The organism is Streptomyces sp. NPDC090088, from assembly GCF_044747345.1.
In the GTDB taxonomy this organism is placed as follows: domain Bacteria; phylum Actinomycetota; class Actinomycetes; order Streptomycetales; family Streptomycetaceae; genus Streptomyces.
This window is the reverse complement of sequence record NZ_JBIVDZ010000004.1, coordinates 1-461373: the sequence shown is the minus strand read 5'-3', so window position 1 is coordinate 461373 and position 461373 is coordinate 1. Positions and strand designations below refer to the sequence as shown.

At 72.7% G+C, this 461373-nt stretch carries 369 protein-coding genes, 8 pseudogenes and 3 riboswitches (1 of these 380 only partly in view); of the genes and pseudogenes, 174 read left to right on the top strand and 203 right to left on the bottom strand.

Translation table 11 applies throughout. The features are described 5' to 3' along the window. The 3 genes from ACIPSJ_RS22180 to ACIPSJ_RS22170 form a co-directional block, all read left to right on the top strand. Positions 1-31, top strand: the 3' portion of a protein-coding gene (locus tag ACIPSJ_RS22180) for a family 43 glycosylhydrolase (protein ID WP_401347990.1). 1481 nt of this gene lie to the left of the window's left edge; only the last 31 of its 1512 coding nucleotides appear in the window; its start codon lies beyond the left edge, outside the window; the stop codon is at positions 29-31. 151 nt (positions 32-182) lie between these two features. Continuing rightward, entirely contained in the window at positions 183-1823 is a 1641-nt protein-coding gene (locus ACIPSJ_RS22175) for a DUF5597 domain-containing protein (RefSeq protein WP_401347988.1), read from the top strand. A 255-nt stretch (positions 1824-2078) separates the two neighbouring features. Then, positions 2079-2615 carry a GNAT family N-acetyltransferase gene (locus ACIPSJ_RS22170; RefSeq protein WP_401347985.1) on the top strand — a complete coding sequence of 179 codons (537 nt, stop codon included), beginning with the start codon at positions 2079-2081 and terminating at the stop codon, positions 2613-2615. Between the two features lie 125 nt (positions 2616-2740). Here ACIPSJ_RS22170 and ACIPSJ_RS22165 read toward each other — a convergent pair whose 3' ends face one another. Beyond that, on the bottom strand, positions 2741-6091 hold the full coding sequence (locus ACIPSJ_RS22165; protein ID WP_401347982.1) for a S8 family serine peptidase: 3351 nt from the start codon (positions 6089-6091) through the stop codon (positions 2741-2743). 258 nt (positions 6092-6349) lie between these two features. Here ACIPSJ_RS22165 and ACIPSJ_RS22160 point away from each other — a divergent pair, with 258 nt between their 5' ends. After that, a complete protein-coding gene (locus tag ACIPSJ_RS22160; RefSeq protein WP_401347979.1) occupies positions 6350-10099 on the top strand; it encodes a hypothetical protein in 3750 nt (1249 codons plus the stop codon). A 602-nt stretch (positions 10100-10701) separates the two neighbouring features. Here ACIPSJ_RS22160 and ACIPSJ_RS22155 read toward each other — a convergent pair. Then, positions 10702-14052, bottom strand: coding sequence for a S8 family serine peptidase (locus ACIPSJ_RS22155; protein WP_401347976.1), 3351 nt, complete (start codon positions 14050-14052; stop codon positions 10702-10704). 829 nt (positions 14053-14881) lie between these two features. Here ACIPSJ_RS22155 and ACIPSJ_RS22150 point away from each other — a divergent pair. Continuing rightward, positions 14882-14974: pseudogene (locus tag ACIPSJ_RS22150) on the top strand (RidA family protein); the annotation flags it as partial. Between the two features lie 140 nt (positions 14975-15114). Here ACIPSJ_RS22150 and ACIPSJ_RS22145 read toward each other — a convergent pair. Then, a complete protein-coding gene (locus tag ACIPSJ_RS22145; RefSeq protein ID WP_401347973.1) occupies positions 15115-16815 on the bottom strand; it encodes a CocE/NonD family hydrolase in 1701 nt (566 codons plus the stop codon). Between the two features lie 93 nt (positions 16816-16908). Between ACIPSJ_RS22145 and ACIPSJ_RS22140 the strand changes: the two genes are divergently transcribed. Continuing rightward, entirely contained in the window at positions 16909-17499 is a 591-nt protein-coding gene (locus ACIPSJ_RS22140; RefSeq protein WP_359219304.1) for a TetR/AcrR family transcriptional regulator, read from the top strand. A gap of 58 nt (positions 17500-17557) precedes the next feature. On the opposite strand, the gene ACIPSJ_RS22135 is transcribed toward ACIPSJ_RS22140, so the two are convergent. The 9 genes from ACIPSJ_RS22135 to ACIPSJ_RS22095 form a co-directional block, all read right to left on the bottom strand. Continuing rightward, on the bottom strand, positions 17558-19117 hold the full coding sequence (locus ACIPSJ_RS22135; RefSeq protein ID WP_401347970.1) for a class I adenylate-forming enzyme family protein: 1560 nt from the start codon (positions 19115-19117) through the stop codon (positions 17558-17560). 23 nt (positions 19118-19140) lie between these two features. Beyond that, the gene (locus tag ACIPSJ_RS22130; protein WP_401347967.1) at positions 19141-19617 is read right to left on the bottom strand and encodes a hypothetical protein; all 477 of its coding nucleotides are present in this window, start codon (positions 19615-19617) and stop codon (positions 19141-19143) included. A gap of 72 nt (positions 19618-19689) precedes the next feature. Beyond that, entirely contained in the window at positions 19690-20493 is an 804-nt protein-coding gene (locus ACIPSJ_RS22125) for an ATP-binding cassette domain-containing protein (protein WP_401347965.1), read from the bottom strand. After that, positions 20490-21485, bottom strand: a complete 996-nt coding sequence (locus ACIPSJ_RS22120; protein ID WP_401347962.1) for an ABC transporter ATP-binding protein — start codon at positions 21483-21485, stop codon at positions 20490-20492. The genes ACIPSJ_RS22125 and ACIPSJ_RS22120 overlap by 4 nt, the downstream gene beginning before the upstream one ends. Then, entirely contained in the window at positions 21482-22336 is an 855-nt protein-coding gene (locus ACIPSJ_RS22115; RefSeq protein WP_401347959.1) for an ABC transporter permease, read from the bottom strand. Before ACIPSJ_RS22115 ends, ACIPSJ_RS22120 begins: the two co-directional genes overlap by 4 nt. Before the next feature lie 3 nt (positions 22337-22339). Then, positions 22340-23335, bottom strand: coding sequence for an ABC transporter permease (locus ACIPSJ_RS22110; RefSeq protein ID WP_401347956.1), 996 nt, complete (start codon positions 23333-23335; stop codon positions 22340-22342). Between the two features lie 10 nt (positions 23336-23345). Next, positions 23346-24980, bottom strand: coding sequence for an ABC transporter substrate-binding protein (locus tag ACIPSJ_RS22105; protein WP_401347954.1), 1635 nt, complete (start codon positions 24978-24980; stop codon positions 23346-23348). A gap of 758 nt (positions 24981-25738) precedes the next feature. Then, positions 25739-27154, bottom strand: coding sequence for an amidase (locus tag ACIPSJ_RS22100; RefSeq protein WP_401347952.1), 1416 nt, complete (start codon positions 27152-27154; stop codon positions 25739-25741). A gap of 1096 nt (positions 27155-28250) precedes the next feature. Continuing rightward, positions 28251-29435: a sensor histidine kinase gene (locus ACIPSJ_RS22095; RefSeq protein WP_401347949.1), complete on the bottom strand. Its 1185-nt coding sequence runs from the start codon at positions 29433-29435 to the stop codon at positions 28251-28253. Between the two features lie 160 nt (positions 29436-29595). Here ACIPSJ_RS22095 and ACIPSJ_RS22090 point away from each other — a divergent pair, with 160 nt between their 5' ends. From ACIPSJ_RS22090 to ACIPSJ_RS22075, 4 genes are all read left to right on the top strand, one after another. After that, a complete protein-coding gene (locus ACIPSJ_RS22090; RefSeq protein ID WP_401347946.1) occupies positions 29596-29967 on the top strand; it encodes a DUF4333 domain-containing protein in 372 nt (123 codons plus the stop codon). 15 nt (positions 29968-29982) lie between these two features. Continuing rightward, positions 29983-30666 (top strand): ABC transporter ATP-binding protein, encoded by a 684-nt coding sequence (locus ACIPSJ_RS22085; RefSeq protein ID WP_359219282.1) that lies wholly within the window; start codon positions 29983-29985, stop codon positions 30664-30666. A gap of 19 nt (positions 30667-30685) precedes the next feature. Continuing rightward, positions 30686-32701, top strand: a complete 2016-nt coding sequence (locus ACIPSJ_RS22080; RefSeq protein WP_401347943.1) for an ABC transporter permease — start codon at positions 30686-30688, stop codon at positions 32699-32701. A 1207-nt stretch (positions 32702-33908) separates the two neighbouring features. Next, positions 33909-34097, top strand: coding sequence for a hypothetical protein (locus tag ACIPSJ_RS22075; RefSeq protein ID WP_401347941.1), 189 nt, complete (start codon positions 33909-33911; stop codon positions 34095-34097). Positions 34098-34379: 282 nt separating this feature from the next. On the opposite strand, the gene ACIPSJ_RS22070 is transcribed toward ACIPSJ_RS22075, so the two are convergent. After that, positions 34380-34841, bottom strand: coding sequence for a MarR family winged helix-turn-helix transcriptional regulator (locus ACIPSJ_RS22070; protein WP_401347939.1), 462 nt, complete (start codon positions 34839-34841; stop codon positions 34380-34382). Between the two features lie 125 nt (positions 34842-34966). Here ACIPSJ_RS22070 and ACIPSJ_RS22065 point away from each other — a divergent pair, with 125 nt between their 5' ends. The 4 genes and pseudogenes from ACIPSJ_RS22065 to ACIPSJ_RS22050 all read left to right on the top strand — a co-directional run. Continuing rightward, the gene (locus ACIPSJ_RS22065; RefSeq protein WP_401347937.1) at positions 34967-35338 is read left to right on the top strand and encodes a DoxX family protein; all 372 of its coding nucleotides are present in this window, start codon (positions 34967-34969) and stop codon (positions 35336-35338) included. A gap of 428 nt (positions 35339-35766) precedes the next feature. Next, on the top strand, positions 35767-36273 hold the full coding sequence (locus tag ACIPSJ_RS22060; RefSeq protein ID WP_401347936.1) for a TetR-like C-terminal domain-containing protein: 507 nt from the start codon (positions 35767-35769) through the stop codon (positions 36271-36273). Between the two features lie 188 nt (positions 36274-36461). Further along, entirely contained in the window at positions 36462-38942 is a 2481-nt protein-coding gene (locus tag ACIPSJ_RS22055; protein WP_401347933.1) for a SpoIIE family protein phosphatase, read from the top strand. Between the two features lie 269 nt (positions 38943-39211). After that, positions 39212-39979: pseudogene (locus ACIPSJ_RS22050) on the top strand (alkaline phosphatase family protein); the annotation flags it as partial. Positions 39980-40321: 342 nt separating this feature from the next. On the opposite strand, the gene ACIPSJ_RS22045 reads toward ACIPSJ_RS22050, so the two are convergent. Beyond that, a complete protein-coding gene (locus ACIPSJ_RS22045; protein ID WP_401347930.1) occupies positions 40322-41860 on the bottom strand; it encodes an alpha/beta hydrolase in 1539 nt (512 codons plus the stop codon). 432 nt (positions 41861-42292) lie between these two features. Between ACIPSJ_RS22045 and ACIPSJ_RS22040 the strand changes: the two are divergent. After that, a pseudogene (locus tag ACIPSJ_RS22040) lies at positions 42293-42739 on the top strand (collagen binding domain-containing protein); the annotation flags it as partial. Positions 42740-43056: 317 nt separating this feature from the next. On the opposite strand, the gene ACIPSJ_RS22035 reads toward ACIPSJ_RS22040, so the two are convergent. The 7 genes from ACIPSJ_RS22035 to ACIPSJ_RS22005 form a co-directional block, all read right to left on the bottom strand. Then, positions 43057-44022, bottom strand: coding sequence for a pirin family protein (locus ACIPSJ_RS22035; protein ID WP_401347929.1), 966 nt, complete (start codon positions 44020-44022; stop codon positions 43057-43059). 41 nt (positions 44023-44063) lie between these two features. Beyond that, a complete protein-coding gene (locus ACIPSJ_RS22030; RefSeq protein WP_401347927.1) occupies positions 44064-45596 on the bottom strand; it encodes a protein kinase in 1533 nt (510 codons plus the stop codon). Positions 45597-45819: 223 nt separating this feature from the next. Then, entirely contained in the window at positions 45820-47562 is a 1743-nt protein-coding gene (locus tag ACIPSJ_RS22025) for an RICIN domain-containing protein (protein ID WP_401347924.1), read from the bottom strand. 30 nt (positions 47563-47592) lie between these two features. Continuing rightward, positions 47593-48354: a carbohydrate ABC transporter permease gene (locus ACIPSJ_RS22020; protein WP_401348662.1), complete on the bottom strand. Its 762-nt coding sequence runs from the start codon at positions 48352-48354 to the stop codon at positions 47593-47595. Positions 48355-48398: 44 nt separating this feature from the next. Continuing rightward, positions 48399-49403: a carbohydrate ABC transporter permease gene (locus ACIPSJ_RS22015; protein ID WP_401348660.1), complete on the bottom strand. Its 1005-nt coding sequence runs from the start codon at positions 49401-49403 to the stop codon at positions 48399-48401. Continuing rightward, entirely contained in the window at positions 49400-50638 is a 1239-nt protein-coding gene (locus ACIPSJ_RS22010; protein WP_401347922.1) for an extracellular solute-binding protein, read from the bottom strand. Before ACIPSJ_RS22010 ends, ACIPSJ_RS22015 begins: the two co-directional genes overlap by 4 nt. A 32-nt stretch (positions 50639-50670) precedes the next feature. Further along, positions 50671-52599: a glycoside hydrolase family 127 protein gene (locus ACIPSJ_RS22005; RefSeq protein WP_401347920.1), complete on the bottom strand. Its 1929-nt coding sequence runs from the start codon at positions 52597-52599 to the stop codon at positions 50671-50673. A gap of 322 nt (positions 52600-52921) precedes the next feature. On the opposite strand from ACIPSJ_RS22005, the gene ACIPSJ_RS22000 reads away from it, so the two are divergent. Continuing rightward, entirely contained in the window at positions 52922-53944 is a 1023-nt protein-coding gene (locus tag ACIPSJ_RS22000) for a LacI family DNA-binding transcriptional regulator (protein WP_401347917.1), read from the top strand. 100 nt (positions 53945-54044) lie between these two features. Beyond that, the gene (locus ACIPSJ_RS21995) at positions 54045-56342 is read left to right on the top strand and encodes an MFS transporter (protein WP_401347914.1); all 2298 of its coding nucleotides are present in this window, start codon (positions 54045-54047) and stop codon (positions 56340-56342) included. A 159-nt stretch (positions 56343-56501) separates the two neighbouring features. On the opposite strand, the gene ACIPSJ_RS21990 is transcribed toward ACIPSJ_RS21995, so the two are convergent. From ACIPSJ_RS21990 to ACIPSJ_RS21965, 6 genes are read right to left on the bottom strand one after another with little or no spacing between them, the layout of a single operon-like run. Further along, on the bottom strand, positions 56502-57200 hold the full coding sequence (locus ACIPSJ_RS21990) for a GntR family transcriptional regulator (protein ID WP_359222546.1): 699 nt from the start codon (positions 57198-57200) through the stop codon (positions 56502-56504). A gap of 31 nt (positions 57201-57231) precedes the next feature. Next, positions 57232-58233, bottom strand: a complete 1002-nt coding sequence (locus tag ACIPSJ_RS21985; protein WP_401347910.1) for a proline racemase family protein — start codon at positions 58231-58233, stop codon at positions 57232-57234. A 31-nt stretch (positions 58234-58264) separates the two neighbouring features. Continuing rightward, the gene (locus tag ACIPSJ_RS21980; RefSeq protein ID WP_401347909.1) at positions 58265-59164 is read right to left on the bottom strand and encodes a dihydrodipicolinate synthase family protein; all 900 of its coding nucleotides are present in this window, start codon (positions 59162-59164) and stop codon (positions 58265-58267) included. Between the two features lie 28 nt (positions 59165-59192). Next, on the bottom strand, positions 59193-60623 hold the full coding sequence (locus ACIPSJ_RS21975) for an FAD-dependent oxidoreductase (RefSeq protein WP_401347907.1): 1431 nt from the start codon (positions 60621-60623) through the stop codon (positions 59193-59195). Beyond that, entirely contained in the window at positions 60616-60915 is a 300-nt protein-coding gene (locus ACIPSJ_RS21970; protein ID WP_359222554.1) for a (2Fe-2S)-binding protein, read from the bottom strand. The genes ACIPSJ_RS21975 and ACIPSJ_RS21970 overlap by 8 nt, the downstream gene beginning before the upstream one ends. Next, positions 60912-62063, bottom strand: coding sequence for an NAD(P)/FAD-dependent oxidoreductase (locus tag ACIPSJ_RS21965; protein WP_401347906.1), 1152 nt, complete (start codon positions 62061-62063; stop codon positions 60912-60914). Before ACIPSJ_RS21965 ends, ACIPSJ_RS21970 begins: the two co-directional genes overlap by 4 nt. Positions 62064-62235: 172 nt before the next feature. On the opposite strand from ACIPSJ_RS21965, the gene ACIPSJ_RS21960 reads away from it, so the two are divergent. Then, entirely contained in the window at positions 62236-62601 is a 366-nt protein-coding gene (locus ACIPSJ_RS21960) for a cupin domain-containing protein (RefSeq protein ID WP_355709517.1), read from the top strand. Between the two features lie 64 nt (positions 62602-62665). Here ACIPSJ_RS21960 and ACIPSJ_RS21955 read toward each other — a convergent pair whose 3' ends face one another. Further along, the gene (locus ACIPSJ_RS21955; RefSeq protein ID WP_359222557.1) at positions 62666-64027 is read right to left on the bottom strand and encodes a VWA domain-containing protein; all 1362 of its coding nucleotides are present in this window, start codon (positions 64025-64027) and stop codon (positions 62666-62668) included. Further along, on the bottom strand, positions 64024-64881 hold the full coding sequence (locus ACIPSJ_RS21950; protein WP_359222559.1) for a MoxR family ATPase: 858 nt from the start codon (positions 64879-64881) through the stop codon (positions 64024-64026). Before ACIPSJ_RS21950 ends, ACIPSJ_RS21955 begins: the two co-directional genes overlap by 4 nt. An 88-nt stretch (positions 64882-64969) precedes the next feature. Between ACIPSJ_RS21950 and ACIPSJ_RS21945 the strand changes: the two are divergent. From ACIPSJ_RS21945 to ACIPSJ_RS21925, 5 genes and pseudogenes are all read left to right on the top strand, one after another. Beyond that, a pseudogene (locus tag ACIPSJ_RS21945) lies at positions 64970-65499 on the top strand (TetR/AcrR family transcriptional regulator). A 58-nt stretch (positions 65500-65557) separates the two neighbouring features. Beyond that, positions 65558-66238 (top strand): ABC transporter permease, encoded by a 681-nt coding sequence (locus ACIPSJ_RS21940; protein ID WP_401347903.1) that lies wholly within the window; start codon positions 65558-65560, stop codon positions 66236-66238. Beyond that, a complete protein-coding gene (locus ACIPSJ_RS21935) occupies positions 66235-66906 on the top strand; it encodes an ABC transporter permease (protein ID WP_401347901.1) in 672 nt (223 codons plus the stop codon). Before ACIPSJ_RS21940 ends, ACIPSJ_RS21935 begins: the two co-directional genes overlap by 4 nt. Next, positions 66903-67841: an ABC transporter substrate-binding protein gene (locus ACIPSJ_RS21930; RefSeq protein WP_401347899.1), complete on the top strand. Its 939-nt coding sequence runs from the start codon at positions 66903-66905 to the stop codon at positions 67839-67841. The genes ACIPSJ_RS21935 and ACIPSJ_RS21930 overlap by 4 nt, the downstream gene beginning before the upstream one ends. Before the next feature lie 42 nt (positions 67842-67883). After that, positions 67884-68480 (top strand): hypothetical protein, encoded by a 597-nt coding sequence (locus tag ACIPSJ_RS21925; RefSeq protein WP_359222565.1) that lies wholly within the window; start codon positions 67884-67886, stop codon positions 68478-68480. Between the two features lie 20 nt (positions 68481-68500). On the opposite strand, the gene ACIPSJ_RS21920 is transcribed toward ACIPSJ_RS21925, so the two are convergent. Beyond that, on the bottom strand, positions 68501-69655 hold the full coding sequence (locus ACIPSJ_RS21920) for a betaine/proline/choline family ABC transporter ATP-binding protein (RefSeq protein ID WP_401347897.1): 1155 nt from the start codon (positions 69653-69655) through the stop codon (positions 68501-68503). Positions 69656-70132: 477 nt separating this feature from the next. Between ACIPSJ_RS21920 and ACIPSJ_RS21915 the strand changes: the two genes are divergently transcribed. Continuing rightward, the gene (locus tag ACIPSJ_RS21915) at positions 70133-70453 is read left to right on the top strand and encodes an alpha-L-rhamnosidase C-terminal domain-containing protein (protein WP_401347895.1); all 321 of its coding nucleotides are present in this window, start codon (positions 70133-70135) and stop codon (positions 70451-70453) included. On the opposite strand, the gene ACIPSJ_RS21910 is transcribed toward ACIPSJ_RS21915, so the two are convergent. From ACIPSJ_RS21910 to rhaI, 6 genes are all read right to left on the bottom strand, one after another. Next, positions 70426-71085 carry a lactate utilization protein C gene (locus ACIPSJ_RS21910; RefSeq protein WP_401347893.1) on the bottom strand — a complete coding sequence of 220 codons (660 nt, stop codon included), beginning with the start codon at positions 71083-71085 and terminating at the stop codon, positions 70426-70428. The genes ACIPSJ_RS21915 and ACIPSJ_RS21910 overlap by 28 nt on opposite strands. Further along, positions 71082-72584: a LutB/LldF family L-lactate oxidation iron-sulfur protein gene (locus ACIPSJ_RS21905; protein ID WP_401347891.1), complete on the bottom strand. Its 1503-nt coding sequence runs from the start codon at positions 72582-72584 to the stop codon at positions 71082-71084. The genes ACIPSJ_RS21910 and ACIPSJ_RS21905 overlap by 4 nt, the downstream gene beginning before the upstream one ends. Beyond that, positions 72581-73336 (bottom strand): (Fe-S)-binding protein, encoded by a 756-nt coding sequence (locus ACIPSJ_RS21900; RefSeq protein WP_359222574.1) that lies wholly within the window; start codon positions 73334-73336, stop codon positions 72581-72583. Before ACIPSJ_RS21900 ends, ACIPSJ_RS21905 begins: the two co-directional genes overlap by 4 nt. A gap of 70 nt (positions 73337-73406) precedes the next feature. Beyond that, positions 73407-74852, bottom strand: coding sequence for a rhamnulokinase family protein (locus ACIPSJ_RS21895; RefSeq protein ID WP_401347889.1), 1446 nt, complete (start codon positions 74850-74852; stop codon positions 73407-73409). Further along, the gene (locus tag ACIPSJ_RS21890; protein ID WP_401347887.1) at positions 74849-76888 is read right to left on the bottom strand and encodes a bifunctional aldolase/short-chain dehydrogenase; all 2040 of its coding nucleotides are present in this window, start codon (positions 76886-76888) and stop codon (positions 74849-74851) included. The genes ACIPSJ_RS21895 and ACIPSJ_RS21890 overlap by 4 nt, the downstream gene beginning before the upstream one ends. A 113-nt stretch (positions 76889-77001) precedes the next feature. Beyond that, positions 77002-78171: an L-rhamnose isomerase gene (gene rhaI, locus ACIPSJ_RS21885; RefSeq protein ID WP_359222579.1), complete on the bottom strand. Its 1170-nt coding sequence runs from the start codon at positions 78169-78171 to the stop codon at positions 77002-77004. A 255-nt stretch (positions 78172-78426) separates the two neighbouring features. On the opposite strand from rhaI, the gene ACIPSJ_RS21880 reads away from it, so the two are divergent. The 9 genes from ACIPSJ_RS21880 (at position 78427) to sigJ (ACIPSJ_RS21840) (ending at position 88491) form a co-directional block, all read left to right on the top strand. After that, a complete protein-coding gene (locus ACIPSJ_RS21880) occupies positions 78427-79944 on the top strand; it encodes a sugar ABC transporter ATP-binding protein (protein WP_401347886.1) in 1518 nt (505 codons plus the stop codon). Further along, positions 79941-81014, top strand: coding sequence for an ABC transporter permease (locus ACIPSJ_RS21875; protein ID WP_359222582.1), 1074 nt, complete (start codon positions 79941-79943; stop codon positions 81012-81014). Before ACIPSJ_RS21880 ends, ACIPSJ_RS21875 begins: the two co-directional genes overlap by 4 nt. After that, positions 81007-81984: an ABC transporter permease gene (locus tag ACIPSJ_RS21870; RefSeq protein WP_401347885.1), complete on the top strand. Its 978-nt coding sequence runs from the start codon at positions 81007-81009 to the stop codon at positions 81982-81984. Before ACIPSJ_RS21875 ends, ACIPSJ_RS21870 begins: the two co-directional genes overlap by 8 nt. A gap of 87 nt (positions 81985-82071) precedes the next feature. Further along, entirely contained in the window at positions 82072-83154 is a 1083-nt protein-coding gene (rhaS, locus tag ACIPSJ_RS21865) for a rhamnose ABC transporter substrate-binding protein (RefSeq protein ID WP_401347882.1), read from the top strand. A 33-nt stretch (positions 83155-83187) separates the two neighbouring features. Next, positions 83188-83508: an L-rhamnose mutarotase gene (locus tag ACIPSJ_RS21860; RefSeq protein WP_359222587.1), complete on the top strand. Its 321-nt coding sequence runs from the start codon at positions 83188-83190 to the stop codon at positions 83506-83508. 27 nt (positions 83509-83535) lie between these two features. Next, complete coding sequence (locus tag ACIPSJ_RS21855; protein ID WP_401347880.1) at positions 83536-84960, top strand: BNR repeat-containing protein; 1425 nt, start codon at positions 83536-83538, stop codon at positions 84958-84960. Positions 84961-85060: 100 nt separating this feature from the next. Then, positions 85061-86086, top strand: a complete 1026-nt coding sequence (locus tag ACIPSJ_RS21850) for a LacI family DNA-binding transcriptional regulator (protein ID WP_359222591.1) — start codon at positions 85061-85063, stop codon at positions 86084-86086. A 97-nt stretch (positions 86087-86183) separates the two neighbouring features. Next, a complete protein-coding gene (locus ACIPSJ_RS21845; protein ID WP_401347877.1) occupies positions 86184-87485 on the top strand; it encodes an alpha/beta fold hydrolase in 1302 nt (433 codons plus the stop codon). Positions 87486-87597: 112 nt separating this feature from the next. Then, positions 87598-88491 carry an RNA polymerase sigma factor SigJ gene (sigJ, locus tag ACIPSJ_RS21840; protein WP_401347875.1) on the top strand — a complete coding sequence of 298 codons (894 nt, stop codon included), beginning with the start codon at positions 87598-87600 and terminating at the stop codon, positions 88489-88491. Positions 88492-88498: 7 nt separating this feature from the next. Here sigJ (ACIPSJ_RS21840) and ACIPSJ_RS21835 read toward each other — a convergent pair whose 3' ends face one another. Further along, positions 88499-88690 (bottom strand): DUF5999 family protein, encoded by a 192-nt coding sequence (locus ACIPSJ_RS21835; protein ID WP_355709291.1) that lies wholly within the window; start codon positions 88688-88690, stop codon positions 88499-88501. Between the two features lie 198 nt (positions 88691-88888). On the opposite strand from ACIPSJ_RS21835, the gene ACIPSJ_RS21830 reads away from it, so the two are divergent. Together ACIPSJ_RS21830 and sigJ (ACIPSJ_RS21825) are read left to right on the top strand one after the other, a co-directional pair. Then, the gene (locus ACIPSJ_RS21830; protein WP_401347873.1) at positions 88889-89587 is read left to right on the top strand and encodes an NAD(P)-dependent oxidoreductase; all 699 of its coding nucleotides are present in this window, start codon (positions 88889-88891) and stop codon (positions 89585-89587) included. After that, positions 89584-90552, top strand: coding sequence for an RNA polymerase sigma factor SigJ (gene sigJ / locus ACIPSJ_RS21825; RefSeq protein WP_401347871.1), 969 nt, complete (start codon positions 89584-89586; stop codon positions 90550-90552). Before ACIPSJ_RS21830 ends, sigJ (ACIPSJ_RS21825) begins: the two co-directional genes overlap by 4 nt. Here sigJ (ACIPSJ_RS21825) and ACIPSJ_RS21820 read toward each other — a convergent pair. Beyond that, a complete protein-coding gene (locus tag ACIPSJ_RS21820) occupies positions 90546-91628 on the bottom strand; it encodes an aldo/keto reductase (protein ID WP_401347869.1) in 1083 nt (360 codons plus the stop codon). The genes sigJ (ACIPSJ_RS21825) and ACIPSJ_RS21820 overlap by 7 nt on opposite strands. Positions 91629-91787: 159 nt before the next feature. Between ACIPSJ_RS21820 and ACIPSJ_RS21815 the strand changes: the two genes are divergently transcribed. Together ACIPSJ_RS21815 and ACIPSJ_RS21810 are read left to right on the top strand one after the other, a co-directional pair. After that, positions 91788-92705 (top strand): AraC family transcriptional regulator N-terminal domain-containing protein, encoded by a 918-nt coding sequence (locus ACIPSJ_RS21815; protein WP_401347866.1) that lies wholly within the window; start codon positions 91788-91790, stop codon positions 92703-92705. 9 nt (positions 92706-92714) lie between these two features. After that, positions 92715-93548: a pentapeptide repeat-containing protein gene (locus ACIPSJ_RS21810; RefSeq protein WP_401347864.1), complete on the top strand. Its 834-nt coding sequence runs from the start codon at positions 92715-92717 to the stop codon at positions 93546-93548. Here the strand turns inward: ACIPSJ_RS21810 and ACIPSJ_RS21805 are convergent. Next, positions 93507-95045, bottom strand: a complete 1539-nt coding sequence (locus tag ACIPSJ_RS21805; RefSeq protein WP_359222605.1) for a cytochrome P450 — start codon at positions 95043-95045, stop codon at positions 93507-93509. The two genes, ACIPSJ_RS21810 and ACIPSJ_RS21805, sit on opposite strands and share 42 nt — an antisense overlap. Before the next feature lie 108 nt (positions 95046-95153). Here ACIPSJ_RS21805 and ACIPSJ_RS21800 point away from each other — a divergent pair, with 108 nt between their 5' ends. Further along, on the top strand, positions 95154-95759 hold the full coding sequence (locus tag ACIPSJ_RS21800; protein WP_355709304.1) for a TetR/AcrR family transcriptional regulator: 606 nt from the start codon (positions 95154-95156) through the stop codon (positions 95757-95759). Between the two features lie 140 nt (positions 95760-95899). Continuing rightward, a complete protein-coding gene (locus ACIPSJ_RS21795; RefSeq protein ID WP_359222607.1) occupies positions 95900-96631 on the top strand; it encodes a DUF2470 domain-containing protein in 732 nt (243 codons plus the stop codon). On the opposite strand, the gene ACIPSJ_RS21790 is transcribed toward ACIPSJ_RS21795, so the two are convergent. From ACIPSJ_RS21790 to ACIPSJ_RS21780, 3 genes are all read right to left on the bottom strand, one after another. Continuing rightward, positions 96599-97804, bottom strand: a complete 1206-nt coding sequence (locus ACIPSJ_RS21790; protein ID WP_401347859.1) for a lactonase family protein — start codon at positions 97802-97804, stop codon at positions 96599-96601. The two genes, ACIPSJ_RS21795 and ACIPSJ_RS21790, sit on opposite strands and share 33 nt — an antisense overlap. A gap of 107 nt (positions 97805-97911) precedes the next feature. Beyond that, the gene (locus ACIPSJ_RS21785) at positions 97912-98967 is read right to left on the bottom strand and encodes a hypothetical protein (RefSeq protein ID WP_401347858.1); all 1056 of its coding nucleotides are present in this window, start codon (positions 98965-98967) and stop codon (positions 97912-97914) included. A gap of 23 nt (positions 98968-98990) precedes the next feature. Next, complete coding sequence (locus ACIPSJ_RS21780) at positions 98991-100247, bottom strand: aromatic acid exporter family protein (protein WP_401347856.1); 1257 nt, start codon at positions 100245-100247, stop codon at positions 98991-98993. A gap of 199 nt (positions 100248-100446) precedes the next feature. On the opposite strand from ACIPSJ_RS21780, the gene ACIPSJ_RS21775 reads away from it, so the two are divergent. Next, the gene (locus ACIPSJ_RS21775; protein WP_401347854.1) at positions 100447-101355 is read left to right on the top strand and encodes a DUF3626 domain-containing protein; all 909 of its coding nucleotides are present in this window, start codon (positions 100447-100449) and stop codon (positions 101353-101355) included. Here ACIPSJ_RS21775 and ACIPSJ_RS21770 read toward each other — a convergent pair. After that, a complete protein-coding gene (locus ACIPSJ_RS21770; RefSeq protein ID WP_401347852.1) occupies positions 101301-101930 on the bottom strand; it encodes a PAS domain-containing protein in 630 nt (209 codons plus the stop codon). The genes ACIPSJ_RS21775 and ACIPSJ_RS21770 overlap by 55 nt on opposite strands. Positions 101931-102120: 190 nt before the next feature. On the opposite strand from ACIPSJ_RS21770, the gene ACIPSJ_RS21765 reads away from it, so the two are divergent. From ACIPSJ_RS21765 to ACIPSJ_RS21755, 3 genes are all read left to right on the top strand, one after another. Beyond that, positions 102121-105288, top strand: coding sequence for a bifunctional cytochrome P450/NADPH--P450 reductase (locus ACIPSJ_RS21765; RefSeq protein WP_401347849.1), 3168 nt, complete (start codon positions 102121-102123; stop codon positions 105286-105288). 221 nt (positions 105289-105509) lie between these two features. Then, on the top strand, positions 105510-106799 hold the full coding sequence (locus ACIPSJ_RS21760; protein ID WP_359222614.1) for an ROK family transcriptional regulator: 1290 nt from the start codon (positions 105510-105512) through the stop codon (positions 106797-106799). 70 nt (positions 106800-106869) lie between these two features. Then, a complete protein-coding gene (locus ACIPSJ_RS21755) occupies positions 106870-107091 on the top strand; it encodes a hypothetical protein (RefSeq protein WP_401347846.1) in 222 nt (73 codons plus the stop codon). 143 nt (positions 107092-107234) lie between these two features. Here ACIPSJ_RS21755 and ACIPSJ_RS21750 read toward each other — a convergent pair whose 3' ends face one another. Beyond that, on the bottom strand, positions 107235-108197 hold the full coding sequence (locus ACIPSJ_RS21750) for an SDR family NAD(P)-dependent oxidoreductase (protein WP_359222615.1): 963 nt from the start codon (positions 108195-108197) through the stop codon (positions 107235-107237). A 497-nt stretch (positions 108198-108694) separates the two neighbouring features. Here ACIPSJ_RS21750 and ACIPSJ_RS21745 point away from each other — a divergent pair, with 497 nt between their 5' ends. After that, a complete protein-coding gene (locus ACIPSJ_RS21745; RefSeq protein WP_355709322.1) occupies positions 108695-108952 on the top strand; it encodes a hypothetical protein in 258 nt (85 codons plus the stop codon). A 16-nt stretch (positions 108953-108968) separates the two neighbouring features. Here the strand turns inward: ACIPSJ_RS21745 and ACIPSJ_RS21740 are convergent, their stop codons facing one another. The 4 genes from ACIPSJ_RS21740 to ACIPSJ_RS21725 form a co-directional block, all read right to left on the bottom strand. Further along, entirely contained in the window at positions 108969-110210 is a 1242-nt protein-coding gene (locus ACIPSJ_RS21740; protein ID WP_401347844.1) for an RICIN domain-containing protein, read from the bottom strand. Positions 110211-110364: 154 nt separating this feature from the next. After that, complete coding sequence (locus ACIPSJ_RS21735; protein WP_401347843.1) at positions 110365-111180, bottom strand: VanZ family protein; 816 nt, start codon at positions 111178-111180, stop codon at positions 110365-110367. Between the two features lie 120 nt (positions 111181-111300). Beyond that, entirely contained in the window at positions 111301-111933 is a 633-nt protein-coding gene (locus ACIPSJ_RS21730) for a DUF4230 domain-containing protein (RefSeq protein ID WP_401348657.1), read from the bottom strand. A gap of 181 nt (positions 111934-112114) precedes the next feature. Then, a complete protein-coding gene (locus tag ACIPSJ_RS21725; protein WP_401347841.1) occupies positions 112115-112930 on the bottom strand; it encodes a helix-turn-helix transcriptional regulator in 816 nt (271 codons plus the stop codon). A gap of 74 nt (positions 112931-113004) precedes the next feature. On the opposite strand from ACIPSJ_RS21725, the gene ACIPSJ_RS21720 reads away from it, so the two are divergent. The 3 genes from ACIPSJ_RS21720 to tuf all read left to right on the top strand — a co-directional run bounded on the left by ACIPSJ_RS21720 (position 113005) and on the right by tuf (position 115990). Continuing rightward, positions 113005-113718: an SDR family oxidoreductase gene (locus ACIPSJ_RS21720; RefSeq protein ID WP_401347839.1), complete on the top strand. Its 714-nt coding sequence runs from the start codon at positions 113005-113007 to the stop codon at positions 113716-113718. A gap of 59 nt (positions 113719-113777) precedes the next feature. Then, positions 113778-114731: a ribose-phosphate pyrophosphokinase gene (locus tag ACIPSJ_RS21715; protein WP_359222619.1), complete on the top strand. Its 954-nt coding sequence runs from the start codon at positions 113778-113780 to the stop codon at positions 114729-114731. A gap of 65 nt (positions 114732-114796) precedes the next feature. Continuing rightward, a complete protein-coding gene (gene tuf, locus ACIPSJ_RS21710; RefSeq protein WP_401347837.1) occupies positions 114797-115990 on the top strand; it encodes an elongation factor Tu in 1194 nt (397 codons plus the stop codon). Between the two features lie 29 nt (positions 115991-116019). Here tuf and ACIPSJ_RS21705 read toward each other — a convergent pair whose 3' ends face one another. Together ACIPSJ_RS21705 and ACIPSJ_RS21700 are read right to left on the bottom strand one after the other, a co-directional pair. Further along, the gene (locus ACIPSJ_RS21705; RefSeq protein WP_359222621.1) at positions 116020-116412 is read right to left on the bottom strand and encodes an anti-sigma factor antagonist; all 393 of its coding nucleotides are present in this window, start codon (positions 116410-116412) and stop codon (positions 116020-116022) included. A 174-nt stretch (positions 116413-116586) separates the two neighbouring features. Next, positions 116587-117015 carry a MarR family transcriptional regulator gene (locus tag ACIPSJ_RS21700; RefSeq protein WP_355709336.1) on the bottom strand — a complete coding sequence of 143 codons (429 nt, stop codon included), beginning with the start codon at positions 117013-117015 and terminating at the stop codon, positions 116587-116589. A gap of 105 nt (positions 117016-117120) precedes the next feature. Here ACIPSJ_RS21700 and ACIPSJ_RS21695 point away from each other — a divergent pair, with 105 nt between their 5' ends. Both ACIPSJ_RS21695 and ACIPSJ_RS21690 read left to right on the top strand, forming a co-directional pair. Then, a complete protein-coding gene (locus ACIPSJ_RS21695) occupies positions 117121-118578 on the top strand; it encodes an aldehyde dehydrogenase family protein (protein ID WP_401347834.1) in 1458 nt (485 codons plus the stop codon). A 24-nt stretch (positions 118579-118602) separates the two neighbouring features. Next, the gene (locus tag ACIPSJ_RS21690; RefSeq protein WP_355709339.1) at positions 118603-119709 is read left to right on the top strand and encodes an NAD(P)-dependent alcohol dehydrogenase; all 1107 of its coding nucleotides are present in this window, start codon (positions 118603-118605) and stop codon (positions 119707-119709) included. Between the two features lie 12 nt (positions 119710-119721). Here the strand turns inward: ACIPSJ_RS21690 and ACIPSJ_RS21685 are convergent, their stop codons facing one another. Beyond that, positions 119722-120672 carry an NADP-dependent oxidoreductase gene (locus ACIPSJ_RS21685; protein WP_401347833.1) on the bottom strand — a complete coding sequence of 317 codons (951 nt, stop codon included), beginning with the start codon at positions 120670-120672 and terminating at the stop codon, positions 119722-119724. 158 nt (positions 120673-120830) lie between these two features. Between ACIPSJ_RS21685 and ACIPSJ_RS21680 the strand changes: the two genes are divergently transcribed. After that, a complete protein-coding gene (locus tag ACIPSJ_RS21680) occupies positions 120831-121676 on the top strand; it encodes a hypothetical protein (protein WP_401347831.1) in 846 nt (281 codons plus the stop codon). A gap of 3 nt (positions 121677-121679) precedes the next feature. On the opposite strand, the gene ACIPSJ_RS21675 is transcribed toward ACIPSJ_RS21680, so the two are convergent. Further along, complete coding sequence (locus ACIPSJ_RS21675) at positions 121680-122246, bottom strand: TetR/AcrR family transcriptional regulator (protein WP_401347829.1); 567 nt, start codon at positions 122244-122246, stop codon at positions 121680-121682. Next, on the bottom strand, positions 122243-122605 hold the full coding sequence (locus ACIPSJ_RS21670) for a DUF1304 domain-containing protein (RefSeq protein ID WP_401347827.1): 363 nt from the start codon (positions 122603-122605) through the stop codon (positions 122243-122245). Before ACIPSJ_RS21670 ends, ACIPSJ_RS21675 begins: the two co-directional genes overlap by 4 nt. 280 nt (positions 122606-122885) lie before the next feature. On the opposite strand from ACIPSJ_RS21670, the gene ACIPSJ_RS21665 reads away from it, so the two are divergent. Genes ACIPSJ_RS21665 through ACIPSJ_RS21645 form a run of 5 tightly spaced genes read left to right on the top strand, consistent with a single transcriptional unit; the run spans position 122886 to position 127317 of the window. Continuing rightward, on the top strand, positions 122886-124709 hold the full coding sequence (locus tag ACIPSJ_RS21665) for an ATP-binding protein (protein ID WP_359222627.1): 1824 nt from the start codon (positions 122886-122888) through the stop codon (positions 124707-124709). 5 nt (positions 124710-124714) lie between these two features. Then, entirely contained in the window at positions 124715-125125 is a 411-nt protein-coding gene (locus tag ACIPSJ_RS21660; protein WP_046733906.1) for a roadblock/LC7 domain-containing protein, read from the top strand. Further along, the gene (locus ACIPSJ_RS21655) at positions 125122-125493 is read left to right on the top strand and encodes a DUF742 domain-containing protein (RefSeq protein ID WP_355709351.1); all 372 of its coding nucleotides are present in this window, start codon (positions 125122-125124) and stop codon (positions 125491-125493) included. The genes ACIPSJ_RS21660 and ACIPSJ_RS21655 overlap by 4 nt, the downstream gene beginning before the upstream one ends. After that, positions 125474-126079: an ATP/GTP-binding protein gene (locus tag ACIPSJ_RS21650; protein WP_355709353.1), complete on the top strand. Its 606-nt coding sequence runs from the start codon at positions 125474-125476 to the stop codon at positions 126077-126079. Before ACIPSJ_RS21655 ends, ACIPSJ_RS21650 begins: the two co-directional genes overlap by 20 nt. After that, on the top strand, positions 126076-127317 hold the full coding sequence (locus ACIPSJ_RS21645; RefSeq protein ID WP_359222628.1) for a cytochrome P450: 1242 nt from the start codon (positions 126076-126078) through the stop codon (positions 127315-127317). The genes ACIPSJ_RS21650 and ACIPSJ_RS21645 overlap by 4 nt, the downstream gene beginning before the upstream one ends. Positions 127318-127382: 65 nt before the next feature. On the opposite strand, the gene ACIPSJ_RS21640 is transcribed toward ACIPSJ_RS21645, so the two are convergent. The 3 genes from ACIPSJ_RS21640 to ACIPSJ_RS21630 form a co-directional block, all read right to left on the bottom strand. After that, on the bottom strand, positions 127383-128414 hold the full coding sequence (locus ACIPSJ_RS21640) for a 7-epi-alpha-eudesmol synthase (RefSeq protein ID WP_401347823.1): 1032 nt from the start codon (positions 128412-128414) through the stop codon (positions 127383-127385). A gap of 182 nt (positions 128415-128596) precedes the next feature. Then, entirely contained in the window at positions 128597-130228 is a 1632-nt protein-coding gene (locus ACIPSJ_RS21635; RefSeq protein ID WP_401347821.1) for an amidohydrolase, read from the bottom strand. 12 nt (positions 130229-130240) lie between these two features. Next, entirely contained in the window at positions 130241-131734 is a 1494-nt protein-coding gene (locus ACIPSJ_RS21630) for an APC family permease (RefSeq protein ID WP_359222631.1), read from the bottom strand. 124 nt (positions 131735-131858) lie between these two features. Here ACIPSJ_RS21630 and ACIPSJ_RS21625 point away from each other — a divergent pair, with 124 nt between their 5' ends. Both ACIPSJ_RS21625 and ACIPSJ_RS21620 read left to right on the top strand, forming a co-directional pair. Beyond that, a complete protein-coding gene (locus ACIPSJ_RS21625; RefSeq protein WP_401347819.1) occupies positions 131859-132578 on the top strand; it encodes a TetR/AcrR family transcriptional regulator in 720 nt (239 codons plus the stop codon). 85 nt (positions 132579-132663) lie between these two features. Beyond that, complete coding sequence (locus ACIPSJ_RS21620) at positions 132664-133047, top strand: VOC family protein (RefSeq protein ID WP_359222633.1); 384 nt, start codon at positions 132664-132666, stop codon at positions 133045-133047. On the opposite strand, the gene ACIPSJ_RS21615 is transcribed toward ACIPSJ_RS21620, so the two are convergent. Next, on the bottom strand, positions 133013-133354 hold the full coding sequence (locus ACIPSJ_RS21615) for a DUF4235 domain-containing protein (protein WP_401347817.1): 342 nt from the start codon (positions 133352-133354) through the stop codon (positions 133013-133015). The two genes, ACIPSJ_RS21620 and ACIPSJ_RS21615, sit on opposite strands and share 35 nt — an antisense overlap. A 16-nt stretch (positions 133355-133370) precedes the next feature. After that, positions 133371-134384: a glutathione S-transferase family protein gene (locus ACIPSJ_RS21610; RefSeq protein WP_401347815.1), complete on the bottom strand. Its 1014-nt coding sequence runs from the start codon at positions 134382-134384 to the stop codon at positions 133371-133373. 117 nt (positions 134385-134501) lie between these two features. Here ACIPSJ_RS21610 and ACIPSJ_RS21605 point away from each other — a divergent pair. Then, positions 134502-135069 (top strand): annotated as a pseudogene (locus ACIPSJ_RS21605) (cation diffusion facilitator family transporter); the annotation flags it as partial. A gap of 110 nt (positions 135070-135179) precedes the next feature. On the opposite strand, the gene ACIPSJ_RS21600 reads toward ACIPSJ_RS21605, so the two are convergent. Further along, complete coding sequence (locus ACIPSJ_RS21600) at positions 135180-135620, bottom strand: nitroreductase family deazaflavin-dependent oxidoreductase (RefSeq protein WP_359222636.1); 441 nt, start codon at positions 135618-135620, stop codon at positions 135180-135182. A gap of 177 nt (positions 135621-135797) precedes the next feature. Here ACIPSJ_RS21600 and ACIPSJ_RS21595 point away from each other — a divergent pair, with 177 nt between their 5' ends. After that, positions 135798-136217 carry a nuclear transport factor 2 family protein gene (locus tag ACIPSJ_RS21595; protein WP_393658801.1) on the top strand — a complete coding sequence of 140 codons (420 nt, stop codon included), beginning with the start codon at positions 135798-135800 and terminating at the stop codon, positions 136215-136217. Positions 136218-136267: 50 nt separating this feature from the next. Here ACIPSJ_RS21595 and ACIPSJ_RS21590 read toward each other — a convergent pair whose 3' ends face one another. Together ACIPSJ_RS21590 and ACIPSJ_RS21585 are read right to left on the bottom strand one after the other, a co-directional pair. After that, a complete protein-coding gene (locus tag ACIPSJ_RS21590) occupies positions 136268-136900 on the bottom strand; it encodes a LysE family transporter (RefSeq protein ID WP_401347812.1) in 633 nt (210 codons plus the stop codon). Next, positions 136897-137163, bottom strand: a complete 267-nt coding sequence (locus tag ACIPSJ_RS21585) for a hypothetical protein (RefSeq protein ID WP_401347810.1) — start codon at positions 137161-137163, stop codon at positions 136897-136899. The genes ACIPSJ_RS21590 and ACIPSJ_RS21585 overlap by 4 nt, the downstream gene beginning before the upstream one ends. Before the next feature lie 30 nt (positions 137164-137193). On the opposite strand from ACIPSJ_RS21585, the gene ACIPSJ_RS21580 reads away from it, so the two are divergent. Further along, positions 137194-138429, top strand: coding sequence for a cytochrome P450 (locus tag ACIPSJ_RS21580; RefSeq protein WP_401347807.1), 1236 nt, complete (start codon positions 137194-137196; stop codon positions 138427-138429). Positions 138430-138441: 12 nt separating this feature from the next. Beyond that, a complete protein-coding gene (locus ACIPSJ_RS21575) occupies positions 138442-138642 on the top strand; it encodes a ferredoxin (RefSeq protein ID WP_401347803.1) in 201 nt (66 codons plus the stop codon). Here ACIPSJ_RS21575 and ACIPSJ_RS21570 read toward each other — a convergent pair. Then, entirely contained in the window at positions 138623-139513 is an 891-nt protein-coding gene (locus ACIPSJ_RS21570) for a sigma-70 family RNA polymerase sigma factor (RefSeq protein ID WP_401347801.1), read from the bottom strand. The genes ACIPSJ_RS21575 and ACIPSJ_RS21570 overlap by 20 nt on opposite strands. A gap of 68 nt (positions 139514-139581) precedes the next feature. On the opposite strand from ACIPSJ_RS21570, the gene ACIPSJ_RS21565 reads away from it, so the two are divergent. Then, positions 139582-140256, top strand: a complete 675-nt coding sequence (locus tag ACIPSJ_RS21565) for an FMN-dependent NADH-azoreductase (RefSeq protein WP_401347799.1) — start codon at positions 139582-139584, stop codon at positions 140254-140256. Positions 140257-140258: 2 nt separating this feature from the next. On the opposite strand, the gene ACIPSJ_RS21560 is transcribed toward ACIPSJ_RS21565, so the two are convergent. Further along, positions 140259-140810 carry a TetR/AcrR family transcriptional regulator gene (locus tag ACIPSJ_RS21560; RefSeq protein WP_401347796.1) on the bottom strand — a complete coding sequence of 184 codons (552 nt, stop codon included), beginning with the start codon at positions 140808-140810 and terminating at the stop codon, positions 140259-140261. An 86-nt stretch (positions 140811-140896) separates the two neighbouring features. On the opposite strand from ACIPSJ_RS21560, the gene ACIPSJ_RS21555 reads away from it, so the two are divergent. The 3 genes from ACIPSJ_RS21555 to ACIPSJ_RS21545 all read left to right on the top strand — a co-directional run bounded on the left by ACIPSJ_RS21555 (position 140897) and on the right by ACIPSJ_RS21545 (position 142972). Continuing rightward, positions 140897-141355 (top strand): nuclear transport factor 2 family protein, encoded by a 459-nt coding sequence (locus ACIPSJ_RS21555; RefSeq protein WP_359222643.1) that lies wholly within the window; start codon positions 140897-140899, stop codon positions 141353-141355. Between the two features lie 20 nt (positions 141356-141375). Further along, positions 141376-141909 (top strand): flavoprotein, encoded by a 534-nt coding sequence (locus ACIPSJ_RS21550; RefSeq protein WP_401347794.1) that lies wholly within the window; start codon positions 141376-141378, stop codon positions 141907-141909. 94 nt (positions 141910-142003) lie between these two features. Next, on the top strand, positions 142004-142972 hold the full coding sequence (locus ACIPSJ_RS21545; protein WP_359222645.1) for an aldo/keto reductase: 969 nt from the start codon (positions 142004-142006) through the stop codon (positions 142970-142972). Between the two features lie 91 nt (positions 142973-143063). Here ACIPSJ_RS21545 and ACIPSJ_RS21540 read toward each other — a convergent pair whose 3' ends face one another. Beyond that, positions 143064-143843, bottom strand: a complete 780-nt coding sequence (locus ACIPSJ_RS21540; RefSeq protein WP_401347792.1) for a phytanoyl-CoA dioxygenase family protein — start codon at positions 143841-143843, stop codon at positions 143064-143066. A gap of 76 nt (positions 143844-143919) precedes the next feature. On the opposite strand from ACIPSJ_RS21540, the gene ACIPSJ_RS21535 reads away from it, so the two are divergent. Both ACIPSJ_RS21535 and ACIPSJ_RS21530 read left to right on the top strand, forming a co-directional pair. After that, positions 143920-144807 (top strand): helix-turn-helix domain-containing protein, encoded by an 888-nt coding sequence (locus ACIPSJ_RS21535; RefSeq protein ID WP_401347790.1) that lies wholly within the window; start codon positions 143920-143922, stop codon positions 144805-144807. A gap of 456 nt (positions 144808-145263) precedes the next feature. Next, a complete protein-coding gene (locus ACIPSJ_RS21530) occupies positions 145264-147114 on the top strand; it encodes an RICIN domain-containing protein (protein ID WP_401347787.1) in 1851 nt (616 codons plus the stop codon). A 12-nt stretch (positions 147115-147126) separates the two neighbouring features. On the opposite strand, the gene ACIPSJ_RS21525 is transcribed toward ACIPSJ_RS21530, so the two are convergent. The 5 genes from ACIPSJ_RS21525 to ACIPSJ_RS21505 all read right to left on the bottom strand — a co-directional run bounded on the left by ACIPSJ_RS21525 (position 147127) and on the right by ACIPSJ_RS21505 (position 152624). Beyond that, positions 147127-147618 carry a universal stress protein gene (locus tag ACIPSJ_RS21525; RefSeq protein WP_401347785.1) on the bottom strand — a complete coding sequence of 164 codons (492 nt, stop codon included), beginning with the start codon at positions 147616-147618 and terminating at the stop codon, positions 147127-147129. 16 nt (positions 147619-147634) lie between these two features. After that, positions 147635-148894: an arsenic transporter gene (locus tag ACIPSJ_RS21520; RefSeq protein ID WP_355709523.1), complete on the bottom strand. Its 1260-nt coding sequence runs from the start codon at positions 148892-148894 to the stop codon at positions 147635-147637. A gap of 59 nt (positions 148895-148953) precedes the next feature. After that, positions 148954-150198, bottom strand: a complete 1245-nt coding sequence (locus tag ACIPSJ_RS21515; protein ID WP_365694983.1) for a hypothetical protein — start codon at positions 150196-150198, stop codon at positions 148954-148956. A 192-nt stretch (positions 150199-150390) separates the two neighbouring features. Beyond that, a complete protein-coding gene (locus tag ACIPSJ_RS21510; RefSeq protein WP_401347782.1) occupies positions 150391-151098 on the bottom strand; it encodes a DUF4232 domain-containing protein in 708 nt (235 codons plus the stop codon). Between the two features lie 125 nt (positions 151099-151223). Beyond that, positions 151224-152624: a serine/threonine-protein kinase gene (locus tag ACIPSJ_RS21505; protein ID WP_359225060.1), complete on the bottom strand. Its 1401-nt coding sequence runs from the start codon at positions 152622-152624 to the stop codon at positions 151224-151226. Positions 152625-152670: 46 nt separating this feature from the next. On the opposite strand from ACIPSJ_RS21505, the gene ACIPSJ_RS21500 reads away from it, so the two are divergent. From ACIPSJ_RS21500 to helR, 3 genes are all read left to right on the top strand, one after another. Further along, positions 152671-153219, top strand: a complete 549-nt coding sequence (locus tag ACIPSJ_RS21500; RefSeq protein WP_355709403.1) for a sigma-70 family RNA polymerase sigma factor — start codon at positions 152671-152673, stop codon at positions 153217-153219. 171 nt (positions 153220-153390) lie between these two features. Next, positions 153391-154593 (top strand): glycosyltransferase, encoded by a 1203-nt coding sequence (locus ACIPSJ_RS21495; protein ID WP_401347780.1) that lies wholly within the window; start codon positions 153391-153393, stop codon positions 154591-154593. Positions 154594-155004: 411 nt separating this feature from the next. Then, complete coding sequence (gene helR, locus ACIPSJ_RS21490) at positions 155005-157176, top strand: RNA polymerase recycling motor ATPase HelR (RefSeq protein ID WP_401347778.1); 2172 nt, start codon at positions 155005-155007, stop codon at positions 157174-157176. Between the two features lie 61 nt (positions 157177-157237). On the opposite strand, the gene ACIPSJ_RS21485 is transcribed toward helR, so the two are convergent. After that, on the bottom strand, positions 157238-159616 hold the full coding sequence (locus ACIPSJ_RS21485; protein WP_359225071.1) for a SpoIIE family protein phosphatase: 2379 nt from the start codon (positions 159614-159616) through the stop codon (positions 157238-157240). Positions 159617-159889: 273 nt separating this feature from the next. Between ACIPSJ_RS21485 and ACIPSJ_RS21480 the strand changes: the two genes are divergently transcribed. After that, positions 159890-162991, top strand: a complete 3102-nt coding sequence (locus ACIPSJ_RS21480; RefSeq protein ID WP_401347776.1) for a glycoside hydrolase family 2 TIM barrel-domain containing protein — start codon at positions 159890-159892, stop codon at positions 162989-162991. A 189-nt stretch (positions 162992-163180) separates the two neighbouring features. Further along, on the top strand, positions 163181-165427 hold the full coding sequence (locus tag ACIPSJ_RS21475) for a glycoside hydrolase family 9 protein (RefSeq protein ID WP_401347775.1): 2247 nt from the start codon (positions 163181-163183) through the stop codon (positions 165425-165427). Here ACIPSJ_RS21475 and ACIPSJ_RS21470 read toward each other — a convergent pair. Beyond that, positions 165424-166146 (bottom strand): 2OG-Fe(II) oxygenase, encoded by a 723-nt coding sequence (locus ACIPSJ_RS21470; protein WP_359225139.1) that lies wholly within the window; start codon positions 166144-166146, stop codon positions 165424-165426. The genes ACIPSJ_RS21475 and ACIPSJ_RS21470 overlap by 4 nt on opposite strands. A gap of 43 nt (positions 166147-166189) precedes the next feature. Further along, on the bottom strand, positions 166190-166678 hold the full coding sequence (locus tag ACIPSJ_RS21465; protein ID WP_401347774.1) for a methylated-DNA--[protein]-cysteine S-methyltransferase: 489 nt from the start codon (positions 166676-166678) through the stop codon (positions 166190-166192). A 168-nt stretch (positions 166679-166846) separates the two neighbouring features. Here ACIPSJ_RS21465 and ACIPSJ_RS21460 point away from each other — a divergent pair, with 168 nt between their 5' ends. The 3 genes from ACIPSJ_RS21460 to ACIPSJ_RS21450 all read left to right on the top strand — a co-directional run bounded on the left by ACIPSJ_RS21460 (position 166847) and on the right by ACIPSJ_RS21450 (position 169563). Then, a complete protein-coding gene (locus ACIPSJ_RS21460; RefSeq protein ID WP_355709416.1) occupies positions 166847-167086 on the top strand; it encodes a hypothetical protein in 240 nt (79 codons plus the stop codon). Between the two features lie 3 nt (positions 167087-167089). Further along, positions 167090-167467, top strand: a complete 378-nt coding sequence (locus tag ACIPSJ_RS21455; RefSeq protein WP_359225082.1) for a toxin Doc — start codon at positions 167090-167092, stop codon at positions 167465-167467. A 464-nt stretch (positions 167468-167931) separates the two neighbouring features. Continuing rightward, positions 167932-169563: an RICIN domain-containing protein gene (locus tag ACIPSJ_RS21450; protein WP_401347771.1), complete on the top strand. Its 1632-nt coding sequence runs from the start codon at positions 167932-167934 to the stop codon at positions 169561-169563. On the opposite strand, the gene ACIPSJ_RS21445 is transcribed toward ACIPSJ_RS21450, so the two are convergent. From ACIPSJ_RS21445 to ACIPSJ_RS21435, 3 genes are all read right to left on the bottom strand, one after another. Next, on the bottom strand, positions 169560-170555 hold the full coding sequence (locus ACIPSJ_RS21445; RefSeq protein ID WP_401347769.1) for a 2-hydroxyacid dehydrogenase: 996 nt from the start codon (positions 170553-170555) through the stop codon (positions 169560-169562). The two genes, ACIPSJ_RS21450 and ACIPSJ_RS21445, sit on opposite strands and share 4 nt — an antisense overlap. Continuing rightward, positions 170552-171721 (bottom strand): lactate 2-monooxygenase, encoded by a 1170-nt coding sequence (locus ACIPSJ_RS21440; RefSeq protein WP_401347768.1) that lies wholly within the window; start codon positions 171719-171721, stop codon positions 170552-170554. Before ACIPSJ_RS21440 ends, ACIPSJ_RS21445 begins: the two co-directional genes overlap by 4 nt. A gap of 124 nt (positions 171722-171845) precedes the next feature. Continuing rightward, positions 171846-172376 (bottom strand): hypothetical protein, encoded by a 531-nt coding sequence (locus ACIPSJ_RS21435; RefSeq protein ID WP_401347765.1) that lies wholly within the window; start codon positions 172374-172376, stop codon positions 171846-171848. Positions 172377-172700: 324 nt separating this feature from the next. On the opposite strand from ACIPSJ_RS21435, the gene ACIPSJ_RS21430 reads away from it, so the two are divergent. After that, positions 172701-173123, top strand: coding sequence for a protease inhibitor (locus ACIPSJ_RS21430; protein WP_355719868.1), 423 nt, complete (start codon positions 172701-172703; stop codon positions 173121-173123). Positions 173124-173258: 135 nt separating this feature from the next. Here ACIPSJ_RS21430 and ACIPSJ_RS21425 read toward each other — a convergent pair whose 3' ends face one another. Further along, positions 173259-173642, bottom strand: a complete 384-nt coding sequence (locus tag ACIPSJ_RS21425; RefSeq protein WP_401347763.1) for an STAS domain-containing protein — start codon at positions 173640-173642, stop codon at positions 173259-173261. Between the two features lie 273 nt (positions 173643-173915). After that, positions 173916-175421, bottom strand: coding sequence for an MFS transporter (locus tag ACIPSJ_RS21420; RefSeq protein ID WP_359225098.1), 1506 nt, complete (start codon positions 175419-175421; stop codon positions 173916-173918). 156 nt (positions 175422-175577) lie between these two features. Between ACIPSJ_RS21420 and ACIPSJ_RS21415 the strand changes: the two genes are divergently transcribed. Genes ACIPSJ_RS21415 through ACIPSJ_RS21405 form a run of 3 tightly spaced genes read left to right on the top strand, consistent with a single transcriptional unit; the run spans position 175578 to position 177345 of the window. Further along, on the top strand, positions 175578-176426 hold the full coding sequence (locus tag ACIPSJ_RS21415; protein ID WP_401347760.1) for an alpha/beta fold hydrolase: 849 nt from the start codon (positions 175578-175580) through the stop codon (positions 176424-176426). 32 nt (positions 176427-176458) lie between these two features. Beyond that, the gene (locus ACIPSJ_RS21410) at positions 176459-176809 is read left to right on the top strand and encodes a metalloregulator ArsR/SmtB family transcription factor (protein WP_359225104.1); all 351 of its coding nucleotides are present in this window, start codon (positions 176459-176461) and stop codon (positions 176807-176809) included. A 5-nt stretch (positions 176810-176814) separates the two neighbouring features. After that, a complete protein-coding gene (locus ACIPSJ_RS21405; RefSeq protein WP_401347759.1) occupies positions 176815-177345 on the top strand; it encodes an SRPBCC family protein in 531 nt (176 codons plus the stop codon). Positions 177346-177349: 4 nt separating this feature from the next. Here ACIPSJ_RS21405 and ACIPSJ_RS21400 read toward each other — a convergent pair whose 3' ends face one another. The 5 genes from ACIPSJ_RS21400 to ACIPSJ_RS21380 form a co-directional block, all read right to left on the bottom strand. Continuing rightward, positions 177350-180175, bottom strand: coding sequence for an NHLP bacteriocin export ABC transporter permease/ATPase subunit (locus tag ACIPSJ_RS21400; RefSeq protein WP_401347757.1), 2826 nt, complete (start codon positions 180173-180175; stop codon positions 177350-177352). 1 nt (position 180176) lies between these two features. Then, on the bottom strand, positions 180177-182399 hold the full coding sequence (locus ACIPSJ_RS21395; RefSeq protein ID WP_359225113.1) for an NHLP family bacteriocin export ABC transporter peptidase/permease/ATPase subunit: 2223 nt from the start codon (positions 182397-182399) through the stop codon (positions 180177-180179). Next, positions 182396-183202, bottom strand: coding sequence for an HlyD family efflux transporter periplasmic adaptor subunit (locus ACIPSJ_RS21390; RefSeq protein WP_401347756.1), 807 nt, complete (start codon positions 183200-183202; stop codon positions 182396-182398). The genes ACIPSJ_RS21395 and ACIPSJ_RS21390 overlap by 4 nt, the downstream gene beginning before the upstream one ends. Before the next feature lie 118 nt (positions 183203-183320). Then, complete coding sequence (locus ACIPSJ_RS21385; RefSeq protein WP_293991413.1) at positions 183321-183536, bottom strand: type A2 lantipeptide; 216 nt, start codon at positions 183534-183536, stop codon at positions 183321-183323. Positions 183537-184030: 494 nt separating this feature from the next. Next, on the bottom strand, positions 184031-184444 hold the full coding sequence (locus ACIPSJ_RS21380) for a PaaI family thioesterase (RefSeq protein WP_359225119.1): 414 nt from the start codon (positions 184442-184444) through the stop codon (positions 184031-184033). A 207-nt stretch (positions 184445-184651) separates the two neighbouring features. On the opposite strand from ACIPSJ_RS21380, the gene ACIPSJ_RS21375 reads away from it, so the two are divergent. Beyond that, a complete protein-coding gene (locus tag ACIPSJ_RS21375) occupies positions 184652-186076 on the top strand; it encodes a S1 family peptidase (RefSeq protein ID WP_359225122.1) in 1425 nt (474 codons plus the stop codon). A 97-nt stretch (positions 186077-186173) separates the two neighbouring features. Here the strand turns inward: ACIPSJ_RS21375 and ACIPSJ_RS21370 are convergent, their stop codons facing one another. Continuing rightward, a complete protein-coding gene (locus ACIPSJ_RS21370; RefSeq protein ID WP_401348654.1) occupies positions 186174-188333 on the bottom strand; it encodes a SpoIIE family protein phosphatase in 2160 nt (719 codons plus the stop codon). Positions 188334-188918: 585 nt separating this feature from the next. Here ACIPSJ_RS21370 and ACIPSJ_RS21365 point away from each other — a divergent pair. The 6 genes from ACIPSJ_RS21365 (at position 188919) to ACIPSJ_RS21340 (ending at position 195874) form a co-directional block, all read left to right on the top strand. Further along, the gene (locus ACIPSJ_RS21365; protein WP_401347753.1) at positions 188919-191417 is read left to right on the top strand and encodes a SpoIIE family protein phosphatase; all 2499 of its coding nucleotides are present in this window, start codon (positions 188919-188921) and stop codon (positions 191415-191417) included. A 50-nt stretch (positions 191418-191467) separates the two neighbouring features. Then, positions 191468-191743 (top strand): hypothetical protein, encoded by a 276-nt coding sequence (locus tag ACIPSJ_RS21360; protein WP_359225130.1) that lies wholly within the window; start codon positions 191468-191470, stop codon positions 191741-191743. 162 nt (positions 191744-191905) lie between these two features. Further along, positions 191906-192973, top strand: coding sequence for a glucose-1-phosphate thymidylyltransferase (locus ACIPSJ_RS21355; protein WP_355719898.1), 1068 nt, complete (start codon positions 191906-191908; stop codon positions 192971-192973). Beyond that, the gene (rfbB, locus tag ACIPSJ_RS21350; RefSeq protein WP_401347751.1) at positions 192970-193968 is read left to right on the top strand and encodes a dTDP-glucose 4,6-dehydratase; all 999 of its coding nucleotides are present in this window, start codon (positions 192970-192972) and stop codon (positions 193966-193968) included. The genes ACIPSJ_RS21355 and rfbB overlap by 4 nt, the downstream gene beginning before the upstream one ends. After that, positions 193968-194849 carry a dTDP-4-dehydrorhamnose reductase gene (gene rfbD, locus ACIPSJ_RS21345; protein WP_401347749.1) on the top strand — a complete coding sequence of 294 codons (882 nt, stop codon included), beginning with the start codon at positions 193968-193970 and terminating at the stop codon, positions 194847-194849. Before rfbB ends, rfbD begins: the two co-directional genes overlap by 1 nt. A 209-nt stretch (positions 194850-195058) precedes the next feature. Beyond that, positions 195059-195874 (top strand): class I SAM-dependent methyltransferase, encoded by an 816-nt coding sequence (locus ACIPSJ_RS21340; protein WP_359216575.1) that lies wholly within the window; start codon positions 195059-195061, stop codon positions 195872-195874. 55 nt (positions 195875-195929) lie between these two features. Here ACIPSJ_RS21340 and rfbC read toward each other — a convergent pair whose 3' ends face one another. The 5 genes from rfbC to ACIPSJ_RS21315 all read right to left on the bottom strand — a co-directional run bounded on the left by rfbC (position 195930) and on the right by ACIPSJ_RS21315 (position 201111). Continuing rightward, a complete protein-coding gene (rfbC, locus tag ACIPSJ_RS21335) occupies positions 195930-196523 on the bottom strand; it encodes a dTDP-4-dehydrorhamnose 3,5-epimerase (protein WP_355726320.1) in 594 nt (197 codons plus the stop codon). Between the two features lie 4 nt (positions 196524-196527). After that, positions 196528-198558, bottom strand: a complete 2031-nt coding sequence (locus tag ACIPSJ_RS21330) for a glycosyltransferase family 2 protein (protein WP_401347747.1) — start codon at positions 198556-198558, stop codon at positions 196528-196530. A gap of 122 nt (positions 198559-198680) precedes the next feature. Then, on the bottom strand, positions 198681-199265 hold the full coding sequence (locus ACIPSJ_RS21325) for a hydrolase (RefSeq protein ID WP_359216568.1): 585 nt from the start codon (positions 199263-199265) through the stop codon (positions 198681-198683). Between the two features lie 8 nt (positions 199266-199273). Next, on the bottom strand, positions 199274-200677 hold the full coding sequence (locus ACIPSJ_RS21320) for an MFS transporter (protein WP_401347745.1): 1404 nt from the start codon (positions 200675-200677) through the stop codon (positions 199274-199276). Further along, on the bottom strand, positions 200674-201111 hold the full coding sequence (locus ACIPSJ_RS21315) for a MarR family winged helix-turn-helix transcriptional regulator (RefSeq protein WP_401347743.1): 438 nt from the start codon (positions 201109-201111) through the stop codon (positions 200674-200676). The genes ACIPSJ_RS21320 and ACIPSJ_RS21315 overlap by 4 nt, the downstream gene beginning before the upstream one ends. Positions 201112-201214: 103 nt before the next feature. On the opposite strand from ACIPSJ_RS21315, the gene ACIPSJ_RS21310 reads away from it, so the two are divergent. Then, a complete protein-coding gene (locus ACIPSJ_RS21310; RefSeq protein ID WP_401348652.1) occupies positions 201215-201715 on the top strand; it encodes a metallophosphoesterase family protein in 501 nt (166 codons plus the stop codon). A 9-nt stretch (positions 201716-201724) separates the two neighbouring features. Here the strand turns inward: ACIPSJ_RS21310 and ACIPSJ_RS21305 are convergent, their stop codons facing one another. The 8 genes from ACIPSJ_RS21305 to ACIPSJ_RS21270 form a co-directional block, all read right to left on the bottom strand. Continuing rightward, a complete protein-coding gene (locus ACIPSJ_RS21305; RefSeq protein ID WP_401347741.1) occupies positions 201725-203179 on the bottom strand; it encodes a hypothetical protein in 1455 nt (484 codons plus the stop codon). A 121-nt stretch (positions 203180-203300) separates the two neighbouring features. Further along, positions 203301-203915: an SRPBCC family protein gene (locus tag ACIPSJ_RS21300; protein WP_401347739.1), complete on the bottom strand. Its 615-nt coding sequence runs from the start codon at positions 203913-203915 to the stop codon at positions 203301-203303. A 15-nt stretch (positions 203916-203930) separates the two neighbouring features. Continuing rightward, a complete protein-coding gene (locus ACIPSJ_RS21295; RefSeq protein WP_401347738.1) occupies positions 203931-205037 on the bottom strand; it encodes an XdhC family protein in 1107 nt (368 codons plus the stop codon). Beyond that, the gene (locus ACIPSJ_RS21290) at positions 205030-206199 is read right to left on the bottom strand and encodes a VWA domain-containing protein (RefSeq protein WP_401347737.1); all 1170 of its coding nucleotides are present in this window, start codon (positions 206197-206199) and stop codon (positions 205030-205032) included. Before ACIPSJ_RS21290 ends, ACIPSJ_RS21295 begins: the two co-directional genes overlap by 8 nt. 6 nt (positions 206200-206205) lie before the next feature. Continuing rightward, positions 206206-207081 carry a MoxR family ATPase gene (locus ACIPSJ_RS21285; RefSeq protein WP_359216547.1) on the bottom strand — a complete coding sequence of 292 codons (876 nt, stop codon included), beginning with the start codon at positions 207079-207081 and terminating at the stop codon, positions 206206-206208. 15 nt (positions 207082-207096) lie between these two features. Then, the gene (locus tag ACIPSJ_RS21280; RefSeq protein WP_359216544.1) at positions 207097-207951 is read right to left on the bottom strand and encodes a xanthine dehydrogenase family protein subunit M; all 855 of its coding nucleotides are present in this window, start codon (positions 207949-207951) and stop codon (positions 207097-207099) included. Continuing rightward, positions 207948-210311 (bottom strand): xanthine dehydrogenase family protein molybdopterin-binding subunit, encoded by a 2364-nt coding sequence (locus ACIPSJ_RS21275; RefSeq protein ID WP_401347735.1) that lies wholly within the window; start codon positions 210309-210311, stop codon positions 207948-207950. The genes ACIPSJ_RS21280 and ACIPSJ_RS21275 overlap by 4 nt, the downstream gene beginning before the upstream one ends. Next, positions 210308-210790, bottom strand: a complete 483-nt coding sequence (locus ACIPSJ_RS21270; protein WP_401347733.1) for a (2Fe-2S)-binding protein — start codon at positions 210788-210790, stop codon at positions 210308-210310. Before ACIPSJ_RS21270 ends, ACIPSJ_RS21275 begins: the two co-directional genes overlap by 4 nt. A gap of 283 nt (positions 210791-211073) precedes the next feature. Here ACIPSJ_RS21270 and ACIPSJ_RS21265 point away from each other — a divergent pair, with 283 nt between their 5' ends. Together ACIPSJ_RS21265 and ACIPSJ_RS21260 are read left to right on the top strand one after the other, a co-directional pair. Continuing rightward, on the top strand, positions 211074-213620 hold the full coding sequence (locus ACIPSJ_RS21265; RefSeq protein WP_401347731.1) for a GTP-binding protein: 2547 nt from the start codon (positions 211074-211076) through the stop codon (positions 213618-213620). Between the two features lie 77 nt (positions 213621-213697). Then, positions 213698-215554 (top strand): cellulase family glycosylhydrolase, encoded by a 1857-nt coding sequence (locus ACIPSJ_RS21260; protein ID WP_401347728.1) that lies wholly within the window; start codon positions 213698-213700, stop codon positions 215552-215554. 68 nt (positions 215555-215622) lie between these two features. Here the strand turns inward: ACIPSJ_RS21260 and ACIPSJ_RS21255 are convergent, their stop codons facing one another. Next, positions 215623-216870 (bottom strand): YncE family protein, encoded by a 1248-nt coding sequence (locus ACIPSJ_RS21255; protein WP_359216529.1) that lies wholly within the window; start codon positions 216868-216870, stop codon positions 215623-215625. Positions 216871-217045: 175 nt separating this feature from the next. Here ACIPSJ_RS21255 and ACIPSJ_RS21250 point away from each other — a divergent pair, with 175 nt between their 5' ends. Beyond that, a complete protein-coding gene (locus ACIPSJ_RS21250; protein WP_401347725.1) occupies positions 217046-217705 on the top strand; it encodes a TetR/AcrR family transcriptional regulator in 660 nt (219 codons plus the stop codon). A gap of 187 nt (positions 217706-217892) precedes the next feature. After that, positions 217893-219872, top strand: coding sequence for a ricin-type beta-trefoil lectin domain protein (locus tag ACIPSJ_RS21245; protein ID WP_359216523.1), 1980 nt, complete (start codon positions 217893-217895; stop codon positions 219870-219872). A 68-nt stretch (positions 219873-219940) separates the two neighbouring features. On the opposite strand, the gene ACIPSJ_RS21240 is transcribed toward ACIPSJ_RS21245, so the two are convergent. Continuing rightward, positions 219941-220276 carry a hypothetical protein gene (locus ACIPSJ_RS21240; RefSeq protein ID WP_359216521.1) on the bottom strand — a complete coding sequence of 112 codons (336 nt, stop codon included), beginning with the start codon at positions 220274-220276 and terminating at the stop codon, positions 219941-219943. Continuing rightward, positions 220273-221853, bottom strand: a complete 1581-nt coding sequence (gene ctaD, locus ACIPSJ_RS21235; RefSeq protein ID WP_401347721.1) for a cytochrome c oxidase subunit I — start codon at positions 221851-221853, stop codon at positions 220273-220275. Before ctaD ends, ACIPSJ_RS21240 begins: the two co-directional genes overlap by 4 nt. Before the next feature lie 105 nt (positions 221854-221958). Here ctaD and ACIPSJ_RS21230 point away from each other — a divergent pair, with 105 nt between their 5' ends. Both ACIPSJ_RS21230 and ACIPSJ_RS21225 read left to right on the top strand, forming a co-directional pair. Then, on the top strand, positions 221959-222501 hold the full coding sequence (locus ACIPSJ_RS21230; RefSeq protein WP_401347718.1) for an RNA polymerase sigma factor: 543 nt from the start codon (positions 221959-221961) through the stop codon (positions 222499-222501). Further along, positions 222494-223465 (top strand): CU044_5270 family protein, encoded by a 972-nt coding sequence (locus ACIPSJ_RS21225; RefSeq protein ID WP_401347715.1) that lies wholly within the window; start codon positions 222494-222496, stop codon positions 223463-223465. The genes ACIPSJ_RS21230 and ACIPSJ_RS21225 overlap by 8 nt, the downstream gene beginning before the upstream one ends. Before the next feature lie 24 nt (positions 223466-223489). Here ACIPSJ_RS21225 and ACIPSJ_RS21220 read toward each other — a convergent pair whose 3' ends face one another. Both ACIPSJ_RS21220 and ACIPSJ_RS21215 read right to left on the bottom strand, forming a co-directional pair. Then, on the bottom strand, positions 223490-224338 hold the full coding sequence (locus tag ACIPSJ_RS21220; protein WP_401347713.1) for a bifunctional 5,10-methylenetetrahydrofolate dehydrogenase/5,10-methenyltetrahydrofolate cyclohydrolase: 849 nt from the start codon (positions 224336-224338) through the stop codon (positions 223490-223492). A 25-nt stretch (positions 224339-224363) separates the two neighbouring features. Continuing rightward, positions 224364-224446, bottom strand: a riboswitch (ZMP/ZTP riboswitch). A 172-nt stretch (positions 224447-224618) separates the two neighbouring features. Beyond that, positions 224619-224984: a nuclear transport factor 2 family protein gene (locus tag ACIPSJ_RS21215; RefSeq protein ID WP_401347710.1), complete on the bottom strand. Its 366-nt coding sequence runs from the start codon at positions 224982-224984 to the stop codon at positions 224619-224621. Positions 224985-225155: 171 nt separating this feature from the next. Between ACIPSJ_RS21215 and ACIPSJ_RS21210 the strand changes: the two genes are divergently transcribed. Continuing rightward, positions 225156-225452, top strand: a complete 297-nt coding sequence (locus ACIPSJ_RS21210) for a hypothetical protein (protein ID WP_359216503.1) — start codon at positions 225156-225158, stop codon at positions 225450-225452. 80 nt (positions 225453-225532) lie between these two features. On the opposite strand, the gene ACIPSJ_RS21205 is transcribed toward ACIPSJ_RS21210, so the two are convergent. After that, positions 225533-227314 (bottom strand): ABC transporter ATP-binding protein, encoded by a 1782-nt coding sequence (locus tag ACIPSJ_RS21205; protein WP_401347707.1) that lies wholly within the window; start codon positions 227312-227314, stop codon positions 225533-225535. Between the two features lie 111 nt (positions 227315-227425). Further along, positions 227426-228001: a rhodanese-like domain-containing protein gene (locus ACIPSJ_RS21200; RefSeq protein ID WP_401347705.1), complete on the bottom strand. Its 576-nt coding sequence runs from the start codon at positions 227999-228001 to the stop codon at positions 227426-227428. 87 nt (positions 228002-228088) lie between these two features. Between ACIPSJ_RS21200 and ACIPSJ_RS21195 the strand changes: the two genes are divergently transcribed. Then, positions 228089-228376, top strand: a complete 288-nt coding sequence (locus tag ACIPSJ_RS21195) for a metal-sensitive transcriptional regulator (protein ID WP_123979367.1) — start codon at positions 228089-228091, stop codon at positions 228374-228376. A gap of 13 nt (positions 228377-228389) precedes the next feature. On the opposite strand, the gene ACIPSJ_RS21190 is transcribed toward ACIPSJ_RS21195, so the two are convergent. The 3 genes and pseudogenes from ACIPSJ_RS21190 to ACIPSJ_RS21180 all read right to left on the bottom strand — a co-directional run. Beyond that, positions 228390-229247: a sulfite exporter TauE/SafE family protein gene (locus ACIPSJ_RS21190; RefSeq protein WP_401347703.1), complete on the bottom strand. Its 858-nt coding sequence runs from the start codon at positions 229245-229247 to the stop codon at positions 228390-228392. After that, positions 229244-229567, bottom strand: a complete 324-nt coding sequence (locus ACIPSJ_RS21185) for a rhodanese-like domain-containing protein (RefSeq protein WP_401348651.1) — start codon at positions 229565-229567, stop codon at positions 229244-229246. Before ACIPSJ_RS21185 ends, ACIPSJ_RS21190 begins: the two co-directional genes overlap by 4 nt. Beyond that, positions 229565-230911, bottom strand: a pseudogene (locus ACIPSJ_RS21180) (rhodanese-like domain-containing protein); the annotation flags it as partial. The pseudogene ACIPSJ_RS21180 and the gene ACIPSJ_RS21185, both read right to left, overlap by 3 nt. A 161-nt stretch (positions 230912-231072) precedes the next feature. On the opposite strand from ACIPSJ_RS21180, the gene ACIPSJ_RS21175 reads away from it, so the two are divergent. From ACIPSJ_RS21175 to ACIPSJ_RS21160, 4 genes are all read left to right on the top strand, one after another. Continuing rightward, entirely contained in the window at positions 231073-232161 is a 1089-nt protein-coding gene (locus ACIPSJ_RS21175; protein ID WP_365678849.1) for an S-(hydroxymethyl)mycothiol dehydrogenase, read from the top strand. Continuing rightward, positions 232161-232790, top strand: a complete 630-nt coding sequence (locus tag ACIPSJ_RS21170) for an MBL fold metallo-hydrolase (RefSeq protein WP_355727115.1) — start codon at positions 232161-232163, stop codon at positions 232788-232790. Before ACIPSJ_RS21175 ends, ACIPSJ_RS21170 begins: the two co-directional genes overlap by 1 nt. A 57-nt stretch (positions 232791-232847) precedes the next feature. Next, positions 232848-233225 (top strand): DUF4180 domain-containing protein, encoded by a 378-nt coding sequence (locus ACIPSJ_RS21165; protein ID WP_401347700.1) that lies wholly within the window; start codon positions 232848-232850, stop codon positions 233223-233225. Between the two features lie 95 nt (positions 233226-233320). Beyond that, entirely contained in the window at positions 233321-234235 is a 915-nt protein-coding gene (locus ACIPSJ_RS21160) for an SDR family oxidoreductase (RefSeq protein ID WP_401347698.1), read from the top strand. Between the two features lies 1 nt (position 234236). Here ACIPSJ_RS21160 and ACIPSJ_RS21155 read toward each other — a convergent pair whose 3' ends face one another. Continuing rightward, positions 234237-234767: a hypothetical protein gene (locus ACIPSJ_RS21155; RefSeq protein WP_359216483.1), complete on the bottom strand. Its 531-nt coding sequence runs from the start codon at positions 234765-234767 to the stop codon at positions 234237-234239. Between the two features lie 50 nt (positions 234768-234817). On the opposite strand from ACIPSJ_RS21155, the gene ACIPSJ_RS21150 reads away from it, so the two are divergent. Further along, positions 234818-235642, top strand: a complete 825-nt coding sequence (locus ACIPSJ_RS21150; RefSeq protein ID WP_401347696.1) for an SDR family NAD(P)-dependent oxidoreductase — start codon at positions 234818-234820, stop codon at positions 235640-235642. On the opposite strand, the gene ACIPSJ_RS21145 is transcribed toward ACIPSJ_RS21150, so the two are convergent. After that, entirely contained in the window at positions 235628-237022 is a 1395-nt protein-coding gene (locus tag ACIPSJ_RS21145; RefSeq protein ID WP_401347694.1) for a pyridoxal phosphate-dependent decarboxylase family protein, read from the bottom strand. The two genes, ACIPSJ_RS21150 and ACIPSJ_RS21145, sit on opposite strands and share 15 nt — an antisense overlap. A gap of 192 nt (positions 237023-237214) precedes the next feature. Between ACIPSJ_RS21145 and ACIPSJ_RS21140 the strand changes: the two genes are divergently transcribed. Next, positions 237215-237910: a L,D-transpeptidase gene (locus tag ACIPSJ_RS21140; protein ID WP_355727104.1), complete on the top strand. Its 696-nt coding sequence runs from the start codon at positions 237215-237217 to the stop codon at positions 237908-237910. A gap of 29 nt (positions 237911-237939) precedes the next feature. Here the strand turns inward: ACIPSJ_RS21140 and ACIPSJ_RS21135 are convergent, their stop codons facing one another. After that, the gene (locus ACIPSJ_RS21135) at positions 237940-239142 is read right to left on the bottom strand and encodes a Gfo/Idh/MocA family oxidoreductase (protein WP_359216474.1); all 1203 of its coding nucleotides are present in this window, start codon (positions 239140-239142) and stop codon (positions 237940-237942) included. A 141-nt stretch (positions 239143-239283) separates the two neighbouring features. Between ACIPSJ_RS21135 and ACIPSJ_RS21130 the strand changes: the two genes are divergently transcribed. After that, the gene (locus tag ACIPSJ_RS21130; RefSeq protein ID WP_401347691.1) at positions 239284-240432 is read left to right on the top strand and encodes an ROK family protein; all 1149 of its coding nucleotides are present in this window, start codon (positions 239284-239286) and stop codon (positions 240430-240432) included. A 153-nt stretch (positions 240433-240585) separates the two neighbouring features. Then, positions 240586-240741 (top strand): hypothetical protein, encoded by a 156-nt coding sequence (locus ACIPSJ_RS21125; RefSeq protein WP_359216600.1) that lies wholly within the window; start codon positions 240586-240588, stop codon positions 240739-240741. 99 nt (positions 240742-240840) lie between these two features. On the opposite strand, the gene ACIPSJ_RS21120 is transcribed toward ACIPSJ_RS21125, so the two are convergent. Continuing rightward, entirely contained in the window at positions 240841-242217 is a 1377-nt protein-coding gene (locus ACIPSJ_RS21120) for a S1 family peptidase (RefSeq protein ID WP_359216468.1), read from the bottom strand. 190 nt (positions 242218-242407) lie between these two features. On the opposite strand from ACIPSJ_RS21120, the gene ACIPSJ_RS21115 reads away from it, so the two are divergent. From ACIPSJ_RS21115 to ACIPSJ_RS21105, 3 genes are read left to right on the top strand one after another with little or no spacing between them, the layout of a single operon-like run. After that, positions 242408-243580, top strand: a complete 1173-nt coding sequence (locus tag ACIPSJ_RS21115) for a MalY/PatB family protein (protein ID WP_401347689.1) — start codon at positions 242408-242410, stop codon at positions 243578-243580. A 32-nt stretch (positions 243581-243612) separates the two neighbouring features. After that, on the top strand, positions 243613-244371 hold the full coding sequence (locus tag ACIPSJ_RS21110; RefSeq protein WP_401347687.1) for a type 1 glutamine amidotransferase domain-containing protein: 759 nt from the start codon (positions 243613-243615) through the stop codon (positions 244369-244371). Between the two features lie 9 nt (positions 244372-244380). Next, complete coding sequence (locus ACIPSJ_RS21105) at positions 244381-244776, top strand: PPOX class F420-dependent oxidoreductase (protein WP_359216456.1); 396 nt, start codon at positions 244381-244383, stop codon at positions 244774-244776. A gap of 31 nt (positions 244777-244807) precedes the next feature. Here the strand turns inward: ACIPSJ_RS21105 and ACIPSJ_RS21100 are convergent, their stop codons facing one another. The 5 genes from ACIPSJ_RS21100 to ACIPSJ_RS21080 form a co-directional block, all read right to left on the bottom strand. Next, positions 244808-247507: a hypothetical protein gene (locus tag ACIPSJ_RS21100; RefSeq protein WP_401347684.1), complete on the bottom strand. Its 2700-nt coding sequence runs from the start codon at positions 247505-247507 to the stop codon at positions 244808-244810. A gap of 173 nt (positions 247508-247680) precedes the next feature. Further along, positions 247681-248709 carry an NAD(P)/FAD-dependent oxidoreductase gene (locus ACIPSJ_RS21095; protein WP_401347683.1) on the bottom strand — a complete coding sequence of 343 codons (1029 nt, stop codon included), beginning with the start codon at positions 248707-248709 and terminating at the stop codon, positions 247681-247683. An 8-nt stretch (positions 248710-248717) separates the two neighbouring features. Next, positions 248718-249104, bottom strand: a complete 387-nt coding sequence (locus tag ACIPSJ_RS21090) for a nuclear transport factor 2 family protein (RefSeq protein WP_359216447.1) — start codon at positions 249102-249104, stop codon at positions 248718-248720. 67 nt (positions 249105-249171) lie between these two features. Continuing rightward, positions 249172-249591, bottom strand: a complete 420-nt coding sequence (locus tag ACIPSJ_RS21085) for a Zn-ribbon domain-containing OB-fold protein (RefSeq protein WP_401348649.1) — start codon at positions 249589-249591, stop codon at positions 249172-249174. 190 nt (positions 249592-249781) lie between these two features. Further along, positions 249782-250534, bottom strand: a complete 753-nt coding sequence (locus tag ACIPSJ_RS21080; protein ID WP_359216445.1) for a TetR family transcriptional regulator — start codon at positions 250532-250534, stop codon at positions 249782-249784. A gap of 209 nt (positions 250535-250743) precedes the next feature. Between ACIPSJ_RS21080 and ACIPSJ_RS21075 the strand changes: the two genes are divergently transcribed. Further along, on the top strand, positions 250744-251481 hold the full coding sequence (locus tag ACIPSJ_RS21075; protein ID WP_359216442.1) for a peptidoglycan-binding protein: 738 nt from the start codon (positions 250744-250746) through the stop codon (positions 251479-251481). Positions 251482-251788: 307 nt separating this feature from the next. Here the strand turns inward: ACIPSJ_RS21075 and ACIPSJ_RS21070 are convergent, their stop codons facing one another. The 6 genes from ACIPSJ_RS21070 to ACIPSJ_RS21045 all read right to left on the bottom strand — a co-directional run bounded on the left by ACIPSJ_RS21070 (position 251789) and on the right by ACIPSJ_RS21045 (position 261038). Continuing rightward, positions 251789-254185 (bottom strand): SpoIIE family protein phosphatase, encoded by a 2397-nt coding sequence (locus tag ACIPSJ_RS21070; protein WP_401347680.1) that lies wholly within the window; start codon positions 254183-254185, stop codon positions 251789-251791. Positions 254186-254256: 71 nt separating this feature from the next. Continuing rightward, the gene (locus ACIPSJ_RS21065; protein WP_355718248.1) at positions 254257-254640 is read right to left on the bottom strand and encodes a hypothetical protein; all 384 of its coding nucleotides are present in this window, start codon (positions 254638-254640) and stop codon (positions 254257-254259) included. Between the two features lie 423 nt (positions 254641-255063). Continuing rightward, positions 255064-255987: a MurR/RpiR family transcriptional regulator gene (locus ACIPSJ_RS21060; protein WP_359216435.1), complete on the bottom strand. Its 924-nt coding sequence runs from the start codon at positions 255985-255987 to the stop codon at positions 255064-255066. Positions 255988-256121: 134 nt separating this feature from the next. Beyond that, on the bottom strand, positions 256122-257873 hold the full coding sequence (locus ACIPSJ_RS21055; protein ID WP_401347678.1) for an ArnT family glycosyltransferase: 1752 nt from the start codon (positions 257871-257873) through the stop codon (positions 256122-256124). Between the two features lie 37 nt (positions 257874-257910). After that, positions 257911-259842, bottom strand: a complete 1932-nt coding sequence (locus ACIPSJ_RS21050) for a phosphatase PAP2 family protein (RefSeq protein ID WP_401347676.1) — start codon at positions 259840-259842, stop codon at positions 257911-257913. 290 nt (positions 259843-260132) lie between these two features. After that, positions 260133-261038: a BadF/BadG/BcrA/BcrD ATPase family protein gene (locus ACIPSJ_RS21045; protein WP_359216430.1), complete on the bottom strand. Its 906-nt coding sequence runs from the start codon at positions 261036-261038 to the stop codon at positions 260133-260135. Positions 261039-261360: 322 nt separating this feature from the next. Between ACIPSJ_RS21045 and ACIPSJ_RS21040 the strand changes: the two genes are divergently transcribed. The 7 genes from ACIPSJ_RS21040 to ACIPSJ_RS21010 all read left to right on the top strand — a co-directional run bounded on the left by ACIPSJ_RS21040 (position 261361) and on the right by ACIPSJ_RS21010 (position 270281). Beyond that, positions 261361-262494: an ROK family protein gene (locus tag ACIPSJ_RS21040; protein ID WP_401347674.1), complete on the top strand. Its 1134-nt coding sequence runs from the start codon at positions 261361-261363 to the stop codon at positions 262492-262494. A 277-nt stretch (positions 262495-262771) separates the two neighbouring features. Then, entirely contained in the window at positions 262772-264094 is a 1323-nt protein-coding gene (locus ACIPSJ_RS21035; RefSeq protein ID WP_359216424.1) for a sugar ABC transporter substrate-binding protein, read from the top strand. A 125-nt stretch (positions 264095-264219) separates the two neighbouring features. Then, complete coding sequence (locus ACIPSJ_RS21030; RefSeq protein WP_359216421.1) at positions 264220-265131, top strand: sugar ABC transporter permease; 912 nt, start codon at positions 264220-264222, stop codon at positions 265129-265131. After that, positions 265128-266030: a carbohydrate ABC transporter permease gene (locus ACIPSJ_RS21025; RefSeq protein ID WP_359216418.1), complete on the top strand. Its 903-nt coding sequence runs from the start codon at positions 265128-265130 to the stop codon at positions 266028-266030. Before ACIPSJ_RS21030 ends, ACIPSJ_RS21025 begins: the two co-directional genes overlap by 4 nt. 2 nt (positions 266031-266032) lie before the next feature. Further along, positions 266033-267751: a hypothetical protein gene (locus ACIPSJ_RS21020; protein ID WP_401347671.1), complete on the top strand. Its 1719-nt coding sequence runs from the start codon at positions 266033-266035 to the stop codon at positions 267749-267751. Between the two features lie 63 nt (positions 267752-267814). After that, positions 267815-269632: a hypothetical protein gene (locus tag ACIPSJ_RS21015; RefSeq protein WP_401347668.1), complete on the top strand. Its 1818-nt coding sequence runs from the start codon at positions 267815-267817 to the stop codon at positions 269630-269632. A gap of 82 nt (positions 269633-269714) precedes the next feature. Continuing rightward, positions 269715-270281, top strand: a complete 567-nt coding sequence (locus tag ACIPSJ_RS21010) for a dihydrofolate reductase family protein (protein WP_401347667.1) — start codon at positions 269715-269717, stop codon at positions 270279-270281. Here the strand turns inward: ACIPSJ_RS21010 and ACIPSJ_RS21005 are convergent. From ACIPSJ_RS21005 to ACIPSJ_RS20995, 3 genes are all read right to left on the bottom strand, one after another. Next, complete coding sequence (locus ACIPSJ_RS21005) at positions 270278-270661, bottom strand: hypothetical protein (protein WP_401347664.1); 384 nt, start codon at positions 270659-270661, stop codon at positions 270278-270280. The two genes, ACIPSJ_RS21010 and ACIPSJ_RS21005, sit on opposite strands and share 4 nt — an antisense overlap. A 75-nt stretch (positions 270662-270736) precedes the next feature. Beyond that, entirely contained in the window at positions 270737-271387 is a 651-nt protein-coding gene (locus ACIPSJ_RS21000) for a dihydrofolate reductase family protein (RefSeq protein ID WP_359216403.1), read from the bottom strand. A gap of 97 nt (positions 271388-271484) precedes the next feature. Next, a complete protein-coding gene (locus ACIPSJ_RS20995) occupies positions 271485-272135 on the bottom strand; it encodes a nucleoside/nucleotide kinase family protein (RefSeq protein WP_359216400.1) in 651 nt (216 codons plus the stop codon). A 77-nt stretch (positions 272136-272212) separates the two neighbouring features. On the opposite strand from ACIPSJ_RS20995, the gene ACIPSJ_RS20990 reads away from it, so the two are divergent. Further along, entirely contained in the window at positions 272213-272947 is a 735-nt protein-coding gene (locus tag ACIPSJ_RS20990; RefSeq protein ID WP_401347660.1) for a beta-phosphoglucomutase family hydrolase, read from the top strand. Further along, on the top strand, positions 272944-275289 hold the full coding sequence (locus tag ACIPSJ_RS20985) for a glycoside hydrolase family 65 protein (protein WP_401347657.1): 2346 nt from the start codon (positions 272944-272946) through the stop codon (positions 275287-275289). The genes ACIPSJ_RS20990 and ACIPSJ_RS20985 overlap by 4 nt, the downstream gene beginning before the upstream one ends. Positions 275290-275415: 126 nt before the next feature. On the opposite strand, the gene ACIPSJ_RS20980 is transcribed toward ACIPSJ_RS20985, so the two are convergent. Together ACIPSJ_RS20980 and ACIPSJ_RS20975 are read right to left on the bottom strand one after the other, a co-directional pair. Continuing rightward, positions 275416-276300 carry a M56 family metallopeptidase gene (locus tag ACIPSJ_RS20980; protein ID WP_359216391.1) on the bottom strand — a complete coding sequence of 295 codons (885 nt, stop codon included), beginning with the start codon at positions 276298-276300 and terminating at the stop codon, positions 275416-275418. After that, a complete protein-coding gene (locus tag ACIPSJ_RS20975; RefSeq protein WP_355718298.1) occupies positions 276297-276680 on the bottom strand; it encodes a BlaI/MecI/CopY family transcriptional regulator in 384 nt (127 codons plus the stop codon). Before ACIPSJ_RS20975 ends, ACIPSJ_RS20980 begins: the two co-directional genes overlap by 4 nt. Positions 276681-276826: 146 nt before the next feature. Here ACIPSJ_RS20975 and ACIPSJ_RS20970 point away from each other — a divergent pair, with 146 nt between their 5' ends. Both ACIPSJ_RS20970 and prcB read left to right on the top strand, forming a co-directional pair. Then, a complete protein-coding gene (locus tag ACIPSJ_RS20970) occupies positions 276827-277774 on the top strand; it encodes a lysylphosphatidylglycerol synthase domain-containing protein (RefSeq protein ID WP_401347653.1) in 948 nt (315 codons plus the stop codon). 88 nt (positions 277775-277862) lie between these two features. Then, entirely contained in the window at positions 277863-278723 is an 861-nt protein-coding gene (gene prcB, locus ACIPSJ_RS20965; protein WP_401347650.1) for a proteasome subunit beta, read from the top strand. A 1-nt stretch (position 278724) separates the two neighbouring features. On the opposite strand, the gene ACIPSJ_RS20960 is transcribed toward prcB, so the two are convergent. After that, positions 278725-279408: a phosphatase PAP2 family protein gene (locus ACIPSJ_RS20960; RefSeq protein WP_401347647.1), complete on the bottom strand. Its 684-nt coding sequence runs from the start codon at positions 279406-279408 to the stop codon at positions 278725-278727. Positions 279409-279671: 263 nt separating this feature from the next. On the opposite strand from ACIPSJ_RS20960, the gene efeU reads away from it, so the two are divergent. The 4 genes from efeU to ACIPSJ_RS20940 all read left to right on the top strand — a co-directional run bounded on the left by efeU (position 279672) and on the right by ACIPSJ_RS20940 (position 285088). After that, positions 279672-282005 (top strand): iron uptake transporter permease EfeU, encoded by a 2334-nt coding sequence (efeU, locus tag ACIPSJ_RS20955; RefSeq protein ID WP_401347645.1) that lies wholly within the window; start codon positions 279672-279674, stop codon positions 282003-282005. A gap of 47 nt (positions 282006-282052) precedes the next feature. After that, a complete protein-coding gene (gene efeB, locus ACIPSJ_RS20950; protein ID WP_401347642.1) occupies positions 282053-283324 on the top strand; it encodes an iron uptake transporter deferrochelatase/peroxidase subunit in 1272 nt (423 codons plus the stop codon). A gap of 147 nt (positions 283325-283471) precedes the next feature. Continuing rightward, positions 283472-284632: a HoxN/HupN/NixA family nickel/cobalt transporter gene (locus tag ACIPSJ_RS20945; RefSeq protein ID WP_401347640.1), complete on the top strand. Its 1161-nt coding sequence runs from the start codon at positions 283472-283474 to the stop codon at positions 284630-284632. 72 nt (positions 284633-284704) lie between these two features. Further along, positions 284705-285088, top strand: a complete 384-nt coding sequence (locus ACIPSJ_RS20940) for a VOC family protein (RefSeq protein ID WP_365678765.1) — start codon at positions 284705-284707, stop codon at positions 285086-285088. A 24-nt stretch (positions 285089-285112) separates the two neighbouring features. Here ACIPSJ_RS20940 and ACIPSJ_RS20935 read toward each other — a convergent pair whose 3' ends face one another. The 6 genes from ACIPSJ_RS20935 to ACIPSJ_RS20910 all read right to left on the bottom strand — a co-directional run bounded on the left by ACIPSJ_RS20935 (position 285113) and on the right by ACIPSJ_RS20910 (position 291343). Next, complete coding sequence (locus ACIPSJ_RS20935; protein ID WP_355718318.1) at positions 285113-286072, bottom strand: hypothetical protein; 960 nt, start codon at positions 286070-286072, stop codon at positions 285113-285115. A gap of 12 nt (positions 286073-286084) precedes the next feature. Continuing rightward, positions 286085-287557, bottom strand: a complete 1473-nt coding sequence (locus tag ACIPSJ_RS20930; RefSeq protein ID WP_359216370.1) for an APC family permease — start codon at positions 287555-287557, stop codon at positions 286085-286087. A 297-nt stretch (positions 287558-287854) separates the two neighbouring features. Next, positions 287855-289258 (bottom strand): Si-specific NAD(P)(+) transhydrogenase, encoded by a 1404-nt coding sequence (gene sthA / locus ACIPSJ_RS20925; RefSeq protein WP_393534920.1) that lies wholly within the window; start codon positions 289256-289258, stop codon positions 287855-287857. Positions 289259-289370: 112 nt separating this feature from the next. Next, the gene (locus ACIPSJ_RS20920) at positions 289371-289958 is read right to left on the bottom strand and encodes a nucleoside deaminase (protein ID WP_401347635.1); all 588 of its coding nucleotides are present in this window, start codon (positions 289956-289958) and stop codon (positions 289371-289373) included. After that, the gene (gene denD, locus ACIPSJ_RS20915) at positions 289955-290977 is read right to left on the bottom strand and encodes a D-erythronate dehydrogenase (RefSeq protein WP_401347633.1); all 1023 of its coding nucleotides are present in this window, start codon (positions 290975-290977) and stop codon (positions 289955-289957) included. Before denD ends, ACIPSJ_RS20920 begins: the two co-directional genes overlap by 4 nt. A gap of 159 nt (positions 290978-291136) precedes the next feature. Continuing rightward, on the bottom strand, positions 291137-291343 hold the full coding sequence (locus ACIPSJ_RS20910) for a hypothetical protein (protein ID WP_401347631.1): 207 nt from the start codon (positions 291341-291343) through the stop codon (positions 291137-291139). 172 nt (positions 291344-291515) lie between these two features. Between ACIPSJ_RS20910 and ACIPSJ_RS20905 the strand changes: the two genes are divergently transcribed. Next, positions 291516-293351 (top strand): glycoside hydrolase family 15 protein, encoded by a 1836-nt coding sequence (locus tag ACIPSJ_RS20905; protein WP_359216357.1) that lies wholly within the window; start codon positions 291516-291518, stop codon positions 293349-293351. A gap of 3 nt (positions 293352-293354) precedes the next feature. Here ACIPSJ_RS20905 and ACIPSJ_RS20900 read toward each other — a convergent pair whose 3' ends face one another. The 6 genes from ACIPSJ_RS20900 to ACIPSJ_RS20875 all read right to left on the bottom strand — a co-directional run bounded on the left by ACIPSJ_RS20900 (position 293355) and on the right by ACIPSJ_RS20875 (position 303216). Beyond that, positions 293355-296096: a SpoIIE family protein phosphatase gene (locus ACIPSJ_RS20900; protein ID WP_359216354.1), complete on the bottom strand. Its 2742-nt coding sequence runs from the start codon at positions 296094-296096 to the stop codon at positions 293355-293357. 43 nt (positions 296097-296139) lie between these two features. Beyond that, positions 296140-298683 (bottom strand): SpoIIE family protein phosphatase, encoded by a 2544-nt coding sequence (locus tag ACIPSJ_RS20895; protein ID WP_401347628.1) that lies wholly within the window; start codon positions 298681-298683, stop codon positions 296140-296142. Positions 298684-298803: 120 nt separating this feature from the next. After that, positions 298804-299490 carry a 2-phosphosulfolactate phosphatase gene (locus ACIPSJ_RS20890; protein WP_401347626.1) on the bottom strand — a complete coding sequence of 229 codons (687 nt, stop codon included), beginning with the start codon at positions 299488-299490 and terminating at the stop codon, positions 298804-298806. Positions 299491-299513: 23 nt separating this feature from the next. Continuing rightward, on the bottom strand, positions 299514-299801 hold the full coding sequence (locus ACIPSJ_RS20885; protein ID WP_355718345.1) for a DUF1232 domain-containing protein: 288 nt from the start codon (positions 299799-299801) through the stop codon (positions 299514-299516). Between the two features lie 40 nt (positions 299802-299841). Next, a complete protein-coding gene (locus ACIPSJ_RS20880) occupies positions 299842-301008 on the bottom strand; it encodes a hypothetical protein (RefSeq protein WP_401347624.1) in 1167 nt (388 codons plus the stop codon). Positions 301009-301851: 843 nt separating this feature from the next. Continuing rightward, a complete protein-coding gene (locus ACIPSJ_RS20875) occupies positions 301852-303216 on the bottom strand; it encodes an FAD-dependent oxidoreductase (RefSeq protein WP_401347622.1) in 1365 nt (454 codons plus the stop codon). 265 nt (positions 303217-303481) lie between these two features. Here ACIPSJ_RS20875 and ACIPSJ_RS20870 point away from each other — a divergent pair, with 265 nt between their 5' ends. Then, a complete protein-coding gene (locus tag ACIPSJ_RS20870) occupies positions 303482-304540 on the top strand; it encodes an NAD-dependent epimerase/dehydratase family protein (RefSeq protein ID WP_359216338.1) in 1059 nt (352 codons plus the stop codon). A 17-nt stretch (positions 304541-304557) separates the two neighbouring features. On the opposite strand, the gene ACIPSJ_RS20865 is transcribed toward ACIPSJ_RS20870, so the two are convergent. Together ACIPSJ_RS20865 and ACIPSJ_RS20860 are read right to left on the bottom strand one after the other, a co-directional pair. Then, positions 304558-306927, bottom strand: a complete 2370-nt coding sequence (locus ACIPSJ_RS20865; RefSeq protein ID WP_401347619.1) for an NlpC/P60 family protein — start codon at positions 306925-306927, stop codon at positions 304558-304560. An 8-nt stretch (positions 306928-306935) separates the two neighbouring features. Next, positions 306936-307109, bottom strand: a riboswitch (cyclic di-AMP (ydaO/yuaA leader). Between the two features lie 167 nt (positions 307110-307276). Beyond that, positions 307277-308506 (bottom strand): PP2C family protein-serine/threonine phosphatase, encoded by a 1230-nt coding sequence (locus ACIPSJ_RS20860; protein ID WP_401347616.1) that lies wholly within the window; start codon positions 308504-308506, stop codon positions 307277-307279. Positions 308507-308817: 311 nt separating this feature from the next. On the opposite strand from ACIPSJ_RS20860, the gene ACIPSJ_RS20855 reads away from it, so the two are divergent. After that, positions 308818-310776: a DUF1996 domain-containing protein gene (locus tag ACIPSJ_RS20855; RefSeq protein WP_359216581.1), complete on the top strand. Its 1959-nt coding sequence runs from the start codon at positions 308818-308820 to the stop codon at positions 310774-310776. A gap of 4 nt (positions 310777-310780) precedes the next feature. Here the strand turns inward: ACIPSJ_RS20855 and ACIPSJ_RS20850 are convergent, their stop codons facing one another. Continuing rightward, a complete protein-coding gene (locus ACIPSJ_RS20850) occupies positions 310781-311422 on the bottom strand; it encodes a lipoprotein (protein WP_401347613.1) in 642 nt (213 codons plus the stop codon). A gap of 122 nt (positions 311423-311544) precedes the next feature. Here ACIPSJ_RS20850 and ACIPSJ_RS20845 point away from each other — a divergent pair, with 122 nt between their 5' ends. From ACIPSJ_RS20845 to ACIPSJ_RS20835, 3 genes are all read left to right on the top strand, one after another. Further along, complete coding sequence (locus tag ACIPSJ_RS20845) at positions 311545-312006, top strand: NAD(P)H-dependent oxidoreductase (protein WP_355718359.1); 462 nt, start codon at positions 311545-311547, stop codon at positions 312004-312006. Positions 312007-312122: 116 nt separating this feature from the next. Next, the gene (locus ACIPSJ_RS20840) at positions 312123-314276 is read left to right on the top strand and encodes a hypothetical protein (RefSeq protein ID WP_401347610.1); all 2154 of its coding nucleotides are present in this window, start codon (positions 312123-312125) and stop codon (positions 314274-314276) included. A gap of 27 nt (positions 314277-314303) precedes the next feature. Continuing rightward, positions 314304-314555 carry a hypothetical protein gene (locus ACIPSJ_RS20835; RefSeq protein ID WP_359216326.1) on the top strand — a complete coding sequence of 84 codons (252 nt, stop codon included), beginning with the start codon at positions 314304-314306 and terminating at the stop codon, positions 314553-314555. A gap of 449 nt (positions 314556-315004) precedes the next feature. Here the strand turns inward: ACIPSJ_RS20835 and ACIPSJ_RS20830 are convergent, their stop codons facing one another. Beyond that, a complete protein-coding gene (locus ACIPSJ_RS20830) occupies positions 315005-315736 on the bottom strand; it encodes a DUF6454 family protein (protein ID WP_401347608.1) in 732 nt (243 codons plus the stop codon). 235 nt (positions 315737-315971) lie between these two features. After that, positions 315972-316643: an ATP-binding protein gene (locus ACIPSJ_RS20825; protein WP_359216320.1), complete on the bottom strand. Its 672-nt coding sequence runs from the start codon at positions 316641-316643 to the stop codon at positions 315972-315974. Between the two features lie 331 nt (positions 316644-316974). On the opposite strand from ACIPSJ_RS20825, the gene ACIPSJ_RS20820 reads away from it, so the two are divergent. From ACIPSJ_RS20820 to ACIPSJ_RS20810, 3 genes are all read left to right on the top strand, one after another. Beyond that, on the top strand, positions 316975-317850 hold the full coding sequence (locus ACIPSJ_RS20820; RefSeq protein ID WP_359216317.1) for a helix-turn-helix transcriptional regulator: 876 nt from the start codon (positions 316975-316977) through the stop codon (positions 317848-317850). Position 317851: 1 nt separating this feature from the next. Further along, on the top strand, positions 317852-318088 hold the full coding sequence (locus ACIPSJ_RS20815) for a DUF397 domain-containing protein (protein WP_174856016.1): 237 nt from the start codon (positions 317852-317854) through the stop codon (positions 318086-318088). 120 nt (positions 318089-318208) lie between these two features. Then, positions 318209-319024 carry an SAM-dependent methyltransferase gene (locus ACIPSJ_RS20810; RefSeq protein ID WP_359216313.1) on the top strand — a complete coding sequence of 272 codons (816 nt, stop codon included), beginning with the start codon at positions 318209-318211 and terminating at the stop codon, positions 319022-319024. Between the two features lie 72 nt (positions 319025-319096). Here ACIPSJ_RS20810 and ACIPSJ_RS20805 read toward each other — a convergent pair whose 3' ends face one another. Beyond that, on the bottom strand, positions 319097-319882 hold the full coding sequence (locus ACIPSJ_RS20805) for an NPP1 family protein (protein WP_359216310.1): 786 nt from the start codon (positions 319880-319882) through the stop codon (positions 319097-319099). Positions 319883-320113: 231 nt separating this feature from the next. Here ACIPSJ_RS20805 and ACIPSJ_RS20800 point away from each other — a divergent pair, with 231 nt between their 5' ends. Continuing rightward, entirely contained in the window at positions 320114-321769 is a 1656-nt protein-coding gene (locus ACIPSJ_RS20800) for a carboxylesterase/lipase family protein (protein WP_401347605.1), read from the top strand. A gap of 12 nt (positions 321770-321781) precedes the next feature. Here the strand turns inward: ACIPSJ_RS20800 and ACIPSJ_RS20795 are convergent, their stop codons facing one another. Continuing rightward, a complete protein-coding gene (locus ACIPSJ_RS20795) occupies positions 321782-322942 on the bottom strand; it encodes a PP2C family protein-serine/threonine phosphatase (RefSeq protein WP_401347602.1) in 1161 nt (386 codons plus the stop codon). A gap of 37 nt (positions 322943-322979) precedes the next feature. After that, the gene (locus ACIPSJ_RS20790; protein WP_359216301.1) at positions 322980-323969 is read right to left on the bottom strand and encodes an aldo/keto reductase; all 990 of its coding nucleotides are present in this window, start codon (positions 323967-323969) and stop codon (positions 322980-322982) included. Positions 323970-324158: 189 nt separating this feature from the next. Between ACIPSJ_RS20790 and ACIPSJ_RS20785 the strand changes: the two genes are divergently transcribed. Continuing rightward, on the top strand, positions 324159-325091 hold the full coding sequence (locus ACIPSJ_RS20785) for a LysR family transcriptional regulator (protein WP_401347600.1): 933 nt from the start codon (positions 324159-324161) through the stop codon (positions 325089-325091). A gap of 107 nt (positions 325092-325198) precedes the next feature. Further along, a complete protein-coding gene (locus ACIPSJ_RS20780) occupies positions 325199-326362 on the top strand; it encodes an NAD-dependent formate dehydrogenase (RefSeq protein WP_401347598.1) in 1164 nt (387 codons plus the stop codon). Here ACIPSJ_RS20780 and ACIPSJ_RS20775 read toward each other — a convergent pair. From ACIPSJ_RS20775 to bla, 7 genes are all read right to left on the bottom strand, one after another. Continuing rightward, positions 326359-327585 (bottom strand): cytochrome P450, encoded by a 1227-nt coding sequence (locus ACIPSJ_RS20775; protein ID WP_359216292.1) that lies wholly within the window; start codon positions 327583-327585, stop codon positions 326359-326361. The genes ACIPSJ_RS20780 and ACIPSJ_RS20775 overlap by 4 nt on opposite strands. Positions 327586-327656: 71 nt before the next feature. Continuing rightward, positions 327657-328865 carry a cytochrome P450 gene (locus tag ACIPSJ_RS20770; RefSeq protein ID WP_355718390.1) on the bottom strand — a complete coding sequence of 403 codons (1209 nt, stop codon included), beginning with the start codon at positions 328863-328865 and terminating at the stop codon, positions 327657-327659. Then, on the bottom strand, positions 328862-329488 hold the full coding sequence (locus ACIPSJ_RS20765; protein WP_365678707.1) for an ATP/GTP-binding protein: 627 nt from the start codon (positions 329486-329488) through the stop codon (positions 328862-328864). Before ACIPSJ_RS20765 ends, ACIPSJ_RS20770 begins: the two co-directional genes overlap by 4 nt. After that, positions 329469-329816, bottom strand: coding sequence for a DUF742 domain-containing protein (locus ACIPSJ_RS20760; protein WP_355718393.1), 348 nt, complete (start codon positions 329814-329816; stop codon positions 329469-329471). Before ACIPSJ_RS20760 ends, ACIPSJ_RS20765 begins: the two co-directional genes overlap by 20 nt. Next, entirely contained in the window at positions 329813-330220 is a 408-nt protein-coding gene (locus tag ACIPSJ_RS20755; RefSeq protein WP_123979438.1) for a roadblock/LC7 domain-containing protein, read from the bottom strand. Before ACIPSJ_RS20755 ends, ACIPSJ_RS20760 begins: the two co-directional genes overlap by 4 nt. Next, a complete protein-coding gene (locus ACIPSJ_RS20750) occupies positions 330217-331920 on the bottom strand; it encodes an ATP-binding protein (protein ID WP_401347595.1) in 1704 nt (567 codons plus the stop codon). The genes ACIPSJ_RS20755 and ACIPSJ_RS20750 overlap by 4 nt, the downstream gene beginning before the upstream one ends. Positions 331921-332103: 183 nt before the next feature. After that, positions 332104-332979, bottom strand: a complete 876-nt coding sequence (gene bla / locus ACIPSJ_RS20745) for a class A beta-lactamase (RefSeq protein ID WP_401347593.1) — start codon at positions 332977-332979, stop codon at positions 332104-332106. Between the two features lie 241 nt (positions 332980-333220). On the opposite strand from bla, the gene ACIPSJ_RS20740 reads away from it, so the two are divergent. Together ACIPSJ_RS20740 and ACIPSJ_RS20735 are read left to right on the top strand one after the other, a co-directional pair. Beyond that, positions 333221-334030 (top strand): hypothetical protein, encoded by an 810-nt coding sequence (locus tag ACIPSJ_RS20740; RefSeq protein ID WP_401347591.1) that lies wholly within the window; start codon positions 333221-333223, stop codon positions 334028-334030. Positions 334031-334222: 192 nt separating this feature from the next. Further along, the gene (locus ACIPSJ_RS20735; protein WP_359216279.1) at positions 334223-337597 is read left to right on the top strand and encodes a pyruvate carboxylase; all 3375 of its coding nucleotides are present in this window, start codon (positions 334223-334225) and stop codon (positions 337595-337597) included. Positions 337598-337641: 44 nt separating this feature from the next. On the opposite strand, the gene ACIPSJ_RS20730 is transcribed toward ACIPSJ_RS20735, so the two are convergent. The 6 genes from ACIPSJ_RS20730 to ACIPSJ_RS20705 form a co-directional block, all read right to left on the bottom strand. After that, entirely contained in the window at positions 337642-338619 is a 978-nt protein-coding gene (locus tag ACIPSJ_RS20730) for an SMP-30/gluconolactonase/LRE family protein (protein WP_401347589.1), read from the bottom strand. Positions 338620-338773: 154 nt separating this feature from the next. Then, complete coding sequence (locus ACIPSJ_RS20725; RefSeq protein WP_401347587.1) at positions 338774-339226, bottom strand: hypothetical protein; 453 nt, start codon at positions 339224-339226, stop codon at positions 338774-338776. A gap of 40 nt (positions 339227-339266) precedes the next feature. After that, positions 339267-340064, bottom strand: coding sequence for a DUF4389 domain-containing protein (locus tag ACIPSJ_RS20720; protein ID WP_401347585.1), 798 nt, complete (start codon positions 340062-340064; stop codon positions 339267-339269). A gap of 87 nt (positions 340065-340151) precedes the next feature. Further along, positions 340152-340928 carry a polysaccharide lyase family 7 protein gene (locus ACIPSJ_RS20715; protein ID WP_359216267.1) on the bottom strand — a complete coding sequence of 259 codons (777 nt, stop codon included), beginning with the start codon at positions 340926-340928 and terminating at the stop codon, positions 340152-340154. A 129-nt stretch (positions 340929-341057) separates the two neighbouring features. After that, positions 341058-342266 carry a carbohydrate-binding protein gene (locus tag ACIPSJ_RS20710; RefSeq protein ID WP_401347583.1) on the bottom strand — a complete coding sequence of 403 codons (1209 nt, stop codon included), beginning with the start codon at positions 342264-342266 and terminating at the stop codon, positions 341058-341060. Positions 342267-342384: 118 nt separating this feature from the next. Then, positions 342385-343128, bottom strand: a complete 744-nt coding sequence (locus ACIPSJ_RS20705) for a YqjF family protein (protein ID WP_401347582.1) — start codon at positions 343126-343128, stop codon at positions 342385-342387. A 250-nt stretch (positions 343129-343378) separates the two neighbouring features. On the opposite strand from ACIPSJ_RS20705, the gene ACIPSJ_RS20700 reads away from it, so the two are divergent. The 4 genes from ACIPSJ_RS20700 (at position 343379) to ACIPSJ_RS20685 (ending at position 348990) form a co-directional block, all read left to right on the top strand. Beyond that, entirely contained in the window at positions 343379-345190 is a 1812-nt protein-coding gene (locus ACIPSJ_RS20700) for an FAD-binding dehydrogenase (RefSeq protein WP_401347579.1), read from the top strand. 311 nt (positions 345191-345501) lie between these two features. Beyond that, the gene (locus ACIPSJ_RS20695; RefSeq protein ID WP_359216255.1) at positions 345502-346605 is read left to right on the top strand and encodes a GNAT family N-acetyltransferase; all 1104 of its coding nucleotides are present in this window, start codon (positions 345502-345504) and stop codon (positions 346603-346605) included. A gap of 136 nt (positions 346606-346741) precedes the next feature. Continuing rightward, positions 346742-347566, top strand: a complete 825-nt coding sequence (locus tag ACIPSJ_RS20690; protein WP_359216251.1) for a PP2C family protein-serine/threonine phosphatase — start codon at positions 346742-346744, stop codon at positions 347564-347566. Positions 347567-347985: 419 nt separating this feature from the next. After that, the gene (locus ACIPSJ_RS20685) at positions 347986-348990 is read left to right on the top strand and encodes an MASE1 domain-containing protein (RefSeq protein WP_359216248.1); all 1005 of its coding nucleotides are present in this window, start codon (positions 347986-347988) and stop codon (positions 348988-348990) included. A gap of 43 nt (positions 348991-349033) precedes the next feature. On the opposite strand, the gene ACIPSJ_RS20680 is transcribed toward ACIPSJ_RS20685, so the two are convergent. After that, the gene (locus ACIPSJ_RS20680; RefSeq protein ID WP_359216245.1) at positions 349034-349525 is read right to left on the bottom strand and encodes a peptidylprolyl isomerase; all 492 of its coding nucleotides are present in this window, start codon (positions 349523-349525) and stop codon (positions 349034-349036) included. A gap of 81 nt (positions 349526-349606) precedes the next feature. Further along, complete coding sequence (locus tag ACIPSJ_RS20675) at positions 349607-350155, bottom strand: RBBP9/YdeN family alpha/beta hydrolase (RefSeq protein WP_401347575.1); 549 nt, start codon at positions 350153-350155, stop codon at positions 349607-349609. 123 nt (positions 350156-350278) lie between these two features. Here ACIPSJ_RS20675 and ACIPSJ_RS20670 point away from each other — a divergent pair, with 123 nt between their 5' ends. Further along, entirely contained in the window at positions 350279-350719 is a 441-nt protein-coding gene (locus tag ACIPSJ_RS20670; protein WP_401347573.1) for an Lrp/AsnC family transcriptional regulator, read from the top strand. On the opposite strand, the gene ACIPSJ_RS20665 is transcribed toward ACIPSJ_RS20670, so the two are convergent. Next, entirely contained in the window at positions 350716-351636 is a 921-nt protein-coding gene (locus ACIPSJ_RS20665) for an SGNH/GDSL hydrolase family protein (protein WP_359216237.1), read from the bottom strand. The two genes, ACIPSJ_RS20670 and ACIPSJ_RS20665, sit on opposite strands and share 4 nt — an antisense overlap. Positions 351637-351806: 170 nt before the next feature. Here ACIPSJ_RS20665 and ACIPSJ_RS20660 point away from each other — a divergent pair. Together ACIPSJ_RS20660 and ACIPSJ_RS20655 are read left to right on the top strand one after the other, a co-directional pair. After that, a pseudogene (locus ACIPSJ_RS20660) lies at positions 351807-352370 on the top strand (SDR family NAD(P)-dependent oxidoreductase). A 177-nt stretch (positions 352371-352547) separates the two neighbouring features. Next, positions 352548-354683: a discoidin domain-containing protein gene (locus tag ACIPSJ_RS20655; RefSeq protein ID WP_401347571.1), complete on the top strand. Its 2136-nt coding sequence runs from the start codon at positions 352548-352550 to the stop codon at positions 354681-354683. Positions 354684-354687: 4 nt separating this feature from the next. Here ACIPSJ_RS20655 and ACIPSJ_RS20650 read toward each other — a convergent pair whose 3' ends face one another. The 5 genes from ACIPSJ_RS20650 to ACIPSJ_RS20630 form a co-directional block, all read right to left on the bottom strand. Next, a complete protein-coding gene (locus tag ACIPSJ_RS20650) occupies positions 354688-355815 on the bottom strand; it encodes an acyltransferase (protein WP_359216231.1) in 1128 nt (375 codons plus the stop codon). A gap of 309 nt (positions 355816-356124) precedes the next feature. Continuing rightward, the gene (locus ACIPSJ_RS20645; protein WP_401347568.1) at positions 356125-356589 is read right to left on the bottom strand and encodes a hypothetical protein; all 465 of its coding nucleotides are present in this window, start codon (positions 356587-356589) and stop codon (positions 356125-356127) included. After that, positions 356573-357064 (bottom strand): RNA polymerase sigma factor, encoded by a 492-nt coding sequence (locus ACIPSJ_RS20640; RefSeq protein WP_355715419.1) that lies wholly within the window; start codon positions 357062-357064, stop codon positions 356573-356575. Before ACIPSJ_RS20640 ends, ACIPSJ_RS20645 begins: the two co-directional genes overlap by 17 nt. Positions 357065-357200: 136 nt before the next feature. After that, the gene (locus ACIPSJ_RS20635; RefSeq protein ID WP_401347566.1) at positions 357201-357818 is read right to left on the bottom strand and encodes a class F sortase; all 618 of its coding nucleotides are present in this window, start codon (positions 357816-357818) and stop codon (positions 357201-357203) included. Next, positions 357815-358183, bottom strand: coding sequence for a sortase-dependent protein (locus tag ACIPSJ_RS20630; RefSeq protein ID WP_359216219.1), 369 nt, complete (start codon positions 358181-358183; stop codon positions 357815-357817). Before ACIPSJ_RS20630 ends, ACIPSJ_RS20635 begins: the two co-directional genes overlap by 4 nt. A gap of 208 nt (positions 358184-358391) precedes the next feature. Between ACIPSJ_RS20630 and ACIPSJ_RS20625 the strand changes: the two genes are divergently transcribed. From ACIPSJ_RS20625 to ACIPSJ_RS20600, 6 genes are all read left to right on the top strand, one after another. Next, positions 358392-358829, top strand: a complete 438-nt coding sequence (locus tag ACIPSJ_RS20625; protein WP_355715427.1) for a Fur family transcriptional regulator — start codon at positions 358392-358394, stop codon at positions 358827-358829. Positions 358830-358887: 58 nt separating this feature from the next. Then, positions 358888-361077, top strand: coding sequence for a catalase/peroxidase HPI (gene katG / locus ACIPSJ_RS20620; protein WP_401347563.1), 2190 nt, complete (start codon positions 358888-358890; stop codon positions 361075-361077). 227 nt (positions 361078-361304) lie between these two features. Beyond that, on the top strand, positions 361305-363008 hold the full coding sequence (locus ACIPSJ_RS20615; RefSeq protein ID WP_401347561.1) for a PHP domain-containing protein: 1704 nt from the start codon (positions 361305-361307) through the stop codon (positions 363006-363008). Next, positions 363005-363610 carry a hypothetical protein gene (locus tag ACIPSJ_RS20610; protein WP_401347559.1) on the top strand — a complete coding sequence of 202 codons (606 nt, stop codon included), beginning with the start codon at positions 363005-363007 and terminating at the stop codon, positions 363608-363610. Before ACIPSJ_RS20615 ends, ACIPSJ_RS20610 begins: the two co-directional genes overlap by 4 nt. Positions 363611-363765: 155 nt before the next feature. After that, positions 363766-365616, top strand: a complete 1851-nt coding sequence (locus ACIPSJ_RS20605) for a M1 family aminopeptidase (protein WP_401347558.1) — start codon at positions 363766-363768, stop codon at positions 365614-365616. Positions 365617-365770: 154 nt separating this feature from the next. Continuing rightward, positions 365771-367285, top strand: coding sequence for an amidohydrolase (locus ACIPSJ_RS20600; RefSeq protein WP_401347555.1), 1515 nt, complete (start codon positions 365771-365773; stop codon positions 367283-367285). A gap of 121 nt (positions 367286-367406) precedes the next feature. On the opposite strand, the gene ACIPSJ_RS20595 is transcribed toward ACIPSJ_RS20600, so the two are convergent. Beyond that, on the bottom strand, positions 367407-368717 hold the full coding sequence (locus ACIPSJ_RS20595) for a lysine N(6)-hydroxylase/L-ornithine N(5)-oxygenase family protein (protein WP_401347554.1): 1311 nt from the start codon (positions 368715-368717) through the stop codon (positions 367407-367409). A 98-nt stretch (positions 368718-368815) separates the two neighbouring features. Between ACIPSJ_RS20595 and ACIPSJ_RS20590 the strand changes: the two genes are divergently transcribed. Beyond that, positions 368816-369769, top strand: coding sequence for a methionyl-tRNA formyltransferase (locus ACIPSJ_RS20590; RefSeq protein WP_401347553.1), 954 nt, complete (start codon positions 368816-368818; stop codon positions 369767-369769). Between the two features lie 28 nt (positions 369770-369797). Here ACIPSJ_RS20590 and ACIPSJ_RS20585 read toward each other — a convergent pair whose 3' ends face one another. Genes ACIPSJ_RS20585 through ACIPSJ_RS20575 form a run of 3 tightly spaced genes read right to left on the bottom strand, consistent with a single transcriptional unit; the run spans position 369798 to position 372815 of the window. After that, complete coding sequence (locus ACIPSJ_RS20585; RefSeq protein WP_401347550.1) at positions 369798-370688, bottom strand: ABC transporter ATP-binding protein; 891 nt, start codon at positions 370686-370688, stop codon at positions 369798-369800. A gap of 4 nt (positions 370689-370692) precedes the next feature. Beyond that, a complete protein-coding gene (locus ACIPSJ_RS20580; RefSeq protein ID WP_401347549.1) occupies positions 370693-371817 on the bottom strand; it encodes a FecCD family ABC transporter permease in 1125 nt (374 codons plus the stop codon). 2 nt (positions 371818-371819) lie between these two features. Continuing rightward, positions 371820-372815 carry a FecCD family ABC transporter permease gene (locus tag ACIPSJ_RS20575; RefSeq protein ID WP_401348646.1) on the bottom strand — a complete coding sequence of 332 codons (996 nt, stop codon included), beginning with the start codon at positions 372813-372815 and terminating at the stop codon, positions 371820-371822. A gap of 226 nt (positions 372816-373041) precedes the next feature. Here ACIPSJ_RS20575 and ACIPSJ_RS20570 point away from each other — a divergent pair, with 226 nt between their 5' ends. Next, positions 373042-394959, top strand: a complete 21918-nt coding sequence (locus ACIPSJ_RS20570; protein ID WP_401347548.1) for a non-ribosomal peptide synthase/polyketide synthase — start codon at positions 373042-373044, stop codon at positions 394957-394959. 53 nt (positions 394960-395012) lie between these two features. Then, complete coding sequence (locus ACIPSJ_RS20565; RefSeq protein ID WP_365678644.1) at positions 395013-395216, top strand: MbtH family protein; 204 nt, start codon at positions 395013-395015, stop codon at positions 395214-395216. Between the two features lie 54 nt (positions 395217-395270). On the opposite strand, the gene ACIPSJ_RS20560 is transcribed toward ACIPSJ_RS20565, so the two are convergent. The 3 genes from ACIPSJ_RS20560 to ACIPSJ_RS20550 form a co-directional block, all read right to left on the bottom strand. Next, a complete protein-coding gene (locus ACIPSJ_RS20560) occupies positions 395271-396353 on the bottom strand; it encodes an iron-siderophore ABC transporter substrate-binding protein (protein ID WP_401347545.1) in 1083 nt (360 codons plus the stop codon). Between the two features lie 61 nt (positions 396354-396414). Further along, the gene (locus ACIPSJ_RS20555) at positions 396415-398250 is read right to left on the bottom strand and encodes an ABC transporter ATP-binding protein (protein ID WP_401347542.1); all 1836 of its coding nucleotides are present in this window, start codon (positions 398248-398250) and stop codon (positions 396415-396417) included. Next, a complete protein-coding gene (locus tag ACIPSJ_RS20550) occupies positions 398247-399971 on the bottom strand; it encodes an ABC transporter ATP-binding protein (protein WP_401348644.1) in 1725 nt (574 codons plus the stop codon). Before ACIPSJ_RS20550 ends, ACIPSJ_RS20555 begins: the two co-directional genes overlap by 4 nt. Positions 399972-400243: 272 nt before the next feature. Between ACIPSJ_RS20550 and ACIPSJ_RS20545 the strand changes: the two genes are divergently transcribed. Then, positions 400244-401470 (top strand): serine hydrolase domain-containing protein, encoded by a 1227-nt coding sequence (locus tag ACIPSJ_RS20545; RefSeq protein ID WP_401347540.1) that lies wholly within the window; start codon positions 400244-400246, stop codon positions 401468-401470. Here ACIPSJ_RS20545 and ACIPSJ_RS20540 read toward each other — a convergent pair. The 7 genes from ACIPSJ_RS20540 to ACIPSJ_RS20510 all read right to left on the bottom strand — a co-directional run bounded on the left by ACIPSJ_RS20540 (position 401467) and on the right by ACIPSJ_RS20510 (position 411895). Continuing rightward, entirely contained in the window at positions 401467-403839 is a 2373-nt protein-coding gene (locus tag ACIPSJ_RS20540; RefSeq protein WP_401347538.1) for a SpoIIE family protein phosphatase, read from the bottom strand. The two genes, ACIPSJ_RS20545 and ACIPSJ_RS20540, sit on opposite strands and share 4 nt — an antisense overlap. A 197-nt stretch (positions 403840-404036) precedes the next feature. Then, positions 404037-404741: a GNAT family N-acetyltransferase gene (locus tag ACIPSJ_RS20535; protein WP_359223884.1), complete on the bottom strand. Its 705-nt coding sequence runs from the start codon at positions 404739-404741 to the stop codon at positions 404037-404039. Between the two features lie 272 nt (positions 404742-405013). Then, the gene (locus tag ACIPSJ_RS20530) at positions 405014-405994 is read right to left on the bottom strand and encodes a LysR family transcriptional regulator (RefSeq protein ID WP_401347535.1); all 981 of its coding nucleotides are present in this window, start codon (positions 405992-405994) and stop codon (positions 405014-405016) included. 167 nt (positions 405995-406161) lie between these two features. Beyond that, the gene (locus ACIPSJ_RS20525) at positions 406162-407994 is read right to left on the bottom strand and encodes a phospholipase C (protein WP_401347533.1); all 1833 of its coding nucleotides are present in this window, start codon (positions 407992-407994) and stop codon (positions 406162-406164) included. Positions 407995-408215: 221 nt separating this feature from the next. Then, positions 408216-409523: an iron uptake transporter deferrochelatase/peroxidase subunit gene (gene efeB, locus ACIPSJ_RS20520; RefSeq protein WP_401347531.1), complete on the bottom strand. Its 1308-nt coding sequence runs from the start codon at positions 409521-409523 to the stop codon at positions 408216-408218. Continuing rightward, a complete protein-coding gene (locus ACIPSJ_RS20515; protein ID WP_401347528.1) occupies positions 409520-410716 on the bottom strand; it encodes an EfeM/EfeO family lipoprotein in 1197 nt (398 codons plus the stop codon). Before ACIPSJ_RS20515 ends, efeB (ACIPSJ_RS20520) begins: the two co-directional genes overlap by 4 nt. Positions 410717-410845: 129 nt before the next feature. After that, on the bottom strand, positions 410846-411895 hold the full coding sequence (locus ACIPSJ_RS20510) for an amidohydrolase family protein (protein ID WP_401347527.1): 1050 nt from the start codon (positions 411893-411895) through the stop codon (positions 410846-410848). 114 nt (positions 411896-412009) lie between these two features. Here ACIPSJ_RS20510 and ACIPSJ_RS20505 point away from each other — a divergent pair, with 114 nt between their 5' ends. Then, complete coding sequence (locus ACIPSJ_RS20505; RefSeq protein WP_401347525.1) at positions 412010-413617, top strand: bifunctional 3-(3-hydroxy-phenyl)propionate/3-hydroxycinnamic acid hydroxylase; 1608 nt, start codon at positions 412010-412012, stop codon at positions 413615-413617. An 82-nt stretch (positions 413618-413699) separates the two neighbouring features. Here ACIPSJ_RS20505 and ACIPSJ_RS20500 read toward each other — a convergent pair whose 3' ends face one another. Next, positions 413700-414614, bottom strand: a complete 915-nt coding sequence (locus ACIPSJ_RS20500; protein WP_401347522.1) for a LysR family transcriptional regulator — start codon at positions 414612-414614, stop codon at positions 413700-413702. Positions 414615-414917: 303 nt separating this feature from the next. Here ACIPSJ_RS20500 and ACIPSJ_RS20495 point away from each other — a divergent pair, with 303 nt between their 5' ends. From ACIPSJ_RS20495 to ACIPSJ_RS20475, 5 genes are read left to right on the top strand one after another with little or no spacing between them, the layout of a single operon-like run. Next, positions 414918-418034, top strand: coding sequence for a crotonase/enoyl-CoA hydratase family protein (locus ACIPSJ_RS20495; RefSeq protein ID WP_401347520.1), 3117 nt, complete (start codon positions 414918-414920; stop codon positions 418032-418034). A gap of 32 nt (positions 418035-418066) precedes the next feature. Further along, on the top strand, positions 418067-419239 hold the full coding sequence (locus tag ACIPSJ_RS20490) for a thiolase family protein (protein ID WP_401347518.1): 1173 nt from the start codon (positions 418067-418069) through the stop codon (positions 419237-419239). A 14-nt stretch (positions 419240-419253) separates the two neighbouring features. Beyond that, positions 419254-419664: a Zn-ribbon domain-containing OB-fold protein gene (locus ACIPSJ_RS20485; protein WP_401347516.1), complete on the top strand. Its 411-nt coding sequence runs from the start codon at positions 419254-419256 to the stop codon at positions 419662-419664. Next, positions 419661-421148: an aldehyde dehydrogenase family protein gene (locus ACIPSJ_RS20480; protein ID WP_401347515.1), complete on the top strand. Its 1488-nt coding sequence runs from the start codon at positions 419661-419663 to the stop codon at positions 421146-421148. The genes ACIPSJ_RS20485 and ACIPSJ_RS20480 overlap by 4 nt, the downstream gene beginning before the upstream one ends. A gap of 22 nt (positions 421149-421170) precedes the next feature. Continuing rightward, entirely contained in the window at positions 421171-422265 is a 1095-nt protein-coding gene (locus ACIPSJ_RS20475; RefSeq protein WP_359223907.1) for an NAD(P)-dependent alcohol dehydrogenase, read from the top strand. Positions 422266-422371: 106 nt separating this feature from the next. On the opposite strand, the gene ACIPSJ_RS20470 is transcribed toward ACIPSJ_RS20475, so the two are convergent. Next, the gene (locus tag ACIPSJ_RS20470) at positions 422372-422851 is read right to left on the bottom strand and encodes a MarR family winged helix-turn-helix transcriptional regulator (protein ID WP_401347513.1); all 480 of its coding nucleotides are present in this window, start codon (positions 422849-422851) and stop codon (positions 422372-422374) included. A 132-nt stretch (positions 422852-422983) separates the two neighbouring features. Between ACIPSJ_RS20470 and ACIPSJ_RS20465 the strand changes: the two are divergent. The 5 genes and pseudogenes from ACIPSJ_RS20465 (at position 422984) to pgm (ending at position 428074) form a co-directional block, all read left to right on the top strand. Then, positions 422984-423786 (top strand): annotated as a pseudogene (locus ACIPSJ_RS20465) (LysR family transcriptional regulator). Positions 423787-423848: 62 nt separating this feature from the next. After that, positions 423849-424895, top strand: a complete 1047-nt coding sequence (locus ACIPSJ_RS20460) for an enoyl-CoA hydratase/isomerase family protein (RefSeq protein ID WP_401347510.1) — start codon at positions 423849-423851, stop codon at positions 424893-424895. Between the two features lie 67 nt (positions 424896-424962). Continuing rightward, a riboswitch (cobalamin riboswitch) is annotated at positions 424963-425103 on the top strand. A 36-nt stretch (positions 425104-425139) separates the two neighbouring features. Further along, positions 425140-425361: a CbtB-domain containing protein gene (locus ACIPSJ_RS20455; RefSeq protein WP_355715506.1), complete on the top strand. Its 222-nt coding sequence runs from the start codon at positions 425140-425142 to the stop codon at positions 425359-425361. Positions 425362-425383: 22 nt separating this feature from the next. After that, a complete protein-coding gene (locus ACIPSJ_RS20450) occupies positions 425384-426139 on the top strand; it encodes a CbtA family protein (protein ID WP_359223913.1) in 756 nt (251 codons plus the stop codon). 294 nt (positions 426140-426433) lie between these two features. Then, entirely contained in the window at positions 426434-428074 is a 1641-nt protein-coding gene (gene pgm, locus ACIPSJ_RS20445; protein ID WP_401347507.1) for a phosphoglucomutase (alpha-D-glucose-1,6-bisphosphate-dependent), read from the top strand. A 53-nt stretch (positions 428075-428127) separates the two neighbouring features. On the opposite strand, the gene ACIPSJ_RS20440 is transcribed toward pgm, so the two are convergent. Then, entirely contained in the window at positions 428128-431454 is a 3327-nt protein-coding gene (locus ACIPSJ_RS20440; protein ID WP_401347504.1) for a BTAD domain-containing putative transcriptional regulator, read from the bottom strand. A 182-nt stretch (positions 431455-431636) separates the two neighbouring features. Between ACIPSJ_RS20440 and ACIPSJ_RS20435 the strand changes: the two genes are divergently transcribed. Then, on the top strand, positions 431637-432329 hold the full coding sequence (locus ACIPSJ_RS20435; protein WP_401347501.1) for a hemerythrin domain-containing protein: 693 nt from the start codon (positions 431637-431639) through the stop codon (positions 432327-432329). Positions 432330-432333: 4 nt separating this feature from the next. Continuing rightward, positions 432334-433248 carry a pyridoxamine 5'-phosphate oxidase family protein gene (locus ACIPSJ_RS20430; protein ID WP_401347499.1) on the top strand — a complete coding sequence of 305 codons (915 nt, stop codon included), beginning with the start codon at positions 432334-432336 and terminating at the stop codon, positions 433246-433248. A gap of 54 nt (positions 433249-433302) precedes the next feature. Here the strand turns inward: ACIPSJ_RS20430 and ACIPSJ_RS20425 are convergent, their stop codons facing one another. From ACIPSJ_RS20425 to ACIPSJ_RS20400, 6 genes are all read right to left on the bottom strand, one after another. Continuing rightward, the gene (locus tag ACIPSJ_RS20425; protein ID WP_401347496.1) at positions 433303-434832 is read right to left on the bottom strand and encodes an alpha/beta hydrolase; all 1530 of its coding nucleotides are present in this window, start codon (positions 434830-434832) and stop codon (positions 433303-433305) included. Next, positions 434829-435986 (bottom strand): serine hydrolase domain-containing protein, encoded by a 1158-nt coding sequence (locus tag ACIPSJ_RS20420; protein WP_401347493.1) that lies wholly within the window; start codon positions 435984-435986, stop codon positions 434829-434831. The genes ACIPSJ_RS20425 and ACIPSJ_RS20420 overlap by 4 nt, the downstream gene beginning before the upstream one ends. An 89-nt stretch (positions 435987-436075) precedes the next feature. Continuing rightward, positions 436076-437341, bottom strand: coding sequence for an RNA polymerase sigma factor (locus ACIPSJ_RS20415; RefSeq protein WP_401347491.1), 1266 nt, complete (start codon positions 437339-437341; stop codon positions 436076-436078). Continuing rightward, entirely contained in the window at positions 437338-437679 is a 342-nt protein-coding gene (locus ACIPSJ_RS20410; protein WP_359223929.1) for a YciI family protein, read from the bottom strand. The genes ACIPSJ_RS20415 and ACIPSJ_RS20410 overlap by 4 nt, the downstream gene beginning before the upstream one ends. After that, positions 437676-438410, bottom strand: coding sequence for a nuclear transport factor 2 family protein (locus ACIPSJ_RS20405; RefSeq protein ID WP_359223931.1), 735 nt, complete (start codon positions 438408-438410; stop codon positions 437676-437678). The genes ACIPSJ_RS20410 and ACIPSJ_RS20405 overlap by 4 nt, the downstream gene beginning before the upstream one ends. A 98-nt stretch (positions 438411-438508) precedes the next feature. Beyond that, positions 438509-439855, bottom strand: a complete 1347-nt coding sequence (locus tag ACIPSJ_RS20400) for an FAD-binding protein (protein WP_401347488.1) — start codon at positions 439853-439855, stop codon at positions 438509-438511. 214 nt (positions 439856-440069) lie between these two features. On the opposite strand from ACIPSJ_RS20400, the gene ACIPSJ_RS20395 reads away from it, so the two are divergent. From ACIPSJ_RS20395 to hypE, 8 genes are all read left to right on the top strand, one after another. Then, positions 440070-441248: an acyltransferase family protein gene (locus ACIPSJ_RS20395; protein WP_401347487.1), complete on the top strand. Its 1179-nt coding sequence runs from the start codon at positions 440070-440072 to the stop codon at positions 441246-441248. Positions 441249-441268: 20 nt separating this feature from the next. Beyond that, positions 441269-442939 (top strand): hydrogenase maturation protein, encoded by a 1671-nt coding sequence (locus ACIPSJ_RS20390; protein ID WP_401347485.1) that lies wholly within the window; start codon positions 441269-441271, stop codon positions 442937-442939. Continuing rightward, positions 442936-443517, top strand: a complete 582-nt coding sequence (locus ACIPSJ_RS20385; RefSeq protein ID WP_359223940.1) for a hydrogenase maturation protease — start codon at positions 442936-442938, stop codon at positions 443515-443517. Before ACIPSJ_RS20390 ends, ACIPSJ_RS20385 begins: the two co-directional genes overlap by 4 nt. Before the next feature lie 66 nt (positions 443518-443583). Then, positions 443584-444306 carry a hydrogenase nickel incorporation protein HypB gene (gene hypB, locus ACIPSJ_RS20380; protein ID WP_401347483.1) on the top strand — a complete coding sequence of 241 codons (723 nt, stop codon included), beginning with the start codon at positions 443584-443586 and terminating at the stop codon, positions 444304-444306. Beyond that, a complete protein-coding gene (hypF, locus tag ACIPSJ_RS20375; protein ID WP_401347481.1) occupies positions 444303-446678 on the top strand; it encodes a carbamoyltransferase HypF in 2376 nt (791 codons plus the stop codon). Before hypB ends, hypF begins: the two co-directional genes overlap by 4 nt. A gap of 3 nt (positions 446679-446681) precedes the next feature. Beyond that, positions 446682-446984, top strand: a complete 303-nt coding sequence (locus ACIPSJ_RS20370) for a HypC/HybG/HupF family hydrogenase formation chaperone (RefSeq protein ID WP_359223946.1) — start codon at positions 446682-446684, stop codon at positions 446982-446984. Next, positions 446981-448108 (top strand): hydrogenase formation protein HypD, encoded by a 1128-nt coding sequence (gene hypD, locus ACIPSJ_RS20365; protein ID WP_401347479.1) that lies wholly within the window; start codon positions 446981-446983, stop codon positions 448106-448108. The genes ACIPSJ_RS20370 and hypD overlap by 4 nt, the downstream gene beginning before the upstream one ends. Positions 448109-448136: 28 nt before the next feature. Next, positions 448137-449165 carry a hydrogenase expression/formation protein HypE gene (gene hypE, locus ACIPSJ_RS20360; protein ID WP_359223951.1) on the top strand — a complete coding sequence of 343 codons (1029 nt, stop codon included), beginning with the start codon at positions 448137-448139 and terminating at the stop codon, positions 449163-449165. A gap of 44 nt (positions 449166-449209) precedes the next feature. Here hypE and hypA read toward each other — a convergent pair whose 3' ends face one another. The 12 genes from hypA to ACIPSJ_RS20300 form a co-directional block, all read right to left on the bottom strand. Continuing rightward, positions 449210-449548 (bottom strand): hydrogenase maturation nickel metallochaperone HypA, encoded by a 339-nt coding sequence (gene hypA / locus ACIPSJ_RS20355; protein ID WP_359227306.1) that lies wholly within the window; start codon positions 449546-449548, stop codon positions 449210-449212. Between the two features lie 7 nt (positions 449549-449555). Next, positions 449556-449732 carry a hypothetical protein gene (locus ACIPSJ_RS20350; protein WP_355729391.1) on the bottom strand — a complete coding sequence of 59 codons (177 nt, stop codon included), beginning with the start codon at positions 449730-449732 and terminating at the stop codon, positions 449556-449558. Positions 449733-449754: 22 nt separating this feature from the next. Further along, positions 449755-449961 (bottom strand): hypothetical protein, encoded by a 207-nt coding sequence (locus tag ACIPSJ_RS20345; protein ID WP_355729389.1) that lies wholly within the window; start codon positions 449959-449961, stop codon positions 449755-449757. 44 nt (positions 449962-450005) lie between these two features. Next, the gene (locus ACIPSJ_RS20340; protein WP_355729387.1) at positions 450006-450602 is read right to left on the bottom strand and encodes a DUF5947 family protein; all 597 of its coding nucleotides are present in this window, start codon (positions 450600-450602) and stop codon (positions 450006-450008) included. Continuing rightward, positions 450599-451144 carry a NifU family protein gene (locus ACIPSJ_RS20335; protein WP_401347476.1) on the bottom strand — a complete coding sequence of 182 codons (546 nt, stop codon included), beginning with the start codon at positions 451142-451144 and terminating at the stop codon, positions 450599-450601. Before ACIPSJ_RS20335 ends, ACIPSJ_RS20340 begins: the two co-directional genes overlap by 4 nt. Beyond that, positions 451137-452927, bottom strand: coding sequence for a nickel-dependent hydrogenase large subunit (locus ACIPSJ_RS20330; protein WP_401347473.1), 1791 nt, complete (start codon positions 452925-452927; stop codon positions 451137-451139). Before ACIPSJ_RS20330 ends, ACIPSJ_RS20335 begins: the two co-directional genes overlap by 8 nt. A gap of 58 nt (positions 452928-452985) precedes the next feature. Continuing rightward, positions 452986-454077: a hydrogenase expression protein HypE gene (locus ACIPSJ_RS20325; RefSeq protein ID WP_355729381.1), complete on the bottom strand. Its 1092-nt coding sequence runs from the start codon at positions 454075-454077 to the stop codon at positions 452986-452988. Between the two features lie 3 nt (positions 454078-454080). Then, entirely contained in the window at positions 454081-455592 is a 1512-nt protein-coding gene (locus ACIPSJ_RS20320; RefSeq protein WP_401347471.1) for a hypothetical protein, read from the bottom strand. A 309-nt stretch (positions 455593-455901) separates the two neighbouring features. After that, positions 455902-456735 (bottom strand): methyltransferase domain-containing protein, encoded by an 834-nt coding sequence (locus ACIPSJ_RS20315; protein WP_359227073.1) that lies wholly within the window; start codon positions 456733-456735, stop codon positions 455902-455904. 31 nt (positions 456736-456766) lie between these two features. After that, the gene (gene ccrA / locus ACIPSJ_RS20310; RefSeq protein ID WP_401347468.1) at positions 456767-458119 is read right to left on the bottom strand and encodes a crotonyl-CoA carboxylase/reductase; all 1353 of its coding nucleotides are present in this window, start codon (positions 458117-458119) and stop codon (positions 456767-456769) included. A 6-nt stretch (positions 458120-458125) separates the two neighbouring features. After that, positions 458126-460435 carry a type I polyketide synthase gene (locus ACIPSJ_RS20305; protein ID WP_401347465.1) on the bottom strand — a complete coding sequence of 770 codons (2310 nt, stop codon included), beginning with the start codon at positions 460433-460435 and terminating at the stop codon, positions 458126-458128. Next, on the bottom strand, positions 460432-461373 hold a 942-nt coding region (locus tag ACIPSJ_RS20300), incomplete at its 5' end, for an acyltransferase domain-containing protein (protein WP_401347462.1). The genes ACIPSJ_RS20300 and ACIPSJ_RS20305, both read right to left, overlap by 4 nt.

The following is a 461373-nucleotide window of genomic DNA, read 5'->3' as shown; positions in this document are numbered from 1 at the left end:
CGGCTGGGACATCGCGCCCGACCCGGAATGATCAAGCCTGGGTCCGCCGACCGCTCGTGCCGACATCGCCGCTCGTGCCACGTCGCCGCCCGCGCGCGTGGACGCGGGGCGCGGTCGGCGCCCGTGACGTGCCCTGGCACGCAGGCTCCTCTCCGCCATGCAGCAACGATTGGACAACCCCGTTGAAAGACCACTACATCGACGCGGTCACGGGTCAGCTCGTCGTGGACGGCGATCCCTTCCTGATACGCGGCATCGAACTTCACAACTCCACGTCGTCCAGCGCGGAGTACCTCCAGCCGCTGTGGGAGCGATTCGCCGGTGCGGGGGTGAACACCGTGCTGGCCCCGGTGAGCTGGGAACTCGTGGAGCCACGCGAGGGAGAGTTCGACTTCGGCCTGGTCGACGCCATGCTCACCGGCGCACGCGAGCACGGGCTCAAGCTGGTGCTTCTCTGGTTCGGGAGCTGGAAGAACGGCTCTTCGAGCTACACGCCGGTCTGGGTGAAGCGCAACCCGTACCGCTTTCCCCTGCAGTTCGACGCGGCCGGCACCCCGCTGGACAACCTCAGCCCGTTCTCCGCGGCCAACCGCGACGCGGACGCCGCCGCGTTCGCCGCCTTCATGGAGCACCTCGCACGGGTCGACGGCCGCGAGAAGACCGTGATCATGGTGCAGGTGGAGAACGAGGTCGGCCTTCTCGGCGCCGCCCGCTCCCACGGAGCGGACGCGGCGGCCGCCTGGGAGGCTCCCGTACCGGCCCCCCTTGTGGACGCCCTGCGCTCTGGAGCATCGCCGCACGTCCGGGCCCCTCTCGAACCCTCCGCCCCGACCTGGGGCGCCTTGACCGGCGACGCCGACCGCACGGCCGAGCTGTTCATGGCCTGGCACTACGCGACCTACATCCAGCACGTCGCCGCCGCGGGCCGGGCGCACCACGACATCCCAATGTTCGTCAACGCGTGGCTCGACTCGATCGTGCCGGACGAGTCCTCGCGTGCGGACGTCGTGTTCGCCGGCGGGCAGGCACCCGGTGTGTTCCCCAGCGGGGGACCGCTTCCGCACGTCAGCGCGGTCTGGAAGCTGGCGGCCCCCGCGATCGCTTTCCTCGCGCCGGATGTGTACTTCGGTGACTTCGAGATTCCGTTCAAGGACTACGCGGACACCAACACCGCGTTGTTCGTGCCCGAGATGCGTGCTGACGCGCACGGCGTCTCGCACAGCTTTCTCGCCATCGGAAAGTACGGTGCCATCGGAGTCGCGCCGTTCGGCTTCGACTCCCTGGGTGTTGACGAGACCCGCGACCTGCGCCGCACTTACGCTCAGCTCGCGGCACTGGAGACTGAGATTCTCCGGGCCCAGACCCAGGACCGTGTGTGCGGCTTCCGAGTCCGGGCCGGTGAGGAGGAGCCGATCGCCTTCGGCCGGTACGAGTTCGTGATCAAGGCGTACAAGGAGCGGGGAGAGGGCGAGAACCTCGGCTACGGGCTCCTGCTGTGGAGCGGCGAACACACGTTCATCGCGGCCGGCCACAACTTCACGGTGGACCTTCGTCCGGACGGCGACCGGCCTGTTGCCGTCCTGCAGGCGGACGAGCTTGTCGCCAAGGACGGTGAACTCGTGCCGCAGAGAAGGCTGAACGGCGATGAGACCGCCGCCGGAACCAGGATCAGGATCGCGGAGAACCCGGACCGCGTGCACGGCTTCATGCCTGCCTCGGGTTCACTGTCCGGTGTCGTGCGCTTCTCGCTGCACTCCCGTGAGAGGAGCCATGGATCCGCCGGCCCGGCTGGGCAGCGGCCGGTGGTGGTGGACGGCGGCTGATTCAGGTCTTGCTCGGGTTCCTCCTGCGCCGGGACCAGCGTCTCGGGCTCTCGTCTCACGATGGAGCAGTGACGGCTTGACGGAGGGCTTGCGGCCCCCGGGATGGCGGGGCGCCCACCACTGCCGCGGCGTACGACGGTGAAGACGCGGCCGGGCGCCGTCAGCTCCTCGCGCGGATGGAACCAGGCAGTGTCAGAGCCCATGGCGCCGGTGGGCTGTCAGCCTCCTCCACACAGGGTGTGATGAGATGAGGTCATGAACGCGGTTACCACTTGGACTCTCGAACAGACGTCTGCTGCTGATCTGATTTCCGTTCGCGTGCCGGAGGCCGCGACCTCAGGTGATCTGTCGATTGTCCGGGTGGAGATTCCTTCGCCCGAGCTGAACTGCTTGCTTTACGCCGTGGTGGGTGCCGGCTTCGACTGGAGCGAGCGCCGCGAGTGGACGCCGGGGCAGTGGCTGGCGTTCGTCTCCAAGCCGGGAGTGGAGACGTGGCTGGTGTACGAGCGGGGCACGCCGGCGGGATACATCGAGCTGGACCCCCAGCCGGATGGCGCGGTGGAGATCACGCAATTCGGGCTGCTTCCGGCGTTCCAGGGGCGAGGGATCGGCGGTTATCTGCTGTCGTACGGGACGGCGCGGGCGTGGGACCTCGCGAAGCGGTGGGAGCACCGCGAGCCCACGAAGCGCGTGTGGTTGCATACGTGCAGCAAGGACAGCCCGCACGCGCTGGGCAACTACGAGCGGCGGGGCTTTCGGGTCTTCGACACGAAGACGGAGCAGGCGGAGTGACCTGAGCCGGAGCGTCTTGCACGAACCCCGTCAGAACTCCGGTCTCGAATTACCGGCTCGACAGCGGCGGGAAGGCCGGCGGTGTGGGTCTTCGTGGCCCACACCGCCGGCCCGACCAGGGGTGGCTACCGGACGGTGCGGTAGGCGTTGTCGACGGTGCCGGTGTACGTGTTGCCCGCGGTGTCGGCCAGGGCCGCCCTGAAGGAGACCGTGCCCGGCCTCGCCGGGTGGGTGAGGGTGATGGACCGCTTGCCCGACGCGTCGGTGCGGACGGCGACCGTACGCCAGTTGCGGCCCCCGTCGTAGGAGACCTGTACGGCCAGGGACTTCAGGTGCCCCCGGGCGGCCGCGGGCCCCTGCACCACGACCGGCACCGTGGTGCGACGCCCCGCTTGGGCGGTGCCGGTCAGTGTCAGCGCCGGTGTGAAGCGGACCGCGGACAGCGGCAGGGCCTGCGCCGGGCCGTCGGGGTCGACGTACGCCGAGGTGAAGGTCCAGGTCGCGGTGACCCGGTCGCTGACCGAGTAGGTGCTCAGGCTGCGCTGTGACTGCATGGCCAGCGTGTACTTGGTCTTCTCCGCGGGCAGCCCGCTCAGCACACCCGTGAAGCAGGGGTCCACGGTGGTGCTGAGGTAGGTCGTGCGGCCGGCCGTGAGCACGGTCTTCTCACTGGCCGCGACGTCGAAGACGTAATGGCCGTCGGAGAGCAGCGAGTTGCACAGGGCGTACGTGTTGCCCAGTCGTTTGCCGCCGATCCAGTTCGGTCCGTCCGCGACAGCGGGACCGAACACCGCCTTGTTGTATGTCTCGTGGTAGGTCCGGCCCGTTGCGTAGCGCGTGGCGGCGACGGGGGTGATCTCGCGGTACGGCGAGGGCTCGCTGCCGCGGTAGATGCGCTGGCCGAGGCTCCAGCGCAGGCCCTGGTCCGTCGAGACGTAGGTCACGGCGCGAGGGGTCGGGACGGGCCTGGTGTACCCCAGAGTGCCGGGGCCGGCTTGGGTCAGCTGAGGGAAGCCGGGGGTTTCCCACTGGCCGGACGGTTCGGCCTTTCCGTTCTTGACGTCGGAGCCGATGGCCGTCTCGATTCTGGCCATCGACGACTGCCGGACCGTCCGGGTGAGCCCGGTGAAGAAGGATCCCTTGCGAGTGACCACGACGTCGTACTGCGGCTCGGCGCCTCCGCCGGCCGACCAGACACCGCTGTACTGGGCCGCGAACTCGTCCGCCGGAGCGCTCGGCCCGACCTGGGCCGTGGTGATGCCGCCGTCCACGGCCACGGCGATGCCGAAGCCGCTCCCGTTGGCGGCGTACTTCACGATCGGATTGCGTGGGGCGGCCCCGGGAACCGGGGTGGTGACCGTGGCGCCCTTGGCCTTGCGGACGTCGAAGACGACGGTGGTGTCCTTGGTGATCGACAGGCCGGGGGCGACGAGCATCGAGCTTCTGTCGGCCTCGGTGATCCAGTCGTCCATCACATAGCGGCCCTTGGGCACTCGAATCGTCACCTGGTAGTCGCCGTCGGTGTCACGGTCGAAGGGATACCAGTACTTGCTGCTGCTGCTCATCGAGTCCAGGGAACTGGTGGCGTATTCCGGCTTCCCGCCGCTCCTGCCGATGGTCTTGACGGTCAGGTTGTACGACTCGACCTCGCGGGTGACGAGCCCGGGGGTGCGGACCATGTTCTTGCCGTCGTCGGAAGCGGCGGTGACCGCGCCGGAGTAGACACCGTCCGTGGTGCCCGTGCGGGTGTCGGCGGTGACGGTGGCGGTGGCCGTGCCGCCTGCCGGGACGGTCAGGTCGGACGGGGTCACCGTGAACACGCCGGGGGCGCCTTCGGCCGTGAGATGGAGGGTGACGGGCGCGCTGCCGCTGTTGCGGTAGGTGAGGGTCTTCGTCACCGGAGTGTCGTCGTCGTGCGGCCATTCCTGGGTGCCGAAGGCGAGGGACGCCGGTTCGGTGACGACGTTCTGGGTGATGCCGCGGGTCAGATCGACCCGGCCCGAACCCTGCTCGTACGCCGTCGGACCGGAGCGCGGCTTGGCCGAGGCCATCAACGCGGCCTTGATCCGCTCACCGGTCCAGTCCGGGTGCTGCTGGGCGAGGATGGCGGCGGCCCCGGCGACATGAGGGCTGGCCATGGAGGTGCCGGACAAGGTGATGTAACCCGGGGTGCCGGCGTCCGTGCCGATCACGGCGTTCTTCGCCTTGGCGCCGACGATGTTCACACCGGGTGCGGAGATGTCCGGCTTCAGTCCGTCGTCTGCCGTCGGACCCCGGCTGGAGAAGGACCCCAGGGAGTCGTCGTGGTCCACGGCCGCGACGGTGATCGCCGCATCGGCACTGCCGGGGGAGGCTAGGGTGCCCTCGCCCGGGCCGTCATTGCCGGCCGAGATGGCGAACAGCACGCCCTTGGCGGCCGAGAGTTCGTCGACGGCCTGCTCCAACGGGTCCGTTCCGTAGACGTCACGCTGGCCCAGGCTCATGTTGATGACCTTGGCGCCCTGGTCGACCGCCCACTGCATCCCGGCGACGATGCCGGAGTCCGAGCCGTAGCCGTCGTCGTCGAGCACCTTGGCGTTGAGCAGCTGCGCGCCGGGCGCGACGCCCTTGTACTTCCCGCCGGAGGCCGCGCCGGACCCGGCGATGCTCGACGCCACATGGGTGCCGTGCCCGAACATGTCGTCGGTTGTCCGGGTACCGGCGAAGTTCGCCGAGGCGACGACCGCGTCCTTGAGGTCGGGATGGGTGGTGTCGACGCCGGTGTCCAGCACGGCGACCTTGACGCCCTTCCCGTCGAGCCCGGCCCGCCACGCGTCCGGGGCCCCCATCTGGGCCGTACCGGCACCGTCGTCGGAGGGCGCGGCCGCAGTGGGACGGGGGAGTGCCTCGACCCTGGCGTCGAGCCAGACCCGGTTCACAGCGGGCGCGGCGGCCACCGCGCCGGCCGCGCGGCGGTCCGGGTCGGTGAGGGCACGCCACGCGGTTTCGGCGGCCTTCTTGTCGACGGCCAGCGACTGCCCCCGTACGGCGGGCAGTTGGCGCAGGACATGGATGTTCGCCGTGTGCAGTCCGTCCTTGGTGACGGCCTGCTGCCGGACGGTGCCTCGGTAGGACACGATCAGCGGCACCTGCTTGCGGTGCGCGTCGTCGTAGCCGTCCGCCACCAGCTGTGTGATGTCGAACAGCCGCCGGTCCAGCCTGCCGCTGTCGAGCAGCTTGACGGCGTCCGACGGGATGACCGAGGTGTGGCCGGCAACGACCCGCGTCATGTAGCGGATGTGCGCGCGTCCTTCGGCCCGGGTCACGCCGAGGATCCGCCCATCGGGACCGACCCGTACGGTGTCTCCGGTGATCAGGGTCACGTGCGTGGTGGGGCCGGCCTGGCCGCCGGCGGACCCGGCGGCGGCCAGGGCCGCGGTGGTGCGGACGACGGCGGTGGCGGGTCCCGCCATACCGAGGAGCGCGGCCGCTGTCATGCCGTAGATCACCGCTCTGCGGCGTCTGCTGGATGCGTTGGTATCCCGCAAAACGAGGTCTTCCTTCCCGTTCGGGTGTTGGGGCGTCCGTGGGTGAACGGCCGCGGTCACAGACTGGGCAGGAGGCGGATTGGTCAGTACTCCCACCTGGCTTCTGATCAATTCCGTTGTGGCGCAGGTGAGTTGTATTTGCGGACCGGGCGGACGGAGCTAGCGTTGCCTCGGAGCTTCCTGTGGACCGGTGGAAGGCGGGGTCTGGTGGGACGACGCGAGAAGCCGGTGGACCCCGGCGCCGGTCCCGTGCAGCGGCTCGCGCACGACCTGCGCGTCCTGCGGGAGGAGGCCGGCAGACCCACCTACCGGGAGATGGCGCGGCGGGCGGACTACTCGGCGAGCGCGCTGTCCCAGGCGGCAGCCGGCGAGCAACTGCCGTCGCGAGCCCTCGTTCTTGCGTACGCGGCGGCGCTCGACGCGGACGTGGCGGACTGGGAGAAGCGCTGGTGCCAGACGGATCTGGAGGTCCGTGAGGCCTTGGCGGACCGGGACGCCGCACCGCCGTACCGAGGGCTGGCCCGGTTCGAGACGAGCGACCGCGAGCTGTTCTTCGGCCGGGACAAGCTGGTCGCTCAGTTGCTGGACTTGGCCGGGCGGCACCGCTTCGCCGCCGTTCTCGGGCCGTCCGGAAGCGGGAAGTCCTCACTGCTGCGGGCCGGGCTGATCCCCGCGCTCCGGGAGATCCCGGACGCCGGACGGCCGGCGGTGATCCGGGTGCTCACCCCCGGCGAACGACCCTCGCAGACGCACGCCGATGCCCTCATCCCGCTTCCGGGAGAGGGCGAAACCTGGGTGATCGTCGACCAGTTCGAGGAACTGTTCACCCTCGGCCCGGACCCGGAAGACCGGGACCGCTTTCTGCGTCGGTTGCTCGCGGCCCTGAGCCCCGAGAACCGGCTGCGTGTGGTCGTCGCGGTCCGCGCGGACTTCTACGGCCACTGCGCCGAACACCCCGCGCTGGCGGAGGCCCTGAGCGGAGCCGACCTGCTCGTCGGCCCCATGACCTCGGCCGAACTGACACAGGCGGTCACCGGTCCGGCGACCGCGGCCGGGCTGACTGTGGAACGCGCCCTGGCCACCAGGATCGTCGACGAGGTCGGAGGGCGGCCGGGAGCACTGCCGCTGTTGTCGCACGCCCTGCTGGAGACCTGGCGTCGGCGCCGCGGCCGGTCGCTGACCACGACGGCGTACGAAGAGGCGGGCGGGGTCCGGGGCGCGATCGCCGCCACCGCGGAAGAGCTCTACGCCGACCTCTCCCCGGCGCAGGCCCGCATCGCGCGCCGGGTCCTGCTGCGCCTCATCGCCCTCGGCGACGACGGTCCCGACACACGCCGCCCGGTGGCACGCGCCGAACTGGATCCGGGGGGTGGGCGCGCGGGGCGGGATCTGACCCTCGTCGTCGAACGCCTGGCCGCCGCGCGCCTGATCACCCTGGGGGACAGCCTTGTCGAACTCGCCCACGAAGCGCTGATCAGTGCCTGGCCCAGGCTGCGTGGCTGGATCGAGGAGGACCGCGAACGACTGCGGGAGCAACGCATGCTCGGCGAGGCCGCCCGGGCCTGGGAGGACCTTCGGCACGAACCCGGCACCCTTTACCGGGGGACCCGGCTCGCCCGGGCGGAGGAGCTGTTCCCCGCCGTGCCGGTCCAGGACGACGACCTCATCCCGACGGAGCGGGCCTTCCTCACGGCGGCGCTGGACGCCCGTGCAGCGGAGCGGACCGCGGTCGTCCGTAACGCCAGGCGGCTGCGCACGTTGCGGACTGTCCTGTCCGCGTTCCTGGTGCTGTCCCTGGCCGCCGGCCTGCTCGCCTGGCAGCAGCACCGTTCGGGAGAACAGCGCCGGGCCGAGGCCGCGGCGCGCCGGGTGGCCGCGGTCGCCGACGGACTGCGGTTGTCCGCCCCGCGCACGGCGATGCTGCTCGGGGCCGCCGCCTGGCGGATCGCCCCGCTGACCGAGACCCGCTCCGCGTTGCTCGGCTCCCTGGCCCAGCCCGAGGTCGACGCCTTCACCGATCCGGAGCAGGGCAACGACGTGTTCCGGTACCTCAGCGGCCGGAGCCGGACCCTGCTCACCGTCGTGGGCCGCCGGATACGTCTCACCGACGTCAGGACGCATCGCCCGGCCGGTTCCTTCCGACTGCCCGCGAACGCGTGGGTGGCCGACGTCAGCCCGGACGGCAGGACCTTCTATCTCGGCACGTCCCACGGTGACCGCCTCTGGACGCGTCCGGCGGGACAGTCCACGGTCGCTCCGCGCGGTCTCGGGGATGCCGTCCTGATGCACTTCGCGGCCGACGGAGCAGGCTACGTCGCCCTCGTGGCCTCCCGGGCGGGCAGCCGGAACACCGTGCAACTGCGGCGGCAGCGGGACGACAAGGTCCTCTTCGAGGCGCCCGCGCCGGAGAACCTGACCGACACGGCGCTCGACGGGTCCGGCCGCAACCTGGCCGTCTGCTCCGTCGGAGGTCCGATCCAGGTGTGGGACACCGTGCGCCGGGAGCGCCTGCCGGGCCCCTGGGACAGTGCGCGGCAGGGTGTGTGCCGCACGGCCGGCGACAGCCTCAGGTACAGCTTCGACGGCACGATGCTGGCCGTCGTCTCCGGAACCGGGGCCCATGTGTGGGACATCCGCCACCGGCGCCTCGCCGCCACCCTGTCGGACCCGGGCGGCGGTGGCTTCCACGCCCTCGACTTCACCCCGGACGGCGCCTTTGTGGCCACCGCGGACGCCCGCGAACTCGCCGTGTGGCGGCCGGGAGCTGCGGGTGCCAAGGTGTTCCGGCGCCCGCTCGCCGGCGGAGCGGTCCAGAACCTCGCGTGGGCACCCGGGAAGGATCGCGTACTGCGCCTCCTGGACGGGGCCACGGTGCACTCCTACGATCTCACCGACCGTCTTGAGTCCCCATGGCAGAGTCCGCCGCCGGACGCGGCGGCGCTGAGCCCGGACGGGGCCCTGGTCGCCGTCGCCGACCGCCAGGCGGGGACCGACCGCCTCGTACTGCGTTCCACCCGTACCGGCGCGGTACTCGCCGAGCCGCCGCCGATGCGCGCGACTGACGCGGGGCCGCCGCTGCTCGCCTTCAGCCCGGACGGCCGGGCCCTGGCGACCAACGGCACTGTCTCGGTTCGCGGTTCCCGTCGGGAGCGGGTCCTGGTCTGGGACGTCCTTGAACACCGAGTACGAGCGGCGATCGACTGGCCCGGCACCGCCGCAGCCCCCGTCTACGGGATCGCACTGGGGCCGGGCGGCGGCCGGGTACTGGTCTCGGGGCTGGTGGGTGACCAGGCGGTGGCCGAGGTCTGGGACACCGCCGACGGGCGTCCTCGCCGGACAGCCACGCTGCCCGGTTTCTCCAGCCCGACCATCGCTCTGCGGCCCGACTCGAAGCTCGTCGCCGGTTCCCAGGAGGAGTACGCCGAACTGCCGGCCGGCCCGGTCGTGGGCCGGGCGCTCAGTGAGGGCAGAAAAGACGGCCCGCTGGCCTTCTCCCCCGACGGCAGCCGCCTCGCGGTCGGCGACTCCTCGGGGCGGGTGTATCTCTGGGACGGTCACGTGCGGCGCCGCACGGGTGTGCTGACCGCGCCCTCCGTCTCCGAGGAGCCCTCGGAAGCCGTCACCGCGCTCGCCTTCTCGCCGGACGGCGGGACCCTCGCCGTGGGGGGTGCACGGGGCGGCATCCAGCTCTGGGACGTGGCCTCCCAGCAGCCGTTGGGGACCGGCCTGCCCAGCCCGGGTGACGAGATCCGGTCCCTCGCGTTCGGTCCGGACGGAGGCACGGTGTATGCCACCGGCAGGCACGTGGTGCTCCAGCGTTACACGGTCGCTCCGCAAGAGGCCGTCACGCGGATCTGTGAGCGAGTCGGCGGCGCCGGTCTCTCCCCCGCGGACTGGAAGGCGTACATCCCGGATGTTCCCTACCGCCGGATCTGCGAGAGCGGGCCGCGCGGCTAGGGTCCCGCGCCAGAGATTCTCCGCCAGGGGCGCGCGGGGGAGTGGAGGATCTCTTCGGAGGTCTTGACCCGGATGAACGGCTTGGTCGGCTCCCAGGGCTTGGACGTTTGCCCGCCGCGTCTTGTCGCGGGTGTCCTGCGGGTGCCCGCTGGGCATGATCGGCAGCACGGCTGGGAGCGATCCGGGGCCTGGAGCTGCGACTTCCCGTCCACCGAGAGCGCCACCGCCCTCTCGGGCGGGTTGCAGAGCGCGCCCACGACGTCGTAGACCTTCTCCACGGAAAACGGGTCCGTGGAGGGTCACCGCGCCCGCAGGGCCAGAGCCCGGGCCGATGTCGCGCGACCCGTCCACCCTCCCGACACCGTCCGCTCGTCGTCGGACAGCGGCAATGGTTCGAGCTTCTCCGGCCCCGACGCGGAACTGACGCGCCAGCAGCAGTCACGCACCTACTGACGATCAACTACTGGCGCAGGACACCGGAACGCCGTCGGCGCCGGGAGGGGGAGCCATGGCCGGCGACAGGGGCGGGCTCGGCCACCGGACGACCGACCGGGCCGTCCACCGGTGCAGGTGGGGGCCCGGAGCTGTCCGGGAGATGTCGATCACCTGACGGTGCGATAGGCGTTGTAGATCGTTCCGGCGTAGGTGTTGCTCTCGGTGTCTGCCAGGGTGGCCTTGAAGGACACGGTGCCGGGCCGTGCCGGGTGGGTGAGGGTGACGGACCGCTTGCCGGATGCGTCGGTCCGGACGGTGACGCGACGCCAGCTGTGCCCGCCGTCGTAGGAGACCCACACGGCGAGGGACCTGAGGTGTCCCCTGGCGGCGGCCGGGCCGCGCACCGTGACCGGGACCACCGTCCGCCGACCCGCCTTGGCCGTGGCCGTCAGGCTCAGGTCGGGTGCGAAGCGGACGACGGAGAGCGGGAAGGGCCGCGCGGGGCCGCTGGTGTCGACGTAGCCGGAGGTGAAGGTCCAGGTCGCGGTGACCTTGTCGCTCACCCCGTACTCACGCGGGCTGCGCCGTGCCTCGGTGGCCAGTGTGAACGTGGTGCTCTTCTCGGGCAGGCCGCTCAGCACGCCGTAGTCGCACGGATCGCGTGGCACGTCGAGGTAGGTCTTGCCGCCGGCGGTGAGCACGGCCTTCTCCTCGTCATCGAGTTGGATCAGGCGGCGGCCGTCGGAGAACGGCGCGTTGCACAGGGCGTAGTCGTTGCCGGTGCGCATGCCGCCGATCCAGGTGGAACCGTTCGAGACCTGTGGGCCGTAGACGGCCTTGTTGTACGTCTCGTGGTAGGTACGGCCGGGCTCGTAGCGCTTGGCGTTCAGGTCGGTCGTCACGGCGTACGCGGAGTCCCCGCCGGGGCGGAAGAAGCTCATGCCCATGTTCCAGCGCAGGCCGTGGTCGGCCGACACATAGAGGACCGCGCGGGTGGCCGGCAGCTTGATGCGCGCTCCGGAGGTGGCGATGTCACTGTTCGTCAGCTGCGGGAAGCCGGGGGTCTCCCACTGTCCTTCCGGTACGGCCTCGGCGCTCTTGACGGTGGCGGCGACGGCCATGTCCACCCTGGCCAGGGAGGACTGACGGACTGTGTGGGTGAGCCCGTTGAAGAAGGATCCCTTGTGGGTGACCACGATGTGGTACTGCGGCTTGCCGGCGCCCGGCGCGGCCCAGACGCCCGCGACCTGGGCCGCGAAGCCGCTCTGCGGCGCGTTCGGGCCGACCTGGGCGAGCGTGGTGTCGAGGGCCGCCGCGGTACTGACGTAGTCGTACGCCCGTCTGCTCCCGTTGGAGGCGTACCGCACCTGCGGATAGTCACCTTCCTGCTCGGGCACGGGGGCGGTGATGCCGATCTTCTTTCCCTTGCGCTGGTCGAAGACGAGCGTGGTGTCCTTGGTGAGGGACACCAGGGGCGCGACCTGCAAGGAGCTCTTTTCGTCGCTGGTCGAGATCAGGTCGTCCGCCAGATAGCGCCCCTTGGGCAGCCGCATCGTCACCTGGTAGTCGCCGTCGGTGTCACGGTCGTAGGGGTGCCACACCTTGGGCGAGGACTTGGCGACCACGGTGGCCCGCGCCAGGGACGGAGCCCTGCCGTCCAGGCCGAGGGTCTTCACAGTGAGCGTGTACGACTCGACCTCACGGACGACGGCCCCCGGGGTACGGACGACTGTCCGGCCGTCGGCCGAGGTGGCGGTCACCGCGGTGAAGTGCGTACCGTCCGCAGCGGCCACGCGGGTGTCCGCGGTGGCGGTCGCGCTGGCCGTGCCGCCCGCCGGGACGGTGAGCGTGGCCGGGGAGACGGTGAACATGCCCGCCGTACCGGCCGCCGTGAGGTGCAGGGCGACGGGTTCGGTGCCGGTGTTGCGGTAGGTGAGGGTCTTGGTGACAGGAGTGTCGTCGGTGTGCGGCCAGAGCTGGGTGCCGAAGTCGAGGGACGGCGGCTCCGCGACGACGCCCTGGGCGATGGCACGGCTCAGGTCGACCCGGCCGGAGCCCTGCTCGTACGCCGACAGTCCGGCACCCGGCTTGACGGAGCCCATCAGCGCGGACTTGAGCCGTTCTCCGGTCCACTCCGGGTGTTCCTGGGCGAGGATGGCCGCGGCCCCGGCGACATGCGGGGTGGCCATCGAGGTGCCGGACAGCTTGACGTAGCCGGGGGTGCCCGCGTCCTCGCCGATCCTGCCGTGCTTGGCCTTGGCGGCGACGATGTTCACGCCGGGCGCGGAGATGTCGGGCTTCAGCCCGTCGTCGGCCGTCGGGCCCCGGCTGGAGAACGGGGCCATGTCGTCGTTTCGGTCCACGGCGGCCACGGTGAGCGCCGCGGCGGCGCTGCCCGGCGAGTTGAGGGTCTGGGCGCCGGGGCCGTCGTTGCCCGACGCGACGGCGAACAGCACTCCCTTGGACGCCGACAGGTCGTCGACGGCCTGCTCCAAGGGGTCGGTGCCGTAGGCGTCGGTGATGCCCAGGCTCATGTTGACGACCTTGGCGCCCTGATCGACAGCCCACTGCATCGCCGCGATGATGCCGGAGTCCGAGCCGTAACCGTCGTCGGCCAGCACCTTGCCGTTGAGCAGCCGCGCGCCCGGTGCCACACCCGTGTACCTGCCGTCGGACGCCGCGCCGGAGCCGACGATGGTCGAGGCCACATGGGTGCCGTGCCCGAAGCGGTCGTCGGTGTCGGGGGCTTCGGTGAAGTTCCTGGAGGCGAGCACCCTGTCCTTGAGGTCCGGGTGGGTCGTGTCGATGCCGGTGTCCAGGACGGCCACCTTGACACCCTTGCCGTCCCAGCCGGCCCGCCAGGCGTCGGGGGCGCCGATCTGTACCGTGCCGGTGTCCTCGCCGGGCGGGCCGGCGGTGACCTCCGGAGCGGCCTTGACCCGGCCGTCGAGCCAGACATGGTCGATGCCGGGCGCCATGGTCAGCGCGTCCTTCGACCGGGTGCCCGCCGGCTCGGTGAGCGCCCGCCACACCTTCGCCGCGTCCTGCCGGTCGGCGGTCAGCGCCTGCCCGTGCACCGCGGGCAGGTCGCGCCGCTTGTCGGCGTCCGCCGCCGTCAGCGCCCGCTGGGCACTCGTACGCCGGCTCTGCCCGCCTTTGTAGGAGACGATCAGCGGCAGCCCGTTGCGGTGCTCGTCGGTGTGGCCGTCTGCCATGAGTTGCGTGATGTCGAAGAGCCGGGGGTCCAGTCTGCCGCTGTGCAGTGGCCCGATCGCGTCCGTCGGGACCACCGAGGTGTGCCCGGCGGCGACTTGCGTCGTGTAGCCGACACGGCCGCGGCCCTCGCCACGCCGCACCCCGACGACCCGGCCGGCGCGGTCCACGGTGACGGTGTCACCGGTGATCAACGTAATGCGCGCGTGGGATCCCGCCGTGCCGGCCCGGACGTCGGCAACCTGGTCCGGCAGAGCGGTGGACGGTGTGGCGGTGCCGGCGAGGCCGGTCATCGCCAGCAGCATGGCCGCGCTGTAGGCCACTGCCTTGCCACGCCCGGGAACCCGCCGTCTGCCGCGGTTTCCGGATGAGTGCCTGAATCGATGCCGCAAAAGAATGCCTCTCTCCTGTTCCCTGTGTGCAGGGTGACGGTGTGTCACCAGGCCGGGGGAGAGTCTCGGCGAGCGGCGGGTTGATCAGCACCCCTCGGGGCGTCTGAACAATTCCTTTGACTGACATGGCGTCGGTGCGCGGCGCATCCGCTTGAGCTCCTGCTCACGTGCGAAGTTCCGGCTGGGCAGATGGTCGTGCACAGACGTGGCGAACCGTGCCTCAAGCCGGTGTCGAAACGCGTTTCGCCGACCTGCCGCGGCGGCGTAGGACATTCACCGGCTCGTACGCGGTGGACGCGTCATCGGGAGGGGCGGCCGGGTGGTGCCCGTGCCGATGGCTTCGACCAGCCTTCGGCTGGGGCCCTGCTGAGCATGCGGCAGGCCAGCGCGATCAGGGCGGTCACGATGAAGGTGGTGATCAGCTGGTTGCGGCCGTTGTCGTCGAAGCATGTCAAAGCGACGATGTCCCCCGAGAACGGCGAGGGCCAGGTGGCTGGCGCAAGGGAACCTGAGATCGGTGTGCCGGTGCGGCAAGGGGCAGTGGGGACGGCGCCGCCCGAGCCGGATCGTGATCCAGAACATGCTCCGGCAACCGGCCTGTGCCGGGGTGTCCGTCCATGGCCGAAGCCACACCGGCCGGCACCAACGCGACCCGGCCAGGATCGAGCTCGACGGGCCGGCTCTGCTGGACGGAGTGATCTGGTGCGGACGCTGCGGCACCCGCACGATCGCGCACTCCCGGGACAGAGGCGTCCATGCCCGCAGCGTGGTCGGCGTCGCAGTGCTCCCGCTGCACGCCCCCGTCGAGGTCGAGATCCAGGTCGAACCGTCCGACCGGGACGGCGAGCCCTGCCCACGAGCCTCATGGCCGACCCATGTCTCCGTGGAGTGTCTCGCGACGCCCTCGACGTGGGCCGGCCGTACCCGGCCGTCCGAGCAGGATCGGGCCGCCGGATTCCCGCTTCCCGATGTCTGTCAGCCGAGCTGAGCCGGTGTCTCCGGAGCCTCCGGGATGGTGATGGCGGGGAGGACGAGCCGTGCGCCGGTGAGGCCTCCGACGCCGAGGCTCTGCGTGCTCGGGATCCGCTTCGTCGTGAGCCACGGGTTGCCGTCGGTGCCCGGGTGCACGGCGGAGTGGGGGAAGTCGCTCGACTGGATCTGCAGCTGGAGGCAGTGGCCCCTGCGGAGCCGGTAGGCGTTGTCGTCCAGGGCGAGGGCCAAGGAGCCGCCCGCCCGCTCGGACAGGACTGCGCGGCCCCATGAGATCGGGCGGGTGGTGCCGTCGGGGTGCACGTCCTGCAGCTTCGCGAAGACATGCGTCGAAGGGGCCGAGAACGTGACGCGTCCCGTGAGGACCGGCTGTCCGGCGAAGTCGACGTGCTCGGTCAACGGTTCGGTGCGGAAGGTCAGCACGTCGCGCCGGTCCGCCAGGTCGCGCTCGTCGGGACAGTCGGCGAGCAGGTACCAGATCGCCTCGATGTCGGTGCTCGACGGGACGGGGTGCTCGGGGTCGTGCGTCCACGCCAGGGACGTCGCGTTCTCGTCCGGCTCAGGGTTCAGGGCGTACGTCCCCGAGCCGTGCGCGGAGAGGTGGAAGGTGAGCGGTCGGCTGGGCGGCGGGTATTCCTGGGAGGACTGCCAGCCGACGTGTCCGACGTGCCACCGGGCGCGCGGACGGGGGGATGTCGGCCGCAGCCCGTCGAGGTGCTCGTCGAAGAAGTCCGCCACTTCGCCGCACTCGGTCTCGATCTTCTCGGCGAGCGCGGATTCGCTGAGGTACGGGTTGCGCTCGTCGCCGGCTCCGACGTCCTGAAGCAGGTAACCGGAGTGGTCGGCCGAACCGGCCCGGAGGAAGTGCAGGTCGCGCTGGCCGGCCAGGGAGCGGAAGTGCCGCCAGTCACGCAGGCCGAGGGGGGCGAGGCCCGGGTCGTACCAGTTCTGCCAGTGCAGGACCGGAATCGACGTGGTGTGGTACGGGTGCCGGTCACCGTAGGGGTTGTACCATCCCTGGTCCGCGGAGCGCCCGAGCATGTCCGTGGCCGCCCGGCACTCGCCGATCCGCGTGCGGGCCGCGGCGACGATGTTCTCGACGGACTCGGCGCTCCAGTCGATCTCGGCAAGGTAGCCGTTGTGGTCGGTCCAGATCTGCAGGAGGTCGTTGAGTCCCGCGATGTAGGGGACCTGCTGGCTCCACTGCGCTCCCACGTGCCCGGCGCCCATGTCGATGCCCGTGACCATCGGGACCGCCGCCTTGACGGCCGGGTGGCCGCTCGCCACGGTGGCCCAGGTCGTGAAGCCGTAGTACGACTGTCCGGTCACGCCGATCCGGCCGTTGGACCACGGCTGCCGGGTGATCCACTCAGCCGTGTCGTAGCCGTCGGCGACATCGTAGGCGTAGGGGAGCGTCTCCCCTCCTGACCGGAACTTGCCCCGGACGTCCTGGGTCACGAAGGCGTAGCCGCGGGAGCGGTAGTACTCGGCCTCGAAGGCCAGGGCGGTGTAGCGGCTCGACTTGTCGTAGCAGGTCCGCACGAGAATGGCGGAGTGAATGCCCGCGTCGTCCGGCAGGTAGACGTCCGTGGCCAGTTCCACTCCGTCGCGCATGGCGACCAGGTGTTCCCGGGCGTGTTCGGACGGCGGCTCCGACGTCATGGTCTCGACGATGGTGAAGCTCATGGCATGCCTCCGAGATATGTTTCGGTTGTTGTATAACAGCTTCAGCGGGTTGTGTCAGGCAGTGGTCGGGTGTGAAGGGCGGGGAGGTTCCAAGTGCCGCGGTACGTTGATCCGGAGGAGCGAGTTCGCGACATCGTCGTGGCCTCGCTCGAGGCTTTGAGCGAGGGAGGACTGCCCGAGCTGACGCTCAGGAAGATCGCGCAGCGGATGGGCGGGTCCAGCACGCTGATCACGCACTACTTCGCCAACCGCGAGGCCCTGCTCGACGCGGTACTGGAGTTTGTGCTGGCCGACGCGGACGCCGTCCTCGGGGAGTTGGAGAAGATCGCGGATCCCCGTGAACGGATGCGGTTCGCCCTCACATGGTTCCTGCCGGACACCGAGGACGCGTTGAGGCAGGAGCGCGCGCGGGTGGCGTTGCTGACGCACCAGGGTGCGGAACCGGTCATCCGGCGGCACCTGCAGCGCATGGAGCCGGCGATGCGAGCGGTTCTGGTGCGGGCCGTCGAGGAGCTGGTCCCGGCGGACGAACTGGAAGGAACCGTCGACATGGTGCGCGTGTGGGTGTCCGGCATAGCCTTGTCCGTGGTCGAGCACCCGGAGATCTGGACCCCCGAGCGCCAGCTGGCCGCGCTGGAGCGATTTCTCAAGGTGTTGTCGTTCGTGGAACTGCCGGCCGGCTGAGGCCGGGACGCGGGTCCGCGGACCGACCGGTGTCCTCCGGTCGGTCCGCTGCCGTGCTTCAGGAGGCGCGCAGGTCCACGACGCGGTCACTGTGCGGCTCGGCACGGAGTTCCGCCTTCGCGATCTTGCCGCTGGCGGTGTAGGGGAGGCTGTCGCGGAACTCGACGTAGCGGGGGACCTTGAAGCGGGCGAGTCCCTGAAGGCACCACGCCTCGATCTCCTGCGCGGTCAGGCTCGCGCCCGGCTTGAGCACGACGACCGCCTTGACCTCCTCGTCGCGCTGGGGGTCGGGGACCGGTATGACGCCGACGTCGTCCACCTCGGGCAGGGCCATGATCTGCAGCTCGACCTCGGCGGCGGCGATGTTCTCGCCGCTGCGGCGGATGACGTCGCGCAGGCGGCCCTCGTAGTAGTGCTGCCCGTCGGCGTCCTTGCGGACGATGTCCCCGGTGCGGAACCAGCCGCCGGGCAGGAAGAGTTCGGCGTTCGCTTCGGGCCGGTTGTGGTAGCCGAGCATCATGCCGGGGCCCCGCAGGCACAGTTCGCCGGAGCGGCCCGGCTCGACCTCGCCGCCGCTCTGGTCGATGACCTTCGATTCGCGCTGGGGGAAGCACCAGCCCATGGAACCGGTGCCGACCGTGTCGGTGCGGTCGTAGGGGACGTAGGTGCCGTTGCCGACCTCCGTGCTGGCGTACACCTCGCGCGCCCGCAGGCCGAAGCGCTGTTCCAGGGGTTCGTGCAGGGAGGGTGGCAGGGCCGAGACCGGTGCCCTTTTCAGGGCGAGCTGCCCGTCGGCCTCGCTCTCCGGGAAGTCGAGCATGCCCTCGTCGATCCACGCCATGTCGATCCGGTGGTCGACGAGCCAGTTCATGAACTTGCGCCGGCTCAGCCCCGCGGTGACGTACAGGCCCCCTCCGCCGGCCAGTGCCATCATCAGATAGGCCTGGTTCTGCATGTAGTAGAAGGGGTGGTCCGCCAGGATGCGCCGCGGGTCCCCGAGGGCCGAGCCGTAGACGCCGATCTGGATCCAGTAGGTGTGGGTGAGCAGGCACCCCTTGGGCAGTCCGGTCGTACCGGAGGTGAACTGGATGTTGACCACTTCACCGGGATCGGCCCGGTGGGTGCGTGGCGCCGCGTCCTGCGCGATCAGCGCGGCGAAGTCGCGCACGCCCGCGACCGGTTCGCCCACGGCGATGATCCGTTCGCTCGGGACCGGACCGACGCGGTCGTCGGCGAGTGCGCCGCGGACGACGTCATCGGCGGCGACGAGCCACCGGGCGTCCGCGTCGCTCAGGACGAAGTCGATCTCCCGGGGGGTGTACTTCGGGTTCATCGGCACGGCGACCGCGCCGGCTTCGATGACCGCGAGCCAGGTCAGCGGAAACTCGACCTGGTTGCGCAGCATGATGCCGACCTTCTGGCCGGGTGTGACGCCGAGGCGTTCGAGGCCGGTGCGCACCCGGCTGATCCGCTCGCGCAGCTCGGCCCACGTCAGAGTGGGGCCGCCGTCCTCGATGTGGGTGAGGGCGACGTCGTCCGGCCACTGCCGGGCGGCGTAGTCCAGTGCCTCGGGGATGTTCCTGCCGAGGAGGTACTGCTGGTGCTCGTTCAGTTCCATGCTTTCGGCCTCTCTACGGCGGTTCAGACGGTGGACCACAGAGCACGCAGCGTCGCGACGAATCCCGGCCGCTCCCGGCCCCGGACCTCCGCACGCAGGTCGGTGACGACGAGGTGGCCCTGCTCCCCGCGGTCGATGACCTCGCGGACGTGACCGTGGATGCGGAACGGGTCGGTGGTGCGGATCACCGAGACGAAGCGGACGTTGTCCAGTCCGTAGTTCCAGGCGATCCACGGGCCTTCGGACCACACGGAGTGGTTGCACAGCACATCGAGCAGGCTGAGCAGGTGGAAGCCCTCCACCAGGTCCTCGCCGTACCCGTCCTCGCCTTCGTAGGCGTGCGGGTACTGGTCGTGGTAGGACGCCTTCTCGAAGTCCTTCGCGCGGTCGTCGTCGACGACGAACCAGGGCGTGGTGAACGTTCCGTCCAGCAAGGCCGGTGCTTGGGAGGGGTGGGGCACGGTGAGTGTCGTGGCTCCCTCGGTGGAGAGGATGCCCATGGTCGGCTCCTTTGTGTAGCGGCTGTTTTACTACGAGGGCATGTGTCCGCCCGGATCTCGGCGGACCGGGGGTCAGGCGCGTCGGCGCCGGGGCTGCCAGCCGGGCCTGGGCACCGCGTCGAGCAGTTCCTGTGTGTAGGGGTCCCGGGGGTGGTCCAGCACCTCGGCGGTGCGGCCCTCCTCCACGACGCGGCCGTGCTGCATGACCAGGCAGTGGTCCGTGACCTGGCGTACCACGGCCAGGTCGTGCGAGACGAACAGGAAGGCCACCGTGGTGCGTTCACGGATGTCGGAGAGCAGGTTCAGCACCTGCGCCTGCACACTGACGTCGAGGGCGGCGACGGCCTCGTCGAGGATGAGGATCTCCGGTTCCAGTGCCAGCGCCCGGGCGATGGCCACGCGTTGCCGCTGCCCGCCGGACAGGTCGAGGGGGAGCCGGGCCGCGTGCTGTTCGTCGAGCCCGACCTCGGCCAGCAGGCCCGTCGCCCGTTCCAGGGCCGCGGCGCGTCCCAGTCCGATGCGTACGCGCAGGAGTTCCGTCAGACCGGCGCCGATGCGCTGGCGCGGATCCAGGGAGGCGAAGGGGTCCTGGAAGACCATCTGCACGGGGCGGGCCGACCGCTTCCCGCTCCCGGTGACGGTGACCGTTCCGCTGGTGGCCCGCTCCAGTCCGGCGACGATGCGTGCGACGGTGGTCTTGCCCGAGCCGGACTCACCGACGACCGCCAGTGAGCCACCGCGTTCCAGGGCGAAGCCGACGTCGTCGACGGCGATGACCGCCTTGCCGTCACGGGAGCGGGCGGGGAACTCCTTGCGCAGGTGCTCCACGATGAGTGCGGGGCCGGTGTCCCGAGCCGGGACCGCTGCCTCGGTCATGAGTGCACCGCCTGAGGAAGTTCCGCGCTGATCTGTTCCACTCGATGGCAGGCGACCAACCGGTCCTCCACGGTGCGCAGTCGGGGCCGGTCCTGCCGGCATTCCTCGGTGGCGAATCGGCAGCGCGCGGCGAACGCGCAGCCCGGTCCCGCCTCGTACGCCGAGATCGGCCGGCCCGGGATCGGCTGCAGCCGGGTGACCGCCGTCGTGCTGGGGCGGCAGGCGAGCAGCCCCGCGGTGTACGGGTGCAGGGGACGGGAGTGGACCTCCGTCGTGGCTCCGCGCTCGACGACTGTCCCGGCGTACATGACGGCCAGGGAATCGGTCACGGCGGCGGCCAGGTCCAGGTCGTGCGAGATGAACAGCAGACCGAGGTTCCGCTCCCGGATCTGCTCCCGCAGGATCGCCATCACCTCCGACTGCACGGTCACGTCCAGAGCCGTGGTGGGCTCGTCCGCGAAGACCAGCTTGGGGGAGGGCAGCAGCGCCGCCACGATCATCATGCGCTGGAGCAGACCGCCGGAGAGCTGGTGCGGGTACTGCGTCAGGCGGTGTTCCGGATCGGTGATGCCGATACTCGTCATGAGCTCGCAGGCACGCTGCCGGGCCTCCCGCGGGCCGAGCAGCCTGCCGGCCACGACGCCCTCGACGAGGAAGTCGCCGACGGTGCGCAGCGGGTTGGTGTGGGCGCGCGGGTCCTGGTGGATGAGCGCGACGTCGCGGGAGCGGTAGGCGGCGAGTTCGCGGCGTGAGAAGCCGAGTACCGACCGTCCTTCGAATTCGATCCGCCCGGAGGTCTCGGCGTGCCGGGGAAGCAGCCGCATCGCGGACTTGACCAGCATCGACTTGCCCGAGCCGGACTCGCCGACGAGGCCCATGGTCTCGCCGGCCGCCACGGTCAGGTCCACGCCGCGGACCAGCGTGCGCTTGCTCCTGCGGTCCCCGGCCGTGATCCCGACATCGTGCATCCGAAGCAGTGGTGTGCCGGTCATCGGGTCCCTCCGAACCGCTGGGCGAGGCGCTCGCCGAGCACGTTGAACGCCACCACGGAGACGACGATGCACAGGCCCGCGGCCATGCTCTGCTGCACGGCGCCGTCCAGAACCTCGGATCGGCCGTCGGACACCATCACCCCCCATTCCGCCTCCGGCGGCTGGATGCCGAGCCCGAGGAACGAGACCGCCCCGAAGTCCATCAGCGCCGAGCCGAAACCGATGGTCGCCTGGGCCAGCACGATGGGCGCCACGTTGGGCAGCAGGTGCCGCCCGCAGATCCGCCAGCTCGACAGCTCGGCCAGTTGAAGCGCCTCGATGTACGGCAGCTGCCGCTGCCGTATCGCGACGCTGCGCACCACCCGGGCCACGTACGGCGTGTAGACGATGGTCAGGGCCAGGACCGGTGCCCAGAAGCCGGCACCGAAGACGGCCGCGGCGACCACGGCCACCAGCACACCGGGAATCGCGAACAGCAAGGTCAGCGCCCGGTTCAGCAACCGGTCGACCCAGCCGCCGTGCCAGGCGGCGGCGAGCGCCAGCAGCGTGCCGAGGCCGGCGCTGCCGAGCACGATGATGCCGGGCCCCGCGAAGCTCAGCCGGGCTCCCGTCAGCGCCCGGGAGAAGATGTCACGGCCCAGTGAGTCGGTGCCGAACAGGTGCGCGCCGCTCGGGCCCTGACCGGCGGCGAGGACGTCGGTGGCCGCCGGGTCGTGGGGCGCGATCCACGGGCCGACCACCGCGAGGACCACCAGACAGGCGGCCACCGCGGCCGAGACGAGGAGCAGCGGGTCGCCGAGCCCCCTGCGCCCGGTGCTCCGCAGCCGGAGAGTGGCTGTGAGTGTGGCCATCGGTCAGCTTCCTTCCCTCAGCCGCGGATCCAGCAGGTGCTGACCGGCGTCCAGCAATGTGGTGACGACGACGAACACGGTGACGATCAACGCGCTGACCGCGGTCACCACCGGATAGTCCTTGGCGGAGACGCTCCTGATCAGCAGCGAGCCGATGCCGTCGATACCGAAGGCGGGCTCCACCACCACCGTGCCGGCCACCAGACCGGCCACGGTGAGGCCGGACGCGGTCAGGACCGGCAGGGCCGCGTTGCGCAGGATGTGCCGCCGGAAGACCCAGGAGCTGGGCAGCCCGCGGCCGCGGCCGGTCACCACGTGCTCGGCGGCCGCCTCCTCGCCGATCGCGCTGGAGGTCAGCTGGATCAGATAGGCGGCGTACCCGATCGACAGGGCGACCGCGGGGAGGACGAGGTGCCACAGCCGGTCGGCGAAGCCGCTGCCCGCGCCGCCGGTCGGGAACCAGCCGAGGTTCACCGCGAACACACTGATCAGGAGGGTGGTGGCGACGAAGGCCGGCACGGCGATGCCCAGCCCGGACAGGACGTTGACCAGCGGACGCCACCGTGGGCTGGTCCCGCCGATCCCGCCGAGGAGCAGGCCCGCGACGAGGATGAGGACCGCTGACATGCCGACCAGCAGAAGCGTGCTGAGCAGCCGGGGCACGAGCAGATCGGAGACCGGCTGCCGGTAGGTCAGTGAGGTGCCGAGGTCCCCGTGCAAGGCACCGGTCAGCCAGTGCCAGTAGCGCTCCGGCAGCGGGTCGTCCAGGCCGAGCCTGGCCCGCATCGCCGCTCGCGCGGAGTCCGAGGCGTGCGGTCCCAGCAACTGGGCCACCGGGTCACCGGGGGACAGGGCGAGGACGGCGAAGAGGAGGAAGGTGGCGCACAGGACGGTGACGACCGGGCTGACCACGTACGTCACCGCGAGCGACAGGACGGGGTGGCGCCACGAGACGCGGAGCCGGGCCGGCGGGCCGGCTGCGGAGGTGGACACGGACATCTCGTCGCTCCTACTTCTTCGGGGCGCCGACGTAGGCCAGCTGCGGCATGGACCAGTAGGCGAACGAGGTGATCGCGCCGGTCAGCCGGTCGCTGAGGAAGGTCGTGGTGTTCGTGGAGACGAGCGGGATCACCGTGTTCGCCTTCTCGTACAGGGCCTGCATCTCGACGACCGTCCTGGCCCGGCGTTCCCCGTCGAAGGTACTGCGTGCCTCGTCGAAGAGCTTGGTGACCTGGGGGTTGTTGTAATCGGTGTAGTTGTAGGTCACCTTCGGCAGGTAGCTGAAGCCGATGGTCTCCAACGGGTCGGGCGCGGCGCTGAAGTTCGACGACAGCATCAGGTCGACGCCCTTGCGCTTGGTGGCGTCGTAACCCGCCTGCGCGTAGACCAGTGGCTGCATGCTCTGGATCCTGATGGTGAGGCCTGCTTCCCGAGCCTGCTGCTGAAGCAACTGCGCGGTGCGCGACTGGGCGTCATCGCCCGCGGCGATCGCGAGCACGATCTGCTGGCCCTTGTAGGAGGACCCCTTGACCAGCTTCTTCGCCGCGTCCATGTCGTAGGACCGCGTGGCCTCGAAGGACTTGTACGCCTTCTCGTACACCGCACGCTGGGCGTTGGGCCAGGTCGTGGGGGTCGTCATGGTGTACAGCGGAGTGGCGGCCCCGTGGAACACCACCTTGGCGAGGGCGTCGCGGTCGATCATCCGTTCCAGGGCGGCTCGCAGGTCGACGTCGGCCATCGGACCGTCCGGGCGGGCGACGTAGATGTTCATCGACTGCGGAGAGGGCCCGAAGACCAGCCGCCCCGCCTTGGACTTCGCCAGGGCCGGAACCGAGGAGGCGGACAGTTCGTAGGCGCCGTCGATCTCGCGGGCGTTCAGCGACTGGGCCAGGGCGGTGGCATCGGTGACGAACGTGAATCTGACCGACTGGGCGAACGGGCGCCGGGCAGGGTTCCAGTAGGCGTCGTTGCGGCTCATCGTGATGCTGTCGCCGCTGAGCCACTTGTCGAGCTTGAACGGTCCGCTGCACATCAGACCGCCGGCCGGTGTGCCGAGCTTGGCACCGGCCTTCTCGGCGAAGGCCTTCTTCATGACCACCATGTTGGCCAGTTCGCTGGTGAACATCTCGTCCGGCTGCTTGAACGTGACGGTGACCTGGTCGGCAGCCGTCACCTTGATCGAGTCGACATCGGCGAAGAGATAGCTGGCGATCTTCGAAGGGTCGGAGGCCCATCGCAGGCTGTAGGCGACGTCCTCCGCGGTGACAGTGGATCCGTCCCAGAACTTGACGTTCGGGCGGACCGTGAGCACGAGCTTGGTCGGCGACTGCTGCTGATAACTCGCCAGGTTGGGCTTGAGGTTGAACTTCGCGTCCAGGGTCAGCAGGGAGTCGCAGAGATTGCGCACCACCTGTCCGCTCTGTGTGGTCGCCGCGTTGGCGGGATCGAGCGTTTCCGGCTCGCCGCCGGTGAGGTTCCAGGTGATCTGGTCGACGTCTCCCTTGGCGGCGGGGAGTGAGGAGACCAGGTCGTCCGCGGAAACCGACTTCTGCCCGCCCGACGAGCCGCCGGAACACGCTGTGAGCGTGGACGCGGCCAGTACGAGGCTGAGCACCGCGGCCCTCGGGATGTGTCGTGTAGCCATCGGTACGCCCCTTCGTTGCAGCCTGCGGCCGCCTTCGAGCCAAGTTGACGGAGAATGTATGACGGGTGATGTACAACAGGCAATGCTCATCCCGGGGCTTTTCCAGGTCGTAACTTTCGTCCGGGTCGGTCCTGGTGCCGGCGCCAGGGGTCGGTCGCAGGGCACCTGCCTGCATCAAGCCGTTCCCGGTCCCGCCTGCCACGTGACAGGCGGGAGTCGACGGGGCGAGCCGGTCACCGCGGCCGTCAGGCCCGGAGCCCCTGTTCTGGCATCACATCCGCACGGCAGGGGCCTTGTGCCGGGCGCACGGACCGATTTTCCGGCTTTTGGTGCCGAGTCGGCCTGGGGGAGTGCGATGGCCATGCCGGGCACGGACGAAGCCGTCCGTATACGAAGAGCCGGCGTCCGTGACCGTACCTGTGTCTGCGTGAGGCATCGCGGACGGAGCGGTGGCGCGCCGCAACGTTCTGGCGCTGTGGCCGATGGTCCGCCCCCAGGGGGCGTGGACCGGGTCGTCCGGCGCATCCCGGTCGGGGTCAATGCCGGCGACCGGCTCCGGCGATTTGCCGTTGGCCGGCCGCCGGCCGGTATCTGTGGTCGGGTGGGGAGCTAGGGCCGCGTCGTCGGGGTAGAGGTCCGACGGGCTTAGCCGGACGCGCCGGCGCCGGGAGACCGCAGCCGCCGGTTTCGGCGGGCGGTGTGGCCGGCGTTCCTTTGTCGGGTGCGTCCGGCGCGCGGTAGTCCTGCGCGGGCTGAATTCAGAGTGCGGGGTGCTGGGTCCACCAGTCGGTGGCGCGTTCGTAGCGGGCGGCGGCGGAGACGACGGCTGCGTCGGCGTGCTGAGGGCCGATGATCTGGAGGCCGACCGGAAGGCCCGCGGAGGTGAATCCGCAGGGCACGGAGACGGCGGGGAGCCCTGCATGGCTGGGCGACTCGGTCAGCCGGTGCAGGTGCCATCCCGGTTCGGCGAGGGGCTGTCCGTTGACGGTGGCGGGGCCACCCACGTCCCCGGCGTGGGGAAAAGCGGGGAAGGGGGTGGTAGGGGTCACCAGCAGATCGAAGTCGGCGAACACCTTCGCGTAGGCGCAGTAGATGTCGGTCTTCGTCTCGCGTCCGGTACGTCCGACATCCGCAGGTGAAAGTCGCGCCGCCCGATCGGCGATGTCCGCCGCCAGCGGCCAGACCTCGAGTTCCGCCGCGCGCATGAGCTCGACGAACGGAATGTACTCGGTGCCCCAGTAAGCGAGGAAGAACTCCATCGGGTCCGGCAGCTCCACCTGGGTCTCCTCCACGACCGCTCCGGCGGCCCGCAGGTCCTCCAGAGCGGCGGAGAAGACGCGCCGGGTCTCCCGGTCCACGGGACCGTGCAGGAGACCGTGGTCGGCCGCGATGCGCAGTCCGCTCAGATCCCCCTCGGCCAGGGCGGCCCGCGCGTACTGTTCGCCGGTGGCGGGCAGGGAGAAGCGGTCCAGAGGGTGAGGGCCGACGGTGGCGTCCAGGAGGAGCGCGGCGTCGACGACACGGCGGGCGATCGGGCCCTCGGTGCTGTCGGGCTCCGTGTTCCCGATGTGGGGAATGCGGCCGGTCGAGGGCTTGACCCCGACCGCTCCGCAGAGCGAGGCCGGTACCCGGATGGAGCCCCCGCCGTCGGAGCCCCAGGCGATCGGGGCGACACCTGCGACGGTCGAGGCCGCGGCCCCTCCGCTGGAGCCGCCTGCCGCATGGTCCGGGGCCCATGGGGTGCCGGTGGTTCCGGTCAGCTTGCTCTCGGTGACGCCGAGAAGTCCGAACTCGGGAGTCGTGGTCTTGCCCAGCAGGATCGTCCCGGCGTCCTTGAGCCGTGACCATGCGGCGGCGTCCTCGTCCGGCACATGGTCGGCGTAGGCGACACAACCGTAAGTGGTGCGCACACCGGCCGTGTCGGTGAGGTCCTTCACCGTGATGGGAACCCCGTACAGCGGAGGCAACTCCTCCCCGGAGGCGAAGCGCCGCTCGGCCTTCAGCGCCTGCTCGCGGGCGGCCTCCGCGGTGACCGTCACCATGACGTTCAGGCGGGAGTCCACCTGCTCCAGGCGATCCAGCGCCGCGCCGACCACCTCGACCGGCGACAACTTACGGCTCCTGTACAGCTGTCCGAGTTCGTGTGCGCTGAGCCACGTGAGGTCGTCGGGCACTGGGGATTCTCCCTCGCTGGTTTTAGTGAAGCACTCGTTATATGAACGCGTCCGCCTCGCTGCGTCAAGGGGTGCGGCGAAAGCCCACGGCCGGTCAGTGCCTGTGGTGCACCAGGTGCCATACGGTCGACGGAGGTGCCGCAGGCAGGGCTGGGAGCTGCAGGGATCTCGTGCGCATCGCCCCTGCCACAGCGGCGGGGCCAACGGGGCCCGGGGATCCGCGTTCAGAAGCCGAGGGGTGGAACGAGACGTACGTCACCGTGGAATGCAGTCGGCCCCGACCGTATCGCTGGGCGATGTCCTTCGCTCAGGGCACCGGATCCGTCCTCGGACGCGGATCCCGGAGCCCGACCCCGCTGTTGTCGTTCGGGTGTGTGCAGCAGGCGGGAGTCGTCGAGGCGGGCGGATAGAGCGGCGTTTCAGAGCCTCGTCGAAAACGTGGTCGACGCGGGCGCGTGCCCGGGCGAAGTCGACGCCGCGCACGCTGTGGCAGTGGTGGCGTCGTGCATGCTGCGGGCCGGGGCGTCCGGCGCGTCGTCGACGGCTTCGCCGACCGCGGTGGGGCCGCCGGTCCGGCGCAGTGCGTCGAGCGTGGGCTTGAGGCGCGGAGAGACGCAGGCGCCGGGCTGGCTGTGGGTGTTGACGGTGAGGATGCCGTACTCGGAGAGGACCGGGGTCGCCGCGCTTCTCGGGGTATGGGCCGTCGCGGAGGGGAGGGGAGGGGAGGGGCGACGGCGGCGTGCCCCACTTTCGGATCGCCGCAGGCGGGGACACCTCGGCCGAACGGCCGGAGATCCGGCGCGCCCTCGGCCCAAAGGCTGACCTTGTGGCCGTCACCCGCCGAATCTGGACCTCGTTCCTCCGGAACAGGTACTCGGCCGGCCCGTCAGCGTGCCTGGTGATGTGTACCTGGCGGGCGCGTTGCGAGCCGCGCGGATCCGCAGCGGCGGCTCGTTACGACCTGGACGGCCGTCGTTCGACAGCCGGCTTGTCCAGTCGCCCCTTCGGAGGTCGCGACGCCGGTCGGGCCTGCACCGATGGCGGTGACCGGTGGCAGTGGCGGGGACGGAGGGCCGCCAAGTGGCGGCGGCCTTCTTCAGGATCTCCGCGCCGGAAACACCGCCCGCACCTGCCACCCCACGCCGCCCCTCGGCCCGGCGTCCAATCGGCCGCCCAGCGCGGTCACCCGCTCCTGCAGACCGACGAGGCCGAAGCCGCCACCGTGCGCGGCCGCCGGAAGCTGGGTGCGCCCGCGACCGTCGTCCGCCACCGTCACCTCCAGGCGGCCGACGTGGTCGCGCAGGCAGATGTCGACATACGTGGCGTCGGCCGCATGCCGGCGGATGTTGGTCAGTGACTCCTGGACTACGCGGAAGGCCGCGGCCTGCGTCTCATGGGGGAGGCCGTCGGACACACCGGGGTCGCGGCGCAGGACGGTCCTCTGGCCCGGGGTCGCGAACCCCTCGACCAGTTCGGCGATGCCCGCGAGGTCGCCGACCGGGCGGCGATCGGCTGCCTCGGGGCCGGTGTCGCGGAGGACGCCGACCGTGCGGCGCATGGAGGCGAGGGCCTCCGTCGCGGCGCGTTCGATGCCCGCCAGGACGGGATCCAGTTCCTGCGGCTGGGTGACCGCCATCATGCGGGCCATCTGTGTCTGCACGAGGATGCCGGTCACGTGGTGGGCGACGAAGTCGTGCAGGTCGGCGGCGATCGCCAGCCGCTCCTGGCGGCGCGTGTCGGCGACGGCGACGGTGCGGCGGTAGTCCATCGAGCGCAGATAGCCCGCGAGCCCGGCGACGAGACCCACCAGCAGCAGGCCGATCATCTGCAGGCCCAGCAGGTCACTGCTGAGCTTCACGTCGCCGCGCACAGGAAGGGACAGCAGGGCGGTGGCGTCGAGGACGCCGCACACCAGAGCCCAGCGGGGCGAGCAGTGCCGTACCGCGATGAAGAGCAGGGTCAGCAGGATCACGATCTCGCCCGGCCCGAACACGACCGGCCCGTGGACCAGCAGTGACGCGGCCGTGAGGAGGGCCGAGGCGAGAGCGGGCACGCCGGTGCGCACCTGCGGGGTGAGCCACTCGGGCCGCCGCTCGGCCGGCCACAGCACGCCGGCCAGCCCGACGAGCATCACGGCCAGGGTCTGCCAAAAGGTGCCCAGTCCGGGCAGGACGCTCGTTCCGTCGGAGCCCGCGTAGAGAACCACGTCGACGACGGCCGCGGCGAGCAGGACACCTACGGCGAGGCCATGGGCGCAGCCCCGGGCGGAAACATGCTTCATGCCGATCACCGTAGGTCAGAGCCGTGGCGGCGGGATCGGCCGAATGACCGAGGCGCCCAGCGGGTCCGGCCCACGACTCCGGCCGTTCGGCCGAGGCACGCGGCCGGGCTCCCGGGCGAGTGTGGTGCCGCCTCCTCACCACGGACATCAGGAGTACGAGATGCAGCGCAGCAAGTTCGCCGTCGGCGCCGTCGGCGGTGTGACCGCAGTGGTCGCGCTGGGTGGCCTCGGAACGCATCTGCTCTCCGGCACCCAGTCCACCACCCGCCTGGACGAGTACAGCACGGCATCCGTCGACGGTCACACGGCGCTCGCGGCGAACATCGTCGCAGGCCGCGCCGAGAGCAAGTACCACCCGCTGCCCTGGGTCGGCGACAAGCTCTCCCGAGTCACCTGCCCGACCGGGCTCAAGACCGTGGCCGGAGCCACCCTCACCTGCACCGGCGAGAAGAGCGGCGGTGGGACCGTCGAGATCCCGGTCCGTGTGGTCAAGGCCGACGCAAAGCGCGTCACCTGGAAGTTCGAGCGCTGAGAAGGGTCCACGACAATGAGCACCGTTCTGGCCGGACACGGCCTGGTCAAGAAGTACGGCTCCACCACCGCCCTGGCCGGAGTGGACATCGAGGTGGGCGAGCGCGACTCGCTGGCGATCATGGGCCCGTCGGGTTCCGGTAAATCCACCCTGCTGCACGTCCTGGCGGGCATCATCCGCCCCGACGATGGCCAGGTGCTGCTGTGCGGCGAGCGCGTGGACAAGCTCGGCGAGAACCGGCTCAGCGAACTGCGCCGCAAGCGGTTCGGGTTCGTGTTCCAGTCCGGCCAACTGCTGCCGGAACTGCCCGCCGAGGAGAACGTGGCGCTGCCGCTGATGCTGGAGGGCATGCCGCGCGGTGAGGCCGTCGCCCGCGGCCGCCGCTGGTTCGCACCGCTGGGTCTGGACGGGCTGGAGCGCCGGCGCCCCGGCCAGCTCTCCGGCGGACAGGCGCAGCGGGTCGCCATCGCCCGCGCCCTGGCCGTCGAACCGGACGTGGTCTTCGCCGACGAGCCCACCGGCGCCCTGGACCAGCGCACCAGCACCGAGGTGGTCCAGCTGCTGACCTTCGCGACCCGGGAGACGGGTGCCGCCCTGGTGATGGTCACCCATGACGCCGACGTCGCAGCCCTCTGCGACCGCGTCCTCCAGGTCCGCGACGGCCGGATCAGCGGCCACAGCCAGTTCACTGTCGCCTGAGCCCACCGGAGCAGCTGCCATGCCTTCCCCCGTCCTGCCTCTGACCTGGCACCTCGCCAAAGCCTCCGGCCGCCGCGGCCTGCACTCCCAGCTGCTCGCGGCCGGTGCCGCCGCCGTCGGCTCCTTCCTCCTCCTGGTGATGACCGCCGCCGCCCTCGGCGCGGGGGCCCGCGCCGACCACACCACCTGGCGCACCCCCGACGCCGTACCGCTGAAGCGGGCGACGGCCGTCCAGGCCACGACCATCACGTACGTCCGCGATGAACCGGTCACCGTGGTCAACCTGGCCCCGCTGCCTGGCCGCGCCCCGACCCCCGCGCCCCCAGGCCTGAACGGCTTCCCGAAGCGGGGCGAGGTGTACGTCTCCCCGGCTCTGGACGAGCTGCTGCACAGGCTCCCCGCCGACCAACTCGCCGACCGGTTCCCGAAGGTGAGGTCGTACGGCACGATCGGCGCCGCAGGTCTCGCCTCGCCCGACGAACTGGTGGCGGTGGTCGGACGGGTGCCCGGCGACCCGGCCGTCTCCGGGACGGCCGGGAACCAGAACTACTACGACGAGGGACTGACGCAGCGCGCGCCGGTCTCCGGGTTCACCGGGACCCGGGCGAGCGTGTTCACCGGCATCGACCAGGGGACCGTGCTGCTGGGGGTGGTACTCCTCGTCATGCCGGTCGTCGTGCTGGCCTCGGCCGCCGGACGGCTCGGCGCGGCCCGGCGTGAACAGCGCCTCGCCGTGCTGCGGCTGGCCGGGGCGACCCCGCGGCAGATCCTCGCCATGACCGCGGTCGAGGCGGGGGGAGTCGGTGCCGGCGGTGCACTGGCCGGTGCGCTGGCCTACGTGGTGCTCCTGCCCGCGCTGGCCGAGATCCCGTACGGCGTCGGCTCCTGGTACACGGGGCAGGTGTGGGTGGGGCCGCTGTGGCTGGCGGCGGTGGTGCTGACCGTCACGGCACTGATCACCGTGAGCGCGGTGACGATGCTGCGCCAGGTGGCCACCGCGCCCCTGGGCGTCGCCCAGCAGGCCGCCCCGCGCCGCACCCGTGCGATCCGCCTGGTGCTGTTCGTCGCCGTCCTGCTCGTCGTCTGGATGTCCACGGGCGACAGCGGCCAGCTGAAGACCCGGCAACTGCTCGCTCTGCTGGCGCTGTTCTACGGCGGGTTCTGGCTGTTCGGTCCCTGGGTCGTGGACCGGCTGGGCCGGATCGTGGGCCGCCGGGCCAAGCGCCCGGCCACGCTGCTGGCCGCCCGCCGGCTCAGCGACGACCCGCGCGGGGCCTGGCGCACCGTCAGCGGCCTGGTGCTCGCGGGATTCGTGGCCGGGTTCTTCTCCGTCAGCACGCTCGGCGCCGACGGCCCGAGCCACCACGGCCAGGTCGCGGTGATCACCGCGAACCCGGCCGACGCCCGGCACACGGCCACCGAGGCCCGTACCCTCCTGCGCCGGGCCGATGTCACGGCGACCGTCACGGTCACGAGCGAGAACGACTACGACAGCCTGCTGGGCGGCGTGGACGGCGTGATCGCCCAGGTCTCCGGCAGCCCGGAAAGCGTCGACACCGCCGTCACCGCCCTGACCCCTCTCGGGTCCGGCAGGTATCCGTTCACGCGGGAGTACGTGTCCGCGCCGGACGACACGGTCACGGCCCGCGTCGCCGCGGTCAGCACCGCGACCCTGGCGTTGAGCTTCCTTGTCGCGGCCGCTTCGGCCGGCCTCACGGCCGCTGCGAACGTCCTCGACCGGCGCCGGATCTACGGCCTGTTGCGCCTGTCCGGTACCCCGCTGGAGGTGCTGGACCAGGCCCGGATCCGCGAGACCGTCATCCCTCTGGCCGTCCTGGCCGGCGGCACCACCGCGATGGGTGCCTTCGGCGCCACGCAACTGAACAAGGCGGCCGGTACCACCATGAATGCCGTCGGCGCCCTGCAACTGGTGATCTGCCTGGCCGTCGGCGCGTTGGCCATGCTCGCCGCGATCGCCGGCAGTCGACCGCTGCTACGGAAGGTGACGGCAGGTCCGGTACAGGCGGAGGCCTGACGCCGTGCGAGTTGCCAAGGCCGGTTTGAATGGTGGGCAGCCCCCGGCGCTGCGCGCTGCCCACTCCGATGAGAGTCCGCGCATGAAACCGTTCAGTTTCCGGTGACTCATCGGTCGGTGTCGGCAGACATGGGCTCATACGGGTCGGCGCGTGGCGCCGGAACGACGACTCTGCTGAATCGCAGGAAAAGCGGGAGGGCGTCAAGGCAGCCCGCGACGAGGGGGCAAAGGATGCGAACGCCGAGGCCTCCAAGACGGGAAAACGTCCCACTGCCTCCTCGGAGGCGCCGTACCGCAAGGCCGAGTGGGTCCGGAGTGCCCAGCGTCCTCGGCCGCCGTCCCGCATATTCGCCAGGGCGTGCTCCTGCGCGTCGCCGATGCGCCGGAGCGGCACGCCGACGTCCTGGCGAGCGCCGAGGCGGCGGACACCAGCGGTCCCTGCGCCCTCTGCCCTGCCGACGAACTGCCCGCGAGCGCCGACGTGCCGCGCTGCTTCGCCGGCGCCGCGCGCAACCTGCTCGGACCCACGACGCCTTGGCCGAGCGGGCGACTCAGCAGGTCCCCGGCCCCGACGATCCGGCCGCCGACTTCGGCCCGCTCGACAATGGAGACCAGCTCACCTCCGTACGGCGTCTGCTACAGACCCTGCCCGACCACGCCGAGGCCGTCACCGGACAGCGCTGCCGGAACACCCCGGGTCCTTTCACCGGCGAGTCCGAGGCCTTCAGGCTGGCCAACGAGGTACCGCGGGGCTCGTCGTCAGCGTCTGGACGTACGGCACTCCGGTCACGGTAGTGACCCGTCGCTCACCGGGATGCGCGCATGTGCACAGGCCGAGCACGTCATGCCATGACGCGCGGGCCACTCGCCGTCGCCGACCGGTTCGCGCCGCGGCGGCTCTCGCCGGCGGTGGTGTGGATCCTCGGTGTCGCGGTGAGCCCCGACACCGCGGGAACGCTCGACCTCGGCCATCCGCGGTGGTCGAACTTCAGCGAGGCGTGGCGACAGGGAGGCTTCGGTCAGTACCTGAGGTCGAGCCTGATCATCACGGACACGGCGGTGACCGCGCCTCGACCGTGCGGGCGATCCTCAGCGGCTACGCCTTCGGGGTGCTGGGCGTGGTGGGGGAGAAGGTCCTCTTCCCGGTCCCTGCTCCTCGTCTCCGACCCGTCCCATCAGCCCATCAGCCTCGGACATCGTCTGTGGCGTGGCCCTCGGCGTCGAGTACGCCCACCGGCACACCTTCACCACCCGCACTGGGGCGCGGCTGAAGATCGCCACCTGGATCACCGGCTTCTGCGACACCCGTCGGCTGCACGGCGTGTCCGGATACGGGAGCCCGATCGACTGCGAACGTGACCATCAGGCCGACGCCGCTGGGGAATTGGGTGCTTAAAAGATCTCCACGGCGGGAGGGGATCCGACAGCATCGACAACCCCTGGAACCGTCCATCTGCTTGGCACCCGTGCCGGCGTCCTGCCCCTGCACAAACTGCGTGAGAAGGTCACTGTCCACGGCACCTGCATCGGCGTCTGTGGCGGCATCGACGGCGCTGCGGTGGCCCCTTCGACGTCGTCTCCTGGCCTCACCGGTGAGATCGGGCGGTGAGCGCTGCTGTCTGGCCGGAGCGTGTACCCCCTGTCTTAGGTGGCGTCTCCCGAACGGGGCTGTGCCACGTCAGGCCGTCTCCGCCATACGCTGCCAGGCGGCGGCAAGTCTGCCCACGTCGAGGTCTTCGCGATGGAGATGATCCAGGACCAGTCGGCGCAACGTGGCGACGTAGACCGGCAGTGCCTGTTCCAAGCGGGTGCGCCCGGTGTCGGTGAGGACGGCGTTGAACGACCGGGCGTCGTGTGGTGCCTGTTCACGCAGGAGCAGGCCCTCGGCGGCCAGGGCCTGGACGGTGCGCCCCAGCACCGGGGGCGAGACGTGACACAGGCCGGCCAGGTCGCCGAGTTTCATGGTGTGGTCGGAGGCCTTGCTCAGCGCCAAGAGAACGAAGTACTCGGTCCGGGTCAGGCCCTGAGTGCGCATCGCCTTGTCGAATGCCTGCGTCATGGCCATGACGGCCGGCTGCAGAGCCGCCAGGAAGGCCTCTTCCTCCTCGGTGAAGGGTGCGGCTTCGTCACTGGGTCCCATGCGAATCACATTAGCGCTTGCTTTCTTTCGGTAGCAAACTTATGTTTTCTTTCGAAAGAAAGTTTCTCTGTGGTCGTCGGCGTGGCCGCCTGCCGGGCTTCGGCCGAGCTGGAAGGACTGAACCCATGTACATCACCGCAGCCACCCTCAGCGTGCTGCTGACCCTGATAACGACCTCCGCCGGGGTGCCCAAGGTCAGGCTCAAGGGGGCGAGCATCGACACCCTCCAGTCGCACATGGGACTGAGCCCCGGGGCGGTCCGCCTGATCGGGCTGGCCGAGATCGCCGCCGCCGCCGGCCTGGTCGTCGGCCTCTTCTGGCAGCCCCTGGGCATCGCCGCGGCCACCGGCTTCGCCGTCCTGACGGTCGGCGCGGCCGTCTTCCACGGCAGAGCCGGCGACTTCGCCAACCCTGACACCCGCGCGAACGCCATCGCCCCCGTAGTGTTCTGCCTGCTTTCCGTCGCTGCGGCCGTCACCCTGACCCTGGCCATGTGACCCCACGCCCGGGGAGGTGGACTCGCCCGGTGGTCCCTCCTGCCCTGGAGGGGCCGCGCCCCAACGTGATCGCCACCCCCACCCCGCGTGGTGGACGGTCCCTCCGAGGAGGGCCCCACGGCGCGCAGGGGCTCCAGCGTCGATGCCGCCTCGGTCGTCACGGGGATCATCGCCTTCGCCCTTGGCGGCAGTTGATCGGCAACGGTTGGCGCAGCACCGACTACCGCCGCTGAGGCGTCATCGACGCGGCCACCGCGCGGCGGACTCAGAGAACCCCCTCTGATCCCCGGATTCAACCCCGACCCCAGCGTCGTACTCGTCGACGGCGCCTACTCCTTGGTGACCTCGACCTGCGAGCACCTTCCCGGAATTCCGGTCGCCCGGAACAGGTCGCGGTGAAACGGGCCCCCGCCCGCTGGGGTGTGCCGGTGCGCAGGTCGACGCCGGCCGAGGCGGTCCCTGAGGGCCAGGGCGTCGTCCAGGGTGCGCAGGGTGTGGGCCGGGGAGCTGCCGGGGCGTACACCAGTGGCCACGATCAGGCCACCGTCGTCGCGTACCGACGGTTCGCCGTCGACAAGCCGCGCCGGTACCGGCTCATGTTCGGACTGGAGTACGAGCCGGAGGGCCGGGCCGCCTCTGACCATCCGCTCGCCACCGTGTACCAGGCGTGGGCCGCCGCCGTGGAGACGTACCTGGCGGTGGTCGCCCCCGAGCGCTGCGCGGAGGCCCAGGTCCTGGGCACCCATCTGTGGACGGCCGTGCACGGTCAACTCGTCCTGTGGCGGATCCTGCCCCATGCCAGCAGCGAATCGCACTTGGCCGACCTGGAACGGTCTCTCCGCCGCCGCCTGCTCCCCGCGGCCGGGTCCCTCCGGACCGGGGAAGGGGACGGGACTGGGCCGGGGGCGGGGGGGCAAGAGCAAGCACGCTGGTGACCAAACGTGGTGATTGGTCACATTTCGCGAATGGGTGACCCGCACTCCGAGTCGGCAGCGGAAGTGCCGCTGCCGCGCGGCTACCGGGATCGCACTCGGCAACGTCGCCCGGCCTCGCGTCCCTCGGCACCAGCCCCGCAATATGGGTGAAGGGGGAAAGAACCCGAGGGTGTGGAGGCGAGGTGGTCGTGAAACGAATCCGCGCCGACGGAGCCCAGACGCCGAGCGGGCCGGTCGGGGAATCCGAGACGGCGCAGACAGCCATGGCCGTCGTCGACGAGCACGCCATGATCGCCGAATGGAACGAGGGCGCTCGCCGGCTCCTCGGCTATGCCGCTGCGGAGGTCGTCGGCACGCCGGCCGCCGACCTGGTCGACGCGCCGGTCCCTGACGAGGCGCTGCGGCAGTTGCCGTCCCTTCGCCGGTGGGTCGGGACGGCCCGGCTGCGTCACCGGGACGGCCACGTGGAGAACGTTCGTCTGCTCGCGCATCACCAGACGGACGACGACGGCGCCTCGTACTGGGTGATCCTGTCCGCGCGGATCGTCGGTGCCTTCGCTCCTGAGACCGGGGAACTTGTCAGGTGGAGCTTCTACCAGGCGTCCTGCTGCTCGATGGAGACGTACGACACCCGCCTTCGGCTGGTCAATGCCAACCATTTCGCCGAGCGCGCCATCGGCCTGTCCGAGGGCGAGATGCGTGGCCTCCTGCACTCCGAGCTCATGCTTCACGAGGAGTTCGAACGAGTTGAGCGTTGCATGGCGTGGGTGCTGGAATCCGGCCGGCCGCAGCATGTCGATGTCCAGGTTCAGGTCGCAGGTGAGCTTCGCAAGCAGGCATGGTCGTTGTCCGTCTACCCCCTCAAGGATGCTGGCGGCATCGTCCGGGGCGTAGGGCTGTCTGTGCATGACAGGACCGAACAGTACTGGGCTCACAAACGGCTGCGACTGCTCAACGACGCAAGCGCACGTATCGGCAGCACGCTGGACGTCGTCCGCACGGCCCAGGAGCTCGCTGATGTGGCTGTTCCCGACTTCGCCGACTTCGTCACGGTCGATCTGCTCCCCGATATCGAGCACGCTGAGGTGGCGCCGATCGAGCAAGTCTTGTTGAAGCCGGACGGGGTAGGGGCCTTCCGGCTCCGTCGCATCGCGCAGCAGTCGGTACTGCCGGGAGTGGTTGAGGCGGTGCTCCGCCCCGGGGAGGTGGATGTCTGGGGTCCGGGCTCTCCGACGGCGGAATGCCTGGCCAGTGGGCAGGCCGTACTCCACGCCGAACTCGATCCGCGGTCGGCCGGCTGGTCGGTCGGACACCCCGGCCGTCAGGCCACGATCCGGACCTACGGCATTCATACGGCCATGGCTGTACCGCTGCGAGCTCGCGGCCACACGTTGGGGGTGGCGGTCTTCCTCCGTCATCAGAGACCCGAGCCATTTGCCGAGGGCGACCTGCTCCTCGCGGAGGAGATCACAGCCCGGGCAGCGGTCTGTATCGACAACGCTCGCCGATACACACGCGAACGGGAGACGGCCCTGACCCTCCAGCGCACTCTGCTCCCCCGGCGCCTGCCGCCCCAGGTGGCGGTCGAGGCCACCTACCGTTACCTGCCCTCGGACACTGTGGCCGGCGTGGGCGGCGACTGGTTCGATCTGATCCCTCTCTCCGGTGCCCGAGTCGCGTTGGTCGTCGGCGATGTCGTAGGACACGGGGTCCAGGCCTCGGCGATCATGGGGCGGCTGAGGACCGCGGTTCGGACTCTCGCCGATATCGACCTGCCCCCGGACGAACTCCTCACTCATCTGGACGACCTGGTCATCCGGCTGTCCGAGGAGGCGCTCCCCGACGGCACCGCGCCTCCCGACCAGGCGACCGAAATGGCAGGTGGCCTCGGCGCCACATGTCTGTACGCCGTCTACGACCCGGTCTCCCGCACCTGCGCCCTCGCCAGTGCCGGCCATCCGGCACCCGCCGTCGTGAGCACGATAGGGAATGTCGACTTTCTGGATGTGCTGCCCGGCCCCCCGCTGGGCCTCGGCGGGGTCCCCTTCGAGACGACCGAGGTGTTCCTCCCGGAAGGCAGCCTCCTCGTCCTGTACACGGACGGACTCGTCGAGTCGCATGAACAGGACATGGATCTGGGCATCGAACGGCTGCGGAGGGCGCTCTCTCACCCGGCGGCATCGCTGGAAGACGTCTGCGACGCTGTGCTCGCGACGGTACCGCCGGAGCGCCCCGTCGACGACATCGCCCTCCTCGTCGCCCGCAGCCGGGCCTTCGATCCACACCTCGTGGTCACGTGGGACATACCGCCGGATCCCTCGGCGGTGGCCGGGGCCCGGAAGCTCGTCACCGACCAACTCGATGTCTGGGACCTGCAAGAGTTGTCCTTCGCCGCCGAGCTGGTGGTGAGCGAACTGGTCACCAACGCGATCAGGCACGCCTCACCACCCATCCGGCTGCGCCTCCTCCGGGACCGTCAGCTGATCTGCGAGGTTTCCGACACCAGCAACACCGCTCCGCACCTGCGCCGCGCCCGTACCTACGACGAGGGCGGGCGCGGCATACTCCTCGTGGCCCAGCTCAGCCGCAGCTGGGGCACGCGCCAGACCGGCACCGGCAAAACCATCTGGGCGGCGCTGGGTCTGGAGCCGCTTTCCTTGGACGCCTAGCACTCCAGCAGATGGTGCCCGGGTGTCCGTGGCGCCGCCGATCACGACCTGCGGCGCGACGTTCGCGGAGCTCAGCGCGAACCCAGCCGACGCCCGGCACCCCGCCACCCGGGTCCTGGGTTTCCTCGCCGCCGCCTCGGCCGGACTCGCCGCCGTCGCGAACGTCCTCGACCGGGGGGACGGCCTCGACTCCGGGAGCGCAGCCGCCCGTGGCGCCCGCTCGCCCTGTGGGCCTCGGTCTCTACAGAAGCTCAGGGGCTCCGGCTTCACCAGAGGTCACCCTCGTCCACGTCCCCCACCTCGACTACGAGCCTCAGCGCACCGGCCCCACCTCTCCCGAGACCATCCGCGCCGCACGTCAACTCGACGACGCTCTCAACCCGTTGATCGACCACTTCCATCGGGCCGGCGCCACCGTCGTGGCATTGAGCGAGTACGGCATCGCCCCCGCGTCCCGTCCCGTCGACATCAACCGCGCCCTGCGCCGGGCCGGACTGCTGGAGGTGCACACCCAGGACGGCATGGAGTACCTCGACCCCTGGACCTCCCGCGCCTTCGCCGTCGCCGACCATCAGATCGCCCACGTGTACGTGACGGACCCGGACGACATCAACCAGATTGCGGGGCTCCTCAGTGAACTCGACGGCGTGGCACAGGTCCTGGACGCGGACGGCAAGACGGCCCACGGACTCGACCACGAGCGTTCGGGTGAACTCGTCGTGATCGCCGACCCCGACGCCTGGTTCACGTACTACTGGCTCGACGACGCCCGCGCCCCCGACTTCGCCCGTCAGGTCGAGATCCACCGCAAACCCGGCTACGACCCGGCCGAGCTGCCATTCGACGAAACGGTCCCGGCGGTGAAGCTCCGCGCCGTCGGCTCGGTGGTGCGCAAGAAGGCCGGTTTCCGCTACCGCATCCGCACCGTCTCACTGGACCCCTCCGGCGTGAGCGGCAGCCATGGCCGCCTGCCCGATGACCCCGACCACAGCCCCGTACTCCTCTGTCACGTACCGGAATGCGCACCTTCGGTGTGAGCCGTTCGGGCTGCCACGCGGTCGGCCACGGTACGGGGGTCAGTCGGGCTCGTCTCCCGAACCGGTCCGGCGGCGTACGCGCTGCGGCTGGCCGTCGACGCGCACCCCGTCTGCCCCGATGCGCCATGGCAACGGATCGACGGTACTGGATCCTGGTCCCTGCGTGAGCCCTGTGCCCCGGGGGCGGTTGTCGCTCCGTTCGGGAAGACGGTGAATTGTGCCGGTGAGGATGCCGGACTTCGGTGGGGTGCGGGCGATCAGGGTGACGGCGAGGTGGCGGGCGGCATCCGGTACGCCGTTGTGTTCGATCCGGCGGTGCAGCAGGCTCGGCCGCGCCCGATCTCAGGAGTTGCAGGTGAGGTCTGTCTTCGGCAGGTGTCCGTCGGTGAGGTAGGCGTCGACTGTGCGGGTGACGCGGGCGGGGGCGCCGGGGAGGGCGTAGACGGTGTGGCCGCGGCCGCCGTGGATGTACACCAGACGCGATCCGTGCAGGGCGCGGTGCAGGGCACGGCCGCTGGAGAGGGGGGTCTGGGGGTCCCACTGGTTCTGTATGACGAGGGCGGCGGCCGTGTTGTCGACGCGGGTGGCGGGTTCGGCGCCGCGGGGCCAGAACGCGCAGGGGGTGATGTTGGCGGCGAAGTCGCCGTAGAGGGGGTGGCGGGCCTTCTCGCGGTGGGCGTCTCGCCGGTAGCGGGCGGGGTCGCGGGGCCAGGACGCGGTGTTGTCGGCGCAGGTGATGGCCCAGTTGAGGCCGACGGCGTTGTCGTTGGCCGGGTCGGCGGGGCTGGTGTCCGGGCGGGCGGACTGGTCGGTGGGGTGGGATGTGCGGAGGGTGACGATGTCGCGGGCGGCCTGGTATGGCTCGGCGGCGAAGGACCATCGCATCCAGGAGCGGATGTCGGCGCCGTTGAGGGACTGGCCCTGGTGGTCGAGGTCGTCGCCCTCGTACAGCAGCGGTGTGCGGTCGGCCCGCGCGACGAGTTGCCAGAAGCCGGCGCGGACCTTGGCGGGTGTGTCGCCGAGGTGGTAGGTACGGTCGCGGCGGGCGACGAGCTGGCTCCAGTCCTCGAAGGCGGGTTCGGCTCCGGCAGCCATGGCCAGGACTGTTCCTCTGCCGAACCGGTTCGGGTCCACAGCGCTGTCGAGGACCATGCGGTCGCTGCGACGGGGGAAGAGCTGGGTGTAGACGGCGCCGAGATAGGTGCCGTAGGACCAGCCGACGTAGGAGAGCTTCCTCTCGCCCAGGATGCCGCGGATGACGTCCATGTCCCGTGCGGTGTTGCGGGTGTTGATGTACGGCAGCAGTCGGCTTCCGTTGCGGGTGGTGCATTTGGCGGCGATATCACGGGCGCGCGCGGTGTCCTCGGCGAAGGTGGTGGCGCGGTAGGGGCGGTAGGGCTCTGTGGAGTCCGTCTCGTTCCGCGTCAGACCGCAGTGCAGCGGGCTGCTGGCGCCCAGGCCCCGTGGGTCGAAGCCGATCAGGTCGTAGCGTTGGAGGACGGTCTTGGCCAGTGCGTCCTTGAGTTGCAGGGGGTCCGCGAGGCCCTGGTCGCCGGGGCCGCCGGGGTTGGACAGGAGGACGCCGTGCCGTTTGCCCGGCGTGCTGGTGCGTATCCGCGAGATCCGCAGGCGCAAGGTCCGGCCGCTGGGGTGTGCGTAGTCGACGGGGACGGTGATGGTGGCGCATTGGTAGGTGGCGGGATCGTCGGCGTCGCACCGGTGCCATGCCGGGTGCTGACTGTAGTACCGGTCCAGACGGGCGGTGTGGTCGGCGGTCGTCGACGGGGCGGTGGATGTGATGGCCCCTTCTGCCACAGGCAGGGCGAGGGCGGCCAGCACCCCGGCGGCGGCCAGGGCGGCTATGCGGGTGGTACGGGGCATGCTGCGTCCTTCACGGGTACGGCCGTTGCGGGCAGGAGAGCCGACTGCGTCGTGCCTTACTCTCCGATCAGCGAGGTCGGCGGCGCCTCGGCCGAACGGCCATGGATCCGGCGCGCCCCTCGACCGAAAGACTGACCCTGTCGCCGTCACCCGCCGAAGCCGCTCCATACGCTTCCGGAACAGGTACTTGGCCGGCCGTATCGCGCGCCCTGCGGCGTGTACCAGGTGGGCACATCGAGCCGTGTGCGGATCCGCAGCGGCTTGCTGCGACCTGGACGGCGGCGGCTTGACTCAGGCGGTCCGTCCATTCGCCCCTTCGGCGGCGGTCGCGACGCCGGTCGGGCCTGCTCCGTCGGCGGTGACCGGTGGCAGTGGCGGGGACGGACGGCTGCCAAGTGGCGGCGGCCTTCTTCAGGATCTCCGCGCCGTGGCATCCTCATCTGGGCGCCGGCCGCGAGCGCCCAGCCCTCCGAACCGGCCCCCTCGGCTTCAGTCGTCCCTGCCGAGACACTGGCCTCGGACGCGGGCAGCGTCGAGATCACCGCGAAGGACACGGCCGGAGGCGTCCTCCCCGGCGCCGTGTTCCTGCTGCTCGACTCCGCCGGCCAGGAAGCAGGACGCGGCCAGAGCGACGCCCAGGGGAAGCTGACCTTCCCCGACCTCGCGCCCGGCGTCTACCGGCTCAAGGAGACGACCATCGGCAGCACGCTCCACGAGGTCATCGCCGACCAGGACGTCATCGTCACCCCCGGCAACACCACCCGGCTGGCGATCACCGACCCGTTCAAGGCCGCCAAGGTCCTCCTGCAGGCCAAGGACAACAAGACGGGAAAGCCCCTGCCCGGCGCGACCGTGAACATCGGCACCGGCACCTCCACGCCGTCGTGACTCTCGAAGCGGACTCGGCCATTGCGTCGGCAGGCGGCCACGGCGCCTCGCCGGCATCCGCGGCCGCACTTCACCAGAGTCGAGCGCACCGCCGCTTCAGAATCTGATTACGCGTCAGTAAAGTCAGCTTTGGGTCAGCATTCGTCCTGGCAAAGCTGCCCACAGATGCCCACACCTTGGAATCGAGAAGCCCCTCGGAGGCGTCGCTGCACCGGCCTCCGAGGGGACTTGCGTCAGTGAACGTCAAGGTGAGGTGGATGTTCGGGTGGCTCTGGGGGATTGGGGGCGGAATTCAGCGTCTTGCCTGGTCAGCGGGTTCGGCCTCGCGGCTTGAGAGGGGTCGCGGGCAGTGCCGGTGCGTGGAGCGGAGCGCCGTCGTAGCCCTTTACCTCACCGAAGCGGGTGCCCTTGGCCCAGTCTTCGCGGGCCTGGACGATCTCGTCCTGGGTGCGGGCGACGAAGTTCCACCACATGATCAGCTCCTCGTCGAACGGCTCGCCGCCGAGGAGCATGATCGCGGCGTCGGACTCGGCGCGCAGGGGGAGTTCGGAGCGGCCGCAGCCGAGGTAGAGCATGGAGCCGGGGAGTACCGGTACCCCGTCGACGTGGACCTCGCCGGACATGGCCAGGACGCCGTACTCGAAGTCGGGGTCGAGGGGCAGGCGCAGGTCGGTGCCCCGGGTGAGGGCGAGGTCGGCGCCGACGAGGGGGGAGAAGGTCGTACCGGGGGACGTCGCGCCGTCGAGGGTGCCGAGGATGACCGTGGCGGTCAGGCCGGGCGCGGTGACCGTGGGCAGGTCGGCGTGGTGCTCGAACCGCGGGTCCGTGTGGCGGTGGGAGTCCGGGAGGGCCACCCAGAGCTGTGCCCCGTGCAGGTACCGGGCGTGCGACTTGGGGCTCTCCTCGGAGTGGCTGATCGCCCGGCCCGAGGTCATCAGCCCGAGCTCGCGGGGGCGGATCGTCTGGAGGCTGCCGGTCGAGTCGCGGTGCAGGACCTCGCCCTGGTGCAGCCAGCTGACCGTCTGTAGTCCGATGTGCGGGTGCGGCGGCACCTGCATCCCGGGCTCGTCGGCGATGTCGTCGGGGCCGTAGTGGTCGACGAACGCCCAGGCGCCGATCATGCGGCGGCCGAGGTTCGGCAGCAGCCGGCGCACCTCGGTCGACTCGCCGAGTTGCACATGGCGGGGGCTCAGCAGCTCGCGGACAGGTTCGGCGACGACGAATCCGCGGCCACCGCACACGCTCGGAACGGGCGCGCGGTCAAGGTTGCTCATGCCGCCAAACTTAGCGGGCGGCGGTCCGTGTTGCCGAGCGGTCAGCCGGTCGTACGGAATCCGTCCCTCACGTTGTCGAAGACCGGCCGGTAGGTGTTCCAGGCGGCGTCCGGCGCGGAGAGGTAGATGTCGTACTCCCGGCCGCCCTCCCGGCCGTAGCCCAGGTCGATGGCGCGGAAGACGCGGGCCCGGCCCCGGAAGGTGAACTCCCAGATCGCGGCCGGCTGTCCGCGGAAGGCGGTCCGCTGCAACCGGAGTCTGCGGTAGGTCGGGTAGTTGACCTCGGTGTTGGTCTCGATGTCGGTGAAGTGCGTGATCGGGTTCGCGCCGGCCGGTTCCACCATGCCGATGGTGACGCCGGCCAGACCGGTCGGGTCCTTGTAGGTGACCTCGTCGGTGGCGCGGGTGCCGGCCGTCCAGCCGTCGGGGACCGGGAAGGAGACGCCGAGGGCGGTGTCGGTGACGCGGTGGTAGCCCCGGGGGAGGGCGGGAGCGGGCGTGGTGCTCGCCTTCGCCGTGGCCGGATGCTCCTTCGCGGGGGTGTGCGGGAGGGTGAGGGCCGTGACGGTGGCGGCCGCCGCGAGGGCGACGGCTCCCGCGGCCAGGGCGAGCCGGCCGCGCCGGGCGCGCCGTCGGCGTCTGCCGCCGCTGCCGGGCGCAGACAGCGGCGCGGACACCGGCAGCTGCGCGGACACCGGCAGCTGCGCGGACTCCGGCCCGTGCGGCTGCGGCGCTGCCGTCGGAGCCTCCGTCACCGCCCCCGACCAGGTCGCCAGCAGCGCCCGTTCCGTCCGTTCGGCCGACGGCCGGTCCGCCGGGTCCTTGGCCAGCAGCAGCTGGACGAGCGGCTCCAGCGGGCCCGCGTGCCGCATCGGCTCGACGGGATCGGTGACGATGGCGTACGCCGTCTCCATCGCGGTGTCGCGCCGGAACGGCGGCCGGCCCTCCACCGCCTGGTAGAGCGTCGCCCCCAGCGACCACAGGTCCGAGGCCGGTCCCGGCGTCAGCCCGCGCAGCCGTTCCGGTGCCATGTAGGGGATCGAGCCGACCATCTGGCCGGTCTGGGTGAGCGTGGAGGACCCGGCGGTCAGCGCGATGCCGAAGTCGGTGAGGACCACCCGGTCGCCCGGGCCGAGGAGCACGTTGCCGGGTTTGACGTCCCGGTGCAGCACACCGGCCGCGTGCGCGGCGCGCAGGGCGGCGATCATGCCGAGGCCGATCCGGGCGGCCTCCTCGGGCGGCAGCGTCCGGCCGCCGTCGAGCACGTCCGCGAGGGTGGTCGCCGGGACGTACTCCATGACGATGCACGGGCGGCCGTCGTCCTCGACGACGTCGTGCACGACGACCACGTTGGGGTGCACGACCCGGGCGGCGCTGCGGGCCTCGCGGCGGGTGCGTTCGTAGAGGGTGGCCAGCTCGTCGTCGGAGAGCTGGGGGCGGGCGTGGATCTGCTTCAGCGCGACCTGCCGGGCCAGCACCTCGTCGTCGGCCCGCCACACCGTGCCCATGCCGCCGCGCCCGATCCGCTCGGTCAGCCGGTAACGGCCGGCGACCAGCCGCCCTTCGTCCGACACCGCCCCGTCCTCCGCCAGCTCTGTCCCTATTCGATCAGCCACGTCACGATAACCGCCCGTTCCTGATCACCTGTGGTGGTCCGACGGCGACCGGTCCGGCCGTCCTGGGAAGGCGGGGTAGGCCGGTCGTGTTCGGCTGCGAATCAACAGGGAAGGCCGCCGCCAGGCAATGAATGCAGGCGGCGGCCGTGTTCGGATGTGCTCGGGTTCACTGTCGTGTACGTCAGCGGGCGGTCAGTTTCCACAAGTGGTCGGCCGTGCCGTTGTCGTCCCACTGCAGGACCTGGGCGCCGGACGAGGTGCTCATGCCGGTCACCCCGAGCAGCAGTCCGCTGTTGTAGTTGGCGATCTTGTAGTAGCCGTCGCCGGACGGGATCAGCTGCCAGAGGTGGTCGGCGGTGCCGTTGTCGCCCCAGATCAGGGCCGTCCCGCCGGCACTGGTGCTCATGCTCGTGATGCCGAGGAGCAGTCCGCTCGCCTGCTGCTGGATCTTGTAGAGGCCGCTGCCTGCCGCCACCAGGGTCCAGTTCTGGTCGGTGCCCGTGGTGGACCCGGCCTGGACGACGGCGGTGCCCTGGGCGGTACCGGCGCCGCTGGTGTCCAGGGCCAGGCCGCTGTTCTTGTTGGTGATCTGGTAGCGCCCGGCCAGCGAGGTGGCGGTGCCGCTCGGGGTGACGGTGAGGTGGTAGCCGTCGGAAGCGTTCATGGTCACCGGTACGGTGATCGAACCGCCGCTGACCGGGTAGTCGGTGTCCGAGACGGTGACCGGCCCGGAGACCCCGGTCGTACGGCCCTTGGACGGCGTGTACTCCAGCTTGACGTGCACGGTGCCGCCGAAGGCCGACAGCGACGACAGTCCGTTGACGGTGACGGCACAGGAACCGGTGCAGCCGCCGGTGACGACGCTGATCTGGTTGGCCGAGCCGTTGAGTGATGCGAAGCCGTCGATGCCCGTCTGTGCCGGGGGCGTGGTGACCAGCATGTTCCCGGACATGTCGCCGTACCACTTGTAGAGCCAGTACGCGCCGTTCGGCGAGCCGCCGGTGTCGGTGAGGGTGTCGCCGAGGGTGCCGTAGTGGTTCCAGAAGGCCAGTTCGGCGTCGTGGACGCCGGTCCGCTCGAACTTGGCGACATAGCTCGCGAGCGGTCCGGGGACGCCGACCTCGGCGGTGGTGCCGTACTCCTCGATGGCGATCGGGCGGGCGCTGAGGCCGAGGCTCGACTCCAGTGCCCGGTAGTCGGCCACGTGCGCGGCGATGTTCGCGCTGGACTGGAGTTCGTGCCAGGCGATGATGTCCGGCACCGCGTTGTTCGCGATGGCGTCCTGGAGGAACGTCTTCATCTTGCTGTCGGTGTACGTGGCGAAGCTGGGGCCCTGGACGGGCGTGGCGGTGTCCTTGGCGCGCACCTCCTTGTACGTCCGTGACCAGCCGTCGTCGAAGGCGCCGGCCGCCGAGGTGTCCCAGGTGCCGTCGGGCTCGTTCCACAGCTCGTAGGCGCTGATGTTGGTGGCACCGGACGCCTTCACGGACGCGATCTGCTGGTCCACGGCGGCCAGCCAGTTGCTCCAACTCACCCACTTGTAGGGAAAGTTCGGGTACCAGTCCGGCATCCGTACGACCACCTTGGCACCGGCCCTCGCCGCCTCGGGGGCGACGACCAGGGCGTCCCCGCCGGGGGTGGACTCGCCGTTGGGCAGCTGGCTGCCGCCGGGCGCCATCTGGACGAAGGTGTTCGGCTTGAGCGGCTCGACCAGGCTGTCGGCCGGGACGCTCGCGGTGTCCAGGCCGTAGAGGCTGCCCGTGGCCACGTGGGTGACCGGGCGGAGCGTCTGGTTCGCGCTCACCACGAGGGTGGTGGCGGAGGTGGGCGCCGCGTGGGCGGGCGCGGCGGTGCCGAGGGCGGCGGTGAGTACCACTGCACCGAGGGCGGCTCCGAGAGTGGCTCTGAAAGGTGTGCGGCTCATGGCATGGGTCTCCTTGAGGAGTCGGGGGTGTCAGTCCTTCACCGCGCCCGCGGTCACGCCCGCGGCCACATAGCGCTGGGCGAGGACCAGGAGGACGGCCGCGGGGATCGACGCGACCACGGCGGTGGCCATGATCGCGTTCCACTCCTGGTTGTTGTTGCCGATGTACTGGTAGATGCCGAGGGTGATCGGCTTCCAACTGCCGCCGCCGTCGAGGGTGGTGGCGAAGACGAAGTCGGACCAGGCCCACAGGAAGCCGAACAGCGAGACGGTGACGACCGCGTTGCGGCTCAGCGGGAGGACGACCGAGCGGAAGGTGCGCCAGGTGCCGGCGCCGTCGATCCGCGCGGCCGAGACCAGTTCGCCGGGGATGCCCGACATGAACGCGGTGAAGATCATGACGCCGAAGGGGACGGCGAGGGTGGAGTCCGCGACGATCAGGCCCCACCAGGAGTTGAGCAGACCGAGGTCCAGGAAGACGCCGTAGAAGCCCATCGCCATGACGATCCCGGGGATCATCTGCGCGATGAGGAGGGCGAGTCCGAGCGCGCCGCCGCCGCGCGGGCGGAGCTTGGCCAGGGCGTAGCCGGCCGGGGCGGCGATGACGAGGGTGAGGGCGACCGTGCCGAGGCCGATGAGCAGGCTGGTGCCCAGGTAGGGGAGTTGGTCGTGGAGGACGGCCCGGTAGCCCTCGAACGTGGGGTGCAGCGGGAGCAGGTCCGGCGGGTCCTTGCGCATGTCCTGCTGCGGGGTGAGGGACACGTTCAGCATCCAGTACACCGGGAACAGCATCAGCGCGGTGAGGAGGAGGCCGACCAGGGTGTAGGCGCGTGACTTCACGCTTCCTGCCTCCTCTGGACACGGACGTACAGCAGGCCGAAGACCAGGGCGATGAGGATCAGGATGTTGCCGACGGCGGCACCGGGGCCGAACTTCGGCAGCAGCGTGCCGAAGCCCAGCTGGTACGACCAGGTGGCCAGGGTGGTGGAGGCGTCGCCCGGACCGCCCTTGGTCATGATCCAGATCAGGTCGAAGACCTTGAGCGTGTAGACGAGCCCGAGCAGCAGGGTGATCGCCGACACCGGGCGCAGCAGCGGGAAGGTGATCCGGCGGAACTGCTGCCAGGCGCCCGCCCCGTCCAGGGCCGCCGCCTCGTACAGCTCGCCGGGGATGTTCTGCAGCCCGCTGTAGAGGATGACCAGGTTGAAGGGGATGCCGATCCAGATGTTGGCGACGATCACGGCGGTCAGCGCCCAGCTCGGCGAGGTCAGCCAGCCGACCGGGTCGACGCCGAAGAAGTGCAGGAAGTAGTTCAGCACCCCCGACTCGCTGTTGAACATCCACGACCAGGTCGACGCCGACACGATCAGCGGCAGCAGCCAGGGGATCAGGAACAGCGCCCGCAGCACGGTCGACAGCCGGAAGTGCCGGTTGAAGAAGACCGCGAGGGCGAGACCGGTCGCGTACTGGAAGGCGATCGACACGAAGGTGAAGACCATCGTGTGCCGCATCGCCGGGCCGAACGTCGGATCGTCCAGCACCGTACGGAAGTTGTGCCAGCCGGAGAAGGGCGCGTCGCCCGCCACGAACGACCGCACGGTGTAGTCGCGCAGGCTCAGGTCGAGGTTGCGGTAGAGCGGATAGAGGTAGAAGGCGGCGAGGTAGACGAGCAGGGGCGCCACGAAGGCGAGCGCGGTCAGCCGGCTTCGAAGCCCAGGGGACAGCCGAACTCCCTGCGGTACAGCGCCCCTGCAGGGGCGCGGGGGCGCATCGACATGCGGCTCCGCCGCGTGGCGCGACAAGCCCCCGCCGGCCCGCAGATTCACGGCCACCGGTGTCAGCCCTTCCCCGCCGCGGCCTGCGCAGCTGCCAGCGCGTCCTGCGGGCTCTTGCTCCCCGACAGCGCCGCCTGGACGGCCGTCCACATCGGCTGCGAGATGGTCGGGTACTTGGTGCCGAGCCCGCCGCTGGTACGGCCCCGGGCCGCCGCGACCGCCGCCACCCAGGGCTTCAACTCCGGGTTCTTCTTGACCTGTTCGGTCTGTACGGCGGCGGTGGGCGCCACGTACATGAGCGTGGTGTCGGTGGGCAGCAGGTTGGCGTCGCTGGTCAGACAGCCGACGATCTTCTTGCTGACCTCGTAGCGCGAGGTGTCCTTCTGCACGGGCACGGTCACGAACTCGCCGCCCGTCGGCACCGGCGCCGAACCGCCGTTCTGCCCGGGGATGTTGACGACCCCGTACGGGAAGCCGGCCTTGTCGGCGTTGCCCAGCTGCCAGGTGCCGTTCTCGCTGAACGCGTAGTCGCCGGTGGCGAACTCCTGCCAGCTGGTGGTCTGGGTGTTCTGGAGGACGTCCTTGGGTGCGTACCCCGCGTCCACCCACTGCTTCCACAGCGTCAGCGCGGCGACCCCCTTGGCCGAGTCGAGCCGGGTGAGGTCACCGCCCGCGCCCCAGAACCAGGGCAGGAACTGGAAGCTGCCCTCCTCGGTGTTGATCGCCGAGAAGGTGATGCCCTTCTTCCCGGCCGCCTTGACCTTCTTCAGCGCGGCCGTGAGGGAGGCCCAGTCGGTGATCGAGGCCGGGTCGACACCGGTGGCCGAGAGGACCTTCTTGTTGTAGTAGAGCGCGAGGGTGTTGGCGCCGATCGGGACCCCGTAGGCGGCGCCGTCGATCGTGCCGGCGCCGATGATGTTCTGCTGGATCGAGGAGGTGTCGAGCCCGAGGTCGCTCGTCTTGTTGAGGATCCCCGCCTCCACCAGCGTGGAGACGACCGGGTTGTCGACCAGCATCACGTCCGGCGCGTTGCCCTGCTGGGCGGCCAGCAGCGCCTTGTTGCCGAGGTCGGTGGTGTCGTACGCGGCCCGCTTGAGCTTCACCCCGGCCGCGGTGCCGCACGCGGCGACCCGCTTGCCCCAGTCCGAGGAGGCGTCGAACTGGGGGTACGGGTCCCAGAAGGTGTACGTCCCGCCGGCCGGGGACGACGATCCGGAGGAGCCGGAACCGCCACCGCAGGCGGTGAGGGGGAGCAGGGTCGTCAGGGCGACGACCAGGAGGGTACGGCGGGTGGGTATCACGGGGTGACCTCGTTGTCGTAGGACGGGGTGTGTCAGGTGGTGGGGAGCCAGACGCGCATGCTGCCGTCCTCGCGGTTGGCCCAGACGTGGTACGGGATCGCGGTCAACTCGACCGGGTCGCCCCCGGGTTCGGCTTCGGCGTCGGCGGCCGGGGCGTACGGCCACCAGCCCCGGTCGGGGATGCGGCGCCGCCGGCCGGCGGCCACCACGGTGGTGACGCCGCCGAGCAGGTCCGGGCGGTGCTTGACGGCGAGCGGCCGGGACGGGTCGAGGACGACGTCGTCCAGGCCGCCGCCCGGATGGTCCACCTGCTCCAGGCAGTGGACGAGCGGCCCGCGCTCGATCGCCACACAGCCGCGTACGGCGTCCACCCGAGGGTCGGCGGCGGTGAGCCGGGGTTCCAGGCCGAGTTCGAGGAGCACCCGGTCGCCCGGCTCCCAGGTACGGGTCAGCCGCAGCCATCCTTCGTCGACGGGGGCGTCGGACCGGTCGTACGACTCCGCGCCGCACCGCACCCGGAACTCCCGGCACCACTGCGGGATGCGCAGCGACAGCGTCCAGGGCCCGTCGGCCGGGGTCTCCTCGACGGTGAGCGCGATCGTGCCGTGCCAGGGGTAGTCGGTCGCGGCGCGCACCCGGACCCGGTCGGTCTCGTACACGCCCGTGACGAACTGGTGGATCTGCAGGCCCTGTTCGTCGCTCGTCGCCAGGTAGTGCTGCAGGCTCGCCAGCAGGCGCATCACGTTCGGCGGGCAGCAGGCGCAGCGGAACCAACGGGTGCGGCGGGCCGACTGGTCGCCGCCGGTGTCGGTATGGCCGTCGCGGACCTGGAGCGGATTGACATACAGCCACCGCTCGCCGTCGAGCGACACCCCGGCCAGGAACCCGTTGAAGAGGGTGCGCTCGACCAGGTCGGAGTAGCGGGCCTCGCCGGTGAGCAGGGCGAGGCGCCAGCTCCACTGCACCGAGGCGATCGCGGCACAGGTCTCGCAGTAGGCGCGCTCGTTGGGGAGTTCGTACGGGTCGCCGAAGTCCTCCTGGTCGTGGTGCGCGCCGAGACCGCCGGTGAGATGGGTCTTGGTGGCCGTCATCGCCTGCCACAACCGCGTTCCGGCGGCGAGGAGTTCGGCGTCGCCGGATTCGGCCGCCAGATCCGCGGCGGCGGCGAGCAGGTACAACTGCCGTACGGCATGGCCCTCGACGTTCGTCGCCGCGCGCAGCGGGACGCGGTCCTGGCAGTAGGCCTCGCCGCCGAGCAGGCCGTGGCCGTGCCGGTCGACGAAGTAGCCGGCCAGGTCCAGGTAGCGGCGCTCGCCGGTCTCCCGGTACAGCTCCACCAGGGCGGTCTCGACCTCCGGGTGGCCGTCGATGCCGTCGACGGGCCTGCCGCTGCCGGGGAGACCGAACACCGAGTCGATGTGGTCGGCGAACTTCCGTGCCACGTCGAGGAGTTCGGGGCGGCCGGTGGAGCGGTGGTGGGCCACGGCGGCCTGGATCAGATGGCCCGCGCAGTACAGCTCGTGGCCCCAGCGCAGGTCCTGGTAGCGCTCGCCGCCCTTGACCAGCTGGAACCAGGTGTTGAGATAGCCGTCGGGCTGCTGGGCCCCGGCCACCAGGGCGACGATCCGCGCCACGTCGGCGGCCAGCGCCGCGTCCTCCCCGTGGGCGAGGTGCCAGGAGGCCGCCTCCAGCCACTTGTAGACGTCCGTGTCGACGAACGGGTACGCCCCCTGGAACTCGCCCTCGGCGCTGCCGGCCGCCAGCCGCAGGTTGTGCAGGTTTCCGGCGGACTCCAGCAGGTCCGGGCCCTGGGGGAGGGAGACGCGGGCGTTGGTCGCGCGGCGGTCGTGCCAGAAACCGCCGTCGATGGTGACGGCCGCCGGGCGCAGCGCGGTGTGCGCGGCGGGAGTGAGACGGACCGGACCGGCGGGGGAGGACAGGGCGGAGCGACTGCGGGGCATGGCTCTCCGGGGAGGGGGGAGGGTGGGCTGGGGCCTCGACGTGGTGGCTTGAGCTTCTTGAGCTCGGGGCTCGGGGTCTTTCGAAATGCCGAACACTGTCTGGGACTTGGGATGCGGGGAGATGGGGAACCATCTTGCGCAACCGTTTTCTCGCCGAGAAGTACAGGGCAGTCGAGGAGACGGGTCAAGACGCCCGGCGGGGTTTTTTCAACTTGCCCGCGAGTGCTGGCACTTCGCGCGGGCGGCTGCGACGATGTGGGGCGACTGTGCCGCCGGGAGCCCGGCGGCCCGGCCGAGAAGCCGTCCAGGAAAAGGTTTGCCCGTGACCTCTGCTCCAGACTCCCCGCCCGCCGGCCGGGCCAGGCTCACCGATGTCGCCGCGCTCGCCGGCGTCAGCGTGGGTACCGCGTCCAAGGCGCTCAACGGCGCCGGCCGGATGCGCCCGGAGACCAGGCAACGCGTGCTGGACGCGGTGACGGCCCTCGGGTTCCGGCCCAACCAGCACGCGCAGAGTCTGCACAGCGGCCGCAGCTGGACGGTCGGCCTGGTGACCACGGACGGCATCGGCCGCTTCAGCACCCCGGTCCTGCTCGGCGCCGAGGACGCGCTCGGCGCCGGGAAGATCTCCGTCCTGCTCTGCGACACCCGCGGCGACGCCATCCGCGAGCAGCACCATCTGCGCACCCTCACCGACCGCCGTGTGGACGGCATCATCGTCACCGGCCGCCGTACCGACCCCCGCCCGCCCCTGACCGGCATCGACCCCGCGATCCCGGTCGTCTACGCGCTCTCCCCGTCGACCGACCCCGCCGACACCTCCGTGGTCACCGACGACCGGGGCGGCGCCCACCTCGCCCTGGAACACCTGCTGGCCACCGGCCGGACCCGGATCGCCCACGTCACCGGGCCCGAGCACCACCAGGCCGCCCGCGACCGCGCCCGGCACGCCGTCGAGCACCTGGCCGGCGCCGGTCTCCCGCTCGCCACCGGGCGGGTGCACTACGGCGAGTGGAGCGAGGCCTGGGGGCGGCGCGCCGCCGACGCGCTGCTGCGGACGGCACCCGACACGGACGCCGTCTTCTGCGGCAACGACCAGATCGCCCGCGGGATCGCGGACGCGCTGCGCGAGCGCGGCAAGGGCGTGCCGGGGGACATCGCCGTGGTCGGCTACGACAACTGGGACACGATGGCCCTCGCCTGCCGCCCGCCGCTCACCACCGTCGACATGAACCTGGCCGAGATCGGGCGGATCGCCGCGCTACGGCTGCTCCAGGCCATCGACGCCGAGCCGGAGCCCGGGGTGCACACGGTGCCGTGCCGGCTGGTGGTGCGCGAGTCGAGCTGACCTCGCTCCCGCGATACCCGATCCTGCTTGAGTAAGTCAATCAATTGACTTACATTCGGGAGGGTCGTGCAGACCCGAGTGGCCTTGTGGAGGCTCGCCCATGTCCCATGCACAGCCCCGGCCGATAGAAGCAGGGGAGTCCGCCGCACCACGGGCGAACGTCGTCGTGGCGGTGCTGGCCTTCGGCGGGATCGTCGTCTCGCTGATGCAGACCCTGGTGATCCCGATCGTGCCCGAGCTGCCGAAGCTGCTCGACGCCTCCGCCTCCAACGCGGCCTGGGCGGTCACCGCCACCCTGCTCGCGGCGGCCGTCGCCACCCCCGTCATGGGACGGCTCGGCGACATGTACGGCAAACGCCTGATGCTGCTGACCAGCCTGGTCATGCTCGTCGTCGGCTCGGTCGTCGCCGCGCTGAGCGACAACCTCGTGCCGATGATCGTCGGCCGTGCGCTGCAGGGCCTGGCCTCCGGCGTGATCCCGCTCGGCATCAGCATCATGCGCGACGAACTCCCCGCCGAACGGCTCGGCTCCGCCACCGCGTTGATGAGCGCCTCCCTCGGCGTCGGCGGCGCGCTCGGACTGCCCGCCGCCGCGCTGATCGCCGACCACTTCGACTGGCACGTCCTGTTCTGGACCTCGGCCGTGCTCGGCGTCGTCGCCGCGCTGTTCGTGCTGCTGCTCGTGCCCGAGTCGAAGGTGCGCACCGGCGGCCGTTTCGACCTGCCCGGCGCGCTCGGCATGGCGGCGGGCCTGGTCTGTCTGCTGCTCGGCGTCTCCAAGGGCGCCGACTGGGGGTGGGGGAGCGGCACCACCCTCGGCCTGTTCGGGGCCGCCGTGGTGATCCTGCTCGGCTGGGGCTTCTACGAACTGCGCACCAGGGAGCCGCTGGTCGACCTGCGCACCACGGCCCGCCGCCAGGTCCTGGTGACCAACCTCGCCTCGGTCGCCTTCGGGTTCTCGATGTTCGCGATGTCCCTGGTGCTCCCGCAGCTCCTCCAGTTGCCTCAGGCGACCGGCTATGGTCTGGGCAAGTCACTGCTCGCCGCGGGCCTGGTGATGGCCCCGACCGGCCTCGTGATGATGGCGACGGCACCTCTGTCGGCCCTCGTCTCCCGGAACTTCGGCCCCAAGATCACCCTGATGTGCGGTGCGGTGATCGTGGCCACCGGCTACGGGCTCAACATCGTGCTGATGGACGCCGTCTGGCAGCTCGTCCTCGCCTCCTGCGTCATCGGCGCCGGCATCGGCTTCGCCTACGGCGCGATGCCCGCGCTCATCATGGGCGCCGTCGACCCGCACGAGACGGCCGCCGCGAACAGCCTCAACACCCTGATGCGGTCCATCGGAACGTCGAGCGCGAGCGCCGTCGCCGGGGTGATCCTGGCCCAGATGACCACCACCTTCGGCACGGCCACCGTGCCCTCCGAGAACGGCTTCAAGGTGGTCATGGCGGTCGGCTCCGGCGCGGCGATCCTCGCGCTGCTGGTGGCCGCGTTCATTCCGCGGCGGAGGCCGGGGGCGGCGGGGGCGGTGCCCGCGGGGGCGGTGCCGGTGGGGGACGTGCCGGTAGAGGCCGAGGAAGACCCGGTGGCCGCCGAGGGTTCGGCGCACGCCGTCCTCCTCCCCGGCACCGGCGACGGCATCCCGGTGCACGGCCGGGTGCGCGGCGCCGACGGGACCGGCGTCGGCCGGGCCGCGGTCACGCTGATCTCCCTCGGCGGACGCCAACTCGGCCGCGCGGTCGCGGACACCGAGGGCCGCTACGCCGTGGAGGCGCCCGGCGAGGGGACGTACGTCCTGGTCGCCGCCGCCGACGGCTGCCGGCCGCGGGCCACCACCCTCCTCGTGAGCACCGCTCCGGTCGCCCACGACCTGCTGCTCACCGGCAGCGGCGGCCTCTCCGGACTGGTGCGGGCCGCCGACAGCGGGGCGCCGGTCGCTGGGGCCGTGGTGGTCGTGACCGATGTGCGCGGGGAGGTGCTGGCCACCCAACAGAGCGACGGGCTAGGCGAGTTCGCGGTCGGCGACCTGGTGCCGGGCACCGTGACCCTCGCGGTCAGCTCGCCCAAGCACCGGCCGCTGGCGTTGCCCGTCGAGATGACCGGGACCGGGACCACCCGGATCGAGGTCGAACTGCGGCCCGGCGCCCATGTGCGCGGCACGGTGCGCGGCGCCGGGGGCCCGCTGGGCGACGCCCGGGTCACGCTGGTCGACGCCGTCGGCAACGTCGTCGCCACGACCACCACCGGCGAGGACGGCGCGTACGCCTTCTCCGACCTGGACACCGGCCCCTACACGGTCATCGCCACCGGCTACCCGCCACAGGCCGCCGGAGTGCTGGTCTCCGGCGCCGACATCCACGACCACGACATCGAACTCGCCCATCCCACGGCGTAGTTCCGTGGGTGTGGTTCTCAACGTGTAGTTCACCCGGTGTAGTTCACCGTGCGCAATTCGCCGTGCGCAATTCAAGGCGATCGGTTCACTGCGATGGCTTCAGTGCGATGGGTTCACTGCGCGTGGTTCACGAGGGGTGGTGCACCCGGCGGGGCGGGGTCAGTCGTCCGTGGGCTGCCCGGCCGCCCACAGGCCGCGGACGTGGCCCAGGTGGCGGGTCATGACCTCGCGGACGGCTTGTTCGTCGCGGGCGAGGAGGGCGTCGAGGAGTTCCAGGTGCTCCTCGGCGGAGGCCTTCAGCCGGCCGGCCGCCACCAGCGCCGTCAGCCCGTACAGCCGCGAGCGGCGCCGCAGGTCCCGTACCACCTCGACGAGACGGTCGTTGCCCGCCAGCGCCAGCAGCCCCAGATGGAAGGTGAGATCGGCCTCGACATACGCGATCAGGTCCCCCTTCACGGCCGAGGTGACGATCTCCAGGGCCACCGGGCGCAGCGCCTTTAGATCGGCCGGGTCGGCGGTGGCCGCGAGGCCCACGGTCGTCGGGATCTCGATCAGGGACCGCACATGGGTGTACTCGTCGAGTTCCTTGTCGGAGACGACGGTGACCCGGAACCCCTTGTTCGGGACGATCTCGACCATGCCCTCCTTCACCAGTTCGAGCATGGCCTCGCGCACCGGGGTCGCGGAGACGCCCAGCCGGGGGGCGAGCCCCGGCGCCGAGTACACCTCGCCGGGGCGGAGTTCGCCGGCGATGAGCGCGGCGCGCAGCACATCCACGACCCGCTCCCGGAAGTTGGGCTTGCGGCCGCCCAGCGCGGGGATGGCGGGGGCGGGCGAACTGCTGGGCCGGTCGGCCATGGTGGAACTCCTGGGAGGGGTACGCGGGCGGTCAGAGGACGAAGCCGGCCGGGAACGGGTCGGTGGGGTCCAGTAGATACTGGGCGGTACCGGTGATCCAGGCGCGGCCCGTGAAGCTTGGCAGGACCGCGGGGATGCCCGCGACCTCGGCGGTGCCGAGCAGCCGGCCGGTGAAGTGGGTGCCGATGAACGACTCGTTCACGAACTCGGTGTCCAGGGGGAGTTCGCCGCGCGCGTGCAGCTGGGCCATCCGTGCGCTGGTGCCGGTGCCGCAGGGGGAGCGGTCGAACCAGCCGGGGTGGATGGCCATCGCGTGCCGGGAGTGCCGGGCGGTGGAGCCCGGCGCGACCAGGTGGACGTGGTGGCAGCCGCGGATCGACGGGTCCTCGGGATGCACCGGCTCCCCCTCCGCGTTGATCGCCTCCATGAGGGACAGCCCGGCGGCGAGGATGTCCTCCTTGCGGGTGCGGTCGAAGGGGAGGCCGAACTCCTCCAGGGGGAGGATGGCGTAGAAGTTACCGCCGTATGCCATGTCATATGTCACACATCGCCCATCGGCGAGGGTGATCTTGCGGTCCAGCCCCACCACGAACGACGGCACGTTCTTCAAGGTGACGTGCTGCGCCGCTCCGTCCACCACGGCGACCTCGGCGACGACGAGACCGGCCGGGGTGTCGAGCCGGATGGTGGTGACCGGCTCGACGACCTCCACCATCCCGGTCTCGACCAGCACGGTCGCCACCCCGATCGTGCCGTGCCCGCACATCGGCAGATAGCCGGACACCTCGATGTAGACCACGCCCCAGTCGCAGTCCGGCCGGGTCGGCGGCTGGAGGATCGCCCCGCTCATCGCGGAGTGCCCGCGCGGCTCGTTCATCAGCAACTGCTTGATGTCGTCGCGGTGTTCACGGAAGTACAGCCGCCGCTCGTTCATCGTCGCGCCGGGGACGGTGCCGACCCCGCCGGTGATCACCCGGGTGGGCATGCCCTCGGTGTGCGAGTCGACGGCGTGCAGGACGAGTTTGCTGCGCATGACGCTCCTCGTGAGTGGGGGTCCGGGCCGCTTACGACAGTCCGGCCGCGACGGCCTTCTCGGTGGCCGCGCGGACCACGGCCTCCTGCTCGGGCAGCAGCGGCACGCGCGGCGGCCGGCAGGTCCCGCCGTGACGCCCGACGATGTCCATCGACAACTTGATGGCCTGCACGAACTCCACCCTGGAGTCCCAGCGCAGCAGCGGGTGCAGCAGCCCGTACAGCCGCTTGGCGGTGTCCAGGTCCCCGTCCACCGCCGCGTGGTACAGCTCGACGGTCGCGGTGGGCAGCGCGTTCGGATAACCCGCCACCCAGCCCTTGGCGCCCGCGACCGCGAGCTCCAGCAGGACGTCGTCGGCGCCGATCAACAGGTCCAGCTCCGGGGCGAGTTCGGCGAGCTGGTAGGCCCGGCGGACATCGCCGGAGAACTCCTTCACGGCGTGGATGTACCCCTCGCCGTGCAGCTTCGCGAGCAGTTCCGGGACGAGGTCGACCTTGGTGTCGATGGGGTTGTTGTACGCCACGACCGGCACCCCCGCCTTCGCGACCTCCGCGTAGTGCGCGAGCACCGACCGCTCGTCGGCGCGGTAGGCGTTGGGCGGCAGCAGCATCACGGCCCCGCAGCCGGCGTCCCGGGCCTGCTCGGCCCAGCGGCGGGCCTCGGCCGAGCCGTAGGCGGCGACACCGGGCATCACGCGCGCGCCGCCGATCGCGGCCACGGCGGTCTCCACGACCCGGGCCCGCTCCTCGGGGGTGAGCACCTGGTACTCACCGAGGGAGCCGTTCGGTACGACGCCGTCGCAGCCGTTCTCGACCAGCCAGACGCAGTGCTCGGCGTACTTGTCGTAGTCGACGGAGCGGTCGTCGGCGAGGGGGAGTGCGGTGGCTACCAGGACGCCGCGCCAGGGGCGGGGGCTGGGGGTGGTGGTCATACGGTTCCCTCCGGTGGAATGTGACATATCACTGATGCTCCGACTGTTGTTCCGACCGCGGATCGTCGTCACCGCCCGCCCGCGCCAGCACACCCAGCGGTACCGGTCGCGCGAACGGTCTCGACCCCGCCGTCTCCGGGCACCCGGTGAGCCCGGCGACCGCGGGCCCGCACATCCGGCCCTGGCACCAGCCCATCCCGGCCCGGGTGAGGAGTTTGACGGTCCGGACGTCGCCCGCGCCCAGCTCGGTCACGGCCCGGCGGACCGCCCCGGCGGTCACCTCCTCGCAGCGGCAGACCACGGTGTCGTCGGTGACCTGCTCGGCCCAGTGGGCGGGCGGCGCGCAGGCCTCGTCCACCGCCGCGAAGAACCGGCGCAGTCCCGCACGGGTCTTGGCGGCCCGGGCCCAGTCGCGCGGGTCCGGTTCCGAGCCCGACAGCCGGGCGGCGGCCGACCGTCCGGCGATGTGCCCCTCGGCGAGGGCGAGGTCCGCGCCGCCGACGCCGGTGGCCTCGCCCGCCGCCCACACCCCCGGGACGTCGGTGCGCTGCTCGTCGTCGACGTGCACGGCGACGCCGTCGACACGGCAGCCCAGGCCCTGGGCGAGATCGGTGTGCGGGAGCACGCCGTGCCCCACGGCCAGGGTGTCGCAGTCGAGGCGCCGCCGGGTGCCCGGCCGTACCCGGCCCTCGGCATCCAGCGCGGCGACGGTCACCGCTTCGAGGCGCCGGTCGCCGTGCGCTTCGACGACGGTGTGGTGGACCAGGGTGCGCACCCGGTGCCGTAGCAACTGCCCGGCGTACCGGGCGCCTTCGGCGAGCTTGGCGGGCCGCGTGGCCAAGGTCGGGGACCTTCGTACGAAGGCCCGGGGGGCGGCCGATTCCACCAGCGCCGCCACCCGGGCACCGGCCGCCGCGAGGCCGGTGGCGACGGGCAGCAGCAGCGGTCCGGTGCCGGCGACGACGGCCGTGCGTCCAGGCAGTACCAGTCCGCCCTTGAGCATGGCCTGGGCGCCGCCCGCCGTGACGACACCGGGGAGCGTCCAGCCGGGGAAGGGCAGCACCTTCTCGTAGCCGCCGGTGGCGAGCAGCACCGCGTCCGCGTGGACCTCCTCCGGCCGTTCCTGCTCCGGACCGAGCAGGGCGTGCACGGTGAAGCCCTCCGGCCGTCGCTCCACGAACCACACGTGACGGTCCCGGAGATGGACCACGTGCCCGGCCTCCAGCTGCCCGTCGAGCCCGTCGCGCAGGCGCACCCAGCCGGGCCGGTGGTGGTGCGGTGCCTGCGGCCGGAGGGCTCCGAGCCCGGCGGCGGGCTGCCGGTAGAACTGGCCGCCCGCCTCGGGCGCGGCGTCGATCAGGGTGACGCGCACCCCGTGCCGGGCGGCGGCCAGGGTGGCGGCGAGCCCGGCCGGGCCCGCGCCGATGACGGCGAGATGGGGGCGGTGCCGCTCAGTCATCGTGGCCCGTGCCCTGCTGCGTGCGGATCGCGTCGCCCGGACGCAGGGGCACCAGACAAGCCCGTTGGTTGGGGCGGTCGTTGACGGTGACCAGGCAGTCGAAGCAGACGCCGATCCCGCAGAAGACGCCGCGCGGGCGGCCCTCGCCCCGGGTGGTCCGCCAGGACGTGACACCGGCCGCCCACAGTGCGGCGGCGACCGTCTGGCCCGGCCACGCGTCGATCTCCCGGCCGTCGAAGGTGACGGTGAAGGCGGCACCCGGCCGGGCCTGGGCCTGTTCCAGCGGGTTCACGCGGCCTCCTCGGTGAAACGCTCGGGACGGAACGGCGTCAGGTCCAGCTCCGGGGCCCTGCCGCCGAGTATCTGGGCGATCAACTGCCCGGTGCCGGTGGCGAGTCCGATGCCCGCGCCCTCGTGCCCGCAGGCGTGCAGGAGACCGGGGGCGCGGGGGTCGGGGCCGATCGCGGGCAGATGGTCCGGCAGGTACGGGCGGAAACCCAGATAGCCGCGCATCGCCCGGACGTCCGACAGGAACGGGAACAGCCGGGTCGCGCCCGCCGCCAGCGCCCGTACGACCGGCAGCGAGAACGACCGGTCGAAGCCGACGCGTTCCCGGCTCGCGCCGATCAGGATCGGTCCGGCCGCGGTGCCCTCGACGACCGGCGAGGTCTGCAGCGCGGCCGAGTCGCTCGCTACGTCGGCCACGTAGTCGGCGGCGTACACCTTGTGCCGTACCCGGCGCGGCAGCGGCTCGGTGACCAGGACGAAGCCGCGCCGGGGCAGGACGGGCAGGCGCACCCCGGCGAGGGCGGCCAGCTCGCCGCCCCAGGTCCCGGCCGCGTTCACCACGGCCGGGGCGTGGATCTCGCCGTGGTCGGTGCGGACTCCGCGTACGGCACCGTCGGCGCCGCGCAGCACGCCCGTCACCGTCCGGCCGGTCGACAGACGGGCGCCCGAGGCCCGTAGCAGATGCGCGGCGGCCAGCGTCGGCATGACCTGCGCGTCCTGGGGGTAGCGCACCGCGCCGGCCAGGCCGGGCGCCAGATGCGGTTCCAGCTCGCGGAGTTGCTCCGCGTCGACGCTCTCCGCCGTCACCCCGGCGGCCCGTTGCCCGGCCGCGAACCCCTCCAGGGCGGTGAGTCCCTCGGGTTCGGCGGCGACGACGATCCCGCCCTTCGCCTCGTACTCGATCCGGGCACCCAGCTCCCCGGCCAGGCCGGTCCACAACCGGCCGGACAGCAGGGCGAGTTCGAGCTCGGGCCCGGGCTCCTTGTCGGAGACCAGCAGGTTCCCCTCGCCCGCCCCCGTGGTCCCGCCGGCCACCGGACCACGGTCCACCACGACGACGTCCAGGCCCTGCCGAGCGGCGTACAGGGCACACGCGGCGCCCATCATGCCCGCCCCGACGACCACGACATCGCAGGTCAGTCGCATGCTCACGGCAGTAATATGTCACATGGCACACGGCTCGGGAAGACCGGCGACCACCGCTTCGGCCAACTCCCCACCCCGGCCCGAACCGGCCCGCACGCCACCCCCGCCCGAATGGCGCTCCCGACTTGACAGGCAGACGATGGAGTGGTGGATGGGAGTTCGAAGGGAGGACACCGTCATGCTGGAGATCAAGACGGTCGACAAGCCGGACGAGCGCCGTGACTTCCCCCGTGGCCACCTGGAGGCCGTGCACATGACCGGCCTCGACTTCGCGATCGCCACCTTCGAGCCGGGCTGGCGCTGGACGGAGTCGGTGGGGCCGATCGCGGGTACCGAGACCTGCATGGTCCACCACAACGGCTATGTGGTGCAGGGCCGGATGCACCTGGTCATGGACGACGGCGGCGAGGGCGAGATCGGCCCCGGGGACGTCTTCGTCTGCCCGGCGGGCCACGACGCCTGGGTCGTGGGCGACGAGCAGGTGATCCTGTACGACTTCGCCGGCGGCATGGCGACGGACTACGCGAGGGCCAAGGAAGGCTGAGGGCGGTCGCCGGGCGCTGTCACCGGGTGCCGTCACCGTACGTGGGTGACGGCACCCTCCTCTGTCACACCGGCAGCAGCCGCGCGACCAGCCCGCTGAGCTGGCGGACCGTGCGGCACTCGTGCATCTCCACCAGCTCCGCGTACTCGGGCGCGGCGGAGTCGCCGGTGCCCCACAGGGAGTGCCGCTCGGGGTTCAACCAGTAGACGCGGCGCGCCTGCTGGGCGATCCGGCGGACGGCGGCGAGGTTCGGGTCGAGGTTGTTGGTGCGGGCGTCGCCGAGCACGAACACCGTGGTGCGCGGGCCCACCGCGGCGCCGTACCGCTCCGCGAACTCGCCCAGGGCCATGCCGTAGTCGCTGCTGCCGTGCCAGCCGGTGAGGGTCGCCTCGGCGCGGATCCGGGCGCCGAGCCCCTCCGGGTCGGCCCGGCCGTGCTCCAGCAGACCGGTCACCTCGTCGATGCGGTTGACGAAGGCGAACACCCGGACCTTGCTGAACTGGTCGTGCAGCGCCTGCACCAGCAGCATCGTGAAGTCCGAGAACCCCGCCACCGAGCCCGAGACATCGCAGAGCAGCACCAGTTCGGGGCGGACCGGCCGGCGCCGGCGCAGTACCGGCCGCATCGGCACCCCGCCGGTCGACAGCGAGCCGCGCAGGGTGCGCCGCAGGTCGATGGTGCCCCGCGCGGCCCGGCGGCGGCGTGCGGCCAGCCGGGTCGCCAGCTTCCGGGCCAGCGGCTGGACCGCCCTGCGCAGTTCGGTGAGTTGGTCCCGCCCGGCGGACAGGAAGTCCACCCGGTCCGCGCTCGGCGCCACCGCCCGCCGGGCGATCTCGTCCCGTCCGCGCCGCTCGGCCACCCGCCGCCGGGCCTCCGCCGCGACCATGCCGCGGAACGTCTCGATGCGCCGCCGGATCTCGTCGTCGAGCAGCCGGTCGGTGAACCCCGCGCCGCTCCCGCCGCGCGCCCGGACGTCCGCCCGGACCCGCGCGAGCAGCGTCTGCGGCCGCAGCCGGTCAAGGGTCTGGTACGACGACCAGCCGTCCGAACCCGGTGAACTCCCGTATCCGCCGAAGCCGTCGACGGCCTCGGCCGCCAACTGCCGCAGCAGCGCCTCGTCCTCGGAGGCTAGCGCGGCGGCGATCCGGTCCCGCAGCTCCTCGCGGTCGGCGGAGCCGGTGCCCGGCCCGCCCACCCCGCGCGGGAAGTAGAGGTCGAAGACCTGGTCGAACACGGCCCGTTGGCCCGGCCCGTGCAGCAGCGTCGAGGCCAGCCCCTCGCGCAGCAGCTCGCGGTCCGTCAGCCCCAGTGCCTCCACCGCCCGGCCCGCGTCCACGGTCTCCCCGGTGCCGACCCGCACCCCGTGCCCGCGCAGCGCGCCGACCAGGGAGGTGAGCCGCTCGGCGACATCGGCCCCGGAACTCACAGCGCGTCCAGGTCCAGCTTGGCCGCCGCCTTCTGGATGTCGTCCTGGTGCTTGAGGATCACGCCCAGGGAGTCCCGGACGACCTGTTCGTCCAGGGTGTCGGCGCCCAGCGCCAGCAGGGTGCGGGCCCAGTCGATGGTCTCGGCCACCGACGGTGCCTTGCGCAGGTCCATCGCGCGCAGCGCCCCGACCACCCGGACCACCGAACCGGCCAGCGCCTCGGTGAGGCCCGGCACCTTCAGCCGTACGATCCGGCGCTCCAGCTCCTCCTCCGGGAACCCGATGTGCAGGAAGAGGCAGCGGCGGCGCAGCGCCTCGGACAGCTCGCGGCTGGCGTTGGAGGTGAGGACGACGAAGGGGCGGCGGGTCGCGGTGACCGTGCCCAGCTCGGGGACGGTCACCTGGAAGTCGCTGAGCACCTCCAGGAGCAGGCCCTCCACCTCGACGTCGGCCTTGTCGGTCTCGTCGATCAGCAGCACCTTCGGGTCGTCGCCCCGGATCGCGGTGAGCAGCGGGCGGGGGAGCAGGAACTCCTCGCTGAAGATGTCGGTGCGGGTCTCGTCCCAGGTCTCGTCCCGGCCGGCGCTGATGCGCAGCAGCTGCTTGGCGTGGTTCCACTCGTACAGGGCCCGGGACTCGTCCACGCCCTCGTAGCACTGCAGCCGCACCAGCCGGGCCCCGGCGACCTCGGCCACGGCCTTGGCCAGCTCGGTCTTGCCGACTCCGGCGGGGCCCTCGACGAGCAGCGGCTTGCCCAGCCGGTCGGCCAGGAAGACGGTGGTGGCGACGGCGGGGGAGGCGAGATAGCCGGTCTCCGCGAGGCGCGCGGAGACGTCGTCGACGGAAGTGAACAACGGGGGCCTCCGGCTGGGGGTCGTGGGACAAGCCCGTGCAACAGGGTCAGAGCTCCTATCTAAGCGCTTGTTCAGGGCGCTTGCCACCCTGGATACCGATCGGTTTCCTCGCCGGCCTCCGCGCGGTCACCTCGGCGGTAGGGCCACCACGGACAAGGCGTCCCCCCGCGACCGGCTGCTCGACGCCGCCACCGAGCTCTTCTACCGCGACGGCGTCTCCATCGGCGTCGAGGCGCTCTGCCGGTCGGCCGGGGTCTCCAAGCGCTCGATGTACCAGCTCTTCGACAGCAAGGACGAGGTGCCGGCCGCCGGCCTGGAGCGCCGCAGGCCCTGATACGTAGCCGGGGGCCGCCGCGTTCTCCGCCGCCCGCCGGAACACGTACCGGATCCGTTCGCGCGGGGTGGCCGACTCGGCGTCCGGGGACCTGAGCTGGGCCTTCCTACTTCGAGGAGCAGGCCGGACAGGGCGGCGCGGCGGATCCCGCCCTGCTCGCCCGCCGGCTCATGCTGATCTTCGACGGGCCCGGCGCCCGGGCCGCCGGCGGGGTCGAGCATCTCGACGACGGCCTGCTCACGGCGACGGCGGCCATGCTGCTGGACGCGGCGGGCATGAAGTAGCCGCCCGGACGGGTCACCACAACGCGCCGAGCCGGTCCCCCTCCGCTGCAATGGACGCGTGACCGCGCCTCCGGACGACTGCCTCGCGCGCAACGAGTGGATCTGCGGCGCCTATCTGACCAGCCGCCGCCAGATCCTCCTCGACGCGGTCGGCCAGCACCTGAGGCTCACCGCGCTCTCGGTGCTCATCGGACTCGTCCTCGCCGTCCCGCTGGCCGTGCTGGCCCGCCGCCTGCGCTGGTCGGCCGGACCCGTCCTCGGCGTCACGACCGTCCTCTACACCATCCCGTCCCTGGCGATGTTCTCCCTGCTCCTGCCCGTCTACGGCCTCTCCGCCACCCTGGTCGTGGCCGGTCTGGTGCTCTACTCGCTCACCCTGCTCGTCCGGAACATCCTCGCGGGCCTGCGCGCCGTCCCCGAGGAGACCCGGCAGGCCGCCCGGGGCCTCGGCTACGGCCCGCTCCGCCTGCTGCTCACCGTCGAGCTGCCCCTCGCCCTGCCCGCCGCGATGGCCGGCCTGCGCATCGCCACCGTCTCCGCGGTCTCCCTGGTCACCGTCGGCGCGATCGTCGGCTTCGGAGGGCTCGGCAACCTCATCTACGCCGGCATGAACACCTACTTCAAGGCCCAGGTGCTCACCGCCTCCGTGCTGTGCGTGCTGATCGCCGTCGCCGCCGACCTGCTGCTGCTCGGCGTCCAGTGGCTGATCACCCCGTGGACCCGGGCGGCCCGCGCGTGAACACCCTCGCGGAGGCCTGGGCCTGGCTCACCGACGCCGCGCACTGGGCGGGCGACGACGGCGTCGGGCACCGGCTGCTCCAGCACCTCCTGCTCACCGTCGTCTGCCTGGTGATCAGTTGCCTGATCGCGCTGCCGGTCGCCCTGGTCCTCGGCCACCTCGGCAGGGGCGGCGCGCTGGCGGTGAACATCTCCAACGTGGGCCGGGCCGTGCCCACCTTCGCCGTCCTGGTCCTGCTGCTGCTCACCCCCGTCGGCCGATGGGGCGAGGGCCCCACGGTGGTGGCCCTGGTCCTGTTCGCCGTACCGCCGCTGCTCACCAACGCCTACGTCGGGATGCGCGAGGTCGACCGGAACATCGTGGGGGCCGCGCGGGGCATGGGGATGACCGGGCGACAGATGTTGTTTCACGTGGAACTGCCCCTTTCGCTCCCTCTGGTCCTCACCGGGGTGCGGATCGCCGCCGTGCAGCTCGTCGCCACGGCCACCATCGCCGCGCTGGCCGGCGGCGGCGGACTCGGCCGGATCATCACCGCCGGATTCAACCTGGCCAGCACGCCCATGGTGGTCGCCGGGGCGATCCTGGTCGCCGCCTTCGCCCTGCTCGTCGAGGGCGTCTTCGCCCTCGTGGAACGGCTCGCCCCGATGTGGGTGCGGGGCTCGCGATGAGACTCCGTGCGGCGGCCGTCGCCGTACTCCTCACCCTCACCGCCTGCACCACCGGCCCCTCCCTGGAGAACCGCGGCGAGGTCACCGCGCCCCCGGGCGACAGCAGGCACCTGACCATCGGCTCCGCCGGCTTCACCGAGAGCGACCTGCTCGCCCAGCTGTACGCGCAGCTGCTGCACCAGGCCGGCTACCGGACCTCGCTCCTCACGGTCGCCAACCGCGAACTCTACGAACCCGCCCTGGAGTCCGGGCAGATCGACGCCGTCCCCGAATACGCGGCCACCTTCGCCGACTGGCTCAACGCCAAGACCAACGGACCGGACGCGCCGCCCGTGGGCTCGCCGGACCTCGCCGCCACGATGACGGCCCTGCGCCGCCTCGCCACACCGCGCGGTCTCACCGTCCTCGACCCGGGCCGGGCCGTGGACCAGAACGCCTTCGCGGTGACCGCCGCCTACGCCCGCGAACACCACCTCAAGACGCTCAGCGACCTCGGCGCCTCGGGACTGAGGGTACGGCTCGCGGCGGGCGACGAGTGCGTGCAACGGCCGTACTGCGAACCGGGCTTGAAGAAGGTCTACGGCATCGACATCACCGGCGTCGATCCCAAGGGCGTCGGGACCACCCAGGCCAAGCTGGCCGTCCAGCACGGCCAGGACCAGATGGTGCTGACCACCACCACCGACGCGACCCTCGGCCAGTTCGGCCTGGTCCTGCTCGCCGACGACCGGCATCTGCAGAACGCCGACTACGTCGTCCCGGTCGTCAACCGCGCACGGGCGGGCGGGGAGCGGGTGACGAAGGCGCTGGGCAGGCTCAACGACGTCCTGACCACCGCCGACCTGGCCTCGATGAACCAGCAGGTGGACAGCTGGCGGCGGCTGGCCCAGGACGTGGCCCGCGCCTATCTGCGGCACAAGGGCCTGCTCAAGTGACGGCCGGGGCCCGTTGTCAGTGGCGGGCGGTACGTTCCTGGCATGGGGATCTATCTGGTGAGTGTCGGTGCGCAGGAGTGGTGCGACGGCGACGAGGACGAGGGCGGCAAGGGAGCCGTCGCCTCGGCGCTCGACGCGGAACTGCGGCGGCGCGGTCTCGCGCCCTACGAGTCGGTGCCCGAGGCGGCCGCCTTCGTCCGCGGCTCGGGGCTGTCGTTCGAGGAGAAGCTCGTGCCCACCATGGCGGGGTTCGCCGCGCTGTGCCGAGAGCATCTCGCGCAGCGCGAGACGGAGCTGCTGCTGGGCTGGTCGGTGCTGGTGCCGCTCTCCCTCGACGAGGAGATCCGGCTCCCGCTGCACTCCGCCTACGACGACGAGACGGTGGTCGCAGGCGCCCCCGAGATACTGGCCCTGGCGCAGCGGCTGGCGACGGCCGTCGGGCTGCCCGTCGACGTCATACCCGAGGCCTGCGACAACCTCGATCTGACGATGTGGTTCCTGGAGGGTCAGGCGGAGGAGGTGGCCGCCGCCCGGCCGGGTCCCTGGGGCGAGGACCTGGACGCCGCCTTCTACGTCGCGCTGTTCCTGCGGGCCGCCCAGCACTCGCTGCGGCGCGGCTGCCCGATGACGTACTGCTGACGGACACCGGCCGCCGCCGGTCAGGCGTCCGACACCGAGTCGAACGGCACCTGACCGCGTGACACCCCGCGCGCCTCCGCGTCCACCGAGCGGCGCAGCGCCTCGTGCAGCTTGGCCGGGGTGAGCACCCCGAGGAAACGCGAGCCGTCCAGCACCGCCACCCACCCGGCGTCGTACTGGAGCATCACGCCGAAGGCCTGCTTGAGCGGGGCGCCCACCGGCACCCAGGCGGTCATCCGGTGGGCGAGCGCACCGACCGTGCCGCCCGCCGCCAGCTCGTCGAGGCCGACCCAGCCGTGCAGATCGCCGTCCGCGTCCAGGACCACGGCCCACCGCGCCCCCTCGGCCCGCAGCCGCGCCGCGGCGCTCCCGGCGGACTCCCGCGGGCGGGCGACCGGCGGCTGCTCCAGGTCGTCCGGCTCGATCTCGGTCACCGACAGCCGCTTCAGCCCCCGGTCGGCGCCGACGAACCCGGCGACGTACGGCGTGGCCGGGGTGCCCAGCACCGCCCCGGGCGTGTCGAACTGCTCGATACGGCCCTGCCCGTACACCGCGATCCGGTCCCCGAGCCGTACCGCCTCCTCGATGTCGTGCGTGACCAGCAGCACCGTCTTGCGCACGGCGGCCTGCATCCGGAGGAACTCGTCCTGCAACTGCTCCCGCACCACCGGGTCCACCGCACCGAACGGCTCGTCCATCAGCAGCACCGGGGGATCGGCGGCCAGCGCCCGCGCCACGCCGACCCGCTGCCGCTGGCCGCCGGAGAGCTGGTCCGGGTAGCGCCGCCCGTACGTCCCCGGGTCCAGACCCACCAGATCGAGCAGCTCGGCGGCGCGCTCGCGGGCCTTCGCCCGTTTCCAGCCGAGCAGGGCCGGGACGGTCGCCGTGTTGTCGAGGACCGTCCGGTGCGGGAACAGGCCCACCTGCTGGATGACATAGCCGATCCGGCGGCGCAGCCGGACCGGGTCGACCCGCGCGATGTCCTCGCCGTCGACGAGGATCCGGCCCGAGGTCGGTTCGATGAGCCGGTTGACCATCATCATCGTGGTGGTCTTGCCGCACCCGGAGGGGCCGACGAGCGTGACCAGTTCGCCCTCGGCCACCTCGAAGGAGAGGCCGTCCACGGCGGTCGTGCCGTCCGGATACCGCTTGGTGACCTGCTCGAACCGGATCATTCCCTCACGCTAGCCCCGGCCCTTCCGGGGTGCCCGGCTCCGCCTTTGAAAAGTTTCAAATAGATCTCGCGTCGCCTGGCCGGGTCCGGATTTTGAGGCTGTTGGAGGCCGCGATCTTCAATCGTCGATCGATCTGAATGGATACAACTCCGACTGGCCGAAGGGATGACGGCATGACTGACGGAGTACACAACGGCGATCGAGACGGGGTCCGGCGCAGGACCGTTCTCACCACCGCGTCCGGGGCCGTCCCGGTGGTGATGGCGGGCGGGACCGGCAAGGCGTCGGCCGCGCCGCTGAGCGGCGTCAGGTCCGTGACCGGTCTGACGGTCGAACACCGCACCGACCCGCTCGGCGTCGACGCGCGGCGCCCGCGCTTCGGCTGGCGCACCGCCGGCCCCGGCCGCGCCACCGCCTCCCACCCCGCCCGCTTCGGGACGGGTCTGCCGAGCACCGACGGCGTCAGCGGCCGGGACGGTGCCCAGTGGATCGCCAGGGAACTCCTACTCGAAGACCGACGGCTTCGGCCCGGTCGAGATGAACTCCTTCAACCACTACTCCTACGGCGCGATCGTCAGCGAATGGCGGGTGACGGGCCTTCAACTCGCCTACTGCGTCCAGGTCCCCGCCAACAGCACGGCGGCCCTGCGCATCCCCGCGGCCGACCCCGGCACCGTCCGCGAGGGCCGTACCCCGCTCTCCCGGATCCCGGGCGTGTGGTACCAGGGCTTCGCGGACGGTGTCGCCTCGTACGAACTGCCATCCGGAATTTACGAGTTGACCTCGTCGCTTGGCTGATCGCCGCTGACGAGGAGCACCTCCAGGGTGCGCGGGCCGTGCACCCCCTCGACCCGGTCCAGCTCGATGTCGCTGGTGGCCGAAGGGCCGGAGATCCAGGTCAACGGGCGGGTCGGGTCGAGGCGTTCGAGGGCCTGGGGCACCGAGGAGACGACCTGGTCCGGGACCCGTACGACACAGACGTGGTGGTCCGGGACCAGGGTGATCCGGCGTCGGCCCTGGTCCGGGCCGCCGTCCAGCACGATGGTCCCGGTCTCGGCGATCGCCACCGCGCAGCCGGTGACCACGCTCGCCACCTCGTCCAGCTCGCCGGGCGTGCTCTCGGCACGGTCGTGGACCCGGGTGGCGTCGGCGGCCGACATCCACTCCGGCGGCAGCCCCGGCGGCACCAGCACGTGGCGCGACCCGCGCTCGGCGAGCAACCGCATGATGGCCTGGGGGAGTTCGCCCTCGGTGGTGCGGTGCACGATCGCCCGGTAGTCCGCCAGGTTCTCGGCGAGCAGCTCCACCGTCTCCGCGACGCTCCGCCCGCCGTGCTCACGCAGATACGCCCGCTCTACCGGCGGGTCCTCGTCCCGCACGTCGGCCAGCGCGCGCCGCACCCGGCCCAGGATCCGTTCCCTGCTGCTCACTTCGCACCGCTCCGTCCGCCGTCGGTCCGCTGCCACCAGTCCCGGAACGGCTCCGCCGGTACGGCCGGCAGGTCCCGGGTGCCGCTCCACGCCCTGCCCGGCCCGGGGAGTGTCCTCGGGTGCACGCGACGGGTGCGGGAGGCGAGCCGCTGGCCGGTGCGCAGGGCCGCCGGGTGGGTGAACGCCCAGCGGGCCGCGCGCATCGCCGCCCGCTCGGCCGCGTGCCCCTTGGCCGGCTTGAGCACCACCTTGTTGCCGCCCCGGACCGTCTCGCCGCCTTCCACGACCCGCTCGCGCAGGTGCACCAGCACTTCAGGGATGTCGATGGCGACCGGACACACCTCGTAGCAGGCCCCGCAGAGGGAGGAGGCGTACGGCAGGGAGGCGTCGATCTCGCTCTGCGTGCCCCGGAGCTGAGGGCTGAGGATGGCGCCGATCGGGCCAGGGTAGACCGAGCCGTACGCGTGGCCGCCCGCCCGCTCGTACACCGGGCAGACGTTGAGACAGGCCGAGCAGCGGATGCAGCGCAGGGCCTGGCGGCCGACCTCGTCGGCGAGGGTGTCGGTGCGGCCGTTGTCGAGCAGGACCAGATGGAAGGTGCTCGGGCCGTCGCCGTCCGTGGTGCCGGTCCACATCGAGGTGTACGGGTTCATGCGCTCGGCCGTCGACGAGCGGGGGAGTGTCTGCAGGAAGACCTCCAGGTCCTGCCAGGACGGCACGATCTTCTCGATGCCCACGACCGAGATCAGCGTCTCGGGCAGGGTCAGGCACATCCGCCCGTTGCCCTCGGACTCGACGACGACCAGGGTGCCGGTCTCGGCGACCATGAAGTTGGCGCCCGAGACACCGACCTTGGCGCGCAGGAACTTCTCCCGGAGATGGAGCCGGGCCGCCTCGGCGAGTTCGGCGGGTGTGTCGGTCAGCCCCTCGGGCGCCGGGCGCCCCCACGCCCCCATCTCACGCCGGAAGATGTCCCTGATCTCCCCCCGGTTGCGATGGATCGCGGGGACGAGGATGTGCGAGGGCCGGTCATGGCCCAACTGCACGATCAGCTCGGCGAGATCGGTCTCGTAGGCCCGGATGCCCTCGGCCTCCAGAGCCTCGTTGAGCCCGATCTCCTGCGTGGCCATCGACTTGACCTTGACGACCTCCGTCTCGCCGGTCGCCCTGACCAGGTCGGCGACGATCCGGTTGGCCTCCTCGGCGTCCGCCGCCCAGTGGACCGTACCGCCGGCCGCCGTCACCGACTTCTCCAACTGCACCAGATACCGGTCGAGATGACGGAGCGTGTGGTCCTTGATCCGCTTGCCCGCCTCGCGCAGCGCCGCCCAGTCGGACACCTCGGCGACCGCCCTGGCCCGCTTGGCCCGGATGGTGTGCGTGGCATGGCGCAGGTTCCCGCGCAGGGTGGGATTGTTGACCGCCTCGTGCGCGGCCTTCGGAAAGGCTGGGTGGGTGGGTGGGGGAAACACAGGCATCCCTACGAACGTTCCGCTCATACGGCTGGCTCCTCCTCGGTGCTCGCCAGGATCTCCGCGATGTGCACCGGCCGCATCGCGGTGCCGAGCCGGGTCATGGTGCCGCCGAGGTGCATCAGACAGGAGTTGTCGGCCGCGCACAGCACCTCGGCGCCCGTCGACTCGGCGTTGCGCACCTTGTCGGCGCCCATCGCCGCCGAGACGTCGGAGTTCTTCACCGCGAACGTGCCGCCGAACCCACAGCACTCCTCCGCGCCCGGCAGCTCCACCAACTCCAGCCCCTTGACGGCCTGGAGCAGCCGGCGGGGCCGCTCGCCGAGGCCGAGGCTCCGCAGGCCGTGACAGGTCGGGTGGTATGTCACATGGTGCGGGTAGTAGGCCCCGACATCGGTCACCCCCAGCACATCCACCAGGAACTCCGTCAGCTCGTACGTCTTCGGCACCACCGGCGCCAGCGCACTCGCGAGCCCGCCCCCGCGCCCCTCCGCACGGGCCCGCTCGCCCATCCTCGGATACAGCTCCCGCACCATCGCCCCGCACGACCCGGAGGGGGTCACGATCGCCTCGTACTCCCCGAAGACATCGGAGAAATGCCGGGCCAGCGGCTCCGCCTCATGACGGTAGCCGGTGTTGTAGTGGGCCTGCCCGCAGCAGGTCTGCGCCATCGGGAAATCGACCTCGACGCCCAGCCTGGTCAGGAGTTTCACCACGGCACGGCCGGTGTCCGGATACAGCGTGTCGTTGACGCAGGTCAGGAAGAGAGCGACACGCATCGCGGCTCCTAGGGGTCGATCATCGGATGAGTGCAGAGTAATGGGCCGACGCGAGCAAGGGGAGACCGGCTCACCGCGCGGCGAGCCGGGCCTCGGCCGCCGCCCAGCGGGCGGTGTCGCCGCGCGGTGCGTACCGGGTCAGCGGCTGGGTGCGGACGAGCAGCCGCCGCAGGTCCGCGAGGTCGCCGCCCAGACCCTGGGCGCGGGCCTGGACCAGCACGTTCCCGAGGGCCGCCGCCTCGGTCGGACCCGCCACCACCGGCAGTCCGCAGGCGTCGGCGGTGAGCTGGCACAGCAGCGCGTTGCGGGTGCCCCCGCCGACCACGTACACCGTGTCCACCGGATGGTCGGCGAGCCGCTGCGCCTCGGCGACCGCCCGCCGATGGGCCAGCGCCAGCGAGTCGAGAATGCACCGGGTGGTCTCACCGGGCGTCCGCGGCACCGGCTGCCCGGACGCCCGGCAGGCCTCGGCGATCCGCTCCGGCATCCGCCCGGGCGCCAGGAACCCGGCGTCCCCCGCGTCCACCACCGACCGCAGTGCCGGCACGGTGGCCGCCTCCCGCAGCAGCCCGCCCAGATCCGGGTCGCCCCAGGCCCGTACGCACTCCTGCAGCAGCCACAGCCCCATGATGTTGCGCAGATAGCGGACCGTGCCGTCGAGCCCCAGCTCGTTGGTGAAGTTGGCGGCCCGGCTCTCCTCGGTCAGTACGGGCGCGGCCAGTTCTAGCCCGGCCAGCGACCAGGTGCCGGTGCAGATGTAGGCGAACCGCTCGCCCGTCGCCGGGACGGCGGCCACCGCCGACGCGGTGTCGTGCGAGCCGACCGCGGTCACCGGCACCGGCCCGGTCAGCCCCGTCTCCTCCAGGACCTCCGGCCGCAGCACCCCGGCCGGGTCCCCGGGCCGCCGCAGCGGCGCGAACAGCCCCAGGTCGATGCCCACCCGGTCCGCGACCTCGTGGGACCAGTCGCGGGTCCGGGGATCGATCAGTTGGGTGGTGGAGGCGTTGGTCAGCTCGGTGCCCTGCTCGCCGGTCAGCCAGTACGACAGCAGGTCGGGGATGAGCAACAGCCGCTCGGCCCGCGCGAGCTGGGCACTCGACCGGGCCGCCACCAGCTGGTACAGGGTGTTGAACGGCGCGTACTGCAGCCCCGTCCGGCTGTACAGCTCCGCCGCCGGCAGGGTGGCCCACACCTTCTCGGCGACGCCCTCCGTCCGGGCGTCCCGGTAGTGCACCGGGTTGCCGAGCAGCGCCCCGTCGGCGTCCAGCAGCCCGTAGTCCACGGCCCAGCTGTCGAGCCCGACCGAGTCCACCCGGCCTGCCGCCCGCAGCCCCTCCAACACCCCCGCGTACAGGGCGAGCACGTCCCACCGCAGCCCCTCCGGCACCCGCACCGGCCGGTTCACGAACCGGTGCGCCTCCGTCAGCTCCAGCGAGTCCGGACCCACCCGGCCGACCATGACCCGCCCACTGGACGCGCCCAGGTCGACCGCGGCACAGGACCTGACGGCGCTCATCGCAGGAACGCGGCCGCCACACCCGCGTCGACGGGGACATGCAGCCCGGTGGTGTGGGTGAGTTCCCCGCCCGTCAGCGCGAACACGGCGTTCGCCACATGCTCGGGCAGCACCTCGCGCTTGAGGATGGTCCGCTGCGCGTAGAACTCGCCCAGCTTCGACTCCTCCACCCCGTACACGGCGGCCCGCTGGGCACCCCACCCCGCGGCGAAGATCCCCGACCCGCGCACCACACCGTCCGGGTTGACCCCGTTGACGCGAATGCCGTGCTCACCCAACTCGGCGGCCAGCAGCCGCACCTGATGAGCCTGGTCCGCCTTCGTCGCGGAGTAGGCGATGTTGTTGGGCCCGGCGAACACCGCGTTCTTCGAGGCGATGTAGACGATGTCCCCGCCCAGCCCCTGCCCGATCATCACCCGGGCCGCCTCCCGCGACACCAGGAAGGAACCACGGGCCATGATGTCGTGCTGAAGGTCCCAGTCCTTCGCCGACGTCTCCAGCAGCGGCTTGGAGATGGAGATCCCCGCGTTGTTGACGACGAGGTCGACCCCGCCGAAGGCCAGCACACCGGCCCGGAACGCGGCGGCGATCTGCTCCTCGTCCGTCACGTCCACAGTGACCGCGACGGCCCTGTCCGGCCCGCCGAGCTCCTCGGCGACCCCGGCCGCACTGTCGGCGTTCAGATCGGCGACGACGACACACGCTCCCTCGGCCACCAGCCTCTGGGCGATGGCCTTCCCGATCCCGCTGCCGGCCCCCGTCACCAGCGCCACCCGGGTCGCCAGGGCCTTCGGCCTCGGCATCCGCCGCAGCTTGGCCTCCTCCAGCGCCCAGTACTCGATCCGGAACTTCTCCGACTCCTCGATCGGCGCGTACGTCGACACGGCTTCCGCCCCGCGCATCACGTTGATGGCGTTGACGTAGAACTCACCGGCCACCCGCGCGGTCTGCTTGTCCTTGCCGAAGCTGAACATGCCGACCCCGGGCACCAGCACGATCGCCGGGTCGGCCCCGCGCATCGCGGGGGAGTCGGGCAGGGCGTGCCGCTCGTAATAGGCGGCGTACTCCTCCCGGTACACGGCGTGCAGCTCCTTCAGCCGCGCGATCGCCTCGTCGAGGGGCGCGGCCGGCGGCAGGTCGAGCACCAGCGGCCGTACCTTCGTCCGCAGGAAGTGATCCGGGCAGGAGGTGCCCAGCGCGGCGAGCCGCGGGTGCTCCGCCCGGGCCAGGAAGTCCAGTACCACCTCGGCGTCGGTGAAGTGCCCGACCTGTGCCCGGTCCTGGGAAGCGACCGCCCGCACGTACGGCGCGAGCGCCGCCGCCCGCTCCCGCCGCTCGGCCTCCGGCAGCGCGCCGTACCCCTCGACGACGGGCCCGAACGGCTCCGCCCTGCCCCGCTCGGCCAGAAACGCCTCGGCGGTACGGATGATGTACAGCGAGTTCCGCTCGCACTCCTCGGAGCTGTCGCCCCACGCGGTGATCCCGTGCCCGCCGAGGACGCAGCCGATCGCCCGCGGGTTGGCCGCCTTGACGGCCGCGATGTCCAGCCCCAGCTGGAACCCCGGCCGCCGCCACGGCACCCACACCACGCTGTCCCCGAAACACTCGGCGGTCAGCTTCTCCCCGTCCGCCGCACACGCCAGCGCGATCCCGGAGTCCGGGTGCAGATGATCGACGTGCGGCGCGTCCACCAGCCCGTGCATCGCGGTGTCGATCGACGGAGCCGCCCCGCCCTTGCCGTGCAGGCAGTAGTCGAAGGCGGCGACCATCTCGTCCTCGCGGTCCACCCCCGGGTAGACATCCGCGAGCGCACGGAGCCGGTCGAGCCGCAGCACGGCGAGCCCGCCCTCGGTGAGCGTGCCGAGGTCCCCACCCGACCCCTTCACCCACATCAGCTCGACATCACCCCCGGTGACAGGGTCGGTGTCGGTGCCCTTCGCGGACGTGTTCCCGCCGGCGTAGTTCGTATTACGGGGATCAGCACCGAGCCGATGGGACCGGGAGAGGAGAGCGGCGGCTTCGGGATGGGTGGACATCGAGATTCCTTACTTTTCGAACGAGGGTGACTGCATTCCCTAGGGGCGCGAGGAACTGCGCGACCAGCCACAACGGGCCCGCACTCCGCGACGAGACAGCTCAACGCAGACGCTTACGCACCCCACCCCGCCTGCTGCCCTCCCACCCGCTCAGCAACAATCTTCTCGGCCCACCCCGACCGGCGGTACGCGGCAAGCGGCTCCGCATCCAACCCCATCTCCTCCCGAACCTCCCGCAGCAACGGCCGCACATCCGTGTCGTACGCATCCATCAGGACGGCGTTGGCGGCGAGCACATCCCCCGCGACCTGCGCCGCCCCCAGCGCCACCCGGTCCACCAGCAACGCCTTCGCCGTGGCCTCCTGCACATTCATCACCGACCGGATGATCGCCGGGATCTTCGCCTCGATGTTGTGGCACTGGTCGAGCATGAAGGCCACCTCGGCCGTGAGCCCGCCCCCGCGCACCACCTCGCACATGATCCGGAACAGCTGGAACGGATCCGCGGCCCCGACCATGAGGTCGTCGTCCGCGTAGAACCGCGAGTTGAAGTCGAACCCGCCGAGCTTCCCCTCCCGCAGCAGCGTGGCGACGATGAACTCGATGTTGGTACCCGGCGCGTGGTGGCCCGTGTCGACCACGACCTGCGCCTTCGGCCCCAGCTTCAGACAGTGGGCGTAGGCCGTCCCCCAGTCCGGCACGTCCGTCGTATAGAAGGACGGCTCGAAGAGCTTGTACTCCAGCAGCATCCGCTGCCCCTCGCCCAGCCGCGCGTACACCTCGGCCAGCCCCTCGGCCAGCCGGTCCTGGCGCCCCCGGATGTCGTCCTGCCCCGGATAGTTGGTGCCGTCCGCGAACCACAGCTTCAGGTCGCGCGACCCCGTCGCGTCCATGATGTCGACGCATTCCAGCAGATGGCCGACGGCCTTGCGGCGCACCGCCGCGTCCGGGTGGCAGATGCTGCCCAGCTTGTAGTCGTCGTCCTGGAAGGTGTTGGAGTTGATCGCCCCCAGCTTCAGCCCGCGCTCCTCGGCGTGCTTGGCCAGGTCGGCGTATCCGTCGGAGCCGTCCATCTTGTCCCAGGGGATGTGCAGCGCCACCGTCGGCGCGACCCCGGTCACCGCGTGGACCTGCGCCGCGTCGTCGAGCTTCTCCTTCGGCGTGCGCGGCACGCCCTGCTGGGCGAACACCTTGAAACGGGTCCCCGAGTTTCCGTACGCCCACGACGGCGTCTCGACGGCCTGGGTCTTCAGCGCGGCCTTCACCGCGGCGAGGTCGGTCACTTAGGGGCTCCTGAGGTGAATGATGAAACGATTCAGAACGGCAAAGTACGAGCGCCTCGCAGGGGTGTCAAGCTCTCCGGCCAATCCCGTTGTCCGTGACTCCGCCGTGACCTTCGGCTATCGAAATTTTTTCGACACGGACCCATTGACGTGACATGCCCGTGGTGCCTACGGTCCCGGCAATCCAGTTGAAACCTTTCACGACGCCGTGGAGCCGGGTGCGTACCGTCTCGCCGGAGTCGTCGAGGAGCCCTCATGACCCACCCGTCCGACACGGGACCGGCCCCGGTGCTGGCGCTGAAGGACGTCTCCAAGTCCTTCGGGGCCGTCCGCGCCCTGCGGGACGTCTCCCTGGAGCTGTTCCCCGGCGAGGTGCACGCCCTCGCCGGGGAGAACGGCGCGGGCAAGTCGACGCTGATCAAGACCCTCGCCGGAGTGCACCGGCCGGACGCCGGCCGGGTGCTGCTCGACGGCGAACCCGTCGTCTTCCACGGCCCCGGCGACGCCCGCGACGCCGGAATCGCCGTGATCTACCAGGAACCCACGCTCTTCCCCGACCTCTCGATCGCCGAGAACATCTTCATGGGCCGCCAGCCCCGGCGGGCCCTTGGCCGGATCGACCACAAGGCCACCCGCGCGGCCACCGCCGACCTGATGAAGCGGCTCGGCGTCGCCCTCGACCCCGACCGCCCCGCCCGCGGCCTGTCCATCGCCGACCAGCAGATCGTCGAGATCGCCAAGGCGCTCTCCTTCGACGCCCGGGTCCTGATCATGGACGAGCCCACGGCCGCCCTCACCGGCAGCGAGGTCGCCCGTCTCTTCGGCGTCGTGCGCACCCTGCGCGACCAGGGCGCCGCCGTACTGTTCATCTCGCACCGGCTGGAGGAGATCTTCCAGATCTGCCGGCGCGTCACCACCCTCCGGGACGGCGCCTGGATCGCCAGCGAACCCGTCGACGGCATGACCGAGGACGACCTGGTACGCCGGATGGTCGGCCGGGACCTCGACGAGCTGTACCCCAAGCAGGACGTCCGCGCCGGCGAAGTCGCCCTGAGCGTACGACGGCTGACCCGGGAGGGCGTCTTCACCGACGTCTCCTTCGAGGTGCGCTCCGGCGAGATCGTCGGCCTCGCCGGACTGGTCGGCGCCGGCCGCACCGAGGTCGCCCGGGCCGTGTTCGGCGTCGACCGCTGGGACGCGGGCGAAGTCGAGGTCAGGGGACGGAAGCTGACCAACGGCGCGCCCTCCGTCGCGATGAACGCGGGCCTCGCCCTCGTCCCCGAGGACCGGCGCGCCCAGGGCCTGGTGATGGACATGTCCATCGAGCGGAACATCGGCCTGACCGGACTGCGTACGACCGTGAAGGCGGGCCTCGTCGACCGGGGCGCCGAACGCAGCCGCTCCCTCGACTGGGCCGTCCGGCTCCAGGTGAAGTACGCCCGGATCGCCGACGCCGTCTCCACCCTGTCCGGGGGCAACCAGCAGAAGGTCGTCCTCGCCAAATGGCTGGCGACCGGACCGAAGGTGCTGATCGTCGACGAGCCGACCCGGGGCATCGACGTCGGCACCAAGGCCGAAGTGCACCGCCTGCTCGGCGAGTTGGCCGCCGACGGGGTCGCGGTCCTGATGATCTCCTCCGACCTGCCCGAGATCCTCGGCATGGCCGACCGCGTGCTGGTGATGCACGAGGGCCGGATCACCGCCGAGATCCCGCGCTCCGACGCCACCGAGGAAACCGTGATGGCCGCAGCCACGGGGAGGGCCGCCGCATGACGGTGACCACCTCCGAACCGACCCCCGTCGCCGAGGCGCCCGAGTCCAGCGGGACCCGGCTCGTCGACCGCGTCTTCAAGATGCGCGAACTCGCCATCCTGGTCGTCTTCCTGGTGATGATCGCCGTCACCCAGGCCGGCAACAGCGAGTTCCTCTCCGAGCAGGGCATCAAGGACCTGCTGCTCAACGCGACCATCCTGGTGCTGGTCGCCACCGGCCAGTCCCTGGTGGTGATCACCAGGAACGTCGACCTGTCCGTCGGCTCCACCCTCGGCATCACCGCCTTCGCCGCCGGCGACTATCTGCACGGCGGCGGCAACCCGGCCGTCGCCATCGTCCTGGCCGTCCTCCTCGGCATCGGCTGCGGACTGCTCAACGGCCTGCTGGTCAGCCTCGGTCAGGTGCCCGCGCTGGTGGTCACCCTCGGCACGCTGTACATCATCCGGGGCGTCGACTCCATCTGGGTCGGCTCCCGGCAGATCACGGCGGCCGACCTCCCCGGCTCCTTCGTCGACTTCGGCTCCGGCGGACTGGCGGCGATCCCCTGGCTGGCGCTGATCGCCCTCGCGGTCCTGGTCGCCACCGCCTACTACCTCAAACACTTCGGCAGCGGGCGGGAGTTGTACGCGCTGGGCTCCAACCCCGAGGCCGCCCGGCTGGCCGGCATCCCGGTCCGCAAGCGGATCCTCACCGCGTACACCTTCTGCGGCGCCCTCGCCGGACTCGCCGGCGCCATGTACCTCGCCCGGTTCGGGAACGTCGACTCGGGCACCGGCAACGGCTACGAACTCACCGTCGTGAGCGCCGTGGTGGTCGGCGGCGTGGTCTTCACGGGCGGCTCCGGCAGCGTGTACGGCGCCGCGCTGGGCGCGCTGCTGCTGACCTCCGTCAACAGCGTGCTGCCCGCCCTCGGGGTCAGCTCCGTGTGGGTCCTCGCCATCAACGGCTTCCTGCTGCTGCTCGCCATCGCCGTCGACCGGGTCGTCGCGCTGCGGGTGGCGGCCGCGCTGAAGAAGAAGTCGGCCCTGAAGAGGACTGCCGTCAGCAAGGAGAACGCGAACCATGCCTGAGTCCTTGACCCGTGCGGTCCGCTGGGACACCGTCGTCGGTGCTCTGCTGGTGATCCTGCTGCTGGTGTCGTTCGGCTCCGTGGACGGCTTCGGGAACTCCCTCAACCTGTCCTTCCTGATCGGCAACACCCTTCCGATCGCGTTGATCGCGCTGCCGATGACCCTGCTGGTCGTCGCGGGGGAGATCGACCTGTCGGTCGCCTCGACCGCCGGGCTCTCGGGCGCGGTCATGGGCAAGCTCTGGAACGAGGGCATGGCCATCGAGACGATCATCCCGCTGTGCCTGCTCCTCGGGGTCGTCTGCGGGCTGGTCAACGGCCTGCTCGTGACCCGGCTGGGGCTGCCGTCCCTCGCCGTCACCATCGGCACGCTGGCGGCCTACCGGGGCATCGCGCAGATCGTGCTCGGCTCGGACGCGGTGACCGACTTCCCGGCGCAGTACCTGAACTTCGCGGCCGGGCGGCTCGGCGACACGTTTCTGCCGCGGGCCTTCCTGCCGTTCCTGGTGCTGCTGGCGATCGCCGTGGTGGTGCTCCACGCCACGCCGTTCGGGCGGTCGCTGTTCGCGGTCGGGGCGAGTGAGGAGGCGGCGCGGTTCGCGGGGATCCGCGTCAAGCGCAACAAGCTGATCCTGTTCGTCGCCACGGGGTTCATGGCCTCACTGACGGGGGTGTTCTGGGCTCTTCACTACGCGAGTGCGCGGTACGACAACGCGACGGGGCTCGAACTGAGCGTCGTGGCCGCGGTGTTGCTCGGTGGCATCGACTTCGACGGTGGTAAGGGCACGCTCGGTGGGGCGATCGCGGGGGTGTTCCTGCTGGGGGCGCTCCAGAACGTGATGAGTCTGCTGAATGTGTCCGCGCAGTCGCAGATCGTCGTGACCGGTGTGTTGCTTGTCGTCTCGGTGCTGGGGCCCAAGGTCGCTCGTCAGATCTCGTTGGCTCGGCAGAGGGCTGCCAAGGCCGTCTGAACACTGCGGGCCGTGTGTGGCTGGTCGCGCAGTTCCCCGCGCCCCCAAGGGGCGCGTTCCACGACCCTTTCTCTCAAAGGAACCGTCATGCGTAAGTCGTCCCTGCGGCGTGTCTGCGTTGCCGTCGCCGCTGTCTCCTCCCTCGCTCTCGCCGCCACCGCCTGTGGTGGTACGACCAAGAACAACTCCAGCAGTGACGAGTCGTCGGCGGCCACCTCGACCGCCAAGGCCGACCCGAACGCGGCCCTGAAGAAGGGGCTGACCGTCGGGTTCCTGCCCAAGCAGGTCAACAACCCGTACTTCACCTCCGCGGACAAGGGCGGCGAGAAGGCGCTCACCGAGCTGGGCAGCAAGTACAAGGAGGTCGGGCCGTCCAGTGCGACCGACACCTCCGGCCAGGTCAGCTACGTCAACACCCTCGTCCAGCAGCAGGTCGACGCCATGGCCGTGTCGGCGCAGGACCCCGGCGCGCTGTGCACCGGGCTCAAGCAGGCCATGAGCAACGGCATCAAGGTCGTCACCTACGACTCCGACACCAACGCCGGCTGCCGCAACGCCTTCGTCTCGCAGGCCAGCGCCGAGGACCTCGGCCGTACCGAGGTGCAGCTGCTCGCCGAGCAGATCGGGTACAAGGGCGAGATCGCGATCCTGAGCGCTGCGCAGACCGCGACGAACCAGAACACCTGGATCGGCTTCATGAAGGACGAGCTGAAGGACCCGAAGTACAAGAACGTCAAGCTGGTCAAGATCGCCTACGGCAACGACGACGCCCAGCAGTCCTTCCAGCAGACCCAGGGCCTGCTCCAGCAGTACCCGAACCTGAAGGGGATCATCTCCCCGACCACGGTGGGCATCAAGGCCGCCGCCCAGTACCTGTCGGGGTCGAAGTACAAGGGCAAGGTCAAGCTGACCGGTCTGGGCACGCCGAACGACATGCGCCAGTACGTGAAGAACGGCACCGTCGACGCCTTCGAGCTGTGGGACCCGGCCAAGCTCGGCGACCTCGCCGCCCGCACCGCCGTCGCCCTGGTCTCCGGGCAGATCACCGGCAAGGAGGGCGAGACCTTCAAGGCCGGCGACACGACGTACACCATCGGCAAGGACGGCGTGATCAACCTCGGCAAGCCGACCGTGTTCAACGCGAAGAACATCGACCAGTTCAACTTCTAGAGCATTCGACTTCCAGAAGGAGAGCGGTACTTCATGCAGCGCGTCTGTTTCCTTCTCAAGGTCCGGCAGGACCGCCTCGCCGAGTACCGCGAACGACACGCCGCCGTGTGGCCGGAGATGCGCGAGGCGCTCTCCGCCACCGGCTGGCACAACTACTCGCTCTTCCTGCGCGACGACGGCCTGCTGGTGGGTTATCTGGAGACCGAGGACTTCGCGGCCGCCCTCGCCGGCATGGAGGCCACCGACGTCAACGCCCGCTGGCAGGCCGAGATGGGCCCCTTCTTCGAATCCCTCGACGGCGCCCGTCCCGACGAGGCGATGAAACCGCTCACCGAAGTGTTCCACCTCGCCTGACGCACCCCGTCCCCTCAGGAGCCGCTCGTGAAAAGACGTACCGTGCTCGGAGCCGCCCTCCTCGGAGCCGTGGCCACTCCCGCCCTCGCCGCCGGCACCGCCCGCGCGGCCGACCCCGGACCGTCGGTGAACCAGCAGCAGAGCACGCGACTCGACGCCCAGGCGATCTTCTTCGTCTCCTACGACGGCCTGGTCAACAACAACTCCTTCCAGAAGAACGGCCTGTTCACGTACAAGGGCTACCAGTACGCCGGCTGGTACACCTCGACCGGCTACGCGGTCGTCGGGCGCCGGGTGCTCGGCGGGTCGACGTGGTCCACCGTCACCCTCTCCCACCAGCTCAAGTCCAGCGACTCGCACAACGTCATCTCGATGGGCGTCTCGAAGGTCGACGGGCGGCTCCACCTCAACATGGACTCGCACAGCGACGGCTTCTTCTACGTGAAGTCGGTCGCCGGGCTGCTCGACAACCCCGGTACCACCGCGTGGACCTCGGCCGTCTTCGGCGCCGTACAGACCTCCCTCGACGGCGTGTCGCTCACCTCGCAGTTCACCTACCCGCAGTTCGTCTCCACGCCCGAGGGCAAGCTCCAGCTGAGCTACCGGGTGGGGATCTCCGGGAACGGCCGCAACGCCCTGGCGGAGTACGACGGTTCGAGCTGGACCGCGCTGGGGGAGTGGACCAGCTCGACGGGGACGTACACCAGCTCGCACGGTTCCAGCACGGCCCGGAACATGTATCTGCACGGCATCGACTACGACGTCAACGGACGGCTGCACGCCTTCTTCACCTGGCGCGAGCAGTCGGCCGCAGTGATGTGCAACAGCGGGGGCATCACCAACCACGACACCGGTTACGTCTACTCCACCGACCGCGGCCGCACCTGGCTGAGCGACGCGGGCGCCCTGGTCGCCACCACCGGCACCTCGGACACCGTCGCCGTCACCGACTCCGGACTGGTCGTCGACTCGCTCAACCCCGACCACTCCCTGATGAACCAGGAGAGCCAGTGGACCGACTCCACCGGCCTCCCGCACGCGATCATCAGCTATGTCCCCGGCCGCTTCGGCCAGTGCACCACGAACTACGTCAGCGACCGCACCGCCAACGGCCGCGCCTTCCACGTCCGCAAGAACTCCTCCGGCACCTGGCAGAAGACCGAGATCCCCGTCGTGCTGAACTCCAGCCAGCGCACCAAGCTGGTCCTGGACAAGTACGACAACGCCTACGCGGTCTTCCCCTACGGCCGGATCGCCGGCGCGTCGAAGTCCTCCGGGTACACCGACTGGGCGCTGTTGTACGACGGCGGTGACCTGAACGCCTTCGGCGAGGTGGTGATCGACGAGATGCGGGTGAAGGCGGACAACGTGCTGTCGTTCCTGTACCAGGAGACGTCGAGCGGTACGACGCCCTCCGCGCTCCATGTCGTCGACTTCGCGCTGCCCGGCTGACCCGCCCTGGTGTGCGAGTCATGTCGTAATGTGAAGCCCTTCCCGGTGTGCCCTTCCGTGCGGTGAAGGTGCCGCCCATGTTCCCTGGAGGTCTCGCCCGATGGCCCAGTCGGTGGGTATCAAGGACGTCGCCCGCGCCGCCGGAGTCTCGGTCGGCACGGTCTCCAACGTCATCAACCGCCCGGACACCGTCGCGGGCGAGACCCGGGCGCGGGTGCAGTCGGCGATCGACCGGCTCGGCTACGTCCGCAGCGAGTCCGCGCGCCAGCTGCGCGCGGGCCGCAGCCGGATCATGGGCCTGCTCGTCCTCGACATGGGCAACCCCTTCTTCGTGGACGTGGCCCGGGGCGCCGAGCGGGCGGCGCGGGACGCCGGGCTCGGCGTGATGGTCTGCAACAGCGCGCAGAACGCCGGCGAGGAGGCCGAGTACCTCTCGCTCTTCGCCGAGCAGCGGGTGCGCGGCGTGCTGCTCACCCCGGCCGACGCCACCGGCCGCAACATCGAGACCTTCCGCCGGCACGGCATCCCCTTCGTGCTGGTCGACCGGGTCGCGGAGGGCACCACCGAGTGCTCGGTCAGCGTCGACGACGTGGCGGGCGGGGCACTGGCCGTGCGCCATCTCGTCGACGCGGGCCACCGCTCGATCGCGTACGTCAGCGGGCCGCCGGGACTCAACCAGGTCCGGGACCGCCGTACCGGCGCGCTGAACGCGCTCGCCGAGGCGGGCCTCGGCCCCGACGCGCTGCGCGAGCTGCCCACCGAGCGGCTCGACGTGGCCGCCGGCCGGGACGCGGGCGCCCGTCTGCTCGGCCTCGCCGACCGGCCCACCGCCGTCTTCTGCGCCAACGACCTGCTCGCCCTCGGCGTCCTGCAGGCCATGTACGCGGCCGGGGTGGTCGTCCCGGACGACCTCGCGATCGTCGGCTACGACGACATCGAGTTCGCCGCCGCGGCCGCCGTCCCCCTCACCTCCGTACGCCAGCCCGCCGTCACCATGGGCGCCATGGCCGCCGACCTCCTGCTGGAGGAGACCGAGGACCGGGAGGGGAAGACCGCGCACGAGCACCGCCGGGTGGTGCTCCAGCCGGAACTGGTGGTGCGCCGCTCCAGCCTCGCCGCCCGCTGATCGGAGATTCAGTAACGATTTCTTGATCCCGGGCGCGACCGGGCCCCTGACGTGTGCTGAACTGGGTCGCGACCGTCCGTCCGTCCCGGGAGAACCGTTGAGCCTCAGCTACCGCCAGCCCGGCGTCGTCCTCACCGACCGCCACTTCACCGTCCCCCTGGACCACGCCGACCCCGGCGGCGAGACCATCGAGCTGTACGCCCGGGAGGCGGTCGCGAGCGACAAGGCGGACCAGGAGCTGCCCTGGCTGCTGTATCTGCAGGGCGGGCCCGGCTTCGGGGCGAATCGTTTCGTCGGACGGCAGGCCTGGCTCGACCGGGCCCTGCGGGAGTACCGCGTCCTTCTCCTCGACCAGCGCGGCACCGGCCGCTCCACCCCGGTCAACCGGCAGACCCTCCCGCTGCGCGGCGGCCCGGCCGCCCAGGCCGCGTACCTGGCCCTCTTCCGCTCCGACTCGATCGTCCGGGACTGCGAGGCGATCCGCTCCCAGCTCACCGGCGGCGCCCCCTGGACCACCCTCGGCCAGAGCTTCGGCGGCTTCTGCACGGTGACGTACCTGTCCTTCTTCCCCGAGGGCCTGAAGACCTCCGTGATCACCGGCGGCCTGCCCTCCCTGGACGGCCACGCCGACGACGTCTACCGCGCCGCCTACCCGCGCATCGAGCGCAAGGTCGCCGCGCACTACGACCGCTATCCGATGGACGTCGAACGGGTCCGCCGGATCGCCGAGCACCTCCTCGACCGCGAGGTGCTCCTCCCCGGCGGCTACCGGCTCACCGTCGAGGCCTTCCAGTCCCTCGGCCTGATGCTGGGCACCGCCGACGGCAGCCACCGCCTGCACTTCCTCCTGGAGGACCCCTTCGTCCGCACCCCGGCCGGGCACGAACTCTCCGACGCCTTCCAGGAACAGGTCCAGGGCCTGCTGTCGTACGCGAGCAACCCGCTCTACGCCCTGGTCCACGAGCCCATCTACGGCCAGGGCAGCCGCCCCACCGCCTGGGCGGCCGAGCGGGTGCGCGCCGAGTTCCCGCAGTTCGACGCGGCCAAGGCGCTCGCGGGCGACACCCCGGTGCTGTTCACCGGCGAGACGGTCCACCCCTGGGTCTTCGACACCGACCCCGCCCTGCGCCCCCTGCGCGAGGCCGCCGACCTGCTCGCCGCCCGCACCGACTGGCAGCCGCTGTACGACCCGGCCCGCCTCGCCGCCAACGAGGTCCCGGTCGCCGCCGCCGTCTACCACGACGACATGTACGTCGACACCGCGCACTCCCTGCGCACCGCCCGCGCCATCCGGGGCCTGCGCACCTGGGTCACCGACGAGTTCGAGCACGACGGACTGCGCGTCGGCGCGCCGAGGGTCCTCGACCGGCTGCTGGCGCTCGCCCGCGACGAGGCGTGACCTGCCGCCAGGCGCGATGAAAGGGTGGCAGGGCGGTCGGACGGTCGGGTGGACGGCTGGCGCGGGGAAACGGGGAAACGGGGAAACGGGGACACGGGGACACGGGGAAACAATGGACGACACGGAACTGCTCGCCGAGCGCTTCGAGGAGCACCGCGGGCAGCTGCGCGCGGTGGCCTACCGGATGCTCGGCTCGCTCACCGAGGCCGAGGACGCCGTCCAGGAGGCGTGGTTCAAGCTCGGGCGTGCCGACGCGGACGGGATCAGGAACCTCGGCGGCTGGCTGACCACGGTCGTCGGCCGGGTCTGCCTCGACATGCTGCGCTCCCGTACGGCGCGGCGCGAGCAGCCGATGGACGAGACGTTCGTCCCGGACCCGGTGATCCGCCCGCTGTCGGTCGTCGACCCCGAACAGGAGGTGCTGGAGGCCGACTCCGTCGGTCTCGCCCTGCTGATCGTGCTGGAGACGCTGGAGCCCGCCGAGCGGCTGGCGTTCGTCCTGCACGACCTGTTCGCCGTGCCCTTCGACGACATCGCGCCGATCGTGGAACGCGGCACGGCGGCGACCCGCCAGCTGGCCAGCCGGGCCCGCCGCCGGGTCCAGGGCGCCACCCCGTCGGCCGATCCGGACCTGGGCCGGCAGCGCCAGGTCCTCGGCGCCTTCCTGGCCGCCGCCCGGGGCGGCGACTTCGAGGCGCTGGTCGCCCTGCTCGACCCGGACGTGGTGCTGCGCGTCGACGCGGGCGCCCTGGTGCGCGGCGCCGCCGCCTCCAAGGTGGTGCGCGGAGCCAAGGCCGTCGCCGAACAGGCGCTCACCTTCCGGCAGTTCGCCGACCTGGCCAGGCTCGCGCTGGTCAACGGCACCGTCGGCATGGTCACCGCCCCCGAGGGACGCCCGCTGTCGGTCATGGCGGTCACCGTCGCCGGAGGCCGGATCTCCGAGATGTACATCCTCGCCGACCCCGAGCGGCTCGACCGCCTGGACGTTCCCGGCGCGGAGTACTGACGGGCGGTCAGACGGCGGCGGCCGAGGGCCGGTGCGGGCTCACGGTCCGGCCGTCGGGCAGGAGTTCACCGGTGTCGTCGAACACGATCGTGCCGTCGCACAGCAGGCTCCACCCCTGTTCGGGATGGGCCGAGACGATGACGGCTGTGTGGTTGTCGGGGCGGTCGGCGCCGGGGCACGGGGGCTGATGCCTGCACATGGTCCGTCTCCTGTCCTACGGGCTCCTGCCTCTGTGGTAGCCGAACTTGTTTTCCGTTGGATGAGGGGACCCCCACAGGGCCGGAAACTCAGCGGTGAGTTTCCGGTCCGGGTCCTGCGAAGCCGATGTCACATCCGGCGCCGGCGGTCCCTCTCACCTTCTGCGGGGTCGTCCGCAGGAGCAGGAGAGGGGAAGCACATGAAGCTCGCGGTGTTCGGAGCGAACGGGCCGACCGGGCGGCGGGTCGCCGCGCGGGCGGTCGGCCAGGGGCACTCGGTGGTCGCCGTGACCCGGCGTCCCGAGGAATTCCCGCTGCGCGACGCGCGGTTGCGGGTGGTCGGCGCGGACGTGTCCGACCCCGAGGCGGTGGCGCGGGCCGTGGCCGGACAGGAGGCGGTGATCTCGGTGCTGGGGGTGCCCTACGGCCGTAACCCCGTCGCCGTGTACTCCGAGGGCATCACCCACATCACCCAGGCCATGACGAAGCACGGGGTCCGGCGCCTGGTCTGTGTCTCCTCGACCGTGCTCTTCGGGGTGCCGGCCCCCGGCGAGACGTTCTTCTTCCGGAAGGTGCTCGAACCCCTCATCGCGCGCACGATGGGGCGGACCGTGTATGAGGACATGCGGCGGATGGAGGAGATCGTGCGGGACAGCGAGCACGAGTGGACGGTCCTGCGGCCCGCGGGTCTCTTCGACACGGACGCCGTCAGCGACTACCGGACGGCCACCTCTCGGCTGCCCGGCCGGTTCACCTCGCGCGCGGACCTGGCCGACGCGCTGCTGCGCACGGCGACCGACGGCCGTCATGTGCGCGCCTTCGTCGACGTCCGCACCACGCACGGCGTGCCGACTCTCCTCCAGGTCATCCGGAAAGAGGCGTTCGGGGGCGGGAAGTGAGCCCGGCGGCGGCCGAACCCGAGGACGTGCCGGCGCCCGCCGTGACGCGGCACTTCGTCGACCACCGCGAACTGCTGTTCTCCGTCGTCTACAACATGCTCGGCAGCGTCGCCGACACCGAGGACGTCCTCCAGGAGACCTGGCTGTCCTGGTCCGGCAGGAACCGCCGGGCGCCGCTGGCGGAGATCGACAACCCGCGCGCCTACCTCGTGCGCATCGCGGTGAACCACGCGCTCGCCCGGCAGGCGGTGATCGCCTCCCGCCGGGAGACGTACGTCGGTCCCTGGCTGCCCGAGCCCCTGGTCACCGAGGCCACCACCGGGCTCGCCCCGGACAGCGCCGACCACTCGGTGCGGGGCGACGCGGTCTCGCTGGCGATGCTGGTGGTCCTGGAGACCCTCACCCCGCTGGAGCGGGCGGTGTTCGTCCTGCACGAGGTGTTCGGCTATCCGCACACCGAGATCGCCGGCATGCTCGACCGGACCCCCGCCTCCGTACGGCAGCTCGCCCACCGGGCCCGCGCCCATGTGCACGCCCGCCGCCCCCGCTACCGCGCCCATCCACGGGTCCGCCGGGAGGCCACCGAGCGGTTCGTCGAGGCGGCCCTCGGCGGGGACATCGGGGCGCTGATGGAGATCCTCGCCCCGGACGTGACGGTCTGGATCGACGGCGGGGGCGCCCGGCAGGCGGCCGGGCTGCGTCCGGTCCACGGCCGGGAGAAGGCCGCCCGCATGCTGGCCGGCTATGCCACCCGGCGCACCGGGGACATGGACGTCCACTACCGCCGGGTCAACGGGGACGACGCGGCCGTGCTGTTCACGGATGACGCCCCGTACGCGGTGATGGTCATGGACCTCACCCCGGACGGCGACCGGGTCCGCGGCGTCTACGTCGTCACCAACCCCGCCAAGCTCACCCATGTACGGGCCGACGACGAGGACCCCGAACAGGCCCCGGCTCAGTAGCGGGCCGTGCTCGCCAGCAGCGGCGGATACACCGCGCTCGGCACCCCGTCGACGGTGGCCCCCGCGTACTTCAGCATCGCGCCGACCCGCCGGTTCAGGTCGTACGGGAAGTTGAGGGCGGGGGCCGACACCTCGTCCAGCAGCGCCGTCTGTCCGGGCGTCAGGCGCACGTCGAGGGCGGCCACGTTGGCCTCCAGGTGGGCCAGGGTGCGCGGGCCGATGAGGGTGGAGGTGACGCCGGGCCGGTTCTGGACCCAGGACAGGGCCACGGCTGCCGGGCTCGCGCCGACCTCCTCGGCGACGCCGGCGAGCGCCTCGATCACGGTGAACTGCTCGGCCGTGGGCTGCCCGAGGACGGCCGACCGCTTCGCGTCCGCCGGCGCGGTCCGCCCCTGGCGGTACTTCCCGGACAGGAAGCCGTTCTTGAGCGGGGACCAGGGCAGCAGGCCCATCCCCGCGTCCTCGGCGAGCGGGATCAGCTCGCCCTCGATGGTCCGCTCCAGCAGCGAGTACTCCATCTGCAGCGCGGTCACCGGCGTCCAGCCGCGCAGCAGGGCCATGGTGTGCGCCTTGGCGGTGAACCAGGCCGGGGTGTCGGAGAAGCCGACGTACCGGATCTTGCCGGCCGTCACCAGGTCGTCCAGGGTGCGCAGGGTCTCCTCGACGGGCGTGGACCGGTCGTGGTTGTGCAGCCAGTACAGGTCGATGTGGTCGGTGCGCAGCCGGCGCAGCGAGTCCTCCAGCTGGCCGAGGATCGCCTTGCGGCCGGCGCCGCCGCCGTTGGGGTCGCCGGGGTGGAGGTTGCCGAAGAACTTGGTGGCCAGCACCAGCCGGTCGCGCAGGCCGGGGCGGGCGGCGAGGAAGTCGCCGAGGATCGCCTCCGAGTGGCCGTTGGTGTAGAAGTTCGCGGTGTCGACGAAGTTGCCGCCGAGGTCGAGATAGGTCTGGAGGATCTTCTCCGACTCCTCGACCGAGCAGCCGAAGCCGCCGTCCTCGCCGAAGTTCATCGCGCCGAGGGAGAAGGGGCTGACCTTGAGTCCGGACCGGCCGAGACCGACGTACGAGTCGAGTGCCATGGAATGCTCCGTGGAAGATGCGTGGGGAATCCGTCTCTTCGAGCAAACCAGCCTGAGCTGCGGGAACGTTAGGGCGATCGCACCGCACGCTTGCACGATCCTGTCGATGTGCGCGGGGAGGGTGTTGCGCCCGGTCCCCGGCCGGCGTTTGAATCGAACGTGTCCCTCGACGAACTGCGCACCCTGATCGACCGGCACGCCCTACGCGGCGCCGATGCCGTCCCCGCGATCGACGGCCTCATGCTGACCCGCGCCGAGCGGCCCACCGGACCCCGCTCCGGCATCACCGACCCCGTGTTCGCACTGCCCGCCCAGGGCGCCAAACGGCTGACGCTCGGCGGCCGGATCTACGACTACGAAGCCGGCCAGTACCTCGTCGTCTCGGTCGATCTGCCGGTCTCCGGGCACTGCACCCGGGCCACCCCCGAGGAGCCCTTCCTGGGGTTCGGGCTGCGCCTGCGGCCCGCCCGGCTGGCCGCGCTGCTCCTGGAGTCCGGCATCGACCCGCAGGCCGGCGCCGCCCGCCGCCGTACGGACGACCTGCCCGCGCTCGCGGTCGGCGAGGCCGGCGCCGACCTGGTGGACGCCGTGGTCCGGATGGTCCGGCTGCTCGACCGGCCCGCCGACATCCCGGTCCTCGCCCCGATGATCGAGCGGGAGATCCTGTGGCGGCTGGTCACCGGCGCGCAGGGGCCGCTGGTGCGGCAGATCGGGCTCGCCGACAGCCGCCTCACCCAGATCAGCCGGGCGATCCGCTTCATCCGCGACCACTACACCGAGCCGCTGCGCGTCGAGGAGCTGGCCCGGCTCTCGGGCATGAGCGCGTCCCCGTTCCACCGGCACTTCCGGGCGGTCACCGCGCTGACCCCGATCCAGTACCAGAAGCACATCCGCCTCCAGGAGGCCCGGCTGCGGCTGATGAGCAGCACCGACGACGTGGCCGACGTCGGCTACGCGGTCGGCTACGACAGCGCCTCCCAGTTCAGCCGTGAGTACCGGCGGCAGTTCGGCCGACCGCCGGGCGCGGACGCGGTCCGGCTCAGAAATGCGGACGAGGAAGTCCTCGCAGGTCAGTAGGGTGGACGGATGCCAGAACAGATATCCGGACGGGCCCGGCTGCGCGGGGACTGCGCCCGCTGCTTCGGCCTCTGCTGTGTCGCCCTGCCGTTCACCGCCTCGGCCGACTTCGCGGTCAGCAAGCCCGCCGGGCAGCCCTGCCGGAACCTCGGCGGCGACCACCGCTGCGGCATCCACACCGAGCTGCGGCAGCGGGGGTTCAGCGGCTGCACGGTCTACGACTGCTTCGGCGCCGGGCAGCAGGTCTCCCAGGTGACCTTCGGCGGCCGGGACTGGCGGACCGGGTCCGGGGAGGACGCCCGCCGGATGTTCGACGTCTTCCCGGTCGTCCGCCAGCTGCACGAACTGCTCTGGTACCTGACGGAGGCCCTGGGCCTGCCCGCCGCCCGCCCCGTCCACGCCGAGCTGAGGACGCTGCTGGAGACGACGGAGGAACTCACCCGGCGGACGCCCGGGGAACTCGTCGCCCTGGACGTGGCCGCCCACCGGCAGACGGTCAACGTGCTGCTGCTGCGGACCAGTGAGCTGGCCCGGGCGGGGGTGCGCGGCCGGAAGAAGGACCGCCGGGGCGCGGATCTGATGGGTGCCCGGCTGCGGGGCGCCGACCTGCGGGGCGCGAGCCTGCGCGGGGCCTACCTGATCGCCGCCGACCTCACCGGCGCCGACCTGCGGGACACGGATCTGATCGGCGCCGACCTGCGGGACGCCGACCTCACCGACGCGGACCTCACGGGCGCCCTCTTCCTGACCCAGCCGCAGGTCGACGCGGCCCGGGGCGGCGCCGGTACCCGGCTGCCGGGCTCAGTCACCCACCCCGTGCACTGGGCAGCCGCCGCCCTCTGAGACGGGCGTGTCCGGCACGGTCACCGGCGCCGGGGCGGGGCTGCGCCGGTCCAGCCGCAGCCGCAGGTTCTCCGGCATGATCGTCAGCCGCTCGGTGACCCGGAGGCGGTAGTCCGGGTCGGCCCCGAAGTCGTAGCGGCGCAGCAGCAGGCCCAGCACCAAGGTGGCCTCGTGCAGGGCGAACTGGCGGCCGATGCAGGCCCGGGCGCCCGTGCCGAACGGCTTGAAGGTGTGCGGGGCCCGGCCGCGCGCGGCCTTCGCCTCGAACCGGTCCGGGTCGAAGCTCTCGGCGTCCGGGCCCCACACCTCGGGGTCCCGGTGCAGCATCGGCGTCAGGACCAGCGCCCAGCCGCCCCGGCGCATCGGATGCTCCCCGCCCAGCACGGTGTCCTCGACGGCCTCGCGGGCGAAGGCCGGGGCGGTGGGCCACAGCCGGAGCGACTCGTCGAGGACCCGGCGCACATACCGCAGTTTGGCCACCTGCTCGTAGCCCGGCGCGGGTGTGTCGCCCCAGACGCGGTCCACCTCGGCGGCGGCCCGGGCGGCGATCTCCGGGTGCCGGGAGAGGAAGTGCAGGGCGAAGGAGAGCGCGCCGGAGGTGGTCTCGTGGCCGGCCACCAGGAAGGTGATCACCTGCCGCCGTACGTTCTCGGCGGAGAGCCGCTCCCCGGTCTCCGGGTGGGCCGTCTCCAGCATCCGGTCGAGCAGGTCGCCCTCCCCGCGGCCGGTCCGGCGCCGCTCGGCGACCAGGTCGTCGACCGTGCGGTTGATGTAGTCGATGTCGGCGGTGTTGCGCCGGGACGCCTGCCGCAGCATCAGCGGCGCCAGCGGCGAGGGCACGCTGTTGAGGCGCTGCGCGTAGGTGAGGGTGCCGATCATCGCGGTCACGAAGGGGTGCGGCCGGTCCCGCTCGAACGACCCGAAGTCGTGCCCGAAGCCGGTCCGGGCGATCGTCTCCAGGGTCAGCTTGGTCATGTCCCCGGGCACGTCCACCCAGCGGCCGGCCGCCTGCTCCCGGTCCCAGTGGTCGGTCAGCCGCCCGGCCACCGACAGCATCATCGCGTGGTAGCCCTCCATGGCCTCCCGGCTGAAACCGGGGGCCAGGACGTCGTGCGCCAGCTGCCAGTTCGGCTCGTGGTTGTACGCGGTGAACAGGCCGTCCCCGGCGATCGGGCGGAGATTGGCGACCCCGAGGCCCACGTGCTTGGCGAACCGGGACTCGTCGGCCATGTCGGCGGCCAGCGCGGCACCGCACACGAACACGAACTCGTTGCCGAACGCCTTGCGCCGGAAGATCGGGCCCAGCTCCCCGGCGAGGCGCATCGAGTCCTGGAGCGGGGTGCGCGGGTTCACGCCCAGGATGTCGCCGAGCAGCGGCAGCCGGCGCGGCGGGTGCGGGATGCGGCGCAGTTCCGGCCAGCCCTGTTCGGCGCCCCGGAAACCCTTCGGCAGCGGGCCCTGCGGCCCCGTCCCCGGCTGCGTGACCGTCTCCGCCATGACGCGATCTCCCTCGATGCTGCGGCAGGTTGAGCTAGTTGTACGTGGGTTCAATAAGCGGCTTCAGTCTCGACCTGTTGTTGAACCCGCGTCAAGTAAAGTGCGGACATGGTCGCGAACCAGGGTGAGCGCAGCCGCCGCAGACTCAGCACGGCGGAACGCCGCGAGCAGCTCCTCTCGGTCGGGGCCAGGCTCTTCTCCGAGAGCCCGTACGACGACGTGTGGATCGAGCAGGTGGCCGAGATCGCCGGTGTCTCCCGGGGCCTGCTGTACCACTATTTTCCGACGAAACGGGATTTCTTCGCGGCGGTCGTGGAGCGGGAGAGTGAGCGGATGCTGCGGATGACGGCGTCCGGGCCCGGGGTGCCCGCCCGTGAGCAGCTCACCGCGGGTCTCGACGTCTACCTCGACTACGTCCACACCCATGCCCACGGCTTCCGGGCCTTCCATCGCGCCGAGGCCTCCGGCGACCAGGCCGTGCGCCGTGTCTACCGGCGGGCCCAGACGGCCCAGGAGCGCCAGATCCTCGCCTCCCTGGCCGCCGACCCCGAGTTCGGGCCGGCTCTCGAAGGGCGTCCCGACGCCCGGCTCGCGGTGCGCGGCTGGCTGGCCTTCACCACGCAGGTCTGCCTGGAGTGGCTGCGCACCGAGGAGCTGACGCGGGAACAGGTGCGGGACCTGTGCGCGCGGGCGCTGCTGGGTGTCATCTCCTGACGGTGCGGTGGTTCCTGGTCGGTCGCGGCGGTTCTTCGTCCGAAGTCACAGCGGTTCTTCACGTGCGTGGCGCGCTCCGCGCTTGGCGTGCACCCCGATCTTCGCTAAGTTAGGTGAGGCTTACCTAAGGAGGTTTCGGGATGGGTGACGAACAGGCGGCCTGGGCGGCCGGACCCGGCGCGGCCGAACAGGCCCGGTCGCTGCTGGCCACCGCGTGGTCGTGCTTGGTGACCGCGGACGGCGGACGCGAGGAGTTCGTCGGCGCGCACGCCGTCGCCGACGACGGCCGGGTGCTGCTGCATGTGCCCGAGGACAGCGCGCTGCTCGCGGCCGCGATCTGCGCCCCGCGCGGCGAGCCGTCCGCGGTCCTCGAGTTCGCCGACGTCGCGCCCGTACCGGTGCGCAACCGGATCCGGGCCCGGCTCTGGATGGCCGGCTGGTTCGTCCTCGCCGACGGGCATCTCGTCTTCCACCCCACCCGCGTGGTGCTGCGCCGGCCCTCCGGGGCGGTCGTCGTCGACCTGGACGAGTTCACCGCCGCGCACCCCGACCCGCTGGCCGGCGCCGAGGCCGGACTGCTCACCCACCTCGCCGACGCCCACCCGGACGCGGTCGAGCGCCTCACCCGGCTCGTCGAACCGGAGAGCCTGCACGCCGCGACCCGCGTCCAGCCCCTCGCCGTGGACCGGCACGGACTGACCCTGCGCATCGAACGCGCCCGGGCCCACGGCGACGTCCGGCTCGCCTTCCACGCGCCCGCCGACGACGTCGCCGAACTCACCGAGCGCATGCACGTGCTGCTGGCCCAGGCCAGCGCCGCCGCCTCCTGCCCGCGGACGCTACAGCGGCAGCGCGCAGACGGCGACCGGTGACGCGAACGGCTCGCCCGCGAGCCGGAGTTCGCCACTGCGCGCGTCGACGGTGAAGACACTCACGGTGCCGGACCGCTGGTTGGCGGCGAACAGCAGCCCGCCGTCGGGGGAGAACGCGATCTGCCGGGGGAAGTCCCCGTGCACCGGCACCGTGTCCAGCAGCCGCAGCCGGGCCCCGTCGGCCTCGACCGCGTACCTGGCAAGGGTGTTGTCGCCCCGGTTGGCCAGATAGGCGTAGGCGCCGTTCGCGGTGACCAGGATCTGCGCCGGGTAGTTGGTGGTGCCCGGCGCGCTGCCGGTGGACTGCGGCGCGCCGATCGTGAGGCGGCCGGACGCCGGGTCGTACGCGCACACCGCGACCGTGTCGTCCACCTCGTCGGCCAGGTAGGCGTACCGCCCGCCCGGATGGAAGGTCAGATGGCGCGGGCCCGCCCCCGGCTTCGTGTGCGCCTGGGAGACCTCGGTGAGCGTGCCCTTCGTCAGGTCGAGGCGGTAGCTGTAGACCGTGTCGGTGCCCAGGTCGACGGCGAGGACGTGGCCGCCGTCCGGGCTGGTGACGAACTGGTGGGCGTGCGGGCCCTGTTGGCCGGGGCCGGGGGCCGGACTGGAGTGCGTGACCAGGGCTGTGCGCTCCCCGAGGGCGCCCGTGGCGTCGATCGGATGGACGGCCACGCTGCCCGAGGTGTAGTTGGCGCTCAGCAGCCAGCGGCCGGTGGGGTGCACCGAGAGATGGCAGGGCCCTGCCCCGCCGGTGCTCCGGCTGCCCAGGATCCTCCGGTCCGCCAGGCGTACGGCGGTCACGCTCCCGGCGGTGTGCTCGTTCACCGCGTAGAGCGTGCGGCCGTCCGGGTGGACGGCGAGATACGACGGGTCGGGGACGCCGGTGAGCGTGCCGGTCCCGGTGATCGCCCCGGTCTCCGGGTCGTAGGTGGCCAGGCCGATGCCGGTGCCGCCGCCGTCCACGGAGGTGTAGGTGCCGAGGTGGAGTGGGCGGAGACGCGCGGGCGACTTCGCCGGGGTGCCGGTGACCGCCGACGATGCGGCGCGGGCGCGGGCCTCCTCGGGCGGTGCCGCGGGTGCCGGGACGGCCACCACCGCGGCGGCGCCCGCCATCACGCCGACGAACCGGCGCCTGCTCCAGCCGCCGCCCGTCACTTCCGTACCGCTGTCCATGCCCGCACCTCAGGTCGTCGGTCACCTCGGTCGTGACAGCAACCTTGGCGTGGAACCATGGTCGAAAGCAAGATGGGCAACGGCTGTTGCATTCCCTGCAACGGCGGTCACCAGTCGCCGTCCTCCACCGGCTTGCCCGGCGCGTCCTTGAGGGGCAGGACCTGCCCCTGCGACGGCTGCTGCCAGGGCTCCAGGTCGTCGCCCAGCCAGTCGCCGACCGGCTTGACCGCCTCCAGGGCGTCCGTGGGCGCCAGGTCCCGGGCGTCCTCGTCGTAGTAGTCGTACCAGGGGAGACCCGCGCGGGTGTACGCCGCCCGGTCCACCGGCGACGGCGGGGGTGCCTCGCCCGTGATCCGGTGCCACTGCGGGGGTGTGACCAGGTGCACGAACACGCGTCCGGCCGGGGTCTCGGACCAGTCCCGCAGCGGACGCTCGTCCAGGTACACCTCCTGGCGCATCGAGCCGCCGACTCCGAGGCCCATCGCCGCCGGGGCCGACCTCCGTGCCCGCGCCGCCGGGGCCGCTCCCGGCGCGGCCGCCGCCATGGGCAGTGCCGTGCCGAAGGCGCCCGCCGACCGGGTGCTGTGCGTTCGCTCCCGGCTCAGCCGCTCGCGCCGCAGCCGCTCCTGACGGTGGTACTCGGCGAGCGCCTCCCCGGACAACGGGAAGGACTGGAGCTGCACCCCGCCCCACACCTCCTCGCCGGTGACCTGCCCCTCCACCGTCGCGCCCAGTCCGAGCGGCACCGCGACGAACTGGCGCACCGTGCCCTTCCCGGAGTTGATCCCGTCCAGCCAGGGCTGCCGGGGGAGTGCCAGGTAGTTCTGCGGCCGCTGCGAGAGCCGGTCGCTCCACGGCTTCCCGGACACCGCGCACACCTTGCCCACGCCGACCTGAAGGGCCGCCGGCCGCGCCGTGCCCGCGAAGCTCAGCCACATCGCCTCGCGCAGATACACCGGGAGCATCACCCCGCCCCGGGCCAGCCACTCCGCCGGGGCGGTGTCGGGGTAGTCGCCGACCCGCCGGACCGGGAACTCCCCGAGCCCCGGCGGCAGCGGATGCGTGCCCGTCTCCGGCAGCCGCAGCGTGCGCACGAACCGCACCGCCACCTCGCCGGGCAGCCGCAGTGTGTTCCCGTCGATCCGTACCGCCGTGTCGGTCATCGGCGTGCCCCCTTCCCCGTCCTTCACAGAGAACGTCCGGGGCCACCGCCCCGGTTCCGCCGCAGCCGCTCCGGTACGCCCACCCGCTCCCGCAGCCAGGTCAGCCACGGCGGCCGCTTGGCGCGCTGCTCGGCGGAGACCCGGTCCAGCTCCTCCAGCAGCCGGCGGGTGCGGTGCTCGGTGTCCAGCTCGTCCAGCAGCCGGTTGACCTCGGTCAGCACGGCGCCCAGCAGCTGCCAGTTCCGGTCGTCCCGGCGGACGTCGTCCCGGAGCAGCTCGGCGAGCTTGTCGCGGGTGCCGGCCGCGCTGTGCAGCTCGGCGGTGAGCCGGGCCTCGGCCGACTCGGCGCTCTCGCTGATGCTGGTGGTCACCAGCACCGCGAAGCTGACCACGGCGTCGGCGATCTGGGACAGCAGCCGCTCCACGGCCGCCCCCGCGTCCGAGGCGAACAGGGGTTCGGGTTCGCGGGCCTTGGCCAGGTCGGTGAAGGTGCGGGCCAGCACCCGCAGCACGACCGTGCAGATCTCCAGCGTGTCCAGGCCGGTGCGCAGCACCACCCGGTGCAGCAGGCCCTCCCTGACCCGCGGATTGAGCCGCAGGCTGTCCTCGGCCTGCCGCAGCGCCGCGTCCACCTCCACGATGGCGTGGTCCAGACGGCGCGCCTCGTGCAGCCGCTCGGCCGCCTGCTGCCACGGCGTGAGCCCCGCCGCCTCCTCGCCCATCCGCAGCATCAACTGCCGCAGCCGGCGCGCCAGGCCCTCGATCGACTCCCCGGCCTCGTCCACCCACACCGGCGGCGGGAGCAGCAGATTGCAGCCCATCCCGACGACCGCGCCGATCAGGGTCTCCACGATCCGCGCCCACGCCGTACTGCTGATCGTGGTGACCCCGAGCACCAGCATGGCGCTGATCGCCACCTCGGGGATGTACTCGTCGACGCGGACCAGATGCCCCACCGCCAGCGAGGCCACGATCAGCAGCGCCAGGCTCCACCAGGTCAGCCCCACCAACTGGCTGAACGCGATGGCGACCAGCACACCGGCCACCACCGAGTTGACCCGGCGGAAGCCGTTGGTCAGCGTGGCGTACAGGGTCACCTGCACCACCAGCAGCGCGGTGAGCGGGGCGGTGAGCGGGGCCGGTTCCGGGCTCAGATGGAGCGCGACGACATAGGCGATCGTGGCCGCGGTGGCCGACCGCAGCGTCTGGACGACCACCGGGTCCCGATGGCGCCGCAGCAGTCGTCGCAGCCCGTCGGCCCACTTCCGTACGTCTTGCATCCCTTGGCCTGTTCCCACTCGCGTGTCACGTCGAACGTATTGTCCACAGATCACTCACGCGCGCTAGTGGCTGGACGACCAGAGGTGATTACGGACGGTCTCCGCGGCCCGCCCGGGGGTGAAACGGCCGCGACGGGTCCGGCCGCGGTCGGTTAGGGTCGGCCGACAGCAGACCGGCCACAGGGCGGGGGAGGAGCCGATGGGGCACCCGGGCATCGGGACGGCACGGGCCGCGGCGGCGCTGCGGCATGTGGCCGCGCTGTCCTCGGGACCGGCCCTCGACCCGGGTCTGCGGGTCACCCTGAACTTCCACCCCGACCGGCTCTCGGCCGGCCTGCCGATCCTGCGGGCACTGGCCCGGGACGGCGTCTACCACTCGCAGTTCGTCACCGGCACCAGCAACGGCGGGCTCACCGCCCACCCCGGCGGCGACCGCTGGCGCTGGGAGAGCCGGATCTTCGGCGGTACCTACGACGACGCCCGCCCCGCCGAGCGACCGGTGTACGGCGCGCTGAACTTCCGCCGCCAAGTGGTCGGCGCCGCACCGCGGTTCGGCTCCTCGCACCTGCGGCTGACCGGCCCGGCCCTGGACCGGGCCACCTTCTGCTACCCCGACAGCGCGGCCGAGCCGACGGACTTCGGCGTCGCCACCGGAACGCATCTGCTCGCCCTGGCCGAGGCCGACGAGCAGGACGCCCTCAACGACTACATCGAGACCCAGGTGCACGGCGGGGTCCGGCTCGACCGGGACGTGGAGGCCCTCGTCCTGGACGCCGGTTACCGCTCCACCCCGGTGGCGACCGCGGCCCGCCGGCTGCCCTTCCCGGTGGAATGGCACCCCGGCTACCGGCTCACCGTCGCCGAGCTGCGCCGGCACGCCGACTACCGGGGCCCCGAGTACGCCGAACTCGGCGCCCTGATCGCCGAGAAGGACGTGATCGACCCCCGGATCATCGGCGACGCGGCCCGCACCGGCCGCTACGCGATCCAGGACCTCAAGATGGTCTGGCACACCCTCGCCCGCTTCGGCGCCCCGGAAGGCGCCGGCACCGCCTACACCGTCGGGGCGGGCGGCCAGACACCCGGCCTGAGCACGCCCAAGGCATAGGCGCGGGCGACCAGTTCGGTGCGGTTCGCCGCGTCCCAGCGGGCCGACAGCCGGCGCAGATGGTAGGTCACGCCGTCCCCGGTCAGGCCCAGCTCACGGGCGGCCTGCGCGGTTGAGGCACCCCCGGCCAGCAGCGCCAGCACCCGCCCCTCGACCGGGGTGACCCGGGCGGGCTCCGCCTCGGGCGCCGCGCGCTCGCCCGCCACCCGCAACATCACCAGCAGCGACGGCGTCTCACCCACCGCCTCGCTCACCGGGTCCGCCGTCAGCTCCCCGTACCGCTCCGCCCCGCCGGGCGCCCGCCACCGCACCGACACCTGGTAGCGCGAGCGGTGCCGCAGCCGCAGCGCCTCGGCGATCCGCTCCACCTGCGCCTCCTCCTGCGGGCGGAACAGCTCCAGCACGTCCCGGCCGCGCAGCCGGCCCGGCGGCGTCCCGCACTCGGCGGCCATCGCGGGGTTGGCGAGCACCACCACGCCGTACACGTCGCACACCGCGATCGGCACCGCCACCCGGTCGAACAGCGTCAGGGCACGGTTGCGCCACACCACCCCGTCGAGCCCGCCCGCCGCCATGCCCACCTCAGCTCCCTTCACCCTCATCCAAGGCGAGCCACCAGGTCAGAGGCAACTCCACCGGTGGGGCGCAAGACCCGGCGGACACTTTCGACTGCACGATCGTGTAGTGCGGGCGCGCCGGGCCGCACCCCCCGGGGACCACGCTGGAACGCAGGACTTCCGTACCGCGAAAGGCAGTTGCCGCGCCATGCCCCCCACCGCGCCGTACCCCGTCACCGCACCCGCCCTGCCCGGCGTCCCCGTCGCCGACATCACCGCCACCGGCCCCGGCCGTACCCCGATCCAGCAGGTCATGGACCTGATGCGGGAGCACGGACCGGTCCTGGTACGACGGCTGCACGGACGGGACACCCTGTTCGTCGCCGACGCCGACCTGGTCGCCGACCTCGCCGACGAGCAGCGGTTCGCCAAGCACGTCGGACCCGCCCTGGAGAACGTCCGCGCCTTCGTCGCCGACGGGCTGTTCACCGCCTACAACGACGAACCCAACTGGGCCAAGGCGCACGACATCCTCATGCCCGCCTTCGCGCTCGGCTCGATGCACACCTACCACCCGGTGATGCTCAAGGTCGCCCGCCGGCTGATCGACTCCTGGGACCGGGCCGCCCGCGACGGACGCCCGGTCGACGTCCCGGACGACATGACGCGGATGACCCTCGACACCATCGGCCTGGCCGGCTTCGACCACGACTTCGGCTCCTTCGAGCGCGCCGAACCCCACCCCTTCGTCGAGTCCATGGTCCGCTGCCTGGAGTGGAGCATGACCCGGCTGGCCCGCCGGCCCGGCGCCGACCACACGGCCGCCGACGCGGCCTTCCGCGCCGATGCCGCCTACCTCGCCCAGGTCGTCGACGACGTCATCGCCGCCCGCACCGGCACCGACCAGAGCGGAGCCGAGGACCTCCTCGGCCTGATGCTCTCCGCCCGCCACCCGGACGACGGCACCACCCTGGACCCGGCCAACATCCGCAACCAGGTCATCACCTTCCTCATCGCGGGCCACGAGACCACCTCCGGCGCGATGTCCTTCGCCCTGTACTACCTGGCCAAGCACCCCACCGCGCTCCAGCTGGTGCAGCGCGAGGTGGACGCCCTGTGGGGCGACACGCCCGACCCGGAGCCGACCTACGACGAGGTCGGCCGGCTCACCTACACCCGGCAGGTGCTCAACGAGGCGCTGCGGCTGTGGCCGACGGCCGCCGCGTTCGGCCGGCACGCCCTGGCGGACACCCTGCTCGGCGGCCGGGTCCCGCTGAAGGCCGGCCAGTCCGTCACCGTGCTCGCGCCGATGCTGCACCGCCAGCCCGTCTGGGGCGACAACCCCGAGCTGTTCGACCCCTCCCGGTTCGCCCCGGAGGCCGAGGCGGCCCGCCCGGTGCACGCCTTCAAGCCCTTCGGCACCGGCGAACGCGCCTGCATCGGACGCCAGTTCGCGCTGCACGAGGCGACCATGCTGCTGGCCATGCTGGTGCACCGCTACCGGCCGCACGACCACGCGGACTACACGCTCACGGTCAAGGAGACCCTCACCCTCAAGCCCGAGGGCTTCACCCTGACCCTCACCCCGCGCACCCCCGCGGACCGCGAACACCGGCCCCTGCCGGGTGCCGTGCCGACGGTCACCCCGGACCCGCGCGAGACGGCCGCCCTTCCGGCCCGCGTCCGCACCGGCACCGGCGCCCTCCTGCTGCACGGCAGCAACTACGGCACCTGCCGCGGCTTCGCCGCCCAACTCGCCGACGAGGCCGCCGGGATCGGCTGTGCCACCGAGGTCGCGGCCCTGGACGCGTACGCCACCGGTCTCCCCACCGACCGGCCCGTCGTCATCACCGCCGCCTCCTACAACGGCCGCCCCACCGACGACGCCACCGCCTTCGCCGCCTGGCTCGACGGCAGCCCCGACCTGACCGGCGTGACCTACGCCGTGCTCGGTGTCGGCGACCGCAACTGGGCCGCCACCTACCAGCACTTCCCGACCCGCGTCGACGCCCGCCTCGCCGAACTCGGCGCCACCCGCCTCACCGACCGGGCCGCCGCCGACGCCTCCGGCGACCTGACCGGCACGGTCCGCGCCTTCACCGCCCGGCTGCGCACCGCCCTGCTGGAGCGGTACGGCGACCCCGACGCCACCCCCTCGGCGGAGCCGGTCACCGCCTACGAGGTCCGCACCCTGACCGGCGGCCACCTCGACGCCCTCGCCGACCGCCACGGGCTCGTCCCCATGACGGTCACCGAGGCGTACGACCTCACGGCCCCGGGACATCGGCGCACCAAGCGTTTCCTGCGCATCGCCCTGCCCGAGGGCGTGCGCTACCGCACCGCCGACCATCTGAGCGTGCTCCCCGCCAACGCCCCCGAGCTCGTCGCCCGCACGGCCGCCGCCCTCGGCATCGACCCCGACACCGTCCTGGACATCCGCGCCACCCGCCCGCGCCGCGACGGCCTCGCCGTCGACCGCCCGCTGACCGTACGCCGACTCCTCACGCACCACGTCGAGCTGCAGGAACGCCCGAGCGCCCAGCAGCTGTCCCTCCTCGCCGAGGCCGACCCCTGCCCGCCCGAGAAGGCCGCCCTCGCCGCCCTCGCCGCCCTCGCGGCTCCGGGCGACGACCCGCGCACCCTCGTCGAGATCATCGAGGACCACCCGGCCCTGCGCGGCGCCCTCGACTGGCCCCGCCTCCTGGAGCTCCTCACCCCGCTGAAGCCCCGCCACTACTCGATCTCCTCGTCCCCGGCCACCGCCCCCGGCCACGCCGACCTGATGATCTCCCTCCTGGAGGCCCCCGCCCGCTCCGGCAAGGGCACCTACCAGGGCACCGCTTCCCACCACCTGACCACCCTGCGCCCCGGGGACACGCTGTACGCCCGCGTCCAGCCGTGCCGGGAGGTGTTCCGCGTCGACGACAGCGCACCGGTCATCATGATCGCGGCCGGCACCGGTCTGGCCCCCTTCCGGGGCGCGATCGCCGACCGCACGGCCGCCCTCGCCGCGGGCACCGAACTCCCGCCCGCCCTCTGCTACTTCGGCTGCGACGCGCCCGACGCCGACTTCCTGCACGCCGAGGAGCTGCGCGGCGCGGAGGCCACCGGCGCGGTGTCGATCCGCCCCGCCTTCAGCACGGCCGGCACCTTCGTCCAGCACCGCGTCGCGGCCGAGTCCGACGAGGTCTGGACTCTGCTGGCGGCAGGCGCCAGGGTGTACGTCTGCGGCGACGGCAGCCGGATGGCACCCGGGGTACGCGAGGTGTTCCGTACGATGTACCGCGACCGCACTCCGGGAGGAAACGCCGACGAATGGCTGAACTCCCTGGTGGCGAACGGTCGTTTCGTGGAGGATGTGTACGCGTCATCCTGATTGGCGCCCCGGTGTGAAGCGCCCCGTCAGGGGCGCGGGGAACTGCGCGGACAGCCACGACGGGCCCGTCGCCCGCGTACCACCCGCACCCCCACGGCGTGCCCCGGAGCCGTCCCCTCCTTAGCTCACAGCGTGAACTAAGGGTTGGGGAAATATCGCTTCCGGCCCCCCGAAGGAGTATGTTGCAGGTCGGGCAGGGTTCGTGAAGGGAGCGGAGCCACATGACGGGGCGGAACGGGCGCACGGTACGCGACCTCAGAAGGGCCAACCGCACGGCCGTGCTGCAACGGCTCTATTTCGACGGCCCGCTCAGCCGCTTCGAGCTGGGCCCGGCGACCGGCCTGAGCTCCGGCTCGGTGAGCAATGTGGTCGCCGACCTGGTCGCCGACGGCCTCGTCGAGGAGGCGGGCAGCGTCGACTCCGACGGCGGCCGCCCCCGCACCCTGCTGCGGGTCGCCCCGCACAGCGGCCACATGATCGGCGTGGACGTCGGCGAGACCCGCGTCCGCGTCGAACTCTTCGACCTCAACCTCACCGAACTCGCCCGCGTCGAGCGCCCTCTGGAACAGCAGGGCTACGACGTCGAGGTGATCGTCGGCCACATCCGGGACGGCATCGACGAGGTCCTCGCCACCGACGGTGCCTCGCCCGAGCTGCTGCTCGGGGTCGGTGTCGGCGTCCCCGGCATCGTCGAGCACACCGTCGACCGGGGCGCGGTGGTGCACGGCCAGACCATCGGCTGGGACGCCGTCCCGCTGGAGGAGCTGCTCCGTACCGGCTGCCAACTCCGGGACTCCGTGCCGTACTTCATCGACAACGGCGCCAAGACCCTGGGCCAGGCCGAGATGTGGTTCGGCGCGGGACGCGGCGCGGACAACGCGGTCGTGGCGCTGTTCGGCTCCGGCGTCGGCGCCTGTCTGGTCACCGCCGAGGTGGAGCACGGCCGGGCCCTCGAATGGGGTCACCTGACCGTACGGGTGCGGGGCCGCCGCTGCCGCTGCGGAGCGCTCGGCTGCCTGGAGGCTTACGCGGGCGCCGAGTCGCTGCTGGACCGCTGGCGCGAGGGGGGCGGCCGGCCGGCCGAGGGCCTCGACGAGGAGTCCGCGCTCACCGCGATGCTCGCCGCCGCCTATCCGCCCGAGGGCACCGAGCCCGACCCGGTCGCGCTCGCCGTCCTGGAGGAGACCGCCGAGTACCTGGGCGCCGGCCTCTCCGACCTGATCAACCTCTTCCAGCCCGAGCGGATCCTGATCGGCGGCTGGGCCGGCCTCCAGCTGGGCGCCCGCTTCCTGCCCGCCGTCCGCCGCTACGCGACCACGTACGCGCTGCGCCACCCCGCCGAGCAGGTCACCATCGACCTGGGCCGGCTCGGCCCGGACGCGGTCACCGTGGGTGCCGCGATCCTGCCCCTCGCCGACTTCTTCGGTCGCGGCGGACGCCGTGCGGAACCGGTCACCGAGGACCGGCTGCCGGCCTGGCGGACGGCGCTGGAGGAGCGGTCCCCGCGCTGAGCCGATCCGTTTGAGGACTCCCCGGCGAGGTACTCGCCCACCGCTCGGACCGACACGAGGGGAGTACGCCGTGGGCGACCGACGGGGCGAGCGGCCCGTACCCCGCGACATGCAGGACCAGCAGGCCGGGACCGACGGCCGGGATCCGTGGGACGCGGCCGAGGGCCGTCACCCGGACGGCGACGCCGCCGGCCTGCCCGAAACCGACGAGGCCGGCACCGGACCCCGGGGTGCACCGAGCTCGGGGGCGGTGCACCCCGGCGACCCGCCGCCGGACGAGCCGTCCGACTGATCCGGCTGAGGACCCGGGTGTCGGGGCGCCGCAGGCATGAGGGCCGCAGGAAGTCCGCTGCCCGGCAACTGGGCGGAGATGTCCGGGAGTTCATCCACCCGGGTCGGGTGACGCGGTGCATGGTGGCCTGAGCGCCCCGGGGATCAGGCGAACGCGTTCACGCCCGTCAGCTCCGCCGAGAGGTCCCAGAGGCGGGCGGCCTGCTCCGGGTCGACGGCCCAGGCCTGCACGCCGGTCGTCGCGCCCTCCACGGCGGGCTCGGCGATGTCGCAGTCCTCCAGGTACACCCCGCCCATGTCCGCCAGCTGCGGGGAGGTGGCGGCCCAGGTCTGGGTGGCCGCACCCTGCTCGGGCGTCTTGAAGCCCTGCGGGTTCAGGACGGTGCCCTGTTCGTCGATCCAGCCGCGCTCGATCATCTCCTCGCGGGGGATGTGGCGCTGCAACGGGGTCATGATGCCGCCCGGGTGCAGGGCGAAGGCCCGCACACCGGCGTCCCGGCCGAGCCGGTCCAGGTGCACGGCGAACAGCACGTTCGCGGTCTTGGCCTGGCCGTACGCCTCCCATTTGTCGTAGCCGTGCGTCCACTGGACGTCGTCCCAGCGCATGCCGGAGAAGTGGTGGGCGCGGGACGAGACCGACACGATCCGGGCGCCGCCCGGCTCGATGGCCGGCCAGAGCCGGTTGACCAGGGCGAAGTGCCCGAGGTGGTTGGTGGCGAACTGGGCCTCCCAGCCGGGGCCGACCCGGGTCTCGGGGCAGGCCATGATCCCCGCGCTGTCGATCATGAAGTCGACGGTCCGGCCGGAGGCCAGGAACCGCTCGGCGAAGCCGCGCACGCTGTCCAGGTCGCCGAGGTCCAGCTCGTCCACCTCGACCCGGTCGAGGCCGGTCAGCGCCTCCCGGGCGGCCTCGGCGCGCCGTGCGGGGACGACGACCCGGGCGCCCGCCTCGGTGAGGGCCCTGGTGGTCTCCAGGCCGAGCCCGGAGTAGCCCCCGGTGACGATCGCCAGCCGGCCGCCGAGGTCGAGGCCCGCCAGGACGTCGGCGGCCGTGCTCTCCGCGCCGAAACCGGAACCGATCTTGTGCTGAGGAGTCGTGGTGTTCATGGAAGGAACGCTACGAATTGGAGCGCGCTCGAAGTCAAGCGGAGCATCCCGGGGTGCCCCGAACGGCTCTCAGCGGCCCCGGACGGCTCCGGGCGGCCCCGAACGGCTCCGAACAGCGGAAAGCCCCGGCCGCGACGGGGGATTCGCGGCCGGGGCGGCCAGGTGGTGGGCACGGATGGCGGTCGCCTCTCGGCGAAACGCTCCACAGGGCTTCAGCCAAACGATCGTCCCTGTGGGCAAAAGGTGAGGCCCGGGGACACTGTCCCATCCGCACCCACGGCTGGTTCAACGGGCAACCACCCTACGGTGTTCCAGACCCGCCCGTGATCCGCGTCACCCCCGGGAACCGCCGGTGCTCCGCGGCCCTCTCCCTTCTCAAGCCCGCGCAAACATCCGGGCAAATCTCCGGCCGCCGAAGCGCTGACCAGCAGGGCCACCCCGCCGTCAGGGTGACTCGGGCAGGCCACTTCCGCCCGGGGAGATCTACCCTCGATTGCATGACCGAGATAGCGAGCCCCCACATCTCCCAGCCGCGGATCCTGGTGCTCGGGGTCATGACCGGCAAGCCGGGCTCCCCGCCCTTCCGCATCGTGGAGATCGACGGCGAGGTGGTCGCCGAGGCGAGGGACATCACCCAGGTGCTGTCGGTCGCCGCGGCCTACGGCATCACGGTCCACGACCTCGACGACCCGGGAGTGGTGTGCTGGGTGGGCGGGGACAAGTACACCTGGACGCCCCGCCCACCGCGCCGCTAGCCGACGGGCCGGACGCTCAGCCGACGGTCCACTTCTGGTTGGCGCCGCCCGTGCAGGTCCAGATCTGCAGCCGGGCGCCGTTGGCCGAGTTGTTGCCGGTGACGTCCAGGCACTTGTTCGCCTGGGGGTTGACGATGTCGTGCGCCGAGGAGACGGCCCACTTCTGGGCGGCGGTGCCGTTGCAGTCGTAGAGCTGGACCGTCGTGCCGTCCGCCGTGCCGCCGCCGGTGACGTCCAGGCACTTGCCCAGCGCGCGGACGGTCCCGTCGCTGCCGACCGTCCACTGCTGCGCGGCGGTGCCGTTGCAGTCGTAGAGCTGTACGGCCGTGCCGTTGGCGGAGTTCGCCCCGGCCACGTCCACGCACTTGCCGGCCAGGCCCTTGATCGCGACCCCGGCCGCGGTGTCACCGGTCGTCACCGACACCGAGTCCACGACCAGCTGCTGCGGGAAGGAGGTGGAGCTGTCCGGGTCGCCCGGCCAGTAGCCGCCGACGGCCAGGTTCAGGATCAGGAAGAACGGCTTGTTGAACGCCCAGGTGTTGCCGCCCACGTCGGCGGGCGTGCGGGTCTGGTAGACGTTCCCGTCGACCGACCACTTGATCGAGTTGGGCGCCCAGTCCACCGCGAAGGTGTGGAAGGCGTCCGCGAAGGCCTGGCCGTTCGACAGCGAGTAGGCCGCGCCTATGCCGGCCGAGCCGGAGTAGCCGGGGCCGTGGATGGTGCCGTGCACGGTCGAGGGCTCGTAGCCGACGTTCTCCATCACGTCGATCTCACCCGAGTTCGGCCAGCCGACCGACCCGATGTCGGTGCCGAGCATCCAGAACGCGGGCCACATGCCCTGCCCGCGCGGGATCTTCATCCGGGCCTCGACGTGCCCGTACTGGGCGCTGAACTTCCCGGAGGTGTTCATCCGGGCCGAGGTGTACTGGCAAGTGCCGTACCAGCACTGGTAGTTGGCGGGATTCTCCTTCTTGGCCGTGATGACCAGGTGGCCCTGGCCGTCGAGGGCCGCGTTGTTGGTGCCCGAGGTGTAGTACTGCCGCTCGTGGTTGTTGACGTTGTCGCCGGTCTCCATCGACCACTTCGAGGAGTCGACCGCCGAGCCGGCGGCCCCGTCGAAGGTGTCGGAGAAGGTGACGGCGGCCGCGCCGGCGTCGGCGGCCTGCGCCTGGCGGGCCGGGCCGACCGCGAAGGAACCGGCCAGTGCGGCGGACAGGACGGCGAACAGGCATCTGCGGAGCAAGCGTGGGGAGGCCACGGCTCCTCCTTCCGTACGGCGGCCGGACGCGGGGAGGCGGCCGGCCGAGGTGGGGGGTGAAGGCGTCGCCTGTTGATTTAAGGAGTGAGATAAGTGACGCGTCAATACCTTGGTACGGACCAGTCTCGGACGTTCGGGCGGCCGTCCTCCCGGCTTACGCCTTGCGTTTGCGCGCGTGCACCGCGCGGCCGAGCCGGCGGCCCAGCAGCAGCCAACCGACCAGCGCCCCCGAGGTGTTGAGGATGACGTCGTCCACGTCGAAGGCCCGGCCGGTGACCAGCGCCCCCTGCGCCAGCTCCACCAGCAGCATCACGATCGCGGTCAGCGCCAGCACCCGCAGGACGCTCCGGGCGCCGGGCGCCAGGACCGGCACCAGGATTCCGAACGGGACCCCGAGCAGGATGTTCCCGCCGATCTGTTTGACGGCGTCACGGAAGGCGGGCTGGTCCAGATAGATCTTGAGGGTGGCGCCGGGATGCAGATTGGTGTGGGCGATCGACACCGACGCCGGGGACGGATCCAGGGTCAGCTGGGCCAGGACGACGGCGAACGCCACCATCGCGGTGAAGGCGCACGCCATGGCCAGCAGCCGCAGCGGAAGGGGCAGCGGACGGCGCTCCGCGCCGGACTTGGCCGCGGCCGCCTTCCCGCCCGGGCGGCCGGCTTTCCCGCCCGAGCCGCCGGCCTTGGCGGCGGCGCCCTTGCGGGACGCGCCGGTCTTACCGGTGCCGACGGCCTTGCCGATGCGGCTGGTCCTGCCGGTGCCGACGGCCTTGCCCTTCTTGGCGGCGCCGCCCGGTTTCGCGGCCGTAGCCTTCTTCGGGCCGGGGTCCGGCTCGGCACGGCGGACCCCGACGACGCGTGCGGCCCTGGTGAACAGCCCGGCCCTGCCGCCGGTGCCCCCGTCCTTCTTCGTCTCCTCGGTGGTCCCGGCCTTGCTGGTGCGCGGGCGCGAGGCGGCGCTGGCCATGTCGGTCCTCCACTCTTCAACATCTCGGCGTGCTAAGCCAGTTACCCAGGAAATGCCCGGCGATGCCGCCCCGCCCGGCGGTGGCCGGAGCACACCGCCGGGCCCTCTGGCGTCCGCCGGTCAGACGGTGCCGTAGGACACATGCACCTCCGTGAAGCCGAGGGAGTGCAGCAGGCCCTCCAGCATGTTGGTGGTGTTGGTCTCGGCCCGGGTGGTCAACCCGCTGTCCTTGGCCGCCGCCGAGATGTGCTTCACGGCCAGCTTCTGCACCGCCTGCTCGCTGTTGGGGTTGTCGGAGAACAGGTCGCCGAGCCGGTCCAGCAGGCCGCGCTCCTTGGAGACGGCGTAGGAGTGGTCGGGGTCCAGGGCTGCCTTGCCGAGTTGTGCGTGCGGCAGCCGGATGGTCGCCTCGGTCCGGTCGCCGTTGACCGTCACGTCCTTCTGGTGGATCTTGCCGAGGTCGACGTAGGCGTCGACGTTGCCCGCCCCGACGTACAGGGTGCGGGTGCCGCGGATCGCGCTGGGCAGGTACTTGGCGTCCTTCTCCAGGTCCACGACGACCTGGAAGTTGCCGGACGCCGCGTCGTAACGGCTCATGTCCGTGATGGACTTGAGCAGCGCGGGACCCGTGTTGTCCCGGGTCTCGGTGCCGAACAGGTCCTTGATGCCCGGCAGCACCGCCAGCTTGATCCCGGCGAACAGCACCACGAGCACCAGCACGAACGCGGTGAGCAGTTTCGCCCAGCCGGGCATGCGCCGGGGCAGGGCCTTGACGGGCGTCTCCTTCGTGGAGCTCGCCTTGCTCTCCTTCGTGGAACTCGCCATGTGACGGTCCTCCTTTCCACCGAGACGAATGCCCGGCAGAAGCCTTGTCAGACCGTGCTGTCGGCCGATTGGGACAGCTGACGCAGGACTGGTACAGAGTGGCGTCCGGCTAGGCCGGTCCGGCCAGTTCGGCGATCCGTCCGGCCGACGGTGAGCCCGGATCCGCCGTGACGAGGACGACCTCCTGGTCGTCCTCCGGCACCAGCAGGACATCGCAGTTCAGCCGCAGCCGCCCCAGCTCGGGATGGTCGAGGACCTTGGCGCGGTGCCCCGGGGCGTGCACCGGGTGCAGCGCCCAGATCCGCCGGAACTCCGCACTGTCCGCGTGCAACTCGCCCAGCAGGTCGGCGAGTCGGGCGTCGTGCGGATAGCGTTCGGCGGCCCGCCGCAGCCGGGCCACGACGATGTGCCCGAACTCCGCCGCGCCCGAACTCTCGTACATCCGGCCCTGGCCCAGGAAGCGCCGCCGGGCCAGGTTGACCGTCCCGTGCCCCAGGTCCCCGCCGAACAGCCGCTGGGCGAGCGGGTTCCAGGCGACCAGGCCGTACCCGGCGTCGGTGACGATCGCCGCGGTGCCGTGCAGCCGCTCCAGCATCCGGGACACGTGCGGGCGTACCTGCCGAGGCGCCGACGCGCCGGGCGGCGGGGCCGCCGAGCCGGCCAGCCGGAAGAGGTGGCTGCGCTCGGCGGGTGCCAGCCGCAGGGCGCCGGCCAGGGCGTCCAGGACGCGCGGCGAGGGGCGGGGGCCGCGGGCCTGCTCCAGCCGGGTGTAGTAGTCGACCGACACATGGGCCAGCTCGGCGACCTCCTCGCGCCGCAGTCCGGGCGTACGGCGCGGGACGGTGCCCGGCGCCAGCCCCACCGCGGCCGGCCGCAGCGCCGCCCGGCGCTCCCGCAGGAATCGGGCCAGTTCCTGCCTGGCCATACCGCCGCCTCCCCGGTCCGCCTGGTACAGACGGTCCCTGGCAGGACGGACGCGACCGGGGAACCGTGGCTGTCATGAACGATCGCACAGCACTCGTCACCGGTGCCGACAAGGGCATCGGCTTCCATGTCGCCCGGCTCCTCGCCGAGGAGGGCTGGACCGTCCACGTCGGCTCCCGGGACACCGGGCGCGGTGAGCGGGCCGTCCTGGAGATCGGCGGGGCCGCCCGGCTCCTCGTCCTCGATGTCACCGATCCCGGCAGCGTCGAGCGCGCCGCAGCCCGGATCGAACACCTGGACGTCCTGGTCAACAACGCGGGCATCCAGCCGGTGACCGGCCCGCCCGCCGCGACCGGCGTCGAGGACCTGCGGCGGACCTACGAGACCAATGTCTTCGGGGTCGTCGCGGTCACCAACGCCTTCCTGCCGGCCCTGCGCCGCTCCGCCCACCCGCGCGTCGTGAACGTCTCCAGCGGCACCGCATCCCTCACCTGGAGTACGCATCCCAATCCGCAGTTCGCGCACGGCAGCCCCCGGTCCGCCGCCTACCGCTCCTCGAAGGCCGCACTCAACGCGCTCACCGTGTTCTACGCCCAGGAACTGGCCGAGGACGGGATCAAGGTGAACGCCCTCGCCCCGGGGCGGCGGGCCACCGACCTGGTCCCCGGGATCACCGGCGGCGGCGATCCCGCCGAGGCGGCGCGCGGGGCCGTACGACTGGCGCTGCTGCCGGACGACGGGCCGACCGGCGGGTTCTTCTCCTGGGACGGCGCACCCGTGCCGTGGTGAGAGCGCCACGGTCCGTAGCATGAGCCCGTAGCCCGTATTGATCATGCGAGGAGCGGATCGTGCGAGACATCGCCGTCTTCAGCGGCAGCGCCCACCCCGAGCTGGCCGAGGAGGTCTGCGCGCACCTCGGGGTGCCGCTCAGCCCGACCCGGGTCAGCAGGTTCGCCAACGACTGTCTGGAGGTGCAGCTCCAGGCCAACTGCCGGGAGCGGGACGTCTTCCTGATCCAGCCCCTGGTCCGGCCGGTGCAGGAGCACCTGGTGGAGCTGCTGCTGATGTGCGACGCGGCCCGGGGCGCCTCGGCCGGCCGGATCACCGTCGTCATGCCGCACTACTCCTACGCCCGCTCCGACAAGAAGGACGCCCCGCGCATCTCGCTCGGCGGCCGGCTGGTCGCCGACCTGATGGTGGCCGCGGGCGCGGGCCGGGTGCTCGCCATGACCCTGCACGCCCCGCAGGTGCACGGCTTCTTCTCGGTGCCCGTCGACCATCTGCACGCGCTGCGGGAGCTGGCCGCGCACTTCAGGCGGTACGACCTGACGCGCACCACCGTCGTCTCGCCCGACCTCGGCAACGCCAAGGAGGCCGCCGCCTTCGCCCGGCTGATCGGCGCCCAGGTGGCGGCCGGTGCCAAGCAGCGGTTCGCCGACGACCGGGTCACCATCAGCTCGGTCATCGGCGATGTCACGGACCGGGACGTCATCGTGCTCGACGACGAGATCGCCAAGGGCAGCACGGTACTCGAACTCCTGGACCGGCTGCGGGAGTTCGGGCCGCGCTCGATCCGGGTGGCGTGCACCCACGGGCTGTTCGCGGCCGGGGCGCTGAAGCGGCTGAGCGAGCAGCCCGACGTGCTGGAGATCGTCTGCACCAACACCGTGCCGGTGCCCGCCGAGGAGCACACCGACAAGCTGCGGATCCTCTCCATCGCCCCGGCGCTGGCCGAGGCCGTACGCCGGATTCACAACGGTGAGTCCGTGAGCGCCCTGTTCGACGAGCCGCGCAACCTCTAGACAGGAAGGAGGAGTTGTAGCGCTGAGCCGCACTCGGCGGTACCGAGGCGGACGGGAGGCCCCCAGTGGCGAAGGCCAGGTTCGAGCGGACCAAACCGCATGTGAACATCGGCACCATCGGGCACATCGACCACGGCAAGACGACACTCACCGCGGCCATCACCAAGGTGCTGCACGACAAGTTCCCGCAGCTCAACCCGTTCACCCCGTTCGACCAGATCGACAAGGCGCCCGAGGAGCGGCAGCGCGGCATCACCATCTCCATCGCGCACGTCGAGTACCAGACCGAACGCCGGCACTACGCGCACGTCGACTGCCCGGGCCACGCCGACTACATCAAGAACATGATCACCGGGGCCGCCCAGATGGACGGGGCGATCCTGGTGGTCGCGGCCACCGACGGGCCGATGCCGCAGACCAAGGAGCATGTGCTGCTGGCCCGCCAGGTCGGCGTGCCGTACATCGTCGTCGCGCTCAACAAGACCGACATGGTCGACGACGAGGAGATCCTGGAACTGGTGGAGCTGGAGGTGCGCGAACTGCTCACCGAGTACGAGTTCCCCGGCGACGACGTCCCGGTGGTCCGGGTCTCCGCGCTCAAGGCGCTGGCGGGCGACCCCGAGTGGACCGCCGCGCTGCTCGAACTCCTCGACGCCGTGGACGAGTTCGTGCCCGAGCCGACGCGGGACGTGGACCGGCCGTTCCTGATGCCGATCGAGGACGTCTTCACCATCACCGGCCGGGGCACGGTGGTCACCGGCCGGATCGAGCGGGGCGTGCTGCGGGTCAACAGCGAGGTCGAGATCATCGGCATCCACCCGCAGAAGACCCGGACCACGGTCACCGGCGTCGAGATGTTCCGGAAACTGCTCGACGAGGGCCGGGCCGGGGAGAACGTCGGGCTGCTGCTGCGCGGGGTCAAGCGGGACGACGTGGAGCGCGGCCAGGTCGTCGTCAAACCCGGATCGGTCACCCCGCACGTGGAGTTCGAGGCGCGGGCGTACATCCTCTCCAAGGACGAGGGCGGCCGGCACACCCCGTTCTTCCAGAACTACCGTCCCCAGTTCTACTTCCGCACCACCGACGTGACCGGCGTGGTCACCCTGCCCCCGGGCACCGAGATGGTGATGCCGGGCGACAACACCACCATGCGCATTCAGCTGATCCAGCCGATCGCGATGGAGGAGGGGCTGAAGTTCGCCATCCGCGAGGGCGGGCGGACGGTCGGCGCCGGTCAGGTCACGAGGATCCTCACATAGCGCCCGCGGGACAGCGCCCGCGGGCAGCGTCATAAGGTGCCGGACGTGGCCTCCGGCTGGTCCAGGGCCGCGTCCAGCGTCGCCAGCGGCGGCAGCAGCCGCGACAGTCCCGTCACCCTCAGCACCCGCAGGGTCAGCGGGTGGGTGCAGACCAGCGTGAGCTGTCCGTCGCGCTCCAGCACCCGGCTGCGGGCCCGGTAGAGCAGCCGCAGCCCGGAGCAGTCGAAGAACTCGATGTGCCGCAGGTCGATCACCACCAGGGAGCCGTCCCGCGCGGTCACCCGGTCCAGGTACGGCGCCATCTCCGTGGCCGCCGCGATGTCGATCTCGCCGCGGAACTCCAGCACCGTGTGTCCGCGGTCCTGACGGATGCGCAGGTGCCGGGTGAGCGACGCGGGGTCCTGTCGGGGTTCCTGGCGCACGACGGCATCACCTCCCACCCCTGCCGGTTCAATTCCGTTCCCCGCCCTGCAAGTTACCCTCGATGGAGGGAATTTGAGCATGTTCGATTGACATATGTCTGCTGCTTCGGCGCGCCATTTTCTGTGGCGTGCGCGACAATCGGCGAACGGGCACGTGGGAGCGGTACCGCTCCGCTAGGAAAGCGCGTGCCAGGCCTTGCTGAGCGCCTGGCGGAACTGCTCCTCCTGGTGCGCGGTGAGCTCCCGCACCATCCGTTCCTCCAGTTCCCGCACCGGCCCGGCCACCCCGGCGAGCAGCTCGCGTGCGGAGTCGGTCAGCAGGATCAGCAGCTCGCGCCGGTTGCGCGGATTGCGCTCCCGCCGGATCAGCCCGCGGCTCTCCAGGGACCGTACGAGATCGGCCATCGACTGGGCGGTGACGAAGGAGTCCCGCGCCAACTGGGCGGCCGACAGGCCGTCATGGCGCTCCAGGACGGTCAGGGCCGTGTACTGCAGCGCCGTGATCCCGGCGGGCTTCACCAGCTCGTCGAGATGCGAGCGCACCACCAGCTCCACCTGCTTGACCATGTACAGCAGCGAGGGGCCTGTCTTTGTACCGACCATGCGTGCACCCTAGACCATTGACAGGAATCCTGTCTGTAGTGAGACTGCCCACCAACAGGAAACCTGTTTGTTGAACGTTTGGCGATCAACGCTGGGAGTGGGCCAATGACGACCACCTTCGGGACCGGACCGGGACAGCTGTTCATCGCGGGGCAATGGCGGGAGGCCGCCGACGGGGCCCGCACGGAGGTGACCGACCCGGCCACCGGCCAGGTGATCACCACCGTCGCGGAGGCCGGCGCCGCCGACGTCGACGCCGCCGTGCGCGCCGCCCGCGAGGCCTTCGACGCGGGGGAGTGGTCGGGGCTCAGCGGCCGGGAACGCGGCCGGGTGCTGCACCGGATCGCCGAGCTGATCCGGGAGAACGCCGAGGAGATCGCCGCGCTGGAGAGCCATGACGTCGGCAAGCCCATCACCCTCGCCGGAGCCGTCGACGTCACCAACGCGGCCAACGACTACGAGCACTTCGCGGCCCTCGCCCACGCGCTGGACGGCGCCGTCCGCGACGTCCAGCTCAACGCCCTCGCCTACACCCGCCGCGAACCCCTCGGCGTGGTCGCCGCCATCACCCCGTTCAACTTCCCGCTGATCCTGGCCGGTTCGAAGATCGGCCCGGCCCTCGCCGCCGGCAACACGGTCGTCCACAAGCCCGCCGACGAGACCCCGCTCAGCGCCCTCTACATGGCCCGGCTGTTCCAGGAGGCGGGTGTCCCCGACGGGGTCGTCAACGTCGTCACCGGCGCCGGACCGGTCGCCGGCGAGGCCCTGCTGCGCCACCCGGGCGTCGACAAGGTCGCCTTCACCGGCTCCACCGCCATCGGCCGGCATGTGGCGAGCACGGCGGGCCAGGCGCTCAAGCCGGTCACCGTGGAACTCGGCGGCAACGCCGCCCACCTGGTCTTCGAGGACGCCGACCTGGAGAAGGCCGTCGGCGCGGTCATCAAGGCCTTCGTCTTCAACACCGGCCAGTTCTGCATGGGCGGCCCCCGCCTCCTGGTCGCCCGCCCCGTCTACGCCACCCTGCTCGGCATCCTCGCCGAGGCCGTCCCCGGCGTCCCGATCGGCGACCCGCGCGACCCGGCCACCGTCGTCGGGCCGATGGCGGGCGAGAAGCACCTGCGCAAGGTCGAGGAGTACGTCGAACTCGCCCGCAAGGAGGGCGCCCGCATCGTCTGCGGCGGCGAACGCCTCGACCTGGACGGCGGTTTCTACTACAAGCCGACCGTCATCGCCGACCTGCCGAACGACTCCCGGGTGATCCAGGACGAGATCTTCGGCCCCGTCCTCACCGTGCAGCCCTTCGACTCCGAGGACGAGGCCGTCGCCCTCGCCAACTCCACTCCGTACGGCCTGGCTTCGGGCGTCCAGACCGGCAACCTGGCCCGCGCGCACCGGGTCGCCGCCCGCCTCCAGGCCGGCATCGTCTGGGTCAACGACTGGGCGATGCTCGACCCCGCCGTCCCCTTCGGCGGCGTCAAGGCCTCCGGCTTCGGCCGCGAGTACGGCCCCGAGTCCCTCGCCGCCTACACCCAGGTCAAGTCCGTCGTCATCTCGCTCGACTGAGCCCGCAGACCAGGAGTCCGTACGATGTCCCTCACCACCCGAGCCGCCGTCGTCGAGTCCGGCGGCGCGCCCTTCACCCTCGCCGAGGTCGAACTCGACCAGCCGGGCCCCTACGAGGCGCTGGTCCGCATGGTGGCCACCGGCCTGTGCCACACCGACCTCGGTGTGGCGAGCGGCGGGCTGCCCTTCCCGCTGCCCGGAGTCCTCGGCCACGAGGGCGCCGGGGTCGTCGAAGCCGTCGGCTCCGCCGTCACCGGCGTGGCCCCCGGCGACCATGTCGTGCTGTCCTTCACCTCCTGCGGAGCCTGCCCCAACTGCCACGGCGGCCACCCCGCCTACTGCGCCACCTGGCTGCCGCTCAACCTGATCGGCGGCCGGCGTGCCGACGGCACCCACACCGTCAGCCGCGGCGGCGAGCCGCTCGGCGGCCACTTCTTCGGCCAGTCCTCCTTCGCCGAGCGGGCGTTGGTGGACGAGCGCAGCCTGGTCAAGGTCGACCCGGAGGTCCCGCTGGAGTCGATCGCCCCGCTCGGCTGCGGGGTGCAGACCGGGGTCGGCGCCGTGTGGAACGTACTGGAGCCGGGCACCGGCAGCACGATCGTCGTGCTGGGCGCCGGAGCGGTCGGCCTGTCGGCGGTCATGGCGGCCGCGCTCACCCCCGCTACCACGATCGTCGCCGTCGATCGGGTGGCCGAACGCCTTGAGCTGGCGAGGGAGTTGGGTGCCACGCACACCGTCGACGCGACCCGGGAGAGCGTCCCCGAGGCGCTCGGGCGGATCTCGGACGGAGCCGGCGCCGACGGCATCGTGGAGACGACCGGCAGCACCGCCGTGCTGCGCCAGGGCGTCGACGCGCTCGCCGCCCGCGGCACCCTGGTCGTCGTCGGTGCCCCGCCCTTCGGCACCGAAGTCTCCCTGGACGTCAACGGGTTGCTGGGCGGCAAGCGGATCGTCGGCCTGACCCTCGGGGACAGCGAGACCCAGGCCTTCATCCCGGCCCTGGTCCGCCTGGTCCGCGAGGGCCGGCTGCCGCTGCACCGGCTGATCACCACCTACCCGTTCGCCGAGATCGACCGGGCGGTGCGGGACATGAGCACGGGCAAGGCGATCAAGCCCGTGCTCACCTTCTGAGCCCCGGCCGCGTCAGTCCACCACCAGGACCAGCTTCCCCGTGGTCCGGCCGGTGCCGCCCAGCTCGTGCGCCTTGGCGGCATCGGCCAGCGGGAAGGTCCCCGCGACCGTGGCCCGCAGCTTCCCCTCCTCGACCAGGGAGGCGACCGCCCGCATCCCGGCCCGGTCGGCGTCCACCAGCATCCGCACCGCCCGCACACCGAGCCGCTCGGCCTCCTCGTACAGCTGGGGGCTGCCCACCGGCAGGATCGACACCAGGACCCCTCCGGGCCGCAGCACCCGCAGCGAGGCCGTCGTGGTGTCGCCGCCGACGGTGTCGAGCACCACGTCCACGTCCCGGACCGCCTCGGTGACGTCCACCGACCGGTAGTCGACCGGCTCGTCCACGCCGATCTCCCGCAGGAAGTCGTGCTTGCCGGCGCTCGCCGTGCCGATCACGTACGCCCCGCGCGCCTTGGCGATCTGCACCGCCACATGCCCGACCCCGCCGGCCGCCGCGTGGATCAGCACCCGCTGTCCCGCCCGCACGTCGGCGTACTCCACCAGCGCCTGCCAGGCCGTCAGGGACACCAGCGGCAGCGCGCCCGCCTGCACGTGGTCGATCACGTCCGGCTTGGGCACCAGGGCCCGGGCGGGCAGGATCGCGTACTCGGCGTGCGTGCCGTGCCCGAACGGGTAGGGCGCCATGCCGAAGACCTCGTCACCGGGCCGGAAGGCGGCCACGCCGACACCGGTCTCCTCGACCGTGCCGGAGACGTCCCAGCCGAGGACGAAGGGCGGCTCGCCCAGGAAGATGCCGAGCTCCCGGTGCTTCCAGTCGGTCGGGTTGAGACCGGCCGCCCGCACCCGGACCAGCACCTCGTTGGGGCGCGGCGTCGGCCGCGCCACCTCGACCACCTTCAGGACCTCGGGGCCGCCGAGGACGTCCTGGCTGATCGCACGCATCGTGTTCACATCGTTCATGGTCACCCAGCCTGCCCGGGCACGCCCCTCCGGGAAATGGCACGATTGCCAAGCTTCGATAGGATCGTGCCAAGCTGTGGAACCTGGCGGACCCGCGTGAACGTTCCGGCCCGCTCCGGCGTCGAAGGGCGGCAGGGCGACGAGGAACAGGGGCGGGCATGCGCGGAGGTCTGGTGGCGGGCACGGTGCTGGTGATGGCCGCGGCGGTGGCCTGTGGTGGGACCAGGCCGGTCGTCGTGGTGGAGGGGACGCCACCGGCGACGCCGTACCGGGGGTCGCTGGACATCCCCACCAAGGAGGTCGACGGGAGCACCCCGCAGGCCCTGCGCACCGCCTCCGGGGCCGCGGGCCGGGCCCTGGAGTGCGACGGGCAGATCTACTGGGGCGGCGGACCCGACGGCTGGAGCCGCGACGACGGCGGCGACTCGCCCGAGGACGGCCTCCGGCTCTTCTTCCACATGTTCGACCCGGAGGTGCCGCGCGGCGGCTACCGCGTCGAGCGGCGGGAGGCCGACCGCGTCCTGTACTCCTACGACGTCGGCGGCCGCACCAAGGTGGCCGTCGTGGTCGCCAAGGATCAGAAGGACCGGCCGGGCTGGGGACCGGAGACCTACGCCACCTGCGACCCCTCCGAACTCCCGGCGAGCGTCACGTCGGGACCCGGATGGCCCGACATCTGGACGGACGCGCACGGCCGGCGCGTGCCGGTGGCCACGATCACCAGTTCCTCCGGTCCGGAGCACTGCGGCTGGCAGTCCGCGGTCTTCCTGACCTTCGGCGACCGGACGTACGTCCGCGATCCGCACGGCGTGCTGGCCGCCGACTCCTTGCTCGACGGCCGCTACGACGGTGACGTGACGATGCCCGCCGACGCGCACGACACCGGATACCGGTTCCGCGACCGGCGGCTGTGGCTGACGGACGACGGTGACATGGCGTACGTCCGCACCTCCCACGGGGTCGAGGCCTGGCCGAAGGAGCGGCGCGTCCTCGCCTGCGACTGAGACTCAGCGGCTCATGTGCAGGGCGACCAGCAACTGCCACACCTGGTCCGCCACTTGCCCGGCGGTGGCGTCCAGCAGGCCGTGCAGCCAGTCGGCCAGCACCCCGGCGAAGGTCGCCGCCACCGCCGAGGCCACCAGCGGGGCGTCCGCCGCCCCCGCCAGCTCCCGCTCGGCCAGACTGCGCGCCCGCAGGTCCCGGTGGAGCACCCGGCCCAGCGGGCCCCCGCCGCCCGGCGCGAGCAACTCCCGGTACAGGGCCGCGTGCGGAACCAGCCCCGCGAAGAACTCCCGCAGCGCGGGCGGCGCGTGCACCGGATCGGGCCGGCCGCGCCAGGCGTGCAGCGCGTCCACCGCCTCCCGTACGACGTCCGCGCAGGCGTCGACCGCCAGCGCCGCCAGGTCGTCGTAGTGCACGTAGAAGGTGGCCCGGCCCACCCCGGCCCGGCGCGCCAGCGCGGCCACGCCGACCTCGGCGAGCGGCCGTTCGGCGCACTCCTCCAGCAGGGCCGCGCGCAGCCGGGCCCGGGTACGGGCCGCCCGTGGGTCCTCCGGGGCCGGGCGTCCGGTCATCGGGCGGCGAGGACGGCGGCCAGGGCGAGCGCGCCGGGCAGCGCCTGGGCGAACAGGATCCGCCGGTTGGCCGTGACCGCGCCGTACACCCCGGCCACCACCACGCACGACAGGAAGAACACCTGGGCCCGGAAGCCGGTCGGATCGGCCGCGATCAGCCCCCACACCAGGCCGGCCGCCAGAAAGCCGTTGTAGAGGCCCTGGTTGGCGGCGAGCGGCGCGGTCCGGCGGGCGAGTTCCGTGTCGAAGCCGTGGAAGCGCATCCCGGGCGCCTTCTGCCACAGGAACATCTCCATCACCAGGATGTACGCGTGCAGCGCGGCCACCAGGCCGACCAGCACGTTCGCCAGGATTTCCATGATCGTTGGACCCTCCCCATCTCTTGAACAGGTGTCCACTATAGCTGGACAGCTGTCCAGGAAATGCCGGTGCGGTCCATTGGCGGACCGTGACGGAACCCTCACTTCCACGAGCGGTCGAGGTTGATCCTTTAGGGCTCAAACCCGATAAGCTCCACTCCGTCACTGCGAGTTGACGCACCCCACGGTGGGTCCGTCCCGCCGTACGTACTCATGAGTGCGGCCTTCGCACACTGCCCTTGTTCGCTGATGTTCGATTGTGTTGCTCCGAAGGATGCAGATGGAACTCGCCACTCCGCCGCCGGCGGCGCGGGCCCCTGTCGCGTGGTACAGCTGGTGGCTGATGCCGCTGGCCTTAGGGGGAGGGACGGTCGCCGCCACGTTCATGAGCTCCGAGCGGATAACCGCGGCCGTCGCCGGCGCCGCGGCCACCGCGGCGAGCTCGGTGTGCGTGCGACTGCTGATCCGCTCGCAGCGCCAACTGCGCAGCGCCGAGGGTTCGTTCCGCAGCTCGCAGGCCGAGCACTCCTTGCAGTGGCAGCAGCATGTCTCCGGTCTGGAACGGAAGTTCACGGCCGAGCGCGCCACCCTGGAGGGCCAGCTCAACGAGCAGGCCGCCGGGTTCGACGCCCAGCTCGGTGAGCGGGCGTCCGCCTTCGAGACCCGGCTGACCGAGCGGACCGCCCACTACGACGCCCAACTGGCCGAGCAGGCCCGGGCGTACGAGGAGCGGCTCGCCGACCAGCTGAAGTCCTCCGACGCCCAGCTCGCCGACCAGGCCGAGGTCTGGCAGGAGCAGCTGACGCACCAGCGGTCCGCGATCTCCCGGCTCGCCGGGGAACAGCTGCCGGACGCGCTGAAGCGGCTGCGCGAGGGCGACGCCGTCGACGACCTGCTGCCGGTGACCGAGCAGTGCGCCAAGGTCGACAAGGACCTCCAGGCCGACCTGCGCCGCATCCTGCGCACCTCGCTGATCGGCGTGGAGGAGGAGTTCAACCGCTCCACCTCCGCCGAGCAGGCCGTGATCAGCATCGGCAACCGGATCCACGTCCTGACCAGCAAGCTGCGCGGCCGGCTGCACGAGATGCAGGGCGAGCACGGCAGGCTGCCCGCCGTGGCCCGCGGTCTCATGGAGCTGGACCAGGAGCTCGGCCCCGCCGACTCGCTCGCCGCCAGCATCGGCGTGCTCGGCGGCTCCGACCGCCCGGGCCGCCAGTGGCAGGAGCCCCAGCGGCTGCTCAGCGTGGTGCGCGGCGGCATCGGCCGGATCAAGGACTTCCACCGCGTCGAGGTCCGGCACCTGCCCGAACTCGGCGTGGACGGCGGTCTGGTGGACCACCTGACCCTGATCTTCGCCCACCTCCTGGACAACGCGGCCCGCTACTCGCCGCCCACCGAGCCGGTCGTCGTCTCCGGCAAGGAGGTGCCCAACGGCGTCGGCATCGAGATCCAGGACTCCGGCAAGGGCCTGAGCGAGGAGAAGAAGCGCGAGGCTGAGCACTCCCTCGCCGGCACCGCGGCCGGACCCGGCATCGGCGGCATCTCCGAGGACGCCAACATCGGCCTCAGGGTCGTCGGCATCCTCGCCCGCCGCTACGGCATCCGGGTCACCTTCGCGGACTCGCCCTGGCTCGGCACCTCGGTCGTCGTCGTGGTCCCGCACAAGTTCTTCAGCCCGCTGCCCGCGGCCGCCCCCGCCCAGGTCCCCGCGTCGGCCGCCCCCGCCGCCGCGTCCCCGGCGCAGGCGCACGGCCCGGTCGCCGTCGAGACCGTCAGCCGGCCGGAGGCCGGCGAGGCCCCGGACACCACCCCGGGCGGACTGCCCCGCCGGCGCAGCCGGCGCCGCGAGGAGGAGGAGCGGCCCGAGCCGCGCACCGCCCGCACGGAGGGCACCGCGTTCACCGCGGTCCCGCCGGAGGAGTCCTTCGCGGGCCTGGCCGCCTTCGCCACCGCGGGCCGCGCGCCCCTGGCGGACGAAGAGGCGGACAGCGAGGCCGAGTTGACCGGAGACCGAGACGCCGTGGCACCCGCGACCCCGGACGGCGCCGATGACGCCGCCGCCGGACGCGAGTCCACACAGCGCCGCACTGAAGAGAGCGACTAGTCCACATGACGCAACAGGGAACCGACGTGAGCTGGGCGCTCCGCGATCTGGTGGAGAGCATCCCGGAGATCCGTTTCGCCCTCGTGGCCTCCAGCGACGGCAAGGCCATCACCTCCTTCGGCGCCGAGGACCCCGACGACGTGGACCGCTTCGCGGCCGTGGTGGCTGGGCTGCAGGCCCTCGCCCAGCCGGTCGCCGAGCAGTTCCCCAAGTACGCGGGGCAGCTGCGGCTGGCGATGATCGAGGTCGACGGCGGTCACCTCTTCGTCGTACGGGCCGGTGTGGAGACGTATCTCGGGGTCCTCGCCCGCGAGGGGCTCGACCAGGGCCTGCTCGGGCATCAGATGAGGGACCTGTCCCGGCGGATGGGCGAGCTGCTCGGCACCTCTCCGCGCCTGGAGGAGCACTCTGGATGAGTGCTCCCCGCCGGCCAACGGATCCGTCCGGTCTCGAGCGTTACTACGTCCTCACCGGAGGACGCAGTGGACCGGGCGGGTCGGCGTCGAGCCTCGATGTGGCCACCCTCGTCGTCTCCCGTACCGCTCCCGTCCCGGGGATGCAGCACGAGCACGAGGAGATAGTCCGGCGCTGCCGTGATCCGCTGTCGGTGGCCGAACTCACCGCCCATCTCGGATTGCCCTTCAACATTCTCGCGGTGCTGTTGGCGGATCTGCTGGACGCAGGCCGTATTGAAGCCCGTGATCCCATTCCGGCCCACCACGCCGGCCGCGGGCCCGACCTCGCGCTCCTCCAGGAGGTACTCAGTGGACTTGAAAGGCTTTGACCATCCCGGCGACCCCGGTGCCGGGGGGACCCGCTCGGTCAAGGTGATGATCGCCGGGGGGTTCGGCACCGGGAAGACCACCATGGTCCGCTCCGTCAGCGACATCAAGCCGCTCACCACCGAGGAGACCCTCACCCAGGCGACCGTCGGCGTCGACAACCTCATCGGTGTCGCGGACAAGGCCGAGACCACGGTCAGCCTCGACTTCGGCAAGATCAGCCTCAACGAGAGCCTGATGCTGTACCTGTTCGGCACCCCCGGACAGGAGCGGTTCTGGTTCCTGTGGAACGGCCTGTTCAAGGGCGCGCTCGGCGCGATCGTCCTGGTGGACACCCGCCGGCTGGCCTCCAGCTTCCGGGCCATCGAGGAGATGGAGCGGCAGAACGTGCCGTTCGTCATCGCCCTGAACGTCTTCCCGGACTCCGCGCAGCACCCCATCGAGGAGATCCGGGACGCCCTCGACATCTCCCCGCACACCCCGATCGTGGCCTGCGACGCCCGCGACCGGGCCTCCAGCCGGGACGTCCTCGTCGCGCTCATCCAGCATCTGCAGGAGCGCTCGGCGGTATCCGTGGAGTCCCGATGAGCGCGCCGCACGATCCGGGCGCCACCGGCGGCTGCCCGGTGGCCCACGGCACCGGGGTCACCCGCCTGTACGGGCCCGACGCGGAGCGGGACCCGCACGGCATCTACGAGCGGCTGCGCGAGACGTACGGGGCCGTCGCCCCCATCCTGGTGGAGGGCGACGTGCCCGCCTGGCTGGTGCTCGGCTACCGGGAGAACCGCCGGGTCCTCGACAACCCGCTCCAGTTCAGCCGCGATTCACGGATCTGGCGGGACTGGCTGGACGGGAACGTCTCCCCGGTCTCCCCGCTGATGCAGATGGTGGGCTGGCGGCCCGACTGCGTCTCCCAGGACGGCGAACCGCACCGTCGGCTGCGCGGCGCGGTCACCGACAACCTGCTGAAGGTGGCCGGGCGGGGCATCCGCCGCCATGTCACGCACTTCGCCAACAAGCAGATCGACGCCTTCGCCGGCGCCGGCCGCGCCGACCTGGTCACGGAGTTCGCCGAGTACCTGCCGATGCTGGTGCTCACCCGGGTCTTCGGGCTCGCCGAGAGCGAGGGGCGCACCCTCGCCGAGTCCAGCGCCCAGGTCATCAAGGGCGGCGCGGACGCCCTGGCGCACAACGACAAGATCGTCTCCATCCTCACCGAACTCGCCGCCCGCAAGCGGTCGGAGCCCGGCTCGGACTTCACCAGCGGTCTGATCGAGCACCACGCGGGTCTCGACGAGGACGAGATCGTGCAGCATCTGCGGCTGGTGCTGATCACCGCCCACACCACCACCAGCAACCTGCTGGCCCGGGTGCTGGAGATCGTCCTCACCGACGACGCCCTGCGCTCCGGTCTGGTCAGCGGCCAGCTGAACATGTCCTCCGTGGTGGAGGAGGTCATGTGGAACACCCCGCCGCTGGCCGTGCTGCCGGGCCGGTTCGCCACCTCCGACCTGGAGCTGGGCGGCTGCCCGGTCAAGGAGGGCGACATGCTGCTCCTCGGGCTGGCCGCCGGCAACGTGGACCCGCTGATCCGCCCGGACCTGGCGGCCTCCGTCGCCGGCAACCAGTCCCATCTGGCGTTCAGCGCCGGGCCGCACGAGTGCCCGGGCCAGAACATCGGCCAGGGCATCATCGAGACGGCCGTGGACGTCCTGCTGCACCGGCTGCCCGGGCTGCGCCTGGCGGTACCGGCCGGGGAACTCACCTCGACGGCCTCCACCTGGGAGTCCCGACTGGACAGCCTGCCGGTCGAGTTCGCGGCCTGAGGGGCGCACGAAGCACGGCCCGGGGCCGCCGTCCTGCCGGACGGCGGCCCCGGGCCCTCGTCGGCTCACACCGCCAGCAGGTCGTCCACCGAACCCTGCCCGGCCAGTTCGGCCGCGGCCGCCGGACCCTCCTTGGCCGCCGCGTACCGGCCCGAGGACAGGCCCCACACGTAGTTGCCGTTGATCCAGTGCTGGATGGCCTCCACGCCCATCCGCACCGCGTCCCGCTGTTTCTCGTCGAGCCCCAGCTCGTCGCACATCCGCGGCACCCGCGTCTCCAGTTCGACGTACTCGTCGAGGCAGACGGTGGTCATCCGGTACGCCTCCTGCATGGCGTCCGACCAGGAGCCGCCGCGCTCCCGGTGCAGCACGGCTATCAGGTTGTGGCCGTCGCCCCGGCGCCGCTCGCGCTCGAAGGAGTGGATGTCGTTCATGAACCCGATGGTGTCCGAGGCAAGGTCACGCATCCGCTCCATCAGCGGATGCGCCTGCACCTGCGCCGGCACCTCGAACCGGCGGCTGCGCTCGCCCGCGTCGATGCTGTGGTGGATGCCGACGGTACGGCGCCGGAAGGCCGCGTACTCGTCGAGACCGAGGGTGCCGGCCAGCCCGCGGGCCGCCAGGTCGACCTCCTCGCAGTGCGCGACCAGGAACCGGCCCCAGGAGGCCGCGAACCGCGTTCGCCAGGTCAGGGACATGCCATCGGAGAGATGCTGCCAGACCTCCGCCCAGGCCATCGTGATCGGGCAGACCACCCGGGGCCGGATGCCGGACGGGCGCAGCGGGGTGGCGATCAGCTCCCGGGCGACGTCGGCGATCCGGTCGGCGCGGTCCGGCCGATTCGCGTCGAACTGGTCATCGAAGAGAAAGGCCAGCGAGAACCAGTTCATCAGGACGACCATGTCCTCGGCCGAGGCGTGCGGATAGGTCCGGGCGGCGGCCTGCGGCAGGTCCCACGACTTGTACTCCTCGAACCCCGCCTTGCTGCGCACCAGGTCCATGTCCCAGATCCAGCGCAGATGCCGGGCCCGGGCGTACTCCAGATGCTCGCTGACGGGGGTGTCGAAGGGCAGGTCGAAGGTGACGTCCTGGGGCATGTGCTTCCTTTCGGGAGACAGAGCGCAGAGTCCCCCCGGCCCTGCGAACGGGTGGCCCGTCGGCCACCCGTGCACTCGAACTGGCCTTCGTGGCTCGAAAGTTGAGCCGTGAAGCGGTACGAGGCTGCCCAGAGCGTAAATGATCTACGCCCCACCTACGCCGTGACGCCTGTTACTGCTGATCACTCCGGAGTTGAGTACACTCGCGCGCCCCCCACGTACGTGTGCGCGACGCGGGTGTCCGCGATGCCCTCCGGATCTCCGGCGAACGGGTCGCGGTCCAGCACCACCAGGTCCGCGAGGGCCCCGGCCGCCAACCGGCCGGTGTCGTCCAGGTGGTTCACGTACGCCGAACCGGCCGTGTACGCCGTGACCGCGTCCGCCAGGCCCAGCCGCTCCTCGGGCAGGAACACCGGCGCGTCGCCGCCCGGTTCGACCCGGTTCACCGCGACATGGATGCCCTGCAGCGGGTCGGGGCTGCTCACCGGCCAGTCGCTGCCGGCCGCGAGCCGGGCCCCGGAGCGCAGCAGCGACCCGAACGGGTACTGCCACCCGGCCCGTTCGGACCCCAGGAACGGAATCGTCAGCTCGTCCATCTGCGGCTCGTGCGCGGCCCACAGCGCCTGGATGTTCGCGGTGGCGCCGAGCCGGGCGAACCGCGGCACGTCGGCCGGGTGCACCACCTGGAGATGGGCCAGGTGGGGCCGCGTGTCGCTCATCCCGTTGGCGGTCCGCGCCGCCTCGACCGCGTCCAGCGCGTCCCGTACCGCCCGGTCGCCGAGCGCGTGGAAGTGGCACTGGAAGCCGAGCGCGTCCAACTCGGTCACGTACTTGGGCAGTTGACCCGGGTCGATGAAGCTCTTGCCCCGATTGCCCGTCGCGCAGCCGCACTTGTCCAGATACGGGTCGAGCAGCGCGGCCGTGCCGTTCTCGGCGACCCCGTCCAGCATCAGCTTCACCGTGCCCGCCCGGAACCGGCCGTGGCTGAACGCGTCCCGCATCTCCACCAGTTCGGGAATCTGCTCGGCGCCGCGCTCCCGGTCCCACCACAGCGCCCCCACCACCCGCGCGGTCAGCGAACCGTCCCGGGCCGCCGCGAGATACGCCTCGGCCGGGTTGTCCATGCCGAGGAACTCCCCGACCAGCGCGTCCTGCCAGGCCGTGATGCCGAGCGAGTGCAGATGCCGCTGGGCGTGCAGCAGCGCCGCGAGCCGGTCCGCCGGACCCGCCGCCGGTGCGAGCCGCCCCACCAGCTGCATCGCCCCCTCCTGGAGCGTCCCGCTCGGCACGCCGGACGCGTCCCGCTCGATCCGCCCGTCGGCCGGGTCGGGCGTGTCGCGGTCTATCCCGGCCAGCTCCAGGGCCCGGCTGTTGACCCAGGCCCCGTGATGGTCCCGGTTGGGCAGATACACCGGCCGGTCCGGTACGACGGAGTCGAGCAGCTCCTTCGTCGGCGTACCGCCCGCGAACGCCTCCATGGACCAGCCGCCGCCCAGGACCCACTCCCGCTCCGGACGCGCCTCGGCATAGGCACGCACGGCGGCCACCGTCTCCTCGGCGGTCCGCAGCCCGGACAGATCGCACTGGGTCAGCTCCAGCCCCGCCGGCACCGGATGGACGTGCGCGTCCTGGAACCCGGGCAGCAGCAGCCGCCCGGCGAGGTCGACCACCTCGGTGCGCGGCCCCGCGAGTTCCCGGAGATCCTCGGCGGACCCGACGGCGGTGATCCGTTCCCCGGTGACCGCGACGGCGGTCGCCGTCCGGCCCTCGGGGGTGAGGACGGGGCCGCCGGTGAAGAGGAGATCTGCGTGCATGTTTCCTGTTCCTTAGTTGGAGGTCGTGAGCAGGCGCGGCGCGTCGGCGTCCGTGCCCTCGCCGGTGCGGAAGTAGGGCGAGCGGCGCACGTACTTCGCCCAGGCGGCAGCGGCGAACCCGGACCCGATCATCAGCAGCGGGGTGGTCAGCAGGAACCAGCCGTTGTCCGGGCTGAGTTCGAAGTGGTCGGCCGAGCTGTAGAAGGACCAGCCGAGATAGCCGCCGAGGCCCAGCAGCGCGCAGGCGCTCAGCGCCGGGAGCACCACCGCCCGCAGGCCCTGCCGCCAGTCCTCGCGCAGCAGCGAACGGAAGCGCGCGGCGGCGGCGAGCGCGGTGAGCGCGTACGACAGCGCGACGACGATTCCGACAGCGTTCACCGTCGCCATGATCATGTCGGCCAGCCGCGGGATCACCAGGGCGAGCGCGGCGACCGCCGTGGCCAGCGCCCCGATCAGCAGCGTCCCGGCCGCCGGGGTGCCGTACCTGGCGCTGACCCTGGACCAGACCGGCCCGAGGGTACGGTCCCGGCTCATCGCGAACATGCCCCGGGCCGTCGGGATCACCCCGGCCTGCAGCGAGGCCACCGCCGAGAACATCAGCGCCACCAGCGGCAGCGCGGCCCACGGCTGCGCGGCCAGCCGGTCGCCGAAGAACGCCAGCCCCTCGGCCCCGTGCCCGGCCAGCTCCTTCTCCGAGAGCACCCGCTGGAAGGCCACCGAGCCCAGCAGGAACAGCCCCAGCATGGTCACCAGGGTGATCAGGCCCGCCCGGGAGGCGTCCCGGGGGTCACGGACCTCCTCGTTGACGCTGAACGCGGCCTCGAACCCCCAGTAGCAGAACACCGAGAGGAGCAGGCCCTGGGCGAGCGCGGTGGCCGAGGGGATCGCGAACGGGTCGAACCAGCTCAGGCTGAAGGGGTGCGGTCCGGTGACGATGCCGTACCCGCAGAACCCGAGCAGCACCACGTACTCGAAGACCAGCAGCCCGGTCTGGAGCCGGGCCGCGGTGCGGATACCGGTGACGGCGGTCAGGGTGACGGCGATCAGGACGAGGATGCCGACGGCCGTGGTCTGCGCCGTCGAACCGGGGTCCAGGGCGAGCGAGCCGACCCGGTGCACCCCGGCCTCGCCCGCCAGCTGCAGGATCGCCGAGCCGGTGACCGCCGTGGTGTACGCGAGGAAGGCCACCGTCGCCACGATGTTGACCCAGCCGACCATGAAGCCGAGCCAGGGATTGAGCGAACGGCCCACCCACACATAGCCGTTGCCCGCGTTCGGCTCCACCCGGTTCAGCCGGGAGTAGGCGCCCGCGATACCGAGCACCGGCAGGAACGCCAGCAGCATGATGGCCGGCAGATGCAGCCCGACCACCCCGGCCGTCACCCCCAGACCGATGCCGATGCTGGTGGTGGCGGCCGTACTGGACGCGGCCACCGCGATGCCGTCGAGGACACCGAGGGATCTGCGCAACTCAGGGGGGTCGACTGTGTAGGGCTTGTCGGTCATGGCCAGCACTCCGCTCGCACCGGGGGGCCGGACTGGTCGGCCCCGGTGACCGGACATGAAACTGCCGGTGCACTTCACAGGTCAACGGTGTTGTCGTAAGGTGCGCCAGCAGAAGGGAGGCTCCATGAGCGAACGAGTCGTCGCGGCCGGCGCCCGGCAGCGCAGGCGCCCCACCAAACAGGGCGTGGTCCTGTCCGAGGAACTGATCGTCGAGACCGCGATGCGGCTGATCGAGGAGCACGGCGCCGAGGCCCTGTCCGTGCGCCGCCTGGGCCGCGCCCTGGGCGCCGACCCCAGCTCCCTTTACCGGTACTTCCGGCACACCGACGACCTGATGCTGGCCGTCGCCGACGAGCTGATCGGCCGTACCCTGCGCCTCTGGCGGCCCACCGGCGACTGGCGCGCCGACCTGCGCGACCTGGGCCTGCGCATGCACGCGGGCGCCCTCGCGCATCCCCGCGCGGCCGGGCTCAGCGCCCACCGGGTGACCGGACGGACGTACGAGATCCAGGCCGTCGAGACCATCCTCGGGGTGCTGCGGAACGCCGGTTTCCCGGACCCGGAGGCGGTCCGCGTCTACCACGCCTTCGTCGACCAGGCCCTCGCCTACGGCGCCCTCGACTCCGCGACCACCGCGCTGCCGGAGCCCGCCCGGGAGGCCGAGGCCGACGTGTGGCGGGCGACCTACGCCCGGCTGCCCGCCGCCACCCACCCGAACATCGCGGCCACCGCCCGCCATCTCGTGGCCTCGATGCGGGGCAGCTCCTACCCGGCCGCCCTGGACCTGCTGCTGACGGCGGCCGAGGCGCGGCTCGCCCAGATCCGGGCGGGCCAAGGCGCCTGACGGCCGTGACGGAAGTCGACCGGCGGCCGACTGATTCCCGTGATCGGGGACAGACGCACCGGCAGGACCTGCCCAGGGAGGAAACATGACACTGGTGACCGCGGCCGTCGTGGTGCTCGACTGCGCCGAACCCGAGAAACTCGCCTACTTCTACCGGCAGTTACTGGACGGCGAGCCGGGTGACGTGTCCACCGAACTGGTCGAGGTGCGTGGCGCGGACGGGGTCCGGATCGCGTTCCGGCGGGACGGCAACGCCACCCCGCCCAGCTGGCCGCGCCCCGAGGCCAGCCTCCAGGCCCACCTGGTCCTCCTGGTCGAGGACCTGGACGAGGCGGAGCGCCGGGTGATCGGCCTCGGCGGGCTGCCGACCGAGACCCGGGGCCCGGCCGGGCCGTACGAGGAGCGGGGCTACTCCGACCCGGCCGGACACTCCTTCACGCTGCGTCTTTCCCCGCCTCCGGCGGGCTGACCAGGTCCCGGCCGGCCCTGCGGGCCGTGGGCCACACCCCGGTGGAGCGCTGTATGGCCGTCGCGCTGGTGCGGTCCACGGCGCTGCGCGCCACCGCGAAGACGGCGCCCTGGAGCGCCGCGCCGAGCAGCACCTCACCCCAGCCGCGGTCCCGGTCCAGGGCGTCCGGCGCGTCGTCCTCGCCCCGCAGCGCCCTCCAGGTCCGGCGGAAGACCAGCGCGCCCAGCGCCCCGCCGGCCCAGCTCAGCACGAAGCCGAGGGGCGCGTAGACGAGGGGGAGCTTCAGCTTCTTCCTGCTCTTGGCCATGCCTGCCTCCGCGTTGTCAGGGCCGCCCCGTGACCGGAACCTCCTCGCCGGCCGGCACCGGGCCGGGCGGAGTCCCGTCCCCGAAGGGCCGGCCGCCGAGCTCCTCCCGGTGATGGGGCGTCAGCCACCCGGCGAGATCCGGGCCGAGGGGCACGATACGGGTCGGGTTGATCCCGGTGTGGACCTGGTAGTAATGCCGCTTGATGTGGTCGAAGTCGACGGTGTCACCGAATCCCGGTGTCTGGTAGAGGTCCCTGGCGTACGCCCACAGCACCGGGTTCTCCGTGATCTTCCAGCGGTTGCACTTGAAGTGGCCGTGGTAGACGGCGTCGAACCGGACCAGCGTGGTGAACAGCCGGATGTCGGCCTCCGTGATCGTGTCCCCGACCAGGTAGCGCTGCCCGGCCAGCCGCTCGGCGAGCAGCCCGAGCCGCCGGAACACCGCCGCGCAGGCCTCCTCGTACCCCTGCTGCTCGTGCGCGAACCCGGTCCGGTAGACACCGTTGTTGACGTCCCGGTACACCTCGGCCGTCACCGCGTCGATCTCGTCCCGGTGCCGCAGCGGGTACAGGTCCGGCGCGCCGTCCCGGTGCAGTGCCGTCCACTCGGTGGCCAGGTCCAGGGTGAGCCGCTGGTAGTCGTTGGTGACCAGCTTCCCGCTCGGCACGTCCACGACCGCCGGCACGCTCACCCCGCCCGGGTAGCCGGTCTCCCGCCGGTCGTAGGCCTCGCCGAGGAACCGGATGCCGAGCACCGGGTCACGGCCGTCCGGATCGAGGGTGAAACGCCAGCTGCGGTCGTCCTGGATCGGGTCGGCGACGGCCAGCGACAGGGCGTCCTCCAGGCCGAGCAGCCGCCGCGCCACCAGCGCCCGGCTCGCCCAGGGGCAGGCCCGGCTGACCACCAGCCGGTACCGCCCGGCCGCGACCGGCCAGCCGTCCCGCCCGTCCGCCGTGATCCGGTCCGCGAAATGACTGGGGGACCGGGAGAACGCCTTGTGCCCCAACGAGGTGTTGCCGTCACCGCTCATGCCTGCTCCTTGCCCGGGGGACGCGTCGGGGACCCAGAGGGGCCCGGTGCACCACATTCCCCGATTTCTGCCGCCGCCACGGTGTGACCGGGCCGGGTGCCGGGGCAGTCGGCGGGCGTGAGTGGGACGTCGTCGCGAGAGAGCGCGGATCTGTCGCAGGCCGACCGCAGGACCCGCCTGACCGTGCTCGTGGCGCTCGCCGTGGCCAAGGCCGTGGGCGGGGTGTTCGCCGGCTCGCCCGCGCTGCTGTCGCAGGCCGCGCACTCGGTCGCCGACAGCTTCAACGAGGTGTTCCTGCTGGCGGCCCTGCGCCGCAGCCGCCGCCCGCCCGACGCACGGCATCCCTTCGGCTACGGCAAGGAGCGTTTCTTCTGGTCGCTGCTCGCGGCCGTCGGGATCTTCGTCATGGGCGGCGGTGTCGCCTTCTGCGCGGAGGGCGCCTCCCTGGTCCGGGCGCTGCGCCAGGCGCGCCGGGAGGACCGGGGACGCGGGGATCCGGCGCTGCGCACGGTGGTCGCCGAGGACGGCACCGCGGTGCGAGCGCGTGGAGGAGGTCCTGGTGCGCATCGAACGGTCCCTCTCCCGCACGTTCGACGAGGCCGACCAGATCTTCCTGGACGTCACCGACCGCTCCGCGCACGAGGCACAGGAGAGCCCCGCCGCGACGGGGGAACGCGGCGGGGCCCTGACTTCCGGCTGCCCGGCGCGGAAGCGGTTCATGCGTGCCGGAAACAGATTTTTCTAAATTCCGACGGTCCCCGGCCGGAAAGGATTCCCGGAACCGTCAGTTCCCCGTTACTGCGGTTCCAGCACGAACACCGGGATCTCCCGGCTGGTCTTCTCCTGGTACTCGGCGTACGGCGGGTACGCGGCGACGGCCCGCTCCCACCACTCGGCCTTCTCCGCGCCGGTGACCTCGCGGGCGGTCATGTCCTGCTTCACCGGACCGTCCTGCAGCTCCACAAGCGGCTGCGACTTGACGTTGAAGTACCAGACCGGATGCTTGGGCGCACCGCCCTGCGAGGCGACCACCGCGTAGGCGCCGTCGTGCTCCACCCGCATCAGCGGCGTCTTGCGGATCTTCCCGCTCTTCACTCCCAGCGTGGTCAGCAGGATGACGGGCATCCCGGTGTCCATCAGGGTGGTGCCCTTCGTCCCGCCCGAGCTCTCGTACAGCTCGACCTGGTCGCGCACCCAGGCGGTCGGGCTGGGCTCGTACTCGCCCTCAAGAGGCATGAGGTCCGTCCCTCGTCTCGTCGCTGCCATGACTGACGTCATGATTCAACACGCGGAGTGCCCGGGATCATCCGCACGACACCGGCCCGCTTTCCCCAGGGGTAATCGCGCACTCCGCGCGCCACGGGCACAGTCGTCCCCACACCCCGTCCGCCCGACACCTCAGGCAGGTCACCCATGTCCCGCTCCCGCGCCGTCGTCGAGGAACTGCTCCGCCGGATCGCCGCCGGCGACCCCGAGAAGACCGCCGAGCTGTACGCCGAGGACGCCGACTGGCGGCTGGACTGGCCCGAGGACGAGCACGACCGCCCGGCCACCCCGTGGATCACCCACCGCACCGGCCGCGCCGGAGCCGCCGCCCATTACCGCGACCTCGCCGCCCACCACGTCCCCGGGCAGGACGGCACCCGGATCGAACGGATCCTGGTCGACGGCGACGACGCGGTGGTGCTGGGCGAGATCCGGCAGACCGCCCGGAGCACCGGGCGCCCCTATCGCGCCGGATTCGCCCTGCACCTCACCGTCCGGGACGGTCTGGTCGTACGGCACCACGTCTATGAGGACAGCCTCGCCGTCGCCCGCGCCTTCGCGCCCTGACCGCCCCGGACCGCTTCCGACCGTCCTGAGCGCAGGGACCGCATCGGCCGTCAGCCCGGCGACAGCACCATCCGGGCCGCCAGCCCCAGCATCACGCAGCTCGACAGCAGCGCCGTGACCAGGCGCCCCCGGTGACCGGTCAGACCCCGGCCGAGGAGGGCGCCGCCGCCCGCCAGCAGCAGTTGCCAGCTGGCGGACGCGGCGAAGGCCGCGAGGACGAACACGCCCTGCTCCGCCGGCCGTACCGCCGCCGCCGAACGGGTCCCGACCACCAGGGCCGCGAAGTAGATGACCGTGGTGGGGTTGAGCAGCGTGATGCCGAGGAGGCCGAGATACGCCCGTCCGGGGCCGGGTACCGGCCGCTCGGCCCGGGTCGCCAGGCGCCGCTCCCGGTACTGGCGCGCCGCGACCGCCGCAGTGCGCGCGGCCAGCCCCACCAGGACCAGGGCCGAGAGCCACCGCATCGGCCAGAGCACCGGCAGCAGTGCCGCCGCCAGCGCGGCGCCGCCGACGGTGGCGAGCAGGGCGTAGAGACCGTCCGCGCTCGCCACGCCCAGCGCGGCGCAGGCGCCGGTCCGCAGGGACGTACGAGCCGTGAGTGACACTAGATATGTGCCGACCGCGCCGACCGGGACGGCGATCCCGTACCCGGCAAGCAGGCCGGCGACGAGCGCGGCCGTCACGGGCGTGCGGGCTCGGGCCTCCAGGGGCGCCCCGGCTGCTGCTGGACCCGCACCCGACCGACGGTCGCGGATGTCAGCGGCGTAAAGGCGTCAGGAGTGTTCATGCGCAGATCCTGTGGCTCGCCGCGCCGCCCCGGCAAGCGAATTTCGGCGCGGAACCGTCCCCCGACCGCGTGCGGTTCGGCCAGATCACCCGATTCACCGATCTGGCTGAACTTGCGGTCGTCCCCTAGATGCCCCGGGCATCTAATGAAGATCGGCACGACGTACCACATTCGTCTGCGAGGTCTTCCATGAACGAACTGACGGACCTGACGGAACCCACCACTCCGGCCCCGGCCGACCCTGTGGCCTGGCCGCAGGACCGCACGTGCCCCTACCACCCGCCCACCGGCTACGACCCGCTGCGCGACGGCCCCGGGCTGTCCCGGATCACGCTCTTCGACGGCCGTCCCGTCTGGGCGGTCACCGGCCACGGCCCGGCCCGGGCGCTGCTCGCCGACCCCCGGCTGTCCAGCGACCGCCGGCGGGAGGACTTCCCGATGCCGACGGCCCGGGCCGCCGGGGTCCGCGACCGCCGGGTCGCCCTGCTCGGCCTCGACGACCCCGAGCACCAGACCCAGCGCCGGATGATGATCCCGGCCTTCACCGTCAAACGCGCGAGCCTGCTGCGGCCGTCGATCCAGCGGATCGTCGACGAGCTGCTCGACGCGATGATCTCCCAGGGGCCGCCCGCCGACCTGGTGAGCGCCTTCGCCCTGCCCGTGCCGTCCATGGTCATCTGCGACCTGCTCGGCGTCCCCTACGCGGACCACGAGTTCTTCGAGGCGCAGTCCAGGCGGCTGCTGCGCGGCCCGACGGCCGCCGACTCCCTGGAGGCCCGCGCGCAGCTGGAGGGCTACCTCGGCGACCTGGTCGACAGCAAGCAACGGGACGCGGTCCCGGGTGACGCCGTCCTCGACGAACTCGTCCACCAGCGGCTGCGCGACGGCGAACTGAGCCGCTCCGAGGTCCTCTCGCTGGCCATGATCCTGCTGGTCGCCGGCCACGAGACCACCGCCAACATGATCTCGCTCGGCACCTTCACCCTGCTCCAGAACCCCGAGCGGCTGGCCGAACTGCGGGCCGACCCCGCGCTGATGCCCGCCGCCGTGGAGGAGCTGATGCGGATGCTGTCCATCGCCGACGGCCTGCTGCGGGTCGCCCTGGAGGACATCGAGGTGGCCGGCGAGACCATCCGCGAGGGCGACGGCGTGGTCTTCGCGACCTCGGTCATCAACCGCGACGAGTCCGTCTACGACGACCCCGACGCCCTCGACTGGAACCGTCCGGCACGCCACCACGTCGGCTTCGGCTTCGGCATCCACCAGTGCCTGGGCCAGAACCTCGCCCGCGCCGAGCTGGAGATCGCCCTCACCACCCTCTGGGAGCGGCTGCCGGACCTGCGGCTGGCCGCGCCGCCGGAGCAGATCCCCTTCAAACCCGGCGACACGATCCAGGGGATGCTGGAACTCCCCGTGACCTGGTAAGAGGCTCCTGCCATGCACATCGAGATCGACAGGGACGTCTGCATCGGGGCCGGCCAGTGCGCCCTGACCGCCCCGAACGTGTTCACCCAGGACGACGACGGCTACAGCTCCCTGCTGCCCGGGAAGGAGGACGGCGGCGGCGACCCGCTGGTCAAGGACGCGGCCCGGGCCTGCCCGGTGCACGCCATCACCGTCAAGGAACCGACGGGCTAGCCGGCGCGTCCAGCACCGCCAGCTCCAGCCCCCGCAGCCGCGCCGGGTCGGCGACCACCTCGTAGGCCGCCACCCGGTCGCCCTCGACGCTCACCCGCAGGACGTACAGCAGCCGTCCGCGCGGGGCGACGACCAGGCCGACCCGGCCATCCACCAGCGCCGGTACGGCGAACAGGGCGCGCCGGCGCAGCAGCACGGTGCCCTCGGCGACCGCCCGGGCACCGCGCAGCTCCGTCGCCATGCCCGGCGGCAGGACCGCGGGGTCGGCGCGGCGGACCACGTCCGGGGCGAGCACGTCGAGCAGCGCGTCCAGGTCACCGCCCCGGGCGGCGGCCAGGAACGCCTCCACCACCCCGCGGTGCCGGTCCAGCTCGGCGGCCGGCAGCGCGGGCGTGCCCCGCACCTTGTGCCGGGCCCGGCTGGCGAGCTTCTTCGCGGCCGGCAGCGAACGGTCGGTGATCGCGGCGATCCGCTCGAACGGCACCGCGAACAGGTCGTGCAGCACGAACGCCACCCGCTCCGCCGGGCTCAGCCTCTCCAGCACCACCAGCAGGGCGAGCCCCACCGAGTCGGCGAGCACGGCCTCCTCCTCGGGGCCGTCCCCGGCCGCGACCGCACGCTCCGGCGGCTCCTCGCCGTACGGCAGCTCGCGCCGGGCGCGCAGCATGTCCAGGCAGATCCGGGAGACGACGGTGGTCAGCCACGCGCTCAGGTTCCCGACCCCGGCGCCGCCCGCGCGGCTCAGCCGCAGCCAGGCCTCCTGGACCGCGTCCTCGGCGTCCCCCGCCGAGCCCAGCATCCGGTACGCGATCGCCCGCAACCGCCCGCGCCGTGAGTCGAACTCCGCCGCCAGCTGCTCGTGCCCGTCCATGGGTCACCTTTCCGTTCCGTGCTCCGTCACCCCCTCGACGAACCCGAACCGACCGAGGTGACCACCCCATGCTGCTGCACATCGACTCCAGCGCCGACGCGACCGCCGACTCCGTCACCAGGCGCCTCACCGCGGCCTTCGCCCAGACCTGGCGCGAGCGGCATCCGGCGGCGGAGTACCGCCACCGCGACCTGACCGCCGTGCCGGTGCCGCCGCTCACGGCCGCCTATCCCACCCTGGGCCGCCGGGTGGAGCGCGCGGGCCTGGTGCCGCCCGCCAAGGTGCCCGCGCTGGTGGAGAGCCCGGCCGAGGCCCGCGAGTGGGAGCTGACCCTGCCGCTGGTCACCGAGCTGGCCGCCGCGCACACGGTCGTGCTCGGCGTCCCGATGTACAACTTCGCGCCGCCCGCGGCCCTGAAGGCGTGGATCGACCGGGTGACCTTCCCCGGCGCCTTCGCCCACCCGGACACGGGGGAGAGCCTGCTGGCCGACACCCGCGTGGTGGCCGTCATGGCGCGAGGCGGCGCCTACGGCCCGGAGACCGGCCGGGAGTCCCTGGACTTCCAGACCCCCTACCTGAGGGCGTGGTGGGGCCGGCTCGGTGTCCGGCCGGAACACTTCCACCCGGTCGCCGCCGAGCTGACCCGCGTCGACGTACTGCCCTACCTGGCCGGCCTGGAGGAAGCCGCCGCCGGTTCCCTCGCCGAGGCCCGCGCCGCGCTCGCGGCACTCGCCGCCGGCTGAGTTCACCCGGCGCGCAGCAGCACCCGGGCGGCCTCGCGTGCCTCGGCCGCGGGTTCCGTGCTCCCGTTGATGCCCGCCGTCACCATCGCCCCCTCGGCGAGCAGGAACAGCGGCCCGGTGAGCGCGGCGTCCAGCCCGGCGGCGGCCACCAGCCCCGCCAGGTAGTCCCGGAACGCCCGCTTGTGGTCCCGGACCTGGGCCACCACCGGCTCGGAGGTGGCCCCGAGCTCGCCGTACGCGTTGATCCACGCGCACCCACGGAAGTCCTCCTCGCCGAACCACCGCTCCAGCCAGCCGAAGACGGCGAGCAGCCGCTCCCCGGGATCCGGGTGCCCCGCCACGTACTCCGCGAGCCGCTGCCGCCAGCGCACGTCCCGCCGCTCCAGATAGGCCACCACCAGCTGTTCCTTCGCGGGGAAGAGCTGATAGAGCCGCTTGAGGGAGACCCCGGAGGCGCCGCGTATGTCGTCCATGCCGACGGACTGCACCCCGCGCCCGTAGAACAGCCGCTCGGCGGCGTCCAGTGCCTGCTCACGCGCGACCGCGCTGTCCATGGGCCACTCCTTGACGAGAGAACGTGCGTTCTCCTAGGGTAGCAGCGACCGGGAGAACGCACGTTCTCCGATCTGAGGAGGAAACCATGGCCGACCGTCCGCCCCTGCCGCCCTTCACCCGCGAGACCGCCGTCCAGAAGGTCCAGGCCGCCGAGGACGCCTGGAACACCCGCGACCCCGAGCGGGTGGCGCTCGCCTACTCCGAGGACTCGGTCTGGCGCAACCGCGACACCTTCGTCACCGGCCGCGCCGAGATCGTCGCCCTCCTCACCGCCAAGTGGGAGCGGGAACGGGACTACGCCCTGCGCAAGGACCTGTGGGCCTTCGACGGCAACCGCATCGCGGTCCGCTTCCAGTACGAGTGCCGGGACGCGGCCGGACAGTGGTGGCGGTCGTACGGCAACGAGCTCTGGGACTTCGACGAGCACGGACTGATGACCCGCCGCGAGGCGAGCATCAACGACGTCCCGATCGAGGAGCACGAGCGCCGCATCCACGGCCCGCGCCCCGAGTCCGAGCGGGGCCTCACCTTCCCGCTCCGCTAGCGCCCGCATAGGGTTCCCGGATGACCGACGCCACCGCGAAACCCTTCCTCTACCTCGTCGTCTGCGCGGCAGGCGTGGCCGCCGGCGTCGGAAAGCTGGTCACCGCGGCCCAGGAGCGCGGCTGGGAGGTCGGGGTCATCGCCACCCCGGTCGCCATGAACGGCTTCTTCGACACCGCCGAGGCCGAGGCGCGCACCGGCCGCCCGGTCCGCTCGGCCTGGCGCAGCCCCGCCGACCCGCGCCCCTTCCCGCCGCCGGACGCGGTGGCCGTCGCCCCCGCCACCTTCAACACCGTCAACAAGTGGGCCGCCGGGTTCGCCGACACCCTCGCCGTCGGCACCCTGTGCGAGGCCCTCGGCCTGGGCGTCCCGATCGCCGTCCTGCCCTGTGTCGCCGACGCGCTGGCCGCCCACCCCGCCTACCGGGAGAGCCTGACCCGGCTGCGCGGCCTTGGCGTCCGCTTCGGCGCCCGGTACACCGGCGACCCCGAAGCCGAGGGCAGGCGGCCCGAGTTCACCTGGGAGCACGCCCTGGACCTCCTGGACGGGGCCTGACGCCGTCCGGTTACCGCCACGCGGCGAGAGACCGGACGGCGAACCGACGTACGCTCGGCTCTGTACGGCATGATCTCGACGGCGGGAGACGACGATGGAGTACGTGAAGCTCGGCCGCACCGGTCTGGACGTGTCCCGGATCTGCCTCGGCTGCATGACCTACGGCCTGCCCGACCGCGGCACCCACGAGTGGACCCTCGACGAGGAGGCGTCCCGCCCGCTGATCCGGCAGGCACTGGACGCGGGCATCAACTTCTTCGACACCGCCAACGTCTACTCGGACGGCACCAGCGAGGAGATCGTCGGCAGGGCGCTCGGCGACTTCGCCCGCCGCGACGAGATCGTCCTCGCCACCAAGGTGCACGGCCGGATGCGCCCCGGCCCCAACGGCGGCGGCCTGTCCCGCAAGGCGATCCTCTCCGAGATCGACCACAGCCTCGCCCGCCTCGGCACCGACTACGTCGACCTCTACCAGATCCACCGCTACGACCACACCACCCCGATCGAGGAGACGATGGAGGCGCTGCACGACGTCGTCAAGGCGGGCAAGGCGCGCTACATCGGGGCGAGTTCGATGTACGCCTGGGAGTTCTCCAAGGCCCAGTTCACCGCCGAGCGGCACGGCTGGACCAAGTTCGTCTCCATGCAGAACCACTACAACCTCCTCTACCGCGAGGAGGAGCGCGAGATGCTGCCGTTCTGCGCCGACCAGGGCGTGGGCGTCCTGCCCTGGAGCCCGCTGGCCCGGGGCCGCCTCACCCGCGACTGGGGCACCGTCACCGAACGCAGCGCCACCGACAACTTCGGCAACCGCCTCTACCAGGACGGCGACCGCGCCATCGTCGACGCGGTCACCCGCATCGCCGACGACCGCGCCGTCCCCCGCGCCCAGGTGGCCCTCTCCTGGCTCCTCCACCAGAACACGGTCACCGCCCCGATCATCGGCGCCTCCAAGCCCCACCACATCGACGACGCGGTGGCAGCCGTAGAACTGAAGCTCAGCGACAAGGAGTTGGAAGAACTCCAGCAGCCCTACGGCCCCCATCCCATCTCCGGCCACTGAGACGTGCCCCCTTGGGGGCGCGGGGCTGTATCTGATCTGCGGCTACCGCCGCGTGGGCGCGACCAGCCCCCACCCACCCGCACCCGAACGACTACCGCTCAGTACCGCACGGACCAGCTCCCTCGCTCTCCAACAAAGGAACCCTTTCCCCACTCATCGTCAACGTCCGGTAGAACTCCCCGATCCGCACCGCCGACCGCCCCACGTAGTGCCCGATGAACGACCGCCGGAACCGCCCGGCGGAGCGATTCGGCTGCGACCCGTGCACCAGACTCCCGTTGAAGAACAGCACATCCCCCGCCGCCATATCGACCGGCACCGCCGTCAGCCCCTCCGGCGGTGCCACGTACTCCCGCGCGAACGACAGCTCCGCGTCCGACTCCTCCGGGCAGAACAAGTCCATCCGGTGCGTCCCCGGCACCACCTCCAGACCGCCGTTCTCCCGGTCGATCGCCTCACAGGCGACCCACGCGGCGACGCACGTCCCCGGCTCCACCCGCAGATAGAAGTTGTCCTGGTGCAGCGCCTGCCCCCGGGCCCCCGGCGGCTTGAAGTAGAACATGCTCTGCGCGGCCAGCACCTCCTCCCCGAACAGCCCCTCCAGGATCACCCGCAGCCGGGCGTCAAGGAGGAACTCCCGCGCCAGAGAGCTGATTTCGTGCGGCTGCATCACCCGGGGATACCGGTGCAGCGGATCCGCCGTCGGCCCCGGCACGAAGTGCCCCGGCACGGGCCGCCCCGCCGCGTGCAGCGCCGCGAACTCCGCGCACAGCCGGTCGATCTCCTCGTCCCCGAACAACCCCCGTACGACCGTGAACCCGTCCTGCTCGAACTCCCGCAGGACGGTGCTGTCGATGCCTGTCGCCGTCATCCCCGCGCTCCTCGGTCCGGTCTTCCTGTGTCCGTGCCTGTCACGCTAGGCCGACGTACCGGGGGAGAGGATGCCCATGACCACTGACGGACTGCCCGAGAGCGCTGTCCCCGCCCCGCCGCCGGGCATGGTCGTCACCGGCCGGTACGACCAGGGCCCCGGCTACCGGGTCAACCGCCCCCAGGGGTCGGGCAGCTGGCTGTTCACCTGGACCACCGAGGGCCGCGGCCTGCTGCGGCAGGGCGCCGCCCGCACCCAGGCCACGCCCGGCGACCTCGTGGTCCTCGCCCCGGGCGTCGCGCACGGCTACGCGCTCGCCCCCGGCGCCGACCGCTGGCGGTTCTGGTGGGCGCACTGCCAGGCGCGTCCGGCCTGGGCCGCGTGGCTGGGCCCGGCCGCCCTCGGGGACGGGGTGTACGCCGTCGCCGCCCCGGGCGGCACGCACCGCCGGATCGAGGCCGCGTTCCACCGCATGCTCGCCGACTCCCGCTGGACCGGCACCGGCGCGCCGCCCGTCCCGGCACCCGGCGACGACCCGGTCGCCGTGGCGCACGGCAGCGCGGCACGCGAACTCGCCCTGTGCGCGCTGGAGGAGGTCGTCCTGCTCGCGACGGCCGGCGCTCGCCGGACCCCGCCGGGGCCGGACGACCGGGTGCGCCGCGCCGAGGAACTGATCGCCGCCGACCCCGGCGCCCCGCACACCGTCGGCTCGCTCGCCGCGCGTGTCGCGCTGTCGCCGTCCCGGTTCGCCCATCTCTTCACCCGGCAGACCGGCGTGCCGCCGATGCGCGCGCTGCGCGAGGCGCGGCTGCGACACGCCGCGCGGCTGCTGGAGAGCACCGACCTGACCGTGGAGCGGGTCGCCGCCGCGTCCGGATTTCCCAGCCCGTTCCACTTCAACCGGGTTTTCCGCGAAAGATACGGTGTCCCGCCCGGCGCCTACCGATCGGGAGAACGCCCTTAATGGCGACGGCTATTGGTTCGGGGGAGACGGTAGGCCGTGCGGTCCGCGCAGGTCGGGCCGTGGTTCAATGGTTGGCGCCGAGGTCGGGGCGGTCGGTTCTGAATCCCCCCGCCAATTGCGATGTCGATACGGCGACAAAGCGCGAACTCGCTCATTGACGTTTCGTCAAAATAACGCAACCGGCGGGCAATGCGCAAAACCCCGAGATCCCTTGTTCTGCCCTGCTGGCCTGTGCAAAGGTGTGCCGTGTCGGCGTGCGGGCCATTGTTTTTCGCCCCGCATGCGCGAGGTCGCTCCCGTTCACCCCCCACGCTTCAAAAGAGCTGTCGACGGCGGACGCCGGAGCGCCGAACCCCCAACAAGCCCATCCGATCTTGGCGTCGGCCGGGTCGCATACCGGTCACATACCAGATGGTATGGACCGAATCCCGCGTTGCGGATGGAAGGAATGCCGCCGTGAATGACGCAGGCCTGGGGAATTCCCCTACCCCCGACCGGCCGTTCGACGTCACCGACGAGCAGCTCAGCGCCGAGCTCAAGCAGTGGACGGGCACCGCGCCCGCGCTGCACCCGGTCGGAGAACTCCTCGACCGGCACTGGGAAGCGGCCTTCGCCTATGCCCGTCTGTGCACCGACAGCACGCGCGGCGCGGGAATGCTCACCACCGCCGCATTCACCCGTCTCTTCGGTGAATCCCTTCGCCAGGCCGGCCCCACCGCCGCCTGGCGTCCCCAACTCCTGGTCACCGTCCGGCGTATCGCCGCCGAATGGGACAACGACGGCCGCGGTGAACTCCTGCACCCCGAACTCCGCGCCGGAAAAGGCGAGCGGGCCGCCTCCCGGCTGCTGCCGCCCGCGAACCGGCGACTGCTCTCCCGGGCCTTCCAGCGGCTGACCCAGTCCTCGCGCGCCGTGCTGTGGCACACCGAGGTCGAGTCCGAGCCCTTGTCGACGCCCGCCGGACTCCTCGGCCTCGACGAGCAGGACGCGCGGGTCGAACTGCGCCGGGCCCGTGAGCGGCTGCGCGAGGAGTGCCTCCAGGTGCACCGCGAACTCGCCCACGAGGACGAGTGCCAGCGCTACGTCCGGATGATCGACGTGACCTTCCGGCGCGGCGGGATCGACGTCGACCGGGACCTCCAGCAGCACCTGAACACCTGCAAGCACTGCCGGTACACCGCCGACCAGCTCCAGCAGTTCAACGGCGGCCTCGGCCTCGCCCTCGCCGAGGCCGTGCTCGGCTGGGGCGCCCGCGCCTACCTGGAGTACCGGGTCGGCCTCGCCCAGGAGCCCGCCGGACACCGGGCCGCACCCGCCGGCGGGCTCCTGGGCGGCGAGGCCTTCGCGCCGACGGCCGCCGGGCCCGGCAAGGACCTGGAGGTGCACCCCGCGGCCTCCCGCCGCGCCAAGCAGCGGGCCGCCCGCCGGGTGCGCCGCCGCAACCTCACCGTGGCCGTGGGCACCGTGAGCGGTCTGGTCGTGCTGCCGCTGGTGCTCTGGTCGGTGCTCGGCTCCGGCGACGGCGGCGGCTCCTCGGCCACCGCCAAGCCGTCCGCCACGCCCGGCGCCGGCCGGTCCACCTCTGGCCCGTCCTGGATCGGCACCAGCCAGACCACCCAGGGCACCCTCCGCGGCCGGCTGCACAACATCGCCTCGGGCCTGTGCATCGGTGTGGTCGGCAAGAAGGCCGTCAAGGGCGCCGAGACCGAACTCGCCGAATGCTCCTCGGTCGCCAGCCAGCAGTGGACGTACGAGAGCGACGGAGTGCTGCGCAACGGCGCCGACCCCGGCCTGTGCCTCGACTCGCACCTCGGCTACTCCGTCCAGCTGGCCCCGTGCACGAGCGCCACCGGGTCCGCCGGCCGGAGCATCCGCTACGACTTCACCCTCCAGGGCGCCCTGGTGCCCCGCTGGGACCAGGACCTGGCACTCGCCCCGGCCGCCACCGACGGCGGCGGCGCCCTGGTCGTCAAGACCCGGGCGACCGTAGCCGCGCAGCGCTGGGTGATGGACACCTCCCAGCCCGACCTGCAGATGCAGATCGTCAACTGGGACGCCGAGACCAGCCCGACACCGACCCCGGTCGCGACCGCCACCCCCACGACCAAGTCCGCGCGGACCGCCACCCCGACGCCCACCCCGTCGGCGTCGAGGACGACCGCCGATCCGACCCCGTCCAGCACCCCCGGCTACAACCCGTGCGAGGCCTACCCGGGCTACTGCTACGGGAGCGGCGGCCAGTACGGCGGCGGTTACGGCGGCGGCTGGGGCGGAGGGTACGACGGCGGCGGCCACCACGGCCGCTGAGCCGGTGCCCGCTCAGTGACGGTGCGGCGGCGGGGGCGGGATCGTCGTCAGGTCCGGCGCCCCCTCCGGCCACACCAGCAGCACCGGACAGGGCGCGTGGTCCACGACGAACCGCGCCGCCTTGCCCAGACTGTGCGGCCCGAGCCGGGACCGGTCGCCGTCCCGGGCCACGATCAGCAGACCGGCCCCCTCGGCGGCGGCCACCACCTCCCGCTCGACCCGTCCGGTCCGCTCCACCCGGGTGCACGGCCGGCCCAGCCGCGCCGCGGCCGCGTCGAGCAGCTCCGCCGCCGACGTATCGCCCAGCTCCACCAGCCGCCGCTCCGGGTCCGGTTCCGAACCCGCCCGGCCGAGCAGTCCGGCGAACGCCCCGTGCGCGAGCCCCGCCACCCCCGGCTCGGACACATGCAGCAGCACCACCTCGGACGCGTCCCGCGCCCAGCCGCGCGCCGCGTCCACACAGGCGGGCCAGGTCCCCTCGACCAGCCAGACGATCACCCGCATGCCCATGGCCTCCCGTCTAGATCCCGACCACCTGGAGTGCCCCCCACAGTGCCACCACCGCGCCGCACAGCGCGGTCGGCACGGCGAGAAGCCCCAGCCGGGTGAACTCGCCGAGGTCCACACCGTGGTCGTGCTGGTGCACGATCCTGCGCCACAGCAGCGTCGCGAGGGAACCGGCGTAGGTGAGGTTCGGGCCGATGTTCACCCCGAGCAGCACGGCCAGCACCGCGCCGGGACCGGCCGGCGCGGCCAGCGGCAGCAGCACCAGCACCGCCGGCAGGTTGTTGACGATGTTCGCCAGTACGGCGGCGAGCGCGGCGATCCCCAGCAGCGCCGGCAGGCCGGTCCCGCCCGGCAGCACCTTCCCGAGCGCGTCGGCGAGCCCGTTGTCCACGACCGCCCGCACCACGATCCCCAGCGCGAGCACGAACGCCAGGAACGCGGGCGCGGCCGCCTTCACGACCGACAGCGCGGTCGCCTGCCGCCGCACCAGCGCCCGCCCGGCCATGACCAGCGCCCCCGCGCAGGCGGCCCACGCCGGATCGATCCCGACCGCCGAGGTGAGCACGAACCCGGCCAGCGTGCAGCCCACCGTGACCAGGGCGAACAGCGGCAGCTCGGGCGGCTCGCCGGTGTCCTGCGCGCCCGGGGCCGCCGAGGACAGGTCCCGGGCGAAGAACCGCCGGAACACCAGGTACTCGGCGCCGATCGCCACCAGCCAGGGCAGCACCATCAGCGCGGCGAACCGGGTGAAGCTCAGCCCGCTCGCCGCGAACGCCAGCAGGTTCGTCAGATTGGACACCGGCAGCAGCAGCGAGGCGGTGTTCGACAGATGCGTGCAGGCGTAGACGTGCGGCTTCGCCCGCACCCCGGACCGGGCCGCCGTCGCGAACACCACCGGCGTCAGCAGCACCACCGTGGCGTCCAGGCTCAGTACGGCCGTGATCACCGAGGCCAGCGCGAACACCGCGGTCAGCAGCCGCACCGGCCGCCCGCCCGACCAGCGGGCCATCCACGCCCCGCAGGCCTGGAACAGCCCCTCCACGTCGCAGAAGTGGGCGAGCACCAGGACGGCGGCGAGGAAGCCGACCACCGGTCCGAGCTGTTCGGCCTCGGCCCGGGCGTGGTCGAGGGAGATCGCGCCGGTGGCGATCACCACCCCCGCCGCCGGCACGGCCAGCACCGCCTCCGGCCAGCCGCGCGGCCGGATGACGGCCCAGGCGAGCACGGCGGCGAGCAGGAGGACGGACAGGGTTTCGGCGAGCGGGGTGTTCAGGGCGCGTTCCTCAGAGGCGTGATCAAATGCGGTCCGCCCATGAAAGCAGACCGTCGTGGCTACGAGGCCGGGGTACCCGCCGCGCCGAGGAACTCTCCCCAGCCGCCCGCCGGCTCCTGCCCGGGGTTCAGCGTACGCAGGGTGCGCAGCACCGCCGGGTCCTGCGCCTCCAGCCACGCCACCAGCTGCTTGAAGGACACGAAGCGCACGTCGTCGTGCTCCGCCATCTTGCCGATCGCCTCCTCGACGGCGTCCATGTAGATGCCGCCGTTCCAGCGCTCGAAGTGGTTGCCGATGAAGAACGGCGCCCGGTTGGTGGAGTACGCCCGCTCGAAGCCGGCCAGGTAGCTGTCCCGGGCCTGGGTGCGCCAGGCGTCGTACTGGGTCTTGTCGCCCAGCGGATTGCCGGCCGACTGGTTGTACATCATGTTGTAGTCCATCGACAGGACCTGGAAGGAGTGCCCGGGGAAGGGTATGGACTGGAGGGGGAAGTCCCAGATGCGGTTGCCCTGCACCTTGCCGGGCCAGATCTGCAGGCCGCCGGGGGAGGAGGCGTCGTACTTCCAGCCGAGCGCGGCGGCGGTGGGCAGCAGGTTGGCCTGGCCCTCCAGGCACGGGGTGCGGCCGCCGATCAGCTCCTTGCGGTAGTCGAAGGGCAGCGGCTCCAGGTCGGTGAAGCCGGTGTTCGTCTTCCACCGGGTGACGAAGTCCATGGCCTGGTCGATCTCGCTGCGCCACTCGGCGGGGGACCAGTTGCGCACGCCGTCGCTGCCGCAGAAGTGGCCGTTGAAGTGGGTGCCTATCTCGTGGCCCTCCAGCCAGGCGGCGCGCACCTGCTGGAGCGTGGCGTGGATGTGCCGGTCGGAGAGGTAGCCGATCGCCGAGGCGCCGACCTGGTGCTGCGGCGGGTGGTAGAGGTCCTTCTTGGACTCGGGCAGCGTGTAGATGCCGGACAGGAAGAACGTCATCTTCGCGCCGTGGTCGGCGGCCACCTTGCGGAAGCGGGAGAACAGCTGGTTGCTGAGCTCGCCCGCGCCGTCCCAGGAGAACACCACGAACTGCGGCGGCTTGCTGCCGGGCGCCATCCGGGCCGCCTTCGGCTGGTGCGGCTGCGCGCCGGTGTCCGCGGTGGAGCCGTCGCCGATCAGCTTCAGCGGCTTGGCCGGTACGGCGCTGCCCTTGCCGCCGTCGGCCGAACTGCCGCCGCCCAGCGTCAAGCTGCCGTGGGAGCACGCGGAGAGGGCGCCCAGGGCCCCCGCCGCCGCGCCCGCCGTCAGCACCCGCCTGCGAGAGATACCGCTCATGTCCGTCCCCGATTCCGTCGTCCCGGCCCCTCGCGGAGCCTTCCTGTTGCGTGGTCGACGGGTTCGATGCCGGGTCCGGCGGAAAAGATCGGGGCCGGCGGCGCGTGTTGCACGTCTGTGACAGTTGTGCTCCGGACATGAAGAACCCCGCTGCCCGGGGGAGTCGGCAGCGGGGTTCGGTTCGGGGCGGGATCAGGCGCCGGTACCGGCGCTGAACACGGTCAGCCGCACCGAGGAGGCGTTCCCGGACACCGGGACCGCGCCGCCCGTCCAGGTGACCTTCAGCGAGTCCCGCTCGTCCGGCGGGGTCACCAGCAGGGCGGCCGGGGTCGCGGTCTTGGCGCCGCTGATCTCCGGGTTGGAGAAGGTCAGCCCCGCCCAGGCGCTCTGGCCCGGCTTGAGGGTGACCGTCCCGGCGGTGCCGCCGGACTCGCGCTTGGGGTCGGGACCGAGCTGGGTGCCGGAGGAGTCCACGAAGGCGGCGCCCGGGTAGCCGCGCACGGTGCAGGTGGCGCCCGACTTGTTGGTGAGCACGATCGGGAAGTTCTCCTGACCGGCCCCCGGGTTGTTGCCGCCCACCGAGGCGGTCAGCTCCGAGGTGTGGCAGCGACTGCCCGCCGCGGCGGCCGTCGTCGAGGTGGAACCGGTCGTCGAGGCGCCGCCCGTCGTGGCGCCGCCGGTCCCCGACGCAGGGGAGGAGTCGGTGCCGGACGGGACGGAAGCCGTGCCGGAGGTGTCGGTACTCGCCGAGTTGCCGGTCGCGGGCGCGGCCGTGCCCGACACCGACTCCGGGGACTTGCCCTGACCGCCGTCGCCGCAGGCGGTCAGGAGGCCCAGGGCGGCGACCGTGCTCACGAGCAGGGCCGCCCCGCGCCGCAAGGACTGGGACGTGTGCGCCATGTCTCTCCACACTCCTGATGTCAGGGCACGCCCGCGGGGCGTGCCCGAGGCGCTCCGTGCGCCGTCACCCTCATCCGATGCGATGAACAGCGGAAAAGTTCGCGGACGCGCCGAAATTCATCGGGTCAGGTGACCCGAAGGGACCGGAGTATGCCGTCCGTGACCGCCTTGTCGACGGCACCCTTCTGCCGTACCTGCGCGTACACCTGCGGTTGGCCGTCCCCGCCGGCCGGGGTCAGGGCCGCCTCCTGGATCGAGCCGCCCGCGCCGGAACAGTCGCTCCAGGTGCGGATCCGGCCCTTCCAGTCGTCACTCGTGAACGCGCGGCTGCCGTCGTAGTGGCATCCCGAGTGGGACAGGGCGTTCACCTCGGCGGTGACGTCGCCGTGCTCGCTCACCCCGATGAACACGCCGTTCACCGCGGCCGTCAGGTCCTGCCACTCGGACACGTCGTCGGCGACCTCGAGACCGGGCTCGTGCCCGGACGCCAGCCCCAGCGCCTTCGGGTTCCAGCCGGAGTTCCGCAGCTCGCCCGCCCACCCGGACGGCACCCGTGCCACCACCCGCCCGGTGGAGTCGGCGACCCGGGTCCCGTCGGCCGTCGCCGATCCGTTCCGGTCGACCAGCGTGACCGCGAGGGCCGTGCCGCCGGCCGCCAGGACCGCGGCGACCGTCAGCGTGACCACGTTGAGCCGCCTGCGGACCCGGTCCAGGCGCCGCGGCCGGCGCGCCGCCGTGACCGCGGCCAGCCGGTCCAGCTCGTCCGCGAAGGCCTGCGCGGACGGCCAGCGCCGCTGCCGGTCCGGCTCCAGGGCCCGCAGCAGCGCCCGCTGCACATCGTCCCCGAGGTCGGGGCGCAGCCGCTCCGGCCGGACGATCTCCCCGGGTGCCCCCGGCACCGTCCCGGTCACCAGCTCGTAGCCCACCGCGCCCAGCGCGTACACGTCGGCCCGGGCGTCGATGCCCTCACCCGGCCGGGCCTGCTCCGGCGGCTGGTACCCCGCCGAACCGGCCGCCAGCGTCAGCCCCGACGCCTGCGCCAGGCTCTTCGCCAGCCCCAGGTCGGCCAGCAGCACCCGCCGGGTGCCGTCCTGCGCGGTGCGCAGCAGCACATTGGTCGGCTTGATGTCCCGGTGCACGATCCCCGCCCCGTGCAGGTCCGCCGCGCCGCGCGCCGCCAGCGCGGTCAGCCGCAGCGCGTCCACAACCGGCAGCGGACCGCCGGCCAGCACATCGGCGAGGGTGCCCGCGTCGGCGTACTCCATCACGAAGTACGGCCGCCCGTCCGGGAGTTCGCCGATGTCGTAGACCTGCACCACCCGCTTCGAGTCGGCCCGCCGCAGCAGCTTCGCCTCGGACAGGAACCGGTCGTGGATGTCGAGCCGGTGGGACCAGTTGTCGGCGAGCACCTTCACCGCGACCGGGGCGTCCAGCTGGTCGTCATGGGCGAGCCAGACCGTTCCGAAGGCGCCGGTGCCCAGGCGCCGTTCGAGGCGATAGCGGCCGATCCGCTCAAGGGGTTGCATACGACTATCATGCCTGGCCTGAGATCGACTTCGAGGGGGACCTCCCGTGCCGGACGCCGCGCTGACCGAAGACCTCGCCCGGCGGGCCGCCGCCGGCGATCAGGTGGCCCTCAACCAGCTCCTGTCCGAGGTGTGGCCCGACGTCGTACGGCGCTGCGGCCGGTTCCTGCCGTGCCGGGAGGACGCCGAGGAAGCGGCCCAGGACGTGCTCCTCCAGGTCTCGCGGAAGATCTCCACCTTCGAGGGCCGCAGCCGCTTCAGCACCTGGCTCTACACGGTCGTCGCCAACTGCTCCCGGCAGAAGTACCGGGACCTGAAGCGGCGGGCGGCCGAGCAGCCGGCCACCATCGAACCCGCCGAGCACGTCGACCCCCGGACCACCAGTGTGATCGCGGGCTCCCGGATCGACCTGCTGGAGGCGCTGGACCGCCTGGAGCGGGAGCACCCGCAGCTGGTCGCGCCGCTGGTCTACCGGGACATCTGCCAGCTGGACTACGCCGAGGTCGCCGAGCGGGTGGGGATTCCGCTGGGGACGCTGAAGTCCCGGCTGCACGAGGCCCGCAAGCAGGTCCGGCCCTGGCTGAGCGCGCCGTAGAAACACGGACGGCCGCGCGTCCGCGGCCCGGGAAACACATGAGGCAAGGAGTTCGTCCACTCCTTGCCACTCTCAACTTATAGCGCACTGGGGGGCTTGCGGCAAGGCCCCCCTCGTCCCGCAGAATCGCAGGCCGAAGCCAGGAACCGCGGTATTTGGGGGATGTGCCACATGCGTGTGCTGTTGATGGGATACGGGTCGCGCGGGGACGTCGAACCGCTGGCCGGACTCGCGCGGGTGCTGCGGGAACGCGGCGCCGAGGTACGGGTCTGCGCCCCGCCCGACGAGGAGCACGCGGAGCTGCTGGCCCGGGCCGGTGTGGAGCACGTGCCGTTCGGGCCGTCCGTGCGGGCGCTGGTGACCCGGCCGAACCCCTCGCCCGAGGACGCCTTCAAGCTCGCGCCCGAGCTGGTCGCCGCGCACTTCGACACGGTCGCCCCGGCGGCCGAGGGCTGCGACGCGCTGGTGGCGACCGGCCTGATGCCGGCCGGCGCCCGGTCGGTCGCCGAGAAACTCGGCATCCGTTACGTCCCGGCCTTCTTCCATCCGTTCGGACTGCCGTCCTCGCACTTCCCGCCGGCGGGCCGACCGGGCCGCCCCGCCCCGCCCGACGCCGACCTGCGGACACTGTGGAAAGTGGACGCCGAACGGGTGAACGCGCTCTACGGCGAGGCCCTCAACACCCACCGGACCGCGCTCGGCCTCCCCCCGGTGACCAACGTCCGCGACCACGTCCTCACCGGCCGCCCATGGCTCGCGGCCGACCCGGTACTCGCCCCCTGGCAGCACTTGACCGATCTCGACCTCCTGCAGACCGGCGCATGGCTCCTGCCGGACGAACGCCCGCTCCCGGCCGACCTGCTGGCGTTCCTGGAGGCGGGCGCACCACCCGTGTACGTCGGCTTCGGCAGCATGGCGATGCGCGGCGCGCCCGACGCCGCCCGGGTCGCCGTCGAGGCGGTCCGCGCCCAGGGCCGGCGCGTGCTCGTCGGCCGCGGCTGGGCCGACCTCGCCCCGACCGACGACCTCGCCGACTGCTTCGCCATCGGCGAGGTCAACCACCAGGCACTCTTCCCCCGGGTGGCCGCCGTCGTCCACCACGGAGGCGCCGGCACCACGACCACCGCCGCCGTGGCCGGGACCCCCCAGGTGATCGTCCCCCAGATCGTCGACCAGCCCCACTGGGCCACCCGCGTGGCCGACCTCGGCATCGGCGCCGCCCACCCCGGCCCCACCCCCACCCTCGACTCCCTCTCGCCCGCCCTCACCACCGCCCTCACCCCCGAAACCCACACCCGCGCCACCACCGTCGCCGCCACAATCCGCACCGAGGGCGCGACGACCGCCGCCCAACTGCTCCTCGACGGTGCGTGACGCACGGCCCGACGGCCCCTGTGAAGCCCGGTAAGGGCAGCGCCCCACCAGGGGCGCGGGGAACTGCGCGATCAGCCACGACGAGCCCGCACTCCTCCACACACCGCAACCCACTGCGAACCCGGCCCGACGGCCACGGTGAAACCCCGTAAGGGCAGCGCCCCGACAGGGGCGCGGGGCTGTTTCGATTTGCGGCTGCCGCCGCGTGGGCGCGACCAGCCACGACGAGCCCGCACTCCTCCACACACCGCAACCCACTACGAACCCGGCCCGACGGCCACGGTGAAACCCCGTAAGGGCAGCGCCCCGACAGGGGCGCGGGGAACTGCGCGACCAGCCACAACGGGCCCGCACCCCGCCACGCACCGCAACCCACCACGCCCCCCCCGGCCTCCCCACGGAGTTAATGCATTGACCCCCCTCACCACTCACGCCTTCAACCTCCCCGACCGCCTCTCCGCCAAGGCCACCCCCGCCCTGATCGCCGACGACGAGCGGCACTTCGGCGCCATCGCGCGCTGTCTCGACGAGACGATCGCCGAGTTGTCCGACCGCCTCGACGCCGAGCTGAGGGCGCCCGGCGGCACGGGCAGGGCGGCGATGGACCGGGACATCGAGGTGCACCGGCTGACCGGACGGCTGCGCACCCTGCGCCGCTTCGGCCTGGACCTCTGTCTGGGCCGCATGGTCGGCACGGACGACCCCGAGCCCGTGTACGTCGGCCGCCTCGGCCTCACCGACAGCGAGGGCCGCCGGCTGCTGCTCGACTGGCGGTCACCCGCGGCCGAACCCTTCTTCGCCGCGACCCACGCCGACCCGATGGGCCTGCGCAGCCGCCGCCGGTACCGCTGGACGGACGGCCGGATCGGCGACTACTGGGACGAGGTGTTCACCGCCGCCGCTCTGGAGGGGCACGCGGCGCTCGACGACCAGTCCGCCTTCATCGCCAGCCTCGGCGCCGACAGGTCGGAGCGGATGCGCGACGTGCTCGCCACGATCCAGGCCGACCAGGACGCCATCATCCGCGCCGGCTCCCGGGGCGCCCTGGTCGTCGACGGCGGCCCGGGCACCGGCAAGACGGTCGTCGCCCTGCACCGCACCGCCCATCTGCTGTACTCCGACCCCCGCCTGGGTCACCGCCGGGGCGGAGTGCTGTTCGTCGGCCCGCACCGGCCGTACCTGAACTACGTCTCCGACGTCCTGCCCAGCCTCGGAGAGGAGGGCGTGCAGACCTGCGTCCTGCGCGACCTCGTGGACGAGGGGGCCGACGCCGGGCCCGAGGCCGACCCGGAGGTGGCCCGGCTGAAGTCCTCCGCGGAGCTGGTGCGGGCGATCGACACCGCCGTCCGGTTCTACGAGGAGCCGCCCGCCGAGGCCATGACCGTCGGCACCGAATGGGCCACCTTCCGGCTGAACGCCGACGACTGGGCCGACGCGTTCCGGGCCCCTGCGCCGGGCACCCCGCACAACGAGGCCCGGGACCAGATCTGGGACGAGCTGACCGCGATCCTGCTGGACCGGTACGACGGCGACGACGTCACCCCCGAGCAGTTCCGCCGGTCCCTGCTGCGGAACCGGGAGCTGGTCGACGCCCTGCACGGGGCGTGGCCCCTGCTGGAGGCGACCGACCTGGTCGGAGACCTCTGGTCGGTGCCTGCCTATCTGCGGATGTGCGCCCCCTGGCTCGACCGCGACGAGGTCGGCGCGCTGCAGCGCGCGGACGCCCAGGCCTGGACGGTGTCCGACCTGCCGCTCCTGGACGCGGCCCGGCAGCGGCTCGGCGACCCGGAGGCGGCCCGGCGCGGACAGCGCCAGGAGGCCGTCCTCGCCGCCCAGCGCGAGCGGATGGCGCAGGTCGTCGACAACCTGATCGGGGCCGTCGCGGACTCCGGCGCCGACGGGGACGAGGGCGAGGGCCTGGTGCGGATGCTGCGCGGGGCGGACGCCGAGGTCAGCCTGGTCGACGAGTCGGAGCTGGCCACCGTCACCCCGGACCTCCTCGCCGGGCCGTTCGCGCACATCGTCGTCGACGAGGCGCAGGAACTGACCGACGCGGAGTGGCAGATGCTGCTGCAGCGCTGCCCGTCCCGCAGCTTCACCATCGTCGGGGACCGCGCCCAGGCCCGGCACGGGTTCCCCGAGAGCTGGCGGGAGCGGCTGGAGCGGATCGGGCTGGACCGGATCACCCTGGCCTTGCTCACCGTCAACTACCGCACCCCGGAAGAGATCATGGCGGAGGCCGAGCCGGTCATCCGGGCCGTGCTGCCGGACGCCAACGTGCCGACCTCGATCCGCGCCGGCGGCCTGCCCGTCCTGCACGGCCCGGTCGCCGAGCTGGGGTCGTTCCTCGACGGCTGGCTCGCCGCGCACACCGAAGGCATCGCCTGTGTGATCGGTGACCCCGCCTTCGAACCGACGCCCCGGGTCAGCTCGCTCACCCCGGAACTGTCGAAGGGACTCGAATTCGACCTGGTGGTACTCGTGGACCCGCAGGACTTCGGCGAGGGCGTCGAGGGCGGGGTCGACCGGTATGTGGCCATGACCCGGGCGACCCGGCAGCTCGTCGTCCTGACCAGCGGCTAGTACCCGCGGCTGGTACCCGCGGCTGGTACCTGCGGCCGGCACCTGCGGCCGGCACCCGCGGTTAGTCCACCTCGGCGAGGGACAGCTCGGCCCAGATCGTCTTGCCCTCGGGCGTGTGCCGGCTGCCCCAGCGCTGGGTCAGCTGGGCCACCAGCAGCAGGCCGCGGCCGCCCTCGTCCCAGGTCTTGGCCCGGCGCAGGTGCGGGGCGGTGTGGTTGGTGTCGGAGACCTCGCAGATGAGGGTGGTGGTGTCGTGGATCAGCCGGAGCCGGATGGGGTGGGCGCCGTAGCGGATGGCGTTGGTGACCAGCTCGCTGACCACCAGCTCCGCCGTGAAGGCGGCCAGGCTCAGACCCCACTCGTCCAGCTGCACCACGACCTGCTTGCGGATCGGCGCGACCAGCGCGGGGTCGGCGGGGACGTCCCAGGTCGCCACCCGGGACGGCGGCAGGACCCGGGTACGGGCCAGCAGCAGGGCCACGTCGTCGGCCGCGCCGCCGGGCGGCAGCAGGGCGTGCAGGATCCGGTCGCAGGTCTCGTCCAGGGAGTCGCTGTAGGCCGCCAGCGCCTCGTGCAGGAGCCGGCGGGCGGTGTCCGGGTCCCGGTGGCGTGAGTTGACCAGCCCGTCCGTGAACATCGCCAGCACCGAGCCCTCGGGCAGCTCGATCTCGGTGGACTCGAACGGCAGCCCGCCCAGGCCCAGCGGGGGACCGGCGGGCAGGTCCACCTCGTGCAGGCGGTGGCCCGGGCGCAGCAGGACGGGCGGCGGATGGCCGGCGCGGGCCAGGGTGCAGCGCCGGGACACCGGGTCGTAGACCGCGTACAGACAGGTCGCGCCGACCTCGCCCGGGCTGCCCTCGCCGCCGCGTTCCTCCGACAGCCGGACCACCAGGTCGTCGAGGTGGGTGAGCAGCTCGTCCGGGGCCAGGTCGATGTCGGCCAGGGTGCGCACGGCGGTGCGCAGCCGGCCCATGGTGGCCGAGGCCTGCACCCCGTGCCCGACGACGTCCCCGACGACCATGGCGACCCGCAGCCCCGACAGCGGGATCACGTCGAACCAGTCGCCGCCCACCCCGGCCCGGGCCGCCGGCAGATAGCGGGAGGCGGCGTGCAGGGCGGCGGTGCGCGGCAGCGTCCGGGGCAGCAGACTGCGCTGCAGGGCCAGGGCGGTCTCCCGCTCGCGCGAGTAGCGGCGGGCGTTGTCGATGCAGACGGCGGCCCGGGCCGTGATCTCCTCCGCCAGCAGCACGTCGTCCGGGCTGAACGGGTCGATCCGCCGGTGCCGGCTCAGCACCGCGACCCCCAGGGTCACCCCGCGTGCCTGGATCGGCACGGACATCGTGGAGTGGATACCGAACTCGCGCACCCGCTCCGCGCGCGCCGGGTTCCAGCGCACCCACTGCCCGATGTCGGTGGACGGCGTCGAGGCCAGGATGGTCCGCCCCGCGATGAGCGAGTCGGCCTGCGCGGAGGAGGCGGGGTAGACCTCGGTGTGCTCCGGTTTCACCACCGCCTCGGGCACCCCGGGCAGTACGGACTGGTGCGCGATACGGCGCAGGGTGACCGGTGCCGTCAGGCGTCCCGGGAGCTCGCCGCCGTCCTCCGGCGGGTCGAGCAGGTCGACGGTGACGAAGTCGGCGAGCGCGGGCACGCAGACGTCCGCCAGCTCCTGGGCCGTACGGGTGACGTCGAGGGTGGTGCCGATGCGTACGCTCGCCTCGTTGACCAGCTGGAGCCGCTCCCGGGCCAGGTAGTTCTCGGTGAAGTCGTGGGCGGCCAGGCTCACGCCCCGCACCTGCCCCGAGGCGTCGGTGATCGGCGCCATCCGGGCCAGCCAGGCGTGGGCCCGCTCCTCGCCGCCGGTGCGCATGTACGTCTGGACGTCCAGCGGGCGGCCCGAGGTCAGTACCCGGAGCAGGTTCCGCTCCAGTTCCGCGCTCTGCGGCTGGCCGCCGATCTCCGCGATCCGCAGCCCCTGGATCCGCTCCTCGGGCAGCCCGATGACGTCGGCCATCGCGTCGTTCACCCGGCGCAGCCTGAGCTGGTGGTCGTAGACCGCGATGGCGCACGGCGACTGCGTCAGCGCGGCCGTGGCCAGCGGGTCCTGTGGAACGGCCGGGCCGCCGCCGTTCAGCGGCGACACCACCAGCCAGTGGGCGGGCCGCCCGTCCTGGGCCGTGCGGTGGTGCGCCAGCAGCCAGACCGGGAGCGTACGGCCGTCCCGGCGGCGGAGTTCGAGGGTGCCGTCCCAGCGGGAGCCGGCGGGGGTGGGCGGTGCGGTGTCCCCGGCCAGCAGGAGCGCGGCCGGCCGGCCCACGACCTCGTCGGCCGGGTGGCCGAGGAGCCGTCGCGCGCCCTCGTTCCACTCGACCAGCGTGCCGTTCTCGTCGATGACAGCCCGGGCCGTCGCCGCATCGTCGAACGGATAGACCCGGCTCATCTCGCCACTCCCAAGCGCACACTCACCGTCAACAGGTGCACCACTGCTGTTCAGCCTAGTGCGTCCGGCCCTGCTGTGAACGGCAACCTGGGTGCGGCCGATCGGCTGGGACCGCGTCCGGTCCGAAGAGCCGAACGGGAACCGGCCGACGGGACGAAAGGGGTGTCCATACGGTACCGGAGTCTTGACGGGCGCATGTGGCACACCGTCAGAATCTGTTTGTTCACGATCAGTTGTGAGTAGTTCTGGGCCCTGATGAGGGAGAGCCGCACCATGACGGTCACACGCAGATCGGTTCTGGCAGCCGCCACGGCAGCCCCGACGGCCGGCGCCCTGCTGGGCGCCCCGGGCGCCTGGGCGGTCCCGGAGACGGGTACGTCCCCGCAGGTCACCGGCCGCCGCACGGTCGCCCTGCGGGACGGCTGGCGGTTCGCGCTGGTCAACCCGGGCGGGATCACCGACCCGACCGGCGGCTACGCGGACGCCGCCGACCCCGGGTACGACGACTCGGCCTGGCGGCAGGTCGCCGTACCGCACGACTGGAGCATCGAGCAGACCCCCACCACCGACCACGGCACCACCAGCGGCACCGGCTTCTTCCCGGGCGGCCTCGGCTGGTACCGGCTCGCCTTCACCCTGCCGCCCGGCTACGCCGGCAAGCGGATCTCGGTGGAGTTCGACGGCGTCTACATGGACTCGTACGTCTACTGCAACGGCACCCAGGTGGGCCGTCACCCCTACGGCTACACCGGCTTCGCCCTCGACCTCACCGACCTGCTGCACACGGACGGCAGCACCGAGAACGTCCTCGCGGTCAAGGTGCAGAACCAGCTGCCCAGCAGCCGCTGGTACTCGGGCAGCGGCATCTACCGCGAGGCCCGGCTGGTGGTCACCGAGCCCGTGCACGTGGCGCGCTGGGGGACCTACGTCACCACGCCGGACATCACCGCCGAGCGGGCGGTGGTCCGGGTGCGGACGGCCGTCGTCGATGCCTCCGGAGCGGGCGCGGACGTCACGGTCGTCTCCCGGATCGCCGGACCGGACGGCCGCACGGTCGCCCGGACGTCCTCCACGGTCACCGTCAGCGGCTCCGGCGAGACCGCCGAGACCCATGAACTGACCGTCGGCAGACCGAGGTTGTGGGACTTCTCCGACCCGCACCGCTACACCCTGCACACCGAACTCCGCGTCGCCGGCACCACCACCGACACCTGCCGTACGGTCTTCGGCATCCGGACCTACCGCTTCGACCCGGACGAGGGCTTCTCCCTCAACGGCGTCCCCGCCAAGATCAAGGGCGTCGACCTCCACCACGACCAGGGCGCCCTCGGCTCGGCGATCAGCGCCGACGCGGTCCGCCGACAGATGACCGTCATGAAGTCGATGGGCGTCAACGCCTTCCGCACCTCGCACAACCCGCCCTCGCCGCAGATGATCGAGGTCTGCGAGGAACTGGGCATCGTGATGATGGTGGAGGCCTTCGACTGCTGGAGGACCGGCAAGACCAGGTACGACTACGGCCGGTTCTTCGACGAGTGGTGCGAGAGCGACGCCACCGAGATGGTCCTCGCCGCCCGCAACTCGCCCGCCGTGGTCCTGTGGTCCATCGGCAACGAGATCCCCGACTCCACCTCCACCGCGGGCCTCGCCATGGCCGACCGGATCATCGCCGCCATCAGGGCCGCCGACGACACCCGCCCCCTGGTCATCGGCTCCGACAAGTACCGCGGTGTGCCGAAGAAGGGCTCCGCCGCCGACCTGATGCTGGCCAAGCTCGACGGTCTGGGCCTCAACTACAACACCGCCAAGTCCGTGGACGCGCTGCACGCGGCCTACCCGCACCTGTTCCTCTTCGAGTCCGAGTCCTCCTCGGAGACCTCGACCCGCGGCACGTACCAGGAGCCGGAACACCTCAACACGGGCGAGAACCACACCCCCGGCCGCCGCGCCACCTCCTCCTACGACAACAACCTGGCCTCGTGGACGATGAGCGGCGAGTACGGCCACAAGAAGGACCGGGACCGGAAGTGGTTCGCGGGCCAGTTCCTCTGGTCGGGCATCGACTACATCGGCGAGCCGACGCCGTACGACGTCTTCCCGGTCAAGTCGTCCTTCTTCGGCGCGGTCGACACGGCCGGCTTCCCCAAGGACATGTACCACCTCTTCCGCAGCCAGTGGGTGGACGAGCCGATGGTGCACCTGGTGCCGATGACCTGGAACCACGAGGAGGGGGACACCGTCGAGGTGTGGGCCTACGCCAACGTGCCCTCCGTCGAGCTGTTCCTCGACGGAAAGTCGCTGGGCACCAGGGAGTTCGACACCAAGACGACCACCGACGGCCGCACCTATCTGGAGACCACCGAGGCCACCGGCGACGACAAGACCTTCACCACCGGCCCCTACCCCGGCAGCTACACCAGCCCCAACGGCAGCGCGGGCAAGCTCCACCTGACCTGGAAAGTTCCGTACCGGCCCGGTGAGTTGAAGGCGGTGGCCCGGCGGGACGGCAAGGCGGTCGCCACCGACGTCCTGCGCACCGCGGGCGAACCCCGTGCCGTGCGTCTCACCGCCGACCGCGACTCCCTTGCCGCCGACGGGCGTTCGCTGGTCTTCGTGACCGCCGAGATCGTCGACGCGCACGGCGTGGTGGTGCCCGACGCCGAGCACCTCCTCTCCTTCGCCGTGACCGGCGGCTCGCTCGCCGGGCTCGACAACGGGCGTGAGGAGAGCGCCGAGCGCTACCAGGCGAGCACCCGAACCGCCTTCCACGGCAAGGCACTCGCCATCGTGCGCTCCGGTACGAAGCCGGGCGCCCTCAAGGTGACCGCGCGGGCGGACGGCCTGCGCAAGGACACCGTCACCGTGCACACCACCCGCGCCCGAGCCGTGGCGAGCACTCCCGCCCCGGACTTCGGCCCGGACTACCCGGTCCCGCCGAACCACCCCTACGCGGACGCCGGTTACTCCGGCCGAGAGGACACCCCGCCCGCGGCCATGCTCGACGGCGACCCGGCCACCGGCTGGTCCAACGCCTTCGCCAAGTCGGCCACCGCCCTGTTGCCCGCGTTCGGCGGGGCCCGGGCCGAGGACTGGGTGTCGGTCGACTTCGGGCGCGACCGCACCGTCGACCGGGTCGACGTCTCCTTCACCGTGGACGCGACCCACGCGCTGCCCGCGGCGGTCGAGGTGGCGGTCTGGGACGGCAGGTCCTACCGGCCCGTGGACGGTACGGCGGTGGACTGGGCCACCGCCTCGGACAGCCCGACCGTCATCACGTTCACCCCGGCCCGCGGCTCCCGGATCCGGCTCACCCTGACCAGCGCCCACCCCGGGGAGACCTCGGGAGCGGTGCGGATCAGCCGGCTCGACATCTGACGGCGACCCGAGCGGTCCGAGCGGTCCGAGCGGGGCGGGCGATCCGGGCGGGACGGGCGACGGCCGCCGGTCCCGCCCGGACCGTTGACGCGATGTCATGTCTCGAACAGCATGGCGGACGTCCGCATCTGGGAGCGCTCCCACCGTCGGGGGCGCCACCCGCACCTCCTTCCGCAGAGGAGCCCAGACGTGAAACGACGCAGAACCGCCTTACTGGCCGTCACGGCCCTGCTGGCGGCTGCCTTCACCGCGCTGCCGGCCGCCGAGGCGGGCGCCGACGAGGTCGAGCAGGTCAGGAACGGCACCTTCGACACCACCGGCGACCCCTGGTGGACGAGCGACGTCACCGCCGGACTCGCCGCCGGGCAGCTCTGCTCCGACGTGCCCGGCGGCACCACCAACCCCTGGGACTCCGCCGTCGGCCAGAACGACATCACCCTGGTCAAGGGCGAGTCGTACCGCTTCTCCTTCAAGGCCTCGGGCGTGCCGGAGGGGCACGCGGTGCGGGCGGTCGTCGGGCTGCAGGTCTCGCCGTACGACACCTGGTACGAGGCCGCTCCCGTGCCGGGCGCCGCCGGGGACACCTTCTCGTACACCTTCACCTCGCCCGTCGACACCACCCAGGCCCAGGTCGCCTTCCAGGTCGGCGGCGGCGCGGACCCCTGGCGGTTCTGCCTCGACGACGTCTCGCTGCTGGGCGGGGTGCCGCCGGAGGTGTACACGCCGGACACCGGCCCCCGGGTCCGCGTCAACCAGGTCGCCTACCTCCCGGACGGCCCGAAGAACGCCACCCTCGTCACCGACGCGGCCTCGCGGCTGCCCTGGCGGCTGAACGACGCCGGGGGCAGGACGGTCGCGCACGGCTGGACCGTGCCACGCGGCACCGACGTCTCCTCCGGGCAGCACACGCACTCCATCGACTTCGGCCGCTACCGGGGCCGGGGCGAGGGCTTCACCCTGGTCGCCGACGGGGAGACCAGCCGCCCGTTCGCCATCGGCACGGCCGCCTACGAGCAGCTGCGGCTCGACTCGCTGAAGTACTACTACACCCAGCGCAGCGGCATCGCGATCCGCGACGACCTGCGCCCGGGCTACGCCCGCCCCGCCGGACACCTCGGCACGGCACCGAACCAGGGCGACTCCGCCGTACCCTGCCGACCCGGCCTGTGCGACTACACGCTGGACGTCACGGGCGGCTGGTACGACGCCGGCGACCACGGCAAGTACGTGGTCAACGGCGGTATCTCGGTCTGGGAGCTGCTGAGCACCTACGAACGGTCGCTGTCGGCCCGCACCGGGCACCCCGCGCGGCTCGGCGACGGCAGCCTCGCCCTCCCGGAGAGCGGCAACAAGGTCCCCGACGTGCTCGACGAGGCCCGCTGGGAGCTGGAGTTCCTGCTGAGGATGCAGGTGCCCGACGGACAGCCGCTCGCCGGGATGGCGCACAGCAAGATCCATGACGCCCAGTGGACCGGACTGCCACTGCTGCCCAGCGACGACCCCCAGCCGCGCGAACTGCACGCCCCGACCACCCAGGCGACCCTCAACCTCGCGGCGACGGCCGCGCAGGCCGCCCGTCTCTACCGCCCCTACGACCGCGCCTTCGCCGCCCGGGCCCTCGCCGCCGCCCGCAAGGCCTGGCAGGCGGCGCTCGCCCACCCGGCCGTGTACCCCGACCCGGACGACGGCACCGGCGGCGGCGCCTACCCCGACGACGACGCCACCGACGAGTTCTACTGGGCGGCGGCCGAGCTCTACCTCACCACCGGAGAACGGCAGTTCGCCGACCACGTCCTCCACTCACCCGTCCACACCGCCGACATCTTCGGCGCCCTCGGCTTCGACTGGGGCCGGACGGCGGCCGCCGGGCGGCTGGACCTCGCGACCGTGCCGAGCCGGCTCCCCGGGCGCGCCGCGGTCCGCCGGTCCGTCGTCGAGGCCGCCGACACCTACCTGGCGACGCTCGACTCCCAGCCGTACGGCATGCCCTACGCACCGCCCGGCAACCTCTACGACTGGGGCTCCAACGCCCAGATCCTCAACAACGCGCACGTCATCGCCACCGCCTACGACCTGACCGGCTCCGCGAAGTACCGCGACGGCGCGCTCCAGGGCATGGACTACATCCTGGGCCGCAACGCGCTCAACATCTCGTACGTCACCGGCTATGGCGAGGTGAACTCCCACAACCAGCACAGCCGCTGGTACGCCCACGAGCTCGACCCCGGCCTCCCGAACCCGCCCAGGGGCACCCTCGCGGGCGGCGCCAACTCGTCGATCCAGGACCCCTACGCACAGAGCAAACTCCCCGGCTGCACCGGCCAGTTCTGCTACATCGACGACATCCAGTCCTGGTCCACCAACGAGACGGCCGTCAACTGGAACGCCGCCCTGGCCTGGATGGCGTCCTTCGCGGCGGATCAGGGGCGCGGCTAGGACGCGTCGTGGAAGACCAGTCCCAGGGTGCGGCGGCGGCCGGTACGGACGGTGCTCACCCCGTGCCGCACGGCTCCGGCCGACCAGCCGCGCCGGGTGCGCACGGGGTGGTCGCGGGTGGTGAACACCAGCCCGTGGCCCTGCCGGAGCGGTGTGGCCGTGCCCCGGGACTGGGCGCGCGGGCGCTGTTCGACCATCAGGAACTCGCCGCCCGTGTAGTCCTCGCCGTACGCGTCGAGGCCGATCACCACCTGGAGCGGGAAGACCAGGTCGCCGAAGACGTCCCGGTGCAGGGCGTTCCAGTCGCCGGGGCCGTAGCTCAGCAGGATCTGGGCGGAGCGGTCCTGGCCTGACGCGTGGCAGCGCGCCAGCCACGCCTCCAGGGTGTCGGGCCACGGGGCCGGGCGGTCCAGCCGGGCCGCCCAGTCCCGGGCGATCGGCAGCAGCCGGGGGTACAGCGCGGCGCGCAGCGCGGCCACCGGCCCGGGCAGGTCGTGCGTGAAGTAGCGGTACTCGCCCGAGCCGAACCGGTGCCGGGCCAGGTCCACCGTGGTGCGGAACAGCTCCGGTTGCTCATAGTGGGCGGCCAGTTCGCGGCACTCCTCCGGGCCGAGCAGGGGAGCGGTCGGCGCGCAGCCGTGCTCGTCCAGTTCGGCGGCGAGCGCGGTCCAGTCGGTACCGGCCACCCGGCGGTCGGCCTCGGCGGGCGTGAGGGGCATGGCGGTGCGGATCATGACGGTGTTCCCTTCCTCTCCTCCTTCCTCAGCCGAGCATCGGCTGCAGCGCGCCCTCGTGGGTGAGCAGCCGAACCTTGTTCTCGACCCCGCCCGCGTAGCCGCGCATCGAGCCGTCGGCGCCGATCACCCGGTGGCACGGGCGGATCAGGAGCAGCGGGTTGGCGCCGACCGCCGCCCCCACCGCCCGGATCTCGGCCCGCTCCACGCCCAGCAGGGCGGCCAGTTCGCCGTACGTCGTCGTGGTGCCGTACGGGATGTCGTCCAGCGCCCGCCACAGGCTCTGTTGGAAGTCCGTCCCGTGGGCGGCGCACGGCAGGTCGAAGCGGGTGAGCCGGCCGGCGAAGTAGGCGTCCAGCTGCCGCAGCGCCTCGGTGAAGAGCCGGTCGGCGCGGTCGGCCGGCCTGATCGGCTGTCCGGGGAGCGACAGGGCGGTGAGGACGACACCGCCGGGTGACTCCTCGCCGGTCAGCCGCAGTTCGCCCAGCGGGCTGTCGTACACGGTGGACACGTCCATGGGATCCTCCTCGCTCCTCGATGACGTCGTGAGATCGAGTGTGACGCCGGACCAGCGGGCCGACCGGCGGAAAACGGACGCGGCGCTCGGTTGCCCCAGGTACCTCGCCGGGTCGGTCTTGACCTGCGGATATTTACGGGTAAGTACCCGCGCGGTACCGTGAAGGGCATGCCAGCTCTCAACGTGGAGTTCAGCGACCGCGAGCTAGAGGATCTCCGGCAGATCGCCAAGGAGCGCGGTACGTCCATGAAGGCCCTCGTGCGGGAGGCGGCCGCCGCCGACATCGCCCGGCACCGGGCGCTGCAGGAGGGGGCGGAGGAGTTCCGCCGCTTCTTCGCGGCCCACGCCGCCGAGTTCGCGGCCGCGTTCCCCGACGACGAGCCGCCCACGAAGGGCGAGGCCGCCTGAGTGATGCCGCCGGTCATCCATATCGACGTGCCGTGGCTGCTCCAGCGCCACGAGGAAGTGCTGCCGGACCAGCCCACGGTGAACGACTTCTCCGCGCTGGTGGCCGCCGTCGCCCGGCACCGGGTCGACCCGCCCCGGCTCGGCGTGGACTCCGACCCGGCCTGGCGTGCCGCCGCCCTGCTGCACACCCTCGCCCTGCTCAAGCCGCTGCCCGCGGCCAACGCCCGGTTCGCCTGCGCGACCGCCGTGGCCTACATGTTCGTCAGCGGCGCCGGCATCGACCCGCCGTACGGCGCCCTGGTCGACCTCGCCCGCGACCTGATGAGCGGCAAGGCGGACGTCTACGCCGCGGCGGACCGGCTCCGTTCCTGGCAGCTCTGACCCGCCCGGACGTGCGGGGAAAGCCGCCACCGCCCTCGAAGGCCGCCGGCCGAGGGCGGGAGGAACGGGGCCGGCGGCCTGTTTCGCGCGGAAGAGCCGCCTTTCCGTGCGGGGCCTTGCGAGGAGGGCCGGACATCAGTGGACTCCTCGGGCGGTCGGGCCGGGAGCGTGCGCGCGGGACCGGAGTGTGCGCGCTGTTCACACGGGGTGTGCGGATAGTGAATACGGCCGTGACCGGACAATGGCGGCACCCGACTTTCTGACATTCTGTCAATGCTGTCGATGTTGTACGGGCGCCTTGTTGCTTGTGTGAGACTTGTGCGAGGGTGAATCATCCCCGCGGGGGGAATGGCCGGGGCCTATTCGGCAGTTGGGGAACGAGACCGACACCGTCACGGCGAATTTCCGCTCTCCGCAAGCGCACCGAAAAGGTGCGCACCACACGCACCAAAGGAATCCGCTCAGTGCCCACCCCCCACCCGCCTCGCCCTCCCTATCCGCCGCCGGGCGGTGGTGCGGGGGAGTCCGACGAGTCCCTCGCCGCCCCGCTGCGAGCCGGATCCGACATCGAGGCCTCCCGGTCCGCCGCGCTGCTCATGGCCCGGCACTGGCGTCCCGTGCAGGAGTACGCGGTCGTCTGCCTCGCGGCCTCCGGGCCCGTCTCCCACATGGTCGCGGCCGCGGCCTTCCACCAGGTCCTCGACCGGGTGACCCTCGGCGAGACCGCCGACGCGCTGCGGCCCCGACTGCTGGTCACGGTCCGGGACACGGTCGCCAACTGGTCCGCGGAGGACCGAATAGCGGAGGTTCTCCCCGACCTCGGGAAACCGGCCGGCGGTCGCGGCATGCGCGCCACGAAGCCCATGGCACCGGAAAACCGCGCCCTCGCGGAGCGTTCATTCCTGGGCCTTCCGGCGCTGGCCCAGAGTCTGCTCTGGCACACCGAGGTCGAGGCCGAACCCATAACCGTACCCGCCGGTCTGTTGGGCATGGACACGGCAACCGCATCGGCGGCTCTCGAAGACGCCCGGGAGAAATTCCGCGAGGGCTGTGTCCGCGCCCACCGGGAGCTCGCGCCGTCCACCGAGTGCCGCTACTACAACCGGCTGCTGGACGTTCCGCTTCGTCGCGGCGGCGCCCTGCTGCCCGACGTCCAGGAGCATCTCGCGGAGTGCCCCTACTGCCGGGCCGCCGCCGAACAACTCGGCCTCGTCGAGGGCGGTCTGGGGGTGCTGCTCGTCGAAGCGGTGCTCGGCTGGGGAGCCCGCCGTTACCTCGACTCGCGCCCGGGACGCAAGGGCGCCGAGCCCGACACCCCTCGTACCCGCTCCTCCTCGCGGCGCTCCGGCGGCGGCCGTCGGCGCGCCACCGCCCGGACCCGGATCCTCGCCCGGATCCCGGTGCAGGTGCGCCGCCCGCCCGGCTCCTGGTCCTCCAAGACCCTGCTCACCAGCGTCGGCGTCGCCGGCGCGGGACTGCTGACCTCCGTGCTCGCGGTCAGCGCGCTCTCGGGCGGCGGCGACGGCAGCGACGCCGTCGCGACCGCCGGCCAGATCCCCGGCGACACCGACCCGGACGGGACGCCCACCTCCGGCACGGCCCGGCTGCCCACCGCCGACCACCAGACCCGGCTGCGCAACGAGGCCGCCCAGCTCTGCCTGGACATCAAGGGCGCGCCGCAGGCCGGGGCGAGCGTCGTCCTCGCCGTGTGCTCGACGTCCGGCACCCAGCTGTGGACGTACGAGAGCGACGGCGAGGTGCGCAGCGCGGCCGACCACGACCTGTGCCTGGACTCGCACGCGGACGGCGGGGTGGTCATTCTCGGCACCTGCGCCGCGGCCGACGCCGAGCGCGGTCAGGACGTGCGCTACGACCTGACCGTCCAGGGCGAGTTGCTGCCCCGCTGGGACGACACCCTCGCCCTCGCCACCGCCGGGGTGGACCCCGACGCCGACGTCGTCGTCAAGGTCCGCGACCACTCCAGCGGCCAGCGCTGGCTGACCGACGCGCCGACCCCGTCCCAGAGCACCGGCTCCTTCTCCATCGCCGGGACCGGCGGACCGTCGGCACAGCCGGCGGAACTCTCCGGGAACTAGGGCCGGGCCGGGGCCCCGTTCACGACGTCCCGGGGTGCGCCACCCGCCAGGAAGTCCAGGACGTTCTGGACGGCGGCGAGCGCGATCCGGATCAGGGTCTCCCGGGTGACGCCCCCGACGTGCGGTGACAGGACCACGTGGGGGGCGCGCAGCAACCGCAGGGCCGGGGTGGGCGGTTCGGGGTCGAAGACGTCCAGGCCCGCCCCGGCCAGGGCGCCCTTCTCCAGCGCGTCGGCCAGGGCCTCCTGGTCGATGAGCGCACCCCGGGCCGTGTTGACCACGAACGCGGTCGGCCTCAGGAGGGCGAGGCGCTCGGTGCCGAGGAGGTGGCGGGTCTCGGGGGTGAGGGGGCAGTGCAATGTCACATAGTCCGCGGCGGCCAGCAGCTCCTCCAGCGGAACGTACCGCGCACCCCCGTACCGCTCCTCCGTCTCCTCCGACGCCCGCCGGCGCTGCGTGTACAGGACGGTCATGTCGAAGGCCGCCGCCCGCCGGGCGACCTGCTGCCCGATCTGACCGAGCCCCACGATGCCCAGCGTCTTGCCGGACAGCTCCGTGAGCGAGCGCTGCAGCCGGGGGAGCGCCCAGTCGCCCTCGGCCAAGGCCTGGTGCGCGGGGACCAGTTGCTTGGCCAGGGCCAGCATCAGCGCGAAGGTCTGCTCGGCCACGTTCTGCGCCTCGGCGCCGCTGGAGCCGATCGTGCACACGGACACCCCCTGCGCACGCGCCGCCTCCGTGTCGACGTAGTCGAAGCCGTGGCTCGCGCACTGCACCAGCTCCAGCTCCGGCGCGGCGGCCAGGTGCTCGGCGGTCACCGGGGCGAGCGCGGTGATCACGACCCGCGCCGCCCGCAGCGCCGCCGGATCCTCCCCGGCCGACTCGACGACGGTGACCTTCGCGTCGGCGGGGAACAGGGACGCCATCCCGGCACCGGCCGCCCGGCCGCCGACGTGCGGCGGGATGACGGCGAGGACGTTCTTCGGGGCGGTCACGCGGACTCCTCGATCAGGTCGGACGCGGTGATCGCGGCCGGAGTGGAGTGTCCGGACAGGGCGAGGGTGAGGTCGAACTCGGCGAGCAGCGAGCGGATCACATGGTCCACGCCGGCCTGTCCGTCGAGGCCGAGCCCGTAGACGTACGGCCGCCCCAGCAGGACCGCCTCCGCACCCAGCGCGAGCGCCTTGAACACGTCGTCCCCGGTGCGCACCCCGCTGTCGAACAGCACGGTCAGCCGGTCGCCCACCGCCGCGGCGACCCGCGGCAGCGCGTCGGCCGCGGCCACCGAACCGGCCACCTGCCGGCCGCCGTGGTTGGACACCACGACCCCGTCCATCCCGGCGTCGACGGCGAGTCGGGCGTCGTCCGGGTGCAACACGCCCTTCAGGACGATCGGCCCGTCCCAGTGCTCCCGCAGGAAGGCCAGGTCCGGCCAGGTGTGGCTCGGGTTCCCGAACAGGCCGAGGAAGTGCAGCACGGCCGCGTTGGGATCCTCGTGCACCGGCTTGGCGAGCCCTGCCAGGAACGCCGGGTCGGTGAAGTAGTTGGCGGTGCCCACCCCGTTGAGGAACGGCAGATACGCCTGGTCGAGATCGCGCGGGCGCCAGGACAGCAACGGCGTGTCGAGCGTGACCACCAGCACCGAGAACCCGGCCGCCCGCGCCCGCCCGAGAAAGCTCCTCGTCACCTCGCGGTCCCGGCCCCAGTACAGCTGGAACCACCGCTCGGCGTCCCCCATCGCCTCCGCCACCTGCTCCATCGGCGTGCTGGAGGCGGAGGAGAGGACGAACGGCACGCCGTGCGCGGCGGCGGCCCGGGCGGCGGCGGACTCGGCGTCCGGGTGCATGATCGACAGCACGCCGACGGGCGCCAGCGCCAACGGGGCCGGCAGCGCGCGGCCCAGCACCTCCACCGCCAGGTCCCGCTCCCCGACGTCCCGCAGCATGCGCGGCACGATGCGGCGCCGCTCCAGGGCGGACCGGTTGGCGCGCATCGTGCCGCCGTCGCCGGCGCCGCCCGCCACATAGCCGACCGGGCCAGGCCCGAGCCGCCGCTCGGTCAGCTCCTCCAGGCGGGTCAGATCGGTGGGCAGCCGCGGTACCGCGCCCGTCATCCCGTTGAGATAGATCTCGTACTGGAAGTCCGCCCAGTGCTTGGCCATCCGCCCCGCCTCTCCACGTCGAGTACGCGTCGTGGCGACCATACTCGTCGGTATGTGCGGGGCCGTACACCGCCCTTGGGCGTCGGCTCGCGGCGCTCGCCGCAGGCCGGGGGCCGTCCTGGCCTCAGTCCTCTTCGGCGTCCGGTCCCTGGGCCCGGACCCGCTCGACGTGCTCCAGCGACTCGCGCAGTTCGGCTAGCCAGTCGTCCGTGTGCTTCTGCACCAGCCGTACGCACCAGGCCAGCGCCTCGCTGCGGCTGCGCGCCACGCCCCCGGCGATCAGGGTGTCCAGCACCTGGCGCTCGGGCTGGCGCAGCCGGGTCATGACCGGCGCCGCGACATGCGTGAACAGCGCCCGCCGCCCGTCGCACTCCACGCCCCAGGACACCTTGTGCCCGAACCGGTGCTCGGCCTCCCGGGCCACGGCCATCCGGCTCTCCCGGGTGCGCTCGCGAAACTCCTGGACGCGGCCCTGTACGGCGGCCTGCCGCTCGGCGTCCGACACCCCGTCCGCCAACTTGGGTCCGGGGATCCGCCCGATGACGGTGACCTCCTCGCGGTCGGCCGTCACCTCGACCAGTTCCTCGAAGAGGTCGTCGGGCAACCGGCCGGCGAACCAGCCGCGCAGCTTGTCTCGTTGCTCCTGAGTAATCATGTAATGACGATTACTCCGTTGCAGTCCAAAGGCAAGGGCTTGCCGGGAACTCCGCCCACAGCGGAAGCGGAATGTTTCAGGACGATTAACGAGGCGACGGGATCCGGCCATCTGGCCGCTTCGAGCGATCAAGAACCGCTCCGTTGAGCGGTCGACGCGTTCGATTTCCGTGACTTCACGCCACTGATTCAATACGCAAGGTTACTGAAAGCTGTGGGTTCGATGTGTGTTTCGACGCCGGAGTCGGCAGAGTGGCGCCCGCCGTCCCCGGCACCCACCGGGCCGCGGACGGCACCCGTCGAATCAAGCGGAAGGATGCACACAATGCGAACCACCGCGCGCTGGGCAGCGACCCTCGGCCTCACGGCCGCCGCCGTCTGCGGACCCCTGACCGGGGCCGCCGTCGCCACCCCGAGCTCGCTCTACGCTCCCTCGGCCCTGGTGCTCACCACCGGCCACGGCAGCGAGGCGGCCACCGCCACTCCCGAACGCGCCGTGACCCTCACCTGTGCCCCGGGCGCCTCCGGCACGCACCCGGCCGCCGCCCAGGCCTGCGCCGAACTACGCGGCGCCGGCGGCGACTTCGACGCGCTGGCACCGAGAACCGACGTGTGGTGCACCAAGCTCTACGACCCCGTCGTGGTCACGGTGGAAGGCGTCTGGCAGGGCAAGCGCGTCTCCTATGAGCGCACCTTCGGCAACCAGTGCATGAGGGACTCCTACGGGGCGAGCGTCTTCGCCTTCTGAGAGCCCGGGATCGCACGGTCCTCGTGACTGCCGGACAGGTCCGCAACTGGGGAGTGCGGCCCCTGGAGCGGGGCACCTGCGATCTCGCACCGGAGGTCGGACGGGCGGAGTGGGGCCGCCCGCCGACCTCCGGCATCACCGCCGCTCCCCGGCGCTCCCGTCCCGGGGAAACCCGGGGAGCGGCGGAAACCGCCCCAGCAGCCCCGAGGCCCGTAACAGCCGCGGCACCTGGGGCCCTTCGCACACCAGCCGCAGCCGCCCGCCACGCCCCCTGGCCCGCGCCTCGGCCCGGCACAGCACCCTGAGCGCCGAACAGTCGAGAAACCCGATCCGCCGCAGATCGACCAGCACATCGGGCTCGGCCTCCGCGGTCGCCGCGAGCAGATGCTCGGCGACCAGCTCCTCGGTGGCGATGTCGACCTCGCCGAAGACCTCGACGACGAGGTACGGCCCACAGCGGTGCGTACGCGCACAGGAGTTGGCGGCGGGCAGCCCGGGGTCAACGGCTTCCGACGTCATCTCAGCGCTCCACCTCGCCGCGGCGGGTATGGGCCCGGTTGTTACCCACTGGGAGCGCGTGTCATCCCTGCCGGCGCCAGCGCAAGATCGGGTTCACTCGACACGGTGAATCTATGTCAGACGGCTTGACTTAACGTGTCCCGATAGGGGCGCGGGGAACTGCGCGACCAGCCACAGCGCACCCGCAGACGGCAACGGCGAATGACGACAACGACGAGGGGCCACCGTCTCCCTGCTGACGGCGACCCCTCAGTACCCGCGGCTCCGCGGAAGCTACATGTGCACGACCGGCGCCGCGTCGGCGTCCTGCTCCGGCACTCCCCGGCGGAACAGCAGGAACGCGATCACCGCGCCCGCCGCGAACATACCGGCCGACCACCAGAACGCGGTCGTGTAGCTCTCGATCGTCGCCTGCGCCTGCACCAGCTTGTTGGTCGCGTCCCGCCCGACCAGGTAGTTCGTCGCCGCGCTCGCCGCGAGCGTGTTGAGCAGCGCCGTACCGATCGAACCGCCCACCTGCTGCATGGCGTTGACCGTGGCCGAGGCGACGCCCGCCTCGTCGGCCGTCACCCCGCCCGTGGCGAGCTGCATGGCCGCCGGCATCACCAGGCCGAGGCCGAGACCGGTCACGATCAGCTGCGGCAGCACCGCGCTGACGTAGCTCGACCCGACGTCGATCCCGGCGAGCCAGGCCATGCCGACCGCGGAGACCAGGAAGCCCAGCGGCACGACCGCCTTGGGCCCGATCCGCGGCACCAGGACCTGCGTGCCCAGCTGCGCCGTCACCATCAGGGCGCCGATCATCGGCAGGAAGGCCACGCCGGTCTTCGTCGGGCTGAAGCCGAGGTTCAGCTGGAGGTAGTAGGTGAGGAAGAGGAACACGCCGAACATGCCACCGGCCGAGATCAGCACGGCGAGGAAGGAGGCGGCCCGGTCGCGGTCCAGCAGGATGCCCAGCGGCAGCAGCGGGTGCTTCGACTTGGTCTGCCACCAGGCGAAGGTCGCCAGCAGGGCCACGCCCGCGATCAGGAAGCCCCAGGTCAGCGCCGAACCCCAGTCGTGCGTCTCGGCGTTGGAGAAGCCGTAGACCAGCGAGAACAGACCGGCGGCGACGAGCACCGTGCCCGGCACGTCCAGCTTGGAGTTCGCGGCGTCGCGGTGGTTGGTCAGCAGCATCATGCCGCCGATGAAGGCGACGACGGCGATCACGACGTTCACGTACAGCGTCCAGCGCCAGTCGAACGCGTCGGTCAGCGCACCGCCGAGCAGCAGGCCGACCGCACCGCCGGCGCCCGCGATGGCGCCGTAGACACTGAACGCCCTGGCCCGCTCACGGGCGTCGGTGAACGTGGTGTTGAGAAGGGAGAGCGCGGCCGGTGCGAGCAGCGCGCCGAAGGCGCCTTGCAGGGCACGCGCGGTGACCAGCATGCCGAAGCCGTTGGCGGCACCGCCGAGCGCCGACACGGCGGCGAAGCCGACGACACCTATGAGGAAGGCCGTCTTGCGGCCGAAGAGGTCGGCGATCCGTCCGCCGAGCAGCAGCAGTGAGGCGAAGGCGAGGGCGTATCCGGTGACGATCCACTGCCGGTTGCCGTCGGAGAAGCCGAGGTCCGCCTGCGCGGACGGCAGGGCGATGTTCACGATGGTGGCGTCGAGCACCACCATGAGCTGGGCGACGGCGACGACCGCGAGGATCCACCACCGCTTGGACGAGGTGTCCGCCGGTGGCGTTTCTGCGGTGCCGACGTGGGCGTCGTCGGTCAGAGTCTTCTCAGACATGGGAGAACTACTCCAGGGAAGTCGTTCGGGATTCACCAAGAAGCCGCCTCGCCATGACGGCCCGTTGGCGCGCCGCGAACGAAACGGTTTCGTACACATCGAGACTAGACCACTTTCAGCGAAACGGCAACGTTTCGCTGGGGAGGGGGGCCGATCATGATCAACGGCATGCTCGCGGTGGCCGGCGCGGACCTCTACTACGAGGTCAGGGGTGCCGGTCCGGCCCTGTTGATGATCAGCGGCGCGGGCGGTGACGCGGGCTACTACGCGGCGGTCGCCGAGGACCTCGCGGACGCCTTCACCGTGATCACCTACGACCGGCGCGGCAACTCCCGCAGCACCGGCCGCGACGGCACGCCGACGACCCTCGACGAACAGGCGGCGGACGCCCGCGCGATCATCGCGGCCCTGGCCGACGGGCGTGCCCTGGTCTTCGGCAGCAGTGCGGGCGCGATCATCGGCCTCACCCTGGCGGCCCGCCATCCCGAGATGCCGGCGGGTCTGATCGCCCATGAACCCCCCGCCGTGAACGTCCTGCCCGACGGCGACCCGGCCCGCGCCTTCTTCCCGGACGTGGCCGCGGCCTACGCCGAGGGCGGGGGAGCGGCGGCCGGCCGCCGGTTCGCGCAGGGGGTGCGCGGCGAGGGGACGTACCGCTGGCCGGACGACCTCTGGAAACGGTTCCTCGGCAACCAGGATCACCTCTTCACCGCCGAGTGGCCCGCCCTCGCCTCCTTCCGCCCCGACGAGCAGGCCCTGCGCTCGGCACCGTTCCCGATCCTGCTGGGAGCGGGCAGCGAGGACCGGGACCTGTACTACGCCCGCCCGTCGATCGAGATCGCCCGCAGGATCGACGCCCCTTGGGCGGAGTTCCCCGGCATCCACATGGAATACCTGCGAGCCCCGGCCCCCTTCGCGGCAGCGATCCGCGCACTGGCAACACTCCTGAACTGGCAAGCGACGGCCAGTCCCCCCAGCCGCCGCCCTCCCTCATGTATTCCTTGACAGGAATATAACTAGCTGAGCATATTAGAACCATGTCCGAAGACGCCCTCTGGACCGCCCTCGCCGACCCCCACCGGCGGGCCATGGTCGGCCTCCTCCTGACGCGCCCCCGCCCCGTCGGCGAGATCGTGGACGCATGCGGCCTCAGCCAGCCGAGCACCTCCAAGCACCTCAGGGTGTTGCGGGAGGCCGGCCTGGTCCGGGTCCGGCAGGACGCCCAGCGCCGGGTCTACGCCCTCGACCCGGCCCCCATCGCAGAGCTGGACGCCTGGCTGGCCCCCTACCGCCGGCTGTGGAACCGCGGCCTGGACACCCTGGGGCGCCGCCTTGACGAGACGGCCGCGTCGACGGGCGACCCGGAAGAACCCTCCCCGAAGGACTGATCCCCATGCCCGCCGACCTCACCGGCACCTACGTGACCCTCGACGACGGCCGCCCGGCCGTCCGCTTCAGCCGCCTCTACGGCCATCCGGTGGACCGCGTCTGGCACTTCGTCACCGACCCCGACGAACTCGCCGAGTGGTTCCCCTCCCGCGCCGAGATCGACCTGCGGCCCGGCGGCGCGGTCAGGTTCACCGGCGACCCGAACATGCCCGAGTCGCACGGCACCGTGCTCGCCGTCGACCCGCCCCGCCACCTGGCCTTCGAGTGGGGCGGCGACGAGATCCGCTTCGACCTCGCGGCGGGCGGCGAGGGCCGCACCCGCTTCACCCTCACCCATGTCCTGAGCGAGGAGAACACCGCCGCCCGCAACAGCGCGGGCTGGGAGGTCTGCCTCGCCGCCCTCGACGCCAAGGCCCGGGGCGACCGCTTCGAGGGCCCGCACGCGGGCGTCAACGCACCCTGGAAGGAGTACTACCAGGGCTATCTCGATGCGGGAGTGCCCTCCGGTGCCCCGATCCCGGGCATCGGCGCCTGACCGGTCACGCCAGTTGCCGCCGCACCAGTTCGTGCAGCCTGCCGCCGGTGTCGGCGAGCAGCTGGGCCGGCGGGCCCTGCTGGGCGACCTTGCCGTCCTCCATCACGATCACCCGGTCGGCGTCCATGACCGTCGACAGCCGGTGGGCGATGACGATCCGGGTGGCGTTCAGCTTGCGGGTGCTCTCGATGACCGTGCGCTGGGTGTCGTTGTCGAGCGCGCTCGTCGCCTCGTCGAAGAAGAGGATCTGCGGGCGCCGGATCAGCGCCTGGGCGATCATCAGCCGCTGCCGCTGACCGCCCGAGATCGCGCCGCTGCCGGCGACGATCGTGTGCAGCCCCATCGGCATCCGCTTGATGTCCTCGGCGAGCCCCGCCATCTCGGCCGCCGCCATCGCCTCCTCGGGGGTGTACGGTTCGGTGCCGCAGATGACGTCCAGGATCGAGCCGGTGAACGGCTGCGCGTGCTGGAGCACCACCCCGCACTGGCGGCGGACGGCGGACTGGTCGAGCGCGCCCAGGTCCTGGCCGTCGTACAGGACGCTCCCCGAGACCGGCTTGTCGAAGCCGATCAGCAGCCGCAGCAGGGTGGACTTGCCGCAGCCGCTGGGGCCGACGATCGCCACGAACTCGCCCGGGCGGATGTCGAAGGAGACGTCGTCGAGGACGAGGGGGCCGTCGTCGGCGTACCGGAAGGACAGGCGGCGGGCCTCGACCGCGCCGGACAGTCGGCCGGGGCGGGTGCTGGCGGTGCGGACCTCGGGGGCGGCTTCCAGGACCGGCTTGATCTCCTCGAAGAGGGGGAGCGCGGCGACCGCCGACACGAAGGAACCGGTCAGCTGGGTGACCGAGGTGAGCAGCATCGTCACCGAGGTGTTGAACGTCAGGAAGGCCGCCGCGTCCATGGCGCCCTTCGCCGGGCCCGCGAGCAGCATGAACATCAGCAGGGTGCAGACCGGGAGGTAGACCGAGCCGAGGACCGTGGTGAGGTTCTTGATCCGGCCCACCTTCTGCTGGAGTTCACGGCTGCGCGCGAACTCGCCCGCCCAGGCCGCGTACGCGTAGTTCTCGGCCGCCGCCACCCGCAGCTTCGGCAGGCCCCGCAGGGTCTGGAAGGCCTGGTTGTTCAGCTTGTTGCCGAGCACCACCAGCTTGCGCTGCCAGCGCACCTGCCACAGCCCGAGCCCCAGGAACAGCGCGGCGATGACCACGAGCATGCCCATCGCGGCCAGTGCCATCGGGACGCTGAACCAGAACAGCAGACCCAGGTTCATCGCGCCGACGGTCACCGACTGGGCGACGACCGGGCCGACGCCCGCCAGCAGGCGGCGGATCGCGCTGATGCCCATGGCCGCGCTCGCCAGCTCACCGGTCGAGCGCTGGGTGAAGAACTTCGTGGGCAGCCGCAACAGCCGGTCCCAGACGGCGGGTTGGAGCGTCGCCTCGATACGGCCCTCCAGGCGGAGGATGGTCAGGTTCTCCAGGAGCGTGAACGCGGCCGACACCACGGCGCTGATCAGCACCGCGAGGCAGACCTGCACGATGAGGTTCGTCTGGGCCTTCGGCACGTAGTCGCCCAGCACCTTGCCGGTGGCGATCGGCACCAGCGAGCCGATCGCGACGGTCACCAGACCGGCGAGGAGCAGACCGCCGAGGTCGCCGCGGGTGCCCTGGAGGCTGAACCGGAGCAGGCCCAGCGGGCTGAGCGCCTTGTCGGGCAGCGGGCGGTAGAACATCACCGCGCGCGGCTCGAACTCCTCCGCGTTCGCCTTCTCGATCGGCGTCTCCCGGCCGGTCGCCGGATGGACGGCCACATAGCCGCCGCGCCGCCACAGCAGCGCGACCGGCGCCCCGGACAGGGCACGGTGTCCGACCAGCGGGCCGACGTCGTCCCGCCACCAGCTGCCGTCCAGGCGTACGGCCCGGGTCCGTACCCGGGAGGCCAGCGCCACCCGCTCGATCGGGTCGGCGCGGTCACTCCCGGCTGGTCCCGCGCCGCTCTGCGCGGGCTCGGCGAGGGTGATGCCGGCCGCCTGGGCGACCAGCCTGCAGGCCGCGTAGGAGGCGTCGGCGTCGGCGGCCGTGGTGCGCTTGGCCGCCTTGCCGATGGAGGCGAGGAGCGTCCGGTCGGCCTGGGCGCGGACCGCCTCACCGGCCTTGATGCCGGCCGCCGTACGCGTCTCGTGGGTGCGTTCCAGCTGCTCGATCCAGCGGTCCAGGGTGGTCAGCAGCCGGTACTGCTGGTCGACCATGCTCTGCCACAGGGCCGGGTCCATCAGCAGGTCGGCCGCCGCCTCCGCGCCGTACAGCGAGCCGTACTGCACGCTGCCGGGCGGTACCTGCATCCAGAAGACGTCGTCGTCGGTGGGGGCCGCGGCGCGCTCGCTGGCAGTCATCGGGGCCTGGAAGAGGATGGACAGGCCGCGGCCGACGCCGAGGGCGAGGGCGTACTCCAGGGGGCTCGTGGTCGGCGGTACGTACTGCGGGTTGCCGTACTCGTCGTAGGACCAGGTCTGGGTGCCGGCCGGCTGGTACAGCTCGCGCAGGCCGATGCGGTGGACCACGCAGTCCCGCAACGGGCGTGCCACCAGCGTGTGTTGCGGCCCTGAGACCGGACCGAGCAGCAGCGCGCCCGCCTCCAGCCTCCCCAAGTGGTGCCAGTGGCCCTGCAGTTCGGCGTCCACCGCGAACAGGTCCAGGGCACCGGACGCCACCAGCCACAGCGTCTGCGGGCCTTCGAGGTCGAGGCGGTTGAAACCGGCGCAGTCGATCCGGGAGCCCAGCGAGCCGAGCGCGCCGAGAACGAGGTCGCCTCCGTCTACGGTCGTCATCTCATCGCTCCCTGACCAGCGCGGCGTACGCCCCGCCGTGTGCCACCAACTCGTCGTGCCGGCCGCGCTCCACGATCGTCCCGTGCTGGAGCACGACGATCTCGTCGCTGTCGCGGACCGTGCTCAGCCGGTGCGCGATCACCACGCAGGCGCAGCCGCGCCGGCGCAGGTTGTCCATGACCGTCAGCTCGGTCTCCGCGTCCAGCGCGCTGGTCACCTCGTCGAGGACGAGGATGCTGGGGCGGCGCACCAACGCCCGCGCGATCTCCAGGCGCTGGCGCTGACCGCCGGAGAAGTTGCGGCCGTCCTGCTCGACCCTGCTGTGGATGCCGCCGGGCCGGCGCGTCACCACGTCGTACAGGGCCGCGTCCCGCAGCGCCTCCACCACGGCCTCGTCCGGGATCGACGGGTCCCACAGCGCCACGTTGTCGCGCACCGAGCCCTCGAAGAGGAAGACGTCCTGGTCGACGAAGGAGACGGAGGCGGCGAGCGCGCCGCGCGGGATGTCCTCCAGGCGCTGTCCGTCGATGCGGATCACGCCCTCCCAGGGGGCGTACAGGCCCGAGATCAGCCGGGAGACCGTGGACTTGCCGCTGCCCGAGCCGCCCACCAGGGCCACCTGGCGGCCGGGGCCGACCGTCAGGTCGAAGCCGGTGAGCAGGGGCTTGTCCAGCGGGCTGTAGCCGAAGGAGATGTTCTCCAGCTCGACATGGCCCTGCAGCCGCCGGGTCGAGCCGTCCGCGCCGGGGCGGGCGTAGACCGGGTCGGCCTGGAAGTTCTCCACGTCCTTGAGGCGGGCCACGTCGGCCGCGAAGTCCTGGATGCGGCCCGCGACGCCGTTCAGCCGGGTGAGGGGCGCGGTGAAGCGGGTGACCAGGGACTGGAAGGCGACAAGGAGACCGACCGAGATACCCCCTTCGACCGCCCGCATACCGCCGATCCACAGGATCAGCGCGCTGTTGACGGTCGCGAGCGTCGGCGCGACCACGCCCAGCCAGGCGCTCGGCACCCCGAGCCGCTGCTGCTCCTCCAGGGTGGCCGCGTGCTGACCGGCCCACCTGCGGAAGTAGCCGTCCTCGCCGCCGGTCGCCTTCATCGTCTCGATCAGCTGGAGGCCGGTGTACGAGGTGTTGGTGAGCCGGGCGGTGTCCGCGCGCAGCTTCGCGGTGCGGGTCGCGCGCAGCCGTACGACGAACCGCATCGCCACGATGTTCAGCAGGGCCACGCCGATGCCGAGGAAGGTGAGCTGCGCGTCGTAGGTGTAGAGGAGAACGGCGTAGAGGACGACGACCACCGCGTCCACGCCGGCCGCCGCGAGGTCGCGGGCCAGGGTCTCGGCGACCTGGTCGTTGGATTGCAGGCGCTGGACGAGGTCGGCCGGGCTGCGCTGGGAGAAGAAGGTCACCGGCAGCCGCAGCAGATGGCGCAGGAAGCGGGCGCTGGAGAGGGTGGAGGAGACGATCCGGCCGTGCAGCAGATTGGCCTGCTGCAGCCAGGTCAGGGCCACGGTGAGCAGCACACAGGTGCCCATCGCGGCGAACAGCACGGTGAGCAGCGAGGTCTGGCCGCCGATGAGGAACATGTCGATGTACTGGCGGCTGAGCGCGGGCACCGCCGCGCCCACGACCACCAGCAGCAGGCTGGCCAGCACCGCCGCCGGCATGGTGCCCGCCGTGCCGCGCAGCCGGGCCGGCATCGCGCCGAGCACGCCGGGGCGGCGGCCGCCCTTCTCGAAGCCGTCGCCCGGCTCCAGGACCAGCACGACTCCGGTGAAGCTGCCGTCGAACTCCTCCATGGGCACGAACCGGCGGCCCTTGGCGGGGTCGTTGATGTAGACGCCCCGGCGGCCGAAGCGGCGGCCCATGCCGTCGTAGACGACGTAGTGGTTGAACTCCCAGAACAGGACGGCCGGGGCCTGGACGTCGGCGAGGGCGGCCAGGTCCATCTGCATGCCCTTGGCCGTGAGGCCGTAACTGCGGGCCGCCTTGAGCAGGTTGCTGGCGCGGGAGCCGTCGCGGGAGACACCGCAGGCGATCCGCAGCTCCTCCAGCGGGACATGGCGGCCGTAGTGGCCGAGGATCATGGAGAGGGAGGCGGCGCCGCACTCGACGGCCTCCATCTGGAGCACGGTGGGCGTGCGGACCGTGCCGCCGCGGCCCTTGGGGACCGGTCGCTTGGGCGGGGCGGCGCGCCGGCGGCCGCGGGTCTCCTGGGCGGTGGTCACGGGAGCAGCCAATCGACGGGACGCTGGTCGGCCAGCCGGATCGAACCCGAGGCCAGGGTCATGGAGTCGAGCGTGAAGGGCGGCCCGTCGGCCGAGGACCACTGGTAGCCGCTCTTCGTCTTCTTCGACCGGTCCAGCCGGACCAGGACGGCCACCGGGCGGCCCTTCCTGGTGAACTGGTCGCCGAGCTGGCTGTCACCGAGGAACGCGGCGATCGACTGGGCCGACTGGGCGGAGCGGTCCACCGACTTCACCCGGCCGCGCAGCACTCCGTACTCCTGGGTCGACACCGACGACACGGTCAGGTCGACCCGGGCGTCGGCCGGGATGGCGGAGGCGTTCTCCGCGGGGACGTAGACCGTCGCGTACAGCGGGTCCGAGGTGTGGGCGATCTTCTCCACGGCGGCGACGTTCGCGCCGGTCTGGATGATCTGCCCGATGGTCGCGGCGAGCGCGCTGATCCGGCCCGCGGCGACCGTGCGGACGACGGAGTCGCCCTGGCCGGTGCGGACCTTCAGGACGGGGGAGTTCGCCGGCAGCCGTTCGCCCTGCTCGGCGAGGACGGCCGTGACCTGCCCGGCGACCGGGCTCTGCAGGATGTAACTGCCCTGCCCGTGGGTGAGGATGGCCTCGGCGGTCACCGTGGAGGCGACCGAACCGGTCACCGCCCACACCGAGGCGGCCGCCATCACGACGACCGAGACGGACAGCGCGAGCCAGCCCTGCGGACGGGCGAACCGCACGGGGAGATCCAGCTCCTCCGGCGACTGGAGCTTGGCGAGGGCCTGTTGGCGGAACTGCACGGAACTTCCCTCACCTAGGGGAGAGACACGGGTGTTTCAGAACGCACGGGTGTTTCGGAACGCCCGAGAGCCCCGGGGCCGGGATCCGGCTCCGGGACTCAGCGGCAACGAGGTGCGATCAGAGACCGGCGACCAGGTTGGTGACCGGCTGGGTGTTGAGGCCGGTGACACCCTCGACCGTGCCGACGACCGTGTTGACCAGGCCGGAAACCGGGGCAACGCTGTCCACCAGGCCGGTGACGGTGCCGACGGCGTTCAGGGACAGGCCGCCGGAGACGTTGTCGAGCTCGGCGTCGGAGATCTCGACGGTCTCAACCTGGGGGGTGGAGTTCATGATGGAACTTCCCTTCATATGGATATTCACAAGGGGGAGAACGGCCCCCCATACGGCCCTTCGGGACGAAACAACGGCCCTGTGGGGACGAGCGGATGGCCGCAACCGCGGGCGCCGGGCACCCGTTTCCGGGAGCCCTTGGCGGTCCCTGCGGTGCGATGGATCAAAGCACGCCCGCGGTCCGCGCATCCAATCAACCAGGCGTCTCACCTGGGCACTTGAGCCTCAGAAGGGTTCATCCGTGCAGGCGTGCGCACGCCTTGTCGGCGACTCCTTCACAAGCCGCACCACTTCGTCGCAGCGGCGAGGGTTGCCCTCCCGGTGGCGAATCCGGCACTCCGCGCCAAAGGCGCGGTAGGGGGCGTGCGGTTGTGCAGATCCGCTGCTTCCGGTGACTTGGTTGGGTATGGGATGTGCAGATTCCCTGAAGCAAGGATTCCGGTCCACGATCGCAACGGACCGTCATTGACCGATTGCTGACCGTGTCGGTTCCGTCAGCCCAGCAGGGCGTAGACCGTGCTCGCCCGGGCCGCGAGCGCCCCCGACCGCTCGTCGCTCATGGTGATGTCGGCGAAAGCCGTCCGCCGGCCCAGTTTCGTCAGCACCGCTTCGATCAGGACATCCGAACCGCTCACCGCGCGCTGGAACGACGTCGACTGCTGGACCGTCGTCATCGGTACGAAGCCGCCTCGCGCCGACGAGACCGCGATCACCGTCGCCGTGTCCGCCGCCGCCATCAACGCCTGCCCCGACAGCCCGCCGCCCTCCCGGGACAACCGCTCCGACCAGGGCAGACGTAGAACGGCCCGGTCCTCGCCCAGCGACACGACGGACAGCCCGAGGTCGAGCACCCAGGGGGCGAAGTTGGCGGAGAGGATCTTGTCGGCTTCGGCGGTGGTCATCGTCATATGGGGGATTGTTCCCGGCCCCGCGGCACGCCACGCGCAACGGCCCCGCGCCCCGCGCGCCGTGGCCGATTTCCCATGGGTGAGAGGAAGTCAAGAACCGGAATTGAACGCACCACGTGACCCGCCCGTACCTACGTGCATCCAGGCGCCGCTCACGAACAACTGCCCTACTACGGCAGGCACTCCGTCCCTTGGAGGTCGAGAAGTTTGAGTCACAAGCGAATTCCGAAGCGCAAGGCCGCCATAGCGGTGGGCGGTGTCGTGGCGCTCGGAGCTGCGGCCATTCTGCTGCCGAACGCCAACGCGTCCCAGGACGGCAACAACGACGCCTCCGCAGCCGCTCCCAAGACCCTGAAGGCCTCGGGCGCCTCGGATCTTGCCGCACAGCTCCAGGACCTGCTCGGCCAGGCCTTCGCCGGGTCCTACTACGACAGCGGCAAGCAGCAGCTCGTCGTCAACGTCATCAACGGCGACAACAACGTGATCGTCCAGGCCGAGAAGGCCGGCGCGGTCGTCCGCCAGGTGGCGAACAGCACCTCCGCGCTCAAGGCGGCCGCCGCCACCCTCAAGACCAAGGCGACCATCCCGGGCACCGCCTGGGCCGTCGACCCGAAGACCAACAAGGTCGTGGTCACCGCCGACAGCACCGTCACCGGCTCCAAGTGGGACACGCTGGAGTCGACGGTCCAGAGCCTCGGCTCGAACATGGCCACCCTCAAGAAGTCCTCGGGCACCTTCAAGACCTTCGTCTCCGGCGGCGACGCGATCTTCTCCCAGGTGGCCGACGGCGAGGTCCGCTGCTCCCTCGGCTTCAACGTCACCGCCTCGGACGGCAGCCCCGCCTTCCTGACGGCCGGTCACTGCGGGGTCGCGGCCAAGGACTGGTCCGACACCGAGGGCGGCCAGCCCATCGCCACCGTCGACCAGGCCCAGTTCCCCGGCGACGGCGACTTCTCGCTGGTCAAGTACAACGACGCCACCACCCAGGCGCCGAGCGAGGTCAACATCGGCAACGGCCAGACCGTCGCCATCAACCAGGCCGAGGACGCGACCGTCGGCACGACGGTGTTCCGGATGGGCTCCACCACCGGTCTGCACGACGGCCAGGTCACCGGTCTCGACGCCACCGTCAACTTCCAGAGCGAGACCGACCCGAACGGCGTCGACACCGTCACCGGTCTCATCCAGACCAACGTCTGCGCCGAGGCCGGCGACAGCGGCGGCTCGCTGTTCACCCAGGACGGCGGCGCGGTCGGTCTCACCTCGGGCGGCAGCGGCGACTGCACCTCCGGCGGCGAGACCTTCTTCCAGCCGGTGACCACCGCCCTGCAGGCGACCGGCGCCACCCTCGGCGACGCGGGCGCGGGCGCCGGTGCCGGTGCCGGTGACGCCGGTGCCACGGCCGACCCGTCCGCCACGGACGGCACGGGCGACCAGGCCGGCGGCGACCAGATCGGTGGCGCGGCCGACCCGTCCGCCACGGCCGTCGACCCGTCCGCCACGGCGGGCGACCAGAGCGGCACCGGGGACGACACCGGTACCGGTGACGCGACCGGCACCGGCGACCAGACCGGCACGGGAGACCAGTCCGGGACCGGCGTGAGCGACAACAGCAACGAGTCCTCGCACTGATCCAAGAACCGCTGATCGGCCCAGCCAAGCGGTTCCGGTCGCACAGCGGACGGTCCGGCCCTCCGGCGGGAGGGCCGGACCGCGTCCGGTCGGCGGCCTAGCCGTCGTCCTGTGCTCTGAGCAAGAGCACGGCCACGTCGTCGACACGCTCCTGCGCCGCCGCACTGTGTCGCACGAGCGTGTCGGCCAGCTTGTCCAGCGGCTGGTCGCCGCTCTCCGCGAGGAGTTCGCCGAGATCGACCAGCGCGTCCTCGATGTCCACCCCGGGGGACTCCACAAGGCCGTCGGTGTACAGGGCGAGCACCGAGCCCGGAGCGAGGGCCACCTCGGTCGTCGGGTAGGTCGCCTCCGCGTCGATGCCCAGCAGCGGGCCCCCGGCCAGGTCGAGCACCCGGACCCGGCCGTCCGGGCGTCTCAGCAGTGGCGGCGGATGCCCCGCCCGCGCCATCACCGCCTGGCCCCGCGCCGGATCCAGCCGCAGATACAGACAGCTCGCGAACAGGTCCGCGCCGAAGTCGATCAGCAGCCGGTTGGTGCTGGTCATCACCTCCTCCGGGGCCTGCCCGACCGTTGTGAAAGCCCGTACCCCGGTGCGGATCTGGCCCATCAGCCCGGCCGCCGTCACGTTGTGCCCCTGGACGTCCCCGATCACCGCCGCCGCCAGCGGGCGGGTCGGCACCAGGTCGTAGAAGTCGCCGCCGATCTCCATGCCGTGCATGGCCGGCAGATAGCGCGCGGCGGCCTCGATACCGGGCGGCGGGGCCAGCGAGTGCGGCAGCAGGGCGGCCTGGAGACCGTGCGCCAGCTGGTTCTTCGCGTCGTAGAGCAGGGCCCGCTCCAGCGCCTGCGCGATGAGCCCGCCGAGACTGGTGAGCACGGCCCGCTCGTCGGCGGGAAAGGCGTGCGGCTCGGCATAGGCGAGGACACAGGTGCCCACCGGCCGGCCCGACGCGATCAGGGGCAGATACGCCCAGGCGGCGAACCCGTCCGGGGTCTCCCGCCGGTCCGGGTACAGCCGCTCCAGCTGCTGTCGTGACTCGAAGAACGCGGGCACACCGGTGTTCAGGACATGGGTGCCGGGCGTCCGTTCGGCCAGCGGAACGCCGTCGAACCGCTCCACGGTCCGCGGATCCTCGTACCCCCGGTGCCCCAGGACGTGCAGCCGGCCGCCCCGCGACCCGAGGACCACCAGGGCCTGGCTGCCGACGGCCGGCACCACCTCGTCCGCCACCAGCTGCACCACGTCCTGCACCCCGACCGCCTCCGTCAGCGCCCCGGCCAGGCTCAGCACCTGCGAGATGGTGACCAGCCTGGGGGAGGCCGCCGCCTCGGCACGCGGCAGCGCGCCCACCATCTCGGCGACCGCCCGCGCCCGGCTGATCCGGGTGGTCAGCCCGCTCGTGCTCGGGTACATCCGGAACGACAGCCAGTCGCCCGGCGGCTTCAGCGCCACGAACGACGTCACATGCTGGCTGATCAGCGCCGCCCGGTAGCGGTCCTCGTACATCGGGTCGTTCAGCCACGGCACCGACACCCACGGCTGGGTGCCGAGCAGATCGTCGACCCGGACGCCGAGCAGCTCGGCCGCCGCCCCGTTGGCGAAGACGACCCGGCCGTGCACATCGAGCGAGGCCAGCCCGTACGGCAGCCGGCCCACCATCCGCGCCGCCTCCACCATGGCCGACGGACCCGTGGCCGACGGCGCCGGCTGCGGCTCCGGCGGCTCCGGCTCGGCCCACGGCGCCCGGTTCTCCCGGGCGGCCCGCTCCAGCCGCACCGCCAGCCGGTCGCACCCCGCCGTCAGCACCTCCCGCTCCCGGTCGGACAGCACCGTCGGATGGGCGCCGGGCCAGGTCACGTACACCGCACCGAACACCGTCTCCGCCGTCGCCACGGGCAGCGCGGCCAGCGCGAACGGATACGGCAGCACCACCGCGATCCGCGGAAACCGGCGCGCCATGTCCTCCTCCCCGCCCACCCACACCAGACGCCGCTCACGCACCGCCTCCGCCACCGGGATCGGCGCGCTCAGCCCGACCCGCTCCCAGGGCGCCGCGAAGACCCGGGGCAGCCCCGCGGCCACCGCCATTTCCAGGACCGGCTGGTCCGCGGCCATCAGATAGACCGCGCCGGAGTGGGCCTGGACCTCCTCCATCATCGAGGCCAGTGCCAGCGACAACAGGGGCCGGCCGGCCCGGGCGCCGTCGTCCGCCTGCGCCCATACGCCCGCCCGCACCGGGGCCGGAGGCGCCCCCATCCCTTCGGACACGCCCGACCACCTCCTCGTCCGGCCGCGCGTCGCGTCCTCGGGATCAAGGCTCCCTCGTGGCGGCGACCGGCGCATGGCGAGAGCGGTACCGGCCCGCACACCGGGCGGCGCGCGCACCCCGTTCGCACCGGCGCCCGCCCCCGGAGCCGAAGCCTGCGGCCGCATCCGGGCGCGGGGCGTGCGCCTCCGCGCACCCTGACGGCCGGAACTCCGTGCCGCAACGCGACCGGCCCTGCCCGCCCCGGCCGGGACGCGTCCGGGAGTGGTTCGGCGAGCCGTCGCGGCCGGAGCCCGGCGGCCTCGACCGCGCCATATGTGAGCCCGCCCGCGGGCGCCGGCCTCGCCGAACGGGCCATGTTGTGCTCCGAGGTGGCGGAGGCGAGAATCCCCTCCGCCATCGAGGCCCGGCAGCGCGGCCGGTCCGCGGGTACGAGGGGACCCGCACGATCGCCACGACCGGCGCGTACACCTCGTAGCGCCTGTCCGCCCGCCTCCCCTTCCGTGGCCGGGGCACGCACGGGTCAGGTCGTGGCCGGTGCCTTTCGAGCGCGGTGGCGCCGCCGCCTCCACGGAATGGTCACAGGGGCTGCGCAGACGCCTCATAAGCGCTGTAATGGCGGCGTGGTCAGTGAGGGCGCTGCGGTACGCGGAACGAGAACGGATCGCGCCGAAATCGCCCTCGAAACGCTCACGGGCGATCCCGGCGCACCCGATCGACTCCGCCGCGTCCTCGAACAGGCACTGGTCTTCGCCGGCGCGGCCTTCGCCGGGGTGTACACGCCCGGCGACGACGGGACCGTGCTGCGCCTCGCCGAGTCGGCCGGCCTGCCCCGCACCCTGTACGGGCTGCGGGACGCCTATCCGTCCGTGGGGCAGTCCCCGGCGGCGGAGGCGTACGGCACCGGGCGGCCCCTCTGGCTCGGCCCCGACGAACTGGCCGACTGCCCGGAGGCACGGCGGACCCCGTCCCAGGAGTTCTGGCTGGGCGCGCTGCCGGTGCCCGGCGCCGCCGGACTGCTGGTCGTGACCAGCGAGCGGGACGACGGGTTCGGACCGGAGGACCGGGCCTGCCTCGCCCTGGTCGCCGACGCGATCGCCCTGCCCGCCCCGCCGCCCGCCGTCGAGACCGGCGAACTGCCCGCCCATGCGTTCAGCCTCGCCATGGACACCGGCCGGATCGAGGTGGGCGACGGCCTCCTCGGCCTCTTCGACATGGACCGGGACGAGTTCGACGGCAAGGTCGAGACGCTGCTGGGCCGTACCGTGCCGGACGACCTGCCCGCCCTGATGTCGGTCGTCGAGGCCGACCACATGTCCATCGGCGACCGGGAGCTGGAGTTCCGGGTCCTGCAGCCGTCCGGCCCGCCCAAGTGGCTGCGGCTGCGCGGCCGACTGGTGCCCGGTGGCGAGGGCCGCCCGGCCCGCCTGGCCGGTACCGTCGCGGACGCCTCGACGCTCCGCTCCGACGTCAGCGACGTGGTCCGGGTGCAGCGGCTCGCCGCCGCCCTGGCCACCGCCCTCACGGTCAAGGACGTCAGCCAGGCCGTCGTCACCGCCCTGCGCGGGCCGCTCAAGGCCGACCGGATCGCCCTGGCCGAACTGGAGAACGAGCGCCTGGTCGTCACCGTCCTCGACCCGCCCGACGCCGAGTCGTGGCCCGACCTGTGGCGCAGCGAGTGGCGCACCGAGTGGCCCGACGCGCCCGTGCGCACCATGCCCACCCTCGCCGCCGCCCTGCGCGAGGGCCGGGCGCAGATCTGGCCCGCCGCGGCCACCCTGGAACCCGCCCTCGCCGAGGTCGGCCCCGGCGGCCTCGCCATCCTCCCGCTGCCCGCCGGCGGCCGGATGGCCGGGGCCTGCCTGATCGGCTGGGACAGCCCGCACGACTTCGGCTCCGACGAACGCGCCCTGCTCACCGCCGCCGCCGGCCTGGCCGGCGAGGCCCTGATGCGCGCCCACGCCTTCGACGCCGAGCACGAACTGGTCGGCATGCTCCAGCGCGCCCTGCTGCCCCGCCGGCTGCCCCTGCTGCCCGGCGGCGAGGCCGTCGCCCGCTATCTGCCCACCACCGTGGGCCTGGAGGTCGGCGGCGACTGGTACGACGTGATCCCGCTGGCCGACAACCACGTCGCCCTCGTCATCGGGGACGTCCAGGGCCACAGCGCGGCCGCCGCCACCCTGATGGGGCAGATGCGCACCGCGCTGCGCGCCTACGCGGCCGAGGGGCACACCCCCGACGTGGTCGTCTCGCACGCCAACCGGCTCCTCATGGACATGGAGAGCGACCTCTTCGCCACCTGCTGCTATGTCGACGTCGACATGGAGGACGGCACGGCCTGGTGCGTGCGCGCCGGACATCTGCCGCCCGTCCTGCGTCACCCGGACGGCGGCACGGAGATCACCGAGACCGAGGGCGGCCCCCCGCTCGGCGTGCTCGGCCAGGCCGACTTCCCCATGACCCAGATCGGCCTGCGCCCCGGCACCGTGCTCGCGCTCACCACCGACGGCCTGGTCGAGTCCCCCGGCGCCGACATCGACGACGGCATGGCGCGCTTCGCCCACGGCCTCGGTGCCGCCGACCCCGGCGACCTCGGCCTGGTCGCCGACGCCCTGCTCGACAACGCCCACCGCGCCGACGACGTCGCCCTGCTGCTGATGCGCTACGACGGCATGGCCGTCCGCCCGCTGCGGGAGAGCTGGACGGTGTGGCGGGTCCCCGAGGCCGCCCGGCACGCCCGCCGCTTCAGCAAGCGCACCCTGCGCTCCTGGGGGATCACCGACGACACCATGGACACGGCCCTCCTGGTGGTCTCCGAGCTCGTCACCAACGCCCTCATCCACACCGACGGGCCGGTCCGGCTCGACCTGACCCTGCTCGACCACCGGCTGCGGATCGCCGTCGCCGACGCCTCGCCGCGCAGTCCGGTGAAACCTCCCAACATCGGCTGGGAGGCCACCGGCGGGCGCGGCATCCTCCTGGTCGAGGCCATGTCGGTCGCCTGGGGGACGGTCCCGGCCAGCGGCGGCAAACAGGTGTGGGCGGACCTCGTCCTGGACGCCGACGCGGACTGAGCCGGCCGTCTCGGGAGGCGGCGCGGGCCGGTCCTTCTTAGGGTCTTGTCGTGGCACACACCTTCCAAGAGCTGGTGGCGAAGCACCGCGCGGCCGACGCGGCCCACGACAAGGTGCTGGAACTGCGCGACGCCTACGGACCGCCTGCTTTGCAGCAGCCGGGCGGCGCCCAGTCGGAGACCTACGAGACCGCCCTGCGCGCCTGGCGCGACCTGGCCCGGGACGAACTGACCGCGCTGAGCGAGTACGCCCGTGACGAGGGCAGACCGCGGCCCGAGGTGGAGGCGGAGGTGGAGCGCGCGGCGGCCGAGCCGGAGAACTCCTGACCGGATTCTTACCGTGCGCCGAAATAAACGTACAAAACGGGCGAGATGCCTGTTCGGGGCACCTCGTGGCCACATGACATCCGCACCAAGGTCATACTGTCGTAACCAATCAGGAAAACAGAAGAACGTCTCAATCAGATGTTCACCTATAAGGTGTAGCGAATGAAGGCTTTGGTGCTCTCCGGCGGTGCCGGAACCCGGCTGCGGCCGATCACCCACACATCGGCGAAACAGCTCGTACCGGTGGCGAACAAACCCGTCCTGTTCTACGGGCTCGAATCCCTTGCCGCCGCGGGCGTCACCGAGGTCGGGATGATCGTCGGCGACACCGCCGCCGAGATCGAGGAGGCGGTCGGCGACGGGTCGAAGTTCGGCCTGGACGTCACCTACATCCCGCAGGAGCACCCGCTGGGCCTCGCCCACGCGGTGCTGATCGCGCGTGAGTTCCTCGGGGACGACGACTTCGTCATGTACCTGGGCGACAACTTCATCGTCGGCGGCATCAGCGGACTGGTCGACGAGTTCCGCGAGACCCGCCCGGACGCCCAGATCCTCCTCACCCACGTGCCCAACCCGCGCGCCTTCGGCGTCGCCGAGCTGGACGCCGACGGCCAGGTGATCGGCCTGGAGGAGAAGCCGCAGGAGCCCAAGAGCGACCTCGCCCTGGTCGGCGTCTACCTCTTCACGCCCGCCATCCACGACGCGGTGCGCGCCATCAAGCCGTCCTGGCGCGGCGAGCTGGAGATCACCCACGCCATCCAGCACCTCATCGACCAGCGCGCCGACGTGCGCTCCACGGTGATCAAGGGCTACTGGAAGGACACCGGCAACGTCGTCGACATGCTGGAGGTCAACCGGACCGTCCTGGAGAGCCAGGAGCCGCGGATCGACGGCGAGGTCGACGAGGCCAGCCAGCTCGTCGGCCGGGTGGTCGTCGAGGCGGGCGCGACCGTCACCAACTCCCGGATCGTCGGGCCGGTCGTGATCGGCGCCGACAGCGTCGTCGCCGACTCGTACGTGGGCCCCTTCACGTCGGTCGCCGAGAACTGCCGGATCACGGACAGTGAGCTGGAGTTCTCCATAGTGCTGCGGGACTCCTCCATCGACGGGGTGGGCAGGATCGAGTCCTCGCTGATCGGCCGGCATGTCGAGGTGACCCCCGCGGCCGGCACCCCCAGCGCCCACCGCCTCGTACTCGGAGACCACAGCAAGGTGCAGATCCGTTCATGAATCTCCTCGTCACCGGCGCGGCCGGCTTCATCGGCTCCACGTACGTCCGCGGCCTGCTCGCCGCCGACGGCCCCGACGCGCCGCACATCACCGTGCTGGACAAGCTCACCTACGCGGGCACCCTGACGAACCTGCCCGCGTCGCATCCCCGGCTGACCTTCGTCGAGGGCGACATCTGCGACGCCGAGCTGGTCGACAAGCTCATGGCCGAGGCCGACCAGGTCGTGCACTTCGCGGCCGAGTCGCACGTCGACCGCTCCATCGACGGTGCCGGCGCGTTCGTCCGCACCAACGTCGTCGGCACCCAGACGCTCCTCGACGCGGCCCTGCGCCACGGCGTCGGCCCGTTCGTGCACGTCTCCACCGACGAGGTCTACGGCTCCATCGAGACCGGCTCCTGGCCCGAGAGCCACCCGCTCCAGCCGAACTCGCCGTACTCCGCCTCCAAGGCCTCCTCGGACCTGCTGGCGCTGGCCTTCCACCGCACCCACGGCCTGGACGTCCGCGTCACCCGCTGCTCCAACAACTACGGGCCGCACCAGTTCCCCGAGAAGGTCATCCCGCTCTTCGTGAGCAACCTCCTCGACGGCAAGAACGTCCCGCTCTACGGCGACGGCAGCAACGTCCGCGACTGGCTGCACGTCGAGGACCACTGCCAGGGCATCGACCTGGTCCGCACCGGCGGCCGGCCCGGCGAGGTCTACAACATCGGCGGCGGCACCGAGCTCAGCAACAAGGAGCTCACCGGGCTGCTCCTCGAAGCCTGCGGCGCCGACTGGGAGCGCGTGGACCGGGTCGCCGACCGCAAGGGCCACGACCAGCGCTACTCCGTCGACTGGAGCAAGATCCACGACGAGCTGGGCTACACCCCCAAGCACGACTTCACCTCCGGCCTCGCCGACACCGTCGCCTGGTACCGCGACAACCGCGCCTGGTGGGAGCCGCTCAAGGAGCGCGCCGCCCTGGAGCCGCGCAAGGAGCAGGGGAAGCACTGATGAAGTGGCTCGTCGCCGGAGCGGGCGGGATGCTCGGCCACGACGTGGTCGAGGAACTCACCCGCCGGGGTGCGGAGGTCGTGGCCCTCGGCCGCGCCGACCTCGACATATCCGACGCCGACTCGACGGAGTCGGCGCTCGCCGGGCACACGCCCGACCTGGTGGTCAACTGCGCCGCGTACACGGCCGTCGACGACGCCGAGACCGACGAGGAGCGCGCCCTGCTGATCAACGGCGAGGGCCCGCGCCTGCTGGCCCGCGCCGCCGCCCGGCACGGCGCCCGTCTCGTCCACGTCTCCACGGACTACGTCTTCGACGGCGAGGCCCGCACCAGCCCGTACCCCGAGGACCACCCCACCGCCCCGCGCACCGCCTACGGGCGGACCAAGCTCGCGGGCGAGCGGGCGGTCCTGGCGGAACTCCCGGGCGCGAGCGCGGTCGTCCGCACGGCCTGGCTGTACGGCACGCACGGGAAGAACTTCGTGCGCACGATGATCGAGCTGGAGTCCCGCCGGGACACCCTCGACGTCGTCGACGACCAGCGCGGACAGCCCACCTGGAGCGCCGACCTGGCCGCCCGGATCGCCGACCTCGGCCCCCGCCTCGGCCGGGACGAGCGCGCGCACGGCGTCTTCCACGGCACCAACTCCGGCGCGGCCACCTGGTGCGAGCTGGCCCGCGAGGTCTTCCGGCTGCTCGGCGCCGACCCGGAGCGGGTGCGCCCCACCACCAGCGAGGCCTTCGTCCGCCCGGCACCCCGCCCCGCGTACAGCGCCCTCGGCCACGACCGGTGGTCCGAGGTCGGCCTGGAACCGCTGCGGGACTGGCGCGAGGCCCTGCGCGAGGGGCTGCCGCTCATCCGCAAGGAGATCTCCGCCTAGGACACCGGGTATCCACTCCGCCACAGGGCGGCCGGCGCACGCTCACCGAGCGCGCGCCGGCCGCCCTGTGCCGTATCACCGGAATACCGGGAGCCCGTCCGGCCTTTTTTTCGGATGTCTCTGTGTTCGCCCCTTGTGGATTGCCCGGCATCACTACCATGATGCTTTGAATGTCTTGTGAGTCGGGTGCGGAAAGGATTTGTCCCGCGATGTCGATCCGAGCGACCGTGAAGTCTGTATTGGGTGAGAAGAATGTGCGAGTCCTGCGACGGGTGAAGCGGCGCTTCTCCGGCCGGCCGCCCGTGAAGCCGCCCAAGCCGACCGGACTCGACGCGATCTCCGGTGACCTGAACAAACTCGCCCAGCACTTCAAGACGGACAAGTGGGGAATACACCGCTACACCCAGCACTACCAACGCCATCTCGGGCACCTGAAGAACGAGTCGTTCAACCTGCTGGAAATCGGCATCGGCGGCTACAACAGGCCAGGCCAGGGCGGCGCTTCGCTGCGCATGTGGAAGCAGTTCTTCCCGAAGGCGCGGATTTTCGGAATGGACATCCAGGACAAGTCATTTGTCGACGAGGAACGCATCACGACGTTCATCGGCGACCAGTCCGACCCGACGTCGCTGAACACCGTCGCGGACAAGATCGGTGATCTGGACGTCATCATCGACGACGGCAGTCACCGCAGTCCGCATGTGCTCACCACGTTCGCCACGCTCTTCCCGCGGCTCAAGGACGGTGGCATCTACATCGTCGAGGACACCCAGTCCTCCTACTGGCCCGAATGGCAGGGCAGTGAGGACCTCGAAGCCGCGCACACCAGTATGGGCATGCTCAAGCGGCTGGTGGACGGGCTGAATTACGAGGAATTCGTCACGGAGAACTATCAGCCGACGTACACCGACCTCAATATCGTCGGCATGCACTTCTACCACAATCTCGTGATCATCGAGAAGGGCAGGAATGCCGAGGGCACGAACAAGCGGAGCGCGCTGAAGCAGCGTTACGCGAAGTCCTGACACGGATGTGCCGAGGAGCCGGACCCGGCCCGGGTCCGGCTCCTCGGCCGTGGTCTCAGCCGCGCAGCCGCTCGTAGTACGCCACGCAGTCCGCGTACGTCGGCAGCAGCCCGGAAGCGGCGGCCTCCGCGAGGGACGGCGCCTCGGCGTCCTTCTCCGACAGCACCGGCGCGAGGCCCTCGGGCCACTCGATGCCCAGCTCCGGGTCGAGCGGGTTGATGCCGTGCTCGCGGCCCGGCGCGTATCCGGCCGAGCACAGGTACACCACGGTGGCGTCGTCGGTCAGCGCCATGAAGGCGTGACCGAGGCCTTCCGAGAGGAACACGGCGTGCCGGTTGTCGTCGTCGAGCCGGACCGCCTCCCAGTTGCCGAACGTGGGGGAGCCGACCCGGATGTCCACGATGACGTCGAGCACGGCACCGCGCACGCACTTGACGTACTTGGACTGGCTCGGCGGCACGTCGGCGAAGTGGATGCCGCGCAGCACGCCCCGTCGGGAGACCGAGCAGTTCGCCTGGGCGAGGTCGAGGTCGTAGCCGAGGGCCTCGCGGAACTCCCCGGCCCGGAACCACTCGTGGAAGCTGCCCCGGTCGTCGGGGAAGACCTTGGGCTCCTGGATCCAGGCGCCTTCGATGCTCAGCGGTCGCACGGTGTCACTTGCCTTCCTGTCGTGCGGTGGGTGCGGTCCTGCCTCGGCCCAGGGCCCTGGCCAGGGCCCGGCGCACCGGCAGCGGCAGCTTACGGGCCAGCCTGCGGGCGGCGCTCGGCCTCGGCTTGGAGGCCGGCTTGGGCGTGGCCGCCTTGGGCTTCTTCGGGGCCGGCTTGGCGACCTTCAGGCCCTCGGGGGAGTTGCGCACGACGAGCGGCAGCGTGAAGAAGCGCGGCTCGGCGGCGTCCGCGACCAGGCACAGGGCCGGCCGCCAGCCGCCCTGCTGCAGCGACCGCACCGGCAGCGGGGCGTCCAGCACGGCTCCGCCGCCCTCGGCGGGCGACAGCGTGGCCGGCACCTCCAGCACCTCGGCGGCGGGCTTCGGACCGGTCAGCCGGAGCGCCGCCTTGACGTCACCGGCGACATGGAACGGCAGCACCGCGCGCAGCCGGTCACCGGCGACCGTGAAGTCCGCGGGCTTGAGGTCGCCGAAGCCGAGCCGCTTGCCGGCCATGTCGACGTCGAGGGCGAAGTTGTTCTTGACCGTCCAGTAGGGCAGCACGCGCAGACCGCCGACGACACCCGGGACCGGCATCGCGGGGAACGGCTCCCTGGAGACCGGGAACAGCCGGTACTCGCGGGTCCAGCCGCCGATCGTCAGCCGGACGAACGCGTCGTAGAGCCCGGCCGGCAGCGGGGAGCCGCCGGCGGCGGTGGCCGGGTCCACGGTCGCCGTCGCCTTCACGACCAGGCGGACCCGGTCCGGCTCGCCCTCGGCGGGAACGGTCTCGCGGGTGAACTCGATCGGCTGGAAGAACTGCGCGTGGGTCTCCCGCTCGCGCATCATCAGGTCGACGTTGGCCCGGTCGAAGCGGGCGGCGGTGCCGCGCTCCAGCAACGCGATGGCCTCGGCGGCGGTCGCCGGCGGGCCGTCGAGCGGGACGGGCGTGGTGTCGGCCGGGTAGGTCTTGGGCGCGCCGCCGGCGCTGTACTCGGCGCTGAAGTCGATCTTCAGGGCGCCGCCGTCCCAGGCGACGCTCTCCAGCGCCGTCGAGGGGCCGATGGACGCCTCCCACTCGGCGACGGCGAGCACGTCCTCGTAGCGGCCCGCGCCGGCCAGCTCGGTGACCACCCGGTGGGCCGGTTCGAGCAGGGCGAAGACGGCCGGGCCCATGCGTTCGGCGATCACCTTGTGGATCTCGTCGAAGAGCTCCCTGCGGTAGTCGTCCGGCAGCTTGAGGAACCGGTTGCCGCGCAGCCGCTCGCCCATCTCGCTGCGCAGCCAGCGGCGGAACATCCGGTCGCGGGTGGGGCCGGGCTCGGTGTAGCGCTCGACGACGTCGAGGGCCTCGCGCAGGTTGGCGAAGTAGCCGACCGGGTCGAAGCGCTGGAAACCGGCGTTCGAGGCGTCGTCCCGCTTGATGTGGTAGTAGCAGACGTAGTCGCCGAGCACCGAGATGTTCGACGCGAGCAGGTAGGCCTCGGCGACGAAGACGTGGTCCTCCAGCCGCCTGCGGCCCTCGGGGAAGCGCAGCCCGATGCGGTCCAGGAAGGACCGGCGCAGCATCTTGTGCGGGGTCAGGCTGTCCATCAGCGGGGCGTTGTCGACGGTGGCCCGCGGGTGGTTGCGGCGGAACAGCTCCACCGGCACCGGGCGGCCCTTGCCCGCCATCTTGCCGATGATCAGGTCGGCCTCGTTCGCGACGCCGTAGTCGTACATCCGCTCCAGGGCCTCGTCGCCCAGGAAGTCGTCGTTGTCGACGAACATCACGAACTCGCCCTGGGAGGCGGCGATGCCCACGTTGCGGGGCTTGCCGGACCAGCCGGACGGCTCCTGGTGGATGACGTGGATGTGCGGGTGCTCGGCGGCGAGCGCGTCCAGCCGGGCCGGGGTCTCGTCACTGGAGCCGTCGTCCACGAAGATCACTTCGTACTCGTCGCGAGGCAGCGACTGCCGGAGCAGCGAGGCGATGCAGTCCTCGATATAGGGCCCCGGGTTGTAGACAGGGACGACAACACTGACTTTGACCGGCATCCGGCTTCCTAGCCCCCTGGATAAAGCCGCCGGTTTCCCTGGGCGGCACGTGCTTGTGGCCGAATGCTAACCCGGTCGTGGCCCAGGACTCGCCTCGGCCCGGGCCAAGACCGGGTCATGAGTCAGCTGTGCGTCTTGGCCAGCAGCTCCAGCACCTCCGCCGTGGTACCGGACTCGCCGAGGCGCGGGAAGATCCGCTCCACGGAGCCGCGGTGCGCCTCCGGGTCGGCGTCGGCCATCGCGTCCGTGGCGAGCGTCACGTGGTAGCCGTGCGCGTAGCCGTCCCGGGCGGTGGACTCCACGCCGATGCTGGTGGCGATGCCGGTCAGCACGATCTGGGTGATGCCCCGGCGGCGCAGCTGGACGTCCAGGTCGGTGCCGTGGAAGGCGCTCCAGTTGTGCTTGGTGACACGGATGTCGCCGTCGTGTCCGGACAGTTCGTCGACGACGGTGTCCCAGCCCTCCGGGAAGGCGAGGCCGCGCGCCTGGCGCTCGGTGCGGCCCGGCACGGCGTCGGCGAAGTCGGCGGCGAAGGAGACCCGGACCAGGACCACGGGCAGGTCCTTGGCGCGGAAGGCGTCGGCGAGCTCGGCCGTGCGGGCCACCACCTCGGTGCCGGAGTACGGCTGGGTGGGCATGCCCACGATGCCCTGCTGGAGGTCGATGACGACGAGCGCGGTGCGGGGGTCGAGGGTGCTCAGAGACATGGGGTGGGTCAGGCCTTTCGGGGGGTGGGTGTGAGCCGGGCCAGGGAGCGGTCCGGCAGCGTGATCGCCAGCAGCAGTGCCGAGCCGGCGAGCATGAACAGGGCCAGGCCGTGCAGCCCGCCCGTGTCGGCGCGGTGCGGGAAGAAGGCCGCCGTCGCGGCGGAGGCTCCCAGCGCGCCGAGGTACATGAAGGTCCGCAGCAGCCCGGCCGCGGAGCCGATCCGCTCCGGGTCGGCCTGCCGGTACAGCGCGGTCTGCGCGGCGAGCCCGAGCAGCCCCTGCGGGACGCCGAGCAGCGCGCCGGCCGCGAGCAGCGCCCAGACCGGGCTGCCGGCGTCGACCAGCAGCAGCGCCGAGCAGCCGGCGATCTGCAGCACGGAGCCGACCAGCAGCTTGCCGCGGACGGCCTCCCGGCGGCCGGTGACCGTGGCGGTGACGAGCGCGGCGGCCGACAGCGGCAGCAGGACGAGCCCGGCGGCGGAGGCGCTGAGCCCGCGGCCCTGCTCCAGCCACTGCGTGTAGCCGTACAGGAAGGCGTACGAGGTGGTGTACGCGAGGAGCTGGCGCACATAGGTGACGACGAGCGGGACGTTGCCGGCGAGGACCCGCAGGTCGACGAACGGGTCGGGCACCCGCAGCTCGCGGGCCGCGAAGACGGCGGCCGTCGCGAGGGTCAGCGCCGGCAGGTACCAGCGGTCGGGCCGCGGGCCCATCAAAAACAGCATCAGCGTAACCAGCAGGACGGCGAACAGGGCCATGCCGGGCAGGTCCATGCGCTGTCCCCGCTCGGGCGCCCCGGACCTGGGCAGCCACTTGACGCCGAGGACCAGACAGGCCGCGGAGAGCGGCACGTTGACGGTGAACACCATGTGCCAGCCGCCGGCGCCGATCAGCACCCCGCCCAGCGTCGGACCGACCACGGCCACGGTCTGCGCGGACACGGCGAGCGCGGTCAGCACCCCGGCCGGGCTGTCCTGCCCGGTGCGCTCGGCCTCGCTCCTGGTCAGCCGCATCGCCGCCGGATACGCGGCCGAGGTGCCGAAGCCGAGCAGTACCCGCGCCGCGATCAGCACGCCCAGCGTGGGAGCCAGCGCGCCCAGCAGTCCGGCGACGCCCACCAGACCCGTACCCACGAGATAGAGGCGGCGCGGCCCGTACATGTCCACGAGCCGCCCGATCACCGGCTGCCCCACGGCGGTCGCCAGGTAGAGCGCGGTCACCAGCCACACCGTCTCGGCGGGCGGCGCCCCGAAGGCGATGCCGATCGGCACCAGGGCCACCGCGATCATCGAGGAGTTGATCGGGTTCAGTACGGAACCCAGCACCATCGGCGCGATCAGCCGCCGGTCGAAGCCGGCGGGGGCGGGGCGGGTGCTCTTGCCCGATATCGCGGCGGCCGGTCGCGGTATCACGGCCGCGACAGCCGTTCCAGCAGCTCGATGGCGGTGAGCAGGGTGTGCCGCTCGTCCTCGGTGTACCGCTCCTGGAAGGCGCGGGCCAGCCACTCGTCGCGCGCCTGCCGGTTGCCCTCGACCCGGGCCTGGCCGGCCTCGGTCAGGGTGACCAGCTGGCGGCGGCCGTCGGTCGGGTCGGGGCTGCGGCGGATCAGCCCCTGCTGGTCGAGCGCGGCCAGCGTGGTCGCCATCGACTGCGGCCGCACCCCCTCGGCGGAGGCGAGCGCGCTGGCCGTGGCCGCGCCGTGCTTCGACACCAGGGTGAGCGCCGACTCCTGCGACGGGGTGAGGTCCGCGTCCTGGGCGACCTCCCGGATACGGCGGCGCAGCCTGCTGAACATCACGCGCAGGTCGCGCGCCGCGCGGGTCGCGGAATCGGTGATCTCTGCCATGCGGCCCACCCTAGGACCGACAGCTGAAACTGTCCAGCTGAAACTGTTAAGTCTGGACTGAAGATCTCCGGGCGGGGTCATTGGCTACGCTGGCCGGGTGCGCCTGCGTCTGCTCCTGACCTCCGACACGCACCTCCCGCTGCGCGCCAAGCGGCTCCCGGACCAGCTGCTGGCCGAACTCCCGCGCGCCGACGTCGTGTTCCACGCCGGCGACTGGGTCGACGAGGCCACCCTCGACCTGCTGGAGCGGCACAGCCGCCGGCTGATCGCCGTGTACGGCAACAACGACGGCCCCGCACTGCGCGCCCGGCTCCCCGAGGTGGCCTACGCCGACCTGGGCGGCCTGCGGTTCGGGACGATCCACGAGACCGGTCCCGCCCAGGGCCGCGAGACCCGCTGCGCCGCCCGCTTCCCCGACCTGGACGTCCTGGTCTTCGGGCACAGCCACATCCCCTGGGACAGCACGGCACCGGGCGGACTGCGGCTGCTCAACCCCGGCTCGCCCACCGACCGGCGCCGCCAGCCGCACCGCACCTACCTCACCGCGGCCGTCGCCGACGGCGTGCTCACGGACGTCACCCTGCACCGGCTGCCGCCGCGCTGAGGGGACCCGTCAGGGGGCGATCCCGACCCCGGCGATCGCGCTCCACCGCTTCTCCTGCGCCGCCGTCATGGCGGGCCAGTGCAGCCCGCCCGGCCGCGGGCGGACCCGGGAGGCGTAGGAGGCGGGACGGAAGGCAGGGTCGTAGAAACAGCCCGTGGCGTAGACCCGGTCGAACGCGGCGCAGGAGTCCGCGATCGCCTCGGGCGTCGGCTTCCGGCCCGTGCGCACCCAACCGTCCAGTGCCGCGATCGAGTCGGCGTACTCCGCGTCGCTCAGCGCGCTGTGCTCGGACTCGTGGGTGAACGTCTGCACGAGGTGGCCGTCCCGGTGGGCGCCGCGCAGGGTGGCCCGGTAGGCCGCCTCGTGCTCCACGAACGCCGTCGGATCGTCGATGGCGTGCAGCGTGAGGACCGGGATCGACACCCTGCCGGTGAGATCGCTGTCGTACGACAGGTCGCGTACCGCGGTCGGATCGGCGGCGAACCGCTCGACCCCGGCGTTCAGCGCCTGGTCGTCGTGCGACCCCGAGTACCGAACGCCCTTGTTCGAGAACGGATTACGGCCGCCCAGCCGGTCGTGCACGATGTCCCGGAAGGTGAAGACCGCGAACCGCAGATGCGACTCCAGGGTGCGCTCGGGGACCCCGGTGACCGCGAGGATGTCGTCGAGGTTGCGCTGCTGGAGGGCGGTGCGCTCCTGCGGGGCCGAGGCGTAGCCCGTGCACTCCTGGAGCCGGGCGCGCAGTCCGGCCGTCGTCAGCGTCGAGTCCGCGCGCAGCCCCTGCCACAGCGGGTACGGGGGCTCGGTCGGCCGGGGCAGGTTGCGGCAGTAGTACTGGTGGACGACGCGGAGGTCGACGCGGTAGTCGTACCCCCGGGACCCGCCGCCGAGGACACCGCTGGTGAGCAGCGCCCCGTCGTACGGTCCGCCCCGCCCGCCGTACACCTCGACGACCTTGGCGGCTACGTCCCCGCCCCAGGACTGACCGTGCACATAAGTGCGCTTCGGCTTCCCGAAGTTCTCGACGAACAGCCGGCGCACGTTCTCGGTGTCCTCGGCGGCCATCCGGGTGCCGTAGCCGCCCCTGCGGTAGGACGAGCCCGCCCAGGCGTACCCCTCCTTCACCATCACCGACCAGCGGGCCAGGTCGTCGGCGCTGCGCGCCGGGTCCGAGCCGGTGCCGAGGTCGGGGCCGCCGTGCGCGTGCACGACCAGGGAGCCGTTCCAGTGCGCGGGGACGGCGATGGCGTAGGCGGCGCCGTGGGCGTCCCGACCGGTGTAACAGGCGGCCCTGCCGTCGAGTTGGGCCGGGCAGGAGACGGGGGTCGGCGGCGGTGTCCCGGCCTGCGCGGGCGGGGCGCCGACGAAGGCGGTGGCGAGGGCCGCCGCCACGGAGGCGAGCAGTCCGGTGCGTCGGCGGCGGCCGGTCCGGCGGACCCGTACGGGGGTTCTCGACCTGTCCAAGGCGCGGCTCCCTGTCGTCGTCGGCGCTTCTTCGCGCCGTCCGCGGCGATGCTAGGGAGCGGTCCGGGACCGGAACCACGGTCCGGACGTTGTGTTCATAGTGTTCGACGGGCGGAACACGTCAGCGCGGCCTGGTGTGTTGCCGCCGACGCCGGCGCAGCCGTGCCGCCGCCACCGTGAGCACGGCGAGTACGGCGGCCACCGCCGCGGCCCGCTTGGCCACCGGCACCCCGGCCGTCCGCAGCAGGTCGAGCGGCTGCGGCGCCTCGTCGTCCTCGGCCAGGTGCCGTGGCCGCTCGGTCAGCCGTTCCGCGAGGCAGGTCGCGAACTGGCCCACCAGGCGGTCGCCGACCTCCGCCAGGACGCCGCGGCCGAACTGGGCCGGACGGCCGGTCACCGTGAGGTCGGTGCGGACCGAGACCGCCGTGGCGCCCTCGCGTTCGGTGAGGGTGGCGGTGACCGTCGCCCGGGCCGTGCCCTGGCCACGGGTCTCCCGGCCGCTGGCCAGCAGCACCATCCGGTGGGCCGACGCGTCCTGTTCCTCGAAGACCGCGGTGCCCCGGTAGGCCACGGTGACCGGGCCGACCTTGACCTTGACCGAGCCGGTCACGGTCTTGCCGTCGTAGTCCTCCACGACCGCGCCCGGCAGACAGGGCGCGACCCGTTCGATGTCGAGGAGGGCGCGCCAGGCCTCGTCGGCCGGGACCGGGACGGTGAACTCGTGGTGCAGCTCCATGACTTCCTCCTCGGCTCAGGGCGCGACCGGATGGTGGATGGCCCCCGCGGTCGTGGTCAGCGGGGCGCCGCTGCCGCCCCAGCGCAGCGCGACGATCTCGGCGGCGACGGACACCGCCACCTCCTCGGGGGTACGGGCGCCCAGGTCCAGGCCGAGCGGTGAGCGCAGCCGGTCCAGCTCGGCCCCGGTGAGACCCGCCTCGGCGAGCCGGGCCCGCCGTTCGTCGTGGGTACGGCGGCTGCCCATCGCCCCGATGTAGGCGGCGGGCCGGCGCAGCGCCTCCTCCAGCAGCGGGACGTCGAACTTCGGGTCGTGGGTGAGGACGCAGATGACGGTGCGGTCGTCGGTGTCCGTGCCCCTGAGGTAGCGGTGCGGCCAGTCGACGACGACCTCGACGCCCGCCGGGAAGCGCTTCGGGGTGGCGAAGACCGGGCGGGCGTCGCACACGGTGACCCGGTAGCCGAGGAAGTCACCGATCCGGGCCACCGCCGCCGCGTAGTCGATCGCACCGAACACCAGCATGCGCGGCGGCGGCGCGAACGACTGGAGGAAGACGGTGACCGCGTCCTCGCGGCGCTCTCCGCGCGGGCCGTAGTGCCGCAACACCGAGGCACCGAGCGCGAGTTCGCCGCGCGCGTCCGCGGCGACGGCGATGTCGAGGCCCTCCGTGCCGAGCGTGCCGGCCACCCGGTCCGGCCAGACGGCGAGGGTGGCGCCGCGCGGCGCGGGCCCGTCCACCACCGTGGCCACGGTCACCGGTTCGCCGCCGGCGACCGACGCGGCGACCGCGCCGAACGCCGGGTCGGACGCGGCGGTCACCGGCCGGACCAGCAGGGTGATCTCGCCGCCGCAGGTCAGCCCCACCGCGAAGGCGTCCTCGTCGCTGTAGCCGAAGGTCTCCAGGCGGGGTTCGCCGCTCGCCACGACCTCCTGCGCCAGTTCGAACACGGCACCCTCGACGCAGCCCCCGGAGACACTGCCCAGGACCTCGTCGTCCGGGCCCACCGCCATCGCGGCGCCGGGTCCGCGCGGCGCGCTGCGGCTGACCGCGACCACCGTGGCCAGACCGAAGGGGATCCCGGCCGCGTGCCAGCCGGCCAGCGCCGGCAGAATCTCACGCACGCTCGGCTCCTCTCCGGCCGGACGTCGTGGACGCGCCGCGCACCACCGCCGCGAGCCGCTCCAGCGCCGCCAGGCTGTGCCCCTCGACGAAGGCGTCGACGCTGGGCAGCGCCGCCGCCATCCCGGCCGCCAGCGGCGCGTAACCGGGCCGCGCCTTGCGCGGGTTCGCCCAGACCACCTGGTGCGCCAGGCCGTGCAGCCGGCGCATCTGCCGTCCGAGCAGCTCCGGGTCGCCGCGCTCCCAGCCGTCCGAGAGCAGCACGACGATCGCGCCGCGCGCCATGCCGCGTTGTCCCCACCGGTTCAGGAACTCGCGCAGCAGCTCGCCGAGCCGGGTGCCGCCGCGCCAGTCGGGCACCGCGGCCGCGACGGACTCCATCGCCAGATCGGGGTCCCGGTGCGACAGTTCGCGGGTCACCCGGGTGAGCCGGGTGCCGATGGTGAACACCTCGGTGCGGCCCGCGCGCACCGCCGCGTGCGCGAACCGCAGCAGTGCGTCGGCGTACGGCGCCATCGAGCCGCTCACATCGACGAGCAGCACCACCCGGCGCGGCCGGGCCACCCGCGCGTGCCGTCGCAGCAGGGCCGGTTCGCCGCCGCGCCGCAGCAACTCCCGTACCGTACGGCGCGGATCGACGTCCCCACGCCGGGCGGGCCGCCGCCGGGCCGACCGCCGGACCTGCCCCACCAGCGCGAACGCGGCCAGCAGACGGCGTAGTTGGGCCCGTTCGGCGGCGTCGAGCCCGGTGACGTCACGGTGCCGCAGCACCTCGGCGGAGCTGGCGAGCGTGGGCGTGGGCGGAGCGGACGGCTCGCCCTCGCCGGGGGGCCGGGGTGCCGCTGCCGTCTCCCGGGCGACGAGCCGCAGCCGGGGCGGGGGAGCGGTGCGCGCGGGCGGCGGGGGAGGCGGCCTGGTCCGGCCGAAGTACGCGGCGAACACCCGGTCGTAGCGCTCCAGGTCGTCGTGGCCGCCGCACAGCGTCGCCCGCCCCGCCCAGTACACGTCCGCACGCAGGCCCGGCCGCAGGGCGGCCACGGCGCGCAGGAACGCGTATCCGCGTTCGGCGCTCGCGTCCACGCCCGCGGCCCGCAACGCCCGTACGAAACCGAGCAGTACGGCATCCGCCGGCACCCCGGCCGCCACCGGTACCGCCGCGTCCATGCCCGGTCACCCGCCCCGGGCCGACAGGATCGCCGCGAGATCGAGCCCCCGGGCCCGGTCCGCGTCCTCCCGGTACTTGAGCACCGACCCCAGCGTGGCCACGGCCAGCTCCGTGTCCACCTCGCTCGCGCCCAGCGCGTCCAGGGCCTCCGCCCAGTCGATCGTCTCCGCCACGCCCGGCGGCTTGAGCAGGTCCGCGCCGCGCAGCGCCTGCACCAGCGCGGTCACCTGCTCGGCCAGCCGCGCCGACACCTTCGGCAACCGGGTGCGCACGATGGCCAGTTCACGGGCGAAGGTGGGGTGGTCGAACCAGTGGTAGAGGCAGCGCCGCTTCAGGGCGTCGTGCACCTCGCGGGTCCGGTTCGAGGTGAGCACGACCACCGGCGGCACCTCCGCCCGCAGCGTGCCGAGCTCGGGGATCGTGACCGAGTACTCGGAGAGCAGTTCCAGCAGGAACGCCTCGAACTCGTCGTCCGCGCGGTCGATCTCGTCGACCAGCAGGACCGCGGGATGCTGCTGCAGGGCCAGCAGCAGGGGGCGGGCGATCAGGAAACGGCGGTCGTACAGCTCGCTCTCCAGCCGGTCGGCGTCCGTGACGCCGGCCGCCTCGGCGGCCCGCAGGTGCAGCAGCTGGCGCGGGAAGTCCCAGTCGTACAGGGCCTGGGAGGCGTCGATGCCCTCATGGCACTGGAGCCGGATCAGCGGCGCGCCGAGCGTCTCGGCCAGGGCGGAGGCGAGCGCGGTCTTGCCCACGCCCGCGTCGCCCTCGCAGAACAGCGGCCGGTGCAGTCTCAGGGCCAGGAAGCAGGTGACGGCCAGCCCTTCGTCGACGAGGTACCCCGTCTGCTCCAGGCGGGCCCGTACCTGCTCCGGGTCGTCCACGCGGGTGATCGGCGCTCACCCCATTCCGGCGGCCGTCAGCACCGCCCGCCGGGTCAGCACCCGTGCGAGGTGCTCCCGGTACTCGGGCGAGCCCGACAGGTCCTGGGACGGCCGGGTGCCCTCGGCCGCCGCCTCCGCGGCCCGGGCCACCGCCCCGGGGCCGTCGGCACCCGCAAGGGCCTCCTCGGCGGCCGTGGCCCGCAGCGGGGTCGACCCCATGTTGGTGAGCCCGATCCGCGCCTCGGCGATGTGCCCGTCGTCGCGCCGCACCAGTGCCGCCACGCCGACGATCGCCCAGGCCTGCGCGACCCGCTGGAACTTCTCGTAGTGGAAGCCCCAGCCGTCCCGCTTCGGCACCCGCACCTCCACCAGCAGTTCGTCGGGGGCGAGCGCGGTGGTGAGGTAGTCGAGGAAGAAGTCGCGGGCCGGGATCGTGCGCCGGCCGCCCGGTCCGGCGGCGACCAGCTCGGCGTCCAGGGCCAGCGCCACGGCGGGCAGGTCCCCGGCCGGGTCGGCGTGCGCGAGCGAGCCGCCGAGGGTGCCCCGGTGCCGTACGGCGGGGTCGGCGACCGTGGCCGTCGCCGCGGCCAGCAGACCCGCGTGGCGGCGGACCAGCGGATCGCGGACGACGTCGTGATGCGTGGTCAGCGCGCCGATGACGAGCGCGTCGCCGTCCTCGCGGACCCCGCGCAGCTCCGGGATCCGCCCGACGTCCACGACCAGCTCGGGGAAGGCCAGCCGCAGCCGCAGCAACGGCAGCAGGCTCTGCCCGCCGGCCAGCACCTTCGCCTCCTCGCCCGCGTCGGCGAGCGCGCGCACCGCCTCGTCGACGCTCGCCGGACGGGCGTACTCGAATGCCGGGGGAATCATGCCGACGCCTCCTTCACCGCGCGCCACACCCGCTCCGGGGTGCAGGGCATCCGCACATCCGTCACACCCAGCGGCCGCAGCGCGTCCACCACGGCGTTGACCACCGCCGGCGTCGACGCGATCGTGCCGGCCTCGCCGACCCCCTTGACGCCCAGGGCGTTCGAGGACGCCGGGGTCTCCGTCCGGTCGGTCACGAAGTCCGGCAGGTCCACCGCCGACGGCACCAGGTAGTCGGCCATGGTCCCGGAGACGAGGTTGCCCTCGTCGTCGTACACGGCCTCCTCGTACAGCGCCTGCGCGATGCCCTGCGCGAGACCGCCGTGCACCTGGCCCTCGACGATCATCGGGTTGACGACATGGCCGACGTCGTCGACGCAGACGTACGACCTGATCCGGGTCCGCCCGGTCTCCGTGTCCACCTCGACCGCGCACAGGTGGGTGCCGTGCGGGTAGGAGAAGTTCTCCGGGTCGACCACGGTCTCGGCGTTGATGGACGGTTCGACGCCGTCCGGCAGGTCGTGGCCGGTGAACGTCTCGAAGGCGATCTCCTGGATGGTCTTGCGGGCCTCCGGCGAGCCCTTCACGGAGAACACGCCGTCCGTGAACTCCAGGTCCTGCTCGCTCGCCTCCAGCAGATGCGCGGCGACCTTGCGGGCCTTGGCGACCACCTTCGTCGCCGCCCGGTGCACGGCCTCGCCGCCGACCGCCAGCGACCGCGAACCGTAGGTGTCCATGCCCTGCGGAGCGGCCAGGGTGTCGCCGTGCACCACCTCGACGTCGTCGAACGGCACCCCGAGCACGTCGGCCGCGATCTGGCTCCAGCAGGTCACGTGCCCCTGCCCGTGCGGACTGGTGCCGGTGACCACCTCGACCTTGCCGGTGGGCAGCATGCGGATGCTCGCCGCCTCCCAGCCGCCGGCCGCGTACCGCAGGTCGCGCAGCACCCGGCTCGGGGCCAGCCCGCACATCTCCGTGAACGTGGACACGCCGATGCCGAGGCGTACGGTGTCGCCGCGCTCGTTGCGCTTCTGCTGCTCGGCGCGCAGGTCGTCGTACCCGAACAGGGCGAGGGCCTTGTCGGTGGCCGCCTCGTAGTTGCCGCTGTCGTAGGTCAGCCCGGCGATGGTGGTGTACGGGAACTCCTCGTGCCGGATCCAGTTCCGGCGCCGCAACTCCACCGGGTCCAGGCCGAGTTCGGCGGCCAGCTCGTCCATGATCCGCTCGATGGCGAAGGTCGCCTCCGGGCGTCCGGCGCCGCGGTAGGCGTCGGTGGGCGTGCGGGTGGTGAAGACGCCGGTGCAGGTGAAGTCGTAGGCGTCCATCTTGTAGATGGCCGGGTACATGAAGGCGCCGAGGATCGGGATGCCCGGGGTGACGAGCATCAGGTAGGCGCCCATGTCGGCGAGCAGGTCCACCTTCAGGCCGAGCAGCTTCCCCTCACGGGTGGCGGCGATCTCGATGTCCTGGATCATGCCGCGGCCGTGGTGGGTGGCGAGGTAGCCCTCGGAGCGGGACTCGGTCCACTTCACCGGGCGGCCCAGCCTGCGGGCGACCGCGAGGGCCAGGGCCTCCTCGCCGTAGACCTGGAGCTTGGAGCCGAAGCCGCCGCCCACGTCCGGGGCGATCACGCGGAGCTTCTGCTCGGGGATGCCGGTGACCGTCGCCAGCATGATCCGCAGGATGTGCGGGATCTGGGTCGCCGAGTAGACCGTGTACTCGCCGGAGGCGGCGATCGGCGTGACGACGACCGCGCGCGGCTCCATGGCGTTCGGGATCAGCCGCTGCTGGTGGTAGCGGCGCTTGACGGTCACCTCGGCGCGCCGCCGTACCGAGTCGAAGTCCTCGCCGGTGGCGAGCGGCCAGGTGTAGCAGCGGTTGGTGCCCTTGTCGGAGTGGACCAGCGGGGCGTCGTCGGCGAGCGCGGCCTCCAGGTCGAGGACCGGGGGCAGCGGGTCGTAGTCGACCTCGATCGCCTCCAGCGCGTCGGCCGCCGCGTACCGGTCGCGGGCCACGACGACGGCCACCGGGTCGCCGGCGTGGCGGACCTCGTCCACGGCGACCGGCGGGTGGTCCGGCAGCACGATGTCCTCGGTCACCGGCCAGGCGCAGGGCAGGGAGCCCAGGCCCTCGGCGAGGTCGGCGCCGCTGAACGCGGCAACGACACCGGGGCGTTCGAGGGCGGGGGAGACGTCGACCCGGGTGACGCGGGCGTGCGCCATCGGGCTGCGCAGCACGGCCAGGTGGAGCAGTCCGGCGACCTGGATGTTGTCGGTCCAGTTGGTCTGGCCGGTGATCAGCCGGGCGTCCTCCTTGCGCAGCCGGGCCCGCCCGACCTCGTGTTCGACGGCCTGATCGGTCATGCCGTGGCCTCCTCGGGTACGGACTGCCCGGAGGCGGCGAGCACCGCGCGGACGATGTTCTGGTAGCCGGTGCACCGGCACAGGTTGCCCTCCAGGGCCTCCCGGACCTCGTCCGAGGTGGGGTGCGGGTTCTCGCGCAGCAGATCACGGGCCGCCATGATCATCCCCGGGGTGCAGTAGCCGCACTGCAGACCGTGCCGTTCGTGGAAGGCGTGCTGCAGCGTCGTCCACTCCCCGTCCTTCGCCAGCCCCTGCACGGTGGTCACCGCGCCGCCGTCCGCCTGGACGGCGAGGACCGAGCAGCTCTTGACGGTCTCCCCGTCCAGGTCGACCGTGCACGCGCCGCAGTTCGAGGTGTCGCAGCCGATCGGGGTGCCGGTCAGGCCGAGGCGGTCGCGCAGGTAGTGGGCCAGCAGCAGACGGGGTTCCACCTCGTCCTCGTAGGGCGTGCCGTCCACGTTCAGCTTGATGTGGGTCATGTGCCCTCCAGGCCGTGCGGGCAGGAGTGAGGGAAACGGCGGGAAACGCAGCAAAGGCGTCACAGTGGCGTGATGTAGGTCACTCTATGGCCGGGCCCTGGAGGCGGCGAGTGCTGCGGCAGGGGTTTCGTTGAGCATTAATCCATTGCTGTCGAGCGGGCGGTCCTGCTGCACTGCTCCCGACCCGACGTCACCGAGAGAGGACCACCGATGCGCGCTGCGTGCATGTCCACCCAGGAAGGCCAGGAAGGAACCCCCCTCATGCCGAAGGACATCACGCTCAGTGCACCTGCTCAATCTCGGAATTCTCGCGCATGTCGACGCCGGTAAGACCAGCCTGACCGAACGGCTGCTGTACACGGCCGGGGTCATCGACGAGCTCGGCAGCGTCGACGACGGAAACACCAGCACCGACACCCTCGCCCTGGAGCGGCGGCGCGGCATCACCATCAAGTCCGCCGTGGTGTCCTTCCCGCTCGACGGGGTCACCGTCAACCTCATCGACACCCCGGGACACCCGGACTTCATCGCCGAGGTGGAACGCGTCCTCGGTGTGCTGGACGGCGCGGTGCTCGTCGTCTCGGCCGTGGAGGGTGTCCAGGCGCAGACCCGGGTGCTGATGCGGACCCTGCGGCGGCTGCGCATCCCCACGCTGGTCTTCGTCAACAAGATCGACCGGCGGGGCGCCCGCGACGGGGCCGTCCTCCACGGGCTGGCCCGCAGGCTCGCCGTCCCGCTCGTCCCGATGGGGCGCGCCGCCGCGCTCGGCACGCGCACCGCCCGCTTCGTCCCCGGCCTCGGCCCGGCCGCGCTGGACGCGCTCGCCGACCACGACGACGACCTGCTCGCCGCCTACCTGGACGGCGGGGTCCCCGACGCCCGGCTGCGCGCCGCCCTCGCCGACCAGACCCGGCGGGCCCTGGTCCATCCGGTCTACTTCGGCTCCGCCGTCACGGGCGCCGGGGTGCCCGAGCTGATCGCGGGCCTCGAACGGCTGCTGCCCGCGGCCGACGGCGATCCGGCGGGACCGCTGTCCGCCACCGTCTTCAAGGTGGAACGGGGCCCGGCGGGAGAGAAGATCGCCTACGCGCGGATCCACTCCGGCACGCTGCGGGTGCGTGAGCGGGTCCCGTTCGGGGGCGACCACGAGGAAGGCGGCGGCGCCGGGGCCCGCGGGGAGGTCCTGGAGGCCGAGACTCGCGGGGATGCCAGGGCGGTCGAGACCCGCGTGGAGGGCCTGGTGGCCGAGTCTTGCGGGGATGCCAGGGCGGTCGAGACCCGCGTGGAGGGCCTGGTGGCCGAGACTCGCGGGGATGCCCTGGCGGCCGAGACCCGCCCGGACGACCGGATCGCCGAGGGGCATGACGAAGGCGAGACGCATCGGGTCGCGGGTCGGCGCGAGGAGCATCGGGGCGTGGGTCGGCGCGAGGAGCATCGGGGAGTGGGGCGGCGCGAGGCAGGCCGGGCCGAGGCCGTCCACGAGCGGCGCCCTGTCGGAGCCGTCCGTGCGGGGGACGATGGCGGAGTCGTCCCTTCGGGGGACGATGACGGAGCCCGTGGCGACGGGCAGGCCGGTCTCCGGCGCGTCGATGGGCGGGCCGGTCTCCACCGCGCTGATGGGCAGGTCGGTGGCCGCCCCGCCGATGGGCAAGCCGGTCGCCGCCCCGCCGATGGGCAAGCCGGTCGCCGCCCCGTCGGCCGGCGGGTCGTCGGCGGTGGCTCGGTGGAGGGCCGGGTCACCGGGCTCGCCGTGTTCGACCGGGGTGGTGAGCTCCGGCAGGACGGTGCCGGGGCCGGGCGGATCGTCAAGGTGTGGGGGCTCGGCGGGGTACGGATCGGTGACGCGCTCGGCCTGCCCGGACGCGCGTACGAGCACCACTTCGCGCCCCCGACCTTGGAGACCGTCGTCGTCCCCGGGCCCGGCACCGACCGGCGCTCCCTGCATGTCGCGCTCACCCAGCTCGCCGAGCAGGACCCGCTGATCGACGTCCGGCACGACGAGGTGCGGCAGGAGACCTCCGTCTCCCTCTACGGCGAGGTGCAGAAGGAGGTCGTCCAGGCGACCCTCGCCGAGGAGTACGGCCTCGACGTCGGCTTCCGGGAGACCACGACCATCTGCGTCGAACGGCTCACCGGCACTGGCGCCGCCGTCGAGTTCAACAAGAAGGACGGCAACCCCTTCCTGGCGACGGTCGGCCTGCGGGTGGAGCCGGCCCCGCCCGGCACGGGCGTCGGCTTCCGGCTGGAGGTGGAGCTGGGCTCGATGCCGTACGCCTTCTTCAAGGCCGTCGAGGACACCGTGCGCGAGACGCTCGGCCAGGGGCTGCACGGCTGGCGGATCCCGGACTGCACGGTGACCATGACCCACTCCGGCTACTCGCCCCGGCAGAGCCATGCCCACCAGGGCTTCGACAAGAGCATGTCCAGCACCGGACAGGACTTCCGGGGGCTGACCCCGCTCGTGCTGACCGAGGCGCTGCGGCGGGCCGGCACCCGGGTGCACGAGCCGATGCACCGGTTCCGGCTGGAGGCCCCGGCGGACACGCTGGGCGCGCTGCTGCCGGTGCTCACCCGGCTCGGCGCGCTGCCCCGGGACACCAGGACGCAGGGGCGGCTCGGCGTTCTGGAGGGCGTGGTACCGGCCGCCCGGGTGCACCGGCTGGAGCAGCTGCTGCCGGGGCTGACCCGGGGCGAGGGCGAGCTGGAGAGCGCCTTCGACCACTACGCGCCCCTGGCGCGCGGCCCGGTCCCCGAACGCGCGCGCACCGACCACAACCCGCTCAACCGCAGGGAGTACCTGTTGAACGTGACCGGTCGAGTGGGCGGCTGAGTGACAAGTGCCGGACAGGTATTCAACTTACTCATGAGTCAGAAGTATTGACGGTGTCCGGAAATCACCGGACTGTAATGAACATGACCACTATCCGGGCGCGTTTGATCGTTGTCCTGGTCGTCCTCTGCGGATTCCTCGCGGTGGCGGGCGCTCCGTCCGCCGCCGCGGCCACCCCGTCCGACTCCCTCTGGTTCGACGGCACCTCGCTCACCGTCCAGAACGGCCGTTTCGTCGACGGCCAGGGCCGTGAGGTCGTGCTGCGCGGCTACAACGTCTCCGGCGAGACCAAGCTGGAGGAGAACAGCGGCCTGCCGTTCGCCTCCGTCGCCGACGCGAAGAAGTCCGCGACCGCGCTGCGCGCCCTCGGCGGCGGCAACGCCGTGCGCTTCCTGCTCTCCTGGGCGCACGCCGAACCCGCCCAGGGGCAGGTCTCCACCACCTACCTGGCCGCCGTCACCGCGCAGATGCAGGCGTTCCTCGACGCCGGCATCCGCGTCTTCCCCGACTTCCACCAGGACCTGTACTCCCGGTACCTGTTCAACTCCGGCAGCTGGTACACCGGCGACGGCGCCCCCAAGTGGGCCGTGGCGCTGGGGAGTTATCCGACCGAGTCGTGCGGCATCTGCCTCTTCTGGGGCCAGAACATCACCCAGAACGCGGCCGTCCAGGAAGCCCAGTACGACTTCTGGCACAACAACTACGGCCTCCAGGACTACTTCCTGGCCACCGCCCAGACCACCATGACCTACCTGGCCCAGCACCTGACGTCCGACGAGTTCGCGGGCGTGGTCGGCTTCGACCCGTACAACGAGCCGTACGCCGGTTCCTACGACTCCGGCGAGACCTCCCGCACCTGGGAGCAGAACCGGCTCTGGCCCTTCTACCAGAAGTTCCGGGCCCGGATGGACGCGGCGGGCTGGACCAGCAAGCCCGCGCTCATCGAGCCCAACCTCTACTGGAACGGCAACGTCACCAACCAGGAGGGCGGCCTGCTCGACGTCGGCACCCTCGGCTCGCGGTACGTCTTCAACACCCACTTCTACGACCAGAAGGCCATCTCCGGCATCCTGATGTGGGGCAACGCCGCCGACGGCCAGTACTCCACCGACTTCGGCACCATCCGCGACCGCGCCTCGGCCACCGGGACCACCGCGGTCGTCAGCGAGTTCGGGCACCCGCTGTCCGGCACCACCGCCGGCAAGGCGCCCACCGTCGACAAGGCCATGTACCAGGCCCTCGACTCCCGCCTCTCCGGGGCCAACTGGTGGTCGACCCCGGCGACCTCCGGCCCGGTCCTGTCCGGCACGCAGTGGCAGTGGGACATCTACAACGGACGGCACCACGAGCTGATGAACGACAACGCCAGCAAGGTCCTCACCTCGGGCGACGCCTGGAACGACGAGGACCTGTCGGCCGTCAACATGACCGACAGCGGCACGGTGACGCTCCGTCAGGACGCCCGGCTGCTCGACCGGATCTACCCGGGCGCCACCTCCGGCACCACCCTCGCCTTCACCTACGAGGACCGCTCCCGGGACGGCTCGACGACCCTGACCTGGAACCCGGTGCCCAGCTCGCTGCCGAACGTGTCCGCGCTGGTCGGCTCCGGTCAGTACGCCGTCCAGGTCTGGCGCTCCAGCAGTGCCACCGCACCGACCGATCTCCATCTGCCGGCCTCCTTCGCGACCGCGTCCACCACCGTGGTCTCCGACCTGGGCACGGCCTACGCACCCCCGTCGTACACGTCCTCGACCCCTGTCGGTGTCGCGGCCGAACCGGGTGGGACGGGCAGCCGCCGACTGCTGCTCACCGACTCGGACTCCGGCGTGCTGCACTACGCGCTGGTGACCAACGGGACCACCTCGCCGAGCACCACCCTGCTGAACGCGGCCAAGGCGGAACTGGCCGCCTGGGTGGCGGCGAAGTTCTGAGTGGTCCGGGCAGGGCTTCGGCCTCCGGGGTGCCATGCATCCCGGAGGCCGAAGTGTCCGACCCTTCGTCAACTCCCGGTCGCACCGGTCCAGTCGGCCTGCACATGGCCGAGCCGGACGCGCTGCGGGTGGTCGCCGACCGGGACCGAGGTCACCTTCAGGCCGGTGCCGAAGTCGATGGCCGTCACCTGGTCGGCGCCCGCCTCCGAGATGATGCAGTCCTTGCCGTCACCGCTGACCGTCGCCCAGTACGGGGTGGACGCGGTGACCAGCGGACCCTCCTGCAGGGTGGCCCGGTCCACCACGGTCGCGTAGTTGTCCATCGTCCCGGCGACGCACAGCTTGGTGCCGTCCGGCTTCATCGAGATGCCGTGGTGCCGGGAGTCCAGGAGCCAGGTGGTGCGGTCCGTGCTGGTCGCCGGGTTCGCCGGCAGGGTCTTCACCCGGGTGATCTTGTCGGTGGCGATGTCGTACTCCAGGAAGCCGTTGAAGAACGACACCTGGAAGTACATCTTCGACCAGTCGGGGGTGAAGGCCGCGGGCCGTACCGCGTCCGAGAAGTCCGTCAGGCCGATCGCGTCCAGCCGGGCCCGCATGTCGATCGTCTTGACCTGCTTGTAGGTGGTGGCGTCCGCGACGGTGATGTGGCGGTCGCCCTTGGTCCAGTCCCAGATCGGGTCGTCGAGCGAGGTGGTGACCTCGCCGATCGCCATGTTCCAGATGTACTTCCCGTCGGGGCTGAAGACGTTCTCGTGCGGCTTGTCGCCGGTGTCGAACTCGCCCAGCTCCTTACCGGTGTTGATGTCCAGCACCTGCACCTTGTTCGCGGTGGACGCCGAGACCGCGACCTTGGTGCCGTCGGGGGAGACGGCCATGTGGTCGGCACGGTAACCGGCCACCGGGAACCGCCAGTTGATCTTGTCGGTGGCCAGGTCGATGGAGACGACGTCGGCGAAGCTCGGCCGCGAGACCACCACGGACCTGCCGTCCGGCGTGGAGTACATGTCGTCCACGTACTGGTCGTGGCCCTGACCGACCTCGTTGCGGATCGACGTGTAGTAGATCCACTTGATCGGGTCCGCGTTGATCTCGGCGATCCGCGCGTCCTTGTCGGGGATGACGTTGAGCTGGCCGACCTTGGCGAAGTCGCCCGTCGAGTTCAGGACGGTCGCGGTGCCGTCCCAGTTGTTGCCGACGAACAGGACCTCGCGCAGGGAGGCGTCCGTCGCGGCGGTGGCGGCGGTCGCGGGTGCGGCGACGGTCAGGACGAGGGCGGCGGCTACGGAGCAAAGGTGCCTGGGTCTGAAGGCAGGCATGAGTGCTCTCTCCTCTGATGGGGGGGGTGGGAGCGCGCGTGCAGGCAGGGGTCGCTGAATCTGAACACGGGCGCGTTCACAACGAACTTACTGAAAAGTAAGGAGGGGGCGGCTTACTTCACAAGAGGCGTACACGACAAAATTGGCCAACGGGCGGACGACGGAGGGGGCGGTCTTGGCGGGCAGGCTCAAGGCACCGACGGGACGGTACGGCGGGCGGTCCGCCGAGGAACGCAAGGCGGAGCGGCGCCGGCGCTTCCTGGAGGCGGCGCTCCAGCTCTTCGGCGACACACCGGGATTTCGCGGCACGACAGTCGCCGCGCTGAGTCAGGCGGCGGGCCTGTCGACCCGTCAGTTCTACGAGGAGTTCCACACGTTGGAGGACGTGCTCGCCGCCCTGCACCTGGAGGTCAACGGGTGGGCCGAGGGGGCGGTGGTGGCCGCGTTCGCCGAGGCGGAGCCGTTGCCGCTGGTGGAACGGGTCACGGTGCTCTTCCGCGCGTACGCGCGTGACGTGACGTCGGATCCCCGGCGCATCCGGATCGCCTTCGTCGAGATCATCGGGGTCAGTCCCCGGCTGGAGGAGCAGCGGCTGGCGCGGCGGGCGCGGTGGGTGGAGCTGATATGCACCGAGGCGAACGCGGCGGTCGCCCGGGGGGACGCGGCACCGCGCGACTACCGGCTGGCGGCCACGGCGTTCATCGGCAGCGTCAACGGCCTGCTGCACGACTGGAGCGCGGGGTGGGTGGACGCGAGCCTGGACGACGTCGTCGAGGAACTGGTGCGGTTGCTGGTGGGGATCCTGCGGCCGGAGGGGTGGACGCCCGGGGGGTGACGCCGGAGGGGGTGAACGACCTGAAGGCGGCGGTGAGTTCACCCTTGTCACAACCGTTGACTTAACCCCCTGCCGGCTCTACGTTCGGCGCGCAACATGTTCGGAACATCGATCCATGTTCGAAATCGCGAACGTTTCGGGTCGGACACCCTCGTGCACCCCCGTGCACCCCCCGTGGAGGAGCCGCATGTACCCCCACCCCAGATCGACCGGCAGCGGTCTCGTAGGACACCTGTGGGCCGCCGCCGTACGCGCCCTCGCCCTGGCCCTGACGGCCGCCGCCGCGCTGCTCTTCGCCGCGCCGGGACCGGCCCGGGCGGCGACCGCGGCGCAGGTCTCGGTGCCCACCGCCCCGATGGGCTGGGCCTCCTGGAACAGCTTCGCGGCGAAGATCGACTACGACGTCATCAAAGCGCAGGTCGACGCGTTCGTCGCGGCCGGGCTGCCCGCCGCCGGCTACAAGTACATCAACATCGACGAGGGCTGGTGGCAGGGCACCCGGGACAGCTCCGGCAACATCACCGTCGACACCAGTGAGTGGCCCGGCGGCATGAGCGCCATCGCCGACTACATCCACAGCAAGGGCCTCAAGGCCGGCATCTACACCGACGCGGGCGCCAACGGCTGCGGCTACTACTACCCGACCGGCCGCCCCGCCGCCGCCAACACCGGCAGCGAGGGGCACTACGCCCAGGACATGCTCCAGTTCTCCCAGTGGGGCTTCGACTTCGTGAAGGTCGACTGGTGCGGCGGCGACGCCGAGGGCCTGGACGCGGCCACCACCTACAAGTCGATCAGCTCGGCCGTCAGCACGGCCGCCGCGACCACCGGCCGCCCGCTGACCCTGTCCATCTGCAACTGGGGCTACCAGAACACCTGGAACTGGGCGACGGGCCTCGCCCCCATGTGGCGGACCAGCACGGACATCTACTACTACGGCGGCACCGCGTCCCAGTCGGCCGTCCTGTCCAACTTCGACCAGACCCTGCACCCGGCCGCCCAGCACACCGGCTACTACAACGACCCCGACATGCTCACCGTCGGCATGTCCGGTCTCACGGCCGCCCAGAACCGCACCCACATGGCCCTGTGGGCGATCTCCGGTGCCCCGCTGCTGGCCGGCAACGACCTCACCACGATGACCAGTGAGACGGCCGCCATCCTGAAGAACTCCGACGTCATCGCCGTCGACCAGGACGCGCGCGGGCTGCAGGGCGTCAAGGTCGCCGAGGACACCACCGGTCTGCAGGTCTACAGCAAGGTCCTCGCCGGCACCGGCAACCGCGCGGTCGTGCTGCTCAACCGCACCTCCTCCGCCGCGAACATCACCGCCCGCTGGTCCGACCTCGGCCTGACCGGCGCCTCCGCGACGGTCCGCGACCTGTGGGCGCAGTCGAACCTCGGCTCGTACAGTACGAGTTACACCGCCAGCGTGCCGGCCGGCGGCTCGGTGATGCTCAAGATCAGCGGCGGCACGGAGGCGTCCGGCACGAGCTACAGCGCCACCTCCACCGGCAAGTACACGAGCGTGAGCGCCGCCGGCACCGGGCTGAGCGTCGTCGACGTCGCCTACACCAACACCGGCTCCACCGCCGTCACCGGCACGCTCCAGGTCAACGGCCAGACCGCCACGGCCGTCTCCTTCCCGCCGACCGGGTCCTCGCAGGGCACCGTCTCGGTACAGGTCGACCTGAGCAAGGGATCGGGCAACTCGCTGACCTTCAGCGGGAGTTCACTGCCCACGCTCGGTTCGATCGCGGTGAGTCCGGTACCGGGCACCAACGGCACGCTCCTCGTGGGCAAGCAGTCCAGCCGGTGCGCCGACATCTACAACAACACCATCACCAACGGCACCCAGGCGGAGATCTGGGACTGCAACGGCGGCCAGAACCAGGCCTGGACGTACACCTCCCGCAAGGAGTTCGTGGTGTACGGCAACAAGTGCCTGGACGCGTACAACCAGGGCACCACCAACGGCACCAAGGTCGTGATCTGGGACTGCAACGGGCAGAACAACCAGAAGTGGAACGTCAACTCGGACGGGACGATCACCAACGTCAATGCCGGGTTGTGCCTGGACGTGTATGGGGCGGCGACCAGTAACGGGTCTTCGCTGGTGCTGTGGACCTGCAATGGCGGGACCAATCAGCAGTGGAGTCAGAGTTGATGCGGTAGTTCCTTGGGCGCGGGTGGATTGTGGCTGGTCGCGCAGTTCCCCGCGCCCCTTCGGGGGCGCTATCCGGTGAGCGTCAGTAGTGTGGTTGCTGTCAGGATGGCGCAGAACAGGACGAGGCCGGCCAGCAGTCGCTGACGCAGCGCGAGGTACCTGGCTTCGTACTCGCGTCGCAGTTCCTCGCCGCGCTCGGCCGTACGGTGCCAGGAGGTGCGGGACAGGGCCAGGTACTCGGTCTCCAACTGGCGTTCCAGATCCTCCCGTTGCGTGTCCGTCAGCCAGCCGAGCCGGTCCGCCGTCCTGGCTGCCGCCGCACGGCACTCCTCCTGGGCCGAGGCCAGGAGCAGATGTCCCTCGATCTCGGCGACCAGCGCTCGCTCCTCCTCACGTGCCGTCATCGGGTGATCGGCTCCCGCTCGTCGAAGGCCGGGGACTCGCTGCGTATGCGGGGCAGGGACGTGAAGTTGTGGCGGGGCGGTGGGCAGGAGGTGGCCCATTCGAGTGAACGGCCGTAGCCCCACGGGTCGTCGACCTCGACCTTCTTGCCGTACTTCGCCGTCTTCCAGACGTTGTAGAAGAACGGGAGCAGGGACGATCCCAGCAGGAACGAGAAGATCGTCGAGATCGTGTTGAGGGTGGTGAACCCCTCGACGGCCAGGTAGTCGGGGATCCGGCGCTGCATGCCCTCGGCGCCCAGCCAGTGCTGGACGAGGAAGGTGCCGTGGAAGCCGATGAAGAGGGTCCAGAAGGTGATCTTGCCTAGGCGTTCGTCGAGCATCCTGCCGGTGAACTTGGGCCACCAGAAGTGGAAGCCGGAGAACATCGCGAAGACGACCGTACCGAAGACCACGTAGTGGAAGTGGGCCACCACGAAGTACGAGTCGGAGATGTTGAAGTCGATGGGCGGGGACGCGAGCATCACTCCGGTGAGGCCGCCGAAGAGGAATGTCACCAGGAAGCCGGTGGCCCAGAGCATGGGGGTCTCGAAGGAGAGCGAGCCCTGCCACATGGTGCCGATCCAGTTGAAGAACTTCACGCCCGTCGGGACGGCGATGAGGAAGGTCATGAAGGAGAAGAAGGGCAGGAGCACGCCGCCGGTGACGTACATGTGGTGCGCCCAGACGGTGACGGACAGGCCGGCGATGGCGATGGTCGCCGCGACCAGGCCCATGTAGCCGAAGATCGGCTTGCGGGAGAAGACCGGGACGACCTCGCTGATGATGCCGAAGAACGGCAGCGCGATGATGTACACCTCCGGGTGGCCGAAGAACCAGAAGAGGTGCTGCCAGAGCAGTGCTCCGCCGTTCGCCGCGTCGAAGACGTGGGCGCCGAACTTGCGGTCCGCCTCCAGGGCGAACAGCGCGGCGGCGAGGACGGGGAAGGCGAGCAGGACCAGGACGGCGGTCAGCAGCACGTTCCAGACGAAGATCGGCATCCGGAACATGGTCATTCCGGGGGCGCGCATGCAGATGATCGTGGTGATGAAGTTGACCGCGCCGAGGATGGTGCCGAAGCCGGAGAAGGCCAGCCCCATGATCCACATGTCGGCGCCGATGCCCGGGGTGCGCACCGCGTCCGAGAGCGGGGCGTAGGCGAACCAGCCGAAGTCGGCGGCGCCCTGCGGGGTGAGGAAGCCGCCGACCGCGATGAGTGACCCGAGCAGGTAGAGCCAGTAGGCCAGCATGTTCAGGCGCGGGAACGCCACGTCGGGGGCGCCGATCTGGAGCGGCATGATCCAGTTGGCGAAGCCCGCGAAGAGCGGCGTCGCGAACATCAGCAGCATGATCGTGCCGTGCATGGTGAAGGCCTGGTTGAACTGCTCGTTCGACATGATCTGCAGCCCCGGGCGGGCCAGTTCGGCGCGCATCAGCAGGGCCATCGCTCCGCCCACGCAGAAGAACGAGAACGCCGTGACCAGGTAGAGCGTTCCGATCGTCTTGTGATCCGTGGTCGTGAGCCACTTGAGGTTCCTCATGCCCCGCCTGTGTCCGGGCGGTACGGACCGGTCACACTCGACGGGTGCGACGAGCGTCACGGAGAAGGGTGTGACGATCGGGAGGGTGCCGGACAAGAAACGGACATGAGCAACGACGAGATCTTCGCCGCTGCCTATCGCGAGTACTACTGGGCGGTCAGCCGTTATGTCGCGCGGCGACTGGACGGGCGGACCAGCGAGGTGGAGGAAGTGGTGGCGGAGGTGTTCACGGTGGCCTGGCGGCGCCGCGCCGATCTGCCGGCGGCCCCGCTGCCCTGGCTGTACGGCGTGGCACGCAACTGCCTCGCCAACGCGGTACGCGGGTACGGGCGACGGCGCCGGCTGGTGGACCGGCTGGGCAACGACGAGACCGCGCACGGGCGGTCCGTCGTGGCCGGTCCGGACACCGAGCGGCCGGGCGCCTGGGTGCACGAGGCGCTGCTGCGGCTGTCCCCGGCCGACCAGGAGGTGCTGCGGCTGACCGCGTGGGAGGAACTGGGCGTCGACGAGGTCGCCGTGGTCCTCGGCTGCGGCAGCCGCGCGGCGGCGATGCGGCTGCACCGCGCCCGCCGCCGGCTCAGAGCCGAGATCGACCGACTGCGCCCCCCTGCCGCCGAGGCCCTCACCGAGGAACACCGCCATGGCTGACGAACTCGACCTGCTGCGCGCCGCCGACCCGGTGCCCGGCGGCGGCCCCCACTTCGGCGACGGCCCCCTGGACCACACCGCCGAACGCCACCTCGACCGGCTGCTGCACGGCCCCCGCCCCGGACGCCGGACCTGGACACGGCCGCGACCGGTCTGGGGGCTGACCGCGGCCGCCGTGGTGGTCGCCACCGCGCTGACCGTGCTGCTCGGCGGCTCCGGCACCGCGCCCGCGGTCGCCGCACCCCGGCCGCTGACCGTCCGCGCCCACTCCACCCCCGTACCGCTCGCACAGGTCGCGGGACTGGCCGCGGTGGCGGCCCAGGACGGGTCCCCGGCGCTGCGCCAGGGCACCCATGTGCAGTCCTGGAGCCTCGGCATGAGCGACGACGAGCCGCCCGTCACCCTGCCCGAGGAGCGGGTGGTGCGCTGGCGCGCGGACGCCAGTCACACCGAGGTGGTCGTCGCGACCGACCCGGAGCACCCGGGCCGGTCCGTGCTCACCGACGACGGGCTGGTCGAGGACGGCCAGGTGCTCAGCCGGCGCACCTTCCCGCCGATGTGGGGCGACGCCCCGCCGCTGTCGACGCCGCCGCACGACCCGGCGAAGCTGCGCACCTACCTGGCCGAGCTGATCCACACCGACCCCCGCACCACCGCCGGACTGCTCGACGCCACCCAGGAGTTGCTGGACAACTGGACGCTGGGAGCGCGAGAGTCCGCCGCCCTGGCCGAGCTGTTCGCCGACGCCCGGGGGCTGCAGCCGGTCGGCCAGGTCACCGACCGGCTGGGCCGCACCGGGCAGGCGTACGTCTACGACGGGAAGGGCGACGGCGGGCGGCGGATGCTCATCCTGGACCCGGCCACCGGTGCCGTACTCGGCCTGGAGACCACGTTCACCCGGGACGATCCGGAGTACGGGGTGCACGCCGGGGACGTCATGGAGTACCGCGCCTGGATGCGCTGACCGCCCTCAGACCCCTCGGACCCCTCAGGCCCCGAGCTGCCGGGCGGCCGCCGCCACCGTCTGCTCCAGCAGCAGGGCGATGGTCATCGGGCCGACGCCGCCCGGCACCGGCGTGATCAGCGAGGCCCGTTCGACGGCGGTGTCGAAGTCGACGTCACCGACGTTGCCGGCGTTGTAGCCCGCGTCGACGACGACCGCTCCCGGCTTGATGTCCTCGCCCCGGATCAGCCGGGGGCGGCCGACGGCGGCGACCACGATGTCCGCCTCCCGGACGACCGCCGGCAGATCGCGGGTGCGGGAGTGGCAGTAGGTGACGGTCGCGTCCCGGGCGAGCAGGAGCATGCCGGCCGGCTTGCCCAGGATCGCGCTGCGGCCGACGACCACCGCGCGCTTCCCGGCCGGGTCGACGTCGTAGGCGTCGAGCAGGCGCAGGATGCCGCCGGGGGTGCAGGAGACGAAGCCCGGCAGGCCGAAGCTCATCGTCGCGAACGACGCGAAGGTCACGCCGTCCACGTCCTTCTCCGGCGCTATTGCCTCGAACGCGGCCCGCTCGTCGATGTGTTCGCCGACGGGGTGCTGGAGCAGGATGCCGTGCACGGCCGGGTCGGCCGACAACTCCCGCAGGGTGCCGACGAGTTCGGCGGTGGTCGTGGTGGCGGGCAGGGCCACGTGCCGGGAGGCGATACCGGCCTTGCGGCTGCGGTTCTGCTTCATCCGGACGTAGGTGACGGAGGCCGGGTCCTCGCCGACCAGCACGGTCGCCAGACACGGGGTGGCACCCGTGCGCGCGGTGAGGTCGGCGGCCCTCTGGGCGGTCTCCTCGACGATCCGGCGGGCGACGGCGGTGCCGTCCATGAGACGGGCCTGGGTCATGCGGCACACTCCTGAGCTGATTGACCTTGATCGCCCAGGCGCACGGCATCGACAGTGCGGACCGCTCCCCGGTGGTGCTCCACCTCAGCGCCAGTCACGGCCCGCCCCCAGGGTAACCGAGGCGTTCAGCGCTTCCGGTGGCGGTGCGCCGCCCGCAAGGCCGCCAGCAACAGGGGCACCGACGCCCGGGACTGTCTGCGACGGCTGTGTCCGAGACCGGCCCGCGCCGAGAAAGTCCAGGTCACACGGGTGGAGACCTGGACCCTCGCGCCTCTGCTGACTACTCGTCCCATGCCTGGATCATGATCTGTTCGGCGATCTTGCCGTCGCGGAGCGTGATCATCGACTCGGCGAGCACCCGGACGCCGTCCCCGTACTCGCAGGACTCGGTGAAGGCGGCCCGGTCGCCCTGTACGACGCACCGGTCCAGCCGGTGCGTCATGTCGCGGCTGTAGATGTCGTCCAGCATCGCCGCGATGTCCCGGCGGCCGTGCAGGATCTTGGGGTGGCTGGGCTGGGTGTTGCGGTCGACGATGCGGATCTCCGCGTCGTCCGCGTAGAGCGCCAGCAGGGTGTTCCCCGTGTTCCCCTCGATGGCCCGGCGCAGTGTCTCGGTGTCGAACGTGGAGCCGGTCGCGGTGCCCATGGTGACCTCCTGGGAGGACCCGCGACCCGATGCGGAGGGGTCGCGAGAGCCCTCACTCCGAGCGTCCTCCGGCCCGCCGGGCTCGGCAAGCGCAGGCCGGGCGCTCCGCCTGACGGGTGAGGGGGACCGGCTGCCCGTGTCCGGTCCGGCGCCGGGGCCGTTGCTGAAGACATGATCTCAACACGACGTATCGTCGCCGCCGTCGGCCTCGCGGTCGGGGTCACCGGCCTCGCCGCGCCGCTGGCCAACGCGGCCGACGCGAGCGCGCAGCACCCCGTGAAGCTCTCCGCGCTCGGCATGCTCGACTCGCTGGCCCGCACGGACATCCCGGCCGAGTACCAGAACGAGATCCCGAAGGTCTCCGAGCAGGTGCAGGGGCTGAACGGGGTCCAGCGGCTCGGCGAGCTCCACCAGATCACCGATCTGGCCGCGCCGGTGATGGGGCTGGTACCGGGCATCGAAGCCTGATCCCCGCCGCGCACCGAGGGCCGTCCCGTCAGGGGCGGCCCTTCGTCGTACCCCGCGCGCGACGCGGCCCCCCGGCGTCCTCAGGGCGCGGAGGCCAGGAACTGCGTCGCGGCCAGCTCCGCGTACAGCGGGTCCGCCGCCACCAGCTCGCGGTGCGTACCCACCGCACGGACCTGCCCCGCGTCCATGACGACGATCCGGTCCGCCATCGTCACCGTCGACAGCCGGTGCGCGACCACCAGCACGGTGGTCGACCGCGCCACATCGGCGACCGTGTCCCTGAGGGCCGCCTCGTTCACCGCGTCCAGCTGCGAGGTCGCCTCGTCCAGGAGCAGCAGCCGGGGCCGGCGCAGCAACGCCCGGGCGATCGCCACCCGTTGCCGCTCCCCGCCGGACAGCTTGGTCCCGCGGTGCCCGACCAGCGTGTCCAGCCCCTGCGGCAGCCGGGCGACCAGTCCGTCGAGCCGGGTCGTCTTCACCACCCGGGCCACCGCGTCCTCGTCCGCCTCCGGGTTGCCGAGGAGCAGGTTGTCCCGGAGCGAGCCCGAGAGCACGGGCGCGTCCTGCTCGACATAGCCGATGGCCGAGCGCAGCAGGGGCAGGTCCCAGGCGTCCAGCGGGCGGCCGTCGAGGGTGATCGTGCCGGACTCGGGGTCGTAGAACCGCTCGATGAGCGAGAAGACGGTGGTCTTGCCCGCGCCGGACGGGCCGACGAACGCCGTCATGCCGCGCGCCGGTATGTCGAAGCTGACCCCGTGGTGGACGTACGGGAGGTCGTCGGCGTAACGGAAACGTACGTCGGTGAAGACGACCGAGGCCGGTTCGGCGCCCGCGGACGGCAACTCGGCGGGTGCGGCGGCCGGTTCGGCGGGCAGCCGCAGCGCCTCCTGGATCCGGGCGAGCGCGCCGGCGCCGGTCTGGTACTGGGTGACCGCGCCGACCACCTGCTGGATCGGGGACATCAGATAGAAGACGTAGAGCAGGAACGCCACCAGCGTGCCCACGCCGATCGCGCCGGTCGCCACCCGGGCCCCGCCCACCGCGAGCACCGTGATGAACGCCAGCTGCATCGCGAGGCCCGCGGTGTTGCCCGCCGCCGCCGACCACTTGGCGGCCCGCACGCTCTGCCGCCAGGACTCCTCGGCCGCCGCGTGCAGGGCCTGCTCCTCGCGGTGCTCGGCGCCCGAGGCCTTCACCGTGCGCAGCGCGCCGAGGACCCGCTCCAGCGAGGCGCCCATCACCCCGACCGCGTCCTGCGCCCGGCGGCTCGCCCGGTTGATGCGCGGCACGATCGTGCCCAGCACCGTGCCGGCCGCCGCGATCACCGCCAGCGTGACGCCGAGCAGCACCGGATCGACCACGCCCATCATCACCACGGTGGCGACCAGGGTCAGCCCACCGGTGCCGAGCGCGACCAGCGAGTCCGTGGTGACCTCGCGCAGCAGCGTGGTGTCCGAGGTGATCCGCGCCATCAGGTCGCCCGGCTCGGTACGGTCCACGGCGGTGATGCGCAGCCGCAGCAGATACGACGACAGGGTGCGCCGCGCGCCCAGCACCACCGACTCGGCGGTGCGCCGCAGGACGTACGAACCCAGCGCGCCCAGTGCGGCGTTGGTCACCACCAGACCCGCCATCGCCAGCAACTTCCCGGTGATGGACCGGTCGTGGGACAGGTCCTCGATCAACCCCCGGGCCACCAGCGGCAGCAGCAGCCCGGTCGCCCCGGTCACCAGGGAGAGGACGGCACCCGCCAGCAGGGCCCAGCGGTGCGGCCGTACATAGGAGAGGAGCAGCCGGAACGCGGACGGACCGGTCCGCCCTTCCGTCTCTCTCGTCACAAGTGCGTCTGCGGCGGTGGTCACGGTGCTCCTCGTGCGGGCGATGGGCGGCGCACCAAGGCTACGACGGCCGGTCCAGGTCCAGGTCCAGGTCCAGGTCCAGGTCCTGGCTCCGGCTCCGGCTTCGGCGCGCGGTCAGTCGCGGGCGGAGCCCAGGGCGGCGAGGGTCGCGTCGAGATCGGTCGCGCGCGGCCGGTTGTGCGGGAGCTTCGACAGGACCGCGGCCATGCCGCAGGTGTCGGTGAGCGCCGAGAACACCAGACCGCCCGCGACACCGGCCGACAGCAGCAGCCAGGCCGGGTGGAGCTGCCCGAGGCCGAGCCCGGCGAGCACGAGGGCGCCGGCGGTGAGCCGGACCTGGCGCTCCATGGCCCACGTCGTACGGGACGTGCCCTGCGGGCGGTGCAGCGCGTGACCGCGCTCGGCCCAGCCTCGGGTGCCCCCGGTGATCGTGGCCGCCGGGATGCCGTGCTCGGCGAGGACGGTCCGGGCGTTCTCGGCACGGGCACCGGAGGCGCACACGAGGACGAGCTCGCCGTGCGCGGCACGCAGGGCGGGCAGGGCCCGGCGCAGGGCGTCCAGGGGGACGTTGTGGGCGCCGGGGATGTGACCGGAGGCGTACTCGCCCGGGGTGCGGACGTCGACGACGGTCAGCTCCGGGAGCCGGGCGAGGGCGTGGTCGGGGGTGAGGGCCGGGGGAGTGGTGGTCATGGGGGTGCGATCCTTTCGGAGGTGATGAACGACGGGGTTGCCCGAGGGGCGCGGTAAAATACCCCTACGGGTATGGGAGGAGTGGTTGTGGAGCTTCAGTTCGAGGGCGACGAGCTCAAGTCGGTGCTGAACCGGCTGCGCCGGGCGCAGGGGCAGATCTCCGGAGTGATCAAGATGATCGAGGAGGGCCGTGACTGCGAGGACGTGGTCACCCAGCTCGCCGCCGCCTCGCGCGCCCTCGACCGGGCGGGCTTCGCGATCATCGCGACCGGCCTCCAGCAGTGCATCATCGATCCCGCCCGGAACGGGGCGGACGGCGAGACGACCGAGCAGATGAAGGCACGGCTGGAGAAGCTGTTCCTGTCGCTCGCCTAGCGGCCGGCCGACGTCAGAACACGGCGTCGGCCAGCATGAACACGGCCACCGCGAGCAGCGCGCAGGCGAAGAGCCGCTGCAGGGTGCCCGCGGAGAGCCGGGCCGCGAGCCGTTTGCCGTCCCAGGCGCCGAGCACCGCGGCCGCCGCGAACGGGCCCACCGCCGACCAGTCGACCGGCGCCTGCGCACCGGCGCGCGCCGCCAGCGCGGTCAGCGAGTTGATCGTGATGACCAGCAGGCTCGTCCCGATCGCCGCCCGCATCCGCAGACCCACGACGTTCACCAGAGACGGCACGGCGAGAAACCCACCACCCACCCCGAGCACCCCGGTCACCACACCCAGCCCCGCCCCGGCCCCGGCGACCCGCGAGACCCGGACCGGCACCGGGGCGTCGGTGGGTGCGGTGGACCTGGCGGACGTGGTGAGTGTGGTGGCTTCGGCGGACGCGGCGGACGCGGCGGACGCGGCGGGCCGGGCGGGCTCGGCGGCCCCGGCGGCCCCCGCGCCCTCCGTCGGCGGGCGCAGCATCCGCAGTGCCGCCGCGCCGGCGAGGAGTGCGAACGCGCCGGTCAGGAGGGCGGCCGGCAGCAGTCGGGACACCGCTCCGCCGATCGCCGCGGGCACGATCCCGGCCGCGGCGAACACCGCCCCCGCGCGCCAGCGCACGGCGCCCTCGCGGGCGTGGGCGACGAGTGCGGTGGCCGAGGTGAGCGTGACGACGACCAGGCTCGCGGTGGTGGCCGCGGCCGGGGTGAAGCCGAGCAGATAGATCAGCGCGGGGACGGCCAGCACACTGCCGCCACCGCCCAGGGCCCCGAGCGCCAGACCGGTGACGGCCCCGGCGCCCAGCGCCAGCAGGAGCACGCTCATGCGGGGGTGTCCCCGGAGCTCACGGCGAGTCCGGCCGCGCGCCACGCGGTCATCCCGCCGACGATGTCCACCGCGTCCAGGCCCCGCGCCGTCAGCAGCGCCGCCGCCTCCCGCGAGCGCACGCCGGAACGGCAGATCACGACCAGCGGGCGGTCTCCGGCGGCCGGCGGCAGCGGCGCCCCGGCCGCCAGCGCGGACAGTGGGGCGTGCACGGCCTGCGGCGCGTGACCGGCCGCCCATTCCCCGGCCTCGCGGACGTCCAGCAGGACGGCACCCGCGTCGGTGCGCTCGCGCGCCTCGGCGGGGCTCAGCCGGGCCATGGGCAGCCCGGCCTCGGCGGCCGCCGCGAAGCCGTCGTCGACGGCGACCACGTCCCGTCCGGCCGCGTCCAGCAGCGACGCGGCGACGGCGGCCCGCAGCCCGCCCGCGCAGTGCACCCACACCGTGCCGCCGGGTATCTCGCCCAGCCGCTCCCGCACCTGGTGCAGGGGTATGTGCAGCGAGCCACGGAGGTGTCCGCCGGCCCGTTCGGTGTCCCGGCGCACATCGAGGACGACGACACCCCGCGTCCCCCGGGCGGCCAGCTCCGCGAACGTGGCGCGCGGGAAGGACCGGGGCTCGTCGCCCGCGCGCAGCCAGGCCCGCGGTGTGCCGGTGGCGGCCGCGGCCGGGCGGTCGATGCCGACCCGGGTCAGCTCCCGCTGGGCGGCGGCGAGTTGGGCCGCCGATTCGGCCAGCAGCGTGACCGGCTTGCCCCAGGGCAGCAGCCAGGCCAGATAGGTGGCGAGCTGTCCGTCGGCCGAGAAGTTGACCGTGCCCGGGACATGCCCCTCGGCGAACGCCACCCGGGTGCGCAGGTCCACGACCCACTCCCCGGCGGCCAGCCGCGCCGCGATCTCCCCGGCGTCCGCCCGGCGCGGCGGCGTGAGGTCCACGGGGTCCGGGCCCCGGGAGTTCAGCGGACCCATGTGGGCGTAGTAGGCGGGCACGTCGTCGAGCCCGGCCAGCAGCTCGGTGACGAACGTGTCCACGTCCTTGACCAGCGCCTCGTTCACCTCGCGCTCGCGGCCGATGGTGGTGGCCGTACCGGACGCGTCCCCGGCCGAGCAGAAGCTGCCGAAGCCGTGTGTCGGCAGCACCGGCGTCGCGTCCGGCAGCTCGGCGGCCAGCCGGTGCGCCGAGGCGTGCTGCGCCCGGGCCAGCTCGCCGGTCAGCCGCGGCTCCACCAGGTCGGGGCGGCCGACCGTGCCGATCAGCAGCGAGCCCCCGGTGAAGACGGCCGTCGCCCGGCCGGCCTCCTCCAGGACGTAGGAGGTGTGGTGCGGGGTGTGCCCGGGCGTGGCCAGCGCGCGCAGCGCCAGCCCCGGCTCGATCTCCAGCACGTCCCCGTCGGCCACCGGCACCCGCTCGAACACCACCCGCGCCCCGGCCGGCACCGCGTAGGCGGCCCCGGTCAGCCGGGCCAGTTCAAGGCCGCCGGAGACGTAGTCGTTGTGCACATGGGTCTCGACGACGTGCGTGAGCCGCACCCCGCGCCGGGCGACGGCCTCGATCACCCGGTCGATGTCCCGGGGCGGATCCACCGCGACGGCGCCGTGCGCCCCGCCCGCCAGGTAACCGCGGTTGCCCAGCCCGGGCACCTCGATGGTGTCGACGAAGGACACGGCAGCACTCCTCTCCTCGATCCCCGGAAAATTACCCCCGGGGGTATATCCAACACCGTAGCAGAGGTACCCCCGGGGGTATCTGACGCGTGCCGTTACCGATCAGTCACGCGTAGGGTCGGAGAGCAGGCACGTGAGCAGAGCGACGAAAGGTCAGGTCCATGGCGCAGGAAGTACGCGGCGTGATCGCACCGGGGAAGAACGAGCCGGTGCGGGTCGAGACGATCGTGGTGCCGGATCCCGGGCCGGGCGAAGCCGTCGTACAGGTGCAGGCCTGCGGGGTCTGTCACACCGATCTGCACTACAAGCAGGGCGGTATCAACGACGAGTTCCCCTTCCTGCTGGGCCATGAGGCCGCCGGTGTGGTGGAGTCGGTCGGCGAGGGTGTCACGGACGTCGCGCCCGGGGACTTCGTGATCCTCAACTGGCGTGCGGTGTGCGGGAACTGCCGGGCGTGTCTGCGCGGCCGCCCGTGGTACTGCTTCAACACCCACAACGCGAAGCAGAAGATGACCCTCGCCTCGACCGGGCAGGAGCTCTCCCCGGCGCTCGGCATCGGCGCCTTCGCCGAGAAGACGCTGGTGGCGGCGGGCCAGTGCACCAAGGTCGACCCGGCCGTCTCGCCGGCGGTCGCCGGTCTCCTCGGCTGCGGGGTGATGGCGGGCATCGGCGCCGCGATCAACACCGGCAACGTCGGCCGGGGCGACTCGGTCGCCGTGATCGGCTGCGGCGGTGTCGGTGACGCGGCGATCGCCGGGTCCCGGCTGGCCGGAGCGGCGAGGATCATCGCCGTCGACATCGACGACCGCAAGCTGGAGAAGGCGCGCGCCCTGGGCGCCACCCACACGGTCAACTCCCGTGAGAACGACGCGGTCGAGGCGATCCGCGAGCTGACCGGCGGCTTCGGCGCCGACGTCGTCATCGAGGCGGTCGGCCGCCCGGAGACGTACAACCAGGCGTTCTACGCCCGCGACCTCGCCGGCACGGTCGTCCTGGTCGGCGTGCCGACCCCCGAGATGAAGCTCGAACTGCCGCTCCTGGACGTCTTCGGCCGCGGCGGCGCGCTCAAGTCCAGCTGGTACGGCGACTGTCTGCCCTCCCGCGACTTCCCCATGCTGATCGACCTGCATCTGCAGGGCCGGCTGCCGCTGGACGCCTTCGTGACCGAGACCATCCAGCTCGACGAGGTGGAGAAGGCGTTCGAGCGGATGCACGGCGGCGACGTGCTGCGTTCGGTGGTGGTGCTCTGATGACCACGCGCATCGAACGACTGGTCACCGCCGGGCAGTTCACCCTCGACGGTGGCACCTGGGACGTCGAGAACAACGTGTGGATCGTGGGCGACGAACGCGAGGTGATCGTCATCGACGCCGCCCACGACGCCGAGGCCATCGCCGCCGCGGTGGACGACCGCGTCCTCAAGGCGATCATCTGCACCCACGCCCACAACGACCACATCGACGCCGCGCCCGCCCTCGCGGACCTCACCGGTGCCAAGATCTGGCTGCACCCCGACGACCTGCCGCTGTGGAAGATGACCCACCCCGACCGCGACCCCGACAACCATCTGGCCGACGGGATGGTCATCGAGACCGCGGGCGCCGACCTGACCGTGCTGCACACGCCAGGACACGCCCCCGGTGCCGTCTGCCTGTACGACCCCGGGCTGGGCGCCGTCTTCACCGGCGACACCCTCTTCCAGGGCGGCCCGGGCGCGACCGGACGGTCGTACTCCCACTTCCCGACGATCATCGACTCCGTCCGGGACAAGCTGCTCACCCTCCCGCCGGAGACCAAGGTCCTCACCGGACACGGCGACCCGACCACCATCGGCGCCGAGGCACCCCACCTGGCGGAGTGGATCGCCCGCGGGCACTGACCGCACCGGCCGGGAAAACCCGGGCGCGTGGCCGCGGGCCCTCCTACGATCACGTGCATGACCACCACCGCCACGCTCGTGACCCTGCACACCACCCGCGTCCTGCGCTGCGCCCCCGAGGGGCCGACGCTGGACGGCGAGAGCGCCGCCCTCGACCTCCTCGGTGACGCGATGGGCCGGGACGCGGAACTGGTCGCGGTCCCCGTCGAGCGGATCGCCGACGAGTTCTTCCGGCTCCGCTCCGGGGTCGCGGGCGCGGTGGTGCAGAAGTTCGCGAACTACCGGCTGCGGCTCGCCGTCGTCGGCGACCTCTCGCACCACCTCGCGGCCGGTTCCGCGCTGCGCGACTTCGTGTACGAGGCGAACCGGGGCCGCCAGCTCTGGTTCGTCGCCGACGACGGGGAACTGGAGCAGCGGCTGCGCCCCACGGAGTGACCTGCGGCATCCCGTCCGGAAAAGGCGACAGGGGATGTCAGGCTTCCGCGCGATCCTCGATCTGACAGCGAAGGATCACGCAACGGAGGCCTGACATGCCCGGACCGCTCGACGGAAAGGTCGCGCTCGTCGCGGGAGCGACCCGCGGCGCCGGCCGCGGCATCGCGGTGGAACTGGGCGCGGCGGGCGCCACCGTCTACGCCACGGGCCGCTCCACCCGCGCCCGCCGCTCCGAGTACGACCGCCCGGAGACCGTCGAGGACACCGCCGACCTGGTCACCGCGGCCGGCGGCCACGGCATCGCCGTACCCGTCGACCACCTCGAACCGGCCGCCGTGCGCGCCCTCGTCGACCGCGTCGCGGACGAACAGGGCCGCCTCGACATCCTCGTGAACGACATCTGGGGCGGCGAGAACCTGTTCGCCTGGGACCGCCCGGTCTGGGAGCACGACCTGGACGACGGGCTGCGGCTGCTGCGGCTCGCCGTCGAGACACACGCGATCACCAGCCACTTCGCGCTGCCGCTGCTGCTGCGCGGACCCGGCGGACTGGTCGTCGAGATGACCGACGGCACCGCCGACTACAACCGCGACACCTACCGCGTCTCCTTCTTCTACGACCTCGCCAAGACGGCCGTCCTGCGGATGGGCTTCGCCCTCGGCCACGAACTCGGCCCGCGCGGCGCCACCGCCGTCGCCCTCACCCCCGGCTGGCTGCGCTCGGAGATCATGCTCGACCACTTCAAGGTCACCGAGGACACCTGGCGCGACGCCCTCGGCACCGTCCCGCACTTCGCCATCTCCGAGACCCCGCGCTACGTCGGCCGCGCCGTCGCCGCCCTGGCCGCCGACCCCGAGGTGGCCCGCTGGAACGGGCAGTCCCTCTCCAGCGGCGGCCTCGCCCAGGTGTACGGCTTCACGGACCTCGACGGCAGCCGCCCCGACGCCTGGCGCTACCTCGTCGAGGTACAGGACGCGGGCCGGCCGGCGGACGTGACGGGCTACCGGTGACTCACGCCTCCTCCGGCAGCGGCAGCCGCCCGGAGTGGCCGGGCGGCAGCGCCAGGTCCTCGCGGACGGCCGCGTAGTAGCCGTCCCGGCCGTCCCGCTGCCGGTCCAGCAGCGTCCGCCAGGTCCCGGGGTCCTGCCGCTCCTCCCGCAGGAACCGCTCCATCGCCATGACGGTGACGACCCACTCCTGGGCCTTCTCCACCACGGCCGGGCTGCCCAGCATGATGAGCTTCTCGCCGTACGGATCACGGGCCAACTGGGCCTCCGCCAGCAGAGGTTCGGCCTCCTGCGGGGACAGCGGGTGCGGGTGCGGGTCATTGCCCAGATGGGCCGCCACCCGGTAGTCGACGGAGACGGTCTTCTTCAGCGCCTGCGCCCACTCCGCGTACACCGTCAGCCGCCGCTCGTCCCAACGCGCCGCCTGTTCCCGCCGGAACCGCGCGTGATCACCCCGCACCACCGCGAGATACGAACCGAGCGCGCCGATCACGACGCCCAGGAGAGCCGGGAGTTGCTGCAAGAACGCGGACATGTGCGCACGCTATCTGTCCTGTTGATCGCCGCGCCCGTACGGTCGTAGTCATGACCGGACCTGGACTCGCTCGCTTCGCCGGACACGGGGTTCTCGTCACGGGCGCGGCCCGCGGCATCGGCGCGGCCGTCGCCCGGCGGCTCGCCGAGGAGGGGGCGCGGGTGCTGGTGACCGACCGGGACCTGCCCGAGGCGGAGAAGACGGCGGGCGCGCTGCGCGAACAGGGCCTGGCGGTGGAGGCGTTCGGCTGCGACGTGGCCGACCGGGACTCCGTGGCGGCGGCCGTCGAGCACGCCGTCGGGGCCTTCGGCGGACTCGACGTGCTGGTGAACAGCGCCGCCCACTGCACCCCGGACCGCCCGCTCTTCGAGGACCAGCCGGACGACGCCTGGGCCCTCGACCTCGACATCACGCTCACCGGCGTCCACCGCTGCTGCCGCGCCGCGCTTCCGCACCTCGCCGCCTCCGGCCGGGGCGCGATCGTGAGCGTCGGCTCGGTCAACGCCGAGGCGGACTTCGGCAACCACGCCTACAGCGCCGCCAAGGCCGGCCTGGTCTCGCTGACCCGCACCCTCGCCGGGCACGCCGCCGCGCGCGGGGTCCGGGTCAACCTGGTGGAGCCGGGCACGGTCCGCACCTCGGCCTGGGCGGGCCGGGAGGACGAACTCGACGCCGTCCGGCCGCTCTACCCCCTCGGCCGGGTCGGCGAACCGGCCGACGTGGCCGCCGCCGTCGCCTTCCTCGCCTCCCGCGACGCCGCCTGGATCACCGGCACCACCCTCCGTGTCGACGGCGGGCTCACGGCCGTCCACAGCGGATTCCACGCGGCGCTGCGTCCGCACCGGGAGGCCCGGGGCGGTTCAGCGGGCCGCTGACGCCGTCGCGAGCGCCTCCAGCACCCGGCGGGTGTCGTCCTCGGTGGTCCGCCAGTTGCTGAACGCCGCCCGCAGCGCCGGCACCCCGGCGAACACCGTCGGCGTCAGGAACGCCTCCCCGGACGCGGCGACCGACCGGGCGAGGGCGGCCACCCGCTCCCGCGTGGGATCCGCGGCGAGGGTGAAGCAGACGACGTTCAGCCGGACCGGGGCGAGCAGGCGCAGGGCGGGCAGCTCCTCGATGCCGGCGCCGAGGCGGCGGGCCTCGGCGACGTTGCGCTCGACGATCTCGCGGTGCCCGTCCCGGCCGTACGCCGTCAGCGCGAACCAGGCCGGCAGCGCCCGCATCCGGCGGGAGTTCTCCGGGGTGAGGTGCAGGAAGTCCGGAGTGCCGGTGGGCGGGCCCAGGTACGGGGACTCGTTCTGGAAGACGGCCACCTGGAGGTCGCGGCGGCGGGTGAACTGGACGGCCGCGTCGTACGGGACGTTCAGCCACTTGTGCAGGTCGACACAGACCGAGTCGGCCGCGTCGAGCCCGGCGACGAGCGGGGCGTGGGCGGGGGAGAGGGCGGCGAAGGCGCCGAACGCCGCGTCCACGTGCAGCCAGAAGTCGTACCGCTCCTTCAGGGCGGCGATCGCCCGCAGGTCGTCGAAGTCGACGGTGTTCACCGTGCCCGCGTTGGCGACGACGATCGCGGGCCGTCCCTCCAGCGCGGCCAGCGCCGCGTCGAGCGAGGTCACGTCCACCGCCTCCCGGCCGCCGGGCAGCAGCGGCACCGGCAGCAGCCGGTCCCGGCCGATGCCGAGCACCGACAGCGCCTTGCCGACGCTGGAGTGCGGGCTGCCGGAGAGCACGTCGACCGGGCCGAGCGCGGCGGCCCCGGCCCGGGCGACATCCACCCCGAGCCGCTCGCCGAGCCATTCCCGGGCGATGGCCAGGCCGACCGTGTTCGACATCGTGGCGCCGGTCACGAACGCCCCGCTGTGCGCCTCGCCGAGCCCGAACAGCTCGGCCAGCCAGGACACGGTCTCGCGCTCCAGGGCGGCACCCCAGGAACCGGCGTCGCCGGACAGGTTCTGGTCGTAGGCCGAGGTCAGCCAGTCGCCGGTGAGGGAGGCGGGGGTCACACCGCCGGTGACGAAACCGAGGTAGCGTGGCCCGGCCGAGGCGGACATTCCCGGCGCCCACCGCTCGGTGAACCGGGCCAGCGCGCCGGCCCCGCCCTCCCCCCGCTCGGGCAGCGCCGCCCGCGTGGGTGCGGGCCCGAGTACGGCCACCGGCCGCTCGGCCGACCCGGCCGCCGCACGGGCGGCCACGTCGCGGGCGGACTGGAGGAGTTCGGGAAGCCGGGCGAGATCGGCGGCGAGTGCGGGGTGCATGACCCGCACACTAGGTCGGCCACGACGCTGTGGCGCGGGCCACTTCCGGGTAAGTGGACCGATGCGGCCGGGGCGGTCGCGACGGGTAAGTTAACCGTTTCGTCACAGCCCGCCCGGGGCTACAACCAATGCCGCGCATCGGGCGGTCAAGTACGACGAGACCACAGCACAGGAAAAGGAGACATACATCATATGGGGGACATACGTAGACGAAGTGCCGTAGTGCTCGGTGTCACGGGTCTTGTGGCGCCGCTCGCGCTCGCCGTCACCGCCGCCCCTGCGCAGGCCGCGAGCTGCACCACGCAGGCCGGGCCGTACCAGAAGCAGGTCGAGAAGTTCCTCGGCCGGCCGGTGGACGGCAAGCAGTCCACGGCCGACTGCAAGGCGATCCAGGCGTTCCAGAACAAGCACGGCATCACCCCCGCCGTCGGCTACGCCGGGTCCGTCACCTGGGGCGTGATGGACCTGATGAACAAGCAGAAGGCCGTCGGGAACAACCCCAACAAGGACCGCAAGTGCCCCACCAACAAGGGGCGCATCGCCTGCGTCAACCTCACCCTCCAGCTGAGCTGGATCCAGGACGGCAACAAGCTCGTCTACGGCCCGGTCCCGGTCCGTACCGGCCGCGACGGCTTCGAGACCCGCACCGGTCTGAAGAAGATCTACTGGCGTGACATCGACCACGTCTCGTCGGTCTACAACGTGCCGATGCCCTACAGCCAGTTCTTCGACGGCGGCCAGGCCTTCCACTCGGTGAGTCTCAGCATGTGGAACCCGCCGGGCTCGCACGGCTGCGTCAACATGACCACCACCACCGCCAAGAAGTACTGGTCGCTGCTGAAGACCGGCGACGACGTCTACGTGTACGGCCGCAAGCCGGGCACCTGACGGCACCCGGCCCCGGCCGGCGCCCCGGCTCAGCTCGCCGGGGCGTCCCCGAAGTCCGGGATCTCCAGCCTGGCCCCGCCCTGCCGCGCGGACTCGTGCGCGACGATGCCCGGCAGGGTGTAGCGGGCGGCGACCCACGCGTTCACCGTCGGCAGGGTGCGGGTGTTGACCGCCGTCACGAAGTCGTCCACCAGGAAGTGGTGGCTGCCCTCGTGCCCGTTGTGCAGGGTGTCGAACTCGCGCGGCAGCCGCTCCCGGTCGTGCACCGGCGCCGACCCGGAGGTGAACGCGGCCCGCAGCTCCGGCGCGATGTGCCGCAGCGACGGGTCGTCCGGGGACATCGTGGGCTTGGGTTCGAGCAGCTCGCTGATGTCCTTCACGCCCTTCTTGTCCTGCCACAGCGCCACCGTCGCCAGCTGCTCCATGCTCGCCTCGGTGCCGAAGAACCGGAAGCGCGACTCACGGATGTGGGACGGGTAGCCGACCCGCCGGAACTCGTTCGTACGGAACGACCCGCCGCCCGCCACCTCGAAGAGCGCGGTGGCGTTGGACACGTCGTTGCCGAACTGGCTGACGTCCTTGTCGAAGACGCCGTCGCCGCGGTCGTCGGTGACGCCGATCGCCGACACGCTCACCGCGTGGGTCTGCCAGGCGCCGAGCACCCCGCCCACCGCGTGCGTCGGGTAGAGCAGCGGAGGGTAGCTGGCGGTCGACTTCCAGTTCTCGCCGCCGCTGTAGCGGTAGGCGTCGTAGAAGCCGAGGTCCATGTCGTGGACGTAGTCGCCCTCCGCGTAGAACAGCCGCCCGAAGGCGCCCTCGGCGATCTGGTTGCGGGCGTGCACGGTCGCCGGGTTGTACTGGCTGGTCTCGCCCATCATGTACGTCAGACCGGTCGCCTTGACCGCGTCGATGATCGCCGCGATCTCCTCGGTGGTGATCGCCATGGGGACCGCCGAGTACACGTGCTTGCCGGCGTTCAGGCCTTGCAGGACCAGCGGGCCGTGCGTCCAGCGCTGGGTGAAGATGGCGACCGCGTCGACGTCCGCCGACTCCAGCATGGCCTCGTACGACGGGAAGGTGCCCGCCAGGTTCTGGGCGGCGGCGAGCTGCTCCGCCCGCTCGGGCAGCAGATCGGTGACGTACACGTCGCCGACGCCGGGATGGGCCTGGAACAGCGTGGCGAACTGGCCGGAGAACTGACCGGCGCCGACGATGCCGAGTGAGAAAGTCATGGTGGTTACTTTTGCTTCGGAAGAATCTCCCCGTCAAGGGGCGGAAGGAAGTAGGAAAGACCGCACAAGGGCGCTTCTGCGGCGCACCCGGCGCACAGTAGGGTGGCCGGGTTACTTCAGGTCCGGAAGAAAAGGGATCCCGTGAGCGACTGGCTGCCCCTGAGCCCCGCGGAGCGCTCCGTGGCGATCGAGGTGCTCGTGCACGGCCCGCTGTCGCGCACCGAGCTGGCCCGCCGGCTCCGGCTCTCCCAGGGCAGCCTCACCCGCCTCACCAAGCCGCTCATCGAGTCCGGCCTGCTCGTGGAGGCCCCCTGGGCGGGCGCACCGGCGGAGGCGCGCCAGGGCCGCCCCTCGCAGCCGCTCGACGTGGTTGCCGAGTCCCGCTCCTTCCTCGGCTTCAAGATCACCGACGAGATGGTGTACGGCGTCGTCACCTCCCTCAGGAGCGACATCGTCGCCCGCCTCGACCAGCCCCTGACCAGCCATGACCCCGAGCAGGTCGCCGACCTGCTGGCCGCCATGACGGCCGGGCTCGCCGCCGGGCACCCCACCGTGGCCGGCATCGGCATCGGCGTCGGCGGGTTCGTGCGGGACCACGCGGTGGTCGGCGAGTCGCCGTACCTGCGATGGCGTGACGTCCCGCTGGCCGAGCTGGTCCGGGAGCGCACCGGGCTGCCGGTGGTCGTGGAGAACGACGTGGCCGCCCTGGTCGAGGCCGAGACCTGGTTCGGCGCCGGCCGCGGACTGGACCGCTTCGTCGTGCTGACCATCGGCGCGGGCATCGGCTACGGGCTGGTGCTCGGGGGGAAGCGGGTCCCCTACGCCGAGGAGGACCGCGGCTTCGGCCGGCACTGGATCATCGACCCGCTGGGCCCGCTCACCCCCGAGGGCGGGCGCGGCAGCGCCGTGTCCTTGCTCACCATCCCCAGCATCCGCTACCAGATCCGGGCCGCCACCGGCCGGGACGCGTCCTACGAGGAGATCCTGGCCGGCGCCGCCGAGGGCGAACCGATGGCCGCGCGGGTGATCGGCGAGGCCGGCCGGGCGCTGGGCACGCTGCTCGCGCAGATCGCCAACTTCGTGCTGCCGCAGAAGATCCTGCTGGCCGGAGAGGGGGTCGGCCTGATGGACGTGGCCGGGGACACGGTGCTGGACGCCGTGCGCGCCCACCGGCACCCGCTGGCCGCGCCGGTCCGGCTGGAGACGAAGGTCTCCGACTTCCACGACTGGGCGCGCGGCGCCGCCGTGTTGGCGATCCAGGTACTGGTGCTCGGCGGGGCCGACGGCTGAACTGCCGTGTCCGCCCGGACGGCCGCCACCGTTCCGCATCGAACTCCCGCTTCCGCTTGACACATTGACGTGATGAGTAACACGGTCCGGTATGTCCGTATCGGTCGTACTTACTCACGGCGCCTTCACGTCGATCGGCATATGCTTCACACCATGTCCACCACTGTTGAAGCCGTCACCGAGCGATCGGCCGACGAGGTCAACGAGGAGATCCGGGCCCTGTGGCTCCGGTCGGGCGGGACACTGAGCACCGAGCAGCGCGAGGAGTACCAGCGGCTCGTCCTCGAATGGGCGGCAGTGACCCCGTAGCAGCCGGACCAGGCGGCCTGACCGCCCGTCCCGGGCACCCGCAGGAGCGGGTGCCCTTCTCGTAGGCCTCCGCCGGCCCTCGCCGGACGGCCCTCTCCGTCAGCCCCAAGTAGCCGAGTAGTAGCGCTGGTACGCCTTGCGGTCCTGCTCCGCGCGGATGAAGCGGGTGGCGACCAGGGCGACCAGGCTGCCCCCGACCACCAGCAGACCCGGACCGACGTTGCGGGTGTCCGTGAGCCGGGCGATCAGGCCGGTCCCGTCCGAGGTACCGACCGGCGCCGCCGACCCCGGCGAGGCCGCGCTCGGCGCGATCGCGCTGTGGGTGGCCGAGGTCGAGGGCGTCGGAGCGCCGCTCTGCGCGCCGGCCGCCGCCTGCTTCGACACGATCAGCTGCACGTTCAGCGCGGCCATCGCCCGCGTCACCGGCTGGAAGAACGTCACCCCGCCCACGGTGCAGTCACCGCTGCCGCCCGAGGTCACGCCCAGCGCGATGCCCTCCGAGAACAACGGACCGCCGCTGTCGCCCGGTTCGGCGCACACATTGGTCTGGATGAGCCCGGTGACCGTGCCCTCGGGGTAGTTGACGGTCGCGTTCAGCGCGGTCACCGTGCCGTCGTGCAGACCACTGGTGGAACCGCTGCGGAACACCTTCTGCCCGACCGTCGGATCGGCGGACCCGGTGATGCGCACCCCCTGGCCGTTGCCGATCGCGACCACGTCGGCGTTGTCACCGGCCTTCCCGTTCGCGTACTGGATCAGGGAGAAGTCGCTGCCCGGGAACTGCGTGTCGATCGTGGTGCCGACCTGCTGGTTGTTGCCCTGCCCCTCGTCGAACCAGATGGTCTTGGCCGGACCGCAGTGCCCGGCGGTGAGAATGAAGTCGGTCGTCCCGTTGGTGACGTTGAACCCCGCCGAACAGCGGCCGCCCGTCGACAGGATGGGCTGCGCGCCGTTCAGCCGGGTGGTGAACTTCCCCTCGGAGCGCTGCATCTGCACATAACTGCCGATGCCGGCGGCGACCCGGCTCAGATCCGACCAGTCCGAGGAGGAGACCGTGCTGTCGGCCTCCACCATCACCCGGTTGGTCCGGTAGTCCACCACCCACGCGGTCCCGGCCACCCTCGGCGCCGCCCGCAGCGTCGCGGTCGCCGCCTTCAGCTCGTTCATGCTGTGCGAGACCAGCTTCGGCTCGGCACCCGCCCGCTTCACCATCGCCGCGGCCCGTTCGTCGGTCACCGCGACCACCGGCTTGCCGTCGGCGCCGATCCAGCTGCCCGCCGTACGGGCCGTACCGAGCGTGGCGACCAGCGAGGCGCCGGTGTCACCGGCCTCCGTCGCGGAGCTGAAGGGGACGGCGGACGTGCCGGGAGTCTCGCTCGCCATGGCCGTGGTGACCATCGCGCCTCCCAGAAGGAGTCCGCCGACCGCCGCCAGCTGTGTCCCCCGCCGGACGACCCGTCGTCGTGCGTGCCTCATCCATGGCTCCCGAAACCCCGAACGCGCGGTGCCTGCACCGCGGGGCCCTCCGGTCGTCGAGCGCCCTGCTCTTCATACGGGGGCGGGCGCGGAGGCGTTCACAGCGCCGGTGATCTTTGCGATCCCGTGGCAGTACGACGTGGCCGTCCGCCTCGTTCCCGGGCCGGGCACCGCCGCCTATCTTGACGTCATGACCAGCATTCCGCACGAGAGCCCGGCCGAGCCGAACCCGCTGCGCGCCCTCACCCTCGACCGGCTGCGATGTCGCACGAGCATGAAATGGCGCACCTACCCGGCGGACGTGCTCCCGGTGTGGGTGGCGGAGATGGACGTGCCGCTCGCCGGAGCGGTCGTCCGCGCGGTCACGGAGGCGATGGAACGCGGCGACACCGGCTATCCGGCGGGCACCGCCTACGCCGAGGCGCTCGCCGCGTTCGCCGCGAAACGCTGGGGCTGGGACGGACTCGATGTGGCCCGCACCGCGATCGTCCCCGATGTGATGCTCGGGGTCGTCGAGATGCTCCGGCTGGTCACCGGGCCCGGCGACCCGGTGGTCGTCAACTCCCCGGTGTACCCGCCCTTCTACCCGTTCGTCGGCCACCTGGACAGGCGGGTGGTGGAGGCCCCGCTCGGCGCCGACGGACGCATCGACCTCGACGTCCTCGCCGACACCTTCCGCGGGCTCGGCGGCGGGCGGGCCGCCTATCTGCTGTGCAGCCCGCACAACCCGACCGGCACCGTCCACACCGCCGCCGAACTCACCGCCGTGACCGCCCTCGCCGAGCGGTACGGCGTCCGGGTCGTCGCCGACGAGATCCACGCCCCGCTCACCGCCACGGGAGTCGACTTCGTGCCTTTCCTGAGCGTGCCGGGCGCGGAGCGCGGGCTGTCGCTGATGTCGGCGTCCAAGGCCTGGAACCTCGCGGGCCTCAAGGCCGCGCTCGCCATCGCGGGACCCGGGGCCGCCGCCGACCTCGCCCGGCTGCCGGAGGAGGTCAGCCACGGCCCGAGCCATGTCGGCGTCCTCGCCCACACCGCCGCCCTCACCGACGGCACCGCCTGGCTGGACGCGCTGCTCGCCGGACTCGACGAGAACCGGCGGCTCCTCGCCGACCTGCTCGACCGCCACCTGCCCGGCATCCGGTACCGGCCCGCCCGGGCCACCTACCTCGCCTGGCTCGACTGCCGCGCCCTCGGCCTGGGCGACGACCCAGCCGAGGTCTTCCTGGAGCGCGGCCGGGTCGCCGTCAACTCCGGGATCCCCTTCGGCACGGGCGGCGCCGGGCACGTGCGGTTCAACCTGGCGACCTCCCCGGAGATCATCACGGAGGCCGTACGGCGGATGGCGGCGGCACTGGCCTGAGCGGCCGCGCGCCCGGCTGCCATCATGGCCGCATGCGTGTGCTGATGCCGCTCCCCGACCGCGACTTCGACGTCACCGAAGTGGCCGTGCCCTGGCGGCTGCTGACCCGGGCCGGTCACGAGGTCGTGTTCGCCACCGAACACGCCGGGACCCGGCCCGCCGCCGACCCCAGGCTGCTCACCGGCGTCCTGTTCGGACAGCTCGGCGCCGAGGACGAACCCAAGCGGTTCTACGAACAGCTCACCGCCGCACCGGAGTTCACCGGGACGGTGACGTGGGCCGGTCTGGACGCCGGCGGCTTCGACGGGCTGGTGCTGCCCGGCGGGCACGCGCCCGGCATGCGCCAGTACCTCGGCTCGCCCGAACTCCGCGCCACCGTCGGCCGGTTCTGGGCGCTCGGCCGCCCGGTGGGCGCGATCTGCCACGGCGTACTGGTCCTCGCCCGCACCCAGGACCCGGCCACCGGCCGCAGCGTCCTGTCCGGCCGCCGCACCACCTGCCTGCCCAAGTACATGGAACGCACCGCCTATCTGACGACCGCCTGGCGCCTGGGCCGCTACTACCGCACGTACCCCGCCTACGTCGAGGACGAGGTGCGGGCCGCCCTCGCCGACCCGGCCGCCCAGTTCGAGCGCGGCCCCCGCGTCCTCACCCGGCGCGGCACCGCGAACGACGACACCCCCGCCTTCGTCGTCGAGGACGGCGGCTATCTCTCGGCCCGCTGGCCCGGTGACGCCTATCTCTTCGCCCGCCGCTACCTCGACCTGCTCGAACGGCCCACCGGCGCCTAGACTTCCGCCATGGACGACACCACCGGGACGGACCTCGACCGGCTCGGCGCCGGCAAATACCTGCTGGTCACCAGCTACCGCAAGGACGGCACACCCGTCCCCACCCCGGTGTGGGTGGTGCGGGACGGGGACGCGCTCGGCGTCTGGACGGTGGCCGACAGCTTCAAGGTCAAGCGGATCCGCCGCCGCGCCGAGGTCACGGTCGGCCCCTGCGACGTGCGGGGGAACGCCGCCGGCGACCCGGTCGCGGCCACCGCCGAGATCACCGACGCGGCCACCGCCGCCCGTTACCGCAAGCTGATCGCCCGCAAGTACGGCATCGCCGGCCGCTTCGTCCTCCTCGGCAGCCGGCTGCGGCGCGGCGCCGACGGCACGGTCGGCATCCGGGTCACCCTGACGCCCTGAGGAGGCCGCCGCCTCCCCAGGGCGCGTGCGGTTACGGGGCGTCCAGCACCCTGCCGGTGAGCACCAGGCCACCCGGCAGCGGGCTGCCCTCGTCATCGGTCTGCTGGAAGGTCACCGTCTCGGTGTCCTCCCTGACCTGGTCCTTCACCGTGGGCACGGTCACGTCCAGGCTTGTCCGACCGGCGGGGACGTCCAGCCAGAGGTAGAGGCCCTCCACCTTGGACAGCGGCCGCTCCGGGTCCGGCTCCGCGCCCGAGGCGTCGGCCAGCCAGCGCGGGTCGACGTCCTTCGTGGACAGCTCCGGGCCGGTGACCGGGACCGGGACGAACAGCGAGGCGATGTCGGTGTCCGCGGCCTCCGACAGCGAGATCCGCCACTTCAGGGCCGAGCCCTCGGTCACCTCGCCCGCGAGCGGGGTCACCGTGACCGTGGGCGCCGGGTCGTCGTTGCGCACGGTCAGCCCGCCCTGGTAGGAGCCGACCACGGTCCCGTGCACGGCCTTGACCAGTACGTCGTACGACACGTCGGTGCCGAAGCGCGTGTTGCCGCGCACCTCGACCGGGACGTCGACGTCATGGCCGCCGGGCCGCGCGGTGACCACACGGTCCTTCGCGGTGCCGGTCGCCGGGTCGACGACGTACACCCGGACCCGGCCGCTGCCGTGCCCGGACACCCGCACCGGAACGTGGTACGTGCGCACACCCGAGTCGCCCTCGTCGACCGTGACCCGGCCGACGTCCACGCGCGGCAGCGCCGCCGCCCGGACCGCCGGGGTGCCCGGCCGCCAGCCCCAGGCGTCCATCAGCCAGGCCTGCCCGGATCCCGAACGCGGTGTCAGCTCAAGGGACTTGACGGAGCCCAGGTCCACTCCGGCTGCGCGGGCGGCGGTCAGCGGTACGCGCAGCTCCCGCGCCCAGTAGGACGCGGTGCGGTCGCTGCCCGGCAGTCCGTCGACCTGGACCCGGCCCAGTGTCGCCCTGCGCCCGTGGGCGTCGGTGACGGACACGTCGAGCCGGGTGCCCCGGGAGTCGGGCGGCACGAAGACCCGCAGCGCGAGCGACTCGGCCGAGCGCAGGGAGACCGGCCGGGCCGGCCGCACACGCGTCGGGGAGCCGGCGGACGTCCAGCGCAGCGCGATCGCGTGCCGGCCGCTCTCCCGGGCCGTAGCCCACTGCGCGAAGTGCGGTGAGGCGCCCTTGGCGCCCTCGCCCAGACAGGCCACCGCGGGATCCGGGTCGACCGCCGAGCACAGCCGGCCGCCGGTCACGGTCACCTTGCCGTCCGGCAGGAACCCGGCACCGCGGTTCGCGCCGACCGCGTGGGTCAGCACCCGCGCCGGGTCGGCGGACGGCGCCCGCCGCCCGGAACCGTCCAGCAGCGGACGCACCCGGTCGTCGCCCGCGACGAACAGCCGGGCCGCCGCCGCGATGTAAGTCGAACCCGCCCGGTGCTGCTGGTCGGCGGTGAGCCGGGTCGCGGCCCCCGGCGAGCACACCGGGTCCCGGTGGTCCGGGTCGTCGTAGAAGTCGTCCTCCGCCGGGGCCTGCGCCTGCCCCGGGGTCCACTCGGTGTTGAAGAAGTTGTGGTCGGCGCCGATCACGTAGACCGCGCTGTGCAGGGCCTTGCCGTCGCTGACCGCGCGGGTGCCGTCGACGTACACCTCGCCCTGGAGGTCGGAGACATCGCCGTCACAGCCCGGCAGGATCGTGACCGACGGCACGTCCGGCACCGGGTTCTGGCCGAAGACGGTCGGACCGATCAGCACGGTGCCGCTGATGTGCCAGCGGACCTTCCCGTGGTAGCCGTCCTGGTCGGCGGGCGGCGGGTACAGGCTGTCCAGCGCGGCCCGGTTCACGCCCTCGCCGCCCCGCGAGTGGCCGATCAGCAGCACCCGGGACAGGTCGGCGCGGGGTGCCTCGCGCACGATCCGGGGCGCGTGCCGCGGGTCGTGCGCCCAGTCCGCCCACCGCGCCAGGTGCAGCCGGATCAGCGACGAACGGGCCTGGGCGCCGCCGTCCTCGGCCTGCCAGTCCTGGCCGTTGATCCCGTTCGCCGAGATCGACACGGTCACATAGCCCTGGGAGGCCAGCAGCCGCTGGTCGCGGAGGTAACCCCGGTGGCTCGGAATCGGCAGCGTCCCGGCCGGGCACGGCCAGGCGCCGGAGACGTCGTCGTCGCCGCCCTGCGGCTTGTAGCAGGTCCCGTGGCGGCCGTGCAGGAACAGCGCCAGCGGGCGCGGACCGGCGATCCCGGTGGGCGCGACCACCACGGCGCTCATCTCGACCGGGACCGGGAACCCCGGCAGGCGCACCGACCTGAGCCGGTACGAGCCGGTGGTCGTCCGGTAGGAGCCCGGCTTGCCCGGGTCCACCCGGCCGGCGGGCAGCGGAGCCGGGGGCCGGGCCGCCGACCTCGGCGCCGTGTCCTCGGAGGGACCGGTGTCCAACCGCCGTCCGCCGGACCAGACCTGCAGATCCTTCAGGCCACCGGGCCGCGCGCCGTCGAGACCGAGCCGGAAACCGTGCCCGTCCCGCTCCGGCCTCGGGACCCCCAACAGCCGTCCGCCCGCCCGGAACTCCACCCGGGCATCACCCATCGGCACCCGTCTGCCCGACCGCCACACCAACTGCGGCGCCGATCCTCCCTCGTCGATGCGCCACCCCGGTGGCAGTTTCGTCCCGGCCGCCGCCGCGACCGGTGCCTCCCGCGCCTGTGCGGCGGTCCCTGACATTCCTCCCGCGAGCGCGAGCACCGCCGCCGCGGTGACCCATATGCGCCGGGTACGGACCAATGTTCCCCTCCTAGGAAGGCGAGCCGGGGCGCCCCGGAAGTCCCGGGGGCCCCTCGCGTTCCGGAGGACGGGGAGGAGAGTCTGTGGGTTGCCTGTGAGGGGGGAGGGATTGGTCAAGTACGGGGAGGGCGGCACCTGTTGAGCTCGGGGGCGGGACGGCCGGTGGTCAGCTCCGCCGCGACCAGGCGGCCGACGGTGGGGGCGAGGGTGACGCCGGAGTGGGCGACGGCCAGGTACGCGGCACCGTCCGGCGTGAGCGGGCCGATCAGCGGGCCGCCCTCGGGCACGGGACGGACGCCGACCCGGGAGCCGGTGATCCGGCACTCCCCGGCCCCGGCGCCTTCGAAGGCCGCGCGGAAGAGGGCGGCGGCCGTCTCCGCGCTCGGCGTCGCATGGGTCAGCAGCAGCCGCCCCGCGCTCACCTCGCGCACCTCGAAATCCGGCCCGGCCACGATGCCCCGGACCAGTCCCGGGGGCGCGGTCAGCCGGAGCAGCCGGGTGGGCGAGCCGGCGACCGGCAGGCCGACGCCCAGGGGCGCGGCCAGTTCGACGACGCCCGTGCCCGCGGCCAGTACGACGACGGAGGCGGGCCGGAACCCGGCCCCGGTGTCGACGCCCGTGACCCGCCCGGCGCGGGTCCGCAGTGTCACGGCGGACGCCCCGTACTTGACCCGGGCGCCGCGCGCCCGTGCCGCCCGCACCAGCGCCGCCGTGACGGCGACGGGGTCCACGCCCGCGTCGGACGGCGTGTGGACGGCCGTGTCGGGGGGTGTGCGCAGGCGCGGCTCCAGGGCCTGGATCGCGGCCCGGCCGATCCGGTACCTGCCCTCGGGGAGCCGGTGCCGATCCGTGCCGGAACCGGACGGCGCCGGCCAGGTGAGCGAGCCGGTGCGGCGCACGGCCACCTCCGGCACCTCGGACTCCAGCCGCCGCCAGTCCGCCAGGACCGATCCGCGCAGATCCGCGGCGCCCCCGGGCCAGTCGCCGGAGGCGCCCCCGATCCACGCGAAGGAGTCCCCGGTGACTCCCGCCGCCGGGCCCGGTCCGCGCTCCAGCAGGGTCACCGGCACGTCCGCGCACGCCAGGTGCCAGGCCACCGACGCGCCGAGGATCCCGGCGCCCACGACCACGACGTCCGCCATCGCGGGGCCTACTCGACGCCGGGCGGTACGACCGTGGCGTGGTGGTAGTACATGCGCCAGCCGGTCCCGCCGTCCCGGCTGCGCCACAGGGAGCTGTGCCGGGAGCGGCGGTCGCCGAGGCGGGCGTCGAAGGTCACCAGGACGAGGCCCGGGGCGAGTTCGACCCCGGTCATGCCGGAGGGCTCGTACCGGGGGCCGTCCTGCGACGCGCCCGCCTTGTCCGGGAGTTCGGCGAGTGTCTGCTCGTAGGTGAACCGGCGGCCCGAGGCGCCGACCTCGACGAACTCCGGGTCGAGGAGTTCGCGGGCCAGTTCGCGGGAGGCGCGCACCTCGGGGTCCATGAGGCGCAGTTCGCCCGCGATCGCGGCGGCCACCTGGGCTGATGCATCGTCCATGGGAGGCATCTTCGCCCGGGTGGCCGGCCGTCGCGCAACCGGGTTTCCGACACCGGGTTTCCGGCCGTCAGCTCCAGGCGCGGTACGGCTCGTCGAGCAGCTGGAAGACCGGCTCGCCCCGGACCGGGTCCTTGGCCGTGGAGAGCTTGACGCGGTCGCCGCTGTGGATGCCCATTGCCGGGCCCATGACCCGGCCCCGCACGACGAACCCCTCCGCCATCTCGATCAGCGACACATTGCGCGCGGCGGGCGTGTTGCGGTGCACCACCGTCGCGTGGCGGACCGTGCCCGTGCCCTCGCTGCGCTCGGTGCGCAGTTCGCTGCCCTGGCAGACCGGGCAGAGCAGCCGGTGGTACATGGCGGTGCCGCACCAGGTGCAGCGCTGGAAGACGATGGCGTCCTTGTGACGGTCCGCCGGGGCGGGGTCGAGGACGCCCGTCGCGAATCCGACCGCCGACTGCGCGGCGCTCGCCGAGTGGTGATACACGCTGGTCAACTCCCTGCGTTCGCCCGGAATCCCGAATCCCGCGTGCCCGGACCCGGCCGGGCACGCCTGTGCCCGGCTCGCCGTGCCACCGTGCACGCCGACAGCGTATGGCACTCAGTGCCAAGCGTCTAGGCACTGAGTACCCCAATTTTGGCCCGGTGATGCGCGTCGGCGGAGTGCCGCGGGACGGTCAGGCGCGGCCGAACGCCGTCTCGACCTCCTGCACCACCCGCCACAGCGGGGCGTCGCGCCGGGAGACGAGCACGACCACGTCGTCGGGATGCTCCGCCGGACCACCGCCGAACAGCACGGCGGGCGCGGGGGAGGGGGCGGGTGCCGGGGCGGCGGGGTCGGTGCCGAACGCGGACTGCACGTACCCCAGGGCGTGGTCGACCGTCGCGCCCGCGTCGCCCTGCCCGTCCGAACGCAGCCAGGAGCGCAGCGCGTTGTTGTGCGCCGCGACCACGGCCGCCGCCACCACGTCCGCCCGCAGCGTGCCGTCCGGGCGGCCGGCGTAACGGCCGCGGAGGTACTCGGCCAGCGCGCGCTCGTAGCGCCACACCACCGACAGCTCGTACGCGCGCAGCCCCGGCACCTTCTTGGTGAGCCGGTAGCGCTGCACGGAGAACGTCGGGTTCTCCGCGTACATCCGCAGCACCAGCCGGGCCGCGTCGCAGACCCGCCGCACCGGCTCGGCCCCGGGCTCGCTCGCCGCGAGGAAGGCGGTCATGTCGGCGAGACAGCCCTCGTGGTCGGGGAAGACCACATCCTCCTTGGACGGGAAGTAGCGGAAGAAGGAGCGCCGGCCCACGCCCGCCAGGGCAACGATGTCGTCCACGGTCGTCTGCTCGTACCCGCGCTCCAGGAAGAGCTGGAAGGCCGCCGCCACCAGGGCGTCCCGCATGGGCGGCTTCTCGGACGGCGCCGTGCTGCTGGAGCTCATGGACGCGAACGTAGCATTCCGAACGGACCCATGGCACTCAGTGCACTCCGATGGGGGAACTGAGTGCACTTCGGCCCCTCTCGCTCCTCCCGCCGCTCCCGTGTCTCCCGTCCGCCGGGTCCGGGCTGAACCGGTGGGCCGGTGCTCGCGTATGTGTTCTCGGGGATCGCGGACACCTGTGCCCGCGCAGGACGGAGAAGGAGAGCAGTGTGTCGACACCGCCCGACCCTGAGCAGCCGCAGCGCGGACCGGTCCTGGAACCGGTCCGGGTCCTGCGCCCCCGCCGGCTGGACGCGCTCGCGGAGCTGATGCGCGAGATCCGCGAGGAGGCGGAGGCCGACGAGAAGGCCAGACTCTCGAAGAGCCCGCGGGGCGCGGCGGACTTCGAGGCCTTCGACTCCCCCCACGGGCCCGGCACGGGCACGGAGGACGAGACCCAGGAGTTGCCGCCCGTCACCGACGGCCCGCGCACCGGATCGCGCGGCCACGGCCGTGGCGCCGACACCTCGCGGGTCTTCGGCTTCGGGCCCGGACTGCGCCGGGCCGCCGCCGTGGTCGCCGTCGGCGCGGCCGCCCTGGTCGGCTTCGGCTGCGCCCTCCTGCTGCCGGGCCGCGAGAGCACCGCCGAGGCCGCCCAGGCCTCCCCGTCCGCCACCACGGCACCGGCCACCACCCCGCCGGCCTCGGACACCTCCGCGGACCCCGACGGCGCCGGCACCCTCCGCCAGGGCGACACCGGCCCCGAGGTCGTCGAACTGGAGCAACGCCTGCTGCGGATCCCGGACGTCTACCGCGACGGCTCCACCGCCGGAACCTACGACACCGCCCTCACCGCGGCCGTGGAACGCTTCCAGATCTGGTACGGCATCAGCGGCGACGAACGCGGCGTCTACGGCGACGACACCCGCCAGTCCCTGGAGTCCCGCACCAGCCTCACCGACGGCTGAGCCGCTCCTCGAACGCCGGGCAATAGCTCGGGAAAACCCCGGGAAACGTGCGCTGAGCAGGCGTCATGATGGGCAGCCACCCGGCGGCCCAGTGCCGCCGCGCCCGCACCGTACGACCCCGAAGGCCATGCCGATGAACGGCTCCCGCATCCCGGGCCTGCTGCTGCCCGCCGTGTTCCTGCTGGCCCTCGTGGTGGGCCTGTTCTGGTACTGGCGGCACCGCAACGACGAATGACCGCTCCGGCCCGCCCGCTCCGCCGTTGGGCTCCGGCCGCGCCCGCTCCACCGCACCGGTCCGGTTGTCCGGCTACTCCCCGGCCCCGGCCCCGGATCCCGACTCGTCCCCGGACCCGTCCTCGTCCGGCATCGGCACCCGGATGTCCAGCACGCACACGTCGTCCCGCCGTTCGCCCTCCAGCAGCGCGTCGAGCAGCGCGTCCAGGGAGCCGGGCCCGGCGGTGCGGACGGCGTCGGCCAGCCGGGAGAGGCCGGTGTCGATGTCCTCGCCGGGGCGTTCCACCAGGCCGTCGGTGTACATCAGCAGCCGGTCGCCGGGCTCCAGTCGGCACTCGGCGGCCGTGTAGACCGGGTCGGTGCTGGCCCCGAGCAGCATGCCCTCCGGTCGGTCGAGCCGGCGGACCTCGCCGCCGCGCACCAGCAGCGGCGGCAGGTGTCCGGCCTGGGCCCAGACGAGCCGGCGCCCGGCGGGCTCGTACCGGGCGAGGACGAGGGTCGCGGTGGACTGGCTGTCGCGCGAGTGCAGCAGCAGGAAGTTGAGGCGGGCCAGTGCCCGGGTCAGGGAGGAGCCGGTGGTCACCATGCCCTTGGCGGTGAACCGGAGCTGGGCCATCGTCGCGACCGCGTCGACACCGTGCCCCGCCACGTCGCCGACCACGAACAGCGCGGCGTCGTCGGGCAGTTCGATGGCGCTGAACCAGTCGCCGCCGACATGCGTCCCCGCCTGGGCGGGCAGATAGGCGACCTCGACGCGCAGCCCGCACAGCCGCACCGGCCCGCTGGGCAGCGGCAGCAGCGCGTGCTGGAGCCGGGCGGCCAGCGCCCGTTCGGCCTGTAGGATCCCGCGCTGCATCAGGATCGCCCGTTCGCTGTCCACCAGGGCGAGTTCGGCGCTGCGCTGCGCGGTGAGGTCCTGGACGAACCCGTGCACCTCGACGACCACGCCGTCGGCGGCGGTCACCCCCTCCGCGACGGCCCGCAGGTGTCGTACGGCGTTCCCGGTCCTGATCCGGAACGGCACGTCGAAGGACCGTCCGGTGCGGGTGAGTTCGCCGACGGCGCCGGCCAGTGCCCGGGCGTCCTCGGGGAGCACGAGGTCCGCCAGCCGGTCCAGCGCGACCGGGCCGCGGGCCGGGTCGCGGCCCAGGATGGTGTACACCTGCGACGACCAGACGGTCTCACGGGTGATCAGGTTCCAGTTCGCCCAGCCGAGGTTGCCCAGCCGCTGCATGTCCGCGAGCCGCTGTTCCTGCCGCTCCTCGGTGTCGTGCCGCAGCCAGGTCACCAGCAGCCCGTCACCGAGCGGGGCCGCCCGTACCGAGTACGTGGCGGTCATGGTCACCCCGGCGGTGTCCTCCTCGTAGACGAACGGTTCGCCCTCGTACGGCTCGCCGCCGAGCGCCTTCAGGTACCCGTGCCACAGCGGTTCGCCGGCGACGGAGGGATAGCTCTCCAGGATGCTCGTGCCGACCAGTTCCCGGCCGGCGCGGCCGAGGATGTCGACGGCGTTCGGGGCGGCGGCGTCGATGCGGTAGTCCTCCACCTCGCCGGCGGGGGTGCGCAGCGGGGTCAGCAGGATCGCCGCCCCCGGCAGGGCGTCCAGGACGGTCTGCACCGCCTGGGAGACGTCCGCGGCGGCAGGCTCGGCCGGTGCGCCGAGCGCCCCGAGCCGGCCGGCGCAGAGCCGGGCGACGGCGCGCAGCAGTTCCCGCGCGGCCGGGTCGAAGACGCCCGCGGTCCGGCGCAGCACGCCTAGGGCCACCCGGGCGGCGGTCCCGGCGGGCACCGGCAGCCAGGCCCGGGACGGCCAGCGCTCGGGGAACTCGCCGATCAGCTGGAACTGCTCCCGGTCCTTGGCGACGTCCTCCAGCCAGAGCGGCTCCCCGGACCTGAGCGCCTCCAGCGGGGCGATCCCGGACAGCGGCGGTATCCGGTGCCACTGGGCGGCGAGCGTGGCGTCGACACCGGCGTGCCCGACGAGTTCGAGCCCGTCGCCGGTCCCGCGCCGGTAGAGGAACACGGCGTCGGCGCCGATCTCCGGTGCCAGATGGTCCAGCAGACAGTGGGCGAGGTCCTGCGGGGAGCCGACCCGCACCAGCGCCAGGCCGAGGCGGCCCAGGGTCTCCGCGGTACCGGGGGCGGTGAGCGTCTCCCGGGAGACGGGGCCGGCGGACGGGGGTTCGGCGGGCGGTGCCGTCGGCATCAGGGCGCCGAGGGTGAGCCAGCACTCCTCCAGCAGCGTGCGCCGGGCGGTCCCGGCCCGGAGTACGAGCTGCTCGTGCGCGGCCTCGGGGGAGCAGCCGGTGCTCGCCATCAGCGCGCCCTTGGCCCGCTCCAGCACGGCCGAGGTCGCCGCGGCCTCGCGCAGCCGGTCCAGCTCGACGCGCTGTCTGGCCACGATTTTCGCCAGGGCGGCCGACTCGGCGGCGGCGCCGTTCCCGACCGAAGGCGCAGGCTCGCTCGTCACGCGATGAGCATGGCACAGAAAGGCGGATCCGATCACTCCCGTGGCGGACCCGGCGGTGGTCGCGGGGCCGGTCAGCGGCCGGTGCTGTGCCCGACGAGCGCCTCGGTGACCACGCGGACGCTGCGCGCGATGTGCTGGAGCTGCAGCACCTCCGCCGCGTACAGCTTGATCGTGTGCTCGATGACCGACTCCGGCAGGCCCAGCAGGGGCAGTTCGGCCCGCGCGGTCTGGAGTGCCGTGCGGGCCACCCGGATCTCGTGCTGGACCTGGATCTGCGCGTGCCGGGCGAGCAGCACGGGGTGCCGGAGCATCGCCGGATAGCTGGCGTAGCGGGCCGGCACCAGCTCACGCAGCCACTTGGCGGCGGAACGCTCCCAGTCGTAGCTGCCCGGTGCCTTGACCTGACAGGGCCAGTCGGGGCTGATGCGCGCGGTCGTCGTCAGAGTCATGATCATCGCTTCCGGGTGGGCGGCGTCGTGAGGGTGGTCGACGGGGGTGAGGGCGGCTCCGGCCTAGGGGATGGCCGGAGCCGCCGCGGGCGGATCGCGCGAGCGATGCCCGTTCGAACACCCCGTGCGCCGACGCGGGTAGGAGACGGCGGCGGGGGTGTCCGTGCAGGGACCCCGGGCGTCGGCCGCCGGCACTGCGGGTGGTGCTGCGTGCGCATGGGCGGTCCGTCGGCTTTCTCGGGGCGGGTGCGAGCGGTGCGTCCTCGTGCGGAACGTGCCCGGAGTGTGCCGGGTGATCCGTGAGCAGTATTTATATATGCCGTCCGGTTTGCAAGACGTATGAAAACATTCATGCGTGAAATGCGGTGAATGGTCCGCTACGCGTGAGGTGGCGGGAGGGTGGGGGCGGCCGGACCGCGGGCCCCGGAGTCAGTCCTTGAGGAAGAACTGGTGCTGCTCGGCGACCTGCTCGTACTCCTCCAGACGCGCCTGGGTGCGCTCGGGATCGGCGTCGGTCATGGCCTGGAGCAGCGTGGCGGCCATCAGCCCGGGCGCCGCGTAGGTGTCGAAGACCAGGCGGGACCCGATGCCGGTGCTGAAGGTGACGTCGGCCTCGTCGGCCAGCGCGCCCAGCGCCAGGTCGGTCACCAGGGCGACCCGCAGGCCCGCGGTGCGCGCCACCCGGATCGCGGTGAGCGTCTCCTGGGCGTGCCGCGGCATGCCGAACGCCAGCACCCAGGTGCCGCCCGCCTCACGGGACTGCAGCAGCGAGTCGTAGGCCACGCTGCCGCCCCGGGTCACCAGGCGTACGTCGGGATGGATACGGCGGGCGGCGTAGGCGAAGTACTCCGCCAGCGAGACGGAGATACGCAGTCCGAGCACGGTCAGCGGCGACGACTGGGACAGCTCGCGGCCGATCCAGATCACCCGGTCCGGATCGGCGAAGTCGCGGCGCAGGTTCTCCAGGTTCTCGATCTCGGCGTCGACGGCCGCCTGGAGTTCGTTGCTGCGCTGCTCGGTGGCGGCCCCGGTGCCGCCGGCCAGGGTGCGCAGCGCGATCGACTGCAGCCGCTCGCGCAGCGCGGGGTAGCCGTTGAAGCCGACCGCGCCCGCGAACCGCGTCACCGACGGCTGGCTGACCCCGACCCGCTCGGCGAGGTCGGTGATCGACAGGAAGGCCGCCTCGGTGATGTGGTCGATCAGGTACTGCGCGATGCGCCGCTGCCCGGGGGAGAGCCGGGGGCCGTCGAAGAGTTCGCGGAGCTGGGAGGTGGGCGCGGCCTCGGCCTCCGGCACGGTCTTGCCCGAGGTGATCGCGGACGCCTGTGCACGGGCCTGCTGCGGCGATGGCACCGAAGCGCCTCCTTTGTCTCCCACGAGGACTCAACATAGCTCACGGACCGTGGTGACCAGGGGGTGTGCGGCAGGCCGGACCGGCCCGGCGGCCGCCCGCGGAGTGTGCGGGAACAGCGCCGGAGAAGGGGACGTCACCGCCGGTAGATGGTGATCGAATGGCCGACATCATCGACCGGACGGCTGCTGTCGATCAATTCGGCCAGCCTGCCCCGTGCCTTGGCGACCGACGAGTCCGAGACGACCAGCAGCCCGTGCACCCTCCCGGGCGGCACCTTACGGGGATCGGCGGCGTGGATGCCGTAGTACGCCGGGATGCCGCTGCCCTTGTAGACCAGCCAGATCCGCTCGCCCGGATAGCGCTCCTTCAACCGGTCGGCGAGCCGGCCGAGGTCCTGCCCCCAGTCCACGTTGGAGTCGTGCAGCCGCAGGTGCGTCTTCGCCGGACCGCCGAACGCCTCGTTGGAGTACGGCAGATAGAACGGGAACGCGCGCAGCGAACTCACCGCCACGAACAGCACCAGCGCCCCGCCCACCGGCCGCACCCACCGCCGGCGCAGCGCGAGCACCGAGGCGCCGCCCACCGCCAGGAACATCGGCATGAACAGCGCGTACCGCGTCCCGAAGTCCCGCGACCCGGTCATCGCCGAGGCCAGCAGCACGGCCGGCGGCAGGAGCACATAGGGCGTGGCCGGCCGCAGCCGCCGTACCGCCACCATGGCGGCCGCGCCGGCCGCCCACAGCACGAGCATGCCGAGCGGGGTCTTCACCAGCAGTGCGGCGGGCAGGTAGTACCAGCGGGAGCCGGTGTAGAGGTGCCCGAACAGATAGCCCTGCCAGGGGTAGTCCTCCAGGCCGAACTGCAGCCGCATACCGTCCCGGTAGGCCTGCGGGAAGGGCATCAGATCGACCAGCAGGCCGCGCGCGCCGTGGATGGCGGGGACCGGGACGGTGGCCTGGAAGCGCAGCCGGGGATCGACGGCCAGATAGGAGAGCCAGACGACGGCGACCGCCGTCAGCGCGACCACCGCGGCCGCCGTGAGCACCCGCGGCAGCCGCCGTGAGCGGCCGCCCCACACCGCCGTCACCGCCAGCGCCACCAGCACCGGGATCGCGGGCAGCGCGTTCATCTTCGTCGCCACCGCCGCGCCCAACGCGGCCCCCGCCGGGGGCAGATACAGCCGGGGCCGGCGCCGCGCCCGCCACACCAGCCAGGCCGACGTCAGCACGAAACCGGCCGACGGCACGTCAAGAGTGGCCAGCGAGCCGTGCGCGATCAGGTCGGGGGAGAAGCAGTACAGGGCGAGGGCCAGCAGTCCGGCGGTCCTGCCGAGGATCTCCCGGGCGAAGGCGAAGGCGACCAGACCGAACAGCAGCGTCAGCACGATCACCGGCAGCCGGGCCCAGAACATCACCCGCCAGGGGTCGTTGCCCGAGGCGTACAGCAGATGCCGGCCCACCTCTCCCTGGTCGCCCCGGTACGCCGGGTCGTAGTGCGGGTCGGCTGCCGCGACGCCCGCCATGATGAACAGCTTGCCGAGCGGCGGGTGTTCGGGGTTGTACCGCAGCCGGTGCTCGTGGAGGTAGTCGGTGGCCGTCGCCACGTAGACCGGCTCGTCGATGGTGGGCGTCTGCTGGACGGCGGTGGTCACCATCGCCGCCGCCATCTGGGCGAGCAGCAGCACCACGAGGAGCGGCACCAGCCACCGGCGGCGGGCCCGCAGGGCGGCCTGCAGCCGCCCCGCGGCGGTGGGCCGCGGGGCGGGCCCGGGGCCGACGGGGACTTCGGGGACGCCGGGTTCGAGCACCGACTGCTGTTCGCTTGCCATCATCCGCCCCGCGGGGACGCCGGGCCCGCGGTGACGGGAGCGATCACGGGCCGTCATGGGCCCTACTGTCGCACCGCTCCCGCCACCGGGCGCGTCACCGCTTCACGAGTCGTACCGACAGACCGTCCGCCGTGTACACGGGTACGGCCCGCAGCGTGGCGGAGTTCAGCTCCACCTTGTCGAACTGGCCGCGCAGCCGCGGTGCGTCGATGACGGCGAGGGTGCTGCCCGCCGCCGGCGGGTGCTCGGTGCCGAGGTTCAGCACGAGGGTGGTGCCCTTGCCGAGGACCGCGAGGTGCTTCACCGTCAGCGGCGCCTTGCAGCCCTTGGCGAGGGTGACCTCCAGGGCGCCCGCGTCCTGCGCGTACGTCCCGCGCACGAAGACCCGCTCGGAGACGCGCAGGGTGCCGCCCGCCACCCGGACGTCGCCGTGGCCCAGCGCGTCGTCCGAACCGGCGACCAGGGTGCCCGCCGTCAGCACGGTCCCGCCGGTGTACCGGTTGCGGCCGGCCAGCGTCAGCGTGCCGGTGCCCAGCTTGGTGAGACCGCCGCGCCCGTCGATGTCGTTGCGCCAGGCGTCGGCCGCCGCGAAGCCGCCCGCCGCCGCGTCCAGGGAGACCGTGACGTCCGCGTCGAAGGCGCCGTAACCGTCCGCTGCGGCGAACAGGTTGAGGCGGCCCCACTGCTCCGGGCCGTCAAGGAGCACGTACCCGGAGGGCAGACCGGTGGTGCGCAGCACCTCGCGGCGTTGCTCGGCGGAGAGGTACGGCTGACGGGTCTCCAGCAGCACCTCGGCGCCCTTGGGCACGGTGAGCGGCAGGTCGCGGCCCTGACGCTGCAGGACGTACGTCAGCCGGGGCGTGGCCGCGCGCTCGTTGGCCTCGCGGTCGGCGTACGGGTCGGTGCCGGTGCCGGCCGCGTGCGCGTAGGCGTACAGGGTGTCGGCGGTGGTGCCGGTCTGCGCCTCGAAGTAGGCCAGGGCCTGGGCGCGGGCGGCCGCCTTGAGGTCGGCGTTGGCCGGGTCGGCGAGGGTGGCGGCGGCCAGCGCGGTGGCCATGACGCGGCCGCCGATCACGTCGACGGTGTTGTGCATGCCGGCGAGGATGCGGGTGTCGCTGAGCTCCAGGGCGCGGGCGACCAGCTCCTGGAAGCGCTCCGGTACCGCGTAGGCGTAGGCCAGGCCCGCCAGGTGGAAGGCGTTGGTGTGGCCGGAGGGGAAGCCGCCGTCGTCGGTGGGGGAGGTGCCGCGCTGGCGCAGCAGCTGCGGGGCGACGACCACGTCGGACTCGTAGACCGGGAAGCCGAAGGCGTCGGTCGTGCCGGTGTCGACGACCTCGCTGTCCTCGTTCATCCGCCACGGACGCGGGTACTGGTAGGCGTACTTGGACGGGTTGCCGGACGCGTAGTTGCCGCGCACGGTGTCGACCAGGGTGGCCACCTTGCCCAGCGCCGAGTCGTGCGAGCCCGCGCCGAGCGCGGAGCCCGCCGGGGCGTCGGCCGGGACGGCGTCGCTGATCGTGGTCGCGGGGGTGGTGTCGGGCGCGCTGGTGATCGAGGTGACCGCGAGCGAGCCGGCCTTGTAGAGGTCGGCGAGCGGGCCGAGGCCGGCGATCATCGCGTAGCTCTGGTGCTGACGGTCGTACAGGAACGCCTTCTTCGCCTCGGCGGCGGTGCGCCGGGTGGTGACACGGGCGCAGTAGCGCATGTTGGCGCGCAGGATGTCGGCACGCAGCACGCTGCCGGTGTTCCAGGCGGAACCGGTCTTCCATATCTGCGCGAAGCCGCCGAGGATGCGGACCACCGCGTTGGTGTCGGCGGTGAGGTTGGTGCTGATGTTCGTCTTGTAGTCGTCGACGAACGCGAGGGCCGTCGCGGCCTTGGCGTCGGCGGCGGCGAGCCAGCTGACCAGGGTCGGGGCGGCCACCATGCCCGCCGACGCGCCGAGCGAGGTCTTCAGGAATCCCCGTCGGCCGACGGCGAGTCCACGGGCCGGAGAGGAGGAGTGGTGCCCGGCAGGTGACGGCATGGAGGTGCCTCTCTTGAGTTCTGCGGCGCGGCGGCCGGCGGGAGTTCGCACGAACACCCGGTGCGCCCGGTGTGCGTGGGCGGGTGGGTTCGCGTGGGAAACGTGTCGAACGAGCGAAGTTCTAAGGCGGGTCCGTGTCCCGGCGGCCATCGTCCGACGACCGCCGTATGGACCGGAGTTGAACGACAGTTCGGTGGTTCACAGGAAGATGTGGCCTGGACCTGCGTGTTCGCAGCGCCGAACGGCCCGTGGTCCACAGCTGCGGGACCGGGCGGGCGGGGACGGGGTGCTCACAGGATCGAACGCGCCAGCGCCACCGCTCCCTCGACCGGCGGGACCCGCAACCGCTGCGGCCGGGCGCCCGGTACGGCGTCGGCGAGCGCGGCGGCGAAGGCGTCGTACAGGCGCGGCTGGGAGAGGATCGTGCCGCCGGCGACCACCACGTCGTCCACGGCCAGACCGCGGTCGGCGAGCCGGGCGACGAGGGCGGCGAGCGCGCGCCCGCCGTCGGCGATCACGTCCTCGGCGAGCCGGGAGCCCGCGTCCGCCGCGGCGAAGAGGACCGGCGCGTGCCGGCCCCACTCCGAGGAGACGGACGAGGCGCTCTCCAGCGCGGCGCCCAGCGCGGGCACCTCGGGCACCTCGAAGGCGGCGATCAGTCCCGTCGCCAGCGCGTCGGGGGTCTCGCCGCGGTCGTGTGCGGCCCAGGCGGCGCGCGCGGCCTCCCGGACGAGTCCGGCGGCGCCGCCCTCGTCGCCGAGGACCGCGCCCCAGCCGCCGACCTGCACGGGGCTGCCGTCGGCCTGCCGGCCGACGGCCACCGAACCGGTGCCGGCGACCAGGCCGACGCCCTTGTCCAGGCCGGCGGCGGGGACCAGGAGTTCCGCGTCACCCACGACGAGGACGGGCACGTCCAGGGACTCCCGGAGGGCGGCGGCGATGCCGGCGCACTGGCGGGGGGTCTCGCAGGCGTGCCCGCCGACGGCGAGCGCGGTGGGGCGGGTGCCGGCCGGCAGGGCCTCGTGGACCAGCTCGGTCAGCCAGTGGGCGGCGGCGGCCGGGTCGTGCGGCCGCCAGCCGGTGCTCGGACGGACGTGGTCGGCGACCGGGTCCGCGCCGGTGAGCGCGCGGAGCTGGGTCTTGGTGCCGCCCACGTCGATACCGACTACGAGCGGGGAGGAAGGAGCGTCCTGCACGGAGCCTCTTTCGTCGTCTGGGCGAAGCGCGCCGAAGAGCATGGCACTGTGCCGTGACGGCGGGCGAACCGCACCTGGCCGAACAGGAGTTGAGCTAGTCGGGAAGCCCCGGGACGGGCTTCTTGCGGAGCACGGCAGGCGAGTACCGTGTACTTCGTTAGGAAGTTAACTAACGAAGTACAGTGCGTCAAGAGTTGTCGCGCAGTCGATCAACGGGACACCGCCGCAGGGCGGGACCGCGCGACACGAGGGCATCGCATCGCCGCATCCCGCCACCCGGGGAGCGCGGCCCCTGACCCCTGGGGGAACTGTGGAACACGTCGTGGCTGAAGCCCCCCGCCTCACCGAGAGCGCCGGCGCGGTCTTCGCCGTGCTCGCCCAGGCCGGCAGCGCCACCCGGCCGCAGCTCGCGAGCCTCGCGGGCCTGTCCAAGCCGACGGTCTCCGCCGCCGTGGCGGAACTGGAGGGGGTCCGGCTGGCCAGCCATTCCGGCACCGCGTCCAGCGGCACCGGCCGCTCCGCCGCCGTGTACGGCCTCGGCCCCGCCTCCGGCTCGGTGCTCGCCGTCGACCTCGGCCCGGCCCGCACCAGGGTGCGCGGCTGCGCCCTGGACGGCACCCTGCTGGCCGAGGCCGCCACCCCCCGGGTCCGGGCCGCCGACGCCGTCCGGGAGGCGCTGGACGCGCTGCCCGCCGGGGCCCCGCTGCGGGCCATCGTGGTCGCCGTCGGTGACGTCACCGAGCCCGACCGGACCCGCGGCGGCATGCGCCCGGCCACCGCCAAGGCCGGGCCCGTCTTCGACGCGGTGTCCGTCGCGCTGCCGCCGGGCGTCCCCGTCCACCTGGAGAACAACGTGAACTGCGCGGCCCTCGCGGAACTCCACGAGGGGGCCGCCCGGGGCCGGCGCACCTTCGGCTATCTGCGCATCGGCGTCGGTATCGGTCTCGGCATCGTCATCGGCGGCCAGGTGCTGCGCGGCGCCAACGGAGCCGCCGGTGAGCTCGCCCGGCTGCCCTACCCCTGGGACGACGACCGGGAGCCCCGCCAGGAGGCCCTGGAGGCCTACGTGGGCTCGCAGGCGCTGCTGCGCCGGGCCGCCGAGGCCTGGCGGGCCGCCGACGGCCCGTGCCCGCGCACCGCCGACCGGCTCTTCGCGCTGGCCGCCCAGGGCCGGGAGCCCGCCCGCTCCCTCGTCGCCCGGCACGCCGCCGACGTGGGCCGGCTGGCCGCCGCCGTGACCGCCGTGCTGGACCCCGGACTCCTCGTGCTGGGCGGCAGCACGGGCGCCGATCCGCAGCTGCTGCCCGGTGTCCGGGCCGAGCTGGGGCGGCTGAGCTGGCCCACCGAGGTGGTCAGCAGCCAGATCGGCGATCTCGGCACCGTCGCGGGCGCCGCCCGGCTCGCCGTGGCCAAGGGAGTCCAAAACGTGACCGAAGGCGCGCAGGTGAAGGATTGACGGCCTCCGACTCGGTCTGCCAATGTCCGGACAAGCGCTTTCTAAGTCGGCCGGGACGCCGGCTTGGGGCGAGCATCCCAGCCCGTGCACGAGGATGTACGGCAACCGCATGAGGGCGTGCCCGTGCGGTGACGGCCAGGACGGCCGGGGATCTCGCCCCGCGTGGACGATGCGGCCGGGCGAGGCCGCGCCCCCGGAAAGTGACTTTTCCTTCAAAATGCACCCGTGCCGCCTGGTCGGCGCCGTGCTCCGTCCCTCCGAAGAAATGGGATCGAAGATGACCACTGTGGGTGTGCGGCGCTCTCGCCGACTCGGCCGCGGCGGTATGCGCCGCCTGCTTCCCCTCGCTGCCGTGGCCTCGGCAGGAGCCCTGCTGCTCTCCGCCTGCGGCGGGGGTTCCGACTCGGGCGGCAGCTCCAAGTCGCTGACCTTCTGGATCTCCACGGTTCCGGGGCAGGACGCGGGCTGGAAGAAGCTGGTGAAGCAGTACAAGACGGAAACCGGCGTCAGCGTCAAGCTCGTCAACGTCCCCTACGACGGCTACACGACGAAGCTGCACAACGCCGCGCAGGCGAACTCCCTGCCCGACGTCGCCGACGTGCCGGCCCTCGACCCGATCTGGTCGAACAAGCTGATCGACCTCAGCTCCATCGCCAACAACAAGAGCTACAACATCAACAGCAACTTCCTTGCCAAGGACTCGTCCGACAAGGTGCTGTCGATCCCCTCGGACGTCACCGCGTCCGGCCTGTTCATCAACAAGACGCTGTTCAAGAAGGCCGGCGTCGAGGTCCCGAGCTCGCCCTCGGACACCTGGACCTGGGACGAGTTCATCGCGGCGGCCAACAAGGTCCGGGCGAAGACCGGCGCCAAGTACTCCCTCACCTTCGACCAGTCGCCCTCCCGGCTGCGCGCCATGGTGTACGAGATGGGCGGGAAGTACGTCCACGCGGACTCCTCCGGCAAGTTCTCCGCCGACGCCGCGACCAAGAAGGCCGTGAACTACTTCGTCGGACTCAACGACGACAAGGTCATGCCGAAGTCGGTGTGGACCAGCGGCGCCGACCCGTCCGCCATGTTCCAGAGCGGTGACGTCGTCGCCTACTGGTCCGGCGTGTGGCAGGTCGCCGCCTTCGCGGACAGCATCAAGAAGTTCGAGTGGGCGAGCGTCCCGACCCCCGCGCAGCCGGTGCAGGCCAGTGACGTCAACAGCGGCGGCATGATGGTCGGCTTCAACAACAACAGCGACGCGGCCACCGCCGGGAAGAAGTTCCTGGACTGGGTGTACGACCCGAAGCAGTACACCGAGCTGGTCGAGACCTCGGGCTTCCTCCCGGTCGAGAGCGGTCTGAGCCCGAAGTACCCCTTCACCTCGGACGCGGCGCAGGCGGCCTTCAAGCTGTACAACCAGGAGATCCCGCTGTACGCCCCGATCTCGGGCTACTTCAACAACGCGCAGACCGCGTGGGTGCTGAAGGGCAAGAGCCTCACCGAGGACCCGACGAAGACGGAGCTCGGCAAGGCGATCAACGGCCAGCAGTCGGCCGACAAGGCCCTGCAGAACATCGTGGACGGCTACAACCAGCAGGTCGGCGGCTGATCGCAGGTCACAGGGCCGGGCGGCGGCGGTCGAGACACCGCCGCCCCGCCCTGGGCGCCCCAGGTCACGCCGGGCTCATGGTGTGAGCCCCCGGCAATCCCATCCACCAGCACGGAGTCAGGAAGATGAAAAAACGCGCCTCGGACGTGTCCGGGAGCCCGCCCAGGCGACGCAGCACCTACACCGTCGCGCCGCTCGTCCTCATCGCGGCCAACGTCGTCCTCTTCGGACTGTTCTTCGTCTGGCCGGCGGTGATCGGGCTCGTCTACTCCTTCACGAACTACACGGGTGTGGGGGCGTTCCAGTTCGTCGGACTGGACAACTACACGAACCTGTTCGGGGACTCCACGTTCTACGACGCGCTGTTCCGGACGCTGCTGTACACCGTGCTGGTCGTGCCGCTGAACTTCGTGCTCTCGCTCCTCATCGCCAACCTGGTGGTCAGCAAGCAGGCCAAGGGCGCGTCGATCGCCCGGGTCGTCTTCTTCATCCCGTGGCTCATCTCGCCCATCGTCGTCGGTGTCCTGTGGCGGTGGCTGTTCGGTGAGAACTTCGGACTGATCAACTACGTCATCGAGAAGCTCGGCGGGCACGCGATCGCGTGGCAGTCGAACGCGGACCTGTCGCTGGGCGTCGTCGTGATGGCGGGCGCCTGGTGGGGAACGGCCTTCTCGATGCTGCTGTTCATCGCGGCGATCAAGAACGTGCCCACCTCGTACTACGAGGCGGCCTCGCTCGACGGCGCCGGCCCCTGGCGCCAGTTCATCAGCATCACGCTGCCGAGCATCGCGCCGACGTCCTTCATCGTCATCCTGCTCAACACGATCAACGCGATGAAGGAATACCCGCTGTTCGTCTCCCTCAACAACGGCGGACCGGGCACCTCGAACAACCTGCTCGTCCAGTACATCTACCAGACCGGATTCAACCGGGGCCAGATCGGCTACGCCAGCGCCGCGTCGTTCGTGCTGATGCTCATCCTGATGGCCGTCGCGATCATCCAGCTGATCGCCAACCGGCGGATGGAGAACCGATGACCACCACCGACACGCCGCGTCCGGTCGACGCCGGTTCCGTGAAGGTCCCCTCCAAGCGGCGGCCCCGAGGCGGACGCGACGGTGGGCTCCGGCGCGCGGTACCCGCGACGACACTGCTGTGGATCCTGGCCGCCCTCTACGGGCTGCCGGTGGCGTGGTTCGTCCTCAGCTCCTTCAAGCCGGCGGGAGACCTGTTCTCCCTTCCGCTCACGGTGCTCCCGCACCACCCGACCCTGTCGGGTTACAAGACGGCCTGGGACAGCGCCAACTTCTCCCAGTACTTCATCAACACCGCCATCGTGTGCGTGATCACGACCATCCTCACGGTGGGCGTCAGCTGCTGCACCGGGTACGCGCTGGCCAAGTACGACAACAAGTGGCTCAAGGTCTTCTTCATCTGCATCCTGGCCACCACGATGCTGCCGTCCGAGGTCATGCTCGCCCCCGAGTTCCTGGTCGTCCGCGACCTCGGCCTCTACAACACCTTCGGCGGCATCATCCTCCCGGCCGTGCTCACCGCCACCGGCTGCTTCATGTTCCGCCAGTTCTTCCTGACGGTCCCCGACGAACTCGTCGAGGCCGCCCGCATCGACGGCGCCCGTGAGCTGTCGATCTTCCTGCGGATCATGGTGCCGATCTCCCGGCCCATCATGCTGACCCTCGCCATCCTGTCCTTCCAGTGGCGGTGGAACGACTACATCTGGCCGCTGCTGATGCTCAACGACCCCAACAAGTTCACCGTGCAGATCGGCATCCAGAGCCTCGTCGGGGCGCAGAACATCAACTGGTCGGTGCTGCTGGGCGGATCGGTGATCTCCATGATCCCGCTGATCCTCGTCTTCCTGGTGTTCCAGCGCTACGTCATGAGCGCCGACATCAACGCCGGACTGAAGGACTGACCTTGCCCACCCCGCTCGACCACGAGTTCCTCCGCGCGGCGGCCGGCGCCGCCGACCGGTCGGCGGCCCCGCTGGCGGCCGACCCCGGGGAGGAACCCGCCGGTGTGACCCACCGCGCCCTGGCCCGCCGGGTGAAGACCCTGGTCGCGGCGTACCGGTCCCCGGACTCGGCCCTGCACGGCAGCGGGCAGGCGGTCGCCGCCGCGACGACCCACCTCCGCGCGCTGCGGGCCGCACAGACCGCCACCGGCCTCTTCGCCGGCGGCGACAACGTGCAGTCACCGCCGGACTCCGCGTTCACCGTCAACGACGTGTGCGACGCGCATGTCCTCGCCGTCGGCGCGGGGCCGGAACTGGGCGAGGTGACGGCCGCGCTCGCCGAGATCGCCGGCGCCGCCACCGACAGCCTCCTGACCGGTGGGGCGCACACCCCGAACCACCGCTGGGAGCTGTGCGCGGCGCTGGCCCGGCTGCACCGGTCGTTCCCGGACGACCGGCTGCTCGACCGCGTCGGCGCGTGGCTCGCCGAGGGCGTCGACATCGACGCCGAAGGCCTCTACTCGGAACGCAGCGCCGTCTACGCGTCCCACGTGTCCAACCCGTCGCTGCTCCTGCTCGCCGATGTCCTCGGCCGCGGCGACCTGCGGGACGCCGTCGAACGCAACCTCACCGCGACCCTGGACCTCATCAGACCGGACGGCACGGTGGAGACCGTCCACTCCCGACGACAGGACCAGCACCACCCGTTCCCGCTGGCGCCCTACCTGCCGCACTACCGGCTGCTCGCGATCCGCACCGGACGCGGCGACCTCAGCCGGGCGGCGCTCCGGGCGGCGGCCGGCGGCATCGACGACCCCACCCTGCTCGCCGAGACCCTCCTCACCCCCGACCTGTGCCGCCCGCTGCCGGCACCGGCGCCGGAACCCCTCCACCGCGAGCGGTACTTCACCACGGCACGCCTCGCCTCGCGCGCCTCCACCACCGCGCACAGCGTCCTGTACGGCGGCTCGGACGTGCCCAGGTACCGGCGCATCCGCTCGGGCCTTGCCTGCAACCCCACCTTCCTGCGCCTGTTCGCCGGCGACGCCGTCCTCGACGCGGTCCGGCTCTCCCGGGGATTCTTCGACCTCGGCCCGTTCCGCGCCGCCGACATGCGACAGAGCGCCGACCACCGGTACCGGCTCACCGAGACCCTCACCGCCGCCTACTACCAGCCGCTCCCGGCCGGCCGGCGACGGGCCGACGGCGCCTACCGGATCACCGACGAGGGACGCTTCTCGGCCGCCATGGCCTTCCCGGACCGCCCGCGGGACGAGGTCTCCCAGACCACCCGCGTCGACGTGGACCTGCGGGAGGACGGCGCCGACCTGCGCGTCGACATCAGCGGACCACCGGTGCCCTGGGCCCTCGAACTGACCTTCCGGCCGGGCGGCGTGCCCGAGGGCGCCGCAGCGATCGGCGACGGACGCTGGTGCCTGACGACCGGGCCGATGACCTACCGGGCCGGTGCCGACGAGATCCGGGTCGAGGCCGCCGTCGAGGCGGGCGGACCCCTTGCGGGACCGGACCGTACCGACGTCCTGCGCTACGACCCGGGCCAGGACCACACCGTGGTGGGCGGCACCGACGCGACGACGGGACACCGCGTGTACATAGGCGGGCAGGGCCCGCAGAACCTCACCGTCACCCTGCGCGCCCACCGGCCCGCACTCGTACGCTGACCCCGACCGACCCCGACGACCCACACCATGGCCGCCTCCGGCATGAAGGGCTGACCTCCTCCGATGCATCTGCCGCGCCAACTCGGCCCGCTGCACGACCTGCCGTCCACCCCCGAGGCGTACGACGCGGTCCTCGCCGACGTCGTGGAGCAGGCCCTGGCCCGCCTCACCCCCGAGGGCAACCTCGAACACCCCGACGCCGACGACGACATCGGCGACACCTCCCTCGGCATCACCTCCCTGCTGGCCCTCGCCTGGCAGCGCTCGAAGGACCCGAGGCTCCCGGAGGCCGTGCACCGCAGCCTCGCCTTCCATCTGCGCGAGCGCGTCTACACCGAGGACAACCCCGGCTACCCGAACCTCACCGTCCGCGACTCCGGGCTGCCGTACGCCCGTTACGTGCTGGAGGCGGGCGCGCACCCGATCGGGGACTGGCCCAGCACGGTGTGGGCGCTGCTCCAGGCCGTCGACATCCTGGACCTGTCGGACGCCCTCGTCGACGACGGACAGCGCGCCGAACTGCTGGAGCTGGCGCGGGGCTACTGGCGCTGGCTGACCGAGGCCACCTTCTTCAACCCGCAGGAGGCCGGCAACCAGGCGATCGGCTGCGTGGTCGGCGGGCTGATGCTGGCCCGCCACGTACCGCCGGCGGAGGCGGAGCCGCTGCGCGAGCGGGCGCTGGCCCTGTACGCCGAGAAGATCCGGGCCCACCGGGTCCTCGACCGGGGCGCCCTGCTGCCGCCCGAGCACGGTGGCGCCTACGACAACAACTACGGCCCGATCTCCCTGTCCTTCCTCGCCCAGGCCCACCGGATCAGCGGGGCGGAGATGTTCGCCGAGGACGGTGACGCGCTCGCCCGCTACATCGACGCCCGCCTGACCAACGGCGGCTTCGACAACGGCGGCCCCCGCTACAGCGAACAGCACTCCGCCTTCGAGTCGGTGCTCGGCCTGCGCTACTTCGGCGCCCGGATCGGCTCCGACCTCGGCCGCTACCGGGGCGACACGAACTGGGGCCGGCACGCCGTCAAGCCCGACGGCGGGGTCGACGGGCACTTCGCGTGGATGCTGGTCTGGCAGATCCAGGACACCACGCCCTGGCACCGCACCCCGTCGACCGCCCCGGCCCGGCACCGGCTCCGCGCCGGATCCGTGTCCGTCGCCTTCGACCGCCACATGACCCCCGCTCTGGTCGAGGCCGCCGGCACCTACCACCTCCCGGCCGCGGTGAACCGGCAGCACGGCTTCGGCCCCGTCCTGGACGGCTTCCTGTACTGCCGGCCGATGGGCGAGATCCGGGTCCGCGACGTCCACGCCGACGGCCTCACCGCCAAACTGGTCAGCAAGCCGGTGGTGGGCCCCGACCACGTGCTGCGCCACGTACGCTCCCTCTACGTCACGGACGGCACCAGCCTGTGGCTGACGGTGGCCGTGGAGCGCTTCGCCGGGACGCCGTACCTGCTGGCCGGGCTGCCCTACGCGGCGGACGACGGCGACCGGGTACGCCGGGTCGCCGAGGGCCCGGTCGCCTCGGCGGGCGCGCTGCGGCTCACCCATCCCGCGCTCCAGGGCCCCGACCACTTCGACGCCCGCGCCGAACTCACCCAGGAGCAGGCCGCGTTCGCGCTCGCCGCGGACCCGCGCGGCTACGGCAACCCGGACGAGGGCTGGCGCCACCTGGTCTCCAGCACCGCCTACGAGGCCGAACCGGCGCCGGGCGCACCGGAACACCTGCACGTGTTCGCCGTACGGTACGGACCCGGCGGCGACTTCACCCCGTCCTTCGAAGGCGATCTGACCGTCCACACCGAGCGGTTCACGGCCGCCATCGGGGCCGAGGACGCCCACGGAGTGCCCGAACTGGCCCTGACCGCCTGCTAGAGGTCGTCCCGCGCGCGTCGATGAGTCCTGGGGTCCCCGGCGGTCGTACTGTCGAACCCGTTCCCTGACAGGAGGACTCCCGATGCGCAGCGTGACCTATTCGATGAGCATGTCACTCGACGGCTACATCGTCGGGCCGGACGGCACGTTCAACTGGACGGCGCCCGACAAGGAGGTCTTCCGCTTCTGGATCGACGAGATCCAGGAGGTCGGCGTCCACCTGATGGGACGGCGACTGTACGAGACGATGCTGTACTGGGAGACCGCCGACCAGGATCCCGCGCTCGACGCCGCCGAGCGCGAATGGACCGCGCTCTGGAACCCGCTCCCGAAGGTGGTGTTCTCCACCACCTTGCCGGAGGTGCGGGGCCAGGCCGCCCGGCTGGCCTCCGGCAGCGTGGCGGAGGAGATCGAGCGCCTGCGCGCCGAGCCGGGAGAGGGCGACATCGCCATCGGCGGCGCGACACTCGCCGTCGAGGCGGCCGAACGGGGTCTCATCGACGAGTACCGCACCATGGTCTACCCGGTGCTGGTCGGCGGCGGCACTCCGTACTTCCCCCGCCACGACCGCCGCGTGGATCTCGAACGCGTCGAGACCCGCACCTTCGACTCCGGGGTCACCTACCTCCGCCACCGCGTGGTGCGCTAGGCACAGGCGGCGGCCACGAAGAACGCCACGGCGACGAGGAAACGGTCGGCCTCGGCCCGTCCGCGCTGCTCGGCGAGCCGGGTGGCCAGCGGCAGGTTGCGGTACCGGCGGCCGGCCCGCGGGGAGCCCAGGAGATCCGCGCGGGCGCGCACGATCGTCCGGGTGAGCTCCCCGAAGAGGACGACCTCACCCGCGTGGCGGTGATCCTCCTCTGCGAGGAGGCCGGCCTCGGTCTGGACACCATCAGGATGCTGTCCGCCACCGCCGGCCGCGCGTCCCGGCAGGAGATCCTGCGCACCGAGGCCGACGCGCTCGGATCGCGAATCGCGGCGGCCCGGGCCGCACTGGACTTCATCGAGGGCGGCCTGGGCCGCGCGCACGAGGACGTCACCCGGTGCCCGAACTACCGGCGGCTGGTCGCCGAGCGGATGTCGTCCGGGGCGCGGACGCTCCCGTCACCTGCGCCAGAACAGGTGGTGGGTCACGCCGCTCGGGCTGGGGACGACCTCCAGGTGGAAGCGGTCGAGGAGTTCGTCGGGGGACTCCCAGATGCGGAGGCCGGAGCCGAACTTCACCGGTGAGACCGCCACGTGGAGGGTGTCGACGAGGTCGGCGTCGAGGAACTGGCGGACGGTGGTGACGCCGCCGCCGAGCCGGACGTCCTGGCCCCGGGCGGCTTCGCGGGCCTGGGCGAGGACCGTGGCCGGGTCGCCCTCGACGAAGTGGAAGGTGGTGTCGGAGAGGGTGAACGACGGACGCTTGTGGTGGGTCATGACGAACACCGGGGTGCGGAACGGGGGCTCGTCGCCCCACCAGCCCTGCCACTCGTGGTCCTGCCAGGGCCCGCGCTGGGGGCCGAACTTGTTGCGGCCCATGATCTCGGCGCCGATGTTGCGGGCGAAGTCCCGGGTGAAGTAGTCGTCGAGGCCCCGGCTGCCCCCGGCATCCGTGCGGTTGGGCCAGCTCGCCGTGGCACCGGCCCAGGCGAACAGCCGCTCGGCACCGTCGAGGCCGAACGGCCGCTCGAAGCTCTGGTGCTCACTGGCACCGGCAGCGATCCCGTCGGCCGAGACGACGAAGTTCATGACTCTCAGTAGCTGATCCACGTGTTTCCTCGCCAGGTTCGGTTCGTGTCGTCGTGGGGCGAGACGCCGCACATCATGATGTCGAACGGGAGGCGGCCGGATCGACAGCGGCCCGGGATTATTTTCGCGCGGGCAGCGCCGTCCCCGGCACCACCAGGTCCGCCCGGTCCCGGGTGGTCGCGACCAGGTCGGCGTTGAGCTGGTCGGTGCCCGCCACCCAGGCCACCGCCTCGGCGTGGCCCTTGCCGAACTCCTCGTGCCGGGCCACCAGCCGCCGTATCCGCTCGGACTCGTCGATCTCGCAGAACCAGACCTCGTCCAGGGCCGGCCGCACCCGCGCCCACAGGCCCTCCGCCAGCAGCAGGTAGTTGCCCTCCGTCACCACCAGCCGGGCCGTCGGCGGCACCGGGATCGCGCCCGCGATCGGCTGCTCCAGCACCCGCTCGAAGCCCGGCGCGTACACCACGTCCTCCGGCTGCGCGCGCAGCCGCCGCAGCAGCGCCGCGTACCCGGCCGCGTCGAAGGTCGCGGGCGCGCCCTTGCGGTCCCGCAGGCCCAGCCGGTCCAGTTCGGCATCGGCCAGATGGAAGCCGTCCATCGGCACCCGCGCCACCCACGGCTCGCCGGAGCCGTTCAACTCCCGCACCAGACGCTCGGCGAGGGTCGTCTTGCCGGCGCCGGGACCGCCCGCGATGCCGAGCAGCGCGCGCGGGGCCCGTCCGGCGAGTGAACGGGCGCGGTCCAGGAGGTCGTCGAAAGTCAGCGGCACGCAAAAAGTGTGACATCCGGCCCGGGATGTGGCGGGCGCCACCCGCTCGAAGCCGCGCGGTGGGGAAGATGCGGGACATGACTGCACTCGGTCTGCCCGACACCATCCAGGCGTGTCTCTTCGACCTCGACGGGGTCGTCACCAAGACCGCCGTCGTGCACGCGGCGGCCTGGAAGGAGACCTTCGACGCCTTCCTGCGCGGCCACGACGGCCAGCGGCCCTTCGACGCGGTCGCCGACTACGACGAGTACGTCGACGGACGCCCGCGCGCCGACGGGGTCCGCGCCTTCCTCGACTCCCGCGGCATCCACCTGCCCGAGGGCGCCCCGGACGACCCACCGGACGCGCCCACCGTGCACGGCCTCGGCAACCGCAAGAACGAACTGCTCCTGGCGAAGATACGCGCCCAGGGAGTGGAGGCCTACGACGGCACCCTGCGCTATCTGGAGGCGGTCCGGGAGCGGGGGCTGCGCACCGCGATCGTCTCCTCCAGCGCCAACTGCCGTGACGTACTGCGCTCGATCGGCGCCGAGCACTTCTTCGACGTCCGCATCGACGGCGTCGTGGCCGCCGAACGCCGGCTGCCCGGCAAGCCGCACCCGGACACCTTCCTGGCCGCCGCCCGCGACCTCGGCGTCGAACCCTCCCGGGCCGCCGTCTTCGAGGACGCCCTCGCCGGGATGGACGCGGGTCGCGCGGGCCGTTTCGGGTACGTCGTCGGAGTCGACCGCGTCGGACAGAAGGACGCCCTGTACGCGCACGGCGCGGACACCGTGGTGCAGGACCTCGCCGAACTGGGAGGCAAGGAGTGATCACCCACCGGTCGTACGCCGTGGAACCCTGGGCGGTCCGCGAGACCACGCTCAACCTCGACGTGCTCGCGCAGAGCGAGTCGGTGTTCGCGCTGTCCAACGGGCACGTCGGCTGGCGCGGCAACCTCGACGAGGGCGAGCCGCACGGCCTGCCGGGCAGCTACCTCAACGGCGTGCACGAGGTGCACCCGCTGCCGTACGCCGAGGCCGGCTACGGCTATCCGGAGTCCGGGCAGACCGTCATCAACGTCACCAACGGCAAGATCCTGCGGCTGCTGGTCGACGACGAGCCCTTCGACCTGCGCTACGGCCGTCTCGTCGCCCATGAGCGGGTCCTGGACCTGCGCCGGGGCGTCCTGGAGCGGACCTGCGAGTGGACCTCGCCCGCCGGATCCACCGTACGGGTGCGCTCGACCCGGCTGGTGTCGCTGACCCAGCGGGCGGTGGCCGCCGTCTCCTACGAGGTGGCGGCCGTCGACCGGCGCTGCCGGATCGTGATCCAGTCCGAGCTGGTCACCAACGAGCAGCTGCCCGACGCGAACGGCGATCCGCGGGCCGCGATCGCGCTGCAGTCGCCGCTGGAGCAGGAGGACGGGTTCGCCGCCGGGCACCGGCTCCGGCTGGTGCACCGCACCCGGCGCAGCGGGCTGCGGGTCGCCGTCGCCGCCGACCACACGGTCTCCGGCCCCGAGCGGACCTCGGCCCGTGCCGAGAGCGGTACGGACGTGGCCCGGCTGACCGTCACCTCCGTACTGGAGCCGGGGGAGCGGCTGCGGGTGGAGAAGTTCGTCGCGCACGGCTGGTCCGGGGTGCGCTCCCTGCCCGCGATGGCCGACCAGGTGGACGCGGCCCTCGCCGCCGCCGCGCACGAGGGCTGGCCGGGACTCCTCGACGAACAGCGCGGCTACCTCGACGACTTCTGGTCCCGCGCCGACGTGGAGGTGGACGGCGACGAGGAGATCCAGCAGGCCGTCCGCTTCGCCCTCTTCCACGTCCTGCAGGCGGGCGCCCGCGCCGAACAGCGGGCGATACCCGCGAAGGGCCTGACCGGCTCCGGGTACGACGGGCACGCCTTCTGGGACACCGAGATGTTCGTCCTGCCCGTCCTCACCCACACCGCCCCCGGCGCCGTCGCCGAGGCGCTGCGCTGGCGGCACAACACGCTGCCCGCCGCCCGTGAACGCGCCGCCCAACTGGGCCTGGACGGGGCCGCGTTCCCCTGGCGGACCATCGCGGGCTCGGAGGGCTCCGCGTACTGGCCGGCCGGCACCGCGGCCTTCCACGTCAACGCCGACGTCGCCGACGCCGTGGTCCGCTATGTCGCCGCCACCGGCGACACCGACTTCGAACGGGACACCGGCGTCGAACTCCTCGTGGAGACCGCCCGGCTGTGGCGCTCGCTCGGCCACCACGACAGCCGCGGCGCCTTCCACATCGACGGCGTCACCGGCCCCGACGAGTACAGCGCGGTCGCCGACGACAACACGTACACCAACCTGATGGCCCGCGCGAACCTGCTGGCCGCCGCCGACGCCGTGGAACGCCATCCGCGGCAGGCGGCCCGGCTCGGCGTCGACGCGGAGGAGTCCGCGGCCTGGCGGGACGCCGCCGAGGCCGTCCACATCCCGTACAACCAGGAACTCGGCGTCCACGAGCAGCACGCCGGGTTCACCCGGTACCAGCGCTGGGACTTCGCCGGCACCCGCCCCGAGCAGTACCCGCTGCTGCTGAACTTCCCCTACTTCGACCTCTACCGCAAACAGGTCGTCAAACAGGCCGACCTGGTCCTCGCGATGTACACCTGCGAGGCGTACTTCGACGCGGAGCACATCGCCCGCAACTTCGCCTACTACGAGCCGCTGACGGTCCGCGACTCCTCGCTCTCCGCCTGCTGCCAGGCCGTCGTCGCCGCCCAGGCCGGCCACCTCACGCTCGCTCACGCCTACACCGCCGAGGCCGCGCTGATGGACCTCGACGACCTGGAGCACAACACCCGCGACGGACTGCACATCGCCTCCCTCGCCGGCACCTGGATGGCCCTGGTGGCCGGCTTCGGCGGCCTGCGCCACTACGACGACGGCGCCCGGTTCGCCCCCCGGCTGCCCGAACGGCTGCGCCGGCTGGCCTTCAGCCTGCAACTGCGCGACAGCAGGCTGCGCGTGGAGATCGGCGCCGACAAGGCCACGTACACCCTGCTCGACGGCCCGCCGCTCACCGTGCACCACCACGGGGAGCCGGTGACGATCGGCACGGACAGCCCGGCGGTGCGGGCGGTGCCCCCGGTGCGGCCGGGCCCGGTCCCACGCCAGCCGGAGCACCGGGCACCTCATCGACCGACCTGAGCAGTTTTCTTGGGGGCGCGGGGAACTGCGCGACGAGCCACGACGGTGGCGCGGATGACCGACCGTCGTCGGCCACCGGTTCGTCGTGGCTGGTCGCGCAGTTCCCCGCGCCCCTGACGGGGCGCTTTACGTGAGGGCGTTGAAGAGGAGGCCCACCAGGTCGCCTGTCGCGTCGGCGGCGAAGAGGGCGGCCAGTGCGCCGAGGGCGAGGACGGCCGCGGCGGCCGGCCACAGTGAGGGGGGTGGGGCCGTCTGGAGTGCCGCGATCCGGCGGGTCACCGCGCGGTCCGTGAAGTTGAGGGCGCAGCCCGGCCGCGCGCTCAGGGCGGCGCGGGCCAGGGCCCGGGCGGTGGTGACGCGGTCGCCGACGGCGGTCGCCGCCTGCTCGTCGGCCCAGCGCTCCACCAGGAAGGACACGGCCGAACGGACCGGGCCGAGCAGCGGGTTGGCGGCGGCGGCCAGTGTCGCCGCCGTCATCAGGCGGCCGTGGCGGTGGGTGAGGTGGGCCCGTTCGTGGGCCAGCAGCACCCGCCGCTCGGCCGGTGCCAGCGCGCTCAGCATCGACGAGGTGACCAGGATCCGGCCCGGCCGGCCCGGGATCGCGAACGCCTGGGGCGTCTCGGAGGCGGCCACCACCAGCTCGGTGTCCCGGGGATGCCCCGCGCACAGCCGCCGCAGGGCCCGCCGGGTCCGGCGCTCGGCGCGTACCGCCCGCTGCACCCGCCACACCACCACGGCCAGCGTGAGACACGCGGCGACGCCGATCACCTCGGGCACCGGGTCGGCCAGCCGCCGCCCGTCCTCGTGGGCCTCCCGCACCAGCGGCGGGGCGTCCCCCACCAGCGCGGTCGTCAGCAGGATCAGGGACCAGGTGGTCGCGGCGGCGGTCAGCGCGGCGGCGGAGGTCAGCACACGGGCCGCCAGCGCCGGCGCCACCCGTCGGCCGACCGCCGGGCTGACCAGCGGCAGCAACAGGGAGACCAGCAGCGGGGTGTAGACGTCGAACCTCATGCGCCGCCTCCGGCGAACAGGTTCCGCAGCGCCCGCTCCTCCTCCGGGCTCAGCCCGGACACGAACTGCTGGAGCGCCGCGATCGGGTCCGGGCCCCGGTCCAGTGCCTCGTGCATGGCCTCGGCGGTCAGCTCGGCCGCGTTCTTCGCCGGCCGGTACGCGCCGCGCCGCCCGTCCGCGTCCCGCAGCACCAGCCCCTTGTCGTACAGCCGTTTGAGGATCGTATGGACCGTGTTGTACGCGAGGCCGCCGCCGATCTCGGACTGGATCTCGGCCGGGGTCAGCGGACGGTCGGTCGCCCACAGGGCTGCGAGGACCTCGCTCTCCAGTTCTCCGGCGCTGCGCCGCTCCGCCCTGCCGCGGGACCCTGTGCCAGCCATGGCTCAACCTTACAGCGCGTAGTGCCGCCGTCCGGATGGGCGTACCGGCGCGGCCTCGGCCAGTAATTCCGGTTAGTTTGTCAGTGTTTGTCCCCTAGTCCATGGACGGTCCTACGCGCTGTAGGGGAACAGGGGTGGGTGCCTCGATGGTCCCGAACGTGAACGCCGTACCCGCCGCAGGCCGCCGAGGGGTCTACTGGCAGAGCGGTGTCTGCCTCGCCCTGCTGGTCTGCGCGGGCTGGCTGCTGCGGCGGCACTGGCCGACCGTGGAGCACGGGGCGCTCCGGCTGGCCGTCGCCGACCAGGGCTGGCTGCTGGTGGCGGCCGCGGCGGCGGTGGGGACCTGGGCGTCGTCGGCGCTCGCCCAGCAGGGTGCGGTGACCTCCCGGCTGCCCGGCGGACGGCTGGTCGCCGCGCAGTTCGCCGCCTCGGCCGCCAACCACGTGCTGCCCGCCGGACTCGGCGCGGGCGCGGTGAACCTGCGGTTCCTGATGCGCTGCGGACTCCCGGCGGGCCGTGGCGCGTCGGCCCTCGCGGTCAAGGCCGCCGCCGGTGCCGTGGTCCGGCTGGCCCTCATCGCCGTCCTCGCCCCCGCCTGCCCGGGGCTGCTGCGGACCCCGCACGTGCCGATGGCCGCGGTGCTGGCGCTGACGGTCGTGGCCGTCGTGGCCGTCGCCCTGCTCCGGGCCCGGGTGTGGCCCCGCTGCCGGGTCGCGGTGTCCGCGGTGGTGGCCGACATCCGGGCCCTGCACGCCCGTCCGGTCCGTGCGGCGGCGCTGTGGGGCGGCTCGCTCGCCTTCGCCGGGCTGCACGCGCTGGTCCTCTTCGCCGTGATCCGGGCGGTCGAACTGCCGCTGTCCCCGGCCCGGGTGGCGCTGCTCTACCTCGCGGCCAGCGGTGCCGCCGCGTTGCTGCCCATCCCGGGCGGCCTCGGCTCGCTCGACGCGGCCCTCGCCCTCGCCCTCACCGCCTCGGGGACCCCGGCCGCCACGGCCGCCTCCGCGGTGCTCGGCTACCGGCTGCTGACCGTGTGGCTGCCGCTGCTGCCGGGGCTGCTGGTCCTGGGGTTGCTGGTCCGGCGCCGGGCGCTGTGACCGGCGGGGCGTTTCCCGGCGGCCCGCATCAGGTAGGAGTCCGGTGTCGTCGGGCGACTCACGGGGCCCGCGCGGGAGGGGGAGTGGCATGGCAGCGCACGACCACGACACCGGTGGCCGCCTCGGGGAGGAGTTCTTCACACCCGGGAGCTCGTCCTTCGCCGGGTTCCTCGCCGCCCACCGGCCCGAACTGCTGCCCACCCGCAGTCCCTTGCCCGTCGGTACGGTCGCCCCGCCCGGTGCCTTCCCGCACGGCACCACCGTCCTGGCCCTCAGCTACCGCGACGGTGTGCTGATCGCCGGCGACCGCAGGGCCACCATGGGCAATCTCATCGCCCAGCGCGACCTGGAGAAGGTGCACCCCGCCGACGACCTCACGGCGGTCGCCTTCGCCGGCACCGTCGGACTCGCCCTCGACATGGTCAAGCTCTACCAGGTCGAGCTGACCCACTTCGAGAAGGTCGAGGGCATCCCCCTGACCCTCGACGGCAAGGCCCGCCGGCTCGCCGCGATGATCCGCGAGAACCTCGGACAGGCCATGCAGGGCCTCGCCGTCGTCCCGCTGCTCGCGGGTTACGACACCAAGGCCCCGGAGGGCGAACGCGGCCGCATCTTCAGCTTCGACGTCGCCGGCGGCCTCTACGAGAAGCGCGCGTTCCACGCCGAGGGCAGCGGCTCGCCGTACGCCGGGGGAGCCCTGAAGAAGCTGTACCGTCCCGGCCTGACCCGCCGCGAGGCCGCCCTGGCCGCGCTCCAGGCGCTCTACGACGCGGCCGACGACGATTCGGCGACCGGCGGGCCCGACCTCAACCGCCGTATCTTCCCGCGGGTCTCGGTCATCACGGAGGACGGTTTCGAACGGCTCCCGGAGCCCGAGACGGAGGACCTCACCCGGGAGATGATCGACCAGCGCCGCACCCGCCCGGACGGCCCCGGCGCCACCTCCTGAGTCACGGTGCGGGCACCGGTCTCCGCGGTACGTCGTCCGGTGCCCCGGCGTCCGGGATCCACCGGGCGGCCGCGCACCCGCAGAGCCCGAGCCAGCCGACGGCGAAGAGCCAGCCGCCGAGCACGTCCGTGACCCAGTGCACGCCGAGGAAGACCCGGGTGCCCCCGACGGCGACCGCCCAGCAGGCGACGGCGACGCACCACGGCGTGGCGCCCCGCGGGGCGCGGGTCCGGACGGCGAGGATCACCAGACCGGCGGTCAGCGCCGCCGTGGTGCTGTGGCCGGACGGGAAGGACCAGCCGGAGGCGTGCGTCTGCCAGTCCTGCTGCGGTGGTCTGGGCCGGGCGATCCACTCCATCACGCCGCGCCGCGCCAGCTGCCCCAGGGCGAGGCAGGCGACGCCGAGCAGCGCGCCGGCCGGCCGCCGGCGCGGGGTGCGGCCCGCGTACAGGCCGGCCGCCACGACCAGGGCGTACGGGATCACCCCGGTGCCGGTCGCGGTCAGCCCCCGGGCCACGGCCACCGCCACGGCCGGGCGGTGGCCGAGGGACCACGTCAGCAGCGCGCGGTCCATGCCGAGCGGGGCGCCGTGCCGGCCGGCCACGACCAGGGCGAGCACGGCGAAGGCCGCCCAGGCACCGAGCGCGACGCTCCCCGCGGACTCCGCGGTCCTCTTGCGGTTCATGACCTCGGCGGGGGCCTTTCGGTGTGGCGCGCTTTCAATGACTACTGGACTGTAGACGGTCTACTTCAATGTAGACGACTGGCGTCCCGCCCGTGTTCCCGCGTGCGCGGGTCGGAGTCCCCTCACGGCTTTTGCCGCACCATTACCTGTTCATGACTGACTGACTACACGGGTGTAGTCATCATGGTCGGCGGAGTAAGGCATGCCTTCACTAAGTTCGAGCCAAGAGGCGGGGACGGGCCTGCCGGGGAGGGCTGCGGCGGATGTGGGACGACGCGTTTCCGAGTTTCCTGATCGGGCTGAGGGAAGGGCTTGAGGCCGGGCTGATCGTCTCGATCCTCGTCGCCACCCTGGTACGGGCCGGGGCCAGAAGCCGGCTGCCGCAGGTGTGGACGGGCGTGCTGGCCGCCATCGCGCTGGCGATGAGCTTCGGCGCGGTCCTCACCTTCACCGCCGCCTCGCTCTCCGCGACCGCCCAGGAGGCCTTCGGCGGCACCCTCAGCGTGATCGCGGTCGCCTTCGTCACCGCGATGGTCTTCTGGATGCGCCGCTCGGCGCGCAGTCTCTCCGGCGAGATCAAGGAGAAGGTGACCGGCGCGCTGGCGATGGGCTCGGGCGTGCTGATCCTCACCTCGTTCCTCGCGGTCGGCCGGGAGGGGCTGGAGACCGCGCTGTTCCTGTGGACCACCGCCCGGGCGGCCGGCGAGTCCGCCGGGCCCCTGACCGGCGCCGGGATCGGCCTGGTCCTGGCGGCGGGGCTGTGCTGGGGCCTGTACCGCCGCGTCCTGAAGATCAACCTGAGCAGGTTCTTCACCTACACGGGCGCCGTCCTCATCGTGATCGCCGCCGGTGTCCTCGGCTACGGCCTGCGCGACCTCCAGGAGGGCGGTGTCCTCCCGGGCACCACCGCGTACGCCCTGGACCTCAGCGGCAGCGTCGACGCGGGCTCCTGGTACAGCACCCTCCTCCAGGGCGTCCTCAACATCACGCCGACCATGACCTGGCTCCAGGTGACCGGGTACCTCGGCTATCTCGCGGTCGTCATGACGCTGTTCGTACGCGGAGTCCGCACCTCCGCGCCGAACCCGGCCGCCGAGCGGACCGAGCCGCGCGCGGTCGCCGCCGTGTCCCGGCCGGAGCCCGCCGATGCCGAGCCCCGCACGCCGATGCCCGCGGCCGCGGAACCGCAGCCCGGGTCGGCCGACCGCGCTGCGGAGCAGCCCGCGTCCGACGGCGGGACGGAGTCTTCCACTGAGGTGTCCGGGCCGTGGGCGGAGTCGGACCTTGCTGCCGACCGGACGGACCTCGGGTCCGAGGCCGCCGAAGGGACAGCGTCGCCGCCCGGTGCGGGGGCGGAGCCTTCCGCCGAGGAGGCGGCGCCGGATCCCGCCGTCGGTCGGCCGGACCCCGGTTCGAAGCCCGCCCGGGGGCCGCGCCGTCGTCCCGCCTGGGTGGTGCCCGTCGCCGTGGTGGCCGTGCCCGCGGTCGTCGCCGGGCTCGTCGTGGCTCTGGGGCGGCCCAAGCCGGCCGGGGGGCAGACCGTCGCGGTGTCGGAGACCGAGTGCGGGAAGGGGTTCAGTGCGCCCGAGGCGGGTCGGCAGACCTTCCAGATGCGGAACACCGGGAGCAAGACCTCCGAGGTGTATCTGATCGACCCGAGCAGCAACGCGGTCTACGGGGAGGTCGAGGGTCTCGCCCCCGGCACCACGCGTGACCTGGTCGCGACCGTCTCCGGCGGGACGTACGCCTGGCGCTGCGTCCCCTCCGGCGGCAAGGCCGTCACCTCCAAATCGGTCACCGTCAGCGGCAGCGGAAGCGGCGCCAAGGCGGTCGTACCGGTATCGGAGAACGACCTCGCGGAGCCGCTGAAGCAGTACAAGGTGTACGTCGAGCAGGGGCTGGCCACCCTCGTCACCCAGACCCGCACCCTCGAAGCCGACATCGAGGGCAACCACCTCGCCAAGGCCCGCACCGACTGGCTGACCGCCCACCTCACCTACGCCTCCCTCGGCGCCGCGTACGGCACCTTCGAGGACTTCGACCAGAAGATCAACGGCCGGGCCGACGGCCTCGCGGGCGGGGTGGCCGACCCGGACTTCGCAGGGTTCCACCGGGTCGAGTACGGGCTGTGGCACGCGCAGACCGCCGGACAGCTGAAGGCTCCGGTCCAGGCGCTCGCCGACGCGGTCGCCGGGCTCCAGAAGGCGTTCCCCGCCCAGGACTTCGACCCGGGCGACCTGCCGCTGCGCGCCCACGAGATCCTGGAGAACACCCTCCAGTTCGAGCTGACCGCCGACACCGACGAGGGCAGCGGCACCAACCTCGCCACCGCGAACGCCAACCTGGCCGGCACCCGCGAGCTGCTCACCGTACTGAGGCCGCTGCTGACCACACGCGCGCCCGCGCTGCTGCCGACCGTCGACGCGGACATCGCCCGCCTGCAAAAGCTGCTGGACGCCGAGCACCAGGGGGCGGGCTGGACCCCCGTGGAGAAGCTCGACGCGACGGCGCGGCAACAGCTCAACGGCGTCACCGGCCAACTGCTGGAGGACCTCTCCCCGGTGCCGGACCTCCTGGAGATCAGGAAGTCCGCCTGATGAACCACGCAGAAGACACGCACCTGTACGACGAAGGGAACCCTCCGATGTCCGCTGCCGACACCCCGTCCTGCCCGATGGGCGCGGGCCGCCGTTCCTTCGTGCGGACGGCGCTCGGCGCCGGGGCCGCGGGCGCGGTGCTGGCCGGCGGCGGGTTCGCGCTCGGCCAGGCCGGCGGTACCGCCGAGGCCCAGGCCGCCGACGCGACCGGCACCGCCCAGGTCCCCTTCCACGGCGCCCACCAGGCCGGCATCCTCACCCCGGCCCCGGCCGCCGCCACCTTCGTCTCCCTCGACGTCATCGCCGACAGCCGGCAGGAACTCGCCGACCTGCTGAAGACGATCACCGCGCGGGCCCGCTTCCTCACCTCCGGCGGCACCCCCGAGGACCTCGGCGTGGGCGCGCCGCCCTCCGACAACGGCATCCTCGGCCCCACGGTCCCCTCCGACGCGCTGACGGTCACCGTCGGCGTCGGCGCCTCCCTCTTCGACGACCGCTACGGCCTGGCGAAGGCGAAGCCGGCCCGGCTGACGCCGATGCGGACCTTCCCGAACGACCACCTCGACGCGGCCGAGTGCCACGGCGACCTGTCGCTCCAGATCTGTGCCGCCAGCACGGACACGGTGCTGCACGCCCTGCGGGACATCGCCAAGCACACCCGCGGCGCCATGCAGATCAAGTGGCGGATCGACGGCTTCCAGAACGCCCCGCGGCCCACCGGCGCCCAGCGCAACCTGCTCGGCTTCAAGGACGGCATCGCCAACCCGGACGTGAACTCGGCCCGCGAGACGGACCGGCTGATCTGGGTCGGCGAGGGGCAGGGCGAGCCCGCGTGGACGACCGGCGGCAGCTACCAGGTGATCCGGATCATCCGGATGCTCGTCGAGTTCTGGGACCGGGTCTCGCTGAGCGAGCAGGAGCTGATGTTCGGCCGCCGCAAGGACACCGGCGCCCCGCTGGACGGCGCCAAGGAGACCGACATCCCCCAGTACGCCAAGGACCCGAAGGGCAACGCCATCCCGCTGGACGCCCACATCCGGCTCGCCAACCCGCGGACCGCCAGGACCGACGGCACCCGCATCCTGCGCCGCGGCTACAACTACGACCGGGGGATCGACAGCGTCGGCAACCTCGACATGGGCCTGGTCTTCTGCTGCTACAACCAGGACGTCCGGCGCCAGTTCGAGGCCACCCAGACCCGGCTGATCGACGAACCCCTCGTCGACTACATCTCGCCGACCGGCGGCGGCTACTTCTTCGCGCTGCCGGGGGTGAGGAACGGCAAGGACTGGCTGGGCAGCGGGCTTTTGTCCGCCTGAGCACCCCGCGGGCCTTTACCTTTCCATGAAACTCTCTTGGTGAAGGCCTGCCGCGGGCATTGATGCGAACGATTTGCAAGTACGGGAGTATGGCACCAGGCTGCCGATCGCAGCTGCCTCCGCACGACCGAAGGATGCCACCTCCCGATGACGGCCGCCCCTGGTTCCGCTCCGTCCCTCCCCGCCCAGGCCGAGACCAAGCGCTCGGCCTGGCACCGTGTCCGGGGCTCCATGACCCGGCAGGAGTGGATCAGGGTCGGCGGGATGGCCTCCTTCGTGCTCGCCCTGCACGTCATCGGCTGGGGCACCCTGGTCGGGATCATCGCCCCGCAGCACTTCAGCGTCGGAAACGAGTCGTTCGGCATCGGCATCGGAGTCACCGCGTACACGCTCGGCATGCGGCACGCCTTCGACGCCGACCACATCGCGGCGATCGACAACACCACCCGCAAGCTGATGGGGGAGGGGCAGCGCCCGCTGTCCGTCGGCTTCTGGTTCTCGCTCGGCCACTCCAGCATCGTCTTCGGCCTCGCCCTGCTGCTCTCGCTCGGCATGAAGACCCTGGCCGGCCCCGTCCAGGACGACGGCTCGCACCTCCACGAGGTCACCGGCCTGATCGGTACGACCGTCTCCGGCACCTTCCTCTACCTGATCGCCGGCATCAACCTCGTCATCCTGGCCGGCATCTGGAAGGTCTTCCGGCAGATGCGCTCCGGCGCCTACGACGAGGCGGCGCTGGAGACGCAGCTGAACAACCGCGGCCTCATGAACCGCTTCCTCGGCCGGGTCACCGGCTCGATCCGCAAGCCCTGGCAGATGTACCCGCTCGGCCTGCTCTTCGGCCTCGGCTTCGACACCGCCACCGAGATCGCCCTGCTGGTCCTGGCCGGTTCCGGCGCCGCCTCCGGACTGCCCTGGTACGCGATCCTCACCCTGCCGGTCCTGTTCGCGGCCGGTATGTCGCTGCTCGACACCATCGACGGCTCGTTCATGAACTTCGCCTACGAGTGGGCGTTCTCCAAGCCGGTCCGCAAGGTCTACTACAACCTCACCATCACCGGCCTGTCCGTGGCCGTCGCGCTCATCATCGGCACCGTGGAACTCCTCGGCCTGCTCGCCGACAAGATGGACCTGCACGGCGTCTTCTGGGACTGGATCGCCGGACTCGACCTCAACACCGTCGGATTCGTCATCGTCGGCCTCTTCTTCGCCACCTGGGCGCTCGCCCTGCTGATCTGGAAGGCCGGCCGTATCGAGGAGAAGTGGACGACGGGTCTCGCCCGGCCCGCCGAGCAGACCGAGGGCTAGGGGACCGTCCCCGGCGGCCCGCCGGACGAAACGCGATCGCGCCGCGCCCGGCGTCCCCCTACGCTGACGCGCATGGCATGCCGTATCAGTGAGCTGGTCCTCGACGCCGCCGATCCCGAGCGGCTCGCCGCGTTCTGGAGCGAGGTCCTCGGCTACGTCGAACTCGGCCGGGAGGACGACGGAAGCATCGAGATCGGACCGCCCGGCACCGGCTTCGGCGGACCGCAGCCCACCCTCGTCCTCAGCCCCAGCACTGACGCGCGGCCCGGGAAGCTCCCGCTGCACCTCGACGTCAACGCCACCGACCGCGACCAGGACGCCGAGCTGGAACGGCTGCTCGCGCTGGGCGCCCGGCCCGCCGACGTCGGCCAGACCGGCACCGAGAGCTGGTACGTCCTGGCCGACCCCGAGGGCAACGAGTTCTGCCTCCTGCGCCGCCGGCTCCAGCCCCTGTGACCCGGCGGGGCGGCGGCCGGCCCCTCAGCCGCGGATCTTCAGGTCCGCCCGCCACTTCACGAGCTGCTTCTCCGCGTCACCGGTGTACGACCAGGGCGTACGGGTCGCCCGCCGCCCCTGGAGCCGCAGCAGAGCGGTGGCGATGTCCGTGACGCCCGCCTGACAGGCCGCGTGCGTCAGGTAGTTCAGGTCGCGCAGTTCACCCGGGGCGATCGGCGCGTCGCCGCGCTGGGCGATCCAGCGTTCCCAGGTGCGCCGTACGTCGCTGACCGCGCCGTCGTGTTTCCAGTGCTGGCTGAGCGCGACCGTGTTCTGCTGCCCCTGCGCCGCGTCCAGGGCGTAGCGGAACTCCTCGACGCGGGCGTACTGCACCAGGACCGGCAGCGGACAGCCGGGCGGGGCGACCCCGGCCGCGTCGCGGGCGAAGTCGTACATCAGGCCGTGCGTGCCGTGCCAGCGCGCCGAGTAGTAGTGCAGGACCTGGAGATGGCCCTCCACGTTGTACGGGTCGCGCCGGTGCAACTCGTCCCACCAGCGGGCGAGTTCCTGCCGACGCACCCCGGTCGGGTACAGCCGGGCCACCGAGATCAGGGAGACCCAGGGCGTCGGGTCCTGCGGGTACGCCTCCGCGGCGGCCAGGCAGGCCAGCACGGCGGCGTCGATCCTGCCCCGGTCGATCGGGAATCCCCGGCCCGCCGAGATGGCCAGGGTGAACGCCCGGGCCGTCTCGGTCGCCGCCCGCAGGATCAGCGCGTCGGCGTTGTACGGCTCGGCGGCCAGCCAGGACTCCGCGGTGGAACTGCCCGCGCAGGCCTGCGCCAGGAGCCGTACCCGGTGTCCCCGGACCAGCCAGTCGGGCCCGGTGGCCCGGAGCAGCTCCCGCAGGCCCTGCCAGCGCCCGATGACGATGTCCTGGCGGGCGGAGGTGAGGGAGGAGTCCCCGCAGTCCGGGTCGAAGTCGGGGGCGAAGCGGTCTCGCGCCATCGGACTCGTACCTCAGAAATCGGTGGGGAGGCCTTCGTAAGCCTGGGCATGTGCGGTGACGTGGTCGTCGGGGACGTAGTCGGCCTCGACCGTGCGGGTGGCGTCCAGCTTGGCAGGACGGTAGTAGTCGCTGCCCTGTCTCCAGTACCAGAGCATCGGGATCAGGCCGACGGCCAGACCGCCGATGCCGATCGCGATCGCCGCGCCGCTCAGCTCGCTCAGCGACTCGACGAAGATCCAGAACATGAACACCGCGCCGAACAGCGGCCACACCCCGCCGAGCAGGAAGTTGCCGGCCGACTTGAAGAGCATCTTGCGGTAGGCGACGACCACCGCGAGGCCGGCCAGACCGTAGTAGACGGCGATCTGCAGGCCGATCGCCGAGATGGCGTCGGAGAGGATCTCGCCCACCGAACCTAGGGCGTTGGAGGCGATGAACATCACCAGGGCCACCGCGCCCACCACACCGATGGCCACGTGCGGGGTGTTCCAGGTGCGGTGCACCCGGCCCAGCGCGGCCGGCATCGTGCGGTCCCGGCCCATCGCGAACAGCGAGCGGGTGACCTGGATGAGGGTCGTCTCCAGGGTGGCGATGGTCGACAGCATCACGGCGATGATCAGCACCTTGCCGCCCCAGCCCGGCGCGACCTGGTCGCCGAGGACGGCCAGGACGTTGGCGTCGTTCGCGGCGATCTGGTCCGAGGACAGGATCACGTTCACCGCGATGGTGAACACCTCGAAAAGGGCGAAGACGATACCGACGCCGATCAGGCCCGCGAGTCCGGTCGTACGGCGGGAGTTGCGGGTCTCCTCGCTGAGGTTGCTGGTGACGTCCCAGCCCCAGTAGTAGAACGCGGCGATCAACGCGCCCGAGGCGAAGCCGGAGACGCCGTCGAAGTGCGAGAAGCCCAGCCAGGACCAGTCGAAGGCACGGGCGTTGCCGGTGTGGAAGAGGGCCAGCACCGCGAAGAGCAGCAGGATGGCCAGTTCGATGCCGGACATCAGCAGCTGGGCGCGGACCGTGAGGCGGGCGCCGCCGAGCACCACCGCCAGCATGATCAGGAACCAGGCGGCGCCGACCACCGTGGACAGGGCCACGTTGTCGGCGAGGCCCTCGTCGAACAGGGACAGGGTCATCGACCCGGCGGGCAGGGAGCCGGCCACCATGAAGATGGTCGCGGACACCACCAGCGCCCAGCCGCTGACGAAGCCGAGGAAGGGGTGCAGGGTGCGGCCCACCCAGGAGTAGCTCGCGCCCGCGTTCACGTCGATCCGGCCCAGGTAGCTGAAGGCCAGCGCGATCCCCAGCATCGGTATCGCGCACCACAGCAGCGCGGCCGGACTGGCCAGTCCCACCGCCCCCACCAGGACCGCGGTGGTCGCGGCCAGCGAGTACGCCGGTGCGCTGCCCGCGACGGCCATCACCACGGTGTCGAACGTGCCGAGGGCATTGGCCTGCAGCCCTCTGCCCCTGTTGTTGCTCATAGGTTGTGCTGCTTTCCGGTCGTGCACGGCGCACAGGAGTGCAGGCCCGCGGCGGTACGGGTGGGGGGTGCGCGACCGTCCTCGGACCCGGTGAGGGTTGGCCTCGGGGCAGGGGCCGGCCAGGAGAAGAAAAGCGTGGTGAGGGCCGCATGCCGAGAGTCGGCGGACGGTCACACCGCGTGTGTGGGTGTGACTATAGCGGCACTCTTTGACCTTTCAAGCTGACCGACCGGTAATCACATATGCCACTTGGGGAGCCCAACTCTCACACCGGAAGCATTGGTTCCGGTGAACCCCTCAGTCCTCCAGCCGGTCGAGCTGCCGCAGCTTGTTGGTCGCGTCCAACGCCGCGACCTTGTACGACTCCGCGAGCGTCGGGTAGTTGAACACGGCATCCACCAGGTAGTCGACGGTGCCGCCGCAGCCCATCACCGACTGGCCGATATGGATCAGTTCTGTCGCTCCGGTACCGAAGCAGTGCACTCCGAGCAGCCGCCGGTCCTCGGGGGAGACCAGGAGCTTCAGCATGCCGTGCGAGTCGCCGATGATCTGGCCCCGGGCCAGCTCCCGGTAGCGGGCCACCCCGACCTCGAACGGCACGCAGTCCTCGGTGAGCTGGTCCTCGGTCCGGCCGACGAAGCTGATCTCCGGGATGGTGTAGATGCCGATGGGCTGGAGGTTGTCCAGCTGGCCGACCGGTTCGCCGAAGGCGTGGTACGCGGCGACCCGGCCCTGTTCCATCGAGGTCGCGGCGAGCGCCGGGAAGCCGATGACGTCGCCGACGGCGTAGATGTGCGGCACCTCGGTGCGGAAGTGCTCGTCCACCGTGATCCGGCCCCGCCGGTCCGCCGCGAGGCCCGCCTTGTCCAGGTCCAGGCCGTCGGTCAGGCCCTGCCGGCCGGCCGAGTACATCACCGTGTCCGCCGGTATCTTCTTGCCGCTCTCCAGCACGGTCAGCGTGCCCCGCGGGTGCCGTTCGACGGCGGCGACGGTCTCGCCGAACCGGAAGGTGACGGCCAGGTCCCGCAGGTGGTACTTGAGCGACTCGACGACCTCGACGTCGCACATGTCGAGCATGGCCGGGCGCTTCTCCACCACGGTGACCTTGCTGCCGAGCGCCGCGAACATCGAGGCGTACTCCATGCCGATCACCCCGGCGCCCACGATCACCATGGAGCGCGGTACCCGCTCCAGCGACAGCACGTTGTCCGAGTCCATGATGGTGCGGCCGTCGAACTCGACGCTGTCCGGGCGGGCCGGCCGGGTGCCGGTGGCGATGACGATGTGATCGGCCGTCAACAGCCTCTCGTTGCCGCTCGGTTCGCGCAGCGCGACGGTGTGCGGGTCGACGAACCGGCCGGTGCCGGAGCAGAGCGTGACGTGGTTGCGGGAGAGCTGGTTGCGGATGACGTCCACCTCGCGGCTGACCACGTGCTGGGTGCGCGCGGTCAGGTCGGCGACGGTGATGTCCTCCTTCAACCGGTAGCTCTGGCCGTACAGATCGCGCTGGGTGAGACCGGTCAGGTAGAGGACCGCCTCGCGCAGGGTCTTGGAGGGGATGGTGCCGGTGTGGATGGACACACCGCCGACCATCTCGGGGCTGTCGACCACGGCTACCCGGCGGCCGAGCTTGGCCGCCGCGATGGCGGCCTTCTGGCCGCCGGGTCCGGATCCGATGACGAGCATGTCGAAGTCTGGCACCTTGCGGAGTCTGTCAGCAGGCGCCCCCGCTTCGAAAGGGTGGACGGGCAACCTTCGCGTGAAATCCGGTGCGGACCTGGGCCGTTGCGTCTCCCGCAGGCCCGGCGCCGGGCTAGTCGGCCCCGCCGGTGCGGCCCTCGCGCAGGTGCTGGGCGCGCCGGAACAGCGCGTCGGTCGTCCCGGCCAGCACCCCGGCGAACAGCCGAGGGGTGTAGAAGGATCCGGCCGCGTCGGCCACCTCCCGCGCCGGGAGGGTGATCTGGGGGAGACCGGTACGGTGCAGCTCCTCGATCGAGGTCCCCCAGACGATCCGGCCCACCCCGGCCCAGGCGCAGGCGCTCATGCACATGGCGCACGGTTCCGCGGTCGAGTACAGCGTCGTCGCGGCCCATCCGCGGTTGCCGACGCGGCGCACGTAGTCGGCCATGGCCACCATCTCCCCGTGGTACGTGGGGTTCTCGGCCGAGGCGTTGACCCCCCGCCCCAGGACCCGGCCCGAGCCCACGAACACCGCGCCGAAGGGATAGAGCTCGTTGCCGTACGCCTCCTCGACCGCGCGCCGCATGAACCGGGCGTGTTCCGCGCCGCCTTCGCCGGTCGGGCGGGCGGGGACGGACCGCGGCACGGGTGCGGGGGGCGCGGCGGACGCCACGCCCGCCGTGCCGAGCAGCCCGAGCAGGCGGCGCCTGTCCAAGGTCATCGTCCCTCCTGCCCCGGGGCCGGCCGGGACCCGGCGCGGTCGGCGAGGTGGTCCCGGACGAGGGAGAGCGGGCTCGGGTCGGGTTCCAGGCCGAGCGCGGCGGCGCGGGAGTGGTCGAAGACGGCGGGCCAGGAGCCCACGACGGCCTCGATCGCCGGGTCCGGGGCGACGGTCACCAGGTCGGCGGCGGCGTCCCCGGCCACCTGCCGCAGGGTCGCGAGCAGCTCGGCGACCGAGACCGTGAGTCCGGGGAGGAGGACCGGTGCGTGGCCGTCGAGGCAGCCCGGTCCGCTGCCGCGCTCGGCCTCCGCGATCCGCAGCAGCCCCCGGACGGTGCGCCGGGGCGAGGCCAGGGCCACCCGGAGCCCGGGGTCGACCGGGCAGACGGCCGGGAGACCGGCCAGCGGCTCGCGGACGATCGAGGAGAGAAAGCCCGAGGCGGCCGCGTTCGGACGGCCCGGCCGGACCGCGACGGTCATCAGCCGGGCGACCCGTCCGTCCACGAAGCCGCGGCGGGTGCAGTCCGCGATCAGGTGCTCGCAGATCAGCTTCTGTGTTCCGTAGCTGGTCCGCGGGAAGGGTGGGGTCGCCTCGCTGACGACGGGCGGCAGCGGCAGCGCCGGGTCGCCCCCGTAGACGGCGAGGCTGCTGGCGAACACCAGCCGGGGGACCGGCCCGCCGCCGAGGGACTGCGCCCGGGCCGCTTCGAGCAGCGCGCGGGTCGTGTCCACGTTGGCGCGCATCCCCAGGTCGAAGTCGGCCTCGCACTCGGCCGACACCGCCGCGGCGAGATGGAGGACGACGTCGACGGGCTCGGCGAAGACCTCGTCGAGGCGGTCGGCGAGCTCGCCGTGCACGCACTCCACGAACGGGTCCTCGGCCGCGGCCCCGGAGCCGGGGACCCGGTCGGCGAGCACCAGCCGGTCGACCGGGGCGCCGCACAGGGTCCGGGACGCCCGCAGGGCGGCGGCGAGCAGGCCGCCCAGGAAGCCGGACGCACCCGTGATGACGACCCTCACGTCCACTCCTCGGGGCAGCCGGACCGTGGGCGGCGACGGTCTACCCACGTCGGCCCGCCGGGCAAACACCGAGGGGCGCCGACCGGCCGCCACCGGCCACCGGCGGGGTCCGTCCGGTGCCGGAGCGGCGCCCGCACCGTCACCGCCCCGCCGCCGTCGTCAGGGCAGGAGCCGCTCGATGCAGTTCGGCCCCTCGCGCTCCATCTTCTTCCTGGCCCATTCCAGCGTGGCCGGGGTGACGTCCCGGCCGGACGCCAGCACCACGTCCTCGGGCGCCACTCCGGAGCCGGGGGCGCTGTGCAGCAGGGAGTCCGGGGTGGCGTGCTCGTCGGGCGACCGGGACGCTTCGGGTTCTGAGGTCGACATGGGTCCCTCCTTCGGCGGAGCGGGGTGCACACTCTCACGATTGCCCGCCCGGCCGTACCCCGCATCCCGAACGGCCCGGGGCCGGAGCGCGGACCGCCATCCGGTGCGGAAAGGAAACCGTCCCTTTTAAGCTGGAACGTACCTGTACATCCGTTCCGGGGAGGCCGTCGCGATGGCCGAACAGCCGTTCTATCAGAATGCGCCCGGTAGCCCTCGCTACCTGCCGATCGCCGAGCACGGGCTGATCGGGGACCTGCGCAGTGTCGCCCTGGTCGGCAGCGACGGCACCATCGACTGGTACTGCAGCCCGTCCTTCGACGCCCCCAGCGTCTTCGCCGCCGTCCTGGACGCCGAGCGCGGCGGTCACTTCGCGCTGGCCCCGGCCGTGCCGGCCCGCACCAAGCAGTTCTACTTCCCCGACACCAACGTGCTGATCACCCGGTTCTTCACCGACGACGGCGTCGGCGAGGTCCAGGACTTCATGCCGGTCACCGGCGAGTCCGACGAATGCGAGCGGCACCGGCTGATCCGCCGGGTGCTCTGCGTCCGCGGCACCGTCCCCTTCCGGGTCCGGGTCGCGCCCCGCTTCAACTACGGCGCCGACCCGCACACCCTGACCATGCTCGACGGCACCGTCCTGTTCGAGTCCGCGGCACAGTCCCTCGCGCTCACCTCCACGGTGGCCCTGGAGAGCGACGGCCCCGACGCCTGCGCCGACTTCAAGATCGCCGAGGGTGAGTCGGCCGTCTTCGCCCTCGACCAGGCCGGCGAGCACATCGCCCCGCGCGGCTGCGCCCGCTTCGAGGCCGAGCGACAGTTCGAGGCCACCGTCCGCTACTGGCGACGCTGGCTGCACCAGTCCCGCTACCGGGGCCGCTGGCGCGAGATGGTGCACCGCTCCGCCCTCACCCTGAAGCTGCTCACCTACGCGCCCACCGGGGCCATCGTCGCCGCCCCCACCACCAGCCTCCCCGAGCAGTTCGGCGGCGAACGCAACTGGGACTACCGCTACGTCTGGATCCGCGACGCCGCCTTCGCCGTCTACGCCCTGCTGCGGCTCGGCTTCGCCGGCGAGGCCGAGGCCTTCATGAAGTTCGTGACCACCTACATCAGCCCCGGCGACGGCTTCGCCTCCGGCCCGCTGCAGATCATGTACGGCATCGACGGCCGCTCCGAGCTGCCCGAACGCGAGCTCCCGCACCTGGAGGGCCACTGCGGCTCGGCCCCGGTCCGGGTCGGCAACGACGCCGCCGGCCAGCTCCAGCTGGACATCTACGGCGCCCTCATCGACTCGATCTACCTCTACGACAAGTGGGCCCAGCCCATCTCCAGCGCCCAGTGGGACGACGTCACCCGCCTCGTCGACTGGGTCTGCGCCCACTGGGACCAGCCCGACGAGGGGATCTGGGAGACCCGCGGCGGCCGCAAGAACTTCCTCTACTCCCGGCTGATGTGCTGGGTGGCCATCGAGCGGGCGATCCGCCTCGCCAACCGGCGCGGCCTGCCCGCCGACCTGCCCCGCTGGCGGCAGTGCCGCGACACGATCTACCGGTGGATCATGGACCGCGGCTGGTCGGAGCGGCGCGGCGCCTTCGTCCAGCACGAGGGCGGCGAGGTCCTCGACGCCTCACTCCTCATGATGCCCCTGGCCAAGTTCATCGCCCCGACCGACCCCAAGTGGCTCTCCACCCTGGACGCCCTCACCGAGGACCTGGTCTCCGACTCCCTCGTCTACCGCTACGACCCGCAGGCCAGCCCCGACGGACTCCGCGGCGACGAGGGCACCTTCTCCATCTGCTCGTTCTGGTACGTCGAGGCCCTGGTGCGCGCCGGACGCGTGGACGAGGCCCGGCTCGCCTTCGAGAAGATGCTCACCTACGCCAACCATCTCGGCCTGTACGCGGAGGAGATCGGCCGCACCGGCGAGCAACAGGGCAACTTCCCGCAGGCGTTCACCCATCTCGCCCTGATCAGCGCCGCCTTCAACCTGGACCGGGCGCTGGGCTGAGGGTCAGGGCAGCGGCTGCTCCGCCCAGATGACCTTGCCGGCCGGTGTGTACCGGGTGCCCCAGCGCTCGGCCAGCTGCGCGACCAGGAACAGCCCCCGGCCGCCCTCGTCGGTGCTCGCCGCGTACCGCAGATGCGGCGAGGTGGTGCTGGCGTCGGAGACCTCGCAGATCAGCGTACGGTCGTGGAGCAGCCGTACCCCGATGGGCGCCCGGCCGTGCCGGATGGCGTTGGTGACCAGCTCGCTGAGGATCAGCTCGGTGGTGAACGACAGGTCGTCCAGGTCCCACTCGGCCAGCCGGCGGGTCACCTTGGCCCGCACCTCGGAGACGGCCGCGGGATCGGCCGGCACCTGCCACTCGGCGATCCGGTCCGCGCCCAGCGCCCGGGTCCGGGCCACGATCAGCGCCACATCGTCGCTGGGGCGGGCCGGCAGCCGCTCCAGGACCGCCGCACAGGTCTCGTCGGGGGTGCCGTCGACCGCCGACTCCAGGGCACCGGCGAGCAGTTCGAGACCCTCGTCGATGTCCCGCTGCCGGTCCTCGACCAGCCCGTCGGTGTACAGGACCAGCCTGCTGCCCTCCGGCAGCTCCAACTCGGCCGTCTCGAAGGGCAGTCCGCCCACACCCAGCGGCGGACCCGCCGGCACGTCCGGGAACTCCACGCTGCCGTCGGGCCGGAGCAGCGCAGGCGGCGGATGGCCGGCCCGGGCGAGCGTGCAGCGCCGGGAGACCGGGTCGTAGATCGCGTACAGACAGGTCGCGCCGGTGATGGTGGCCGCGTTGTCCGCGGGGGTCTCGTCCTGGTCGATACGGCCCACCAACTCATCCAGCAGCACCAGGAGTTCGTCGGGCTGCAGGTCGAGTGCCGTGAAGTTGTGCACGGCGGTGCGCAGCCGCCCCATGGTCGCCGCCGCGTGCAGCCCGTGCCCCACCACGTCCCCGACCACCAGCGCCACCCGGGCCCCGGACAGCGGCAGCACGTCGAACCAGTCACCGCCGACACCCGCCTGCGCCGGCAGATAGCGGTAGGCGATGTCCAGCGCGGTCTGCTCGGGCAGACGGCGCGGCAGCAGACTGCGCTGCAGGGTGACCGCCATGCCGTGCTCGCGCGTGTAGCGGCGGGCGTTGTCGATGGAGACGGCGGCCCGGGCCACCAGCTCCTCGGCGAGGGTCAGTTCCTCCGTGTCGAAGGGGTCCGGCTTCTCCGAGCGGCAGAAGTTGGCCAGGCCCAGCACCAGGTTCCCGGCCCGCAGCGGCACGGTGATCAGCGAGTGGATGCCGAACTCCAGGATCTGACCGGTGAGTTCCCTGTCCTGGGCGCGCCAGCCCGGTGCGTCCCGCAGCCGCGGCTCCACGACCGACTCACCGGTCTCCAGACCGCGGGCCTGCGGCGAGGACGGCACGAACCGGATCCGCTCGCCGACGGCGTACAGCGGGGCGTCCTTGCGGATGCCGGTGAACGCCACCCGGCGCAGCGGGTCCCCGGGCTTGGGCTCCTCGCCCTTGAGGACCGCGTCGTACAGGTCGATGGTGACGTAGTCCGCGAACCGGGGCACGGCCAGCTCGGCCAGCTCCTCGGCGGTGCGGGTGACGTCCAGGCTGGTGCCGATGCCCACCCCGGCGTCGTACAGCATGTTCAGCCGCTCGCGGGCCACCTCGGCGCGGCCGGAGAGGGCCCGCAGCTCGGTGGAGTCGCGCAGGGTGGTGACGCTGCCCGGCGGGCCGCCGCGCACCTCGATGGGGCGCTGGTTGACGGCCAGCAGACGGTCCTTGACCAGGTGCACCTCGTCGGTGGCGACCCGCCCCGAGGCGATCAGCTCCGCCGTGTCGCCGTCCAGGCCGAGCTCCAGGACCGGGCGGCGCTCGGCGTCCCGGGGCAGGTCCAGCAGGCGCTGCGCCTCGTCGTTGGCGAGCATCAGCCGGCCGTCGCCGCCGACGATCAGCACACCCTCCCGCACGGAGTGCAGCACCGCGTCGTGGTGCTCGTACATGCGGGTCATCTCGTCCGGGCCGAGACCGTGGGTCTGGCGCATCAGCCGCCGGCTGACCAGGGCCGTCCCGGCCGTCGCCAGCGCCAGTGCGGCGGCGGCCGCGGTCAGCAGCAGGGGCAGTTGCTGGTCGGCGGTGCCGCCCACGTGCGCGGTGGTGATGCCGGCCGACACCAGGCCCACCACCTTGCCGTCGGCGTCCCGCACCGGGACCACGGCCTGCACCAGCTCCCCGATGGTGCCGTGGACCTCCTCGGTGACGGTCCCGCCGGCCAGCGCGGGCCCGATGTCGCCGACGAACTTCTTGCCGATGCGGTCCGGTTTCGGGTGCGTGTAGCGGATGCCGTCGGTGTTCATGACGACGATGAAGTCCACGCCCGTCGCCCTGCGGGCCGCCTCCGCCTTCGGCTGGAGCACGGCCGTCGGATCCGGCAGCCGCAGGGCCGCCGCCGTGCCGGGCGCGTTGGCGAACGTCTCGGCCACCGCCACGGACCGGTTGCGGGCCTCCGTGGTGCTGTCCCGGCGGACCTGGAGCACCTGCGCCACCACGGCCGACACGACCAGCAGCAGCACGATCACCACTTGCAGCACGAACACCTGGCCGGCCACGGAGCGTCCGCTCAGCGCCGACCACAGCGGTCCGGACCGGATGCGGCCCCGCCCGCCCGTTCCCCGTTGCTCCCGCGCGGTGAGCGGCGCGCGCGGAGTCGCCGAACGGGGCGGCCGGATGTCGGACCGGCCGGACTGACGGACCATGAGCCCATGTCTACACTGCCCGGCCCCCCGAGGCGAGAGCGTCTCAGGAGGTAACCGGCGCGACACCCCGTGGTGCCGCGTCACCGGCCGCGTGCGGGCGGCGGCTGGCGAGCAGCAGCGCCACGTCGTCGGGGCGGTCGGTGGCGCGCCGCGCCATCGCCGTGAGCTGGTCGGCCACCCCGGACAGGGACCGGCCACCGCGCCCGCCCGGCGCCGCCCCGGCCCGCGCCAGCGCCTCCCGCAGCGCCGAGATGCCGTCGTCGATGTCGGCTCCCGGCCGTTCCACCAGCCCGTCCGTGTACAGAGCGAGGATCGCGTCCGGCTCCAGCTCCAGTTCGGTCACCGGATACCGGGCCCGCGGGTCCACGCCCAGCACCACACCACCGGGGATCTCCAGGACACGGGTGCGGCCGTCCGGGCCGCGCAGCAGGGGCGGCGGATGACCGGCCCGGGCGACCCGGGCGTGCCCGGTGGCGGGGTCCAGGCGCAGATAGCAGCAGCTCGCGAACTGACCCGGGTCGAGGCCGATGAGCAGATGGTTGGTGCCGCTCATCACCTCGTCCGGCGGCCGGTCGCCGAGCGCGAACGCCCGCACCGCGCTGCGCAGTTGGCCCATGGTGGCCGCGGCCTGCACCCCGTGCCCCTGGACGTCGCCGATGACCAGGGCGAGGCCGTCACCGGCCTCGACTACGTCGTACCAGTCGCCGCCCACGTCCATGCCCTGGGTGCCCGGCAGATACCGCCCCGCGGTCTCCACCCGGGGATGCGCCGACAGCCGGCGGGGCAGCAGCGCCTGCTGCAGACCGCGCGCCAGGGCGGCCTCGCTGTCGTAACGCTGGGCCTTCTCCATCGCGTGCGCGATCAGGCCCGCGAGCGCCGTGAGGACCGTGCGCTCCTCACTGCTGAAGCCGCGCTCGGCCTCGAAGCCGAGGATGCAGGTGCCCACCGGGCGGCCGGAGGCGATCAGCGGCAGGAAGGCACGCGCGCCCTCGTCGGCGTCCAGGGCGAGGCCCGGATAGGTGTCCCCCAGCTGCCGCATCGACTCGAAGAACAGCGGCCGGCCGGTGGTGAGCGACTCGACACCGGGGATACGGGCGTCCAGGCCGACGCCGTCGAAGGGGGCGAGGAAGCCCGGCGGGAAGCCGCTCTCCCAGGCCAGATAGAGATGCCGGTCCTGGAGCAGATAAATGGCCAGCCGCCTGCCGCCGAACGCCGGGAGCAGCTCCTGCATCACCACCGCCGACACCTGCCGGGCGGTCACCGCGTCGGTCAGCGCGATGGCCAGCGCGATCGGCCGGTACAGCGGGGCCATCGAGGGGCCGCCGGGCCGACCGGGCCCGGCCGCGGCGTCCGGGCCGTCCGAACCGCCGGTGCCGGGCAGGTGCACGGCCGGGTCGATCCCGCTGGCGGGGGTCACGGTGCAGGTGACGACATCAGGGCCCGGGTGCAGGGACAGGGTGAGCCAGTCGCCGTCACCGCCGCCCTCCCGGCGGACCTGGAAGTGCTGGGGGTCGGGGGCGAGCAGCGCCCCGCGCCAGTGGTCGTCGTACGCCGGCGCGCTCAGCCACGGCATGGCCTTCCACAGGGGCCGCCCGACCAGCTCGGAGCGCGGCAGGCCCGCCAGTCGGGCGGCGGCCGGGTTGGCGTAGCGGACGAGCCCCGTACGGTCCAGGCAGAACACGCCCTGGGGGAGCAGATCGGCGGCGCTGTCGGCGGCCCCGGCCGGCCCCGGCTCCACGACGATCCCGGAGACCGGGGACGGGCCGTCCGTACCGGCCGGCGGCCACAGCTCCACCAGCCGCGCCGTGCCGTCCGCGGCCAGCACCTGGAGCGGGGAGACCGGAGGTTTGCCGGCCGCGGTCTCGCGCAGGGCGGCCAGTACGTGGTCGGCGTCGGCGGGCGCCACGGCCGCCGCCAGTCCGGGACCGGTGGCCGGGAACTCCTCGGGCGCCAGGCCGAGCAGGGTGTGCAGCCGGTCGTCCGCGCGCACCGCAGAGGTGGCCGGGTCCCAGGTGAAACGGCCGATCCGGGCCGTCCCGGGAGAGGCCGTGGGCGGCCGTACGCACACCGGCTCGCCCTCCCAGGCGACCGCCGCGTCGCCCGCCTCCGCCACCAGCTCGCGCAGCCCGGTCCCCAGGTCCTCGGCGAGCCGGCACAGCCGGTCCAGGCCCGGCAGCTCGTCCTCGGTGTCCGGGGTCGCCGGGCGCAGCACGGTGAGCACCCCGAAGGACGGGTCGGCGCCCGGCACCGGTGTGTACACCGACCCGAACTGGAACGGCAGACCGGCCGCGAACTGCGGGTAGCGGCGCACCATCTCCGTGGCGTTGGGCAGCACCACGCGCGTACCGAGCCGGTAGGCGTCGGCGACCGGGAACGGCCGGTCCGCGTGCAGCCGCCACCAGGGCCGGAACAGCGGACCGGGCAGCCCCACCAGGGTCGAGAGCCGCAGCAGCCCGGGGGTGCCGGAGCGCAGGTACACCCCGGCGACGTGGGCGTCCGCCGCGCCCAGGGCGGCGGTCGAGGCGTCGACCAGCAGCGCGGTCAGCCGTTCACGCGCCCGGCCCAGGTGCTCGCCGCTGCCAGTCATCCGGTCCTACCTCGTCCGTGCACCGCCGGGTGGGTGACACAGCAAGAATGCGTCAGGACGCCGTGCGAACGCACCCGGACGGCACAGATCGCTGCCCGATCCGTTACCACGGAGCGCCCGTCAGCCCCGACCCACCGGGCGGAGCACCAGGTGGCCGTCCTCGCGGGCCGCCGCCATGGCGAACGGGAACGTGTCGGCCTCCAGGCACATCGGCACGTCCTCGGCGTGGACGCCCGTCCAGCCCAGCCGCACCCCCTCGGCGAGCCGCGCGGCCGCGCCGGAGTTCCGGGCCCGCTCCACGAACGGGCCCGGGGCCACGCCGTCGTCGGCCACGCGCCCGGCGATGTACTGGGCGCAGGCCAGGTCCTCGTCGGCCCGGCCGCCGTCGCCGGTGACGACGAAGGTGACCGCCTCCGGCCGCTCCCGCCGCAGCACGGCGGCGGTGGCCCCGGCGACCACGAAACTCGCGCACAGCAGCAGCCGGGCGCCCGCGACGGCCATCGCCCCGACCGTCCCGGCGGTGGTCTTCTGGACGATCGTGCGGCCCGCGACGTCCAGCGAGCGCAGCCGGGCCGGCGAGTTGGCCAGGTCGAAGCCCGGCACCACCGGACCGTCCTGGAAGGCCAGCCAGCCCGGGTGACCGGCCTTCAACTCCAGTGCCTCGTCGAGGGTGTCGGCGAAGACGATCCGCTCGGCACCCCGCCGGAAGGCCCAGGCGGCCACCGTGAAGGCGCGCATCACGTCGATGACGACGGCGACTTCGGGCGTCGAGGACAGACCGGAGACCCCGGTGTAGGTGGCTCGCATCTCCCCATCATGCCCTGGACGGCTCAGAGTTCGGGTTCCTCCGCCGGCAGCACCCGGGCCGCGCGCATCGAGCGCAGGGCCAGCAGCAGGACGCCGATGTCGTCCAGGTAGATCGGGTCGGGCAGCAGGTCGGTCGGGAGCACCAGATACAGGACGGCACCCCAGAACACCCAGCGCGGGCCGGTCGGCAGCCCGGCCCGGCGCAGGGTGCGCCGGGTGCGGACCAGCCGTACGAGTACGGCGACCGCCCCGGCCAGCAGGGCCGCGGCGACGATCGCGCAGATCACAAGCACGGTCGTGGTGGTGTCCATGGCTGTCCTGTCGTCCGGCCCCGATCCGGCCCGGGGTCTCTCACTGGTCCGTCTTCCCGGATTCGTCCCCGGGCATGGGCGCGGACGGCTCGTTCCTCGCCTTCGGGACCCGCAGGCCCTTGAAGGCGCGGGTCAACTGCTGGAGGGGCGAGGCGGGTTCGGCCGGCGACGCGGGCGGCAGGGCCGCCAGGGGAGCGGGGGTGTCCCGGAGCGCCGCGAGCGCCTCGTGGGCCCGCTCGGCGGACTCCCGGTACAGGTCCCGGGACCTGGTCATGGCCTCCAGCGCCTCGGAGTACTGCGCGACGAGCTTGCGCTCGCGCGCCAGCTCCTCCTCCAGGGTCATCAGGGTCCAGTTGTCCCGCAGATCGGCCAGCGCCTCCTCGGCCCCCTCCGGGGCCGGTCTCGGCAGCGCGCCGAACCGGCTCACGGCGGCGATCAGCTCGGTCGGCTCCGAACCGTCCAGGAAGACGCTGCGCACCGCGTACTCCCCCGCCGCGTAACCGGCCGGCGCCGGGTCCGGGGGCAGCAGGACGGCGCCGCCGCGCGGGACCTCGACGCCGAGGTCGCGCAGCGCCCAGTTCACGGCACGGAACTGCTGGGGCGAGGCCCGGTGCTCGACCACGCGGTGGGCGAGGCCGGGCGGCAGCCGCCGCACCAGCGGCCGACGGCCGAGCGCGTCGGGCGTCATCGCCTCGTGCACGACGAGGTTGACGCACCAGGCGTCCTTCGCGGCATCGCGCAGGACCCGGCGCATCTCCTTGTCGTCGGAGGGCAGCGGGTTGACGGTGCGCAGCCGCACGCCCGCGACGGCGGGGAGGTAGTCCCAGGCGGCCTCACCGCCGTCCCCGGCCTCGTCGCCGTCGGGCCAGAACATCGTCGCCGGGGAGGGCCAGGCGTCGTCCCACGGCCGGTCGGCCTCGGCGATCAGCTGCCACTCCCGCCCGGCCTGCCGGCCTTCCTGCGATACGAGGGTCAGCCGGGCGCGTACGGTCACCGCGCCGTCGTCGACGCGCCAGCGGGCCTCGAAGACCCGCCGGGCGGGATCCTCGGGCACGGCGGGTTCGACGAAGTCGTCAAGGGCGCCGGTCTCCTTGCGGCGGCGCAGGATCCGGCGGATCACCTCCTCGGAGTCCGGGCCCGTGTGGCGGCCACGGGCGGGCCAGACGGTCTGCGGAAGGACGGCACGGTCGGCGGCGGAGTTCGACATAGGCCAATCTGCTGGTGGAAGCGGGGGTGCGTCCTCCAGTATCACCGCCCGGGAGCGTGCCCCACAGAGCGGGGCCGCCCGCACACGGGAAGCGCGCCCCGCGCCCGGGGTGCGAACCGTGCGCGCCATACGACACCGGTTCACCCGTGCCCCCGCTCCGGCGCACCGCACACAATGATGCGGCGACCGGAGCCCGCCCACCCATCCGCTCAGGGACGGGCCCCGGTCGCCGCTGCTCCGGCGAGGACACGGAGGAGGGCGGCAAAGGCTTCGACGGCTTCGACAGGCACGAAGGTGTCGAAGGGGTGTTTCTCTCGATACCGCCGGGACGCACCGCCCGCTCGGCTGTCCGCCGGGACGCACCGCCCGCTCGGCTGTCCGCCGAGACGCACCGCCTGCCCGGCTGTCCGCCGGGGCGCACCGCCTGCCCGGCTGCCCGTCGGCACGCCCGGACTGGCGCGGCTGCCTGTGGGCTCACCTGGACTGGCGCGGCTGCCTGTGGGCTCACCTGGACCGGCTCGGTTGCCTGTCGGCTCGCCCGGACCGGCTCGGCTCCTGCCGTGCAACCGGCGGCTCGGCTCCGGCGGGCCTCGGCGCACCCGGTGCGCCTGGCGGCGTGTCGACGCCGGCATCGCTGCGCTCCGGCGCACCCGGCCGGGTGCCGGTGCCAGTCTCGCTGGGTCGGCTGATCCTCGCGGTGTGGGCCGCCTCGCCCGGACGGCCGTGCCGGCCCTGTCGGTGATGGCGCCGGCGGTGGTGGGCGGGTGGGAGTCGGCCGTGCGGTGGTGGACGTGGGAGGGGGCCGACGGTGGTCCGTCGGCCCCCTCCCGGTGTCTCAGCGGGTCACGCGCCGCTCTCGCGCAGCATGTCCTCGCGCTCGACGAGCTTCACGCGCTCACGGCCCTGCGGCTCGCCCAGCGCCTTCTCGGCGGCGTCCAGCTTGTACCAGCCCTCCCAGGTGGTGAAGCGGACGTTCCGCTCGGTGAGGAAGGCGTCCACGGCTTCCGGCGCGGGCGCCTCCGGGGTCTGCAGACGGCCGTCTGCGTAGTCGGCCAGCAGGTTGGACACCGTCTCGTTGGCGTCGCCCTTGGTGTGCCCGATCAGACCGACCGGGCCGCGGCGGATCCAGCCGGTGACGTACGTCGACCGGAGGTGGTTGCCGGACTCCTCGATGACCCGGCCGCCCTCGTCCGGGACCGTGCCCGACTCGATGTCCCAGGGCAGCTTGGGCAGCTTGTCGGAGAGGTAGCCGACCGCGCGGTAGACCGCGGTGACGTCCCAGTCCTTGAACTCGCCGGTGCCCTTCACGTTGCCGGTGCCGTCCAGGGCGGTGCGCTCGGTGCGCAGGCCGGTGACCCGGCCGTCCTCGCCGAGGATCTCGGTGGGCGACTCGAAGAAGTGCAGGAAGAGCTTGTGCGGGCGGTCGCCGACATCGCGGATCGCCCAGTTCTCCAGGGTCTTGGCGACCATGTCGGCCTGCTTGTTGCCGCGCCGGGTCTCGATCGAGCCCTTGTCGTAGTCGATGTCCTCGGGGTCGACGATGACCTCGATGTTGGGGGAGTGGTCCAGCTCCCGCAGCTCCATCGGGGAGAACTTCGCCTGCGCCGGGCCACGGCGGCCGAAGACGTGCACTTCGAGGGCCTTGTTGGCCTTCAGGCCTTCGTGGACGTTCGGCGGGATCTCCGTCGGCAGCAGCTCGTCGGCGGTCTTGGCGAGGACGCGGGCCACGTCCAGGGCCACGTTGCCGACGCCGAGGACCGCGACCTTCTCGGCCTCCAACGGCCAGGTGCGCGGCACGTCCGGGTGGCCGTCGTACCAGGAGACGAAGTCGGCGGCGCCGTAGGAGCCGTCGAGCTCGATGCCGGGTATGCGGAGCTCGCGGTCGGCGGTCGCGCCGGTCGAGAAGATCACCGCGTCGTAGAACGAGCGCAGGTCGTCGAGGCTGATGTCGGCCGGGTAGTCCACGTTGCCGAAGAGGCGGATCTGCGGCTTGTCGAGCACCTGGTGCAGGGCCGTGATGATGCCCTTGATGCGCGGGTGGTCGGGGGCGACGCCGTACCGGATCAGGCCGAACGGGGCGGGCATCCGCTCGAAGAGGTCGATGGACACGCCGGGCTCGGCGGCCACCTCGGACTTGAGCAGGGCGTCGGCGGCGTAGATCCCGGCCGGGCCGGCACCGACGATGGCTACCCGCAGGGGGCGCGGCATGATCAGGTTCCCTTCGAGTGGTGACAATCGACCGAGTGAAGACAATCGATCTCGAACGGGAAGCCTAAACTAAGGCAGTCCTAAGTTAGTACGCGGGTCCGGTCTATGACCTCATAAGCCGATCTTATGCCCCCTCCCGGGCCCGGCTTATGTCCCGAGGACGTTACCGGTGCCCTCCAGGTGCTTGGCGGCCGCCCCGGGCATGCACCACCCTGTCCTCTGCGGATCACCGAGGCGCGGTGGCCGGAGGGCGAGGGGTGAGGGCGTGGACGCACGCGGGGAGACGGCCGTCGCGGTGACCGGCGGCAGCGGGTTCGTCGGCAGCCATCTGGTACGGCGGCTGCTGGAGCGGGGGTACCGGGTCCACGCCACCGTCCGCAGCGCCTCCGACGCGCCCAAGGTGCGGCCCCTGTGGGAGCTCCAGGAGGCCTTCCCCGGTCGGCTCGCCCTGTTCGAGGCCGACCTGCTGACGGAGGGCTCCTTCGACGAGGCGTTCCGCGGCTGCGCGGCCGTCTTCCACGTGGCCTCGCCGTTCCTGATGCCGGAGCGGATCAAGGACGGCCAACGGGACCTGGTGGACCCGGCGTTGCTCGGCACCCGCAATGTGCTCGGCGCCGTGGAGCGGACCCCGGAGGTGGAGACCCTGGTCTTCACCTCCACCGTGGGCGCGATCTTCGGCGACTACGCGGACGTTCGCGAGATGGCCGGTCAGCTGCTCACCGAGAAGTACTTCAACACCAGCAGCACGGTGGCGAACAACCCGTACCACTACGCCAAGACGGTCGCCGAACGCGCCGCCTGGGACGCCGAGGCCGCCCAGGACCGCTGGCGCATGGTCTCGATCAACCCCGGCCTGATACTGGGCCCTTCCCTCACGCCCGCCTCCGAGTCCGGCAGCCTGTTCCTGCTGGACGAGCTGTTCAAGGGCTACTTCTGCTACGGCGCCCCGGACTTCAGCTTCACCACCGCGGACGTCCGCGACGTGGCCGACGCGCACATCGCGGCGGCGGAGAACCCGGCGGCCGGGGGCCGCTACATCGTGGCCAACGAGACGATGACCTCGTTCCACGAGATGTCCCGGATCATCCGCACCCGCCACCGGTGGGACCCGCGCCTGCCCCGCACCGCGCTCCCGCACGGTCCGGTACGGGTCCTCGGCCCGCTCTTCGGCCTCACCCAGGACTACATCGCCAAGCACCTCGGCATCCGCTTCCGCGTCGACAACGGCCGGAGCGTGCGCGAACTGGGCCTGGTCTACCGGCCGGTCGAGGAGACCCTCCTGGACCACCACGAGAGCTGGCGCTCGCGGCGCCGGAGGGTCTGACCTCGGCGGGCAGGGGGTCAGGCCGGGCGGACCACCCGGTGGATCGCCGACTCCCCGGCGTTGTAGATCGACTCCTCGCGGATCGACGCGCCCGGGCTCGGCGCGTGGATCATCATGCCGCCACCCGCGTAGATCCCGACGTGGCTGTCGTTGTCGAAGAAGAAGACCAGGTCGCCCGGTTCCACGGCGGCCAGTGTCATCGGGGTGCCGGCGAACGCCTGGTCCGCCGCGCTGCGCGGCAGCGTCACCCCGGCGGCGCGCCAGGCCGCCTGGGTCAGGCTGGAGCAGTCGTACGACTCCGGGCCGGTCGCCCCCCAGACGCACGGCCGCCCGATCTGCGCCTGCGCGAACGCCAGCGCCTTCATGGCCTTGCCCGGCTCGGCCGGGGCGACGGCCTGCTGGGGGAAGCCGACGGCGGCGGCGAAGGCGCCGGTGGCGGCAGGGGGTGCGGTCGGCAGCGGGGTGGTGGGGAGCGGAGCCGTGGCGACCGGGGCGGCGGTGGCCATCGGCACGACGGGCGCGGTCGGTGCCGTGGCGTACGCCATCGTCGCCCACGGCGGGTCCGGCACCGCCGTGGGCATCGGCGCGGCGGGCGCGACCGGCGCCGGGGCGGCGGCGTAGGCGGCGGCCGGGGGCTGCATACCGACGGCGTAGCCGCCCAGGTCGGCGCCGGGCGCCGCGAAGTAGGCCCCGGTGCCGAGGTCGGCCTGCGGCATGGCGGCCATGGCGGCGGCGGGGGCAGCCGCGGCGTACGCGGCGGCCGGGTAGCCGGGGTCGGCGGCGACCGCGTAGCCGAGGTCGGCCGCGGCCGGGGGCGCGCTCGCGTAGGCGGCGGTCGCGTTGGGCGCCATGGCCTGGAAGGCCCCGGCGTCCATCGGGGCCGACATGGGCGCGGCGGGTGCCGCAGCGGCATACGCGGCGGCCGGCTCCGACGGGCCCGCGCCCGGGTAGGCACCCGCGTCGGGCGACGTCGGCATCGGGAACGAGCCCGTGGCGCCCGGGGTCATGATGCGGAAGGAACCGGTGTCCCCCGGCGCCGGGGTCGGGACGCCGCCCATGTCCATGGACCCGGCGGCAGGGAAGGCACCCGTACCGCCCGGGGCCATGACCCGGGAGCCGCTGGTGTCCATCTGGGGCATGGCCTGGGGCGCGACCGCGCTGCCCGGGCTCATGACGCGCGAGGCGCCCATGTCCATCTGAGGCATGGCCTGCGTCGCGGGGGCGCTGCCCGGGCTCATCACCCGGGAGGCGCCGAGGTCCATCGGGGGCATCGGCTGCGGCGCGCCGGCGCTGCCCGGGCTCATGACGCGGGAGGCGCCCGTGTCCACCGTGGGCATGACCTGAGTCGCGGCCGCGCCGCCTGGGCTCATGACGCGCGAGGCGCCCATGTCCACCGGAGGCATGACCTGGGTAGCGGGGGCGCTGCCCGGGCTCATGACGCGGGAGGCGGCGGCGTCCATCGGGGGCATCGGCTGGGGCGTGCCCGCACCGCCGGGGGCCATGACGCGGGACGCGCCGGCGCCTGCCGGGTTCCTGCGCTGGGGGGTGCCGGTGCCGGGGGACATGATGCGGAAGGTGCCGGTGTCCGAGGGGGACACGACGGGGATGGTGCCGGTGTCCGACGGGGTCGACGCCGGGAGCCTGCCCGGGCCGGCGGGCGCGCCGGACCCGAAGGAGCCGCTGTCGGTGCGCTGGGCCGGGATGCCCATGGCGGGGGCCGCCCACTGCTGCTGCGCCGGGGCCTGGGCCTCGGTGACGCCCCACGAGATCTGCGTCTGCGCGGCGGGGGCCGCCTCGAGCGCCGCCACCGCACGCTGTCCGGTGCGCTGGGACAGCAGCTCGCGGGCCTTGGCGATCTTGAGCTGGTTCTTGGTCTTGGAGGTGCCCGGCGCGGCCCGCTGCGGCGCGGCGGCGGACAGGGCCTTGGGCGGGCTCGACGGCCCGGCGGGCAGTGCGGCGGCGGGCCCGGCCGTCAGCTCCAGCTTCGGGCGCGCCGGCAGTTCGCGGACGACCTCGATCTCGGTCTGCCCCGAGGGTCCCGCGGTCAGCTCCAGCCGGGACGGACCGGAGCCCTCCAGCTGGCCGAGCAGGTCGGCGGCCATGGAGCTGACGGGCCGGCGCGGGCCGGGCCGGTCGGGCATGCGGTCGGAGGGCAGCGCGGCGGGGACGCTCGGCCCCAGCCTCGAACGCGCGCCGTCGAACCACTCCCGCGCGATGTTGTCCAGCCCCGGATCGTCACGGCGGGGCCGCTTGAACAGCGGGACACCGCGTGAGCGCGAGCCTCCGCTCATCGCACGGGTGGCGTTGTAGTTCCCGGTGGCGTTCTCGGCCTGGTCGTAGAGGTTGTTGATCCGCTGTCGAACCTCGTCACGGCTCTCGGACGCCATGGGGGTCGTGCTCCTTCCGTACTCCGCCTACCGGGTTAGCTGTCGGGTTCGGGCGTCGAATCCGGAAGGTATGCCCTACGGCCCTTGCCCCTGTGGGCAGTTGGCCGATTCACCCCAGTGATCGGTTGGGTCCCCGGCTCCGGATCGCCCCACGAGGGCGCCGGACTCGGCGGAGGCCGCGCGGCCCGACGGGATTCGCCGGGGGGAGCCGAGCGGCTTACCCGTCAACTTAGCCAACTTGTGTCACTCGTGTGAAGGTTGACGTGCGTAATGTCCGATACGTATTTGTGATGTTCGTCGTACTGTTCGGTATGGGGCTGCGCGGGACGGCATTTCGCGCATCCGCCGATCACAGTCGTACGACGACCAGGGCGGTGTCGTCGGTCGCGCCCTCCGGTGGCAGCAGCTCCCGCAGGACGGCGTCGGCGAGATCCTCGGGGTCCAACTCGCGGTGCGCGGCGAGGGATCGGGTGAGCCGGGCGAGCCCGGTGTCGATGTCCTCGTGGCGGCGCTCGACGAGTCCGTCGGTATAGAGGACAAGGGTGGCGCCGTCCTCGAACGCGGTGACGGCCTGCGGGCGCGGCAGCGGATCGGGGCGGGCGTCGAGCGGGGGATCGGTGGCCCGGTCGAGGAGTTCCACCCGTCCGCCGGGGTGCAGCAGGGCGGGCGGCGGGTGCCCGGCGCTGCTGTAGGTGACCGTGTGGCGGGCGAAGTCGACGAACGCCGTCACGGCGGTGGCCGACTCGGCGCCGTCGATCACGTGCGCGTACCGCCCCAGTACGCCGAGCGCCTGCGCCGGGCCCTCGGCCACCCGGGAGACCGCGCTGAGCGCACTGCGCAACTGCCCCATGACACAGGCCGCTTCGAGCCCGTGCCCGACCACGTCGCCGACCGAGACGCCGATGCAGTCGCCGCTGACCAGGTCGACCAGGTCGTACCAGTCGCCGCACACGTGCAGCGACCCGGTGGCCGGCCGGTAGCGCACGGCCGCCCGGTGGTGCTCCAGCTGCCGGGGAGCGGGCAGCATCGCCTCCTGGAGGGCGACCGCCACCTCGCGCTCCCGGGCGTGCGCCTGCCGCAGCTGCTCGTTGATCTCCTGCAGTTCGCCCGCGCGCCGGTACAGCTCGGCCTCCAGGACCTGGGTCCGGCCGTCGCCGACGGTCCGGCGCGCCCGGATCAGCTCGGTGACCTCCTCGACCCGGTGCACCAGCAGCACGACCTTCCCGTCCGGGCCGAGGACCGGCACGTTCACCGGGCTCCAGTAGCGCTGCTCCCAGTGCCCGGGCCGGTCGGGGAGCTCCACGTCGTACCGCTGCAGGGCCATGGTGTCCCGCTCGCCGGTGGCCAGCACCCGCAGCAGTGAGGTCTCCAGGTTGCGCATACCGGTCGCGGTGCTGTCGTTCGGGTTGTCCGGGAACACGTCGAAGAGATACCGGCCGATCATGTCCTCGCGCTTGCGCCCGGCCATGCGCAGGAACTCCTCGTTGGCGTCCGCGTACACCAACTCGGGGGTCAACAGGGCCACCATCCCGGGCAGTGTCTGGAACACCGCCGCGTAGTCGATCTCCGCCTCGCTCATGACAGGGTCACCTCCCCGCCGTTTTCGCACCAGTTTCCCATGAAATATAAAAATCGCGCGGCGCGATCCGGGTCCCCGATGAGTTCGCTCCGTAGTTGGATGGTCACTCCTCGATGATGCTACCTGTGAGGTCACCGTGAATTTCTGGGACCGTTGAACACGGCGGTGCCGCGGTCCGTATGAAGCCGGGGATTTCCATGCCCGGCCGCCCACGACCACCCAGGGGTACGACCGTGAGTACGACCTTGAGACGCAACAGGCGCAGACGACCGACCGGTGCACGACGCGCGACCTTCGCAGCGGTCGCGCTGATGCTCGGCGGGGGAGGACTGGTCGCGGTGAACGTCTACGCGTCGGCCACCGAGGGCGGCTCGGACCAGCAGCCCTGGCAGGGCCAGGTGCTCTCCGCGCCCACGGTCTACTGCCCCGACGTCGGCGCCGAGTTGACGGCGGTGCCCGACGGGGCCCGGTCCGACGTCGACCGTGAACTCGCCGAGCTGGACCAGCAGATCGCGGCCGCCTACCAGCAACTCAAGGAATCCGCCGCGGCGATCGAGCAGAACCCCGGCCTCGCCGACCAGACGATCATGAATCCGCTGAAGGAGAAGCGGTCCGAGACGCTCGGCCGGATCGCCGACGCCATCGACCGGGAGGGCGACCGCCCCCAGGGCCTCGACGACCTCGCCGCCTGCACCCTGCGCTCCTCGAACCAGGGCGGCGAGCAGTCGGCGGCACCGCAGGAGAGCGCCACGCCCAGTCAGGGCAGCAGCACCGGTACCGGCACGGGCACCGGCGGACAGGCGGGCCAGGGCGGTCAGGGCGGCAACGGTCCGGTCGCCGCCGACTACGCCGACATCACCACCGTCCAGCCCAATGTGCGGACCCCGGCCGAGCAGTCCGGCGGCTCCACCGGCACCTTCGCCTCCAGCTGCGGCGTCAACGCGAACGGCCTGTTCAACTCGGACAACGTGATCGTCGCGCCCGGTGTCTCCAACGGCGCCCACCACTTCCACGACTACATCGGCAACCAGTCCAACAACGCCTTCGCCAGCGACCAGGACCTCGCCGACGCCGACACCAGCTGTGTCGACCAGGGCGACAAGTCCACGTACTACTGGCCGGTCCTGCGGCTGCAGAACGGCAAGCAGGAGCGGGACGCCGACAAGCCGGGCGGTGGCACCGAGGGCAACGCCGGACAGATCGTCACGGCGAAGGAGGTCACGCTCACCTTCGAGGGCAACCCCACCTCCAAGGTCACCGAGATGCCCCGCCTGCTGCGCATCATCACCGGCGACGCCAAGGCCTTCGTCAACGGCCCCACCAACGCCAACGCCTCCTGGAGCTGCACCGGCTTCGAGGACCGCCAGCTCAAGGACAAGTACCCGCTCTGCCCCTCGGGCAGCGACGTGGTGCGCACGTTCAGGTTCCAGAGCTGCTGGGACGGCCGGAACATCGACAGCGCCAACCACCGCACCCATGTGGCGTTCGAGGCCGCGGACGGCAGCTGCCCGGCCGGGTTCGAGGCGATCCCGCAGCTGGTGCAGCGCATCGTCTACGACGTCGACGCGCCGAGCCTCCAGGACGGCGGCCGCACGGTCCCGCTGTTCGCGGTGGACTCGTTCCCCGAACAGCTGCACAAGCCGGTCACCGACCACGGCGACTTCATCAACGTCTTCGACGAGAAGCTGATGCGGGAGATGGTCGACTGCATCAACTCCGGCCGGACCTGCGGGGCGGGCGGAGACCAGCAGGAGCCGCCGTCGCAGAGCGCCGAGCCCACCCCGAGCGAGACGGCCGGGTCCGGCGACACCCCGCCGGCCGGGACGGCGACCCCGGTCACCCCGCCGAGCGAGCCGGAGAGCCCGGCCGGGAACCCGAGCGAGAGTGCCCGGCCGTCCGAGCCGCCGGCGGACACGCCCGCCACGCAGACCACGCCCGGCGACACCGGGCTGCCGAGGGTCTACGCGAGCGCGTCCCCCAAGAAGTCGTCCGGCACCGGATCGGGCACCTCGGGCGACGCCGGCGGCGGTGCCATCAGCCGGCCGACGCAGCGGCCCGACACCGAGACGCCGACCAGCGGCGCCGTCGCCGCCCCGGCGGGCCAGGAGACCTCCTCCACCGCACCCCAGACGGAACCCCAGACCCAGCCCCAGGCGGTCCAGGGCGGGCTCGCCGACACCGGCGCCCACCTCTGGCCGGCCGTCTTCGGCGGACTGCTGCTGGCCTCCGGGTTCGTACTGCTGTGGCGCACCAAGCGGGGCGGGGTCTGACCCCTCACCGGATGCGCAGCGTGTCCTGGGCGAGCTCGAACGCGGGGAGCATCTCGTCGTGCTCCGCGCTGTCGAGCCCGCCCAGGTGCAGCACCACGGGGCCCTGGGGTGTGACCACCGCCAGGGCCGACTCCTTCTTGCTCTCGCCGAGGAGCTTGCCGGTCTGGACGTAGTCGACCCGCACCCCGGCGAGTCCGCCCGCGGCAAAGGTCCGGTACCGCGCCCGGCCGGCGCCGTCCTCCGCGGCCACGAAGGCCCTGAGCACCGCGCGGGCGTCGCCGCCGCCCGGCTTCCCGGTCGACACCCGCAGGAAGCCGATGGCCCCGGCCGGCTTGGCGTCGATCTCGCAGACGAGGGTCACCGGACCCTGGCGCAGCAGGCTCCCCGCGAGGTCACCGTCCGGGCCGCCCGAAGCGACGGCACCCAGCCCGTCGACGGCCTCCGCCTTCCAGCCCACGGCGATGTCGAAGGTGACCGGCAGCGCACAGGCCGAACCGGCGGCGCCGACCGTCCCCGCGCTCTCGGCCGCCCCGCTCGACCCGTGCCCCGACACCGTGACATCCGCCGAACGCGCCGACACGTCACACCCCGTCAGCAGCCCCGCCAGCAGCGCGAGCCACGCCACCGGTCTCCGTACGGTCCCCATCCCGCGCCTCCCCCTTCGGCCTCACCGGCCGGTCACTGTAATCGAGGGCGCCCGCGACCACCGTACGAGCGCGGTCCGGCGCCGTTTGCCGTCGGCGGGCACCCCACGGCAGGGTGCCCGGTGTGCCTACCTTGCTGATCGTCCATCACACCCCGTCGCCGCACTGCCAGGCCATGTTCGAGGCCGTGGTCTCCGGGGCGACGACCCCGGAGATCGAGGGGGTCCGGGTGGTGCGGCGGGCGGCCCTGTCCGCCACCGCCTCCGACGTGCTCGCGGCCGACGGATACCTCCTCGGCACCCCCGCCAACCTCGGCTACCTCTCCGGCGCCCTCAAGCACTTCTTCGACCAGATCTACTACCCGTGCCTCGACGAGACGCGCGGCCGCCCCTTCGGCGCCTACGTCCACGGCGGCAACGACGTCACCGGCGCCCTGCGCGCCCTCGACTCCATCACCACCGGGCTCGGCTGGCGCCGGGCGGCCGAGCCGGTCACCGTGACCGGCGAGCCGGGGAAGCCCGGCATCGACGCGTGCTGGGAACTGGGGGCGACCGTCGCCGCGGGCCTCGCCGCCGACTCCGGCTGAGCGGTCCCGGGCCGCCGGCGCCCGGACCGGCCTCACCCGGACGGACGAAGGTGCGCGCGCCGGACGCAGGGCACACGATGGGACCAGGCCATGTCGTCGATCCGAGGGAGCGTCGGATGGCAGCGCGTCGCCGTGCCTCCGGGCCGCCCACGAAGGAGCTGCTGCGGGAATGCGCCCGTGAGGTGGTCGACGTCGCCGAGGGCATCCGCGGGGTCTCCGCGCGGACCAGCTCCGTGCTGTTCGCCCCGGCGCTGACGGGTTCCGCGCACCGCCGCCCCCGCACCGGCTACGCGGCCCGCTGGGCGCTGCTGCGGGCCCTCACCGACAAGCGGGGCCTCGGCGGCTCGGCGATCGTCGCACCGGACGGAGCGGGCCATCTGCTCGGCGCCGCCGGGGAGATGCTGGGCCGGGAGAGCCTGGCCGCCACGGTGGCCGTCACCTCGCTGCGGCTGAGGATCGCCGCCGTGCTCCTCGACCACCCCGAGTTCGAGCACGACCCGGGCATGCGCCGGCTCATCGGCGCCGTCGGCACCGGCAGCGACCGGGCGGCCGTCCGTGCGCTGCGGGCCCTGTTCAAGGACCGGGGCGCCCGCCGCGCCCTCTCCGGACTGACCCCGATCCTGGCCGAACTCCTCGCCGTCCGCAGTCTGTTGGACGAGGGACCGCCGGACGACGACACCGCCTGGGCGCTCGCCGCCGGCCGCGCGCGGGCCGCCGGTCCCCCGACGGGCATCGGCGCGTCGTACCTCCCGGCACCTGGCCAGGGCGGCGGCGGGGGCACGACGCACGCCGTCGAACTCTCCGCCCGGGAGCGCCAGGACATCGCCGCCGAGGGCTCCTTCCTCGACTTCCTGCGCAACATCGACCTGCTCTCCGCCGGCGGCCGTGTCCTCGTCCAGGAGGTGCGCGGCCCCGACGGTGTCCTCCGGTACGTCGTCCAGGCGCCCGGCACGACCCCCGGCCGCCCCCGTGACGACTCCGCGCAGGACGTCGCCGACGCCTGGCGCAACCTGTTCCTGACGGACTCGCCGTACACCCGTTCCCTGTTGCTGGCGATCCGGGAACACGGCATCCCGCGCGGCGCCGACCTCGCGCTGGTCGGGCACGGCGAGGGCGGGATCGCGCTGATGAACCTCGCGCAGGACGACGAGTTCTGCCGCGCGTACCGGGTCACCCACCTGGTCGTCGTCGGCGCGCCGGTCGACGGCAGGAGGCCCGCCGACCCGCGCACCTGGGTCGCCGGCATCACCGACCGGCACGACATCGTCCCGGTCCTCGACGGCCGCGACCCGGGCGCCGCCTTCGGCCCGCACCCCAACCGGTACGAGGTCGCCTACGCCGGTCCCGTCCGCGAGTTCCCGCGCTGCCATCTGCTCCGCGGCTACATCGACCACCTGGAGACGGTGATCCCGCACGCCACCCGGGACATCGACCGGGCCCTCACCCCCTACCGCGGCCCGGTCGAACGCACCCGCGCCTACCGGCTCGGGGACCGCGCCCGGCCGCCCGAGGGCCACCCCTTCCTGACCGTCCCCACCACCAGCCTCGCCACCTCCGCGGGCCCGGTGGACATGCCGGTCCGCTACTACGACTCCTCGGCGGCCCACCTGTGCTTCCCGCTCGACGCCGACGTGGCCCGCAGCCTGCTGCCCGACGTCGCCTGGATGGTCCCCACCCGGCTCGGCCGCCGCGCCCTCGCCGTGCTCTCCCTCTACGAACACCGCTGCACCACCATCGGCCCCTACACCGAACTCGGTCTGTCCGTCCTGGTCGACGACCTGTGGCGGCCGCACCCGTACGACGCCGCCGTGGACCTGCTGCGCCGGGCCGACCTGCGCCGCACCGGGCGGTACGTCGTCGCGCTCGCGGTCGGCACGGAGGAGGCGCGGACGGTGGCCGACGAGGTCTGGGCCCAGCCGGCCGAACTCGGGTCCGCCGAGATCGACCTGGAGGGGCGCCGACTCCGCGCCGAGGCCCCGGAACTGGGCCTCAGCGTCACGGGGGACGCGGGGCCCGGCGTGCGGTGTCCGGAGCCGGACTGGGTGCTGTACGGGCGGCGGGGCGACAGCACCGTCCGCACCCTCGTCCGTACCCACGGGAGGCCCCGCGTCCATGCCCGCCCCCGGGTCCGGCTGCGGCTCGACGGCGCCCGCGGGGCGCTGGCCCGCCACCTCCAGATCCTCGAACTCGACAGCGTGCGGCCCGGGTTCGTGCTGTCCGGCCCACGGTTCATGGCCCACCGAAGCGCGGGCGCGGTGCTGCCGCGCTGAGCCTCCCCCAAGTGCAGGTGAACCCCCATGGCGACCGAATCCCGTCCCGCCACCGCGGCACCCGAACTCCTCGCCCACGTCGACGGCCTGAGGGCCGACGCGGACCGCATGGAGGGCTACGCGGAGCGGCTCCGCGGCGCCGCCGCGACACTGGGCGGCCGCACCGAGGCACCGGAGTGGAGCGGGACCACCCTCGAACGCCAGGCCGCCGCCTGCACCGCCGCCGCAGCCCAACTACGCACCGCGGCAACCGCGTTGCTGGCCCACGCAACGGACTGACCGGGCCCCCGGCTGCCCGCCGCGGGCTTGCGCGCGCGGTGGACCCGTACGCGTGACGGGCTCGAACGGGGGGCTCTTACGGGTGCGCCCGGCCGTCGCGCCGCTCGCCAGGCCCGTGTCCTCGGGCGTCGGCACCGGGTCCCTGCTGGGCTGGCAGCCCGAGTTCGACCGGCTCGCGAAGGGCACCCCCGAACGGATCTCCCCACTGGCCCTGCCGCGCAGCGTGCCGCCTGCACCGTGCTCAGCCTGCGCCGCCAACTCGTCCCGCCCACCGCCGACCTCGACGTGCTCGACCCGGCGCTGACCTCGACGTCGTCACCGATGTGCCGCGCGCCCACCGGATGCGTGCCGCCGTCAGCGACTCCTTCGGGTTCGGCGGGCAGAAGGCCGTACTCGCCTTCACCACCGCCGACCAGCGGCGCTCCCGGTCCTCCCGCGGCCCGCGGGTGTCAGACCCCTGACGCGGCCTCCAGGACCAGCAGGCGTGCGCCGCCCGTCGCCGGGGAGCCGTCGGGCAGCGCGTACAGCCGCAGCCGGTCGGTGCCGGCGAGCTCGAAGTCCGTGGCCCTGACGGTGACCGAGAGGCCGGCGGGGGAGCGGACGGTGACGGCCGGGCAGCAGCGGAGGCCGAGATGGCGGCCCGGCGCGGGGGTCCGGCTGACGGGTTCGCCGTCCGTGGTCAGCACCAGGGCGCGCCGGCCGCCCCAGGTGAGGGCGTGCAGCAGACCGGTCTCGGGATCGCGGGCGATGCCGCCGAGGTGGTCGGGGTACCGGAACATCTCCTCGGCCTCGCCGGTCGCCGGGTCCAGGCGGTACACGATGGACCGCGAGTCGGGCCGGTCCTCGGCCACCGCGACCCAGACGAACTGACCGTCGTGGGCGAGCCCGCCGGCGTGGTAGACGGTGTCCTCGCCGAGCTCCCAGTGCCGCAGCAGGCGTCCCCGCGCGCTCATCTCGAAGAGGTGCCCGCGGCCGCGCCCCGGGGAGTACGACGGGCCGTGCGGGCCCGCGCGGGCCCCGGCCGGTTCCAGGATCTCCGTGCTGGTCAGGAAGAAGGTGCCGTCGGCCCGGCCGAGAACCTGAGGGCGGTGACAGACGAAGTCCAGCGGGGCGGTGTCCACTAGCACCCACGCACCGGCCCGGACCACGCGGGCGATGGCCTCGTCGACCGTCGGAGTCATGGGGCTGCCGCCTTCCGCCGCAGGCCGTTCCCTCCCCGATCATGCGGTGCGGTGCCGGGGCCCGCATCTCCTGCCGCGGCCGGTGGGTGCCGCCCCGCCCCGTGACCGGGCCCTCGGAAGGAGGGCGGGCCGGCCGGGGCGGGGCGGGGCCCGGGATCAGGCGGCCGGAGCGCTGTGGGGTTGCTCCGGGCCGGGCTTCGGGCGGGTGCGGGTCCAGGACGGGTCGGCGGCGAGGTCAGGGGTGGGGGGACGGTCCATGGGGCGGCGGGCCTCCTGGGGTGTGGGGGGTGGTGACAGGTGCGTCCGGTGCCGTCGACAGCTCGGCCCAGACGACGCGTGAGGAGGGTCCCTCCGGGGCGGCCGTGACGCCCCAGTCGAGGCTGAGGGCGTCGACCAGGAACAGCCCGCGCCCGTTCTGCTCGTCGGGTCTGGCCTGCCGGGGCGCCGGGAGCGTGAAGCCCCCGTTCTGGTCCTCGACCTCGATGCGTACCCGGTCGGCGGTGGCCTGCACCCGGCACACGATCCGCCGGCCGGCCGAGTGGACGATCGCGTTGGTGACCAGTTCGGAGGTGACCAGGACCGCGTTGTCGCAGGCTTCCTCGCCCACGCCCCAGGAGCCCAGCAGCTCGCCCACGCTCCGGCGGGCGTTGCCCACCGCCCGGGGCGTCGGGGCCAGGTCGAAGACCCGGCTGAGGGCGGGGGGCCGGTCCCCGGAGGCGAACCGGTCGAGGCCTTGCGGCCCAGGGAGTCGACCGAGGCGTTCGCCTCCGGGTGGTCTGGGGGTGCCCGTCACGTCCGACGGGTGGTGCGGGCCCTCCGCGGCGGCCATCAGGGCCGGCCGGGGCAGACCGGGTAGGTGGTCCTCGGGCAGTCGGTCGAGCGGCTGGGGGAGAGAGGGCGGGGCCATCGCCGTGCGCCTTTCGTCCGGCTTCGCAGCGTGGGGGGGCTGAGCGGTCGCATGCGCCCCGGTCCGCTCGAGGGCAGACGACGACCCGAGCCTGGACGGCGCCGGACCGCAGCTCAGTTTCCCCCAACTGGACTGCTTCGCCCGCTCCTTGGTCGACCGGAGCAGTAAGCCCACTCTGACATCTGCCAACATCGTCTCGCAACCGGCAAGTTGAAAATTGCAAGAAGCGAAGTGCATGCTGCTCCCCGACAGGAAGTGATCGAATGAGTCCGTCAGCCGATCGCGAGCGCGCGAGCCGGTGACCCTGAAACCTGGTGCGAGGGGGTAGGGCGTGACCTCGGAGACCGACTGGGGCGGTGCCCCTTCCGTCCTGCGCATGATCCTCGGCCGGCAACTGGAGGAGATGCGCACCCGGGCCGGCCTGACCTATGAGCAGGCCGGTGCGGCGATCGGCGTCAGCCACTCCACGATCCGCCGGATGGAAGCCGCCAAGGTGGCCCGGCTCCGCCTCGCGGACGCCGAGAAGCTGCTGCAGGTCTACGGGGTGACGGACCGCCAGGAGGTCGACACCTTCCTGCAGTCCGTCCGTGAGGCCAACAAGCGCGGCTGGTGGCACACCTACCGCGATGTGATGCCGGACTGGTTCGCCGCGTATCTGAGCCTGGAGCAGGCGGCGTTGCAGATCCGCGCCTACGAGAACCAGTTCGTGCACGGCCTGTTGCAGACCCGGGAGTACGCCGGGGCGCTGCTCGGCGCCGGCAACCCGCACGCGTCGAGCGAGGCCACCGACCGGATGGTGGCGCTGCGCATGCGCCGCCAGGAGCTGATCACCCGGCCGGCCCCGCCGCGGCTGTGGGTCGTGATGGACGAGACGGTGCTGCGCTGGCCGGTCGGCGGTGCCGAGGTCATGCGGGCCCAGATCGGCCATCTCATCGAGATCAACCGGCTCCCCAACGTCACCTTGCAGATCATGCCGTTCGCCAACGGCCCGCACCCCGCGATGCGCGCGGGTGCGTACCACCTCTTCCGGTTCAAGGCCCCGGAGCTGCCCGACATCGTCTATCTCAACGGCCTGGTGGGCGCCGTCTACCTGGACAAGAGCGACGACGTCGTGGTCTATCGCGAGGCCCTGGACCGGTTGGGCGCCCAGGCCGCGCCCGCCAGAAAGACCGAGGCCCTCCTCGGTGCGATTCGCAAGGAGCTCTGACGTGCACCACCCGATACACAACGGCATCCCGTCCCGGCAACTCGGCGCGCGCGGCTGGTCCAAGCCGTGGAGCGACGACGCCGGCGGTGCCTGCGTGGAAGTGAAGAAGCTCGCCGACGGCCGGGTCGCGGTACGCCAGTCGACCGACCCCGACGGACCGGCGCTGGTCTTCACACCCCGTGAGATGACGAGTTTCCTGTCCGGTGTGAAGGCGGGTGACGCCGACTTCCTGATGTGATCCGCTTTACCGGAACTTCCTTGCTATAGCTGATCGTTCAATCAACCCCCCACCTCCGACGCACCACCCGCAGCCCCCGAACACCCCCGCATCCCCCTCACCTGAATGGGAGACACGGCGTTGCCCGACAACGGATGGCCGGCCGACCGCATCGACACCGAGAACGCGCACTCCGCGCGGATCTACGACTACATCCTGGGCGGCAAGGACTACTACCCCGCCGACCAGGAGGCGGGTGACGCCATGGCCCATGAGTGGCCCGCGCTCCCGATCCACATGCGCGCCAACCGCGACTGGATGAACCGCGCCGTGCGCTGGCTCGCCGAGGAGGCGGGGATGCGCCAGTTCCTGGACGTCGGGACCGGCATCCCCACCTCCCCGAACCTCCACGAGATAGCCCAGGCGGTCTCCCCGGACTCCCGGGTCGTCTACGTGGACAACGACCCCATCGTCCTCACCCTGTCCCAGGGCCTGCTCTCCAGCACGCCCGAGGGCCGGACGGCGTACATCGAGGCCGACTTCCGCGACCTGACGGACCTCTTCGAGGCCCCCGAACTGCGCGAGACCCTCGACCTGGACAAGCCGGTCGCCCTCACGGTGATCGCCATCGTCCACTTCATGCTCGACGCGGACGACGCGGTGGGCGTCGTACGGCGCCTCCTGGAACCGCTGCCGTCCGGCAGCTACCTGGCGATGTCCATCGGCACCGCCGAGTTCGCGCCCGACGAGGTGGGCCGGGTCGCCCGCGAGTACGCGGCCCGCAACATGCCGATGCGGCTGCGCACCATCGACGAGGCCCACGAGTTCTTCGACGGCCTGGAGCTGGTCGAGCCGGGCATCGTCCAGGTCCACAAGTGGCACCCGGACGGCACCGGCGAACAGGGCATCCGCGACGAGGACATCGCGATGTACGGAGCGGTCGCCCGCAAGCCGTGACCCAACACTCCGTGCCGGGGCCCGGCTCACCTTCCCGGCCCCGGCACGGTCGTCCCACGGGACGCGGCCGGCTCAGGCGTTCGGGTCGAAGGAGATCCCGGACGGCATGGAGTACGACAGGTTGGCGTTGAACGAGCCGTCCTTGATCTTGATGGTGGCGTCGCCGAAGTCCGCGTTCATGAGCTTGTCGCGGTAGCCCGCCGGGTAGCCGTCCCAGCCCACCAGGCGCGGGAAGAACCAGCCGCCGGTCACGTTCTCCGGCGGGTCGTCGTTGGTGTTGGCGAACCGGAAGTCGTGGGTGGACAGCCCGTCCTTGTGGTACACGATCTTCGGGTGGGTGCCGTCGAACCGGATCGCCGAGGCGGCCGCCACCTGGTAGCTGCTGTGCTGGGACACCGAGACGTACTGCACCTGGTTGTTCTGGATCCACACGATGACGTGTTCCCAGTCGTGCCGGTGCCCGATGGCCAGCGGCCCGTACGTCGCCTGGTCCTTCTCGAAGTAGCTGGCGTACATCACCGCGCACCAGCCGTTGTTGCACTTCTCGCGCGAGTAGGTGTTGGCGTTGGCGAGCTGCGCGTAGTCGTGGCAGTGGCCGTTGACGTCACCGCCCAGCGAGAGGCCGGGATTGAGGGTGCCGTCGGCGCCGATCGCGGCGGTGGCGTAGCAGCCGTCGCCGTCGTAGTCGTAGGCCGGGGAGAAGGTCTGCTCCAGTCCGTCGGCGTTCTGCGGCAGCAGCGTCAGGACATCCGCGTGGGCGGTGGCGGGCACGGCGACGACCAGGGCGAGCGCGCCGAGGGCGGCGGCCAGGGCCTTGCGGAACGGCCGTCTGCGCGTGGGGGGTTGCAGGTCGGGCATGTCGACTCCCTGTCGGTGAAAGGCGATGCGGAGTCTCGCAGTCAGCCCCTGCCGACGACCACCCTCACGACTTAACTTTGACCTAAAGACAATTGAACAGCGGGCCCAACCGCATTGCTGTCAGTAGCTGTTGACCTGCTGTCAGTCTCGCGGATGCGGTTGCCCCGCGATCCGCCCACGGTCAGGCTACTCGTCGGTTCGTCCCCCCCCCACCGCCCGAAAGGGAAGCCCGTGAGCGACACAGACCTGCCCTCCGCCGCGCTGAACCGGCGCGGCTTCCTCGGCGCCGCCGCCGCGGCCGGACTGCTCGGCACGCTGTCCACCCCGGCCCAGGCGGCCCGGAGCACGGCCGCCGCCGACCCGGTCACCATCGAGTCCGGCCAGGTCACCGGGGTCCAGGGCGGTTTGAAGGGCGTCACCGTCTACAAGGGCGTCCCGTACGCCGCCTCCACCGCCGGAGCCAACCGCTGGCGCCCGCCGCAGCCCGCCCCCTCCTGGGACGGGGTCCGCGCCGCCGACTCCTTCGGCCCGGCCTGCCCCCAGCCGGTCACGGGCATCCCGGGCGACCAGGTGCCGGAGCTGAGCGAGGACTGCCTGAACCTCGACATCTGGACGGCGGCGAGCGGTTCGGCGGACAGCCGCCCGGTCCTCGTCTGGCTGTACGGCGGCGCGCAGGCCCTGTGGTCCGGGCAGGAGATCTACAACGGCTCCCTGCTCGCGGCCAAGGGCGTGGTCGTCGTGACCCCCAACCACCGCGTCGGCCCGCTGGGCGGCCTCGCGCACCCCGGCCTGACCGCCGAGTCCGCGTACGGCGGCTCCGGCAACTGGGGGATCCTGGACGTCGTAGCCGCCCTGGAGTGGGTCCGGCGGAACATCGGCGCGTTCGGCGGCGACCCGGACCGGGTCACCCTGGCCGGCTGGGGGCAGGGCGCCTCCGTCGTCGGCATCCTGCTCGCGTCCCGGCGCGCCCGGGGCCTCTACCACCGCGCCCTGCTCTCCTCCGGCGTCCGGTACACCAGGGACCCGGCGCTGGCCCGGAGCCCCGGCCGCTACCGGAGCCTCGCCGACGCGGAGGCCGACGGCACCGCCCTGGCCGCCCGGCTGGGAGCGGACGGCCTGGCCGGGCTGCGCGCGCTGGACGCCGACGACCTCGTCGCCCGGGCCACCGCCGACACCTCCGCCGACTTCGGCCACGTCCTCGACGGATACGTCCTGCCCGACACCTACACCGCCGTCCTGGCGGCCCGCGCCGAGACCGACGTGCCCGTCCTCACCGGCGTCTGCAAGGACGCGCGCGGCGCCCTGCCCGACCTGAAGCCGACGCTCGCCGCGTTCACCGCGTTCGCCGACTCCGAGTTCGGCCCGCTGGGGCTGACCGACACCTTCCTGGACCTGTACCCGGCGGACAGCGACACCACGGCCGCCCAGCAGTTCAGCGCCTACGCCCGGGACGAGGAACGCGTCTCCGCCTTCCTGTGGGCCGGCCAGTTCGAGGACACGGCCGGCAACTCCGGTCCCGTGCACACCTATTTCTGGACCCGCGTCCCGCCCGGCCACGACGACACGAACCCGGCCGTCGGCACCGCCGCGACCGGTGCCTTCGAGGGCTCCGACGTCTACTACCTGCTCGGCTTCCTCTACAACACCGACCGCCCCTGGACCTCCCAGGACTACGACATCGCCGACACCACCGCCTCCTACGTGGCCCGCTTCGCCGCCACCGGCGACCCGAACGGCACCTCCCTGACCACCTGGCCCGCCCTCGCCACCGACACCCCGCAGACCATGGAACTCGGCGCCCGCTTCGGAACCCTCCCGGTCGCCGACACCGACGCCAAGCTGGCCTTCCTGACGACGTACCTGGAGTCGCAGACCGAGGCGTTCTGAGGGGCGGGCCGGCTAGGCCCGCGCGGAGCCGTGGCCGAGGATGCCGTGGTGGTCGCGGCGGTGCACGGTCGGGGTGCGGTGCAGGGCGATCAGCGCCGCGTCGTCGCCGAGGTAGCCGCCCGCGTGGGCCAGCAGATCGCGCCGGATGTGGTGCATCAGGGACTCGGGAGCGGCCTCGGTCCACTGGGCGACCCGTTCGGCGAGCGGATAGAACCGGCCCTGCGCGTCCCGTGCCTCGACGACCCCGTCGGTGTACAGCAGCAGGGTGTCGCCGGGCTCGAAGGCGAACACGTCCAGGGTGCGCTCGGTGCCGCCGGTGGCGGGCACGCCCAACGGCGGCGACGGATGCAGGCTCGGCACGGTGACCGCGTGCCCCGGGCTCAGCAGCAGCGGCGGCGGATGGCCGCTGCTGGTCATCCGGGTGACCGGATCCTCGTCCGGGATCTCGATCAGCAGCGCGGTGGCGAACCGCTCGCCCGCCTCCTCCGGAGGCTCCAGGTCCGCCGCGTAGCGCTGCACGCTCTGGTCCAGGGCGGCGGCGAGGTCCGGCAGGGCGACATGCCGGTGGGCGGACTCCCGGAAGGCGCCGAGCAGCAGCGCCGCCTCGCCGATCGCGGACAGCCCCTTGCCCCGGACGTCACCGATCAGCACCCGTACCGCGTCGTCGCAGCGGGTGGCCGCGTACAGGTCACCGCCGATCTGCGCCTCGTCCTCGGCCGCCAGGTACAGCGAGGCGATCCGCAGCGGGCCGATCTGCTCGGGCAGCGGCCACATCAGCACGTGCTGCGCGGCCTCGGCGACCGTGCGGATCTGGGCGAGCTGGGCGCGGCGCCGGTCGCGGACCGAGCTGTAGACCACGACGATCACCGAGAGCAGCACCAGGGTGACGATCTGCACGATGTGGTTCGCGCTGACCAGCCCGCCGTGGAACACACCGATCACCACCTGGGCGACCACCGCCAGCGCGCCCACCAGCGCGGTCGTGCGGGGCCCGGCGAACGACGGGGTGAGCGCGGGCGCGATGACCAGGGTGGGGCCCAGGTGGACGTCGGGGGGCGAACGGATGGCGGCCACCGTGATCACCACGATGAGCAGCACCGGGAGCAGGAGCAGCATGTGCGAGGACGGCCACGACTTCCGCAGGCCCGCCGCGCACCGCTCCCAGGTCCCCATGGCAATAGCGTGCGCCACCCCCGGTCGCCCGGCCACCCTAGAGGTTCACGCTGCGCATCCCGGAGTCGTCGTAGCGCTCACCGGCCGCCCTCGGCACCTCGGCGTCGATCCGGGCCAGGTCGTCCTTGGTCAGCTCGACGTCGACGGCGCCCGCGTTCTGCTCCAGGTAGCTGCGCCGCTTGGTGCCCGGGATCGGGACGATGCCGTCGCCCTGGGCCAGCACCCAGGCGAGCGCCAGCTGCGCCGGGGTCACGCCCTTCTCGGCGGCGATCTCCTTCACCTTCGCGGCGAGCCGCAGGTTGGCGTCCAGGTTGTCGCCGGTGAAGCGGGGGCCGGTGCGGCGCCAGTCGTTCGCGTCCAGGTCGTCGGGGGAGGAGAACCGGCCGGCCAGGAAGCCGCGGCCCAGCGGCGAGTACGGGACGAAGCCGATGCCCAGCTCCCGGCAGGTCGGGAGCACCCCGTCCTCCGGGTCCCGCGTCCACAGCGAGTACTCGGTCTGCACGGCCGTGATCGGGTGGACCGCGTGGGCCCGCCGGATCGTCTCGGGGCTCGCCTCGCTCAGCCCGATGTGCCGCACCTTGCCCTCGGCGACCAGCTCGGCCATGGCGCCGACGGTCTCCTCGATCGGCACGTTGGGGTCGACGCGGTGCTGGTAGTACAGGTCGATGTAGTCGGTGCCGAGCCGCTCCAGCGAACCGTGGACCGAGCTGCGGACGTGCTCGGCCGAACCGTCCTGCCGGCCGATGCTGCCCATGTCGCCGGGGACCGCGTCGTCCATCCGGTAGTTGAACTTCGTGGCGATCTGGTATTCGTCCCGGTGCCCCCGGACCGCCTCGCCGAGCAGGGTCTCGTTGGTCAGCGGACCGTAGAGCTGCGCGGTGTCGAGGAAGGTGACACCGAGCTCCAGGGCCCGGTGGATGGTCTGCACGCCCTCGTCCTGGTCGGTGGTGCCGTAGAAGGCGGACATCCCCATGCAGCCGAGGCCGATGGCCGAGACCGACAGATCTCCCAGAGTGCGCTGTTGCATGTGAATCCAGCCTTTCCCACTGAGTCGTGCCATGCTCCGGACGGGTACGGCCCCTGGTCCATTCAGCCGCTGTTCGCGGCCACCGGCATCTCGGGGCGGTGTCCGGCGCTACGGACGCTACGACTTGAAGAGCACTCGAAGTCAAACGGGCGCCGCCCGTCCGGCGGCCGATCCGGTAGACATGGACGCATGCTCCTGCGTCAGCTCGAATACCTCGTCGCGCTCGCCCGGGAGCGGCACTTCGCCCGCGCGGCGGCCGCCTGCCATGTCTCGCAGCCCTCGCTGTCCGCCGCGATACGGCGCCTCGAACACGAGCTGGCGGTCCCGATCGTGCGCCGGGGCCGCCGCTACGAGGGGCTGACCCCCGAGGGCGAGGTGGTGCTGGCGTGGGCGCACCGCATCCTCGCCGAGGAGGACGCCCTGCGCCAGGAGCTGTCCGCGCTCCGGGACGGACTCACCGGCACCCTGCGCCTCGGCATCGTCCCCACCGCCGTCCCGGTCGCCTCCCTGCTCACCGGCCCGTTCTGCGACCGGCATCCGCACGCGAGGGTGGCCCTGGAGTCCCTGTCGTCGGCCGACATCCGGCGCGGCCTCGCCGAGTTCGAACTGGACGCGGCCATGACCTACCTGGACGACGACGAACTGCGCCAGGTCCGCCGCTTCCCGCTCTACGAGGAGCGCTACGTCCTGCTCACCCCGGTCGGCGGCCCCCTCGGCGGGGCCGCCACCGCCACCTGGTCCCAGGCCGCCGCCCTGCCGCTGTGCCTGCTGGGACGGCGGATGCGCAACCGGCGGATCATCGACGACTGCTTCGCCGCCGACGGCGCCGCCCCCGTCCCGGCCGTCGAGTCCGACAGCGTGGCCGGGCTCTACGCCCACCTGCCCGGCGGCCGCTGGTCCAGCGTGATCTCCCACGCCTGGCTGCACATGTTCGGCGTGCCGGAGGGCATGCGCGTGGTTCCCCTGGAGGGCCCGGCCCACGGCCCCCGGGTCGGACTCGTCGTCGCCCGCAGCGAACCCCAGTCCGTGCTCGCCCGGGCCCTGGTGCAGGTCGCCAGGGAAGCGGGCCTCAGGGACGCCCTCAACAGCCGCCTGGACGCCGTCCTCGACGGCCGCGACTGATAGAAGCGGGCTATCACGGCATAGCAACGTTCGCTTTGACCTGCGCAGTTGGCCACGAGGATCGTGAAGGGCACCCTTCCGCAACGGAGTTGAGGAGAGCCGTCACCATGGCCAAGGTGCTCTGCGTCCTGTACGACGACCCGACCGACGGATACCCGAAGAGCTACGCCCGCGACGGCATCCCCGTCATCGACCACTACCCCGGCGGCCAGACCGCTCCCACCCCCGAGGCGGTCGACTTCATCCCCGGCCACCTCCTCGGCAGCGTCTCCGGCGAACTCGGCCTGCGCTCCTTCCTGGAGAAGGCCGGCCACACCCTCGTCGTCACCAGCGACAAGGACGGGGCGGGCTCGGTCTTCGACCGTGAACTCGTCGACGCGGACGTCGTCATCTCGCAGCCGTTCTGGCCCGCCTACCTCACCCCGGAGCGCATGGCCGCCGCGCGGAACCTCAAGCTGGCCGTCACCGCCGGCATCGGCTCCGACCACGTCGACCTCGACGCCGCGATCGCCCACGGGGTGACCGTCGCCGAGGTGACGTACTGCAACAGCATCAGCGTCGCCGAGCACGTGGTGATGATGATCCTCGGGCTGGTCCGCAACTACCTGCCCGCGCACCGGGTGGTGCTCGACGGCGGCTGGAACATCGCCGACTGCGTCAGCCGCTCCTACGACCTGGAGGGCATGCACGTCGGAACCGTCGCCGCCGGCCGGATCGGGCTCGCGGTGCTGCGCCGGCTCGCGCCCTTCGACGTCACGCTCCACTACACCGACCGCACCCGGCTGCCCGAGTCCGTCGAGCGCGAGCTGAACCTGACCTTCCACGAGAGCGCGGCGGCCATGGTCCCGCACTGCGACGTCGTCACGGTCAACGCGCCCCTGCACCCGCAGACCGAGGGCCTGTTCGGTGACGAACTGATCGGCACGATGAAGCGCGGCGCGTACCTGATCAACACCGCGCGGGCCCGGATCGCCGACCGGGACGCCGTCGACCGGGCGCTGCGCGGCGGGCAGCTGGCCGGGTACGCGGGCGACGTCTGGTTCCCGCAGCCCGCGCCCGCGGACCACCCGTGGCGCACCATGCCGCACCACGGGATGACCCCGCACATCTCCGGCTCCACCCTCTCCGCGCAGGCCCGTTACGCGGCCGGCACCCGGGAGATCCTGGAATCCTGGCTCGCGGGCCGGCCGCTGCGCGACGAGTACCTGATCGTCGACGGCGGCAGGCTGGCCGGCACCGGAGCCAAGTCGTACTCCGTGAACACCCGTTAGGGGTTCAGCCGCACCGGCAGCTCGAAGAGGTCGTTCTGGGTGACCACCGGCTTGTTGCGCAGCTCGGACGCCGGTACCGCCAGGTCCAGGCCGGGGAAGCGGTCGTAGAGCGCGGGCAGCGCGACGCCCGCCTCCAGCCGGGACAGCGCCGCGCCCGGGCAGACGTGCGGGCCGTGCCCGAAGGAGATGTGCCGGTTCTGGGTCTGGCGGGTGACGTCGAACTCCCCGGCGCTCGGCCCGTGCGCGTGCTCGTCACGGCCTATCGCGGCGTACGACACGATCAGCGCGTCGCCCGCCGGGAGCACCGTGTCGCCGACCTGGACGTCCTCGGTGGCGAACCGGATCAGGACGTGCGAGGTCGGGGTGGACCAGCGCAGGGTCTCCTCGACCACCGCCGACCAGTCGACCTCGCCGGACAGCACCTTGGCGCGCTGGTCGGGGTGGGTGGAGAGGTTGACCACGGCGTTGACGATCAGCGAGATCGTCGTCTCGTGACCGGCCGCCACCATCAGCTGCAGGGTGGAGACGATCTCCTCGTCGGTGAGGTGGTCGCCGTCCTCGGAGGCCAGGATCAGCGCGCTGGTGAGGTCGTCGCCGGGCTCGGCCCGCTTGGCGGCGACCGTCTTCGCCATGATCCCGGCCAGCTCGGTGAGGGTGGCGATGACCTCGGCGGGCGGGGTCTGGGTGGAGAAGAACTTCTCGAACAGCACCTTCAGCCGGGGCAGTTCGGCCTCGTCTATGCCCATCAGGTCGGCGACCACGTACATCGGCAGCGGGTAGGCGAAGGCCGCCTTCAGGTCGACGCTCTCCGCGTCCTCGGGGAGCCCGTCCAGCAGGTCCTGGGTGAGCTTCTCGATCCGCTCCCGCATCTCCTCCACCCGGCGCGGGGTGAGGGCCTGCGCGACCAGGGTGCGCATCCGGCGGTGGTCGGCGCCGTCCACGGTGAGCATCGAACGGCCGGGGTTGGCGAGGCCGATCAGCGGCCAGTCCGGGGCGATCTCGCCGCGCTGCCAGGCACCCCACACGTTGATGTCCTTGACCAGGCGCGGGTCCGTGAGCAGCGCCTTGGCCTCGGCGTGCCGGGTGACCGCCCACACCGGCACCCCGCCGGGCAGCTCCACGGCGGCGAGCGGACCGGCGGCGCGCAGCCGTGCGCTCTCGCCCTCCAGGTCGGTGACGAACGGGTCGAGGGCGATCCGGGCTTGTTCGGTACCGGTCGTCATCGTGACGTGCCTCCCAGGGCAGGGTCGGGTAACTGCGCCGTACGGTGTGCTGTGCCGGTCTGTCGGAGGGTTCAGAGGGCGGGTACGGGCGTGAACCGGACGGGCAGCGCGGTCAGTCCCCGCAGCCACGGCGAGGGCCGGCGGGTGAGCGCGTCGGCCGGCACCGCCAGGTCGATGTCCGGCAGCCGGTCGAGGACGACCTCGATACCGGTCCGGGCGACCACCTCGGCGACCTCCTGCGCGGGGAACGGACAGCGGTGCTCGCCGTGCCCGAAGGAGAAGTGCGCGTTGTTGCCGCCGGTCAGCGCGGAGGCGTCGGTGCGCACCTGCGGATCGGAGTTGGCGCCCTGCAGACCGAGGATCAGCAGGTCACCGGCGCGGATCCGGCGCCCGCCCAGCTGGGTGTCCCGGGACGCCCAGCGGCCGGCGATGTTCTGGCTCGGGGTGTCCTCCCACAGCACCTCGTTCATCGCCTCGGCGACACTGTTGCGGCCGCCGAACAGGGAGGCCGCGAACCGGTCGTCGGTGAGCATCAGGCGCAGCGAGTTGCCGATCCAGTCGGCGGTCGGCTGGTGCCCGGCCGCCATCATGACCATCAGGTCCTGCATGATCTCTTCGTCGGTGAACCCGCTCTTGTCCTGGAGCATCCGCGACACCACGTCGTCGGCCGGGTCCGCCTTCCGGTCGGCCAGCAACTGGGCCATGGACGTGGCCAGATGGGTCTGCCCGGCGAGCGCCCGCTCCCGGCCGTCGATCATGTCGTTGAGGGCGGTGACCAGACCGGGCCCGTCCTCGTCGGCGAAGCCGTACAGCCGCGCCAGCACCCGCACCGGCAGCAGCATCGCGTACTGGCCGATCAGGTCCGCCTCGCCGCCGGTGCACAGCCCGTCGATCAGCTCGTCCGCGAACCGCTCGGCCAGGCCGCGCAGTTCGAACGGGTCGACGGCCTCCAGCGCGTCGCTGATCATCCCGGCCCGCTCGCGGTGCCGCTCGCCGACGGTGTACAGGATCGACGGCTGCTTGCGGCCGATCATCGGCAGCAGCGGCCAGTCGTCGGGGATCAGGTCCCACTGGTTCCACAGCTCCGAGTCCCGGCTGAACAGCACCGGATCGCCGGTCACCTGGTGCAGTTCGCGGTAGCCGACCACCAGCCAGGCCGGCACGTCCCCGTCGAGCACCACAGGGGTCACGGCGCCGTGGTCGCGCCGCATCTCCCGGTACAGGCGCGCCGGATCGGTCTGGAACCGGGGGCCGCCGAGCGGCACGGCTTCGGGGGTCACACGTACTCCTGTCGGTGCGGGTCCGCCGCCGCGGACGAGCCGGCGTACCGGTTCTTGACGTGCTGGACCAACGTGATCAGCACCTGCTTGCCGGACTCCCGGGAGCGGGCGTCGCAGTTGACCAGCGGGACGTGCGGGTCCAGGTCGAGCGCGTCGCGGACGTCCTCGGGCGTGTGCACCGGGCCGCCGAAGTCGTTGCAGGCCACGATGAACGGGGTGCCGTGCTTCTCCAGCCGGTCGATGGCGTACCAGGAGTCGCCGATCCGCCGGGTGTCGACCAGCACGACCGCGCCGAGCGTGCCGGAGAACAGCCGGTCCCACAGGAACCAGAACCGCTCCTGCCCCGGCGCCCCGAACAGGTAGAGCACATTGCGGGCGTCCAGGGTGATCCGGCCGAAGTCGAAGGCCACGGTGGTCGCGGACTTGCCGCGCACCTCGCGGATGTCGTCGACCTCCTCGCCGGCCTGGGTCATCGTCTCCTCGGTGTTGAGGGGACGGATCTCGCTGACGGAACGGACCAGGGTGGTCTTGCCGACGCCGAAGCCGCCCACGACCACGATCTTGAAACCGTTGTCGGCGGAGGCACCCAACGGGGTGCGCGCGTCAGAGGTTGCGGAGTCCAACGAGCACCTGCTCCAGGATGTCGGGGTCGGTGATGGCCGGCCGGTAGGGATGGCGGGCGCTGACCCGGCCGGCCGCCTGCAGGTCGCCCAGCAGGACCTTGGTGATGCTCACCGGCAGTCTCAGCTCGGCGGCGATCTCCACCACCGAGGTGGGGAACTCGGCCAGCCGCAGGATCGCCGCGTGCTCCGACTGCATGCCGGGAGCCGGCTCCGACTCGGCGACGACCAGTGTGACCAGGTCGAAGGGGCTGTCGGGGCCGGCGCCGCTGCGGCCGCCGGTGATCGTGTACAGGCGGTCGGGCGAGTCGTCCCGTCCGGGTCGGCTCATGAGGTGCGGGGCTGCGCGGTCAGGTGCTCGCCGAGCTGCTCCACCAGTTCGCTCATGTTGTGCCCGACCAGCCCCGGGTCCGCGTCCTCGCTGGTCACCACGGCCAGGTGGGCGCCCTCACCGGCCTCCACGATGAACAGGACGCCGCCGTAGAACTCGGTCATGGCCGACCGCACACCGCCGCTGCCGTCGCCGAACTCCACGGACGCCCCGTGGGACAGCGACTGGATACCGGCGGCGATCGCCGCGAGCTGGTCGGCCTGGTCGACGGAGAGCTCCGGGGTACGGCAGAGCTTCAGCCCGTCGCGGGAGAGCACCAGGGCGTGCCGCGCGCCGGGGGTGCGCTCCAGGAGGCCCTCGATGAGCCAGGTGAGCTTGTCGTCGGCGGTGGTCCTGCCGGTCATGAAGTGGTGTCGCCTTCCGGGTGCGCGTGCGGGTGGGAGGTGAGCTCGGGGCCGGACTCCGGGTGGGGCGCGGGGACCGGGTCGTGCGCGGGAGTGGGGGCGTACGGGTCTGTCCTGAGGTCCGCCGTGCCGGGGGCCTCGGCGGAGTCGGGCGCCGGGTGGGTGTGCGTGGCGCCCGGGACCCCGGCCGGACCGGCCGCGGCCTCGGCGTCCGGCGCGCCGGTGACACCGGCGGGGTCGGACGCGGTCGGGCGGACGGCCTGCCGGAAGCTGTTGAAGCGGGCGGCGCGGACCCGGGCGTCCTCGGCGGCGGGCGCGGGGCGCGGATCCGCCGGGTGCGGCGCCGACCGGCGCTCGGCCTCGGCGAGGGTCCGGCCACGGCGCCGCTTGGGCAGCCCGGTGGGTCCGTCCGCCTCCTCGGCGGACTCGGGGGAGTCGATGGAGTCGGCGCTCTCGGCCGATCCGTCGGGCGCGGCGGCGGACTCGTGCACGGGCAGGGGATCCGCCGGGGACGGCACCGGCACGGCCGGATCCGTCTCCTTCGCGGGCGCGGGTTCGTCGGCGACCGGGCGGGCCAGCAGATCCTGCGGGACCAGCATCAGCACCCCGGTGCCGCCGCGCGCCGACGGCCGGAACGACACCTTCAGACCGTGCTTGCCGGCGAGCCGGCCGACCACCGCGAGCCCGAGCCGGGTGCCGGAGAGACCGCCCAGCTCGCTGGTGTCACCGGAGACGGCCCGCTCGGCGCGGCGCAGCTGCACATCGCCCATCACCAGACCGCTGTCCTCCACGGACACGATGACCCCGGCCGGGACCTCCTCCACGTACACATGGACCTCGGCCGTCGGGGGCGAGAAGTTGGCCGCGTTGTCGAGGAGTTCGGCGAGCGCGTGCATGACACCCTCGGCCGCGTGCCCGGCTACGGCCGTCTCGCTCACGGAGTGCACCCGCACCCGGCGGTAGCCGCTGATCCGTCCCATCGCACCGCGCAGGATCGACTCCATGCTGATCGGACGCGCCCAGCGGCGGCCGGAACGCGCCCCGGTCAGCACGGCGATGGAGTCGGCGAGCCGGCCCGCCTGGGCCGTGCGGTGGTCGAGATGGAGCAGGTCGGAGAGGACCTCCTCGTCGGTGTGCCGCTCCTCCATGCTCCGCAGGTCGGCGAGGGTGGCGGTGGCCAGGGCCTGCATCCGGCCGGCCGCGTTGCCCGCCGCGGAGATGGCCGCGGCCCGCTCCCGGGAGGCCTGTTCCAGTTCACGGGCGAGCCGGGCGTGCTCCCGCCGGTACCAGTCCAGTTCCTGGGCGCCGTCCTCGTGGACCCGGGCCCGCTCCTGCTCGAAGGAGTCCGCGAACTCGCTGCGCTGCTGCGCCAGTTCGTCGATCAGCCGCTGCTGCTCCTGGCGCGCCTCCTCGGTGGTCCGGGCCTGCTGCTGGAGCAGCCGCCCGATGTCCTGACTCACCGTCTCCAGGCGGCGCCGGGCACCGCGCGCGGTGCGGATCGCATGGACGGCCCAGGTCACCGCCGCGCAGAGCAGCAGCGCTGCCGCACCGGCCCCCAGTGCGAGGGGGGTGCGGACCGAGGCCGGCGCGGCGGTCACCGCGGCGAGGACCGCGAGGGCCGAGACCACGGCGGTCAGCGCCAGGGTCGGCGCGAGCGTACGGAGGGACGGGCGGTCGCCGGGATACGTGGGCGCGGTCATCGGTCCGGTCTGGTCCTCGGAGCGGTGGGCAGGGATGTGGTTCCGGTGAAGGAGTTGTGACGCTCGGTACAGAACTGCGCGTCACTATACGAGAGTTCGTGATCGAAACAGAACGGTTCCGGTCTCATTGCATAAAACCGCCTTGGCCGAACCCGACTTGCTGTGGACCGACTGTGAACGATCTTATGCGCGACCCCGGGTGAACACGTCCGCCACGACCTCGGCCGCCGCCCTGACCAGCGCCGAATCCGACTCGGCGGTGGCCTCGGCATGGGTGGAGAGCACGGCCACGACGACGGGGGCGCGGCCCGGTGGCCAGGCGATCGCGACATCGTTGGCGGTGCCGTACCCGCCCGTTCCGGTTTTGTCGCCGACCGTCCAGTCCCCGGGGAGTCCCGCGCGGATCCGTTCCCCTCCGGTGGTGTTGGCGCGCAGCCAGCCGGTGAGCCGCCGCCGGTCCGCACCGTCCAGGGCGCCGCCGAGGACCAGCCGCGCGTAACTGGTGCCGATCGCCAGGGGAGAGGTGGTGTCGGTGACCCGCCCGGGCTCCGCCGAGTTGAGCTCCGGCTCCCACCGGTCCAGGCGCGTCACCCTGTCCCCGAGCGAACGGCTCAGCCGCGTCACCGCCACCGGCCCGCCCAGTTGCTCCAGCAACAGGTTCGCCGCGGTGTTGTCGCTGTACGAGATCGCCGCCCCGCACAACCCGGCGACCGTCATTCCCGAGGCGAGGTTCTCGGGCCTCCCGGTGACCGGCGCGCCCCCGGACCGCTCCACATCGCCCTCGTCGTAGTGGACGACCTCGGCGAGCACGGCCTCGTCGAGATCGCGCAGCACGGCCGCCACCGCGAGCGTCTTGAACACCGAACACATCGGGAAGAGTTCGCCGACGCGGTACCGGACCCGGGCCCCCGAGCCGGTGTCCCGGGCGAACACCCCCAGCCGGGCCCGGTGCTCGCGTTCCAGCGCGCGGAACCTGCTCACCGGGTCCGCGGCCGTACCAGCGGGCAGCGCGGTTCCCAGGGCCGCGGTCAGCACCGCACGGCGGGACGGATTCAGCATTGCCGCTCCTTTACCGGGACGTCGGGAAGGGGGACGCGTCGACGCCCTGGAGGGTTCACTCGTGGACGGGTGATAAACCCGACGCCGAAATCCGACCGGTAGTAGCTCCCGCATCGTCGCAAATGATCCAAACGTCTATACGATGCGCTTGGAACGGCCGGGGCGCGGAGAGCCTCTTCCGGGGCGCAGGTCGGAGGGCCGGGGCGCAGGACCGAGGGCCGGGGCCGGTATCGAGGGGGCGATGCCTTTCATGAAAGGCGACTGGGGACAGGCGGCCGCACGGGCGGCCCGGTTCGTGCGGCGCACACTGCGCGACGAATGGCACAGCATCGTGGTGGAGCCGGTACGGCAGCTCGTACGGCGTGGCCTCTCCGGGGTCGTGCTGGCGTTCGTGGCCGCGTTCGGCGTCATCTTCTTCCACGGCATCGCCCAGCACCCGTTCGGCCGAAGGACGGTGTGGCACCTCGGCGGCGTCACCGCCGACCTGCCGCTGTGGCTGTCCCTGCTGCGCACCCCGGTGTCGCTGTACGTCCCGGCGCTCGACCTGCCGGTCTGGGCGGGCATCACCCAGCTCTTCCTCGCCTTCGCCCTCGCCGAACTCGCCCTCGGCCGCGCCCGCACCCTCGCCGTCGCCTACCTCACCACGCTGGCCGGCACCATGACGGCCCGGGTGATGGTCGCGCTCGGCCCCGGCTGGTGGGGCTTCGGCCTGCCCCCGGAGGCCGGCCGGATCCTCGACACGGGGCCGTCCGCCGCCGTGGTGGGCCTGTTCACCTATCTGGCGGTGGTCCGGCGCGCACCCGTCGTCTTCACGCTGACCGGCGGCTCGATGGTCTGGGAGTCCATCGCCGTACCGAACCTCGCCGGCCGCGAGCACCTGATCGCGGTGGCCGCCGCGGTCGTCCTGGGCCTGCTGCACGGCCGCCGGCTGCCGGTCCCCGCCCGGCTCGTCGAACGGCTCGGCACCCCGCCGGTCCCGCCCCGCTCCGACCCGCCCGTGCACCGCCCGGGACCGCCCCGCCACCCCGTACCGTCCTTCCGGCTCCCCTGAGACGCCCCAACCCTCCCGCCTTCCCCGGAATCCCATAAGTCACGCGCCCGACCCGACGAAGTGCTCAACGACGTCAATGTGATGGTTTTCGCACTTCAGCCACTCCGGGCAACCCCTAATGTTGCGGCGAGCTACGGCAGGGCGCGGCTGACACCATGGTGTTCGTCGCCGGCAGGCTGAAGGGATCCAGGGATGTTCCGCAAGGTGCTGGTCGCCAACCGTGGAGAGATCGCCATCCGCGCGTTCCGCGCGGGTTATGAGCTGGGTGCGCGCACGGTCGCCGTGTTCCCGCACGAGGACCGCAACTCACTGCACCGGCTGAAGGCCGACGAGGCCTACGAGATCGGGGAACCCGGGCACCCGGTGCGCGCCTACCTCTCCGTCGAGGAGATCGTGGGCGCCGCCCGGCGGGCCGGGGCCGACGCTGTCTACCCGGGCTACGGGTTCCTCTCCGAGAACCCGGAACTCGCCCGCGCCTGCGAGGAGGCGGGCATCACCTTCGTCGGGCCGAACGCCCACACACTTGAGCTGACCGGCAACAAGGCCCGCGCGGTCGCCGCCGCCCGCGCCGCCGGCGTCCCGGTGCTCGGCTCCTCCCAGCCCTCCAACGACATCGACGAACTGGTGCGCGCCGCCGAGGAGATCGGCTTCCCGGTCTTCGTGAAGGCCGTCGCCGGCGGTGGTGGCCGCGGCATGCGCCGCGTCGAGGACCCGGCCGCGCTGCGCGAGTCCATCGAACAGGCCTCCCGCGAGGCGGCCTCCGCGTTCGGCGACCCGACCGTCTTCCTGGAGAAGGCCGTCGTGGACCCCCGCCACATCGAGGTGCAGATCCTCGCCGACGGCGAGGGCAACGTCATCCACCTCTTCGAGCGGGACTGTTCGCTGCAGCGCCGCCACCAGAAGGTCATCGAGCTGGCCCCGGCGCCCAACCTCGACCCGGAGCTGCGCGACCGCATCTGCGCCGACGCCGTGCGCTTCGCCCGCGAGATCGGCTACCGCAACGCCGGCACCGTCGAGTTCCTCCTCGACCCCGCGGGCAACCACGTCTTCATCGAGATGAACCCGCGCATCCAGGTCGAGCACACGGTCACCGAGGAGGTCACCGACGTCGACCTGGTCCAGGCCCAGATGCGGATCGCCTCCGGCGAGACCCTCGCCGACCTCGGGCTCTCCCAGGAGACGGTGAAGCTGCACGGCGCGGCCCTCCAGTGCCGGATCACCACCGAGGACCCGGCCAACGGCTTCCGCCCCGACACCGGCCGGATCAGCGCCTACCGCTCCCCGGGCGGCTCCGGCATCCGGCTGGACGGCGGAACCACCCACGCCGGTACGGAGATCAGCGCGCACTTCGACTCGATGCTGGTCAAGCTCACCTGCCGGGGCCGGGACTTCAAGGCCGCCATCGGCCGCGCCCGGCGCGCCGTCGCCGAGTTCCGCATCCGCGGCGTGGCCACCAACATCCCCTTCCTCCAGGCGGTCCTGGACGACCCGGACTTCCAGGCGGGCCGGATCACCACCTCGTTCATCGAGCAGCGCCCGCACCTGCTCACCGCCCGCTCCTCCGCCGACCGCGGCACCAAGCTGCTCACCTACCTGGCCGACGTCACCGTCAACAAGCCGCACGGCGAGCGCCCCCACCTGATCGAGTCGACCACCAAGCTGCCCCCGCTGCCGGAGGGCGAGCCGCCCGCCGGCTCGCGCCAGCGCCTGGTCGAGCTCGGCCCGGAGGGCTTCGCCCGCCACCTGCGCGAGTCGCCCACCATCGGCATCACCGACACCACCTTCCGCGACGCCCACCAGTCCCTGCTCGCCACCCGGGTACGCACCAAGGACCTGCTCGCCGTCGCCCCGGTGGTCGCCCGCACCCTGCCCGAACTGCTCTCCCTGGAGTGCTGGGGCGGCGCCACCTACGACGTCGCGCTCCGCTTCCTCGCCGAGGACCCCTGGGAGCGACTCGCCGCCCTGCGCGAGGCCGTCCCCAACATCTGCCTCCAGATGCTGCTGCGCGGCCGCAACACCGTCGGCTACACCCCGTACCCGACCGAGGTGACCGACGCCTTCGTCCAGGAGGCCGCCGCCACCGGCATCGACATCTTCCGCATCTTCGACGCCCTCAACGACGTGGGCCAGATGCGCCCCGCCATCGAGGCGGTACGCGAGACGGGCACCGCGGTCGCCGAGGTCGCCCTCTGCTACACCGCCGACCTGTCCGACCCGCGCGAGCAGCTCTACACCCTCGACTACTACCTGCGGCTCGCCGAGCAGATCGTCGACGCGGGCGCCCACATCCTCGCCGTCAAGGACATGGCCGGCCTGCTGCGCGCCCCGGCCGCCGCCAAGCTGGTCTCCGCGCTGCGCCGGGAGTTCGACCTCCCCGTCCACCTGCACACCCACGACACCGCGGGCGGCCAGCTGGCCACCTACCTCGCCGCGATCCAGGCCGGCGCGGACGCGGTGGACGGCGCGGTGGCCTCCATGGCCGGTACGACCTCGCAGCCGTCCCTCTCGGCGATCGTGGCCGCGACCGACTACTCGGAGCGTCCCACCGGGCTCGACCTGCGGGCGATCGAGGACCTGGAGCCGTACTGGGAGAGCGTCCGCAAGGTCTACGCCCCCTTCGAGGCGGGCCTCGCCTCCCCGACCGGCCGGGTCTACCACCACGAGATCCCGGGCGGCCAGCTCTCCAACCTGCGCACCCAGGCCGTCGCGCTCGGCCTCGGCGACCGCTTCGAGGACATCGAGGCGATGTACGAGGCCGCCGACCGGATCCTCGGCCGCCTGGTCAAGGTCACCCCGTCCTCCAAGGTGGTCGGCGACCTCGCCCTGCACCTGGTCGGCGCCGGGGTGCGGCCGCTGGACTTCGAGGCGACCCCCGACAAGTTCGACATCCCCGACTCGGTCATCGGCTTCCTCCGGGGCGAGCTGGGCACCCCGCCCGGCGGCTGGCCGGAGCCGTTCCGCACCAAGGCCCTCCAGGGCCGCGCGGCTGCCAAGCCCACCCCGGAGCTGTCCGCCGAGGACCGCGAGGGTCTGGCCAAGGAGCCCCGCGCCACCCTCAACCGGCTGCTGTTCCCGGCCCCGACCCGCGAGTTCGAGACCCACCGCCAGACCTACGGCGACACCGGCGTCCTCGACAGCAAGGACTTCTTCTACGGGCTGCGCCCGGGCAAGGAGTACGCGGTCGACCTGGAGCCCGGCGTCCGGCTCCTGATCGAGCTCCAGGCGGTCGGCGAGGCCGACGAGCGCGGGATGCGCACCGTGATGTCCACGCTCAACGGCCAGTTGCGGCCCATCCAGATCCGCGACCGGGGCGCGGCCTCCGACATCCCGGCCACCGAGAAGGCCGACCGCGCCAACCCCGGCCATGTCGCGGCCCCGTTCGCCGGTGTCGTCACCCTCGCGGTGGCCGAGGGCGCGGAGGTCGAGGCGGGCGCCACGGTGGCCACGATCGAGGCCATGAAGATGGAGGCCACCATCACCGCCCCGAAGGCCGGCCGGGTCTCCCGGCTCGCCATCAACCGCATCCAGCAGGTGGAGGGCGGCGACCTGCTCGTCGAGATCGCCTGAGCCCCGGCGAGGGGAGGACCGGCCAGGACCGGCCCTCCCCTCGGCTACGGGCGGGCGAAGTGGGCGCGCAGCCGCGCCTTCAGCAGGTTGGGGTCCCGCTGCGTGAAGTAGGCGTCGCTCGCCACGAACAGATCCTGGCCGCTCACCGCCAGCGACGTCGGGTTGGACAGACCGTCCTGCACCCCGAGGACGGTGCCGTGGGTGCCGTCCGGGCGGACCAGCGCGACCTCGTTGGACGTGATCAGTGCGGCGAGCACGATGTCCGAGTGCCCGGGGAAGACGAAGTCGTCGACGCCGGGCAGACCGCTCGCCCGCTCCTCGGCGGCGCCCGCCGAGCCGTCCTCGGCGACCGGGATGCGCAGCAGCGTGCCGCGGTCGCTGTTGGTCACCCAGACCGCGTCCTTGTGGACCTTGATCCCGTTGGCGCCGACACCGTCGGCCGTCTGCGGCAGCCCGTCGAGCGCGCCGCCCGCGGCCCACGCCGTCGGCGTGCCGCCGGCCAGCGGAACCCGCCACACCGTGCCCAGGACCGAGTCGGCGGCGTAGAGCACCCCGCGCCGCTCGTCGAGCGCCAGCCCGTTGGGCACCCCGTCCGGCGGCAGCGCGGCGATCTGCTCGGGCGCGCCGCCGCTCGCGGGGATGCGCCAGATGCCCGTCTTGGCGGTGCCGGTGGCGTAGTTGACGTACAGCGTGCCGTCCTCGGCCCGGGCGAGGCCGAGCGTGACGGCGTCATGGACGAGCGGCGTCCTGGGGCGGGACTCGGCGGGCAGGGTCGCCAGCACCCGGATCCGGCGCTCCCGGGTGACCTTGGCGATCTGCCGGGCGGCGGAGAAGGAGACGACCACCGAGCCGTTGCGCTCGGCCACCATGTTCTCGGGGGTCTGCCCGGCAGCCAGGTCGAAGTGGGCGATGACGTGCGGATTCGAGACGTCCGGCCCGCTGCTCGCGGCCGGGGCCGCCGCGATCAGGCCGATCGCGACCGCGGCCGGGGCGACGACGGCCCGGCGGAGGAATCGGGGCATGTGACCTCTTTCGACGGGAGCGCGGAGCTCCGGCGTACCGGTCACACCAAGATGACGCCAGGCCCGCCACGGCTCCCGGCAGCCCCGGCCGGGACGTCGCCCGCCCGGCGCACGGCCTCGCCCCGCTTGCCGCGCAGCCGGGTGACGGCCCCGCTCAGTTCCACATCGGGTAGCTCATGACCTGGGTGTATCCCTCCGGCCTGGCCCCGGAGTAGGTCAGGTTCATCCGCGTGAAGTGCTGCACGTTCGGGTGCTTCGTCCAGGAGGTGGGGCGGTCGAGCTTCACGGTCACCGGGTACTTGTGGAACCTGCCGGCGGCGCAGTACGGCTTGCAGTCGTTGACCACGTTCACGCCCTGGCCGACCGCCGTGCGGTCGTCCCACTGGGTCCAGCGCATGCCGCTGAGGAGGCTGTTGCCGTCGCCGCAGGCCAGCATGAAGTCGGTCGGCCTGAACCGCTGGTGCCAGAGGCAGTCGACGAGCACCGGGTGCTGGGCCGACGCCCGCGTGGCGGACGGTGTCGGCGGTGTCGCGGAGGCCGTCGTCATGCCCGCCGTGAGCAGCAGGGCCGCCCCGAGTCCGATCGCCGTTCCCACCACTGGTCGCATGGTCGCTCCCACCCGTTCGCCGTACATGTTCCCTACGACGCTACGACCGTCCTACGAGATGTACCACTTGCGGCGTATTCGCCAGTCCGTTCTCGTGGTAGTCGCCGCCGCCCCGGGAGCCGACCTGGGCGACCAGGCCGAGCACCAGGAAGACCCAGACCAGGACCTTGGCGGCGGTGTCCAGGACCAGGGGCCGGGTGGCGGAGGCGGCCTTCTCCCCGGCGGCCGGCGCGTCGCCGAGCAGCCCCTTCGGGTAGACGGGCGACAGCATGCTCGCGTACGCGCCGAACCGCATCCGGTAGCGGGCGACCGCCGCCGTCGCCCCGAAGACCGGCCCGGGCAGCCGTCCCCGCACGATCCCGATGATCCAGAAGATCCAGCCGATGGCGAACCAGCCGGTCGCGGCGAGGTTCGCGATGATCGCCGCCGGGATCATCAGGAACAGCCGGAACAGTACCGCGAGCCGGTTCAGCGAGGTGGGCCGCAGCTCGATCCGCACCGGGTAGTCGGGCGCGGTCAGGGCGAACGGCGGGTAGCGGTCGACCAGGAGCATGGAGCTGGCCGCGATCCGGGTCTCGTACGCCAGGTACTTGCCGAGGAACGAGGCGATCGGGTCGGGCAGCCGACCCAGGAAGAGCGCCGCGAACCAGCCCGCCACCGTGGCGAAGAACGCCGCGATGCCCAGCAGGGTGAGCACGACGTACTGCGGGATCAGCAGCAGCCAGCGCAGCAGCACCGTCCAGCGGCGCTGCGGTCCGGGCGGCGGGACGTCCAGCGCGGGCCGCCATTCCGGGCCGTCCGCGGTGACGGGAGGACGTGGTCCCCAGTTCTGAGTCATCGGTCCTCCCGTCGTCCGGCCGCGGCGCGGATGGCATCTCCATCGTGCGGCGGAACCACGGCCCCCGCCAGGCCGGACCAGGCGAACTCAGCCGTGTGTGACGGTCAGTCCGTAGAAGGCGACCCGGGCGCCGTTGGTCGTGCTGTCGGAGGACGACTGGTTGTACGAGCCCGCCTTGAAGTACTGCTTGTACGGGTTGAAGGAGGACGGAATGGCGTAGTGGGTGGTGGTCCCGTTGACGGTCAGGTCGATCGTGTTCCCGCCGGAGACGGCGATGGTGTAGGTCCACGTCTTGCCGATCGGCACATGGCCCACGCTGTGCGAGGTCTGGCCGCCGTCGGGGGAGTTCTCGGTGCCGAGCACGATGTCGCCGTTGGAGCGGTAGTACAGCTCCAGGAGCGGCTTGGTGGAGGAGCCGCCGGTGCCGAGGTGGATCTGGCCCACACACACGTTCTTGGTCACCGAGACCACCCGCAGCGTCGCGCTCATCCGGTGGCTGCCGCTCAGCGACCAGTTCGCGGCGCTGCCGTTCCGGTTCATCTCGCGCAGTTCGGAGCGGGCGTAGTTGGAGTTCGGGGTCGTGACGCCCTTCTCCGGCGCCCAGAACGTCATCGCGCCGTCGCGGGTGTCGGTGTAGAAATACGCGTCCTGGTAGCCGTTCGCGCCCTGCAGCCGGGACGAGGAGATGGTGGTCGGCGAGCCGGGGGAGCCGACCGGCTCCTGGAGCTGCCATATGGACAGGTCGAAGTTGCCGCCGGGGGCGACGTCCGGGTTCGCCGCGTCCGCGCTGCCGCCGAGCAGGACGGTGAGGGCGAGGGCCAGGCCCGCGGCGGTGGGTGCCGCGAGCAGCCGGGAACGGTTCACGTGGGGGGTCCTTTCGCCAGGAGGGGGCGCGCCCGGAGTCCATCGGCGGTTCACACCTGTGAACTCCGGACGCATCCGTAACCCTCGATAGCCGTGAAGCTAAAGGTCCGGACCAACCCCGTCAAGAGGTCAGCAGGCGCCCTCGTCCTGCCAGGGGCCCCATTCGGAGGCGCCGGGCACCTCGTTCTGGGTCCACCACTTGGCCTTCCAGTTGTGGCTGTTGTACGAGACCTCGTTCCCGGCCGTGTACACCGCCGTCGAACTCCACGCCGTCTTGCAGGAGGTGGGCGTCGGGGTCGGGGTGGGCGTGGGGGTGGTGGTCGGCGGGGTGACCCCGGCGAACTTCACCGAGTACTTGGCGAAGTCCCAGGCGCTCTGCGCCACGCTGGAGCAGGTCCCGGACGTGGTGCCGTTGTTGTCGACCGGGGTGCACTGGCGGTCGCGGTTCAGGGACCAGAACGTGAAGCGGTCCATGTTGTGGCTCGTCGCGTAGTCGAGCACGGTCTGGAAGTCGGCCTGGGTGAAGTGCTCGCCGGTGTCGCTGCGGCCGTTCATCCCGGAGAAGCCCTCGTGGGCGTAGGCGGTCGCCTGGTCCCAGCCGAAGGTGGACTGCAGGATCGCGTTGAAGTTGGTGAGCGCGCTGGTCTGCGAGGCCGCCCCGCTGAAACCGCCGTCGAACGGCATGATGGAGAAGTTGTTGGGCGTGAATCCCTGCGACTTCGCCTCCAGCAGCATCTGCTTGCCGAACCAGCCGGTGCCGTCCGCCGTGCCGGCCGTCGTCACCGACACGTACAGGCCGGGGTTGTTCTGCTGGAGGATCTTCGCGGCGCCGATCTCGTTCTTGATCGCCGCGGTGTTCTCGTACTCCGGCTCCTCCAGGTCGAAGTCGATCGCGTGCAGCCCGTACTTGGTGATCACCTGCTGGTAGGCCGCCGCCGTGGAGGCCGCGTCCGCGCAGGTCTGGCCCAGCTTGGTGCCGCCGTAGCCGCCGATGGAGACGGAGACGTCGCCGCCCTTGGCCCGGATTGTGTTGATCACCGACTGGACGGCGGTGTCCGAGGAGACCGCCGCCGTGCCGCCCCAGGTGGGCGAGCAGCCGCCGCCGTTGGGGGCCAGGACGAACGCCAGCTGGAAGGCCTTGAGGCCGCTGGCGTCCATGATGGCGGCCGCGTCCGGCGGGTTGTTGTCCAGTGGCATCAGGTAGGGGGCGGCCGCGTACCACCGGTTGCTCAGCGCGGTGGTCGCGCCCGAGGCGTCGCTCGCGACGAGCGCGGTGGTGCCGGCGGCGGCGAGCGTGACGGCTGCCGCCGCGCCCAGACATGCGCGAAGGGGTCTCACTGGTGCCTCCAGGGGGCCGGGGAGGTGTGGGGTGGGACCCAGCTTCCGGAGGTGTCGCGGTCACGTCAATGAATTGGACTGGACCAAAGCTCACTTTGGACTAGACCATACGATCTCTTTACCTGAGGGGGCGGAGCAGTTCCAGCGTCCCGAACCGCACCTTCACGCCGGGCGACCACAGGACGCTGACCGGCGGCCCGGAGAGCGCCGGCAGGCCTGCCGCCTCGACCAACTCGTCGTCGAGGTCCAGGAGTTCGGCCCGGTGCAGTGGCCAGGCCGGATGCTCGTTCGGCAGGTGCGCGGTGCGGCCGTGCCAGGTCACGTGCAGCCCCCAGCGCGCGGTCAGGAAGTGCTCCAGCGGCGAGGGCTCGGTGATCGGCTCCCCTATGCGTACGACCGCCCGGCTCGTCGCCGCCGGGCGCCGCCGCCGGCAGGTGTAGGTGATCACATCGCCCTCGCGGGTCAGCCTCATCGAGGCCCAGACGTACGGCAGCCGGAACCCCGACCGGCCCACCAGCACGGGGAGCAGCCGGGACGCGTCCAGGGACCTGAACACCACCGCGCGCCGGCCCTGCCCGTCCACCGAGTACAGCCGCACGTTCGTCTCGCAGAAGGTGCCCAGGTACGGCAGACCCGGCCCCGGCCCGAAGCCCGTGCCCCGCATCAGGAACGGGACGAGCCCGACGTACGTGACTCCGTCCAGCGTGTCCGGCCGGGTACCGGCGGGCAGCAGCCCCGCCACCCGCTCCGGCTCCACCGGCCAGTGCAGGAAGGTCAGTTGATGCCACCCCTGGACCATCGTCGGCCACCGTACGGGCCGCGGGGTGGACGGGGTGATGGGCTCGGTCGCCACGGTCTCCATGGCAGAGGGTCCTAGCACGGCGGTGCGAGGCGGCGGGGGGTGGGGTGCGGAGTCGGGCGTGCGGAGGGCGGGGGTGCGGAGTGCGGGGGGCCCGCGTCCAAAGCGGCGGTCAAGAACCGGCATATCCAGGTAACGCAGAACTCTGGTCGCCGCCCACGAGCATGGGCTACCGTCGGTAACACCCTGCCGCCCCGGCAGTCCCAGCCTTGTCTCCCGCACCGCCCGCATCCGTACGGAAGGCAGCCCCACCATGGAGAATCCCAGCGCGGTCGCGGACGCGGCCGACAGCTCCGAGCAGGAGTCCCGGTTCAGCCGGCGCCAGGTGCTGACGGTCGCCGGCGGCGCGCTCGCCGGCCTGACCCTCGGCCAGGCGGGGGCGTTCGCCGCCGAGTCGCAGGACGCGGACGCGATCGTCGTCGGCCACGGCCTCGCCGGACTGGTCGCGACCGCCGAACTCGCCGCCGCCGGCCGCAAGGTGCTGCTGCTCGACCAGGAACCGGAGGCCAGCCTGGGCGGCCAGGCGTTCTGGTCCTTCGGCGGACTGTTCCTCGTCGACTCCGACGAACAGCGGCTGATGGGGGTCAAGGACTCCCATGACCTCGCCTGGCAGGACTGGCTCGGCACGGCCGGCTTCGACCGGGGGATCGGCGACCCGAACGGCCAGGACTACTGGGCCTACAAGTGGGCCCAGTCCTATGTGGAGTTCGCCTCCGGGGAGAAGCGGTCCTGGCTCTCCGGACTCGGCGTGCAGTGGTTCCCGATCGTCGGCTGGGCCGAGCGCGGCGGCGGTCTCGCCGACGGCCACGGCAACTCCGTGCCCCGCTTCCACGTCACCTGGGGCACCGGCCCCGCCGTCGTCGAACCCTTCGAGAAGAAGGTGCGGGCGGCGGTCGCCGCCGGCAAGGTGACCTTCAAGTTCCGCTACCGGGTCGACGGGTTGGTGACCACCGGCGGTGCGGTGACCGGGGTGCGGGGCGCGGTCCTGGAGCCCAGCGGCGCGGCCCGCGGCACCGCCAGCTCCCGTACCGTCGTGGGCGACTTCGAGCTGCGGGCGCCGGTCGTCGTGGTCACCTCGGGCGGTATCGGCGCCAACCACGATCTCGTACGGCAGAACTGGCCGGCCCGGCTCGGCACCCCGCCCAAGTCCATGGTCACCGGGGTGCCCGCGCACGTGGACGGCCGCATGCTCGGCATCACGGAACAGGCGGGCGGCCGGATCGTCAACCCCGACCGGATGTGGCACTACACCGAGGGCCTGCGCAACTACGCCCCGATCTGGCCGAACCACGGCATCCGCATCCTGCCCGGCCCCTCCTCGATGTGGTTCGACGCGAAGGGCCGCCGCTTCAACACCCCCGACATCCCGGGCTACGACACCCTGCACACGCTCGGATCGATCACCGCCTCCGGCTACGACTACTCCTGGTTCGTCACGACCCAGAAGATTCTCGCCAAGGAGTTCGCGCTCTCCGGCTCCGAACAGAACCCCGACCTCACCAACAAGAACATCTGGCAACTGCTGTCCCGGATCTGGCAGACCCCGGAGCCCATCGAGAAGTTCAAGAAGAACGGCGTCGACTTCGTGGTCGCCGACAACCTCACCGACCTCGTCACCGGCATGAACAAGCTGACCGGCGACAACCTCATCGACCTCGCCGACCTGAAACGGCAGATCGAGGCGCGCGACCGCGAGATCGACAACCCGTACACCAAGGACGTCCAGGTCATGGGCATCCGCAACGCCCTCGACTACATCGGCGACTCGCTCAGCCGCACCGCCTCGATCCACCGGATCCTGGACACCGGCGCCGGCCCGCTCATCGCCGTCCGGCTGAACATCCTCACCCGCAAGACCCTGGGCGGCCTCCAGACCGACCTGTCCGGACGGGTCCTGAACAGCAGCGGGGTGCCCGTACCCGGTCTGTACGCCGCCGGCGAGGTCGCCGGCTTCGGCGGCGGCGGGGTGCACGGCTACCGCTCGCTGGAGGGGACCTTCCTCGGCGGCTGCCTCTTCTCCGGCCGCCAGACGGGACGCGCGGCGGCCGCGGCGACCGCGACCTGACGGAAAGGGCCGGGAAAGTCCGAGTCACCCCACCCCCAACCTGCCCCGAGAGTGGCACCCTTGACAGCGTGCGTACTGTTTCGCGACGTTTGAGCGACACCTCCGGACCGGCGACCCGCTCGCCGGTCACGGACCAAAGGTGTACGGCGGGGAACAGGAGCTGTTCCTGGTAACGGCAGAACGCGGAATTCGCGTTATGGGGGGAGAGCGGTCGCCCATGCGATCCAGAGGCCAGTGCAGAGGTCCGTCCGGGAGCCGGTCCCGGAATCATGTGCCACACACCTCGTCAGCCGAGGGGCGGTTGATCTGAGGTGGACATCACGATCCACAGACCCGGCGAGCTGACCCAGCCGCTCCGCCGGGCCTGGCACCACGCGATGGACGAGTCGCCGGAGTACGCCAACCCTTTTCTGGCTCCGGAGTTCGCGATCGGCGTGGGCAAGCACCGCTCCGGGGTACGGGTGGCGGTCCTGCGTGAGGGCGGGGAGCCGGTCGGCTTCCTCCCGTACGAACGCAACGCGCTGGGCGTCGGCCGGGCCGTCGGGCTCGGGCTCTCCGACTGCCAGGCGCTGGTGCACCGGCCCGGGGTCACCTGGGACGCCCAGGAACTGCTGGGCGCGTGCGGGATGTCGATCTTCGAGTTCGATCATCTGGTCGCCGAGCAGAGACCTTTCGCCCCGCATGTCACCGGCACCTTCGCCTCGCCGGTGATCGATGTGAAACCCGGGGACGGCGGCTACCCCGAGTGGCTGCGCGCCACCTACCCGGGCCTGGCGAAGACCACGCTGAAGAAGGAACGGCGCCTCGGCCGCGACATCGGCGAGCTGCGCTTCGAGTTCGACGAGCGCGACCCGGCGGCCCTGCGCACCCTGATGCGCTGGAAGTCCGCCCAGTACCGGCGGACCGGACGCATGGACCGCTTCGCCCGCCCCTGGATCGTCGACCTCGTGGACCACCTCTTCCACGTCCGCGAGGACCACTTCACCGGCGTGCTGTCCGTGCTCTACGCCGGCGACCGGCCGGTGGCCGCGCACTTCGGCCCGCGGTCCGGCACCGTGCTCGCCGCCTGGTTCACCGCGTACGACCCCGAACTGCACTACTACTCACCCGGGTTGATGATGCACCTGCGCACGGCCGAGGCCGCGGCGCGCGGTGGCGTCACCCTGGTGGACCTCGGGCGGGGCGACAAGGAGTACAAGGACTGGCTCAAGACCCGCGAGCTGCGGGTGGGCGAGGGCTTCGCCACCCGGGCCCACCCGGTGGCCACGGCGCACCGGCTGTGGCGCCGCCCGGTCCGCGGACTGCGCAACACCGTCCTCGCCCATCCGCGGCTGCGCGACCCGGCGGACCGGCTGCTGAAGACGGTCGGCACCCTGCGCGCCTCCCGCCGGGCCGACGGCCTGCGCAAGGGGTGACCGCGGCGTGCCCCGGCGGCGGCCGACCGCGCCCGGCCGCCGCCGACCGCTTGTCCGCTCTTCGCACTATGATCCTGTAAAGGTAAAAATCCAGGGGTCTGTCCTGGAAGGGCTGTCTCCCCGGCCGGAGTGATCCATGCCCCGCAAGCGCGCGATGGACGACGAGCTGCTGGTCAGACTCAGGTCGCTCACCGCCCAGGCGCGCGAGCGGGCCGAGTACCAGCGCTCGCAGGTCGAGCTGGCCATCGCCCTCCAGCGCGGCATGCTGCCCCGGGACCTGCCCGAGACCCCACGCTTCCATCTGGCCGTCCGGTACGCGCCCGCCTGCTACGGGCTGAACGTGGGCGGCGACTGGTACGACGCCTTCACGCTGCCCGACGGCCGCATCGGCCTGGCCATCGGCGACGTCCAGGGGCACAACATCGAGGCGGCCGCCTTCATGGGCCAGGTCAGGGCGGCCCTGCGGGCCCTCGCCTCGGTGACCGGCGAGCCGGACGAGCTGCTCGCCCGGACGAACGACCTGCTGGTCTCCCTGGGCAGCGAGCTCTTCGCCACCTGCACCTTCATGCGGCTCGACCCGGACACCGGGGTGCTGGAGAGCGCCCGGGCCGGCCACATCCCGTTCGTCTGGGCCACCGCCGACGGGAAGTCCGGGGTCGCCGAGGACGAGGGCGGGCCGCCGCTGGGCATCGAACCCGGCGTCGCGTACCCGGTGTCCCGGTACCGGTTCACCACCGGAGGCATGTTCGTGCTGCTCACGGACGGGGTGGTGGAGGGTCCGTCGATGACCGTCGAGGAGGGGCTCGCCCAGGTGGTGCGGCTCGCCGGTGTCGCCGCCGTGGCCGGCCTGGAGGCGCAGTCGCTGGCCGCCGCCGTGATCAAGGGCGCGGAACGGGTCGGCCACGAGGACGACGCGGCCGTCCTGGTCGTGGGCCACGACGGCCTGGACCGCCCGCCCTGACACCCACCACACCGGCCCGACGACAGACCGCAGAACCGTCCACCCACGCTCTGCCCCCCGGCCGCGGAGCCCTCGGGTCCCGCCCGGCACCCCGGCTGCGCAGTTCTTGGCGCCTGTCCGGTACCCCAGCCACCGGGTCCTTGGCGCCTGTCCGGCACCCGGCTGCGGAGTCCTCGGGTCCCGCTCGGTACTCCAGCCGCCGGGTCCTCGGCGGCTGCCCGGTACTCCGGCTGCGGAGTCCTCGGGTCCCGCTCGGTACTCCAGCCGCCGGGTCCTCGGCGGCTGCCCGGTACTCCGGCTGCGGAGTTCTCGGGTCCCGCCCGGCATTCCAGCCGCCGGGTCCTCGGCGGCTGCCCGGCACCCCGGGCGTGGGTGGCTCCCGCTCGCCGAGCGGGCCGCCTCGGTGTCTGATGGCTGCTGTGGTGGGTATTCAGGAGCTGCGCCGCCCGGCCGTCCTCGCCCTGCGGACGCTGGCCGTCGCCACCTGCTACTACGCGGCGGGCCAGCTCGGCCTGCTGTGCCGGCTCACGGTCGAGCACGCGGTCTTCACCCCCATCTATCCGTCGACCGGCGTGGCGGTGGCCTGTCTGCTCGTCCTCGGCCTGGGCTGCTGGCCGGGCATCACGCTCGGCGCCTTCTTCCTCGTCCTGTCCCTCGGCCCGCCCGAGCCCGCCACCGTGGGCATCCTGGTCGGCAACACGGCCGGGCCCGTCTGCGCGTATCTGATGCTGCGCCGGGCCGGTTTCCGCACCGACCTGAGCCGGCTGCGGGACGGCCTCGCGCTGGTGTTCCTCGGGGCGTTCACCGCCATGGTGGTCAGCACCACCATCGACGTGGTCACCCTGCTGCTCGCCGGCAAACTCCCCGCGAGCAGTTTCTGGCCGATCTGGCTGGCCTGGTGGGTCGGCGACGCGATGGGCGTGCTGATCGTCACCCCGTTCCTGCTGGTGCTGCTGGGGGCCCGGGGGCTGCCCTCGACGGCCCGCTGGAAGGAGGCCCTGGCCCTCGCGGTCGTCGCCGCCGTCCTGGTCCCGGTGGCCACGCACAGCAACCTGAGCGCGCTCTTCCTCGTCTATCCCCTGCTGATCTGGGCGGCCCTGCGGTTCCGGCTGGCGGGGAGCGTGCTGTGCGCCCTGTTCACCTCGGTCATGGCCACGGTCGCCGCGACGGACGGCATCGGCGCCTTCGCCGGGCTGTCCCAGGTCGAGGTGATGCTGAAGCTGCAGTTGTTCAACGGCGCGCTGGCGCTGACCGCGCTGCTGCTGTCGGCCGTCATCACCGAGCAGCGCACCACCCGGCTCTCCGTCGAGGAGGCCTGCCAGGAGCTGGCCGAGGTCCTGGAGCACCTCACCGCGCACGACACCCCCGCCGGGCGAGCCCCGCCGGGGGCCGCCGAGCCGAGACGGGAGAACGACGAACGGTGACCGGGCGGGCGCCCGGTCACCGTCGCGGTGGATCGGTCCGTGATCAGACGGTGCCGCTCGCCGTGATCTTGATCTCGGCCTTGGTGGCGCCGCTGCGGGAGCCGTAGCTCTCGATCTTGTCGACGAGGTCCGAGCCCTCGACGACCTCGCCGAAGACCACGTGCTTGCCGTCCAGCCACGGGGTCAGCGCCGTGGTGACGAAGAACTGCGAGCCGTTGGTGTTCGGGCCCGCGTTGGCCATGCTCAGCAGGTACTTGCGGTCGTGCTTGAGCTCGAAGTTCTCGTCCTTGAACTTCTCGCCGTAGATGCTCTTGCCGCCGGTGCCGTCACCGCGCGTGAAGTCGCCGCCCTGGAGCATGAACTCGGGGATGACCCGGTGGAAGCCGGAACCGGCGTAACCGAAGCCGTGCTGCCCGGTGGCGAGCTCGCGGAAGTTGCGGGCCGTGTCGGGCACCACCTTGTCGAACAGGCTGAACACGATCCGGCCGGCCGGCTCGTTGTTGATCGAGATGTCGAAATAAACGTTGTCGCTCATGCAGGTCAACCTATCGCGAACCGTCCGTGGGTCCCTCCCAAGGGGCCGGACCGCCCGCGGTGTCGGCCCCGCGGGGGCGGCTCAGCCCTCCACCAGCGTCCGCAGCAGTTCCCGGCCGGCCGGCCAGTCGCCGAGCCCGCTCGCGGAGTTGAGGTGCCCGTGCGCGCCGACGGAACGCCGGGGTGCCCGCCAGCCCGAGGCCAGCGCGGCGGAGGCCGTGGCATCGCCGTACGGGTCGTCGTCGCTCGCCACCACCAGGGCCGGGCAGGGCAGCGGACGGGCGGACAGTTCCAGGAACGTCGGTGCCGCCGCAGCCGGGAACGCCGGTCCCCGGGGGTCGGGCGGCGCGGCCAGGAACGCCGACACCCCCGCGGGCCGTACCCGCTCCAGCCATGCGGCGGCCGCCCAGCAGCCCAGGCTGTGCGCCACCAGCACCACCCGGCCGGCGCCCCGCGCCACGGCGGTGTCGTGGGCGGCCCGTACCGCGTCCACCCAGTCCGCCAGCTCCGGCCGGGTCCAGGACCCCGGGGCGATCCGCACCGCCGTCTCCCCCCACGCCCGCTCCCACCGGCTCTGCCAGTGCCCGTCGTCCGACCCGTCGATCCCGGGGATGATGACGTACGCGATCATCGCCGACCGCCCTTTCCCTCGTGACCCGGCGCTCACCGGGCCCGTCCTGCGGGCGATTCTGAGGGAAGCAGTGGCCGCGATCCGGCTCCGCAAGTGATCCAGAGGAAAGTGGGGACGACGACGATGGAATCACTCGACGACATCGACCGCGCCATCCTGGAGCTGCTCCAGACCGAGGGCCGGCTCACCGGGGCCGAGGTGGGGCGGCGGGTCGGGCTCTCCCAGCCGGCGGCGGGCGCCCGCATCCAGCGGCTGGAGAAGGCCGGCGTCATCACCGGCTACCGGGCCGTCGTCGCCGCCCCCGCGCTCGGGCTGAACATCCACGCCGTCGTCCGGCTGCGCACCACGCATGCCCAGCTGCCGAAGGCGCTCGCCCTCGCCGACCGGATCCCGGAGGTCGTCTCGACGCTCCGGGTGACCGGCGAGGACTGCCTGCTCTTCGACGTGCACTGCACCCACGCCGAACGCCTGGAGGAGGTGGTGGACTCGCTGGCCCGCCACGGCCCGGTCACCACCTCCCTCGTGCTGCGCAGCTACCCGCACAAGCCGCTGCCCACCCCCTAGTGACGCGCGCCGAGACGCTCCAGCACGGCCTGGGCCATGGCCGCCTCGCCCTTGGCGTTGGGATGGGCGGGAGCCGCCGGTGAGGTCGGCCGGAGGGGCTCGATCCAGCGGTCGGCGGGGGCCTTGCACATGTCGTGGCCGACGGTCGGGCCGTAGGTGTCCACGTACCGGGCGCCGTTCCAGGCGGCGACCAGGCGCAGCATCAGGTTCAGCCGCTTCCCGGTGTCCCGCAGGTAGGGGAAGTCCTTGGCGGCGAAGGGCACGGTCGGGTAGCAGCCGCTGCCGTCGTCGGGCAGCAGGTCGGGGTAGCCGACGACCAGGATCCGGGCGTGCGGGGCCCGGGCGCGGATCGCCCGCAGCACCTTGTCGACCTTCGGCGCGGTCTGCGCGATGTTGAGCACCAGCTGGTCGGTGCCGGAGGCGTTGTAGTACTGCTGGCAGGGGTTGCCGGTCAGATCCTTGGAGCTGAGGGCCGCGCAGGTGCCGATGATGGAGCTGAAGCCCACGTCGTTGCCGCCGATCTGGACCGTCACCAGGTCGGTGTCCCGCTGGACGGCGTCCAGCTGGGGGCCGTTGGTGCCCTGCGCCTTCCACATCTCCGCGGTCGTCGCACCGGAACAGCTCACGTCCTTGAACGCGCTGACGTGCCGCGCCGCCGCTACCAGCGAGGGGTAGTTGTGGTCGGAGCGGGCACAGTTGGCGTCCACCTGCGTGGGGATGAGCGGGCCCGAGGTGTAGGAGTCGCCGAGCGCCACATAGCTGGTGCCGTGGTCGTGGCCGGACCCGTGGCCGCCGCCGTGCGCCGCGGCCGGAGTGGTGGAGGCGGCCACCAGGGCGCAGCCGCCCAGCGCCGCCGCGACCGTGGCCTTCCGCCGGTGCCGTCTCGCCGAACCGTCCGACGGGGTGCCGTACGCCATGGAAATCCCCCCTGCGCGAGGACGCGCACGGAACCGGTCCCGACGGGTGGCCCGTACGCGTGTGTCGGGGGTCTGTATACCGCCCGGTAGGAGTCCGTAGCCAGGGGTCGGACGCAATGAACTTGATCGAGTAACTACCGCTGCCCGCAAGGCGATAGGGGCCGCCGGGGGTGCGGGTGGCCCACTCCGCGATCGAAGACGGAAAACGATCGGTTTACTATGGCCGCAACGGATGGAAACCGATCTCCCACCCCGACGCGGTGGCGCTGCCCCTGGAGGTCACCGACCCCGGCTCCGTGGCCGCCGTCGTCGAGCGGGCGCAGGACGTCACGGTCCTGGTCAGCAATGCCGGGATCGCCCTCGGCACCCAGTTCCTGACCTCGCCGCTCGACGGCATCCGCCGCATCCTGAACGTCCACTCGGTGCTGTCCCGGGTCGCCGAGGGCGGCGCCTACAGCGCCTCCAAGGCGGCCTTCCGGTCGTAGGCCAACGGCCTGCGCCTCGCGCTCAAGCCGCGTGGCATCGGCGTCACCGGCCCGCACATGGGCTATGTGGACACCGACATGGCCGCGCATGCCGAGGGGCCCAAGGCCGAGCCGGAGGATATCGCCGCTGCGGCCCTCGACGGTGTCGAGTCGGACGCCTACGAGGTGCTCGCCGACGACATCACCCACTGGGTCGAGGGCGCCCTGTCCGGCGACCTCGCCGCCGTGTACGCGCGGCGCGGCCTGTGACAGGGCCGGCAACCGCCCCGCGACCGTCCCTGTGACGTGCCGCGGGGCGGCCACGGCCGAGAAATACGCTCCCGAAGGCTTGTCGCCCGGTTGCCTCACCACTTAAATCAAAACCTGAACTAAGCCGTGGGGTGCGGTCGTTGTCCGCACCGCCACGTCCACCTCAGGGAGCCGCTGATGAGACGACTGAGATCCTTGGGCGTAGTGCTCGCCGCCATGGCGGCGCTGCTCGCCCTTCCCACCGCGCACGCGCCGGCCGCCCACGCCGCCGACGCGCCGTTGTCCCAGGGCAGGACGGCCACCGCCTCCTCCGTGGAGAACGCCGGGACCGCCGCGGCCAACGCGGTGGACGGCGACACCGGCACCCGCTGGTCGTCGGCCTTCTCCGACGACCAGTGGCTCCAGGTCGACCTCGGCGCCACCGCCACGGTCAGCCAGGTGGTCCTGAACTGGGAGACCGCCTACGGCAAGGACTACAAGGTCCAGATCTCCGCCGACGGCAGCAACTGGACCGACCTGCAGTCCGTGACCGGCGGCGACGGGGGCACCGACACCCTCACCGTCTCCGGGCAGGGCCGCTACGTCCGGATGCTGGGCGTGCACCGCGCCACCCAGTGGGGCTACTCGCTCTGGGAGTTCCAGGTCTACGGCACCACCACCGGCACGCCCCCGGTCCAGGGCGGCGGCGACCTCGGCCCGAACGTGATCGTCGTCGACCCGTCCACGCCCAATCTCCAGGCGAAGTTCGACTCCGTCTTCGCCCAGCAGGAGTCGGCCCAGTTCGGCACCGGGCGCTACCAGTTCCTGCTCAAGCCGGGCACCTACAACGGCATCAACGCCCAGATCGGCTTCTACACCTCGATCTCCGGCCTCGGTCTCAACCCCGACGACACGCAGATCAACGGCGACGTCACGGTCGACGCCGGCTGGTTCAACGGCAACGCCACGCAGAACTTCTGGCGTTCGGCGGAGAACCTCGCCATCACCCCCTCCAACGGCACGGACCGCTGGGCCGTGGCTCAGGCGGCCCCCTTCCGTCGTATCCACGTCAAGGGCGGCCTCAACCTGGCCCCGAACGGCTACGGCTGGGCCTCCGGCGGGTACATCGCCGACTCGAAGATCGACGGCACGGTCGGCCCGTACTCCCAGCAGCAGTGGTACACCCGGGACAGCTCGGTCGGCGGCTGGACCAACGGCGTCTGGAACATGACGTTCTCGGGGGTCGAGGGCGCGCCCGCCACCAACTTCGACAGCGGCCCGTACACCACGCTGGACACCACCCCGGTCTCGCGGGAGAAGCCGTTCCTCTACCTGGACGGCAGCACCTACAAGGTGTTCGTCCCCGCCAAGCGCACGGGCGCGCGGGGCGTCTCCTGGCCGGCGAACGCGGGCACCTCCCTCCCGCTGGACCAGTTCTACGTCGTCAAGGCCGGCGCCACCGCCGCCACCATCAACCAGGCCCTCGCCCAGGGCCTCAACCTCCTGTTCACCCCGGGCGTCTACCACCTCGACCAGACCATCAACGTCACCCGCGCCAACACCGTGGTCCTCGGCCTGGGCCTCGCCACCCTGGTCCCGGACAACGGCGTCGACGCCCTGCACGTCGCCGACGTCGACGGCGTGAAGCTCGCCGGGTTCCTCATCGACGCGGGCTCGGTCAACTCCGACACCCTGCTGCGGATCGGCGACCCGGGCTCCACCGCCGACCACTCCGCCAACCCCACGTCCATGCAGGACGTGTTCGTCCGCGTCGGCGGCGCCGGACCCGGCCTCGCCACCAACTCGGTCGTGGTCAACAGCAACAACGTGCTCATCGACCACACCTGGCTCTGGCGCGCCGACCACGGCAGCGGAGTCGGCTGGACGACCAACAGAGCCGACTACGGCCTGCGGGTCAACGGCAACGACGTCCTGGCCACCGGCCTGTTCGTCGAGCACTTCAACAAGTACGACGTCTACTGGAACGGCGAACGCGGCCGCACGATCTTCTTCCAGAACGAGAAGGCGTACGACGCCCCGAACGCCGCCGCCATCACCCATGACGGCGTCGTCGGCTACGCGGCCTACAAGGTCGCCGACACCGTGGGCACGCACGAGGCGTGGGGCCTGGGCAGCTACTGCAACTACACGGCCGATCCGACGATCGTGCAGTCCAACGGCTTCCAGGTGCCGACCGGTTCGGGCATCAAGATGCACGACCTGCTGGTGATCTCGCTGGGCGGCATGGGCCAGTACGCCCACGTCGTCAACACCACCGGATCGCCGACCTCGGGGACCGGCACGGTCCCCTCCAAGGTGACGCAGTTCCCGTGACCGGTCAGGCCGCCGCAGCCTTCCGCCGTGCCGGACGCCGTAGCAGCAGCCGTCGCGCGGGCCGTTCCACGCCCTCGTACAGGAGCCAGGACAGCCCCAGTGACACGGTGAAGGCGGCGGTGGCGACGGCCGCGCCGGTGAGCAGGTCGTAGCGCGGGCGGGTACCGAGCAGATGGGTGCCCGCCCGCAGCACCAGCAGATGGATCATGTAGAAGGCGAACGAGAGTTCACCGAGCCGTACCAGCCACCGGCGCCGCCACAGCGAGGGCAGACCGCGCAGGTCCGCGACGGCCGCCGCCGGGATGAGGAGGGCGAAGCCGGTGATGGTGCAGGCGGTGGCCGCGTACTCGTCGGTCATCTGCGGGACCAGGAAGTAGCCGATGACCGCCAGCGCGAGCGAGGCCTCCAGGCCGGGGCCGCGCCACCGGCCGAGCAGCACCAGCCGCGCGGTGGCCGCGCCCAGCGCGAACTCGGGCAGCCGGGCGGCCGGGAAGGAGCTGATCGGCTGGTCCCACCAGTGGTGCGCGTCCGTCCAGGCAAGGGCCAGCACCGCCAGCACCGACAGCGCGGCCAGCGCGGTGGCGCCCCGCGCCTCCAGCCGGCGCAGCACCAGCGCCAGCAGCGGGAACGCGGCGTAGAAGAAGGCCTCGCAGGCCAGCGACCAGCTGACCGGGTCCAGGGTCTGCCACCACGGCCGCCACCAGGAGTGCACCAGGAACACGTCGGCCAGGCCCTGCGGCAGGGTCGGCCGCGGCTGGCGGGGCAGCGTGAACGCCATGACCAGCGCGACGGCCATGGTGACCAGGTGCACCGGATAGACCCGGGCCACCCGCCGCCACCAGAAACGCGACGCCCGGTCGCCCGGCCGCGCCGACCACATCAGCACGAACCCGGAGAGCACGAAGAAGAACGACACCCCCGAGGCACCGGCCTCGAACCCCCAGGACACGAAGCGGCCGCCGGTGCCGCCGAAGTACCGGAAATTGTGCACATGCAGTCCGAAGACCAGCACCGCGGCCATCCATCTGAGCCCGGTGAGCGACGGCAGCGAGGGAGCCGGGGCGGACGCCCGGGTACGGGAGGGTGGCGCGGCGGCCGGAGCGGTCGGAGGGGCCTTGGTCGCCGTCGTCATCGGGTCACCTGCCGGAGGGTTCGCGCGTGGAGCATGGAACGGAGCGTTGCCCGTTCCACACCTTTCATTCCGGCCACGTACGAAACATCACACCAACGCCGAGGGACGGCCTCGGCCATACGGGCCGCAGCGGCCGGATGGGCGGGTGCGACCCTACCCGGACGGCCGACGCGGACCGCGCCCTCCGCCGCGCGGCGAAAACCCCTGGTGCGCGGCCCTGGCCCGTGCCTTCGGACCGCGGGCGGCGCACCGGACGACGGCACGGGATGACACGAAGGGATGGCGCTACCCGGCGCCGTGTTGACGCCGCTACGGGCGGGACTCCGTGGCGACGGCGCTCGGCCGGGCCTCCGAGGGCGCGACCCGGGCCGCCGACGGCGTCGTCGAGGCGCCACGGGTGGGAGCCTGCCTGCTGCCGCTCCGCGTGGGCGCGACGCTCGGGCTCGGGCTGGGGGTGTCAGGAGTCGGCGACGCCGGGGGACGGGACGGGGCCGGGGCCGTGGGGCTGACCGCCGGGGGCGCGAGCGGCACCCGCGGGGACGGCGCTGCCGCGGGCGCCGTCAGATGCAGGGACAGCGCGACGAAGGCGGCGACCGCACAGGTCGCCCCGGCACCGGCCGCCGTGCGGACCAGCCGGCGGCGGCCCGCGGCGCGGCGGATCTCCTCGTAGCGGCCCTGCGCCGGACCGAGGTGGGCGGCGGGCGGCCGGAGGAGGACGGCGAGCGGGTCGTCGGGGGCGTCGAAGTCCGGCTCGTCGTCAAAGCGTGTGGTCAAGGCTTCTCCTCAGATGGACGCGGAGCAGTTCGCGGGCCGCGTGCAGATCGGCCTTGACGGTTCCTTCCTTGCGCCCGGTCAGCGCGGACACCTCCCGGATCGGCATGTCAGCGTAGTAGTGCAGCAGGATCGGGACCCGCAGTCGTTCCGGCAGGGACTGCACCAGCAGTCGTACCGAGGGATCCGCCGGCTCGGCGTGCGGGCGGGTCGCCGCCTCCGAGCCCACCTGGCGCACCGCCCGGCGCTCGCGCTCCAGCTTGCGCCAGTGGTCCCGGACGAGATTGGCCGCGGTGACGTAGAGGAAGCCGCGCGGCTCCTCCACCTTCGTCCACCGGGCCCACAGCCGGGTGAACGCCTCCGAGGCGATCTCGTGGGCCGTCTCGTCGTCGTCGACCAGACGGCGGCACCAGCCGGCCAGGCGCGGATACAGGGCGGCGAACAGCTCGGAGGCCGCCTTGTCTCGGGACCGTTTCAACGTTCTCCAGGGTCGTGGGGGCAGTCGGGGCGCTGGGCCCGTGGGAACCGGGTTCGGGGGTTCGCGGGTTCGCGGGTTCGTGGGGGAAGATGCGGGCCCGGCGGCGTGCGTTGCGCCGGGCCCGCGTCCCGGTGGGTCAGCCGGTGCCCGTCAGCGTGGCGAAGACGATCACGTTGTCGAGGTAGCCGTGCCCGCTGCGCGGGCCGCCGCAGGTGATCAGCCGCAGCTCCGGGCGGTCCACGTCCCCGTACACGTCCTGGGTCGGGAACGCGGACTTGGCCACCGTCCGCACCTCGCCGACGGTGAACACCGCCGACCTGCCGTTCTCCAGACGCGCCACGACCTCGTCGCCCCGGCGCACCTCGGCGAGCCGGCGGAACACGCCGTCCCCGTAGGAGCCGACCGTGACATGGCCGAGGATCACCGACGGGCCGACCTGCCCCGGGGTGGGGGAGTGGCGGTACCAGCCCGCCCGGTCGTGCGCGGTGATCGGCGGTACCTGCACCGTGCCGTCGGCCGCCAGCCCCAGCCGCAGCAACGGGGTGTCGACCCCGATCGCCGGGACGCGCAGCCGGACCGGCACGGACCGGCCGAGCGCGCGGGGCGCGCCGGGCGTGGCGGACGGCGTGGGCGTCCGCGCCCGGTCCTGGTGGACGGCGGTCGTGGTCGCCCGGTGCGAAGCCTGCCCCGCACAGCCCGCCAGCAGCGAGGCCGTCGCGGCGGTGACGAAGGCGCGCCTGGAGAGCGGGGTCATGCCCCGGTCGCCCGGCGGCGACGGACGGCGAACACCACCGCGCCCGCGGCCAGCGTGACCGCCGCGCCCCCGCCGATCAGCACGTTCTCGGAGCCGGAACCGGAACCGGAGGACGACTCGGTCACCCCGGTGTCGGCGGCGCCCCTCGGCACCGCCGCGACCTGGCCCGAGTCCCGGGTCGGGGCCGGGGTCGCCGCCCGGGTGGGGGCGGTGGACGGCACGGCGGACGGTGCCTCGGAGGGAGCGGCGGACGGCGCGACGCTGGCGACCGGGCTCGGGGTGGTGCCGTCGGCGAACGCGGGCACGGTGCCGCCCAGTACGGCGGTGCAGGCCAGCGCGGTGGCGCTCAGGACAGTTCGGCGCATGAAGACGCTCTCTTTCGTCGGCCCGCCTGGTCGGGGCGGGCTGAGGAACGGATCGAGCGGAGAGACGACCCGGCGCCCCGGCGGGTTGTAAAGAGCTGGCAAAGTCGATCGGCCTGACGGCGGCAGGGAAGGCGTTCGCCGGCTCGCCACCAGACTTGAGTGGTTTGTTTTCTTGAATCACTCGTGTTTATGAGGATAGGTTGGCTCCATGACCGCATCCCAGACCCCGACGACCGCCGAAGAGCTGCGCGGTGCCGGCCTGCGGGTGACGGCCGCCCGCGTCGCGCTGCTGGAGACCGTCCGCCACGGCGACCATCTCGACGTCGAGGCGATCGCCTCGGGTGTCCGCGAGCGCGTGGGCCACATATCGCTTCAAGCCGTGTACGACGCGCTGTACGCGCTCACCACGGCGGGACTCATACGCCGGATCGAGCCGGCCGGCAGCCCGGCCCGGTTTGAAGGCCGCGTCGGCGACAACCACCACCACCTGCTGTGCCGGTCGTGCGGTGCCGTCGTCGACGTCGACTGCGCGGTCGGCGAGGTGCCTTGCCTGACCGCCTCGGACGCCCACGGCTTCGTGATCGACGAGGCCGAGGTCATCTACTGGGGCCTGTGCCCCGCCTGCTCCACCGCCAGCAGTTCCTGAATACGCAGTACGCAGTTTCTTAGTACGTCGATCCGCCCCCTCCGGAAGGATTTCCCCCATGTCTGAGGCCCAGGACAACGCCGCGGGCAAGTGCCCGGTCGCGCACGACCGCGCCGCGCACCCCACCCAGGGCGGCGGTAACCGCCAGTGGTGGCCCGAGGGGCTCAACCTGAAGATCCTTGCCAAGAACCAGCCGGTCGCGAACCCCCTCGACGAGGGCTTCGACTACGCCGAGGCGTTCCAGGCCCTCGACCTCGCGGCCGTGAAACGGGACATCGCCGAGGTACTCACCTCCTCGCAGGACTGGTGGCCGGCCGACTTCGGCAACTACGGTCCGCTGATGATCCGGATGGCCTGGCACAGCGCGGGCACCTACCGCATCTCCGACGGCCGCGGTGGCGCCGGCGCCGGCCAGCAGCGCTTCGCCCCGCTCAACAGCTGGCCGGACAACGGCAACCTGGACAAGGCGCGCCGTCTGCTGTGGCCGGTCAAGAAGAAGTACGGCCAGTCCATCTCCTGGGCCGACCTGATGATCCTCACCGGCAACGTGGCCCTGGAGCAGATGGGCTTCACCACCTTCGGCTTCGGCGGCGGCCGTCCCGACGTCTGGGAGGCCGACGAGGACGTCTACTGGGGTCCCGAGAAGGTGTGGCTGGACGACCAGCGCTACACCGGCGACCGCGAGCTGGAGAACCCGCTCGGCGCGGTCCAGATGGGTCTCATCTACGTCAACCCGGAGGGCCCCAACGGCAACCCGGACCCGATCGCCGCGGCCCGCGACATCCGCGAGACCTTCCGCCGGATGGCGATGAACGACGAGGAGACCGTCGCCCTCATCGCCGGTGGCCACACCTTCGGCAAGACCCACGGCGCGGGCCCGGCGGAGAACGTCGGCGTGGAGCCCGAGGGCGCCCCGCTGGAGCAGCAGGGCCTCGGCTGGAAGAGCACCTACGGCTCCGGCAAGGCCGGCGACGCGATCACCAGCGGTCTTGAGGTCACCTGGACCACCAAGCCGACCCAGTGGAGCAACGACTTCTTCAGCATCCTCTTCGGCTACGAGTGGGAGCTGACCCAGAGCCCCGCCGGCGCCAACCAGTGGGTGGCCAAGGACGCCGAGGCGATCATCCCCGACGCGCACGACGCGTCGAAGAAGAAGCTCCCGACGATGCTCACCACCGACCTCTCGCTGCGCTTCGACCCGATCTACGAGCCGATCTCGCGCCGCTTCCACGAGAACCCCGAGCAGTTCGCGGACGCCTTCGCCCGCGCCTGGTTCAAGCTGACCCACCGTGACATGGGCCCGAAGTCCCTGTACCTCGGCCCGGAGGTCCCGGCGGAGACGCTGATCTGGCAGGACCCGCTGCCCGAGGCCCAGGGCGAGGCCATCGACGCCGCCGACGTGGCGGCCCTGAAGGCCAAGCTCCTCGGCTCCGGCCTCACGGTCTCCCAGCTCGTCTCCACCGCGTGGGCGTCGGCCTCGACGTTCCGCGGCAGCGACAAGCGCGGCGGTGCCAACGGCGCCCGCATCCGCCTGGAGCCGCAGCGCGGCTGGGAGGTCAACAACCCGGACGAGCTCGCCCAGGTCCTGCGGGTCCTGGAGGGTGTCCAGCAGGAGTTCAACTCCGGCGCCAAGAAGGTCTCCCTGGCCGACCTGATCGTCCTCGGCGGTGCCGCGGCGGTGGAGAAGGCCGCCAAGGACGGCGGGGTCGACATCGAGGTGCCGTTCACCCCGGGCCGCGTCGACGCGACCGAGGAGCACACGGACGCCGAGTCCTTCGCGGCCCTGGAGCCCACCGCGGACGGCTTCCGCAACTACCTCGGCAAGGGCAACCGCCTGCGCGCCGAGTACCTGCTGCTCGACCGCGCCAACCTGCTCGGCCTCAGCGCCCCCGAGCTGACCGTCCTGGTCGGCGGTCTGCGCGTGCTCGGCGCCAACCACGCCGGCTCCAAGCACGGTGTCCTCACCGAGACCCCGGGCGTGCTGACCAACGACTTCTTCGTCAACCTGCTCGACATGGGCACGGAGTGGAAGTCGACCTCCGAGGACCAGGACACCTTCGAGGGCCGTGACGCCTCCGGTGCGGTCAAGTGGACCGGCACCCGCGCCGACCTGGTCTTCGGCTCCAACTCCGAGCTGCGCGCGCTGGCCGAGGTCTACGCCAGCGACGACGCCAAGGAGAAGTTCGTGAAGGACTTCGCCGCCGCCTGGGCGAAGGTCGCCGACGCGGACCGCTTCGACCTGGTCTGACCGACCGGGCCCTGATGCCCGGGCCGGCTCCCCGTGAGCCGGCCCGGGCATTGCCGTCTTTACGGCCGCTTGGCCAACTCCCCACCGGTACAAGTGCGTAGCGCGCTGCACATGAGTCGTTCTTTACCCCACCATGACCTCGACTCCCGTTGTTCACGCGACCTTCGCAGACTCTGCACGTCCTGAGTCACCACCCCCCGTACCGGCCGCCCACGGGAGTTCCGAGCATGAGTCACGGTCACAGCCACGACCACGGACACGGTCACCATCACCACCACGCGGACGCCGGCGCCTCGTCGCTGCCGCCCGCCCTCGACCTTTCGGTCCCCGACGCGGAGCTGACGCCCGGTCAGCTCTCCCGCCGCTCGATGCTGCGCCGCACCGGCCTGCTCGGCGCGGGTCTCGCCGCCGGCGGCGTCCTCGCCGGCGCGGGCCAGGCCGCCGCCTCGGTCTCCTCCTCCCACTCCCAGGACGGCCGCTCGGCCGGCTACCTGTGGCTGGCCGGCGACCACCACATCCACACCCAGCACAGCTCCGACGCCAAGTACCGGGTCATCGACCACGTCCGGCAGGCCAACGCGCACGGCCTGGACTGGATGGTCATCACCGACCACGGCAGCGAGACCCACGCCAAGATCGGCGTCGAGAAGGTCAACCCGGACATCGTCGCGGCCCGTGACCAGATCGACGACACGCTGGTCTTCCAGGGCCTGGAGTGGAACATCCCGGCCGCCGAGCACGGCACCGTCTTCGTCCACCCGGGCAAGAACGAGGTCGCCGTCCTCAAGGAGTTCGAGACCTCCTTCGACGGCTCGGTGAAGGGCGCCTCCGCCGGCACCCCGGCCAACGAGGCGCTGGCCATCTCCGGCCTCAACTTCCTCGCCGAGCAGGTCCAGCGCCGCAAGGTCAAGGACGCCCTGTTCCTCGCCAACCACCCGGCGCGCAAGGGCATCGACTCCCCGCACGAGATCCGCGCCTGGCGCGACGCCCAGCCGTCGATCGCCGTCGGCTTCGAGGGCGCCCCCGGCCACCAGGCGGGCGGCCTGCCCAAGCCGAACGGCCCCGGCGCGGCCCGCGGCATCTACGACAACAGCCCGAGCGCCGACTCCTTCGCCGGATACCCGCTGGAGAGCTACCGCACCTGGGGCGGCTTCGACTGGATGACCGCCACCGTCGGCGGCCTGTGGGACAGCCTGCTCGCCGAGGGCAAGCCCTGGTGGATCACCGCCAACTCCGACTCCCACAACGTGTACGCGGACACCGCGGTGCGCGGCCCGAACAGCGACTTCAACGCCAACGGCCGCTACAACGACCCGGTGTACGGCGGCGCGATCAGCCTCACCGACACCGACTTCTGGCCCGGCCAGTACTCCCGCACCCACGTCGGCTCCGCCTCCTTCTCCTACAAGGCGGTCATGGACGGCATCCGCGCCGGCCGTGTCTGGGTGGACCACGGCGGCCTGATCAGCGGCCTCAACGCGCAGCTGCGCTCCGGCTCGCGCGCGGTGACCCTCGGCGACGTGCTGCACGTGAAGAAGGGCGGCCAGGTCGACCTGGTCATCGAGATCAGCCTCGCCAACGGCCCCAACTGGGCGCAGTTCGTGCCGTCGCTGGCCCGCGTCGACGTCATCCAGGGCGATGTCACCGGCGCCGTCGCCGACAAGGACACGTTCGCCACGCCCGCCACCAAGGTCGTGAAGTCCTTCGACGTGAACAAGTCGACCGGCTCGGTCCGGCTGACGTACTCCCTCGGCCGCCTCGACAAGCCGGTCTACGTCCGGCTGCGCGGCACCGACGGCAACCGCTCGGCGGTCGGCATCAACGGTGCCGCCGTGGACCCGGCGGGCCCGGCCATCGACGTCCTCGCCGACGCCGACCCGTGGAAGGACCTCTGGTTCTACTCCAACCCGATGTGGGTCCTGCCCGCATGACCTCCCCGTACGACCCGTCCGGCGTCCGCCCCGTCATCGGGGTGGACGCCGGTACGGCGACCCTGCGCGAGGCCGACCACCTGATCCACGGGCTGCTGGGCCGACTGGCGCCCACGGCGGACGTGTTCGCCTGCACCCACCTGCACCGCACGGACGAACGCCGGGGCACGACCGTGTCGCTGGCCCTCGCCGAAGCGGACGCCGACGCGGTGTGGCAGGAGCTGGTGACGACCCTGCCGGAGGGCGCCGGGCTCGCCCTTGCCGACCGTACCCGCGGCCCGGCCGCGGCGGTGGACGGCGCCCGGCTGGCGGCCGCCGCGCCCCCGGATTCCGGCCGTGCTGTGGTCTACCCCGGCGTGCGGCACCTGACCGGCACGGTCACCGCGGCGGACCTGCTCGACCGCACGGCCATCGAACGCCTGGTCGTGATGGGTGCCCCGGTCGCCGAACTCCCGCCCGCCACCGAGGTGATGACCCAGGACCACGTACGCCCGGAGTGGCGCGCCGGGGTCCTCACGCTCACCCTGGTCCCCGCGGCGGGCGGCCTGCTGGCCCCCTTCGAGGTCCCCAACCCCACCCCGTGCTGCGCGGACCACGCCTGACGCGAGGGTAACCCCTTAGTGACATGGCCTGGTCAAATCTGTCAGGCTTCCGACTCGCACCACTTCGTCATGCGTGAGGCCGCCACCGGCGCACCCCAGCCGGACCGGCGGCCACCGAGCAGGCCGGGATCCCGGCCTCCGCAAAGGAGTTTCGTGTGAGATCGACCCCCCACAGGGCCTTCGCCACCAGCGCGTTGGCCGTCGCGGCACTCGCCGCGGCCCTGCTGCCCGGCACCTCGGCGTCGGCGGCGGCCGAACCGGCCGCCGCCGCGGCCTGTACGTCGAGCCAGCTGATCACCAACGGCGGCTTCGAGAGCGGCACTTCACCCTGGACCCAGTCCTCGACCAGCGTGATCACCAACCGCTCCGGCCAGTCCGCCCACGGCGGTTCCAGCTTCGCCTGGCTGGACGGCACCGGCGCCACCCACACCGACACGCTCTCCCAGAGCGTGACCATCCCCTCCGGGTGCTCGGCCACCCTCACCTTCTGGCTGCACATCGACACCGCCGAGACGACGAGCTCGACGGCGTACGACAAGCTCACGGCGAAGATCGGCAGCACCACGCTGGCGACCTACTCCAACCTCGACAAGAACACCGGCTACGTCCAGAAGTCCTTCGACGTCTCGGCCTTCGCGGGGCAGACGGTGACCGTGGCCTTCACCGGCACCGAGGACTCCAGCCTCCAGAGCAGCTTCGTCCTCGACGACCTCGCCCTGGACACCTCGGCCGCCACCACCCCGGGCGACACCACCCGCACCCCGGCCGCGCCGTCGTACACCGTCAGCCTGACCAGCAACTCCACCGGCACCGGCTGGACCGGACACGAGAGCGTGAGCTTCACCAACGCCTCCGCCACCGCGCTCAGCGAGGTCTACCTCAGGCTGTGGGACAACTACCACGGCACCTGCTCGGCCCCGCCGATCACGGTCACCAACGTCACCGGCGGCACGGCCGGCGCGCTGTCCGTCGCCTGCACCGCCCTCAAGGTCGACCTGCCGACACCGCTCGCCCAGGGCCAGAGCACCACCATCGGCTTCGACCTGGGCATCACCGTCCCCAGCGGCGCCGACCGGTTCGGCTACGACGGCGCCTTCAGCATGATCGGCAACGCCCTGCCCGTGCTCGCGGTCCGGGACGGCTCCGGCTGGCACCTGGACCCGTACACCAACAACGGCGAGTCCTTCTACTCCCTGGCCGCCGACTTCAAGGTGACCCTGGACCACCCCAGCACCCTGCTGGTCCCGGCGACGGGCACCTCGGTCGACACCCCCGGCACCAGCGGCCGTACCGTCACCACCGCCACGGCCACCAAGGTCCGTGACTTCGCCTGGGCGGCCGGGCCGTTCAGCAAGATCTCCGGCACCTCGACCGGCGGCGTGCCGATCAACATCTACTCCGTCTCGGGCATCAGCTCCGCCAACGCCCAGTCCATGCTCAGCACGGCCAAGACGGCCGTCGACGCCCACGCCGGCCGCTTCGGGGCCTACCCCTACGGCGAGTTGGACGCGGTCATCGACAACAACTTCTGGTTCGGCGGCATGGAGTACCCGGGCTTCGTCCTCGACCTGGTCAGCACCACCGCGCTCACCCATGAGATCGGCCACCAGTGGTGGTACGGCATCGTCGGCGACGACGAGTACAACAGCCCCTGGCTGGACGAGGCGTTCACCGACTACGCCACCGATCTGGCCCTGGGCAAGACCGGGACCAGCTGCTGGAGCAGCGTCTCCTGGGCCTCGTCCGACGAGAAGATCACCAACTCGATGGCGTACTGGGACGCGCACTCCTCCCGCTACTCCACCGTCGTCTACGGCTACGGCAAGTGCGCCCTGCACGACCTGCGCCGCCTCATCGGCGACACCGCGATGACCAACCTCCTGAAGAACTACGCCACTGCGCACTGGTACGGCGTCTCGACCACCGCCGAGTTCAAGGCGGCGGCGCAGGCGGCCACCAGCACGGACCTGACGTCGTTCTGGACCACCCACCGCATCGACGGCTGACGGTCCCGCCCGACCGATCCGGACGCGGGACGGCCGCACGCCAGGGCCGTCCCGCGTTCGCCGATCGGCATCCGCCGGAAGCCCCGACGCGAGGAAGTGACTAAGGTAAGCCTAAGTTTACTTCTGCTGTGGGATGTCGAGGGGCGGAGACACGATGACGGATTTCGCGGACGCATCGCACAGGACGGTGACGCTCGCCCGGGTCCGGCTGGGGGCGGGCGGACCGCTCGTCGCGGTGCGGGTGGCGGACGGCAGGGTCACCCATGTCGTACCGGAGCACGAGGCCGGGGTGCGGGCCGTACCGGTCGCGGGGGAGCGGGTCCTCGATCTGGAGGGGCGGGTGCTGCTGCCCGGACTGTGGGACGCCCATGTCCATCTCGCCGAGTGGGCCAGTGCGCGCCGTCGGCTCGACCTGGCCGGCACCGCCTCCGCGCGGGAGGTGGCCGACCGGGTGCGGGAGCACGGGCGCGGGGCGCCCGGTGCGACCGTGCTGTTCGGCTACGGCTTCCGGGACGGGCTCTGGGCCGACGCCCCGCACAAGCGGCTGCTCGACGCGGTGCTGCCCGGCCGGCCGGTCGCCCTGGTCAGTGCCGATCTGCACGCCGTGTGGCTGAACTCCGCCGGTCTCGCCCTGGCCGGCCGGGGCGACCACCCGACCGGACTGGTCCGGGAACGCGAGGGGCACGAGGTCCTCTCGGCCCTTCCCGAGGCGCCGGCCGAGGAGGTGGACGGCTGGGTCGCCGACGCCTGCCGGGCCGCCGCCGCGCGCGGGGTCACCGGTGTCATCGACTTCCAGTTCGGCGACACCGTGGCCGCCTGGGAACGGCGTGCGGCCGTGGCCCCGCCCGCCGTCCGGGTGGACGCCGCCGTCTACCCGGACCACCTGGACGCGGCGATCGCGCGCGGACTGCGCACCGGGTCGGAGATCGGCCTCCGTGGGGGCGGACCGGTGCGGGTGGGCCCGCTGAAGCTCTTCACGGACGGTTCGCTCAACACCCGCACCGCGCTGTGCCGTGACCCGTACCCGGGGCTGGAGGGCACGGACGGCGCCCACGGCCTGGAGCAGACGCCGCCGCACGAACTGGTGCGGCTCATGCGCCGGGCCGCCGCCGAGGGCATCGAACCCGCGGTGCACGCCATCGGCGACCACGCCAACACCGTGGCCCTGGACGCCTTCGAGGCCGTGCGCTGCCGGGGCCGGATCGAGCACGCGCAGCTGCTCAGCCCCGAAGACCTGCCGCGCTTCGCGGAGTTGGGTGTCACGGCGGGCGTCCAGCCCCGGCACGCGACGGACGACCGCGATGTCGCGGACCGGTACTGGGCCGGCCGCACCGGACGCGCCTTCGCCTACGCCGACCTGCTGGCCGCCGGGGCACGGCTGGAGTTCGGATCGGACGCCCCCGTCTCCCCGCTGGACCCCTGGCTCGCCGTCGCCTCCGCCGTCGGCCGCACCGACGACGGCCGCCCCGCCTGGCACCCCGAACAGTGCCTGCCGGTGCGGGACGCGCTGGCCGCCGCCGCCCGCGGGCGCCGGCTCGTCCGCGTCGGCGACCCCGCGGACCTCGTGGTCGTGGACACCGACCCGCTGGCGGCGGACCCGGACACGCTGCGCACCATGCCGGTGCACGCCACGATGACGGCCGGCCGCTGGACCCACGGCCCGTACTGAGACCGCACCGCGACGCCGTTCCCGACGGCGTCCGGTGTTCGTGACCGGCGCGCCGGGCCATGGCGAAACCCGTGGCCCGGACGGGACCGTACCGTCCGGGCCACGGGAGTGCGGGGGCCGGTCAGGCCGCCGTCAACCGGTCGGCCAGTACCGAGCGGTGGATCTCCTCCGCCCGGACCGCCACGGTGGACAGCAGGGTGCTGGTGAGGCCGTGGGTGTGTTCGGTGCCGCCCTGGAGGTAGATGCCGGCGCTGACCTCCGGCGCCGTCTCCACACGGTGGTCCCGGCCCACCCGGATCTCGTCCCCGTCGTCCTTGAGGCAGAGCTTGGCCGCGTCGCCCATGAGCGTGGCCAGGTCCCTTGGGCGATAGCCGGTGGCGAGCACCAGCACGTCCGCGGGGAGCGCCTGTTGCTCGCCGGTCGGCAGGAACTCCACGGTGACGTCGAGACCGCCGTCCGCGCCGGGGACGACCTCACGGACCCGGGAGACGTTGAGGAAGCGCAGCCGCTCCCGGCCGGCCACCTTCTCCCGGTAGGAGGTGGCGTACAGCGCCTCGATCAGATCCATGTCGACCACCGAGTAGTTGGTGGAGCGGTGGTAGTCGAGCAGGGACTGCTTCACCTCGGACGGCGCCGAGAAGTAGACGTCGACCGCCTCGGGATCGAAGATCCGGTTGGCGAACGGGCTGTCGTCGGCGGGCGTGAACCCGTACTTGGCGAAGACCGAGCAGACCTCCGCCTCCGGGAACGTGCGGTGCACGTAGTCCACCGTCTCGGCGGCGCTCTGCCCGGCGCCGAGCACCACCACCCGCCGCACCGGGGCGCCGGTCCGGGCCAGTTGCTCGGACCGGGGGATCAACTCGCTGTTGTGCCAGATCCGTTCGGCCAGGTCGAGGCCGGGCGGCACATGCGGTTCGAGGCCCATCGCCACACTGATGTTGCGCGCCCGGTGGGTCACGGCCGCCCCGGGGCGCGCGGTGTCCCGGCAGGTGACGTCGAAGAAGACGACCTGGCCGTCCTCGTCGCGCACCGGATCGACCGCGATCACCTGGCTGTCGTACGCCACCAGGTGGGCGACCCGCGCCGCCGCCCACGCGAAGTACTCGTGGAACTCCATCCGCAGCGGGAAGAGCGTCTTCTGGTTCAGGAAGTCGATCAGTCTGCCCTGTTCGCGCAGGAAGCACAGGAAGCTGAAGTCGCTGGTCGGGTTGCGCAGTGTGACCAGGTCCTTGAGGAAGGAGACCTGCATCGTGGCGTCGTCGATCAGCATGCCCCGGTGCCAGCCGAACCGTGGCTGGCGTTCCAGGAACAGGGCGTCGATCCGACGGTCTGCCGCGAGACCCGCGTTGTGTTCTTCGACCGCTATGGACAGAGCGAGATTTGACGGGCCGAAACCTATCCCGACGATGTCGTGGACGACGTCGGAACCCATGACCGGTGATTTCACCTTGGCATCGCCTCCCTCAGGCAGCCTCATGCTAGATAAGGTAAGGCTTACCTAGCAATGGAGTCTCGGAAGGGAAGAACCACATGCGGGTCGTCATGCTCGGCTACCAGACCTGGGGCCACCGCACGCTGCAGGCGCTGCTGGACTCCGACCACGAGGTCGTCCTCGTCATCACGCACCCCAGGAGCGAGCACGCCTACGAGAAGATCTGGGACGACAACGTCGCCGAGCTGGCGGAGAAGCACGACGTGCCGGTCCTGCTGCGCAACCGCCCCGACGACGCCGAACTCCTCGACGCGGTACGGGAGGCGCGGCCGGACATCATCGTCGCCAACAACTGGCGGACCTGGCTGCCGCCCGAGCTGTTCGACCTGCCCCCGCACGGCACCCTCAACGTCCACGACTCCCTGTTGCCGGCCTACGCCGGGTTCTCCCCGATCATCTGGGCGCTGGTCAACGGCGAGGAGCGGGTCGGGGTGACCGCGCACCGGATGAACGCCGAACTCGACGCCGGGGACGTCCTGGTGCAGCGTTCGGTGCCGGTCGGGCCCGCCGACACGGCCACCGACCTGTTCCACCGCACGGTCGACCTCATCGCGCCCATCGTGCGCGAGTCCCTCGACCTGATCGCCTCCGGCCGGGACGCCGGCCAGTGGGTGCCGCAGGACCGGACCCGCGCCAGTTTCTTCCACAAGCGCTCGGCGGAGGACAGCCGGATCGACTGGAGCTGGCCCGCGGAGCGCCTGGAGCGCCTGATCCGCGCCCAGTCGGACCCGTACCCGAACGCCTACGCCTTCCACCGCGGCGAGCGGCTGAGGATCGTCTCCGCCGCCGTCTCGGAGGGCTGCTACGGCGGTACTCCGGGCCGGATCTTCATCCGGGAGGGGGACGGCGTGGTCGTCGTGGCGGGCGCCGACGCGTACACCGGGCGCTGCCGGGGGCTGCTGGTCCGCCGGGTCCGCACGGACGACGGCACGGAGTACGCGGCGGCGGACTACTTCCGCACCATGGGCGGGTATCTGACGTCCCGTCCCTGAACGGGCCCGGGCCGGGCCCCGGTCCGGCTCACTCGACGCCCGCTGTCACCGCGTCCTCCGTCGCGCGGGGGTCGCCGCCGTCGTGGTGGTGGCGGCCCAGCGGGATGACCATCGGCGTGCTGCTGACCGGGTCGGGGGTGATCCGGCAGCGCAGGTCGAAGACGTCCTCGACGGTGGCCTCGGTGACCACCTCGGCCGGTGCGCCCTGCGCGACGATCCGGCCCGCCTTCATGGCGATGACGTGATCGGCGTACCGGCAGGCCTGGTTGAGGTCGTGCAGCACCATCACCACCGTGCGGCCCTCGCGCCGGTTGAGGTCCGTGATCAGGTCCAGCACGTCGATCTGGTGGGCGAGGTCGAGATAGGTGGTCGGCTCGTCCAGGAGCAGCACGGGGGTGCCCTGGGCGACGGCCATGGCGATCCACGCGCGCTGCCGCTGGCCGCCGGAGAGCTCGTCCACCGGCCGGTCCGCCAGCTCGGTCAGGCCGGTCGCCGCCAGCGCCGCCCGCACGGCCTCCTCGTCGGCCGCCGACCACTGCCGCCACCAGGTCTGGTGCGGGGAGCGCCCGCGGTTGACCAGGTCGGCGACGGTCAGCCCCTCGGGCGCCACCGGCGTCTGCGGCAGGATGCCGAGGGTGCGGGCGAGTTCGCGGGTCGGTATGGAGCGCAGGGCGGTGCCGTCCAGTTCGACGACGCCTTCGCGCGGCGCCAGCAGCCGGGCCAGGGCACGCAACAGGGTCGACTTGCCACAGGCGTTGGCGCCGACGATGGCCGTGATCCGGCCGGTGGGTACGGTGAGGTCGAGGTCGGCCACCACGGGCCGTCCGTCGTAGGCGAGATGGAGGCCGCGGGCGCGCAACTCGGGTCCGGCGGCACGCGGTTCGGGGGAGCCCGGCGTACGCGGGTCGGTGGTCGACATGGGATCAGCCTCCAGAGCCCGCGCGGTTGGCGCGGATGAGCAGCCACAGCAGGACCGGCGCGCCGAGGACGCCGGTGACGATCCCGACCGGCAGTTCCGTCCCGGGGACCGCCTCGCGTGCGAGGAGGTCCGACCCGAGGACGACGAACGCGCCGGTGAGACCGGAGACGAGCGGGGGCGGTGACGAGGCGCCCGCGAGACGCAGGGCGATCTGCGGGCAGGCCAGCGCCACGAAGGCCACCGGGCCGGCCGCCGCCGTGCCGAAGGCGACCAGGCCCACTCCGGTCAGCAGCAGCGCCAGCCGGACCGGCTGGACGGGGGTGCCGAGCCCGGCGGCCACGTCGTCGCCGAGCTGGAGCGTGCGCATCCAGCGGCCGAGGCCCAGGGCGACCGGCAGCAGCACGGCGAGGGCGATCGCCAGGGAGTCCACCTGGCTCCAGGTCCGGCCGTTGAGGTTGCCGACCAGCCAGCCGAGGGCCTCCTCCGCCTCGAACCGGTTGCCGCGCGCCACCAGGAAGTCGGTGGCGCTGGTGCAGATCCAGGAGACGCCGATGCCGACCAGGATGATGCGGTAGCCGGTGGCCCCGCCCTTCCAGGCCAGCACGTAGACCAGCAGCGCGGTCGCCAGGGCGCCCAGCAGGCCCAGCGTGGACAGGCCGAGGCCGCCGGTCCAGCCGAGGACCACCGCCCCCACCACCGCGGTCCCGGCGCCCGCGGTCAGCCCGATCATGTCCGGGCTGGCCAGCGGGTTGCGGGTCATCGTCTGGAACACGGCCCCGGAGACCCCGAACGCGACCCCGACCAGCAGCCCGGTCAGGGCGCGCGGCAGCCGCAGGTCCTGCACGACGGTGACCGTGCCCGGATCGCCCACCCCGAACAGGGCCTTGACGACCTCGGGCAGGGTCACCGGGTAGTCGCCGACGGCCAGGCCCCAGCAGAACAGCGCGAACGCGCCCACGGCCAGGAGCACTCCGGTCAGCACCAGACGCGGGCGCAGGATTCCGGAGACCGGGGGAGCGGTGAGCCGGAACGGCCGGTCGCGCAGCGCGGACCGGGCCGCGGCGGCCGGGGAGGACCGCGTCGGAGCGGCGGGGGAGGCCGGGGCGGCGGGGGAGGGCTGGGCGGTCATGCTCACACCTCCCCGAGCTTGCGTCGGCGGACCAGGGCGATGAAGAACGGGCCGCCGAGGAAGGCGACGAGGACACCGGCCTGGATCTCGGTGGGCCGGGCCACCATCCGGCCCACGATGTCGGCGGTCAGCAGCAGCACCGGGGCCAGCGCGGCGGACAGCGGCAGCAGCCAGCGGTGATCGGGGCCGATGCCGGCCGCCTGGGCGAGCACCCGCGCGATGTGCGGCACGACCAGGCCGAGGAAGACCACCGGACCGATGACGGCGACCGAGGCGCCGGTCAGCAGCACGATCGCGGTCACGCCCTGGAGTCGTACCAGACCCAGTCGGCGCCCCAGGGAGGCGGCCACGTCGTCGCCGAGCGCCAGGCTGTTCAGGGCGGGGGCGCAGGACAGGGCGAGCACGGCGCCGACCGCGAGGAACGGCAGGATCCGCAGCAGGTCGCCGGAGTCCTGGTCGGCCAGGGTCCCGGCGGACCAGAACCGGTAACGGTCCAGCGCGTCCTGGTCGGTGAGGACCACGGCACTGGTGAGCGAGGACAGCAGCGAGGTGATGGCGACCCCGGCGAGCGCCAGCTTCACCGGGGTCGCCCCGGACCGGCCCAGCCGCCCGAGCAGGAAGACCAGGACGCTCGCGGCGAAGGCCCCGGCGAACGCGAACCACACGGAGACGTACAGCGATCCGACCCCGAACACCGCGACCGACACGACGATCGCGAAGGACGCCCCGGCGCTCACCCCGAGGATCCCGGGGTCGGCGAGCGGGTTGCGGGTCAGGGCCTGCATCAGCGCGCCCGACATGCCGAGCGCGGCACCCGTGGTCAGGCCGAGCAGGGTGCGCGGGATGCGCACCGACCAGACCACGTTGTCCACGAGCCGGCTCGGCGGATGCCCGAGGACCGAGCGGACCACCTGGCCGGGCGGGATGCTCAACGCCCCCAACGCCACGGAGAGGAGGGACAAAAGGACCAGGAGGGCGACGATCACCGTCACCAGCACCGTGGTGCGAAGCCTTCTGCCTGAAGCCACTTGCCGGTCTCCATGCGGTCGTCCGGTGGACCGTGAACAGTCCCGATAGCAGGTTAGGTGAGCATAACCTCAGCAGCTGTGACTTGGGCCGCTGAAACCACATTGACTCTGTTGGGTTAGGCAATCCTTACCTTACTATGCGAGCGGTCGCGGCTCCGCTGAGCCGTTCCACACCTATGGGGAGGCACGGGCAGCTGTGTCGGGCAACACGCGTTCTTCCGCACCTTCTTCCGCCACGGATTCCGCGGCGCAGACGACACCCACGGAGGACTACTGGCGGGAACGGTTCGCCGCCCCCGCACCGGAGGCCTCACTGCCGCTCGACTCCCCTTATCCCGCACACCCGTTGGAGCCCCGGCCGCGGGCCACCCGCACCGCCGCGCTCGCCGCGTCCGCCGACGAGGCCACCCTCCTCGCCGCGTTCGTCGCCCTGCTGCACCGGTACGGCGGCGGCACGGCCCAGGATCTGACGGTCGCGCACGACGGCCTTCCGCTACGGCTTTCGGTGGCCGGCGGTACGCCGTTCGCCGAGGTCCGCGAGCGCATCCTCGCCACCCGCGCGGAGGCCGCCGCCCACCGGCTGCCCACCGCCGAGCTGCTACGACTGCTCGCCCCCGAACCCGGGCGCGGCGGCGGCCTGTTGTGCGCCACCGGCTTCGGCACCGCCCCCTGGGACGGCGGCGGCCCGCTGGACCTGGCGCTGTCCGTGACCGACGGGCGGCTGCGCGCGGACTACGCCGCCGACCTCTTCGAGGCCGCCACCGTCGACCGGATCCTCGGCCACTGCGCCACGCTCCTCGCGGACGCCCTCGACCGGCCCGGCACCCCCCTCGCCGACCTCGAACTCCTCGGCGAGGAGGAGCGGGAGCGGATCCTGCACGACTGGAACGACACCGGCCACGACGTGCCCGCGCGCACCTGGCCGCACATGTTCGCCGACCAGGTCGCCGCCCGCCCCGACGAAGTGGCCCTGATCCACGAGGACGTCCGCCTCACCTACGCCGAACTCGACGCCCGCGCATCCCGGTTGGCGCACGCCCTGGTGGCCCGGGGCGCCGGACCCGAGCAGGTCGTGGCGCTCGCCGTACCGCGCTCCGCCGACATGATCGTCGCGGAGGTCGCCGTACTGAAGGCCGGTGCGGCCTATCTGCCGGTCGACACCGACTACCCGGCCGACCGCATCGCCTACATGCTCGACGACGCCCGCCCGGTCTGCCTGGTCACCACCGCCGAGATGGTCCCCGACCTGCCGCCGGGCCTGGACCCGCTGGTCCTCGACGCCCCGGAGACCGTCGCCGAGCTGGCCGCCCACCCGGCCCAGGACCCCGCGATCGCAGCCGAGTTGACCGTCGCGCACGCCGCCTACGTCATCTACACCTCCGGCTCCACCGGCCGTCCCAAGGGCGTGGTGCTCTCCCACGCCGGTGTCGCCAAACTGGTCGCCACCCAGCGCGAACGGTTCGGGATCGGCCCGCACAGCCGGGTCCTGCAGTTCGCCTCGCCCAGCTTCGACGTGGCCTTCTGGGACCTCTGCCTCGGCCTGCTCTCCGGCGGCCGGCTGGTCGTCGTCCCCGCCGACCGCCGGGTGCCCGGCGCACCCCTCGCCGACTACGCGAACGCGCACGGCATCACCTTCATGATCCTGCCGCCCGCCCTGCTGGCCGCCCTGCCCGAGGACGTGCGACTCCCGGCCACGGCGACGCTGCTGGCGGGCACCGAGCGCGTCTCGCCGGAACTGGTCGGCCGCTACGCGCGCGGCCGGATGATGTTCAACGCCTACGGCCCCACCGAGGCCACCACCAACTCCACCCTCGGCCGGTGCGATCCCGACACGCCGGCGGGCACCGTCGTCCCCATCGGCGTCCCCGACCCGGGCACCCGCGCCTACGTCCTCGACGACCGGCTGCGGCCCGTACCCGCCGGTGTGGTCGGGGAGTTGTACCTCGGCGGCGCCGGACTCGCCCGCGGCTACCTCGGCCGGCCCGCGCTGACCGCCGAGCGGTTCGTCGCCGACCCGTTCGGCGCGCCCGGCGAACGCCTGTACCGCACCGGCGACCTGGTCCGCTGGAGGTCCGACGGGCGGCTGGAGTTCCACGGCCGCGTCGACAGCCAGATCAAGATCCGCGGCTTCCGGATCGAGCCAGGCGAGATCGAGTCCGTGCTGCGCGCCCACCCCGCCGTCGACCAGGCCGCCGTCGTGGTCCGCGAGGACCGCCCCGGCGACCGCCGTCTCGCCGCCTACGTCGTGCCCTCCCTGGAGGCCGCCGCCGAGGCCGACGAGGCCGTGTCCGACTGGAAGGACCTGCACGAACTCCTCTACTCCGCCGTCGGTGCGGACCGGTTCGAGGAGAACTTCGCGGGCTGGAACAGCATGTACGACGGCCTGCCCCTGCCGCTCGCCGACCTGCGCGAGTGGCGGGACGCGACCGTCGCCCGGATCCGCGAACTGCGGCCCCGCCGGGTCCTGGAGATCGGCGTCGGCAGCGGTCTGCTCCTGTCCCGGATCGCCCCCGAGTGCGCCGAGTACGTCGGCACCGACCTCTCCGAGGAGGCGGTCCGCGCCCTGCGCGCCCAGGTCGACGCCGAACCCGGGCTGGCCGGCAAGGTCGGCCTGCACGCCCGGCCCGCGCACGAACTGACCGGCCTGCCCGAGGGCCACTTCGACACGATCGTCGTCAACTCCGTCGTCCAGTACTTCCCGGGCGCCGACTACCTCACCGACGTCCTGAACTCGGCCGCCCGCCTCCTGGCGCCCGGCGGCGCCCTGTTCGTCGGCGACGTGCGCAACCTGCGGCTGCTGCGCACCCTGGCCACCGCCATCGAGGCCGGCCGCGCCACCACCGACGACAAGGACACCCTGCGCGCCGCCGTCGACCGCGCCGTCGCCTGGGAGGGCGAACTCCTCCTCGACCCCGACTACTTCGCGACGCTCGACGGCTTCACCGCCGACATCCGGATCAAGCGCGGTGCCCACCACAACGAACTGACCCGCTACCGCTACGACGTCGTCCTGCGCCCCGGCACCGACCGGCCCGCCGCGGCGGCACCGGACCTTCCCTGGTCCGCGCTCGGCACCCCCGAGGCCCTCGACGCGTACCTCACCGCCGCCGACCGCCCGGACCGGCTGCGCGTCACGGGCATCCCCAACGCCCGCCTCGCCCTCGACCTGGCCGCCCTCGGCACCCTCGACGACAGCAGCCGCACCGGCAGCGCCGGAGTCGACCCCGAGACCCTGCACGAGACCGCCGCCCGGCACGGCTACCGGACCGCCCTCACCTGGACCGCGGACGCCGAGGACGGCAGCCTGGACGCGGTGTTCGCGCTCGGCGACGACACCCCGACCGGCCCGCTCTACCTCCCCGGCCCGGCCCACCCGCACGCCAACCGCCCGGCGCCGTTCCGCAACGTCACCGCGCTGATGACCCAACTGCGCGCGCACGCCGCCGAGTTCCTGCCCGAGTACATGGTCCCGGCCGCCCTGGTCCCGCTGGACCGGCTCCCCGTCACCCCCAGCGGCAAGCTCGACTCCACCGCCCTGCCCGTCCCCGACTACGGCCTGCTCAGCTCGGGCCGCGCCCCGCGCACCGAGCGCGAACGCCTGCTGTGCGACCTGTACGCCCGCGCCCTGCGGGTGCCCTCGGTGACCGTCGACGACGACTTCTTCGCCCTCGGCGGTGACAGCATCGTCGCCATCCAGCTGCTCGTCCTGGCCCGCCGGGCCGGTCTGGAACTCACCCCGCGCGACGTCTTCCGGCACCGCACGGTCGCCCAGCTCGCCACGGCCGCCCGCACCGCCACCGGCCCGCAGGACCCGGCCGACACCCCCTGGGACCAGCCGACCGCCGGACAACTCGCCGCGCTCCAGGGCCAGGACCCGCTCACCGTCGCCGAGGTCCTGCCGCTCGGCCCGCTCCAGGAGGGCTTCTTCTTCCACGCCCTCGTGGACGGCGCCGAGCACGACGCCTATGTGGTCCAGCAGGTGATCGAACTCGCCGGCCCGGTCGACGGCGGCCTGCTGCGCCGTGCCGCCCAGCGGCTGCTCGACCGGCACGCCCCGCTGCGGGCCTGCTTCCGCCAGCTCCCCGACGGCCGCCCCGCCCAACTCGTCGCCACCGGCCTCGACGTGCCGTGGCGCGAGGTCGACCTCGCCGCCCAGGACTCCGCCGTCCGCGCGGGCCTCGCCGAGGCCGTCGCCGCCGACGAACGCGCCCGCCGCTTCGACCTCGCCCGCCCGCCACTGCTGCGCTGCGCCCTGGTCCACCTCGGCGAGGACCGCAGCCACCTTGTCCTGACGTTCCATCACATCGTCGCCGACGGCTGGTCACTGCCCGTCCTGCACCGCGAACTCCTCGCCCTCTACGGCGAACAGCCCGCCCCACTGCCCGAAGTCGCCCCCCACCGCGGCTACCTGGCCCGGGTCGCACGCGCCGACCACCAGGCCGCCCGGGACGCCTGGCGCACCGCGCTGACCGGTCTCGACGAGCCCACCCGCCTGATCGAGACCCCGGCCGCCGGACCGGTCGAGCCCGCCCAGCTCCGTGTCGAGCTGCCCGAGCGCACCACCGCCCGGCTCACCGCCCGCGCCCGCGAGCACGGCGTCACCCTCGGCACGGTCGTCCAGGCCGCCTGGGGCCTGCTGATCTCGGCACTGACCGGCCGTCAGGACGTGGTGTTCGGCACCACCGTCTCCGGCCGCGACGCCGCCGTGGACGGCATCGAATCGATGGTCGGCCTCTTCATCAACACCCTGCCCACCCGGCTGGCCTGGACCCCGGCCGACACCCTCGGCACCGTCCTGGAGCGACTCCAGCGAGAGCAGAGCGCCCTCCTCGACCACCAGCACCTCGGTCTCGCCGAGATCCAGCGGGCCGCCGGGCACGCGGGCGGCGGCGAACTCTTCGACACCCTCGTGGTGTTCGAGAACTACCCCGCCGAGCCGGACCTCACCGACCCGACCGGCACCGTCCGGCTGACCGGCCACGCCTTCCACGACGCCGTGCACTATCCGCTGGCCCTCATCGTCAAGCCCGGCCGCCGGCTCGACCTGCGCCTCAAGCACCACGCGCACCGCGTCCCCGCCGACGCCGTGCAGCGGCTCGCCGACCGGCTCGTCCGTGTCCTGGACGCCCTCGCCGAGAACACCGCACGCCCGGTGGCCGCCCTCGACCTGCTCACCGACGCCGAGCGCGTCCACCCGGAGGGCGACCGGCACACCGTCCCGGAGACCACCCTGCCGGCCGCGATCGCCGCGCGGACCGCCGGTACACCCGACGCGACCGCGGTCGTCCACGAGGGCACCACCCTCACCTACGCCGAACTCGACGTCCGCGCCGAGGCGCTGGCCCGCAGGCTGCGCGCCCGGGGCGCCGGGCCCGAGCAGTTCGTCGCCGTCGCCGTACCGCGTTCGGCCGAGCTGATGGTGGCCCTGCTGGGTGTGCTGAAGTCGGGCGCCGCCTATCTGCCGCTCGACCTCGACTACCCCGCCGACCGCCTCGCGTACATGCTCGCCGACTCCGGCGCCCGGACCGTCGTCACCACCGCCCGGGACGCAGCCCGGCTGCCACAGGCGGACGGACTGGACATCCTCCACGTCGAGCAGGCCGAGCAGGTCGAGCAGGTCGAGCAGGTCGAGCAGGTCGAGCAGGTCGAGGCGGACGCGGCCCTCCGGGACGTACCGGAGCCCGCCCCCCTCACCCCCGACCACCCCGCCTACCTCATCTACACCTCCGGATCCACCGGCCGCCCCAAGGGTGTCGTGGTCACCCACCGGGCCATCGGCAACCGGCTCGCGTGGATGCAGGGCGCGTACGGACTCGGCGCCGACGACCGCGTGCTCCAGAAGACACCGGCCGGCTTCGACGTCAGTGTCTGGGAGTTCTTCTGGCCGCTGTGCGAGGGCGCCGCCGTCGTCCTGGCCGCGCCCGACGGTCATCGCGACCCCGCCTACCTCACCCGCCTGATCCGGGCCGAGTCCGTGACGACCCTGCACTTCGTGCCGTCGATGCTGGAGGCGTTCCTCGCCGCCGACGAGGTGACCGCCGACCCGTCCTGGGCGGCCTCCCTGCGCCGCGTATTCAGCAGCGGCGAGGCCCTGCCCGGGCAGGCGGCGGCCCGCTGGCGCGCGCTGACCGGCGTACCGCTGCACAACCTGTATGGCCCGACCGAGGCCGCCGTCGACGTGACGCACCACGCCTACGACGGCGCCCCCGACACCACCGTGCCCATCGGCAGGCCGGTGTGGAACACCGGTCTGCGGGTGCTGGACTCCTGCCTGCGCCCGGTGCCCGACGGGGTGCCCGGCGAGCTGTACCTGACCGGTGTCCAGCTGGCCCGCGGCTACCACCGGCGGCCCGCGCTGACCGCCGACCGCTTCGTCGCGGATCCCTTCGGAGAACCCGGCGCCCGCATGTACCGCACCGGTGACCTGGTGCGCCGCCGTACGGACGGCGTCCTGGACTACCTGGGCCGCACCGACCGGCAGGTCAAGCTGCGCGGCAACCGCATCGAACTCGGTGAGATCGAGGCCGTGCTGACCCGTCATCCGGCGGTGGCGCGCGGTGCCGTCGTCGTCCGCGAGCAGCGGCTGGTGGCCTACGCGGTCCCGGCCGTCGGCGCGGTCGCCGACCCGGACGAACTGCGGGCCGCCCTCGCCGAGGCGCTGCCCGCACCGCTGGTCCCCGAGGCGTACGTCGTCCTCGCCGACCTGCCGCTCACCCCGAGCGGCAAGCTCGACCAGGCCGCGCTGCCCGCCCCCGAGGCCGAGCGGGCCGCCCGCCGGGAACCCTCGGGGCCGCTGGAGCGGCGGCTCACCGAGATCTTCGCGGGTGTGCTCGGCATCGAGGACGTGGGTCCGGACGACGACTTCTTCCGGCTCGGCGGCGACAGCATCAGCTCCATCGGCGTCGCCAGCCGGGCTCGCGCGGCAGGCCTGGACCTCAGCCCGCGCGACGTCTTCACCCGTCGCACGCCCGCCGCCCTCGCGGCCACCACCGGCACGGTCACGCGCGAAGCGGCCACCGCCGCTGCCGCCTTCACCGTCACCGACGCCGAACACGCCAGGATCCGCGCCCTCGCCGCCCCGGCGGCCGTCGCCGACGTCTGGCCGCTGGCCCCCCTCCAGGAGGGCCTGTTCTTCCACTCGGCCTACGATCAGGGCGCGTTGGACGTCTACACCGTCCATGAGACCTTCGACTTCGCCACCCGGCTGAACGCGGCCCGGCTGCGCGCCGCCGTCCGCACCCTGCTGGACCGCAACCCCGGTCTGCGCGCGGGCTTCACCAGCGAAGGGCTGGACCAGCCGGTGCAGTTCATCGTCGAGGACCCGGAGATCCCGCTCGACGAGGTCGACCTCGGCCACCTTTCGGCCGACGAACAGGACGCCCGTATCCGGGAGTTGACCGACGCGGAACGCGACCGCCGGTTCGACCTGTCCGCGCCCCCGCTGTTCCGGCTGCTCCTGCTGCGCCTCGGCGCCGAGCGCGGCGACCGGCTCGTCGTCGGCCGCCATCTGATTCTCTGGGACGGCTGGTCGGCCTGGCTCTTCCTGGACGAGCTGTTCGCGCTGTACGAGACCGGCGGCGACGCGTCCGCCCTGCCCGCGCCCGGCAGCTACCGCGCCTACCTCACCTGGCTGGAACAGCAGGACGACTCGGCCGCCACCGCCGCCTGGCGCACCGCCCTGGCCGGTCTGGAGGAGCCCACGCTGCTCGCCCCGACGGCCGCCGACGGGCTCGAACCGGTCATCCCCGACCAGCTCGACACCCGCCTGAGCGCCGCACTCGGCGACCGGCTGCGGGAGACCGGCCGCGTCCACGGCCTCACCCTGAACACCCTGCTCAACGCGGCCTGGGGGCTCACCCTCGCCTCCGCCACCGGCCGGACCGACGTCGTGTTCGGCACCACCGTCGCCGGCCGGCCCAGCGAGGTCCACGACGTCGAGCACATCATCGGCCTGTTCCTCAACACGGTCCCGGCCCGGATCGCCTTCGACCCCGCCGAGCCGGTCCTCGGCCTGCTCCGCCGGATCCAGGGCGAGCGGCTCGACCTGATGCCGTACGAGCACCTCAGTCTCGGTGTGCTCCAGGCCGAGACCGGCCACCGCAAGCTGTTCGACACGCTGTTCGTGCTCCGCAACAACGACACCGAGGACCGGCTGGCCGAGCTGCGTACCCGGCACGGCGCCACCGCCGTCGCCAATGTCGACGCCACCCACTACCCGGCCAACCTCGTCGTCACCCCGGGGCACCGGATCGCAGTGACCCTGACCCACCGGCCGGACCTGGTCCCGGCGGACCGGGCGCGGGACCTCCTCGACCGATTCACCCTGCTCCTCGACCGGCTCACCGCCGACCTGACGGCACCCGTCGGCTCCCTGGACCCGCTGCTGCCCGCCGAACACGCGGCGCTGCGCGAGGAACGGGCGGCCGGCCGGGTCGAGGACCCCGAGGACACCATCGCCGACCTGCTCGCCGCCCAGGCCGCGCGTACCCCGGACGCCCGCGCCCTCGTCTTCGGCGAGCGGACACTGACGTACGCCGAACTCGACGCGGCCGTGAACCGCACGGCCCGGCTGCTGATCGGGCACGGCGCGGGTCCCGAGCGGGTCGTCGCCCTCGGGCTGCCGCGCTCCCTGGACATGGTCGTCGCCCTCTTCGCGGTGCTGCGCACCGGCGCCGCCTATCTGCCCCTCGAACTGGACCACCCGGCCGACCGGCTCTCCCTGATGCTGGCCGACGCCCGCCCCCTGCTGCTGCTCACCAACGCGGCCGTCTCCGCCACCCTGGACGGCAAGACCCCCCGCGTCCTGCTCGACGACCCCGCCGTGGAGCGGGAGCTGACCGGGCTGCCGGACACTCCCGTGCAGCGCCGGTTCAGCCTCGAACACCCCGCCTACGTCATCTACACCTCCGGCTCCACCGGCCGCCCCAAGGGCGTCGTCACCCCCTACCGGGGTCTGACGAACATGCAGCTCAACCACCAGAAGGAGATCTTCGAACCGGCCATCGCCGCGGCCGGCGGACGGCGGCTGCGGATCGCGCACACCGTGTCCTTCGCCTTCGACATGTCCTGGGAGGAACTGCTCTGGCTCGTCGAGGGCCACGAAGTGCACGTCTGCGACGAGGAGCTGCGCCGGGACGCCGAGGCGCTGGTCGCCTACTGCGAACGGCACCGCGTCGACGTCGTCAACGTCACCCCCACCTACGCCCGGCTGCTGATCGAGCAGGGTCTGCTCCAGGGCCATGTCCCGCCGCTGGTCCTGCTCGGCGGCGAGGCGGTCCCGGAGACGGTGTGGGCGGCCCTGCGCGACACCGAGGGGACGTACGGCTACAACCTGTACGGGCCCACCGAGTACACCATCAACACCCTCGGCGGCGGCACCCTCGACAGCGCCACCCCGACCGTCGGCAAACCCATCCGCGGCACCCGCGCCCACCTCCTGGACGCCTGGCTGCGCCCGGTGCCCGACGGAGTCCCCGGCGAGCTGTACATCGCCGGCATCGGCCTGGCCCGCGGCTATCTGGACCGGCCCGCCCTGACCGCCGAACGGTTCGTCGCCGACCCGTTCGGGGAGCCCGGCGAGCGCATGTACCGCACCGGCGACCTGGTGCGCCGCAACCCCGACGGCAACCTCGACTTCCTCGGCCGCACCGACGACCAGGTCAAGATCCGCGGCTACCGCATCGAGCCCGGCGAGATCGAGACCGCCCTCAGCCGCCACCCGCTGGTCGCCCAGGCCGCCGTCGTGGTCCGCGACGAACGCCTCGTCGGCTATGTCGTGCCCTCCGGCGCCGACGCCGGCGAACGCTCCGCCGCCGAGGCCGCGCAGGTGGGGGAGTGGCAGGAGGTCTACTCCGACGAGTACGAGGAGATCGGCACCGCCCTCTTCACCGAGCAGTACGACGGCTGGGACAGCTCCTACGACGGGCAGCCCATCCCCTTCGACCAGATGCACGAGTGGCGCGAGGCCACCGTGGCCCGCGTCCGCTCCCTGAACCCGCGCCGGATCCTGGAGATCGGCGTCGGGTCCGGTCTGCTGCTGTCCCGGCTGGCCCCGCACGCCGAGGAGTACTGGGCGACCGACTTCGCCGCCCCGGTCATCCGCAAGATCGGCGCGGAGCTGAGGGCCCGGGATCCCGAACTGGCCTCCCGGGTGGAACTGCGCTGCCGCCCCGCCGACGACCTGAGCGGCCTGCCGGCCGGCCACTTCGACACGATCGTCATCAACTCCGTCATCCAGTACTTCCCGAGCGTCGAGTACCTCACCGCCGTCATCGACGGCGCCATGGAGCTGCTCGCGCCCGGTGGCGCCCTGTTCGTCGGCGACGTCCGCAACCTGCGGCTCGCCCGCACCTTCCACACCGAGATCCAGCGCGCCCGGGGTACGGCGGAGGCCGACCTGGAGCGGGCGGTGGAGCGAGGCCTGCGCCTGGAGAAGGAACTCCTCGTCGACCCCGACTACTTCACCACCCTCGGCCACGGCGTCGACCTGCGCACCAAGCGCGGCGTCCACCACAACGAGCTGACCCGGCACCGCTACGACGTCGTCCTGTACGCGGGCGAACCGGACGTCCGCCTCGACGACGCGCCGACGGTCGCCTGGACCACGGCGCACACCGTGGGCGAACTGGCGCGCGGCGGCTGGACCTCCGAGGCGGTGGGGCAACTGCTCGGCCGGGCGGAGCAGTTGATCGCCCGCGTCGGCGAAGGCGCGCGCACCGGTGGGTCCGGCGCGCTGCGCGTCACCGGGATCCCCGACGGCCGCGTCCGCGCGGACGGTGTCGACCCGGAGGCCCTGCACGCCCTCGGTGCTGAGGCCGGACACCGGGTGCTGACCACCTGGGCGCCGGGGACCGGAACGTACGACGCCGTCTTCCTCGCCGCCGAACACCGCCTCACCGGCGGCCTGTTCCGCCCCGGCGGCGGCACCGGGCCGTACGCCAACGACCCCACCGCGGCCCGCGAGACCGGCGCCCTGGTCCGGCGTCTGCGCGAGGACCTCGGCCGCGAGCTGCCCGAGTACATGGTCCCGGCGGCCTTCGTCACCGTCGAAACGCTGCCCATGAACGCCAACGGCAAGCTCGACGTGCGTGCCCTGCCCGAGGCCGAACCCGCCGTCGCCCTCGGCGGCGGACGCGGCCCCCGCACCCCGCGGGAAGAGGTGCTGTGCCGTCTGTTCGCGGAGGTGCTGGGGCTGCCCGAGGCGGGTGCCGAGGACAACTTCTTCGACCTGGGCGGCCATTCGCTGCTGGCCACCCGGCTGGTCAGCCGGGCCCGCACCGAACTGGGCGCCGAACTCGCCATTCGCGACCTGTTCGAGGCACCCACCCCCGCCCGGCTCGCCGCCCGCGTCGGCGAGGCGAGCCCGGCCCGGCCGCCCGTCACCCCGGTGGCCGACCGGCCCGGCCGGATCCCGCTGTCCCCGGCCCAGCGCCGGCTGCTGCTGGTCGAGCAGATCACCGGCAGCGGTGTCGCCTACAACTTCCCGCTGGTCCTCCGGCTCCGCGGCGACCTCGACACCGGGGCCCTGCGCGCCGCCCTGCGGGACGTGGCGGGCCGCCACGAGGCGCTGCGCACGGTGTTCCCGGCCCACGAGGGCGAGCCGTACCAGCGGATCGTCCCGGCCGAGGACGCCGACCCGGCGCTCACCGTCGTCGACGCCACCGAGGACGTGCTGCCCGCGCTGATCGAGGCGGCCCAGCGCCGCCCCTTCGACCTCACCGCCGAACTCCCGCTGCGCTGCGAGGTGTTCCGTCTCGCGGCCGACGACCACGTGGTCGCCGTCCTCCTGCACCACATCACCACCGACGAGTGGTCGGACCGGCCGTTCCTCGCCGACCTCGACACCGCCTACGCGGCCCGCCGCACGGGCCGGGCCCCGGCCTGGGCGCCGTTGCCCGTCCAGTACGCCGACTACACGCTCTGGCAGCGGGACCTGCTCACCGCCACCGGCGAAACCCAACTCGCCCACTGGACCGACACGTTGCGCGGACTGCCCGACGAGCTGGCCCTGCCCGCCGACCGGCCGCGCCCCGCCGAGCCCACCGGACGCGGCGGCAAGGTCCGGCTGGAGCTGCCCACCGCCACCGGACACGCCCTGCGCGACCTCACGAACGCCACCGGCACCAGCATGTTCATGCTGTTCCAGGCCGCCACCGCCGCCCTGCTGCACCGGCTCGGCGCCGGCGAGGACATCCCGCTCGGCGCGCCCATCGCGGGCCGCACCGACGAGGCACTCGGCGACCTGGTGGGCTTCTTCGTCAACACCCTGGTCCTGCGCACCGACCTGTCCGGGGACCAGCTGTCCTTCCGCCAACTCCTCGGCCGGGTACGGGAGTCGTCGCTGTCCGCCTTCGAGTACCAGGACCTGCCCTTCGACCGTGTGGTGGAGGCCCTCAACCCGCCCCGCGCGGCCGGCCGCAACCCGCTCTTCCAGGTCATGCTCGGCTACCACCACCGGCCCGACGGCGACCCCGACGTGCTCGGCCTGGCCACCGAGTGGTTCGACATGGACACCGGCATGGCCAAGTTCGACCTGCACTTCACCTACGTCGACGAGTCCGACCGCCTGGTCCTGATCCTGGAGTACGCCACCGACCTCTTCGACGACGCCACCGCCGCACTGCTGGCCGACCGCGCGGTCCGGGTCCTGGAGCACGTCTCCGCCGAACCCGACCTGCCGATCAGGGACCTGGACGTCCTGGCGGAGGACGAGCGGACCCGCGTCCTCACCCACTGGAACGCCACCGCCCACCCCGTCCCGCCCACCACCCTGCCCGAGCTGTTCCGCGCCCAGGCGGCCCGCACCCCCGACGCCACCGCCCTCGTCTTCGAGGAACAGCGTCTGAGCTACGCCGAGTTGGACGCCCGCGTCGAGCACACCGCACGCGTCCTGGCCGGTCTCGGCGCGGGCCCCGAGCGGACCGTCGCCGTCGCCCTGCCACGCTCGGTGGACCTGGTCGTCGCCCTGCTGGCCGCGCACCGCGCCGGTGCCGCCTATCTGCCGCTGGACCCGGACTACCCGGCCGACCGGCTGGCCCTGATGGTCGAGGACGCCCGCCCGGTCTGCGTGATCCGCGACGGCCTGCCCACCGGCCCGGAGGGCGTGCTTCCGACGTCGTACGACCCCCGGCACCCCGCCTACGTCATCTACACCTCGGGCTCCACCGGCCGCCCCAAGGGCGTCGTCGTCCCGCACGCGGGCATCGTCAACCGGCTGCTGTGGATGCAGGACGCCTACCGGCTCACGCCCGAGGACCGGGTGCTGCAGAAGACCCCGTCCAGCTTCGACGTGTCGGTGTGGGAGTTCTTCTGGCCGCTGATCACCGGCGCGGGCCTGGTGCTGGCCCGTCCCGAGGGCCACCGGGACCCCGCCTACCTGGCCCGGCTGATCCGCGAACAGGACGTCACCACCGTCCACTTCGTGCCTTCCATGCTCCAGCTGTTCCTGGAGGAGCCGACGGCCGCCGAGTGCACCGGCCTGCGCCGGGTGATGTGCAGCGGCGAGGCCCTGCCCGCCGCGCTCGCCCGCCGCTGCCACGAGGTGCTCGACACCGCGCTGCACAACCTCTATGGCCCCACCGAGGCGTCCGTCGACGTCACCGCGATCGAGATCGGCCCCGGCGCGACCCCCGTGCCGATCGGCCGCCCGGTCTGGAACACCCGGCTCTACGTCCTCGACGCCGCCCTGCGTCCGGTGCCGCCCGGCGTCCCGGGCGAGCTGTACCTGGCGGGCGTGCAGCTGGCCCGCGGCTATCTGGACCGGCCGGGACTGACCGCCGAGCGGTTCGTCGCCGATCCGTACGGTCCCGCGGGCAGCCGCATGTACCGCACCGGGGACCTGGCCCGCTGGACGGCGGACGGCACGGTCGAGTACCTGGGCCGCACCGACGACCAGGTGAAGGTGCGCGGCTTCCGGGTCGAGCCCGGTGAGATCGAGAACGTGCTCGCCGCCCACCCGGCCGTCGCGCAGGTCACCGTCGCCGTCCGCGACCAGGCGCTGGTGGCCTATGTCGTCCCCGCCACGGGCCCGGTGGTGGACGCGACCGCCCTGCGCGCCCACGCCGCCGCCGCACTCCCGGCCCACATGGTCCCCGCCGCCTACGTCACCCTCGACGCCCTGCCGCTCACCCCGAACGGCAAGCTCGACCGCAAGGCGCTGCCCGCCCCCGAGTTCACCTCCGCCACCGGCGACGGCACCCCGCCGCGCACCCCGCGCGAGGAGATCCTCGCCGCCCTGTTCGCCGACGTCCTGGGCCGCGAACGGATCGGTGTGGACGACGACTTCTTCGCCCTCGGCGGCCACTCGCTGCTCGCCATGCGCCTGGTCAGCCGCGTCCGCGCGGCGCTCGGCACGGAACTGACGGTCCGCGCGGTCTTCGAGGCACCCACCGTGGCCCTGCTCGCGGCCCGCACGGACGCCTCCGGCGGCGCGGCCCGGCCCGCGCTCGCCGCCCCGCGCCCGCGTCCCGAACCGCTGCCGCTGTCCTCGGCGCAGCGCCGGCTGTGGCTGCTCGCGCAGGTGGACGGCGCGAGCACGGCCTACCACCTCCCGTCGGCCTGGCGGCTGACCGGCCACCTCGACCGGACCGCGCTACAGGCCGCCCTCGACGACGTGGCCGCCCGGCACACCCCGCTGCGGACCGTCTTCCCGGCCGTCGACGGGGTCCCGCACCAGCACGTCCTGGACCCGGCGGACGTCTGGGTACCGCTGGAGACCGCCCCCTTCGAGGACCTCGCCCGGCAGGCCGCGCACCCCTTCGACCTGGAGCGCGAACTCCCCTTCCGGGCCGCCCTGTTCGAGACCGGTCCCGACGAACACGTGCTGCTGCTCCTGCTGCACCACATCGCGACCGACGAGTGGTCCGACCGCCCGCTGCTCGCCGACCTCGCCACCGCGTACGCGGCCCGCACCACCGGCCGGGCCCCCGACTGGGCGCCGCTGCCCGCGAGTTACGCCGACTACACGCTGTGGCAGCGCGACCTGCTGGCCGAGTCCGAGTCGCGGCTGCTCGCCCACTGGACCGCGACCCTGCGCGGGCTCCCCGCCGAACTGAACCTGCCCGTGGACCGGCCGCGTCCCGCCGAGCCGACCGGCCGCGGCGGCACCACCGGCTTCACCCTGCCGCCCGCCCTGGCCGGCGCCCTGCGCGGCCTCGCCCGGGAGCACGGCGTCAGCATGTTCATGGTCGCCCAGGCGGCCGTGGCCGCGCTGCTGCACCGGCTCGGCGCGGGCGAGGACATCCCGCTCGGCGCCCCGGTCTCCGGCCGCTCCGACGAGGCCCTCGAAGACCTGGTCGGGTTCTTCGTCAACTCCCTGGTGCTGCGCACCGACCTGTCCGGCGACCCCACCTTCGCCGAACTCCTCGGCCGGGTCCGGGACACCGACCTGGCCGCCTACGACCACCAGGAGCTGCCCTTCGAGCGGCTGGTGGAGGCCCTCAACCCCGAACGCTCCCTCGCCCGGCACCCGTTGTTCCAGGTGATGGTCGTCCACCTGGCGGACCAGGGCGACGGACCCGCGCTGCCGGGGCTGACGGTCCGCCGGGAGACCGTGGTCCAGGACAGCGCCAAGTTCGACCTCAGCTTCGACTTCGTCGAGCGGGACGAGCACATCGACGGCTGGATCCAGTACAGCGCCGACCTCTTCGACCGGCGCACCGCCGAACTCCTCGGCCGCCGCCTGGAGTCCCTGCTGGAGCAGGTCGCCGCCGAGCCCGGCCGCCGGGTCGGCACCCTCGACGTGCTGCGCGAGGAGGAACGCGCCCTCGTCCTCACCGGCTGGAACGACACCGCCCGGACCGTCCCGGACCTGACGCTCCCCGAGCTGTTCCGCGCCCAGGCCGCCCGCACCCCCGCCGCCACGGCGCTCGTCTTCGAGGACGCCTCGCTCACCTACGCGGAACTCGACCTGCGGGTCGAGCGGCTCGCCCACACCCTCGCCGCACACGGGGCGGGCGCCGAGGCCACGGTCGCCGTCGCCCTCCCGCGCTCCCTCGCGCTGGTGGTGACCCTGCTCGCCGTGCACCGCGCGGGCGCCGCCTACCTGCCCCTGGACACCGGCTACCCGGCCGAGCGGCTGGCGTACACCCTCGCAGACGCCCGCCCGGTCTGCCTGGTCACCACCGAGGACGTCACCCTCCCGGACACCGCCGTGCCCCGCCTCACCGTGGACGCCGACGGCACCCCCGAGCACCCCTCCGACGCGCCGCTGCCCGCCTCCTACGACCCCCGCCACCCCGCCTACGTCATCTACACCTCCGGCTCCACCGGCCGCCCCAAGGGCGTCACCGTCCCCCACCAGGGGATCGTCAACCGGCTGCTGTGGATGCAGGACACCTACCGCCTCGACCCGGGTGACCGGGTGCTGCAGAAGACCCCCGCGGGCTTCGACGTGTCGGTGTGGGAGTTCTTCTGGCCCCTGATCACCGGCGCGGGCCTGGTCGTGGCCCGTCCCGAGGGCCACCAGGACCCGGCCTACCTGGCGGGCCTGATCAGGCGCGAGCGCGTCACCACGGCCCACTTCGTGCCGTCGATGCTGCGCGCCTTCCTCGACGAACCCACGGCCGCCGACTGCGCGACCCTGCGCCAGGTCATGTGCAGCGGCGAGGCCCTGCCCGCCCCGCTGGCCGCCCGCTGCCACCAGGTCCTGCCCACCACCCGCCTGCACAACCTCTACGGCCCGACCGAGGCCTCCGTCGACGTCACCGCCCACGAGGTGCCCGCCGACCCGGCCGCCGTGCCGATCGGCCGCCCGGTGTGGAACACCCGCACCCTGGTGCTCGACGCCCGTCTGCGGCCCGTGCCGCCCGGGGTGGCCGGCGAACTGTACCTGGCGGGCGTCCAGTTGGCTCGCGGCTACCTCGGCCGCCCCGCGCTGACCGCCGAGCGGTTCCCCGCCGATCCGTACGGTCCCGCGGGCAGCCGTATGTACCGCACCGGCGACCTGGCCCGCTGGACCGCGGACGGCGAGCTGGAGTACCTCGGCCGCACCGACGACCAGGTCAAACTGCGCGGCTTCCGGATCGAACCCGGCGAGGTCGAGGCCGTGCTCGCCGCCCACCCGGCCGTCGCGCACGCCACCGTGGTCCTGCGCGACGAACGGCTCGTCGCCTACGTGGTCCCGGCCGGCACCGGCGCGGACACCGCCGCACTGCGCGCCCACACCGCGCGGACGCTGCCCGACCACATGGTCCCGGCCGCCGTCGTCACCCTCGACACCCTCCCGCTCACCCCCAACGGCAAGCTGGACCGCCGGGCCCTGCCCGCGCCGGACTTCGCCGCCGAGGTCACCGACACCCGGCCCCGCACCCCGCTGGAGGAGACGCTGGGCGCCCTCGTCGCGGAGGTGCTCGGCCTCGAACGGGTCGGTGTGGCGGACGACTTCTTCGCCCTCGGCGGGGACAGCATCGTCGCCATGCAGCTGGTCGCCCGGGCCCGCGCCGCCGGGCTGGCGTTCAGCCCGCGCGACGTGTTCCGGCACAAGTCGGTGGCCGGTCTCGCCGCCGTGGCGACCACGGCCGCCGGCGCCGAGGCGCGGGCCGGGGACACCGTCCTGCTCGACCTCACCGACGCCGAGCGCGCCGAGGCCGCCGCCCTGCCCGCCGGCACCGACGTGCTGCCCGTCTCCCCGCTCCAGGCCGGACTCCTCTTCCACGCGGCCCTGGACTCCGCCGACGACGGACCCGACGTCTACACCGTCCAGGTCTCCTACGACCTCGAAGGCCCCCTGGACGCCGACCGGCTGCGCGCCGCCGCCCAGGACCTGCTCGACGCCCACGAGAACCTGCGCAGCGGCTTCCGGCACCTGTCCTCCGGACGGCCGGTGGCCGTCGTACCGCGCACCGCCGTGCTGCCCTGGCGGCAGCTCGACCTCGCAGGGGAACCGCGGGACTGGACCCGGCTGCTCGCCCAGGAGCGGCGTCGCTTCGACCCCGAACAGCCGCCGCTGCTGCGGCTGTTGCTGGCCAGGACCGGCCCCGGTAGGCACCGGCTGGTCCTCTCCCACCAGCACCTGCTCCTCGACGGCTGGTCGCTGCCCCTGCTCACCGCCGAACTGTGGGCCCGCTACGAGGGCCGCACCCCGGCCCCGCCCGCCCCCTACCGGGCGCATCTGCGGCTGCTGGCCGCCCAGGACCCGGCCACGGCCGCCGGAGCCTGGGCCGAGGCTCTCACCGGGCTCGCCGAACCCACCCGGCTCGCGCCCGCCGATCCCGACCGGGCCGCCGCCGTCCCGCACACCCACACCGTGGAGCTGGACACCGACCGCACCGCACGGCTGGAGGCGTTCGCCCGGAGCCGGGGCGTCACCGTCAACACCCTGGTGCAGGCGGCCTGGGGCGTACTGCTCGGCCGGCTCACCGGACGCGACGACGTGGTGTTCGGCGCCACCGTCGCGGGCCGCTCACCCGAACTCCTGGGGTCCGAGGCGATGATCGGCCTGTTCATCAACACCGTCCCGGTCCGGGTGCGCGTCCGCCCCGAGGAGAGCACCGGCGCCCTGCTGGAGCGGCTCCAGGACGAGCAGTCCCGGCTCATCGCCCACCAGCACCTCGGCCTCGCCGACATCCAGCGCGCCGCCGGACTCGGTGAACTCTTCGACACCCTCGTGGTGTTCGAGTCGTACCCGGTGGCGGAGCCCGCGGCGGAGTCGGGAGACGCGCCGCGCGTCACGGTCCGCGAGCACGCGGACTCCACCCACTATCCGCTCGCCTGGGCGGTCGAACCCGCCGAACGGCTGCGGGTGACCGCCGAGTTCCGCCCCGACCTGTTCGAGGCGGCCACCGTACGACGGCTCACCGACGCCCTGACCGGCCTGCTCACCGGCATGGCCGCCGACCCGGACCGCCCCGTCGGCCGGCTCGACCTGCTCGGCTCCGCCGACCGGTACACCGTCCTGGAGACCTGGAACGACAACGCGCTCCCGGCCGCCGAACGGCCCGGCACCGTACCGGAGCTGTTCGCCGCCCAGGCCGCCGCCACCCCGGACGCGATCGCCGTCACCGACGGCCGTACCTCCTGGACCTTCGCCGAACTCGACGCCCGCAGCGCGGAGCTGGCGCGCGTCCTGGCCGGGCACGGCGCCGGGCCCGAGCGGATCGTGGCCCTCGCCCTGCCCCGCACCGCCGACCACATCGCCGCGATCCTCGCGGTGATGCGCGCGGGCGCCGCCTATCTGCCCCTCGACCCCGACCTGCCCGAGGCCCGCCTCACCGGCATGCTCGACGACGCCCGTCCGGTCCTGGTCCTCGCCACCGCGCGGACCGCCGCCGACCTGCCCGCCACCGGCCTCCGGGTCCTGCTCCTGGACGCCCCGGCGGACGGCCTGCCGCAGGCGGAACCCACCGCACCCGGCCCCGACCACCCCGCCTACGTCATCTACACCTCCGGCTCCACCGGCCGCCCCAAGGGGGTCGTCGTCACCCAGCGCGGAGTCGCCAACCTCTTCCACAGCCACCGCCACGACCTGCACGACCTGGCGAAGCAGCGCACCGGTCTGCGCCGGCTGCGGGTCGGACACGCCTGGTCGTTCTCCTTCGACGCCTCCTGGCAGCCCCAGCTGTGGCTGCTCGACGGGCACGCCCTGCACATCGCCGACGACGACACCCGCCGCGACCCCGAACTCCTCGCCGAGTTCATCCGCGCCCGGGGCATCGACTTCATCGAGGTCACCCCGTCCCTGCTGGCCCGGATGGCCGACAGCGGCCTGATCGGGCCCGACGGCGAATGCCCGCTCGCGGTGGTCGGCTTCGGCGGCGAGGCCGTACCCGAGTCGCTGTGGAACCGGCTCGCCGCGCTCCCGGACACCGAGGCGTTCAACCTCTACGGCCCCACCGAGACCACCGTCGACGCCCTCGTCGGCCGGGTCCGCGACAGCGCCCGGCCGGTCGTCGGCCGCCCCGTCCACCACTCCCGCGCCTACGTCCTGGACACCGCCCTGCGCCCGGTCCCGCCCGGCGTCACCGGCGAGCTGTACCTGTCAGGACCCGGCCTGGCCCGCGGCTACCTCGGCCGCCCGGAGCTCACCGCCGAACGCTTCGTCGCCGACCCCTTCGGGGTGCCGGGGGCGCGCATGTACCGCACCGGCGACCTGGCCCGCTGGACCGAGGCCGGCCTGCTGGAGTTCGCCGGCCGCACCGACGACCAGGTCAAGATCCGCGGCTACCGGGTCGAACTCGCCGAGATCGAGGCCGCGTTGGACACCCACCCGGCGGTCGCGCAGAGCGTCGTGGTGGCGCGGGAACACCGGCCAGGAGTACGGCAGCTGATCGGGTACGCGGTCGCCGACGGCGCCGACGGCACGGAGTTGCGGGCGCACGCCGCCGCCACCCTGCCCGACTACATGGTCCCGGCCGCCGTCGTGGTGCTGGAGAGGCTGCCGCTGCTGTCCAACGGCAAACTGGACCGGGCCGCCCTGCCCGCCCCGGACTTCACCGCCTCGGGCGGCGGCCGGGCCCCGGAGAACGACACCGAGCACGCCCTGCGCGAGCTGTTCGCGGACGCCCTCGGACTGCCCGCCGAGGCGATCGGCACGGACGACGACTTCTTCGCCTTCGGCGGCGACAGCATCGTCGCCATGCAACTCGTCGCCCGGGCCCGCTCGGGCGGACTGCGCCTCACGCCCCGCCAGATCCTCCAGCACCGCACCGTCGCCGCGCTGGCCGCCGTCGCCGTCCCGCTGGGCGCGGCCGAACGGCACGCCACGCACGACGACGGCACCGGCACCGTCCCGCTCACCCCGATCATGCGCGCCCTGCTCGACCGGGGCGGCCCGCTCGCCGCCTACCACCAGGCGGCGCTGCTGCGCACCCCGGCCGGCCTGACCGAACCCGGACTGCTGACCGTGCTCGGAGCGCTCGCCCACCGGCACGACATGCTCCGCGCCCGGCTCGTCCGCACCCCGGAGGCCGCACTGAAGGTGCCGGCGGCTGCCGACACCGACGTATCGGCCTGGCTCGCCCGGGTCGACGTACGCGAGGCCGCCGCGGACGAGACCGCGCTGCGGGACGCCGTCGCCCGCCACGCGCCGACGGCCCTGGCCGGGCTCGACCCCGAGGGCGGGGCGATGGTGCGGGCGGTCTGGTTCGACGCCGGGCCCGAGCGGCCCGGACGGCTGCTGCTCCTCGTCCACCACTTGGTGGTCGACGGCGTCTCCTGGCGGGTGCTGCTGCCCGACCTGGCCACCGCCTGGGCGGCGGTCCGTGGCGGTCGTAGCCCCGAACTCGCCCCGGTGGAGCTGTCGTTCGCCCGCTGGTCGCGGCTGCTCGGTGCCCGGGCCGTCGAACCGGCCGCCGAGGACGAGCTGCCCTGGTGGACGTCCGCGCTCGCCGAGGGCGCCGAACTCCCGCTGCCCCGCCCTCTCGACCCGGCGCTGGACACGGTCGCCACCACCCGCCATCTCTCCCTGACCCTGCCCGCCCACATCACCGGACCCCTGCTGAGCCGGGCCCCGGCCGCCTTCGGGGCGAGCGTCAACGACGTCCTGCTCACCGCGTTCGCCCTGGCCGTGGGGGACTGGCGGGCCCGGACCCTCGGCGCGGCCGCCCCTGGCGGACCCGTCCTGGTCGACCTGGAGGGCCACGGCCGCGAGGAGGGAATCGCGGGCGACGCCGACCCGTCCCGTACGGTCGGCTGGTTCACCAGCGTCGTCCCGGTCCGGCTCGACCCGGGCGCGACCGGCCCGGACGCCCTCGCCGGCGGACCCGCCCTGGACGCGGCCGTGGCCCGGATCCGCGACCGTCTCACCGCCCTGCCCATGGCCGGCATCGGCCACGGCCTGCTGCGCCGGCTCAACCCCGCGACCGGTCCGCTCCTCGCCGAACTGGCCGAGCCGCAGATCGAGTTCAACTACATGGGCCGCTTCGGCCGCCCCGAGGCCGCCGACTGGTCCTACGCCCCCGAGGAGGACGCCGCCGACCTCGACCCGGACGCCGGGATGCCGATGTCGCACGCGCTCACCCTCAACGCCCTCACCGAGGACCGCCCCGAAGGCCCGGAACTCAGCGCCCACTGGGCGTACGCGACCGGACTGCTCACCGAGGACGCGGTGCGGGAGCTGGCCGGGACCTGGTTCCGGGCGCTGGAGGCGGTGGTACGGCGCGCGGACGAACTGAGCTGACCCCACCACGTTCATCAGAGTTCATCAGACCGGAAAGGCAAGGAACCGCTGACATGAGCAACCCGTTCGAGAACCCCGACGGCGTCTACTCCGTCCTCGTCAACGACGAGGGCCAGTACAGCCTGTGGCCGGACTTCGTGGACGTCCCGGCGGGCTGGACGGTCGTCCACGGCCCGGCGGGCCGGCAGGAGTGCCTGGACCACATCGAGACCCACTGGACGGACATGCGGCCCAAGAGCCTGGTCGACGGATCCTGACGGCACACGAAAGGGGGGTGGGTCCGGGACCGGACCCACCCCCCTTTCGTATGGTCACGACGCGGGCTGGGCCACCTTCGTCGACGTCTTGCCGTCCACCGCCGCCGCCAGCTGCGGCACCAGGCGGTCCAGGACGTAGGGGATGCTCAGCACGGTCGACAGGGACACCGCGTTGCCGTAGTCGCTGGTCTCCTTGATGAAGACCTCACGGCCCTGCTTCACCACGTTCAGGTCGGCGTAGACCTTGTCGTCGTGCAGCTTGGTGACCGACGCGGTGGTGTCCGGCACGATCCACACGTCGACGTCCTGGTCGAGGAGGTCGAAGCGCTCCTTGCTGATGTTGGCGCCGAACTGGTCCCCGATCACCTTGTCCAGGTCCTTCGGCAGCGAGAAGCCGAGGTCGGACAGGAGGCGGGAGCGCGGGTCCTGGCTGCCGTAGACGAACGTGCCCTCGTACGGCGTCGCCATCACCGCGCTCGCGCCGGCGAACTCGGGATGCGCCTTCTCGGCCGCCGTGAACTTGGCCTCGACACCCGACACCAGCGTCTTGGCCTCGGCCGCCTTGCCCAGCGCCTGGCCGATCTCCTCGGTCTGCTGCTGCCACGGCACGCCGTAGTCGTTGTACTGCTTCGGCTGGGCCACCACCGGCGCGAACTTCGACAGGCTCTCGTACTGGGACTTCGTCAGCCCCGAGTAGACGGCCAGGATCAGGTCCGGCTTGAGCGCGGCGATCTTCTCCACCTGCGGGCCGGTGCCGGTGTCCTTGAGTACCGTCGGCGCGGCAGCGCTGCCCAGCTTGTCCTCGGCCCACGGACCGATCGCGCCCTTGTAGCCGCCCAGCCACTCGGTGGTGCCGACCGGGACCTTGCCGAGGGCGAGGACGGCGTCCTGGTCGGTGAGGCCCACGGTGACGATCCGCTGGGGCTCGGACTTGATCGTCGTAGTGCCGAACTTGTGGGCGATCGTCACCGGGAAGGCGCCGGCGTCCGCCGACGAGCCCGAGCCGCCGGCCGAGGACGAGCCGGAGCCCTTGTCGGAGTCGGAGTCGGAGGAGCCGCAGGCGACCGCCGTCGCCGTGAGCAGGAGTACGGAGACGAGCAGGCCGGTCAGCCTGGACACTCTGGTGGCGCGGGGCATCGGATGATCCTTCTGTTCGTGACGACGGGTCCGGCGGGGGGCGGCTTGGATCAGGGGTGGGTCAGCGGGGAACGTCGGCGGTGGCGGGTGCGTCGGGGGAGCGCTGGTGCGACCAGGCCCGCCACAGAGCTGCGTACGTGCCCCGGGCGGCGAGGAGTTCGTCGTGCGTGCCCTCCTCCACGACCCGGCCGCCGCTCAGCACGACCACCCGGTCCGCGGCGGCGGCCTGGCTCAGGCGGTGGGCCACGACCAGTGCCGTACGGCCGCGCAGCGCCCGCTCGGCGGCCTCGTCGAGCAGCCGGGCGCCCGAACTGCCCGCCTCCGCGGTCGCCTCGTCGAGCACGACGACCGGCGGGTCGGCCAACAGCAGCCGGGCCAGGGCGAGTTGCTGGGCGCGGTCGGCGGTGAGCTGGTGGCCGCCGTCGCCGACGACGGTGTCCAGCCCCTCCGGGAGGGCCTCGGCCCAGCCGAGGGCGCCCACCGTGGCCAGCGCCTCCCGCAGCTCCTCGGCGCTCGCCTCCGGGCGGGCCAGCCGCAGGTCCTCGGCGAGCGGCCCGGCGAAGACATGCACCTCCTGGGTGACGAGCCCCACCAGCCGGCCGGACTCGTCCGGCTCGGTGCCGCCGACCTCGACCCGCCCCGCCGCCGGGCGGTGCAGTCCCGCCACCAGCTTGGCCAGGGTGGTCTTGCCGGCGCCGGTGGTGCCGACCAGCGCGACCCGCTCCTCGGGCCGCACCTCCAGGTCGACACCGTGCAGGACCGGGCGGCCGGGCACGTACGCGTGGGAGACACCGGTCAGCGTCACGGACGCCTCGCCCGTCGCACCGTCCGCGTGCGCGGAGACCGCGGGCGCCGGTTCGTCGACGACCCCGACCAGCCGGGCCAGTCCCGCCGTCGCCGACTGGGCGTCGTCGAGCAGCACCAGCGCGGTGTTGACCGGTCCGAAGAGGCTGTGGAAGTACAGGGCGGCGGCCGTCGCCGTGCCGACCGAGGCGGAACCGGACCGCACCAGCAGGAACCCGGTGACCAGCACGGCGGCCAGCCCCACGTACTCGGCGATGTGCAGCCTGCTGTAGAAGCGCAGCACCAGGCGCACCCCGCGCATCGTCAGCTCCACCGCCGCCCGCGAGCGCTCGGTGACCCGGCGGGTGTGGCCGTCCTGCAACCGGTACGCGCGTACCGTCCGCGCCCCGCCGATGGTGTCCAGCAACTGCTGCTGCTGGGCCCCGGTGGCGATCCGCTCCTGTGCGTACAGGGGGACGGCGTTGCGGACGTACCAGCGCGCGGTGTGCGCCTGCACGGGCACGGCGATCAGCGCGGCCAGCAGGAACCGCCAGTCCAGCAGGGCGAGGGCGCCCAGGGTCAGCACGATCGACAGCCCGGAGCGGGCCAGTTCGGGCAGCGCGGTGCGGACCGCGTCGGCGACCCGGGACACGTCCCGGGTGACCCGGGCGTTGAGGTCGCCCGAGCCCGCCCGCTCCAGGCGTTCGAGGGGCAGCGACAGGGCGCGGGCCACGAACCGTTCGCGCAGCCGGGCGAGCGCGGTCTCGCCCAGTCGGGAGACCAGCGACATGCCCAGCGCGGTGGTGATGCCCTGCACCACGGCGACCCCGGCGAGCGCGAGCACCGGCCGGGTGAGCGCGTCGGGGGAGCGGTGCTCGGTGACCACGTCGACGATATGGCCGAGCAGCGGCTGGGTGAGCAGCCCGACGGCCGTGGCGAACATCAGCGTGCCGAAGCCCGCGGCGGCCAACGCCCGGTGCGGGCGCAGCAGTTCACGGACCGCCGCCCGGGTGCGGGCGGGCGTGGCGGTGGGCAGCAGGGCGCGCTCGGTGCTGTTCGGTACGGCGGCTGCGGCTGCGGCTGCGGCTGCGGTCGTGGGGGTGGGTTCGGTCATGTCAGCACCGCCGTACGGTAGTTCTCGTGCGTGCGGGCGAGTTCCGCGTGGGTGCCCTCGGCGCCGACCCGGCCGCCGTCGAGGAGCACCACCCGGTCGGTGACGGCGAGGAGCGCCGGGCTGTTGGTCACCACGACCGTGGTCAGGCCCTGCCTGATCTCCCTGAGCCCCTGCGCGATCCGGGCCTCGGTGACGGCGTCCACGGCCGTCGTCGGATCGTGCACGACCAGGACGGGCGGTTCGGCGCGCAGCGCCCGGGCCAGCAGGACGCGCTGCCGCTGGCCGCCGGAGAGCGACCGTCCGCCCTCGCCCACGCTCGTAGCCACGCCCTGCGGCAGGGAACGGGCGACCTCGTCGGCGTCGGCGGCCGCCATGGCACGCGCCGTCTGCGGGTCGTCCCGCTGTCCGTCCCCGGCCGGGTCGTCCCGTTGTCCGTCCCCGGTCGGTTCTTCCGGGTTCACGTTCGCGGCCAGGGAGCCCTCGAACAGCGCGGCGTCGTGCGCGGCGACCAGCACCGCGGCGCGCAGGCCCGCCGGGTCCAGCCGGGTCAGCGGCACCCCGTCCAGCTCGACCGAGCCCGACTCCGGGTCGGCCTCCCGGCCCAGGCAGCCCAACAGGGCCTCGGCACAGGCCGGATCGGTCACCGCGATCCCGGTCAGCCGCCCGGCGGGCAGGTCGAGGTCCACGCCGTCCAGTCCGCCGAGCCGTACCCCGCGCAGGCGCAGCTGTCCGCGCACCCCGTCCGGCACCGGTTCGTCCCCGCCCACGACGGCGGGTCCGGCGGCGAGCACCTCGGCGATCCGGGCGGCGGAGGCGCGGCCCTGGGCCAGCTCGGCGTTGACCCAGGCGAACGTCTCCAACGGCCCCAGCAGGAACAGCGCGAGACCCACCGCCGAGACCAACTGCCCCAGTGTGAGGGACCCTTCGAGCGCCAGCCGTCCGCCCACCCAGGCGATCAGGGCGATGAACCCGCCGGTGAGCGCCAGGACCAGCCCGGTCTGCCACGACTGGGCCCGCGCGGCGCGCAGGGTGGCCGCGAGGGACACCCTGCTGGTGCGCCGGTAGCGCTCGACGGCGGCCTGCTGCGCGCCGAGCCCCTTGAGCACCCGCAGTCCGGCCACCAGGTCGGCCGCGACGCCCGCGGCGGCGGCGGCCCGGTCCTGCTCGGCCTCGCTGCGCCGCTCCAGCGGTTTGCTCAGCAGATGTCCCAGCCACAGCAGCACGGGGGTGCCGAGCAGCACGATCAGACCGAGCGGCACGGACGTCAGCAGCAGCGCCACGGCGCTCACGGCGATACCCGCGGCGGCCCATGTCCCGCTCATCAGCGCCATGTTGACCGCGCCGACCCGCTTGGCGTCCTCGGTGGCGACATTGGCCAGCTCGCCGGAGAGCCGGTCGTCCCCGGCGCCGCCCCGGGCGTCGACGACCCGGCGCACGATCGCCAGCCTGAGCGTGTGGGCGGCCTCCTCGGCCCCGCGTTCACCGGCCCGTGCGCCCAGCCGGAAACTCCAGGACAGGCAGACGTACACGACGGCCAGGACGGCCAGCCAGAGCACCAGACGTCCGGCGTCCTGCCCGGCCACCGCCTGGTCGACGACGACACCGATGAGCACGGGGACCATGGCTTCCCCGAGTTGGTGCACGCAGCCGAGCGCCGAACCGAGAGCGACGCGCCGCCCCTGCCCTCTGACCGAGCGTGCCAGGATATCCCGCCCCGACAGTTCCCCTGATCCCACCGGCCACCCTCCGAAGACGGTCAACTTAGGCAAGGCTACTCTAAGTAAATGTGGCGGCGTCAATCCCCGATCACCCTCGGAAGAGATGTCGGCGGCGAGCCGCGACAGGGTGGCCGTGCCGAACTCGTCCGCTCCACCGGGGGCTACGTACACCCCGCATTCGGAGGACAGCCCCATCCACCCGCGCGCCCGGATCCGGTTGGCTGGAGATCGTCACCGACCAGGAACCAGAGCACCGGGGGATACGAAACATGCGGATGCCGTCGACGAAGAAGGCCGCCGTGGTCGTCCTGACCGCGGCACTGCTCGCGCCGGCCTCACCCATGGCCGCGACCGCCGCCACCGCCGGCCACCCGGCCGCGCGGCACCACTACGACGAGGAAGCGCTCCGGCGGGACCTCGCCGCCGTCCGGGAGGCCGGGGGAGGCGACGTGAACGTGCTGGCCCGGGTCGACGGACCGCACGGCGCGCCCCTCCTGGCACGCATCGGCACCCGGACGGCCGACTCCACCGACCCGATCCCCTGGAACGCGCACTTCCGCGTGGCCAGCACGACCAAGACGTTCACCGCGACCGTGGTCCTGCAACTCGTCGCCGAGAAGCGGCTGTCCCTGGACGACACGGTCGAGCACTGGCTCCCCGGAGTCGTCGCCGGAAACGGGAACGACGGCCGCCGCATCACCGTCCGCGACCTGCTCCGCCAGACCAGCGGCCTGTACGACTACATCGACGACCCGGAGATCCAGGACCGGCTGATCAACCACTTCGAGGAGAACCGCTACGACACCACACCCGCGGCCGACCTGGTCGCGGTGGCGATGAAGCACCGGCCGCTGTTCGTGCCGCGACCGGGCGGCGCCACCCGGTGGGCGTACTCCAACACCAACTACCTGCTGGCCGGGATGATCGCAGAGAAGGCCGGCGGCGCGAGCTGGCGGGAACTGGTCGAACGGCGGGTGATCGCCAGGCTGGGGCTGCGGGACACGTCCGTCCCCGGGCTCGACCCCCACCTGCCCGACCCGCACGTGAACGCCTACCTCACGGGCCCCGACGGCAACCGGATCGACGTCACCGAGCACAGCCTCCAACACACCGCGGACTCCGGCGTGGTGAGCACCACCGCCGACCTGAACACCTTCTTCCGCGCCCTGGCCGGCGGCAGGCTGCTCCCCGCCGAGCAGTGGCGGGAGATGCGCCGGACCGTCCGGCGGACCGACGACCCGGAGGACCTGGCCGAGATGCCCCAGGGCACCTACGGCCTCGGGCTGCGCAAGATCCCGCTGTCCTGCGGCGGTCACTACTACCTGCACGAGGGCGACGGGGCAGGCGTCAACACCCGCCCCGCGGTGAGCGCGGACGGCAGGCGCGCCGTCACCGTCTCCGTCTCCACCACGACCGCGCCCCCGGACCTGGCCGCCCTCAACCGCGCGACCGGCGCCCTCGTCGACCACGCCCTGTGCGACAGGCCCGCCACGAGCCGCTAGGGGACGGCGAGTTCGGCCCAGATGGTCTTCCCGGACGCGGTGTACCGGGTGCCCCAGCGCTGCGACATCTGGGCCACCAGGAAGAGGCCCCGGCCGCCCTCGTCGTCCCGGCGCGCCCGCCGCAGATGAGGCGCGGTGTGCGCGTTGTCGGAGACCTCGCACAGCAGACTGCGGTCCTTGATCAGCCGCAGCAGGACGGGCCCGGTGGCGTACCGGATGCTGTTGGTGACCAGCTCGCTCACCACGAGCGCGGCGGTGAAGGAGAGTTCGGACAGGCCCCAGTCCGCCAGCTGGCGTTCGGTGTCCGTGCGGGCCCGTGCCACCATCGCCGGGTCCGGCGGCAGTTCGAGGTCCGCCACCTGTCCGTCGGCGAGCCGCCGGGTGCGGACGAGCAGCAGCGTGGCGTCGTCCGCCTGCGGTCCGGGCGGCAGCGTCGACAGCGCCCGGTCGCAGAGCTCCTCCAGCGGGCACCGCTGCCAGGTGAGCACATGCGCGAGGCGGTCGATCCCGCTGTCGATGTCGGTGCGCCGGTCCTCCACGACACCGTCGGTGAAGAACGCCACCACGCTGCCGCTGGACAGGCTCAGCTCGACGTTCTCGTAGGGCAGGCTGCCCAGCCCGAGCGGCGGTCCCGGCGCCAGCGAGGACAGCGCCACCGAGCCGTTCGCGTCGGCCACGATCGGCGGCGGATGCCCCGCGCTCGCCCACACACAGCGGCCGCTGACCGGGTCGTAGATCGCGTACAGGCAGGTCACCCCGAGCGCCTCGTCGCCCAGCCCGTCGTCGGCGTGGGGCTCCGAGTCCTGGGCGACCAGGCCGTCGAGCCGGGTGAGCAGCTCGGCCGGGTCCAGGTCCAGCAGGGCGAGGGTCCGTACGGTGGCGCGCAGCCGGCCCATGGTCGCCGCGGCGTGCACCCCGTGGCCGACCACGTCACCGACGGTCAGCCCCACCCTGGCCCCGGACAGGGGGATCAGGTCGAACCAGTCCCCGCCCACGCCCACCCGGCTGTCCGCGGGAAGGTAGCGGTAGGCCACCTCGACCGCGCTCTGCGCCGGCAGGTGCTGGGGCAGCAGGCTCCGCTGCAGCACCAGGGCCGCCGCGTGCTGGCTGGTGTAGCGGCGGGCGTTGTCGATGCCGACGGCGGCCCGTTCGGCCAGCTCCACCGCGAGGGTCTGCTCCTCGGGCCCGAACGGGTCGGGATTGCTGCTGCGCCGGAAGGTCGCCAGGCCCACCACCGCGTCCCGGGCGAGCAGCGGGACGAAGAGGCTGCACCGGTGTCCGGCCGACGCCCGCTCGCCCGGGACGCCGGGCGGGGCGGCGTCGACCACGGGCCGGCTGGTGGCCAGGCTCATGGCCTGCGGTGACGCCGGCGGATAGGAGACGGGACTGGTCCGGAACTCCTCCGGGGTCCGTCCGTGCATCCGCAGCATGCTGTGCCCCGGCGCCGAGCCCGTCGGCGGCTGCCGTCCCTCGATGACCGCGGGCGGCAGGTCCACCAGCACCTCGTCGGCCAGCTGCGGCACCGCCACGTCGGCGAGCTCCGCGGCGGTCCGGCGCACGTCCAGCGAGGCGCCGATCCGCTTGCCCGCCCGCACCAGCAGCGACAGCCGTTCCTGGGCGCGGTAGCGGTCCGTGATGTCCAGGGACTCCTCGAACAGCCCCAGCGGCTCGCCCCGGGCGTCCACCAGCCGGTGGTACGAGCAGGACCAGACATGCTCGCGCCCCGGGTCGGCCGGAGCGCGTCCGCGGTAGTGCATGCCGAGGATCGGTTCCCCCGTCGTCAGCACGTGCTCCATGATCTGGTCCTCGTCCGGGGGGTGGTGCCGCGAGATGAACTCGCCCTCCGGAAAGAGGTCCGCGGCCGGCCGGCCCACGTACTGGGCGACCCCGCCGAGCTCCAGATCGGTCGAGGTGTTCCCCCAGACCACGCGCATGTCGGTGTCGAAGATCGTCAGCCCTACGGCGGACTCGGTCGCCATCCCCTGCAGCAGCGCCAGCTGCGCCTCCCAGCCGCGCAGCGCCGCCAGATCCGCCGCGACCACGACCGTCGCGGCCGTGCCCAGGTGCGCGAGGGGGCTGAACGTGACGGCTGCCCGCAGGGTGCGGCCGTCCCGGCAGCTGAGGTCCAGGACCGTGCTGCGGGCCCTGTCCGCCTTGCAGAGGGCGGACAGCCGCTGCCCTGGGTCCGCTGCCAGCAGCCGGGCGGCCGGCCGGCCGAGCACGTCCTCGGACGGATGGCCGAGGAGGCGCTGGGCCGAGGAGCCCCACCCGGAGATGCGGCCTTCCGCGTCCAGTACCGCGGCGGCGGCCCTGGAGAGGTCGAGGGGACTGTGGAACTCGACATCGGCCGCATGCGGAAAACGATCCATGGGCACCGCTTCCCTCCGTGCCCCCTCAGCATCCCGTGCCGCACGACGGACGACAACCGCACGCACCACCGCACCACGGTGCCCAGGCCCGGACGCCTCTCAGCCGGACGAGGACGCCACCGCCCGCCCGCTCCGGGCCGGTCCGCCGGAGCAGCACCACGTGAAGCTCCTGGTCCCGGCACCGCGTGCCGGAGCCGTCACGGGGTGCGGAACCCGCGGAACGTGACCTGCCTGCGGGTCTCGAAGCCGAGCCGTTCGTAGAGCGCGATCGCCCCGGTGTTCGCCTCGGCCACATGCAGGAAGGGGCGTTCGCCGCGCGCCAGCACCCGGGCGGTGAGCGCGTTGACCAGGCGGACGGCGTGGCCGCGCCCGCGTGCCTCGGGGGCCGTGCAGACGGCGCTGATCTCGGTCCACCCCGGCGGCCGGAGCCGTTCCCCCGCCATGGCCACCAGCCTGCCGCCGTCCCGGACGCCGAGGTAGGTGCCGAGCTCGTGGGTGCGCGGCCAGAACGGGCCCGGCCGGGTCCGCCCGACCAGGTCGAGCATCTCGGGCACGTCGGCCGCACCCAGCTCGACCGGTCCGGCGCCGGCCGGGGCCGGTTCCTGATCGGGCGCGGCGCCGCCGGGCCGGACCAGCTGCCGGCCTTCGAGGACGAAGACCGGCTCCCAGTCCGGCGGCGGGGTCGCGGGGCAGCTGAACAGGTCGGCGAACTCGCCCCGGCCGAGCAGCCGGGCGAGGTCGGCCCAGTCCGCCCGGTCCGGATCCGCGGCGAGCGTCGAGAAGGTCGCGACGTCCGGCAGATAGGTGGCGGCCCGGCCGAGCCGGCGCCCGAGCCCCGCGTGGTGACCGCGCAGCGACCCGCCGACCGGGTCGTCCAGTGCGACGGCATCGCCGCTCGTCATGGTCTCGCGCCTCTTCCGCCGTCCCTGGTGGGCCGGTCAGGCGTGGTGCCACGCGGTGCCGGTGCCCGTGTCGCCGATCATCGTATCCACGGCGCGTCGCCGGTCCGGATCCGGCGGCGCGGACCGCCCGGGCCGGGGCAGCCCGCGTGCCCCTCCCCATGACGCACAGGACCTGACCGCCCGGCACCCGGAAGGCGTCCTCGTGGCCCGGCTCGTCGCTGAAGGTCCGGGAGGTGTGCCGGTGCGTCTTCGCCGGGTGGCTGGTCGGGCGGTCAGGAGGCTGTGGTCAGCCTGGGGAGTCCGGGCCCGGTGTGCTCGGCGGTCTCCGCGCCGAACGGCCGGTGGGCGCCGCCCAGCGACCCGGCGACCCGGCGCACGGTCTCCCGCAGCCAGCGGTGCGCGGGGTCGGCGTGCCGGTTGTGGTGCCAGTACATGGCCTCCACCAGCGGCACCTCGGGGAACGGCGTCGGTACGGCGACACAGCGCGCGAAACCGGCATAGTGCCGGGCCAGCAGCTCCGGCACCAGCGCCACCAGGTCGGTGCCGCCCACCAGGAACGGCAGCGTGGTGAAGCCGGGCGCGCTCACCTGCACCCGCGGGGTGATGCCGAGGGTCTCCAGCTGGCGGTCGGCGTGTGTCAGCTGCTTGCCGAAGGCGGACGCGGCATGCGGCATCTCGGCCAGGTCGCGCAGGGTGAGCCGGCCCTTGGCGAGCCGCGGGTTGTCGGGGTCGACGATGCACACGAACCGGTCGCGCATCACCGCCTCGCTCACCCCCGGCAGATGGAAGCCGAGCGGCACCACCATCAGATCGTGGCAGCGCAGGTGCGACTCCGACTCCGGCCGGCCGTCGACGATCGGGTGCACGTCCAGCCGGATCCCGGGCGCCTCCTCGGCGAGGGTCCGCAGCAGCGGCTCCACGAGGACCGTCATGACGTAGTCGGACATCACGACCGAGAACTGCTGGTCGCTGTCCGTCGGGTCGAAGCGGCGGGTGAGCGACAGCGCCTCCTCGGCCTTGTGCAGCGAGGCCTGGACGACCGGGAGCAGCTGCTCGGCGAGCGAGGTGAGCTCGTAGTCACGGCCCACCCGCACCAGCAGCTCGTCGTCGAAGTGCCGGCGCAGCCGGGCGAGCGAGCCGCTCATCGCGGACTGGCTGATGGACAGACGGCTGCCGGCGTGCGTGACGTTCTTCTCCTCCAGGAGCGCCTCCAGCGCCACCAGAAGATTGAGATCGATCGCTCCCAGACCCATCGCACATCCCCTTCCGGCCGCGCCGTCGCAGCAGTGGTGGAGAGGAGCGTAACCAGCGGATTCGGCTCGGGAAAGGCCCGGGCGCCGGGCCGCCGCGGTCCGTACGCACCTCGGCACGGTCCGGGGAGGAGGACCGTGCCGAGGTGATCAGGGCCGTGCGGGAGGGGTCAGGCCGTGGTGCGCTGCTTGCGGCGCAGCGTCAGGAAGGTGCCCGTGGCACCGGCGGCCACCAGGGCGCCCGCGCCGAGGCCGACCGGAAGGGTCGGGAACCGGCCCGAGCCGGTCGTGGCGGCCGTGTTCTCCATCGCCGGACCCGGGGTGATGCGGGTGCTCACCGCGGCCACGTGGTGGATCGGCTTGACCGACTTGACGGAGCCGTTCGCGTTCAGCAGCACCTGCTTGTTGTTGGGGTGCCTGAAGTCGAACATGCCCGTCAGCGAGCCCGCGGTGGCGTCGAAGGAGTGGTCGCCGACCCGGCCGGTGCGCCAGTTGTCCTCGATGAAGCGGGTGATCGAGGACTGGTCGGTCCGGGTGTGGTCGACCTTGTTCACCTTGCTGTAGGGCGAGATGACCAGCAGCGGCTGCCGGGTGCCGGGGCCGCAGCGGTCGGCGTAGCCGCCGGACGCGGCCGGGCCGGCCTGGCAGGCGGCGCTGTCCAGGGCCTTGCCGTTGGAGCCGACCGTGGTGTCCTTGGAGCCGTTGCGGGGCTTGGCGTACGCGTGGTCGTACCAGCCGTCGGAGTCGTCGTAGGCGACGACGATCGCGGTGGACTTCCACTGCGGCGAGCTCTGGATCGCGTTGATCTCGTTGACCAGGAAGTGCTGCTCGTCGGTCGGGTCGGAGTAGCCGGCGTGGCCGTCCTGGTACTCACCGGCCTTGAGGAAGCTGACGGCCGGCAGCTTGCCCGCCTTGGCGGCCGCCGTGAAGTCGGTCAGGTCGTAGTTGTGGTTCGCCTGGCCGTCGTGGCCGATCTCGTTCACGTTCTTCGGCGCCACGTGGTGCGGGTTGGACGTCGACTTGTAGTACGAGAACGGGTTGTGGTGCGGGCTGTAGTCGACCACGGAGGCGCCGCCCACGTTGGTGTGCGTGGTGTCGCACTTGGCGTAGGAGCCGGAGGCGCCGGTGTAGGCCGTGGACGGACGGAAGCCGCCCTGGAACCAACCCCAGGTCACGTGCTTGCCGTTGAGCAGGTCACCGATGTTCTTGCCCTGCAGCGACGCCAGCGCGCTGGTGCTGGTGTGGTCCTTGTCGGAGCAGTCGTCGTAGGCCGGGTCGGGGTCGTTGACGACCGTGCCGACGCCCTTCGCGTTGGGGGAGGCGATGGCGTACGAGTCCGGCGTCGACGTCTGCTTGCCGGTGACCGAGTCCACCGAGACCGCGCCGTGCGTCTGACCCGAGATCAGGTTGAGCGCGCCGGGCGTGGAGGGGCCGTAGACCGAGCTGTAGGACCGGTCGTTGAGGGTGTACTGCTGGGCGTAGTTCCACAGACCGGTGACGGTGTTGCCGTCGTAGTAGTCCATGACCAGGCCGGGCTCGCCGAACAGGCCGCCGGAGCACTTGTCGACCTCGGTGTTCTGCACGAACTGGTCGGCCTTGCCACCGTCGTAGGCCAGCTGCTCGGGGCCGTAGGAGTGGTTCTGGTCGCAGGTCATGGCCTGCGCCGGGGTGAGCCGCTTGGGCAGGTACTGGTTCGGGTTCTTCGTCAGCAGCCCGGCGTGCGCGAGGGTGTCGACGTCCTTCGGGGTGTTCTTCGACGCCGTGAACTTGGTGCCGTCGGTGTTCGCGGCCTTCGGGTAGGTCGCGAAGTAGTGGTCGAAGGAGATGTTCTCGTCGAACAGCACGACCACGTGCTTGATCGGGGTCGCGGTCGACGAGCCGCCGCCGTGTCCGGCGGGGACGGCGGCCCAGCTGGGCGCGGTGCCGCCGAGGACCGTGAGTGCGGCGGCCCCCGCGAGAGCGCCGAGGCTCCTGATCGCCGTTCGTCTTCCTGTGCTGGCCATGCTGGTTCCCCTCCGGGCATGAACGTCACTGCGTCGTACAGGCAGGGATGCTTCGCCCGCTTCCGGGCGGTCCGGCGGAGCCATGATGGCGGGTGAATGAACACCGGGTCAGGGATGCTGGGGCAAACCTTGACCGTGTATTGACCGATTGGGCTAGGGAGTTGTTCGAACAAGCTCGGGTCCAGCGGGTGGCCAAATCCCGGTCAAGAGCGCGCCGCGGCTCAGGTCAGCAGCGCGCGCCCGTACCAGTCGTCGCCGTCCCGCACGCCGGGCAGCGCGAAGAAGTAGCCGCCGCCGAACGGGGAGATGTAGTCGACGAGCGGTTCCCCGGCCAGCCGCTTCTGCACCGTCTCGAACTGCCGGGCCAGGTCCTGCTGGTAGCAGCTGAAGAGCAGGCCCATGTCGAGGTTGCCGTTGCTGTCCATGCCCCGGTCGTAGTTGTAGGCCCGGCGCAGCAGCCGCTGGTCCGCGGTGGCCGTGGTGCGCGGGTTGGCGAGCCGGATGTGCGCGTCCAGCGGGATGACGTCACCCTTCGGGTCGTCGGCGTAGTCGGGCGTGTCGTGCTCGGCGTCGCCGTCCAGGGGCGCTCCGGACTCGCGGGAGCGGCCGAACATCCGCTCCTGCTCGCTGAGCGAGACCCGGTCCCAGAACTCCACCAGCATGCGGATGAGCCGTACCACCTGGTAACTGCCGCCGACCGCCCAGTCCGGCTCGCCGGAGCCCTGGCCGACCCACACCAGCCGGTCCATCTCGCGGGCGCTCGCGGTCTCCGGGTTGGCGGTGCCGTCCTTGAAGCCCAGCAGGTTGCGCGGGGTGCCGGACGGCCGGGGCGGACTGGTGAAGCCGTCCATCCGCCAACGGACCTGCATACCGCCCCGGGTGTGCCGGGCGATGTCGCGCAGAGCGTGCAGCACGGTGTCGGTGTCGTCCGCGTGCAGTTGCAAACTGAGGTCGCCGTGGCACCACTCGGGCCTGAGGTCGTCGTCCGGGAACGCCGGCATCGCCGTCAGCCGACGCGGTCTCAGCTTCCCGAGCCCGTACCGGTCGTCGAAGAGGGAGGCGCCGACGCCGACGGTCACCGCCAGCGCCCCGGAGGGCAGTCGCTCGCCGAGGACGCCCGAGTCGGCGGGCGGCCCCGTGACGCCGACCGGCTCCGGGGTGCCGCCCGAGGTCAGGAAACGGGCGCGCTCGGTGAGGGTGCGCAGCAGTTCGGTCAGCCCGGCCCGGTCCCCGGCGGTGACGTCGAACGACGTGAACACCGTGGTCCGGCGGGGCGCGGCGATCGCGGACCGCTGGCGGGGACCGTGGAACGGGGCCACGGGCGTCGCCTCCGTGCCGGAGGTGGCCACGCCGCCGGGCGCGGCCGCACCGCCCGCCGCCAGCCCGGCACCCGCGAGGGCCGCACCGCGCAGAAAACCGCGGCGGCCCACCCCACCGGCCTTGCCACCCGTCGTCCCGCCGGTCACCCCACCGGTCTTGCCGCCCGTCGCCCCACCCGTCGTCCCGCTGCTCATCTCTTCGGTACTCACACCGTCCTCCGCGGATCGCACAGGGTAGCCACCGACGCCAGCCGTTCCACCAGGTCGTCGAGGACCGCGTCGACGTTTTCGCGCCGGCGGTGACCGAGCTTGCCCAGCGGTGTCCAGGTGCCATCGTGGTCGAAGCCGTCGAGCACCGTGCCCGCCTGCTTCAACTCGCCCTCCAGACCGGCGAGATCCGCGTACCGGGTGGCCAGCAGCGGGTGCAGCCGGGACAGGACCTGCTCGGTGCCGTCCAGGTTGGCGCGGGCGGTGGCGAGGTTGCTGCCGCTGCCGTAGTCGGTACGGCCGGTCAGCTCGAACTGCACCGTGTTCTCCAGGATCTCGTGCGCCCGCAGCCCCAGCTGGGCCGGGTCCATGCGGGTCTGCGCCCAGTCGTCGCGCAACGCGGTGACCGCCGTCAGCAGGCCGGCCGCCGGTCCGCGCAGGCTCGCGGCGGACTCGCCGTGCCACAGCCCGTACTCGACGCGGTGGAACCCGGTGAAGTCCTTGTCGTGCACCCCGCCGGGCAGCCCCGCGTCCGTGCCGTTGACCGCCCCGTCCGCGTCGCCGAAGGCGTCGTACGCCGCGCCCATCCGCTCGTACTCCAGGTGGGCGGGGAGCCAGGCGGTGCGGGCGGCCGCGAGGTCACCGCGGTCGATCGCGTCCTTGAGCGCCGTGGTCAGCCGTACGACGCCGGACAGGCCGCCGCCGATCCACTTCTGGTAGGCGAGCGCGGGCGGGATCAGGTCGTGCTCGGTGACCGGGGCCGCGGCCGGGCCGCCGTGGCCCTTCGCGATGCGGACCGTGGGCCCGGTGACGGCGTCGGCGTCGTCGGGCACGCACTTGAACGCGTACGCGCCCCTGCCCAGCCGGACGGTCAGCTCCCGGGTGGTGCCCGGGCCGATGTCCTCGACCTCGCCGTACACGGCCTGGCTCCCCGGGTCCTCCAGGAGGACCTCGGCCGGGCCGTCGGTCGGGTTGTGCAGGTCGAAGACCTGGATCCCGGACACCGGCGCGCTCCACCCCCGGCCGCAGCGGCTGGCGGACACCTCCACCGTGGTGTGCGGCAGGGCGGCCGGGTCGGCGTGTGCGGGGTGCGAGTCGTGCGTGAGCGCCAGGACTCCGGCCACCAGGCAGACGACGGCGACACCGACGACCGCCCAGGGACGCAACGACCTCCCGCTGAGGCCGGACAACACCATCCCGAGCTCCCGGGGTTCGTACCGTTCGTGATCGCCTCATGTTAGGCAGCCCTTTCTTCTCGAACGGCCGTCCAAAGGAACCCATGACCAAGAGTTCCCTGCCGGTTCACCCGGCCCCCTGGGGCTCCCTCAGTCGGTTCCGGGCTGCACCAGCCGGAAGAAGGCGCGGGCACCGGCGCGCCGAGCGGCCTGCCGCAGTCGCGCCGGGAGCGGACGCCGGGCGGGTGCCGGGGCGGGCGCGTCGGCCAGGCGGGGGAAGAGGGACTCGGCGTTGCCGCGGTCGACGGCCGCGAGGGTGACGGGGTCGACCCCGCTGTCGAGGCCGTTGGCGAAGTACTGGCCCGCCGCGGTGGGGGCGAACGGCCAGTCGCTGCCGAACAGCACATGTCCGGGGCGGGCGAAGGCGAGGAGCGTGGGCAGGGCGGCGGGGCTGGAGGAGAGCGCGGTGTCGAAGTAGAAGCCGCGCAGGTCCTCCAGGAGGTCGAGGGGGCTGCGCCCGGTGTCGGCGGCGAGCGCGACGGCGATGCGGTGGGAGGCGTACGGCACGAAACCGCCGGCATGGCTGAGGACGAACCGGATGCGCGGGTACCGGCGCACGACCCCGTTGCGGACCAGCAGATACGCGGCGCGGGTGGTGTCGAGCAGGAAGTCGGCGGCGAACGGCGGGATGCCGTCGACGGCGGGCCCGGGCAGCTCGGCCGGATGGACGAACACGACGGCACCGTGCTCGTCCAGCACCCGCCACAGGGCGTCCTGTCCGGCGGCGCCGAGATAGTCCCCGCCGGTGTTGGCGAGAAGGGTGACGCCGTCGGCACCGAGTCCGGCGAGGGCCCGCTCGGCCTCCCGCGCCGAGGCGGCCGCGTCGGGCAGCGGCAGGGTGGCGAACCAGCCGAAGCGGCCGGGGTGCTCGGCGGTCAGGGCGGCGGAGAAGTCGTTGAGCCGCCGCGCCAGGCCGGCCGCCTCGCCGGGGTCGGCGAGGAAACCGGTGCCCGGGGTGGAGATCGACAGGATCGCCGTCTCGGTGCCCAGCAGGTCCATCAGTTCCAGGGCCGCCTCCGGACTCCAGTCGGGCAGCACACGGCCGCCCGCCTCGGTGATCCCCTGCCGGGCGAGCGCCTCCCGGTACAGCGGCGGGACCAGGTGCTGATGGACGTCGATCCGGCGCGGGGTGCTGGTCATGGGGGCTGCCCTTCCCGTCGTAGCGGCACTTGACCGCCTTCTGACGGCCTGCTTACCGTAACGGCTGTTCCAATTGGAGTGAACGCTACATCAGTGCATCGTGACAGGAGTGACATGAGGTACCCGGACAGGGAGAGCGGCGACCGCGAGGGCGGCGCCTACGACGTGGCGGTGATCGGGTACGGGCCCACGGGGGTGACCGCCGCGAACCTGCTGGGCCGGGCGGGCCTGAGGGTCGTCGTGCTGGAGCGGGACGCCGAGGTCTACTCCCGGGCCCGGGCCATCTCCACGGACGAGGAGGTCATCCGGATCTGGCAGCGCGTCGGCCTGGCCGACCGGCTGAAGCGGGACATGCTCGCCGAGCGGCCGCTGGACTTCGTCGACGCACGGGGGCGTACGTTCCTCACCGCCTGCCCCAGTCCGCGCGGTCACGGGCATCCGCCGCAGATGTTCATCTACCAGCCGGCCCTGGAGCAGGTGCTGCGCGAGGGCGTCGACCGGTACCCGAACGTGGAGGTGCTGCTGCGGCACGAGTGCCTGCGGCTGCGACAGGACGCGGAGGGCGTCGAGCTGACGGTCGTGGGCGCCGACGACTCGGTACGGCGGCTGCGCGCGAAGTACGTGATCGCGGCCGACGGCGGCTCCAGCCTCGCCCGGGCACAGCTGAACGTCGGCTACGAGGGGCGGACGTACGAGGACCGCTGGGTCGTCGTCGACACGAAGATGCTCAAGCCGTGGCCGGACCACGACCGGCTGCGCTTCCGCTGCGACCCGGCACGGCCGGCGGTCGACTGCCCGACCCCGCTGGGGCACCACCGCTGGGAGTTCCCCATCCTGCCGGGTGACGACGAGGAGCATCTGACCACCGACGACGCCATCCACGCGATGGTGTCCAAGTACGGGATCGGCCGGGACCGGATCGAGATCCTGCGCGCCACCGTCTACAGCCACCATGTCCGCTTCGCCGCCCGGTTCCGGGTGGGCAGGGTCTTCCTCGCCGGGGACGCCGCGCACGCGATGCCGCCGTGGATCGGGCAGGGCATGGCCGCCGGTGTGCGGGACGCGGCCAACCTGTGCTGGAAGCTCACCGCCGTACTGCGCGGCGAACTGCCCGAGACGCTTCTCGACTCCTACGAGGCCGAACGCAAGCCGCACGTCAAGGAGATCACCAGGCGGGCGGTGTTCGTCGGCCGGATCATCACCGAACGACGGCTCCCCGTGGCCCGCGCCCGGGACACCGCGTTGCGCGCGCTGCTCCGGGCGACCGGCCTCAACTCCCGGCTGGTGGACTCCCACTGGATACCGGTCGCCTCCTACGCCAAGGGCTTCCAGGCCGGCCCCCGCACCAAGGCCGTCGGGAAGCAGCTCCCGCAACCCTGGGTCACCGACCCTTCCGGAACCCGGGTCCGCCTGGACGACGTACTCGCCGGCCGCTGGCTCCTCCTGCACACGGGCCCGCTCGCCCCGCAGCCCGCCTGGGAGCGGCTCGGTGTCCCCACCCTGACCGTCCTGCCCGCGGCCTCACGCCCCGCCGAGGGCGCCGTCGTCGACGAGGACGGCGTACTGCTCGCCTGGCTGGCCGCCCACCGCACCACCACCCTCGCCCTCCGCCCGGACGCCTACGTCTACGCGGCCGCCCCCGCCGGCACCCCGCTGCCCCCGCCACCGGAGGGCTTCAGTCCCGCGCGGACCGCCTCGTCCGCACCCGAGAGAACCGCATGACCCGCCCGACACCGCCGCCCGGACCCCGGCTGCTCGGACCCACGCCGGCCGGCACCCGGCGGCGACTTCACCCGACGCCCCGTCACAGCGCCGCCGGCGCCTCCCCGTAGCGCTCGCGCAGTGCTGCCAGCGCCTCGCGGAGTCCCGGCACCGACCGTTCCGCGTCCGGCCGCCACGCGATACCGACGCGGAGGGACAGGCCGGGTTCGTCGAGGGGGACGAGGCGGAAGGCGGCGGAGTCGAAGACGCGGGAGGTGGGGAGGTCCTCGCCGAGGACGGTGAGGGCCAGGGCGCCGGTGCGCAGTACATGGGCGGCGATCTGGACGACGTCGTTGTGGGGGAGGGACACCAGGCGGGTGACGCCGGCCGCCAGCAGCGCCGACCGGTGCTCGCCCATCACGGACGGGTGCACCTTGGCCGAGGTCATCAGCACCTGGCGGTGGCGCAGGTCCCGCAGCGTCAGGGTCGCGCGGTCCGCGAACTCGTCGTCGGCCGCCATGGCCACGCCGAGCCTGCCGCGGGCGACCACCAGGCTCTCCAAGTCGGCCCGGCCGAGCGGGAGATGGACCACCGCGAGGTCGACGCGGTCGGCGGCGAGCCGGTCCAGCAGCTCGGCCGAGGAGGCGAGGGCGACGGGCAGGTCGACCCCGGGCGCCGTCTCGCGGTAGGCGGCGAGGACCGTGTCCAGCACCTTCGGCGGGGTCAGGGGAGCCGCCCCGACCCGGCAGCACGGGGCGTCCGGACGGTCGTGGGCGAGTTCGCGCAGGGCGTCGAAGTCCCGCACCACGTCCGCGGCCCGGCCCCGGAAGACCACTCCGAAGGACGTCAGCTCCACGTGGTGGTGCTCGCGCACGAACAGATCGCGGCCCAGCTCGTGCTCCAGCTCCCGGATCCGGCGGCTCAGCGGCGAGGCGGTCACGTGCAGACGCTCCGCCGCCCGGCCGAAGTGCAGTTCGTCGGCGACGGCCAGGAAATAGCGCAACTGCTGGATGTCCACCGGGCCAGTAGATCACCGTCCTCGCGCCGCCTCCAGAAGCCGGTGACGTTGCCGCCGCGGACACGTGCACATCAGCGAAACGGACATGTACAGGCACGTTCGGCCCGGGTGAGGCTGAGGACACGGAAACGCGGAGTTCACACGGCCGACACCCGGCCGCCGCGGCTCTCCGACGCGCGCTGGTAGGGGCGTTCCCGCCCCGCACCCCCGTCGTGCCCCCTTCATCGCCCCAGGCCATGGGTGGGTCCGGCGTGCCCGCGTCGGTGCGTCGTGGCGTCGGGCGGCCAGCCCGGAGGTTGAGTCATGACCGAAGCAACGCCCTTGCACGGAATCCGGGTGGTCGACACCACCGACGGACGCGGCGAGGGAGCCGGCCGCTTCCTGGCCGCCCTCGGCGCCGACGTCGTCCTGGTGGAACCGCCGGCCGGCGCCCGTGCCCGCGGCCGGGCCCCGCTCCACGGGGGCACCAGCCTCTACTTCGCGGTCCGCAACGCGGGCAAGCGCGGCGTCACCCTCGACCCGCACACCGACGACGGCCGCCGCGACCTGCGCGCCCTGCTGGACACCGCCGACATCTGGATCGAGTCCGGGCGTTGCGACCTCCCCGGCCTCGACTACGACACCGTGGCGGCCCGCAACCCCCGGCTGGTGCTGGTCACCATCAGCGACTTCGGGCTCACCGGCCCGTACGCCGGATACGCGGCCACCGACGCCGTGCACGCGGCCCTGAGTGGCCTGCTGTCCCGCTCCGGTCTGCCCGGGCGCCCGCCGCTGCCGCCGCCCGGTTCGCTGGTGACCGAGTCCGCGAACCTCCAGGCGGCCTGGGTGGCCCTGCTCGCCCACTACAACAGCCTCCGCACCGGCCACGGCGACCACATCGACTTCTCCGTGCACGAGGCCGTCACCCAGCTCCTCGACCCCGGGTTCGGCATGGGCGGCTCCGCGACCGGCGGCAAGCGGGCCGCCGACTGGCCGCCCGGCAGGCCGTCCGCCGGACACCTGTACCCGATCTTCCGGTGCGCCGACGGCCTGGTGCGCATCTGCGTCCTCGGCGTCCGCCAGTGGCGGGGCCTGCGGGCCTGGCTGGGCGAACCGGAGGAGTTCGCCGGCCCGCGCTACGAGAACCTCGCCGTCCGCTTCCAGGAGGCCGACCGCATCCAGGCCCGGATCGCCGCCCACTTCCAGGACCGCACCCGCGACGACCTGGTGCGCCAGGGCCAGGAACACGGGGTGCCCATCGCCGCCGTGCTGACCGCCGGCGAGACCCTGTGCGCCGGGCACTACCTGGAGCGCGGTGCCCTGGCCGACCTCGAACTCGCCCCCGGCCGCACCGCCCGGGTGCCCACGGGCTTCCTGGAGGTCGACGGCGTCCGTGCGACTCCCTCCCGCCGGGCCCCGCTGCCGGGAGAACACAACGCCGAGGTCCTCGGCGAGGCGCGAACTCCCGGGGAACCGGCCGCCACGGCCGCCGAACGCGCCCACCCGCTCGCCGGGCTCCGCGTCCTCGACCTCGGTGTCATCGTGGCCGGGGCCGAGCTGGGCCGGCTGCTCGCCGACCACGGCGCCGACGTCGTCAAGGTGGAGAACCGCGCCTTCCCGGACGGCGGGCGCCAGTCCATGACCGGTGAGGTCATCACCGCGTCGGCGGCCTGGGGCCATCGCAACAAACGCAGCCTGGGCCTCAATCTGCGCGACCCGGAGGGCGCCGCACTCTTCCGGCGGCTCGCCGCCGAGGCCGACGTCGTGCTCTCCAACTTCAAGCCGGGCACCCTCGAAGCCCTGGGCCTCGGCCCGGACGTCCTGCTCGGCCTCAACCCCCGCCTGATCGTCGCCGACAGCAGCGCCTTCGGCGGGAGCGGTCCGTGGAGCCGCCGGATGGGCTACGGCCCGCTCGTCCGCGCCTCGACCGGCCTGAGCGACCTGTGGAGCTACCCCGGTGACCCGGACGGCCACAGCGACTCGGTCACCATCTACCCCGACCACGTGGTGGGCCGGGTCGGCGCGGCGGCCGTCGTCGCCCAGCTGATCCGGCTGCGCGCGACCGGCCACGGCGGCACGGTCGGCATCGCCCAGGCGGAGATCATCCTGGACGCCCTCGCCGAGCACCTGGCGGCCGAGTGGCTGGCCCCCGGCTCGCTGCGGGCCACCGCGGACGGGGTCTACCCCTGCGCGGGCGACGACCAGTGGTGCGTCGTCGACGTACGGGACGACACGGACCGGGAGCGGCTGCGGGCCGTGGTCGGCGACGGGGACCTGGCCTCCTGGACCGCCGCCCGTACGCCCCGCGAGGTCACCGAACTCCTCCAGGCGGCCGGTGTCCCGGCCGCGCCGATGCTCCGCGTCCCCGAACTGCTCACCGACCCCCAGCTGCTGGCCCGGGGATTCTTCACGGAGCTGTGGCAGCCGACGCTCGCCGAGGCGCTGCCCGCCGAGGCCCGCCCGGCCCGCTCGCGGCACCTCGCCGACCCGCCGCAGCGACCGGCACCCCTGCCCGCCGAGCACACCCGGGAGATCGCCCGCGAGCTGCTCGGTCTGACCGAAGAAGACATCGACAAGCTCGTCGCCCGCGGGGTGCTGGAGGACCAGGAGGCGACCCCGGGGGCGACCCGGGAAGCGGCCCCGGAGGCGACCCCCACCGTGCCCGCGGTCCTCGTGGAACGGCGTGGCCACGTCATGGTCGTCACCCTCAACCGGCCCGAGGCCCGCAACGCCGTCAACGCGGCCGTGGCCCTGGGCGTCGGCCGGGCGCTGGAGGAGGCCGACCGGGACCCGGGGATCCGCGCCGTCGTCATCACCGGCGCCGGGGACAAGGCGTTCTGCGCGGGCGCCGACCTCAAGGCGGTGGCCCGGGGCGAGAACATCATGCCGCCGGAGGCGAAGGACTGGGGGTTCGCCGGATACGTCAGCCACCACATCGGCAAGCCCACCATCGCGGCCGTGCGCGGCTTCGCCCTGGGCGGCGGCACCGAGATCGCGCTCGCCAGCGATCTGGTGGTGGCGGCCGAGGACGCCTCCTTCGGACTGCCGGAGGTGAAGCGGGGCATCATCGCGGGCGCCGGGGGCGCCTTCCGGCTGGCCGCCCAGCTGCCGCCCAAGGTCGCCATGGAACTGCTGCTCACCGGCGACACCCTGGACGCGGCCACCGCACGCGACCTCGGCCTGGTGAACCGGGTCGTCCCCGCCGACCGCGTGCTCACCGAGGCCCTCGCCCTGGCCGACCGGATCGCCGCCAACGCCCCCCTCGCCGTCCAGGCCAGCAAGCGCATCGCCCGAGGCATCGGCACCGGGCGCGTGGAGTCCGAGGGGGCCGACTGGGAGCGCACCCGCCAGGAGGGCCGGGCCGTCATGACCTCCCGGGACGCCCAGGAAGGCCCCCGCGCCTTCGCCGAGAAGCGCGTTCCCGTCTGGCAGGCCCGCTGAACCGCAGTATCAGGAAAGGCAGTTGACCCATCGTGACCACGAACCCCGCCCGCGGCCCCGTCATCGCCGGCCTCGGCATCACGGAGCTGGGCAAGGTGTACGGCCGTAGCGCCGCCGACTTCGCCGCCGACGCCGTACGCCGTGCCACCGCCGACGCGGGCCTCGCCCTCGCCGACCTCGACGGACTGCTCACCAGCAGCGGAGTGACCCCCGGTGTCGGCCTCGCCCTGCAGAAGCAACTCGGCCTGCGCGACCTGCGGCTGCTGTCCGAGATGCAGGCGTACGGCTCCACCGCCGGCGCCATGGTGCAGTGCGCGGCGATGGCGGTCCGGGCCGGCATGGCCGAGACCGTCGCCTGTGTCTTCGCCGACGCCCCGCTGAAGGAGAAGACCCCGGCGAGCGCGGCCTACGCCGGCGCCCGCGGCCTGTCCGGCTGGGACGGCCTCGTCACCGCGGCCGGCATCGCGGGCGCCAACCCCCTCTACGCCCTGGCCGCCCGCCGCCACATGGACACCTACGGCACCACCAGCGAGCAGCTCGCCCATATCGCGGTGGCCCAGCGGGCCTGGGCGGCGATGAACCCCCGCGCCCAGTTCCGCGACCCGATCACCGTCGAGGACCACCAGGCGTCCCGGATGATCGCCGAGCCGTTCCACCTGCTCGACTGCTGCCTCGTCAGCAACGGCGGCATCGCCGTGATCGTCACCACCGCCGAACGCGCCGCCCAGCTCGCCAGGCCGCCCGTGCACGTGCTCGGCTGGGCGCAGTCCCACCCCGGCCGCCCCATGCACCGCGACAGCGACTTCGGCCTGGTCAGCGGCGCCGCCCAGGCCGGCCCGGCGGCCCTGAAGATGGCCGGGGTCGCCATCGGCGAGGTGGACGTCGCCGAACTGTACGACTGCTACACCTTCACCGCGCTGCTCACCCTGGAGGACTACGGCTTCTGCGCCAAGGGCGAGGGCGGTGCCCTCGCGGCCGGCGGCGCGCTCGCACCCGGCGGCTCACTGCCCGTCAACACGGGCGGCGGGCAGCTCTCCTCCTACTACCTGTGGGGCATGACCCCGCTCTCCGAGGCCGTCCTGCAGGCCCGCGGCGAAGCGGGCGAACGCCAGGTGCCCCGCCACGACATCGTCCTGGTCAGCGGCAACGGCGGCATCCTCGACCACCATTCGACGCTGGTCCTCAGCCCCCACCCGCACACCTGAGCCCCGGAGCCACCGTGACCCTCCCCGCCGTCCGACGCGACCCCGCCACCGGCCTCTTCTTCGACGCCACCGCACGCGGCCAACTCCTCCTCCGCCGCTGCACCGCCTGCGGCACCCATGGCGCACCCCCGTCCGACTCCTGCCCCCGCTGCCGGAACGCCACGGCCGACTGGGAACCGGCCGCCGGCACCGCGACCGTCGTCTCCTGGACCGTCGTCCACGGCCGCACGCCCGGCGCGGAGCGGACCGCCGCACTCGTCGAACTCACCGAGGGCCCCTGGATGTACGCCGCCCTGCGCGGACTGCGTCCCGGTGAGCGCCCCTGGGCCGGCATGCCCGTCGCCGTCGCCTTCGAACGCCCCGAGGGCGGCGAGGCGATCCCCGTCTTCCACCCCGCCGACCGAACCGGAGAGAACGCCGCATGAGCACCGCCCTCGCACCCCTGCCGGCCGACCCGTCCGCCGCCCTCCAGCGGCAGCTCCTCGACGCCCAGCGCGCCGCGTTCCTCGCCGAGGGCCCGCCCGCCCTCGACGTACGGCTCGACCGCATCGACCGCTTCCTCGCCTGCGTCCTGGAACACGCCGAGGACCTGTGCGTCGCACTGGACGCCGACTTCGGCTCCCGCTCCCCGCTGGCGAGCCTGGCCAGTGACATCGTCGGTGTCCTCCCCGACGTCCAGCTGATCCGGGAGCACCTCGCGCAGTGGATGGCGGACGAGGAACTGCCCGGCTCCGCCGAGGCCGGCACGCCCGCCTACGTCCAGACCCGCCCCAAGGGCGTCGTCGGGGTGATCGGACCCTGGAACTTCCCGGTCACCCTCGTCGTCCAGCCCGCGATCGAGGCGCTGGCGGCCGGCAACCGCGTGATGATCAAGTTCTCGGAGGTGGCCGGGCACACGGCCGACGTCTTCGCCCGGGCGGTCGCCACCCGCATGGACCCCGAGGAGGCCGCGGTCGTCCGCGGCGGGGTCGCCGCCGCGTCCGCGTTCTCGGCGCTCCCGTTCGACCATCTCCTCTTCACCGGCTCGCCCGCCGTCGGCGCCAGGGTCGCGGAGGCGGCCGGGGCGAACCTGGTGCCGGTGACCCTGGAACTGGGCGGCAAGAACCCCGTCGTCCTCGGCACGGACGCCGACCTCGACCTCGCCGCGGAACGCGTCGCCGCCATGCGGCTGATGAACGGCGGCCAGATCTGCCTCTGCCCCGACTACGTCCTCGTACCGCGCACCCGCCTGGACGACTTCGTGGCCCGCTACGGACAAGCGGTCCGGACGTACTTCCCCACCTGGCTGGAGAACCCGGACGTGGTCTCGATCATCGACGACCGCAACTTCGACCGGGTCACGGCCCTCGTCGCCGACGCCCAGGCCAAGGGCGCCCGCGCCGTGACCCTCGTCCCACCGGAGGAGGCCCCCGCCCTGCCCCGGCGCGCGGGCCGCCGGATCGCCCCCACCGTGCTGCTGGACGTGACCGAGGAGATGACGATCGCGTCGGAGGAGATCTTCGGCCCGGTCCTGGTGGTGTACCCGTACGACGACCTCGACCAGGCCATCGACCACGTGGCCGCCCGCCCCAGCCCCCTCGCGGCCTACTTCTTCGGCTCCGACGGGCCGCAGTTCCGCCGGTTCGTGGAGCGGACCACCTCCGGTGGCGTCACCCGCAACGACCTCGCCGCGCACTGGGGGGTGGAGGGCGCGCCCTCGGGCGGCATCGGGCGCAGCGGCATGGGCGCGTACCACGGACGGGTCGGGTTCCTGACGTTCAGTCACCGCCGGACGATCGCCGCCAGTACGGTCACCACGGGCCTGGCCCAGCGGCTGCTGCCCCCGGCGGGCGAGGCGGAGGCCGAGGCGCTGCGCGGCCTCGTCACCCAGACCCTGACCGACCTCCACGCCCGTATCAACGGCGCCTGACCCGAAGGGATCCGGACCACTCGTGCGTACTCAGGCGGCCGTCTCGTACGGCCCGGACAGCGGCTTCACCCTCCAGGACGTCGAGATCTCGGACCCCCGCCCCGACGAGATCCTGGTCCGCCTCACCGCGGCGGGCATCTGCCACACCGACCTGGTCACGAAGGCCGTGATGCCGGCGGGAGTGCCCGCGGTGTACGGCCACGAGGGCGCCGGCGTCGTGGCGGCGGTGGGCGCCGAGGTCACGGGCGTGCGGCCCGGCGACCGGGTCGTCCTCAGCTACAACAGCTGCGGCAGCTGCGCCCGTTGCGCGGCGGGGCGACGGGCGTACTGCGCCCGGTTCGCGCCCCTGAACAACGCGGGGCACCGCCCGGACGGCAGCACCACCCTGACCCGGCGGGGCGCCGGCGTCTGGTCCTCGTTCTTCGGCCAGTCGAGCTTCGCCCGGCACGCCCTGGCCACCCGCGAGAACGTGATCGTGGTCCCGGCGGACACCGACCTGGTGACCGCCGCGCCGATGGGCTGCGGCTTCCAGACCGGCGCGGGGTCGGTGCTGAACATCCTGCGCCCCGGACCCGGTTCCGCGCTGGTCGTGTTCGGCTGCGGCGGGGTCGGGCTCGCCGCGGTCATGGCGGCCGCCGCCCTGGGCACCGGCACGGTGATCGCGGTGGATCTCGCCGAGGACCGGCGCGCACTGGCGGCGGAGGTGGGCGCCACCCACACCCTGGACGGTGCGGGCACGGACCTCGTCGACCGGATCAGGGACCTCACCGGCGGCGGCGCGACCCACGCCTTCGACACCACCGGAGCCCCGCCGGTCGTCCGCGACGCGGCCCTCGCCCTCGCCCCGCTCGGCTCCCTGGTCGTCGTCGGCCTCGGCGCGGCGGACATCGGCATCGACGCGATGGACCTCATCGGCGGCGGCAAGACGATCCGCGGCAGCATCGAGGGCGACGCCGACCCGCGGGACCTGGTCCCGCTCCTGCTCGACTGGCAGGCGGCGGGCCGCTTTCCGGCGGAACGCCTCGTCACACCGGTCCCGTTCGAGCGCATCGACGAGGCGGTCGCCCGGATGAGCACGGACATCGTCAAACCGGTCCTCACGTTCTCACCGGCGTGAGACCCGCCTGTGCCTCGGCCGCCTCCGGCGCCCCGCGAGGGACGCGGCCTTCGGTCCCGCCCGGCCGCGGCCGTGGCGGTCGGCTCCCCGCCCGGCCGTCCTGGCCCTAGCTCAGCGGCCGGCCGGCGTCGCCCGTCGCGGCCAGGAGCCTGCTGCCGATCTCGCGCAGCTGCCGGACCTGGGTCTGGGTGAGCGGGTCGAGGACGAGACGGCGTACGGCCGCCACATGACCCGGTGCCGAACCCACCACCTTGGCCCAGCCCGCCTCCGTGAGCGTCGCCACCGTGAAGCGGCCGTTGTCCCGGTCGGGCCCCCGGCGCAGCCAGCCGCGGTCCTCCAGCCGCCGCGCGACATGGGAGAGCCGGGACAGCGACCCGTTGGCGAACAGCGCCAGCTCGCTCATCCGCAGGGTGCGGCCGGGCGCCTCGGAGAGTCCCGCGAGCACCTGGTACTCGAAGTGGCTGAGTCCCGCGTCCCGCTGCAACTGCGCGTCCAGCTCCGCGGGCAGTCTGAGCAGCATCCCGGCCAGAACGAGCCAGGCGCGCGTCTCGTCGTCCGTCAGCCAGCGCGGCTCGGGAGTCTCCATGGGGAAAAGCCTAGCTTGACGCCTCAAGTGATCGTACTGGCGGGTTCAGTTGATGCTTCAAGCCGGTGGGTGGCGTCCGCAGCCGAACCCGGCGTGGCCCGGCCCGGCTCGGGGGAAGGTCACCCCGGCCGTCTGTACCGGCTGCGCCTCCTGCGCGAACTCAAACACCGGGGCACCCTCGCCGCCGTCGCCGCGGCCCTGCCGTACGCCCCCTCCTCGGTCTCCCAGCAGCTCTCCCGACTGGAGGCCGAGGTCGGGGTCCCGCTGCCGGAGCCGGTCGGACGGCGGGTGCGGCTGACCGAACAGGCCGAGATCCTCGTCGCCCACACCGAAGCGGTCCTGGAACGCCTGGAGCGCGCCGAGGCCGACATCGCCACCTCCCTGACCGAGCTGACCGGCACCCCGCGCGTCGCCACGTTCCAGACCGCGGCCCTGGCCCTGGTACCCGCCGCGCTCCGGCTGCTCCAGGAGGCCCATCCGCATCTGCGCGTCCATGTCACCCACCGGGAACCGGAGAAGTCCCTTCCGGCCCTACAGGCCCGCGACTTCGACCTGGTCCTCGCCGAGGAGTACCCCGGGAGCCCCCATCCACGGCCCGCCGAACTCGCGTACGAGCCCCTGGCACCCCCGCACGGCGCTGGGCCGCGGGCGTCTGCCGCGACGCCGGTTTCGAACCCGACGTACGGTTCGAGACCACCGATCTGCTGCTCCACCTCCGCCTGGTGGAAGAGGGCCTCGCGGCCGCCTTCCTGCCCGGTCCGGTCCGGAGCGGGCCGCCGGAGTCGGTCGGGCTGCGGGAACTCGCCGCGCGACGCCGTGTCCTCACCGTCGTACGCCGTGGCCGGGGCGGGCACCCGGCCGTGGTGGCCTGCCGCGACGCCCTGCGCCGAGCCGCCGCGCCGCGGACGGACCGGTCGGGGGAAGATCGTCCCTGACCACCGCGTCCACCGCTGCTGGAAGGAACCGACGAGATCATGCGCGTCACGGAGGCGTCCGGATGAGCGACGTCCTGCTGCACACGGCCGGTCGGGCCGCACATCTGACGCTCAATCGGCCCCGGGCCATCAACGCCCTGTCGCACGCGATGGTGCTGCGGATCGCCGAGGCCCTGACGGCGTGGGAGCACGACCCCGCCGTGGAGACCGTCGTCATCAGCGGCGCGGGGGAGCGCGGCCTGTGCGCGGGCGGTGACATCCGCGCCGTCCACGACGACGCCCGCGACGGGGACGGCACCGCCTCGGCCGCCTTCTGGCGCGACGAGTACCACCTCAACGCCCGGATCGCCCGCTATCCGAAGCCGTACGTCGCCCTCATGGACGGCATCGTGATGGGCGGCGGTGTCGGTGTCTCGGCTCACGGCAGCGTCCGGATCGCCACCGAACGCTCGCGGATCGCCATGCCGGAGACCGGCATCGGCTTCGTCCCCGATGTCGGCGGCACCCATCTGCTCGCCCGCGCCCCCGGCGAACTGGGCACCCATCTCGCCCTGACCGGCGCACCGATCGGCGCCGCCGACGCCCTGCTGTGCGGGCTCGCCGACCACCACCTGCCGTCCGGCGCGCTCCCGGCGTTCGTCGCCGACCTCGCCGACCTGCCCGTGCCCGAGGCGCTCGCCCGGCACGTACGGCAGGCGCCCGAAGGCGAACTGGACGGGCAACGGGCCTGGATCGACGCCTGTTACGGCGGCGCGGACACCGTCGAGGAGATCCTCCACCGGCTGCTCGCCCACGGCGACCCGGCGGCCAAGGAGACGGCGCAGACCCTGCTCACCAGGTCGCCGACCGCCCTGAAGGTCACCCTCGAAGCCGTCCGCCGGGCCCGGCGGCTCGGTTCGCTGGAGCGGGTCCTGGACCAGGAGTACCGGGTCTCCTGCGCGACCCTCGCCACCCACGACCTGGTGGAGGGCATCCGCGCCCAGGTCGTCGACAAGGACCGCGACCCGCACTGGTCACCGGCCACCCTCGCCGAGGTCTCCGACGCCGACGTCGACCGCTTCTTCGCCCCGCTCGGCGCGCGCGAACTGGGCCTCGCGCCGACCGGCTGAACCCCGCCGGTGACCGCCCACCAGGCGGGAGATGAAGATCACGCCTGGTGACGCGGTCTTGGCCGTGCCCCTGACACGCGGTACGGTCTGTCCGATATCGACGACGGCGAGACGGAAGCCGGTGGGAATCCGGCACGGTCGCGCCACTGTATGCAAGAGCCCCCGGGCGCTTGCGAGTCAGACCCGTGGCCGTCGTCCAACGCACCACCGAGATGGGACGCGAACTCCCAGAGGAGGTCCTGCCATGGCGCAGACCGTCGCTCCGCCGACAGCCAACACCCCTGCCGTTCCCGCCAAGCTGCCGCTGTCCGCGATAGCTCCCTGGGCGGTCTTCTTCGGCATCCTGATGATGATCCTGCTCTACTTCGTCGGCGCCGAGCAGGGCGCCACCTCCGTGTTCAGCGGCACGGACGTCCACGAGTGGGTGCACGACGCCCGCCACCTCCTCGGCTTCCCCTGCCACTGACGCGAGGGACGCCGTACCGCCCATGAACTCCGCAACGGTTCGCAACCTCCTGGTGCGGGGCATGCTCGCCGGCCTGGCCGCCGGCGTGCTCGCCCTCGTCGTCGCCTATGTACTCGGTGAGCCGAACGTCGACAAGGCGATCAGCTTCGAGGACGCCCACGCGCACGAGCACGAGATGGAGGTCGTCTCCCGCTCCCTGCAGTCCACCGCCGGCCTGGCCACCGGTGTCCTGGTCTACGGGGTCGCCTTCGGCGGCATCGCCGCCCTCGCCTTCTGTTTCGCCCTCGGCCGCGTCGGCCGCTTCTCGCCACGGGCGACCGCGCTGCTGCTGTCCGGCAGCGCACTGCTCGCCGTGTACGTGGTGCCGTTCCTCAAGTACCCGGCCAACCCGCCCTCCGTGGGCGACCCGGACACCATCGGCAAGCGCACCACCCTGTACTTCCTGATGATGCTGCTCGGCGTGCTGCTGGCGGTCGCCGCGACCATCCTCGGCAAGCGGCTCCAGCCCCGGCTGGGGACCTGGTGGGCGTCCGTGCTCGCGGTGGTCGGGTTCGCCGTCGTCATCGCACTGGCCTACCAGTTCCTGCCGGCCGTCAACGAGGTGCCGAAGGACTTCCCGGCCACCCTGCTGTGGCGGTTCCGGCTCTCCGCGCTCGCCATCCAGGTGACGCTGTGGGTCGGATTCGGGCTGCTCTTCGGCGAGTTGGCCGAGCGCGTGCTCAACCCGAAGCCGGCGAAGGCCCCGTCCGCCCGCCGGACGGTCCCCGCGGCACACTGACCGACCCGACGACACGCGAGGGCCCTTCGGCACCACCGGGGGCCCTCTCGCACGCCCGGCGGCTGCCTCGGACACGCTCCGGACGCGCTCGCCGACCGCCTCGGCGGTCGTCTTCGAGCGGCGTGACCACGAGACGTCCGGGACCCGCGCCCGGGAATCCCGCGCCCGCTGTGAACCGGCCGTGAACCCGCCGTGTCTTCGCGGCCGAGCCGGTGCCGCACTCGCGTCCGCCACCGTCGGCAGGGAAAGATGGGCGTCGAGCGATCGATCAACGACTGCGGAGGAAGTGGACTCATGCCGCATGAGCGAGCGGGCCGGCCGGCGGCTCCGGAGGACCTCGTCGACGTGGCCAGGCTGGTCACGGCCTACTACGCGCTGCACCCCGATCCGGCCGACCCCGCCCAGCGGGTCGCGTTCGGCACCTCGGGACACCGCGGATCGTCCCTGACGACCGCGTTCAACGAGGACCACATCGCGGCCACCAGCCAGGCCATCTGCGAGTACCGGAGCGGCCAGGGCACCGACGGCCCCCTCTTCCTGGGCGCCGACACCCACGCCCTGTCCGAGCCCGCCAAGGTCACCGCCCTGGAGGTGTTCGCCGCCAACGGCGTCACCGTCCTCGTCGACAGCGCCGACGGCTACACCCCCACCCCCGCCGTCTCACACGCCATCCTCACCCACAACCGGGGCCGTACGACCGGACTCGCGGACGGCGTCGTGGTCACCCCCTCGCACAACCCGCCCGCCGACGGCGGCTTCAAGTACAACCCGCCCAGCGGCGGCCCCGCGGCCTCCGACGCCACCTCCTGGATCCAGGACCGCGCCAACCAGATCATCGCGGGCGGCCTGAAGGACGTACAGCGCATCCCGTACGAGCGGGCGCTCGCCGCCCCCACCACCGGCCGCTACGACTTCATGGGCGTCTACGTCGACGACCTGCCCAGCGTCCTCGACCTCGACGCGGTCCGGGCCTCCGGGCTGCGGATCGGCGCCGACCCGCTCGGCGGTGCCTCGGTCGCCTACTGGGGCCGGATCGCCGAACGGCACTCGCTCGACCTCACCGTGGTCAACCCGTACACCGACCCCACCTGGCGGTTCATGACGCTGGACTGGGACGGCAAGATCCGCATGGATTGCTCCTCGCCGTACGCGATGGCCTCGCTCATCGAGAAGCGCGACGAGTTCCGCGTCGCCACCGGCAACGACGCCGACGCCGACCGGCACGGCATCGTCACCCGCGACGCCGGCCTGATGAACCCCAACCACTACCTCGCCGTCGCCATCTCCTACCTCTACCGCCACCGTGAGCAGTGGGCGGCGGGCGCCGGCATCGGCAAGACCCTCGTCTCCTCCTCGATGATCGACCGGGTCGCCGCCGACCTCGGCCGCCGACTCGTCGAGGTACCGGTCGGGTTCAAGTGGTTCGTGGACGGACTGGTCAGCGGTGCCATCGGGTTCGGCGGCGAGGAGTCGGCCGGCGCCTCCTTCCTGCGCCGGGACGGCTCCGTCTGGACGACCGACAAGGACGGCATCCTGCTCGCCCTGCTCGCCTCCGAGATCACGGCCGTCACGGACCGGACCCCGTCCGAGCACTACGCCGACCTCACCGCCCGCTTCGGCGAACCCGCCTACGCCCGCATCGACGCCCCCGCGACCCGTGAGGAGAAGGCCCTGCTCGCCAAGCTCTCCCCGGCCCAGGTCACCGCCGAGACCCTGGCGGGCGAACCGGTCACCGCCGTCCTCACGGAGGCGCCGGGCAACGGCGCGGCCATCGGCGGCATCAAGGTCACCACGGACAACGCCTGGTTCGCCGCCCGCCCGTCCGGCACCGAGGACGTCTACAAGATCTACGCCGAGTCCTTCCAGGGCCCCGACCACCTGGCCCGGGTACAGGAAGAGGCCAAGGCAGTGGTGATGAGCGCCCTCGGCGCCTGACACCCACGCCGGAGGCGAGCACCGGACCCGTCCGGACCACCGCCTCCGGCACGTCAGGTCGCGAAGGTGCGGCGGCGTGTCCGGGCGTCGGCCAGGTCCGCGGCGGCCCGGCGGGCGCTCTCGGCGAGATGGGCCGAACCCCAGGCGTGCGCGGTGCGTTCGGCGAGGGCGTAGCCCTCCGCCGCGGCGCGGTCGTCGCCGAGGAGGCGGTGCAGGTCGGCGAGGGCGTGGGCGAGGGGGCGGCCGGCGTAGGCCGCGCCGGCGGTGCCCGCCAGCTGGTCGCGCAGGGGGAGCAGGTGGGGGAGGAGGGCCGCCGCGGTGTCATGGTCGCGGTGGAGCACGGCGAGTTGGGCGCGGAAGTCGAGTTCCAGGCCGTAGAGGTGGTCGCGGAGCGGTTCCGCGGAGACGGGTACGGCCAGCGCCTCGTCGAGCCTGCCCAGGCGGGCCAGGACGAGGGCCTGGGCCACCGCGACCGGACCGCCGGCGGACTCGTACACGGCACGGACCATCGGCTCGATCTCGGCCGTGCGGTCCTGGGCGAGCCGCATGCTGATCAGCCCCAGCGTCCGCAGCCCGGTGGCGTGGTGGGCGCCCACCCGCTGGAGCAGGGTGTCGGCCTCGGCGTAACCGGCCTCCGCCGCCTCGAAGCGGCCGGTCACCGCCGCCAGCATGGCCGAGCTCGCGGCGCTGAGCCCCTGCGCCCACACCAGGCGGTAGCGGCGGGCCAGGGCCAGGCCCTCCACGGTGTGCCGGCGCACGGCGGCGGGGTCGTTGCGGGCGGCGGCGGTCATCGCGTCGAGGTGCTCGCAGACCCAGCGGTAGGCGGGCAGGTCGTGGGCGTGGGCGAGGCCGCGCAGCTCGGCGGTGAGCGGCGGCCGGTCCGCCGCCCGGGTCTCGTGCGGCAGCAGCCGGGCCGAGGTCATCAACGCGGCGGCCATCAACCGGGGTTCGCCGTCCGCACGGGCGAGCGCCAGCTGGGCGCCGGCCGCCTCCAGGGCCCGGTCGGCGTCCTCGGCGGCGACCGCGTCGACGAGGACCTGCAGGACCCGGGCCCGGGTCGGACCGTCCAGCCCGGGATCGGCCGCGAGGCCTTCGAGACGGGCCAGGGCGGTCCGGTCGTACGGCCCTTCGAGCCGGCTGCGCCAGGGCGCCGGCTCGGTCCAGGCCCCGTAGACGGCCGCGACCAGGTCGCCCCGGTCGGCCTGCTCGGCGAGTTCGACGGCCCGCTGCCGGGTGCGCCGGGCCGCGTCCGTGGCGCCGGTGCGCACCTGTGCGCCCAGCAGCCGCACCAGCAGGTCGATCAGCAGGTCGGGCGGGGCACCGTCGCCAGCGGTCGCGGTGCGGGTCTCGATCGCCTGCTGGATCAGGGTGACGGCGACGTCGTGGGCGTAGCGCCGCTCGGCGGTCTCGGCGGCCCGCAGCGCGTAGTCCACGGCGAGCGGGGCGTCGGCGGCGCTGCCGGAGCGGGCGAAGTGGTGGGCCAGCGCGGCGAGTTCGCCGGGACGGTGGCGGCGCAGCAGCCGGGCGACTTGGGCGTGCAGCCGGGCGCGCCGTACGCCGGACAGGTCCGCGTAGACCGTGTCACGGACCAGGGCGTGCACGAACCGGACGCGGCCCGGCCCGGGTTCGGCGAGCAGGTCGGCGGCGAGCGCGGCGTCGAGGCCCTCCAGCACCTGTTCCTCGTCCGCCCCGGCGGCGTCGAGGAGCAGGGCGACCTCGGTCTCCAGGCCCAGCACGGCGGTGAGCCGGACGACGGACCGCGCGGGGGCGGGGAGGAGCGCGAGGCGCCTGCGCAGGACGTCGCGCACCCCCTGGGGGACCTCGGAGACCGCGACCAGAGCGCCCTCGTCGGCGAGCAGCCGGGCGCTCTCCAGCACGTAGAAGGGGTTGCCGCCGGTGCGTTCGGCCAGCGCCGTCACCGTCGCCGCGTCCACCGGGGTCCCGCAGACGGCGGCGACCAGGGTGGCGGTGTCCTGCGGGGCCAGACCGCCCAGCGCGATCCTGCTGGGCGCGGTCGGCGCCAGCTGGGCGAGCGACTTGAGGAGGTGCTCGCCGACCTCGGCGGGCCGGTAACCGGCGACCACGAGCAGCGGGACGCCGGTGACGGCCGCCGCCGCCTCGACCAGGGCCAGGGTCTCGGCGTCGGCGCGGTGCAGGTCGTCCAGCAGGACGGCGAGCGGCGCGCCCGAGGCCGCGGCGCGCAGCCAGGCGGCGAAGGCGCGGTGCATACGGAAGCGGCCGGCGGTGGCCTCGTCGCGGCTGGGGGCCCTCGCGCTCTCCGGCTCCTGCAGCAGCACCGCCAGTTCGTCCGGCCGCTCCGGGGGCACCTCGCGGGCGAGCGCGCCGAGCGCCTCCACCCACGCCCAGGCGGGCGGGGCGCCCTCGTACTCGGGGCAGCGTCCCACCACCACCCGCCAGCCGGCCTGTCGCAGCGCGGCGGCCGACCGTTCGAGGAACGCGGACTTGCCGGCCCCGGCCTCGCCCGTGACCAGCACCAGGCCACCCGCCTGGCGCGCGGCCCGGGCGGCCGCGTCCACGGCACGCAGCTCCACGCCCCTGCCGACGAACAGCCCGCGCCCGGTGCGCACCGCCGGCTCGACGGGCGCGGGCTCGGGTACGGCCGCGCGCAGGACGTCGAGCCGCCCGGCGAGCACGGCGTGCTCCAGCCCCCGCAGGGCGGGCCCGGGGTCGCAGCCGAGTTCCTCGCGCAGCACGGCGGTGGCCCGGCGCAGCGAGGCGAGCGCGTCGGCCCGCCGGCCGCACGCCCACTGGGCGAGCGCCAGCAGCCGCCAGCCCTCCTCGCGCAGCGGGCTGTCCCGGACGAGCGACTCGGCGTCGGCCGCCGCCTGCGCGGCCCGGCCGGTGCGCAGATCGGCGGCGACGGCGAGTTCACCGGCCTCGGCGCGCAGCCCGGTCAGCCGGGCCACCTCCGCCGCGGCCCACTCCTCGTCCGCGTGCTCGGCGAAGGCCGGCCCGCGCCACCAGCCGAGCGCCTCGGCGAGCAGCCGCCGGGCCTCCTCGGCCGGGGCGCCGCGGGCCCGGCCCACCCAGGTCTCGAACCGCCAGGCGTCCACCGCGTCCCCGGCCAGCCGGAGCGCGTATCCCGGGGGAGCGGTCACCAGCACGGCCGCCGGCGCGCGCGGCGGCCGGCCCGGCTCCAGCGACCGGCGCAGATTGGACAGATAGGCGTGCAGCGACACCGTGGCCTTCGCCGGCGGCTCACCCCGCCACAGCGCGTCCGCCATCCGCTCGACCGGTACGACACCGCCCCGGGCCGCGATCAGCAGCGCGAGCACGGCGCGCTGCCGCGGAGCACCCAACGCGACCGGTGACCCCGCGACTTCGGCACCCAGCGGACCCAGGACTCGCAAACGCAGCACGCCGCGGGAATCTACCCGAGCACGGCGTCGATGCCGTCAACAGACGATAAACGCGGTGCCGTCAGGGCCGTCGACACGACTGGCGCGCCGCATGCCAAGCCGGCCGCCAAGCGGACGCCAAGAGGGCCGCGGCACGGTGGGCGACCGAACACCGACACACCTGATCGCTGGAGCAAGCAAGCGTGTCCCCCTACAGCAGCCAGGGCGCCCCGGCCACCGCCGAGCGTCCTCACACCCACGAAATGGTCGTGGTCCACCGGGTCTTCCGCCGCGAGTCGGCGATGCTGCCCCGGCTGGTGCGGGCCGTACCCGACGGCGACACGGCCCGCGCGGCCCGGGTCACCGAGGCCCTGCACGACTACACCAACGGCCTGCACCACCATCACCACGCCGAGGACGAGCTGGTCTGGCCGCTGCTGCGGTCCCGGGCCGCGCACGACGAGGCGCTGGTGGGCCGGATGACCGAGCAGCACGAGGCGATCGACGGCACCCTGACGGCCGTCGCCGAGTGGCTGCCGGTGTGGGAGCGGTCCGCCGACCGGATCTCCGGTGAGGAACTGGCCCTGGCCCTGGACGCGCACCGCACCGCCCTGCTGGACCACCTCGACGAGGAGGAGCGGTCGGTACTGCCGCTGATCGCCGAGCATCTCACCGTCGCCGAGTGGGACCTGGTCGGAGCGCGCGGCATGGAAGGGATACCGAAGAACAAGCGCATGCTCGCACTCGGCGCGATCCTGGAGGAGGCCACGCCCGAGGAGAGCGACTACTTCCTGGGCAAGGCCCCGCTCCTCGGCCGGCTGCTGTGGCAGGCTGTCGGCCGCCGCCAGTACGCCGCCTACCGCAGGGCCATGCGTGCCCCGCTGGACGGGGAGTAGCCCGGTGACCGTTCTCGACTCCGCTCCGCTCGACGTCCTGGACGCCTACCGCACCTGCGAGTTCGTCACCCTCGGCCGGGACGGCACGCCCGCGGCCTGGCCGACGGCCGTGCGGCGCCGCCCGGACGGGACCCTGCTGCTCAGCACGTCCCTGGCGTTCGCGCAGAAGGCGCTGAACATCCGCCGGGACGGCCGCGTCGCCCTGCTCTTCTCCGACCCCACCGGCAGTGGCCGCGAGGAACCCCCGCAGATCTTCGTCGGCGGCCGCGCCGAGTGCCCCGACGAGATCATGACCGGACCGCAGGGCGCCGAGGACTACTGGCGGATGCTGTTCACCCGGCAGCCGCACAGCCGGTCCTACCTCGCGCCTCCGATGCGCCTGCTGATGGACTGGTACTACCTGCGGCTGCTGATCACGGTGACGCCCGAACAGGTCGTCGTACGGCCGCAGTTGCCCGCGGCGCCCGGCACGCCCGCACCGGCCGGCGACCTGGTTGGCGCCGCTCAGCTCGCACGCTACCCGACGGCCGTGCTCGCCGCCCGCGACGCCTCCGGCGCCCCGGTGCCGGTCCGGACCCGGGTGGTGCCCACGCCCGAGGGCTTCGCCGTGGCCGTGCCGGCCGACTGCCCCGCCGCACCGGGCCCCGCCTCGCTTCTCGTGCACCGGCACGACGAGCTTCTCAACCACATGCACAACGCCCTCGTGCGCGGCGAGTTGCGGGAGAGCGACACGGGATGGCTGCTGGTCCCGGACAAGGTGGTGGAGCCGATGGGCACGGGCCGCGCGAGCGACGCGCTGAGCGTGCTGCGCACCACGAAGCGGGCCACCGACCGCTATCTGGCCCGGCGCGGTCTCGCCCGGCCCCGCGTGCGGTGGCCGGAGTTCAAGGCGCTGGCGCGGGACGCGCGCCGGACCTGATCCGGCCGGGAACCTCCGGGCCGTCCCGGCGCGGGAACGGCCCGGAGACACCGCTCAGTGCGGGGACGCGGCGCAGGTGACGTCCGCGCCGGGCAGCCGCCCGGTCGCGAGGTAGGTGTTCACGGTCGCGTCCACGCAGTCGCTGCCGTAGACACCGAACACCGCGTGCTGGTCCGCGCCGCGCAGGGTCACCAGCCGGGAGCTCGGCCAGCCGCGGTGCACCGCCCGCGCGCCCTCGTAGACGGTGCGCGGGTCGCCGGTGGCGTTGACGAGCAGGGCCGGCACATCGTCCCGGATCACGGTCGGCCGCTCGCGCGGCGGCTCCCAGAAGGCGCACGGCCCGATGTTGTTGGTCACCGGACCGAACAACGGGTCCTGTGCGCGGGCGGTCTGCACATCACGCCAGTACGTCCGCGGATCGCGGGGCGCGGCGACGTCACCGCACAGGATGGACATCTGCACACTGCCGTACGCCGATTCGGAGCCGGTGAGCATGAAGCCCAGGGTGTCCGCGAGCCAGGCGCTCGGGGTGACGGTCCTGCCGTCGGCCGCGTCCCGCAGATCGCGCACGCCCTGGGCGAAGGCGCCGTAGGCCGCGTCGTCGTCCTGGGAGAGACCGCTGAAGACCACCATCGGTACGACACCGTCGTCCACCCGGTAGGCGCCGACCCGCAGCGGCGCCCGTTCGGCGGCGGCCTGGATCCGGTCGACGGCCGCCAGCACCGCGTCCCGGGTGCGGCCCAGGCCGTACGTCGTGTCCCGGGCGGCGGCCCAAGTGGCCCAGTCCCGCAGGGCGTGCCGGTTGGCGGGTTCCGAGCCGCGCAGCAGCCGGGGGCTGTAGCGGGCGGGGTCGGCCACCCCGTCCAGGACCACCCGGTCCGTGCGCCTCGGGAACATCGTGGCGTACACCTCGCCGAGGTAACTGCCGTACGAATAGCCGAGATAGGAGATCCGCCGCTCGCCGAGCGCGGCGCGGATCACGTCCATGTCCCGCGCGGTGTTCCGGGTGGTGGCGTACGGCAGTACGTCCCCCTCGTACTTCCGGCAGTCACGGGCGAGTTTCTCGGCGAAGGCGGTGGAGCGGTCGAAGCCGGCCCGGTCGCGCCCCGGGCCGCGGATCCCCGACCCCGTGGGCCAGTGGCAGTCCAGGGCGGTACTGCGGCCGACGAACCGGGGGTCCACACCGACCACGTCGTACCGCTTGCCGACGTCCTTCATCGCCGCGCGCACCCACGGCGGGTCGCCGATCGTCTGCCCGCCCGGCCCGCCGCTGTTGAGGAGCAGCGCGCCGACCCGGTGGGCGGTGTCGGTGGCCCTGATCCGGGAGACGGCGACGGTGACGGTACGGCCGTTCGGGTCGGCGTAGTCCAACGGCACGGTGACGTCGGCGCATCGGGCGCCGGCCTTCTCCAGGTCCTTGCCGGTGTCGTCGTCGGGCCCGAGCACGCAGCTCTTCCAGTCGAGGTGCTGGTGGTGGTAGCGGGCCAGGGGGTCGGGGGCGGTGCTGTGGGTGGTGGCCGGTGTGGTGCCGAGGGCCAGGGCGCTCGCCAGGGCCAGGGCGGCCGATGCCGCGAAGCCGGTCATGCGGAGGTCCTTTCGGAGGCGCAGAGGGAGGTGTCGACGAGGTCCTGGAAGTCCTGTTCGGCCCGGAGGGTGTCCGGTACCTGGTCGAGGGCGACGGCCACGCTCCGGCCGCCGGGCCCGACGGCGACCAGCGCCCGGTGCCCGCCCGGCACGGTCCCGGCGTGCCCCCACCACACCCCGCCGCACGACAACGGCGACGAGATCAGCCCCAGCCCGTACCGGGCGCCCGGCCACAGCCGGTCCGGATCGGCGGCCACCGTTTGTTGCATCTCGCGGAGTTGGGGCGCGGGCAGCAGCCGTCCGCCGAGCAGCGCGTCGGCGAACCGGGTGAGGTCGGACTGCGTGGAGACGAGCGCCCCGCCCACCCCGCCGAAGGTCGTGTTCCAGTCGGTGCCGTCGACGCGCCGCCCGTCCTCGGAGGCGAAGTAGCTGTGCGAGTACCGCCCCCGGATCCGCGTCTCGTCACCCGGCCAGTACGTGTCGCGCAACCCGAGGGGCTCGATGATCCGTCGGCCGATCTCCGTCTCCGGACTGCGGCCGGTGACCTGCTGGACGATCAGGCCCAGCACCAGGTAGTTGGTGGTGGCGTAGTGCCAGGACTGCTGGGGGCGCGGGAGTTCGAGGGCGCGCGCGATCAACTCACGGGGCTCGAAGTGGCGGTGGCGCAGCCGCTCCGGGTGCTCCCACTCGGGGGCGTCGAGATAGTCGGGCAACCCGCTGGTGTGGCGCAGGAGTCGGCGTACGGTGATGTACTTCCCGGCATCGCCGAGAGTGCCCGGCAGATAGTGTGCGACGGAGGCGTCGAGCGAGAGCCGGTGCTCGGCGGCGAGTTGCAGGACGACGGTCGCGGTGAACGTCTTGGTGACGCTGCCGACGCGCAGCCGGTCGGTGGTGGTCATGGGGCGGCCGGTGCCCAGATCGGCCGTACCGGCCGTCTCGGACCAGCGCCCGCACGGGCCGTCGGCGAGGACCGAGGCTCCGGCGATGTGGTCGTGTGCGGTGAGTGCGGTCAGGGCCCGGCGGACCTCGTCATGTCTGCCGCAGGGCTCGGACGGCCCGGGTGGGGACGACCGCGCGGAGGCCGGGGGTGCGGCCGCCAGCACGATCGCCGCCACCGATAACGCCAGGGCGGACTTCGCGGAAATCGTTGCCATGCACCCACACGCTAGGCAGAGCCCGCCCCGCGATCACTCCAGTGGGCTGCCGCATTCAGGGTGGGGGAAGCCCCCGGCCGGGGCTCCGGTCAGCCCCCGGCACCGCCGCACTGGGCCAGCCGCCTCTCCAGGAACCGGCGCTCGGCCGCGTTCTCCACCAACTCCAGGGCCCGCGCGTACGACGCGGCCGCCTCCCGCAGGCGTCCCATCCGGCGCAGCAGGTCGGCGCGGGTCGCGGGCAGCAGGTGGTAGCCGGCCAGCTCGTCCGCCGCCTCCAGCTCCGCCACCAGGGCGAGCCCCGCCTCGCCTCCTTCGGCCATGCCCACGGCGACCGCGCGGTTCAGCCGGACCACGGGGGAGGGGACGTACCGCTGGAGTTCGCCGTAGAGACCGGCGATGTCGGCCCAGTCGGTGTCGGCGGCCGTCGCCGCGGTGGTGTGGCAGGCCGCGACGGCCGCCTGGATCTGGTACGGGCCGGGCCGGCCGCGACGCAGGGCACCCTCCAGGAGCGCGGCACCCTCGTCGATCGCGGCGCGGTCCCAGGCCGTGCGGTCCTGGTCCTCCAGGGTCACCAGGTCGCCCGCCGCGTCCACCCGCGTCTCCCGGCGGGCGTCGTGCAGCAGCAGGAGCGCCAGCAGCCCGACCACCTCGGGCTCGTCGGGCATCAGCCGGGCCAGCAGCCGGGCCAGGCGGACGGCCTCGGCACACAGGCCGGCGCGCATCAGGTCGGCGCCCGCGGTGGCCGCGTACCCCTCGTTGAACAGCAGATAGAGCACACCCAGGACGCCCGTCGTGCGTTCGGGCAGCAGATGCGCGGGCGGCACCCGGTACGGGATACCGGCGTTGCGGATCTTCCGCTTGGCCCGCACCAGCCGCTGCGCCATCGTCGCCTCCGGGACCAGGAACGCACGGGCGATCTCCGGCGTGGTCAGCCCGGCCAGGGTGCGCAGGGTCAGCGCGACCCGGGCCTCGATCGGCAACGCCGGGTGACAACAGGTGAAGAGCAGCCGCAGCCGGTCGTCCGGCACCCCGCTGTCGTCGCCGTCGTGGTCCGGGTCGTACGGCCCCCCGTCCCGTGCCAGCACGGCGGCCTCCCGCAGCTTCTCGGCGCCCACCGCCTCCCGGCGCAGCACGTCCAGGGCACGGTTGCGGGCGGTCGTGGTCAGCCAGGCGCCGGGGCGGCGCGGCACTCCGTCGCGCCGCCACCGGTCGAGCGCCTGGGCGAAGGCGTCCTGCGCGCACTCCTCGGCGAGGTCCCAGTCGCCGGTCACCCGGATCAGGGTGGCGACGACCTGGGCCCACTCCTCGCGGAAGGCGGCGGCGACGGCCTCCTCCACCTCGTCCGTGGCACTCACTCCCAGACCGGCCGCACCTCCACGGAGCCGCCGGCCAGCGCCGCGGGGTGCCGCGAGGCGAGCGCGAGGGCCTCGTCGAGGTCGGCGACCTCGATGATGTCGAGCCCCGCGATGTACTCCTTGGTCTCGGCGAACGGCCCGTCGCTCAGCAGCACTTCGTCACCCTGGACGCGCACCGTGGTCGCGTCGGCGGCGGGCCGCAGCCGGGCGCCGCCCCGGACCACGTCCCGGGTGCGGACCTCGTGGATGTACGAGGTGAAGCGCGGGTCCTCGGCGATCTCGGCGGGGCTCAGCTCCTCGCCGCCGACCGGGGTGCAGATGAACAGGACGTACTTCATGACCGCTTCGCCTCCGCGGGGACCGAGACGTGCTCGTGGGCGATCACCCAGCTGAAACCAGTGTCGCGGTAGCCGGTGGAGACCCGTACCACCTGGTCCAGGGGCTCCCCGGTCACCCGGGTACCCCGCAGCCGGACCAGGGCGTGGCTGAAGGTGCTGCCCTCGCCGGGGCGCACCCGCAGGTCGAGCACCTCGCGGTGGACCGGCCCGCTCAGCGTCGCGAACCACTCCTCGACCGCCTTGCGGACCGCGGCGATCCCCGACTGAGCCTCGACGCCGGCCGGTCCGAAGGCCTCCACGTCGGGGGCGTAGCAGGCCGTCATCCGGTCGACGTCGCGCTCGCGGGCGGCCTCGGTCAGCTCGCCGTCGATCCGGCGGACGGCCGTCTCGGCGTCCTCCATGAGCCCCTCGTCCCAGAACGGGCGCACCTCCATGGCCCCGATGGTGGCCACCGGGTGCTGGGCCGCGATCCGTACCGCCTCCTCCAGACCGGCGCAGTCGACGACGTCGAACCCGGCGACGTACTCCTTCGTCTCGGCGAACGGCCCGTCGGTGCGCAGCACCTCCCCGTCGCGGACCCGGACGGTGACCGCGGTGTCCGGCAGCCGCAGCCGGTGGCCGTACAGCCGGGCCCCGGTGCGCACACCGTGCTCCTCCACCCAGGGTTCGACCGGTGCCATCCCGGAGGCGTCGGCGGTGTCGTCGCCGCAGACCAGCAGCATGTACTTCATGGGTTCCTCCCGGTGCTCATGTGCTTCCTACACCCCACCGACGAACGGCGCCGGGCGGAATCGACACACCGAGGTCCCGCAAGCATGTGTGGCCCCGGTCACCGCCACAGACCGTGCCCCCTGCCCAGCACCCCGTGCGGGTCGTGCACGTTCTTGGCCTCGGTCAGGGTGCCCCACCGGCTGCCGTAGTGCTCCCGCCAGTCGGCGGGGGACATCGGCAGCGCGTTGACCGGGTAGGCCACGGCGCCCTTCGCCCGGGCGTACTCGAACGCCGTGCGGTTGGCGGCCACCATCGGGTCGGCGGCGCCCGGGGCCGCCGTGCGCAGCAGGGCCAGCAGCAGGACGACCTCGCCGTGCGGGCGGCGGAACAGCGGGGCCCGCAGGGTGCGGGTGAGCAGCGGGTAGAGCAGGACCAGGCCGTTCTCGCGCAGGTCCCGGAAGGCCGGGTCGGCGAGGACGTCGGTCACCACGGAGGCCGCGGTGTCCTCGGGGAGCAGCAGGTTCAGCCAGGGGTGCGGGTGCAGCCACGCGCCGCTCGCGCGCAGGATCTCCTCGTCCTCCGCCACCCGGTCGGCGAACTCGGCGTAACCGAGGTCCGTGATCTCGGCCGAGCCGAAGGAGAGGTCCGCGAGGAGGGCCGTGTCGTCGGGCGGGGTCGGCCCCTGGTGGGCGGCCACCGCCTCGACCATGTAGTGCCAGCCGCCGGCGGTGTCCTCCAGGGGACGGGCCTGCCCCTCCAGATAGGCGAAGCGCCGGTCCGTCGCCAGCAGATGCTGGTCCGACAGGTAGCCGTCGAGGTCGGGGTAGTACAGGCAGTAGCGGCGCACCAGGGCGGGCGCGGGGGCCAGCCGCAGGGTGGCCCGGACGATGACGGCCACCTGACCCAGACCGGCCAGCACCGCGTGGAAGAGGGCGCCGTGCCGGTCCGGCGAGCAGACCAGGTGCTCACCGGCCCCGGTCACCACCTCCAGCTCCAGCACCGAGTCGGCGACCAGGCCGTGCCGGTGACTGGCGCCGCCCAGGCCGCCCGCGCTCAGCACCCCGCCGACGCCGGCTCCGAGGTAGTCGGTGAGAACGGGCGGGGCGAGCCCGTGGGGCAGGGTCGCCGCGAGCACGTCCCGCCACAGCGCCCCGGCCCGCACCTCGATGCGGTCCCCGGTCACCGGCCCGACCGCGCTCAGCCCGCCCAGGTCCAGGACGATCCCGCCGCGCGCCTGCCCCTGGCCGTACAGGGAGTGACCGCCGGACCGCGCGGCCACCGGGATCCCGCGCGGCCCGGCGTACGCCAGCGCGTCCTTGATCTCGGCGGCGGACCGGGGCCGCAGCACGCCCAGCGGCGGTGTGTGCACCAGCCCGCCGAAGTCCCGGGCCGCTTCCCGGAGGGTCTCCGGGCGGGTGTCGAGCAGTTCCCCGCAGCGGGCGGAGACCCGGTCCGACGACGTCACGGTGGCACGCTCCCAGGAGATGGCGGTCGGTACGGACGTGACCATCTTCGTCCGGCGGCCCGCCGGACGGGCGTGGTTTCCCGTGTCTGCACCCACACGGAAGGGTGGGTTTACGCCGGGGAAATCCGGAGAGCAGCGTGTCCGGAGCGGTGCCGTCCGGGGCCTCCACCCCGTCTTCGCCCCCCGTCCCCCGTCGCTTTCCGAAGCGCATGTCGTGTGTGAGAGGTGTTCTGGTCTGTCCGGCTCCCGCGAGACAGCAGCCACAATCGACGCGTCGCCGGCCGCGGTCGACGCGTCGCCCGCGCAGGTCGCGGCGGCCAGGAGCGGCCCGCCGGGCGGCGGGCGCGACGCATACTTCGACAACGCGAAGTACCTGGCGATCGTGCTCGTGGCCGTCGGGCACGCCTGGGAGCCACTGCGCGCGGACAGCCGTACCGTCACCGCGCTCTACACCTTCGTCTACGCCTTCCACATGCCGGCGTTCATCGTCGTCTCCGGCTACTTCTCCCGCGGCTTCGACGCGAGCCCGGCCCGGATCAGGCGGCTGGTCACCGGCGTCGCCGTGCCCTATGCGGTGTTCGAGGTCGCCTACACCCTCTTCACCCGGTGGAGCGACCACGCCCCGGACCGCGACATCAGCCTGCTGGACCCCCTGTACCTCACCTGGTTCCTGGCGGCCCTGTTCCTGTGGCGGCTGACGACGCCGATCTGGCGGATCACGCGGTGGCCGCTGCCCGTCGCGCTCGCCGTCGCCATGCTGGCGAGCCTCTCCTCGTCCATCGGCAACGACCTCGATCTGCAGCGCGTCCTTCAGTTCCTGCCGTACTTCGTGCTCGGCCTGTGCCTGCGGCCGGAGCACTTCCGCCGGCTGCGCCGGTGGAGCGTGCGGATCTGCGCGGTGCCGGTGTTCGGCTGCGCGCTCGCCGTGGCGTACTGGTCGGTGCCGCGCTCGGGCTACCGCTGGTTCTTCCACCGCGACAGCGCCGAGCAGCTCGGCGCGCCCGCCTGGTACGGGCCCGTCATGACCCTCGCCACCTTCGGCTGCTCCCTGCTGCTGGTCGCCTGCTTCCTCGCCTGGGTCCCGGGCCGCCGCACCTGGTTCACCGCCCTCGGCGCGGGCACCCTCTACGGCTATCTGCTGCACGGCTTCCTCGCCCAGGGCGCCAAGCCCGCCCACTGGTACGACCCGGCCTGGACGCACGGCCCACTGGGCGCGGTGACCGTCACTCTCGCCGCCGCCGTGGCGGTGACCCTGCTGTGCACCCCGCCGGTGCGCCGGGTCTTCCTGTGCGTGATGGAACCCCGGATGGACTGGGCGTTCCGGAAGGAGGAGGGGCGGGCGCCGCAGGACGGGCGACGAAACGCCGCGCGGGTCCTTTCCGGAAGCCGCTGAAGCGGCGAATATGCCGCACCATGGACATTCTGCTCGTCGCAAGCGCGTTCAACAGCCTGTCCCAGCGGGTCTACGCCGAACTCTCCGACCTCGGCCACCGGGTGGACGTCGTCCTCGCCGCCCACGGCCCCGACGCCGTCCGCTCCGCCGTACGGGACCGGCGCCCGGAGCTGATCATCGCGCCGATGCTGAAGACGGCGCTCCCCGACGACGTCTGGCAGCGGCACACCTGTCTCGTCGTGCACCCGGGGCCGCTCGGCGACCGGGGCCCCTCCTCCCTCGACTGGGCCATCGCCGAACAGGCCCCCGACTGGGGGGTGACCGTCCTGCAGGCCGAGGCGGCCATGGACGCGGGCGCCGTCTGGGCGAGCGAGCCCTTCCCGGTGGAGCCGGTCGGCAAGAGCGACCTCTACCGCAGCGAGGCCGCCGACGCCGCCCTCACCGCCGTCCACCAGGCCGTACGACGGTACGCGGAGGGCTCGTACAAGCCACGGCCGCAGAGCGGTCCCGAGATCCGCGCCCGGGTCGTCTGGCGTGACGTCTTCCGCCAGTCGCGTCGGCGGATCGACTGGGCCGCCGACGACACCCCGACGGTGCTGCGCAAACTCCGCGGGGCCGACTCCCAGCCCGGGGTTCTGGACGAGATCCGCGACCGGGAGGTGTTCCTGCACGGGGGCCACCCCGAGGACCGGCTGCGGGGCCGCCCGGGCGAGCTGCTCGCCACCCGCGCGGGCGCCGTCTGCCGGGCCACCCGCGACGGCGCCGTGTGGATCCCCGAACTGCGCCCCCGGAAGGACTCCGGCGACCCGGCCCCCTTCCGCCGCCCCGCGGCGGACGTCCTCACCGGCCCGGCCCTCCCCGAGGACCCCGCCCCGCTCGAACTGCCCCCGGACCGCCGCACCTGGACCGACATCCACTACCGGCAGCACGGCGACGTCGGCTTCGTCAGCTTCTCCTTCCCCGGCGGCGCGATGAGCACCGGCCACTGCCGTCGCCTGCTGGCCGCGTACGAGTACGCCCTCGCCCGGCCCACCCGGGTCCTGGTCCTCGGCGGTCGGCGCGACTTCTTCTCCAACGGCATCCACCTGAACGTCATCGAGGCCGCCGCCGACCCCGCCGCGGAGTCCTGGACCAACCTCAACGCCATGGACGACCTGGTCGAGGCCGTGCTGCGGACCACCGACCGGCTGGTGGTGGCCGCGCTCGGCGGCAACGCGGCGGCCGGCGGCGCCATGCTCGCCCTCGCCGCCGACGAGGTCTGGTGCCGCACCGGCGCCGTCCTCAACCCGCACTACCGGCGGATGGGCCTGTACGGCTCGGAGTTCTGGACGTACTCGCTGCCCCGCCGCGTCGGAGCGGACACGGCGGCGCGGCTGACCGACGAGGCCCAGCCGGTGAGCGCCGCGACGGCCGCCCGGACCGGACTCGTCGACCGGCTGCTCCCGGTACCCGCGCAGGGGTTCACCGGAGAGGTCGAGCGGCTGGCCGCCGCGCTCGCGGAGCGGCCCGGCCTCGATCGCCGGATCGCCGCCAAGGCCGCGGCACGCCGCGCCGACGAGGCGGAACGGCCGCTCGCCGCGTACCGGAAGGACGAACTCGCCCGGATGCGGGCCCTGTTCTTCGACCCCACCGCCCCCTACCACGCGCTGCGCTCCGACTTCGTCCGCAAGGTCCCGGGCGGTGCCCGGTGACGCGGCTGCTGGTGGCGGGCGTCGGCAACATCTTCCTCGGCGACGACGCCTTCGGCCCCGAGGTGATCCGCGCCCTGGCCGACCGCCCGCTGCCGCCCGGGGTGCGGGTCAGGGACTTCGGCATCCGGGGCATGGACCTCGCCTACGAACTGCTCGACGGCTGGACGGTCGCCGTACTCGTGGACGCGGCCGCACGCGGGCACCGGCCCGGCACCCTGTCGCTCGTCGAGCCGGAACCGCCCGACGGCGCCCCGGCCGCCCCGCCCGAGGCGCACGGCATGGACCCGGCGAAGGTGCTGGCCCTCGCCGCCCACCTCGGCGACGAACCCCTGCCCCGGGTCCTCGTCCTCGCCTGCGAGCCGGGGGAACTGCCGCGCGGCGACGAGGACATCGCCCCCGGCCTCACCGGACCGGTCCGGGACGCGGTCGGGCGAGCCGTCGTCGCCCTGCACGCCCTGGTCCCGGCGCTGCTGGCGGATCCCCTGGTCACGCCCCCGTTGGACCGCCCGGAGGAATCCGCGGGCCCCGCCGCGGCCGGGCTCCCGCACCCGGCCGCCACCGGCGCGGAGGATCGCTAGCGGACCAGGACGAGGACCCACCCGTGCCACCGGTCCTTCCCCAGCCGAAGCGACCGAGGAGCACCCATGTGTCAGTCGGAGGAGGTCACCCGGGCCGTCCTGGCCAGGAACGACGGCCTCGCCGCCAGCCTGCGCGAGGACCTGGCCGCGCGCGGGGTGAGCGTGGTGAACCTGCTCTCCAGCCCCGGCAGCGGCAAGACCGAACTGCTCGGCCGGGTACTGGCCCGGGCCGGGGAACGGGACGTCCCCGTCGCCGCCTTCACCGCCGACCTGGCCACCGAGAACGACGCCCGGCGGCTGGCCCGGTCGGGCGCGCCGGTCAAGCAGCTGCTGACCGACGGGCTGTGCCACCTGGAGGCCCGGCAGGTCCGCGGCCATCTGGAGGGCTGGCTGCCCGCGGACACCGCGCTGCTGTTCGTGGAGAACGTCGGCAACCTGGTCTGCCCGGCCTCCTACGACCTCGGCGAACACCTGCGGATCGTGCTGATGGCGGTCACCGAGGGCGAGGACAAGCCCGCCAAGTACCCCACCGCCTTCGGCTCCGCGCACCTGGTCGTCCTCACCAAGACCGACCTCGCCGGACCGGCCGGCTTCGACGGGACCGCCTTCGCCGAGCAGGTACGGCGGGTCAACCCCGGAGTGGAGATCGTGTCCACCTGCGCCCGCACCGGCGAGGGAGTCGACACCGTCCTCGACCGGGTGCTCGCCGTACGGGACGGTGCCCCCGTCCACCGGCCGCCCCTCGCCCCGCACCCGCACGGTCACGTCCACGCCCCGACCGCCTCGTGACGGCCCCCACCACGGCGACCACCGTCCGCCGGCGCATCACGGTGCGCGGCACCGTGCAGGGCGTGGGCTTCCGCCCGTACGTCCACCGCCTCGCCGCCGACCTGGCCCTCGCCGGGTTCGTCGGCAACACCGCGAGCGGCGTGCTCATCGAGGTGGAGGGGGAGCCGGCCGGGGTGGAGCGGTTCTGCGAGCGGCTCGCGGACGAGCCGCCGCCGCTGGCCACCGTCACCGCCGTGGGCGTCGAGGAGGTACCCGCCACCGGGGCGGACGGCGGATTCACCATCCGCGCCACCGAGGAGTCGGCCCCGGGCCGCGCGCTCCTCCCGCCCGACACCGCGACCTGCCCCGACTGCCTGCGCGAGCTGGCCGACCCCGCCGACCGCCGGCACCGGCACCCCTTCATCACCTGCACCCACTGCGGACCCCGCTTCACCATCGCCACCGGCATGCCGTACGACCGCGCGGTCACCACGATGTCCGGCTTCCCTCTGTGCCCGAGCTGCGCCCGCGAGTACGACGCCCCCGCCGACCGGCGCTTCCACGCCCAGCCCGTCGCCTGCCCCGACTGCGGACCCCGGCTGCGGCTGGTGCCCGCCGCGGGCAGCGGGGTGCGGGCCGCTCGCGACGGCGACGCCCTGGCCCGGGCGCGGGAACTGCTCGCCGCCGGGCGGATCGTCGCCGTGAAGGGCATCGGCGGCTACCACCTGGCCTGCGACGCCTCCCACGCGCGGGCCGTCGACACCCTGCGGACCCGCAAGGCGCGCGGCGACAAGCCGTTCGCGGTGATGTGCGCGGACCTAGCCCAGGCCGAGCGGATCGCCGTGGTCGGGACGGCGGAGCGGACGGCGCTCGCCGGCCCCCGGCGGCCCATCGTCCTGCTCCGCCCCCGCCACGGAGTGCGGCTGGCTCCCGGCGTCTGCCCCGGCAGCCCGCACCTCGGCGTGATGCTGCCCTACACCCCCGTCCACACCCTCCTGTTCGGCCTCCCCGGCGACCCGCCGGGCCCCCGCGTCCTCGTCATGACCAGCGGCAACCGCTCCGGCGAGCCCATCGTCACGGACGACGACGAGGCGCTGACCCGGCTGTTCGGACTGGCCGACGCCTGGCTCGCCCACGACCGGCCCATCGCCTCGCCCTGCGACGACTCCCTGCTGCGGGTCCGTGCCGACGGCACCGAACAGGTCCTGCGCCGCTCCCGCGGCTATGCCCCGCGCCCGCTGCGGCTGCCCGTCCCGGTGCGGCCCGCGCTGGCGGTCGGCGGCGACCTGAAGAACGCGCTGTGCGTCGGCGAGGGCGACCTGGCCTGGTTCGGTCCGCACATCGGCGACATGGGCGACCTGGCCACCCTGGAGGCCGCGGTCCGGGCCGAACGGCATCTGCACCGGCTGACCGGAGTCCACCCGGAACTCGTCGCCGCCGACCGCCACCCCGGCTACCACTCCGCCGCCTGGGCCCGCCGCCGCGCCGCCCGACTCCCCGTGCGGAAACCGGTGTTCGTCCAGCACCACCACGCCCACATCGCCGCCGCGATGGCCGAGGCGGGCCTGGACGGTACCGCCCCCGTCATCGGCGTCGCCTTCGACGGCACCGGCTACGGCGACGACGGCACCGTCTGGGGCGGCGAGGTGCTCGTCGCCGACTACACCGGTTACCGGCGCCTCGCCCACCTCGCCCCGGCCCCGCTGCCCGGCGGGGACGCGGGCGTGGCCAACCCCTGCCGGACGGCACTGGCCCGGCTGTGGGCGGCCGGACTGCCCTGGGACCCGGACCTGCCCAGCGTCGCCGCCTGCTCCCGCGAGGAACTCAGACTGCTGGCACGGCAGTTGCCCAGCCAGGTCGGCTGCGTCGCCACCTCCAGCATGGGCCGGCTCTTCGACGCCGTGTCCTCCCTCGCGGGCGTCTGCCACCGCGTCGGCTACGAGGCCCAGGCCGCCCTGGAACTGGAGGCGCAGGCCCGCCTGGCCTGGGACGCCGACCAGGCCGCGTACCGCTTCGGCGACCGCTTCGACCCGGCCCCCGCGCTGCACGCGATCGTCACCGACCGGCGCCAGGGCGTCCCGGTGCCGGTGATCGCGGCCCGCTTCCACCGCGGTGTGGCCCGGGCGGTCCTGGACGTCTGCCGCGCCGCCCGCCGGGCCACCGGCCTGACCACCGTCGCCCTCACCGGGGGCGTCTTCGCCAACGCCCTGCTGGAGGGCGCGAGTACGGACCTGCTGGGCGCCGACGGATTCACGGTCCTGCTGCACGGCGAGGTCCCGCCCAACGACGGCGGCCTGGCCCTCGGGCAGCTGGTGGTCGCGGCCCACGAGCGTCCCGACCACGACCGACCCGACCACGACCGACGTACCCGGTTCAGCGACGAGACGGAGTGACCCATGTGTTTGGCAGTGCCCGGCAGAGTCGTGAGCATCGACGACACGGCCGATCCGCTCACCGGCCTGATCGACTTCGGCGGAGTGCAGAAGCAGGCGTGCCTGGAGTACGTCTCCGACGTGCGGGTGGGGGAGTACGTCATCGTCCACGTGGGCTTCGCCCTGCAGCGACTCGACGAGGAGTCGGCCCTGGCCTCCCTCAAGCTCTTCGAGGAACTGGGGCTCCTGGAAGAGGAGTTCGGTGACGCCTGGCAGCAGGCGGCCCGGCAGGCCGCCCCGGAGACCGAGGGGAGCGAGCCCCGGTGAAGTACCTCGACGAGTTCAACGATCCCCAGCTGGCCCGCCGGCTGCTCGACGACATCCGGGCCACCGTCACCCGGCCCTGGGCCCTGATGGAGGTGTGCGGCGGCCAGACCCACTCGATCATCCGGCACGGCATCGACCAACTCCTGCCCGAAGAGGTCGAGTTGATCCACGGACCCGGCTGCCCGGTCTGTGTGACCCCGCTGGAGTGCATCGACAAGGCGCTGGAGATCGCCGCCCGCCCCGACGTCATCTTCTGCTCCTTCGGCGACATGCTCCGGGTCCCCGGCACCGACCGGGACCTGTTCCGGGTCAAGGGCGAGGGCGGCGACGTCCGAGTCGTCTACTCACCGCTCGACGCGCTCCAGCTCGCCCGGCGCCACCCGGACAAGCAGGTGGTCTTCTTCGCCATCGGCTTCGAGACCACCGCCCCAGCCAACGCCATGGCCGTCCACCAGGCCAGGCGCCTGGGCCTGACCAACTTCACCCTGCTGGTCTCCCACGTCCGGGTCCCCCCGGCCGTCGAGGCCATCATGACCGCCCCCGCCTGCCGGGTGCAGGGCTTCCTGGCCGCCGGGCACGTGTGCAGCGTGATGGGCATGGCCGAGTACCCGGAACTGGCCGAACGGCACCGCGTCCCCATCGTCGTCACCGGGTTCGAACCGCTCGACATCCTGGAGGGCATCCGCCGCACGGTGGGCCAGCTGGAGCGCGGCGAGCACCGGGTGGAGAACGCCTACGCCCGGGCCGTCCGGCCGGACGGCAACCCGGCCGCGATCGCCATGATCGAGGAGGTCTTCGAGGTCACCGACCGCAACTGGCGGGGCATCGGCCGCATCCCCGCCAGCGGCTGGCGGCTCAGCGAGGCCTACCGGGACCACGACGCCGAGCACCGCTTCGACGTCACCGGCATCCGCACCGAGGAACCGGCCGAGTGCCGGGCCGGCGAGGTGCTCCAGGGACTGATCAAGCCCACCGACTGCGCGGCCTTCGGCACCACCTGCACCCCGCGCACCCCGCTCGGCGCCACCATGGTCTCCAGCGAGGGCGCCTGCGCCGCCTACTACCTCTACCGCCGGATGTCCGAACCGGCCCCCCCGCGCGAGGAGATGAACTCCGTTGGCTGAGCAGACCGTCGTCGACCCCGCGAACTGGATGTGTCCGGCACCGATCCGCGACCAGCCGGTCGTGGTGATGGGCCACGGCGGCGGGGGCGCCCTCTCCGCCGAACTGATCGAGCAGGTCTTCACCCCCGCCTACGGCAACGCCCTCCTCGCCGGGATGACCGACTCGGCCGTCCTGCACCTCGGCGGCGCCCGGCTCGCCCTCTCCACCGACTCCTACGTCGTACGGCCGCTCTTCTTCCCCGGCGGCTGCCTCGGCGACCTCGCCGTCAACGGCACGGTCAACGACCTGGCGATGAGCGGCGCCCGGCCCGCCTACCTCTCCGCCGCGTTCGTCCTGGAGGAGGGCGTGGAGCTGGCCGTCGTCGAGCGCGTCGCGCGGGCCATGGGGGCGGCGGCCGAGACCGCCGGGGTCACCATCGCCACCGGCGACACCAAGGTGGTCGAGGCCGGACACGGGGACGGCGTGTACGTCACCACCGCCGGGGTCGGCCTGGTCCCCGAGCGGGTCGACATCCGGCCGCAGCGGGCCCGGCCCGGGGACGCCGTGATCGTCAGCGGGCCGATCGGACTGCACGGGGTCGCCGTGCTGAGCGTGCGCGAGGGGCTGGAGTTCGGCGTCGAGATCGCCAGCGACACCGCGCCGCTGGCCGACCTGGTGGCCACCATGCTGGACGTCACCCCGGACGTCCACGTCCTGCGCGACCCGACGCGCGGCGGCCTCGCCGCCTCGCTGAACGAGATCGCCCGCGCCTCGGGAACGGGGGTGCGGCTCGACGAGCGGGCGATCCCGGTGCCGGACGCCGTCGCCAACGCCTGCGGCTTCCTCGGGCTCGACCCGCTCTACGTCGCCAACGAGGGCCGCCTGGTGGCCTTCGTCCCGCCGACGGAGGCCGAGGCCGTGCTTGACGCCATGCGCGCCCATCCGCAGGGGGCGGGCGCGGCCCGCATCGGCACGTGCGTGACGGAGCACCCCGGGATGGTCGTGGCCGCCACCGGCCTGGGCGGCACCCGCGTCGTCGACATGCCGCTCGGGGAGCAGCTGCCCCGGATCTGCTGAGCGGAGCGCGCGGACCCCGCGGGTGCCGGCCGGCACCCGCGGGGTCACTCGACCGCGGTGATCTCCAGCTCCCGGCCGCTGCGCAGCTCGGTGGAGGGCCGGTCGCAGCGTGGGCACCAGAAGAACGGCGGCATGCCCACGGCGAACTCCTCGCCGCAGGGATCGCACCAGGCCCGCGCGGTCACCTGCTCGACCACGAGCCGGGCGCCGGCCAGGGCGGTGCCGTCCCGGGCCATCTCGAAGGCGAAGTCCAGCGCGTCAGGTACGACCCCCGACAGCTCGCCGACCCGGACGGACACCGTCGACACGGTGTCCGCCCCGTCCGTCCGGGCCCACTCGTCGGCCTGCTCCACGATCGCGGTCGCGATCGACAGTTCGTGCACGCCGGACTCACGGATACCGGTTGCCCGCGCGCAGGCCACCGGCGATGCGCCAGATCTTCAGCTCACGCACGAGGCTGGGCAGCTGGCTGACGGCCAGCGCCAGGACCAGCGCGCTGACCACGGCGACCTCGGCGGTCAGCACGCGCTGAGCCGTCGTTCCTGCTCTTTTCCGTTGGATCAACATCCGGGGAACTCCCTGATCTGTGTCATCCCGGCGGGATGTTCGGCATGACGTCCAGGAGGACGTCATGACGTTTCCAGTCGATGTTGGTCGAGCGCCGCGCGTCGGCGGTGCCGTCCTGGTGGTGTCCGGTCTGCTTCTTGTACGGCCCCTCGTTGCCCTGGTGTATGCCGGGCACGTGGGACGGTGTGTCGGGCCTTGCCTGGGCTCGGCCCACTCTGATGTTGCCCATGCGGTTTCTCCTTCCGGTGTTGCCGTTCGTCGAGGCCGTTCGGCTCAGGGCCGCTCGGTGAGTTCCTCGAAGAAACGCTCCACGGCCGGCCACATCCGGCCGCCGCCGGAGAGCCCGCGCCATTCCCGGCGGACCACCGCGAGCATGCGGAAGCAGTCGTCGACCGGGACGATCCAGTGGTGGTCCAGGCCGTGGACCGTGTTGACCAGCAGCGCCTCGACATCGGGGGTCATGCCGGCCAGCGGCGGGCAGCCCGCGACCGCCCGCTGCCAGGCCGCCGCGTCCACCTGCCAGCGCATGGCCCCCGCCGGGCTCGGCCCCTCCGCGGTGACCGAGCCGTCGGTGCGCGGTACGAAGAAGACCAGGCCGACCGGGACCCCGAGGGCCGCGGTGTCGACCTTCGGGAGGCGGACCCGGCGGGTGGGGATCAGCCGGAAGTGGCCCTCGCCCCGGGGGGTCTCCGCGAACAGCACCGAGCAGGGCCGGCAGGCGCAGCGGACCTCCGCCTGCCCGGTGTCGTACAGATGTGAGTGGTCGGCGGAGACCGGGGCGGCGCACAGGTCGCACACCTCCGCCGCCGCGGCCGGCCGGTGGTCGGCCGCGGAACGGATGAGGCGGGCCAGGGCTCCGTCGGTGGTCACCGGGCCTCCTGTGGCCGGCGCAGGGAGTCCAGCGGGACGAAGGCGGGCGCCGGAGCCTGCGGCAGCGGCTGCACGTCGGACAGCTCGGGGGCCGCGGCGAGCACCGCCTCCCGGACCGCGTCGGCCACCTCCGTGGTACCTCCGCCGCACCCGGAGCCGCAACCGCTGCCGGTGGCCAGCCGCACCCGGCCCACCTCGCCCTCCACCCCGGCCCACTCGACGTCGCCGCCGCGCTCCTGAACCGCCGGGCGCAGCCGCTCGACCGCGCGGGCGGCCCGGCGCTCGGGGGAGTCGGGGTGGATGTCGTGCAGGACCAGCAGGTGGTCGAGCAGCTCGTCGTCGGCCAGGCGGTCGGCCAGCGGTGCGTCCGCCCGGTCGAGGACCCGGGCCAGCGCCTCGCCGTAGACCTCGGTCAGCAGCCGCACCGCCTCGACCGCCTTGCCGCCGGCCGGGCCCGGAACGGACTCCAGGCCCTCAAGGAGCGAGTCCAGACGGGCCAGCCTGGCCTCGACCGCCGGGCCGTCGAGCCGGCCCTCAGCCATGGTTCGCCCCGTACGTCGGCGAGTGCGTGACCGTCAGGGTCTTGCCCTTGCCCGTGTACATGTGGACACCGCACGGCAGACAGGGGTCGAAGCTGCGGACCGTGCGCATGATGTCGACGCCCTTGAAGTCGTCCGGGCCGTTCTCCTCGAAGATCGGCTGGTTCATGACGGCGTCCTCGTAGGGGCCGGGGGTGCCGAACTTGTCGCGGGGGCTGGCGTTCCACGGGGTCGGCGGGTACGGGTGGTAGTTGGCGATCTTCTTGTCCTTGATCACCAGGTGGTGGGAGAGGACCCCGCGCACGGCCTCGTGGAAGCCGCAGCCGATCGCCTCGTCCGGCACCTCGAAGTCCTCGAACACCTTGGTGTCGCCGGACCGGACCAGGCCCATCGCCTCGTCCAGGAACTGCAGGGCCATGGCCGCCGCGTAGGCGACGAAGTACGGCCGGGCGCGGTCCCGTTCGAGGGTGTTGGACCACTTCGGGATCTTCCACTCCAGCGTGGTCTCCGGCAGCGTCTCGCCCTTGGGCAGCGAGATGCGCACGCTGTGCCCGGTGGCCTTGATGTACGGCGTGTCGACGAGGCCGCTCAGCGCGGTCGACCAGAGCCGGGCCAGCGGGCCGCCGCCGGTGTCCAGGGCGAGGTGGTCGCCGGTGCGCTGGTCGAACCAGCGGGGGCTCATCACCCAGCTGTAGTTGCCCTCGAAGTCCCGCTTCTGCGGCACCGGGAGGGTCGTCTGGTTCCACGGGTGGCGCATGTCGACCGGGTTGCCGAGCGGGTCGTGGGTGACGAACGGGTCCTCGTTGACCCAGTCCTCGTAGAACGAGGAGCCCAGCATGATCCTGAGGCCGAGGTTGATGTCGACGAGGTTGTTGGTGACCAGCTTGCCGTCGACGATGATGCCCGGGGTGACGTACATGGCCTTGCCCCAGCGGTCCATGTTCTCGTACTTGTAGTCGACCACCTTCGGGTCCTGCCAGGCACCCCAGCAGCCGAGCAGGATGCGGCGCTTGCCGACCTCCTCGTAGCCGGGCAGCGCCTCGTAGAAGAAGTCGAAGACGTCGTCGTTCATGGCGACGGCCTTCTTCACGAAGTCGATGACGTGCATCAGCCGGCTGAGGTAGTCGGTGAACGCGGTCGGCGACGGCATGGTGCCGACACCGCCCGGATAGAGCGTGGAGGGGTGCACATGGCGGCCCTCCATCAGGCAGAACATCTCGCGGGTGGTCCGGGAGACCTTCAGGGCCTCCTTGTAGACCTCGCCCTCGAAGGGGTTGAAGGCCTTCATGATGTCCGCGATGGTCCGGTAGCCGTGGATGTCACCGCGCGGCGCGTTCGTCTTCTGCGCGCGGGCCAGCACGCTCGGGTTGGTGGCCTTGACCATCTGCTCGCAGAAGTCCACGAAGACCAGGTTGTCCTGGAAGATCGTGTGGTCGAACATGTACTCGGCCGCTTCGCCGAGGTTGACGATGTGCTCGGCGAGCGGCGGCGGCTTGACGCCGTACGCCATCTGCTGGGCGTAGTCGGAGCAGGTGGTGTGGTTGTCGCCGCAGATGCCGCAGATGCGGGAGGTGATGAACCCCGCGTCGCGCGGGTCCTTCCCCTTCATGAAGACGGAGTAGCCGCGGAAGAGGGAGGAGGTGCTGTGGCACTCCACCACCTCCCGGTTGGCGAAGTCGATCTTCGTGTAGATGCCCAGGTTTCCGATGATCCGGGTGATCGGATCCCAGGACATGTCCACGATCTGCGCGGGCTTGCGCCCCTTCTGCCGGGCCTCGGTTGTCATCGGCGTTCGCTGACCTTTGCTGTGGGGGACTGGGGGTGGGGGGACTGACCGTGGCGCGTCAGGGGCGCCAGCGCGGGGCGTAACCGCTGGTGAGCTTGCGCTTGTTGTGGCGCCACTTGGGTTCGTGGTTCACCAGCTCGTTGGTGAAGCCGCGCAGCCGGCGGATGACCGCCCCGTACGGCTTGATCGCGAGCGAGGAGAGGGTGCCGCCGGGCGGCTCGTCCATGAACGGCATGAACGCGTCCGGGAAGCCCGGCATGGTGCAGCCGATGCAGATGCCGCCGACGTTGGGGCAGCCGCCGATGCCGGCCATCCAGCCCCGCTTGGGCACGTTGCAGTTCACCACCGGACCCCAGCAGCCGGTCTTCACCAGGCACTTGGGGGAGTTGTAGTCCGCCGCGAAGGTCGCCTGCTCGTAGTAGGCGGCGCGGTCGCAGCCCTCGTGGACCGTGCGGCCGAACAGCCACTGCGGGCGCAGCATGTGGTCCAGCGGGGGCGGCGGGGCGGTGCCGGCGGCGTGGTAGAGCACCCAGACCAGGGTCTCCATGAAGTTCTCCGGCTGCACCGGGCAGCCCGGGATGTTCACCACCGGCAGCCCGCCCTGGGACTTGAACTCCCAGCCCAGGTAGTCCGCGAGACCCATGGCGCCGGTCGGGTTGCCGGCCATGGCGTGGATGCCGCCGAAGGTGGCGCAGGTGCCGACGGCCACCACCGCCCAGGCCTTGGGCGCCAGTTGGTCGATCCAGTCGTTGAGGGTCTGCGGCTGGCCGGTCTCCGGGTCGTTGCCGAAGGACGTCCAGTAGCCGTCGCCCTCGATGATGTTCTGGTTCGGGATCGAGCCCTCGATGACCAGGATGAACGGTTCCAGTTCGCCCCGCGCCGCCTTCCGGTAGGGGGCGAGGAAGTCCTCGCCGCCCAGGCTCGGCGAGAGCACCTTGTTGACCAGGTTGACCTTCGGCATCCCCGGGATCAGGCCGAGCACCAGGTCCTCGATGGACGGCTGGTCGGCCGCCGTCACGGAGACGGTGTCGCCGTCGCAGCTCATGCCCTCGGAGATCCACAGGATGGTGATCTCGTCGAACCCCTGGTGTTCGCCGGTCCGGGCGGGTTCGCCGCCGACGGCGGTGGTGGTGCCGTTGTGGGTGCTCATGCGCTAGGCCTCCGATGGAGAGGGCCCCGGGGACGGCTCGGCCGCCGTCGCTGGATCCGGGACGTCGGTGCCCCCGAGCGGCTCGACTTCGTCGGGCCGGAAGTAGTGGAAACGGCCGTACCAGCCGTGCAGTTCGGCCGCCGGGTCGTCGTCGACGGTGACGGCGAGGTGGGTGCTGCCGTCCACGTCGTGGAAGACGGCGGCCACGGTCGCGGTGCGGCCGACGAGGAACATGTCCTGGGCGTCAGCACCCCGGCCGCGCGGCCGCAGCCGTACCCGGGCGCCGCCGCCGACCCGCACACCGTCGACGAGAACCGTGTCGGTGGCCGGGGAGAGCCCGTCGTCGGCGCCCTCCTGCCACCAGGCGGGGCGCCCGGCGGGAGCGGGACGGTCGACGGGAGCGGGACGGTCGGCGGGGCCGAGCGAGCGGATGGCTCCGTGCAGCCGGCCGAAGACCTCCGGCGGCATGGTGTCGACCCGGTCGAGGATCTCGGCGGCCCGCGCGTCGGTGGCCCGGGCCTCCCGCTTCTCCTCGTCCGTCAGCAGCATCGTGCGCAGGGTGAGGATCTCGTCGATCTCACCGGCGTCGTGCAGATCCCCCGGACTCTCCGGCGCCACCTGCGGATGGTCGGGGAGGATGATCGGCGAGGAGAGCAGCAGGGCGGACACCGAGCCGTCCTCGCGGGCGACGGCGGGAGGCGGACCGCCCAGCACCGGGAAGGTGAAGTCGTTGTGGCAGTTCCGGGCGGCCTCCTGGAGGGCCGGGCCCGGGTCGATCAGGGAGACGAACTCCGCGCCCTCGGCGCCCAGCAGGGTGTGGGTGGCGATGAGGGCCTGACGGAGCGCCTGGTCACGGGGGGCGCGCGGATCCGCCGCACGGCCCTCGTTGGCGGTGCGCACCCGGATCCGGAACAGGTCCGCGCCGAGCCGCTCCGCCTCCAGCGTGGTGCTCGCCCGCACCTCCTCCCGGCGGCGCACGACCCGCCCGCCGCCGCAGGGCAGCGGCTCGCCGCCGGTACCGGCCGGGGCGCTCACCCGGACCGTGCGCACACCCTCGGCCAGGGGGACCACGAGGTCGGCCTCGCGCGGCACCGCCTCCTCGAACGTGAGCTGCACCGTGCCGTCGTCGCAGGTCAGCGACTCGACCGGGCGTCGCTCGGCGTCCTCGACCTGCTTGTGCTGCAGCTGCAGATACCGCACGCGCAGCCGCACGGTCGCGTCCGGCCGTCGTACCCGCAGCAGGCACTCGGTCTGCTGGTACCAGGAGTCCGCCGAACCCGACACGCCCGGGTTGACCGGGTCGTCGGCCTCCACCCAGTCCCGGGGGAACAGCACCCCGAACTGCCAGCGGGCACGGTTCTTCGGCGAGGACCGCCGATAGGGGTAGAGGAGGTAGCCCTCGTAGAGGACGGCATCGGCGACGGCGCTCATCTGTTCGAAGGTCGGCGCGGGCCGGTCGAAGCCGTCCGCCAGGGCAGTGCGGGGCGCTCTGCCGTCGACCAGTCCCTCGGCCATGCAGCCTCCTCGGATCCGTGCGCGCGCCCATACCTTCCACCACGGTCACACCGGTCACGCGCGCCCGCCTCTTCTGGCTGAGCGGCGTTGGGCCGGACGGGGGACGGGGTGTACGGGGGCCAGGGGCGCGGGACGTGTGGGACGAGGAGGGGGCGGCGATAGGCGCGGATCCGCCGGCAGGGCCGGTGAGCGCGGCCTGCCGAGGCACGCGTTCCCGGCGCCCACCGGTGCCGTCGTGGATCCGAGGTCACGCGGCCGGCCGCCGGGAGGGGGCCCGGCGGCCGGCCGGGGGGAGCGGCGCCCCTGCGGTCAGGGGCGTACCGCCGCCACCAGCAGGCAGCCGAACTCGTCGACGCCCACCATGTCGGACGGCCGGAACAGATCCGGCAGGTTGGTCTGGCCGAGGGCCTCGGGGCGCTCGGTGCCGGCGCTCGGGCGGGCCAGTTCGGTGAAGGTGCGCTGCATGGTGTGCTCGGTGATGTCGAGCAGCCCGCGCAGCCTGAGGCCCGCCCGGTGCAGCATGGCGACGTAGTCGTCGGCGTCGGCGAGCGTCACCATGAAGTTGCGGCAGAACTTCTGGATGGACGGGTGGGGCACCGCCTGCTTCGGCGCCCGCTCGAACACGTCGGTCAGCACCAGCCGGCCGCCCGGCCGCAGCACCCGCGCCACCTCGGTGAGCACCTGCTCCCGGTCGGGCATGTGGATGATCGACTCCAGGGCCATCACGGCGTCGAACGTGCCGTCCTCGAAGGGGAGTTTCATCGCGTCGGCGTGCCGGAACTCCGCCCGGTCGGCGAGGCCCGCCTCCGCGGCCAGCCGGTTGGCGGTCTTCACCTGCTCCTGGCTGATGCTGATCCCGGTGACCCGGGCGCCCGTCCGCCGCGCCACCCGGATGCCGGGGCCGCCGACCCCGCAGCCCAGGTCGAGGACGTGCGCCGAGTCGTCCACCAGCAGCCGCTCGATCAGCACGTCGGTCAGCCGGTCGACCGCCTCCTCCAGGGTGGCCGTGGAGTCGGGGGTGTCCCAGAAGCCGATGTGGATGTTGGGGTTGAACGTGCCGTCGTTCAGCGCGGTCAGGGTGAGCCGGTCGTACAGCTTGCCGACGGCCTCCGGCACGGGCAGCGTCTGGGTGGAGTCGGTCATGGGATCCGCCTTTCCGGATAAAGGGTGTACGTCAGCTGAGGGTGGCCGGATCGGCCGCGAACTCCCGCAGCGGGTTCAGGGCCTCCTCACCGATCCGGGCGCGCAGGCCCGGTGCGGTGACGCCGAGGCCGGGCTCGGGGGCGAGACAGAGCACACCGACCTTGCCGATGTGCCGGTTGAGCTGCACCAGCCGGGTCGCCTCGCCGACCCGGTCCAGCGGGAACAGTGAGGACAGCGCCGGGGCGAGCCCGCCGAGCGCGAACAGCCGGGCGCACTCGACCTGTTCCTGGAGGTTGGCGACATGGCTGCCGAGGACGCGCTTGAGCCGCATCCACAGATAGCGGTTGTCGAACTGGTGGACGTAACCGGTGCTGGAGCCGCAGGTCACGACCGTTCCGCCGCGCTTGACCACGAACACCGAGATACCGAACGTGGACCGGCCGACATGCTCGAACACGATGTCAGGGTCCGTACCGACCGCGTCCCGGACGATCCGCCCGATGCGCTTGCCGGCCTTGAGCGTCAGCTCGGGATCGTCGCCCTCGTCGTCGCCGACGCCGACGTCCTGCCGGTTCACGACGACGTCGCAGCCGAGTTTCCGGGCGGCCCGCGCCTTCTCCTCCGAGCCGACCACGCCCACCGCGATCCCGCCGCCGTTCTTCACCAGCTGCGCCGCGTAGGCGCCGAGCCCGCCCGAGGCGCCCCAGATCAGCACCACGTCGCCCTGCTTCATCCGGGCGCCCCGGTCGCTGACCAGCATGCGGTAAGCGGTGCCCGCGCAGGCGGGGATCGTCGCCGCCTCCTCCCAGGTCAGGTGCGGGGGCTTGGGGATGAGCTGGCTGGCCCGCGCCACCGCGTAGTGGGCGAGTCCGCCGTAGTTCGTCTCGTACCCCCAGGCCAGCTGGTGCTCGCCCAGCATGCCGTCCGCCTGGTTGGCCGGCTCCTGGTCGTCCACCCGGGCCGCGTTGACCATCACGTGGTCGCCGATCCGCCAGCGCCGCACCCCGGTGCCCGTCCGCACGACCACCCCGGCCGCGTCCGAACCCAGCACATGGAACGGCCGATCGTGCCGGGCCGCCCAGCCGCCCTCGCGGCCGTACGCGCGCAGGAAGCGGAAGGTGGACAGCGGCTCGAACTTCGCCGACCACACCGTGTTGTAGTTGATCGAGCTGGCCATGACGGCGACCAGCACCTCGTCCGGGGCGAGTTCGGGCATCGGGACCTCGCCGACGCGCAGGGTGCGGCGGACGTCCTTGTCAGGGACGTCGCCGAACACCTCCTCGTCCTCCACCCGCAGATGTGCGGCGGTGAAGTGCGCGGGCAGCGAGGCGCGTTCCAGGTCGCCGGGGGAGGCCCCGGACAGGACGGCGTCGGTCAACGACATGGCGGATCACCTCTGTTCGGGGGAGCGGTCGGTGGGCGGGGCGTACCAGTGGTGCGCCCCGGCGAACGGATAGGTCGGCAGCGGAACCCGCCGCACTCCGGGCCCGCCGAAGACCGCCTCCCGGTCGAGCCGGACCCCGGAGACGAAGGCGCCGGCCAACTGGTGTGCGAAGGAATCGAGCTGGGCACCCGGCGCGGCGGGCAGGCGGATCGGTGCGGAGTCCGGGCCCGCCGGGGCGGGCTCGTCCGGTGGTGCGTCGCCGCCCGTGAGCCCGGCGAGTGCCGCCCCCAGGGTGCGGTCGCCGCGCAGATGGGCGGCGGCCCAGCGCCCGGCCCGGCCCTCGCCGAGCAGCGCCGCCGGACCCACCCCGCAGGCCTGCCACAGCCAGGCGTACGCCACGTGCAGCGCGAACGCGGCCACCGGCGCGTCCGGTCCCGTCGCCGGCAGCAGCTTCGCCAGCGGCCGCCCGTCGGTGTACGGGACGAGCGCCTCGTCCAGATCGGCTACGGCGTCCCGGAAGGCCGGCCACTCCCAGGGCAGCCGGTCGTAGGCGGGCAGGCCGGCCGGGCCGGGGTCGGCGCAGACCAGCGCCGTCCGGCCGGTGCGGGCGGCCCCCGACCGCACCCACAGGGACGGCTCGCCGTCCGCCAGCGCCCGGAGCCCGGCGAGGTACTGTCCCCGGTCGGCCCCGACCACGGCCGCCCGGTGCGCGAAGACACCGCGGGTCACCGCGAGGGAGTACGCGATGTCCGCGTCGGACCAGCGCGCCGGGTGCCCGTCGAGGTGGGCGAGGAGTCTGCGGGCCTGCCGGCGCAGGGCTGCCGGGTCCTTCGCGGACAGCAGCCAGGGCAGCGGCCGTACATCCGGTGATCCCGGGGGCGCGTCCGCCGGCCACGGCGGGTGGGCGGGGGCTTCGAGGACGACATGCCCGTTGGTGCCGCCCGCGCCGAGCGCCGTCACGGCCGCCCGTTCGGGCCGGTCCGTCCGCGGCCACGGCACGGCGGCCGGCACCGGCCGCAGCGCCCCGCCGCTGCGCGCCACGGTCTCCAGCGGCGGCTCGCAGTTGAGGGTCGCGGGCACCGTGCCGTACCCGAGCGCGAGCACCGCCTTCATGATCCCGGCCATCCCGGACGCCGACTGCGCATGGCCCAGGTTGGACTTGACCGACCCGAACAGCAGCGGCCGCTCCGGCGGGCGCTCCCGGCCGTAGACGGCGAGCATCGCCTCCGCCTCCATCACGTCCCCCAGCGGGGTGCCGGTGCCGTGCGCCTCGACATAGTCCACGTCCGCGCCCGACAGTCCGGCGTCCGCCAACGCCCGTGCCATCACCCGCCGTTGCCCCGGTCCGTTGGGCACGGCCAGGCCGTTGCTGGTGCCGTTCTGTCCCACCGCCGAGCCACGCACCACCGCCAGCACCGGATGCCCGCCGCGCTCGGCGTCCGACAGCCGCTCAAGGAGCAACACCCCCACGCCCTCGGCCCAGTTGCCGCCGTCGGCCTCGGCCGAGAACGGCTTCGTCCGCCCGTCCCGGGCCAGCGCGCTCAGCCTGCTGTGCTCCAGGAACACATCGGGTACGGCCATCACGGTCACCCCGGCGGCCAGCGCCAGCGAGCACTCTCCCGACAGCAGCGAGCGCCGGGCCAGATGCAGCGCCGAGAGCGAGGAGGAACAGGCGGTGTCGACGGTGAGCGCCGGGCCGTGCAGCCCCAGGGCGTACGCGACCCGGCCGGACGCGGCACTGGGCAGCGTCCCGACGGCCAGATAGTCCGTGCCCTCCTCCGGCCGCTCCCGCCCGCCGTCCGTCCCCGCGTACCCCTGCGGGGTGAGGCCCACGAACACGCCCGTGGACGACCCGGACAGCGTCGACGGATCGATCCCCGCGCTCTCCACGGCCTCCCACGCGGTCTCCAGGAGCAGCCGCTGCTGGGGATCGGTCCCCGCGGACTCCTCCGGCGAGTAACCGAAGAACTCCGCGTCGAACACCCCGGCGGCCTCCAGGAACCCGCCCTCCCGCACGCTGCACCGGCCCGGGACCCCCGGCTCCGGGTCGTACATGCCCTCGACGTCCCAGCCCCGCCCGGCGGGGAACGGGGACAGGCAGTCCCGCTCCTCCACCAGGGCCCGCCACAGTGCCTCCGGGGTGTCGATGCCCCCGGGCCAGCGGCAGCCCATCCCGACCACCACGACCGGATCCCGCCCGCGCGACCGCTCCGCCTCGGCGAGCCGCTCACCCAGCTCGCCCACCTTCCGCCGCTCCTCCTGCAGCGCGGCCGTGGCCTTGCGCAGGTACTCCCGCAGCCGTGCCTCGTCGCTCATCGCGCCTCCTGCGAGCCGTCGGCGTCGATCAGGGCGAACAGTTCGTCGTCCGTCGCGTCGGCCAGGCCGTCGTCGCTCCCGCCGCCCACCAGCCCGGCGAGATGCTCGGCCAGCAACAGGGGCGTCGGATGGTCGAAGGCCACGCTCACCGGCAGCTCGAAGCCGGTCGCCGCGACCAGCCGCCGCCGCAGGTTGACCGCCGTCAGCGACTCGAAGCCCAGCTCCTGGAAGGTCCGTTCGGGGACGATCGGCTCCGGCGAGTCGTGCCCGAGCGCCACGGCCGCGTGCAGCCGGACGAGGTTCAGCATCTCGTCGAGCAACTCGTACGGCGAGAGCGCGGCGAACCGGTCCCGCGGAGCACTGTCCTCCGCTGCCGAGGTGACCACGGGCTGCGGCTCACGAGCGGCGAGCGGGCTCGACTCCAGCCAGTAGCGCTGGTGTTGGAAGGGATAGGTGGGGAGAGGCACGGGGTGGCCGGGGGTCTGGCCGGCCCAGGTGGGGGTGGTGCCGGTGACGTGGGCCTGGGCGAGGGCGGTGGTGAAGTCGGCGGAGGTGCCGTGGTCGCGACGGAGCGTGTAGAGCGCCGTGGCGATCTCCGTCTCCTCGATGGCGGGGGTGAGGACGGGGTGGGGGCTGGTTTCGATGGTGGTGCGGTGTCCGGTGTCGAGGAGGTGGGTGAGGGCCTGGTGGAAGAGCACCGGGCGGCGGAGGTTCTTGTACCAGTAGGCGGCGTCCAGTTCGGGACCCTGGACGGGTTCGCCCGTCACGGTGGAGATCATGGTGAGCGTGGCCTGTCGGGGGCGGATGTCGGCCAGCGCGGTGGTGATCTCCTCGTGGAACGCGTCGACTTGGGGGGAGTGGGAGGCGTAGTCGACGTGGACGCGGCGGACGCGGATGCCTTGTGCGGTGCAGGTTTGGGTGAGTTGGTCGAGGGCTTG

Coding starts and splice junctions, on each gene's coding strand:
- ACIPSJ_RS20935 (WP_355718318.1), bottom strand. CDS start 286,072: ATGGCGCGAGACCGCTTCGCCCCCGACTTCGACCCGGACTGCGGGGAC.
- ACIPSJ_RS20945 (WP_401347640.1), top strand. CDS start 283,472: ATGACGGCCGCCCCTGGTTCCGCTCCGTCCCTCCCCGCCCAGGCCGAG.
- ACIPSJ_RS21670 (WP_401347827.1), bottom strand. CDS start 122,605: ATGGAAATCCTGGCGAACGTGCTGGTCGGCCTGGTGGCCGCGCTGCAC.
- ACIPSJ_RS21805 (WP_359222605.1), bottom strand. CDS start 95,045: ATGGCGGAGACGGTCACGCAGCCGGGGACGGGGCCGCAGGGCCCGCTG.
- ACIPSJ_RS21790 (WP_401347859.1), bottom strand. CDS start 97,804: ATGGACAGCGGTACGGAAGTGACGGGCGGCGGCTGGAGCAGGCGCCGG.
- ACIPSJ_RS21545 (WP_359222645.1), top strand. CDS start 142,004: ATGGAGTACGTGAAGCTCGGCCGCACCGGTCTGGACGTGTCCCGGATC.
- ACIPSJ_RS21055 (WP_401347678.1), bottom strand. CDS start 257,873: ATGACGGCCCGTGATCGCTCCCGTCACCGCGGGCCCGGCGTCCCCGCG.
- ACIPSJ_RS21570 (WP_401347801.1), bottom strand. CDS start 139,513: ATGGACGGGCACGAGCAGCTGGCGGCGGAGTTCGACTCACGGCGCGGG.
- ACIPSJ_RS21200 (WP_401347705.1), bottom strand. CDS start 228,001: ATGACCACCACTCCCCCGGCCCTCACCCCCGACCACGCCCTCGCCCGG.
- ACIPSJ_RS22085 (WP_359219282.1), top strand. CDS start 29,983: ATGAGCACCGTTCTGGCCGGACACGGCCTGGTCAAGAAGTACGGCTCC.
- ACIPSJ_RS21050 (WP_401347676.1), bottom strand. CDS start 259,842: ATGCCGTCACCTGCCGGGCACCACTCCTCCTCTCCGGCCCGTGGACTC.
- ACIPSJ_RS20565 (WP_365678644.1), top strand. CDS start 395,013: ATGAGCAACCCGTTCGAGAACCCCGACGGCGTCTACTCCGTCCTCGTC.
- efeB (WP_401347642.1), top strand. CDS start 282,053: ATGTCCGCTGCCGACACCCCGTCCTGCCCGATGGGCGCGGGCCGCCGT.
- ACIPSJ_RS21105 (WP_359216456.1), top strand. CDS start 244,381: ATGGACGACACCACCGGGACGGACCTCGACCGGCTCGGCGCCGGCAAA.
- ACIPSJ_RS21680 (WP_401347831.1), top strand. CDS start 120,831: ATGCGCGGAGGTCTGGTGGCGGGCACGGTGCTGGTGATGGCCGCGGCG.
- ACIPSJ_RS20665 (WP_359216237.1), bottom strand. CDS start 351,636: ATGGCGTACGGCACCCCGTCGGACGGTTCGGCGAGACGGCACCGGCGG.
- rhaS (WP_401347882.1), top strand. CDS start 82,072: ATGCGTAAGTCGTCCCTGCGGCGTGTCTGCGTTGCCGTCGCCGCTGTC.
- ACIPSJ_RS21975 (WP_401347907.1), bottom strand. CDS start 60,623: ATGACTGAGCGGCACCGCCCCCATCTCGCCGTCATCGGCGCGGGCCCG.
- ACIPSJ_RS21160 (WP_401347698.1), top strand. CDS start 233,321: ATGCCCGGACCGCTCGACGGAAAGGTCGCGCTCGTCGCGGGAGCGACC.
- ACIPSJ_RS21340 (WP_359216575.1), top strand. CDS start 195,059: ATGTCGATCCGAGCGACCGTGAAGTCTGTATTGGGTGAGAAGAATGTG.
- ACIPSJ_RS21695 (WP_401347834.1), top strand. CDS start 117,121: ATGACGACCACCTTCGGGACCGGACCGGGACAGCTGTTCATCGCGGGG.
- ACIPSJ_RS20505 (WP_401347525.1), top strand. CDS start 412,010: ATGAGGTACCCGGACAGGGAGAGCGGCGACCGCGAGGGCGGCGCCTAC.
- ACIPSJ_RS22155 (WP_401347976.1), bottom strand. CDS start 14,052: ATGCTGCTGGCGATGACCGGCCTCGCCGGCACCGCCACACCGTCCACC.
- ACIPSJ_RS20405 (WP_359223931.1), bottom strand. CDS start 438,410: ATGAAGTACATGCTGCTGGTCTGCGGCGACGACACCGCCGACGCCTCC.
- ACIPSJ_RS21895 (WP_401347889.1), bottom strand. CDS start 74,852: ATGAGCGCCGTCAGGTCCTGTGCCGCGGTCGACCTGGGCGCGTCCAGT.
- ACIPSJ_RS20830 (WP_401347608.1), bottom strand. CDS start 315,736: ATGACTCCGACGGTCGACGAGGCCATCGCCCGCGTGGTCCGGGCCGGT.
- ACIPSJ_RS21775 (WP_401347854.1), top strand. CDS start 100,447: ATGGGGCACCCGGGCATCGGGACGGCACGGGCCGCGGCGGCGCTGCGG.
- ACIPSJ_RS21010 (WP_401347667.1), top strand. CDS start 269,715: ATGCGCAGCGTGACCTATTCGATGAGCATGTCACTCGACGGCTACATC.
- ACIPSJ_RS20725 (WP_401347587.1), bottom strand. CDS start 339,226: ATGCGACCAGTGGTGGGAACGGCGATCGGACTCGGGGCGGCCCTGCTG.
- ACIPSJ_RS21875 (WP_359222582.1), top strand. CDS start 79,941: ATGACGGTGACCACCTCCGAACCGACCCCCGTCGCCGAGGCGCCCGAG.
- ACIPSJ_RS20320 (WP_401347471.1), bottom strand. CDS start 455,592: ATGGCCGAGGGACTGGTCGACGGCAGAGCGCCCCGCACTGCCCTGGCG.
- ACIPSJ_RS20655 (WP_401347571.1), top strand. CDS start 352,548: ATGAGACGACTGAGATCCTTGGGCGTAGTGCTCGCCGCCATGGCGGCG.
- ACIPSJ_RS20680 (WP_359216245.1), bottom strand. CDS start 349,525: ATGAGCGACAACGTTTATTTCGACATCTCGATCAACAACGAGCCGGCC.
- ACIPSJ_RS21785 (WP_401347858.1), bottom strand. CDS start 98,967: ATGACCGACACGGCGGTACGGATCGACGGGAACACACTGCGGCTGCCC.
- ACIPSJ_RS20530 (WP_401347535.1), bottom strand. CDS start 405,994: ATGGGTCTGGGAGCGATCGATCTCAATCTTCTGGTGGCGCTGGAGGCG.
- ACIPSJ_RS20350 (WP_355729391.1), bottom strand. CDS start 449,732: ATGTTGATCCAACGGAAAAGAGCAGGAACGACGGCTCAGCGCGTGCTG.
- ACIPSJ_RS21325 (WP_359216568.1), bottom strand. CDS start 199,265: ATGTCTCTGAGCACCCTCGACCCCCGCACCGCGCTCGTCGTCATCGAC.
- ACIPSJ_RS20825 (WP_359216320.1), bottom strand. CDS start 316,643: ATGGCCCCGCCCTCTCTCCCCCAGCCGCTCGACCGACTGCCCGAGGAC.
- ACIPSJ_RS20345 (WP_355729389.1), bottom strand. CDS start 449,961: ATGGGCAACATCAGAGTGGGCCGAGCCCAGGCAAGGCCCGACACACCG.
- ACIPSJ_RS21665 (WP_359222627.1), top strand. CDS start 122,886: ATGGAACTCGCCACTCCGCCGCCGGCGGCGCGGGCCCCTGTCGCGTGG.
- sigJ (WP_401347875.1), top strand. CDS start 87,598: ATGGACGACACGGAACTGCTCGCCGAGCGCTTCGAGGAGCACCGCGGG.
- ACIPSJ_RS20795 (WP_401347602.1), bottom strand. CDS start 322,942: ATGGGGACCTGGGAGCGGTGCGCGGCGGGCCTGCGGAAGTCGTGGCCG.
- ACIPSJ_RS21720 (WP_401347839.1), top strand. CDS start 113,005: ATGAACGATCGCACAGCACTCGTCACCGGTGCCGACAAGGGCATCGGC.
- ACIPSJ_RS21470 (WP_359225139.1), bottom strand. CDS start 166,146: ATGCCCCTCACGCCCGCCGAGGCCGACCGCCGGGTGGCCGGTACCGAC.
- ACIPSJ_RS21415 (WP_401347760.1), top strand. CDS start 175,578: ATGATCAACGGCATGCTCGCGGTGGCCGGCGCGGACCTCTACTACGAG.
- ACIPSJ_RS21110 (WP_401347687.1), top strand. CDS start 243,613: ATGCGTGTGCTGATGCCGCTCCCCGACCGCGACTTCGACGTCACCGAA.
- ACIPSJ_RS22120 (WP_401347962.1), bottom strand. CDS start 21,485: ATGACCGGCACACCACTGCTTCGGATGCACGATGTCGGGATCACGGCC.
- ACIPSJ_RS21220 (WP_401347713.1), bottom strand. CDS start 224,338: ATGACCCAGGCCCGTCTCATGGACGGCACCGCCGTCGCCCGCCGGATC.
- ACIPSJ_RS22125 (WP_401347965.1), bottom strand. CDS start 20,493: ATGACCGAGGCAGCGGTCCCGGCTCGGGACACCGGCCCCGCACTCATC.
- ACIPSJ_RS21115 (WP_401347689.1), top strand. CDS start 242,408: ATGACCAGCATTCCGCACGAGAGCCCGGCCGAGCCGAACCCGCTGCGC.
- ACIPSJ_RS21385 (WP_293991413.1), bottom strand. CDS start 183,536: ATGAACTCCACCCCCCAGGTTGAGACCGTCGAGATCTCCGACGCCGAG.
- ACIPSJ_RS22035 (WP_401347929.1), bottom strand. CDS start 44,022: ATGAGCAACCTTGACCGCGCGCCCGTTCCGAGCGTGTGCGGTGGCCGC.
- ACIPSJ_RS20495 (WP_401347520.1), top strand. CDS start 414,918: ATGACCGAAGCAACGCCCTTGCACGGAATCCGGGTGGTCGACACCACC.
- ACIPSJ_RS21240 (WP_359216521.1), bottom strand. CDS start 220,276: ATGACGGCACGTGAGGAGGAGCGAGCGCTGGTCGCCGAGATCGAGGGA.
- ACIPSJ_RS21635 (WP_401347821.1), bottom strand. CDS start 130,228: ATGCACGCAGATCTCCTCTTCACCGGCGGCCCCGTCCTCACCCCCGAG.
- ACIPSJ_RS21525 (WP_401347785.1), bottom strand. CDS start 147,618: ATGCGGGTGATCGTCTGGCTGGTCGAGGGGACCTGGCCCGCCTGTGTG.
- ACIPSJ_RS20455 (WP_355715506.1), top strand. CDS start 425,140: ATGGCGCAGACCGTCGCTCCGCCGACAGCCAACACCCCTGCCGTTCCC.
- ccrA (WP_401347468.1), bottom strand. CDS start 458,119: ATGTCGTTGACCGACGCCGTCCTGTCCGGGGCCTCCCCCGGCGACCTG.
- ACIPSJ_RS21080 (WP_359216445.1), bottom strand. CDS start 250,534: ATGAGCTCCAGCAGCACGGCGCCGTCCGAGAAGCCGCCCATGCGGGAC.
- ACIPSJ_RS21565 (WP_401347799.1), top strand. CDS start 139,582: ATGCTGCTGCACATCGACTCCAGCGCCGACGCGACCGCCGACTCCGTC.
- ACIPSJ_RS21280 (WP_359216544.1), bottom strand. CDS start 207,951: ATGATTCCCCCGGCATTCGAGTACGCCCGTCCGGCGAGCGTCGACGAG.
- ACIPSJ_RS20735 (WP_359216279.1), top strand. CDS start 334,223: ATGTTCCGCAAGGTGCTGGTCGCCAACCGTGGAGAGATCGCCATCCGC.
- ACIPSJ_RS21030 (WP_359216421.1), top strand. CDS start 264,220: ATGAAAAAACGCGCCTCGGACGTGTCCGGGAGCCCGCCCAGGCGACGC.
- ACIPSJ_RS20560 (WP_401347545.1), bottom strand. CDS start 396,353: ATGCCCCGCGCCACCAGAGTGTCCAGGCTGACCGGCCTGCTCGTCTCC.
- ACIPSJ_RS22135 (WP_401347970.1), bottom strand. CDS start 19,117: ATGGAACTGAACGAGCACCAGCAGTACCTCCTCGGCAGGAACATCCCC.
- ACIPSJ_RS20650 (WP_359216231.1), bottom strand. CDS start 355,815: ATGACGACGGCGACCAAGGCCCCTCCGACCGCTCCGGCCGCCGCGCCA.
- hypB (WP_401347483.1), top strand. CDS start 443,584: ATGTGTCAGTCGGAGGAGGTCACCCGGGCCGTCCTGGCCAGGAACGAC.
- ACIPSJ_RS20625 (WP_355715427.1), top strand. CDS start 358,392: ATGACCGCATCCCAGACCCCGACGACCGCCGAAGAGCTGCGCGGTGCC.
- ACIPSJ_RS21540 (WP_401347792.1), bottom strand. CDS start 143,843: ATGACGGCGACAGGCATCGACAGCACCGTCCTGCGGGAGTTCGAGCAG.
- ACIPSJ_RS20900 (WP_359216354.1), bottom strand. CDS start 296,096: ATGGTCCGTCAGTCCGGCCGGTCCGACATCCGGCCGCCCCGTTCGGCG.
- ACIPSJ_RS21215 (WP_401347710.1), bottom strand. CDS start 224,984: ATGGGCACCGCGACCGGCTCCACGTTCGACACCGAGACACTGCGCCGG.
- ACIPSJ_RS21640 (WP_401347823.1), bottom strand. CDS start 128,414: ATGCCCCAGGACGTCACCTTCGACCTGCCCTTCGACACCCCCGTCAGC.
- ACIPSJ_RS20880 (WP_401347624.1), bottom strand. CDS start 301,008: ATGTCGAACTCCGCCGCCGACCGTGCCGTCCTTCCGCAGACCGTCTGG.
- rfbD (WP_401347749.1), top strand. CDS start 193,968: ATGAAGTGGCTCGTCGCCGGAGCGGGCGGGATGCTCGGCCACGACGTG.
- ACIPSJ_RS21330 (WP_401347747.1), bottom strand. CDS start 198,558: ATGCCGGTCAAAGTCAGTGTTGTCGTCCCTGTCTACAACCCGGGGCCC.
- ACIPSJ_RS20480 (WP_401347515.1), top strand. CDS start 419,661: ATGAGCACCGCCCTCGCACCCCTGCCGGCCGACCCGTCCGCCGCCCTC.
- ACIPSJ_RS21150 (WP_401347696.1), top strand. CDS start 234,818: ATGACCGGACCTGGACTCGCTCGCTTCGCCGGACACGGGGTTCTCGTC.
- pgm (WP_401347507.1), top strand. CDS start 426,434: ATGCCGCATGAGCGAGCGGGCCGGCCGGCGGCTCCGGAGGACCTCGTC.
- ACIPSJ_RS21095 (WP_401347683.1), bottom strand. CDS start 248,709: ATGGCGGACGTCGTGGTCGTGGGCGCCGGGATCCTCGGCGCGTCGGTG.
- ACIPSJ_RS20635 (WP_401347566.1), bottom strand. CDS start 357,818: ATGACCCCGCTCTCCAGGCGCGCCTTCGTCACCGCCGCGACGGCCTCG.
- ACIPSJ_RS22145 (WP_401347973.1), bottom strand. CDS start 16,815: ATGAGCTTCACCATCGTCGAGACCATGACGTCGGAGCCGCCGTCCGAA.
- ACIPSJ_RS21185 (WP_401348651.1), bottom strand. CDS start 229,567: ATGGCCCGGCTGAGCCCCGCCGAGGCGCGCGAGCGCACCGACGCGGGT.
- ACIPSJ_RS21700 (WP_355709336.1), bottom strand. CDS start 117,015: ATGGTCGGTACAAAGACAGGCCCCTCGCTGCTGTACATGGTCAAGCAG.
- ACIPSJ_RS22130 (WP_401347967.1), bottom strand. CDS start 19,617: ATGGGCATCCTCTCCACCGAGGGAGCCACGACACTCACCGTGCCCCAC.
- ACIPSJ_RS20860 (WP_401347616.1), bottom strand. CDS start 308,506: ATGAGCGAGGCGGAGATCGACTACGCGGCGGTGTTCCAGACACTGCCC.
- ACIPSJ_RS21600 (WP_359222636.1), bottom strand. CDS start 135,620: ATGCCTCTTGAGGGCGAGTACGAGCCCAGCCCGACCGCCTGGGTGCGC.
- ACIPSJ_RS21135 (WP_359216474.1), bottom strand. CDS start 239,142: ATGACTTTCTCACTCGGCATCGTCGGCGCCGGTCAGTTCTCCGGCCAG.
- ACIPSJ_RS21535 (WP_401347790.1), top strand. CDS start 143,920: ATGACCACTGACGGACTGCCCGAGAGCGCTGTCCCCGCCCCGCCGCCG.
- ACIPSJ_RS21615 (WP_401347817.1), bottom strand. CDS start 133,354: ATGGCCAAGAGCAGGAAGAAGCTGAAGCTCCCCCTCGTCTACGCGCCC.
- ACIPSJ_RS21155 (WP_359216483.1), bottom strand. CDS start 234,767: ATGTCCGCGTTCTTGCAGCAACTCCCGGCTCTCCTGGGCGTCGTGATC.
- ACIPSJ_RS20850 (WP_401347613.1), bottom strand. CDS start 311,422: ATGGGGACCGTACGGAGACCGGTGGCGTGGCTCGCGCTGCTGGCGGGG.
- ACIPSJ_RS21505 (WP_359225060.1), bottom strand. CDS start 152,624: ATGCAACCCCTTGAGCGGATCGGCCGCTATCGCCTCGAACGGCGCCTG.
- ACIPSJ_RS20470 (WP_401347513.1), bottom strand. CDS start 422,851: ATGGAGACTCCCGAGCCGCGCTGGCTGACGGACGACGAGACGCGCGCC.
- ACIPSJ_RS20425 (WP_401347496.1), bottom strand. CDS start 434,832: ATGACCGGCTTCGCGGCATCGGCCGCCCTGGCCCTGGCGAGCGCCCTG.
- ACIPSJ_RS21835 (WP_355709291.1), bottom strand. CDS start 88,690: ATGTGCAGGCATCAGCCCCCGTGCCCCGGCGCCGACCGCCCCGACAAC.
- ACIPSJ_RS21400 (WP_401347757.1), bottom strand. CDS start 180,175: ATGACGACCGTAGACGGAGGCGACCTCGTTCTCGGCGCGCTCGGCTCG.
- ACIPSJ_RS21370 (WP_401348654.1), bottom strand. CDS start 188,333: ATGGGGGCGCCTCCGGCCCCGGTGCGGGCGGGCGTATGGGCGCAGGCG.
- ACIPSJ_RS20705 (WP_401347582.1), bottom strand. CDS start 343,128: ATGGAGACCGTGGCGACCGAGCCCATCACCCCGTCCACCCCGCGGCCC.
- ACIPSJ_RS21595 (WP_393658801.1), top strand. CDS start 135,798: ATGTCCCGCTCCCGCGCCGTCGTCGAGGAACTGCTCCGCCGGATCGCC.
- ACIPSJ_RS21995 (WP_401347914.1), top strand. CDS start 54,045: ATGTCCCATGCACAGCCCCGGCCGATAGAAGCAGGGGAGTCCGCCGCA.
- ACIPSJ_RS20515 (WP_401347528.1), bottom strand. CDS start 410,716: ATGGTGTTGTCCGGCCTCAGCGGGAGGTCGTTGCGTCCCTGGGCGGTC.
- ACIPSJ_RS21890 (WP_401347887.1), bottom strand. CDS start 76,888: ATGTCCACCCATCCCGAAGCCGCCGCTCTCCTCTCCCGGTCCCATCGG.
- ACIPSJ_RS21750 (WP_359222615.1), bottom strand. CDS start 108,197: ATGAACACCACGACTCCTCAGCACAAGATCGGTTCCGGTTTCGGCGCG.
- ACIPSJ_RS20600 (WP_401347555.1), top strand. CDS start 365,771: ATGACGGATTTCGCGGACGCATCGCACAGGACGGTGACGCTCGCCCGG.
- ACIPSJ_RS20790 (WP_359216301.1), bottom strand. CDS start 323,969: ATGCAACAGCGCACTCTGGGAGATCTGTCGGTCTCGGCCATCGGCCTC.
- ACIPSJ_RS20590 (WP_401347553.1), top strand. CDS start 368,816: ATGCGGGTCGTCATGCTCGGCTACCAGACCTGGGGCCACCGCACGCTG.
- ACIPSJ_RS20595 (WP_401347554.1), bottom strand. CDS start 368,717: ATGGGTTCCGACGTCGTCCACGACATCGTCGGGATAGGTTTCGGCCCG.
- ACIPSJ_RS22005 (WP_401347920.1), bottom strand. CDS start 52,599: ATGCCCCGCAGTCGCTCCGCCCTGTCCTCCCCCGCCGGTCCGGTCCGT.
- ACIPSJ_RS21485 (WP_359225071.1), bottom strand. CDS start 159,616: ATGAGCCGGGTCTATCCGTTCGACGATGCGGCGACGGCCCGGGCTGTC.
- ACIPSJ_RS21315 (WP_401347743.1), bottom strand. CDS start 201,111: ATGGCAGAGATCACCGATTCCGCGACCCGCGCGGCGCGCGACCTGCGC.
- ACIPSJ_RS21660 (WP_046733906.1), top strand. CDS start 124,715: ATGACGCAACAGGGAACCGACGTGAGCTGGGCGCTCCGCGATCTGGTG.
- ACIPSJ_RS20540 (WP_401347538.1), bottom strand. CDS start 403,839: ATGGATCGTTTTCCGCATGCGGCCGATGTCGAGTTCCACAGTCCCCTC.
- ACIPSJ_RS20630 (WP_359216219.1), bottom strand. CDS start 358,183: ATGCGCCGAACTGTCCTGAGCGCCACCGCGCTGGCCTGCACCGCCGTA.
- ACIPSJ_RS20690 (WP_359216251.1), top strand. CDS start 346,742: ATGCCCCGCAAGCGCGCGATGGACGACGAGCTGCTGGTCAGACTCAGG.
- ACIPSJ_RS20390 (WP_401347485.1), top strand. CDS start 441,269: ATGGACATTCTGCTCGTCGCAAGCGCGTTCAACAGCCTGTCCCAGCGG.
- ACIPSJ_RS21380 (WP_359225119.1), bottom strand. CDS start 184,444: ATGACGATGACCACCGCCGAAGCCGACAAGATCCTCTCCGCCAACTTC.
- ACIPSJ_RS22025 (WP_401347924.1), bottom strand. CDS start 47,562: ATGAGCCGCACACCTTTCAGAGCCACTCTCGGAGCCGCCCTCGGTGCA.
- ACIPSJ_RS21980 (WP_401347909.1), bottom strand. CDS start 59,164: ATGACCACCACCCCCAGCCCCCGCCCCTGGCGCGGCGTCCTGGTAGCC.
- ACIPSJ_RS20335 (WP_401347476.1), bottom strand. CDS start 451,144: ATGGCTGAGGGCCGGCTCGACGGCCCGGCGGTCGAGGCCAGGCTGGCC.
- ACIPSJ_RS21725 (WP_401347841.1), bottom strand. CDS start 112,930: ATGGCCAGGCAGGAACTGGCCCGATTCCTGCGGGAGCGCCGGGCGGCG.
- ACIPSJ_RS21405 (WP_401347759.1), top strand. CDS start 176,815: ATGCCCGCCGACCTCACCGGCACCTACGTGACCCTCGACGACGGCCGC.
- ACIPSJ_RS20615 (WP_401347561.1), top strand. CDS start 361,305: ATGAGTCACGGTCACAGCCACGACCACGGACACGGTCACCATCACCAC.
- ACIPSJ_RS21900 (WP_359222574.1), bottom strand. CDS start 73,336: ATGCGTGTCGCTCTCTTCCTGACCTGCGTCAACGACACGCTGTATCCG.
- ACIPSJ_RS21015 (WP_401347668.1), top strand. CDS start 267,815: ATGCATCTGCCGCGCCAACTCGGCCCGCTGCACGACCTGCCGTCCACC.
- ACIPSJ_RS21495 (WP_401347780.1), top strand. CDS start 153,391: ATGCGTGTGCTGTTGATGGGATACGGGTCGCGCGGGGACGTCGAACCG.
- ACIPSJ_RS21760 (WP_359222614.1), top strand. CDS start 105,510: ATGACGGGGCGGAACGGGCGCACGGTACGCGACCTCAGAAGGGCCAAC.
- ACIPSJ_RS21300 (WP_401347739.1), bottom strand. CDS start 203,915: ATGGAGCTGCACCACGAGTTCACCGTCCCGGTCCCGGCCGACGAGGCC.
- ACIPSJ_RS22105 (WP_401347954.1), bottom strand. CDS start 24,980: ATGGCTACACGACACATCCCGAGGGCCGCGGTGCTCAGCCTCGTACTG.
- ACIPSJ_RS21880 (WP_401347886.1), top strand. CDS start 78,427: ATGACCCACCCGTCCGACACGGGACCGGCCCCGGTGCTGGCGCTGAAG.
- ACIPSJ_RS21170 (WP_355727115.1), top strand. CDS start 232,161: ATGACCACGCGCATCGAACGACTGGTCACCGCCGGGCAGTTCACCCTC.
- ACIPSJ_RS21810 (WP_401347864.1), top strand. CDS start 92,715: ATGCCAGAACAGATATCCGGACGGGCCCGGCTGCGCGGGGACTGCGCC.
- rfbB (WP_401347751.1), top strand. CDS start 192,970: ATGAATCTCCTCGTCACCGGCGCGGCCGGCTTCATCGGCTCCACGTAC.
- ACIPSJ_RS22165 (WP_401347982.1), bottom strand. CDS start 6,091: ATGACAGCGGCCGCGCTCCTCGGTATGGCGGGACCCGCCACCGCCGTC.
- ACIPSJ_RS20775 (WP_359216292.1), bottom strand. CDS start 327,585: ATGACGACCGGTACCGAACAAGCCCGGATCGCCCTCGACCCGTTCGTC.
- ACIPSJ_RS21510 (WP_401347782.1), bottom strand. CDS start 151,098: ATGGCGCACACGTCCCAGTCCTTGCGGCGCGGGGCGGCCCTGCTCGTG.
- ACIPSJ_RS20885 (WP_355718345.1), bottom strand. CDS start 299,801: ATGGACACCACCACGACCGTGCTTGTGATCTGCGCGATCGTCGCCGCG.
- ACIPSJ_RS20905 (WP_359216357.1), top strand. CDS start 291,516: ATGGCCGAACAGCCGTTCTATCAGAATGCGCCCGGTAGCCCTCGCTAC.
- ACIPSJ_RS21575 (WP_401347803.1), top strand. CDS start 138,442: ATGCACATCGAGATCGACAGGGACGTCTGCATCGGGGCCGGCCAGTGC.
- ACIPSJ_RS21555 (WP_359222643.1), top strand. CDS start 140,897: ATGGCCGACCGTCCGCCCCTGCCGCCCTTCACCCGCGAGACCGCCGTC.
- ACIPSJ_RS21035 (WP_359216424.1), top strand. CDS start 262,772: ATGACCACTGTGGGTGTGCGGCGCTCTCGCCGACTCGGCCGCGGCGGT.
- ACIPSJ_RS21630 (WP_359222631.1), bottom strand. CDS start 131,734: ATGACCGACAAGCCCTACACAGTCGACCCCCCTGAGTTGCGCAGATCC.
- ACIPSJ_RS21365 (WP_401347753.1), top strand. CDS start 188,919: ATGGTCACAGGGGCTGCGCAGACGCCTCATAAGCGCTGTAATGGCGGC.
- ACIPSJ_RS20920 (WP_401347635.1), bottom strand. CDS start 289,958: ATGACCTTGGACAGGCGCCGCCTGCTCGGGCTGCTCGGCACGGCGGGC.
- ACIPSJ_RS20675 (WP_401347575.1), bottom strand. CDS start 350,155: ATGATCGCGTACGTCATCATCCCCGGGATCGACGGGTCGGACGACGGG.
- ACIPSJ_RS21090 (WP_359216447.1), bottom strand. CDS start 249,104: ATGGACGATGCATCAGCCCAGGTGGCCGCCGCGATCGCGGGCGAACTG.
- ACIPSJ_RS21275 (WP_401347735.1), bottom strand. CDS start 210,311: ATGACCGATCAGGCCGTCGAACACGAGGTCGGGCGGGCCCGGCTGCGC.
- prcB (WP_401347650.1), top strand. CDS start 277,863: ATGGCAGCGCACGACCACGACACCGGTGGCCGCCTCGGGGAGGAGTTC.
- ACIPSJ_RS20315 (WP_359227073.1), bottom strand. CDS start 456,735: ATGACCGACTCCACCCAGACGCTGCCCGTGCCGGAGGCCGTCGGCAAG.
- ACIPSJ_RS20720 (WP_401347585.1), bottom strand. CDS start 340,064: ATGACTCAGAACTGGGGACCACGTCCTCCCGTCACCGCGGACGGCCCG.
- ACIPSJ_RS21210 (WP_359216503.1), top strand. CDS start 225,156: ATGATCTCAACACGACGTATCGTCGCCGCCGTCGGCCTCGCGGTCGGG.
- ACIPSJ_RS21610 (WP_401347815.1), bottom strand. CDS start 134,384: ATGAGCGGTGACGGCAACACCTCGTTGGGGCACAAGGCGTTCTCCCGG.
- ACIPSJ_RS20835 (WP_359216326.1), top strand. CDS start 314,304: ATGGCGACCGAATCCCGTCCCGCCACCGCGGCACCCGAACTCCTCGCC.
- hypE (WP_359223951.1), top strand. CDS start 448,137: ATGTGTCCGGCACCGATCCGCGACCAGCCGGTCGTGGTGATGGGCCAC.
- ACIPSJ_RS21580 (WP_401347807.1), top strand. CDS start 137,194: ATGAACGAACTGACGGACCTGACGGAACCCACCACTCCGGCCCCGGCC.
- ACIPSJ_RS21690 (WP_355709339.1), top strand. CDS start 118,603: ATGTCCCTCACCACCCGAGCCGCCGTCGTCGAGTCCGGCGGCGCGCCC.
- ACIPSJ_RS20855 (WP_359216581.1), top strand. CDS start 308,818: ATGCTCGGCGGGGGAGGACTGGTCGCGGTGAACGTCTACGCGTCGGCC.
- ACIPSJ_RS21190 (WP_401347703.1), bottom strand. CDS start 229,247: ATGAGCGTGCTCCTGCTGGCGCTGGGCGCCGGGGCCGTCACCGGTCTG.
- ACIPSJ_RS21780 (WP_401347856.1), bottom strand. CDS start 100,247: ATGCAAGACGTACGGAAGTGGGCCGACGGGCTGCGACGACTGCTGCGG.
- ACIPSJ_RS21675 (WP_401347829.1), bottom strand. CDS start 122,246: ATGACCGGACGCCCGGCCCCGGAGGACCCACGGGCGGCCCGTACCCGG.
- ACIPSJ_RS22045 (WP_401347930.1), bottom strand. CDS start 41,860: ATGCCCCGTACCACCCGCATAGCCGCCCTGGCCGCCGCCGGGGTGCTG.
- ACIPSJ_RS20450 (WP_359223913.1), top strand. CDS start 425,384: ATGAACTCCGCAACGGTTCGCAACCTCCTGGTGCGGGGCATGCTCGCC.
- ACIPSJ_RS21930 (WP_401347899.1), top strand. CDS start 66,903: ATGAGACTCCGTGCGGCGGCCGTCGCCGTACTCCTCACCCTCACCGCC.
- ACIPSJ_RS21260 (WP_401347728.1), top strand. CDS start 213,698: ATGAACATGACCACTATCCGGGCGCGTTTGATCGTTGTCCTGGTCGTC.
- ACIPSJ_RS20420 (WP_401347493.1), bottom strand. CDS start 435,986: ATGGCAACGATTTCCGCGAAGTCCGCCCTGGCGTTATCGGTGGCGGCG.
- ACIPSJ_RS21735 (WP_401347843.1), bottom strand. CDS start 111,180: ATGGCCAGCGCCGCCTCGCGCCCGCGCACCAGCAAGGCCGGGACCACC.
- ACIPSJ_RS20555 (WP_401347542.1), bottom strand. CDS start 398,250: ATGACCGAACCCACCCCCACGACCGCAGCCGCAGCCGCAGCCGCAGCC.
- ACIPSJ_RS21990 (WP_359222546.1), bottom strand. CDS start 57,200: ATGGCCGACCGGCCCAGCAGTTCGCCCGCCCCCGCCATCCCCGCGCTG.
- ACIPSJ_RS20865 (WP_401347619.1), bottom strand. CDS start 306,927: ATGGCGTCCGAGAGCCGTGACGAGGTTCGACAGCGGATCAACAACCTC.
- ACIPSJ_RS20535 (WP_359223884.1), bottom strand. CDS start 404,741: ATGACGAGCGGCGATGCCGTCGCACTGGACGACCCGGTCGGCGGGTCG.
- ACIPSJ_RS21145 (WP_401347694.1), bottom strand. CDS start 237,022: ATGCACCCCGCACTCGCCGCCGATCTCGCCCGGCTTCCCGAACTCCTC.
- ACIPSJ_RS21730 (WP_401348657.1), bottom strand. CDS start 111,933: ATGCCCGGCTGGGCGAAACTGCTCACCGCGTTCGTGCTGGTGCTCGTG.
- ACIPSJ_RS21225 (WP_401347715.1), top strand. CDS start 222,494: ATGGCTGACGAACTCGACCTGCTGCGCGCCGCCGACCCGGTGCCCGGC.
- ACIPSJ_RS21925 (WP_359222565.1), top strand. CDS start 67,884: ATGGGGATCTATCTGGTGAGTGTCGGTGCGCAGGAGTGGTGCGACGGC.
- ACIPSJ_RS20910 (WP_401347631.1), bottom strand. CDS start 291,343: ATGTCGACCTCAGAACCCGAAGCGTCCCGGTCGCCCGACGAGCACGCC.
- ACIPSJ_RS20325 (WP_355729381.1), bottom strand. CDS start 454,077: ATGAGCACCCACAACGGCACCACCACCGCCGTCGGCGGCGAACCCGCC.
- ACIPSJ_RS20970 (WP_401347653.1), top strand. CDS start 276,827: ATGGTCCCGAACGTGAACGCCGTACCCGCCGCAGGCCGCCGAGGGGTC.
- ACIPSJ_RS21905 (WP_401347891.1), bottom strand. CDS start 72,584: ATGAGCGGAACGTTCGTAGGGATGCCTGTGTTTCCCCCACCCACCCAC.
- ACIPSJ_RS21175 (WP_365678849.1), top strand. CDS start 231,073: ATGGCGCAGGAAGTACGCGGCGTGATCGCACCGGGGAAGAACGAGCCG.
- ACIPSJ_RS20305 (WP_401347465.1), bottom strand. CDS start 460,435: ATGAGCGACGAGGCACGGCTGCGGGAGTACCTGCGCAAGGCCACGGCC.
- ACIPSJ_RS22070 (WP_401347939.1), bottom strand. CDS start 34,841: ATGGGACCCAGTGACGAAGCCGCACCCTTCACCGAGGAGGAAGAGGCC.
- ACIPSJ_RS20890 (WP_401347626.1), bottom strand. CDS start 299,490: ATGCGAGCCACCTACACCGGGGTCTCCGGTCTGTCCTCGACGCCCGAA.
- ACIPSJ_RS20875 (WP_401347622.1), bottom strand. CDS start 303,216: ATGCCGCGCCCCCTGCGGGTAGCCATCGTCGGTGCCGGCCCGGCCGGG.
- ACIPSJ_RS21355 (WP_355719898.1), top strand. CDS start 191,906: ATGAAGGCTTTGGTGCTCTCCGGCGGTGCCGGAACCCGGCTGCGGCCG.
- ACIPSJ_RS20780 (WP_401347598.1), top strand. CDS start 325,199: ATGGCCAAGGTGCTCTGCGTCCTGTACGACGACCCGACCGACGGATAC.
- ACIPSJ_RS20585 (WP_401347550.1), bottom strand. CDS start 370,688: ATGTCGACCACCGACCCGCGTACGCCGGGCTCCCCCGAACCGCGTGCC.
- ACIPSJ_RS20930 (WP_359216370.1), bottom strand. CDS start 287,557: ATGAGCAACAACAGGGGCAGAGGGCTGCAGGCCAATGCCCTCGGCACG.
- ACIPSJ_RS21645 (WP_359222628.1), top strand. CDS start 126,076: ATGAGCGCGCCGCACGATCCGGGCGCCACCGGCGGCTGCCCGGTGGCC.
- ACIPSJ_RS21420 (WP_359225098.1), bottom strand. CDS start 175,421: ATGTCTGAGAAGACTCTGACCGACGACGCCCACGTCGGCACCGCAGAA.
- ACIPSJ_RS21770 (WP_401347852.1), bottom strand. CDS start 101,930: ATGGCGGCGGGCGGGCTCGACGGGGTGGTGTGGCGCAACCGTGCCCTG.
- ACIPSJ_RS20940 (WP_365678765.1), top strand. CDS start 284,705: ATGGCATGCCGTATCAGTGAGCTGGTCCTCGACGCCGCCGATCCCGAG.
- ACIPSJ_RS20330 (WP_401347473.1), bottom strand. CDS start 452,927: ATGACAACCGAGGCCCGGCAGAAGGGGCGCAAGCCCGCGCAGATCGTG.
- ACIPSJ_RS21120 (WP_359216468.1), bottom strand. CDS start 242,217: ATGAGGCACGCACGACGACGGGTCGTCCGGCGGGGGACACAGCTGGCG.
- ACIPSJ_RS20370 (WP_359223946.1), top strand. CDS start 446,682: ATGTGTTTGGCAGTGCCCGGCAGAGTCGTGAGCATCGACGACACGGCC.
- ACIPSJ_RS22065 (WP_401347937.1), top strand. CDS start 34,967: ATGTACATCACCGCAGCCACCCTCAGCGTGCTGCTGACCCTGATAACG.
- ACIPSJ_RS20525 (WP_401347533.1), bottom strand. CDS start 407,994: ATGGCCAGCACAGGAAGACGAACGGCGATCAGGAGCCTCGGCGCTCTC.
- ACIPSJ_RS21550 (WP_401347794.1), top strand. CDS start 141,376: ATGACCGACGCCACCGCGAAACCCTTCCTCTACCTCGTCGTCTGCGCG.
- ACIPSJ_RS21765 (WP_401347849.1), top strand. CDS start 102,121: ATGCCCCCCACCGCGCCGTACCCCGTCACCGCACCCGCCCTGCCCGGC.
- ACIPSJ_RS21745 (WP_355709322.1), top strand. CDS start 108,695: ATGACCGAGATAGCGAGCCCCCACATCTCCCAGCCGCGGATCCTGGTG.
- ACIPSJ_RS21140 (WP_355727104.1), top strand. CDS start 237,215: ATGGGGGACATACGTAGACGAAGTGCCGTAGTGCTCGGTGTCACGGGT.
- ACIPSJ_RS21100 (WP_401347684.1), bottom strand. CDS start 247,507: ATGTCAGGGACCGCCGCACAGGCGCGGGAGGCACCGGTCGCGGCGGCG.
- efeU (WP_401347645.1), top strand. CDS start 279,672: ATGTGGGACGACGCGTTTCCGAGTTTCCTGATCGGGCTGAGGGAAGGG.
- ACIPSJ_RS21230 (WP_401347718.1), top strand. CDS start 221,959: ATGAGCAACGACGAGATCTTCGCCGCTGCCTATCGCGAGTACTACTGG.
- ACIPSJ_RS22095 (WP_401347949.1), bottom strand. CDS start 29,435: ATGAAGCATGTTTCCGCCCGGGGCTGCGCCCATGGCCTCGCCGTAGGT.
- katG (WP_401347563.1), top strand. CDS start 358,888: ATGTCTGAGGCCCAGGACAACGCCGCGGGCAAGTGCCCGGTCGCGCAC.
- ACIPSJ_RS21460 (WP_355709416.1), top strand. CDS start 166,847: ATGCCAGCTCTCAACGTGGAGTTCAGCGACCGCGAGCTAGAGGATCTC.
- ACIPSJ_RS20670 (WP_401347573.1), top strand. CDS start 350,279: ATGGAATCACTCGACGACATCGACCGCGCCATCCTGGAGCTGCTCCAG.
- ACIPSJ_RS20785 (WP_401347600.1), top strand. CDS start 324,159: ATGCTCCTGCGTCAGCTCGAATACCTCGTCGCGCTCGCCCGGGAGCGG.
- ACIPSJ_RS20610 (WP_401347559.1), top strand. CDS start 363,005: ATGACCTCCCCGTACGACCCGTCCGGCGTCCGCCCCGTCATCGGGGTG.
- ACIPSJ_RS20410 (WP_359223929.1), bottom strand. CDS start 437,679: ATGAAGTACGTCCTGTTCATCTGCACCCCGGTCGGCGGCGAGGAGCTG.
- ACIPSJ_RS21425 (WP_401347763.1), bottom strand. CDS start 173,642: ATGACGTCGGAAGCCGTTGACCCCGGGCTGCCCGCCGCCAACTCCTGT.
- ACIPSJ_RS21685 (WP_401347833.1), bottom strand. CDS start 120,672: ATGAACGATGTGAACACGATGCGTGCGATCAGCCAGGACGTCCTCGGC.
- ACIPSJ_RS21165 (WP_401347700.1), top strand. CDS start 232,848: ATGACCACCACCGCCACGCTCGTGACCCTGCACACCACCCGCGTCCTG.
- ACIPSJ_RS21830 (WP_401347873.1), top strand. CDS start 88,889: ATGAAGCTCGCGGTGTTCGGAGCGAACGGGCCGACCGGGCGGCGGGTC.
- ACIPSJ_RS21960 (WP_355709517.1), top strand. CDS start 62,236: ATGCTGGAGATCAAGACGGTCGACAAGCCGGACGAGCGCCGTGACTTC.
- ACIPSJ_RS21065 (WP_355718248.1), bottom strand. CDS start 254,640: ATGATCATGACTCTGACGACGACCGCGCGCATCAGCCCCGACTGGCCC.
- ACIPSJ_RS20510 (WP_401347527.1), bottom strand. CDS start 411,895: ATGACCAGCACCCCGCGCCGGATCGACGTCCATCAGCACCTGGTCCCG.
- ACIPSJ_RS21245 (WP_359216523.1), top strand. CDS start 217,893: ATGTACCCCCACCCCAGATCGACCGGCAGCGGTCTCGTAGGACACCTG.
- ACIPSJ_RS21410 (WP_359225104.1), top strand. CDS start 176,459: ATGTCCGAAGACGCCCTCTGGACCGCCCTCGCCGACCCCCACCGGCGG.
- ACIPSJ_RS21455 (WP_359225082.1), top strand. CDS start 167,090: ATGCCGCCGGTCATCCATATCGACGTGCCGTGGCTGCTCCAGCGCCAC.
- ACIPSJ_RS21270 (WP_401347733.1), bottom strand. CDS start 210,790: ATGACCCACATCAAGCTGAACGTGGACGGCACGCCCTACGAGGACGAG.
- ACIPSJ_RS22170 (WP_401347985.1), top strand. CDS start 2,079: ATGAACGCGGTTACCACTTGGACTCTCGAACAGACGTCTGCTGCTGAT.
- bla (WP_401347593.1), bottom strand. CDS start 332,979: ATGCTGAATCCGTCCCGCCGTGCGGTGCTGACCGCGGCCCTGGGAACC.
- ACIPSJ_RS21870 (WP_401347885.1), top strand. CDS start 81,007: ATGCCTGAGTCCTTGACCCGTGCGGTCCGCTGGGACACCGTCGTCGGT.
- ACIPSJ_RS20980 (WP_359216391.1), bottom strand. CDS start 276,300: ATGAGGTTCGACGTCTACACCCCGCTGCTGGTCTCCCTGTTGCTGCCG.
- ACIPSJ_RS22115 (WP_401347959.1), bottom strand. CDS start 22,336: ATGGCCACACTCACAGCCACTCTCCGGCTGCGGAGCACCGGGCGCAGG.
- ACIPSJ_RS21985 (WP_401347910.1), bottom strand. CDS start 58,233: ATGCGCAGCAAACTCGTCCTGCACGCCGTCGACTCGCACACCGAGGGC.
- ctaD (WP_401347721.1), bottom strand. CDS start 221,853: ATGAGGAACCTCAAGTGGCTCACGACCACGGATCACAAGACGATCGGA.
- ACIPSJ_RS20700 (WP_401347579.1), top strand. CDS start 343,379: ATGGAGAATCCCAGCGCGGTCGCGGACGCGGCCGACAGCTCCGAGCAG.
- ACIPSJ_RS21860 (WP_359222587.1), top strand. CDS start 83,188: ATGCAGCGCGTCTGTTTCCTTCTCAAGGTCCGGCAGGACCGCCTCGCC.
- ACIPSJ_RS21465 (WP_401347774.1), bottom strand. CDS start 166,678: ATGGACGTGTCCACCGTGTACGACAGCCCGCTGGGCGAACTGCGGCTG.
- ACIPSJ_RS21430 (WP_355719868.1), top strand. CDS start 172,701: ATGCGAACCACCGCGCGCTGGGCAGCGACCCTCGGCCTCACGGCCGCC.
- ACIPSJ_RS21620 (WP_359222633.1), top strand. CDS start 132,664: ATGACACTGGTGACCGCGGCCGTCGTGGTGCTCGACTGCGCCGAACCC.
- ACIPSJ_RS21800 (WP_355709304.1), top strand. CDS start 95,154: ATGGTCGCGAACCAGGGTGAGCGCAGCCGCCGCAGACTCAGCACGGCG.
- ACIPSJ_RS21920 (WP_401347897.1), bottom strand. CDS start 69,655: ATGATCCGGTTCGAGCAGGTCACCAAGCGGTATCCGGACGGCACGACC.
- ACIPSJ_RS20895 (WP_401347628.1), bottom strand. CDS start 298,683: ATGACTGGCAGCGGCGAGCACCTGGGCCGGGCGCGTGAACGGCTGACC.
- ACIPSJ_RS21625 (WP_401347819.1), top strand. CDS start 131,859: ATGAGCGAACGAGTCGTCGCGGCCGGCGCCCGGCAGCGCAGGCGCCCC.
- ACIPSJ_RS22080 (WP_401347943.1), top strand. CDS start 30,686: ATGCCTTCCCCCGTCCTGCCTCTGACCTGGCACCTCGCCAAAGCCTCC.
- ACIPSJ_RS21125 (WP_359216600.1), top strand. CDS start 240,586: ATGTCCACCACTGTTGAAGCCGTCACCGAGCGATCGGCCGACGAGGTC.
- ACIPSJ_RS21255 (WP_359216529.1), bottom strand. CDS start 216,870: ATGCCTGCCTTCAGACCCAGGCACCTTTGCTCCGTAGCCGCCGCCCTC.
- ACIPSJ_RS20990 (WP_401347660.1), top strand. CDS start 272,213: ATGACTGCACTCGGTCTGCCCGACACCATCCAGGCGTGTCTCTTCGAC.
- ACIPSJ_RS21850 (WP_359222591.1), top strand. CDS start 85,061: ATGGCCCAGTCGGTGGGTATCAAGGACGTCGCCCGCGCCGCCGGAGTC.
- ACIPSJ_RS21480 (WP_401347776.1), top strand. CDS start 159,890: ATGACGGTCACACGCAGATCGGTTCTGGCAGCCGCCACGGCAGCCCCG.
- ACIPSJ_RS20760 (WP_355718393.1), bottom strand. CDS start 329,816: ATGAGCCGACCCGGACGGGACGACTCGCCCGACCGCCTGTACACGATC.
- ACIPSJ_RS20740 (WP_401347591.1), top strand. CDS start 333,221: ATGCCTTTCATGAAAGGCGACTGGGGACAGGCGGCCGCACGGGCGGCC.
- ACIPSJ_RS21655 (WP_355709351.1), top strand. CDS start 125,122: ATGAGTGCTCCCCGCCGGCCAACGGATCCGTCCGGTCTCGAGCGTTAC.
- ACIPSJ_RS20545 (WP_401347540.1), top strand. CDS start 400,244: ATGCCGTCGACGAAGAAGGCCGCCGTGGTCGTCCTGACCGCGGCACTG.
- ACIPSJ_RS20730 (WP_401347589.1), bottom strand. CDS start 338,619: ATGCCCCGATTCCTCCGCCGGGCCGTCGTCGCCCCGGCCGCGGTCGCG.
- ACIPSJ_RS20755 (WP_123979438.1), bottom strand. CDS start 330,220: ATGACCGGCAGGACCACCGCCGACGACAAGCTCACCTGGCTCATCGAG.
- ACIPSJ_RS21025 (WP_359216418.1), top strand. CDS start 265,128: ATGACCACCACCGACACGCCGCGTCCGGTCGACGCCGGTTCCGTGAAG.
- ACIPSJ_RS20960 (WP_401347647.1), bottom strand. CDS start 279,408: ATGAACCGCAAGAGGACCGCGGAGTCCGCGGGGAGCGTCGCGCTCGGT.
- ACIPSJ_RS21820 (WP_401347869.1), bottom strand. CDS start 91,628: ATGGCACTCGACTCGTACGTCGGTCTCGGCCGGTCCGGACTCAAGGTC.
- ACIPSJ_RS22110 (WP_401347956.1), bottom strand. CDS start 23,335: ATGTCCGTGTCCACCTCCGCAGCCGGCCCGCCGGCCCGGCTCCGCGTC.
- ACIPSJ_RS20805 (WP_359216310.1), bottom strand. CDS start 319,882: ATGCCCGACCTGCAACCCCCCACGCGCAGACGGCCGTTCCGCAAGGCC.
- ACIPSJ_RS21795 (WP_359222607.1), top strand. CDS start 95,900: ATGGGTGACGAACAGGCGGCCTGGGCGGCCGGACCCGGCGCGGCCGAA.
- ACIPSJ_RS20460 (WP_401347510.1), top strand. CDS start 423,849: ATGAGCGACGTCCTGCTGCACACGGCCGGTCGGGCCGCACATCTGACG.
- ACIPSJ_RS20975 (WP_355718298.1), bottom strand. CDS start 276,680: ATGGCTGGCACAGGGTCCCGCGGCAGGGCGGAGCGGCGCAGCGCCGGA.
- ACIPSJ_RS22020 (WP_401348662.1), bottom strand. CDS start 48,354: ATGCTGTTCCCGGTGTACTGGATGCTGAACGTGTCCCTCACCCCGCAG.
- ACIPSJ_RS21560 (WP_401347796.1), bottom strand. CDS start 140,810: ATGGACAGCGCGGTCGCGCGTGAGCAGGCACTGGACGCCGCCGAGCGG.
- ACIPSJ_RS21440 (WP_401347768.1), bottom strand. CDS start 171,721: ATGGCCAAGCACTGGGCGGACTTCCAGTACGAGATCTATCTCAACGGG.
- ACIPSJ_RS20840 (WP_401347610.1), top strand. CDS start 312,123: ATGGCAGCGCGTCGCCGTGCCTCCGGGCCGCCCACGAAGGAGCTGCTG.
- ACIPSJ_RS20580 (WP_401347549.1), bottom strand. CDS start 371,817: ATGACCGCCCAGCCCTCCCCCGCCGCCCCGGCCTCCCCCGCCGCTCCG.
- ACIPSJ_RS21435 (WP_401347765.1), bottom strand. CDS start 172,376: ATGATTACTCAGGAGCAACGAGACAAGCTGCGCGGCTGGTTCGCCGGC.
- ACIPSJ_RS20750 (WP_401347595.1), bottom strand. CDS start 331,920: ATGACCGCGCCCACGTATCCCGGCGACCGCCCGTCCCTCCGTACGCTC.
- ACIPSJ_RS21515 (WP_365694983.1), bottom strand. CDS start 150,198: ATGAGCGGTATCTCTCGCAGGCGGGTGCTGACGGCGGGCGCGGCGGCG.
- ACIPSJ_RS22090 (WP_401347946.1), top strand. CDS start 29,596: ATGCAGCGCAGCAAGTTCGCCGTCGGCGCCGTCGGCGGTGTGACCGCA.
- ACIPSJ_RS21290 (WP_401347737.1), bottom strand. CDS start 206,199: ATGGACGCGGCGGTACCGGTGGCGGCCGGGGTGCCGGCGGATGCCGTA.